The sequence below is a fragment of the Aminobacter sp. NyZ550 genome (genome assembly GCF_025628925.2).
Classification (GTDB): domain Bacteria; phylum Pseudomonadota; class Alphaproteobacteria; order Rhizobiales; family Rhizobiaceae; genus Aminobacter; species Aminobacter ciceronei.
Map to the genome: position 1 here is coordinate 113,890 of NZ_CP114191.1, position 461,373 is coordinate 575,262.

Below are 461,373 nucleotides of genomic sequence, written 5' to 3' on the forward strand. Positions count from 1 at the left end.
GGCACAGTACGTAAAGCCCTATCTGAAGCGACAGAAGAATGATGCAGCCGACGCAGAAGCGATCTGCGAGGCCGTGACCCGACCGACCATGCGCTTCGTGCCGGTGAAGTCGCCTGAGCAGCAAAGCGTGATGATGCTGCACCGGGTCCGGTTGATGCTCAACCGCCAGCGCACTCAGATATCGAACGCGCTGCGGTCATTCGGGACCGCCTGCGGCAGCCATTTCGCCACGCGATGGTTCTGCATTATGCCGTCGAAGCCGATCAGGGCATGGTCCGCCAATTCGGTGATGCTGCCGGGTCGGCCGTGCTGCTGGACGTAACTGTCGATTTACGTTTCAATTGAGATCCGCGTATTGTGCAATTTCAATTGTTTGCGCGAGACTGGAGTGTAACGCTTTGCAGTTCAAATGGGACCTGAGCAGAAATTTGTTACACCCAAAATGGGATTGATCGACCAGTCGATCGACCATGGTCAGCGTTTGAATTCTGCCCTTCAAGCCGCCTTTGCACAAGCCGTGAACCTAACACTTCAATCGAGACTCTGGGCGCAAAAGTCTCAATTGAACTATCCAACTTTCTCTAAATCCGCGCCAGTCCCTGTTTGAAGTGTAAATCGACACATGGCGCCACCTCCCCGGCAACAATCACCGGCACCAGACGATCACTCTCGGCGTAGGCGCCCTCTTCGGGGTCTTCGTCGACGAAATCCTCCTCGTCGTCATCACCATAGTCGGCATCGTAAAGTTAACTTCAGCGAAGCAAAAGCGTGACGCCCGCCACGTGCACTGCTCATGCGCGAGCGATCTTCGCCCATAGGTTCATCGCCGCTTTGCGCAGTTCGCGATGATGGCTGGAGGGAATGTCGTGGCGCGGGATGTGGAAGAGGTTGGCAATCGGATCATGGATGGAAACGAAGAGTTGCAGATGTCGCTTTGACTTGAAGCGCTTCATGATCCGCTCTCGCCGTCGGATCGGCTGGTGGGAATTCTCCGCCCGATTGTTCAGGCCTTTATGGGAGCGGTGCTCGACACCGGGCATGATTTCCTGCTTTGCGGCGCCATAGGAGCGAAGCTTGTCGGTGATCATCACGCGCGGCGATCGTCCCTGGCCTTTCAAAAGCTTGCGCATCAGGCGCTTGGCCGCCTTGGCGTCGCGGCGGCTTTGCACCAGAACCTCCAGGACAAAACCGTCCTGATCCACGGCGCGCCATAGCCAATGCTTCTTGCCCCGGATCGAAATAACGACCTCATCGAGATGCCATTTATCGCCGAGTCGGCCGCGCGAACGTTGACGGATTTGGTTGGCGAAAGTTCGTCCGAATTTCTCTGCCCACAGCCGGATCGTTTAATGCGAGACAATGATGCCACGAGCGGCCAGCATGTCTTCGACCATCCGCAGGCTCAGGGGAAAACGGAAATAGAGCCACACCGCGTGGGCAATGATTTCAGCGGGAAAGCGGTGGCGACGGTAGAGCGGATCACGGTCTGTCATGCCTCTTCATCGCCTATCAAGCCCCAAGTTCCGTTAACTTTACGATGCCCCGTTGGGATCTCTATGTGCGATACGCGGTGAAGCTAACGGGCGATCACCGAATAAGGACTGCGCGGAAATCATTCACATTTGTGCCGGTTGGTCCAGTCTTATGGAGATCACCGATGATGGAGAATGCCGTATAGCTATCGTTGCGATCCAACATTTCTTTCGGATCGATTCCGGCGGCGCGCAGACGTCGCACTGTCGTTCCGTCGGCGAAAGCGCCGGCATTGTCCTCGGAGCCGTCGATGCCGTCCGTATCGGCCGCCAGAATTTCGATGGCGTGGCCGTCGATGGCAAGCGCCATGGCAAGCGCGAATTCACCGTTTCGGCCGCCCCGCCCGCCCCTTCCTCGCGATGTCACCGTCGTCTCGCCGCCGGAGAGCAGCACCGCCGGTCGTGAAAATGGGCGGCCCCGCGCCAGCACCTCACGGGCGATCGCGGCATGGACGAGCGCCACGTCGCGCGCCTCGCCTTCCATCGCATCCGATAGGATGACCGGCATGACGCCGTGGCCCCATGCCTCGGCCGCAGCAGCCTCCAGCGAAACGCGCGCCGAGGCGACGATGTGATGCTCGTGTCGGGCGAAGACCGGATCGTCGGGCATCGGTGCGTCGGCCGCCGGCCCGTTCAGGTGCGCCATGACGGCGGCCGGCAGATCGAGGCGGTATTGCGCGACGATCGCCAGCGCATCCGCACGCGTCGAAGCGTCGGGGATCGTCGGGCCGGATGCGATGGCGGCCGGATTGTCGCCGGGAATGTCGGAGACCAGCAGGCTGACGACGCGGGCGTGGGTCGCCGCAGCGAGCCGCCCGCCCTTGATGCGCGAGACGTGCTTGCGCACCACGTTCATCGCCGAGATCGGCGCGCCGGAGGCGAGCAGCGCCTCGTTGACGGCGATCTCGTCGGCGAGCGACAGCCCTTCGGGCGGCGCCGGCAGCAACGCCGATCCGCCACCGCAGACCAGCGCGATGACGAGATCGTTTTCCGTCAGCCCGGAAACCAGATCGAGGAGCCGCGCGCCGGCTGCAAGCCCGGCCTCGTCGGGAACCGGATGCGCCGCCTCCAGCACCTCGATACCACGCGTCTCGCAGCCATAGCCGTAGCGCGTCACGACGATGCCGGTAAGTGGGCCGGGCCAGAGCGTTTCCAGCGCCGCCGCCATCTGTGCCGCGCCCTTACCCGCCCCTATAACGACCGTGCGGCCGCTCGGTGGTGGCTCCGGCAGGTGGGCGCGGATGCCGGTCAGGGGATCGGCCGCCTGGACGGCCACGTCGAAAAGGGCGGCGAGGAAAGTCTTGTCCATCGCTCAGTCCCGCGGTTTGCCGGTGAAGGGGCCATGAAGGCCGAGTGCGCCCATCAAGGCGGCCTGCCGATTGACGTCCAGCATCACGCCGTCGCCCATCGCCGCGCAGAGGGCCTGCCGCTCTTCTGCATCCGCCGCGGCGGCGAGGCGCGTCCAGAAATCATGGAGTCGACCGGTCGTATAGGCGAGTTGCTTCACGACGTCCGCGTCCTCGGCAACGCCCGCCAATGCGCCGGCGGAAACGCCGCCGATACCGTGGATCGCGCGGCCAGGCACGGCGGTGTAGCCATCGGGTAGATCACCCTTGAGATTGCCCACGCGACGGAAGCGGATCGCCTCGAGGATCTGGTCTACGGCCTGCTTCGCGCCCGCCACCCGCGACGGATGGTCGGTGTCGGCAACCGCATGCGGCAGAAGCAGCAGGCGGCCGGCATGGCGTTCCACCAGCGGCAGATAGGGCGCGAGCGGGCCGGAGACCGCGCCGGTCGCGGCGTCGCTGAAGATGTCGGCGTCGATCGCGGCGAAACGGATGCGGCCGTCGCCCATCGCGGTGTCGAGGGCTCCGGCGTCCACCAGTTCGCCGCGATCGAAATTGACGAGCGTCGCGCCGGGGCTGACCGCATCGAAGATCGCCTCGCCGACAAGGCCGGCATTGGCGAAGCGTCCGGTCGGGGGATCGGCCGCGCCGAGGCCGAGATGGACGGAAACGATATCGGCGCCGGCGGACGCCTCGACGGGCGTTGCCGCGTAACCGAAACCTTCGGCTTCGATCCAGCGGCGATGCCGCTCGCGGGCATAGATCACAGGCCGCATGCCGAAGGCGTCGGCAAGGCGCGCGACCTCGCGGCCGATATTGCCGTAGCCGAGCACGGCGATACGTCTGCCTTCCAGCTTCCCGGTCGGGAAATCCTTGAGATCGCGGCCCGTATCGAAACGGCCGGACACGGTGCGTTCGTGCAGCAGGTCGAACGGCAGATCCGGCAGGAAGCGCAGGATCGCCTTCATCACCATCTGCGCGGTGGCGCGGCTGTTGATGCCGGGCGTGTTCATCAGCGGCGCCGCGCCGCCGGCACCCGATCCGCCGCCCCAGGAGCGGGACTGCATGTTGCCCGTGCCCGCCCCGATCCGAACGCCGCCCTCGGGGAAAACGGTGTCGGCCGGCACGACGGTCGCCGCGGCGATCACCGCGTCGTACAGGCCATCACCCGCTTCGGCGACGAAGTCTTCGGCGGTGTTCAGGTCCGGCCGGTAAACGAAGTGGATACCGCCACCGCCGATGTCGGCAGCGACGATGGCGTCGCCGTCGTGGAACGTGCAGCCGGCCTGCTCGACGTGTCGGCGCACCTCGGAGCAGTCCGGCCGGCCGTCGGGCCCCGGCCGCAGGCCCACCAGGTCGCAGATTAGGATCCGATAGGTCCGGCGGGTGTCAGTGTCATGCATGGTTTCGTCGTCCTCTCGGCCGGTCGCTGCAGTGCGTCCGGCTCAGTTCACCAGATCCGGATCGGTCCGGATGATCCAGTCGTAGATGGGCTGGAAGTGTAGCCACCCCATGAAAGGCGTCGCAAGGTGCTTGGCAGAATGGGCGGCTTTTTCCGGAGCGACCAGTTTCAGCGGCGAGCCAGTCGCCTCGGCCTTCAGCTGGATTTCGCAGGCGCGTTCCAGTGCGATGAACCACCAGGCGGCCTCGTCGATGCTGTGACGCCCGACGCTGAACAGCCCGTGGTTCTGATGGATGGCGACCTTAGCGTTGCCGAAGGCGTTGGCGACGCTGTTGCCGGCCCCCTTCTCCACCACCACGGCGCCGGCCTCCTCGGTGATCACCGCCTGATGACCGTAGAAGCCGCAGGCGGTCTGGGTGATCGGATCGAGCGGACGCCCGAGCGCCGCCCACGCCATGCCGTTGACGGTGTGGGCATGGCAGGAGGCCACAATGTCGGGGTGCGCTTCGTGGATCGCCGAATGCAGAACGAAGCCGGCGCGATTGACGGCCCAGGTGCCCTCCACAACCTTGCCGGCGTGATCGACGAGGATGAGGTCCGAGGCGCGCACCCGCGAGAAACTCATGCCGAAGGGGTTGGTCCAGAACAGGTCGAGGTGCTCGGGATCGCGCACCGTGACGTGGCCCGCGAAGCCGTACTCGAACTTGTAGCGGCCGAAGATCCGGCAGACGGCGGCCAGCCGCTCGCGGCGGTGCTGGCGCTCCTCCGCCAGCGTCTGGAAGACTGGTTCGCGGGGAAAGTGCAGGCCTTCCTGATCGGGTTCGTAGATCGATTTCTTCTGCTGTGCGGTCGGCATGGAAATCCTCCTTCGCTGGTCGGCGTGACGACTACTTGAGCATTTGCGGAAGCCAGAGGCTGAGGCCCGGCAGATAGGTGATGATCGCCAAACAAATGAGCAGCGACAGGTAGAACGGCAGCATGCTGCGGATGATGTGCTCGATCCTCAGCCCCGCTATCTGACAGGCGACGAAGAGATTGACGCCGACCGGCGGCGTGGTCATGCCGACCGCGAGATTGACGATCATGACGATCCCGAAATGGATCGGGTCGATGCCCATCTTCAGCGCCACCGGCGTCAGGATGGGGGCCAGCACGGTGATCGCGGCGCCCGTCTCCAGGAACATGCCGACGAGAAGCAGCAGCAGGTTGATCAACAGCAGGAAGACCAGCGGATTGTCGGAGATCGACACGAAGACCTGCGAGATCAGCTCCGGGATGCGGTTTGCCGTCAGCACCCAGCCGAAGACGCTGGCCGCCGAAATGATCAGCAAGATGACGACGGTGTTGAGCAGAGACGAGCGCAGAGCCGTCACCAGCTTCTCAACGGTGATGGTGCGGAACACGACGACGCCGATGATTAGCGCAAAGCAGACGGCGGCCGCCGCGGCTTCGGTCGGCGTGAAGACGCCGCCGTAGATGCCGCCGAGGATGAGTACGGGCAGCATGAGCGGCAGGATGGCCGCCTTGAAGCTTTCCCACACGCCGGGCTGCGGACCGAGCCCGTCGCCGGACGCGCCGGGTTTCGCCCTGCCGTAGCCCTTGCGCTTACTGACGAGGTAGACGGTCAGCATCAAGCCGCCGGCCACCAGCAGGCCGGGAAGGATACCAGCGAGGAAGAGATCGCCGATCGAGACCGGCACGCCGGCGGTCAGCGCGAAGATGATCATCGGGATCGAGGGCGGGATGATGACGCCGAGCTCGCCGGAGGACGCCTGTACGGAAGTGGCGAAGGGCCGCGAATAGCCACGCGCCGCCATGGCCGGGATGAGGATGCCGCCGATCGCCGCCGTCGTCGCGGCGCTCGATCCGGAAATCGCGGCGAAGAACATCGCCGACAGCACGGCGACGAGGCCGAGGCCGCCGGTGGCGCGGCCGACGAGCGACTGGGCGAAATTGACCAGGCGGGTGGAGATGCCGCTCACTTCCATCAGCGCGCCGGCGAGGATGAAGAAGGGAATCGCTGTCAGCGGGAAGGAATCGAGCGCAGCGAACATGCGCTGGATCATGGCCTGGAGCGGAATGCCGGAGCCGTACATGGCCATGGCCGAGACCATGCCGAGCGTGACGGCGATCGGCACCGCGCAGGTGAAGAAGACGAGCATGGAAGCGGTGAGCGCGACGGGAAACATGGCGATCCTCTCAGCTTGCGGCCTGGACGATCACGCTCGGCGGCGGATCGACGGCGACAGCGATGGTGTTCACGAGGGCGAGGAACGCGCCGACCGGAATGGCGAGGTAGACGTAGCGCATCGGCAGTTCGAGCGAGCCGGACATCAGGGTTCCGACCATGCCGCTGACGGTCCAGCCGTAGTAGACGAGGATTGCCCAGAAGAGAATGCTGACGGCGACGCTGAAGACGCATATGATCCGCGCCACGGAGGCGGGCACGGCGATGAAGATCGCTTCGACGGCGACCAACATGCCGCGGCGCACCACGACGCCTGCGCCGAGGAAAACGCACCAGATCAGCGCGAAACGGATGAACTCCTCCGACCAGGCAATAGGCGATTTCAACACGTAGCGCGCCACGACCTGGGCGATCCCGAGACAGGCGAGAAGGCCCATGACGCCCGCCAGGAAATTGAGGATCAGGGCGTTGAGCATGTCGAGCCATCGGATCATCGCCCATTTCGGGCGATGATTTTGCTGGCTCGTCGAAAGGCCGACAACGGCCTCGTTGGACGAGGGTTTCATCGAAGCATCTTCCGGTTACGCGGGCTTACTGCCCGTTCGGGGCCTCGACAGCGGCGACGCTGTCGTAGAGATCGGCGACGGGGGCGAACGCCTTGTGGACGAACTCCGTGCCGACACGCTCCTGGAAGGGCTTCTTGTCCGGCTCGATCAGCGTCATGCCGGCGTCCTGAAGCTGCTTGACGAAGGTCTGCTCGCCCTTCAGCACCTCTTCCGAGGCATAGGCCTTGGCCGCGCCGTTGGCGGCATCGACGATTGCCTTGCGCTGGTCTTCCGGCATAGCGACCAGGCGGCCGGCATCCATGACGACCACCACCGGCTCGTAGGCGTGCTCGGTGCGCACGAGATTCTTCACGACTTCCGAGAACTTCGAAGACAGGATCAGCGACAGCGGGTTTTCCTGCCCGTCGATGACGCCCTGCTGGAGGGCGTTGAACACCTCGCCGAAGTTCATTGGTGTCGCGGAGGCGCCGAGCTGGTTCCAGGACTGCACGGTGACCGGGCTGTCGGGAACGCGGATCTTAAGGCCGGAAAGATCTTCCGGCTTTTCCACCGGGACCTTCGTGGTCAGCCAGCGCGGGCCGCGCAGCCAGTAGGCGACGACCTCGTAACCGGATTCGTCACGGATGCGCTTGGTGATTTCGCCGCCCACCGGGCCGCCATAGACGGCGTTGTAATGGTTCACGTCGCGGATCATGAAGGGCAGCGTGAAGATACGGGCGGTCTCGGACGCCGTCGACAGCACGCCGGCGCCGCCGACCCAGATGTCGTTGGACGAGAACTTGATACCTTCGAGCAGTTCGCGGTCGCTGCCGAGCGTGCTGTTGCCGTGGATCTCGATCTTGACCTCGCCGTTCGTGGCGGCCGCGACGTCGTCGGCGAACTTCTTCGCCGCCGCCGCGTGGATTTCCGAATCCGGCCAGACATGGCCGAGGCGAAGGACGGTTTCTGCGGATGCACCGGTGGCAAAGAGAGCCACGGCGGCCAGCAGGGCTGCCGTTTTCAGTTTCATGTTCATGTTGGTCTCCTCCTGATTGAACACTAGCTTTGGAAATAGACGGCCTTGACGGTCGTGAAGAACTCCTGGTTGGAATGGCCGATGGAATAGGCGCCGAAGCCGGACGCCTTGACGCCGCCGAAGGGCATGTGCGCCTCGCTGGCCGTTCCGTGATTGACGTGGACCATGCCGGACTGGCTCTCGCGGGCGAACCGCAGCGAGAGGTTGACGTCGTTGGTGTAGACGGAGGCCGCCAGCCCGTATTCGACGCTGTTGGCCACCTCGATCGCCTCATCGAGCGAGCCGACTGGAATGACGGCGAGCACCGGGCCGAAGACCTCCTCCAGCGCGAGCCGCGAGGTCTTGTCGACGCCGGTGAACAGCGTGGGCGCGACGAAATGACCCTTGGCGAAGTCGCCGTCCTCCATGGACGAGCCGCCGAGCGCGAGCGTCGCGCCATCCTCCCGCGCATGGGCGATATGCCCCATGACGGAGGCCTTGTGCTGGGCGGTGATCAGCGGGCCCATCGTCGCGCCGGCCTGCCAGGCAGGGCCGACCCTGATCGCCGCCATTTCTGCTTCCAGCGCCTCGGTGATCTCGCGAGCGTTCTTCTCCAGCACGACGATGCGGCTCAGCGCCGTGCAGCGCTGGCCCGAACAGGCGAAGGCGGCGCCGGCGATCTGCCTGGCGATGGTCGCAGCATTGTCGTAGTCGAGGACGACGGCGGGGTTCTTCCCGCCGAGCTCCAGCTGGGTGCGCACCAGTCGGCGGCCGGCCTCTGCGTTGATCGCGACGCCCGTGCCGGTCGAGCCGGTGAAGGATACGCCGCGCACCAGCGGGTGGCGGATCAGCGCCTCGCCGACCGCGCGGCCGGAACCCAGCACGAGGCTGACGACGCCTGCCGGGACGCCGGCGTCACGGAACACGCCCATCAGCTTGACGGCGGACCACGGGGTGAGGTTCGACGATTTCAGGACGACGCTGCAGCCGAAGGCAAGCGCCGGGCCGATCTTGCGCACCGGGGTGACGACCGGGAAGTTCCACGGGCCGATGGCGGCGACGACGCCGATCGGCTCTCGCAGCGTCATGGCGAGGCCGTTGCGCTTTTCGCTGGGCAGCACGTCACCGTCGATACGGCTCGCCTCGCCGGCGGAAAAGCGCAGCTCCTTGGCGGCGCGGCCGACTTCGCCGCGCGCCTCCGCCAGCACCTTGCCCTGCTCAGCGGCGAGGATGAAGGCGAGTTCATCGATCCGCTGCTCCAGAAGGTCGGCGGCGCGGAACAGGATCGCCCCGCGATCCGGCCCCGGCACCTGCCGCCATGAGAGCCATGCCTTGTGGGCCGCGACGACCGCCTCATCCACTTCCGCCGCGCCGCTGTCGGCGAAACGGCCGAGGGACTGGTCGCGATCTGCGGGGTTGAAGATCTGGGACGTCTTGTCGCCGGCAAGCTTCCATTCGCCGCCAATGAAGTTTCCGTAGGTTCCGCCAACGGCTCCGGCGAGCCAGCTCAACATGTCGGACATCGTCATTCTCCTCCCCGGTCGCTCAGACCAGCTCGGCCCTAAGCAGGGCCTTCATGTCGTCGTGGGAAGGCTGGCGCGGATTGACCGGCACGTTGCCGGACAGCATCGCCTCATCGACGATCTCGTCGAAGCGGCCTTCCGTGACGCCGAAATTGCTGAGCTTTGCAGTGATGCCGACATCGAGCTTCAGCTTCTCGATGGCCGAGACGGAGAGCGCGGCAGCCTCCTCGACCGGAAGACCGGCGGTCTTCTCGCCGAAGATCTCGGCGATGCGGGCGAACTTGCGGGGGTTGGCGAGATGGTTGAAGCGCATCACCTCCGGCAGCATGATCGCGTTGACCAGGCCGTGGGGAATGCCGAACTTCGCGCCGAGCGGCATGGCGAAGGCGTGTACCAATCCTAGCCGCGTGCTGTTGAAGGCCATGGCCGCGATGGTGCTGGCGAGCAGCATGTCGCCACGCGCCTCGACGTCGGAGCCGTCGGCGACCGCCTTGCGCAGGCTCCTTGCGATTAGCGTCATCGCCTGGTCGGACATCGCTTCCGAGATCGGCTGCGTCGCGGTGTTGACGTAAGACTCCAGCGCGTGGGTCAACGCGTCCATGCCGGTGGCGGCGGTGATCTGCGGCGGCAACGAAAGCGTCAGTTCCGGATCGAGAAGCGCGATCGCCGGGCAGTTCAGCACGCTGCCGACGCTGATCTTGGCCTTCGCGACCTTATCGGACAGCACGGACCAGATGGTGAGTTCGCTGCCCGTACCGGCCGTGGTGGGTACGGCGATCACCGGCGCGCCTGCCCTCGGCACCTTGCCGATGCCGACATAATCCTTGATGTTGCCGTCGTTGACCAGCATCAGGCCGATCGCCTTTGCGGTGTCCAGCGCGCTGCCGCCGCCGATGCCGACCACGAGGTCGCAGCCGTTCGCCTTGCCGTGGACGGTGCCCTCGTCAACGGAGCGGGTCGCAGGATCGCTTTCGACGTCGGCGTAAACCGCGTTGAAGATCGAGGCGCCGGTGAGTATTGCCTGGACGCGATCGATAAGGCCGACGCGCTGCACGCCGGGGTCGCCGACGACCAGCACGCGCGAGCCCCCGAGGGCCTTGACGAACTCCGGTAGCCGGGCGATCGCGCCATTGCCGAATTCGATCTGCGTCGGGATGTGGTAGGAGAATGCACGCATGGTTCGTTCTTTCAGGACAATTGAAGTTCGTTGAGCGAGAGGCCGTAGGCCGCGCCGAGGGCGTTGAGTTCGTCCTCGACCTTGGCCGGAAGCGTGATGCCGTCGCGGAGGCGGCTGGCCTCTAGCCGGCTTTCAATCTCGCCCGCGTAGAAGATTTCGTCGACACCGCCCGCCCGGGGCTCCAGCTTCAGAAGGCGGATGTAATCATCGAGGCGGTCCTTGAAGGTTTCGAGCGGCATCCAGCGCGCAATGTCGAGCACTATGAACATGTGACCGACGTTCTGGGGCTCTTCCCAGTTGTCGTACATGTTGTTCACCGAGGGGCCGAAACCCGCGCCGGTCAGTACGCCACACAGGATGTCGATCGCCATCGCGAGACCTGAACCCTTCGGCCCGCCGAGGGGCAGCACAGCGCCGTCGAGTGCGGCATGTGCGTCGGTAGTGGGATTGCCTTCCTTATCGACCGCCCAGCCGAGCGGGATCGCCTCGCCATTGCTGGCGGCGACGATGATCTTGCCGCGGGCGACGAGGCTCGTGGCCATGTCTAGGATGAAGGGAACGTCGGTGCCGGTCGGAAAACCGAAGGCGATCGGGTTCGTTCCCATGAAGGGGCGCACCCCCCCTGTGGGCGGCATCGTCTGGGACGCGTTGGACATGACGATCATACCGAGCCCTTGCGAGACCGCCTGTTGCAGGTAATGCGCACCAGTGCCGAAGTGATTGGAGTGACGGACGCCGAGAATGTAGGCACCCTGGGTCTTGGCGCGGGCCATGGCGATGTCCAGGGCGCGGGCGCCGACATAGGCGCCGAAATTGTTGCGGCCGTCGAGCAAGCCGGCCGGCCCGTCGTCGCGCTCCAATTGGGGTTCGGCTTTCGGATCGATCATGCCCTCGGCCATGCGCTTCAGGTAAACGCCGAGGCGCACCACGCCGTGGGAACTGACGCCACGTACATCGGCCGCGACAAGGCTTTCGGAGACCGCGCGAGCCACGGCGTCTGGTGCCCCGGCCGCCACCAGTAGCTTCGTGGAATAATCGACGAGTTTCGAGGCACTGTGGGTCATGGCGCTCATAGTCCCTTGGTGCGCAGCGTCTGGTCGACCCAGGTGCGGTCGACCGTGCCGTCGGCGATGCTGGCGAGGATGCCGGCCTCGCGGCCCTGCTGGCTGAGCGCGAGCGCCAGGATCTCCTCCGCGTGGCTCTGCGGTACGGCAAGTACGCCGTCCTCGTCGCCGAGCATGATGTCGCCGGAGGAGACCACCATGCCGCCGACCGTGACCGGAACGCCGACCTCGCCGGGGCCGTCCTTGTAGGGGCCGCGATGGGTGACACCTCGGGCATAGACCGGCAGGCCGCCCTTTGAGATCGCGCCGCTATCCCGTACCGCGCCGTCGATGACGAAGCCGGCGACACCGCGGGTGATAGCGTAGTTGAGCATGATCTCGCCAATGATGGCATTGGTGAGATCGCCGCTGGCATCGACCACGATCACGTCGCCCGGCATGGCGATGTCGAGCGCCTTATGGACCATGAGATTGTCGCCTGGGCGTGTGCGCACGGTCAGCGCCGACCCGCACATCATGGCATCACCGTGAAAGGGCCGCAGGCCTGTGCCGCCTGCGAAGACGCGGTGCATATTGTCGCTGACGATGGCGGTGGGGATCGTGCGAAATTTTTCGACGAGTTCCTTCGACGGACGACCGAAGTCCTCCGCTACGCGAAATCCTAGCAATGTAACCTCCCGAAACGCAGTCGCGTTTTTTGTTCGTGTCGGGGATCCTACGCAGCCCTTCTATTGACGTCCAATACATTGCGAGCCTTCTATTGATGCCCTGGAGGTATGACCGATGCTCGAAATCCGTCAGTTGCGCTATGTGCAGGCCGTGGGCGAGGAACTGCATTTCGGCCGGGCGGCGGCACGGCTGCACATCGCCCAGCCGGCGCTGTCGCGGCAAATCCAACGGATCGAGCAGCAGACGGGTGCCGCACTCTTCGTGCGCACCCAGCGGAAGGTGGAGCTGACGGCCGCCGGCGCGTTGATGTTGGAGCGCAGCCGCTCCATCCTGCGCGAACTCGAGCAGCTGGAGCAGGACGTGCGCCGCGCCGGCAAGGGCGAACTCGGACGGCTCACCATCGGCTTCATCCATTCCTCGACCTACGGGCTCCTGCCGCGAACGCTGCAGCGCTTCCGCGATCTCTACCCGGACGTGGAGCTGGAACTCAGGGAGATGAGCATCGCCGACCAGGCCACGGCGCTCGCCCGCGACCACATCGACGTCGGACTGACGCGGCCGGCCCGCTATGCGCCGGGCATCGAGACGCTGTCGATCATGGAGGAGGATTTCGTAGTCGCGGTGCCGGCCTATCACCCGCTGGCCTCGTCGGCGTCCACGCCGCTGGCGCGGCTTTCGAACGAGCCGTTCATTCTCTTTCCCCGCGCCAGCAGCCCGCTGTTCAACGCCTCGATCCTTAGGATGTGCGAGACGGCCGGCTTCACCCCGCAGGCGATCCAGACGGCGACGCAAGTGCACACCGTCGTGGGCCTTGTCAGCGCCGGCATGGGGGTCGCGATCGTGCCGGTGACCGCCAAGAACATGCAGGTCTCCGGCGTCGCTTTCCTGCGCATCCAGGAGAACCCGCCGCCGGTCAGCGTCGTGTTGGCCTGGCGGACGAGCCGCGAAACGCCGTCGCTCCGCGCCTTCCGCGCCATCGCGTTCAAAGTCGGCGAGGAGTTCATGGCCACGCAGGCGCGAACTCGGCGCGGAGGTGATGTCTGTTGATTTCCGCTAAAAGCTGACCCGGCACAGCCTGCTATTTCCAATTGTTTGGTGTCCGTCGTCAGGGTTTTTGGGACAACAGGCGGCGTGAGCTAACGGAGGCTCTGGTCCATCAGGTTTGTCACATTAGGCCGCTGCATCTCGATGAAGCAAGCGGCGCTGTTTGATGGTTTCGCGTTTGATCCTTTCCCTTTCCAGCGTGATGATATCGCCGCGCCCGAAGTAGACGTCGGCAGGGGTGAGATTGTCGAGGCTCTCGTGGTAGCGGCGGTGGTTGTAGTGATCGACGAACGCCGCGACCTGCTGCTCGAGATCACCCGGCAGGAAGTAGTTTTCGAGCAGGATGCGGTTCTTCAACGTCTGGTGCCATCGCTCGATCTTGCCTTGGGTCTGAGGATGGCAGGGCGCCCCGCGCGTATGTTCCATGCCCTTGTCGGATAGCCATGCGGCCAGGTCGGAAGAGACGTAAGAGGGGCCGTTGTCGGACAACAGCCGCGGCCGCTGCACCACCCTGGCGCTGTCGCAGGCAGAAGCCTGCAGCGCGATGGTCAGCGTGTCGGTGACGTCCTCGGCCTTCATCGTGGTGCACAGCTTCCAGGCGATGATGTAGCGAGAGAAGTCGTCGAGCACGGTCGACAGGTAGAACCACCCCCAGCTGTCGATTTACGTTTCAATTGAGATCCGCGTATTGTGCAATTTCAATTGTTTGCGCGAGACTGGAGTGTAACGCTTTGCAGTTCAAATGGGACCTGAGCAGAAATTTGTTACACCCAAAATGGGATTGATCGACCAGTCGATCTGGCCTGCCCCTACTGGGTGGTCCGGTTTTAGTCTTAATGCATGATCGGCTTTCCGGCTATCGCTTGGGCCGATGACGGAGCCGATCCGCGTGGTGTCGCAGGCATAACGATTGCCTGCGGTGCGGGCGGTTTGTATCCAAGCGATGAGTGCGGCCGCTCCGTGTTGTAGTAGCGCCGCCACGCCTCGATGATGACCTTCGCCTCGGCGAGGCTGTAGAAGATCTCGCCATTGAGCAGTTCGTCGCGCAGCTTCGAGTTGAAGCTCTCGCAGTAGCCATTTTCCCAAGGGCTGCCCGGTTCGATGAACGCGGTTTTCGCTCCCACTGCCGCGATCCACTCCCGCACGGCCTTGGCGATGAACTCCGGTCCGTAGCACCTGCGGAAGGAAGATTGGGCTGTCGCCGAGACGTCGGTGCGCGCAGCTCTTCGCTGCAGGCGCGCACCGGCTGAGGCGGTCATGGCCGGTCAGAGTGTCTCTAGGATGTGTCTGTTCACAACCCATTCTGGAGCGACTGACCATGACCAAACTGGAATCTACACCCGCCGCTGCAGTGCTGGTAGCGATCGATATCGCCAAGGTGCGCAACGAAGTGCTCATCGAAGCCTCTGGTCACAGACGCCGGCGGCGGCTGACAGTTCTCAATTCCCGTTCAGAACATGACCGGCTCATAGAAGCCTTGCAGGCATATGGCCGTCCGGTGATCTGCGGCTTCGAAGCGACCGGCAACTACCATCGCCCGCTTGCATGGCGCCTCGGCGAGGCTGGCTTCGAGTTGCGTCTGGTGTCATCGCTGGCCCTCGCGCGGACACGCGAAGCACTGCACAACAGCTGGGACAAGAACGATCCGAAGGATGCGCAGGTGATCCTGCACATGCTCAGGCTCCACACAACACAAGCGTTCCATGATCCGCTGCGCGCGGGCATCAATGACATGCAGGAACTGTCGAAGACGCACGAGGCGGTGGCAAAAGCCAAAACCGAGATCCAGCACCGCATCCTGACGCATTACCTGCCGCTGTATTTTCCGGAGATCGATCGTTTCCGTGGGAACAGTCGCAGCGATTGGTTCTTTGCCTTCCTCGATGCCTTTCCGACGCCGGCCAGCGTCACGGGGCTGACAAAGGAGGAGTTCGTCGAGGCGGCTTGGGATGTCGTCGGCCGTAAGGTGAGCAAGACACAGCTCCTCATGGACATCTACGAGACAGCGCGGACCTCAATCGGTTTACCTCTACCCCTTGATGCCCCCGCCATTCGCATGTTCCGTATGGTCGTGGCCGAAGCGCGCAGCCTGATCAGGCAACGCAATGAGATCGAGATGCAGGCTGATGAACTGCTGCGGCACAGTCAGGATTACCAGCTCCTGCGGCAGATCCCTGGCATTGGCCCCATCAATGCGCTGACGATTATTGCCGAGGCTGGCGATCTGCGCCGCTTTCGGCACCATCGTCAGTTTCTGAAGTTCTGCGGGCTGGACCTGTCGACGCAGCAGTCCGGTCAATACCGTGGGCACACCCGGCTCTCGAAGTTTGGCAATGCTAGGCTGCGACGAACGCTCTGGATCGCCGGGCAAGTGGCCATCCGTCAGCGCGAGAATGGCTTCAGGCACAAGTTCGAACGCTACATCGCACGCGATCGCGACAATCCCGATCTGCGCCGCAAGGCGATGACCGCAATTACCGCCAAGATGGCGCGCGTCGTGCACGCCGTCATCAAGAGCGGTTCCGACTACCGGCCCTTCGTCGAGGGGCGGGTGCCAGGTGGAAGAACCTCTGTCAGCTAGGGCCGTGAGGGCATCTTTGCGATGACCCTGTAGATAATGTTCGGGTCTTCCACCTGGATCAGTAGCTCGTGTTGAGGACGGTGAGGGCCGCCGCCAGGCGTACCCTGTGTTTGCTATGGACGAGACCTTTTCCTTTGCCAGTGGAAGCCGCCTGGTTCGAACACCCAGCTTGACGAGCGCCATGCAGCAAGAGCATGCTGGCGCACAGAGAGACTTTGACTGTCCCCTTCAATTCCTTCCGCTCTTAGGACGTTGTCCGATCGAACATGGCCCGGCACACCGCGCAGGATGAACAGATCGGACAGGACGTCGATGACGTCGGTCGAATTGAGCTTGCGATCGATGCGGATCGCCAAGCATTCTCGGGTGAACTCATCAATGATGTTGAGCATGCGGAACTTCCTGCCATTGTGCGTCCGGTCCTCGACGAAATCATAGGACCAGACGTGGTTGGGATGCTCCGGCCGAAGCCGGACGCACGATCCGTCATTCAGCCAGAGACGGCCTTTCTTCGGTTGCTTCTGGGGAACCTTCAGCCCCTCCCGCCGCCAGATGCGTTCGACACGCTTGGCATTCACCGTCCAGCCCTCGAACCGCAGTATCGCGGTGATCCTGCGATAGCCGTAGCGGCCATAGCGGGAGGCTAGGCGAATGATGTCGGCTGTCAGCGCCTCTTCATCCGACCTGCCTTCCGGCTTCTTGCGCTGGGTCGAGCGGTGCTGGCCGAGAACCTTGCAGGCAAAGCGTTCCGAGACGGAGAACTTCGCCATGACATGATCGACGCAGCGGCGACGGCGGGCGGGGCTCAGAAGTTTCCCGCGGCAGCCTCTTTCAGGATCAGCTTCTCCAGAGTCAGATCCGACACCGCCTTGCGCAGCCGGTCGTTCTCTTTCTCGAGCTCTTTCAGGCGCTTCACCTGGTCGCCCTTCAAGCCACCAAACTCCTTGCGCCACCGATAATATGAGAACTGCGTTACACCGATAGAGCGAACCGCTTCACCAACCGATCGACCTTGCGACAACAAGACATCGACCTGGCGCAGCTTCGCGACGATCTCTTCGGGCTTGTGCTTCTTCTGGGGCATTCCAACGTCCTCTCTAAAGGCTCAATAGCCTACTTCAGGGAGGACCACTTTTCAGGGGGCAGACCAGTTCTTGAGCGTCTGATGCCAGCGCTCGATCTTGCCCTGGGTCTGCGGATGAAGCGGAGCGCTGCGGACATGGCTCATGCCGTTGGCGTCGATCCATTCGGCGAGTTCGCTGGCTGTCAATTTACGTTTGAAGCTGGGACTCACGCATTGAGTGTTTTCAACGGTTTGCGTGAGACTGAAGTGTAACGCCTTATGCTTCAAATGAGACTCTGGCGGGCATTTGTTACACTCAAATTGAGATTGATCGACCGGTCTATCGACCGTAGTGTCGGGTATGATCTCATCCTCGGATAACCCCGATCAAGATGACAACCCGGAAGAGTTCCTTCGATATCTGCTTCGCCGTACAGGCGGGCAAGTAACCGCTGAGGTTGTTGCGGCTGCGCGCGAAAGGTTTAGCATCCCGCGATCGACGCTGTTCCGGCTGGCTGCGCGGTTCAGAAAGACGCAACGCACATCAAGTCTGCGACCAAGGAAACGTGGTACTCACGAAGGCGCTGTCAGGCTCGACCCGAGAACCGAGCGCATCATTGCCGAGCAGGTTGATGGCTTCTGGCTTAAAAAGGAGAAGCCAAGCCTTGCTGCGCTGTTGCGACGTATACGGGAAGTCTGCCTCACCGAAGGTTTGTCCCCTCCTCACCGCAGCACCGTCCAAGCGCGATCATCCACCGACGATCAACCCCAGCACCGGCGTGGAGAGCATGCCGGTGCTAGCGATTACGTTGACATCACGTCCGACAGAGCGCCGGATCTACGGGCAGTTGCTCATGGCCATGGGAGCCAGCATCAACGAACGTCTGACCCTCATGGAACTCGAGATCCGAACCGTCCTCTTGCTGAAAAGCAACAATGTGCGTGTTCTGGTGTTTGACGAGGTGCATAACCTCCTCGCCGGCACGCCGAGGGAACAGCGGGTGATCCTCCAGCTTCTGCGATATCTGAGCAACGAGATCAAAGCGTCGCTTGTCTGCCTTGGCGTATCGGAAGCGCGTGATGCGATTGCCGGCGACACACAACTGGCCCGACGTCTGGATCAGTTTGTGCTGCCCAGATGGAAGGCAGATGAGGAGTTCCAGGAACTTGTAACGGCGATCCTGCGCAGCCTGCCGCTCAGGCTGCCATCCTCTTTGTCAAGCCAAAGCCTACGGCACCTTTCTCGCCTCGGTGACGGCATCACAGCTCGCGTATTCGGGATACTCAACGAGCTCGCAATCGAGGCGATCCAGAATGGTATCGAGCGCATCACCGACGACAGCATTGAATCCTGGAGGCCAGCCTTGGAGAAGGAAGCAGCCTTCGCATAGCCGCCCAGACCCTTACACTTCAATTGAGACTCACTCGTCCTGAGTCTGAATTGGAGTGTAACATTATTGCCAAAAACGCCCGAGTCCAAGATTGAAGTGTAAATCGACAACAGCGACGACCCGGACCGACGCAAGGACCGGACGGAGTACCTCCTCGATGTCGCGGTCTATCGCAGGCAGCTTCGATTCCTTGGTGGCGCAGGGGAGCGTCTGCATGAGAGTTTCTCTGCCGACATTCTCGCTGCGGAACTCGTCGACGATGAACTTCGTCTGGTCGCCGACTGCTCCTTTTACGTCACAAAGGATCGCGACGTCGTTACAATCGCGCTCGCCGGCGGTACAGTTGAAATCAAAGAGTACCCCCCAGCCAAGTGGACTGAAGCTCAAAAAGTAGCCAGACGAAATGGATAAGGATTGTGACCGAACTGTTCGCGGGAAATGTCGAGGTCCAGTATGGACAAGCTTATATCGAATTGGATGGTAAATTTAACGGGTTTATGGACGATTGCTTCCTCGGTCAAAAGAATGGCCTTTGCGGAGCACAGATGCCAGCAATATTGTTTCTGATGACCGGTCTGCATACCGGCGTTGTAGGCATCACCATAAACCTGTTCGACGCAGACCCCGGCTTTGAAAAAAGTTGGGAGGAGATTGTGGAAGTCTCTTTTCAAGCTCCCAGAGGAGAGATCACCTTGATGGAATGGGCGGCCGATCGTGGCGTGGGTATGGCCGTGCCGGTCGGGTTCTATCGGGCGCGGTACCAAGGCCGGGCGATGCAGGCCGCCAACGAACTGGACACCAATATCAACGATACCCCCGTCGATAGTTATCGGCTGGACCTGTGGCCCGCTCCGCCGGCCCCAGATCGTATCATAAAGCAAACCTCGACCATCGCAGCCTATTGGCATGACTGGGCCAGCAGCCTCCCCATGTCGCAGAAATCCTGACTTTTGCACGTGCGAGGTGGGGATTTTTTGCCAGTTTCATCAATGCAATATTCCGTCGAGACTCGGCAAGCTGAGTATCGCCGCCCCGGCGATCGAGGGAAGACGGCGGGAACCGGCGTTCCCGGTTTTATACCGAAGTGGCGGAGGGGATGGGCCTGACGTCGAACCTTCTCCAGTCTAAGTCATTGTTTTTATTGATCGCAAGCACCCTCGACGGAATGGCGAGACCCGACCTCCTGTATGACCTGCGACGCGGGCCGACGGATCCTACCTGATCGCGGGCTGGATGCCGGTCGACGAGTTCGCCGATCTGCTCTCGCTCGACTTGGACGAAGATCGCGACTTCGAGACAGTTGCAGGACTTGTCCTCGACGAAGTGGGCCAGTTGCCGGAAGTGGGGCAGCGCATCGACCTGCAAGGCTGGGGGGTCGAGGTGGTCGATATGGACGGTCGGCGCATCGACAAGCTTCTGGTGCAGAAGGCGGCGGCCTGAGCCCGCCGCCGCTATCCTGGATTTAGGGCCAGATCGCCCAGACATAGACGAGGTAGCCGGCGAGCAGGACCGCGCCCTCCCATCGCGCGATCCTGCGCCCGGTCCAGGCGAAGGCGACCAGCGCCAGCGAGACGCCGATCATCACGAGGTTGTCGAAGCTCACGATCTCGGCCGGGACCACGCCTGGCGCGATCAGCGCGGTGAAGCCGCCGATGCCAAGGATGTTGTAGATGTTCGAACCGACGATGTTGCCGAAGGCCACGTCGCCCTGCTTTTTGAGCCCGGCGACGATGGAGGTGACGAGTTCCGGCATGGAGGTGCCGACCGCGACGATGGTCAGCCCGATCACTGTCTCTGAGATGCCGAAGCCACGCGCGAGCGATACGGCGCCGTCGACGAGGAACTTGCCGCCGAACACGACGAGCACCAGTCCGGCGACGGCGATCAGGGCTGAGACGAGGAGCGACGCCTGTGGTGGCGCCGGAGGGGCGAGCGCGGGATCTACCTCCTGCAAGGCGATGCTCTTGTCGTAGACCGCTCCGTGATCCGGGGTGGCGGCGCGCTCTTGCCGGAAGGCAAGAAAGATGTACCCAACGAGCGCAAGGATGAAGACCGCGCCTACGGCCCGCCCCATGGGCATCACCGCAGCGGCTGCCGCGAAGGCCACGGCCACGGCCAGCATCACCAGACCGTCGCGCTTGAGAGCCGACGACGCCACGATAATCGGGCTCAGGAGTGCCGCGATGCCCGCGATCAGCAGGATGTTGGCGATGTTGGAACCGACGATGTTGCCGTACGCGATCCCCGGCGCATCCGAAAGCGCGGCCTGCACGGACGTTACGAGCTCGGGCGTCGAGGTGCCGAAGCCCACCAGCGTTAACCCAATGACAAGTGGCGAAACGCCCAAGCCCGTGGCGACCTGCACGGCCCCGCGCACCAACAGTTCGCCGCCTGCAATCAGCAAGACAAGGCCGCCAATAAGCGGCAACCAGATTTCCAACACGTTCAAACTCCGTACGTTTTTTGATTGAGAACCTAGGGTCAGTCCCTATAAATCTTTCTTGCACGCCAGCATGTTGACTGATTCATGCTGGTCATGAACCAGAGCAATACAAGATACTTCTGGCTGAGCGCGGAGCAGATGCGACGCATTCAGCCCTTCTTTCCCAAAGCGCGAGGGCGTGCCCGATCTGACGATTGCAAGGTGCTGAGCGGCATCATCTATGTCAAGCGAAACGGTCTTCGCTGGCAAGATGCGCCAGCGGTCTATGGCCCTTATAAGACCCTGTATAACCGGTTCGCCCGCTGGTCCCGGATGGGCATCTTCGCCAGAATATTTCAGGAGCTGGCGCAACCAGGCGCTCAAGGCGACACGCTGATGATGGACAGCACATTCCTGAAGGCGCACCGCACCGCGGCCAGTCTTCGAAAAAAGGGGATCGTCCGCGCGCGATCGGACGCACGAAAGGCGCGGAGGGCATGGGCCTGATATCCAACCTTCTTTTGTGGATGCCGCTCGGTTTGCAAGGAATTTCTGATCGTCCGGACATGTGATCGAGTGCGGTCTTTTGTCAGGCCTGTTCGTGCGGCTGACTGGCGCCGCTGGCCGGGATGGTGATGCGCGGAGCGGGGCCACATCTCCAAGAGCGAGCTCGAGGCTCGGAGAAGGTTTCTGGTTTGCCCGACCCGGATCATGTCGATCAATTGCCCATTCGGATCTTGTCTTCCTCACAACTCGGTGACCTGGATGGCCGCTCGGCTCCCGATCAGGCGCCGATCAGCACAGGGCCGCGATAGCTTTCGCCGCGCGTCAGCATCGCCCAGATGCCGCGCGCCATCTTGTTCGCCAGTGCAGTTGCCACGACCGGGACCGGCTTGCGCTCCAGCCTCCGCGCCAGCCATGAACCCTTCGGCGCCCCTCGCCTGGAGGCCCAGCGGATCACGGCGGTGGCTCCGATCACCAGCAATCGCCGGATATCGCGTTGGCCCATTTTCGAGGTTTTCCCGAGCTTCTGCTTGCCACCGCTGGAATGCTGTCGCGGCACCAGGCCGAGCCAGGCGGCGAAATCGCGTCCGCGCCGGAACTGCTCCATCGGCGGGGCGAAGGTCTCGACCGCGAGCGCGGTGATCGGGCCGACGCCCGGCATCGTCTGCAACTGGCGCGGCATCTCCGCCTCCTGAGACATGGCTGCGATCCTGGCCTTCAGGGCATCGATCCGGCCGGTAAGCTGAGCGATCTGGTCGAGGAGCATCCGGCAGATCTCCCGCGCGAGGTCCGGCACGTCGCTCCCGGGATCTTCGATGATCTTTGCGAGGCGCGGCAGGTAGCCGATGCCCTCGGGCGCCGTATGGCCGAACTCATAGAGGTGCGACCTGAGCGAATTCACGGCCTCGGTCCGCTGCTTCACCAGCTGCTCGCGCGTCCGGAACGCCACAGCCCGGGCTTGCTGTTCCGCAGATTTCGGTTCGACGAAACGCATCGTCGGCCGCAGCGCCGCCTCGACGATCGCCTCGGCATCGGCGGCGTCATTCTTCTGCCGTTTCAGGAACGGCTTGACGTAGTGCGGCGCGATCAGCCGGACCTCGTGCCCGTGCCGCGCCATCTCCCGCGCCCAGTAATGCGCGCTGGCACAGGCCTCCATCGCCACCAGGCACGGCGGCTGGTCCGCCATGAACCGCGCGAACTGCGGCCGCGACAACTTCTTGCGGAACACGACCGACCCGTCCGCCGCCGCGCCGTGAACTTGGAACACGTTCTTTGCCAGATCGACGCCGATGATGCTAACTTCTCCCATGGATGCCCTCTCCTACAGCTTGTGCTTCGACACAACGAGTTTGGCACATCGCGATGCCGTCAGGGGAGAGCGGCATCCACCCCATCTCCACCTTCTGGCGGCATTCAGGCCTCGGGGCATGGTCGCTAGAATGGCAGCACGAGCGGCACCAGCGCCACGCTGGCAGCCATGCAGATCGCAGCGAAGGGCACGCCGATCCGCAGGAAATCCGCGAACCGGTAGTTGCCCGGCCCCACCACGAGCGTGTTCACCGGTGAGGAGACGGGCGTCATGAAGGCAGCCGAGGCCGCCAGCGCCACCGTCATCGCGAACGGATAGGGCGAGGCCTCGAGGGCGCTGGCGACGGCCAGCGCCACCGGGGCCATCAGGACGGCCGTTGCCGTGTTCGAGATGAAGAGCCCGAGCAGCCCGGTGACCGCGAAGATCGCCGCCAGCACCAGCCGGGGCGAGGCACCGTCGAGCGCACCGAGCAACGCCTGTGCCGCGATCTCGACCCCACCGGTACGCTGTAGCGCCAGCGAAAACGGCAGCATGCCCACGATAAGGATCAGGCTCTGCCAGTGGATCGAGCGATACGCGCCCGCCATGTCGATGCAGCGGAAGAGCCCCAGTAACAGGCAACCGAACAGCGCTGCCTGCACGTTCGGAACGATCCCCCAGACCATCAGCACCAGCACCAGCACCAGGACGCCGACGGCCAGCGGGGCGCGGTGGCGGGCGGGCACCGCTTCATCAGATTCCGCGGGCAGTTCCAGCAGCACCAGATCGCGGCGCTCGTCCGCCAGCTTGCGGATCGCACGCCAGGGGCCGACGGTCAGCAGCGTGTCGCCGGCGCGCAAGGGCTCGTCGATCACGTCCATGGGAACGGGTTTCGTGCCGTGCCTTATGCCGATGACCGACAGGTCATAGGTGCTGCGAAAGCGGGCCTGTGTAACTGTCTTGCCGATCAGGCGCGAGGTCGGCGGCACGATGATCTGCGCCATGCCGATTTCCTGTGCCGTGTCGGTGAACCACTGACCAGAGACCGGCAGCGCGATCAGATCGTGCGCCAACGTGAAGCCGTCCAGATCGAAGCCCGATGCGCCATTCAAGCGACGATCGATCATTAGGATGTCGCCTGCCTCAAGCACAGTCTCGGCGCGTGGATGGATCAGTTTACGGCGAAACCGGCTACCGCGTTCGATCGCAATAATGTTGATGCCTGCACTGGCACGAAGGTCCAGCGCATCCAGCCGCTTGCCTGCGAGATCGGAGCCGGGTCGCAACCGCAACCGATGCTCGCGCCCGGCCAAATCGTAATCCGCGACCCAACCTGTCAGGGCGGCACGCTCGGGCAATTCCGGCGCCGTGCCCGGGGCGAGGAAGCGGCGCGCGACCAGCATGTGAAGGATGGCCAGCACCAGGACCGGGACGCCAAAGGGGGTGAAGGCGAAGAAACCAAAGCCCTCGTGCCCCTGCCGCATCAGTTCGGAATGGACGACCAGATTGGGCGCGGTGGCGACCAGCGTCATCATCCCGCTGATCAGCGCGGCCATCGACAGCGGCATCATCAACCGGCCCGCAGGGATGCGGGCGTTGCGGGCGATGCGCAGCACGATCGGAATGAAGATCGCCACCACCCCGGTCGAGGACATGAACGACCCGACGCCTGCCACGATCACCATCAAGAGGAAGATCAGCTTCGCCTCGCTGGCTCCGGCACGCGCCGTCAGCCAATCGCCCAGGCGCTGCGCGACGCCGGTACGCACCAGCGCCTCGCCGATCACGAACAGAGCCGCGATCAGCACAATGTTCGGGTCCGACAGGCCCACCAGCGCCTCGGACATGGTGATGACGCCGGTCATCGGCAGCGCGACCATCATGATCACTGCCACCACATCCATGCGCGGACGGTTAAGCGCGAACATGACCACCGCCGCGCCCAGCAGGGCCAGCACCATCGCAAGAGGGGACATGGATCAGACCTCGCAGTCAGTCAGGGGCCGATGGGCTCGCGGGCGTCTCATCCCTGGGGCGGAACCGCCAGCACGTCGATCTCGACGCTACCCATCAGATCCTGCGCGACACTGCCAAGAAACACACGCTTGATCCCCGAGAGCCCGCGCGTGCCGATCACCAGAAGATCGGGCTTTGCTTGCTGCACAAAACCGGCGATGGCATCCGCGCCGACGCCTTCGATGATGCGGGCGCTATAATTCAGATCGCCTAGTTCGAGGCCCTGAATGAACCGGCCAAGTTCTCGACGCGTGGCCTGGAACTCGCGCTCGGCTTCCTCGTGAACCCGCTCGGCCGGGATGCCCGCATGAGTCATCATTTGTCGCGTGATCGGTGCGTAGCCATGCACGAACGTGACATTGGCGTTGTCCAGCAGGCCGAGCGCATGCGCCTTGCGGGCGGCTTGGCCTGACGCTTCGGACATGTCCGTTGCAATTAGAACCTGACGCCAGGGCCCGCCCCTACCGTCGTTTGCCATTACGACCGGGCGTCCCGACGTTCGGGTGACACGCTCGATAGTCGTGCCCACGAAAACGTCGCGCAGGAACTGCCGCCGATGCGCCCCCATGACGATCAGATCGGCTTCGCGGGTGCGCGCCTCTTGCCCGATGACGTGAAAGGCATGGCCCGCAAGCACAGCCACTTCGCAGGCGCCGGGTTTGCCGAAACTTGCAACCTGAGCAGTCAGGTAATCCTCGGCGCTCCAGATTTCGTGGCGCATCCGGTCTTCGAGCAGGTCGTCCTCGACCACATGCAAAACGCAGAGCGCCGCACCGGTCACTTCGGCGAGCCGCACAGCACGCTGAACGGCGGGCGTGGAGCGGGACGAAAGATCGGAGGCAACAAGGATCGATTTCAGCATGGGCATGGGGGGGCAAGCAATCAAACGGGACCCCTCGCAGTATTGCATCGAAACATCCGCGGGAAAACCCGAAAGCGCCCAGGACGCTAGCACAGGCGGCAGGCGCTTTCTCTCGTGCTGCTCGCCATGGCGCTGATGCTGGCGAAGTCGTGCGGTTTCAGGGACTGACGCAAGGGGGCTGACTCATCCTAAGGCTGATCGCTGATCGGCCTGGTTCTGGCTTCACCACCTCGGTGCTGGGCGGGCCTCTCGCATCGGAGCAAAGCTCCCGGGATGAGAGCCGCGATTCATGCCGACCTCGTCCTCTGGCTGGTGGGCGAGGGCACACCCGCAAGGGCGACAGGCTTTACCGCTACTACGTCAGCCAGACCGTCCTGAAGCACGGGGCCGGATCATGCCCGGTCGGTCGCGTGCCGGCGGGGGAGATCGAGGCCGCGGTCACCGACCAACTCCGTGTCGTGTTCCGACAGCCAGAGGTTGTTGCGGGGACTTGGAAGGCGGCGCGTGCCCACGCCGACGGCGTCTCCGAGGCCGACGCCCGCGCGGCATTGCAGCAGCTCGACCCGCTGTGGGACGAACTCTTCCCTGCCGAGCAGGCACGCATCGTGACATTGCTGGTCGAGCGTGTCGACATCGGCACAGGCGGGTTAAACGTCCGGCTCCGGATGGACGCGGAGGGGATGGGCCTGACGTCCAACCTTCTCTTGTGGCGAGCTGCCTCTCCACGCGGATGACGATGCACGGAGGTATGCTTGCACGCGCGCCACCGGCCTCTGGCGGAATACCTTTGCAGGCCGGGCTGACTTGACTGGGATTCCTTCTCAGAAACTCCCCAGCAACGTTCCCAGGGTGATCAGCACGATCAGCGCGATGATCGGCACAACCACGGCGACGACGGCAATGTCAAAATAGGCCTCGCGGTGCGTCAGGCCGCAGATTGCCAGCAGCGTGATGACGGCACCGTTATGGGGCAATGCGTCGAGCCCGCCGGTGGCCACCGCAGTCACCCGGTGCATCAGGTCGGGCGAGATGCCTGCGGCCTGGGCCGTCTCCAGATAGACGGCGCCGAGCGTGGTGAGCGCAATGCTCATGCCACCGGAGGCCGAGCCGGTCATACCGGCGAGAAGACTGACCGAGACCGCAACCGAGATCAGGGGATTGTCGCCGCCGATGTCGACCACCGAATCGCGGATCAGGGCGAAGGCCGACAGCGAGGCGATGACGGACCCGAATCCGACAAGGCTCGCGGTGTTGAAAATCGGCAGCAGCGAGGCGTGGGCGCCGGCGTCGAGGGTGGTGTTCAGCCTAGGCAGGCGCGACCGGTTCACGGCAATCATCACTAGGATCGAGATGACCAGAGCAACGATGATGGACCAGATGCCGCGCACCGAATCGATTGTCGTCGCGCCATATTCTGAAGCAGCAAGGTAGTCAGTGTTCATGGCCGGGATGACGAGGGTGGTGAAGGCGAGATTGACGGCAATTACTGTGGCAAGCGGCATTGCCGCCAGCATCAGGGACGGCAGCTCGGCCGGACGCGCTTCGGCGGAGATTTCGGCAATGTCGAAGCCTTCGGCCGCGGCGCGGTCGCGCAAGGCCGTGGCGGCGAGCGGTGCTGTGTCCGGGTGATCGCCATAGCCTTCGGAGGTGGCCCGCGCCCGTCGCTCCAGCCACAGTTGGCCAAGCGCAAACATGATCAGGGCGGTCAGGATGCCGAGCCCCGGCGCGGCAAACGGCGAAGTGCCAAAATAAGGCATCGGGATGGCGTTCTGGATCGCCGGCGTACCGGGCAGCGCGGTCATGGTGAAGGTGAAGGCGCCAAGAGCGATGGTGCCCGGTATCAAGCGCTTGGGGAGGTCGGCGCGACGGAACACTGCAGCAGCGATCGGAAACACCGCGAACGCGACGACGAACAGCGATACCCCGCCATAGGTCATCGCCGCGCAGGACAGCACCACGGCAAGGATCGCACGTTCGCTGCCAAGCTTGCGGATCGTGGCATTGGCCAGAACCTCAGCACTGCCGGAGTCCTCCATCAGCTTGCCAAAGATGGCGCCGAGCAGGAAGACCGGAAAGTACTGGACGATGAAGTCGCCCGCCGCCACCATGAAAATCTGGGTGTAGCTGGCAAGCAGGGGCCGTTCGAGCGAGGCGAGCACGGCGAGCATGGCAAGGCCCGGCGCCAGGATCAGCAGGGTTACGCCGCGATAGGCGAGATAAATGAGCCCACCGAGCGCGGCGACGACAACCAAGATGCCATACATTGGCGACTACTCCGCTGACCGGTTGGTGCTCGACCGCTCGGGCGCCCTAACCAGACGAAGCGAGTCGGCGAACAACGCGTCGAGATCGAAGGTGGAGCGTACACCGATCCCGTCATAATTCGCCTTTAGCCACTGGTGCGCCCAAGCCCGGCCGCGCTCGTGCAGGTGGGTGAGGAATGTCCATTCGGCGTTGAGCTTGCTCGAGGAGTCCAGATCCTGTAATTCTTCAGCGGCATGGATCAAATGAACCCGCATGTCGCGGTATCGCTCCGTCTCAATTCCCTCCGCATCGATAAGCTGGTGCAGCAGCTGGATCGCCCGCAGATCCTTGATGAGGCTGGAATTGAAGCTGATCTCATTCACTCGGTTGAGAATATCCCGCCCCGTTCGCGGCAGTTCGCGGCGGGTCATCGGATTGATCTGGACGATGACCATGTCGCGACAGTCGGTCTGGTCGACGAGGGGGTGAAGCGCCGGATTGCCGATGTAGCCGCCGTCCCAATAGGCCTCGCCGTCGATCTCGACCGCCTGGTACACCGATGGCAGACAGGCCGAGGCCATGATCGTTTCCACCGACAGATGCGGCTGGGTAAAGACGCGCGCCTGGCCGGTCCGAACGTTGGTGGCGGTGACGAAGATCTTCGGAATCGCGCAGGAATTGACCCGATCGAAGTCGACCGTGCTGGCAACAAGGTCGCGCAACGGGTTGATATTCAGCGGATTGAGCTCATAGGGCGAGAACAACCGCGTCATATTGTCCAAGTACAGATAGCCGGGCGACCTGTCGAGGTTGAAGTTGCTGGTGAGCCTGTTCCACCAGTTGCGCTGCACCGGCGAAAAGCGCGCCGCATCGCTCACCGCCCGCCAGAAGGCGGCGAGCGCATCGCGCGCTCCGTCCCGGCCGCCCTGGTGGAACCCTTGCGCCAGCACCACGGCATTCATCGCCCCAGCGCTGGTCCCGCTGATGCCTGCGATCTCCAGCCGTTCGTCTTCGAGGATGCGGTCGAGCACCCCCCAAGTCAGCGCCCCGTGGGATCCGCCGCCCTGAAGCGCCAGATCGATCGTCTTTGTGGGCTGTTGCTGGGCCATATCGCTCTCCACACATAGCACTTTCCCTGTCAACGCCGCGGCACGAAGCTCACTCCGTGATCATGCTGCTGATGGCGGCTGCAAACCACCACCCTGCCCAGACGGCGGCGGCGGTCAGCAGCAGGCCGCCGGCGACAGTCCAGCCGAACGGCGTCGCCCCTCCGCGAAGGGCCAGGACGATCCGCACACCGGCATTCACACTGATCGCTGCTGCCAGCGGCACGACCGCCTCGGATGCCGGCAACTGCCCGGCCAAAACCAGCGAGGCCAGCGCAACAGCGGCGGAACTGGTGCTGACGAGGCCCGCGAGTGCGGCTGACCACAGGACCGCCTCGCTCCCGAATTGATCATTCAGCAACGCGGAGACGACGATGACCGTGGCGACGGTCAGGGCAAAGCTGATGGCCGCCCGGATGCTGAAGATGCGGCTGGGAAGGTCGAGACCCTCACGCTCTCTTGGCCCGTCGCGCGATCCGAAACGCGCAAGCGCCGTCCCGTAGAGCAGCGCCACCGCGGTCGGGACGATCAGGATCGGCGCTGACAGAGCAAACATCGAAGGGCTGAGGAAGAGCAGCACGATCCCTGTCTGCACGAGCGAGGAGACCGACGAGAACGTGACACCCGCAGCGGCCGGATAGGTGTCGACCGGCCGATCCTGCACTTTCTTCGCCATTGCCACCACGGTCGCGGTGCTCGAGACGAACCCGGACAGGAAACCGCTCAGTGGCAACCCCAGCCTTGCGCCGAACACCCGGGTGGAGATGTGGCTGACAGCGCCGATCGCCATCACCAGGATGACGATCACGAACAGGTTCTGCGGGTTGATTGCCCCGCCCGGCCCCAGGCCTTCGTTCGGCAGGATCGGCAGGATCAAGAGCGTCGAGACACCGAGGATCAGACCGTCGCGGACCTCGAAATCGTTGAGCACCGAGCGGCTGAACTCGCGCAGAACCGTGCGGGCCGCCAACAGCGCCGCCACGAGGACTCCCGAAGCCGCCGCGAGGAAGGTGTGCTCGATCGACAATGCACCCAGCATGACCACGATCAGCAGCGCAAGGCTGGTGGTCAGACCCGCCTGCCGATCCGGCAGAGACAGATGCGTCACCATGCGCAGGCCGCCGATGACGGCGATGGCGACGGCCAGCATCGGCCACCCTCCGGCAATCTGACTCAGCGCGCCGGTCAGCGAGGCGAGCGCGAAGGTGCGCACGCCTGCCGGGGCGGGGCCTCCGGGCTCTCCTGCATTGCGCTCGCGCTCGATCCCGATCAGTAGGCCGATGCCCAGGGCTTCGAGCAGCAATAAGGCCTGAGAGGTTTCCAAGTTAATTTCACCATTTGTTGCCGCATCCAGCAAAACGACTGGTCGCGCGGTAGGCGGTTCATACTGCTGCCGCAGCAACGGCCCCACCTTGAACCTTGGGCAATGCCGTTTGGCAACGGACTTCTGTCCATGAGAGGAGAATTCTTACCGCGCGCGAACGGTCGTGGCCCATCTGAGTGCCGAGCAGTCGGCGTTCATGCAAGCCATCACCGCATGCGCTCGGCGAACGCCAGGGCCGGAGCAGGGCCGTCGACAATACAATGGGCAAAGTGAGCGTCGAGGGTGGCATCGTGGCCCGCGAGCTCAAGCCCGGTCTGCCGAACGACAAGCAGCACGAGCTCGCGGCCGAGCGGAAGCCAGGGGTGCGGCCCGAAACTGCCCTCGCTCGCGATCGCCACGCGCGCATTCGGGCCATGCTCGAAGGCCGCGGCGATCTTGCCGAGCGCGGCGTCAAGCTGCGTCCCGGTCCGCTCGATCTCACGGGTGAAGGTCCCGAACCGGTCGGTGTCAAAGCTCGTTAGCACAATGCAGTCGAGGCCCAGCGCCTCGGTGAGCAACGGGGAAATTGCGCGTTCCTCGCCGCGCATGGTGGCGATCACCGCCCGCCCGCCGGGCGGATCGGCGGGTCCGTGGGACGGAGTCCGCGCGAGTCGGAGGGACGAATAGGCATCGTCTGCATCAACCCGTGAATAAAACGAAACTGCGCACGGTGCCTGACTGATTTATTGACCTAAATCTGGAGTACCGTTTTAAAATGTACGCTTTCGGGTCGCGATCAGCAAGCGTTTCCGCTGGCGACTGGCAGTCGCCCGTTGCGCGATTTTTTCTTGGAAACGTGCTGCTAATGCTTCTTTCCAGTTGTGCTAAACCAAAAAACCTTCTAGTCAGTCTTGGTCCATCATTTCCATGCACTACGCGACTGGACCATCGGGTGTCGGTGGGTGTGAAGATTGGACTCAGATCATGCAAGTGCATTCGTCAGTGGCACGCCTCGTCACCTTCTCCCTCTTCTGGCTGGCGCTGACGGGCGGCGTGACGGATGCGCTTTACCACGGGGCGCCAGCGGTTCTGCTGGCAACATGGGTTAGCCTGGTGCTGTATCCGGCGACGCAACCGGGGATCCGGCTGGGGTGGGCAGTCCTGTACGTGCCCCACCTCCTGCTCCGCGGCTTCTGGGGGGGGCTGGATGTCGCGCGGAGGGTGCTCGACCCACGTCTGCCGGTCCGGCCCGGGTGGTTCCGGATTCCGCTCTCAACGAATATCGTCGAGGTGAATGCCGTGCTTGGCGGGGTCGTCAGCGTTCTGCCCGGCTCATTGGCTGCAGGGGTCCGCGGCGGCGCGCTGGAGGTCCACGTGCTTGACATTGACGATTTCGACACGCGCAGCCTGGAAGCAGAGGAACGCCGCGTGCTTCGCCTGTTCGGTGCCCCTGTCGCCGCCCCGCGCCACACCGGAGGGCATCGTGGACACAACTGACCATTTCATGCTCGCCGCCATCGCCCTGCTGCTCGCGCTGGCGCTGGCGCTTTTTCGCGCCTGGCACGGACCACGGGCGATCGATCACGTGATGGCCGCTCAACTCGTCGCGACCAGCGGGGTCGGCGTGGCGCTGACGCTGGGCGCGGCCAGGGACGACGCATCGATGCTGGACGCCGCGTTGGTGGCGACGGTGCTAGCGTCGGTGGCAATTCTCGCCTTCGTGCGCGAGCGCCGGAGCACTGGGCGCAAGCCGCGAGAGACACAGCCATGACCCTCACGGACTACCTCGTACCCGCGCTTCTTTACGTCGGTGTATTCTTCTATGCGGCCGGATCGCTGGGGCTGCTCAGGTTCCAAGATGCCGAATTGAGGCTGCACGCGCTCACCAAAGCCGACAACGTCGGTCTGGGTTTCGTGGCGCTTGCCGCCGCGTTGCACTGGGGCTCGGTTGCCGCCGCCGTCAAGATCGCCGCCGTCTGGCTGTTCGCGCTCATGGCCGCCGGAGCGACCGCGCAGCTGATGGCTCGCCGTGCGAAGACTTCGGCCGAGCGGGGCTCCGACGAATGACGCTGGCCTTCGACATGATCCTCTGTCTGATGATCGTCGGCACTGCCGCCGCGGCGCTGCTTATGCGCAACGCGCTGGCGGCGATCGTCTTCTTCATCGTGCTCGGAAACTTGCTCGGTCTGGCATGGCTCGCGATGGACGCTGTAAATGTCGCGATGGCGGAAATCGCCATCGGAGCGGGCGTCACCGGAGTTCTGCTGATCCTAACGCGGCAAAGGCTGATGGCGCTTGGCGACGACCTTGTCAGCGCCGAGATGCCCGGCTGGCTTCGAACCGGTGCACTGGTAGCCTGCGCTGGCTTCGCGGCACTGATCGGATCCGCAGTTCTGAGTGTCGCGCCCGCCGACGACTTGGGTGGGTCGATCGCCGCGCTGATGCCGGGCCTTGGCATCGAGAACCCGGTGACTGGCGTGCTTCTGGCCTTTCGCGCCTACGATACCTTATTGGAAGCTTTCGTCCTGCTGGGCGCCCTTGTGGCGGTCTGGTCGCTCGCCCCTCGCGGTGCTTGGCCGCAGCGGCCCGCGGCGCTGGCACTGGCGGAGAATGGGGGACATGGCGTGGCCGCAGCTTTCGGTCGGCTGCTCTTGCCCCTGGCGCTGGTCATGGCGGCCTACCTGGTCTGGGCGGGGTCGGACCTGCCGGGCGGAGCGTTCCAGGCCGGAACCGTGCTGGCGGGCGGTCTGATCATCGCCGCGATCGGCGGCGCGGTTTCATGGCCGCGCGCCGACGACCGCTACCTCCGCGTGGCTCTGGTGCTTGGCCCGGCGGTCTTTCTCATTATTGGCCTGGCGGGCATCGCCCAGGGCCGGTTCTTGTTCTATCCGCCAGGCTTCGAGAAGGCCTTGATCGTCGCTATCGAATACAGCCTTGCGCTGTCGATCGGCGTTACCCTCGCGCTGCAGGTGGCCGGACCGCCGGTGGCGCCCGATCACGAAGGCTGACCGAGGCATGACGGTGCTCCTGCATCTTTACCCATTGACGGGCGTGGCCTTGGTGGGGCTCGGCTTTTATGGATTCCTGATCCTGCGCCATCCGCTGCGTCAGATCCTGGCCGTCAACGTGGTTGGCGCAGGGATCTTTCTTGTCTTGGGTGGCCTTGGACGCGGGGCTGCCTCGACCGACCCTTTCCCGCAGGCGCTGGTGATCACCGGAATCGTCGTCGCCGTGGCGCTTACTGCCTTCGGCGCGGCGCTGATTCTGCGTGTGGCCGAGGATGAGCGTGCGCCGGACGACAAGGCGGCGGCCAAGACAACCGACGACCACACATGAGCCCGCTCGACCTGCTTGTCGCGGTTCCGCTCGCCCTAATGATCGCGGCCTTGCTCCTTGGCACCTGGGTGCGCTGGTTACTGCTTACGGCAATCCCGGTCATGGCGGGCCTCACGGTCTGGCTGTTGCTGCTGCCAGAGGGCTCGGCACATGTGGTCGGCGACTGGAACCTGCCGCTGGGAGTTCAATTGCGCGCGGATGGGGTTGCACAGCTGATGGTGGGCGCCACGGCTGCCTGCGCCTCGATTGTTGGACTGTATGCGCTTCATGAATTCGCACCTGGCCCGGACCGATCGGAAACCGCCCACGGCTATGCCTTCTGGCCGCTCTTCTACCTGTTGTGGGGCGGAGCGAATGCCGGGTTCCTGAGCACCGATCTCTTTAACCTTTACATCGCGTTGGAGATGGTCAGCCTGGCGGCGGTGGCGATGGCGGCGATGGGCTCGTTGCGCGCGGCCTTGCGCTATTTCGTGATCGCTCTGGTCGGTTCACTGGCCTACCTGCTGGGCGTGGCCCTCCTGTTCGCGAATTATGCGACGGTGGATGTGACGCTCCTGGCCGAGATGGCGCGGCCTGACCTCGCGACCAAGACGGCGCTCGCGGTGATGACGGCGGGGCTGCTGATCAAGGCGGCGGTCTTTCCACTGCACGGCTGGCTGCCGCCGGCGCATGCAGCAGCACCCGCCCCCGCCAGCGCCCTGCTTTCGGCGATCGTCGTGAAGGTGGGCTTCGTGATCCTGCTGCGCCTGTGGTTCGAGGCATTCCCGGCCATCGTCGCTCCTGCAGGGCTGGAGGTGCTCGGCTGGCTCGGTGCGCTGGCAGTCCTTTACGGCTCGGTTCAGGCGATCCGGCAGGACAGCCTGAAGGCCCTCGTGGCTTATTCGACCGTGGCGCAAATCGGCTATCTCCTGCTGGCCTTCCCTCTGGTCGCGACTGCGGCAGGGAGCGGCGGGGCTTGGGCCGGGATGACGATCCACGCGATTGCCCACATGCTTGCCAAGGCGGCGATGTTCCTTGCCGCGGGTTTGATGCTCAAGGCCGTCAACGGCCACCGTCTCAAAGACCTTCACGGGCTTGCGCGGGCGATGCCGTTGACCGTTGCGGCATTCGGGCTGGCTGCGGTGTCGCTGATGGGCCTGCCGCCTTCGGCCGGCTTTATCGCGAAATTTCTCCTGCTCGAGGCCGCAGTGGAGCAGGGCGCCGTGTTCGCCGCCGCCGTGCTGATCGTCGGCGGGTTGATGGCCGCAGTCTACCTATTCAACCCGCTGGCCTGGACCTTCGCCGGCAGCGACACGCCAGTGGTCGAGGCGACGGCCCCGCTGCGCACCGCCGCACCGCTGGCGTTGGCGCTTCTGGCAGTGTCTCTAGGGTTCGCCGGACAGGCGATGGTCGATGTCGCTGCCAGTGCGACCTCGGCAAGGCTGCCGGCGGCTGTGGCGGTGGATGTCCGATGATCCATTTCCTCCCCCTGCTGTTGGTCTTCCTGCCCTTCGTTCCGGCACTGATCAGCTTCGCCCTGCCCGACCGCATGGCGGTATGGCGCGACGTGACCAACATCAGCTTCGCCCTGATCAAGCTGGGGCTCGTGGGCTTTCTCCTGCTGGCAGCGCGGGAGGGCGTGATCACGGAATGGCGCTACGAGTTCCTGCCGGGCCACGACTTCATCCTCCGGGCTGATTCAATCGCGCTGCTGTTTGTCACCCTCTCGGCCTTCCTGTGGCTGATCACAACGGTCTTCGCGATCGGCTATTTTGGGCGCGGCCCTCACCTCGCGCGCTTTTTCGGGTTCTTCAACCTCTGCGTCCTGGCTGCGACCGGCGTGGCCATGTCGGGCACTACGATCACGTTCTTCCTGTTCTACGAGCTCCTGACGTTGGCGACGTGGCCGCTGGTCGTCCACCGGGGTGACGAGAAGTCTCTACGCGCGGGGCGCATCTACCTGATCTACACCCTGGCTGGCAGCGCCGCCTATCTGGCGGGCATCGTCTGGCTGAGTTCGCTCGTAGGCAGGGTCGAGTTCACTGCGCCGCCTGACCTATCCGGTATTCCGCGGCTCGAGCTCACGCTAATCTTCATCCTTTGTATCGGCGGGCTTGGGGTCAAGGCGGCGCTCATCCCGTTTCACGGATGGTTGCCCGAGGCCATGGCAGCACCCGCGCCGGTCAGCGCGCTTCTGCACGCCGTGGCCGTGGTCAAGGCCGGCGCCTTCGGGATATTGAGGATTATCTACGACGTCTTCGGCATCGAGACGGTCTCGGATCTCGGTCTCGCCACGCCGCTCGCCATGCTGGCCGGGGCGACGATCCTCTACGGGTCGTTCCGCGCCCTGATGCAGAATGACATCAAGAAGCGGCTCGCCTATTCGACGGTAAGCCAAGTCAGCTACATCATTCTCGGCGCCAGCCTGATCGGTCCCTTCGCCATCATCGGGGCGTTGGTGCATCTAGTGCATCAGGGGATCATGAAGATCACCCTGTTCATGTGCGCGGGCACACTGGCCAACCGGATGGGGATAAAGTCGGTGACGGATCTCGACGGCGCCGGGCGGGCGATGCCGGTGACGATGGCGGCATTCAGCATCGGTGCGCTTGGCATGATCGGCATTCCGCCGACCGCAGGCTTCATCTCGAAATGGTACCTGGGATTGGGCGGGCTGCAATCTGACGCGCGATGGGTCATCGCTGTGCTGGCGGGATCGTCGCTTCTGAACGCACTCTACTTCCTGCCGCTTCTCTATCGCGCCTACCTGCTTCCACCACCCGAAGGCCGGTTGCCGGTGCGGGAACTGGACGGCACCTGGAATCGGATGCTGGTCCTCCCTGCCGCGTTGACCGGCCTGACAGTGCTTGCAGCCGGACTCTTTGCGACTTTCCCGCTCAGCCCCCTGAGCTGGGCCGTGCTGATCGCAGAGAGGGGATACCTGAAATGACAACCGAAGCCACCCTTCTGCTGCCGTTCGTGATCCTCTGGCCGCTCCTTCTAGGTGTCCTGTGCCTAGTGCCGAAACTTGGGCCGAAAATGCTGCCGACGCTGCCGCTCGGGCCGCTACCGGCACTCGCCGCCGTGTTACTGGCGCCGCGAGACGACACCTTCAGCGTGAGATGGATCCTGCTCGACGGCGGGCTACGACTGACAGACACGGGCGCGATGTTCCTGGGCGGTGCCGGGCTGGTATGGCTCTGCGCCGGGGTCTATGCCCTGCGCTACATGCGCGGCGATCCGCGGGCTCCAACTTTCGTACTGTTTTGGATGCTTGTCCTTGCCGGAAATCTGGGGGTATTCTTGGCGGCGGATCTAGCAAGCTTCTACGTCTACTTCGCGCTGGTGTCGCTGGCTGCCTATCCGCTCGTGATCCATGATCGCAAGCCAGCCTCAATGTGGGCCGGGGCAGTCTACATCATCCTTGCGGTGATCGGTGAGACGGCGTTGCTGGCAGGGTTCCTGATGGCCGTCGAGGCGGCGGGGGGAACCACCCTTATCGACAAAGTCCGCGTGAGCCTTGCCGCTCCAACGGCCGATCCTTTGGTCCAGTGGCTGCTGATCGCGGGATTCGGCATCAAGGCGGGTCTGGTGCCGCTGCATGTCTGGCTTCCGGTGGCGCATCCGGCGGCGCCGGTTCCAGCCTCGGCGGTGCTGTCGGGCGCCATTGTCAAGGCAGGTGTTTTCGGACTGGTAACATTTTTGCCGTGGGGTCAGGCGTGGCCGGTCAGCGGGACTGTGCTTGCCCTTGCTGCGTTCACCGGGCTATTCGCAGCGGCACTTTACGGCGCGATGCAGCGCGATCCCAAGACCGTGCTGGCCTATTCAACCGTCAGCCAAATGGGGCTCCTGATGGGCGCGATGGGCGCGGCGCTGGCGGCGGGCCTGCCGGCTGTCTCGGTGCTCCCGGCGGTGTCGCTTTATGCACTGCACCATGGGCTCGCAAAGGGGGCGCTGTTTCTGGGCGTCGGCGTCGCCGGCAAGGCGCGTGGCGCGTCGCGGGTTTTGGTCATCGCGGTCCTTGCACTGGTCGCCTTGTCGATCGCCGGGCTGCCTTTCACCGCCGGGGCCTTGGCGAAATCGGCGATCAAGGGCCCTGCGGGCGACTTTGGCGCGACGTTAGTCGGCCTCTCCGCGCTAACGTCGGGGCTTCTGCTTGCGCGCTTTCTGTTTACTCTGCCCAAGGCTGAAACGGCAGATCGCCCCCCCGGTCTCATGGTCGTGCCGATGGTGACGCTGGCCGCCGCTGCGCTCGCCCTGCCGTGGTATCTCTATACTCCGGTGATGGGCATGGCGCCCTACGGGACGATCGACCTACTAGCGCTCAGCGCCAGCGCCTGGCCCCTCGGGCTCGCAGCGGTTCTCGTCATCGCCGCGGTGGGAACCGGATTGCGCGCCCCGTCGCTCCCCGAAGGCGACCTGCTCGGAGTGGTCGCGAGGTTCAGCGCCCGTGCGGCCGCTGCAACTCAAGCCGCCGTATCGGCGGGCGGGTCAGAGAAGCCGGTCGAGAAAGGAAAGACCTTACCGGTGATCGCTGAGGGGCTGGAACGGCTGGAGCGGTTGATCAACGACCACGCGGCGACCTCGGTCACCCTGATTCTCGTCGCGTTGGGCCTATTCGCCGCGCTTGCCTGACGGCCCGCCAGCCGCCCCGCCCCGGGCCAGATGCACCGGAATTGGAAGGTGTCGCCGCAGACAGCGGAGTACTCTTCTGGAGTGGCCGTTCGTCATGTCGTTGCGCTGTTCCATGCCCGCAGGCCGGGCGGTACGACAGATCGACGGCAGGAACAGGCAGACCGCGCGGTCGACAGCGCCGTAGCGCAAAGCCGTCCGCATCCACGGGCTGGCGGCCAAACCGGTTAGGAGCGCGGCGATCACCGCCGCCCCCGCTTCCAATCGTCGAGGCGGGCGTAGATCGTGACCGCGATGCCCCCAAGCGCGACTACGATGAAGACCCAGCGCAGGGCGTCGAGATACGGCACGAGCGGCAGGATGGCGGTCTGGGTCTCGGCCAAGATACTCTGCGCGACCTCCACCCCTGCTGCGCCCAGCGTCGCCACACCAGCCGCCCCTCCACCCTTCATGGTGCGGCTGGCGGCCAAAACCTCGCGCGCTGGTGGCGATTCTTCGGCGAAGGCAGTCGCCCGGACCGGGAAGCGCTCGCCCCACTGACGTGCGGGCCCGAGGTCGATGTGCATGAACCCCGATCGCGGATAGAAGCCGAAGCCGAGGAACCCGACCTCCCGCGCCGCCGCCTCGAAGGCCACGGGGTCGTGGTTCGCCATGGCGATGTCGAAGGCCGCGCCATCCATATGCTTCGAGCGCGTCGCGCCGCCCACGGCGCGGTTGTGCTCGGGGCTGCGATAGGCGGAACGCACGATCAGCGGCTTGCCCAGCCTGTCGCGCAGCGCCTGCAGCCTGTCGAGCGCCGGTTCGTTGATGAGCAGCTTGCCGGTGCCCCGGCAGGCGATCTCGGCGGGTGAGAAATTCGGCCAGCGCCAGGTGCCCTCGGGCACGTCGCGCCAGTGGCGGTGGAAGGTCGTCGTCATGGGGGTCCTCCGAAAACGAAAAACCCGCCTCGAGGGCGGGTCATTGCGGGCTGATGGATGGGGGTACGCGGCTACGGACCGCCGCCGAAGATCTTGAGCTTGATGGCTATGCCCGCGAGCAGCGCCAGCATGACGCCGGTGGTGATCATGCGGACGGCGGTCTGCATCGCGGTGCGGCGCACCAGCCGGATGCAGTCCACCAGGGAGCGCAGATCGCGGATGTCGAGCGCAGCCTCGTCGCCGTCGAGCCCGACATCAGAGAGCGCGCGTTTCGCGCCTTCCTCCGCCGCCCGGGTCAGGATCGCCTCGAACTCGGCGTCGGGCATGCGCACGAAGCCCTCGGATCGGGGTGGGTTCATCGGATCCTCCTTCCGCCGCTCAGCCGATCTTGCAGCCCCAGAAGGAAGTGTGGTCGGCGGCGAAGTAGCCGTCCGCGACCCGGAAATACCCCTGCAGCTCGACGGTATCGCCTGCCGTCAGCGGCAGCATGGTCTGAAGCCAGATCGCGGTAGCGAGCGAGACATGGGTGGCGGAGATTTCGCCGAGGGAGCCGCGGATTTCCGTCGTGCCGTTCAGGACGAGCCGCCCGCGCATGCGCGCTGTGGCGCTGGCGTTGATCTTGTAGAGCAGCGTCGCGCCGAAGAGGTAGGTGCCGTCGACCGGGGCCACGAAGTGATTGTTCGCGGCGTCGAACGCGCCCTGATCATTGTAGTCGGTGTTGTTGAGGCCGATCTTCGTCCAGGTGCCGACGCCCACGTAGTTGTCGTAGTTCGTATACGCCTTGAAGCGCGGCAGCCGGGGCTGGTCCACGATGCCGGTGGCGTTATCCACGCTCAGCCCGTCGAAGAACGTGCTGCCGTCGGCGGAGACCGCGAGGCGGAAGCGGTCGGAACCAAAGAGCCCCACCAGCGCCTTGGTGACGAAGCCGGTCTGCAGCGTCAGCCCGAGATCGTCGCCCGCGGCCTCCTTGTTCATGGTGTAGAACAGGTCGCCGGTCCCGCCCTCAGCCACGGTCTTCGCCGTCCAGAGTGCGGCGTTCAGCTTGGCAGAGAACGGGTTCGACGCATCCGCGGTGGTCCCGAGCCCCAGCAGTGCGAGGTTCTGCAGCGCGTCCGGCGTGGTCCCGACCCAGCCCGCGCCGTCGTAGACCAGCAGCAGGCTCTCGTCCTCGACCCACGCCCGCCAGCCGGTCCGCGGCGGCAGACGCAGCCAAGCCCCGTCCGTCCAGAGCGCGACGTTCAGGTCCCAGCCCGCCCAGTCGCCTGTCGCACCGGAGCCGACGATGAAGCGGTCGCCATCGGCGGGCGAACCGGGCGGCGCGGTCAGGTCCCGGTCGAGGACCGAGAGCTGCACGAGCCCGTCGAGAGTCCGCAGCGCCTCGTTGTGGGTGACGTGCTTCTGGGCCTGCGCCGCCAGGATGTAGGGCAGCAGGAGATGGGTCGTGGCGTCGGACATGGGCGGTCTCCAGAACGAAGAACGCCGCCTGCGTGGCAGGCGGCGAACAATGGCGCGGCAGTGGAACTGGCGAGCTACCTGCGCTTGGGCGGCTCCGCCGGAATGGCCGAGAGAACCGGATCGGGCTTCGGCGCATCCCACTTCGCGGTCATCGCGGCCCAGCGATCGATCTCGGCCCGGAAGGCGGGATCGTCGATCCGCAGATGGAAGGTGTAGAGCCGGTCCACGATCTCGCGCATCAGCGCGCGCATCTCGTCGTCATTGATCCGCGAGACATCGGACCACGGAATGCGTCTGCCCGCAGCGTCCTCGACGATGACATCGCTGCCATCGCCCGTGTGGGAGACGGGCGTCAGGCCGGCATGCAGGGTCTCGAGTTGCGTGTTGCGCACGCAGGCCACGGCCATCACTCTGGCAAGCTTTGCGGCAATCCTGTCTTCGTCGTTGGGGCGCATGAAGGGAGCCTACGCTGCAGAGTGCGCGCCGGACCAGAACTTATTGCGCTGCCTCACAAGGTCAGAGTGACAGGCTTGGGCGCGCCCCGCCCGACGAGGGCGGAAAGCTGGAAGATGCGGATGTCGAGCGTGTCGCCGGGGCCGAGCGGCGCGCCCCAGTCGGCGGTCTGCTGGGCGGCGGTGTAGACCGCGCTGGTCGTGGCGGTGCTCAGCCCCCGCATCACGGTGGCGCCATCAAGGATCTCGACCTCGTAGGCTTCAAGCTCCTCGGCCAGCGGCACCTCGAGCCCGCCCCAGCTGTTGGCGGCGAGCGCGCGGGACCGGCGTGTCCAGCGGATGGTCAGATCGCCGGACGTTCGCGGCCTGCGCCATGGCTGCTCGACATGCGCGACGGAGAACGGCCGCAGCCCGACGCCCTCGGGCGTGAAGGCCTGCTCCACATAGGTCTCGTCGCTGACCGGGCGGCTTGCGGGGCCGATGCGCCAGTGCCACGGGATGCCGAGGTCGGCCTCGGCGATCGGCAGAGACGCCAGCGCGGTGTCCAGCACGACGACCCGCGCGCCTGCCGGAGCCGGATTGCCCATGGCACCCTCGGTCCCTCGCTGCCCCCGCAGCAAGCGGGTCAGCCGATACCGGCCGGGCGCCAGCAGCTCGGCCGCGCCCGCCTGCACGATCTCCCAGGCGCCGGGCGCGCTCTCGATGGCCAGAGCGTTTGCACCGCCGTACAGGGTCAGGTCGGTGACGCTCTCCAGCGTGCCGGTCAGCAGATCGACCACCAGCGCATTGCCGAGATCGAAGCGCGACGTAGGGCCCGTGTAGAAGTCCGAGACCAGTGTCCCGATCCGGACGCGGCTGCCGAACGTCGTGAGTAGCTCGAAGCCATCGGTCGAGGGGCTGCGAAACACCGCCATCTCGCCCGGCCATGGAACCGCGTGCGCGGCGATCAGCGGTCGATACGCGGCCTGGTCCTCGGTCAGTTGCGGCAGATCCATCAGCACCGCATCCGGCGCGCCGAACACGACCGCCCGCGTCAGCGACGCCGCGCGGGGATCGCCAGGCGGCAGATCATAGGTTGTCCGATCTTGGCGGACCGCCTCGATGCCGCGGGCACCAGAATCGGCGATCGAGACGAGCCGCAGATTGACGAGCCGCCCGTCATGCCCGAGCCGGATCGCATCGGCCGGGTTCAGCGCGAGGCGCGAGGGCGGAAGACGGAACGCCGCGGTCTCGCGACCGACCCACGCCTCCATCAACGCGCGGCGGCAGCGCCGCTCGGCTTCCTCGGGCGGCACCGCCATGGGGAAGGACTCGGAGGCGATGCGGGTCGTATCGACGGTGATGCGCCGCGCCTCGACGAGGGCGGCGTCGTAGTCCTCGTCGGCGCGCGCGACCTGCCACTTCAGCGCCTGCGGCAGTTCGGTCTCCTGACCGCGGGTCAGTTCCAGCACGTCGCCCTCGCGGGCGGCTACCAGATCGTCGGGCCCGAGGGTGGCGACAGACGTCCGGCCGCGCATGATGAAACGAATGACCCCTTCGGTCTCCACGGCGTCGAAGCCGAAGTGGCGCGACAGCGTGGTGATCGAGGCGCGCGGGCTTTCCAGCGCCGTGATGGCGTAGCCTTCGACCGCGCCCCAAAGCCCTGAAACGTCGATCCGGGACGCGGGCAGTCCGGCGCGCAGGCAGAGATGGCGGACGAGGGCCGCCAGCGACACAGCGCCGAGCCGCCCGGTCAGCCAGTGGCCAAGCCGCCAGTTCGCGCCGTCCGTCCAGACGTCGGCCAGCGCCGGAAAGAATGGGTACGGCCGCGCGTCCCAGGTCCAGGCGGCGCATTCGGGGACGTGCACCATGCGGCCGCCATAGACCGAGGACACCGGGTTGTTCGCCGGGGTGCCCCACCAGAGATAGGTCGCTTCGAGATACGCCCGCTGGATCGCATCATCCCGCCAGCCCCGCGAGAAATGAGGCGTGAAGCTTTCGGACGACTTCGGGTCGAAGAAGACGTTGGGCTGGTTGGTGCCCCGGTCGATGGCAGGACAGCCGAGCTCCGTGAACCAGATCGGCTTGGACTGCGGCGCCCATGCCGTCGGCGTCCCGCTCTCCACCCCGCCCGGGCGGTCGTAGTGCGGGTTCGACCACCAGGCGCGCAGATCCTTGTAGCGGAAGACCCATGGCTTGCCCGCAGCACCGTCGGTGATCGGGGTGCGGACCTGCGCGGATCGGTCGGCCGCGCTGGCATAGAACCAGTCGAAGCCTTCGCCGCCCGCGATGTTCGCCTGAAGGTAGGCCCTGTCGTAGATCGCGGGCCAGCCTTCGGCGGCGTCGGCATGTTCGAATCCGTCCCGCCAGTCCGACAGGGGCATATAGTTGTCAATGCCGACGAAATCGATCTCCGGATCGGCCCAGAGCGGATCGAGGTGAAAGAACACGTCGCCCGAACCATCGCCCGGCTGGTGCCCGAAATACTCCGACCAGTCCGCGGCGTAGCCGATCTTCGTGCCGGACCCGAGGATAGAGCGGACATCCGCGAGCAGATCCCGATAGCCTTGCACGGCGGGATAGGTTGACGCGCCCGAGCGGATCGTGGTCAGCCCCGGCATCTCGGTGCCGATCAGGAAGGCGTCGACCCCGCCCGCCGCCGCGCAGAGATGGGCATAGTGCAGCACCATGCGCCGCAGGCCCCAATCGCCAGACGGGCCGGTCCAGACGACCGACTGGCCCGAGACGCTGAAGTTCGCGGGCGTCGCCGTGCCGAACAGTGCCGAAACCTGCGCTGTGGCGGCGGCCGTCTTGTCCACGGTTCCGGCATAGCCCGCCGCGGGGGAACAGGTGATCCGCCCCCGCCATGGAAATACGGGCTGACCCGTCGCGGCAGCATTGTCGGAATACGGGTTCGGCAGCGTGTTGCCGGGCGGCACATCCATCAGGATGAAGGGATAGAAGGTGACGCGCAGCCCGCGCGCCTTCATCTCCTGGATCGCCTGCACGACGGCGAAGTCGGACGGCGTGCCGCCATAGACCGGCCGATCCTGATCGTCGCGGCTGACGAGGAAGGCATTGGCGCGGCTGACGCCGTTGACCGACCAGGACAGAGGCGTGGTCGACTTGGCAGACACTTCGACACCTGTCGATTTACGTTTCAATTGAGATCCGCGTATTGTGCAATTTCAATTGTTTGCGCGAGACTGGAGTGTAACGCTTTGCAGTTCAAATGGGACCTGAGCAGAAATTTGTTACACCCAAAATGGGATTGATCGACCAGTCGATCGACCATGGTCAGCGTTTGAATTCTGCCCTTCAAGCCGCCTTTGCACAAGCCGTGAACCTAACACTTCAATCGAGACTCTGGGCGCAAAAGTCTCAATTGAACTATCCAACTTTCTCTAAATCCGCGCCAGTCCCTGTTTGAAGTGTAAATCGACAGCAAGCTCGGTCATTTTGACGACAGCGATGCCGTGCTCGAGTTTGTCAACTCGCGCCATCTGCGCGATCTCGCGGCCCTCGGCACCTCCTGCCCAGATCATTTCCTGCGCACCAAGATCAGGCCGCTGGTGATCGACTTCGATCCTGCGAAGGCTGATGTGGACACAGTGATTGCAGCGCTGCCCAAGGCACTGGACGATTACCGTGCCGGCTACCAGGCCTATTACGATCGCTGCAAGCACGCAGACTCGCCTGCCGTGCGCGACCCCAACGCCGTGGTTTACCTGATGCCAGGCGTCGGCATGTTCACCTTCGCCGCAGACAAGGCAACGGCCAGGATCTCCAGCGAATTCTACGTCAACGCCATCAATGTCATGCGCGGTGCCTCATCGGTGTCGACCTATGTCGGCCTGCCCGAGCAGGAAGCCTTCGACATCGAGTACTGGCTGCTCGAGGAGGCCAAGCTGCAGCGCATGCCCAAACCCAAGTCGCTGGCAGGCCAGATCGCCTTCGTCACCGGCGGTGCCGGCGGCATCGGCAAGGCGACGGCCGTCAGGCTTCTGCGCGAAGGCGCCTGCGTCGTCATCGCCGACATTGACGAGGCCGCACTTGCCACCGCGCATGACGAACTCGGCAAGGCATTCGGCAAGGACTTCGTGCGCCCGGTCCGCCTCGACGTCACCGACGAAACAGGCGTGGCCTCGGCCTATGCCGACAGTGCGGTCGAATTCGGCGGCACGGATATCCTGGTCTCGAATGCCGGCATCTCGTCCTCGGCGTCGATCGAGGACACGGAACTCGCCATGTGGAACCGCAACATGGACATCCTCGCCAAGGGCTACTTTCTGGTGTCGCGCGAAGCGTTCCGACTGTTCAAGCGGCAGCAGATCGGTGGCAACATCGTCTTCATCGCCTCGAAAAATGGACTGGCCGCCTCACCCAATGCAGCAGCCTACTGCACGGCCAAGGCGGCCGAGATCCATCTCGCGCGCTGCCTGGCGCTCGAAGGCGCGGAGCATCAGATCCGGGTCAACACCGTCAATCCTGACGCCGTGCTGCGCGGCTCAAAGATCTGGACCGGAGAATGGCGCGAGCAACGCGCGGCAGCCTACTCGATGCAGCCCGACGACCTCGAGGAGCACTATCGCAAGCGCTCGATGCTGAAGCGCTCGGTCTTTCCCGAGGATATCGCAGAGGCGGTCTACTTCCTTGCGTCCGACATGTCGGCGAAGTCGACCGGCAACATCATCAACGTCGATGCCGGCAACGCACAGAGCTTCACCAGGTAGTGCTCGTTAGAATTCCCTGAGCCGGCAAAAGGGCGGCAAAAAAGTCAGCACCTGCCGGCTCCCGGTTTCGTGGGGGGTTTGACTGCGGTCGGATGACCGGAGTTGTGACCTGCCGCCTGGCAGCAGGTCATCGTCGATTTCAGTCGGGCATTTTCCGTCTCCAATTTTCGTCGGCCGGCTCATGCGGTCGTGGCAGCCATGTCGTTCGTAGCGAAGTCGTGAACCTCGAGCAGCTCGACGCCTATCTTGCAAAAGGTGCACAGGCAGTCGTCTGCGGACGGTTTATCGATGCGAACGGTCAGGCCATCCCCGGAGAGATCGACCATCGCATGATCGGCATCGCGCTCGACGACATGCGCGGCAAGGAAATGGGCCTGCTCACCTCGTGCGGAACTGACAGAGTGCTTGCAATTCGCGCCACGCTGAATGGTGGATTTGCAACGCACCTGGCCACATGCGCGAAAACCGCTGAAGCGCTGATCGACCTGGCATAAGGCCGCAACTTGATCTGACGTTTCCGTGCTGTCGGGCCGCCAAATCCAAAACAAAGTGATTGGCTGGCGGGTAAGACGACGAGGGCGCCCGGGCAGATGCTTGCACGCCGCGTTCCAACGTCACGTTCGGCGCGCCGGCGGATGTCAGTCCGCGCTGAGGCCATGCAAGGTCGAAAGCAGGCCGATCAATCGTGAAAGCCGACGGATCAGCCCGCAAGGCGCGCACGAAACAACGTGCAGCCGTCCGCCAGGCGCGACCTGGATATATCCCCGAATCCAGCCTCGGTCATCCACGCGCGATACTGGCCTTCGGTGTACGATTCGCCGTGGCGATAAAGGTTCAAGAAGGTGAGGTTCAGAAAGACACCTTCAGGCGGGCCGAGGCGGTCGTCGTCGACGACACCCCAGCCCGCAATCGCGATCTCGCCTCGTGGCGTGAGGCAATGCGCCGCGTTCAGGATCGAACGGCGTGCCTGATCAGGCGGAAGGACCTGAACGACGGCTTTCAGGATCGCCAGATCGTGCCGACCGGTTGATGGCGCAACGGTGATGTCCCCCTCTTCGACAACCACGTCATCGACACCATACTCCGACAGGATTTCTGGCGCGGCCGCTGCAACCGTTGGAAGCTCCATCAGTGTCGCCGCGATCTGCGGCCATCGCTCGCGAAGCCCGACGAGGGTGGTCCCGGGGCCTCCGCCAATGTCGATCACCGATCCGATCGCGGAGAGGTCAATCTCCTGGGCCAGGTATCGGCCGAAAATTACGGCGCCTGGCGCCAGCTTTCGGCTGAATGCCGCAGCGGCCTCAGGCCCCGCTTGCGAAAAGTCGTGCAGTGCAGCCGGCCGGTTCAGTCGCAGCGACTCTGCGGTCAGCAGGTCGGCTCCCCAGAGCTCGCGCAAGAGCGCATGATCACCGCCACGATAGGTCTTCTTGGATGCGTCAAGAAAAGCCGACGCTTCGGCTCCATTGCGAAATCGACCATCCTCGACTTCGAGTAGACCGATGCTGGCGAGCGCGTAGAGGAGCCGCGACAGACGATCGGGGGCGATGTTGAACAGGGCTCCGAGATTGTCAGCCGTCAACGCGCTGTCCCCGAGCTGGGTGAAGATGCCAAGGTCCAAACCGGCGCGAAGCGCCAAGGCACGAGGCACCGCTGCGATCACGTCGTCGATCCGGTCAGAACCTACCATCTCACGTCCCCTGCGCACCCCAGGATCACGGTTGAAGCAGATCGGGTTCAACCGTGGCAACCCCAACAAGCAGCGGCCAGAAATTGTGTCCCAAAGCGAAGGGCATAGCGTATCTCAGCTGTGCGGTTACCTTCGCCTTTTGCACCTAAAGCGCACAGCCTGTCGAACACATCAAATGAACGATAATGTTGCATTATCATTCATTTGATGGCCTACTGCCGAAATGGCCTCTAACGTCGAGCAAAACCCGGAAAACCATATCAAACTGCGTTCGCCTCGACGAGAGAGCAGCCCTGAAAACGCTATTCTGGGTAAAAATCGCCGTCATGACGATGTTTCCGTCGATGAACTGCCCGACATTGTCGATGTCGTGATGGCAATGGGCCGGCAGGCGGAGGCGGCCATCGAGCCCGGCGCTGTCGTCGACGGCGGAGGCACCTCTCCTGCCCTCGCGTCCGACGAAGTCTCGCCCGTCGGCCGCCTTCCGGGCCAGCTCGATGAGCTTGCCGAGCGTGCGCGCGGTTATGTAAAGGCGGCCAGTTCCGCCAACACCCGCCGCGCCTACGCCGCCGACTGGAAGCACTTTTCCGACTGGGCCCGGCGCCAGGGTTTTGCCACCATGCCGCCGGATCCCGAGACCGTCGGGCTCTACATCACCGCGCTCGCTTCCGGCGCCGGCATCGGCGACAAAAAATCCGTGTCGACCATCGAACGACGGCTCGCGTCCCTGAGCTGGAACTATGCCCAGCGCGGGACAGAAAAGCTCGACCGGAAACACCGTGCCATCGCGACCGTCATGGCCGGCATCCGCAATGCCCACGCCCGCCCTCCCCGGCAGAAGGAAGCGCTCCTGCCCGAAGATCTGATCGCCATGCTGGAGACGCTCGAACGCGGCACGTTGCGGGGCTTGCGCGACCGCGCCATGCTGCTGCTCGGCTTTGCCGGTGCGCTGCGCCGCTCCGAGATCGTTGGCCTCGATTGCGGCCGCGATCAGACCCAGGATTCTTCGGGCTGGATCGAGATCTTCCCCGGCAAGGGCATATTGGTCACCTTGCGTGGCAAGACCGGCTGGCGCGAGGTTGAGATCGGCCGTGGATCGGCCGACTCCACCTGCCCTGTCGTGGCCCTGGAGACCTGGCTGAACCTTGCCCGCATTTCCCATGGCCCACTGTTTCGCCGCGTGACCGGTCAAGGCAAAAAGGTCGGCACCGAGCGGCTCAACGACCAGGAAATCGCCCGTCTGGTCAAACGTACCGCCCTTGCCGCCGGCGTCCGCGGCGATCTGACCGAGTCCGAACGGACCGGGCTTTTTGCCGGCCATTCGCTGCGTGCTGGCCTTGCCTCTTCGGCCGAGGTCGAGGAGCGCTACGTGCAGAAGCAACTCGGCCATGCCAGTGCAGAAATGACCCGCAAGTACCAGCGCCGCCGCGACCGCTTCCGCGTCAATCTCACCAAGGCGAGTGGACTCTAGCGCCGTCCCCTCCAATTCCGGAAGTGGACGCATTTGAGAATGCCGCCCCGGTCACATAAAGCACCTCGATGAGGTCCGCGTGCGATTGCCACGGCATATCAGTAGCCCGCCGCAGATCCCTCCCCAAGCAAATTGCTGTGCCTGGTAGAACGCGGCCCGCTTCGGAGTTGTAGCTTCCTCTACCCGCCGCAGCTTCCCCAAGGCAGTGATCGATGTCCCGACCGGAATTCAGCTGCCACCCAGCTTCTGCCCGCCCGGCGTCATCCCGCTTTGGCCTGGACCCCTCCCCTGCCGCGCAGCAGCGCCATGAGCACCGGGCCGATCGAGAATTCACCGGCCCGCGCTTTCGCCGTCAGGCTACGCAGATAGCCGCCCGGGCTGGAAATCGCCTCGCCCTTCTGCAGCATCGCCGCCACCATGATCGCGGCATCCACCGCCCCCATCGCCTCGCAGGCCTGGTTCCAGGCATCCGGACTGACGCCGAGGGCGCCGCGCACCAGATTTGCCGTTTCCACCAGATCCGCCCAGCCCGAAATGCCGTTTCGTGCGTAGTCCGCAATGTCAGGGCAGGCACGCAGCACCATGCCAAGCGGATAACCCGTTGGCGGCTGGCTCCTGGTTTCAGGTTTCACCGCAGCGGCCGTCCCTTGGCCTTTTTCGAGGCCGGGTTCAAATTCATAAGGGTGTGTATTTGAATTCTGTATGTGGCGCTCGGAATGAGACTCATTGGCGCTTGTTTCTTCAGTTTTTACGTGACTTTCCAGCGCCTTGCGTACCTCCTGGGCAAGCGCAGCCAGATCGGCGGCAATCGGTTCGAGCTCGAGCCGGCTCGCCGTGCGTGGAATAGCCGCCACTATGTCACGATAACTGAGATGCAGGCGTGGCCAATCAGCCGCAATGCCCTCCTCGAGGCCGAATGCGATCATCTTGGCGATGTCACGACGCAGGATGGTGATGCGCTCGCGGACGAGCAGAAGCGACCGCCGCTCAGCCCTCACTGCCTCGGCCATGCGCTCGAATTCTTCGGCACGGGCCAGAAGCGGCGTCAGGTCGAAGCCAAAGGCCTGCTCGATCGCACCGTCAAAGCCTTTGCGGGCATAGCGCTTGCCATTGGGGCTGTCGCGGCGCACCACCAGGCCGCAGTCGACGAGCACCGAGAGATGCCGCCTGAGCGTCGCCGGCGCCATGCCATGCGCCCTCAGCGCCAGCTGGGCATTGGACGGAAATACCACCAGCCCCTCCCCTTCCACGAGATCCGTGTCGGGATGGAAGCTCAGCAGCGCGTTGAGAACAGCAAGGGCGCGATCGCTGGCGCCAAGCAATTGCTTGGCCTCGCAGACGGCACGGAACACCTGCCATTTGTTGGAGCTGGCGCCAGGCGCGCAGCTGTCGGCCGCCATCTGACCTGCCACCATGGCAAGCGACAACGACCGCCGCCCAAAGGGCGTCGTCGAGATATGCTCAGTCATCCTTGTTTTACCTCAGTCGAGGCAAGCCGAAGGCATTCCGGAACGCGTCCAGTGGTTGACAAGTCGGCCCGGAAATGATTCTCTCACAATTGCTACATTGATGAGGGCTTCCGGAATGGCGACGTTTCGGGGGCCTTTTTCTTGCCGATTATCCTTCTGTTTCCGATCCTCTACGCGTTGGAACCTACGCTTTACGCTCCATCACCCGCGGGTGGCGCTGCGTTGAGGCAAACGCCCGTGCCGCTGGCTGTGGACAAACCTAGCCTTGCCCGGCCGAGCGGCCACGCTCCTGTTCGAACCTCTCCAACAGCTTGGGCAACTCCTCATCGAGGAAGTCTGCTAACCCATCCGCTGCCTTTTCCAGAAAATCGATCCTGGCTTTGCCCTTGGAAACAGTCAGACTTGCAACCGCCCTGCCCTTGCCATCGCGGATTTCGCGCACGGCGCCGGCGATTGGCTGCGTCTTGCGCTGCAGGTGCATGAACAACATGTTGAAGCGTTCGTCGCTCGTTGCAGCAAGGAAGCGCTGGCTGGTGACCTCGTCGTCGGCCTTGACGCGAGCCGCCTCGCTCTTCAGCAGCTCGGCCAGTGCCATCCAGCGCGGACGGCCGATCTTGGGGGCCGCGCCGATCGCGCGTACGACCTGTTCAGGCACCGCGTCGGCCACCTGCAGGAAGCGCGTCATCTCGGCCTTGTGCAGCGACAGCGCGTCCTGAACGACGGCGCGCTCGAAGCCTCTGGCGATCAGCTCGTGGGCGAACAGCGCCCGCTCGATGAAGGAGAGGTCACGCCGCTCGCTGTTTTCCTTACCCTGGGCGAGCACCAGCTCGACGTCGGAGAGCGGCCGGACGATGGCCAGGACGGGAACGCCGAGCTTTCCGGCAGCGCGCACGCGGCGATGGCCGTAGGCAGTCTGGTAGCGCCCCGGCTTGTCGGGATGCGGCCTGAGCAACACCGGAACCTGCTGCCCAGACGTCTCGATGCTGCTGACCAGCGCGTCGAAATCCGGATCCTGCGCGCCATGGTCGAGCCGGTCGGCGACGAACGACGCCTCGATCAGTGACGCGTCGACCTGGCTTACACGCTCGGCGGCATCGAGGCTTTCCTTGAGCCTGCGCGCCTCCTCGATCTCCTTGGACAGGCCACCGAGCGACAGGCCCATGGCCTTGACGGCTCCAGAGGCGCTGCGCTGGCGCGCGGCATCCGGCTCAGCCGTTTTCGTCTCAGGCGCCTTCTCGGTCGGAGTTGCGGCCACAGGCGCCGGTTCGACCGTACCGAACAGCGCCTTGAGCTGATCCTTGCGGTTCAATGCCATGCCAGCCTCCCTCACGCCGCCCGGTTCCATGCCTTGAGCATCAGGCTCTCGATCTCGCCGTTGACAGCTGTCAACGACTCCATGGCGCGGTCATAGGTGGCACGGCTGAAGCTCTCACGTGACACTTCGTAAAGCGTCTGCTTGGTCAGGCCCGCATCCGAAAAGGCGGTCGACTTGACCAGCGGCGCGGTCAGCACCCGATCGCCGAACAGCGAGCGCAGGAAACCGACGATCTGGGTCTGCGGTCCGTCATTGGGCTCGTAGCGCGTGATCAGGTAGCGCATGAAATCGAAATTCAGCTCGCCGCCGGCCTCCCGCACCACCGACAGAAGGTCGGCGGTCATGAACAGGAACTGGCTCATCGAGGCAACGTCGAGCATCTGCGGGTGAATGGTCACCAGCACCGAGGTCGCCGCGCACAGCGCCGACAGGGTCAGGAAGCCGAGCTGCGGCGGGCAGTCCATGACGACGACGTCGTAATTGTCGGCAACGGTCTGCAGCGCTTCCTGGACACGTGCAAAGAACATCGCCTTGTTGTCGCCGGCCTGCCGCGCCGCCAGCATCTGCGGCGTCGTATGCTCGAACTCCTGAAGCTCAAGATTGCCGGGCACGAAGTCGAGCCCGTCGAAATAGGTGCGGCGGATGATGTCAGTCAGCGGCCGGCGCTCCTCGTCATAGCGGATCGCGCCATAGAGCGTGTCGTTGCCGTCGAGATCGAGTTCCGGCTGGTAGCCCAGCAGTGCCGACATCGAAGCCTGCGGATCGAGATCGATCGCCAGCACCCGGTAACCGGCCAGCGCAAGATGCTGGGCAAGGTGCGTGCTGGTCGTGGTCTTGCCCGAGCCGCCCTTGAAATTGGTGACAGCGATGACCTGAAGGTGTTCGCCACGCCCGGTGTCGCGGCGCGGCAGATAATGGCGCGCCTTGGTGGGGTTCTGCTCGGCCAGATGCCGGCGCAGCCCGTTGATGTCGTCGAGTGCGTAGTAGCGTCGCCCCCCTGCCCCGGTTTCGGGCTGCGGCCCTTCGCCTGCGATGGAGAGCTGGCGCAGATAGCCGTCGGTGACACCGATCAGACGTGCGGCTTCGCCGCTCGAAAACTTGCGCAGGACCTTCTTCGAGGTCGGCGAAAACAGCCGGTCGCGCATTGCCTGCAATTGCGCCGACAACATCTCGGCGTCCCGCGCAATGGCACGATCAGTCGCCATGACCTCGGCCTCGTCGCTCGCGTTTTCCGCCCGTGCTTGAACTGCCCCAACCAAGTCTTTAGTCCCCTCTCGCCCACCAGCGCATGCGTAAGCGACGCACCGTCAGGCTTCGTTAAGATTTATGCGCCGATTCGCTGCAGAATCCGAATCCGGGTTACGCCTTCGCACATTTTAACGTGCCGGAGCGTGGATAACGGTTTTCTGAGGCGGTTACGCTGGACGCATCGAATTACGACCAATTAGCGTAACAAGGGTGCTGGAGAGGGCGAGTCGAGTCAACTTGTTTATAGTTAACGGAAATTAACCATTGTGACGGAGGCGTAACTGCGACCGTCGAGGACCGTTTCGGTCCCGGCATATCGTCGTTGACAGCTGTCAACCGACGGAGCTGTAGCCGCGCTTGACCTTGGACACCACCAAACGGCGCATCGCCTCCTGCGCCTGGGCAACGTTGGCAAAGAGATCGAGACGCCTCCGACCCAGCGTACCTATGCGGCCCCATTCGCGCACCAGCACCGCGTCGCCAAACAGCGAACGCTCAACCGACAGGCAATAGAACCGCGCCATGTTACGGCTCGGATCACGACGCTGGAGGTGCAGGATGGGGCTCGGTTTGTGCATGGACGGCAGAATCGCGCGCGGCGAACCCACCGTCCAATGAAACTCCTGAATCGATCAGCCGTGGTCGATTCAGGCCGTTGATGGGATCAGGCTCGTCAGGCCGCCTGCCCTACGGCCGTGGCCTGATCAAATAAGGCGAGCAGTTCGAGCTTACGCTTTTCGTAACGCTCGACGGCAGCCAGCTTGATGTGACCATAGCCGCGGACGGTCTCGGCCAGGCTGGCGATCTCTGTCGCCATTGCCAGGTTTGAAGCCGACAAGCGGGCGGCAAGCGCCTCGACCAGCGTAAAGTAGTCCGCCGCCAGTTTGCGTTCCATCTTGCGCTCGGCGGTGCGGCCGAATGGATCGAAGCGGGTGCCGCGCAGGCTCTTGAGGCGAGCCAGCACGGCAAAGGCCGGCTCGATCCAGCGGCTGCCGATGGCGATCTTGGCGGGATGGCCGGTGCGCGGATCGGTACGGGTCAGCATCGGCGGCGCGAGATTATACTGGAGCTTGAAGTCGCCTTCGAACTGCTCGGCGAGCTTTTGCCGGAAGGCCGGATCGCGATGCAGCCGCGCTACCTCGTATTCGTCCTTATAGGCCATCAGCTTGAATGCGGCCTTGGCAACGGCCGTCGCGAACATAGCCTGCCCCGGAGCCACTCTCGCCTCGGCTTGCCGCGCCTTGTCGACCAGCGTCCGATAGCGCTCGGCATATCCCGCGTCCTGATACCCGGTGAGGAACACGACGCGCTGTGCGACGATCTCATCAAGCGACTTGGCTTCGGGCGCCGAAGCGGGTGCCGTCCCAGCCTGCCGGCTGACGAAGTCCATGTCGTCGACGGAACGCCGGCCCCAGGCAAAGGCAGCGCGGTTCATGGGGACGCCGGCGCCGTTGAGGTCGATCGCCTTCTCGATCGCTTCGCGCCCGATCGGCACCAGGCCCTTCTGCCAGGCATGGCCGAGCAGGAACATGTTGGCGGCGATCGCATCGCCGAACAGCGCGGTTGCCAGCTTCATTGCGGGAAGCGTGGTGAGCGCGTCCTCGCCGCCGGCAGTGCGCAGCCGCCGCAGCGTCGCGCTTTCGCGGAAGTCGATCGTCGTGTCCTTGACGAAGGACGCCGTCGGGGCGAAGTGGTCGTCGACCACGGCCCTGGTACGGCCCTTGCCGAAAGTGGCGACGGCATTCTGCGATGCAGCGACCACGAGATCGAAGCCGAGCACTAGGTCGGCCTCGCCGGGGCCGATGCGGGCTGCGTTGAGCATCTCAGGCTGTCGCGCCAGGCGAATGTGCGAGACGACGGCACCATTCTTCTGTGCCAGGCCGGTCTGGTCGAGCGTCACCAGTGACAGGCCGTCGAGATGGGCTGCCTGTGACAGGATGGCACTGACGGTGATGACGCCTGTGCCGCCGATGCCAGTAAGCAGCAGGCTGTAGGGCGCATCGCCCAACCTGGGCAGGCTGGGCTCGGCCAGGTCGGCGTCGACGCCGCCGGCAGCCTTGGCGCGCGGCTTGCGCAGGCGCCCGCCTTCGACGGTGACAAAGCTCGGGCAAAAGCCCTTGGTGCAGCTGAGGTCGGTGTTGCAGCTCGACTGGTTGATGGCGCGCTTGCGGCCAAACTCGGTCTCGCGCGGCTCGATGGAGATGCAGTTCGAGACCGCCGAGCAATCACCGCAGCCTTCGCAGACCAGTTCGTTGATGAAGGCACGCTTGGGCGAGACGGCATAGGTGCCACGCTTGCGCCGGCGGCGCTTTTCGGCGGCGCAGACCTGGTCGTAGACCAGCACGGTGACACCTTCGACGTCGCGCAGCTCACGCTGTACCTCGTCGAGTTCGTCGCGATGCCGCACATCGACCGCACGCGGCAGCAGGCCGGCCAGCAATTGCGGCCTCTCGGAGACGACGACGACCCGCTTGGCACCCTCGGCGAGCACCTGGCCGACGATCGACGGCACCGACAATTCGCCGTCATGGCGCTGGCCACCGGTCATGGCGACCGCATCGTTGTAGAGGATCTTGTAGGTGGCGTTGACCTTGGCGGCGATGCCGGCGCGGATGGCCAGCAGACCGGAATGGAAATAGGTGCCGTCGCCCATGTTGACGAATATGTGCTTCTCGTCAGTGAAGGGGGAAAGGCCGATCCAAGAGCCGCCTTCGCCACCCATCTGGGTGAAGGTCGAGGTGTCGCGCTCCATGCCGATCACCATCATGTGGCAACCGATTCCGGTGGAGGCGCGGCTGCCCTTGGGCAGAACCGTCGATGTCGAATGCGGGCACCCTGAGCAGAAATAGGGTTCGCGGTTGAGCAGACCCGGTTCGGCAGGGGAGGGGGCTCCAACCGTTGACAGCTGTACGGCGCGGGCCGCGAGGCCAGCGTCATCAGTGCCCAGCCATTGCAGGATGGCACGTGCCACCGAGAGCGCGCCAATCTCGCCGATCGAGGGCAGGAGTGGAGAGCCGTCCGGCCCGGTCTTGCCGAAGACTTGCGGCCGGCGGTCGCCCGGCTGGTTGAACAGCTGCGACTTGATCTGCTCCTCGATGACCGGACGCTTTTCTTCGACGACGAGGATCTGCTCCAGCCCGTCGGCAAATTCGCGCAGGCCCTCCGGCTCCAGCGGCCAGACCATGCCAACCTTGTAAAGGCGGATGCCAAGCTCGGCGGCGCGGCTCTCGTCGATGCCGAGCAGTGCCAGTGCACCCTTGAGGTCGAGCCAGGATTTGCCGGTCGAGACAATGCCGAGCCGTGCAGCAGGGGAGGGCCAGACCTGACGGTCGAGGCGATTGGCACGGGCGAAGGCGAGCACCGCGGCAAGCTTGGTCTCGAGCCGCCGTTCCATCGCTTGCTGTCCGTCGGGCCAGCGCATCGACAGGCCGTCGGCGGGGAGAGGCATGTCTGGCGTGACGATCTCCAGCTGGGTCGGATCGAGGTCGACAGTTGCCGAGCACTCAACGATCTCGGTCTGGCATTTGAAGCCGACCCAAGCACCGGAATAGCGGCTCATGGCCCAGCCAAGCAGACCGTAGTCGATATATTCACTGATGCCGGCCGGCGACAGAAGCGGCACCATGGCCGAGATCAGGTTGTGCTCGCTCTGGTGGGGCAGGGTCGACGACACCGCGCCATGGTCGTCGCCGACGAGCAACAGCACGCCGCCATGCTTGCTGGTGCCGACGGCATTGGCGTGGCGGATGACATCCATGGTGCGGTCGACGCCCGGGCCCTTGCCGTACCACATGGAAAAGACGCCGTCGTAGCGCGCGCCGGGGAACATGCCGGTCTGCTGCGTGCCCCACACCGCGGTCGCCGCCATGTCCTCATTGAGACCGGGCTGGAAGACGATATGGCTTTCCTTGAGATGTTTCCGGGCGCTGGCCATCTCGCGATCGAATCCGGCTAATGGAGAGCCGCGATAGCCCGAGACGTAACCTGCGGTGTTGAGCCCGACGGCCAGATCCCGCTGGCGTTGGACCATCGGCAGGCGCACCAGCGCCTGCGTGCCCGAAACCAGGATGCGGCCGCGTTCGAGCGTGTAGCGCTCGTCGAGCGCCGAGGGCATGTCGACCGGGCGGGCGCCATTTCCAGGAGAAGTCACAGCTGTCATTGCGGCACTCAGACGTTGGGCAGGGCAGGGGGCATGTCGAAGATGCGGCCCGGATTGAGAATGTTGTTGGGGTCGAGCGCGGCCTTGAGGCGGCGCATCGCCGCGAGCTCGGCCGGCGCGCGCGTCAGATGCAGATAGGCCTTCTTGTCCAATCCGATGCCATGCTCTGCCGAGATCGAGCCGCCGCTTTTCGCGACGCAATCGAACACCGCGCTGGCGACCTGGTCGGGCCTGTCGGTTCGCACGACGTAATGCAGGTTACCGTCGCCGAGATGGCCGAAGACATAATCCCGCGCCGCCGGGTCGACCTGCCGCTGGGCCGCGCGCGCCATATCGAGGAAGGCGCCCATTTCAGGCAGTGGCAGGCTGACATCGAGGCTGAGCATCGCATCTTCGGCGAACAGGAAGCGATTGACGTCATCGCGCAGCGTCCACAGCGCATGAAACTCGCGATCCGACTGCGAGACCACGACGTCCTCGACCAGTCCGTCCTCGATTGCCTGCGACAAAGTCTCGATGAAGGCCTCCTCGTCGGTTCCCGGGCTCATGCCCTGGATATCGGCGAGCACGTAGACCGGTGTCGACAGGGCGACCGGCGCGGTGAAGCCGAGCGCTGCGACCATGTCACCCATCAGCGGCGCCAGGATGACTTCGAAGCCTGACAGCAGGTTGCCGAGGCGGGCACGCAGGAATGTGAGCAGGCCGAAGGCCGCGCCCAGCGACGGCAAGGAGCAGAAGGCCGCGGACTGCGTCACGGGCCTAGGATGCAGCCTGAGGCAGGCGCGGGTGACGACGCCGAGCGTGCCTTCGCTGCCAATGAAAAGCTGGCCGAGGTCGTAGCCCGAATTGTCCTTGGCGAGCCCCTTGAGCGAGGACAGAGCACTACCATCGGCGAGCACGGCCTCAAGCCCCAGCACCTGGGCGCGGAAGCTGCCATAGCGCAGAACGCGAATGCCGCCGGCATTGGTGGCGATGTTGCCGCCGATGGTGGCGGTGCCGCGTGCGCCGATGTCGACGCCGAAGACGAGGCCCGCAGTGTCGGCCTTTTCCTGCACGAGTTGCAGCGGCACGCCTGCATCGGCAACGATGGTTCCGGCCGTCGGCTCGACCTCCTGCAAGGTGGTCATGCGCTCGAGCGACAACACTGCCTCGCCTGCCAGCACCCTCGCCCCGCCCGACAGTCCGGTGCGGCCGCCCTGGACGACCAGCGGCAGGCGCGCGTCGTTGCAGACCTTCAGGATCTCGGCGACCTCGTCGGTGCCGCGTGGCCGCAGCACAAGCTCCGGCCGGGCGCCCCGCTCACCGGCAAGATCGTCGCTGTAGCGTGGATCGATGGCGTCGCCTACCAGGATGGCGGCCTTGTCGAGCCGTGCCTGGAGGAGAGAGAGAACCTGATCGCTCTTGGGTGTCATGGCGCCTGGATGGCCCGGAGGAAGCCATTTCCGGGCGCTGTCTCGGTCAAGCTTATTTCGCTTGCAATATTTGTCAAACCTATATTGTTTATCTTCATATCGAAACGGAGGCGGCCGCAAGGCAGCACCGACGGAGGGCGAATGCCGATCGAATATCAGGACGTGGTTCGCACTGGCGTGGCCCGGCAGGTCGCCGACAAGATCCGCGCGGCCATTCTCGACGGCCGCCTGCAGATCGACGAACGCCTGCCGACCGAAGAAGACCTCGCCAAGAGCTTCGGCATATCGCGCCCGACGGTGCGCGAGGCGCTGAAGCGGCTTGCGGCACAGAACCTGATACGCTCGCAGCGTGGGCCGACCGGTGGCACCTTCGTCAGCCGCCCCGATCCGGAGGGCCTGTCATCGGCGATCACGGGGGCCGCGACATTGCTTGTCGGCGTCGGCGCCTTCGACATCGACGAGATCATAAGCGCGCGGCTGGAAACGGAAGCAATCTGCTGCCGGCTTGCCTGCGAGCGACGCAGCGACGCCGACCTTGCCGCGATGCGCGCCGAGATCACGCTGCAGCGTTCCAAGCTGCTCAGCGACGAGGATTTTTGCGCCTCAGACGTGCGCTTCCACCGCGCCGTTGTACAGGCGGCGGGCAACGGCCCGCTCAGCCTGATGATGTACACGGTGGTCGAGGCGTTCATGCCGATCACCAACATGATCGTTTCGCATGTGCGCGAGCGCAGCACAGTCGCCGATTTCCATGAAAAGCTTGCTGGCGCCATCGAGGCGCGTGACGCAAGCGATGCCACCGCCGTGCTGTCGGAGTTGCTCGCCTATGTTCGCGACAGCTATGCGCTCAGCCTGACGCGGCGCGCCGAACGCGAGGCCAAGCGCGGCTAAGCCGGAGATTACCCCATGACTTCCTGGAGACTTTCATGAGCGAGACTTTTACGGCGTTGATGCTTGAAGACGTCGACGGCAAGCCGCGCGCCGGCTTCCGCGAGATCACCAAAGCCGACCTGCCAGACAACGACGTGCTGGTCGAGGTCGCCTATTCAAGCCTCAACTACAAGGATGGCCTCGCCATTTCGGGCAAGGGCCGTATCGCGCGCCGCCTGCCGATGGTCGTAGGCATCGATATTGCCGGCACTGTCGTCGAGTCGCGCTCACCGGCATGGAAGGCGGGCGACAAGGTCGTGGCCAATGGCTGGGGCATGTCGGAAACGGAGTGGGGTGCGTACACACGCTTTCAGCGGCTGAAGCCGGAATGGCTGATCCGCCTGCCTGATGCCTTCACCATGGAACAGGCGATGGCAATCGGCACCGCGGGTTACACTGCGGCCCTGTGCGTCGACGCGCTCGAAGACTGGGGCAAGATCCAGCCCGGCAAGGGCGAGGTGCTGGTGACGGGTGCTGCCGGCGGCGTCGGCTCGACAGCCGTCAGCCTGTTGTCCTCCAAGGGTTATGCCGTCGTTGCCTCGACCGGCCGGGCCGAGACGCATGACTATCTCCGCTCGCTGGGCGCAACTGCCTTCCTCGACCGGGCAGAACTCGCCGGTGAGGTCAGGCCGCTGCAGAAGGAGCGCTGGAGCGGTGCCGTCGACAGCGTCGGTTCGACCACGCTCGCCAACGCGCTGGCGCAGACCGTTTATGGCGGCGCTGTCGCGGCCTGTGGGCTGGCCGGCGGCCACGACCTGCCCGGCACCGTGATGCCGCACATCCTGCGCAGCGTGACGCTGATCGGTGTCGATTCCGTATTCGCGCCGCAGGCGAAGCGGGAGCGCGCCTGGCGCACGCTGGCCGACCATCTCGACCGCACCAAGCTTGCGGCAATGACCGAGACCCACAAGATGAGCGAACTGCCTGACCTCGCCAAACGCATCGTCGCCGGCCAGGTCCGCGGCCGCGTCGTCATCGAAATCGCCTGAGGGGAGGGGAGACCATGAGCACTGACGTCGTTATCTGGGAGAAGGACGCCGAGGATGCGTTCGTCACCCTGACGCTCAACCGCCCCGACAAGATGAACGCCATGAACCAGGAGCTCGGCGACGCGCTCGAGGCGGCGATCGCCCGGGCGGTCAAGGATCCCGAGATCCGCGCCGTCATCATCACCGGCGCCGGGCGCGCCTTCACGGCCGGCTTCGACCTCGGCGGCGAGGACTTCGAGATGGATGCGGAAGCCTGGCGCGAGGACATCGGCGCCAACATGCGCCGCATGAAGCTCATTCGCGAGGCGCCGATCCCGATCATTGCCGCCGTCAACGGCTATTGTCTAGCCGGCGGGCTGGAGCTGATGATGTGCTGCGACATGACGATCGCCGCCGAGGACGCGATGCTGGGCGAGCCGGAAGTGCGCCATGTCTCGGCGCCACCGACGCTGATGCTGCCGTGGACCGTGCCGATGATCCATGCCCGCCACCTGATGTACACAGGCGACCTGATCGACGGCCGCGAGGCCGCGCGCATCCATCTGGTCAACAAGGCCGTCCCGCGTGACCAATTGAGGGTGGAAGCCGAAAAGCTGGCGCGCAAATGTGCGCGCATGCCGGGTGCCGCGATCAAGTTCGCCAAGGCAGCGCTCAACCACCAGCAGCAGACAGCCGGTCTCGAGAGCTCCTGGACTTACAATCGCGAAACCACTGCGATCCTGCATGCCTCGGAAGAGGGTCGCTACTGGATGCGGCTGCTCAAGGAGCATTCACTGAAGGAATTCCTCGACATCCGCGAAAAGCCGTTCCGCGATCTGGACTAGGCTTTCAAGGCGTCAGGCGCCCACGGGTGCCTGACCGCCACCTGCCTGAAGCGCCTCGAACAGGTCGGCGTGGTTGCGCAGATAGCGCGACTGGACGATTTGGCCTTTGTCCGACTGCTCGCCCTTGCTGCGATCGGCCGGCGCAGTTGCGAGATCGAAACGGGCTATCGCGGTCGAACCTGAGGGATTGGCGGCGTTCCAGGCGGCAATGCGCGCGCTGAGTTCGTCAGGACGAGCCTTGCCCGCCGGCGAGGGAAACACCAGCGCCACGAGGCGGTCGCGGTTCTCGCCCGAAATGACGATGTCGTCGGCAAGCGGCGCGCATTGCGCCAGAAGGCCTGCGCGCAGCGGCCCGGTGCGCACCTTGACCCCGCTCGACAGCTTGAAATCCTCGGCGAGACGGCCATCGAAGCCGAACACGGCAACACCGTCCGAGCGCAGGCGCAGAACGGCGGCGTCGCCGCTGCGATAGAAGCCATGCTCGTCCATCGGCAGGTCAATTCGTCGGCCCTCGATCAGATAGCAGGGTGCGATGTTGGGACCAGAGACGCGCAGCTCACTGCGGCCGTCGATGTCGACAAGCGCCACGCTGTGACCGGGCAGGGGGTGGCCAAGCTCACCCGGACTCTCGAGCGGCGCCGGCGACAGCGTGATCGTCGAAGCCGCTTCGGTCGCGCCATAACCTGAGAGAATCTGGAAATCGCCATGGCTGTCGCGAAAGGCGGCGAGACGGCGCCACAAATCGGCATCGATACCTGCGCCGGCAAAGAAGATGGCGCGCAGACGCCGCGTCAGGGCAAGAGCGCCGGCATCGTCGTTTTCCAGCCGGTCGAGCAGGAGCCTCAGCCCGAGCGGAACGGCGATGTGCATGGTCGGGCAGACATCGGCCATCAGCTTTGCCGTTGCCTCGATCGTCGCGGGCCCGGGTGCGGCGTCGACATGCATCGCGCCGCCGTTCCAGATCACCTTGAAGATGTTGTCGAGGCCGCCGAAGACGTGGTGCCATGGCAGCCAGTCGACGAGCACGGGCGGCGTTTCCACGACGAACGGCCACATCGCTGCGATGGCGGCCTGGTTGGACGAAACCATGCCTCGCGTGATCGGCACGCCCTTGGGCGCACCCGTGCTGCCGGAGGTGAAGAAGATCGCGGCCCAGTCATCCGGCGACACGGGCTCGTCCACTCCGGGCGTGGCCATGTCGCTGCCATCGGCTGCAAGGTCGTTGAGCGAAACGGCGTCCATGCCCTGGATGGCGGGATGGCCTGACGGCGCCACGATCAGCCGGGGCCTGGCGTTTTCGAGAAACGAGCTTGTCGCTTCGGTTTCAACGCCATCGCGGAAAGGAAAGGGAGGCAGCGCCGTATGGACGAAGCCGCCGGACAGGCAAGCGAGCTTAAGCACCAGCGCATCGATGCCGGCCGGAGCCAATGTCGCCACGCAATCGCCCTTGCGCAGGCCATAGCGGCCCGTCAGCACCTGCCGCATGGCACGGGCGCGGGCAAGTGCCTCGCCATAGCTGATCGACCGCCTGGCGCCTTCCCGCGGCTCTGACAACAGCACCTTGTCAGGCTGCTCCTTCGCCCATCTGGCAAGCCGCACCAGAATATCAGGCAGCTCGTCTGGCAGGGGGATCGAACTGCGGTAGACACGGCGCCCGTCGGAAAGCTGCTCTTCGACCAGCTTCTGCCCCGGTGCCACGAGTTGGCCCATCAGGCTTCCTGCCGCTGGGCGCCGTCACCCTGGCGCGCCGACAGTGCCTTTTCGTAGACGCTGGACTGATAGGCGATGAGTTCCTCGAAAGCCGCTGTGGCAGCCGCGGCGTCGCGGGCGCGCAGCGCTTCCAGGATATCGGCGTGCAGCGAGACGACGCGGCCGCGCTCGCGGAAGCGGAAGGAGATCATGTTGGTTGCCGGGATCAGCGAGTCGTTGACGACCAGCATGATGAAACGCAGCTCGTTGTTGCCGGTCGCCTGGGCAATGGCGTGGTGGAAGGCGACGTCGAGCCGGCAAAACTCCTCGTCGGAAATGTCGTCGCGCTCGAACGCCTCCAGCGTCGCCTCGATCGTTTCTAGATCTTCCGTAGTGGCGCGTTCGGCGGCGAGCTGGACGCAGGTGCGGCCGAGCAACAACCGCGCCTCGACGATCTCGTTGAGCCCGAAGACGCCGAGCCCGACGAACCATGTGGTCATCTCCTGCAGCATCTGGCTGGCGGCGGTGAGCGAAGGCGCATTGACGAAGACGCCGCCATTGGGGCCGCGCTTCGAGCGCACCAGCTTCTTCGCCGCGAGAATCTTGAGCGCCTCGCGCACCGTCGGCTGCGAGACGCCGAAGCGCTGCGCGATCTCGGCTTCGGACGGCAGCCGCGCCTCGACGCTGAGCGTTCCCTGCACGATCTCCTGCTGCAGCGACGTCGCGATCTGATGTGCCAGGCTCTTGGTCGCCTGGACTGCCTGCTTGGCGTCCTCCATGCCCTTATGCTCTCCCTCGTTGGCCGCTTCTTATTATTTCAATATTACAATATCTAAATTGTTGACCGCCTGATCCAAAAATGCAAGCCTTCGATCCAACAGGGCTGCGCTTTCGACCCGCGACGCAAGCCACCATAAGAACTTCAGTGGGAACATGGGAGATAATTTCCGATGAAGCTGACCAGGCGTGAATTCGCCGTCGGTATGACGACGGCTATTGCCTCGATGACCCTGCCACGGCTTGCCGCGGCGCAATCGCCACTGGTCGTTCCGACCTATGGCGGGCTATGGGCCAAATTCTGGGAAGAGAAGCTCTTGCCCGGCCTCACGGCCGCAACAGGCATCCAGCCGCAGCTCGACGTCGGGCTCGGCAAGGATTTCGTCGCCAAGATCCGCGCCGGCGGCGGTCGGTCGCCCTACAGCATCTTCATGGGCAACGAAAACATCGCCGCCGTGCTGCGTGCCGAGGGCTTCTTCGAGCCTTTCGACCTCGCCAAGGTGCCGAATGCGGCAAAGACCTTCCCGCAATTCGTCAACAAGGACGCCAAAGGAATCCGCGCCATCGTCTCACCGATCGGACTCGCTTACCGCACCGACCTGGTGAAGACGGCGCCCACCTCCTGGCACGACCTCTGGGACAATCCCGAGTTCAAGGGCAAGACCGGGCTCTACCAGATCGGCAACACCGGTGCGGTCCTCTTCCTACGCCTGGTCGCCGAGCTGTTCGGCAGCGGCCCGGACGATTTCGACACTGCATTTGCCAAGATCAAGGAACTGCTGCCCTTCACGCAGGCTTCATGGAGCGGCGAGGTGGCAACGGCACTGATCCGCGGCGACGCCATCATCGCGCCGGTCGACTGGACCGAGATCATGACGCTGCAGGACAAGGGGGCACCGGTGGCCATCGTCGCCCCCAAGGAAGGGGTGCTCGCCTTCGAGCAGTCGTTCAACCTGGTCGCGACCGGGGCCGAGAAGGACGCCGCGCACGCCTATCTGAACTACATCCTCGACGCCAAGGTCCAGCAGGACATGGCCAAGGCCTTCTACACCTCTCCGAGCAACAGCGAGTCTTCCGTCGACGACGCGATGAAGGCGCGCACGCCGATCGTCGGCCCGCGCATGGCCGAGATCAAGAGCTACGACTGGGACAGCTACGTCGACAAGGCGGCAGACATTGCCGACCGCTGGAACCGGGAGATGGCGTAAAGCCACCCCGCCATCGCATCGACGTAAAGGCCGGGAGGGATGCCCCCACCTCCCGGCCGAGAACCCCGCGAGGACGCCGGATGACCGCACTGACCATCGACCGTATCAACAAGCGGTATGGAAACCTGCACATCCTGAAGGACATATCGATCCCGATCGCCCAGGGCGAGTTTGTCTCGCTGCTCGGCCCCAGCGGCTGCGGCAAGACAACGACGCTGCGCTGCATCGCCGGCTTCGAGCGGCCCGACGATGGCCGCATCCTGTTTGGCAACCGCGACGTGACACGCGCCTTGCCGGAGCAGCGCGACATCGGCATGGTGTTCCAGTCCTATGCGCTTTTTCCGCACATGACGGTGGCCGAGAATCTGAGCTTCGGGCTCGAGGTGCGCAAGGTCTCCTTGCCCGACCGCCAACGGCGCATTGCCGACGTGCTCGCGATGGTGCGCCTCGAAGGCTACGACAAGCGCTATCCGCGCGAGCTTTCCGGCGGCCAGCAGCAGCGCGTGGCGCTGGCCCGCGCGCTGGTCATCGAGCCGTCGGTGCTGTTGCTCGATGAGCCGCTGGCCAATCTCGACGCCACCTTGCGCGACGAGATGCGCTTCTTCATTCGTGACCTGCAGCAGCGCGTCGGCATCACCAGCATCTATGTCACCCACGACCAGGCCGAGGCGATGGTGATGTCGGACAAGATCGTCGTGATGAGCGCCGGCGCGATCTCGCAGTTCGGCTCGCCGCGCGACATCTATGAGCGGCCGGCGTCGCAATCGGTTGCCGGCTTCATCGGCCGGTCGAACACCATTGCGGGCAAGATCGCCGAAGCGCTTGGCCCGGACAGCTACAAGGTCGACACGCCATGCGGCAGCATCGGCACGACGGGCCCGGCGGGCCTCGCCAAGGGGGCTGAGGTCAAGATCATGATCCGGCCGGAAAACATCGACACCCGCAGGCAAGGGACAGGGGAGACGGGTGACAATGACAACGTGCTCGCCGGATCGGTGATCAACTCGGTCTATCAGGGCAGTGCCAACCAGCTGGCCGTCAGGCTCACCAGCGGCGACCGCATGATCGTCGACGTCAATGGCCGCAACCCGCTCGACATTGGCGAGCAGGTCGCCTTGCGTTTTGCCGCACGCGACAGCTGGGTCCTCGCATCATGAGCGCGGTCGAGGCGGCACCTCGCCTGGACAGCCGGGGCAACCGTGGCAGTGCTGCCTGGATGGTGGTGCCGGCGCTGGTGCTGCTGATCGGTTTCTTCGCGCTGCCATACCTGACGATCATCACCATGAGCCTGCGCGAGGCATCGACCCGCGCCGTCTATGGCGACGGCTTCACGCTGGCGCATTACACGACGGCGCTCGGTGATTTCTACATCTGGGGCATCCTCGGACGCACCTTGCTGATCGGCGCGACCGTCACCGTCATTTCGCTGCTGCTGGGCTATCCCGTCGCCTATCATCTCGCCAAGTCGCGCTCGCGCTGGACCAGCCTGCTCTACATCTTCGTGCTGTCGCCGCTGCTGGTCGGGCTGGTCGTCAGGACCTTTGCCTGGATGATCATCCTGTCCAACAACGGCGTCGCCAACCAGGCGCTCAAGGCGGCTGGCCTGCTCGACTTCCCGCTGCAGCTGATGAACAATTCGCTCGGCGTCACCATCGCGCTGACGCATGTGTTCCTGCCCTTCATCATCCTGCCTTTGCTCGGCAATTTGCAGGCGATCAGTCCCGACCTTGCCATGGCGTCGCGCTCGCTCGGCGCCTCGCGCATGCGCACCTTCTGGAAGGTGACGTTGCCGCTCAGCATGCCCGGCATCCAGGCCGGCACGATCCTGGTGTTCGTGCTGTCGATCAGCGCCTATGTCACGCCCGCCATGCTTGGCGGCACCGGCGGCCGCACCATGTCGGTGCTGGTGGTGCAATACCTTGTCGACAACTTCCGCTGGCCGGCGGGGGCGGCACTGGCCATCATCATGGCGGCGGTGGCGGTCATCTTCGTCGGGCTCTATCTAAGGCTCACGGCGCGCGCGATGCGGAGACTGCCATGACAGGTTCGTCGAACGGCGTCGAAAAGACCATCTGGGACCGCCTGTTCACCGCGCTGGTCACGGCGATCTACATCTTCCTGATGTTCCCGATCGTGCTGGTCGTGCTGTTGTCGTTCAACTCGGGCGAGTTCCTGGCGTTCCCGCTCGAGGGCTTTTCGCTGCGCTGGTTCGAGGCGCTGTTTTCCAACAAGCGCTTCCTCGATGCCACGCTCTACTCGATCCAGATCGCCGCGACATCGACGGTCGTCAATGGCGTGATCGGCACACTGGCGGCGATCTACGTTGCGCGCCACGCAACGATGGCCCGCGACTACATCCGCTTGATCATGACCGCACCGCTGCTGGTGCCGGAGATTCTGACGGCGATCGCGCTGCTGTTCTATTTCTACGAAATCCGGATCGGCACCGACTATTCGATCGGCATCCAGATCGGCCACATCGTCGTCACCTTCCCCTATGTCTTCCTCAACGTGTCGTCGGCGCTGTTCAACTTCGACCGTTCGCAGGAAGAGGCGGCGCGCAGCCTCGGTGCCGGCGGCTGGATGACCTTCCGGCGCGTGACGCTGCCGGCGATCAAGCCTGGCATCATCACCGGCTGCCTGTTTGCCTTCGTCATCTCCTTCGACATCTTCAACATTTCGCTTTTGCTGAAGTCGCTCGGCAAGAACACGCTGCCGCTCGAACTGTTCGACTACCTGCGCTTCAACTTCGATCCGACCGCAGCGGCCATCGCCTCGCTCAGCATCTTCATGACCTTTGCCGCGATCCTGATCATCGACCGCACGGTCGGGCTGCGTTCGCTTCGGTTCTGATCGTGGCGGGTGAAGCACGAAGCGATATCGAGGGCCCGTTCTGCCGCCGCGATTTCTGTGACAGGGCCGGTGCTGCTCGCTTGACAATTCAGCGGCCATAAAAATACATTTCAATATCAGAATTGGTTCTGACGTGAACGCCGACGGCAAGAAGCGCACTTCATCGAGGGGAGGGCGGTCACGGGGACGAAGCCAGGGGCAGCCGCCGCCGGCCATCTCAGCATCATGAGGAGGAACAAAGTGCATCATTTTTCGCTTCTGCGCGGCGCAACGTTGGCCGCAACGGCTGCAACCACCCTGGTGACTTTTGCCGGCGCGCTGACCGCCGCCGAACTGCCGAAATCGGCCGAGGTCAAGGACACCGGCAAGCTGATCATCGCCAACACCCTCGAATACGCGCCGTTCGAATTCATCGACGAAAACGGCAAGCAGGTCGGCATCAACATCGAGCTGGCCCAGGAAACCGCCAAGCTGCTCGGCGCCGAGCTTGAAGTCACCCGCATTCCCTTCCCCTCAATGGTGCCGGGCCTCGCCGCCGGCCGCTTCAAGGTCGCGTGGGAAACCTTCGCCGCCACCGACGAGCGCCTGAAGCAGGTCGACTTCGTGATGTTCATCAAGTCAGGCATCGTTGCGTCTACGACCGCCGACAAAGCCTCGCAGTTCCAGGGCGAGAACAATCTCTGCGGCAAGCGGGTCGGCGTCATCGGCGGCGCGGTGTCGGACTTCATCGCCGACCGCCTGAGCGCCGAGTGTAAGGAAAAAGGCCTGCCGGAGATTGCCAAGAGCATCTTCCCGGAGGGTAAGGACATCATCCAGGCCGCGCTCTCCGATCGTATCGATGCCCGCCTCGACGACGCTACCGCATCGGGCTATTTCGAGGTGACCAGCAAGGGGCAGATGGTGGTCGTTCCGGGTCTCTACGACGTCGCACCGCTCGGCATCGCCATCCCCAAGGGTGACAAGGAAACGGCCGACATGCTGGCCGCCGGCGTCAACGAGCTGATCAAGAACGGCACCTACAAGACGATCATGGCCAAGTACGGCATGACCAGCGCCATGATCGACGAAGCCTATATCGTCGACAGCGCCGACAAGATCCGCAAGTAATACGAAAGGCCGGCGAGGGACATGGAACCTTCGCCGGCCATCAGCACTGCTGGGAGGGCGGCTGAATGGACCGGGCCGAAACGCAAACGCCGCCGCCGGAGGCGCTGACAGTCGTGCCGCTGCGCCACTATGGCCTGTGGGTCGGCACAGCGATCACGCTGGCTATCCTCGGACTGATCCTCAAGGCGCTGGCCACCAATCCCGCCTTCGACTGGCCGACAGTCGGAAAGTACCTGTTCCACCCCTCGATCATTCGCGGCCTCGGCCAGACGCTGGTGCTGACCGTCACCATCATGGTGCTGGCGATCGTCATCGGCACGATCGTCGCCATCATGCGGCTGTCGCCGAGCCGCATCCTGAACGCCTTTGCCAGCGCCTACATCTGGTTCTTCCGCGGCGCACCGGCGCTGATCCAGCTGATCTTCTGGTTCAACCTGGCACTGGTGGTGCGCGAGTTCTCGCTGACGCTGCCCTTCATCGGCACGCTGTTCACGGTCAAAACCAACGATTTCATGACACCTTTCGTGGCGGCCGTCATCGCGCTGTCGCTGCATGAAGCCGGCTACATGGCCGAGATCGTGCGCGCCGGCATCAACTCGGTGGCTTCAGGCCAGACCGAGGCTGCCGGCAGTCTCGGCATGAACCACCGGCTGATCCTGCGCCGCATCACGCTGCCCCAGGCAATGCGCTTCATCGTGCCGCCGACCGGCAACGAAACGATCAACCTTCTGAAGACGACATCGCTGGTCACCATCATCGCCGTCAACGATTTGCTCTATGCCGCGCAGAGCATATATGCGCGCACCTTCGAGACCATCCCGCTGCTGATCGTCGTGGCTTTCTGGTATCTGTTCGTCGTCACCATCCTGTCGATCTGCCAGCACTACATCGAGCAATATTACGGTAGAAGCGACCTGCAGCAGGGCGCGTCCTTCGGCGACACGCTGAAACGCGCCTTCAGGTTCGGACGGGTGGCACAGCCAGCATGACATCGAAAGCAGAAAACCAGGCCCGCTTCGGCGTTCCCGACAATTCGATGGTGTTCGCACGCGGCGTGCGCAAGTCCTTCGGCGCAGTCGAAGTGCTGAAAGGCATCGACCTCAACGTGCCGACCGGCTCTGTCGCCTGTGTCATCGGACCGTCGGGTTCGGGCAAGAGCACCTTCCTGCGCTGCATCAACCATCTCGAAGAGGTCAGCGGCGGCGTGCTCCTGGTCGACGGCGAATTCGTCGGCTACGACCTGCGCCACGGCAAGCTCTACGAGGTCAACAACAAGCTTTTGTGCCAACGCCGTGCCGACATCGGCATGGTATTCCAGTCCTTCAACCTGTTCTCGCACATGACCGCACTGGAGAATTTGATCGAAGCGCCGATCATGGTGAAGGGCATGTCCAAGGCCGAAGCCAAGGACAAGGCCCATGCGCTGCTCGAGCGCGTCGGGCTATCGGCCAAGGCAGACGCCTATCCGCGCCAGCTTTCCGGCGGACAGCAGCAGCGCGTCGCGATCGCGCGAGCATTGGCGATGAACCCAAAGGTGTTGCTGTTCGACGAGCCGACCTCGGCGCTCGATCCGGAGCTCGTCGGCGAGGTGCTGGTGGTCATGCGCGACCTGGCCGAGAGCGGCATGACCATGGTCGTCGTCACCCACGAGATCGGCTTCGCCCGCGAGGTCGGCGACCAGCTGATCTTCATGGATCGCGGCGTCGTCGAGGAGCGCGGCGAACCGCGCGAAATGATCGCCAACCCGCAATCGCCGCGCACGCGCGAGTTCCTGTCCCACGTGCTGTAAGGCGACGGGCTGACCAGATATGTGGCGGTGCTGATACGCTTGGCGCATGGCGCCCGATGCTGACAAGAAGCGGCTCAAAGGCCGCTTTTTGTTGTCGTGGCACAGCCGGCTAAAAGACTGCCAAGTATTTAAGCAGCGAAACAATACCGATAATGATCACAATTATCTGCGCAATCTGCCGCATCTTGGCGTCGATGGGCAGGCGCTGAACCAGATAAAGCACAAGTATGATCACCAGGAACGTGATCAGGATACCGATGAGCACGGATGAAGCCATGTGGTTCTCCTATGGGAACTGAATGGAATGGGGCCGGCTGGTGGCGCTGTGATCGTTCAATACCAGCGGCCACCCTCACCGTTTGAGCCTTTCGCGATCGCAAAGCCGATCATGAACCCGACCAAACCTGCCAAACCAATCACGGCACCGGTCGTGGCCGGATTCTCGCGGGCGGCCTCGGAGACAGATTGGGCTTGCGAGCGAAGCTGCCGGGCCGCTCACGACGTCCGCATCGACGCCCCCTCAATGACGCCGTGCGCCGTGTCGCGTGCTTCCGCGACAAGGTCCAAGCTGCGGTCGGTAAGGGATTTGTTGATTTTGGCGATCTCCTTGCGCAGTTCGGAGATCTGCTTTTCGACCGACTTTTGGACGCCGTCGATACCAGGAACCTCGGTTTTGGGGGTGTCAGCCATGATTTTTCCTTCTGCAACCAGATGGCAACGGTGCAGACAGGAATTTGTTCCGTGGCCGGTCGACCGCAACGGGTCACCCCGACGCCCCTCCAAAAGAGAGCCGCGCAACGGCTCTCCCAGCTTCGTCGTGAAAAATCAGACGCCCGTGACGAGCCGCCGCTGCGAAGCCTGGTAGACGAGCGAGGTCCAGCTGTTGCTCGATGCGAGGTGGCAATAGACCAGCCCGAGCGCGCCCGATCTGCGCAAATCGAGAAAGGCTTCGTCGGAGAGCTTGTTGAATGCCGGCTCGTCGATGACCTGGAAATCGGTGACGTTGAGCACTTCACCGCCTTCGAGCGTGACCGTGCTCTGGCGCGGCGCAAACAGGCCGTGGGCGTCGATCTTTTCCACCATCGCGCGGGTGGCATTGAAATCGATCTGGAACTGGTTGCAGAAGGCGAGCGCCTGCTTGCTTGCCTCGCTGGCTTCCGCCGCATTGAAGAACGGTGCGACCTTGCCGGCGCTGGAGGATACCTCGGTGACGCGCTCGCTGGCGCGGTCGACGCACAAGGTCAGCCGGCCGGTGCCCGTTCCGGAGTCGTCGGCGAGGATAAAGGGGTAGCGGCGGACATAGGCCGGGATGTAATGCGGCTCGAGCCACTTGCCGCTGGCCTCGACGAAGAGGTTTTCGTTCTGGCGCAATCCGGTGATGACGACAGGCGCCTTGGCGGCCCCGATAAAGACGATCGGATAGGAGCGCATCGCTGCCGGCATTTCGGATGCCACCACCGGGATGGCATGCGCCTCGCGGGCGAAGGAAAAATCACTGCGCGCCGTCAGGCCGAGCGAGCCATGCCGTGCCGGGTTGAGCGCCTCGGGCCTGGAATAGAACAGCGGCAGGCCGGCGGCCGCGGCACCTTCCACGGCTTTGGTTTCGGTCGTCGGTTCAGTCATCGGTCAAGTCCTTCCGGCGGCTCGGATCGCGTGGCGACTGCGCGATCGTCTTGATATTTGCTTCATAGAGTTGGCAATGTCGTGAAACTGTACTGCGACTATGGACAGGACACTGGCAAGCAGCAAGATTGGGTGCTTCTCGGATTGTACACTAGTGGGCGGACCAGATGATTTCGGCTTCGGATTTTGAAAGCTCTGTCGGGCAGACCTTCACCGTCGACGCCGGCGGCACGCAGTTGCGGCTCGAATTGCATGCGGTGCGCGCACTGTCCTCGAGCGCGCGCCCGGGCGGCGGCTTTTCGCTGCAGTTCAAGGGGCCGCGCAATGCTGCCCTGCAGCAGGCAACGTACCGCTTTGTCGGCGCCGATTTCGCCGACGACATCTTCATCGTGCCAGTGTCGGCCGACGCGACTGCCGTGTTCTACGAGGCCGTGTTCAACTGAACGCGTCATGACGGCTGCGAGCCGGGCGGAAACGCCGCCATCAGGTCGTAGACGCCCTTGTCTTCGACGACGGTGAAACCCAGCCTGAGATAGAGCCGCTTCGCCGGATTGTTCTTTTCGACGTGGATCGAGGCGCGCTTGCCCGCTGCGAAAGCCTCGTCGAGCGCGTCGCCCAGCACGGCCGCGCCGTAGCCCTGGCCGCAGGCCTCGGCTACGAAAGCGACATCGACGATACGGTGCTCATCCTGCCAGCGCGCGACATAGAGCCTGCCGATGGGACGGCTCGCGTGATCGATGACGAGCCGCTCGGCACCGGGATAATGCTTGATGTAGTGGTAGTGTTGAGCGGCAAACTGCTGTGCCAGGAATGATTGTTTCTGGCCCTCCGACCATCCCGTCGGCTCGAGCTCCTGCCATCGCGACGAGGCATACAGCGCCGACAGGAACGGCAGGTCCTGATCACCAGCCGGCCGGAAACTCAGACCCGCCTGGCGAGAACGACGCCAGGACGACAGACTTCCTGCCGAGACGGTCTCGGCCTTACCCCTCAGAATTGCAGTCATCAGACCGGCGGCGTCAGGTCACGCACCACCGAGAAGCGGCGGATGCCGCCGTCGGCCAGTTGATCCCAGTCGAGGTCCCATTCCGTGCTGTCAAACGCTGTCTGGCGCTTGGCCCACAGGCCGCCTCCGGCCGGAGATCTCGTCGCATGGCTGAACAGCATCAGCCGGCCATCCGCGTTGTAGTCGAGCTTGAATTCGACATTGCTGTCGGAACTGGAAAAATCGCGCCAGCCGGTCCAGTTCTGCGTGCGCGCGCTGTTCTGCGCATTGAACTGATGAACGAAACTGCGGTCGCTGCCGACAAGGACTATGTCGTTGTCGCCCTGGATGCCGCTGGCGAGCGTGTAGATGGGCGTGCGCGAGAAGCCCGGTGTCGCCCATGGCGTCCACGTATCCGATCCCGCCGGCTGCTGCCTGGTGTGGACCACTTGGCCATTGCTGGTCAGGCCGAAGAAATTGAGCCCGCCGCCGGGCCCCAGCACCGGTGACATTCCCACAAACGTGCCTGTCGTCGGCGTGTTCATCATCACCCAGGGCGTCCACTGGCCGACAGCGGTCGTGCGCGCCACCGATTGCTGGCAGCGGTAGAGATTGAGGCCCGAATTGATGCCGAAAAGGACGATGCGGCCATCGCCCTGACGCTTGGCTGATATGGCAACGACGCTGCCCGGTATCTGCTGCCAGGCGCTCCACGGCTTGTCAGGCGGCGCCAGCTCCTGCACGGTTATGGTGATCGGCTTGTCGGTGCCGGGCGGCGTGACGGTGACCGTCTTCTCCACGACCTTGGGCGGGTTCTCCCGTATCCACCAGATCTGGCCATTGGCGGTGACGACAAAGATCTCAATCAGACCGTCGGCATCCCGTGCCATCGACATGCTCTGATAGCCCGTTGCGCCCGGTACCGCGCCGATGTTGACCGGCGGGTTCCATTTCTCGATCGGCCCAACCTGGTTGGCGTCTTCGGTGATGAAGACGAGTTGCGGGCCGCCGGACGGCTGTGCCACCACTGCGACCCGGCCATCGCGCGTCAAGCCTGTCGCCATGATGGCGTAGGTGCCCGGCGCGACAGGCGACCAAGCCTTGGCCCAGGGGCCATTGGGACCGTTCTGCGCCTTCTGCACGAGCTGACTGTTGCCATCGATGGCGATGACCATCAGCCGTGACAGCTCGAAAAACTTCACGCCAGGCGGCAGGTGGCGCAAGGCCGGTCCACTCGACCGTTTCGCGCGCACGGCCAAGGCTTTGACGGGCGTTGTTGCTTTCGCCGTCGAGGCAGACGCCTTGGCAAGGGCCGTTTTCTTCGTGGCCGAAGCAAGCGCGGCTTTCGCCTTCGATGCGGGCGCCGACTTGGCCGCCGCCTTCTTCGCTACCGGCGTCGACGTTGCCTTTGCGGTTGGTGCCTTGGCTGCAACAGGCTTCTTGGCGGTTGCGTTCTTGCCGGCGCTATCACGCGCCGTCGACTTTGGAGCTGCTTTCTTGGCCATGATGTTGGTCCTGCGTGGCTCGAAATTCATTAGCCTCTGGGCGGGAAGACGCCCTGCAGCGCGATACAGAAATAGCAGGTGAGATAGGGCTGCAGATTGTTGTGTGCTGCGTCGCCACCGGCGGGTGCGAGAGCATTGGCATTCATGCTTGTCAGATTGGCTGAGACATTGGTCTGGTAAAGCTTGCCGCCAACCGAGGTGGCCACGGTAATGTCTGCCGTCAGCGAACCTTGCGTGCCATCCTCGTTTGTCGCCATCAAAGTATGCGAATGCGTCGGGATCTCGGATTCGAGCAGGGTCACCGTCTCTTCCCCGCCTGTTTCGCCGAGATCGTGCAGCGACAGCCCCGGTCCCTGGCCGGGGTGCATCGGCGTTCGTCCCTGCAGATCGGGCAGGGCGAAATTGGACTTGCCATTGCCGCCATAGGTCGTGCCAAGCAGCGAGAACAGGGCGGTGTTCTGCGACAGCGGCAACAACTGGCCGTCGCACCACGCCCACCCCCTGGGCGCGAAGTTGAAGGGGAAAATACGGATTTCGGCGACGAAGGGGTCGGCCATTGCTTCCTCTCAGGTCGGCGACGGGAAAATTCCAAAAAGCGAGATGATGAAATTGATGCAGAGATAGGGCTGGAAGTTGGTGTGCGGCTGGCTGCCGCCGACCGACCCCACCGCGGCTTGCGCCATAGCTACAGTCACCGTCTCCGGAGCGTAGGGTGTGATCACAGTCGAGCTGGCCAGGACGTTACCCTCGGGTGCCGGCTGAGCGCCATTGACTGTCGAGCCGAGCAAGGGATGGGAGTGCGCGGGTATCTGGCCGATGGTCAGCGTGATCTCCTCGGCGCCGCCGGTCTCGGCCAGGATAAATCCATTGCCCTGGTGCAGCGGCACCCGGCCGCGCAGATCGGGCAGCGCGAACGTGCTCTCACCGTCGCCGCCATAGGTCGTACCGATGAGGTTGAACAGCGTCTCGTTCTCGGAGATCGGCAGCAGCTGACCTTCGCAGAACATCCATCCCGCCGGCGCGAAATTGCCGGCAAACATGCGAACCTCGCCAACATAGGGCTGTGCCATGGCTTTGCCTCCTCAGGTCGGCGAAGGGAAGATGCCCTGGAGGGCGATACAGAAGCTGAGCGTCAGGAACGGCTGCATGTTGAGATGCGCCTGGCTGCCGCCGACGTTGCTGATGCTGCCGGCTTTCAAAGCCACCAAACTCTGCGCGCTCGCCGAGTAGGTGTTGCCCGGGTCCTTGGCAAACACCGTGCCGTTGGTGTTCTGCGGTCGCGGATTGACGGCGTCACCTTGCGAACTGGACCCGCTGAGAACATGGGTGTGAGTGGGTATTTCGGAAATCGACAGCGTATGCGCCGGCTCACCACCACGTTCACCCAGCGTATGGTTGGAGCCGACATGGATCGGCAGCCGACCGCGATAGTCCGGCAGGGCAAAATTCACCCGGCCATCGCCGCCGAACGTCGTGCCCAGAAGAGAAAACAATCCCTGGTTCTGGTTTATCGGAAGAAGCTGTCCATTGCACAATGCCCAGCCTCTGGGCGCAAACGCAAAGGACATGATGCGAATTTCCGATAGAAATGGTTCCGCCATGATCGCCCCTCAACCCATTTCAACCTATAATCAAGAATTAGAACTTTCTACTAGAACAACTAGTATATCAACTACTGAAATTATATTTCAAGACATCTTAGACACTATTCACCCAATCCGGACCATCCGAGCAAGAGATGAAGCCGGTCAAGGCAGCGGTGGTGGCGCCGCCCCGAAGGTGATTGTCCCTCCAATGCTAAGATCCGCCAGGGTGAGCCCGTTCAGCGTTGCGAGATCAGCCGCGCTGAGCTGAACCAGATTGAACGTTCCACCAGCCAGCTGGCGAAGCCGGATCTCGGTCCCGTCGCCGGCTTGGCCAGCGACATTGGCAAACGTGTTGCCATGAATGGTCGCGTTCATGATGCCTGGGGCCGTGCTGTTGTTCTGCTGGATGGTGATGCCGCGACTGTTGTCTACATCGGAAATAATGTTGTTCCGGACCGTGACGTTCTGGGTGCGGGTAAACGCCTGGCCGACGATGCCCTGGTTGACATTGATCGCCGCGAAATTGGCAAGTTCGCGCACTGTGTTATTTTCGATCAATACCGTAACCGCATTTGCAGTTGTGGTACTGCCCTCGTTCTGGACACGAATACCGAAGCCGAGATCGGCACCCGATCCTGTGACACCTGCCGTGCCGATGATGTTGTTGCGGAAGGTTCCGGTGACCGCTCCTGTGCTCGACGCACCAACAAAAAGATTGAGACCATGTGCACGATTGCCGGTGGCGGTGACGCCATTGATGTCGAAATCGAGATTGCCGCCATTTGCCGACGACACGCTCACGGCGACGTTGTTGTTGGTGAACGTGCCGCCATTGACGTTGGCCGTCATCAACCCACCGGTGCCCGAATGGTCGATATGCAGACCCGTCGCCGTGTCCGGCGCGGCGCCGGTGTAGCTGCCGCCACTCGCATTCAGCGTCATGTTGGCCGTGCCCAGGCTCAGGAAGTTGACGAGATTGCCATGGGCTCCGCCGACCGGGCCGTTGCTGCTGATGGTGTTGTTGGTCAGACGGAAATCGCTGAGCGTGCCGGCCGTGTTGGTTATCTGGATTTCGAACTCGTGGTTGTTGCTGATCACCGAGTCGATGATTCCGGTGTCGTTCGTGCCACCAAATGGGGTGCCGGTCAGCTCGTAAACATTGATGCCGGATTCGTCGGTCCCAGCGTCATTGCCGTTGCCGCTGATGTTGAACCGCTCGATCAGCAGCCCGTTGATCGTGGAACCACCGATGCCGCTGCCAAGGTTGTTGGTGATGTTCATCCGGGCGAGCCGCACCTGCGCGGTGTTGTTCAGGCTGATGCCGTCTCCGCTCGAATTCTGGATGATACCGCCTGAGCCGTTGTTGCTGCCGCCGCCGTCGCCGGTCACCGTCAGGCCGCCAAGAGCACCCGTGGTGTTGAGCACGATGCCGTTGGCGGCACCGTTGGACGAAATGCTGCGGAAGGTCAGGTCATTTGCGCCGATGGTCGTGCTGGTGACGGTGAGCGCCGTGCCGGTCGTCGAAGCGATCGTGTTGTTCGAGCCCTGGACGCTGAACGTGCCGCCGCCCGTGGCACTGAAACCGGCGCCTGACGTCGTGGAGATGGCCAACCCGCCACCGGTGAAATTGATGGTCGTGCCGGTGTTGCTGGCGAGGCTGACTGCCGTGTTTGCGCCCGTCGTCAGGGTCTTGGTCGAACCCGAGAAGTTGATCATGCCACCGCTGTTGCCGCTGACCGAGATGCCATTGGCCACACCGCCCGTCGCGCTGAGGCTGCCGGACAGGGTCAGCGTGCCGCCGGTGCGGCCGGCGATGCTGACGACATTGCCGGCCGTCGTCTTGGCGATGGTGCCGGCATAGTCGACATTGGCAGATCCGCCGCCGACGAGGAACGCCACTCCCCCAGCTCCGGACAGCGTGCCCGTGCCCAGATTGACCGTGCCGGTGACGTTGGTCAGGCCGACATTGTTGGTGCCGCCGGTCGAGGTGACCGTGGTGAAGGTGGCGGTGGCGGCGACGCCGCTGAGCGACACGGCCTGCGCCGAGGTGGCGGTGATCGTGCCGGTGGTGACGTTGACCGTGCCGCCATTGCTGACCGAGAAGCCGGTCGTGCCGCTGGAGACGACGTCGAGGTTGGCGAAGGTCACCGTGGAGGCCTGGCCATTGTTGTTGATGGCAACGGCAGTGCCGGTCATGGCGGTCGTGGTGCCGAGGTCGACGGTTCCGGTGAAGCTCACCGCGCTTGCCGCCGTGGCGCCCGAGACGCTGATGCCGCTCGCCGCGCCATTTGCCACGACCGAGCCAGCGAAGCTGAAGCTGCCGCCGGTGCGGTTGGCGATCGTCACCGCCGTGCCCGAGCTGTTGGCGATGGAGCTTGCGGCATCGAAGCTGATCGCGGCATTGCCGCCGGTTATGGCAAGGGCGTTGGCGCCGCCGATGTCGACGTTGGTGGCGGTGATCGTGCCGGCCGGGCCGGAGACGCCGCCGAAGGAGATGCCGCCGGTACCAGCGCCGGTGATCGAGATGTTGCCGAGCGTCGTCGTGCCGCTGGCGTTGCGGATGTCGAGCGCGATGCCTGTCGCGCCGCTACTTGTCACATTGGTGATGGTGGTGTTCGAGGCGTTGAGGATCGCGTCGGACCCGTTGTCCGAGAACACGACGTTGTTGATCGTCGTGCTGGACGAAGGCGTGATCTCGATACCAGCGGTCAGGAAGTTCCTGATCGTCATGTTCGAGATCGTGGTGCCGGAAGCACCAGCGCCGTTGTCCTTGATGCCGCGGAAGGCTCCCGACGGGCTGCCGTCGAGGATGAAGCCGTCGATGATGTTGCCGCTGGCGCCGAGCGTGATGACATTGCTGCCGGCGCTCGTGGTCAGCGTCGCGGCACCACTGCCGACGGCGGCGATGCTGATCGTGTCGCTGGCGAGCTGGATCGTGCTCGGCACCGTCATCGCCAGGTTGATCGCACCATTGCTGAAGCCGCGCACCTGCGTGCCGGCAGCAAGATTGAGCGTGTTGTCGGCGTTGGTGCCGGCAGCCGTGATGACGCTACCGTTGTTGATCAGGACGATGATGTCGTTGACGCCCGCGACCGCCTCGACCTCTGCCAGCGTCATCGGGTTGGCGCCGTCGATGCCCGACCCGTTGCCGCCGCCGATGGCGCCGTCCGAATCCACGAAATAGACCTTGCCGATGCCGAAGCCGAGGCCAGGGCTCGCCTGGAAGTCGACGTCCTTGAAGTTGTAGCTGCCGGCGACCGGCGCGCTGCTGGCGTCGATCGCCACATTGGCGCCGATCGTCGACAGCTTGTCGGTGGCAGACTCGCCGTCGCCATAGGTGAAGGCAAGGTTGGTCGAGCTGTTGAGGTGGATACCGGTATTGACGCCTGCAATGCTCGAGCTGTTGCCGCCGACGACGGCATCGCCGAGCCGCACGGTCTGGCCGCCTATGGCACCGCGCAGGTCGACGCCGATCGAGGTGCCCGCCGCGCCCGAATTGGTCACGTCGAAGTCGTTGGCCGTGACAGCGGCGTTGATGGTGGCGCCATTGAGGTCGAAGGCAACCGCCGAGCCGTTCAGGCCGATGTCCAGGTCGTTGAAGGAGACCGCAGTCCCCAGCGTGCCGGAGATGTCGACACCACGGACGGTGATGCCCTGGAGGTTGACGGTGCCCAGCGCGATGGCGCCACCGCCGCTCGAACCCACATTGTTCAGCACAATGCCCGTGGCCGCGCCGTTCGCCGAAACCGTCGCAAAATTCAGGCCTGCCGCGCCGACGGTGGCGCCGTCGAGGCTCAGAGCCGTGCCAGTCGTCGTGGTGATCGTGTTTGCGTTGACGCCGGTGCCGACACTGATGGTGCCGCCGCCGCTGGCGCTGAAACCGCTGCCGCTGGTGGCACTGATCGCCAGCCCGCCATTGCTGAAATTGATCGTCGCGCCGGCATTGTTGGTCAGGTTGACGGCGTTCGCGATTCCAGAGGTCAGGGTCTTCGTCGCGCCCGAGAAGTCGATGGTACCGCCGCTGTTGCTGTTCGCGGCGATACCGGCCGCGTTCAGGGCGCCCGACAGCGTAACCGTGCCCGACGTGACGCCCTGAACATTGGCCGCCAGACCGCTCGTCGAGGCGATCGCCGAATTGATGTCGACAGCGACTGCACCGACGCCGCCGGTGACGGTGACACCCGTGCCGGATCCGCTGTTGATCGTGTTGCCCGCGCCGGAGACGGTGACGCTCGCGGTGCCGCCGGTGCCGTTGACACTGATGCCGCTGCCCGTCGTGGTGTCGATGTCGAGGCCGCCATTGATGAAGCTGACCGCCGTCGGCGAGAACACACGCACGGCGTTGAAGGTGCCAGTGTTGAGGGTCTTCTGCGTGCCGGAGAAGACGACGCTGCCGCCGCTGCCGCCATTGACCTCGACGCCGCGCAGCGCCTGGGTGATGTTGCCTGAGAGGGTGACGGTTCCACCCGAACGACCGGTGATCGACGCACCGAGACCGACGCTCGAGATCGATGCCGCGCTGCTGATCGTGCCGCTGCCGCCAACGGCCAGGAATGCCGTCCCAGCCGCGTTCGTGGAGGTCAGGCTGCTCGATGCGTGCTGGATCGAGACCGCCAGATTGCCTGTCGTGTCGTTGAGGTCGACGGCATTCATGCCGGTGGTGACGTTCAGCGGCCCGGTAAAGTCGACGGTCAGCCCGGCGCCGGTGTTCCTGATGTAGACGCCATTGTCGTCGGCCCCGCCTGTGATGGTGGTCGAACCGGCGAAGGTGTAGGTGCCCGTCGTGCCGCCACCGATGCTGATGCCGTAGGCGGTTCCGACCGTGGCGGCATCCGGTGACAGGGTCACCGTCCCACCGAAGCGGACGGCGCCGGAGCCGGCATTGATGTCAATGCCGCCACCGCTGAGATAGCCGCTGGCGCTGACATAGTTGAACTCGGCCGCGCCGGCAGCACCGTTGCTGAAATTGGCGCCGTTGATGACCAGCGCACGCCCATTCGTCGTGGCGATGTTTCTGGTCGCAGCACCCGACAGCACGACATTGCCGTAGGTGGCATTGAAGCCGACCCCAGCATTGTTCTGGATGTCGAGACCACCGGCGAAAGTCAGCGTATCGGTACTGCCGGCGGAGCGCTGCCACTTGACGCCGCCCTGGCCGGCATTGGTGATCCCGACGGTCCCGGCGAAGGTCACCGAAACGCCGTTGGTGACGTTGTCGAGCTGGATTGCGTTGACCGTGGTATTGGCGATGGTGACCGGGCCGTTGAACTGGACCGTCGGCGAGGCGATCAGGTTAAGCAGCTTGATGCCGTTCTGGCCGCCGGTCACATTGATAGAACCGAACTGTGCCGGGCCCGCAGCACCATTGGTGAGCGCAACATTCGAGACGTCCAGTGCCGGACCATTGACATTGAACGCGTTGCTGGCGCTGCCGAAGAACAGCTCGCCGCCAGTGGCTGCCGCGCTGTTGGCGGAGATGCCGCCGACACCGTTCGTGCCGGTGAAGCTGGTGGCGCCGGAGAAGCCAATCTTGTTGGTGCTGTTGACCAGCAGATACGCGCCGTTGAAGAAGCTGCCGGCCGTTCCGCCGCCCGCGATGTCGACCGTCGCCGTGCCGAAATCAAGCGTGCTTCCGGAACCGTCGAGAGCGTTGGCGTAGATGCCGAGTGCGACATTGCCGCCAAAGAGCACGTTCGATGCCTGCTGGACGGCAATGTTCGTCGTGTCGAACTTCAGATTGCCGGAGATCGTATCGTCCAGCAAAAGACCAAAGCCGCCAACACGGTTGGCCGCAGTGCCGGCGACGAAGGCACCGCCATCGACCTGGTCGATGCCGGCGGTCGCCGCGTTGGCGTCAAAGACCACGCCCCCAAGAATGAAGCCGCCGACTTCGCCATTGTTGCCCAGCAGCGTGACGTCGGAGAAGGCACTGACCTTCAGGACTCCCGCCCCCACCGCACCATCGACGACGCCGATGTTGCCGCCGGTCGCCGACAGGATCAGGTCCGACAGCGCGATCTCGCCATTGGCAACACCGTCGGTCAGCGACAGCGCGCCACCACCGCCACCAGCGATCATGGCGCGGCTGAGCATCAACTTGGTGATGTCGCTGCCCTGGATGCCGATGCCTGAGGCACCGGTGTTGGCGATAATGACGTTGTCGATGCTCGCCGTGCCGGTGAAGCTGATCGTGTTGCCGTTGGCGGTGGTCAACGTCGGAAGCACGGTGTCGATGCCGCTGGGTGCATCGATGATCGTCGACGAGCTGATGCCGCTGAAGCTGAAGGCATTGCCAAGGCCACCGCCGACGGCGCCGAGCGGCGCCGTGTCGATGGATTCGCCTGCCTTAAGTCCGATCACCACCTGGCCATCGGTCAGGTTGAAGGTGTTGTTGCCGGCACCGACCTGCTGCGCCAGCATCATGTCGATGAAGTCGCTGGTGCCGTTTACCGATGTGTCGATGAAGACGATGACGTCGGCGCCCGAGGCTTCCGCGCCCTCGATAGATCCCGGATTTGCTGCCGTGCCGTTGCCGGTGCCGTTCTGGTCGACGTAATAGACCGTCGGCCCTTGCGCCTCCGAGATATCGCCGACGAAACCGCCATTGGCGCCGTCGACGTCCTTGAAATTGTAAGTTCCGGCGACGGGGAAGGCGCCAGTCGAGGCCATGATGTCGACGGCCTTCACCGTCGACAGCTTGTCGACTGTCCCCTCGCCATCGCCATAAATGAAGTTGACGGCCGTCGTGCTGGTGAATTGAAAGCCGATCGCCGGTCCGTTCCCGCTGCCGCCGATGGTGGCAGCGGTCGTGTTGCCGGGCGCGCCCGCGTCGCCGAGCTGGATGGTACCCGTGCCGGTGGTGTTGGACAAATCCACTGCCGTCGTGCCGAGCGAACTGTCGCTGCTCAGGTCGAAGTCAGTGGCGGTGAAGTTCCCGTTCATCACCGCATTGGCGAAGCTGATGCCGGTAGCACCATTGCCGGACATGGCGATGCCAAGGCTGGCGAAGGACACCGTACCCGCATTGGTCCCGGACACGCTGACACCGGTCTGGCCCAGCCCTACGCTTGTCACACTGGTAGCGCCGAATGCAACGGTGCCGGTGTTGTTGCCGAGACCGATGCCGGTCGCGGCGTCACTGACCGTGACGGAACCGAAAGTGGCGCTGCCGGCGACATTGGTCACCAGCAAGCCGATCCCGGTTGTGTTGGAAATCGACAGCGGCGCGCTGGCGTTGAAGGTCGCGCCGGCGCCGAGCCCGGCAATCGTCACCGTTCCGCCGCCGCTCGCGGTCAGCGCCGAACCGGTGAAGCTGATCGTGCCGCCGGTCGGCGCAGTCGTCGCGCCGATGGTCAACAGGTTGCCGAAGCTGGTCGAGGTGACAGGACCGGTGAACGCAACCGAGCCGCCTGTGATGCCGTCGATCTTGACGGCATTGCCCCCCAGGACGGCCGAGCTCGAGATCGAGGCTCCGATGGTGATCGCAGCGCTGCCGCCCGAAACGACGACGCCGTCGCCGGAGCCGCCATTGGTGATGGTACCGCCGATCGAGATCGTACCGGTGTTGTTGGTCAGGCTGACGTCGGCGCCGGCGACATTGGACGTGACCAGATTGTTGACGTTGATGGTGGCGGCACTGTCCTGGACGGCGAAGCCCGGACCCGTTCCGCCAACCATTGCGATAGTGGTCGTACCACCAAAGGTATAGGTGCCGCTCTGAACATTTGTCAGCCGGATGGCGTCGCCCATGGCACGGCTGATGTTGACGGTACCGAAGGTGACGTTGCCGCCGCTGGTGTTCTCGATGAGGATGCCGGTCGGCACTGTGCCACCGGAGCCGTCGACGGTCACGCTGGCGAAACTGATTCCGCCAGTGCCAATCGTCAGGCCGGTGCCGCCGAGCTGGATGCCGCGTTCCGTCACGCCGGCGCCGGTGCTGATGGTGTTGCCGGCCGCCGTCACCGACACCGTGCCGCCATCGATGGCCCTGAAACCGAAGCCGCCATCCGTGGTCAGGCTGAGGGCACCAGTGAAATTGATAGTGCCGCCGGCATTGCTGGTGAGGTCGATGGCATTGGCCACGCCGGTACTGGCGGTGATTGCACCTCCGAATGTCGCGCTGCCTCCGGTCATGGAGCTGACGCGCACAGCGCTTGCCGCGCTGCTGTGGTTGATGGTGCCGTCATAGGTCAGGTCGGGCGTCGAGCTATCTATGTTGAACGCCATGCCCGCACTGTTGGCAATCGAGCTCGCCGCGTCGAAGCTCATCGTGCCGGTGGAGCCGCCGGCGATGCTGATACCGGTGAATGCGCCCGAAATGTCGAGATTGGCGAAAGTCGCCGTGCCGCTGTAATTGTTGAACGACAGCGCGGTGCCACTGACGCTGCCGATCGTATTGGCGCCGGTGAAGGTAACGGTGGCAGCCGTGTTGGCCAGCAGGATGCCGGTCTGGGCGGACTGGATGGCAAGGTTCTGCACGCCGATCGCGCCGGCAGCACCGGTCAGGTCGAGTCCGGTAACAGCGCTGGCGATCGTGACGCCGGCAACATTGAGGCCCGAGATGCTCGTCCCGTCGATGGCAGCACCCGAGCCGCCATTGCTGACGGTGAGGTTCTGGACGAGGTTGCCATTGGCGAGGTTGATGGCGCTGCCGGCAGCGTTGTTGAGAACCGCGCCACCATGGCCGAAGGGATCCACCTGGGTCGCGCCGGTGACGACATTGGCGCCGGTGACGTTGGCAGGCGGCGCTCCCAGGTCGACCGTCGCGCCATTGGCAAAGGACACCACCGACTGGCCGTTGGCAAGCGTGAAGCCATCGACGTCGGTGTTGATGAGATCGAGTGCCGAAGACTTGACGAAGACAAAGATCGCGTTGGCGTCAGTGGTCAGGTCGTCGGCGGCGGCGGCGTTGATGAGGTCGTTGACGCTCGAACCGGTGCCCGAACCGGTGTTGGACGATCCGACGAAAATCAGATTGGCCGTGTCGAACAGTTGCGGACCGACCAGTGCGGTCATGCCGAAGGCATAGGTGCCACTGCCGGCCAGAAGCCCGCGCATATCGAGCGAGGCGACAGAGCCGGTGATCGAGCCACCGCCAAACGAGAAAGTGGTGTTCGCAGTCGCGCCGATCGCCCCATTGGGGCCCATCTGGACACCGGTGCCGACGCCCGAAATAACGCCGCTGCCGATCGTGACGGTGCCGCCCGAGGTGCCGGAGAGGTCGATACCCGTCGAGGTGCCGCCGGTTCCGGCAATGTCGAGCGTCGTTGCCGTGAAGGTCGAGCTGCTGCCCGACAGGTCGAGCCCTGTTCCGGTAGCCGAGACGCCGGTAACGTCGATGTTCTGGAAACTGATCGTTCCGTTGACGCCCTGGACGTCGATGCCATTGGCGCTTGGCTGGCTGATCGCCACGTCGGCGAAGCTGACTGCGCCCGAGTTGCCGTCGAGCAGGATGCCGCTTCCGCCGGCATTGCTGATCGTGACTGCGCCCGCGAAGCCGACCGTCGCCGAGCTGCTGACGATCGAGATACCGTGGCTGGTGGTGTTGGAAATCGTCGTCGTGCCGGAAACGGCGAAGCTTCCGGAAACGCCGTTGAGGTTGATGCCGGTCGCGCCACCGGTCTGGCTCAGGCTGCTCAGCGTGACATCGAGGCCGAGGCCTGTGGCGTCGAAACCGGAAGATGCGTTGCCGGAGATGGTTCCGCCGTCGATCGTCAGCAGACCCGCCGACGAGCCGGTGGCAACGACGCCGCTGGAGCCGTTGCCCGTCGCGTTGAGCGTGTCGAAACTGTAGCTGCCGGAGCCACTGCCGGTCAGCAGTCCAGTACCCGTATTGCCGGTAAGCGTGGTCGTGCCGGTAAAGGCGTAGGTGCCACCACCCTGGAGCGAGAGACCGGCACCGCCATTGCCCGACGACGTCAGGTTGGAACCCGTGACACTGCTGGTACCCGCGAGCAGTACACCATTGAGGTCGGCACCCGAAATCGTCAGCCCCGTCAGTGCGACGTTGGTGACGTTGTTGCCATAGATGCCGTTGCCGCCGCCTGCATTGGACAAGTTGAAGTCGAGCAGCGACGTGTTGTTGGCCAATGTGACCGTGTCGCCGCCACCGGTGTTTGTCAGCGTCGCGGCGCCGCCGGCGTCCGATATGGTGGTGCTGTGCTGGACGTTGGCGCCGGTCACGTTGATCGGCACGCCGCCGAGCGAGAACTGTCGTCCGTTGCCGAAGGAAGCAAGCGTCTGGCCGGCACTGAGCGAGAAGCCGTCGGCGTCGTTGATGTCCGTGCCACGGTTGACCAGCACGAAGATCGCCGTGCCGTCGGTGTTGGCATCGGCGGTGGCGATCGAGGCCAGGTCCAGCAGCGACGAGCCTGTGCCCGAACCGGTGGCCGAGGCGCCGACGAAGATCAGATTCTGGGCGTCGAAGAGCTGCGGCCCGACGAAGGTCGTCGATCCAAAGGCATAGCTACCGAGCGTCTGGTTGAGGCCGCGCGCGTCGAGCGACGCAGTGACGCCCGAGATCGAGCCGCCGCCGAATGTGAACTGGGCATTTGCAGAATTGACCAGCGAGCCGGAGATGCCGAGGCGGACGCCGGTGCCGACATTGGCAATGACGCCGCCATTGGTGATGACGATCGTCGAGCCGCCGACGGTCTGGGCCAGATCGATGCCGATCGATCCGGCGCCGGTACCTGTGATGTCGACCGACTGGGCGGTGAAATTCGTCTTGCTGCCGGAGAAATCGAGACCGGTGCCGAGGCCCAGACCCGAAATGACGATGTTGCCGGCAACGACAGTGGCATTGACGCCGGCAAAGGAGATGCCGTCGCCGCCCGGATTGGTGATGCTGATGTCGCCGAAACGGATCGACGCCGGCGAATTGACGATGTCGATCGCCGGGCCAGACGTGTTCGAGATCGTCGTCTGGCCGGTAACGGTGAAGCTGCCGGCGAGGTTGTCGAGCACCACGCCCGACGTGCCGCCGGTATGGCTGATCGAATTCAGGGTCACATGGGCCGTGATCGGGTCGATGAAGACGGCGATGCCGCCATTGCCCGAAACGGTGCCGCCTGTGGTTGTGAAGCTGCCCGCAACGGAGGTGCCGGCGACGTAGATGCCGGCGTCCGCATTGTCCTGCGCATTCAGGATGGCGAAGCTGTAGGTGCCCTGGCCTGAAATATCCAGGCCATCGTCGCCATTGTCCTGCAGCAGCGTGGTGCCGGTGAAATTGTAGGTGCCGTTGCCTACGATGTGCAGGCCATCGAGGCCATTGCCGGTCGAGGTGAAGTTGGAACCCTTGATGCCGGTCGACGTGCCGGTGAAGTTGGCGCCATGGCCGCCGGCGCCGCTCACGGTCACGCTGGTCAGGGTGGCGCCGTTGACGTTGTTGCCGAAGATGCCGTCGGCACCGCCTGTGATGGTGATGCCCCGGAGCGTGTTGCCGTTGCCGAGCGTAATGACGTTGTTGCCGGCGTTTGTGCCGGCGATAGTGCCGTTGCTGCCGCCGAGATTGTAGGAACCGGTGCCGCCGCCGAACAGCTGGGCGGTGACGCTCTCACCACCGCCGATGACCGTCTGGCCGTTGGCCAGTGTCACGCCCGCCGTCAGCAGGTTGCCGCTGCCGCCAAGCACGACGACAAAACCGTTGGCGCCCGCATCAGTGACGGCATCATCCAGGGTCGTCGGATCGCCTAACGTACCGAGGCCGAGCGTGTTGGCGCCGTCGGCGAAGAAGAATTTGCCGAACGCCGTGCCCGTGGCGGCGTTTATCGCCACCCGCGTCGACGAGCCGACGAGCTGTTCGCCACCCACGATACGGACACCGATGTCACCGCGGACGCGCTCGTTGACCCGCTTGCGCAAGCCTTCGCCGACCGCATAGACCGGCTCCGGTCCCTCGGCGTCACCCTGGGCCTCGCCCCCCGGATTGAACGGGATCGTCAGCCTGACGCTGCCGGCGAACTGCGTATCGTCGCGATTGTCGTTGCGCACCTCGCCGGCGAAGGCGAGGGACGCGCCGCTGCCGAAGACGTCGCCGATCTGATATTCGAAGCCGGCCTTGCCGCCGGTGATGCTGTCGTCATCGCCGTTGGGGTCGCCGAAATGGTAGGCGCCGATGGAGAGCCGAAGCGCATGGTTCTCGGGCAGCTCGACCGGCACCTGCGCGCCGATCTCACCCTCGATGCCCCATGCGGCATAATTGCGCCGGTCGATGACCGATATCTGCTCGAGCAGTTGGTTGCCGACCATCGACAGACTGGATCTGGTCGATTGTTCGGCCCGGTCTCCGCTGATCGGCAGGAAGACGTTCACATGCGCGTCGAAATTGGTCGTGATCGCTTCGAGACCCAGCGTGGCGCCGGTGAACTGGTGTCCGTCCTGTCGCTGGGTGTTGATGTAGGCATAGCCGCCAAGCATCAGGTCCGGATTGACGATCCGGCGGATGCCGATGCCGAAGTCCTGGCCAAAGCCGTCCTCGAAGTCGTGCTTGGCCCTGACATCGAGGAACAGGACCGATTCGGCTGTCTGCTTGAGCGGAACGAAACCTTCGAGCGCCGCGGTGGCGCCGTCTTTGTTGGCGCCGATGATGGCGCGCACTTGCGGCTGCCACAGCCCGCCTTCCTCGGCAAAGGCCGCCATGCCCGACAAGGCCAACGCGATCGTTGAAAGGGCGGACGTCCGCAACAAGCCCCGAGCGCTGCGCGACAGCCTATACTCGACCGAAACTTGCATCGCGGTCGCGGGCGGTACATTAGACACTGCTTGTCTTGCGTTTCCGGGCAGGAACAAACGCGAATGCATAGATCATCCATCCAAGGGGGGCGTTCTTGGTTGCTGCGATTGATCTGCCAATGCCCGGCACTTGCAAGAGGAGTCTTTGCTACCAACGCGTGTACACACACAAAAAACAAAGATGTTGCCGTCAAGCAACACCTAATATGATTGTTTGCGCATAAGTTTTGCGCAGTTCACCAAGTCGATTTCTCAGAAAAGGCAAGCAATATGCGCTCCACGTTCACGCGAACAACAAAGCCAGGTCGCATCATCAACATGATGGCCGCCGCAATCGGACTGTTGTTTGCCGGCAGCGCGTTTGCGCAGGAAGCCAACCCAGTCGAAGCCAAGCCGGCCGACGCCAACCCCTGGGCGGTCAACTGCGCCAGCGGTGCGACGATCAACGAACTACAATGCCAGGTGTCGCAGAACCTGACCGAGTCGAAGACAGGTCAACGCGTGTTGACGGTCACTATTCGCAAGGAAAACGACAAAGGCGGCCTGGCCATGCTGCTTGCGCTGCCGCACGGCCTGTTCCTGCCCTCCGGCGCGTCCTACCAGATCGACCAGGGTGAGAAGGTGACCGTCGCGATTCAGACGAGCGACCAGAACGGCGCCTATGCCGCGGCACCGCTGACGCCGGAATTGATCACGGCAATGAAGGCAGGCACCAATCTGAACGTCGGCATGGAATCGGTCACGCGCAAGGCGGTGGCGATCCCGGTGTCGCTGGCGGGCTTCACCGCCGCGATCGACAAGCTGCAGGCCATCAAGTAGCGCGAGCAAGGACGGGGCGGTTCACCCCGCCCTGTCTTTCAACAAGGCCTGCGATCACTCCTGATCGTCATTTGTCTGCGAGTGGTCACGGCGACCGGCCATGATCTCGCGCTTGCCGACATGGTTCGGCGCGCCGACGAGGCCTTCCTTTTCCATGCGCTCGACCAAAGATGCAGCACGGTTGTAGCCGATGCCGAGGCGGCGCTGGATATAGGAAGTCGAGCACTTCTTGTCGCGCTGCACCACCTTCACCGCCTCGTCATACATTGCATCGCCGTCCTCGGCAGCGACCGAGCCCTTGTCGAAGACCGGGCTGTCATCGACGTCCGGCACCTCGTCCTCCTCGTCGGCGGTGACGGTCTCGAGATACTCGGGACGTCCCTGTGCCTTGAGGTGATTGACGACATGCTCGACCTCGGCGTCCGAGACGAACGGGCCGTGGACGCGGGCGATGCGGCCGCCTCCGGCCATGTGCAACATATCGCCCTGGCCGAGCAGTTGTTCGGCGCCTTGCTCACCAAGGATGGTGCGGCTGTCGATCTTGGACGTCACCTGGAACGAGATGCGGGTCGGGAAGTTGGCCTTGATGGTGCCGGTGATGACGTCGACCGAGGGTCGCTGGGTTGCCATGATCAGATGTATGCCGGCGGCACGTGCCATCTGCGCCAGGCGCTGGATCGCACCTTCGATCTCCTTGCCGGCGACCATCATCAGGTCGGCCATCTCGTCGACGATGACGACGATATAGGGCATCGGGGCAAGGTCGATTTCCTGCTCCTCGAACAGCGGCACGCCGGTGCCCTTCTCGAAGCCGGTCTGCACCTGCATCACCACCGTTTCGCCCTTGTCGCGGGCGATCGCGGCACGCTCGTTGTAGCCGTCGATGTTACGCACGCCGAGCCGCGCCATCTTGCGGTAGCGATCCTCCATCTCGCGCACTGCCCATTTGAGTGCCGTGACCGCCTTCTTCGGATCGGTGACGACAGGCGTCAGCAGATGCGGGATGCCGTCATAGATGGAGAGCTCCAGCATCTTCGGGTCGACCATGATCAGGCGGCACTCTTCCGGCTTCAGCCGATAGAGCAGCGACAGGATCATGGTGTTGATGGCGACAGACTTGCCCGAGCCGGTGGTGCCTGCGACGAGCAGATGGGGCATCTTGGCGAGTTCGGCGATGACCGGCTCGCCGCCGATCGTCTTGCCGAGGCAGAGCGCCAGCTTGCAGGCGGTGTTGCGGAAGCCGTCCGATTCGATCAGCTCGCGGAAATAGACCGTCTCGCGCGTCTCATTGGGCAGTTCGATGCCGATGACGTTGCGGCCGGGGATGACCGCGACACGCGCCGAGATCGCGCTCATCGAGCGGGCGATGTCGTCGGCAAGGCCGATCACGCGCGACGATTTCACGCCCGGCGCCGGCTCGAATTCATAGAGCGTCACAACAGGGCCCGGGCGAACATGGATGATCTCGCCACGCACGCCAAAGTCCTCGAGAACGCTTTCCAGCAGGTCGGCGTTCTGCTCCAGCCGCTCCTGCGACATGTAGAAGCCCTGGCCTGCCGGCGGCAGCTGCAACAACTCCTCTGAGGGCAATTCGTAGGTATCGCCGGTGGTCGCCGGCACGATCTTGCCCATCAGAGGCAATGGCGACACCGCGCGAAGGGGAGCCGTCGGCTCGGCGATGGTGACTGGTTCTGGCGTGGCAGCGACGACCGACGCGGGCTCAGCGCGTTCGGCAATCGTGGGAGCTTCGATCTTCACCTCATTGGAGTTGGCAGGTGCTGCAGGCGCTGTGTTGACCTGTTGGGTCGGAATGCACTCGATGACCCTGAACAGCGCCGTGATTTCGGCTGCGGCAATCTCGGCCTGCCTGGCGACAACAGGTACCGGCGCAACTCGCACCGGCACCGGCGCGGGGCGGGCGGTAGCAACCGCGGCTACCGGTGACGGACCGTCCGATGTGCTCGGCGCCATCAGCTCGAAAAATGCGTGATCGGAAAGATAGGACCACCGAGCCTTCTTGGGCTGGGCCGCCGCATATTCACCGGCGCCGGCCAGCTTGGCTGCGGCTTGCACTGGCGGGTTGGCGGAGTTCACTGCTGCAACGGGCTGTCGTACGGGCGAGGGCGCCTGTGGAACCGGCGCGGCAATCCTGCTGGCGATTTGCGCCTGCAAGGCCTCGATGACCTGGGCCCCCGTCGTCACGGTCGCCGGTCTTGCCGGAACTGCGACAGGTGCGACAGCTGTCGCGCGCTCGGCCGTCAGCGGCTGGAGGCCGGCGGCGTTCGCCTGGGCTTCATTGTGGGCGGCCTCCGCCGCTTCATATGCTTGGCGCTTGGCGGCATCGTAATCCGGCGTGCGGGTGAAGCGCACATTGGGCGCGAGGAAGAAATAATCCTGCCAGCCAGGGCCATCGGCCGGCGAAGCCACATGCGTTCCGTCTGCCTTGCTTTCCGGGCGATTCTGGCCGTCATTGTGCGAGACTTGGTTCGAAAAATTCACTCGAGGCAAACGCGTGCTTCCCATGCTCAAGACTCGCTGATGAAACGTCCCCCGAGCAATAGGAAGCCAGTGGTTAACAGTTCCTTCCAGCTTCCTGCTTTGTGATCCGGAAGCGGCAATTCACAATCGCAGCGTCAATTCGTTCTGCGCTTGTTAGCTGAGTGTATTGACATCGCTGACGTCGCCGGATGGTTGTGGAGTTCGTTCTCCGGGTGTTTGCAAGCCCTTGTTCCGCTGTGCTAACTTTACGTCATGCGGTAAGGAGATGCGGACTTGTACCGCTTTTGGAATTGGTTTGCGTATCCAAAGTCTGGGGGCAAAAGAGGCGGAGCGCCTGCGCTCTCGAACGCCTCCATCACCGGCGATGCACGTCTTGCAGGTTTCCTCGCCAACACCACCGATCTCGTATCGTTTTATGACCGCGAATTCCGGCTGACCGACTGCTCGGCCCGACTGAAGAGCATTCGCGGAAACGCAATGACCTCGGGCGCGGTGGCGTGGGAAATTTACCCGAACTTTGGCCAAAACGAGCTTCGTGCGGCGATGCAGCTCGCCGCGCGCGATGGCTCGTCGACGCGAATCAAGCTCAAGGCTTTGTCGGGCCAGCCGGCAGGAGTGATCTTCTGCTTCGGGATGGCCGATGGCGTCGGCATCATCGAGACCATCGAAGCGGGGCAGGACGGCCGTGCGGCCTCCGAAGAAGCGGATCGCGTCAAGCTTTTGCAGCATCAAGCGACGCATGATGCGCTGACCGGATTGCAGAACCGCCGCCGCTTCAGCGAGCGCCTGGACGAGGTTCTGACGGAAAGCGGCGATTCCCGGGACAAGTCGGCGCTGCTGCAGATTGACCTCGACGATTTCAAATCGGTCAACGACACGCTTGGCCACGGCACCGGCGACACCTTGCTGCAGCTTGCGGCAAACCGGATCCGCGGCGCGCTGCAGGACGGTGAAGCCGCCTACAGATATGCCGGCGACGAATTCGCCGTCATCCAGGCCGGCAAGCAGCAGCCCATGGCGGCCGAGCGGCTGGCACAGGCGATCGTCGATGCCTTCAAGGCGCCGTTCGTCATCAACGACATTCCGCTGTTTGTCGGCGCGAGTGTCGGCATCGCCTTCGGCCCGCAGCACGGCGCCGAGAGCGAGGAGCTCATGAGGGCGGCCGACATCGCCCTCTACGCCGCCAAGCGCGACGGCCGTGGCTGCGCCCGCACCTTCAATCGCTCGATGATGCTGCTTCTGGAGCAACGGGAGAACCTTAGGCGAAGCCTGCGTATGGCCCTGGAACGGCAGGAACTCTATCTCGAATACCAGCCGCTCATCCGCCCGCCATCGACGGTAGTCGGGTTCGAGGCGCTGCTGCGATGGCACCATCCCGAGGTTGGCCTCATCCCGCCCAACGTCTTCATTCCGATCGCCGAGGCCGATGGCCTGATGGACGACATCGGCCGTTGGGTGCTCGAGGAGGCCTGCCGCCAGGCAATGACCTGGCCATCGTCCATGAACGTCGCGGTCAACCTGTCGCCGGCGCAGTTCCTGAGTGGCTCGCTCACCGACACCGTGGCGCACATCATCGACAAGGTCGGCATCCGCGCCGACCGCATCGAGCTCGAAATCACCGAAACGGTGCTGCTGGAGCAGACAGTCGACAACCTCGACACGCTGAACACGTTGAACGTCCTGGGGATCCGGATTTCCCTCGACGACTTCGGCACGCACTACTCGTCGCTGAGCTATCTCAAGAATTTCCCGTTCGACACGCTGAAGATCGACCAGTATTTCATCAAGGACCTGGTAGCCGACCGCAAGAGCCAGGCCATCGTCCGGTCCGTAATGAGCCTGGCACACGGCCTGGGTATCAGCGTCACCGCGGAAGGGGTCGAAACGGCCGGCCAGGCAAACTGGCTGATCGAAGAGGGCTGCGATTGCTTGCAGGGCAACTTCCTGGGGCGGCCGATGGGGGCGGACGCGACGGGAGAGTTTGCGGACCGCCCGCCGGCGGAACAGAAGGCGCCGCAAGAACAAGACCGATCATGACGACAGGCAACACCCTGCAACCTTGCCTCGACGGGGCAAGCGAAGAAGGCCATACATACGCATAGCGTGACGGCGCACCGACTTCGGGCCGGACACCGCAGATAAGCCGAGCAACCCTGTTGCACGGCCAGAACGGTAAGAGGGTGACATGCCTACGAAAGATGCGAATGCGGAACCAAGTTTTCGCACGATGATCCAGGTCGACATGGAGATCGCATCTTTCCTTTCGAATTGGGCGCATTGCGACTACATTTCGAGTTACCTTGCGCGTACTATCAGCCATAACAGACCAGACTCCGTTCTTTTCTCCAATCTCTTTTCGTCCGCACTGAATGAATTGCTGGAGGTCACTTTCAGGACGCGTCATTCTGGCGGAGCACTCGAGTGCAGGTTGTCTCGCTTGGGCGAGACTGACCGAATCGAGTTGACGTTTGCCTGCAGCCGGGAAGAGCACACCTTCCTGGAGGCTGCCATTGCGCGGGTCCAGGGTGCCGACCGGCAGGCGCGTTACCTGAGTTCGCTTTCAGGCGATGTCGCGCCTAGCCGCGACATGATGCTTCTCGAACTGACCGTCAACTACAACGCCACGCTTCGGCTTGAAGAGGTTGATGCCGATACGGTCACGATCGTTGTCGACCTCCCGCTCGGGGGCCTGGCAAATTGACTGCGCACCCTGCCCCTTCCAGTATTTCAGGGCGCTTCAAGGCGCATTTCGACCTGAACAACCAGGAATTCTCGCTTGCCGGGTCGGTACGCCCGCAAACGATTGACGAGCTGGCGCCCAGCCTGGGCCTGCTGAAAGAATCCATCGAAAGCGTCCGCGGCGTGCTTTACATCAACGTCAGACGCCTCGCGCAGATGAACAACACTGCGTTCCATGCCTTTTCACGCGTCATCATCGACGCCTGCCGGGTCAGGCCGGACCTGAGATTTGTCGTCATTACCTCCAGCGTCGTTGGCTGGACGACGCGCAAATTCGGCCGTCTCAGCAAGATCGAGCCGGGTATCACCGTCGAGGAATATGACAGCGAGTTCTACCCCGGCCAGAGCTTCCTAGAAGAGGGTGGGTTCATTCCCATCCTGCGGACCCAGACCAAGATGACCTGGCGTCACGAACGCTCTATCTTGCCGCGTCACGGCATGCGGCCGGGCATCGTCATGGCCGACATCTGCTGCGGCATCGGTGATTTTGCGGTGCTGGTGCAGAAGGAGTTCGAGCCGTCGCGGATCGTCGCCCTCGATCACTCCAAGTCGAGCCTGGCCTACGCCCGCAACGTCGCCAGCGAGTTCGACATCACCGGCATCGAATACACCTATGGCGATGCCTCCGAGATGCTGCTCGATGACGACCAGTTCGATCTCGTCACCTGCCGGCACTCGCTGCAGATCTTCAATCGTCCGGCGCAGATCCTCAAGGAGCTGTTCCGAATCTGCAAGCCGGGTGGCCGGGTCTACATCACCAACGAGAAGAACTCGCACTGCCTGGGCGAACCACGCGGCGAAAGCATCCGCTGGACCTACAACGAGGTAGCCAAACTGTTCGAACATTTCGACATGGACGTCGAGCTCGGGCCCAAGAGCCGGCGCTATCTGGCCGATGCTGGCTTCGACGACATCCGCGTCGAACAGTTCATGGTCACCAATCTCGACGGCGACCCGAAGGACTTTGCCGATATGATCGCGGCATGGGAAGACGTCTATGCCGGCGACATGGCCGTCAAGCGCGGCGATTCCGGCGAGTTCATCAAGCAGTTCAGGCAAGGGTTCAAGGACCACATCTCGGCCGCCCTCCACCCGAAGGGGTATGCCGGTTGGCCAATCTGGGCTGCCTCAGGGCAGAAGCCACTATGAGCACGGACATGCAGGACACCCCTCGTTTCGGACTGCATTCCTTCCGCGCGAAGTTCGTGCTGGTGGTGGGCGGAGCAGTGCTGTTCGACCTGCTGATGAGCGGCGGCCTGGCGCTGTGGAACGTGCAGCGGCTGTCCCAGGACGCGACCTCCGAGGTCGGCGCCGGCCTGACGACGGCAAACCAGGAGTATATCCGCTCCTATGCCGAGTCGACGGCGTCGCGGGTCGACCTGTTGCTCGACCGGGTCCATGCCGACGTCAAGACGCTTGCCGGCGTCATACAAGGGCAGATCGACGACCCTGACCGGCAGAAGCAGGTCGGCGCCACGCTGGCAAACCAGGCCGCAGCCTCGGTGAATGTGGTCTATGACACCAAGGGACAGTGGGCGCAGAACCTGCCAGGCGCACCTTCCGTGGTCAGCGTCTGGGGTTACCTGCTTGGCCCCGACCACAAGCCGCTGCCGGCGGTCCAGGATGAGATTGAAAACAGCGCGGTGCTCGACCTCGTCGCGCCTAGCCTGCTGACCAGCGGTTCGTCAAAGCTGCAGATGTATTACATTGGCCCGAAGGAGCGCCCGATCTTCAGGACGGCGCCTTATACGGACCAGGCGCAGACTTTCGATCGCCTCTATCCCGGCCACAACAATTCGGAATTCTGGGAGTTCTTTTTCCCCGGCATCTATGGCTCGTGGCAGAAATGGGCGCTCGATCCGGCGTCGCGTTTCATCCCTGACAACGACATCACCCAGACCGCGCCCTATACCGACGCGATCACCGGCAAGCTGATCGTCAGCTTTTTCCATCCGCTGTGGACGCGCGACCGCACGGGCGTGGCAGGTGCCGCCGGCGCCGATATCACCCTCGACCAGCTCGCCGAGATCGTCGAGAACGTCAAGATCGCCGAAACGGGTTTCGGCTTCCTCACGATGCCGAACGGCAATGTGGTCGCCATCAACGCGAAGAGCGAAGCGACGATCGGGCTGGTTTCCTCAAATGAAAAGGGCACGGACGGGGTTACCGGCCTCGAGCGCTCTCTGCGTGCCAGCACCCAACCAGCGATCGCAACCCTCGACCTCGACAGCAGCAATGACGGTGCGATTCAGCATGTCCTCTTGGAGAAGGACGGGGAGGACGTCCCTTACATCGTTGTCCTGAAGGGGCTGAAGCCGACAAACCTATGGACCACCGGGCCTATCGAAAAACAGGCGATGTCGGTCGGCATCGTCGTGCCCGAGCGCGAGATCTATGCTGCGCTGTTTGCAGCGCAGGACAGCATTTCGAAGGCGACCAACCGGATTCTGCTTTATCAGCTCCTGGCCATCATCGTTTCACTGATGATCGTGTTTGCCGCAGTGTTTGGCTTGTCCAAGCGCATCACGGCAGGCCTCAGCGCGCTTGCAGCTGGCGCCAGGAGGCTGCAGGCAAAGGACTATTCCGTCCGCGTCAACATCCCGTCGAAGGATGAGGTGGGCGAGGTCGGTGTGGCCTTCAACCGCATGGCCGAGCAGATCAGCTTCCACACAGAGAACCTCGAGCAGCTGGTTGACGCGCGCACCAGGGATCTCGAAGACGCCAATGTCGAAATCTCGACGCTCAACGAAAAGCTGCGCAGCGAAAATGTGCGGCTCGGCGCCGAACTCGACGTCGCGCGCCAGATCCAGATGATGGTGCTGCCCAAGCCACGCGAACTGGCGCTGATCCCGGGTATCGAGATCGCGGCCTACATGCGGCCGGCAGACGAGGTCGGCGGCGACTATTACGACGTCCTACAGGATGGGCACCGCCTGAAGATCGGCATTGGCGACGTCACTGGACACGGTCTCGAGAGCGGCGTGCTGATGCTGATGGTGCAGTCGGTGGCACGCGCGCTGCAGGAGACCGGCGAGGACAATCCCCGCCAGTTCCTCGACCGCTTGAACCGCGCCATCTTCAAGAACCTGGAGCGCACCAACTCCGACAAGCACCTGTCACTGGCCTTCCTCGACTATGAAGACGAGCGCCTGGTTCTGTCGGGTCAGCATGAAGAGGTGCTTGTCGTCCGCGACGGGGGCAAGGTCGAGCGCATCGACACGCTCGACCTCGGCTTGCCGGTCGGCCTCGAACGGGACATCTCGCCGTTTGTCGCCACTCGCAACATCCCGTTCAGCAGCGGCGACGTCATCATTCTTCACACCGACGGCGTGACCGAGGCTGAAGGAACGGGCGGCAAACTGTTCGGCCTCGACCGGCTCAGCGAAAGTGCACGATCACGCTACGGTAGCAGCGCGGAAGAGATCAAGAGCGGAATTGTCGACGACCTGATGGCGTATATCGGCACACGGAAGATACACGACGACATTACACTCGTCGTCATGAGGCACAGGTGAGCACATGACAACTATGTATGGACCGGCCGACATTGCGATGGGCATGCGGGACAACATCAGCCGCGTCAGGTTGTTTGACGGGCCGCTGGACCTGAAATGGCACCACTGCGCAACGACTTCGGACTTCATCGCTGATCTTTTCGCGCTGCCCTTCCACGCGTCGCGAAACGACTACAAGGAAGTGCGCCACAGCATTGGATACCTCGTCAACGAGCTGATCGAGAATGCCGTGAAGTTTCGCGAGCCGGGCGAGATCATCGTCGAAGCATCGATGGACTCAAACAATTTCAAGGTGAAGGTTTCCAACGTCGTGGCAGACAAGACCGCGATAACGTTTCAGAAGCTTCTCTCCCAGATTACCATAGGAGATCCGGGAGACCTTTTGATCCAGCAAATCGAGGCGAATGCCGCCGACCCCGATGCTACCGGCTCGGGGCTTGGATTGCTGACGCTGATGAGCGACTATGGCGCCAGACTGGCATGGATCTTCAGCCCGGTTGAGTCCAGCAACCGGGTGCACGTCGAGACCTACGCCACGATCCCGATCTCGCAGGCTCACTAGGAAAGAATGAAGGCGCACATGGAAGTAAGAACCGATGACTATCGCGTCTGGACCGAAAACAGCGATATCTATTTCGATGGCTCCATGCGGCTTGCCGGCTCGGAAGCCTATGCGCCGGTGCTGGCTGTCATGACCGCCATTCTGGCTGAAAAGCCTGAGACGATGACGCTCAACCTGACCGACCTCGAGTTTCTCAACTCATCCGGCATCAACCTTCTGGCCAAGTTCACCATCGAGGTGCGCAAACACCCAGACGTGCAGCTCGTCGTGCGCGGCAGCTCCGAGATCCCATGGCAGTCGAAGTCGCTGCCGAACCTGAAAAAGTTGCATCCGGCGCTGGTCTTGCAGATCGACTGAACCTCCGAGCAGCATGTAACTTCCGCTGAGCCGGACCAGAAAAAGCCGCGGCATCAATCCGCGGCTTTTCCGTTTGGCTCATGCCATCTTGTCAGTTGATGGCAGCGATGTTGCCCAGGCGGATGAACAGCGTTTCGCCCGAAGAGTCGTCGACACCATCATTGTCGGTGACGACAAAGGCTTCGCCCGACGCATCGATGGCAAAGCCCTCGACCTTGTCGACGACGTAGCCGTTGCTTGCTTTGAGGTCGGGCAGGAGATCCCGCACCAGGGTCTTTGCCACCACCGGCAGTTCGCCACCGAGCTTGGCCGGCTTGAAGCCATCGAGCGCCACTGAATAGATGCGCTTGTTGACAGCTTCCTGGCCGATCAGATTGTCGCGTTCGACGATGAACAGCTTGCCGTCATGGGCGGTGATTTCCGACAGGCCGACCCAGCCCTTCTCGGTCTTGTCGAGGGGATAGCGGACCGCCGACCATTCGTTGTCCTTGGGCTTGTAGGCCAGGAGCTTGACCTGGCCCTTGGGGTCGTCTGCCCATTCGCGCTGGATCGCCATGACCAGGGTCAGGTCGTCGCCTTCGCCAAGCGTGGTGATGCCTTCGAGGCCGAAGCGTGTCTCGTGCGCCAGCAGCTCGGCCGGGAACGCGATCTCTTCCTTGATCTCACCCTTGGCGTTGACGTTGAAGATGGCGTGCGGGGTCAGCTTGTCGGTACGGCCTTCGGAGGCGAGCCAGAAGCCGCCCTTGCCATCCGGTGCCAGGCCTTCGAGATCAAGCTTCTGCGCCGGTTTGCCGTCACGCGTGACGACGGTCTTTGCGGTGATCAGGGCAGGGGTCTTGGTCGTATCGACGGTGAAGATCGCCGGCGCCGAGCGGTAGACCGAGTCCGACACCGCATAGAGCTTGCCGGCTTCCTTGGGATCGGCGGCGAAACCCGAAAGTGCGCCCCAGCCGAGCGGCGTGCCGTCTTCGTTGGGAGCTGCCACGATCTGCGGATAGTTGGCTGCACCTTCGCCGAGTTCATAGACCATGACATGCGAACGTGCGAGGCCGTCCTCGACGAGATCCGTCTCGTTGGCAGTGACCAGCAGGTTGCGCTGCGGGATGGCGACGAGGCCCTCGGGGCCGATGCCCGAGGGCAGCAGCTGGACGAATTCCGGCTCCTTGCCGGTGTCTCTGTAGACGCCGATCAGCGACGCCCGCTCGGCGGCAACGAAGATGTATTTCTGGCCGCCGAACTGGGCGAACTCCAGGCCTTCCGGCTCAATGCCCTTCTTGTTGCGGGCGTCGGGATAGTGACCGGCGGCGGCGGCCTGGTATTCGAAGGATGGCCCGGACTCGTAGAGCACTTCGCCTGACTTGGAGAAGATGGTGAAGCCGCGCGCACCGCCCTTGTAGTCGCCTTCATTGGCAACGACGAGACGATCATTGTCGAGCCACTTCACCGCGTCGGGTTCGCGCACAGCGTTCTCGACCTTGCCGGTGAAGCTGAGCGCCCCATCCTTCTTGGTATCGACGTTTTCGAGCGTCACTTCGCCTGCCGAAAAATGCGAGACGACCTTGCCCGATGCTGCATCCACGATGGCGATGTGGTTGTTTTCCTGCAGCGTGACGGCGATCTCTCCAGCTTCGTTGAAGGCGACGAATTCCGGCTCCGGATCTTCCGGCGCAACCGCTGCGATACCGGTCAGGTCGACCGTCCTGATCGACGCACAGTCGGCGGTACCGTCCTTCAACGAGACGATCTTCAGATTGCCGGCCGGCAGCTGCGGCAGCGCACCTTCGTTCAGCTCTTCGTCGCGCTCGTTTTCGATCGCAATGGCGAGGAACTTGCCATCCTTGCTCAGCGCCACCGAGTCCGGCTGGCCGCCAAGATCGCAGGAGGCGTCGATTGCCTTGGAGGCGAGGTCGATAATGGTCAGGTTGCCCGAAGGCTCCTGCTTGGTCTTCGATGTGTTGACGCCGGCGAAGACCTTGCCGCCCAGGACCGTGACGGAAGTCGGCTCGCCTTCGATCTTGACGATACCGGCAGCCTTCGGCGCCTTGGCGTCGGTGATGTCGATGAAGCCGACGGCGCCGAGCGGGCTGTCGGAGTAGACCAGCGTCATGCCGTCTTCGGTCGCGGCGATGATCTCCGACGAGGTCAGGGTCGCGGCGTCGACGCCAGCCGGCAGATTGGTTGCGACCGGGAAGGTGGCGATCCGGTTGAACGCCTGGTCGGCATAAGCGGGGATGGCTGCGGACGCCGCCAGCGCGGACGTCAAAAGCAGGAGCTTGCGTGACATGGGAAACCTCTTTGCCTGAACGGAATTGCGGTCCTCGTTTGGGGCAATGAGATTTCAGCGCGATGACAACAGCATGATGGTTTCATGACAGATGCGACGAGCGCCGAACGATGGTGAGGGGGTATTGCATTGCCGCGAAAGACCTCCCGGGCGACGAGCGCCGCCCGGGAGTCTTTGCAGGTCAGGATGGGGTCGACCACTGGCCGCCCTTGTAGAGGCGGGTGGCGGTGTTGGTCGAGGTGAGGTCGATCTCGGTGGACATGGAGCGAGCCGAACTGAACATCGTCGAGGTGGCGATGTCCTGCTGGAACCACACCATCACGGTGTCGATCGGGGTCAGCGTCACCGAGCCCTGAACCATGCCGCTGGGCGCCACGTAGAGCGGCGTCGTCTGCTGGACGCCGTTCAGCGTCGAGATCTGGCTCAGCGCCGGGTGGATCAGGCCGAACTGGTTCTGCATGGAGACACCGGTGACTGGACCGCCGGTCGCCGGCGGCTGCAGGATACCGTTCGTGTCGAGCAGGCATTGCTGGCCGAGGCCGAGCGCCCGCTGGTTGGTTGTCGCCGTGACCGTCACCGTGTCGGCGAAGACATTGGTACCGAACAGCGAGAATTGAGGCGTCCACGAGAAGGCAGTGCTGTAGACATATTTGGTCAGCGACTGCCAGACGACGTTGTAGCTGCCGCCGTCGCTGCCGGAGGCGACCTTCTTGGCAAAGCACATGGCGTAGTTGTTGGTCTTGAGCGTGGCCAGGTCATCGAGATCGACAAGGATTGTCACTGCCTTGGACACCGCGTCCAGGGCCGCGTAGAAGCTCGCCAGGCTCTGCCGTGCGACATCCCGTTCGTAGGTCTCCACCTCGTCGGCCGCCGCCGCGCTGAAGGTCGCGTTCTTGCCGTTGACCGCAGTGCAATTGCACAGGTCGCCGGTCACCGACTGGCCTTGCCTGATGTCGTAGGTGTTTCCGCTGGTGACGGACCCTGACGACAAGGTAACCGTGAACGGCTCGTCGGTGCTGACGGTGCCGTCACCATTGGCGATCTTCGTCCATGTATTCCCGACCTTCTTGTAGATGTGCAGCTTAGCCATTTTGGCCTCCTGGAACTATGGTTGACAAAAATCAGACACAACAGAAATCGCCGCGAAGCGCGCCTAAATTCCACGAAACACTTAGAATTTTTGTTTAGCTCCAAGAATATTTCGTAGTATTTTAAGTAACCTTTCGCCACGCCGCTAAATATAATCTGTCGCAATTTCGGAGGCCCGTCCTCCGGCTGGCGTCCCAAAAACATGTCTGTCTGTCCCAGCAAGCTCTGCTGGCTCTCCACCGCGAGGCGCCTGTGGGTAGGTCACCCAGCCATCAACTCTTTGAGCCAATGCTCCAACTGATTACCGCCCGGTGCGGGAGAGGCGACCGCGAGCCATTCAGCATCTCCGCGCTTGCTGGCAGCGCGTGCGGCACGGGGCGAACTGCCGAAGGCGTCGTGGAAAATCCGGCTGAAATGAGCCTCATTCCTGAAGCCGAGATCGTAGGCGATGTCGCCGATACGCCTATGGCGAAGGGCCGGGCTGCAGATGTCGAGCAGCGCGCGGCGAAGGCGGCGGCGGCTGATGTAGTGCCTGACGCCGCCAGATGTCTCGAACAACCGATAGAGTTGGCTTCGCGAAATGAGGAACGCTGAGGCCAGTTCTTCGGGCGCCAGTTCCGGCTGATGCAGCCGCTCTTCGATGTAACCTCGGATGGACCGCATGAGACCGCCGTGAGACGTCGTCGTGGGCGCCGGATACGAGACGGCGCCGATGCCCAGGCATGTGTCGGCCAGGTTCGCCGTCACCCGAGCGAGCGCCACCGCCTCGTGGAGCCATAGCCGTGGCGCCGTCTGGCACAAGGTCACGATGTGCTGCCCAAGCAGACCGCCAACCGGGGTGTCCCGCAACAGAATGCGGCCATGCTGCCTGTCCAGTTCGCCGGTGGTCGGCGACAGGAGCGATCGCGGCAACACAAGGCTTACGCTTTCGCTGGCATAGGCGACGAAATCGAGCGGGCTTGCCAGGTCGACGATCCCGACATCGAGATGGTTCAGTCGCCTGTTCTCGCCGGCGCGCCTGAGATGGCCGCCGCCCTGGCTGCAGACATGGATGAAAAGATGATCCAAGTCATCGCGCAGGGTCCAGGCATCGGATCGCGAGTAGCGCACGGCATCGCTCTTTCCGTGCAGAACCAGCGCCAAGCCTAGGTGGTAAACGGTCAGCGAGGCGAAAAAACCATGCTCTCGCCGATGAAACGGCCGCGTCACCCTGAACAGCGACGCCAGAAGCTGTTGCCAAGATTTAAAGCTATCAGAGTCCGTATCACCTGAGACTGAATAATTGAGAGTCTGTACTTTTGAGCCATTCGCACCTGTCTGTTGCATCTCGGGAAAGATACTTGACGCGACCACACCGCACCCCCATGCGACCTATGGAGGTGATCAATTATCAAACTATCCTCTATTCATGAAGTTGCTTTTAAGATGCACATAAATTTAAGTATATATATACAATATATCTCGGCAGGTTCGACCATGGCAGAAAGACCAGACGCAGGCCATGTCGCCTGGCGATATCGAGATCCAGCCGCGGTCCAGGCATCAGCTCCACCAGATCAGGGACCGCTGACGCGGCGCCGCTCCACAACCGAAGCGCAACGCCAAGCTTCACGGCCGTGTGGGCGTGGGCACGCCGTTCCATGCCATCAGGGCCGGTCTTAACCGGGCGAACCTCCGCGCCCCGAAGGAGCTCGGCGAAGAGGGATCGACGTGCATTGGCCCAAGCATCAATGCCACTGGATCGGCAGAAATGGTTTGACAACAACCGACAAAAGCCTAGCCTCTAAAATATGGAATATATTCCATTACACTGGAAGTCTGGGAGGACTGGCATTATGACGATGAGACTGGCTCTTGTTTCTGCGTTGGCCGCGCTTTCAACTGCATCTGCGGCTTATGCGGAGCCGACCAAAGGTGGCATCATCAATGTCGCGACGGTTGGAGAGCCACCAACGCTCGACGCGATGATTACGTCGACAGATCTCGTCGGCATGATCAGCCAGCACATCTTCGAGACGCTCTTTACCTTCGACAAGAACTGGAATGTCGCGCCGCTGCTGGCGGAGAGCTTGCCCGAGGTGAACGACGATGGGACCGTGTACACCATCAAGCTGCGCCAGGACGTCGTCTTCCACGACGACACCCAGTTCGACGCCGCAGACGTCGTCGCTTCCCTGGACCGCTGGATGAAGCTCGCAGGCCGGGGTAAGCAGATCGCTCCGACCGTCAAGCAGATCGAGGCTGTCGATCAGTCGACAATTCGTATCACCCTGACCAAGCCCTATTCAGCACTGCCGGCTCTGCTTGCATTCAACAATTCCGCCGCGATCATGCTGCCCAGCGAAAAGCAGGCAGACCCGATGGTCGAGGTCATCGGCACCGGCCCCTATCAACTCAAGGAGCGCAAGCCGGATCAATACATCCAGCTGACGCGCTTTGACAAATACAAGCCGCGCGCCGAGGAAGGCTCCGGTTATGCTGGTGCGAGGATCGCTTATCTCGACGAGATCAGGTTCGTTCCGGCACCGGACGCCTCCACCCGTCTCGAAGGGGCCATTGCGGGGCAATTTGCATATACGGACTCGCTGCCCGTCGAACAAATGGGCCGGCTCGCCGACAGCAAGTCAGAGGCGGTTCTGTTGCAGAACTCCGGTTGGCTGATGATGCGCATGAATGCCAAGCAAGGCGTTCTCGCTGACGTAAAGGTGAGAAAGGCCGTGCAGGCGGCCCTCAGCGAAAGCGATATGCTCGCTGCCGCCTTTGGCGACCCGAAATTCTTTGCTGTCGAGGGCGCAATGTATCCGGAGGGATACCAATGGCATAGCAACGTCGGTGTTGAGGGCAACTATGATGTCGGCGATGCCGATGCAGCAAAGAAGCTGCTCACCGACGCCGGGCTGACGACGCCGACGCCGCTGCGGATTCTGACCAGCCGCCAGTACGAGTTTCATTACAAGATGGCGCTGGTCGCTGCAGAATACCTGAAGCTCGCTGGTTTCGACGTGAAAATGGAGGTCGTCGATTGGGCGACACTGACCCAGCGCATCCTGAATCCTGAATTGTGGGACATCTTCATCACGCACAGCCCGTTCTTGGCTGAGCCGGCGCTGATCAATATCTTTTCTCCAACGGCGGTCGGCTGGTGGAGCACGCCAGAAATTGCGGATGCGATGACGGCGCTGACAGGCACCGCCGATCCGGCGAAGCGCGTTGCTGCTTTTGGCACCGTGCAGTCGCTGATCATGGAGCAAGCACCAATAATCAAGGTTGGAAATTTTAGCGCACTTTCGGCCAAGGCGCCCGGATTGAAGGGTTTCTGGCCGTCTCCTTGGGCCTCGTTCTGGAACGTGTCGCTGGAGAAGTAAGGGACCGCCTGTCCCCGTTCCTCACGGGGACAGGCTTCTTGTCGCGGAATATTAGCGGAACATCAAATGTCTGTTTCTCAGCGTTCGGGATCGCTCGGATCAATCGAAGTCGCATTGCTTGATGCATGTATCTCCGAGGCAGCATCGCCCGACGGCCCCGGCGTCGCCGTAGCTGTTCTGCACAAGGGCCGCCCTGTCTATCAACGGGCGAGGGGGCTTGCCAGCCTGGCCCATCGACTGCCGCTGACGGACCGCTCGGTGGTGCGAATAGCGTCCCAAAGCAAGCAGTTCACCGTGCTGATGATCCTCATGCTGGAGAGTGAGGGCAAGCTTTCGCTCGAAGACGACATACGAGATCACTTTCCATGGCTGCCCGATTGGGGCAGCCGGGTGACGCTTGGCCATCTGGCATCGAACACCAGCGGCATTCGCGACATCCTGGATTCGATGATCATGGCCGGTATTCCAATCACCGCGCCGTCCTCCAGGTCGGCTGCAAAGGCGATCGTCGCACGGCAACAGGGGCTCAATTTCGAGCCCCTGACGGACCTCCTCTACAGCAATTCCAACTTTCTCCTGCTGTCCGAACTGATCGAGAAGGTAACAGGCAAGAGTTTCAACGAGGCGCTTGAGCATTACATCACCGGTCCCCTCGGGATGACTGATACGCAACTGATGGTGAGAGATGACGAAGTCCGTCCCCGTCTGGCGGATCATCACCGGCGTGGGCCACAGGGCCAATGGCTCAAATCTGCCTGGGGCATTGCGATCGGCGGGGAAGGCGGCCTGGTGTCGACCCTGGCGGACATGATCATCTGGCAGCAAAACCTGCGGGAGCCAAAGGTCGGCACAGCCGAGATGATCGAGCGCATGGGAAAGCCCTATGTAACGATCAACGGCGTCGCGTCGCCCTATGGACTAGGCCTCGTCAACACATGCCACAAGGGCGCTCCGCTCGTCGGCCATGGCGGCTGGATCGCCGGCTCGCGTTCGGAATCGTTCCGCAACCTGTCGGAGGACATCTCCATCATCGTCTTGTCCAATCACGATGATTTTTCATCGTTTGGGCTCGCGCGCGACATGCTCGACATCGTGCTTGGCCGCAGCCCCGGCGGCCTGCTCTCGCCGGAAGGCATTGCATCCCTCGAGACCCGTTACGGGTTCTGGCGATCCGACGATGGCGGCCGCGTCTTTGGTCTAGAGGAGTCGGGCGGACTGCCGGCAATCGTCGGCAGCATGGGCGTCTCGGCACTGGAGGAACCGGAAGTGGGTAAGTTCCATGCCCGTGGTTCGCTGCCGGCATTTGTCTTTTCGCTGGAAGCGGACGGATCCATACGAACCGAAACGTTCGGCCGTTCAAGGCGCTATCGACGGGTGGAAGCACCAAGGCAAATCGGGAGCGACCCGTCTGGCACGTACAGCAGCACAGAGAGCGGCTTGACCGCAAGCATCGACAATGTTGACGGCCGCTGGAGCATGCGCGTGACATCGCCTTTTGGCACGGCACGGCTTTCGCTCGATGCATGCGATGCGGACATGTATCTCGCTCGCCCGAGCGAAACCGACATCCACGACCAATGGCGTATCGCGCCCTGGGTGCTGCCGTGGCTCTACAGTGTTCGCATCAGGAGCGACGCGATCGTGCTCAACAGCGATCGCGGTCGTGACGTGGTGCTCACCAGGCTGCGCTAGACACGCGCCGGACGCCTCGAAGTGGCAGGCGGCGTGGCCGAATGTCCGTCAGCGGCCACCACCCTGGCAACAGCAATTGCCGCGTAATCTGTCTTATGGAACTTTACAGACGACATTGCGACAGGTAACTACTTGCGCCTCACTCGGGAAGCCCCGCCTTGCAGAAACCGTCGACGAAATGCGCAAGCGTGGCGGCGTCGCGGAACGGCTCAGTCGCGGCCCAGTGGCGGGTGGTGTAGTCGGGGTTGCCGACAAGAAACAGTTCGGCTTCCGCACGTGCCTCGTCGAGCCTGCCCAGTTGGGCCAAGCTTGCCGCCAGGAAACGGCGCGAGCTCGTGCGATAGGTCTCGTCCTTGAGCAGCGTCTCGGCGGCAGCCTCGTAGTCCCGGGCCGCATACTGCGCCTGGCCAAGCACCAGATAATACCAGCCTGCCGGAAACGGGTTGAGCCGGAACGCCTTGTGGATGTGAGCGAGGCCATCTTCGATCCGTCCTGCAAGGATCGCGATGTCGGAGAGTGCAGCCCAGGTGTCGGCTTCGTTCGGGTCGAGCTCGATCGCTCTGGCGAACTCCGCATCGGCCTCGGCGAAGCTTTTGTCGTAGGCCAGCAGATATGACAGCACCCAGCAGCAGCCGGCGTCGCCGGGATCGAGCGCCACAGCCTTGCGCGCAAGGTTAAGCGCGATCTTGCGGGCGGCTTCCGCCGGTCCGCCGCTGTGCACCCATCCCATCCAATGGTTCATGGCGAGCCAGCGATGGGCCTCGGCGTAACCGGGATCGAGCGAGATCGCGCGCGACAACATCAGATGCGCTTCACGCGCCGCTTGCGGTGAATCGTCCATCAGCTTGCGTGCCCGGACGCACAGATCATAGGCCTCGAGGTTTTTGGGCCGGACGCGCGGTGGCGGGGTGCGCAACCGGCCAAGCAACGCCTCGACGATCTTGCCCGTGACCTCGTCCTGCACGGCGAAGATATCTTCCAGGCTGCGGTCGAAGCGCTCCGCCCAGAGATGATCGCCGCTCACCGCATCGACCAGTTGGACGTTGATGCGCACCCGCCCGGCAGCGCGCCGGGCACTGCCCTCGAGCAGGTAGCGCACACCGAGCTCGCTTGCGATCGTGCGAACATCCATCGCCCTCCCCTTGTAGGCAAAGGACGAGTTGCGCGCGATGACGAACAGGCCTGGAACCCTGGACAGGTCAGTGATCAGGTCTTCGGTCAGGCCGTCCGCGAAAGCCCCCTGCTCTGAACCGTCGCCGACATTGACGAAAGGCAACACGGCAATCGACGGCCTGTCGGGCAGCGGCAAGGGTTTTCGCCCGGCTTCGCCAAGCTGCTCGACCCTGCCCAGGAAGCGGTAGCCGACGCGCGGGACCGTGGAGATCCATTCGCCACCGTCGGCCTTAGGACCGAGCATTTTCCTGAGCTGCGCGATCTGGACGGTGAGATTGCCCTCCTCAACGGTTGTACCGGGCCAGGCCGCGTCCATCAACTCGGCCTTGCCGAGGATCGCGCGCGACCGCCCGACCAGCGCTGCAAGCAGCTTCATCCCGCGATGGCTGACGGCTACGGGATCGTCGTTCCGGAGCAGCGTTCCGGCATCCGGATCAAGCAAGAACGGACCAAAGGCGAAACGCACTCCCATGCAGCGCATCTATAGCCGGTTTGGAAGTTTTTGGAACTATTTGGCGGGACTTAAGGACGACGCCGTTCGTCTTCTGCAGAAGTCATCCTCATCCAGGTCGAAGCTCCAGCACCAGACGGAGGGTGGCATGAACGATATTTGCATGGACACATCTGCCTCCCCTCGAGCGAGATGGGCGGTCCTGCCAGGCACCATAGCCAACTGGCGCTGGCGGATACGCTTCCGCTGGGAACTCGAGCAGAAATTGAAATCCGATTCCCACTTGATCGAGGATATCGGCCTGACGGCACCACAAGTCGAGGCTGAGATCGCCAAGCACTTCTGGCAGGCGTGAAGAAGACCGATGACACCTGACCGCCAATACCCCGAACACCTGCAGAGGAGCCGAGAGTGGCTTGCCCCGTTTCGAGGCCTGCATGACGACCGATAGCGCGACATCGGGGCGAGAGGTCCCATGGGAAGCGATGGCCGGTGTCATCGCCACCGTCACGGTGTTTGCGGTGGCACAGGGGCTGACCTATCCACTGCTCAGTTTCATCCTCGAACGCCAAGGAACAGAGCCGAGCCTGATCGGCCTGTCGGCGGCGATGACGCCGCTGGGCTTCATCGTCTCTTCGCCTGTCATACCCGCGCTGACGCAGCGCATCGGCGCGGGACGGCTTGCGATCCTGTGCTCGATGCTGGCGGCAACGACGCTGATGGCGATCGCCTTGATGCAGGACGTCTGGGCCTGGATGCCGCTGCGCTTCCTGCTCGGCTTCTTCGCCAATCCGCTTTACGTGATCAGCGAAACCTGGCTGCTGGCGATCACGCCGGCATCGCGCCGTGGGCGCATCATGGGCCTCTACTCGTCGATCGTCTCAGGCGGCTTCGCCATCGGCCCGCTATCCCTGGGCTTCGTCGGCACCGATGGCTGGCCGCCCTTCATGGTCGGCATCGTGGCATTCCTTGTCTGCGGCACAATCGTGCTTGCTGTCATACAACGCATGCCAAAGATGGCGCATAACGGCGACGCAGCTTCGATCGGCGGCTTCGTCGCGCTTGCGCCGCTGTTGTTGTTTGCGGTTTTCACCGCCGCAGCCTTCGAGCAGACATTGATCTCCCTGTTTGCGGTTTATGGCGCAGCACTTGGCAGCGCCGAGGGCAGGATCGCTTCGCTGATCACCTGCTTCATCGCAGGAAACGCCCTGCTGCAGATATTGCTCGGACGGCTGGCCGAGCAGTTTGGCGCGGCGCGGACCATGCTGCTCTGTGCGCTGGGGTCCCTGGCCGGCTGCCTGCTTTTGCCGCTGGTCTTCGACGCGTGGCTGATCTGGCCGATGCTGTTTCTATGGGGCGGCGCATCGTTCGGGATCTACACCATGGCGCTGATCCAGCTCGGCGAACGCTTCGCCGGCCAGGCCCTGATCGCCGGCAATGCAGGCTTCGCACTGGCCTGGGGCGTTGGCGGCATCGCGGGCTCGCCCGCGACCGGCCTCACCATGCAACTGATCGGACATCAGGGTCTGCCATTGGCACTGAGCCTGATGAGCGGTGCGTTGGCGCTGTTTCTGCTGTTGGCGCGACGGAGACTGTGACCTCGGTACGAACCGCACGCGCCTCGATGTCGACCTATTGCGCCCTCAGAAACCCCTCGGCAAGGCGCGTCTCGCCGAACCAGTTGATACGGTTGATGGTGATGTAGCCGGCGTCGATGGTGCTGTTCTCATCACCCTCGACTGTTGTTTTTTCACGGCCGCGGGGCACCACGAGCACGGTGCGGTCGCCATCCTGTTCGACGACCTCGGAGCGCCGGGCGATCTTGTCGCGACCGATGCTTGGCTGGCGGATATCGGCCGGCAGCGACGACGGCAGGTTGATGCTGAGCCAATGGCCCTCCAGCACCCAATCAGCCCGCCTGCGCCAGAGGTCGGCGATCAGGCCGCCGAGCCAGGCGTCATTGCCGGCACGGATTTCCGGCGACTTGACCTGCGAGAAGCCGATCGCCGGCACGTCCCAGAAGCTCGCCTCGCGGGCAATGCCAAGCGTACCGGAGTAGGCGAGATCCTCGGCGACGTTGCGGCCGTCATTGATGCCGCCGAGCACGAGGTCGGGCCTGCCGTCGCCGGCAAGCAGCCAGGTCATGGCGGTCACGACGCAGTCTGCCGGGCGACCCGAGCACGAGTACCAGCGCTCGGCGGTACGACGCATGGTGAGCGGCTCGGCCATGGTCAGCGAGGCCCCCGCGGCGGTGTGTTTGCGTTCAGGCGCCACGACCCAGACATCGTCGCTGATGGTCTCTGCCGCTGCCGCCAGGCGGGCAAGGCCCGGCGAAGCGATGCCGTCGTCGTTGCAGATCAGGATTCTCATGGCGGACCTCAGGCAGCTAGAGTGTAGCTGTCGCCGGTGCGCAGGCCTGTGCGCAGCGACGGCATGTGGGGCGCAAGCTCGGCGAGCATGCCCGGCAGGCAAGAATGGCCGAAAGCTGTCGGGCGTCCAGCGCCTTCCCAGATGGCCAGGCTTCCCGACAATGTCGGGTGCGTCGGCATGCGTATCCAGTCGGCGCGACCCGCAGCATGCAGCACATCGCCCGGCGAACCGGCCGGCAGGTGGCCAGAGAGCAGGATGGGATAGCCGGCAGCGTCCGCCAGCGGCAGAAGCATCGCCGACGGCCCGGCCTTGCCCATGCCGTCATCGGCGAGCAACGGGCAGGCCGGCAAGGCATCGCCGTAATGCCAGTCAATGGCATTGGCCAGACGCTGCCGTAACTGGGGGACCATCGTCGGATGAAGAGCCGTCCTCGCCTCGATCTGGACGGCGAGCGATGCCCGCATGCTGGCATGGATGGCAAAGGGGCCATCGAGAATGGCCATCAGCTCGAGCGAGCGGCCGGAAAGCGGCGTCGGCAGCAGGCAGCCGCCGGGCCGGGCCGCGACCCATTCGGCGATGGCTTGCGCACGTGCCGTACCGCTGACCGGATCGGCGCCATAGGACGCATCGAACACAAGAAGGTCGCAACGCGGCATCGAATCCATGACGAACACGCTGCTGTCAGGCACGACGTCGGCGGAATAGACGACCTTGCGGCTGCCGTCATCGACGGCAAACCAGACACCGCCGACGACATGGCCGGAGCGGCCCGTCGCTATCGTCAACCCGCCGATGATCAGGCTGTCGCCGGGCTCAAAAAGTTCTATCTGTTCCTCGGGAAGCGGAAAGCGTTTGAAATCATCCGGCTCGGCATAGGCATCGAGCGTTGCCGAAGCTTCCTCCCGCGTCTCGGCCGTCATCAGGATACGGCCACGATAGCCTTGCGCCAGCAACCAGCTCAGCGCCCCGACATGGTCCTCGTGGGCGTGGGAAATCAGCACTGCATCAATGTCGCCGACATCAGCAGGAAGCACCGGATAGTATTCCGCGCCGGAAGCGCCGACTTTGATGCCGGCGTCGAGCAGGATGCGCCGGTCGCCGCCTGACACGCCAACACTGGTGCGTCCCTTCTCACCGAAACCACCGCAGAGGTCGATGCGCATGCTCATGCCGAGGCACCGCCCGGGATGAGCCAGCCGGAAGCGATGCGGACGCGGGCCCTGGCGCCGGCCTCGAAGGGATTGGGATCGGGTTGTTCGAAGTGCAGCACGACCGAAGGATCGGCATCGGGGGCGAATTCGATGCGTGCCACGCCGCCCTTGTAGACCGCGCGCCTGACCGTGCCGTCGATGCCCGGCTCGTCCGGGGCCGCCGCCGAGATTTCAGGCGCCCGGCAGCAAATTCTGGCTTCGGCGCGTCGCGTCTCGTCAGGACGGCAGCGGACCACGACCTCCTGGCCGAGCACATCGACCTTGACATAGCCGCCTTCGGCCGGGATCAGCACCTTGGCCGGGATAACGATGCCCTCTGATATGAATGACGCGACCATCTCGTTGGCCGGCTCACGATAGAGATCGCGAGGAGCCGCGAGCTGGGCCAGGCGGCCATTGTCCATGACGGCGATGCGGTCGGCCAGCGCCATGGCTTCGGCCTGGTCGTGGGTAATGTAGACGATCGTCGTGCCGGTACGCTTGTGGAAGGCGGCGAACTCGTCCTCCATGGCCGCGCGCAGGTGGACGTCGAGATTGGCCAGCGGCTCGTCGAACAGCACCAGCGACGGTGCCGCCACCAGGCAGCGGGCGAGCGCGACCCTCTGGCGCTGGCCACCCGATAGATTGGCGGGGCGGCGGTCGCCAAAACCCTTGAGGTCGACCAGCGCCATGGCATCCTCGACCCGGCGCTTGCGGGTCTCTGCATCGACCTTGGCGACCTTCAGCGAATAGCCGATGTTTTCGGCAACCGTCATGTGCGGCCACAAAGCGTAATTCTGGAAGACGATGCCGACCCGCCGCTTTTCCGGCGGAACACAGCCTTGCGCGGTCGAGACGATTTCGCGGCCGATGCGGATGTCGCCCGATGTGACGTTCTCGAAACCGGCGACGAGCCGCAGAAGCGTGGTCTTGCCGCAACCCGACGGCCCGAGAACAGCGAGGAACTCGCCGTCCCTGACGTCGATGGAGACATCCTTGACGGCGTCGAAATCACCGAAGGTCTTGGTAACGCCGTTGATGGTCAATCCCGCCATGGGAGCACTCCGCTGGGTAGGTGGGCGGCAAGCAGATTTGCCAGCAGCATAAGGACGAAGGTAATCGCCACGGTGATCGCCGAAATCGCCGACGCGTAGTTGGAATCGCCGCCTTGCTCGAAAGAGAACATCAGCACACCGATAGTCTCGGAACCTGATGACCACAGCAGCGCCGAGACGGTCAGCTCGCTGAGTGCGGTCATGAAGATGAGCAGACCGCCGGCAAGGGCCGCCGGTGCGACGAGCGGGAAGATGATGGTGCGCATGCGGGTGAACAGGCTGGCACCTGCGACCCGCGCCGCCTCCTCGAGCGCACGGTCGATCTGATGGTAGCCGGAGATCGTCGGCCTGAGCGCCAGGACCAGGAAGCGTGCGAGATAGGCGTAAAGGATGATCCAGACGGTGTTGTAGATCTGGATGCCGGTGAACGGAATCGGCTTGAGGAACATCAGCAAGGACGCAATCGCCAACACCACGCCCGGCAGGGCATAGGGCAACTCGACTGCGAGGTTCAGATACTTGACCCACTTCTTGCCGCTCCAGGCAACGAGATAGGCGACCGGGATGGCGACCAGCACGGCGAAGGCGGCTGCGGAGAGAGACAGTGCGAAACTGTTGAGGAAAGCGCGCCTGGCGGCGCCATATTCGAACAGCACGAAGCGATAATTGTCGAGCGTGGCGGTGGCGGCGGTGAGCGGGATGCCATAGCCGGGCACCAGCGACGAAAGCAGCAGGCCGAACAGCGGCAGCACCAGAATCAGCACGATCAGGCACCACATCGCGACCTGCACCGGCACCCGCCACTTGCCAAGCTCGTAGGGTTCGGCAGCAAGCGAAGTTGAGCTGATGCGGTAGTCGCGGCGCCGGCTCATCACTTCCTGGGCGAGGATGCCCGCCATGGCGATGAGGCCGATCAGCACCGACAGGAAGGCGGCGTCGCCGAGCACGGCCGGGCCGCCGCCGGCGAGGCGCTGGTAGATCAGCGTCGGCAGCACCAGATAGTTGGCCGGGATGCCGAGGAAGGCGGGGATGCCGAAATTGCCGACGCAGGAGACGAAGGCCAAAGCCGCAGCCGCAACGACCGACGGCGTCATCAGCGGCAGCACGATGGTGCGCAGCACGGTGAACCAGCCGGCGCCGCTGGCGCGGGCAGCCTCGACCAGCTCGCGCGGCAGCTTGCGCAGACCGGCGCGCACGAGCAGGAAGACCAGCGGGCCATACTGCACGCCGAGCAGCAGGATGATGCCCTCCGGCGAATAGAGCGGATTGCGGCTGCCGAGCGGGGGCGCGATGCCGAGCATCTTGAGCAGCGGGCTGGCCGGGCCGAACAATTGCAGCCAGGCGAGTGCCGTCACCTGCGGGGCGATCATCAGCGGCATGACGTAGCAGAGCACGAAGGCGCTGCGTCCCCGGACGTCGGTGAGGGTGACGAGCAGCGCGACGGAGGTGCCCAGGATCACGGCGAGAGCTGTGCCGAAGAAGCCAACCACGAGCGTGTTGCCGGTGGCGACCCAGGTCGTCGCATTGGTCAGTCCGGCGCTGATCGCTGCGGTGGACAGCGTCCCGCCGGGAGCAAAGATCTCCTGGATCAGGCGCAGCATCGGCAGGATGGACAGCAGCACGATGAGTGCGGCAACCACCACCGTCATGGCCCATTCCTGGCCGCGACCTTGTTTCAGCCTGACAGACATTTTCGGGTTCCGGAAAGCAGGGCGGCACTCGCTAACAGGGGATGCCGCGCGATACTGGCACATCGGCCAGCTCAAATCTGGAGAAAGGACCCGGAAGGCCGATCGGCCTTCCGGGTCGGACGATCAGCCGCCGAACAGGCCGGAGAACTTCGCCTTGTCGGCTTCGATCTTCTCGACGATCGCCTTGACGTCGAAGTTCATGACCTTGACCTCGACGCCTTCGGGCAGCCAGGCGGGCCGGCCGACGGAAGGCTTGGCCGGCAGGTAGCCCTGCTCGAGTGCCAGCTTCTGGCCATCGTCGGACAGGATGAAGTCGACGAACTGCTTGGCGCCCGCGACGTTCTTTGCCGTCGAAAGAATGGCCACCGGCTCAGTGACGGCAGGTACGCCCTCGGACGGGAAAACGAACTCGACCGGCGAGCCCTTGGCCTTGGCATTCATCGCCATGAAGTCGACCAGGATGCCATAGGGCTTCTCGCCGCTGGCCACGGACTTCAGCACGGCACCGTTGCCGCGAACCGAGATCGTGTTGTTGGCCTTCAGCTTGTCGAAATAGTCCCAGCCATAGTCGGCATTGCCGGTAAAACCGGAGAGCAGGTAGGCGGCGGCGCCGGAATAGAGCGGGCTCGGCATAACGAGGCCGTCGGCGTAAGCCGGCTTGGCAAGATCGGCCCAATGCTCGGGCTTCTCGGCAGCTGCGGTGTTGTAGGCAATGCCGGTCGTGATCAGCTTGGAGCCGAAGTAAGTCTTGTCGACGTCATAGGAGTCCGCTGCGAAGCCATCGAGCTTGGCCTCGGCATAGGCCATCAGGCGAGAGTCTTTCTTCAGCAGTTCCATCGAGACCGCATCGGCGATCAGCAGCACGTCCGGCTGCGGGCTGTTTGCGGCAAACTCGGCGGCGAGCTTGGCGAGGATATCGCTGGTGCCCGAACGGTAGACCTGCACGTCGACGTCCGGATGGACCTTCTTGAAGGCCTCGACGGTCTTGGTCGCATCAGCTTCCGGCTGCGACGTATAAAGGGTCAACGTTTCAGCGCTGGCAGCGCCGGCGAAGAGCGCCACGGCCAGGGCGAGCTGGCTTGCGGCCAGCCTGGCGAATGTCGTTTTCATGAAACCTCCTGTTGTGTCCACACATGGCAAGTCGGCTTCAGATCCGCGTGCCACGACCTCCCTACACAGCGCGTTTGACACTTGGGTGACGGAACGCTGACACATTTATGATATGATCATTTGTTGCGTGTCAAATACAAATGATCATGCTGCATTGCGAAATTTGGAGCATGAAAACAGGCTTCGGAACCGGCATCCGGCCCTTGCGCCAGACTGCAGAACAGCCATTCTCCAGAATCGTTGTGCCGCCGAGGGGGAGACCGGACAAGGAATGCGCACGAAGCAGGAAATGTCGGTCGAGCCGGGTGCCGCCATGGTCTCGTCCGACCTCGCGGTGAAGACGGCATGGCTCTATTATGTCGAGGGCCTGACCCAGGAACAGATCGCCGACAAGCTGAAGGTCAGCCGGGTCAAGGTGATGCGCACCCTCGCCGCCTGCACCGCCGACGGCGTGGTGGTAACGACGATCAACGCCCAGACCGCCAGGCAGGTCGAGCTCGAGCGGGCGTTGGAAAAGCGCTGGGGGCTCGACGCCGCGATCGTGGCGCCGACACCTTCGGCCGACGAACATCTGGAACGGGCGATCGGCCATTCGGTGGCGCTTTATCTCGACCAGCAGATGCAGGACGGCATGACGCTGGCGATCGGCGGCGGGGCGACGCTTCACTCCAGCATCGGCTTTCTCAACCGCCGGCAGCTCAAGAACGCGAGCGTTGTCGCCCTGGTCGGCAGCCTGCCGCACTCACAATGGGTCAACCCGTCGGCGGTGGCGGCAAAGGTTGCGGAGACGCTTGGCGTCGACAGCTACCAGATCACCGCGCCGGTCATCACCCACAGCCGCGAGTTGCGAGACCTGTTGTGGGCCCAGCCGGAACTGCTCGACGTGCGCAAACGCGCGGCAAAGGCCGATGTCGCTCTTCTGACCGTCGGAGAGATGTCGGCAAACGCCACCATCTTCCGCCACGGCATCGTGCCGCAATCCTTCGTCGCCCCGCTCAAGGCCAAGGGCGCGGTTGCCAATATGTTATGCTACTTCATCGATGCCGAAGGCAGGATGGTCGACCACGAGGTCAATGACAGGGTCATGGCGATCGATCTCGAGGCCGTCAGCGCCGTGCCGAACCTGGTCCTTGCCGCCGGCGGCAAGCGCAAGATCCCGGCCATTCGCGCCGCCCTTGGAGCCGTCAACGCCAATGTGCTGATTACCGACAGCGACAGCGCCGCAGCGCTGACCTAGCTGTCCTGAGACCTCCGGGCAGCGGTTTAGAGCAGCCCTCTTTCGCGCAGAAAATCCTCGATGCCGACATGGGTCATGGCCTCGAATTCGGCGATGGCCTCGGCCATCTTCCGGCGCTGCGCGGCAAGCAAGGTGAAGACCTGGCGCATTTCACCGGAGACGCCGAACCGGCCCCAGCGCTCGGCAATGTGGCCGGGAAGGCCGATATCGGCACAGAAGGCTTCCAGGCTGCCATAACCGAGTTCCGTGACAAAAGCCCTCGCCGCCTCGGGCGACATACGCTCTTCGACAGCGTGGTCATGCAGCCGCTGTGCGATAAGCCTGACGTCGGAAGGCGACGCCCTCATGACCTTGCTGACCAGGGAGCGGACATTCTCCGGGTTGAAATCAGGCATGGGACCTCCAATTGTGGCAAAGCTATCCGGTTCGTCCGGCGGCTCGTCGAGCAAGCCGCCATTCGCGATCATGCAGGCCACACCAAGGGATGACAAGCACGGCAGGCATTTGTAGCTCAGGGCGCTTCGATCATCCGTCTTGCGCTGTGTTCATCGGTGATCAGCACCGTCGGCTTGACCAGCTTCATGGCGCCGAGCAGCGCGTCGATCTTGTCTGAGCCACCCGAAGTCAGGATGCGCAGCGGCGCACGCAGTATGCGGTCGACATCGACCGACATGCCGAGCTGGTTGATGGGATGGTCGACAAGCTTGCCGGCGCGGTCGAAGAAATGGAACAGAAGATCGCCGACCGCGCCCTTGGCAGCCAGCTTTTCGCGCTCGGCCTCGGTCAGGAAGCCGCCGCGATAAAAGGTCGAGGCCGAAGCGATGTCGCCGACGCTGAACAGCACCGCATCAAGCGAATCGGCCAGCGCAAATACTTCGGACAGGCCGCAGCGCTCGATCAGCGCACGCTTGGTCTCGATGCTGTCGACGACGGCAGGCGCCGGAATGAGATAACCGTCGCCCTGGAAGGCCTGGGCGAAGCGCCAGGCGAATTCGGCCGGGTTGGTACGGCGTGCGACGCCGACGCCGCCGAGCAGCGAGATGACGCGGAAATCATTGAGTGGCTTGCCGCTGATGTAGGGCAAGGTGCCGGTCAGCGTGCGGCCCCAGCCGACGCCGACGGACATGCCCGACTTCATCGCTTCGGATAGATAAGCGCCGGTTGCCGCTCCAATCGTCGGGATCGGATCAGCGCCCTCCCCGGAGAGCGGTGCGACGATTGCCCGCTGGACGCCGAACTTCTGCTCCAGCGCCCGCTCCTGGCGGACGATGTCGGACAGGTCACCTTCGATGGCGATCTTGATCTCGTTGCGCAGGCGCGCCTCGGCCAGCATGCGCACCACGGTGACGCGGCCGACGCCGAGAACCTCGGCGATGTCGTTCTGGGTCATCTGTTCGATGAAGTACATCCAGGCCGCGCGAACCCGCAGCCGGTCAGCCCGGCTGTCGGTGGGGGAACCCTCGACATCCTGAGGTGTCTCGGCGGTACGCGATTTTCCACCCGACCCTTTGACACCTTTGCTCACGCCGCTCCCCCCGTTTCAGTTCACATCACTTTTCAAGGAACCGCGGCAAGGTCAAGCGGCGAGGTGTCGCGATCGATTTGCACCCCGCGCAAAACAGTGCTGCAATGCCCCGAGGCTGCGGCTTCGTGACGGAGCCGCCACGGCAGCAGGGAATGCGCAAGATGCTGAGGAGTCTTTCGGAAGATGTTGTCGTCAACATCAAGGATCGCCTCCGCGACATACGCCATCTCGTCCGCTCCAGCCGCCACGACAATCCCGGCGGACCGCGCCGGCCACAAATGGCCGAGCCGTTTGCCCCGCCACCTGAAATCGAGCGCCTGCTGGGTCGCGCTGCAAGCGTTGTCGATGACACGCTGACCGTCGCCGAGACGGTGTCGCGCACGCTTCTGCCGATGGTGCGCACCGGTGACAGCGCCCGGCTGCATGGCTTCGACACCTATTTCGCCACCGGGCGCTCGGCCACGGTCGAGGGCGAGCGCTTGTTCCGTCGCGACCTTTATGCAGCTTTCAAGGCCATGCCGCGAAAGGCAGTCGGCGATGGATTGCCGCTTCACGAAGCAGGTTTCAGTCAGGCGCATCTGGCCGTCCGCAAGAAGCATGGCGGTTTGCTTACCGCCATGCACATCGCGAGCCCGGAGAGCCGGCTTGAAGCTGTCGCTGCCGTTGCCGCCGCAACGTTTGTCGAACTGCTTGCCTGCCAGCCCCGGTCTGGCGACGAGGCTATGGTCCCTGCTCTCGTGCCGCTTGCGCCCATGGTGCTTGCCGCGGCCATCTTGACGTTGTCGCCATCGGGTATGAGCGACGCCGACCTGCTGGAAGCCACCGGCATGGCGGTCGACGCGCGCCGCGAGCGCATCTTGCGCGCACTCGACGGTGCCAACCCGGCCAACGAGCTTGGCGCCATCTTCCGGGTGCTGCTCGCGCATCTGCCCTGAGCCGGCTAGGCGCCGAGCTCGGCTATCCGTTTCTTGGCACGCTGGATCGAGGCCGGGCTCATCGAGAGCTCGGTCAAGCCCATGCGCAGGAACTCTGGGATCAGGTCCGGCCGCCCGGCGGCCTCGCCGCACATGCCGACCATGATGCCCGCCGCTACCCCTGCCCTTGCCGTCATCTCGATCGCCGACATGACAGCGACATTGGTCACGTCGTTGAGATTGGCGACCGTCGGGTTCAGTCGATCGGCGGCCATGATGTATTGGGTCAGGTCGTTGGTGCCGATAGAGAAGAAGGCGACTTCTTTCGCCAGCGCCGGCGCAATCAGAACCGCAGCCGGCGTCTCGATCATGACGCCAAGCTGAAATTCGCCGAAGGTTACCTTCTCCGCAGCAAGTTCGGCCTTGCAGGTTTCGATCAGCGCACGCGTCGCGCGCACTTCCGACACGTCGGCGACCATCGGCAGCATCACCTTGACGTTGCCATGGACGGCTGCGCGCAACAGCGCTCGCAGCTGCGGCTTGAAGATGTCGGGCCGGTCGAGGCACATGCGAATGCCGCGCCAGCCGAGGAACGGGTTCTCCTCCTGAGGGAACTCGATACCCGAAATCGGTTTGTCGCCGCCGATGTCGAGCGTGCGCACGATAACGGGATAAGGCGCGAAGGCCTTGGCAAGAGCCGCATAGGTCTCGGCCTGCATGTCTTCCGAAGGCAGGTGCATGTGACGCATGAACAGCAGTTCGGTACGGAACAGACCGACGCCCATCGCACCCGCTTCGCGGGCGGCGTCGATCTCTTCGAGTGAGCCTATATTGGCGGCCACTTCGATGATCGTGCCGTCGGCACGGCGCGGGGTGGTATCGCGGAATGCCTTCAGCGCTTCACGCTCGCGTGCGGCCTCGTCGATGCGGGTGCGGAAGCGGTCGAGCACCGGGCCCTCGGGATCGGCCACGACATGACCGCGATGGCCATCGAGCGCGATCTCGCGTGCCTTGGCGAGGTCATGCACCTGCGCGCCCATGCCGAGAACCGCCGGAATGCCATGGGCGCGGGCGATGATGGCGATGTGGGATGTAGCTCCGCCATGGCCGCAGACGATGCCGCCGATGCGCTTCAGCGGTGCGCGTGCCAGGTCCCAGGCGCCGATGTCCTCGGCGATCAGGATCGCCCTCTCGGGAATTTCGTCGAGGCTGATGTCGGCCTGGCCGAGGAGCGCCAGGCAGATCTGGCGACCGACCGCCTGAACGTCATCGGCGCGGGCGTTGAGGTAAGGATCGTCGACCTGGCCGAACTGGGCCGCAATCTTGGCGGCGGCGCCGATGACCGAGGTGACCGCGTCGCTGCCGGTGTTGATGGTGGCAACCACTTCGTCGCGCAGCTCGTCGTCAGCGGCTATGTCGCGCAGCGCGGCGATGATGCCACGATCATTTGCCGACAGCGTGTCCGATGCCAACGAGGCGTTCATGCGCGCCTGCACGGCCTCGACAGCCTCAGCGAAGCGAACGAGTTCGGCGTTGATGTCGCCAACCGAAAGCGTGCGGCGCTCCGGCTTGATCTCGGGCGGGAAGTGGGCGAAGGCGGTGCCGACGGCATAGCCCTCGCTGGCAGCCACGCCCTTCAGGGCGCCTGATATCTCTTCCTCGAATGCCGCGGGCTTGGTCGATTCGATCTTGAGCGTCACGTCCGCGGCGGCGGCGGCATCAGGCTCGCCCGGCGCCTGTTCCTCGGCCAGACCGGCGAGCGGGTTCTCGAGATAGCCGACCAGCGCTTCCACTGCCTCGATCTCGTCAGCACCTTTGGTGCGGATCGTGACTTCGTCGTTTTCCTTGACGGCGAGCAGCATCAGCTTGACCGCGCTCTTGGCGCTGGCCGACTTGCCGTCCTTGATAATCTCGACCTCGCTTTCGAAGCTCTTGGCGAGCTTGACGAAACGGGTGGCGGGCCGGGCATGCAACCCTTCATGCACTCTGACGATCGTCGAGCGTTCCATAGGCAGGTCTCTTGTTCCAGGTCAGTATAGCGGCGTAACGCGCGGCAATCAGCGGCCGATGGTAATGGCTGCGCCGGCCTTGAGAGCTCCGACGAGCACTTCGCCCTCGACCACCGAGGCGCAGATTTCGCCCGGCCGCTCGGCGGCATCGGCGCCGTTGAAATTGATGACCACGTGGCCGATCTCGCGCACCTTGTTCCAGGCACTGTCGCCCATGGCGGTGATGGTGCCCTCGAGTTCGCCGATGGCAATGGCGGCGCCGACGACTGGGGCCGCGTCGCTCGGCCCGACTTCAGCCTTGTGCAGCACCGACACCTCGGCCAGTTCAGGCGGAGCACCGTCGGCGAACAGGATCAGCACGCCGCCTTCGGCCAGCTCTGCCACTTCCGGTCCGATTGCCGTTATGAGCGTCTTGAGATGAACCGACATGATCGAAGCCTTTTTCTGGGCCCGGGCTGGAATGCTGTCCGGGCGTACCTGTTTTGCCGGCTTGGCCGGCCGATGAAATGCCCGGCGACGACAAGCGCCGCCGGGCAAGGATCTTAGAATACGACCAGGCTGACCGCCCAGGCGATGAGCACCGAGACCGGGCCCATGATCTGGCGGCTGATCAGAACGGCGGGAACGCCGATCTCGATGGTCTTGGGCTTGGCCTCGCCGAGCGCCAGGCCGACCGGCACGAAGTCGCAACCGACCTGGGTGTTGTAGGCAAACAGCGCCGGAAGCGCCATTGCCGGCGAGATCGTGCCGTTGGCGATCTGCGGGCCGATGATCGCCACGCCGATGACCTGGGCGATGACCGCGCCTGGCCCGAGGATGGGCGACAGGAACGGCAGGCCGCAGATGGCCGAGATGACCAGCAGGCCAACGATGTTGTTGGCCAGCGGCCCCATCGGCTGGGCGAGCACGTCGCCAATGCCGGTATAGAGGATCAGGCCGATCAGCATCGTCACGAACGCCATGAACGGCAGCACGTTGCGGACGACCTGGTCGATGGTGCGGCGGCCGGCATTGAAGAAGATACCGACGACACGCCCCATGACGCGGCCGATGCTGGCGACGAGGTTGATGAACCCGCCGTCGTTGGACGCTGCGGGGGCGGTGGTGTTTGTCGCCGTCGCGAACGAGGCGTTGTTCGCGTTGGAGGCAGAGCCTGCCGATGTCACGGCTTCCGAACCGTCGGCCATGGTGATGTCGCTTTCCTTGACGCCCGACACGTAGATGTCTTCGGTGATGAACTGGGCGAGCGGGCCCGCCTGTCCTACCGGGGTGAGGTTGACGGTGGGGATGCGTTTGCGCGGATACACCCCGCAACGCGCGGTGCCGCCACAATCGACGACCACCACCGCCATCTCGCCTTCGACCGGCGGCGACTTGAAGCCATCCACGGCTTCAGCACCGGTCATCTCGGCGATGCGGGCAGCGACAGGGTGGATGCCGCCGCCGGTGACGGAGACGACCTTGTTGCGCTGGTCCGTCGGCTGGACGACCAGGGGACCGCCCCAGCCGCTCTTGCCGCGGGAAATCTTGACTGCCTTGTAAGACTTGGCCATGTGCCCCTCCCCGCCCTTACAGCTCGACGCCCTGGCGGCGTGCCATGATGGCGGTGATGCGCTCGGTCAGCATGCCCTTGAGCAGGATGACGACGAGGCCGACGATGGCGTACCAGATGGCCACCTGGATGTGATAGCCGCCGGGAACAACGCCCTTCTTCTCAAGCTCGAGCAGAGCCACGAGGATGCCGCCCCAGACGAAGTATTCGCCCGGATTGATGTGCGGGAACAGGCCGAGGGGTGGATGCACGTAGGACACGGCCGCGTCATAGAAGGCGGGCTTGTGCTTTTCTTCCAGGAAAGAGCCGAAGGTGTAGGCCATCGGGTTGGTCAGGAAGAACACCGAGATCAGCGGCAAAACGGTGTAGCGGGTCAACGCGATGCGCCCGGCGCCACGGGCGATGCCGTGAACCCTCTCCTCGCCGACGAGCTCGGTCAGCGCGTAGAAGGCAGTCATCAGCACGACGAGCGTCGGGATGATGCCGGTGACGAAACCGGCGAAGACCTCACCGCCCTTCTGGAAGATGCCGATAAAGTATTTGCCGATGCTGGTGAGCCAGCCGAGCTGTTCCTCCTGAGCAACGGTGTTGAGCTTTTCCTTGAACTGCTCGACGGTCAGGTCGCCGCTCGCCTGGGCGAGCACGACGAGATCGTTCGTCGCTCCCTTGACGGCGAGCTTGCCGTGAATTGCAGCATCCGTGGCCATTGAACCCGCGACATGCAGGTTCTGGACGGCCATGTCGGCGTGCTGCGCCAACATAGATAGGACTGACATTTCTCCTCCTTGATATCCTCACCCTAGGGACCGCGCCCGGAAGGTGCCGCCCCTACATACCCACTGGCTTGAGGCCGGCGAGGCCGGGCCCCTTTGGCTCGAGCCGTGCGCGGTCGACTTGTTCGACAGCCTTCTTCACGGCTTCCGCCACACCGGCTTCCCCCTCTCCCAGTACAGCGGGATTGGACCGGAGTTGATCGAGGGAAATTCCCTCCAGATTTTCATGACGCTTGAATTTGGCGAAGACGGAGCGCCCGGTCATGGTCAGCAGCCGCTGGACCTTGAGGTCCGGCGTGACCACGATCAGCGCGATCGTTCCCTTGCCCAGGCGGCCGCGGCAATTGCCGGCGCCGACATAGCCATCCTGGTACTTCGCCGTGATGCCCTTGAAGACATCGGCGTAGTGCCGCATCTGGATCCACACGCCGAGCGACTGCAGCGCCCAGACGACGCCCAGAAGCAGCAGTCCCCACTGCCAGATTGCCATAAGGCTCTTCCTCCCGAAGTCCTCCGGAGCGGCGACATGCTGAGCCGCTCACATATCAATCAAAGAACATTTGTCTTTATGAATGTCAATATGTATAACTTTGGACACCCCGCACGATGGTTCCGATCCACAGCGGCATTTGGCATTTTGCCTGCCGATGGTATCTTCGGACAGGGCAGGAGCACTGCGACGATGGACCTGATCTTCAAGAACGAACTTGCGCTGGTGCCCGACCTCCGTCACAGGCTCAGGCAATTGCGCTGGTTCCGCACGACCTTCCGCAACAGCGCGCGTGCCATCACCGCCCGCTATGGCATCCGCTTCGACATCGACGAGAAGAAACTGACGCGCATCTTCCTCGACTGGGTCGAGATCGTAAACGCCCAAAAATCATATGCACAGCTCGACCGCGCCGACTTCATCGTCTACGCCGCCGGCCTCGCCCTCAAGGAGCTGATCAGGCAGGCGCCGGTGCGGATCGACGATGCGCGGCCTCCCGACGCGTCGACACCGGCGCAGGCCATTCCCGACATCGTAAGGTTCTGGCCGGAGGGCTTCGTCTACACCAACTTCTGCGTCTGCTCGATTGCCGTGCTGTTCGAGCAGGAGTTTGGCGAAGCCCCTGCCCTCGACGCATGCGCCGACGACCTCAGGACCTGGTGGTCCTACAAGGAGAATACGGCCGAAATGCCGAGCTATGCCGTTGCCTATCTCGACCGCTTCCTCGGCGCCGAGCCCAACTGGCTCGCGCCCGACCTGCCGGAAGAGCGCAGCGCCATGCAGCGTGCGCTGCAGGCGTCGCCACGACCCGAGGCGATCGGCCGGGATTAGATCTTCCACCATCGCGGCTGCAACGCGGCGCGACCGCAGCAGCCTGCTTTCGACAAACGACGGCCTGTGCGCCGCAAAGCTTCCTGGAGTTCGACTTGCCCAAAGACAGCCTGGTGATTTTCGATTGCGACGGCGTGCTGGTCGACAGCGAACCGCTGGCCGCCCTTGCCTATGTGCGCGCCTATGCCAGGAACGGCCTCGAGATCGAAGCGGAGGTGATCTCGCATTGCGTCGGCATGAAGCAGGCCGACATCATCGCCAAGATCCACCAGCTCACCGGCCAACTTTTGCCCGACGGCGCCACCGACGACATCTGGGGCGAGACCAAGGCACTGTTCACCGAGCAGCTGGCCTCGACGCTCGACATCGCCGCCTTCCTGTCGAAGCTCGAAACCGCCCATTGCGTCGCCTCGTCCTCGTCGGTCGAGCGCATCAACCACAGCCTCGAAGTCACCGGCCTCGCCCATTATTTCGGTCCATCGATCTTCAGTTCGTCGATGGTCAAGAACGGCAAACCGGCGCCCGACATCTTCCTCTTTGCCGCCGGGAAGATGGGTTTTGCGCCCGAGCGCTCGGTGGTCATCGAGGACTCGCGCTACGGCGTGCAGGGCGCTGTCGCTGCCGGCATGACGGCCATCGGCTACGTCGGCGGCGGCCACACCCATGACGGCCACGGCCCGGAGCTTATGGCGGCGGGCGCATCAGCCGTCTGCGCCAGCTGGGACGAGATCTCGGCCGAGCTGCTCAAGCGCGGCTTCGTCTGACGACAAACCACCTTTCACGTTGTTGCCGCTACTTGATGCGGGCATAGTCGCGCATCACCGCGACCAGCTGGTCATGCGGCATCGCCTGGATGCGGAAACGATCGAAGGCGGTGCCGCCGGCGTCCTCGGCCGCCAGCATCGCATTGACCACGGCTTCCTCCACGCTGTCGACGGTCGCGGCATAGACCGGATCCAGCTTCTCGTCATTGACGATTTCGAGGTTCAGCCTGGCCGGCGCATGGTGGGCCATGGGTTGCGGGTTGGCGGTCGAGAAGGCCAGGAAGATGTCGCCTGAATTGTTGCCCCCTGGTGTGCCGCCCCGACCGATGCCGATGGCGGCCCGCCGCGCCAGCCGCTGCAGCTGATGTGGCGCCATCGGCAGGTCGGTGGCGACGACGACGATGATCGAGCCCCGTTCGGGGAGCTGGCTCTGTGGCGTGCCGTCGCGCATATGTTCGCCGACGGGCACGCCCCTGATCGTCAACCAATCGCGCTGGCCATGATTGGCCTGGACCAGCGTGCCGATCCTGTGCTCCCGGCCGCCGAATTCGACGATACGCGACGACGTGCCGGTCCCGCCCTTGAAACCATAGGTGACCATTCCGGTGCCGCCGCCACAGTTGCCTTCCTGGACCGGCCCCGATGACAGGCTGTCGAGGGCGGCCCTGACGTCCGCTTCGGTCAATGGCAGGCCGTTGATGTCGTTCAGCACGCCGTCATAGGTCTCGGCAATGACAGGCATGATCCAGAGGAAGTTGTCGGTGTCATAGGTCGCGGCATAACGCTCCAGCATCCATTTCACGGTCACGTGGTGGGCCATGCCGACGGCATGGGTATTGGTGATGACGACGGGACCGAGGAAGTAGCCGCCATCCTCGATCCAGTGCGTGCCGGTCATCTCCCCGTTGCCATTGAAGCGGTGCACACCTGCATAAACCGGGACGGGCGTCGGCGAAGCCGCATGCGGCAGGATAGCGGTCACGCCGGTGCGCACCGGGCGCTTGCGGCCGGGCCTCGGTACATCTTCGAAAATTGTCCTGAACCCGACGCCAATACCCTCGACATCGGTGATGGCATTAAAAGGGCCGGGCCGGCCCGGAAACGGCAGGCCGAGGTCGCGGGCCCGGGCTTTGGTGGCGGGAGATTTCGGTTTGGTCATCAGGATCATTTCTGCCGGGAGCGCAGGTAGAGGCCAAGCGAGGCCACGACGAAGGAGAAGGTGAGCATCATCACCGCAATCGCATTGATCTCGGGTTTGATGCCGCGGCGAAGCATGGCGAAGATGAACATCGGCAGCGTCGTCACATCGACGCCGGCGATGAAGTAGGTGATCACCAGGTCGTCCATCGAAATGATGAAGGCAAGCAGCGCGCCGCCGATGATGCCTGGCAGCAACTGCGGGAACACAACCTTGCGGAATGTCACCCACTCGTTGGCGCCGAGATCGGCGGAGGCGTTTTCGAGCGTGCGGTCCATGCCGGCAAGACGCGCCGACACGACGATGAAGACATAGGAGATCAGGAAGGTGCACTGGCCGATGATGATCGTTTTCAGGCCGAGCGTGATCCCCGAATTGACGAAGAAGATCAGCAAGGCGATGCCGAGCACGATGTCGGGCATCAGCATCGGCATGAACATCACAGTGCGATAGAAGCGCTTGCCGAAGAAGGCGAAGCGGTAGAGCGCAATGGCGATGGCGGTCCCGAACACGGTCGCGATTATGGTGGTGGAGGTCGCGATGATCAGGCTGTTCCAGACCGCCTGGACGAGTTGGTCGGTCGATTCGATGTAAAGGGCATTCTCCGAGATCGTCGTCTTGAAGCCGAGGACCTGAGCGTACCACTCGGTGGTGAAGCCGCTCCACGTCATCATGTTCACGGGATTGGAGTTGAACGAGTAGACGGCGATCAGCACCAGGGGGATGTAGATGAAGGCGAAGAACAGCATGGTGTAGGCAATCAGCCCACCGCGGAAGAGAAAGCGGGTAATCTTCATCTGCAGCCCCTCAATTTGTGGCGTCAGCGCCGCGGCGACCGGACGCGACGACATGGATGAAGAGCAGCACCAGCATCACGCTCATCACCATCATCGCCAAGGCCGACCCGAAGGGCCAGTTGCGGGCAGACAGGAACTGCTGCTCGATGAGATTTCCCAGCATCATTACCTTGGCGCCACCAAGAACCGCAGGAACGACGAAGTTCCCAAGCGCCGGGATGAAGACGATGATGGCACCACCGGCAATGCCAGGCGCGGTCAGCGGCAGGATGATGCGGACAAAAGTCCGGACCGGGCCCGCGCCGAGGTCGAGCGACGCGCGTACCAGCGTCCAGTCGAGCTTTTCGACGCTGGCATAGATCGGCATGAACATGAACGGAATGAAGATGTAGACCATGCCGAGCACAATGGCGCCATCGGTGTAGATCAGCTCGAGCGGTCGCGTGATGACGCCTGTCGCGAGCAACGCCTCGTTGACGATGCCAGTCTGGCGCAGGATGAGCACCCAGATGAACAATCGCACGATCAGGCTGGTGAAGAAGGGCAGTGTGATCAGGAAGAGGCAGAAATTCCTCCAGCGCTCAGACAGCCGCGCAATGCAGAAGGCTGCGGGATAACAGACGACCATGGTGGCGATGACGGTGAAGCCCGCGATCTTGAGCGAGCGCAGGAAGATCGAGAGGTAGACCGGGTCGAAGACCTCGAATGCCGGGTCGGCGAAACCGAGGATGCGGCCATAATTATGCGGATAGTAGGTCCACTCCACGCCCCCATAGAGGCCGGGGGCGAGAAAGCTGGTGACGATCATGATCGCCAGCGGGCCCAGGAAAAAGACAGCTAGGAACAGCGTCACCGGGGCGAGCAGCAGCGCCAGCTGAACGCGGCGGCGACCGGCGAGAGACATCTCAGATGCCATCGGCGTCGCACCTGATGAGATGAACAGCGGAAGGATCGTAGGACAACCGTGCTTTCCGTGCCTGTTCGACCTCGCCGATAAAGCTGCGCCGGCCGGCCGGGATTTCGGCAACGACCTTGCGACCCTCGGCCGTGTGGCCGAACAGCTCGAATGACGAGCCGACGAAGACGATCTGCTCGACCTCGACGTCCAGGATAGGATAGTCCCGTCCCTCCTCCGTAATGAAGAACTGTTCGGGGCGGATCAACGCCTTGGCCTTGCCTGACACGTTCCCAAGCGATGGCAGGTGGCGGATCGCAAGGCCGTCGCCGGTCAGCAGCCACCCATTGTCCAGATGGCCTTCGAAGAGATTGCTGGCGCCGACGAAGGTCGCCACGAAACTGTTTGCCGGCCGGTCATAGATGTTGCGCGGGGTATCGAGCTGTTGGATGCGGCCGCCTGACAGAACGGCGACGCGGTCCGACATCGTCAGCGCTTCCTGCTGGTCATGGGTGACGAAGATGAACGAGATGCCGAGCTCGCTTTGCAGCGTCTTCAGCTCGATCTGCATCGACTGGCGCAGGTTCTTGTCCAGTGCCGACAGCGGCTCGTCGAGAAGCAGAAGCTTGGGCCGCGCAATGATGGCGCGTGCCAGCGCCACGCGCTGCTGCTGACCGCCGGACAGCTGGCGCGGCCGGCGGCCCTCCATGCCGGTGAGGCCGACCATGTCGAGGGCGGCCGCGACCTGCTTCATCCGATCGGATTTAGCGACGCCCCCAACCTCAAGCGCGTAGCCCGTATTCTCGCCGACGGTCATGTGCGGAAACAGCGCATAGTTCTGGAAGACGGTGTTCACGGGCCGGCGATAGGGCGGGCGTGTCGTCATGTCGACACCGTCGATCAGAATGCGGCCGGCATCGAGCTCGACAAAGCCACTGATCGCCTGAAGCAAGGTCGTCTTGCCGCAACCCGAAGGGCCGAGAAGCGTCAGGAACTCGTTGCGATCGACATCGAGGTCGATCTTGTCGAGCGCGACCACGCTTTGACCTTCCGGCGTGGGGAAGGTCTTTGCCGCTCCCTCCAGCCGGACAATGGAATCTCGCATCTGCCGTTCCCCGAATTGTTATTCAAATAACTCTTGTGCGATTTCGAGATTTGGATACCATTTGATCATCCAAGTCAACGGCCACCAGAAGCCGGAGCCGGAACACGCGAAGCCGGCCTGCAATGGGCACATAACCACACAGAGGAGAATTCGATGAGGATCACGAACCATGCCCTCGCGGGCGCCCGCCCGACCAGGCGAAGCCTGCTGGCGCAAGTCGCCGCGATCTCGATTGCGGCCGCCATGACGACGATCGCGCCGGCCAGCGCTGCCGAGCTCAACATCTACAACTGGGGCGAATACATCAATCCGGCGGTGCTGAAGAAGTTCGAGGACGAGACCCAGATCAAGGTCAACCTGTCGACCTACTCGTCAAACGAGGAAATGCTGGCAAAGATCCAGGGCGGCGCCACCGGCTACGACATCGTCTTTCCGTCGGTGCACATGCAAGACATCATGGCCAAGCTCGACTTGCTCGAGAAGACCGACATCAACACCTATGAAGGCTTCAAGAACATCGACCCGGCCTTCATGCGCGCCAAGAGTGACCCCAAGGGCGAGTACTGCCTGCCCTACGCATTCGGCTCGGTCGGCATCTTCTACAACCGCAAGATCCTCGGCAAGGACATCACCGGCTGGAAGGACCTGATCGCCACGGTCGAGGCCAAGGGCCTCAAATTCACCCTGCTCGACGACATGCGCGAGGTGCTCGCAGTCGGTCTCATCCTCAACGGCCACAAGGTCAACTCGACCGACCCCAACGAACTGCAGCAGGCAGCCGACACGATCATCGCGATGAAGCCCGATGTCGCCGCCTTCACCTATGACACGCGCCCGATGGTGCAGTCGGGCGACGTCGCAGCGGGGCATTTCTTCGTGGGCGCCATGGTCGACGTGTTCGGCAACACTGCCGACCTCGGCTATGTCATCCCGGAAGAAGGTGCCACCATGTACCAGGAGGACATCTGCGTCCTCAAGACCGCGCCCAACAAGGAAAACGCGCTCAAATTCATGCAGTTCTACACCCGTCCGGAGGTCGCCGCGCTCAATGTTTCCCAGCAGACCAACGGCACCGCGAACGTCCCGGCGCGGCAATTGACCCCCGACAACATCAAGAATAGCAAGGAGATCAATCCTTCGCCCGAAACGATGCAGCGGCTGCAGATTTTCGAGGATCTGGGACCTGGCCTGCGCCAGCTTGACCGGGTCTGGACCAAGGTGAAGACAGCCCAATAGCTGCCTGAAAGGCGGTTGGCCGGAGAGGACATGGCGCAGCGAATCCTGAAGCTCGTGCAAGGCGAGGAGCTGAGGCGGTCGAAATCCGACAAACTGATCGCCAACTACATCGAGCGCAACCTGGCGGAAATCCCGTTCGAGACGGCGCGATCCATTGCCACCCGTCTCGAACTGTCGCCGATGACCGTCGGCCGCTACCTCCGCCGCATGGGCTTCGACGGCCTCGACCAGTTGAAGCATGAGTTGCGGCGCGGCAGTTCCAACCCTGCCTGGCAGGTCAAGGGCCCGGTCGACCGTTTCCGGGAGGACATCCGCGAGGGCAAGCTTCTTGCCGGGCTCATCCAGCAGCAGATCGACAATCTTGGACGGATCTATGAGCTGACGGCGGCTCCCGAGTGGCAGCAGACGATCGACGCGCTGGTTTCGGCAAGCGAGGTCTATGTCGCCGCCTACCAGAATGTCCGCGGCATCGCCCAATATTTCGCCAGCCAGCTGTCCTACACGCGCCCGCGTGTGCAGTTCGTAGACGGCCTGAACGGCACCTATTCCGAACTGCTCGACGGCTCGGTCGAAGGCCGTGTGCTGTTCCTGCACGACGTCAGGCGCTTTGCCGCCAAGGCGCGCCCACTTGCCATGGAAGCGCGGCGCATGGGCGTGAAGGTCGTTCTGCTGACCGACGAGTTCTGCCCCTGGGGGCCGGAGGTGTCAGATATCTGCCTCGTCGTGCCCGGTTCGCACGGTCCGCTCTGGGACGGCTCGGCAACAATCGTCGCGGTGATGGACCTGATGCTCAGCAACATCATCGTGCTGCTTGGCGACGAGGTCGGCGAACGTGTAGACCTGCTGACCCGGCTGCAGAACACGTTCGGCGATTTCGAGAGCTGATCCAGCAAGCCGGAATGCAAAATCCCCGCGCAGGCAGCGCGGGGACCTCGAAACTGCGCTTACGCCCGCGCCATTTCCAACAGGATCTTGAGCACCTGCTCACGCCGCTCGACCTGCGGCATGTGGCCGGTGGCCTGGAAGACATGCAGCGCAATTTCGCCGGGCAACCCCTGCGACTGACTTGCCGGGATGATCCGGTCGTTGGCGCCGACAATGACACGAACCGGAATGCGCAAGGCTGCCAACAGCCCCCTGATGTCGAAGGTCTGGGTGCCATCAGCGAAGAAGCGGTCCGATATCCCGCCTTGTGCAGCACGCAGTTCGCTGTCGCCCGCCTGCGCCAGCGTGGCGTTGACGAAAGGCTTTGATAGAACCTGCTCGTCTGATACCAGTTGGCGAAGCCATGGCATCAGGCTTGCCTCGCTCTTTGCCCGCACGAAACCCTGCAGGAAGGCACCGTTGATCTCGGGGCCGAGGCCGGCCGGCGCGATCAGCGCCAGTGCGCGGACATCGGCATGGCCGCGCGCGGCAACGGTTGCCGCCACGGCTCCACCGAAGGAATGGCCGACAAGCAGGATCGGGCCAAGGCCAAGCGATGCCAGCGTCGCCTCGACATCCGCAGCGATGGCGTCGAGGTCGGCAGGTGCCTGGCGCGGCGAGCCGCCATGTCCGGGCAAGTCGAGCGCCAGCAGCGGTGCATCGACCGGACCGGCCGCCAGCATCGGCCGCCAGCTGTTGAGGTCGGCGCCGAAGCCGTGGATCAGAACGATCGGACGCCCTTCACCCTGTCGCAGCCAGGCAAAGTTCAGCGGTTCCGCGCCAGCGGACCGCTGTGGCGCCGGCCGCGGCTGGGAGGATGCCGGCGGCCTGGAAATGATCCGGTCGGGCCAAAGCGCGGCTTTCGCCTCAAGCTTAGGCGCCGTCATGGCGCTTTCAACGTCCTTGCGCATGATGCGGCCCTTGGGGCCGGATCCTACGATGGTGTCGAGCGCGAGCCCGGCTTCCGCCGCGAGACGGCGTGCGAGCGGCGTGGCGCGCGTGCCGTTCAATGACATGGACGGGGCGACGGTCTTCACCCGGGCGAGCTCTGCCGGAGACACCGGGGCGATCGCTGCCGCGGCAGCCGGCGCAGCAGGAACCAAATCCTGCACAGGCTTGGCTTCGGCTGCTGCGTCCTTGGCCGGCTTGCCGGCTTCGCCCTCGGCGTAGATCCAGGCAACGGCTTCGCCGACCGGGATGTCTATACCTTCCTTGCCTGTGATGTCGCGGATGGTGCCCGAGGCTGGGGCGTCGATTTCCATCGCCGCCTTGTCGGTCTCGATCTCGAACAGCAGGTCGCCCTTCTTGACCGCAGCACCTTCGTCGACATACCAGCGCGAGATGCGCCCGGTCGCCATGTCCATGTCGACCTTGGGCAGGATTACTTCGACCGGCATGGTCTAGCGGCTCCCCGTGGCGAGGCTGCGCGCGGCGGCCAGGATGTCGGGCACCTGCGGCACGGTCGCCTTTTCCAGTTCCGGATTGTAGGGGATCGGCGTCTCGGCGCCGCCGAGGCGGACGATCGGCGCATCGAGGAAGTCGAAGGCCTCGCTCTCGGCGATCATGGCGCTGACTTCAGCTCCAACGCCAAGGGTCTTCACGCCTTCATAGACGCAGAGCAGGCGCGACGTCTTCTTGACACTCTCGATGACGGTTTCCTTGTCCATCGGCCTGATGGTGCGCAGGTCGACGACCTCGACGTCGATGCCTTCGGCTTCGAGCGTCTTGGCGGCTTCGAGCGCCTTGTGCACCATGATCGAGGTGGCGACGATGGTGAGGTCGCGGCCTTCACGACGGATCTCGGCCTTGCCGATCGGCACGGTGTAATAGCCCTCGGGCACCGGGCCCTTGGTCTTGTAGAGCAGCTTGTGCTCGAAGATCATCACCGGATCCGGATCGGCAACGGCCGCGAGCAGCATGCCCTTGGCGTCGTATGGCGTCGCCGGCTGGATGACCTTCAAGCCGGGCACATGGCCGAGCCAGGCTTCGAGGCTCTGGCTGTGCTGGGCTGCAGCACCCGTGCCCGAACCTGCCGGAAAGCGCATGACCACGGGCACCGACACCGCGCCGCCGAGCATGTAGCGCATCTTGGCGGCCTGGTTGACGATCTGCTCCATGGCGAGCGTGGCGAAGTCGGAGAACTGGAACTCGAAGATAGGCCGGAGGCCTGTCACGGCGGCACCTACGGCAACGCCGGCGCCACCAAGTTCCGAGATCGGCGTATCGATGACACGGTCGGCGCCAAAACGCTCGACAAGGTCGCCCGTCACCTGGAAGGCGCCGCCATAGACGCCGATGTCCTCGCCCATCAGGAAGACGCGTTCATCGGTCTCCATGGCAATCGCCATGGCTTCCTGGATCGCCTGGGCATAGCTCAGCTCGCGCACGGCCTGATCCATCACACAGTCTCCGTGTAGACGTAGCGTTCGAGATTGCGGATCTCGGGCGACGGGCTCGCCTTGGCAAACTCGATGCCGTCGGCAATCTCCTTGGCGACCGCCTCGCGGATGGCCTCGATACCTGCCTGGTCGATGATACCGAATTCCATCAGTTCATTCTCATAGCGAACGATCGGATCGCGGTTCGTCATCCAGTCCTCGATCTCTTCCTTGGTCCGGTAGCGGTTACGGTCGCTCTTGGAGTGGCCGCGATGGCGATAGGTCTTGGACTCGATCAGCGTCGGCCCCTCCCCTGCCCTTGCACGGCGAACGGCCTCGTGGCTGGCTTCGGCGACGTCGGACAGCACGTTGCCGTCGACGATCACACCCGGCATCGAATAGGCGGCGGCGCGGTCGGCGACATTCGGCACCGCGGTCGAGCGCGCCATCGAGGTCGACATGCCGTAGCCGTTGTTTTCGCAGACGAAGATGACCGGCAGCTTCCACAGCGAGGCCATGTTGAGCGCCTCGTGGAAGGCGCCCTCATTGTTGGCGCCGTCGCCGAAGAAGGAGATGACGACGCGATCAGATTTCAGGCGCTTGGCGGTGAGTGCCGCCCCCACGGCGATCGGAATGCCGCCGCCAACGATGCCATTGGCACCGAGATTACCCGTCGTCACGTCGGCGATGTGCATCGAGCCGCCGCGACCGCGGCAATAGCCGGTCGTTTTGCCAAAGAACTCGGCGAACATCTTCGACACTTCAGCACCCTTGGCAATGCAGTGACCATGGCCGCGATGCGTCGAGGTGATCTGGTCGTCATTGGTGAGCGGCATGCAGATACCCATGGCGCTCGCCTCCTGGCCGATGGACAGGTGCATCGTGCCGTGGATCAGACCACGCATGTAGGATTCTTCCGCGCCCTCTTCGAACTGGCGGATGAGATACATCTTGTGCAGCGCCTGCTTCAGCCGCTCGGCGCTGTATTCGCGGTAGATGAAGGGCAGGTTCGCCCCCGCCGGCAGGTCCTTGGTCTTAGCCTGGGCCACTGTCACGCCTCCGCTCCATAGACCAGCCTGTCCTGCCTTGCGCGCAGCTCGGCGATCTTCGAACCTGGCGCAACGGCGGCGTTGGCCGTGGTGATCAGTTCGCCCTTTTTGATCGGGGCCGTCACCGTGCCGCCCTGCAGCAGGCCGCAAGGGATGGCTTTGGCCGCACGGGCCTCGCCCGCCGTCATGATCCAGGCGCGGTAGGTGTATTCGCCGATGGCATCGAGCGCGTCGCCGGGCGCAAGATCCTTCTTGGCCACCGCACAGACATCAGCCACCGGCTTGGCCAGCGGCACCATGTCGGCCTTGCCGTAAAGCACCACACGGGCACAGGTCAGCGGCACCTCGAGCGAGGTCAGGTGATAGGGCCGGTGGAAGGTGAAATACGGGCCATGGCCCATCTTCAAATCTTCCATGCGCTCGCGGATGCGCGGATGCGACATGTCGGCGATGACGAACACGCCGGGGGCAACCCCCTTGCCGATCGAATAGTCGACGACGCCGACCTTGGAGAGAACACCGCCGTCCTTCTCCGGGACCAGCACCTTGTTGAGCTCCGGCAAGGTCGCGGCCGGGCCGTGCATGCCGGCCTTGTCCGGCACCAGACCAGTGGCATTGGCGATCGCCGCCATCTCGACCATGGTCTTGGAGCCGTCGACGAACTCGACAAGCATACGCACGTTCATGTTGCGGCGGGCCGCTTCCTCGGCATAGTCGTGCGGCACCGCGTCGATGTTGAGCGGGTTGTTCTTGCCCTTGCCGGCAGCGACGATGGTGTGGCCCATCGCCGAGACGAACTCGATCAGCTCCATGCAGGACGACGGCTCGTCGCCGGCGCCGAGCGAATAGGTGACGCCAAGCCTGTCGGCCTCTGACTTGAGATAGGCACCGATGGTGACGTCGGCCTCGACATTCATCATCACCAGATGCTTGCCATGCTCCATGGCGCGCAGGCCGATCTCGGCGCCGACGGCAGGAACGCCCGTCGCATCGATGACGACGTCGATCAGGCCGCTGTTGAGGATGAGATCAGCATCGTTGGTGACCGCGACCTTGCCGGCCTCGATGGCTTCGTTCAGCGCCGAACCGGAGGCAACTTCGCGGGCGTGACCCTTCTCCTGATAGGCGATGTCGACGGCGCGATGCGCGTTGGGCAGGTTGAGCTCGGAGATCGCGCCGACCTCGATGCCGGGCATGTGCGCCACCCGCGCCACGATGTCGGTGCCCATCTCGCCCGAGCCGATCAGGCCGATGCGGATCGGCTTGCCGGACTTGCCACGCTCGGCAAGATCCCGCGCCAAGCCGACAGGGGCTACGTTGATAGTCATCCGATGGTTCCTCCCGAGCACGCTCTGCAATTGCGCTCAGAGGTAATGAACATCTGTATTTGTGTCAATACGAATGTCCATGTTTTGATGGCTCATGGACCCGGCTTGAAGTTTCCAGCTGTGACTACTCAAGCACTCTGAACGGCGGTAGCCGCCGCTGCGCACAGATGACGAACAAAGCGACGCGACAGGGTTTCAGCCAGTGACGAAGCTGTGCAGAAGGCCGACCTGCGCCAGCAAAGCTCGACCGGCCGGCATGACAAGCTGTGAACCAGGGGAGGCCCTATGCTACGTCCACCACAAGCTTGAACAGGCAATCTCCGGGCTCGGTCAGTGCCGGAGCACGTTGACAGGCGACAAGGCCCGACTGCGCGAACTGGACTGACCTGGCAGGCTCCGACGGCCCAGCAGTCGGATGGATTGTGCCGGCAAGATCTCCTGCCTCAACCTCGTCTCCCACTGCCACCGCCGGCTCGAATATCCCCCTGACGGGCGCATAGGTGAAGGCCTGCCTGCCATCGACCCGCATGGATCGTGTTGCTTCAGGCGGTCCGACGATGGCCTCGGGCAGGATGCCCATATGCTTCAGCACACGCAGCACCCCGTCACGCGCGAGCTTTTCACCCGCGCGTGACATCGTCGCCCCGCCGCCCAGTTCGGTGGTCAGGGCAGGAATGCCGAGCGCCTGGGCTGTCGCCGACAGGGTTGTGGCGCCACCGCCGCCCGAACCGTCGCTGATCGAGCCGATGGGGGCGCCGAAGACATGCATCAGTTCAACGAGCCGTGCCGTCTCGGCTGCGGTCTTGCCGACGCGGATCAGGCAGCAGGGCAGATAGAGCAGCGAGGTGCCACCGGAATGCAGGTCGATGACGATGTCGGCGAGCGGCAGCAGCACCTCTGAGACATAGTGGGCGATCATCTCGGTGGGCGAGCCATTGGCGTCGCCGGGAAACATGCGGTTGAGATTGCCCTGATCGAGCGGCGACACGCGCCTGCCTGCGTCGACCGCGGGATAGTTCAATGCCGGCAGGATAATGATGCGGCCGCGGAGCTCGTTTGCATCGAGCTGTCGGGCAAGCTTGCTGAGCGCAACCTGGCCCTCATACTCGTCGCCATGATTGCCTGAAATCAAGAGTGCGGTCGGCCCGGCACCATTCCTGATGCAGACGATCGGGATCGGAATGGTGCCATAGGCGGAACGATCGCTTGAAAACGGCAGCCGCAGACAAGTGATCTGCTTGCCGTCTTTGTCGAAATCAACGTCCGTCCAGATGCGTGTATCCTTCGTCACCGGTCCGTCCCCGTCAATGCAGCAGCGTGTTGAGGAAAGATTGGGCGCGCGGATGACTGGGAGTCGAAAAGAACGTCATCGGCGACGCCTGTTCGACAATGCTGCCCTGATCCATGAACACGACCTGGTCGGCAACCTCGCGGGCAAAGCCCATCTCGTGGGTGACGCAGATCATCGTCATGCCTTCCTGGGCCAGCCCGGTCATGACATCGAGCACCTCCTTGACCATTTCCGGATCCAGTGCCGAGGTCGGCTCATCAAACAACATCAGGCGCGGGTTCATGCAGAGCGCCCGCGCAATCGCCACCCGCTGCTGCTGTCCACCTGACAGCTGTGCAGGATATTTGTCGGCCTGTTCGGGAATGCGGACCTTTTCCAGGAAATGCCGCGCCAGGCTTTCGGCCTCCTTGCGCGGCATGGAAAGAACCCGGCGCAGCGCAAGCGTGCAGTTCGACAACACAGTCAGATGCGGAAACAGGTTGAAACTCTGAAACACCATTCCGGTCTGGCGACGGGCGAGGGCTGTCTCCCTCGCATTGTCGCCCAGCCTGACCGTGCCAAGTGTCACGGTTCCCTGCTGATAGGCTTCAAGCCCGTTGAGGCAGCGGATCAGGGTAGATTTGCCCGAACCCGACGGTCCGCAGATCACAACGCGGGATCCACTTGGGATGGTGAGGTTGACCTCCTGCAACACATGGAAGGCGCCATACCATTTGTTGAGCGAGGTGATCTGGACGGCAGGCTTGTCGTCTGTGAGGGTCATGGAGCATCTCTATATCAGCTTGAAGATAATGAGCTAAGTGTCTGGATTTGTGAGGGTGTGTTCAGCCGTTGGGGTGAGCGGCCGGCCGCCTACCTGGCTGTCGGCCGAAGCAGCCTGTTTTCGAGCCGTTTGATGGCTAACGAGATGAGGAGTGCGAGACCGAGGAAGATCAGGCCGGCAACCGTCAGCGGCTCGGCATAGCGGTACGTCTCGGATGCGATGTCGAAGGCACGGCCCAGCATCTCCGGCACCGCAAGCACCGCCAGATAGGGCGTCGCCTTGAGGATCGAGACGAAGTAGTTGCCCATGGGTGCCGCGATGTTGCGCAGCATCTGCGGCGCGATGACAAAGATGGTCATATCGATCCTGCCAAGGCCAAGTGCCCTTGCAGCTTCCGCCTGGCCCTTTGGGATGGCATCGATGCCGGCCTTGAACACCTCGGCGAGATAACCGCTGTAATAGAGGCTGAGCCCGATCATGCCTGTGGCAAGCGCACCAAGGCGAATGCCGTAGAAGGGCAGAATGAAATACAGGCAGTAAAGCCAGACCAGCACCGGCGTTGCCCGGATGAAGTCGATCAGGAAGCGGACGAACAGCCCTCCCAGCCCGCCGGAGCGGCGAATGAGTTCAAGGCCAAAGCCGATTGCCGAGGCGCCAACGCAGCTGACCGCTGCCACCAGCAGCGTCATGCCGATGGCGCCAAGGATGGTCGGCACCGTGGACAGCGCAAAGGCCACATCAAACTGCACAGCGCGCCTCCCTTGCCGGGTTGATGCGTCGTTCCACCCAACGGCCGAACAGTGCGACGGGATAACAGACGATGAAATAAGCGAGCAGCAGCGAGCTGTAGATCGGTACCGGATCATACTCGATCTGGGAGATCTCCTTGGCGCGGAAGGTCATGTCGGTCAGCGTGACCAGCGAGACAAGCGATGTCGCCTTCACCAACTGGATGAGCTGGTTGATGAAGGTCGGGCTCATCGCCACCAGCGCCTGGGGCAGTTCGATGCGCAACAGGATGGTGGAGCGCGACAGTCCAAGCGCGTGGCCAGCTTCCTTCTGGCCACGATCCAGTGCCTGCAGGCCGGCTCTCACCGCCTGGCTGGCATAGCCCCCAATGTTGAGCCCAAGCACCATGGCACTGACGGTCATCGCAGACAAAGCCAGTCCGGCAAGCGGCAGGGCGTAATAGAACACAAACAGCAGGATGATGACGGCGGAGCTGCGCCAGAACTCGATCACCGACGTCACCAAGAACCGTGCCGGGCCCGTGGTCATGTATTGGGCGACGCCAAAGATGAGGCCGAAGGGGATGGCAAAGACAAGGCCATAGAGCGTCACCAGAGCGGTGACGCGAAAGCCCTGCAGGATGCCGAGCCAGATCTCGAGGATGCTCATTTGCCGGCACCAGCCGTACCGCAGAGCTTCTCGACGGTGACGGTATCAGGCACGACCTCGGTCTCGCCAAAGCCATATCTGGCCATGACCTTGGTCACCGTGCCGTCCTTCGTCAGGGCCACAAGCCTTTCATCCCAGAGTGCCCGCAAATCCCCGTCTTCGCTGCGGAACGCGACGGCGGCATAAGTTGCCTGTTCGTCTGTCGTCACGAAGGGGTTCGCACTCTCCAGACCCTTGAGCTTGCCGCTGGCAAGCAGGCCGATCACGGTCGGCGATGACAGCACCGTCACATCGATGCGGCCGGCGCGCAGGGCCGAGATGTTGGCCTCGATGTCGGGAAACAGCAGCATGTTGCTTTCCGGCACGCCGGCGACAGTCGCATTCCTGACCGACACGCTGCCGCGGCCGGCACCCATGATGATCTCTTTGCTGACGATGTCAGCAAAGCCATGGATCTGTTTTGGATTACCAGCGAGCACGATGGCTGCGTCATGGACCTTGAGATCGGGGGCTCCGAAGGCGACCTGGAGGCAGCGCTCCGGCGTGATGGACAGACCGGAGGCCACCGCATCGAAGCGGCCGGCCAGCAAGCCCGGGATGAGCGCCCCGAACTCGGTGACCCTGATGTCGATCTCCTTGACGCCAAGTTCGGCAAAGGCAGCGCGCAACAGGTCCGGATGCCATCCCTTGGCCTCGCCGGTGGCTTCATCACGAAAGCCCCATGGCGTCCGGTTGTGAATGCCGATGACGATCTTGCCTTCGCGCAGCACACGCTCCTTGGTCGTCTCGGCAAAGGCCGGACCACCTGGCAAGGCAACGATCAGCGCGAGCAAAACGCACCACATGAATGCAAGCCGCAGGCGTACAGAACTTCTGAAAATCATTTCTCTCTCTCCCATTGTTGTAAAAGGTGCCTGCCCAATCGCCGATCCAGGGCACGCCTGATGCGTGGCCGCGTGGCATCGCTGCCTCGCCTCGCGCAATCCGGCTATGCGTTTCAGCTTCGCCGTGGATGGCTTTCGCGGGCTATGGTGCCGTCCGGCATGGATGCGCGAAGGCGGTTCGTCTCGTCGTCCAGGCCGCGGTCATCTGCGGGCTGGCGTCGGCTATCCGCCGGCAGGACGTCCGCGCCGCGGTCACCCAATGCCTGGAGATCCGCCAGGACCGACTGGATTTGCGGCCAGGGGAATGCCGATGTGTCGCCCATGTTGTCGCCACCGCCGACAATGATCTTCAGTTTGGCGATCACCCCGGCGAGTGATTGGGCGGGAGTGCTTGCAACAGCGTCGAGGATCTCCTCTTCGGCCTCAACGGCCTGGGCCTCGGCGGCACGGGCTCGTGAGTATCCGACCTCCCGGTCGAGCTTGTCCCAACGTGCCTGCTGATCTGCTGGCTGCGGTGCGCGGTGCCCGTCGTTCTCAGGTCCGCCGCTTGCTTCAGAAGCCCTCAGGGCATTCCTGATCCTTATCTCCAGGCGCTGCTGCAGCCGGCACAGAACCACGGCCATGTGGTGTGCCTGCTCCCATTCCTGAAGAAGGACCACGCATGGGTCGATGGTGCCAAGCAAACGCGCGGCGATCTTCTCGGCCAGTCTTACACCAACCGAGATGTCACCTTCCGCCTCGTCATCCACAGCACAGCTCTTCCTTCGTCCCCCTTGGGTGACGAAAGGCAAAGCTGTGCTATTGTCGGAATCAGCCATGATCCGAGCTCCAACCAGCTTGGGTTTGGTCAGGCCAGCCAAAGCGTTGCCGCGCTCTGGTTGGCCGATAACGTGCAAAGCAAGTGCAGTGCACGTGCGAAATATGCACAGCCGAGCGAAAAGTTCAAGCACTGAATGAGCAAGAAGCCTTTTACGACCCGACTTGATCCTGCAGTCTTGGAACTAGCTCAAAAGCTGGCGGAAGTGGACCGCCGATCGATTACTGCTGTCATTGAGGTTGCACTCATAGAGTACGCAGAACGTCGCGGCATTCGCGTACCTGGCGAGAAGAAGGCATAGTTGCAAACCTACTAACTTAGCTTTGCGACTATGATGCGGGCCCGCTTCATAACTTCCATGCCAATCCCTGGCGCTGCGCCAGTCGTAACTGCGCGACCTGCGTCAATGTCTGCGCTGTCCGCTCATGAGCAGCGATCTGCTGGGCCGCGCGCATCATCGGCCATGCGTCATGTAGCTTCTCGCGCTCGACAGGTCGAAGACCCTCCGCGGCCTTGTCGAAGAGAGAGCCCGAGGCCTCCCGGGCTGCGTGGGTAAGCAACGTTCGCTCGCCGAAGCGTTCAGCAATGGCACGGTTGAAGCCATCGATCTCCAGCCGCACCTCACGATTGTCGACGATATGGGCGAGTGCGGCTGGAAGATCGTTGCGGTCGATCGCCTCGCAGATCGTTTCCAGCACTGACCTGGCGGCCGGCGACAGCGCCGGGATTTCGATCGACAGCCGGTGACGATGTGCCTGCTCCTCCTTTTCGATCCTTTCGGTAGCAACCGTGCGCATCTGCAGATAGCGCTCGATGTCGCGCTTCAGTGCCGACACATTGACCTCGGCAACACGGCGCGCCTCCTTGTCGGCTTTTGACGCGAGAAGGCCCGTCCGCCCTTTCAATGCTCCGAGCGATGCCGGCTCGCTGACGAGCTGAGCAAGTGTGTGTTGCGCAGCCTTGTGGTTCGTCAGAAGCGCATTGAAGTCCATTGCCCGGAAAGCGGCCTCTGGATCTGCAAAGACGTAGCGGAAGCGTGTGGACATCTCCTCCCACTGCTTGGCAAGGGCCGGATCGGCGAGAAGCCTTTCCTCGACGACATCAGCCAGCGACCTGGCAAACACCGTGACACCGGCGACCATCGGTTCGGCCCTGTTGCGGATTTGCGTTGTCTGGCTTTGCAACAGGCCAAGGCGCTCGCCGTGGACACGGAACCGTTGCGCCAGGTCGGCAAGCCGCTCCTTCTGGCGCAGCATCCAGTCGAGCCGGTCGCGGACGAGGGTGCGCGCAACACGCGATATGTGCAGCCCTCGGTTCTCGGCAAAGCGCAGTGCCTGCCGGTAGAGGGTGCCACGCTCGTAATCGAGCGTGGTTTCCTTGGCGTTCGTTCGAGATAGGATCGTCTCAAGCCCGCCTGACTTTGCGAAGGAACGACGCCCGTAATAGAGTGCCATGTCCTCCCGGTGCCGGGTCATTGCGACATAGGTGAGATGCCGATCCAGCGAGAGCGAAGCCAGCACCTTGACCCGGTCGACGGTCGCACCCTGAGACTTGTGGATCGTGGTCGCATAACCATGATCGATGTTGGGATAGAAGCGCTGCTCGACTTTGACCAGCCGGCGATGCTCACCCTCGCCAATGGCCGCAACGATCCGGTTTGGTGCCGCCTCGACGACACGCCCGATCATGCCGTTCTTCACCCCGAGCGAAGTCTCGTTTTTGAGGAAGACAATCTGGTCGCCAGCGTCGAACTGACGAAGACCGTCATCAGTGCGGAAGGCATGTCCCACGCCGACGATCCCCCGCTCGACGAGCTTCTCACGCGCCAGGCTGTTGAGCTCGTGCACGTCGCGCCGAAGATGGGCCAGGATGAGTGTAGTCTTGGTCGGATCGTAGTCACTGTTCCAGTCGCCGATCAGACTGTCGATCGCCTGTGCCTTGAGCTCTGACCCACGCACTCTGCCATGCTCGCCATAAGCATGGATCGCCTGTGCGACCCGCCCGCGCGCCAGATCGAGAGAGGCGGCCCGCATCCATTCTTCACGCTGGCGGTAGATGGTCTCGAGTTCGGCGTAGCCGATGCGGTCAACGATGGCCCGAAACGCAGCTCCTGCTTCAATCGGCTGGAGTTGCTCGGGATCACCGACCAGCACCAGCTTTGCACCGGCCAGGGTTGCTGCTTCGACGACAAGTGCCATCTGCTTCGAGGCAACCATGCCCGCCTCGTCGACAACAAACACCGTGCTTTTGTCGAGCATGTCCCTGCCCTGCTTCCAGCGCAGCTCCCACGACGACAGCGTGCGGCTGACGATGCCTGCTTCCTTCTCGAGGCCCTCCGCCGCCTTGCCGGCAAGGGCAGCACCGACAACACGATAACCCGCCAGTTCCCACGCCTCGCGTGCTGCCTTCATCATCGTGGTCTTGCCCGCGCCTGCACGACCGACGACAGCAGCGATGCGTGCCTCGTCCACCACATGTTCGATGGCGACACGCTGCTCCTGCGACAGCTGCGCATGACGCGCCAGCACACTGTCCAGCACCTTCTGCCGGACGCCATGTGATGTGCGCTGGGACAGCCACAGCGATTGCTTCGCCATCTTCGCTTCGATGCGGATCAGTTCGCGCGTCGTGTAGCGGGAACGGATCCTTGCTCCCGTCGCAAGGTCGATGCCGTCGCGCTCGATACGCAACGCCTCCGGGCTCTGCAGAATGCGCACCATCAGTTGCTGGAACGTGACGGCATCATCGACATAACGATGCAGGATCTTTGCGATGTCGCGTTCATCGAAGACGCTTTTCTCCGAAGAGACGATATCGAGCACGAGCTCGGGTCGCTTCAGGATCCGGCTCGCATTCTCCTTGCGCCTCGCCTCGAGCAGCTCGATCCGCTCGAGCGACATCTCATGGCCTTCCCGCGCTGACTTGCGCTGGATCGCCTTGGCGCCAACACCGATATGGGTGGTTGGCACGAGGTCGATGCCACGCTCGGCATAAGAGCGACCATCGACACGCAGGTCGATCCCGCCAAGTGCCAGATGCTGGTTCTGGATCTCGAACCAGGCATCGCGCAGGGCCGTGAAGTCGTCGATCCCGCCGGCCCAAAGCTCATAGACGATCTTGCCGGTCTTGGTGCGCAGCACCTCGCCATTCTCACCCATGACAGCAACCTTCTTGGACCCGAACCCGTCCTCGGTCAGTGGCCGCAGGGTCGTCATCAGATGGACATGCGGATTGCCAAGCGCATCATGATAGACCCAGTCCGCAACCATGCCCCTGGCGAGAATGTGTCGTTCGACGAAATCACGCACCAGCGCGATGTTCCGCTCGGCAGAAAGCTCAAGCGGCAAGGCGATGGTGATGTCTTTGGCAAGCTGGGCATCCGAGCGTTTCTCGAAGGCCTCGACCTTGTTCCAGAAGGCTTCCGAAGCACCTGCCACCGAACGGTCGGCAATCAGGCTGCGCAGCCATTGCGGCGCATCGGGTGGCACCGAAAACGCCTCATGGAGCAGCCCCTGCTTGCGTGTGTAGTCGACCGAGCGCGCTTCGCGTTCATACTCCATCTTCGCGCAATGGCGATAGGCGGCCGACAGCACCACGCTGCGGCCGTCACCGCGGCTGACAATGCTGACGGAGAAGTGCGGTACAGCCACAGCTCGGATTGCTCCTGGACAGCAAACGGACACTCGAGCGTTCATCAGGAGCGGCTGGCAGGGCAGGCCGTTGAGCAAGGCGTCGCGTCAGCGACGTATAATTGCGCCCTTGGACCGCTCCTTCGGAACAGCGGGATCATCGTCGAGAGCGGCGGCGCAGCCGACTGCGCAATAAACGGGGATGTGCTCCGCCCCCTCCCCGTTGATCCTGACCTGGCGCTTCGCTCAATCCAGACAAGGGAGGGGCGAGTAGAAATCGCCCACCTGCTGGGTCGATCAGGACAGCACTTCGGCGACAGGGGGCAATCCCACAGAACTTAGACCAGGACAGCGGATGGCCCCGAGCACCCCCGCCTCGAGTAAGGCTCTCAGCTGCACTTCGATGGTCGAAAAGACCGGAGACTATCGGACCGCACACGTCAGGGCCGCAATGCAATGGAGGGCGGCAAGAAGCAGCTTTGTTGGACCGCGAGGAATGCGAACCGTTGCGGGATAATGATCGAGGCGAAGCCGTTCTTCGATTAGACATGCCCTATCGAGCCTGCGGAAGGACCGGCTGTCGCGACACGGAAGGAAGGGCACTGCGGCCAGTGTGCCGATGCCATCTGCACCACACGGGTGACTGACGTGAAATGGCCTCTCCCGCCGCGGCATGCCCCGCTCAATGCCCGATCAACCACACAACCAAGGGCAACATGTCACTGCCTCTGTGAGCACCGGACTCGAAGCCGCCAGAAGCCGAGCAACAGGGTCGCCATCAATCGACGGCGAGAGCAATAGTTGAAGGTCCGAAACGCCCTCTCACCACGCGTCCGTGACAGAAGGCGGTAGGTCCTGAAGGCCCAGAGACCAGCCTTCGAAATGCCCTTCGGACTGCCAGCTCTTCCAACATGCGGGCCGTACTGGCTTGGCTACCTGCATCGTGCAAAAAAAACAGAGCTCAGGGCGTTAGTCATAATCAGCCGTCCGGCTAAGCACACGATTCAGCACTAACGACAGCGACATGCGCGCTAGCACCTCCCGCGAGATTTCCAGCCGTCATATTTGGGCCGAAGCCGGCAGTTGGATTGTTGCTGCATTGCGGGCATTAAGGTAAGCAACAGCTAGCAGTTAGACACGGGATTTCGGCCATTGAGCGTGGCATTTGCCAAAGAGGAAAGTGCTGAGGCGGCATCGGAAACCATACTGCCGGCGCGCCCTATCTCCGATCGGATCAACCTTGTCACGGAGGTGGGACTCAAAATGCTGCAAGATGCATTGGCGGGCGCCCAGCAGGCTCTCGAGGCCGCCAACATGCTGGAAGACGTTAACGAGCGGCGACGGCAGTCGGCGGTTCCGGTTCGAGATATGCGCTACTATGCCGAACGCGTCCGTACAGCCCAGCTCATGCCGGCGCCGACCTCAAACGAGGTGGTCGCCTTCGGTCACACAGTTACGTTCGCACGTGACGATGGCCGCACGCAGACCTTCCGCATCGTCGGTGAGGATGAGGCCAACCCGTCTCGAGCTTCCATTTCGCATGGCTCACCCGTTGCCATCGCGCTGATTGGCAAGACTGTCGGCGACGTAGTCCTGCTGGGACAGCGCGAGATCGAGATCCTTTCCATTTCTTAGCCGGACATCGTTGGCTGGCTCCCTGTAGCGCTCACCGCTTGTCATCAATGCCCAAACCATTCGGGCGGTCTTGTTGGCCAGCGCAACCGCTGCAACCTTCGTCGTTCGCCGAGCCATCAGTTGTACGAGCCATGGCCGCCTGGTCCCGTTTCGCTCGGCATAGCGAATGACCGCCATCGCGCCGACCACGAGCATCTGGCGCAGGTAGCGGTTTCCCGCTTTGGAGATGCTGCCGAGCTTCTCCTTGCCCCCGCTTGAGTTTTGCTTCGGCACAAGCCCGATCCAGGCCGATAGACAGCGCCCAGACTTGAACGCATGCGCATCGTCGACCGTGGCCACGAATGCGCTCGCCAGCAGCGGGCCGACACCCGGGATCTCCATCAACCTGCGGCCAAGCTCGGTCTCTCGCGCACTCGCTCGTACCCGGCGATCGTTTTCGAGGATCTGTTCCTTTACGACCCGGAGTTGTGCCTCCAGCATCCGCAGGCAAGGCCGTGCGTCATGGCAGCCCAATCGATGACACAAGATGCCGGCCACCATCAACTGGCAGACCAGACCGCCATAGCAATCGCTATCGGCGAGGCTCTCCTGGTCGCCATGAACCCGTCGGGATCGCAATGATGAGCGCCGCTCACCTCTACTACGGTATCACGGATTCGGGCAAGAATGCACCCAGGTGGCTCCCGGCAAAGCTGGTCTTAAGCTTACAAGCCGATTGACAAGCTACTTGCAAGTCGGATTGCTGACGTCCGCAGGGGCGCCCGTCGCCTGATCAAGGCAGATCCCTGCTTCCAGCAGTACCTTTGTCAATGCTTCGGCCTCGCCGCAATGAAAGCATATTAGCGCGGACCATTCGCGCTGTTCCAAAACATAGTCGTGTGGCAGTTCAAAGGCTGCGGCCGGCAGGCGGCCAAGAGGCAAATTTTACCGAGAACCCTCACCAACGCCCCCTGGAAGATTCTTCGCACGCACAACGGTATATCACAACCTACACACGGTGGTGCTGTGAGCGCACATGGAGCGCGTTCCTGCCAACTCGAAATGAGATGCGATCGGAGCAGTCAGAGCTTTTTTGAAACGTCGGGCAGAAGCACTACGGCCAAGGAAGGTTGATTACTGTAATTGCATGACGGCCCACGGCGCATCCTAACCGCTGCCGATGCCGGCTGCGGTTAGGATTTTTGACTTACGTCTTTAGTTGACGGGCACCACGAGGGGCGCAGGTGCCGGCTCTATCGCAACCTCGGGTTCTGGTTCGAGCACCGGCGTCACTTCCGCTGTCTCTGTCGGCAGGGTGGCCTTGATCTCGTCGATCTTGCCGTAGGCATCGCCAACGCCAAGAACATCCTTGGCCCAATCCATAACCTCGTCATTCAAGTAGTCGTCGCCATATTCAGCGACGCGATTGGGATTGGCTGCTGCGAGCACCGCCTCCTTGAGGTCGTCTTCGCTGGTGCCTTCGGCCGCGGCATGGGCCGTCGCCTGGGCATCTGCGAGTTCCTGTTCTGCCTTGGCCAAATCAGCCGCGGCCGCAAGTGCATCGGACAACGCTTCCTTCTCGGCCTCAAATGCGGCCAGTTCGGTGGGGTCGACAGGTGGCTCCAAGGCATTCAGTGCGTCGAGGCGTGCCTGAAGTGCATCAGCGGTCGGATCCACGATCGGCGCACTGCCGTCAAAAGGCACGATGGCTGCTGCGGCCGCATCCAATGCAGTCTGCAACTGGGCTGCCTTTTCGGCTGCTGCTGCAGCAGCTTCGACCGCCAATTCGGCCTGGGCTGAATTCAGCACATATTCCCTGACAAGCGCCATGCGCGGAGACTGCGAGTTCAGATAGGCATGATAGTTGCGATTGAGCGAGTTGAGACCCGCCAGACGCGCATTGAGGTTCTTTTCCTTGACAGGCTTTGTCCTTGGCACCTCCACGGAGGCGGGCAGAACATTGGCCGTCAGTGCCTTGGGATTCTGCTTGGCCTTGGCGGTTTTCGGCGCCGTGTGCTTGTTGCCCGCAGCCGCCGACTTTTTCGTCTGTCCGCCGCTGAAGATCGACTTCATCAACCCGCCAACAGAGGCCGGCTGAACACCCCCGCTCGATTTGGTTTTGCCGGCAGCCGATGCAGACTTGCCGTTGGACGAGCCACTGCTCTTGCCACCACTATTGCCCCGATCGCCGCCACCACCATTGCCGCCGCCACCGCCGTTGCCACCGCCATTCTCGCTCTTGGCGAAAGCTGAAGTCTGGGCGAGACCGCCGACTGACCCGATGTCAAGCTTGATCGGCAATGCGCTGATGGCGAGCGCGGATGCCGCGCTGACAAGAAGCTTCCTGCTATTGGTCACCGTATTTTCTCCCTCTCTCGGTGCAGAATTCGAATCAAGCCCGACGCCACATTAGGATCCCGCGATACGCGTGCCAGCCAACTCGTGTTGCAGTCTGAAATGTCTTGATGGCATGCCATCAGCGCACCAGCCTGATGATGCGGCCGGCATACATTTTCTTGCCACCGAGCTCGGCTTCGCAGTTCGACGTGACCGATGAATTGCCGGTCATCTCGACGGTATTGGCGACAATACGAATACACTGACCTGAACCCGACATCTCAGAGTTGCCGGCATAAAAGACATGCGCGCTCGGCGCGTAGATGAATCCGGTCACATCCGAACCAGCCCCACCATTGATAACCACGGAATTGGTGTTGGTCCGCTGCTGGTAGATCGTAATGCCTGCGTAGATTCCTTCCGATGGCGGTGACAGATTGATGATCTCGTTGGCGTTCGAGGTGAATTCCGCGCCTTCCATCAGGAAAATCGTCACGCCACTCCCGGTAAGCGAACCGTTGCCGCCCAGTTTTATCTGCCCGCCTCTCAGAACGTATATTCCTGGTGCGAGTGTGACCTCGCCGGAGATTGTCTTATCGCAGAACGTACCCGGTGATAGCGTTTTGGTCTTGCCGCCAGGCACTGACTTGCAGGCCGTATAGGACGGCGGAGTGACATTTGCGAGCGGGTCGAGCGACGCATATTGGTTCTCACGCGGGATGCCGCAGGCGAGGTTTGTATTGTAGCCGGTGAGGCCAACCGTACGGCCGACTGTCGTCACGCACTCAGCCGCCACCTGCGCCGATCCACCTCTCGATACTGAGTCGCTGGCGCTGGAGTTCGAGGCAATAACACAACCATCAAGCACGACCTGGGTCGAGCCCTGAAGCTTGACCGCGGCCGATGCGGCCGGATCGAGCGCCAGCACACAAGCCGGCTGTCCAGGCGCCACCTCGACCACAGCGCGCCTGGCGGTCCGCCATTCGATGTTCCCGACCATGCCCGGCTGCTCGATCGTCGAGGTGACCTCAATGTGGCTGATATCGCCCGAGGTCGTCGCAGACGCCTCGAAATCAGTGACCTGATCTTTGTAGATCAGCTCGCTGGCATCGTCGCGGGTCCGCGCGAGATTCGAATCAAAGAAGTCTCGGCCGAGGCTTGTCAGTTCGTCCCCGGACATGCCTGAGTAATATTTGGTTGCAATCGCGAGCGCAGAGACATCCAGCGAGTTCTGCAGTTTGTCCGCCTTGTTGTTTATGCTGACGAAGTCGACCACGCCAGCTACGCCGGTCATGATCGGCACCATGGCAATGGCTGTAATGACCGCGAAATTGCCGTGCTCCGACCCGAAAAAATTCCGCATGGCCTGCCCCGCCAGAAGTTGCGGTCACATTAGGGCATGCTGACATTTATGGATTTGTTGCCGGAACCGTTAAAATGCCTACGACTTGCAGAGAAGTAGCGATGCCCTAGCGTGCAGTGCCTACTTCAGGCATTGAGGGTGGGCTTGTCGTCGCTGTCGTCTAACATATCGGTAAATTCGACGCGGTTGCGGCCGCGGGCCTTTGCTTCGGCAAGACGGCCGTTGGCCTTGCGGAACATCTCGTCAAACTCGAACTGATCGTCGAACAGGACCGCTCCAACGCTGACCGTCAGCGGGCACTTGCGGCCACCCGGTTCGAGCACGGTATCGGAGATCGAGCCACGGATACGCTCGGCGACGCGCTCGGCATTCTCTTTGCTGGCGCCGGGCAGGAAGACCCCGAACTCCTCGCCGCCGATGCGGCCGACTAGATCGCCGCCACGGACGGACGACTTGATCGCACCGGCGACGATCTTGAGCACCTCGTCGCCCCAGGCATGGCCGAACCTGGCATTGATCGCCCTGAAGTCATCAATGTCGACGACCAGCAAGGCGCCCTGCCGGCTGGTGGGCGAATTGCGAAAGGCGTCGATCAGGCTGGCGAACACACTGCCGTTCAGGCACGAGGTCAAGGCATCGACGGAGGACAGGCGGCTGACTTCGGATTTCAAAGCGCCGAACTTGCGCCGTTCATTGGCAATGATCGTCAGTAGCGGCGCAGCGACGAGACCCGCAACGACGCCGGCACCGATCACGCCACGCCAGAGAACGCCGTCAGCCTGGCCCTGGAACAGCAGTGCCGCAGCTCCCGCCGCAACGACGACGCAGGCAGCCGTACCAAGCCCTGCATAGCGCAGCACCGCCGCAGAGCTGCCTGCGGTATTTCCTGTACCAGAATTGTCCACGCCAGATCCCTCCGCTCCCATGGTCGAATCGATCTACCTGTGGAGAATGAAACATTCCTTGTGCGATTTCGAACAGTTTGACGAAACCGGTCGAATGTCGCGTCGTTTCAGCATAATAACAGCCTCGAACGCCGGTTTGAATGGCCCGGCAGGCTCAATCTGGTGGCCCGAACACGCCCATTTTTGCCTTGCGCGCCACGGCCTCGGCCTTCTCGTACCCGCCGCCTGGCCGCGCGTAGGCCCAGCCATTGGCAACCAGCCAGGCACCGATATCCTGTTTGCCAAGCCTGCAAGCGGCCGCAACCGGCTGCCTCTCGGCCGGCGAAAACACCTGACACAGCGGTGCGCGGCCTCGCAACCAGTAGCGGAAGGCGAGCCTGGCACGTTCGCCACAGCGCCATGCAACGCCTGCGAAGTCGCAGGACTGGTCCGGTCCGACCGGCTCGGTCCCGGCGACGAAGATGGTATGGCCCATCGCCTCGAACGAAGCCGATGAGGTCACGACCGGACGGAAGAGCACGGTGCCCTCCCAATCATCAGGCTTGACCGGTTTGGGAGGCGAGGCAAGCCCGAGCTCGCTGAGCGGCGGCCTTGCCTCGATCCGCTCCAGCCCAAGCCCGGAAACCTCTGGCGGCGCGACGAAATGCGGCGCGATTGCGCGCGAGGCAGCAGATTCAGTCGACCTCGCCGGCCGCCCTGTTCCAAGGACTCGAAGTGGCTGGCGTTCTGTGTCAACCGCACCAGCGTCGCTGAAAACAGGCGGTCTTGGCAGGTTAGGCACTGACGCGACCACGAACGCGACAAGGCAGATGGCTGTCGCGGCTCCGATCTTGCTCAGCAGGGAACGCACCAGCTTCATGTGTCTTACCACACTGCAGAGGAGCGGCGTCACGACCAAATTGCCTTGTTCCAGTTTCACAACAAGAAGGCCACGGATCGCCGCACAGCGCCAGCCACCTATGCAGCAAGTGAAAAGATTCGATAAAATTTGATCTAAAATATCGCCTCAATATTACAGAAGAATTTCCCTAGTTCCTTTCCGATAATTTGATACGCCGTTGCTATCGTTCATCAAAATAGGTGAACGCGATGATAGCAACGACAGCCAATCCTGCAAGATACCTGACCAAGAGCTTCGCAGCCGCGGCATTCCTTGCCGCCTTAATGCAAGGCGCCACGGCAAGTCAGGATCGCGCCACTGAAGCAACCGTCTCGATTGAGACGCGCATGCCCCAGCTTCTTGGTGGCTTGATGCTGGCGGAACCTCTGGCAGCCGTTGCAGCCCAGCCCTTCCAGTTCGGACCGGACTTCGACGGCTACGGGCTCGTTGCGCGAACCGCAGTTGATCAAGCGGAAACGCCGGCTGGCGTCGACCCGATGAAGACTGCGGCCATCATCCCGGGCGTTTTCGGTTCCGTCGCAATTCCGATGCGCAACTTCCCGGTGGCTGGCCGGTGGGCCAAGGTCTATCGCGACATCGGCGGCTGCACCGAAACCTCATGCGGCAAGAATGGCGCCGCACTTTTCGGACTTGCCGCGGACAGCCGCGACAGGAAATTTCTCGACAAGCTTTCCGTCGTGAACCGCGCCGTCAACACCATGATCGCCTATCGCAAGGACCAAGGCGTTTATGGCAATCTCGATTATTGGGCGAAGCCCTCTGAAATACTGTCGCGCGGCGCCGGCGACTGTGAAGACTTTGCCATTCTAAAGATGTCGGCACTGATCAAGGCGGGCGTTCCGGCACAAAGCATGTCGCTGGTGGTTCTCCAGGACGCGAGTCGGGGTGTCTTCCACGCGGTGTTGTCCGTTGCCACCCAAAGTGGAACCTTCATCCTCGACAATCTGAGCAACCAGGTCCTGCGCGACGAGGCACTCAAGAGCTACGTGCCCCTCTACTCCTTCAGCACCGATCGAGCCTGGATCCACGGCGCGCGCGCCGGATCAGGGCAAATCGCGTCTGCAGGCAACAATTTTGCTGCTATTGCGCCTGGTGAAGGCCCATTGGCTCAATAGATCGACGCGGACCGGCGACCCGATGCGGAAGATTTCTGCATGAATCAACTGAGCGGCTCCCGCCCAAGAAATTTCTAGCGGCACGAATGTCAGGAGATCATGTGTAGTGTCCAGCTTCGCAACCTCAGCGTTTAACCCGACCCGGTCACTTTAGTGCCACGAGATGTAGCATTTTTGCATCAGCGCTCAGGTCAAATGGCGCAAAACCAGTGAAAACTACGCCAGAGTGATCAAAACGCTGTCGATTTTAGTTCACTGCTGGATAATTACGTCTAGTTGGGTACGATCGGGTTCCCGAACGCTTCGGCGTCGGGATGGAGTGGGGAGATACTTAATGCCTAAGCGCCTTGGACAACTGGCGGTACGGCTGACCGTCATGCTTGCTGCGACCATGCTGTCGGGCACGGGTGCAAATGCGCTGACGCTCAAGGAAGCAATGGCCGTCGCCGTCGAATCCAACCCGGAAATCGGCCAGGCCATCGAGAACCGCGAAGCAATCGAATTCGAGCTCAGGCAGGCGAAGGGGCTCTACCTCCCAAGCGTCGACCTCGAAGCATCGACCGGCGTGCGCCGCCTCGACAACCCGTCACGGCGCCTGAGCGGCATCGAAGACGACGAGTTGTACCCGTCGGAGGCTGGCGTGGTGGTCACCCAGAAGCTGTTCGACAACGGCGCGCGCCGCGCCGAACTGACCCGCCAGGCCTCACGCGTCGACGGCGCATCCTTCCGCGTTCTCGAACGCTCCGAGTTCATCGGACTGTCGGTCGTCCAGGACTACCTCGAATACCTGCTGCAGGCCCAGATTGTGGGCGACGCCAAGCGGAACCTCGGTTTCCATCAGTCGATCCTCGGCGACATTCGCGAAGGCATCCAGGGCGGCGCACTGACCGACGCCGACCGTCAGCAAGCCGAAGAACGGCTGTACGCCGCCAAGGCCCGTGTGCAGGAAGCCTCTGAAGAGCTTGAAGCTGCAAAGATCCGGTTTTTCAAGACCGTCGGCAAGCCGCTGACCAACCCGTCCAAGCCGGGTTCCGTCGCCAAGGCCCTACCCCGCTCGCTCGATGATGCGCTCGGCCTTGCGCGCCGCAACAATCCGCGCGTCCACATGGCCAACAGCGATATCGACGCGGCGGCTTCGCTCGTCGATGCGGCCCGCGCCAAATACGGCCCCGAGGTCGTCGCCGAAGGCCGCGCCCGGATCGGCAATGACATTGACGGCGCCGAGGACGAAACCAACGATCTGCAGGCCCGGCTGGTGTTGCGCTGGAACCTTTATCGCGGCGGCATCGACAAGGCCAACGAGCAGGAGCAGATCCGGCGCGTCAGCGAACAGCGGCTCGCCCTGCACCAGGTGCAGCGCGAGATCGAGGAGGCAGTGCGTATTTCATGGGACCGCCGCTTCCGTCAGGCTGACTTAGCCAAGACGCTGCGCCAGCAGTCCATCGCCAACGACAGGCTGGTCACCTCCTATCGAGAGCAGTTCAAGGTCGGCCAGCGCTCGCTGCTCGACGTGCTGGACGCGCAGAACACGCGTTTCAACACAGCGACGCTTTCCAACACCGCCGCATTTGCGTCGCTCTTTGCCGAGTATCGCCTGCTGGCAGCAACCGGCCAGTTGCTCAAGACGATGAACCTTGCGCCGGCAAAGCAGGCTGACGCCTATGCCCGAACAGAGTTCAACGTGCCGGCGACAGCCGACACCGAGACTTATGCGCGGACACCTTCGCAGCAGGCAAACGACATGCCTTTTGATCTCTTGGCCCCAGTCAGAAAGAAGTAGGGCGTCTGACGGCAGACCCCGTCCGTCATGAATCAGCAGGCGCATATCCAGACCCCGGTCGAAGCATTCAAGTCCTGCTTTTCGGCTGTGGCCGCGTACCTGGGCCGGCCGAGCGCCGAAACCGTGCTGTTCGCCGGCGTGCCTATCTCGGAAGAGCGGATCGAGGTCCAGGAAATCAGGCACCTTGCCGAACGGATCGGCCTTGAAACGACCGAGTTCGCGCATCGCGACTTCATGCGTGGCCGCTTCGACCTGCCGGCCATCATCTTTCGTCCCAATCGCCTGCCGATCGCGGTACTGGCCGAACAAGGCGACGGCGCGGAGTTCCTGACCGGGCCGCAGGAAGACGGCCGCACATCAATATCGCGCACTGAGCTGACGGCCGTTCCCATCTCAGGCGGTGTCGGCTTCTCCATCACTTATGCCAACACCGCCGAGAACATGACCCTCGGCAATGCGGCCAGGATCGAGCGGCCGCATTGGCTCTATGGAACACTCGGGACGTTCTGGCGGTCCTATTCACGCGTTGCCTTGGCTGCGATTTTCATCAACCTTCTCGCCATCGCGTCGCCCATCTTCACGATGAACGTCTATGACCGCATCCTGCCCAACAAGGCGATCTCATCGCTTTGGGTCCTGGCGATCGGCGTGTCGACTGCAATCCTGTTCGACCTTTTGCTCAAGACGGCGCGCGCGGCACTCATCGACCATGCCGGCCGCAAGGCCGACCTGCGCATTTCCTACATGCTGTTCGAGAAGGTGCTCAACACTTCGCTCAGTGCTCGCCCGGCATCCACCGGCGAGTATGCCAACCGCGTTACGCAATACGAATTCGTTCGCGAGTTCTTCACCTCCAACACCGTCAGCACCTTCATCGACACCGCCTTCGTCTTCATCTTCCTGCTGGTAATCTACGCCATAGCAGGATGGCTGGTGATTATTCCGATTATCGCCTTCGTAGCCGCGGTCGTCATCGGGCTTGTTGCCCAGCAGCGCATCGGCAAGCGTGTTGCCGCGTCCATGAATGAGGCTTCGCAACGTCAGGCGCTGCTGGTCGAGTCGATATCCACGGTCGAGACTATCAAGTCCCTGCGTGCCGAAGCCTATCTGCTGCGGAAATGGCGAGAGCATTCCAAGAACGCGGCCAATACATCCGAAAAGATCAAGCAGCTTTCGGCTGCCGCAGCCAACATGACGCAGTTCGTCCAGCAATTAGTGACTGTAGCGCTGGTGGTGGCTGGTGCCTACGCATTCGACAACGGATCGATTTCCACTGGAGCCATTATCGCCGCGGTCATGCTTTCGGGCCGCGCTGTGGCGCCGCTCGGGCAACTGGCCATGACCATTGCCCGCTTTCGCCAGGCCATGCTGTCGCTGCGGGTGTTGAATTCCATCATGCAACAGCCTGAGGACCGGCCCGACACGGTAGGCTTCGTCAATCGCCCGATCCGGGTCGGCGCTCTGACGCTGCGCAATGTCGGCTTTGTCTATCCAGGGACCGAGACCGAGGTCCTGACAAGCGTCAACCTCTCGATCAATCCCGGCGAGCGCGTTGGCATCATTGGCCGTATCGGATCCGGCAAGACGACCTTCGGCCGGCTGGTCGGGCGGCTGTTCCTCCCCACCAGTGGCGAGCTACTGCTCGATGGCATCGATGTGCGCCAGTATCACCCCTCCGAGGTTCGCGCCGCCGTCGGCATCGTCGCCCAGGCCGGCGACCTGTTTTCAGGCACGATCAAGGAAAACCTCCTGATGGCGCGTCCCGAGGCGACAGACGAGGAGATCATCCTCGCAGCCAAGGCCGCCGGCGTCGACGAATTCGTTTCACGCCATCCGCGCGGCTACGACATGAATGTCGGCGAGCGCGGCACCAATCTTTCCGGCGGTCAGAGACAGGCCGTGGCGATCGCACGGCTTTTGCTGACCAGACCGAAGATCGTCTTTCTCGACGAGCCGTCAGGTTCGATGGACCTGGCCTCCGAGCGCCAGCTTATCAAGCAGCTCAAGGTCGCCTTCGACGACAAGACCACACTGATCATCTCGACCCACCGCTACAGTATGCTGGAAATCGTCGACCGCCTTATAGTGGTGGAACAAGGTCGTGTCGTCGCCGATGGGCCAAAAGAGAAAGTCATTCAGGCGCTGCAGAAGCCCAGCGGTTGAGATTTTGTCGGTTTGAGGGGTGATTATATTGGCTTTGCTCAATATAATGGAGTTCTAATGATAACCAGGGAAGACAGGCCGCCATTGTTTGCATCGGCTGTGGTGCTGATTATCGCAGCCCTGTTTGCGGCGTTTGTGGTATGGGCTTCGTTCGCCGAGATCGACGAGATCGCGCGTGGCGAAGGCAAGGTCATTCCGGCCTCCAAGACCCAGATCGTGCAGGCAAGCGAAGCCGGCGTAGTCCAGGAGATCGCCGTCAAGATTGGCCAGGTGGTCAAGAAGAACGACCTCATCATCCGGCTCGACAACACGGTCAGCACCTCGAGCCTGGGTGAACAGCAGGCAAAGGCGCGCACGCTCAGTGCCCGCATCGCCCGTCTCAAGCAAGAGCAGGAAGGCCGGATCGGCGAGCCGCTCGCTTGCCCCGAAAGCCTTGTGAAGGCAGCCCCCGAGATTTGCGAGAACGAGCAGAAGCTGCTGGTGGCACGCCGGCAAAACTTCGAAACCAAGCTCAATGTGCTGAAGTCGCGGCTGGACCAGCGCGAGAAGGAACTGAACGAGGCGAAGGTCAATGTCCAGCGTCTGACGGAGAGCCTTGGCGTAAGTAACAGGGAAGCAGAGCTTGTCACCTCCATGGTCAAGCGCAACTTGATGGCCAAGACCGAACAGATACGTGTCGACCGCGAACAGACGGAGATGCGAGGACAGCTTAATCTCGCCGACGAGACGATTAAGAGAACTGGTGCTGCGATCGTCGAGGCGAAGCTCCAGGTCGACGAGTTCGGCCTGCAATTGCAGCAGGAAGCGCTTGACGAACTGACCCAGGCCTTGGCCGAGCTCTCGGTGGTGGAAGAAACGATCCGCGGCGCCACCGACCGTGTCGCCCGCACCGACATCCGCTCGCCTGTCGACGGCATCGTCAACACGCTCGACGTCAACACGTTGGGCGCCTTCGTCCAGCCCGGCGCTGTCGTGGCCGGCATCGTGCCGACCTCCGAGACTTTGCTTGTCGAAGCACGCGTCTCGCCGCGCGACGTTGCCTTCATTCGCCCAGACCAGAAAGCACTGATCAAGGTCTCGGCTTATGATTTCTCGATTTTCGGCGGCCTCGACGGCAAGGTGCAGAACATCACCGCCGACAGCCTCGTCGACCAGAACACCGGGGAACCCTACTATCAGGTCAGGGTCTCGACCGACCGCTCTGCGCTGGAAAGGGATGGCAAGTCCTACTCCATCATTCCCGGCATGATCAGCACGGTGGAGATCATTACCGGGCGAAAGACAATCCTGAGCTACCTGCTCAAACCCATCAACAAGGCGCGCGACGAGGCGCTCCATGAACGATAGTGGAGCGGCGCCTGGTGAACCCGCACACCACATCTATTCGGCCGACGATCTGACATCGGATTTTCGCGTTGTCGTGCGCCAGGGCACGCGACGCGGCATCAAGCTCGAGCGCGTGTTTTGGGCAACGCTGAAACAGCTCGCTGAAGACAAGCGCCTGACGCTCGGCGAAATGGTGGACGAGATCGAAATTTCCAACACGCAAACCGGCAACCTCACCTCGGCCATCCGTGTTGCGTGCCTGCGCTGGATGACCGATCAGAGCACCGCCTTGGCCAAGCTGGCATCGCTGCGAACCATCAACGCTATCCTGGGTGCCTGCCCGGCGCCGGCTTTTGCATTATCATCGACAAAGAAGATCCTGACCTTCAATCCATCCTTCCAGAACCTGGTCAAACGCCATCTGCCGGTCGGATTCGGAGAAGAAGGGCGCCGCGACCTCCGGCTGTCCCTCGACCTGAACGTCGCCGACATCTTCGCCAGGCTCGACGCCAATTACGGCGTGCCGATCGCCAGCGGCTTCGTCATTGCCACTGCTGAGCGGCGTTACCGCGGCCAGCTCAATATCGTCCGTGCCCCGGTCAAATCGCCGGATCTTCTGCTTTCCTTCGTGGTCAACGGATAGTTGCAGACACGACCCTCCGTTTCGGCAAGACACCTTGATCGATACTCGCGACGCCGCGCGGAAGTCTGCTCGGAGAGTTGGCTGTGGCTTATCTCACCTCGCTAAATTAACCACCCATTAAGTTTTCATGTGCGGCTGCATAAGCGGATATGCAGCTTTGCGCACGCCCCCGTTGCAATCAACGAAATCTCACTGCTCTGCTATGGCCAGCAAGAAATTAGGGGATGGGCTATGGCAACCTCCGTTGACCAGGGAAATCTTTCGGCAGAAGCAGCAACCGGCAGCGACGCGCTGCTTGAACAGGCAGTGCCATTGTCGGAGGCGCAGATCCTCGCACAGGCGACCGATCCGGCTGCAAAAGCCGACCCTGTTCCGGTCGATGCCGGCTCCGGCCAGCCAATCCAGGCTGCTCAGCCCAATGGGACGCCACCCGCACCAGGCGCAGCCGCCGGTGAATATGCCGCTGACGCCTCCAATGTCGTTCATCTCCCTGCCAACGTCTCCGTTGACAACATCAAAGTCGACGGCAAGAACCTGATCCTCGAGCAGGCCGACGGTACCGAGATCGTCGTCAAAGACGCCGCATCCAACGTTCCCACTTTCATGCTCGGCGACGTCGAGCTTCCGCGCGTCGCCCTGATCGCCGCACTTGAAGCCGGCGGCGTGGACGTCGCCTTTGGTCCCGACGGATCGATCTCGGTCGGACCAGGCTCGGCGAACAGCTCCGGTGGCAATTTTGAGACACCGGTGGGCGGCATCGGCAATGGCTTCGACCTGTCGGCTCTGCTGCCACCAACCGCATTGCAGTTCCCGCAATATGAAAATCGCGAACTCTATCCGGGTCTTCGCCGCAACCGCGGGCCGGAACTCGAGATAGACACCGGCAATCCCGGCGGCGATGCCGATTTCGTTCAGGAGTCAGGCCTTACCAGCATCGGCTCCAATCCGAATGCGCCGACGGAATTTGCCAGTGGCACCTTCAAGCTGTCCGACCCGGATGGCCTGAGCGACCTCCAGTCGGTCACGATCAATGGCAAGACGATCGCCATTGCAGATTTGCAAGGCTCCGTGATCGATGGCGCGCACGGCGTGCTGACGATTACCAGTTACAACCCTTCGACCGGTGTCGCGACCTATACTTACGAGCTCACGGGCCCGACGACTGACATAGACGGCGTTGCCGAGACCGACGACTTTACGCTGACCGTCTCCGACGGCACCGACACATCCGTGCCGGCCAGGATTGTTATTGAGATCGTCGACGACGTTCCGACCGCCCAGGCGGATGTCGACAGCGTCACCGAAGACGGTGCGCTGGTTGCCAACGGCAACGTGCTGACGGGTGTCGGCGGTGCCGATGCCAACAACACCGACGGTGTCGCCGACGTCCGTGGCGCCGATGGCGCTGCGGTGACGGGTGTTGCGGCCGGTACGCCGGCCTCGACCGCCGGCCAGGTTGGCGCCTCGGTTGGCGGCAGCTACGGTTCGATCACCATCGATGCAGCCGGCAACTACGTCTACACGCTCGACAACGGCAATGCCGCCGTGCAGGCGCTGAGCACCGGCCAGACGCTGACCGATACCTTCTCCTACACCATCACCGATGGCGACGGCGACACCTCGACGACGACGGTGACCATCACCATCAACGGCACCAACGACATCCCGACGGTGACGGTGCCGACGGTGGGCGCGCCCGGGACCTCGGTCGATGAGGCTGGCCTGGCGATCGGTTCGGATGCTCCGGCGGAGACCGAGACGACGACGGGTACGTTCAGCTACACCGCCGGCGACGGCGCCTCGACGGTGACGATCAACGGCGTTGCGGTCGCGGTGGGCGCAACGGTGACCGGCGACTACGGCACGCTGACCATCACGCAGATCAGCGGCACCACGGTGACCTACAGCTATACGCTGGCCAACCCGGTCAACCACACCACCGACGTGACGCCGTTCGAGACCTTCACGGTGAACGTCGCCGACAGCGACGGCAATCCTGCCGACGATGCCAGCGCCTCGTTCCAGATCCAGATCGTCGACGACGTTCCGACCGCCCAGGCGGATGTCGACAGCGTCACCGAAGACGGTGCGCTGGTTGCCAACGGCAACGTGCTGACGGGTGTCGGCGGTGCCGATGCCAACAACACCGACGGTGTCGCCGACGTCCGTGGCGCCGATGGCGCTGCGGTGACGGGTGTTGCGGCCGGTACGCCGGCCTCGACCGCCGGCCAGGTTGGCGCCTCGGTTGGCGGCAGCTACGGTTCGATCACCATCGATGCAGCCGGCAACTACGTCTACACGCTCGACAACGGCAATGCCGCCGTGCAGGCGCTGAGCACCGGCCAGACGCTGACCGATACCTTCTCCTACACCATCACCGATGGCGACGGCGACACCTCGACGACGACGGTGACCATCACCATCAACGGCACCAACGACATCCCGACGGTGACGGTGCCGACGGTGGGCGCGCCCGGGACCTCGGTCGATGAGGCTGGCCTGGCGATCGGTTCGGATGCTCCGGCGGAGACCGAGACGACGACGGGTACGTTCAGCTACACCGCCGGCGACGGCGCCTCGACGGTGACGATCAACGGCGTTGCGGTCGCGGTGGGCGCAACGGTGACCGGCGACTACGGCACGCTGACCATCACGCAGATCAGCGGCACCACGGTGACCTACAGCTATACGCTGGCCAACCCGGTCAACCACACCACCGACGTGACGCCGTTCGAGACCTTCACGGTGAACGTCGCCGACAGCGACGGCAATCCTGCCGACGATGCCAGCGCCTCGTTCCAGATCCAGATCGTCGACGACGTTCCGACCGCCCAGGCGGATGTCGACAGCGTCACCGAAGACGGTGCGCTGGTTGCCAACGGCAACGTGCTGACGGGTGTCGGCGGTGCCGATGCCAACAACACCGACGGTGTCGCCGACGTCCGTGGCGCCGATGGCGCTGCGGTGACGGGTGTTGCGGCCGGTACGCCGGCCTCGACCGCCGGCCAGGTTGGCGCCTCGGTTGGCGGCAGCTACGGTTCGATCACCATCGATGCAGCCGGCAACTACGTCTACACGCTCGACAACGGCAATGCCGCCGTGCAGGCGCTGAGCACCGGCCAGACGCTGACCGATACCTTCTCCTACACCATCACCGATGGCGACGGCGACACCTCGACGACGACGGTGACCATCACCATCAACGGCACCAACGACATCCCGACGGTGACGGTGCCGACGGTGGGCGCGCCCGGGACCTCGGTCGATGAGGCTGGCCTGGCGATCGGTTCGGATGCTCCGGCGGAGACCGAGACGACGACGGGTACGTTCAGCTACACCGCCGGCGACGGCGCCTCGACGGTGACGATCAACGGCGTTGCGGTCGCGGTGGGCGCAACGGTGACCGGCGACTACGGCACGCTGACCATCACGCAGATCAGCGGCACCACGGTGACCTACAGCTATACGCTGGCCAACCCGGTCAACCACACCACCGACGTGACGCCGTTCGAGACCTTCACGGTGAACGTCGCCGACAGCGACGGCAATCCTGCCGACGATGCCAGCGCCTCGTTCCAGATCCAGATCGTCGACGACGTTCCGACCGCCCAGGCGGATGTCGACAGCGTCACCGAAGACGGTGCGCTGGTTGCCAACGGCAACGTGCTGACGGGTGTCGGCGGTGCCGATGCCAACAACACCGACGGTGTCGCCGACGTCCGTGGCGCCGATGGCGCTGCGGTGACGGGTGTTGCGGCCGGTACGCCGGCCTCGACCGCCGGCCAGGTTGGCGCCTCGGTTGGCGGCAGCTACGGTTCGATCACCATCGATGCAGCCGGCAACTACGTCTACACGCTCGACAACGGCAATGCCGCCGTGCAGGCGCTGAGCACCGGCCAGACGCTGACCGATACCTTCTCCTACACCATCACCGATGGCGACGGCGACACCTCGACGACGACGGTGACCATCACCATCAACGGCACCAACGACATCCCGACGGTGACGGTGCCGACGGTGGGCGCGCCCGGGACCTCGGTCGATGAGGCTGGCCTGGCGATCGGTTCGGATGCTCCGGCGGAGACCGAGACGACGACGGGTACGTTCAGCTACACCGCCGGCGACGGCGCCTCGACGGTGACGATCAACGGCGTTGCGGTCGCGGTGGGCGCAACGGTGACCGGCGACTACGGCACGCTGACCATCACGCAGATCAGCGGCACCACGGTGACCTACAGCTATACGCTGGCCAACCCGGTCAACCACACCACCGACGTGACGCCGTTCGAGACCTTCACGGTGAACGTCGCCGACAGCGACGGCAATCCTGCCGACGATGCCAGCGCCTCGTTCCAGATCCAGATCGTCGACGACGTTCCGACCGCCCAGGCGGATGTCGACAGCGTCACCGAAGACGGTGCGCTGGTTGCCAACGGCAACGTGCTGACGGGTGTCGGCGGTGCCGATGCCAACAACACCGACGGTGTCGCCGACGTCCGTGGCGCCGATGGCGCTGCGGTGACGGGTGTTGCGGCCGGTACGCCGGCCTCGACCGCCGGCCAGGTTGGCGCCTCGGTTGGCGGCAGCTACGGTTCGATCACCATCGATGCAGCCGGCAACTACGTCTACACGCTCGACAACGGCAATGCCGCCGTGCAGGCGCTGAGCACCGGCCAGACGCTGACCGATACCTTCTCCTACACCATCACCGATGGCGACGGCGACACCTCGACGACGACGGTGACCATCACCATCAACGGCACCAACGACATCCCGACGGTGACGGTGCCGACGGTGGGCGCGCCCGGGACCTCGGTCGATGAGGCTGGCCTGGCGATCGGTTCGGATGCTCCGGCGGAGACCGAGACGACGACGGGTACGTTCAGCTACACCGCCGGCGACGGCGCCTCGACGGTGACGATCAACGGCGTTGCGGTCGCGGTGGGCGCAACGGTGACCGGCGACTACGGCACGCTGACCATCACGCAGATCAGCGGCACCACGGTGACCTACAGCTATACGCTGGCCAACCCGGTCAACCACACCACCGACGTGACGCCGTTCGAGACCTTCACGGTGAACGTCGCCGACAGCGACGGCAATCCTGCCGACGATGCCAGCGCCTCGTTCCAGATCCAGATCGTCGACGACGTTCCGACCGCCCAGGCGGATGTCGACAGCGTCACCGAAGACGGTGCGCTGGTTGCCAACGGCAACGTGCTGACGGGTGTCGGCGGTGCCGATGCCAACAACACCGACGGTGTCGCCGACGTCCGTGGCGCCGATGGCGCTGCGGTGACGGGTGTTGCGGCCGGTACGCCGGCCTCGACCGCCGGCCAGGTTGGCGCCTCGGTTGGCGGCAGCTACGGTTCGATCACCATCGATGCAGCCGGCAACTACGTCTACACGCTCGACAACGGCAATGCCGCCGTGCAGGCGCTGAGCACCGGCCAGACGCTGACCGATACCTTCTCCTACACCATCACCGATGGCGACGGCGACACCTCGACGACGACGGTGACCATCACCATCAACGGCACCAACGACATCCCGACGGTGACGGTGCCGACGGTGGGCGCGCCCGGGACCTCGGTCGATGAGGCTGGCCTGGCGATCGGTTCGGATGCTCCGGCGGAGACCGAGACGACGACGGGTACGTTCAGCTACACCGCCGGCGACGGCGCCTCGACGGTGACGATCAACGGCGTTGCGGTCGCGGTGGGCGCAACGGTGACCGGCGACTACGGCACGCTGACCATCACGCAGATCAGCGGCACCACGGTGACCTACAGCTATACGCTGGCCAACCCGGTCAACCACACCACCGACGTGACGCCGTTCGAGACCTTCACGGTGAACGTCGCCGACAGCGACGGCAATCCTGCCGACGATGCCAGCGCCTCGTTCCAGATCCAGATCGTCGACGACGTTCCGACCGCCCAGGCGGATGTCGACAGCGTCACCGAAGACGGTGCGCTGGTTGCCAACGGCAACGTGCTGACGGGTGTCGGCGGTGCCGATGCCAACAACACCGACGGTGTCGCCGACGTCCGTGGCGCCGATGGCGCTGCGGTGACGGGTGTTGCGGCCGGTACGCCGGCCTCGACCGCCGGCCAGGTTGGCGCCTCGGTTGGCGGCAGCTACGGTTCGATCACCATCGATGCAGCCGGCAACTACGTCTACACGCTCGACAACGGCAATGCCGCCGTGCAGGCGCTGAGCACCGGCCAGACGCTGACCGATACCTTCTCCTACACCATCACCGATGGCGACGGCGACACCTCGACGACGACGGTGACCATCACCATCAACGGCACCAACGACATCCCGACGGTGACGGTGCCGACGGTGGGCGCGCCCGGGACCTCGGTCGATGAGGCTGGCCTGGCGATCGGTTCGGATGCTCCGGCGGAGACCGAGACGACGACGGGTACGTTCAGCTACACCGCCGGCGACGGCGCCTCGACGGTGACGATCAACGGCGTTGCGGTCGCGGTGGGCGCAACGGTGACCGGCGACTACGGCACGCTGACCATCACGCAGATCAGCGGCACCACGGTGACCTACAGCTATACGCTGGCCAACCCGGTCAACCACACCACCGACGTGACGCCGTTCGAGACCTTCACGGTGAACGTCGCCGACAGCGACGGCAATCCTGCCGACGATGCCAGCGCCTCGTTCCAGATCCAGATCGTCGACGACGTTCCGACCGCCCAGGCGGATGTCGACAGCGTCACCGAAGACGGTGCGCTGGTTGCCAACGGCAACGTGCTGACGGGTGTCGGCGGTGCCGATGCCAACAACACCGACGGTGTCGCCGACGTCCGTGGCGCCGATGGCGCTGCGGTGACGGGTGTTGCGGCCGGTACGCCGGCCTCGACCGCCGGCCAGGTTGGCGCCTCGGTTGGCGGCAGCTACGGTTCGATCACCATCGATGCAGCCGGCAACTACGTCTACACGCTCGACAACGGCAATGCCGCCGTGCAGGCGCTGAGCACCGGCCAGACGCTGACCGATACCTTCTCCTACACCATCACCGATGGCGACGGCGACACCTCGACGACGACGGTGACCATCACCATCAACGGCACCAACGACATCCCGACGGTGACGGTGCCGACGGTGGGCGCGCCCGGGACCTCGGTCGATGAGGCTGGCCTGGCGATCGGTTCGGATGCTCCGGCGGAGACCGAGACGACGACGGGTACGTTCAGCTACACCGCCGGCGACGGCGCCTCGACGGTGACGATCAACGGCGTTGCGGTCGCGGTGGGCGCAACGGTGACCGGCGACTACGGCACGCTGACCATCACGCAGATCAGCGGCACCACGGTGACCTACAGCTATACGCTGGCCAACCCGGTCAACCACACCACCGACGTGACGCCGTTCGAGACCTTCACGGTGAACGTCGCCGACAGCGACGGCAATCCTGCCGACGATGCCAGCGCCTCGTTCCAGATCCAGATCGTCGACGACGTTCCGACCGCCCAGGCGGATGTCGACAGCGTCACCGAAGACGGTGCGCTGGTTGCCAACGGCAACGTGCTGACGGGTGTCGGCGGTGCCGATGCCAACAACACCGACGGTGTCGCCGACGTCCGTGGCGCCGATGGCGCTGCGGTGACGGGTGTTGCGGCCGGTACGCCGGCCTCGACCGCCGGCCAGGTTGGCGCCTCGGTTGGCGGCAGCTACGGTTCGATCACCATCGATGCAGCCGGCAACTACGTCTACACGCTCGACAACGGCAATGCCGCCGTGCAGGCGCTGAGCACCGGCCAGACGCTGACCGATACCTTCTCCTACACCATCACCGATGGCGACGGCGACACCTCGACGACGACGGTGACCATCACCATCAACGGCACCAACGACATCCCGACGGTGACGGTGCCGACGGTGGGCGCGCCCGGGACCTCGGTCGATGAGGCTGGCCTGGCGATCGGTTCGGATGCTCCGGCGGAGACCGAGACGACGACGGGTACGTTCAGCTACACCGCCGGCGACGGCGCCTCGACGGTGACGATCAACGGCGTTGCGGTCGCGGTGGGCGCAACGGTGACCGGCGACTACGGCACGCTGACCATCACGCAGATCAGCGGCACCACGGTGACCTACAGCTATACGCTGGCCAACCCGGTCAACCACACCACCGACGTGACGCCGTTCGAGACCTTCACGGTGAACGTCGCCGACAGCGACGGCAATCCTGCCGACGATGCCAGCGCCTCGTTCCAGATCCAGATCGTCGACGACGTTCCGACCGCCCAGGCGGATGTCGACAGCGTCACCGAAGACGGTGCGCTGGTTGCCAACGGCAACGTGCTGACGGGTGTCGGCGGTGCCGATGCCAACAACACCGACGGTGTCGCCGACGTCCGTGGCGCCGATGGCGCTGCGGTGACGGGTGTTGCGGCCGGTACGCCGGCCTCGACCGCCGGCCAGGTTGGCGCCTCGGTTGGCGGCAGCTACGGTTCGATCACCATCGATGCAGCCGGCAACTACGTCTACACGCTCGACAACGGCAATGCCGCCGTGCAGGCGCTGAGCACCGGCCAGACGCTGACCGATACCTTCTCCTACACCATCACCGATGGCGACGGCGACACCTCGACGACGACGGTGACCATCACCATCAACGGCACCAACGACATCCCGACGGTGACGGTGCCGACGGTGGGCGCGCCCGGGACCTCGGTCGATGAGGCTGGCCTGGCGATCGGTTCGGATGCTCCGGCGGAGACCGAGACGACGACGGGTACGTTCAGCTACACCGCCGGCGACGGCGCCTCGACGGTGACGATCAACGGCGTTGCGGTCGCGGTGGGCGCAACGGTGACCGGCGACTACGGCACGCTGACCATCACGCAGATCAGCGGCACCACGGTGACCTACAGCTATACGCTGGCCAACCCGGTCAACCACACCACCGACGTGACGCCGTTCGAGACCTTCACGGTGAACGTCGCCGACAGCGACGGCAATCCTGCCGACGATGCCAGCGCCTCGTTCCAGATCCAGATCGTCGACGACGTTCCGACCGCCCAGGCGGATGTCGACAGCGTCACCGAAGACGGTGCGCTGGTTGCCAACGGCAACGTGCTGACGGGTGTCGGCGGTGCCGATGCCAACAACACCGACGGTGTCGCCGACGTCCGTGGCGCCGATGGCGCTGCGGTGACGGGTGTTGCGGCCGGTACGCCGGCCTCGACCGCCGGCCAGGTTGGCGCCTCGGTTGGCGGCAGCTACGGTTCGATCACCATCGATGCAGCCGGCAACTACGTCTACACGCTCGACAACGGCAATGCCGCCGTGCAGGCGCTGAGCACCGGCCAGACGCTGACCGATACCTTCTCCTACACCATCACCGATGGCGACGGCGACACCTCGACGACGACGGTGACCATCACCATCAACGGCACCAACGACATCCCGACGGTGACGGTGCCGACGGTGGGCGCGCCCGGGACCTCGGTCGATGAGGCTGGCCTGGCGATCGGTTCGGATGCTCCGGCGGAGACCGAGACGACGACGGGTACGTTCAGCTACACCGCCGGCGACGGCGCCTCGACGGTGACGATCAACGGCGTTGCGGTCGCGGTGGGCGCAACGGTGACCGGCGACTACGGCACGCTGACCATCACGCAGATCAGCGGCACCACGGTGACCTACAGCTATACGCTGGCCAACCCGGTCAACCACACCACCGACGTGACGCCGTTCGAGACCTTCACGGTGAACGTCGCCGACAGCGACGGCAATCCTGCCGACGATGCCAGCGCCTCGTTCCAGATCCAGATCGTCGACGACGTTCCGACCGCCCAGGCGGATGTCGACAGCGTCACCGAAGACGGTGCGCTGGTTGCCAACGGCAACGTGCTGACGGGTGTCGGCGGTGCCGATGCCAACAACACCGACGGTGTCGCCGACGTCCGTGGCGCCGATGGCGCTGCGGTGACGGGTGTTGCGGCCGGTACGCCGGCCTCGACCGCCGGCCAGGTTGGCGCCTCGGTTGGCGGCAGCTACGGTTCGATCACCATCGATGCAGCCGGCAACTACGTCTACACGCTCGACAACGGCAATGCCGCCGTGCAGGCGCTGAGCACCGGCCAGACGCTGACCGATACCTTCTCCTACACCATCACCGATGGCGACGGCGACACCTCGACGACGACGGTGACCATCACCATCAACGGCACCAACGACATCCCGACGGTGACGGTGCCGACGGTGGGCGCGCCCGGGACCTCGGTCGATGAGGCTGGCCTGGCGATCGGTTCGGATGCTCCGGCGGAGACCGAGACGACGACGGGTACGTTCAGCTACACCGCCGGCGACGGCGCCTCGACGGTGACGATCAACGGCGTTGCGGTCGCGGTGGGCGCAACGGTGACCGGCGACTACGGCACGCTGACCATCACGCAGATCAGCGGCACCACGGTGACCTACAGCTATACGCTGGCCAACCCGGTCAACCACACCACCGACGTGACGCCGTTCGAGACCTTCACGGTGAACGTCGCCGACAGCGACGGCAATCCTGCCGACGATGCCAGCGCCTCGTTCCAGATCCAGATCGTCGACGACGTTCCGACCGCCCAGGCGGATGTCGACAGCGTCACCGAAGACGGTGCGCTGGTTGCCAACGGCAACGTGCTGACGGGTGTCGGCGGTGCCGATGCCAACAACACCGACGGTGTCGCCGACGTCCGTGGCGCCGATGGCGCTGCGGTGACGGGTGTTGCGGCCGGTACGCCGGCCTCGACCGCCGGCCAGGTTGGCGCCTCGGTTGGCGGCAGCTACGGTTCGATCACCATCGATGCAGCCGGCAACTACGTCTACACGCTCGACAACGGCAATGCCGCCGTGCAGGCGCTGAGCACCGGCCAGACGCTGACCGATACCTTCTCCTACACCATCACCGATGGCGACGGCGACACCTCGACGACGACGGTGACCATCACCATCAACGGCACCAACGACATCCCGACGGTGACGGTGCCGACGGTGGGCGCGCCCGGGACCTCGGTCGATGAGGCTGGCCTGGCGATCGGTTCGGATGCTCCGGCGGAGACCGAGACGACGACGGGTACGTTCAGCTACACCGCCGGCGACGGCGCCTCGACGGTGACGATCAACGGCGTTGCGGTCGCGGTGGGCGCAACGGTGACCGGCGACTACGGCACGCTGACCATCACGCAGATCAGCGGCACCACGGTGACCTACAGCTATACGCTGGCCAACCCGGTCAACCACACCACCGACGTGACGCCGTTCGAGACCTTCACGGTGAACGTCGCCGACAGCGACGGCAATCCTGCCGACGATGCCAGCGCCTCGTTCCAGATCCAGATCGTCGACGACGTTCCGACCGCCCAGGCGGATGTCGACAGCGTCACCGAAGACGGTGCGCTGGTTGCCAACGGCAACGTGCTGACGGGTGTCGGCGGTGCCGATGCCAACAACACCGACGGTGTCGCCGACGTCCGTGGCGCCGATGGCGCTGCGGTGACGGGTGTTGCGGCCGGTACGCCGGCCTCGACCGCCGGCCAGGTTGGCGCCTCGGTTGGCGGCAGCTACGGTTCGATCACCATCGATGCAGCCGGCAACTACGTCTACACGCTCGACAACGGCAATGCCGCCGTGCAGGCGCTGAGCACCGGCCAGACGCTGACCGATACCTTCTCCTACACCATCACCGATGGCGACGGCGACACCTCGACGACGACGGTGACCATCACCATCAACGGCACCAACGACATCCCGACGGTGACGGTGCCGACGGTGGGCGCGCCCGGGACCTCGGTCGATGAGGCTGGCCTGGCGATCGGTTCGGATGCTCCGGCGGAGACCGAGACGACGACGGGTACGTTCAGCTACACCGCCGGCGACGGCGCCTCGACGGTGACGATCAACGGCGTTGCGGTCGCGGTGGGCGCAACGGTGACCGGCGACTACGGCACGCTGACCATCACGCAGATCAGCGGCACCACGGTGACCTACAGCTATACGCTGGCCAACCCGGTCAACCACACCACCGACGTGACGCCGTTCGAGACCTTCACGGTGAACGTCGCCGACAGCGACGGCAATCCTGCCGACGATGCCAGCGCCTCGTTCCAGATCCAGATCGTCGACGACGTTCCGACCGCCCAGGCGGATGTCGACAGCGTCACCGAAGACGGTGCGCTGGTTGCCAACGGCAACGTGCTGACGGGTGTCGGCGGTGCCGATGCCAACAACACCGACGGTGTCGCCGACGTCCGTGGCGCCGATGGCGCTGCGGTGACGGGTGTTGCGGCCGGTACGCCGGCCTCGACCGCCGGCCAGGTTGGCGCCTCGGTTGGCGGCAGCTACGGTTCGATCACCATCGATGCAGCCGGCAACTACGTCTACACGCTCGACAACGGCAATGCCGCCGTGCAGGCGCTGAGCACCGGCCAGACGCTGACCGATACCTTCTCCTACACCATCACCGATGGCGACGGCGACACCTCGACGACGACGGTGACCATCACCATCAACGGCACCAACGACATCCCGACGGTGACGGTGCCGACGGTGGGCGCGCCCGGGACCTCGGTCGATGAGGCTGGCCTGGCGATCGGTTCGGATGCTCCGGCGGAGACCGAGACGACGACGGGTACGTTCAGCTACACCGCCGGCGACGGCGCCTCGACGGTGACGATCAACGGCGTTGCGGTCGCGGTGGGCGCAACGGTGACCGGCGACTACGGCACGCTGACCATCACGCAGATCAGCGGCACCACGGTGACCTACAGCTATACGCTGGCCAACCCGGTCAACCACACCACCGACGTGACGCCGTTCGAGACCTTCACGGTGAACGTCGCCGACAGCGACGGCAATCCTGCCGACGATGCCAGCGCCTCGTTCCAGATCCAGATCGTCGACGACGTTCCGACCGCCCAGGCGGATGTCGACAGCGTCACCGAAGACGGTGCGCTGGTTGCCAACGGCAACGTGCTGACGGGTGTCGGCGGTGCCGATGCCAACAACACCGACGGTGTCGCCGACGTCCGTGGCGCCGATGGCGCTGCGGTGACGGGTGTTGCGGCCGGTACGCCGGCCTCGACCGCCGGCCAGGTTGGCGCCTCGGTTGGCGGCAGCTACGGTTCGATCACCATCGATGCAGCCGGCAACTACGTCTACACGCTCGACAACGGCAATGCCGCCGTGCAGGCGCTGAGCACCGGCCAGACGCTGACCGATACCTTCTCCTACACCATCACCGATGGCGACGGCGACACCTCGACGACGACGGTGACCATCACCATCAACGGCACCAACGACATCCCGACGGTGACGGTGCCGACGGTGGGCGCGCCCGGGACCTCGGTCGATGAGGCTGGCCTGGCGATCGGTTCGGATGCTCCGGCGGAGACCGAGACGACGACGGGTACGTTCAGCTACACCGCCGGCGACGGCGCCTCGACGGTGACGATCAACGGCGTTGCGGTCGCGGTGGGCGCAACGGTGACCGGCGACTACGGCACGCTGACCATCACGCAGATCAGCGGCACCACGGTGACCTACAGCTATACGCTGGCCAACCCGGTCAACCACACCACCGACGTGACGCCGTTCGAGACCTTCACGGTGAACGTCGCCGACAGCGACGGCAATCCTGCCGACGATGCCAGCGCCTCGTTCCAGATCCAGATCGTCGACGACGTTCCGACCGCCCAGGCGGATGTCGACAGCGTCACCGAAGACGGTGCGCTGGTTGCCAACGGCAACGTGCTGACGGGTGTCGGCGGTGCCGATGCCAACAACACCGACGGTGTCGCCGACGTCCGTGGCGCCGATGGCGCTGCGGTGACGGGTGTTGCGGCCGGTACGCCGGCCTCGACCGCCGGCCAGGTTGGCGCCTCGGTTGGCGGCAGCTACGGTTCGATCACCATCGATGCAGCCGGCAACTACGTCTACACGCTCGACAACGGCAATGCCGCCGTGCAGGCGCTGAGCACCGGCCAGACGCTGACCGATACCTTCTCCTACACCATCACCGATGGCGACGGCGACACCTCGACGACGACGGTGACCATCACCATCAACGGCACCAACGACATCCCGACGGTGAGCCCCTCGACTGCCAGGGTATCTGAAGAAGGGCTTCCTGGGGGCAATCAGGATACAGTCGGAAGCAGCGACACGACGAATTCGCCCACAGCAGTGGGAACGATTGCCGCGAACGACATCGACGGCAATCCGCTGACTTTCACTTTCGGCAGCGGGCCCTCTGGGCTCACGTCAAACGGCGTCCCGATCACATGGACCGGCGCCGGCACAGGCACATTGGTCGGCAGCGCAGGCAGCGTTGCCATCCTCACGGCAACGATCGGCGCGGCAGGAGCATACACTGTCACCCTGTCCGGGCCGCTCGACCATCCGACGGCGGATGGTGAGAATGAGCTGAGTCTGGATTTGACAGTCAATGTTTCAGATGGCACCGCTACGGCGTCTGCGCCCTTGACCGTGGTCGTTGAGGACGACAGCCCGGTCCTAGGAACGTTCGATCCGGCCATCATTCCCAACCAGGTTGGTTCGGTCAGCGGCACCTTCGACCTCGCGGCTGGCGCCGACAAGATCGACCACTTCAACATTACCGGCCCGGCCATTTCTGGCGTGACTTACAGCACGACAACGGCCACCGACGGCACGACAACGCTGTTGGCCGAATCGTCAAACGGTACGGACATCTATTCTCTCATCGTTCGACCAGATGGAACGTACACGTTCAATCTGATCACGCCACAAGCGGGATCAACGCAAACGTATGACCTTACGTCACTGCCGTCCGGTGGTCCAAATTGGCGCGAGACGACCGACGGACGAATCGAGTTCTCTAGTCCTGGTGGGATCAATTCGAGCGGGGCTGGCTTCGGCGTGGCCAATCAATTCACCGGAGGGAACGAATCCTTTACTATGGAATTTCACAACCCTGGCCAGCCTGGCGACCAAAATCCGAACACGAACCCGGAGTTCAATGACGCAGTCACGCTCGCGGTGGCCGATGTCAATGGAGCTGGCGGGACTTACCTTTGGACTGCTACCGACACGGTAAACAACATTACCCGAAGTGGTTCGATCGTTATCACGACGGGCGGAAACTACATAATCGACCCGAATATCAGCTTCAATCAACTGACGATCACTGCCGACAACGTGAGTGGGCAGGGTATCCGAATTCTGACTGCGTCCGTATCGAAGAACATTCTGCCAGCGGACCAGAATTACGACTTCCAGATCGCCGCAGTAGACAATGACGGCGACGTGAGCGGCATTCATACACTCCAGGTCGACCAGGTCGCAATGGGATCCGACGGGACCTACACACTGACTGGCACTGTCGCGGACGACTTCATTGCCGGCAGCACGGCCGCCGACACTATCTCAGGCAATGCGGGCTTTGATGTGGTGGACTACACAGGAAGCGTCGGTGCCATTTCAATCAATCTCGACGAGAGCGGTGACGCGAATGTCGCCACAGCGTTCACAGCCACTCCGGCTGATGGGCGTATCGGCGGTGGCGATGCTGCCGGCGATACGTTGTCAGGTGTGGAGGGACTAATCGGTGGTTCAGGAAATGATGTCTTGGTCGGCAACTCTTCCGCCAACTATCTCGCTGGTGGCCTCGGCGACGACATTTTGCGCGGTGAAGCCGGTGCCGATATCTTGTTCGGCGGCGACGGCAACGACGTACTTATCGGAGGAGCCGGGCAAGACACGATGACCGGCGGCGCCGGCAATGATACCTTCGTCATTGATCCCGAGGGGCTAACTCTTGCACTAGATGACCTGATCGCCGATTATTCGGCAGGAGATACGATCGATCTTACGGACATATTTGCCACGTTTGCTGCCGGCGACAGGCCTGATATCGCCGCGGAGGCCAACTCGCTGGTAAACCTCGTTAATGATGGGACGAATACGAGTGTGATGGTGGATGATAACGGCCTGGCGGCAGGTGGCACTATGGTTGCAGTCGCCACACTTGCTGGCGTTCACACAACCATCACGGTCTTGTATGACGACAATCAGCCGACGACTCCGGTAACCTGATCCAGCAAATGGCCAAGGCTCGAAAACCGCACCAGATGGGGGCGCCGGCAATCTCACGCCGGAGCTGGTGCCGGTATTCGTCGCCGGAGAAACCGAGCTGGCTCCTCCGCACCTGCCGGAGTCGGCAATTGTCCCGCTCGACGACATCATTGCAAACTCGCTATTCGAGGAGACAGTTGATATATCGGACCTATTTCCAAGCATTCTGGAGCCCGCGCCAAGAGAGATGCTCGCGCTGGATTTGCGAGAAGAGGACGGCTCGCTCGATATGGCTGGAGACTTGATCGATCTTCCTGATATGTTCTTCGCGCCGACAGCACCGCTGGCGCCGCCATTGTTCGACGACGACATGGGACACATTGCTTTGTGATAAGGGGAGGCTGTCCACAAATCGGACGGCCATTTTGACAGTGGGACGCTGGCGAGAACTACTCCCAGTAAAGAGAGGGACTATCGATGCTTGACGGACTGAAGCGGTCGGCCATTGGCGGCCTGTGCGTACTCGCCTTTGCCGGGCAGGTGGCGGCGGCGGACCTCATCGACGTGCCGACGGCAAGCTACTGCCGCCTGGCGACGACGTCGGACCTGGCGCTGAACGAAAACATCGGCGAGGTGAAGACCGAGGTGGTGCGCATGATGGACGAGGCTGTGGCTGCCGCAAACAGCTCGCAGTGGCTCGATTCCTCGCGCCCGGTGTTCGTCTGGGCGTCGGAAGCCAAGGTCGCCTGCGGCAAGGCCTATGGTTACCTCAAGACCAATTATCGCGACGAGGATTACCTCAACAAATGCGAGTGTTTCCACAGCCGCATGGTGGAGTACATGAACTAGTTGAGCGGCGACCGGGCCCGCCCTTCGTAGCGGTCGCTTGATGAGCCCCGGCTCCGCATGATGACAAAGCATGTCGCCCCGGCACTCCTGGCCGCCAGCCTGACGTTTTCGGCTGCGGCCTCGGCTGCGGTTCCGGAGCAGGTACGGCCACAAGCTGAAAGGGTAGTCCACGCGCGCGCCGCGGCCTGTGATGGGCCCGGCAACGAGGCAGACAGGGAAGCGTTCCGTGCCCTCGCCGCCTGCGAGGCCCGCGCCAAGGAATTGCCGGAAGAGTTCGCTCTTGCGGTGATGGAGATCGAGAGCTTTTACGATCCCGAGGCGCGCGGCGGCGATGGCGAGGTAGGGCTCATGCAGGTCATGCCGGCGACCGCCCGCCTGATGGGGTTTCGTGGCACGCTCGACGAGCTCGCCGAACCCCGGACCAACATAGCCCTTGGCGTGCGCTACCTCGCCGGCGCATTCCAGCTGGCAGAAGGCGATCTCTGCACGACTGTGATGAAGTACCGCGCCGGCCATGCCGAGACGCGGTTTTCGGCCCTTTCAGTGCGCTATTGCCTCAGGGCCCGGGCGATCCTTGAGCGCGACGGCTTCAAGGTCACCGGCACGGTGCCGGAGGCGACATTTGGTTTCGCGGCCGTGGCTGGGTTGGGCGAGGTCAATGCCAGAGGTTCGGCAGCACCCAAAGGTGTCTGCGTCAGGCGGTCCTTCGTGCCGGGCCCACGCTACATGCGCTGCGTCGAGTACCGACCGGCAGCGCAGGCGCGCCATATCCGTAGCCTCCGCGCCAAGTTGTTCGGTGGCCAACACCAATGGCACACCTCGGACGACTGCAGGAGTGTCAGTTTGTGCCCAACACGGCCACGGTGATCGGACGCTTGTCCACCCGGCCAACTGACCGGTCAATTTTGCAACAGGTGGCGGAACAATTGCTGGTCTGTTCAACGGTCCCTCGCAAAATGACGTGGACATTCCCCCACGCGATAAGCAGGTTGATGGTCGGAGTGCGAGTTTGCGCTCCTGGGGAGGAATGATGAGGGAACCTGAACGGCTGGGGCGTGCCGCATTGCTGGCGCTCGCCTTGGCGCTGCCGCTCGGCCTTGGCGCATGCCAATCCGACACCAGCACCGAAGACGTCCTCGGCTCCGCGTTGGACGGCCAGATCGGCCCGCAAAATACTTCAGTTGCAAAATCAGGACCTGCAAGATCGGGCGAAAGCCTGGGCAAGGGGCCGATCAAGGTGTCGATGCTGCTGCCCTTGTCGGCAGGCGGGACCGCCGGCGACCGCGGCCGCAAGATGCGCGACGCCGCTGCGCTGGCCATGGCCGACCTCGGCAATGACCTATTGACCTTGAACATCGAGGATACCGGTGGCGACGAAACGCGTGCTCGGACCTTGACGACGGGGGCGCTTGCTTCGGGTGCCAAGCTGGTCATCGGTCCTTCCGAGCAAGGCGCGGTGCGCCAGCTGGCAGCCGTATCAGGCGCCAACAGGCCACTCGTGCTGGCGCTCGCCGACAACTACGCCGGCGCACCGGGCGTCTATTCGGTACGGCTCAACGAGGCCGACAGCGCCGCGGCTGGTGCTGCGGCCATTGCCGCCAAGGGCGCGCGCAAGTTCGTGCTGTTCATGGCTGAAGGCGATGCCGGCAAGGTTACCGAAAAACGCGTTGCGAACAGTCTCAGCATCTATGGTGCGTCACTGGCGGTGGCGCTGCCTTTCGGTCCAGCCGGTGGCGGTTCGGACAAGGCAGTTGCAGACATGATGGCACTTGTCGACGATCCACAGGCCATCGTCATCGCCAGCGGCAGCGCCAATCCGGCGCCTCTTGTCTCGGCGCTGAAGGCCAAGGGCGTGCTCGGCAAGAACGTTTCGCTGGTCGGCTCCACTCGCTGGCTCGAGCACGGCATAAGCGACCCGGCACTGCAGGACGCCTACATCGCCACCCTCGACGCGGCCGAGATCGGGCCGATCGCCGACCGCTTCCGCAAGACCTACAATTACGAACCTGACATCAACGTCGCCTATGGCTACGACACGGTTGCCTTGGCCGCCGGCATTGCCAGCGCCATGGGTCCGAAGGGCTTCACCAAGAAGGTGATCGAAAACCCGACCGGCTTCCGTGGATCGACCGGCATCTTCCGCTTCCGCGACGACGGCGCCGGCGAACGGGCAATGCCCTTCTTTCGCATCGAAAACGGCAAGCTGAAGCTGATCGAGAAATCGACGTCAGGGTTCTGACAGCTCATTCGATGCAGGCACGAGCTCTTATTGCAGTGTCTGGCCGCCGTCGGCGAGCAGGGTCTGGCCGGTGATCCACCCGCTCAATGGCGAGGCGAGGAACAGGACTACGTTTGCGATGTCTCCGGGCGTGCCGAAGCGGCCAAAGGGAAAACTCGTCAGCGTCCTGTCGTAGAGGGCCGGGTTCTGAACCCGGCATTTGTCCCACCATCCGCCAGGAAATTCCAGGGAGCCCGGGGCAACGCAGTTGACGCGAATGCCCTTGCCGGCAAGGGCTGCGGCCTGCGACCGGGTGAAATGCATGATCGCCGCCTTTGCCGCCCCATAGGCCGGTGTCGTCGGGGCGGGTGCGAAAGCAGTGCGCGAGGAGATGTTGACGATCGCCGGGTTGGTCCCGTTTTCCAGGTAGGGTTGCGCGGCCGATGATGCACGAACAGTGGCGAGTACGTCGACACTGAGGCTTGCGGCCCAGTCCTGTTCGGTGTCGGAACTGGCCTTGCCGGTGGCGTTGTTGACCAGGATGTCGATGCCGCCAAGCCTGGCAGCGGCTTCCTCGACATACGCCTTGATCGAGGCGTGCTCGGCGAGGTCACAAAAGGCCGCGTGGGCGACGACACCGTGCATTGCGATCCTCTCTCGGGCATCGTCAAGGTCGCCTTTGCCGCGGGCGCAGATCGACACCGAGGCCCCAGCCTCGGCGAATGCAAGCGCGACATGGAGGCCAAGCCCCCTGCTGCCGCCGGCGATGACGACATGGCGCCCTCTGAGATCGAGCTCGAACATCTGATACCCTCCCCGCGTTCTCGCCCGCGAACTTATCTGCAATAATTTCATGCTCAAGGAGAAAATTTCCTTGCATGATCCCTTGGCATCGCCATGCTGGGGCGGGTGTGCATGCCCGACGAAGCCATATTCCATCGCCTGCCTTTGGCAATTGCCGAGGTTGCGCGATGGCCAGCCATGGATGGGAAAGCTGTGGTGTGATGGCACGGAGGCGCCTTGCGAATGTGTGGAAACAACAACAGTGGAACAGGCGAGCTGGCAAATTCGGACATGCGGAAAATGACCACCAAAGAACCGGAAGAGCTGGCGACACTTGAAGCCGATGGGGCTGTTCGCGAAATCAATCGGACTGCGCGCAGGGCTTCGGGCCGCAAACCGAGCCGCAAGACCGAAGGCGTGCAGGAAAAGATCCTCGACGCTGCCGCCAAGGTGTTTGCCCAGAAGGGTTATCAGCTCACCAAGCTCAGTGAAATTTCCGACGCGATCGATCTTCATGTGACGGCGCTGCGTTATCACTTCCCGACAAAGGACGTGCTGGTCGAGGAAATGATCAACAGCCTGACCCGGGAGCTGCATATGAGGCTCCTGGCCACGCTGCAGCAACTGCCGCCGGAAACGTGCTATCGCGCGCGCATCGAGGCAGCGGCGATCACCTATCTCAACACGACGCTGCAGAAGCTCGACTACATCGCTGCGCATGGCAATGTCATCAATCAGGTTCCAGAGGATGTGCGCGAGCGGCATTTCGGGCTGTTGAACGAGACCAACAGGATCTGGCGCGACCTGATGGCGGCCGCTTCCGAGGCAGGCGAACTCAGGCCAGGCATCAATGTGTCGCTCGCCAACCAGGTGCTGCAGGGAACACTGATCTGGACCCGCGAATGGTACCGGCCGGGGGGGCTCACGCCGACCGAGCTCGCCGTGCAGATCCTCGATATCCTGTTCGATGGCATCGCGCCGCGTTAGGCACTGCTGTCAACGTGCAGCGGCCTCTGGGGAGAAATGGGTTTCGAACTTGCCATCGAGCCCTTTGAAGGCATGCGCATCCTGAGGCGGCGGCAGTTGGGCCGAGATGACAGGCCAATGCGCTGAATATTGCCTGTTCACGGCCAGCCACTTCGCTGCCAGCGGGTCGGTATCGGCGAGGATCGCATCGGCCGGGCATTCCGGCTCGCACACGCCGCAGTCGATGCAAACCTCAGGGTCGATCACCAGCATGTTTTCGCCTTCGTGGAAGCAGTCCACCGGGCACACAGCCACGCAGTCGGTGAATTTGCACCGCACGCAGGCGTCGGTCACCACATAAGTCATTTTTCGTCTCTCCAAAGCCGTGGCGGGAAGCTAGCGAACATTTTTCGTACTTCAACATGAAATTTCATGTTCAAGGAGAAAAAAGTCTTGCACCCTGAACCGGAAGTGCGTAGCTCTAGGGTCACGAGCAACCGGGAGGGGTTACTTGGAACTCGATCTTTTCATTTCCGGCATTGGCGGGCAGGGCATCCAGCTCATCGGCAAGTCGCTGGCGCTCGCCGCCATCAAGGATAGCCGGCATGTGATGCTCGCCGGCGAGTATGGCGGCCACATGCGCGGCGGCAGCTCGATCGGCACCGTCGTCATCGGCGCGAAGCCCTTGAAGGCGCTGCCTATCCTTCCGCATGCCGGCTCAGCCATCGCGATGTCGCATCTGTTCTGGGAGCGTGTCGGTTCGCGTCTGCGGCCGGGTTCGTTCGTGCTGGCCGAAGAGACCATCGCGGCCGACCTGCCCGATATGGAAAAGCACAGGCTTGTGAAGCTGCCTGCCACGGCGATCGCCACCGAGCTGGGAAGCCGCATGGCCGCTGGCATGGTGATGCTCGGCGCCTTCGCGGCGCTCACCGGGGCCGTGAAAATCGACAGCGCTGTGGCTGCGATGGCCGAACAGATCCCATCCTATCGCCGCCAGCACATCGAAGCCAACGAGCGGGCGATACGTGCTGGTGCAGCTTCAGTCACGCCGATGGCCTTCGCCGTCGACCTCGACGCACGGGAGGTCGCATGAGACAGGTCACGCGCGGCACGCTCGTCATCGATGCCGACCGCTGCAAAGGTTGCGAACTCTGTATCGTTGCCTGTCCGCCGAGGGTCCTGACCATGTCCAGGACAGGTAACGCCACCGGCTATCTCTATCCCGAACTTGCTCCCGGCTGCACCGGCTGCACCGCCTGTCAGCAGGTGTGCCCCGATTTTGTCTTCGAAGTCTACAAGTACCACGAGCCGATCGTTTCGGGCTCCGACGCCGAAAGGATGCAGTGATGACGATGCGCCTGATGGATGGAAGCGAGGCGATCGTCGAGGCGGCGATCCAGGCTGGCCTGCGCTTTTATGCTGGCTATCCGATGTCGCCGGCGACCGAGCTGCTCGAATACATGGCCGAGAAACTGCCGCACCATGAAGGGGTCTGCATCAATGCGGCGACGGAGATAGAAGGCATCAACATGGCGCTGGGTGCTGCAGCCGGTGGTTTTCGCGCCGCCAGCGGCTCCTGCGGCCAGGGCCTGGCGCTGATGCAGGAGGCGATCGCGGAGGCCGCGCTCAACGAGACGCCGATCGTCATCTTCAACATGGCCCGCAACCAGCAGGATTATTTCCAGGCGACACGCGGCGGCGGTTGGGGTGACTACCGCACCATCACGCTGGCGCCAAAAGATCTGCATGAGGCGGTCGAGCACGCACAACTCGCCTTCCACCTCTCCGACAAGTACCGCGTGCCTGTCATCTTCATGGGCGACAATCTGCTCGCCCGCACCCAGATGGGAACGACGCTGCCGCAGCTTGACCTCGAGCCGCTGCCGCCCAAGGACTGGCAGCTCGACGGCACTTCGGGTGGCACCGGCAAGTCGCGCCAGATCTGGACCTTCGGTTGTGGCAAGACCAACGACCCCGGTCCCGGCCCGAGCAAGCACTGGGAGCGCATCGCCGCCAAGTTCGACGCCATCGCCGAAGTCGAGGCGCGCTATGAAGAGGGCTTCACGGACGACGCCGAAACGCTCGTCGTCGCCTTCGGCTCTGGCGGCAAGTTCGTCGAGCATGTGGTGCGCGAGATGCGCGCCGACGGCCACAAGGTGGGCTACTTCCGCCCTGTTACACTGTGGCCCTATCCGGGAGAAGCGCTCGAGCGGGCGTCGCAGGGCTGCAAGCGCGTGCTGGTGTTCGAGCTCAATGCCGGCCAGATGATCGATGACGTCAGGCTCAACGTGCACGACCGCAAGCTGGTCAAGGCTATCGGCGGCGTCAGCTTCGATGAGTCCGGCCTGAACCTCGGCCCCCTCATGGATGCGACCGTGATCCGCGAGCGCATCGAGCTAGCCATCCATGGAGCCAGCAAATGAGCATCGTCATGACCACGCGCCCGCCCGAGGCGCCCAGCAACAAAGTGGCTTCGTTCAAGCCGACGCTGCTGCAGACCGAGGAACATCATCTCTGTCCAGGCTGCGGCGAGCCGGTGGCCATCCGCCTAGTGCTCGAGGTCATCGAGGAACTCGGCCTAGCTCAAAAGAACGTATCGATCATCGGCCATGGTTGTTACGGCTCCTTCATCATGACGATGGATGTCGACTCCACGCTTTGCCTGCACGGACGCGCACCCGCGGTTGCGACCGGCCTCAAGCGCATGCGTCCGGAGGTCGCCGTATGGACGCTGCAAGGCGATGGCGACATGACCAGCGAGGGTCTAGCCGAAATACTGCATGCGACGGCACGCGGTGAAAACATCACCTGCATCCTGCTGAACAACGGCGTGTTCGGCGACACCGGCGGCCAGATGACGGCGTCCTCCGTCATCGGCCAGCGCACCAAGAACACGCTTGAAGGCCGCGATGCCGCCTATCACGGCTATCCCATCGTCATCGGCGACATGGTGGCGGCGATGCCGGGATCGGCCTTCGTGGCGCGCGGCTCGGTGCACAACGCCGCCTCGATCGCGGCGACGCGGCGACTGATCCGCAAGGGCTTCCAGCGACAGATGGAAAAGAAGGGGCTCAGCCTCGTCGAGATCCTGACCATGTGCCCGACCGGCTGGTTCGTGCCGGCATCTGGTGGCGCGGACTACATGATGGAGTCGCTCGGCAAGACCTACCCGCTGGGCGAGATCAAGGACATTGCGGCTACGGAACAGGCATGATGCAACGGCACGTCCATCGCATACTCGATCTTGCTGTCAGCTCGACGCCGAATGCGCTCGCAGCGTCGCTCGATGAACACACTGTCACGTTCGCCGAGGTCGATGGCGCTGCCAATGCGATGGCAAGGGTCCTCCAATCCCTCGGCATCAAGCGTGGCAGCCGCATTCTGTTTCAGGCCGAAATGACGCTCGACCATCTGGCTTTTTACTTCGCCAGCCAGCGACTGGGAGCCGCCTTCGTGCCGCTGAACCCGGCGCTGTCGCGAGACGAGCTGCTGCCGATCGCCGACTATATCCGGCCGGACCTTCTTGTGCTCGATCCGTCGCGGCAGGACGGCCATCGCTTCTCCTCGGCCTGCGCCGATATTCCGGTGGCGATCCTCGGTGCCGGCGCCGCGGCAACTGTGGGCGTAAACCTTGATGCTCTGACCAGCGGGGCCAGTTGCGACGGACTTCCCGACCTCGGCGTCGAGGAAGAGGACACCCATGCGATCTTCCTGACCAGCGGCAGCACGGGCCGGCCGAAGGGCGTAGTGCTGTCACATAAGGCAAGTTGGCTGCGCTCCTATCTCGGCGCTTCGCGTTTCGTCACGTCCGGTGGCCGTGGCGAACTGATGACGTTCCCGATGTTCCATTGGGCCGGCTGGAACTACCTGATGGAGAACTGGGCGCATCGGCGGGCTGTGCACTTCGTCAGCCGCCCCGAAGGCGACATGCTTGCCCGCGCCATAGACCGCTGGAAACCGGCTTTTCTCTACTGCATCCCTGCTGTCTGGGAGCGGCTGCTCGCCTCCAACGTCGCTTTCGACGCTACGGTGGTGCGCTCGGCGGCGTCAGGCACCTCGCGCTTCGATCCGGTGCTGATGGACCGCATCCGTGCCCGCTTTCCGCGCGCCTATCGCGCTGCCATGTACGGCTCCACCGAGTTCGGCGCGGCACTTGGCCTCAACGATTCCGAGATCGACCGCAAGCCCGGCAGTGTAGGCCTGCCCCTGCCTGGCAACGAGACGCGCATTGTCGATGGCGAGTTGCAATTGCGCTCACTCAGCATGATGGACGGCTATTTCGAATTGCCCGATCAGACTGCCGAGGTGTTCGTCGACGGCTGGTATCGCAGCGGCGATGTCGCCGAGACGGATGACGAAGGCTTCCTGACCATCACGGGTCGCCGCCGCGAGGTCATCCGCTCGGGTGGCGAGACGGTTGCACCTGCCGAGGTGGAGCTCGCGCTCGCCGGCTGCCCGGGCATCCGTTCGGTTGCCGTTGTTGGTTTGCCGGACCCCGTATGGGGCGAACTGGTCTGTGCTGCCGTCGTACTCGACCGCCCGGGCGAATGCCCGAGCCTGGAAGCCGTGCGCAGCCATCTCGGCCAGTCGCTGGCGACCTTCAAGCATCCGCGCCGCATCGTGGCTGTCGACGAACTGCCAAAGACGCCGGCCACCGGACAGATCATGCGCTCGCGCGTGAGGGAGTTGGTTCTGCAGATCCACTGACCGCATTCATCCGGGGAGGAGGAAGCCCCGGTCTTTTGGGAGGAAGACATGCGATTGAACAGAAGACATTTTCTGACGACCTCGGCAGCGGGCGTCTGCGCGCTGGCTATGCCTGGCATCTTGCGCGCGCAGCAGGGAGAAGCTGTACGCCTAGGCCTGATCACCACGTTGAGCGGCCCGGGCCAGCTCTACGGCAACTATATCAAGGATGGTTGCGAGATTGCGGTCGAGCGCCTCAATGCTGCCGGCGGCGTCAATGGCGCGAAGATCGAGCTGGTGGTGCGCGACGACAAGAACTCGCCCGAAGGTGCCGTCACTGCTTTCCGCGAACTGACCGGCAACGGCATCAAGCTGTTCGCCCAGGGCACCTTCACCGCCAACCTGCTCGGCACCTTGCCGCTGCTCGAGGAAGCTGATGTCACCATGGTGATGGTGGGGGCATCGGCGCTTGCACTGACCCATGAAGCCTTCAATCCGCGCGCCTTCCGCCTCGGGTTTTCGTCGCCGATGTGCTTCGGCGGCTATGGCACCCTGATGGCCCAGAAGCACCCGGAGATCGAGAAGTGGGCGACGCTGCGCTCCGACGTCACCGCGCTTGCCGACATCACCAACGCCTTCACCAAGGGGCTGAAGGCAGAAACCGAAAAAGCCGGTCGCAAGGTCGAGGTGCTCGACCCGGTGCTGGTGCCCTATGGCGGCGCCGACTTCCGCAACCAGATTTCCAACATCATCGGGTCGGGCGCGCCGGGGCTGTTCAACGTCCTGCAGGGCGCCGACGCCATCAGCTACTACAAGCAGGCCCGCACCTTCGGTCTCGACGAGAAGTTCAAGGTGCTGTGCGACAGTGCCAACGAGTTCGCCATCGCCAAAGCCATGGGCGCCAACACGCCTGCGTCGCTGTGGAGCTGGACCGGCTGGTACCCGGCTGCCAACAAGGGCAACCCGGTCAGCGACGAGGTCCACAAGGCCTACATCAAATTGCGCGGCGATGAATATCCGAACTGGTACATCGGCGTTTCGCACGACAGCATCCTGACGATCGCCAATGCCGTCGCCAAGGCGGGTTCGCTCGACGCGGCCAAGCTGATCCCGACCATCGAGACGGAGACGCCGCAAGGGGCGCTGGGCAAGATCCAGTTCCGCAAGGAAGACCACGGCTTTGCCGGCGACCTGACCTACATCCGCTTCGGCCGAGACGACAAGAACGCCAATGGCTGGAGCGTGTTCGAGACGGCGCAGCTTCCGGGCGCGGAGTTCCTGGAGAAGGCAACCCCTGGCTCCAAGCTCAACTAGAGGCGGAAAGTACGATGTTCACGCTGGTCAACGGTCTCACGACCGGGATGGCCGTGTTCCTCGTCGCCGCGGGTCTGACCCTCGTCTTCGGGATCATGCGCATCCTCAACTTCGCCCATGGCGCCTTCTTCATGATCGGCGCCTATGTCGCGAGCTCGCTCGTCGGATCGGCGCCGCGTTCGGTCCTGGCGCTGGTTGCCGCGGCCGTGGTTGCGGCGCTGGTGGTGGGCGTCCTCGGGATCGTTGTCCAGCGTTTCGTCCTCCGGCGCATTCAGCATGTCGACGAACACTACATGCTGATCGCCACCTTCGCGGTGATGCTTGTCTGTGTGGGCTTCGTGAAGCTTGTCTGGGGGCTCGAGTTCCTGTCGGTCGACCCGCCTCCAGGCATCGATACCGGAGTCGATATCTTCGGCCTGTTCGTGCCGTCCTTCTCGTTGTTCATCATCGGCTCCGGCATCGTCGTTTTCCTGGTACTCGACTTCGTCATCCATCGGGCCTGGGCCGGCAAGATGATCACTGCGATCGCCCGTGACGGCTGGATGGCAGAATTGCTGGGCATCAACGTTCCGGCGGGCATCATGGCGGCGGTTGGCGGCAGCTTTGCGCTTGCCGGGCTTGCCGGCGGACTGTTGCTGCCCAACCAGACGCTGTCGCCGGCACTCGGCGACACCTTCCTGCTGCTCGCCTTCATCACCGTTGTCATCGGCGGGCTGGGCAATGTCCGCGGCGCCTTTATCGCCGCCATCCTGCTTGGCCTGATCGACGGCCTCAACACAATGTTCCTGCCGGCCTATCCGGGCGTTGCCGTCTATGTCGGCATGGTCGCCTTCCTGCTGATGTGGCCGAACGGCATACTCGGGGAGAGCCGGCTATGAACCGCACCATTTCGGGCGCTCTGCTCGCGGTCCTTGCGGCAGCGCTTGTCCTGCTGCCCATCTGGGCCAATTCCGGGCTTGTGTTCCTCGCCGGCACGACGATGGTTGTCGCCGTCTTCGCACTCTCCTGGAACCTGCTGTTCGGTTATGCCGGCCTGGCCAGCTTCGGCAGCGGTGGGCTGTTTTCCATCGGCGCCTATACGATGGCAGTGACACTGCGCGGCGGGAATGAAGGGCAGTTCCTGCTGCTGATCGCCCTGTCGACGGTCGTTGGCGGAGCGGTGGCCTTTGTCATCGGTGTCGTGGCGCTCAGGCGGTCGACCGGCATCTTCCTGGCCATCCTCACGCTGGCGCTGGCCGAATTGCTGCGCATCACGCTCGCCAAGATCCATTGGCTGGGTGCGGAGGACGGCATCCCAAGCATTGTCCGGCCGAAGGCATCCATCGGCGTCGCCACCGTCGATCTCGCTCAAGGCAACCACTATTACTGGTTCCTGTGCATTGCCTGCGCTCTTCTGGTGGCCCTGTGCTGGTGGATCGCCCACGGCCGCTTCGGTCGCACGTTGCGCACGATCCGGCTGGACACCGAACGCGCCGCGTTCATGGGCGTCGACACCCATCGCTACCGCCTGGTCGCATTCACCATTTCGGGTGCGATTGCCGCCTGTGCGGGCTCGCTCTTCGCGCCCTGGGCCCAGATCGTCACGCCTGACATCGGCAACATGATGCGCTCGACGCAACCGATACTGTTCACCCTTCTTGGCGGTGCTTCGTCCTTCTGGGGGCCGATGATCGGTGCCTTCCTGTTCTCCGCAATCGAGTTCTCGACGCGCACCCTGGTCGGTATCCAGGAGATCATCACCGGCGGCATCCTGCTTGGTGTCGTACTGCTGTTTCCCACTGGCGTGGCCGGTGCCTGGAACGCGCTGGTCGCCCGTCTTGCTGATCCATATCGGGCCGAGGCGAAGGCCACAGCGGCGACCCTCCGGCCGGTGAAGGAGTAGGCGTTATGATCCGGCTGCATTCCGTCGACAAGAGTTACGGCGCGCTCAAGGTACTGCACGGCATCGAGGCGGAGATTCTGGAAGGCGAGACCTTCGCCATCATCGGCCCCAATGGCGCCGGCAAGACGACGCTGTTCAAGGTCATGACCGGCGAAGTCGGCTGCGAGGCGGGCACCGTCGAGTTCCTCGGCAAGGATGTAACGAAGGAACCGGCATACCGCCGCACACGCGCGGGCATGGGCCGCACCTTCCAGATGGCGCGCATCTTCAAGGAAATGACTGCTGAGGAGAACATCGTCGTTGCCATCGAGGCGCGCGCCAAGAACATGGGACAGCGGGACACCCCCTGGTATCAGGTCAAGCCGTCGCGCGCGACCGTGGACGAGGCCGGTGAAATCCTGGCCAGGCTGTCACTGGAGCGCAAGGCAAGGATTGCCGCCGCCCAACTGTCGCATGGCGACAAGAAGCGACTGGAACTTGGCATCACGCTCGCCGGGCGGCCCAAGGTTCTGATGCTCGACGAACCTACCGCAGGCATGTCGCCCAGCGAACGCGTTGGCGTGACCGAGCTGATCCGCAGCATCAGTGGCAAGGGCAGCGGCCTGACCGTCATCATGACCGAGCACGACATGGGCGTCATCTTCGGGCTGGCCGACCGCATCATGGTGATGAACCAGGGTCGCAAGATCGCGGAAGGCAGCATCGACGATATCCGCGCCGACCCTGTGGTGCGCGACGTCTATCTCGGCAAGGAGGCGCATCATGCTTGAGGCAAGCCGCATCAACGCCTTCTATGGCAGCAGCCACATCCTGCACGGCGTCGACCTCGATGTTCCCGTCCTCGGCCGGGTGGCCGTGATCGGCCGGAACGGCGCGGGCAAGTCGACGCTCTTGAAGTCGATCATGAATGCCGGCCCTACCGTCGATGGCGAGATCCGCTGGGAGGGCAGCTCGCTCAAGGGCCTGCCGGCGTTCAAGCGGGCACGGCTCGGCCTGCAGCTGGTACCGGAGGACCGACGTATCTACCAGCATCTGACGGTGCGCGAGAACATCAGGATGGCTGCCTATGCGACCGCCCCCGGCCGTACGCCCATTCCGGCTCAGGAGATCGTCGACCGCTTCCCGATGCTGCAGCCGATCAGCGAACGCGGCGGCGGCCAGATCAGCGGCGGCCAGCAGCAGATGGTGGCGATTGCCAGGGCAATCGCCTGCCGCCCGCGGCTGCTTCTGCTGGACGAGCCGACCGAGGGGCTGGCACCGGCGATCGTCGAGCAGCTTGCCATCAGCGTGCGTGAACTGTGCGAGGCCGAGCAGGCAGCGCTGCTGTTGTGCGAACAGAACATCTGGTTTGCCAGGCAGACAACCGACACGGTGCTGGTGATGGACACCGGCCGCATCGCCTTCCGCGGCAGTTGGCAGGAGTTTGACGCCGACCCTGACATCAAGCAACGGCACCTGGCCGTCTAGCGGCGTCACCCACTCACACTTCCACCGTCCGAACGGACCTGAACCCTTAGCGAGGAGCACGGGGAATGAGTAACCTTACCCAGCAGCAGGTGTTGAGCGTGCATCACTGGACCGACACACTTTTCTCCTTCACCACGACACGCGATCCGGCGTTCCGCTTCGAGAACGGCCAGTTCGCCATGATCGGGCTGGAGCTGGATGGCAAGCCGCTGCTGCGGGCCTACAGCGTGGTCAGCCCAAATTATGACGAGACGCTCGAGTTCCTGTCGATCAAGGTGCCGAATGGCCCGCTGACTTCGCGGCTCCAGCACCTCACTGTTGGCGACAGCATCGTGGTCGGCCGCAAGGCGACAGGTACGCTGTTGCTTGCCAATCTCACGCCAGGCCGCAATCTCTACCTGTTCGGTACAGGCACAGGGCTGGCTCCTTTCATGAGCCTCATCCGCGACCCCGAAACCTTTGTGCGCTATGAGCATGTCGTGCTGGTGCATGGTTGCCGGCAAACAGACGAACTGGCCTACAAACAGCAGATCACCGAGGAATTGCCGGCCAACGAATATTTCGGCGAATTGCTGTCGGAAAAGCTGATCTACTACCCCACCGTCACGCGGGAACCTTTCCGCAACCGCGGCCGGATCACTGACCTCGTCCGTGCAAACACACTTGTTTCAGACATCGGCCTGCCGGAGATTTCAGCAGAAGATGACCGAGCAATGCTTTGCGGCAGCCCGGCTTTTATCGCTGACATGCGCGAGATCCTCGAAGGGCTCGGTATGAGCGAGGGTAACGGCTCGACACCTGGCGATTACGTCGTCGAGAAGGCTTTTGCAGAGAAAGTTTAGTTGGGCTGCGGTGCGGCGGCAGTGAGACAGTCGCTGCCTCAACGGTCGAGAAATGGAGTTCTCGACGATCATAAGGGATGCACGACCCCGCAGGAATGAGGGCAGGTGTAGCAGTACCTCGTCGATTTCGCCCGGTTTTCCACCCCGGCATCTCTACTGCGCCTCGATCTGGCGTCTGCGCCAGGTTGAAGGCGCTTCGCCGCAGCGACGACGGAAGAAGCGCGAAAAATAAGCCGGATCGCCGAAGCCGGTATCGTAGGCGATGTCCTCGACCGGCCGAATGGTGAACATCAAAAGCCGCTTGGCTTCGAGCAAACGCCGCTCCAGCACCACGTCCTTGACCGACATGCCCAGCACCTGGCGCGCGGCCTTGTCGAGCAGGTGCGCGGTCGTCGCCAGTGCCGCGCTTACAGCCTCGACATGGAGGAAGCCAACTTCGAGAAGGCGGCTCAGCTCGCCACAGACGAAAAAGCTCGGAATAGTTGAGATCGGCCTTCATGCCGGAAAGAAAGTACAAGCGAATTTAGCAACTTGTCCCGCGCGCTTGAAACGTTGCATGAGGCAACGTTGATCAGGCTGCCACCGGCGAAAGGACACGCTGGGAGCTGACGTTCCGGGCCTGCCACCTCGCCCGCAAGGCAGGCAACCATTTCGGCCTGCGCGAGGCAGCCTTGCCGGTGATGGAAAAGCTTCGCCGCGAGACTGGCGAAACCATCCATCTGGCGGTGCTGGACGAATGTGAAATCGTGCTGATCGAACGTCTGAAAAGCCCGCATGCGACGCGCCATGTCGAGCCGCTCGGCGGCCGCGCGCCCGTGCTGGTCACCGCCACCGGCAAGGCGATGCTGGCGCAGATGCCGGAAGCCGACATCGAACGTGTCTATGGCGAAGCCGTCAGGGCCGACAGCCAAGCCAGTGCCGTGTCAGCGGCATTACCCCTCAGTGATCTACTCGTCGAGCTGCGCGACATCGCATCGCGCGGCTACGCTACCACGGCGTCGTGGTGCGCCGGCGTGGTTGCAACGGGTGCAGCAATCAGCGGGCCGGACCGGCGCCCGATCGCCGCGATCATCATCTCGACCCCCGCCGCACGTGCGACCGCCGATGCACGCTCCTTGCATGCCCAGCTGATCGTTGCAGCCGTCAGCCAGATCGCCGAGCATTTGAGCTAGGGCCTGCCATCGCAGCCAGCACAGTTGAGCGGCTAGGCTGCCGCCGCCCGCAGTTTGCTCGGCAGGACCTTGAAGTGATCGCGGAAACTTTTCGAGAAATGCGATGACGAAACGAAGCCGCAGGCAACCGCGACGTCCATGATCGGCATCGCCGTCAGCTCGATCAGCTGGCGCGCCTTGGCAAGCCGCAGGCCGAGATAATGCTGCCACGGCGTTGTCGCGAGATGGCGTTCGAACAGCCGTTCGATCTGGCGGCGCGACAGCGAAACCCGCTCCGAGATCTCCTCGAGCGGCAGCGGCTCTTCGATGTGCTTTTCCATAAGCTGGATGATGCGCAACAGCTTCTTGCCGGTGTTGCCGTAGCGCAGGCCGGGTGGCACCGACTGGCAGGCCGCGCCATCACGCCAGCGGTCGGCGGTGACGTGTTGGCAGATGCTGCGCGCCAGCTCGGTGCCGCAGCGCTCCTGCACGATGTCGATGGCGAGGTCGAAGGCCGCCAACTCACCGGCGCAGGTGATGATCTGGCCATCACGCACGAACAGCGCATCGTCGATGGTGAGGTCATAAAAGGTCTCGGATAGCGCCGCCATCTTGCCCCAGTGGATGGTGCAACGGGCGTCGCCGAGCAATCCAGCGTCGGCCAGCAGCCAGGTTGCGGTGCCCAAGGCATAGATCGGGAGTTGGGCGCGGCCGACACGGCGCAGGCAGGCGCGCAGTTGCTGCGAGCCGTGCCGTTCCACACCTTCCCCGGCGCAGATCGCCAATACCGCCTGCGGCTCGAACGGCAGCGCCCTGGCCGCCTCGGCGAAGCTGCCGGAAACCTCAATCGAAATGCCGCTGGCGCTCGCCACCGATCGGCCGTCGAGGCTGACGAGCTTCCAACGGAACAGCTCGGCACCGGCGAGGGAATTCGCGAGCCGCAGCGGTTCGACCAGTGACGACAGGCAGAGCTGGGAAAAGCCCTGCAAGATCAGGATGGAGAACGCGGCAGATGCCTGCGCCACCTGGAACCGCGGCACCGGACGCTGGAAACCCACGCCCGGCCAGCGGGCTGCAACATCGAAGTCCGTGTGCTTGCTTGGCGCGTTCATGTGGCCCTCCCGGCGCATGCGGTAAGGCAGGAGCTCGACTTTTCCCAGGCCAAAACCGACGAGGCACAAATTGACGCAAAATAGCACAATATGCAACATTGCGATTTTGGCAGCGTCACTCCAGGCAGTCCTGGTTCACTGCCCGACAGCTGCCACGGGCGCAGTCATGCTCAACAGCCAGTCACGGAAAGCCGGCAACTTCGGTGACCTGGCTTTCTGTGGCGTGGCAAGGAACCAGTAGGATTCTCAAGGGTGAGGAGATGGGCCTCAAGGAGATCGAGGTCGAGGCCTTCGGCCGGCGCAGCCGGGCAACGGTCGTCGAGCGCTGCGCCTACGATCCGGCGGGCGAGCGCGTCCGAAACTAGCGCCTCGCCGGCACGCCGGTCCGAAAAACGGCCCGCTGTCTCTGTCTCCCTAGCCAGAGCACCGCGCGTCCGAACAGACATGTGCGGCGTTCTGATGTGGCGCCACACTCCACATGCCACACATTGCAACATCTGCTTGCCATAACAGGAGCAATGCCGCCACATAGAGTGCATGTCCGACTCGCAGAACCACAGGGCGCTCGCGCCGCGCCGCCACGATGAGATCCTGAGGCGGCTGGCCACCGACGGATCGGTCGGCATCACCGAGCTCGCCGCCTTCTTCGACGTGTCGCGCGAGACCATCAGGCGCGACATGAAGTTCCTGGCCGAGCGCGGCCAGCTCGACCTCGTCCATGGCGGCGCAACCCTGTTCGAGGCGACCGAGCCGGCCCTGACCCTGCGCAGTCAGGAGAATGCCGGCGGCAAGGCGGCAATCGGCAGGGCTGCCGCAGCGCTGGTCGAGGACGGCATGGTGGTGTTCCTCGATTCCGGCACGACCACGCTCGCCGTGGCCCATGCGCTGACAGGCAAACAGAACCTGACCATCTGCACCACCAGCCTGACGATCGCTTTGCACATGTGCCGCCAGCCGCATGTGCGCGTGCACATGCTGGGCGGCGAGATCGACCCGTCGGAGGAGGCTGCCGTCGGCGTCGACGCGCTCGAAGCCATCGGCCGCTTCCGCATCGACGTCGCCTTTCTCGGTGGCGGCGCGTTGTCGCCCGACGGCGAGATCACCGACTTCACCCGCAACGGCGCCGAACAGCGCTCGCGCATGGCAGCCACCGCGGCCCGCGCCTATTTCGTGCTCGACAGCTCCAAGTTTGGCCGGCTGACGCCGCTGCGCATCCAGCGCTTCGAACTCGCCGCCGGCGTCATCGTCGACGCTCCTCCGCCCGCAGCGATGATCGAGGCGCTGGAGCGCAAGGGGCCGAAGGTGATCGTCGGGGAATAGATGGCGAAGCGCGGCGCCACGTCGCTCCGCCTTTTGCGTGAACGTCAAGTCAGCTTCCGCCGCCGCTCCAGTTCCGCCTCTGTCGGCGTCTCGAACTCGAACGAGCCGGTGACGATATCGCCGTCGCGGACATATTTGTTGACGGTCACGCCCGTGCCGGAAACCTTGGACGACACCAGTTTCAGCTTCGACGGCAGCGCCGCGTCGCCGAACAGGCGCTTGCCCTTGCCGAGCACCAGCGGAAAGATCGAGACGTTGAGCTCGTCGACGAGGTCGCTGGCGAGCAGGGTCTTGAGGAAATCGGTCGAACCCTGGGTGAGGAGGTCCGGCCCGTCTTCGGCCTTCAGCTTGCGCACGGCAGCTACCGCATCCGGGCCGAGCGAATGACTGTTCTGCCAGCCGAGCTTCAGCTCGGGGTTGCGTGTCGCCACATATTTGTTGATGCGGTCGAACAGCGGGCCGATCGGGTCGTCGGCGTCGACATAAGGCCAGTGCGCGGCGAAGATGTCCCAGGTCTTGCGCCCGAGCAGAAGGTCGAAGGGCCTGGCGAACATCCCACCCACCGCCTCGGTCATGGTCTCGTCGAAATAGGGCGCGGCCCAGCCGCCAAATGTGAAGCCGCCGATCGGATCCTCGTCCGGTCCGCCCGGCGCCTGCATGATGCCGTCGAGGCTCATGAATGCACCCACCACGATCTTTCTCATGTCATTCTCCTTCATCACCCCTGCCGGCTTTACGTCTTCAAGACGTTCGGCGGCGGCGCGTTCCGACAGCGCCGCGAAAATTTCTGCCAGCCGCGCCACGCAGCCGCAAGGTCGCCATCAGGCGCGTGATCCAATGTGGCTATTTGTTGCATTTAGTGTTGCATTTTGTTGCGATCAAGATATGGTGACAAGCATCACCTTTGGGAGGTTCTTTCATCATGGCGCAGCAATTCCCGACGCAGGCACGCGTCGTCATCATCGGCGGTGGCATCATCGGCTGCTCGGTCGCCTATCACCTGACAAAACTCGGCTGGACCGATGTCGTGCTGCTCGAGCAGGGCCAGCTGAGTGGCGGTACCACCTGGCACGCCGCCGGCCTCGTCGGGCAACTGCGCAGCCACGCCAACATGACCAGCCTGATCAAATACTCGACCCAGCTCTACAGCGAACTCGAGGCCGAGACCGGGCTTGCCACGGGCTGGAAAAACTGCGGTTCGCTGTCGGTGGCACGCAGCGCCGACCGCATGACCGTGCTGAAGCGCACCGCCGCCTCGGCCCGCGCGCAGGGCGTTGACATCGAGGTGATTTCGGCCAGGGAAGCGCAAGAGAAATGGCCGGTGATGGCCATCGACGATCTGGTCGGCGCGGTCTGGCTGCCGGGCGACGGCAAGGCCAACCCGACCGACCTGACCCAGTCGCTGGCCAAGGGCGCGCGCAACCGCGGCGCGCGGGTCATCGAGCGTGTCCGTGTCACCGGCATCCAGACCAAAGACGGCCGGGCGACAGGTGTTTCCACCGACAAGGGAGACATCGCAGCCGAAATCGTGGTCAACTGCGCCGGACAGTGGGCGCGCAAGGTTGGCGCGATGTGCGGGGTGACGGTGCCACTGCATTCGGCAGAGCACATGTACATCGTCACTGGCAAGATCGAGGGTGTGCATCCGGACCTGCCGGTGCTGCGTGACCCCGACGGCTACATCTATTTCAAGGAAGAGGTCGGCGGCCTGGTCATGGGCGGCTTCGAACCCGAGGCCAAGCCGTGGGGCATGAAGGGCATTCCTGACGATTTCGAGTTCGCCCTTCTGCCCGACGACTGGGACCAGTTCGAGATCCTGATGCAGAACGCGCTTATCCGCGTGCCGCAGCTGGAAACCTCAGAGGTCAAGAAATTCTACAACGGGCCCGAAAGCTTCACCGCCGACAACAACTTCATCCTCGGCGAGGCACCGGAACTGAAGAATTTCTACGTTGGCGCCGGTTTCAATTCGATGGGCATCGCCAGTGCCGGCGGCGCCGGCCGAGCGCTGGCCGAGTGGATCGTCAATGGTGCAGCGACCATGGACCTGTGGCCGGTCGATATCAGGCGCTTTGCCGGCTTCAACAACAATCCGCGCTGGCTGCACGACCGCGTCAAGGAAACGCTCGGCCTGCACTACGCCATGTCCTGGCCGAACCGAGAGCTCGACACCGCCCGTCCCTTCCGTCGCTCCGCGCTGTACGACCGGCTCGCCGCGAAGGGCGCCTGCTTCGGCTCCAAGATGGGCTGGGAGCGCGCCAACTGGTTCGCCGCCCAAGGTGAGAAGCCCGAGACGCAATACGCCTTCGGCAAGCAGAACTGGCATGAGGCGGTGAAGCGCGAGATGAAGGCCACCCGCGAGGCATCAGGCATTTTCGACCAGACCTCGTTTGCCAAGATTTTGGTGCAGGGCCGCGACGCAGCGCGAGTGCTCAACCGCATCTGCGCAGCCGATATCGACGTCGAGATCGGTCGCTCGATCTATACCGGCCTGCTCAACGAGCGCGGCGGCTATGAGAGCGATCTTACCGTGATGCGTCTCGGCCGCGACAAGTTCTTGCTCGTCACCGGCTCGGCCCAGGCGGTGCACGATGCCGACTGGATCTCGAAAAACATTCCCGAGGACGCGCATGTCACGCTGACCGACGTCACCTCGTCTTATGCCGTGCTGGCGCTGATGGGACCACGCTCGCGCGACATCCTGGCCAAGCTGACCTCGGCCGATCTCTCCAATACCGGCTTCCCCTTTGCCACGATCCGCGAGATCGACATCGGCTATGCCACCGCCTATGCCAACCGCATGACCTATGTCGGCGAGCTTGGCTGGGAGCTGATCGTGCCGACCGAATTCGCCATCGGCGTCTATGAGGCGCTGCACGAAGCGGGCCGCGTGCATGGCCTTGCCGACTGCGGCTACTATGCGCTGGAAGCGCTGCGTATCGAGAAGGGCTTCCGCGCCTGGAGCCGCGAGCTGACGCCCGATATCACCCCGTACGAGGCCGGCCTCGCCTTCGCCGTGTCGATGGACAAGCCTGACGGCTTCATCGGCAAGGAGGCGTTGGTCCCCGCCAAGGCCAAGGGCAAGCTCACCCGCCGCATCGTACAATTCACGGTGGACGATGCGGCACCCATGCTCTGGGGCGGTGAACTGATCCTGCGCGACGGCAAACCAGTCGGCGAAGTGCGCTCGGCTGCTTACGGCCACACGCTCGGCCGCTCGGTGGCGCTCGGCCTGCTGCACAACGAGGCCGGCATCGACAAGGACTTCATCGAAAGCGGCCGCTTCGAGATCGACCTTGCCGGTGAACGCTACACGGCAACGGCTCATCTCAAGGCGCCCTACGATCCCAAATCCGAGCGCGTGAAGGCCGACAGCACGGAACTGCACGAAGCTGCCTGATCATTCCCAGACCCCTCCCCCGACTGCCCCTCCCGCCGCGGGAGGGGCTTTTCTTTTGCGTCAGGCTTCCGCCAGCTTCAGCATGGCGATGCCGGCAAGCACGACAATAACGCCACCCAGCTTCAACGGCCCAAGCGTCTCGCCGAACAACACGACGCCCATAATGACCGTGCCGGCTGCGCCAAGACCGGTCCACACCGCATAGGCGGTGCCGACGGGCAGGACCTGAAGTACCTTGCCAAGCAGATAGACGAAGGCTGCCAGCAGAAGCACCGAGACCACCGTCCAACCGGGCCGAGTGTAGCCTTCGGCATGTTTCATCGACACCGCCCAGGCAACGTCGAGCACGCCCGCCACCACCAGAAGCGCCCAGGCAAGTCCCTGGCCCATGGTCAGGCCGCGAGCTTCATGCCTTCGGCCCGCATCGCGTCGCGCACCTTGGGCCGCGCGCCGACACGATCCATGTAGGCGCGCAGTTGCGGGAACGCGGAGAGGTCGACCTTGGCATAGGCGGACCAGCCGACAATGGTGAAGAGATAAGCGTCAGCGGCGGTGAAGGTCTCGCCCATCAGATAGAGGCCGCTGCGCTCCAGATGGCGTTCGACATAAGCCAGACGTTCGGTGATCTTGCCGCGCGCCACCTCCTGCGCCTGGACGCCATATTCGGGGTGGAACAGCCACGGGCTGTACATCTTGTGCAGTTCGGTGGCGACGAAGTTGAGCCAGGACTGCAACTGGTAACGCTCGCGCGTGCCGGCCGCCGGTGCCAGCCCGATTTCCGGCTTAAGATCGGCAAGATACTGCACGATCGCTGCCCCCTCGGTGAGGAGCGAGCCGTCGTCGAGTTCGAGCGCCGGCACATAGGCGTTCGGGTTCACCTTGGTGAAGTCCTGGCCTGCGCCGGTGACATGCGGCTTCCTCATGATGTCGACGCGCTCGATGTCGAGCGGGATACCTGCTTCCAGCGCCACGATGTGGGGCGAAAGCGAGCAGGTGCCGGTGGCATAGTAGAGTTTCATGGTCTGTCCTCTTGGGTTCTGACCTGACGGTCGTTGCTTCAGGGGACAATCTAGAGCTTGCGATCTGGCAACGCTCATTGGCATTTCGCCAACCACGCTTGCATGACTGCAAAGATACGCCGTGCTAGAACGTATGCATGGAAGACTGGAATGAACTCAGGCTGGTGCTCGCCGTGGCGCGTGCTGGCAGCCTCACCTCAGCCGCAGCATTGCTCGGCATCGACCACTCGACGGTGTTTCGCAGGCTCAACGGGCTCGAACAGAAGCTGGCGGTGCGGGTGTTCGAGCGCCTGCCCGGCGGCATCTACCAACTGACACCGGCAGGCGAGCGCATGGCGGCGGCTGCCGAGCGCATGGAGGACGAGGCGCTGGCGCTGGCACGCGACATCGCTGGCGCCGATGGCCGCCTGTCCGGGCGGCTGCGCGTCACCTCGTCGGAAACGCTCGCCTACTCCAGGCTGACCAAGCATCTGGCCGGGTTCCGCGCCGTGCATCCCGGCATCGTTGTCGAACTGGCCATCGAGAACCGTGTTCTCAGCCTGTCGCGTCGCGAGGCCGACGTGGCGCTCAGGCCGATCCGGCCCAGGGAAGGCGACCTCTGGGGCCGCAAGCTTGCCGGCGTCGCCTGGACCTTCTTTGCCTCGCCGGCTTATCTCGACGCCCATGATGGCGCGATCCGCGACACAGCGGCGCTCGGACCGCATGCCCTTGTCGGCTGGGAGGAGACGGCGGGTGGCATCACGGCCGCAGACTGGCTGGACCGCAACGTTCCGGCCGAACGTTTCGTCTACCGCACCAACAGCCTGGTCAACCAGTCGGTGGCGGCCCGGGCCGGCATCGGCCTGGCACTCCTGCCTTGTTATCTCGGCGACGGCGAGCCGGGGTTGGTGCGCGCGCTGGCCCGGCCGATCGAAGAACTCGCCGGCGAACTCTGGATCGTCACCCATCAGGACCTGAAGGGCACGGCGCGTGTCCGTGCCTTCTTCGACGTCGTCGGCGAGGGATTGGCTCGCGAGCGCGAGCTTTTCGAAGGCATACGCATGTGATCGGCTGCCGTCCTGCCAAGACGGCGACCGGACAGCTTTTGACACTTGCAGTCAGCATCAAACAATGGCTCGCTTGTCCGCAATCGGAAGGTGCGGAAGAAGAGAGGAACAACCATGCTGTATGCCATCCTGGCCTATCACGCCGAGGGCGTTGTCGAATCCTGGACCGAGGAAGAAGACGCCGCACTTATGGAGGAACTGCTTGAGGTCAATGATCGTCTCGTCGGCGAAAAGCATCTGGGACCGGCAGCGCGCCTCGGGCCAACCGAAAGCGCGGTCACGCTGCGGGGAAAGGGACTTGGACTGGTCACCGACGGTCCGTTCGCCGAGACGAAGGAGCAGCTTCTCGGTTTCTACGTGGTGGACTATCCCAGCATGGACGGCGCGGTGGCCGCGGCACGCGAGCTGCGTTCCGCCAACCCGACCGCGGTTTACGAAATACGGCCGATCTTGCTCTATGTTCCCGGCGCTGCGATCGCCGTCGACGGCTAGCAGGCATTCTCCTCCGGTTCCGCCTCAGGCCTGCGCTGTCAGGCATTCGGTGATCGTCTGACGTCCGGCTCCCGCCATGGTCTGCAGGGCACGGCGCACACCCGGCGTCTGCATGTCTCCCGCGCCAAGGACCCGGGCAACGAGGCATGCGCTCAGGGCCAAAAGCTGGAGGAAGGTTGATGCCGTTTTCATAGCCATCGCCAGTCAATAGCGACCTGCCCGAAGCCCGGAGGCTTCGGCACATGGTTCGGTTGCTTGGGTCTGCGAATGTTCGGATGGCGGCCGATTGCCGATCTGATCCGAAGTCAGATAATTCCTAGCATGAAATCTTGTTTCACACTAGAGAAAATTTTTGCAAAGTGTTGAACCTGGAACCGCCAGATCGCTAAGACCATGCCTGGGCCGGTGAGCCAATCGTCCGAACAAGAACTGCAACCGATATGGCAAACAGCAGATAGGCAAGCGCCGCCTCCTGGGCGCCTATGGGTAGCCCCACCAGCAGCAGCGTGTCGTTGCCGCCAGGGATAAGCACTGCCCCGCTTCCCATCAGCGTCCCTCCGACGAGGCGGCGAAGCGCGCCGCGGAGGCTTGGCCATTTGATCCTGGTGCGGCCTCTCTCCAACCAGCGACTGCCAACGCTGCCGGCAAACATTGCCACGGTAATGGCTATGGATGCCAATGGAAGCGATTGAGCATGCGACATGCGCGATGGACCAGCCAGGTTTGAGCAAGACGATCGTGGCGTAGGCCACGCCAATGGCCAGCATGGCGCATGTCATCTTGAGATATGCCGTGACGTTGTTTCGCTGGATCACAAAACGGAGGAGGGCAAAACCGACCAGCATCGACAGGGTGACTGGCGCGGCAACCTGAAGAGACATTGACGACGTCATCACTGCGGGCAACAGATTTGCAAGGCTTGCTACAGTCGAGACCGCATACATGCCAAGGAATGTGAAGCCGAACTGGGTATCGCCATTGCCAAGATGGCCGACGCTGCCGAAAGCGCAGGCGCCGTTCACGAAAGCCCCGACGCCGAAGATCACGCCGCCGGTTGCGGTGTAGGCCAACGCCGACCAATGCGCCTGCGGTCCGGACGTCATTTGCCAGGCCGCGTAGATGAGCGCGCCCCAGAGCGTGCACTCGAAGAATGCCACGAAGCGCGCCGGCTTGCGCTCCTGCAGGAGCTCAGTCATCGCGATCACTGCGCAGGTCGAGCTTCTGTTGAGGACAAAGCCGAGCGAAAAGGCCAGCGAGAGCAGCAGGAGCGAGAGGACGATGATCTCCAAGACGGGCAGGCCTCCCAGGCTGGTGGGCAAGACAGCCTAGCACAGGTCGCTAGCGATGCTCATCCCGCAGCCATCGACCTAGCGATATCGAGGAAGACCCGCACCAGCTTGCCGCCGCTGCGCTCCTTGAGGCAGATCAGTGCTTCGTCCATCAGCATTTCGGGCGCAGCGATCGGGATCTGGACCAGTCGGACGTCCTGTCCGAACTCTGCCGCCGATACGAAGCCGACACCGGCGCCCGAGGCGACGATCTCGCGCACCGCCTCGCGGCCTTCCGCCTCGATCGCCGGCTTGAATTCGTAACCCTCCTTCGAAGCGAGGTCCTCCAGCTTGGCGCGGGTTTTCGAGCCGCGTTCGCGCATCACCAGCGGCAGCAAGGACAGTTCGTGCAGCGACAGCGACTTGGCTGTCGCCAGCGGATGATCGGTCGAGACGAATGCTATGATCGGCGTCGAATTGAGCTTGACGATCTCGAAATCGCGGCCGGTCGGAATTTCGCCGAGCACGCCGATATCGGCTTCGTAGCTGTAGAGGCTGGAAATGACCGTCTCGGTATTGCCAGCGCGGACCGAGACCTGGATACCGGGATATTTCTGGCGGAATTGGCCGAGAATGTGCAGCAGATGGTGGGCGGCGTCCGCGACGATGCGCAGCGTGCCTGAGCGCAGCGCGCGGGATTCCGACAAGAGCTCGAGTGCCTGCTGTTCCGTGTCGAACATGCGCCGCGTGATTTCGAGCAGTTGCAGGCCCGACGCCGTCGGCGTCACCTGCTTCTTGTGACGGTTGAACAGGAGCACGTCATACTCTTCCTCCAGCTTGCGCACCTGGTCGGAGATGGCCGGCTGGGTGAGAAACAGCATCTCGGCGGCGCGCGAAAAGCCGCCGCACACCGCGACATAGTGGAAAGCCCTGAGCTGCACGTAGCGCATGTCTGATCCCTGATATCAGAGCAGACTAGCAATAAACTGGAGCGATAGAAACATCGAAACTAACGATTTGATTTATGGCCTGACATGCCGAGGATAGGGCAGGCGCCACCCTTGCGCGCCGCGCGTTGGGAGGCACGGCACCATGCATCTTCTGTATATCCTGCTGCAGCTGGCAGGCGCCATCATGCTTCTGCTGTGGGCCGTGCGCATGGTGCGCACCGGCGTCGAGCGCGCCCATGGCGTATTGTTGCGCGAGGCGCTGCGTGGCGCCACCAAAGGCCGGGTGCGTGCGGCGGCTGCCGGCACCGTGCTTGCCGTCATGTTGCAGAGTGCGACGGCCGTTGCAGTGCTCGCCGCGGGTTTCGCTGCAACCGGCGTGATGACCGTCTCCGGCGGGCTTGCAGTCATGCTGGGCGCCGATGTCGGCTCTGCGCTGGTGGTGCAGGCGCTGTCTTTCGACCTCAGCTGGTTGGTGCCGCTGCTGCTTTTCGCCGGCGCCACGATGTTCCTCAAGGTTGAGGCCCGTATCGTCAAGCAGACCGGGCGCACGCTGCTCGGCATCGCCTTCATCCTGATCTCGCTGCGCATGGTCGGCGAAGCGACCGCACCGATGCGTCACAGCGCCTTGCTGCCGATGGCGATCGACTATCTGCTCGGCGATCCGGTGACGGCCTTCGGCGCAGCTGCACTGTTCACATGGCTGATCCATTCCAGCGTCGCCTCGGTGCTTTTGTTCATGTCGATGGCAGCCCAAGGCGTGCTGCCGGCAGAGGTGGCGCTGCCGATGATCCTCGGCGTCAATCTCGGCGCCGGACTGGTCGCTGTCGGCTTGACCCGCGGCCAGGCAATCGATTCCAGACGCATCCCGCTGGGCAACCTGATCTTCCGGGCAACGGCAGCGGTCGCCATTCTGGTTGGCCTGCAGGCGGCTACCCTGCCGATATCCTGGTTCGGCGAGTCGGCCGCCCGGCAGGTGGTCAATTTGCATCTCGCTTTCAACCTTGCTTTGCTGGTCGTCTGCCTGCCCTTCACCGCGACAATGGAACGACTCGCGCGGTTGATCCTGCCTGATGCGCCGACAGGCGAAGAAACATTCGACCTGATGTCGCGGCGCAAGAGCGCGCTCGACCGCACCGTCATCAAGATGCCTGGCGTGGCGCTGGCGAGCGCCACCCGCGAGGTGCTGCGCATGGCCGAAACGGTGGAGATCATGCTGCGGCCTGTCATGGAGCTGTTCGAAAGCGGCGACAAGGCACGCGTGGCACAGTTGCGTCGGCTCGACGAGGAGGTCAACCGCGCCCACACCGACATCAAGCTCTACATCGCCGAGGTCAATCGCGGCACGATGAGCCAGGACGAGGCGCGGCGCGGCATCGAACTGACCGACCTCGCCATCAATCTCGAACATGCCGGCGACATCATCGCCAAGAACCTTTTGGTACTGGCCGAGGAGAAGAGCGACAAGAGGCTGAGCTTCTCGAGGGAAGGCTGGTCGGAGTTGACGGCCCTGCATGACCGGGTTCTGGCCAACATGCAGATTGCCATGAACGTTCTGGTGTCGGGCGACCTCGAAGCGGCGCGCCAGCTGGTGGTCGAGAAGGAACGCATGCGCAAGCTTGAGCGCGACAGCCATGAACGCCACCTGAAGCGCCTGCAATCGGGTACGGTGCAGAGCATCGAGACCAGCGACATCCATCTCGAAGCGGTGCGGGCGCTGAAGGAATTCAACTCGCTGCTGGTATCCGTCGCCTACCCGATCCTGACCCAGAGCGGCGACCTCTTGGAAAGCCGGCTGGCCAAGACGGCCTGAGCGAATTTGCCCGTGTCATCCAAACATCATTACCCAGACTTATCATTGGATACGAAATAACGATTGTACATATGGATCAGGGGATTCCAAGGTGAGCCATAGGCAATCTCAGGATGACGGCGAGGAGACGAAAAAATGCTGTCCGAACATAAGCTTGCGGCTCAGGCCCCCTTCCCTGCTCCGGCCCCCCTCCCTGCTCCGGCATTGGGTGAACCCTATTTGCTCACCCCCGGGCCGTTGACCACCTCCTATGCCGTCAAGCAAGCGATGCTGCGCGACTGGGGCTCATGGGACGGCGACTTCCGGGCGATGACATCAGAGATGCGCCAGCGGCTGCTCGCCATGCTCGGCGATACCAACAACGAATTCGACTGCGTACCGATGCAAGGCTCGGGCAGCTTCGCCGTCGAGGCGATGCTCGGCTCGTTCGTGCCGCGTGACGGCAAGGCGCTGGTGCTGGTCAATGGCGCCTACGGCCAGCGCATCGTCCAGACGCTCGGCTATCTCGGCCGCGACCACGTCGCCATCGACAAGGGCGACTACATGCCGCCGCGCGGTGATGAGGTGGCTGCAGCCCTCGACGCCGACCCTGCCATCACCCACGTCATCCTGGTCCACTGCGAGACCAGCTCCGGCATCCTCAACCCGGTCGCCGAGATCTCCGAAACCGTCTACGCCAAGGGCCGCAAGTTCCTGGTCGACTCGATGAGCGCCTTTGGTGCCATCCCGCTCGAAGTCGGCGACGTGCGCTACGAGGCCATGGTGTCTTCCGCCAACAAATGCATCGAGGGCGTACCCGGCTTCGGCTTCATCATCGCCCGCAAGAGTGAGCTCGAAGCCGCAAAGGGCCGCAGCCACTCGCTCAGCCTCGACGTGCATGCCCAGTGGGCGCACATGAACAAGACCGGCCAGTGGCGCTACACTCCGCCGACGCATGTGGTTGCTGCCTTCCTCGAGGCGCTGCGCCAACACGAGGCCGAAGGCGGTGTCGCCGGCCGCGGCGCCCGCTACACCAGGAATCGCGACGTCATGGTGGCTGGCATGCGCGAGCTCGGCTTCGAGACGCTGCTCAAGGACCGCTGGCTCTCGCCGATCATCGTCACCTTCTTCTGCCCCGCCCATCCGGACTTTGCCTTCGACCGCTTCTACGAGCTGATGAAGGAAAAGGGCTTCATCATCTATCCGGGCAAGCTGACCGTGGTGGACAGCTTCCGCGTCGGCTGCATCGGGCGGATGGACGAGCATGTCATGCGCAAGGTCGTCGAGGCCGCCGGCCAGTCCCTGCGTCAGATGGGCGTCGACACCGCTGCTCCCCCCGCAGCCGCCATCGCCGAGCGCGCCAAGCTCGCCGCCTGATAACAAGAAGATCACAAAGGACCCCTCCCAATGAACAAGATGACCACGATCAACGTCAGCGCCAACGGCCGCACCTATGAGTGGCCGCGCGTGCCGGCGATTGCCATCTGCCTCGACGGCTGCGAGCCGGCCTATCTCGACGAAGCGATCAAGGCGGGCCTGATGCCGAACCTGGTGAAGATCCGCGCCAACGGCACCGAGCGTACCGCCCACAGCGTCATTCCGAGCTTCACCAACCCCAACAACCTGTCGATCGCCACCGGCCGTCCGCCGGCAGTCCACGGCATCTGCGGCAACTATCTCTACGAGCGCGAGACCGGCAAGGAAGTGATGATGAACGACCCGCGCTTCCTGCGCGCGCCGACCGTCTTCCAGGCCTTCTACGATGCCGGCGCCCGCGTCGCCGTGGTCACCGCCAAGGACAAGCTGCGGGCGCTTCTCGGCAGCGGCCTGAAGTTCGACGACGGCCGCGCCATCTGCTTCTCGTCTGAGAAGTCCGATGTCTCGACAAAGGCCGAGCACGGCATCGACAATGCGTCGGCCTGGCTCGGCAAGCCGGTGCCGGAAGTCTATTCGGCGGAACTGTCGGAGTTCGTCTTTGCCGCCGGCGTCAAGCTGCTGAAGGAATTCAAGCCTGACGTGATGTACCTGACAACGACCGACTATGTGCAGCACAAATATGCACCCGGCGTGCCACAGGCCAACGCCTTCTACGAGATGTTCGACAAGTATCTCGGCGAACTCGACGCCCTTGGTGCGGCCATCGTGATCACCGCCGATCACGGCATGAAGCCCAAGCACAAGGCCGACGGCACCCCTGACGTGGTCTATGTCCAGGACCTGCTCGACGAGTGGCTCGGCAAGGACGCAGCGCGCGTCATCCTGCCGATCACCGATCCTTATGTCGTCCATCACGGCGCGCTCGGCTCGTTTGCCACCGCCTACCTGCCCGAGGGTGCTGACCAGGCCGGCATAATGAAGCGCCTCGCCGCCATCGAAGGCATCGACGTGGTCATCGACAACGCCGCCGCCTGCGAACGCTTCGAACTGCCATCCGACCGCATCGGCGACATCGTTCTGGTGTCCACCGAAAACAAGACCATCGGCACCAGCGAACACCGCCACGACCTCGCAGCCCTCAACGAGCCGCTGCGATCGCATGGCGGCCTGACCGAGCAGGCAGTGCCGTTCATCGTCAACCGCAAGCTTGAGACGCTGCCCAACGAGCCGGTTCTGCGCAACTTCGATGCGTTCTATTATGCCGCGCTTGCCGCAGCACAGGCCTGAGGGAGGACCAACCATGGTCAAGGCTGAAACGACGTTCAAGGTGCGCCACGAGCCGATGCGCATCGCCGGACGCAAGGTCGATGCCGACGGCGTCGTCAACGTCCACTACCCCTACACCGATGCCGTCATCGGCACGGTACCCGCGGGCCGTGCCGAGCACGCCCGCCAGGCCTTTGAAATCGCGGCCAACTACAAGCCGAAGCTGACGCGCTACGAGCGTCAGCAGATCCTGTTCCGCACGGCCGAAGCGCTTGCCACACGCAAGGAAGAGATCTCCGACATCATCACGCTGGAACTCGGCATCTCCAAGGCCGACTCCCTCTACGAGGTCGGCCGCGCCTACGACGTGTTCACGCTGTCGGCGCAGATGTGCATCCAGGATGACGGCCAGATCTTTTCCTGCGATCTCACCCCCCATGGAAAAGCGCGGAAAATCTTCACCACCCGCGAGCCGCTGCGGGCGATCTCGGCGATCACTCCCTTCAACCACCCGCTCAACATGGTGGCACACAAGGTGGCACCAGCTATCGCCACCAACAACTGCGTCGTCGTCAAGCCGACGGAACTCACGCCGATGACGGCGCTGATCCTCGCCGACATCCTCTACGAGGCCGGCCTGCCGCCTGAGATGCTGTCTGTCGTGACCGGCATGCCCGCCGACATCGGCGCGGAAATGATCACCAACGACCACATCGAGCTGATCACCTTCACCGGCGGCGTGCCCGTCGGCAAGCTGATCGCCCGCACTGCCGGCTACAAGCGCCAGGTGCTGGAACTCGGCGGCAACGACCCACTGATCATCCTCAACGACCTGTCGGACGACGATCTCGCCAAGGCAGCCGATCTCGCCGTGGCAGGTGCCACCAAGAACTCGGGCCAGCGCTGCACGGCGGTGAAGCGCATCCTGTGCCAGGAAAGCGTCGCCGACCGCTTCGTGCCGATGGTGCTCGAGCGGGCGAAGAAGATCAGGTTCGGCGATCCGATGGACCGCTCGACCGATCTCGGCACCGTTGTGCACGAGAAGGCCGCCGCACTCTTCGAAAGCCGGGTCTACATGGCCGCCGAACAGGGCGCTGAAGTGCTCTACGACCCCGGCCGCAAGGGCGCGCTGCTGCCGCCGATCGTCGTCGACCGCGTGCCGCATAGGTCCGAGCTGGTCATGGAAGAGACCTTCGGGCCGATCATCCCGATCGTGCGCGCGCCTGACAATGACGACGAGCTGATCGCACTGTCCAACTCCACCGCCTTCGGCCTGTCGTCGGGTGTCTGCACCAACGACTTCCGCCGCATGCAGAAATACATCGCCGGCCTGCAGGTCGGCACGGTGAATATCTGGGAGGTCCCGGGATATCGCATCGAGATGTCGCCCTTTGGCGGGATCAAGGACTCGGGCAATGGCTACAAGGAAGGCGTCATCGAAGCGATGAAGAGCTTCACCAACGTCAAGACCTTCTCTTTGCCGTGGTAGCCTGAAATGCGGCCGCCGGTGCAGCCACCGGCGGCCGCATGCAAGGATGGATGTTCGCCGTTTTGCCGGTCTACGAAGGCCCGATCAGGTGCCCGGACTGATTGCCAGCCCCCGCCGCCGACATCTGTCGCGAACGCTGGCGCTGACGCAGCCTTCTTGCGGACTTGTCAGCGCCAACGAGCTTTGCCCTCTAGAGGCTTTGTCAACGCCGCCATCGCCAATCAGCACCTCACGGCTTTGACGCCATAAGGTGTACATTCTTGCCGCTACGCATCATAACGGCAACGTTGGTTGATGCTGGGTGCTGGCAGGAATGGTGGCGTTGTCGCCCGAACACTTCTCTGAAGGCGGCGCCGATGCGCGCATGGCGCAGGTCAGGCGCGTTCGCGCGCTGCGGCTGCTAGACGATGCCGGTGACCGGCGCCTTACACTGGTCGTTGCGCCGGCCGGTTTCGGCAAGTCCTCCCTGATGAACCAGCGCTACAAGGATCTACGCAAACAAGGCCATCAGGCGGCCTGGGCAGCGCTCGATGGCGACGATCGCGACGGCACCCATTTCCTGCTCGGACTGCTCGGAGTTCTCACTTCGGCCCACATTTTCCCAGCGGCTGCTCAGGATTATTCCAGCCTGTCGCAGCAGCATGTTCTGGGGGTCATCCTGACCCAGCTGCAACGACTGCGCCGTCCGCTCTACCTGTTCCTCGACGACTATCATTTCGCCCAGAGCGAGGAAAACGATGCGACGCTGGCGCGGCTGCTGTTTTCGCCACAGGCGCGAAACCTCAGACTGCTGATCATCTCGAGATCGGAGCCGAGACTGGCGATTTCGGCCATGCAGCTGAATGGTCAACTCACCTATCTGAAGGCCGCCGACCTGCGTTTCTCGGCCGGAGAGGCCCAAAACCTGCTGGCCATGGCCGGGGTCAAGCTCGACAAAGCGCAGGTCGAGGCACTGGTCCACAAGACAGAGGGCTGGGCCGTGGCACTGCAGCTGGCTCGCGTGCTTTTGCGCGACGGAGCCGTGACCGATAGCGACCTGCTGGAATTCAGCGGCACTCAGCTCGACATGGCGCGCTATCTGTCCGAACAGGTTTTTTCTTCGCTCTCGGTCGCCATGCAATCGGCGCTAGTCCGCGTCGCTGCCCTGCCCTATTTCAGTGCCGAGTTGGCGAGCGCAGTTGTCAGTCCATCGGCCGCCGCCGAACTGACCTCCGACATCGCCGTCGGCGGCCTGCCGATCGAGGCGTTGGACGATGGACACAAGCAGTTCAAGCTGCATCAGGTATTCCAGGAATACCTGATGCATGAAGCCCTCTTGCGCGGGCTCGATATCAACCAGATCAGGCGCACTGCCGCACACTGGTATGCGGCTCGCCGTGACTGGGCCAATGCCATTCGCCACGCCTTGCATGCCGAAGACTTCGGCCTTGCCGGGAAACTTTCCGAAAATGCCGGGGGGTGGCGGCAGGTCTATGCCGGTGCCCGCGGGTTACTGCAGCAGTTTCACGCACTGGCAGCGGTGTTGCCGGAGCCGGAAGCCGCCAAGTTCCCACGCAGCTTTCTCGGGCTGGCCGTCGCGGCCGCCAAAGGCGGCAACCTGACGCTGGCAACTCATTATTTTGAGCTTGTCAGTCGGAAAATCGACCGCACCGACAATGTCCTTGTCAACGAAATTCGCCTGATCGGCGCACTCATGGCGCTGTACCGGGACGACCGCATCGAAGCCCTCGACCTGTCACTACTCGAGCGCGACCTGACGCTGCTCGAGCTGACGGAACCGGTACAGCGGGCGCTGACCTATAACCTGCTGTGCTTCCAATACCTGGAACGCAGCGAATTCGAGCGTGCCGAGCGCCACGGCAACCTGGCGATCCAGTACTTTACCCAGGCGGGAGCGCATTTTGGAGCGATGCACCTCTACGCCCATGTGGGGCAGGCACAGTTCTTTCGCGGCGACATGGAAGGCGCGAGTGCGGCCTACGAGCGCCTGGCCAGCGACGCGCAAAACGCCATCGGCAAGGGTTGCGACCTCGACGCGATCGCCCAGGTCCTGCTGGCCGAGACCCTGTCGGAGCGTGGCCTGCATGATGGCGCCGAGCGCATCCTGGAATGGTCGTTGCCACATCTGGAAAAGAACGACTGCTGGTTCGACCTCCTGGCAGCAGCCTATCTGTCCCGCATTCGCGCACGGACGGTCCGCAACGATTTCGACGGCGTCGACGCCGTGCTGGAACAGGCAAGGCGCACCGCACAGCGCCGTGGTTTTCCTCGCCTGCAAAGGCTGGTCGCACGCGAGCAAATGCGTGCGATCATCCATTTCGGCGACATTCAGGGCGCCAAGCGTTTTGCCGACCGTTTCGATCTCAGCCCGGAATCGGCGTTCGACGTCGAGCGCAACCGGCTTTCATTCCGGCTGCGCGGCGAAGTGCCGGCAACGCTGTGGGTTCGCGTCTGGATACAGGAAGGACAGACAGAACGCGCGCTTGACATGCTGCAACGCCTGGAGGTGGCGCAGGAGCGTCCCTTCAGCGTGCCTCGAATGCTCCGGATGCGCCTGCTGGCGGTGCTGGCCGGCATGAAGGCCGGCAAGGCAGAGCGAGCAGCTTCGGTGCTTGACGAAATCCTGCTGACGCTGCCCAGCGCAACCTACCGCGCGGCCTTTTTCGAAGAGGGTCCCGAAATGCTCGCCTTGCTGCGGCGCCGCGCGCAGGAGGCCGGCCCTGACAGCCTGATCGCCCGGCGCGTCGGCCAGATATTTGCACCGGCAGATGCGTCCGCTCCCGGACAAGGCACATCCGAAACGGCGCCCGGTTCCGCAAGCGCACCGCATACGCTGACCCAGCAAGAACTGAAGGTAGTGTCATTGATATGCGGCGGCTTCTCCAACAAGGAGATAGCCCGGCACATGGACGTCAGCGAAAACACGGTGAAGTTTCACGTCCGAAATGTCTTCTCCAAGCTCAATGTCCATTCGCGCACCTCAGCCATTTCTGTCGCGCGCGAGCTAGGACTATTAGCCTAACCGTCATTTTGGGTGGGGCCTTTACCAGGCAGCCCACCCGATTGGTCGGGTAGGCAAGCTTCTTCCACGATGCAACCTTTCCGCATGGGCAGCAGATAGGCGCTGCAGTCATAAAGGTGCGGAATGGAGCAGCAAGTGCGAGCCGTCGATCCCGTGACCCAGGAGATCATCCAGGGCAAGCTACTGTCGATGGTCGACGAGATGGGCATCGTGATGGCGCGGACCAGCATGAGTCCCGTCATCTATGAGGTTCTGGACTTCGCCTGCGGCATCTGCACCCGCGACTGCGACCTGATTGCCCAGACCAACGGCATCACACTGTTCACGGGCACATTCGCCACCCAAGTCCGCAGCCTGGTCGAGAGGTTCGCCGACGACATGGCGCCGGGCGACGTCCTGGTCACAAACGATCCCTATGCCGGAGGCACACATTCCTGCGATCTGGCCATCATGCGCCCGATCTTTACCGAAGGCCGCATCATCGCATTTGCCATCAATGTCGCTCACTGGCTGGACGTCGGCGGCGCGGTGCCCGGCAGCCTGCCTCCGGACGCCAGTTCGGTGTTCCAGGAAGGCCTTCGCCTGCCTTGCGTGCGTATTGCGCGCGACGACAAGCTGTTGCCCGACATGGTCCGCATCATCAGCGAGAATGTCCGTCTGCCGGAAGTCGCGCTGGGGGACCTCAATGCGCAGCTTGCCACGGTGCGCATCGCCGAGCGCCGCATCCTGGAGATGGTCGAGAAATACGGTGCGGTTACCGTTCAGGACGCATTTGATCACCTCCTCGACGTCAGCGAGCGGCGCAGCCAAGACGTCATTGCGGCACTGCCGGATGGCACCTACGAGGCGACCGACATCATCGACGGCGATGGTATTTCCACCGATCCCATCGAGGTGAAGGTCGCCATCCGGATCGCGGGTGGCCGCATGGAAGTGGATTTCACCGGCTGCCCGCCTGCCGCGGCAGGGCCGATCAACTGCGCGCGTGGAGCGCTCAGTTCGGCCGTGAAGACCATCTTCAAGGCGCTGGTGGCACCGCAGGAGCCGTCCAACGAAGGATGGTTCCGGCCACTCTCGGTGATCGCTCCCGACGGAACGGTGTTCACGGCGCAGAAGCCCTCGCCGACAGGTTGGTACTACGAAGGCTCGGTCCATGCCTCCGAACTCGTGTGGAAGGCGCTCGCACCGCTGATGCCTGAACGTTTCTCGGCCGGCTCTTACTCCAGCCTCTGCGTCACCTACATCAATGGCCGGACCGCCGACGGCGAAGAATTTATCCACATCGAGCCACAGCATGGCGGTTGGGGCGGCGCGCCCGGTCGCGACGGCGCCAGCGCGGTCATCGCCCTGACCGACGGCGATACCTACAACTACTCGGTGGAGTTGATCGAAGCCAAGTTTCCGCTCCACGTCCGCCGCTACGCGCTCAATGTCGAAGGCGGGGCCGGCGCAGGCCAGTGGCGCGGTGGCTTCGGGGTCGTGCGTGAATACGAGATTCTGTCCGGAGAGGCCGATATCCACAGCGGCTTCGGCCGCTCGCGGACGCCGCCCTGGGGCATGGACGGCGGCGGTTCCGGCAGTCTCAACCGGCTCGATGTCGTCGACCAGGAGACAGCGAACACCGTCACCTATGGCCGCCTGTCCCACCGCCGCGTCGTCAAGGGCGACCTGTTGCGCATCGCTACCGGCGGTGGCGGCGGCTGGGGCGATCCAGCCATGAGAAGCAGGGACGCGATCGCCGAGGACATCCGCTCGGGCTACATCAGCGCAGAGCGAGCGGCATCGGAATACAATCACCGGGGCACGGCGACGAAATGATCAGACTTGCAACCGATGTCGGCGGCACCTTCACCGATCTCGTCGGATATGACGAGAAGACGGGCAAGGTCTTCACCTCAAAGAGCCTGACCACTCCGCAGGACCAGTCGATCGGCGTGCTCGACGTGATCGACCGCGCAGAGAGTGCCAGCGGCCTGGACACAGACAAGGTCCGGTTCTTCGCCCATGGCGGAACGACGGTGATCAACGCGATCACCGAACGCAAGGGCGTCAGGACCGCCCTCGTCACCACAGCCGGGTTCCGCGACGTGCTCGAGATCGGCCGAGGCAACCGCCCGGACCTCTACAATCTGCAGTTCCACAGCCCCGAACCGTTCATCCCCAGGAAGCTGAGGACCGAGGTCCGCGAACGGGTTGGCGCGGACGGACGGGTCATCGAACCGCTCAATGAAGACGACGTGCGCGAGGCTGCGCGCCTGTTCCTTGAAGAGGGAGTTGAGGCCGTAGCGGTCATCTTCCTGCACAGCTACGCCCATCCGGATCATGAGAAGCGCTGTGCCGAGCTGTTGCGCGACCTGCTGCCTGATGTCACCGTCTGCGCCAGCTACGAGATCTCGCGGCAATGGCGCGAGTATGAGCGCACCAACACGGTTGCCCTCAACGCTTATGTGCAGCCGATCATCCAGCGCTACTTCGCCAACCTCGAAAAGGCGCTTGCCGCCAAGGGCGTGTATTCGGCCTATTATGCCATGCTGTCGAATGGCGGGGTCGCAACGTTCTCGCAAGCCGTCGCCAGTCCGCTGACCCTCGTCGAATCAGGTCCTTCGGGCGGCGCGGCCGGCGCAGCAAGGATTGGTGCGATCCTCGGCGAAAGGGATGTGCTTTATCTCGACGTTGGCGGCACCACGGCAAAATGCACGCTCATCCGTGACGGCAAGCCCAATCTCGATGCTGAATACAAGCTCGAATGGGCCCGTACCTTCCCCGGCTACCCGGTCCAGGTGCCGGTGGTCGACATCGTCGAGATAGGCTCGGGCGGAGGCTCGATCGCCTGGATCGACGCTGCCGGCGGCCTGCGGGTTGGCCCGAAAAGTGCCGGCTCCGCGCCCGGACCTGCCTGCTACGGACTAGGCGGAACCGAGCCGACTGTCACTGATGCCAAGGTGGCCATCGGGCTGCTCGACCCTGCCGCATTCGCCGAAGGCGCCATGACCCTCGACGTCGAACTCGCACAGCAGGCAATCGCCGGGCTGGCCGGACCGCTCGGCCTGTCGGTGGACGACGTCGCCCAGGCCATCATCGACGTTGCCGAGTCCAACATGATCAATGCGCTGAAGCTGGTTACCGTCCAGCGCGGTCACGACCCACGCGATCTTGCTCTGGTCGTCAGCGGCGGCGCCGGGCCGATGTTGGGCGCTCGCCTTGGTCGCGAACTCAATGCCAAGTCGATCATCATCCCACCGCATTCGGGCATCTTCTCGGCCTGGGGCATGCTGGCCGCGCATCCACGCGCCGACATTCGCAAGACGTGGTTTTCGCCGCTCGTCGCCTCGTCGCTCGGCGAACTGGCCAAGCTCTTCACCGACATGGAAGGCGAGGCGCTTGCCTATTTCGACCGCGACAGCACGGACGGCGTCACCTTCAGCTACACGGTCGAAATGCGCTATCACGGACAGGAGCACAGCGTATCGACCCGGTTCACACCGTCGATGCAACTGGTCGATTTCGCCGAGGCTTTCCACAGTGCTCACGAGACCGCCTATTCGTTCCGCCTGCCCGATGCACGCATCGAGGTGACGAACCTGCATCTTCAGGCCGAGATCGCCGGTAACGTCATCGACTGCCCGCCGATCGACAATGACGGCCGCACTGTCGCCAAGGCACGAAAGGGCGAACGCAAAGTCTATTTCGGCAACGATGGCGGCTGGAAATCATGCGCTGTCTATGATCGTAACGGCCTGCCCTGCGGTGAGCGTCTGAGTGGCCCGCTGCTTGTCGAGGAGCCCACCACGACAACGCTCGTGCATGCAGGGCAAGTCCTGGAGGTCACCGACCGGGGCATCATGGTAATCACCGAAGAGGTCCGCTAGTCCATGGCCATCTCGATTGGAATTGACGACGTAACCAGGACCTTTGGCACGGTCAAAGCCCTGGAGCGCGTGGGTCTCAAGATCGAGGCCGGCGAATTCTTTACATTGCTCGGCTCGTCGGGTTCGGGAAAAAGCACGCTGCTTAAACTGATCGGGGGGTTTGATCGCCCCACCACCGGCCGTGTCCTGTTTGATGGGCAGGACGTTACCGACCTGCCGGCCAACCGCCGCCCGTCAAATACCGTCTTCCAAGACCTCGCTTTGTTTCCCCACATGACCGTGGGCGACAACGTCGCCTACGGTCTGAAGGTGAAGGGTGTGGCTGCCGCTGAACGCAAGAAGCGCGTGGACGGCACGCTTGGCCTGGTCGATCTGGCAGGATTTGCCGAACGCAACGTCAACCTGCTCTCTGGCGGGCAACGGCAGCGGGTCGCTCTGGCACGCGCGCTCGTCATGGAGCCGGGCATCCTGCTTCTCGACGAGCCCTTGACCGGACTCGACGAAAGACTGCGCCAGCAGATGCGCGACGAATTCGGCAGGCTGCACAAGCGGACCGGTTCGACCTTCGTGCTGGTCACCCACAATCAGGACGAAGCGCTGAGCCTCAGCGACCGTATGGCCATCATGCATAAGGGCAGGCTCGAGCAGGTCGGACGGCCGGCCGACTTCTTTGCCGCTCCCGCCAATGATTTCGTCGCACGCTTCGTCGGCATGGAACGCGTCCTCAAGCCTGAAAGGCTCGAACGCAGCGGCGGCGACACAGTCGCTGTCATAGCCGGTGAGCGACTGGTTCTTCCAGGCGCTCGCGACGTCGGGGAAATGGGACTCCTGGCGGTTCGTCCCGACCGCATTTCGCTCGCGAACGTGCATGCAGCGCCCGGAAGCTCACTTGCAGCGACCGTGGCCGGACGCCAGTTCCGCGGCCGGTTCTTCGACTTCTATCTTGAGCTCGGCGATGGCCAGAAGCTCGACGCCGAAATCCCGGTCGAGTTCGCCGACGCCTGGCCCGAACCGGGCAATCCGGTGCGGCTCGAATTCGCCGGAGGTGCCTTGGTGCCCGTGCCCGCATCCTGAACTGCGGCGAACCGTGACACCTGATCATCCTGAGAAGATCTTCATAAAAAGAAGGGGTAACGCGATGACAAACAGCATGAATTCCTTGAACGGCGCGATGGCGAGCAACATCAGCCGACGTCAATTGCTCAAGACGCTCGGGGCGGGAGGTGCGGCATTGGCGGCCGGATCCATGTTTCAGCCGATGTCGGCACTGGCCGCGGGCGATCTGGCATTCTGGGCGACCGGCACGCTTGATGTCGGCGACGACTGGTCGCGGGCAGCTGACGATGCGGGCCTGAACGTTGCCTTCACAGACAACGGCAACGACCCCGGCCCTGCCGTCGCGCGACTTGTCGCCGGCAACGCAAACGACCTCTTCGATATGGGTGGCCTGCAGGGCGGCGCCGAGAAGGAACTCGCTGTCCAGGGCGCAATCGTTCCCTGGGACCTGTCGAAGATCCCCAACTACGAAAGCGTCTGGCAGTGGGCAAAAGACATCCCCTACCTGCACCATGACGGAAAGCAGTACGGCCTGCCTGCCGTCATCAACGCCGACTCGATCATCTATCGCCCCGACAAGCTGGGTAAGGTCGACAGCTACGGCGTCATCTTCGATCCGAAGCTGAAGGGCCAAGTGGCAATGGAAGACGCCTGGATCAACAGCGCCGTCTTTGCAGCCATGTACCTGAAAGAGACGGAAAACCAGAAGATCGGCAATCCGGGCAACCTGACCGCGGACGAGCTTGGCCTGGTGATGGAGTTCCTTATCAAGCACAAGAAGGATGGCCAGTTCCGCACCTTCTGGAGCGGCTGGGAGCAAGGCGTGCAGCTTGTCGGCGATGGCGAGGTGCTGGCCATGACCGGGTGGGAGCCCATCGTCTACGAAGGTCGCAAGCGCGGTCTGCAGGTCGAGTACGCCGCACCCGTCGAAGGCTACGAAGGCTGGGGCAACAACCTCGTTCTGCTGAAAGGCGCGGTCGACCGCGGCCTTGGCGACGACGCCCACAAGCTCGCCAATTGGCTGCTCGACGGCTTCTATGGCTGCACGCTTGGCGAACAGCGCGGCTACGTCGTGCCGAGCGATCGCAATGTTGCCTACGCCGAGGCAAATGCGAGCCAGTTCGACCCGTCAAAGGTCAAGGCACTGGCCGAGCACGTCAAAGCCAAGTTTAGCGGCAAGGTAGCCTGGCAGAACACGCGCCCGGACAATTTCCAGCTCTACGAAGAATGGTGGCAGAAGCTGCGTAACGCCTGATTGCGACCAACAGCGGCGGGAGCGGTTCGCGCTCCCCCGCCTTTTTCTGGAAACCAGATGAAATCGCCCGGCCTTCTACTCGCACTCCCCACCGCACTCATCGTGCTGCTGCTGGGCTTCGTGCCTCTGATCGTCATCCTCGTCTGGAGTTTCTGGACCTGGGATCCCGCGACCTACTGGATCAGGCCGGAGTTCAGCCTGGCCGGCTATGCAGCGATCCTCGAGGCCGGGCGCTGGAGCGTCATCGTCGGATCGCTGGGCAAGGCGTTTCTGACCGCCGCGATATGTGTCGTCATAGGCTATCCCGCCGCGATGGCAGTGCATTTTCTGGCAAGCAGGCGGACTGCACTGCTGCTGATGGCGCTGTTCACCATTCCGTTCTTCACCTCATACATGATCCGCGCCTTTTCCTGGCGGCTCGTGCTCGGCCGCAACGGCCTTATCAATGGCTGGCTGATGGATCTCGGGATCGTCGACCAGCCGCTGGACTGGCTGCTGTTCTCCAATTTTGCCGTCAATGTCGGCCTCGTCGCCTCATATCTGCCCTTCGTCATCTTTCCGCTGATCCTGTCGATGCAACGCGTCGAGCCATCGCTGCTCGCAGCCAGCCAGGATCTCGGCGCCGGCTTCTGGCGGACCTTCCGCTCCGTCCTGCTGCCACTGACCCAAGCCGGCATATTTGCCGGGTTCCTCTTCGTCTTCGTCATGGCGGCGGGCTCGGCCACAGAAGTGCAGATGCTCGGCGGTGCGGCCGCATCGATGATCTCGGTGATGATCAACGACGTCATGCGGGTTGTGAACTTCCCGCTGGCCTTCGCAATCTCGACCCTGGTGCTGATCATCCTGTTCGGACTGATTTTCATCGGCAACCGACTGTTCAAGCTGACCAGCCTGTTCGAGGGATTCACATGGTAGCCGGTTTCGAAAGCCGCCCGCTTAAGGCCGCCATCTGGCTGATGACTGCCATAGGGCTGGCGATCATCTATCTGCCGCCGCTCTACCTGGTGGCGGTGTCGTTCAATCCGGCGCTGCAGCCCGCTCTGCCGCCGCTGTCCGACATCAGCCTGACCTGGTATTTCGCGCTCGCCAAGGAACGCACCCTGATCAGCGCATTGCAGGAATCCCTTCTGGTCGCGACCATCACCGCGCTGGTGGCAACCGGTCTCGCGCTGTTGTCGGCTCTGGCCTATATGGATCTCGGCAAATGGCGCTCGCGCTGGTTCATGTTCGTGCTGTTGCCGATGTTCATTCCAGGGATCATCCAGGGCCTGTCGCTTTCGGTGATCTTCGGGCGCATCGGACTGAAGCCGTTCTGGGGCACGGTGGCTGCGAGCCATCTGTTGTGGGCGCTGCCATTCGCCTTCACCGTCATCCTCACCAGCATGGCAGCCGTCAGGCGTTCTTACCTGCTTGCCGCGTCCGATCTCGGCGCTTCCTGGTGGCGGCAGCTGGTCGACGTGACATTGCCACTGATCAAGCCAGGCCTGGTGGCTGCCTTCATCTTCTCGTTCCTGCTGTCGCTGAACGAATTCGGCCGGGCCTTCTATCTGGTCGGACGGCAGAACACGCTGCCATTGGCGATGTTCGGCAAGATGAACTCAGGCGCCTCGCCGACGATCTATGCCCTGTCGGGCTCGATCTTCCTGGCTTCGATATTGGCGGTGTCGTTCGTGCTGCTGGCAGCGCAAGCCAAGGATCGCAAACTGCGGTAGAGCACGGTCGGCCCGCCGCTTTGCGGAGACTGGCTGTGTTGATGAACCGATCGATGCCGCCAGCCGACCCGCACTGCCGGCTACAGGTTCAAGGTGCAGGAACTCGGCGGTAACTACCACCGATCAGCCTCAACGAACTGTCCGATGACGATGTCGCCATGGCGGCCGATTCGGCTGTCGCCGGCGCGACCAAGAACTCGGGCGACGAGCCGATCGCTGCACCATCTTCGGCCTCTGCTCAGGCGTCTGCACCAACGATTTCCGCCGCATGCAGAAATACATCGCCGGCCTGCAGGTTGGCACGGTGAATATCTGGGAAGTCTCGGGATATCGCATCGAGATGTCGCCATTTGGCGGGATCAAGGACTCGGGCAACGGCTACAAGGAAGGCGTCATCGAAGCGATGAAAAGCTTCACCAACGTCAAGACCTTCTCTTTGCCCTGGGTCTGAGCCTTGTCTTGAGCCGGCAAATCAGATGAGTGTCGATGAGGGAGCCTGGTGCTCCCTCATGTGCTTGGAGGGGAAATGCTGTTGCCTAACGCCGGCTCGTACTCGACCGGGACACTACCCTTGCCTGCGACCTTCCTGAAAGCCTGAACGCATGTCCGGCTTTGCCCTTACCATCGTGCTGGTGGCAGCCTTGCTGCATGCGAGCTGGAACGCCGTCGTCAAGGCCGCAACCGACCGTGCCGTCGTCCTGGCAGCAGTGTCCGCCACCCATGCCACGCTCGGGCTCTTGTTGGTGTTCTTCGCCACGCCACCGTCGCAAGCGAGCTGGATCTACATCTTCCTGTCGACGGTCATCCACTACGGCTACTACGTCTTCCTGTTCCAGTCGTACCGGCTGGGTGATCTCAGCCAGGTCTATCCCATCGCCCGCGGACTGGCCCCGGCGCTTGTCGCTTTCGGTGCCTATGTGATGATCGGCGAGACTCTGCCGCCCTTAGGCTGGGTCGGGCTTGGCGCGATTACCTTCGGCATTGCCTTCCTCGCCTTCCAGCGCGGCGCAGCCCATGCCGATCCGCGCGCCGTCGGCGCTGCCGCCATCAACGGCGTGCTGATCGCCTCCTATTCGGTCATCGACGGCATCGGCGTGCGCCTGTCCGACAGCCCGTTCGGCTATATGGGCTGGCTGTTCCTGCTCGAATTTCCCGTCACGCTGTTCGTGCTGTTCCGACGCCGCGGCGCAACCCACACGATCGATCGCAAGACGGTCACGCTCGGCCTCGTCGGCGGCCTGGGCGCCGTCTCCGCCTACGGCCTCGTCATCTACGCCAAGACGATCGCGCCTCTGGGCGCGGTCTCGGCCGTACGTGAATCGAGCGTCATCATCGCAGCCCTCATCGGCCTGTTCATATTCGGCGAGCGACCGTGGCAGGCCCGCATCTTTTCAGCCGTCATCGTTGCCGGCGGGGTGATCGCACTCGCCTTCTCAGGCTGACAGGCCGGCAAGCTTTTGCGTTTCGGTGCAAAAACCAACGCCCGTGCACAAGCATGCGGCAGCCTTGTCACATGCCTGTCGCAACCCTGTGCATCACATAAGCTCAGCCTACCAGATCATAAAAAGAATAGATTTTACTTATTGACCGCCCGTTCCCACTATCGACCATGGACGAGGCGCAAACGGGCACAGCCAAAACGCGGCCCGACAAAACCTCTCCCAATCAGAACGTGCCTAAGCGATTCAAATGGGAGCCACTTCAATGAACCAGAAGAAAACCTTCGCGCTTGCCGCCTTTGCGACGATGCTGATGTCATCGGCGGCCTGGGCGGAGACGGAGCTCACAGTCTACACGGCCATCGAGGCCGAAGACCTCAAGCGTTATGCCGAGACGTTCAACCAGGACCATCCCGACATCAAGCTGAACTTCATCCGCGACTCCACCGGCGTCATCACCGCCAAGCTGCTCGCTGAGAAGGACAATCCGCAGGCCGACGTGGTCTGGGGCCTCGCCGCCACCTCGCTTCTGGTTCTCAAGTCCGAGGGCATGCTGGAAGCCTACGCGCCCAAGGGAGCCGACCAGCTGAAGCCCAATTTCGTCGACAGCGACAATCCGCCGAGCTGGGTCGGCATGGACGCCTGGGCAGCCTCGATCTGCTTCAACACCATCGAAGGCCAGAAGCTTGGCCTGACCGCGCCGAAGAGCTGGAAGGACCTCACCAAGGCCGAATACAAGGGCCATGTCGTGATGCCAAACCCGGCGTCATCAGGCACCGGCTATCTCGACGTATCGAGCTGGCTGCAGCTGTTCGGCGACAAGGACGGCTGGACCTATATGGATGGCCTGCACCAGAACGTTGCCGCCTACACGCATTCGGGCTCCAAGCCGTGCAAGATGGCAGCCGCAGGCGAGACGGTGATCGGCATCTCCTTCGAGTTCCGCGCCGCCAAGTCGAAGGCAGAGGGTGCGCCCATCGACATCATCATCCCCGAAGAAGGCATCGGCTGGGACATGGAAGCGTCGGCAATCGTGGCCGGCACGTCCAAGGAAGAGGCTGCCAAGACCTTGCTCGACTGGTCGGTCTCGAAGAAGGCAAACGAGATGTACAATGTCGGCTATGCGGTCGTCGCCATGCCCGGCGTCGCCAAGCCGGTTGAGCACCTGCCGGCCGACATCGAGGCCAGGATGATCAAGAACGACTTCGAGTGGGCGGCCAACAACCGCAACGCCATCCTCGAGGAATGGACCAAGCGCTACGACTCGAAGTCCGAGCCGAAGAGCTGACCTCCATCAGCCACCCTCGACAAGCGGGCGTCGCCTCGGGCTGCGCCCGCCCCTTGCCCCCAAGCCGGATGGTTACGATGAGACACGAAACCCTCGCCGGGCAGCCGCGAATTCCGACTGAAGTGAGCGCCATGACCGCCGCCAGCCCGAACGTGAAGCCTGCCTATCTCAGAATCGCAAACGTCTGGAAAGCCTTCGGCGAATTCCATGCGCTGAAGGACATATCGCTCGACATCAGCGAGGGAGAGTTCGTCTGCTTCCTCGGCCCGTCGGGTTGCGGCAAGACCACGCTTTTGCGTGCCATCGCCGGCCTCGACCTGCAGACCCGCGGCTCGATCCAACAGGGCGGGCGCGACGTCTCGACCCTGCCGCCGTCGCAGCGCGATTACGGCATCGTCTTCCAGTCCTACGCGCTGTTCCCCAACCTGACGATCGCCAAGAATATCGCCTTCGGCCTCGAAAACACCAAGCGCCCGCGTGCCGAGATCGAGGCTCGCGTCACCGAGTTGCTCAAGCTTGTCGGCCTGCCCGACCAGGGCAACAAGTACCCGGCCCAGCTTTCCGGCGGCCAGCAGCAGCGCATTGCTCTTGCCCGCGCCATTGCCATTTCGCCCGGCCTGCTGCTGCTCGACGAACCGCTGTCGGCACTCGACGCCAAGGTGCGCACCCATCTGCGCCATGAGATCAAGGAATTGCAGCGCAAGCTCGGCGTCACCACCATCATGGTCACCCATGACCAGGAGGAGGCGCTGTCGATGGCCGACCGCATCGTGGTGATGAACCACGGCGTCATCGAACAGATCGGCACGCCGACCGAGATCTACCGCCACCCGGCGACCCTCTTCGTCGCCGACTTCATCGGCGAGGCCAACAAGTTCGAGGCCAGGGCGTCGAAGGGCACAGTCGGCTTCGGTGCGGCGACTTTCAATTGCGCACAGAACGGCTTCGACGAGGGCGCGCCGGTCATCGCGGCGATCCGCCCCGAGGACGTCATTCCGCATGCCGCAGGCTCTCTCGCCAACGGTGCGACCGCCAACACCATCGACGTCACCATCAGCGAGATGGAATTCCTGGGATCGTTCTGGCGCACCCGGCTGCACGGCCACGCGCTCGGCAACGAAACCCTGATCGCCGATTTTTCGATCAATGCCGCGCGCCGCCTGTCGCTGACAGAAGGCGTGGCGCTGACGGTCGAACTGCCGGCCGAACGGCTGCTGATCTACCCCAGGGGTGCCTGACATGGCGATGGCTCTCGACTCTGCCCTTCCCGTCGGCCGCAGCCTCCGCCTCAGGCTCGACCGCGACGAGCTGATCAAGCGCGGCCTGATGGTCGTGATCGCGCTTTATCTGGTGGTGGGGCTGGCAGCGCCCCTGGCGATCATGCTGTCCAAATCGTTCTCGACCTACAGCTTCAACCTCGCCAATTTCGAGTTCCAGGTCAGCGACAAGGACGGCAACTGGGGCCAACCTGTCACCGCGGCAGCACTGAACGAGAAACTCGATGCGGTACCGCCGGCCAAGCTCGCCACCAACTCCGACGGGCGGCTGCAGGCGACGAGCTTCTTCCCCGACTTCAGCTTCCGCAGCCCGGTGAAGTACAAGATTCGTGGCACGACGTCTGATGCAACCTATCTCGTCGGCCTCAAGCCGCAGACCGGAACGGAATGGCAGGAACTCACCTCCAACGACTTCCGCCGCGTGATGCTCAGGCCGTCACGGGCGCTCGGACTTGAGAACTACGCCGCCTACTTCTCGACGCCGACGCTGTTCCGCTCGATCGAGAACTCGGTGTTCATCGCACTCGTCAGCACCATCATCACCGTCGGACTGGCCTTCGGTTTCGCTCATGCGCTGAACCGCAGCTGCATGCGCTTCAAGGGTGTTTTCAAGCTTGTTGCCATGGTGCCGATCCTGGTGCCGTCGCTGCTTCCCGGCATTGCCCTGATCTACCTGTTCGGCAACCAGGGCATGCTCAAGGATCTGCTGATGGGGGCCTCGATCTACGGCCCGCTCGGCATCGTCGTCGGCTCGATCTTCTTCGCCTTCCCGCATGCGATGATCATCATCTCGACGGCGCTGGCGATCTCCGACCAGCGCCACTACGAAGCGGCCGCCTCGCTGCGCGCCAGTCGTTGGCGCACCTTCTGGACGGTGACCATTCCCGGCGCCCGCTACGGCCTGATCTCGGCAGCCTTCGTCGTCTTCACCCTTGTCATCACCGATTTCGGCCTGCCCAAGGTCATTGGCGGTCAGTACAATGTGCTTGCCGTCGACATCTACAAGCAGGTCATCGGCCAGCAAAACTTCGAGATGGGCGCGGTCGTCTCGGTCATCCTGCTCGTCCCTGCCATCGCCGCCTTTATCGTCGACCGCATGGTGACCAAGAAGCAGGTGGCGCTGCTGTCAGCGCGCTCGGTGCCCTACCAGCCCAAGCCGAACCGCGGATTCGACACGCTTTGCCTCGCCTGGTGTTCGCTGATCGCCGTCTTCATCCTCGGCATCATGGCGACCAGCCAGTTCGCGGCACTGGTCAAGCTCTGGCCCTACGACCTCAGCCTCGGTCTCAAGCATTTCGCCTTCGACCGCATGGATGGCGGCGGCTGGGGTTCGTACTACAACTCGATCCGGCTGGCGGCGCTGACGGCGGTCATCGGAACGGTCATCATCTTCGTCGGCGCCTATATGGTCGAGAAGACCGACGGCTTCCGCGCCGGCCGCACGGCGTTCCAGTTCCTCGCCATGCTGCCGATGGCAGTGCCGGGCATGGTGCTCGGCCTCGCCTACATCTTCTTCTTCAACGATCCGGCCAACCCGCTGCATGCCATCTACGGCACCATGACCATTCTGGTGGTCTGTACAATCACCCACTTCTACACGGTGGGACACCTGACGGCGCTGACCGCGCTCAAGCAGATCGACCAGGAGTTCGAGCCGGTGGCGGCTTCGCTCAAGCAGCCCTTCTACAAGCTGTTTGCGCGCGTCACCGTGCCTGTCTGCCTGCCGGCCATCCTCGACATCTCGATCTACATATTCGTCAACGCCATGACGACCGTGTCGGCGGTGGTGTTCCTCTATTCCAAGGACACGACGCTGGCCTCGGTGGCGGTGCTCAACATGGACGACGCCGGCGACGTGGCACCGGCGGCCGCAATGGCGATGATGATCTTCTACACCAATGCCGCCGCACGCCTGATCCACCTGTTCCTGTCGCGGGTTCTGATCAAGCGGACGCAGGCGTGGCGGATGCGCTGACACTCAGCCTTTGGCGCGATCCGGATGGGCTTTGGCGAAGGCCTCGAGGCCTTCGCAGCGGGCGGAAATCTCCGGCAGCCGCTTCAGGCCCGAAATGTCGACGTTCCAGCGCCGGGCATTGTAGACCTGCGGCACCAAGCAGATGTCAGCCATGGTTGGATTATCGCCATGGCAGAAGGCGCCGGTAGCCGGGTGGTCGAGCAGCTTTTCGAAGGCTGCCATACCATCGCCGATGAACTTCTGCATCCAGGCGTCGCGCGCCGCCTCGCCATTCGGGACCAGCCGCATCAGCTCGGCGATCACACCGGTGTTGCAGACAACGTGGATTTCCATGGCGATGGCATAGGACAGCTGGCGCACGCGCTGGCGGCCGAGCGGATCGGAGGGCAGGAAACCGGCATGGCGGGTCTCATCGAGATATTCGATGATCGCCAGTGACTGGGTAAAGGCATGGCCGTCGATGTCGAGCACCGGCACCAGCCCCTGCGGATTGCGTGCCAGATGCTCGGGCGACTTCTGCGCCTTGGCCAGCAGGTCGACCGATACCGGGCGATACGCCTGACCCAGCATGTTGAGCGCGATGCGTACCCGGTAGCTCGCCGACGAACGCCAATAGTCGAACAGGACGGTCTCGCTCATCAGACCTTCTCGTATTTCGTCACGGTCTGCTCGATGGCACCGAAGATCGACTGACCTGTCTTGTCGTTCATCTCGATGCGGACCTTGTCGCCGAACCTAAGGAACGGCGTCTTAGCGGCCCCCGTGTGGATGGTTTCTATGGTGCGTATCTCGGCGATGCAGGAATAACCCGCGCCGCCTTCGGCGACGGGTTTGCCCGGTCCACTGTCGAGCTTGTTGGACACGGTGCCCGAACCGATGATGGTTCCCGCAACCAGAGGCCTGGTCTTGGCAGCATGCGCCACCAGCTGGCCGAAGTCGAAGGTCATGTCTGTGCCGGCATTGGCGCGGCCGAACGGCTGCCCGTTAATGCTGGTCAGCAGCGGCAGGTGCAGCTTGCCGTCGCGCCAGGCGTCGCCGAGTTCATCGGGCGAAACGGCGACCGGCGAGAACGCCGTTGACGGCTTGGACTGGAAGAAGCCGAAGCCCTTGGCGAGCTCGGCCGGGATCAGGCCGCGCAGCGACACGTCATTGACCAGCATGACCAGGCGGATGGCATCGCGCGCCTCATCTGATGTTGCCCCCATTGCCACGTCGTCGACGATGACTGCGATTTCGCCCTCGAGGTCGATGCCCCAGGCTTCGTCGGCCATGACGATCGGGTCGCGTGGGCCGAGGAACGAGTCCGAGCCGCCCTGATACATCAGGGGATCGGTCCAGAAGCTCGCGGGCATCTCGGCGCCCCGCGCCTTCCTGACCAGCTCGACATGGTTCACATAGGCTGAGCCGTCGGCCCACTGATAGGCGCGCGGCAGCGGCGAGGTGGCATCGTGCTCATGAAAGCGCATGGTCGGCTGCGAGCCGGTCTCGATGCCCTCGGCGACATTGGCGAGGCGCGGACCGACATGGGCCCAGTCGTCAAGTGCCGCCTGCAAGGTGCGGGCGATGTGGCCGACTTCCGAACAGCGTGTCAGGTCGCGGGAGACCACGACAAGGCGGCCGTCGCGGGTGGAATCCTTCAGCGTGGCGAGCTTCATCTACGTCCTCACTTGATGCTTCACTTGATACCGGGCGTGCCGTCGAACTTGCGCTCGAGACCGTCCCAGCAGTCGATGTAATTGTCCTGCAGCGTCTCCAGTTCGGCGGCGAACTTTGTCAACTGCTGCGGGAAACGCGTCTCGAACATGAAGGCCATGGTATGGTCGAGCTTGACCGGCTTGAGCTCGCCGTTCGAGGCTTTCTCGAAACCCATCGCATCAGGGCCATGCGGCAGCATCATGTTGTGCAGGCTCATGCCGCCGGGCACGAAACCTTCCTCCTTGGCGTCGTACTGGCCATGGATCAGACCCATGAACTCGCTCATGATGTTGCGATGATACCAGGGCGGGCGGAAGCTGTGCTCGGCCACCAGCCAGCGCGGCGGGAAGATGACGAAGTCGACATTGGCGGTCCCTGCTTCTTCGGTCGGCGCCGTCAGCACTGTAAAGATTGACGGGTCCGGATGGTCGAACAGGATCGCGCCGACAGGCGAGAATGTCCTGAGGTCGTATTTGAACGGCGCATAGTTGCCGTGCCAGGCGACGACGTCGAGCGGCGAGTGGCCGATCTCGGTGACATAGAACTTGCCGCACCATTTGACGTGTACGCGGCAGGGCGTTTCCTTGTCCTCATAGGCGGCGACGGGCGTCTTGAAATCGCGCGGGTTGGCAAGGCAGTTGGCGCCGATCGGGCCCCGGTCCGGCAGCGTGAACTTGGCGCCATAGTTTTCGCAGACATAGCCGCGGTGGAAAGCGGCATCGCCCAGGCGCGAAACCTTGAACATCATGCCGCGCGGCACGAGGCAGATCTCCGACGGCTCGACGTCGATGACGCCCATTTCGGTGAAGACGCGGATGGTGCCCACCTGCGGCACGATCATCAGCTCACCATCGGCGTTGAAGAAGTAGTCGTCGACCATGTCGCCGTTGAAGATGTAGGCATGCGCCGCCATGCCGACCTGGGTCATCGCATCACCCGCCGTCGTCATGGTGCGGATGCCTTCGATGAAGTTCAGCTTGTCCTTCGGCTCCGGCAATGGGTTCCAGCGCAGCTGGCCGAGCGGCAAGGAATGGTCGTCTAGGCAAGGTGCAGTCTTCCAGTGCGGATAGCTGGCATTGGAAAAGCGCTTGGTGTGCCGAACGCTCGGTCGGATGCGGTAGAGCCAGGAACGCTCGTTGGTGCCACGCGGGGCGGTGAAAGGCGAACCCGACAGCTGCTCGGCATAGAGGCCATAATTGCACTTCTGCGGACTGTTCTGGCCTTGCGGCAGCGCGCCCGGCAATGCCTCGGTCTCGAAATCATTGCCAAAGCCCGGCATATAGCCGGTGGCAGTCGCGAGTGACGCTTGTTTGGTGGCCTTGTCCAGCATGTCTTGCACCTCCCTGGCGGACGTGAGAACGTCGATATGGTTGCAAGTGTAACCGTCGATTTTGTAACTATCAAAGGATTGAGATGCCGGACGCATTCGATCTGGAGAGCTTTTTGCCCTATCGGCTGAACCGGGCGGCGGAGCTGATCAGCCTGAGCTTTTCCAGGGAATACAAGCAGCGTTTCCAGATGACGCGGCCCGAATGGCGAGCGCTCGCCGCCTTGGGCAGCGTCGGCAGCATGACCGCGACCGAGATCGGCACGCATTCCAACATGCACAAGACCAAGGTCAGCCGCGCCGTCGCAGCACTCGAGGAGCGCCGCTGGCTGAAGCGCCGGGAGAACGAGACCGACCGGCGGGTCGAACATCTGGAACTGACGGCAGCCGGCCAGAAAGCCTATCGCGAAATCGCTGACCTCGCCCACACCTATCAGGCTACCCTTGAAAAGGCGCTCGGCACGGGTGCCATCGAGCGCATCGAAGCAGGACTGGCCGATGTCGAGCGGGCGCTGTTGGCCAAGCGGCGTTAGTCCGCTCCCCACAAGGGGGCGGGAGGGCGCCCGCGTCGCGCTTTGCGCGCCCTACCCGATCGGCAGCGGCCCGAACTGCTTCAGCGTGTTCAGCACGATCGCTGTCTTCACATGCTGTACGGAATCATGTGGCAACAGAACCTCGTTGACGAAGCGCGACAGGTCCGACAATCCCCGCACCACGACCTTTATGTGGTAGTCCATCTCGCCGGTCAGCGAATAGGCCTCAAGCACCTCTGGCAGGTCGTTGACCAGGCGGGCGAAACGCTGGGCGTTGTCGCGGTTGTGGGTGGCAAGCGTCACCGAGATCACCACCAGCAGATCGAGCCCCAGTCGCTCGCGGTCGAGCATGGCCTGATAGCCGCGGATGAAGCCTTCCGCCTCCAGCCGGGCACGCCGACGCGAGCACTGCGAAGCTGACAGCGCGATCTTCTCCGACAGTTCGTTGTTGGTCAGCCGCCCGTCGAGCTGCAGCGCGCGCAGGATCTTGAGGTCGAATTGGTCAAGCACGTCATTCATTGCATATACCTCCACATCCATGCACGTTCCGCGCATAGATCGACCCATAGGAGGCCAGAATGCAAGCACATTGCATGGAATCGAGGGCACAATATGCACTACCGAGTTTTGAGGAGGAATTTCTATGGGTCCGTTCCCGCACGATGCGCCCCCGGCCAGGATCAGCGACGACAACCCGGCCGGCACCGACGGCTTCGAATTCGTCGAATTCGCCCATCCCGAACCCGAGAAGCTGGAAGAGCTTTTCGCCCGCATGGGCTACCAGCCTGTGGCTCGCCACAAGACGAAGAAGATCACCGTCTGGCGCCAGGGCGACATCAACTACATCATCAACGCCGAGCCTGGCAGCCACGCCATGCGCTTCGTTGATGAGCACGGCCCCTGCGCTGCCTCGATGGCTTGGCGCGTGGTCGATGCCAAGCACGCCTTCGACCACGCGGTGTCGAAGGGCGCTACCCCCTACACCGGCACGGACAAGGCGCTCGACGTGCCGGCCATCGTCGGCATCGGCGGCTCGCTGCTCTATTTCGTCGACAAATACGGCACCAAGGGCTCGGCCTATGCCGCTGAATTCGACTGGCTCGGCGAAGCCGATCCGAAGCCTGCGGGCGTCGGTTTCTATTTCCTCGACCACCTGACCCACAATGTCTATCGCGGCAACATGGACAAGTGGTGGGACTTCTACCGCGAGCTGTTCGGCTTCAAGCAGATCCATTTCTTCAACATCGACGGCCGCATCACCGGTCTCGTCAGCCGTGCCATCACCTCGCCCTGCGGCAAGATCCGCATTCCGCTGAACGAGTCCAAGGACGACACCAGCCAGATCGAGGAATATCTGAGGAAGTACAAGGGCGAAGGCATCCAGCACATCGCGGTCGGCACCGACGACATCTATGCCGCCACCGACCGGATCGCCGACAAGGGCCTGAAATTCATGCCCGGCCCTCCCGACACCTATTACGAGATGTCGCGCAACCGCGTGCATGGCCATGACGAGCCGCTCGACAAGATGAAGAAGCACGGCATCCTCATCGACGGCGAAGGCGTGGTCGACGGCGGCATGACCAAGATTCTGCTGCAGATCTTCTCCAAGACCGTGATCGGGCCGATCTTCTTCGAGTTCATCCAGCGCAAGGGCGACGAGGGCTTCGGCGAAGGCAACTTCCGCGCACTCTTCGAATCCATCGAGGAAGATCAGATCCGCCGCGGCGTGATCTCCCAATCTGCCGCCTGACCGGCAGATTCAAACAGGCCTCTGTTGGGGCGGGTTGCACGCAGGGCAACCCGCCTTCTTTTTTTGCCGCCAGCTTGATCCAGCGCAAGGAACGCTGCCGCCCCGCCTGCAACAGTTGCAAAGGATGAGGGTGTCTCGTGAATGTGGGAGATAGCAGCAATGAATACGATACCGCAGTCGTACGAGCTCTGGCGAACAGTCGTGCTCCGCTTCAAGGACTGGCGCCAGCGGCGTGCCGCGGTGTTGGAGATCAGCGAACTCGGCAATGACGGCGAACGCATGCTGGCAGAGTGCGGGCTATCGCGGTCGGACTTCAGGCAGGCCATGCGTCTTGCCTTCGCCTCAAAGATCCTGCTGCCCGAGGCCATCAAGTCCAAGGGCATCGACGCAGAGACTTTCGAGAACCGCTACCCGGAATGGAACCGCGACATGCGCCGGACCTGCATGATGTGCCCGGCACGACGCGTCTGCAGCGACCGGCTGGAAACCAGAGATTTCGAGGCATCCTATCGGAATTTCTGCCCCAACGCCGGCAATCTCGACGCCTTGGCCGGCCGCGGCGATTGCAGGCTGGCGAGCTGAAGAGTCAGACCTTCGGAGCCATGAACCAGCGTATCCGCGCCCGTCGATAGGCATCCGGTATCGACAGCGCCCAGACGAACAGGCCGCCGGCATGGCGGCCAAGGAACGATGTTTCCGGCGTCGTAGTGACGTAGGACAGCACGGAAAACAGAACGACAAAAAAGGCGAAGGCGAGCCCGCGCGTCGCGTCGCGTACCGCGACGTGGCCGGCACCGGGCAGCACGACAGCCAAGGCCAGAACGACATAAGGATTGATCGTTTTTGTCATGGAACCCTCAAGCCGCTTGATAGACGGGAGCGACGATGTCGTCTTCGACCAGCAAGGCGCTCAGCGTTTCAGCTTCGTCAATGGCCAGTGCCACCAAGTCAGCGGGAATCGCCGTCAGCGGAAAACGCACCTGCCTCAGCACCTTGTGCGCACCAGGCTCGCCCTGCGCGGCCTGGCGGATGATACGGGTGCCACGCGGCGTGATGACGGCTTCCTTGACCTTCGGGTCGGCAAACAGGCTGCGGAACAGCGCCGAAACGCGCTCCACCTGCCATGCCGTTGCACGGCCATCGCCGCGCATCAGCAGCGAGGCGTCAGTCTGCGCCGGTGATAGCCATTCCGGCATGTCATGGACCAGAGAGTAGTATTCCGCGCCTGTCGGCCGGGCGAGCGCGCCGATTGTCGGCCTGTTGCGCTCCCCGCTTTCGCTGAGCGTCACCCTGAGCCACAGCTGCGGCAGTCGCCGCGTGACCATCGTGTCGGCAATGAGCTCGATCTTGGCTCGGCGGCCATCGCCGATCCGACCGACGAGAACCGGAAACTGGTCTGGCCCGAACGAAATCTGCGAATTCTCAAGCAGCCGGGCCGCGTCATCGAGCAGCCTCCTGCGTTCGGCGAGGGCGCCGCGATGCTCACGGACCGCGCGCGTACCGATCCAGCCGCAGGAAACTGCGACGAAGGCAGAGAAGGCAAGCGTGGTGAGCATCGGCAACGCCTTGTTTTTTGGAAGATGGCGGCGCGGAGATCCGCGCCGCCATGCCTGGTCAGTAACCCTGCGGCTTCGGCCAGGGCATGGTGAACTGGTCGCCGCGGCGCACGAACTGGTAGCGCCGGAAATGGAACCAGAGCGACGCCACGATGTAGAAACACATCATCGCGCTGAGCTGCGTGCCATAGCCGAGGAACACCGCGAAATAGGCCGTCGAGCACAGGATCAAGAGCACGATGGTCGGCAGCGGGTGGAACGGATGGACATAACCGCGCTTGATCGTGTCGAGCGGCCACTTGTTGCGGAACATCACCATGTTGAAGGTCATGAAGGTGTAGCCGAGCAGGCCCGACAGGATCGAGAAGGTCACGACCTGGTCGAGCGGTGCGCCGAGCGCGAAGATCAACGCGATCGGAACAAGGAAGACGATGGAACGGTAAGGCGTGCGGTAGACTGGGTGCACGGCACCGAACCAGCTCGGCAGGTAGCGGTCGCGGCCCATCGAGAACCAGGCGCGCGAGGCATCGTTGATGCAGCCGTTTGCCGATGCAAGCGTTGCAAAGGTGGTGCCGACAAACAGCAGGATCATCAGTGTAGTGCTGCCGGTGACGCGCGCTGCATCGAACAACGGCGTGCCGGCCTGTCCGAGATATTCCCACGGAATGAGGCCCGAGCAGACATACCAGGTCATGGTCGCGGCGATCAGCAGCGTCATGATGCCGGCCATGGTGCCGTAAGGCAGCGACCGCGCCGGCGAGCGCACTTCCTCTGCGGCCTGGCAGGTGCCTTCGATGCCGAGGTAGTACCAGAGGCCGAAATGCAGTGACGCGACGATGCCGACCCAACCGTAAGGCAGCGGATCGGAGGTCACGGCCGAGAAGTCGAGCGGCACACTGGAGGCGCCGAACTGTACCGAGATGAACAGCGTGATGATCGCAAGGAAGGCAATCGCCGTGATGATCAGGTTGAAGGTCAACGTCGCCAGCACGCCGCGATAGTTGAGCCATGCCAGAAACATGATAGCGAGGATGATGAAGGGTTGCTGGTTGAGGCCACTATGCCCCTGCATGCCGGCCACCGTGTCGAGCAGGAAGCCGACAGTGATCGCGTTGGCCGCTTCCAGCATGGTGTAGGCCATGACCAGGAATAGGCCTACATTGAAGGCCATCAGCGGGCCCACGATATGCTTGGCCTGCGCGTACTGGCCGCCGGCCGCGGCGACCGTCGAGGTCACCTCGGAGTCGATCATGGCGACGCAGGTATAGAGCAGGCCGGCCACCCAGCAGGCGATCAGGCCGGCGATCATGCCACCTTTGCCGACCGAGAAGTTCCAGCCCATATATTCGCCGACGAGAACGATGCCGACGCCCAGCGCCCAGATATGGGCGGGGCCGAGCACGCGCAGCAGCTGGAGCCGTTCGGGCTCGGCTGCGGTTGAAGTCACATTTGCCATCGTCGTCCCCTCAAATCTCGTGGCGTTCTGCGGTCGCCTCGATCTCGCCTTCGCGAGAGGAGATCAGCAGCTCGTTGTCATAGGTGCTGTCGATGCGGACGAGGTCGATGAGCATCAGGACGCCAAACAACGCGGAGAGCGCCCAGGCCGCGTATTCCAGAATGTTCCAGATATCCATTGTGGCCTCCCCTAGCGCTTCTTGTCGCCGAAGCGCTCGTCGATGACTTCGCGGTATTCCTTGTCGGACAACCGCACGACCATGACGAAGTAACCGATGACCAGCACGACCATGACGATCAGCGCGCTCCAGCTGAAGCTGTAGTCGAAGCGGGCGGTGATGATGTCATTGGCGGCCGCCGGATCGGTGATGCCGAGGGCAGCCCATTGCTGCTGCTCGGCGGCGTTCTGGCCGAGCGCTTCCCAGGTCGGATTGGCGATCGGATTGGGCACTTTGACGGCGCCCGCCAGACCCAGATAGAGGGGAACGTAGAGCGCGCCGATGGTCAGGACGAGCAAGGTCACGACGTCGAAAATCTGGCCGGCGAGACTCTGTTTCGGAGGTTTGTAAGCCATTGAGCGCTCCTCAGCCGCGCCGACGACGCATCTCGTCGAGATGCTTGAGGTCGAGGCCATAGATGAAGTGTTTGTCTTCGACATAGTGGCGCAGCATGGCGACGATGGCCGCCGTGTTGAAGATCAGGACCAGCCCGCAGGCGATGGACAGGATGATGCGGATTTCCGGCAGCGCGATGTAGGACCACACACTGAACAGGGCAAACAACATGGTGCACCACAGCACCACGACAAATGCCACGAGGCCCGCTCGATCACGCCCGTGCATCTTGTCGATGCGCTGTTCGAGAGTCGCGTCCCCGCGTTGCTGACTTAAAGTCGCTTCCATTTTTCCTCCTGCACCACGGCCGTTTTCGGCTTCATTCTGGTTTGCTTCTGCGGGAAATTAATTTCCCCTGAGGAATGTCTGGCAAAGTTAATTTCCTGTCAAGTGACGACCGCGCGCACTTGTCGCACCACGACTTTCGACGAAACCCAATGTCATTGAATCGATTGGATTTTGTTGGCCCGACGCGGTGTCGGAAATTTTACGCCAGAGGTCGCTAACGGGCGGTCCGCATTGCCCAAACGGGCGGGAGCGTCCCTGCACGTTATGTTTTCGCAGAGTGAGCGGCAAAGAGAGTCGGCTGACGTTCGCGGCAACCTCAAACGCCAGCGGCGGCAGCCAGTAGGTGAAGCCGGTTGCCGCCAATCACTATGGGAAGGTGGGGATCAGGCGCCTGATTTGACCGAGACCAGAACGAAGCTTGCAGGCCCTTCCTTCTTCGTCTTGTCTGTGACCAGCAGATAGAGATCGCCACCAAGGCCGGTCAGTCCTTCGAAGTTGTCAGTGAGCAACTGGCTGACCCCCGGGTCGAGATTTTCGACAGCGCAAACATTGGCCTCGCCGCATGTATTCGGATCGAAAACCCTGAGGCGGCCGATGCTTGGCGCGCCCTTCTGTTGGCGCGTCCGTTCAATCAGCAGCAGGCGACCTTCCGGCATCGGCTCGATTGCCTTGAGGTTGCTGCGCTTGGGCTGGAAGGTAGCGAAGCTCCAGCGCCTGCCGTCGAGGCCATGGATGGTGTGGGTGTCGCCCGGCTCGCTCAGCAACGCCTCCTCCGGTGCAGTGACCACACCAAGCGAACCCGCGATTGCCACCGCTTCGAGGCGGCTGTTGGCCTCGCTGTACTTTGCCGCATCGGCCAGTGCTTCCGGCAGTTGCAGCGCACCGAGCACGGTGCCGTCGGGCTTGACCCGATGGATAGCCGGCCCATCCTCGAAGGCGACGAGAAGTTGGGTGTCGCCCTGCTTGCCGTTGTTGCCATTGCTGACGGCCAGCCCCTCTGCGTTGACGACCTGTGGGGCCACGCCTGCCCTCAACGGCACCGACTGGACGGGCTCCAGATTGGCGATCCTGCCGTCCGCGATCTCGAGCCGGAAGTGATGCAGCACGCCGTCGTCGGAGACGGCGTAAAGCAGCTTCTCGTCGGCATCCCAGGCAAGGCCGGACAGTTCGTTGATCGATTGGCCGTCCGGCGCGGTTGCCGGAGCAGGCCTGCTGTCCAGCACTGCAAGTTCGGACGAACCTGCCATGACGGGGGCCGCGAGCACGAGGGCTGAAGCGCCGAGCAGCGCGGCGGTAAAGTGCTTGATCATGTCTCTCACTCCTATTGGATGTTTGGCTGGTGCAGGGCTGGACGATCGGTCACGCTGCCAAGCTTGCGCAGCGCCGGCAGGAAGCGGTTGTGCTTGGTGCCGGGGTTCAGCAGCGCGGTGGCGACGCAATATTTCGAGCAGCGCTTGGTCGGGTGCTGGTGCAGCGCCCTGAGGATGCCGTCGGCAACGCCATTGCCATTTGCCGACTTGGTTTCGAGGATGAACAGGTTGGGGTCGACGGCACGACGCGCGCCGCCGGCAAAGAACTCGAGACCGGTGTCGATGGTCATGCGTTCGCCGCCCTGCCGGGCCACCAGCGTCATGCGGCGATAGCGCATGTCGAGGACACGGGACAGTTGATGTGGGAAGGCCTGGCCGTATTGCGCGTCGTAGACCTTGTCGATGAAGGTCACTGCCTCGTCGTCGAGTTTGCCGAAGCTCTCGACGTCGAGGTCGAGGCGCTTCTTGACGGTCATGCCGCGCTTGTCCTTCAGCTTCACTTCCAGAAAGCATAGCCCCGCCTCGACATAGCGCCGGATGCGCACCTTGGCCCGCTGCCGCCGGCCCTGGTGGTGGTCGAAATAGCTGCGGCGCCCGGCGTCGTCGAAGTAGCAGGTCTCGTAAGTGAAGGCGCGCCGGCCTTCGATCTCCAACATGTCGAAGACCTCGGTGAAAGCGCCGGCGGCCTGCATCAGCACGGTGCCGTCGACAACATATTTGTTGTCCAGCCGCTCCAACATGGCGGCCTTGCCGTTCAGAGCCTTCAGGCTGATCGGCGCGAATCCGCCTGCGATCAGCACGTCAGTGCTTGCGATAATGGACATTGAGCTTCGCCATTTCCGTGATGTAGTCGAGCTGCAGCACCTGGTAGGACAGCACGTCGACGCCCAGCCGCTGGGACAGCTCGCAGCGCATGGCAGCGGGGTCCGACAGCAGCGCGACATTGATCTTGTCGAGCGACACCTTGGTGCCGCTGACCGACTGCAGCATGCGGGGATGATCGATGACGAAGGCACCGACGAGCACCAAGGCAACCGTCACCGCCACGAAGGGCAAGGTCGTGCCCTGGACCGAGCAGATGACGGCAACCGCCACACTGCCGAAGAAGTAGGTCATCTCGGTCTTCGACAGCGGTTCCGAGCGGAGCGTGAACAGCGCCAGGATGGCGAACAGGCCAAAGCCGGCGGCGACGCCGAACTGGACGGTCGACAACACGGTCAGCACGGCAAAGACGAAGATGTTGAATAGCGCCGCGGCGGTGACCAGTTCCTTGTCGCGATAGCGACGGTAATACATGCCGAACAGCAGTGCCGACATGCCGGTCAGGTTGATGCAGAAGCGAGCGAGTTCGGCCGCGAAGGGCGTCTGTAGCAACTGTGCGATCATTGCCCTCTCCCCGTCGTGGAAGAAGGCCTTCGTAGTGCCTGACGAGGCGAGCAAGGGATTGGCATTTGCGGTTCTCCTGAATTGCGCCGCCGAGCGGCTACGTCAGGAAAAACGGGCGTTGCGAGAACCTATTCCATCGCCGGCAAACTATTTTCAATCTCGGCGTGAAACCTGCAAATCGGCATGAAAACAGTATGATACGAGACGCCTCTCGCGCGTCGCCTGCGGCTCAGCTCCGACAGATCGTTCGCGCGTTGAGCAGGCCCCAGCCAAACACCGGATCCTTGCCGGGCTTGCCGAGATCCTCGGCACCCTGGCGCAAAAGCGTCTCGACCTCGCCGGCCTTGAGCTCAGGATTGGCGGCCTTGACCATCGCCACTGCCGCCGTGACAAAAGGTGCGGCAAAGGACGTGCCGGTCTTTGATGAGGCACCCTTGACCGAGGCCGCCGTCCAGACCTGGACGCCGGGTGCTGCAATGTCGATATGATCGCCGGCTCCGGCCCGCCGGTAGGGATTCTTGCGCCGGTCGATCGCCGTTACGGCGATCACAGGCTCGTAGGCGCCGGGGTAGAGCGGGGCGGCGCGCGGGCCGCCATTGCCGGCGGCCGCGACCAGCACGATGTCGCGCATTGCCGCCGCTTCGACCGTTCGTTCCAGCAGAAGGTTAGCCGGACCCGTCAGGCTCATGTTGATGACGAGCACCCCCTTGCCCGCCAGCAGGTTGATCGCCCGCACAAGATCGTAGACGGCGGACCGGTCGTCATTGCCATTGCGCTGGAAAGCATCCACCGCAACGAGTTCGCCGCCGGGCACGAGGCCCGGCGTTCGGCTTTCCGCCGAGCCTACGAGAAGGGCTGCCACCGCGGTGCCGTGCTGGCGCCCGGACTCAGGCAGGTCACCAGCCGCCAGTCGGATCGTCTCGATCCGCCCGCCGGCAAAGGCGAGATGTTCCTCATTGATCGCCGTGTCGATGAGTCCGATCCGCGTCGATGCCGTGCAGCGATCCGGCATGTCAGATGCCTCCGGCCAGCCGACGACATGGCGCGCCAGGCATTGTTCCGCGCCACAAGCTTCGGCACGGTCCTGGTCGGGGCGGTAGAAATGGTTGAAGTCGACGACCGCATCGGGTGCCGTGGCCGCTACCTCGGCACGCGCCGCTTCGAGCGTCGTGCCGTTGGGAACAGTGAGCTTGACGATTTCGGCTCCAACGAGCGGAACATCGGCCCGGTCGCTGATGCCGTAGCTCGCGGCGGTCAGGCGCGTGATCGAGGCCTGATCGAGGCCGATTGCCACGATCTCCCGTGGCGCCTCGCGCACAAGCGCGGGCGCTGTACGGACCACCTTGCGTCGTGGCTCAGGCTTGCCGAAGAGATCGAAGAGATTACGCCCCTTCCCCGTTCCCGGCGCGCTGGAATCCCTGCTCTCCGAGCGGCTTCCGCCGCCATCATCATCGTCGTCATCGGCCAGCGCAATCCCGCCGCCGAAAACCTCTCCCCGCATGGGAGTGACCACGGACGCGCCAAAGGTCGCGCCGCCCAGCGCCACCGCGAACACAAGCGCAAGGGAACCTGACGGGCGCTTCAGCTTCATGGTTTGTCCTTTCCCTGGCGATATGGCGCGCTGATGGCAATTGTTAGCGATCCACATCAGCCTTTCGTCATCCCATATCATTTTGACTACATTTGTGCATTTTGAGCCCAACGGACGGGAGACCGGTTTATTCCATCACCTCGCCGATTTCCGCGGGAGAGACAGGATAGGACTGCATGAAGGGTGACGATGTTTCGGTCAGCGATCGGCTGATCGCTTTCCTACCCAATCTGCGTCGGTTCGCCATCTCGCTGTGCCGGTCGCGTGATCTAGCCGACGATCTCGTGCAGGCGGCATGCGAACGAGCGCTCGCCAACCAGGACCGGTTCGAAGCGGGCACCCGCTTCGATGCCTGGATGTTCCGCATCCTGCGCAACCTGTGGATCGACCAGGTGCGCCGGACCAAGACGGCCGGCCCGCGCGAGGATATCGACAACCGCAACGACATCGTCGGCGTAAGCGGCGAGCATGACGCCGAAGCCCGGCTGACGCTGAAAAGCGTGGCCGCGGCAATCGACGAGCTTGTTGACGATCAGCGCGAGGTCTTGCTGCTCGTCTGCGTCGAAGACCTGTCCTACAAGGAGGCGGCCGAGGTGATGGGCATCCCCATTGGTACAGTGATGAGCAGGCTTGCCCGGGCCCGCAAGAATCTTGCAGAGGCGGCTGGAATAAACGCCGCAACCGACCGTTCACCGGGTAAAGGTGGGAAGGCATGAACAGGCGCGATTTCGACGACGAAACACTGATGGCCTTCGCCGACGGCGAACTCGACGCCGAAACCACGGCGGCGATCGAGGAGGCTATGGGCAGCGACGATGCGCTCGTTGTCCGCATCGCCACCTTCCTGGAAAGCCGCGCCAAAGCGTCAGCGGCGCTGAAGCCGCTGATCGACGAGCCGGTTCCCGAGGCGCTGACGCAGTCGGTGCAGAAGATGATCGAAGAGGCACGCATGCGCGAAAACGCAACTGCTGAACCAAGCCAGCAGCCTGCTTCAGACAACGTCGTGACCTTCCAGCCGAAGGCAGCACCAAGCAAGGTCGGCTCGAGCTGGACGCTGCCGCTCGCGGCATCGCTTGCCGCCGTCATCGTCGGCGCCGGCGGCTATCTCGCCGGCAAGGCAGGCATGCCAGTTGCGGCCGGCCTTGCCATTGCTGGGATTACCGACCCGGCGATGATCAGAACGCTCAATGCAACGCCGTCAGGTAGCGATGTGACTGTCGGCGACACGACTGTACGGCTCGTTTCCAGTTTCCGTGATGGCGCCGGCGCGCTCTGCCGCGAGTTCGAGCTTCACCGCGCGTCAGGCTCGTCCCTCGTTTCGATCGTTTGCCGCGCCGGCCAGCAGTGGGACGTAAGGCTTGCCGTGGCGGCACCGGCTGCCGGACAGGACTATGCTCCGGCCGGGGCTTCGGAAACTGTCGATGCCTATCTGTCCACGACCCAGGCCGGGGCGCCGCTCTCGGAGGCTGAAGAAAAACAGGCCCTCGGCTTGCCCTGAACGGCTCTATCGGGTGCCCGTCTGCGGGCCGCGCTTGCGTTCGCTGGCATAAAGCGCGACTGCCATGGCGCGGTTGCGCACGCCCAGCTTGTCGTAGAGATTCTTCAGGTGATACTTGACCGTGTTCTCGGAGATTCCGGTCCGCGTCGCGATCTGCAGGTTGGTCCAGCCGTCGGCCAGCACGCCGAGCAGCTCGAGTTCGCGCGTCGTCAATCGCGACAGCGGCGTCTCGTTGATCTTGGCGACATCGATGTAGGGGATACAGATGCGGCCATTGGCGACCGCAAGCAGCGTGTCGAACAGGATGCAGGGATCGTCGAACTGATAGCAGAAACCCTGCACGCCCAGGCGCACACATTGCTTCAGGATGCCGACGTCGTGGTCGTTGGAAAAGATCACCATGCGCGCGGTGAGCTGTCGGCGCTGCAACTCGGTGAGAACCTCGCTGGCATCCATGTCGGACAGCTTCCAGGCAACGATCGCGACATCGAATGCCGGCTCAGCCGAGGCCACCGCCTTGATGAAGGCATCACCGCTCTGCACACCCTCGACGAATACAAAACGTTCGTCGCGGCTGATCATGTCGCGCAAAGCCGAAATCACAAGCGGGTTGCGCTCGGCGATCAGGACATTGAGCTTCTTGTGTTGCGCCATCAGCCAGCCATCGACATCGTACCTTGGCGCATTCCAATCGAATTCGCCAAGGTGCGCCCGCTCTGCAGCGACAGATTTCAGTCGTAGATTCGGAATCGGCTGACCAAATCGTGCGTTTCCTCACGAACGGCAGCTTCGATCTTGGCGTTGCCTTCCTCGCCATTGGCCGCAAGCCCGTCGATGACGGCCATCGTCATGCGGCCGACCTGGCGGAACTCCTCATTGAGGAAGCCGCGCGTCGTGCATGCCGGTGTGCCCAGGCGAACGCCTGACGTGACCATCGGCCCCTGCGGATCGAACGGGATGCCGTTCTTGTTGCAGGTGATGTGGGCGCGACCCAGAGCAGCTTCCACAGCTTTGCCGGTGAGGTTCTTGCGCCTGAGATCGACGAGCATCAGATGCGTGTCGGTACCACCGGAGACGATGTCGACACCCCCTTCCTGCAACGTCTCGGCCAACACCTTGGCATTGGAGACGACGTTGGCGGCATAGACCTTGAAATCTGGCGTCAGCGCTTCGCCGAAGGCAACCGCCTTGGCAGCGATGACATGCATCAGCGGGCCGCCCTGGAGGCCGGGGAACACCGCCGAGTTGATCTTCTTGCCGATCTCTTCGTCGTTGGAAAGCACCATGCCGCCCCGCGGGCCGCGCAGGGTCTTGTGCGTGGTCGTCGTCACGACGTGGGCGTGTTCGAGCGGATTGGGATGAACGCCACCGGCAACCAGGCCGGCGAAATGCGCCATGTCGACGAACAGCTTGGCGCCGACCTCGTCGGCGATCTCACGGAACGCCTTGAAATCGATGATGCGCGGATAGGCCGAGCCACCGGCGAGAACCACCTTGGGCTGGTGCTTCTTGGCGAGATCACGGACCTCATCCATATCGATGCGATGGGTGTCGGTCTTGACGCCATAGGAGACGACATTGAACCACTTGCCCGACTGGTTGACCGGCGCGCCATGTGTCAGGTGACCGCCCGCGGCGAGATTCAAACCGAGGAACGTATCGCCCGGCTGCATCAGCGCCATGAACACCGACTGGTTGGCCTGGCTGCCGGAGTTGGGCTGCACATTGGCGAAGCTGCAGTTGAACATCGCCTTGGCGCGTTCGCGTGCCAGGTCCTCGACCTCGTCGACATATTGGCAACCGCCATAGTAGCGGCGGCCCGGATAGCCCTCGGCATATTTGTTGGTCAGTACCGAACCTTGTGCCTCGAGCACCGCCCTGGAGACGATGTTCTCCGACGCGATCAGTTCGATCTCGTCGCGCTGGCGCTGCAGCTCACGCCCCATCGCGTCGCTGACGGCGGGGTCAGCCTGGGCGACGCCGGTGCGGAAGAAGTTGCGGGCGCTGCCGATGCCGGGTCTTGTCGGGATATTCATGGGCTCCTCCTAGCGGTACCTCAAGGCACCTGAAATCTGGGTCATCCGGTCCAGCCGAGACCGGCGGAAATGCAGTTGATGGAAAGCAGGAGCGCGTTAACGGCCCGCTTCGGGTTGACGGTGGCGTCGTCCTGGGCGCGCACCTCGCGCAGCAGTTGGACCTGCAGGCGGTGGATCGAGTCCATCTGCGGGCGGATGCGGTCGAAATGACGTTTGAAGGCCGGAAAGCGCTCGGACAGTTTCAGGCCGCCATTGACCTCGGAGATCATCCGCCTGGTCAGCGCATATTCGGCCGAGATCTTGGCGTAGATGCGCTCGCCGACCTCGCGGTCCTGGACCAGCCCGGCATAGAGCTTTCCGATGTCCATGTCGGACTGGTAGAGCCCCTTGTCGACCTCGTCGATGACCAGCCGGAAGAAACGCGAGCGCTCGAACATCTGCCTGAGCAGATCGAGGCCGGCGTCGCCGCGGACATTGACGAACGAGTTCAGCGCGCTGCCGATGCCATACCAGTTGGTCAACAGATGGCGGTTCTGGCTCCAGGCGAACACCCACGGGATGGCACGCAGATCGGAGATGTCGCGGGCGCCGAAACGGCGGGCCGGACGCGAGCCGATCTTGAGCAGCGCCAGTTCCTCGACGGGGCTCGCCTGATTGAAGTAGTCGATGAACCCCGGCTCGTTGATCAGTCCGGAATAGGATGCCTGGGACATGCCGGTCAGGGCTTCCAGAGCCTCGCTGAACTCCGGTATGTCCTTGAGCTCGGCCTCGTTCTGCGACTTGACGCTGTGGGCGAAGACGCTCGCGGCGAGGATCTCGAGCTGATAGAGCCCGGTGCCGCGATTGGCGAACTTGGACGACACCACCTCGCCCTGCTCGGTGACGCGCATCGCGCCGCCAATGGTCCCCGCCGGCTGGGCGGCGATCGCCCTGCCCGTCGGCGCACCGCCGCGGCTGACCGAACCGCCGCGGCCATGGAAGAAGCTGATCTTGACCTTGCGCTTGATGCCAAGTGCCGTGATGCGCCGCTGTGCCTTGTTGAGCTCCCAGTTGGAAGCGAGGAACCCGCCGTCCTTGTTTGAGTCGGAATAGCCGAGCATCACCTCCTGGCGGTTGCCGAAGTCACGAACCGACCGGCGAACGATCGAGACGCCGAACAGCTGATCGAGAATGTCTGGCGCGGCACGCAGATCGGCGATGGTTTCGAACAGCGGAACGACACGCAGCGCGATGGTTCCGCTGCCATCCATGGCCGTTGCAAGGCCGGAATATTGTGCCAGCAGATAGACGGCGAGCAGATCGTCGCTCGACCGGGTCATCGACAGGATGAAGGCACCGACAGCGCCACCATTCAAGCCGGCCGAAGCCTTGCGGATGACGTCGAACAGATCGAGCAGCTCCTGCGCTTCCTCCGACAGCGCCAGCCTGTCAACCTCCAGCTGCTCGCCGGAGTTGAGCGCCGCCCTGATACGCTGCGTCCATTGCGGCGTGTCGGGTGCGGGTGCTGCGGCCGGGTCGGCGAGCTTGAACAGCTCTGCCAGCACACGATTCACCACCGTCGAATTCTGGCGGATGTCGAGCGAAACGGTACGGAAGCCGAAAGTCTCCACCTGCTGGCGCAGCGGCCGGACGAAGCGTCTGGCAATCAGCTTGCCGCCAAGCTGGGTCAGCACGTTTTCAAGCTCATGCAGGTCGGTCTTGAAGCCCTCCGAGCGTGTGTAAGGCTTGGCAGAGGCTGCGCCGCGCATTGCCTCCAGCCGGTCGAGCATGGCACCGGCGAACTGGCGCAGCGGCTCGTCGGGATTGCGCGCCACGATCTCCGAGGCATTGCCGGAGCGATGCAGCGCATGCCCAAGCGCCTTGATGAAGGTATCGGGAATGTCGACGACATTGGCGCTGATGCTGAGCACGGTGACCAGCTTGCGCACCTGGCCGATGTACCAGCCGACGATCGCCTGGCGGCACTCGTTGAGCGCATAGGCCGTGATCTTTGCCGTGACGTTCGGATTGCCGTCGCGGTCGCCACCGATCCACGAGGCGTACCGCATGAAGGACGGCACCTTGATATCGTATTCGGGATAGTGACGGGCCAGCGCCTCTTCGACGCTGTCATAGAGCTTGGGCGTCGCTTCGAAGATCACTTCGCGGAAGAAGTGCAGGCCCCAGGCGATCTCGCGCTCGACCGACGGGCGCTCGAGCCGCAGCTCGCCCGACATCCACAACAGCTCGATCTCACTCTTGAGATCGTCGATCAGCTGTTCGCGTTCACGCGGCGCCCAACGTTGCTGCTCGAGCTCGGTCAGCTTGCGGTAGATGCGGCGGTGGATTTCGAGAACCGTGACGCGCTTGGCCTCGGTCGGATGCGCCGTCATCGTCGGGCCGACGCAGAGCTCTTCGAGGGTAGTCTGGATCTGCTCGGCCGGGTAGCCGCCGGCTGCTATTTCGCCCATCACATTGGCAAAAGAGCCGATGACCTCGTCGGCCCCGCCCATCTGTTCGAGTTCGCGACGCGAGCGCATCGCCAGAAGTTCATTGGCGATGGCAACAAGCTGGAACCAGATGCCGGTGGCCTGCAGCGCGGCAATGCGTTGCCCGCTTTCGAGCGCATCAAGGCTCACGCGGCCGGTAAGAACCTCCGCCATATCGGGCTCGCGTTCGCTGACGACAGAAAGCAGCACCCTGAACAGCAGGCTGCGCACGTCTTCGCGAAAGCTGAGTGGTCTGCTCTCCTCCAAGCGACACCCATTCATCTCGAGTTGTTTCCCCGTGCCGTTTCGTTGAGCCGGCTGTCGGGAAAGATGCAGTTTTCCTAACTGACAGCAGACAGTTTTTGTGCCGGCTTGAAAACGCCCCGGACGGGTAGATTTCCCATTCGTTCGGGTGGTGCCGAAACTGGCCGAACGATGATCTCCAAGCCCAGATTGGACTATCGCCGCAAGCACACGATCAGGATGTTGGCGTGGATTGGTCCAGCGCGTTTTGCAGTGGACGCGATTTAACTCATGTGCAAATATGTTGCATATAAGGCAAGTACGGGAGGCGCGTGAAAGTGAGGTCCACTACCCTGATCCGCATCGCCGCAGCACGATCCAAACGAGATTGAAGAGGAACATGCACATGCAGAAAGTGCTGCCGGAACTGTATGAAGGCCACGCGCCCATCACCCTCCACAACGCGTTCCATGACGCGCTCGAAGCGCTTGAGGAATGGAAGGAAGGCAATGAAGAGCCTCTCGTAGCCGTCGACGGCTACAACGTCCCCATCAGCCACATCTTCGCGCGCATGAGCGCGTGCACCGACCTGTTGCCGCTGCGCACCCGCGACGTGCTCGAAACCATCGTCGACAAGGGTTCGTTCCGCGCTTCGGGAGGCTCGCTTTATGCCGATGGCGCCAAGCTGGTGATGCCGATCTGCGTCGAGCGGCTGACACTGTCGCTGCTGCGTCCGACAGCCTCGTTGATCGAGCTGCGCAAGGCCTGCGAGGCCTGATCCAATCCTCTCCGAACGACCTTTTGCCGCGAACGCTCCAGCGTTTGCGGCAACATCATTTTTCGCGACTGAGTTACAGCCTGCCCTCGCGAACCAGCGAGCCAAGCGAAAAAAGCCCCGCTCGCTGGAACAGGGCTTTGTATCTCCTGGAACGTTTGGCGCGTCAGGCCGCCCGGGCGCTCGCCGCCTCGACGCCATATTCCAGCGACGAGTCCACGATGGTGTGCCACAGGCTGTCGGCAAAGCTGGTGAACACCAGCATGTTGTAGACAGGATGCCCGTCAGCGCCATTTGCGTCGCGCCACAAGTTGACTGCCGTGTGGTCGACCGACGTGTTCGCCGCTGCGCCGACCGGAAAGGCCAGGTCATGCAGATCGAGCGACGAGAATTTGGCGATGGCGTCGCGGCCACGTGGGCCTGAAACCCGGATCAAGCAGCGGCCATCCGACTGGTCGGACAAAGATGCTGATCCGGCAAAGACCTGCACCATGGCCGCAAGCTGCGACGCCTCGTCGGTCCGGGGCGCAATGACCGTGAACTGATCGGGGCCCGACCAGATCAGCGTCGCCGTCTTGCCGGTGACAGCCTTGGGCGTAGCCGGCGCCTCGATGCCGAACAGCTTCTTGGCGGCTTTGGCCGTCTCTGCTGCCTTGCCGCGCCGGGCCATGACCTGCACCAGCACGATATCGCGCACTTCATTGAGCGTCACGCCGGCATGTGCGCCGGCGGCGCCATGGCGGCCGGGAACAAGCGCCTTCTGCAACGGCGATTGGGTGTTCCAGAGATAATCAACCACGCTGGCGCGCTCCTTCTGGATCGTAGAAGACTGGGTTGCAGATTTCGGCTTCGTAGTCTTCGCTGCGCAACGGGTCGTGGATGCGCACGACTTCGCCGAAACGCTCGCGGCCGCGTTCGACCAGGCCAAGGCCGATCCACTGTTCCAGCATCGGCGAATAGCAGACCGAGGTGACGTAGCCCTGGTCGGTTTCCGGACCGGGGATCGCGCCCTTGGGAACGACATGGGCGCCGGAGCGCAGGCGACGCTTCTGGTCGAGCGGCTTGATGCCGACGACGACCTGGCGGTCAGGTGCCGTCAGTGCTTCGCGACCGGCCATGACGCGGCCGATGAAGTCCTTCTTCTTCGACATCATCTTGCCGAGGCCGAGATCGTCGGCGGTCGTGGTGCCGTTGAGCTCGGGGCCGGCGACGTGGCCCTTTTCGATGCGCATCACACCCAGGGCTTCGGTGCCATAGGGCGTGACGCCCAGGTCGCGGCCGGCGATCATCAGGTTCTGCGCCATGGCAGCGCCATAACGAGCCGGGACCGAAATTTCGAAGGCGATTTCACCTGAGAACGAGATGCGGAACAAGCGGGCAGTGACGCCGCCGCGCAGCTTGACCTCGCGGGCGCCCATGAAGGGGAAACCTTCGTTGGACATGTCCTCGGACGGATCGACAAGTTCCTGGAGCAGCTTGCGGGTGTTGGGCCCAGCAATCGAGAACTGCGCCCACTGGTCCGAAGCCGACGACAGTTGCACGTCGAGTTCAGGCCAGAGCACCTGGCGGCAAAATTCGAGATGCGCCATCACAGGGCCGGCCTTGGCCGTGGTCGTGGTCAGGAAGTAGTGGTCTTCGGCGATACGCGAGGTCGTGCCGTCGTCCATGACAATGCCGTCCTCGCGCAGCATCAGGCCGTAACGCGCCTTGCCCACGGCAAGCGACGAAAAGGCATTGATATAGACGCGGTCGAGGAAGGTGCCGGCGTCCGCACCGCGGACATCGACCTTGCCGAGGGTGGAGACGTCGCAGAAGCCGACGCCGTTGCGCACGGCCAGCACTTCGCGGGTCACCGACTCCAGCCAGTCCTTTTCGCCCGGCTGCGGATACCACTGCGCGCGCTTCCACAGGCCGGTGTCGACGAAAACCGCGCCCCGGGCAGCAGCCCAGTGATGCGACGGCGTCAGGCGCCAGGCATGGAAGTTTTCGTCACGGTGATGGCCGGCGAGCGCGCCGATCGCCACCGGCGCATAGGGCGGACGGTAGATCGTCGTGCCGGTCTGCGGGATGGTGCGGCCGGTGGCTTCGGCCATGATGGCGAGGCCGGTGATGTTCGACGTCTTGCCCTGGTCGGTCGCCATGCCGAGCGTGGTATAGCGCTTGAGATGCTCGACGCTTTCGAAACCTTCGCGCTGCGCCAGCGTCACGTCCGACGCGGTGACGTCGTGCTGGAAGTCGACGAAGGCCTTGCCCTTGGCCTTGACCTGCCAGAGCGGCGAGATCGCATAGACTTCGTCGCCGGCTTCCGACGCCTCGCCGGCATTGCCGGATGCGCCGCATTCGGCGGCGGCGGCTGCACCTGCCGCATGACCATCACGCAGGCAGGCACCGAGCGAGAACTCGCCATTGGCGGCACCGGCAGTGGTCATGCCCTTCGGCGAATCGCCGGGAACGAAGGCGGCGATGTCGTCGCGCCAGACCGGCCGGCCACGATGGAAGCAGGACAGTCCGACATTCGGGTTCCAGCCGCCGGAGACGGCGAGGCAGTCGGCGTCGATCTGCTGCGTACGGCCGCTGCCGTCGGTGACGACAACGCCGCGCACGCCGTCGACGCCACCCTTGACGTCGGAGACGCCGCCCGAAAGCACGCGCAGGTCGGAAAGCTCTGCCAGCGCCTGGTATTCCGCCGGCACCTTGCCGCGCGGATCGATCACGGCAGCGATGTCGCCGCCGGCCTGCTGGATCGCCTCAACAGTGCGCCAGCCGTCGTCATTGTTGGTGAACAGCGCCACCTTGCGGCCCGGCATCGCCGCGAAGCGGTGGACATAGGTGCGCACGGCGGATGCCATCATCACGCCCGGACGGTCGTTGCCCGGGAAAACGATCGGCCGCTCGATGGCGCCTGCCGTCACCACAGAACGCTTGGCGACGATGCGCCAGACACGCTGGCGGACCTGATGCGGACCCGGCACCGGAACATGGTCGTTGACACGCTCGAGCGCGGCATAGACGCCGCCATCATAGACACCGAACAGCGCCGTGCGGACCATGATGCGGACATTCGGAAGGGCTGTGAGTTCGTCGGTCGTACGCCGCACCCACTCCTCGGCATGCATGCCGTCGATCTCGCCACCGTCGCTGAGCAGACGACCGCCGAGACGGCTGTCCTCCTCGACGAGGATGACGCGCGAACCGGCGCGGCCAGCCGCCAGGGCAGCCGAAAGACCAGCGGCACCACCACCGATGACGAGCACGTCACAATGCGCCCAGGCCTTGTCGTAATGGTCTGGATCGGGCAGCACGGCGCTCTTGCCGAGACCAGCCGCACGGCGGATCAGCGGCTCGTAGACCTTCTCCCAGAACTTCGCCGGCCACATGAAGGTCTTGTAGTAGAAGCCGGCAACGAAGATCGGCGCGGCCAGCTGGTTGATCGACATGAAGTCGCGGCGCAGCGACGGCCAGCGGTTCTGGCTCTGGGCAACCAGCCCGTCATAGAGCTCCTGCGTAGTGGCGCGGGTGTTCGGCTCCTTGCGGGCGCCGCTGCGCATCTCGACCAGCGCGCTCGGCTCTTCGGAGCCTGCGGTGATGATGCCGCGCGGGCGATGATACTTGAACGAGCGTGCGACCAGCTTGACGCCGTTGGCAACGAGCGCCGAGGCCAGCGTGTCGCCGGCAAAGCCCGACATGACCTTGCCATCGAACGAAAACTGCAGCGGCTGCTGGCGGTCGATCAGGCCGCCGCTGCGCAGGCGATGCGACTGGCTGGCTGAAGCTGCCTGACTGCGGGCGCTGGTCGGCGCGCCCTCGAGTGCGGCCGTCCTGCCGAGCGGTTCGGATCCGGAATAGCCCGACATCTTTATTCTCCTGCCTGCACCGGCTTGGCCGCGCCAACGCCTGGGGCTGCGGTCACCGATCTGAATTCATGCGTCACCGTGTTGCGCTCGGCGATCAGCCACGAGCGACAGCCACCACCGTGGTACCAGTACTCGCGCATGTAGCCGGCGACGTTGTCGCGCAGATAGACGTAGTCGTAGAAGGCATCCTCGACGCCCTCGGGGCTTTCGCCGCTATCGACTGCGAAGTTGGGCCGCTTGGGCGAAGCGTCGCCGAGATAGGTGAACTCGCCGTTCTCGCGTTCGCCGCAGAAAGGACATGCAATACGCATTCCGCCAGTCTCGCTTTCAGTGCAGGTTGGGTTGGGCGCCCTGGCCCTTTTCATCGATCATCGCGCCGCGGCGGAACCGGTCGAGCCGGAAGCGTGCCGCTTCCGGATGCGGTTCGTCGCGCGCCAAGAGGTGGGCGAAGACGAGGCCCGAAGCCGGCGTCGCCTTGAACCCGCCATAGCACCAGCCGGCGTTGAGGTAGAGGCCATCGATCGGCGTCTTGTCGATGATCGGCGTGCCGTCCATCGACATGTCCATGATGCCGCCCCACTGGCGCAGCATGCGGACGCGGCCGATCATCGGCATGACCGCCATGCCACCTTCGCAAACGTCTTCGATGACGGGCATGTTGCCGCGCTGGGCGTAGGAGTTGTAGCCGTCGAGGTCGCCGCCGAAGACAAGGCCGCCCTTGTCGGACTGGCTGATATAGAAGTGGCCGGCGCCGAACGTGATGACACCTGGGATCAGCGGCTTGATCGCTTCGGAGACGAAGGCCTGCAGCACATGGCTTTCGATCGGCAGCTTCATGCCGGCCATCGCCGCCACGCGGGAGGTGTTGCCGGCGACCGCCATGCCGACCTTGCCGGCGCTGATCTTGCCGCGCGACGTCTCGACGCCGGTGATCTTGCCGTTGTGGTCGCGCACGAAGCCGGTGACTTCGCAGTTCTGGATGATGTCGACGCCGCGCTGGTCGGCGGCGCGGGCGTAGCCCCAGACGACCGCGTCATGGCGGGCGGTGCCGCCGCGGCGCTGCATCAGGCCGCCCATGATCGGGAAGCGCGGGCTGTCATAATTGAGGAACGGCAGTTCCTTGCGGATCTGCACCGCGTCGAGCAGTTCGGCGTCGATGCCGTTGATCCGCATGGTGTTGCCGCGACGGGCAAAGGCGTCGCGCTGGGCATCGGAGTGGTAGAGGTTGATGATGCCGCGCTGGGAAACCATCGCGTTGTAATTGAGATCCTGCTCCATGCGCTCCCACAGCTTCATCGACATCTCGTAGAAGCCGGTATTGCCGGGAAGACCGTAGTTGGAGCGGATGATGGTGGTGTTTCGGCCGGCATTGCCGGAGCCGATCCAGCCCTTTTCCAGCACCGCAACGTTGCGGATGCCGTATTCGTTGGCGAGGAAATACGCCGTCGCCAAACCATGGCCGCCACCGCCGATGATGATCACGTCGTAGTGGCTCTTGGGCGCCGGATCGCGCCAGGCCCGGGTCCAGCCCTTGTGGCCCGACAATGCAGCCTTGGCGAGTGAGAAGATCGAATATTTCATCGCATGTGTTCCGGCGAAATGTGAGGTGTATCCGAGGCCCGCGCCCGGCCTTCAAGACCGGGCGCGGTACCTGTTTGGGTGCCTCAGACGTCCAGCGTGTGGTCGCGTTCCCACTGGGTGAAGTGCGACGCGTAGGAGTTCCACTCCTGGTGCTTGAGCTTGATGTAGGCGGCGGAGAACTCCTCGCCCATCGCGGCCTTCAGCTCGCTGTCTTCGTCATAGGCGCGCAGTGCGTCGAGCAGGTTGAGCGGCAGCTTGGCACCGTGGGTGACGGTGTGGCCCTCGCGGTACATGTCGACGTCGCTGCGCGGACCGGGATCGGCCTTGGAGCGAATGCCGCTGAGGCCGGCGGCGATGATGATCGCCTGCATCAGGTACGGATTGGCCGCGCCGTCGGGCAGACGCAGTTCGAAGCGGCCAGGGCCGGGCACACGCACCATGTGGGTGCGGTTGTTGCCGGTCCAGGTCACCGTGTTCGGCGCCCAGGTGGCACCGGAGACGGTGCGCGGTGCGTTGATGCGCTTGTAGGAGTTGACGGTCGGGTTGCAGATCGCGGCGAGCGCCGAAGCATGCTTCATGATGCCGCCGAGGAAGTAGCGGCCCTTCTCCGACAGACCCAGTTCCATGTTCTTGTCGGCGAAGGCATTGGACTTGCCGGCAAGATCCCACACCGAGATGTGGGCGTGACAGCCCGAGCCGGTCAGCCCCTGGAACGGCTTCGGCATGAAGGTTGCGCGCAGGCCGTGCTTTTCGGCGATCGAGCGAACCATGAACTTGAAGAAGGAGTGCTTGTCGGCGGTCTGCAGGACGTCGTCATACTCCCAGTTCATCTCGAACTGGCCGTTCGCGTCCTCATGGTCGTTCTGGTAGGGCTTCCAGCCGAGGTCGAGCATGGCGTCGCAGATTTCGGCGATGACGTCGAAGCGGCGCATCACGGCCTGCTGATCGTAGCAGGATTTTGCAGCGGTATCGTACTCGTCGGCGATCTGGTTGCCATCCGGCGTCGTCAGGAAGAATTCCGGCTCGACGCCGGTCTTGACGCGCATGCCTTCCTTGGCGGCTTCGGCGACAAGGCGCTTCAGCGTGTTGCGCGGTGCCTGGGCAACGCCCTTGCCTTCCATCAGGCAGTCCGATGCGAGCCAGGCCACTTCCGGCCGCCAGGGCAGCTGGATGACCGAGAGCGGATCCGGCACGGCAAGCATGTCGGGGTGCGCCGGCGTGAGGTCCAGCCAAGTCGCGAAGCCGGCAAAGCCGGCTCCGTCCTTCTGCATGTCCGAAATGGCCTGGGCCGGTACCAGCTTGGCGCGCTGGCCGCCGAACAGGTCCGTATACGAGACCATGAAGTATCTGATGTTGCGAGCCCTTGCGAACTCTTTGAGATCGGTCACCTCTGACTGATCGATTTTGGCTTCGAAGGCCGTACCCATGAATTGCTCCTCCCAATCCTCGTGGTTTTAAAAGGGACCCTTACCAGGTACCCAGCTTGTCCCCGCAAGCGGCACGCCAGCCATGGCGGCAGCTTCGATCGAAAGAGCGCAGAGATCTTCAGGCTCGAGATTGTGCAGGTGATTTTTGCCGCAGGCACGGGCGATCGTCTGTGCCTCAAGCGTCATGACCTTCAGATAATTCGCCAGACGGCGACCAGCCGCGATCGGATCGACGCGCTTCATCAGCTCGACGTCCTGCGTGGTGATGCCGGCCGGGTCCTTGCCCTCGTGCCAATCGTCGTAGGCACCGGCGGTGGTGCCAAGCTTCTGGTATTCATCCTCCCAACGCGGGTCGTTGTCGCCGAGTGCGATAAGTGCCGCGGTACCGACCGATACTGCATCGGCACCGAGCGCCAGCGCTTTGGCCACATCCGCACCATTGCGTATGCCACCGGAGACGATGAGCTGAACCTTGCGGTGCATGCCGAGATCCTGCAGCGCCTTCACTGCCGGACGGATACAGGCAAGCGTCGGCTGGCCGACATGCTCGATGAACACTTCCTGGGTTGCTGCCGTGCCGCCCTGCATGCCGTCGAGCACGACGACGTCGGCACCGGCCTTCACGGCAAGGGCCGTGTCATAATAGGGGCGTGCGCCACCGACCTTGACGTAGATCGGCTTTTCCCAGTCGGTGATCTCGCGGATTTCGAGGATCTTGATCTCGAGATCGTCCGGACCGGTCCAGTCGGGGTGGCGGCAGGCCGAGCGCTGGTCGATGCCCTTGGGCAGCGTGCGCATCTCGGCGACACGGTCGGAAATCTTCTGACCCAGGAGCATGCCGCCGCCGCCTGGCTTTGCGCCCTGGCCGACAACGATTTCGATGGCGTCGGCGCGACGCAGGTCACGCGGGTTCATGCCGTAGCGCGACGGCAGGTATTGGTAGACGAGCTGCTTGGAGTGGCCGCGCTCTTCCTCGGTCATGCCGCCGTCGCCGGTCGTGGTCGAGGTGCCGGAGAGCGTTGCGCCACGGCCCAGCGCTTCCTTGGCCGGGCCCGACAGCGAGCCGAAGCTCATGCCGGCAACCGTGATCGGGATCTTCAGCTCGATCGGCTTCTTGGCGAAACGCGTGCCCAGGACGACTGACGTGTCGCACTTTTCACGGTAGCCTTCGAGCGGATAGCGCGAGATCGAGGCGCCGAGGAACAGAAGGTCGTCGAAATGCGGGACCTTGCGCTTGGCGCCGGAGCCGCGGATATCGTAGATACCAGTCGCTGCGGCGCGACGGATTTCGGACATCGCGTATTCATCGAACGTGGCCGACTTGCGTGGCGTCGTCGGAGGATTGTGATAGCTCATAGTGTTCCTCAGTAAGCGTCGGCGTTGTCGATGTTGAAGTTGTAGAGCGTCCGCGCAGAACCGTAGCGCGAGAACTCTTCCGGCTTGACGTCGGTGATGCCGGCGCGATCAAGCAGGTCCTTCAGGATGGCAATGTGCTCGGGGCGCATTTCCTTCTTGATGCAGTCGGCGCCGAGGCTCTTCACCGAGCCGCGCACGAACAGGCGGGCTTCGTAGATCGAGTCGCCCAGCGCATCGCCGGCATCGCCGAGGACGACGAGGTTGCCCGACTGGGCCATGAAGGCCGACATGTGGCCGATATTGCCACGGACGACGATGTTGATGCCCTTCATCGAGATGCCGCAGCGCGACGAGGCGTTGCCTTCGATGACGAGCAGGCCGCCGCGGCCGGTGGCGCCGGCGTACTGGCTGGCGTCGCCCTTCACGATGATCGTGCCCGACATCATGTTTTCACCGACGCCGGGGCCGGCCGAACCATGCACGGTGATCGTGCTGTTCTGGTTCATGCCGCCGCAATAGTAGCCAACGGAACCCTGCACATCGATCGAGATCGCGTGTTCGGCGCCGACGGCAACGGCGTGGCTGCCCTTGGGGTTGAGAACCTCCCAGTTCGATTCACCGGCGGCATCCTTCACATTGTGAAGAGCCTGGTTGAACTCGCGCAAAGTGATCTTGGACAGATCGAAGGTCTTCGGCGCGTAGTTGGCCTGGTGCAGAGGCGCGGTCGCAAGATTTGTTGAATGCATAATCTCAGTGCTCCCAGAAATAGACGGTGGACGGCTCGGGCTCCCAGACCTTGGCGTCTTCGATGCCTGGCAGATTGGCGAGGGCGCGATACTCGGAGCCGAAGGCGACGTACTGGTCGGTTTCGGCCATGACGGCGGGCTTGCAGGAGATCGGGTCGCGGACGACGCCGAAGCCGTTCTTGGTGCCGACGACGAAGGTGAAGAAGCCGTCGAGGTCGTTCAGGCTGCTTTCCAGCGCCTCACCGAGGTTCTGGCCGTGCGCGATCTTCGAGGACAGATAGGCTGCGGCAACTTCGGTGTCGTTTTCCGTTTCGAAGCGCATGCCGTCGCGGATCAGCTCGCGGCGCAGGTTGTTGTGGTTCGACAGCGAGCCGTTATGCACCAGGCACTGGTCGGGGCCGGTCGAGAACGGGTGCGCGCCGAGCGTGGTGACGGCGGATTCGGTGGCCATGCGGGTATGGCCGATACCGTGGCTGCCGCTCATCTTGGTGACGTCGAAGCGCTTCACGACTTCGACCGGCAGGCCGACTTCCTTGTAGATTTCGATCGCTTCGCCGGCGCCCATGACACGGACGTTGGGGCGCAGTTCGGCAAGTGCCGCACGAGCTTCCGCGACCTTTTCGGTCGGCACGTCGAGCACGGCGTGGGTCGACTTCACCGTCGACGAAACCTTGGCGCCGATCTTCTTGCCGAGCTCGGCGTCGAGACCCTTGAAGTCCACATCCGGATTGGCCGACTGGATGGTGACCTTGGCATGACCTTTTGTGCCGCCGCCGTAGATGGCAATGCCGGCGCTATCGGGGCCACGATCGGTCATGGTTACAAGCATTTCGGACAGCAATGCGCCCAATTGGGGCTCCAGCGACTTGTCCTTCAAAAAGAGTCCTACAATTCCGCACATCCCGGTTTCCTCACCTGATTGGCTGCCTGTGACAAAAGCTAGCAGGTTCCGGATGCCAATTCAACTGTGATGAATTTTTTATTCCTGTAGAAAAACAACGGGACGGATGAAGAACCGCATTGCGGCCACGCTAGCCCCCCCCGGCGCGGCCCTGACGCCCGGGCGTCAACTTGCTGCGAGCAGCCATGTGGATAGCAGGAATTTCAGGAAATGAAGCTGCGTGCAGCATCAGTTAGATGGCCACGTTCGGACAAGGCACCCCGCTACGAAGGTGAAGTCGAACAGGCCAAGTCCTGTCAGTGGTGGTCGACAACCCCTTTTCCCTAGCTATGGAGCCTCGACAGGCTGTCCTCGGTTAGACCAAGACGGCTGATTGGTGTTTTGGATTTAGGCTGCTGTGATGCCCGACAAGCCCAGTTTGACGCGGCCGCCAGTGAGATCGGCTATTTCACAGCGCTCAAGGCCGAGCAAGAGGCATTTGCGCAAGTGAGCTTTTTGCTCGACGCACTATCGACAACATAGGCGGTCTCGCTCACCGGCGTGGCAGGCAAGCTTGATGCTGTCATGCGAAGCCCGCGGACGATTGCTTGTCATTTCCGTGGCCGCAAATCCGCGCCTCCCGGTACGATCTGCTTCGGATTGGCCGCAAGATGCCCAACGGAGAGTGTTTTTTGCGCGAGTTCGGCCCTCGTTGTTAGGCCGACGGAGCCGGTCAAGTCTTACGCTTGGTTGGGAGCTGCGGCCCTGACCGGCTTTCACGATTGCAGATCTTCGCGACGAAGCGCACGTAGTGGCAGCGGCCTGTCAATCCCGGACGAGCTGTAGAGCCAATCTCGCGATTTGATGCTATTCCGCCGACACACCGCTGTATTATCCAGTCCTACGCGAAGCTGCTCCGTAGAATTGGGCTATTTGGCTCAGACGGTCGTCGGGCCATTATGCCTGTCATGACTCGACAACCCTTTCACACTTCCAACGAACGCCAAGGCATAGGTAAATATACCCGGGTAAATATACCCGATCTGTACGACTATCAGCAGGCCGAAATCCGCAGCCAAAGAGGCCGCCGTGCCAGACGACTGGCCGGACACCGTTCCCCTCAGCGAGGCGGAGCTGTGCGTTCTGGAGGCTCATCTGGGAAAGGAGCTGGACAGACTGTTCGGTCCCCTTCCCTGATCAAGGGAGGTCCGCGCAGTGAAGAAGACGGCTAACCCCGAATTGGAGAAGAGATCCTTTCACCCGGTAGTATTCGTGCTGCGCCCTATCTGCGTGTCTCGACTGGACGGCAAGCAGACAGCGATCTTTCGATCCCGGTCAGCGCCGCCAGATCGAAATGTCGCGGGAGGGAGCGCAGTGGGCAACCTGACCCAATGACGGCTACGATCCTAGCCGGTAATAAGCGATCGAAATGCTTGGCTGCACTCTATCGTGCATGGCAGTTATGGATTCACTGCGATATACGGAGTGCGTTGCGAGGACGGGGGAGTAATGGCTAATCGTGGCACCTATGCTGGGCTCCAAGCCCTACGAGCCATTGCTGCGTTTTTCGTATTAATTCAACACAGTTTTTATTTCGCCTCCGTATCGAACCGAGTAAGTGTTGATTGGTTCTATAAACTGCAACTCGGAACCATCGGCGTGTTCATGTTCTTCGTCATCTCCGGTGCGGTGATGGCCTTTTCGACCACTACCGATACGGCAAAGAAGTTTGCACTCTCCCGGGTGCTAAGGATCTATCCGACCTACCTTCTCGCGCTATTGGTCGCAGGCATAATCCTTTCGCTTGCTGGCTCGGCGCCAGTACTGTCAAAGGACTTTTCGCTTTTGCTTATAGCCACAGGTCAGCTCAACAACACCTTCCAAGTGCCATACTGGACATTGATCTACGAAGTGCAGTTCTATGCCGTGCTTTGGGTTGCGATGTTGGCCGGAACAACGCATTACACTCGCGTCTGGCTCATGATCGGGTGGGCAGCTGTCATTCTTGTTTCTGGGGCTGCTGGTATTGAGGTACCAGTCGCCAACCCAACTCTGGCCCAGATTGTCCTAGCACCAGTCAACATATTCTTCACATTCGGCTACATACTAGCATCATCGATGATGACGAAGGACTACCTGCCCTTGGCGGTTCTAACTCTCATTGTCTCCGTAACATCGCTGATCTTCGGTGGGTGGCCAGCGCCATATTTAGGTTTGGCAATGCTCTGCGTATCGGCCGTCGCGCTTGGGATTTCCGCCAGTCCCAAACTTGTTCCTAGCTGGCTCGAAAATGCGGGGAACTCATCATATGGGTTGTACCTGCTGCATATGCCAATAATCAGCGTTTTCTCACCGGCGATCACCGGTTGGTCAGTCGGGGCCGCAGTCTGCTTGTTGCTTGTAATTGGAGGATGCGCGGGCCTAGCCTTCGGCGCCGCTGATCAAGCGCTATATCAACGTTTTCTGAAACCGCTCGCCAGAGACATTCTGGCACCTATCTCCCCTAAAAATGACGATCTGCCAAACCGCGCCGGATTGCTATGACTGAAGTTTCCATTTTGCTCCCCACTTTCTCCCGAAACAAAAATGGCATGCTGTCGAAGTCGATCGAAAGCGTGCTTGCACAAGACTTCCGGGATTTTGAGCTACTGGTCGTTGATGATGGTTCGAGCGACGGCTCCGACGACACCATTCGCCGCTTCTGCGCACTTGATCCTCGGGTCAAGCATATTCGCTTTGACCAAAACGTTGGTCTGCCGGCGCTAACGACTGCAGAGGCATTAGTTCAGAGCGCCGGACGGTACATAGCTTGGCAGTTCGATGACTGCGAATGGAAGCCCGATCTACTTTCAGTGCTCCATGAGCATTCTCTCGAGTCTGGAGCTGGTGTCGTATACGGCAGCGCGTTGGTCTCTAGTACAGCCGGCATGCGGTCTCTTGGCGAAGCTTTTTCACGGGAACGATTGCTCGAAGAAAACTACATCGCCAACTGCGCGACGCTGATCAAAAGAGAGGTCTTTGACAGATGTGGCTGGCTTGACCCCCATGTCCTGCTCAAGCGGATCTGCGATTACGACATGTGGATTCGAGCATCCGCCCATTTCCGTTTTAGTTTCACCGATGTGGTGGTTGCTGAAGAGCATGGCGGCACGCTTGCCGATTCTCTCGGTAATAGCGTCTTCCTGAGCAAATCGCTGTCGGACGAATATCGATCGTTGGATCGCGACCAGTTCCTGAAAATTGGTAACCGCTCCAATTGGAATGCGTTCTCAAAGCCGCCTTGCGTCAATGACGAGAATATTGAAGACTTCTGCTATGTCGTGGTGCAGCACGCCATGGCCACCGGTCAGATGCACGTCGCAGTCGAAGTACTATCGGGTGCGGGATTCTTGGCGGCATCCCCCGAAAGCATCTGCAAGTGGTTTGGCATGCAGATCAACAAGCGAGTCTTGGCTCAACAGGCCGAGATGACCCGATATGTCGACCGCCTGGAATACGGGAATGCCGAGAAGAAGAAGTACATCAAGAAGCTCGAAGACCAAGTAGCCGAACTCAGGTTCGCACTTCAGAAAAGCCAACCCCAAGCCAACTCTGTCTAATCTGATCAAGCAGGTGGTATGAGGTCCCCGAATGCCTCGCGATCCCAGTTGTGCGAAAACCCGGGGTCTGGCTCGCGCCAATTTTCGCCGTACACTACGGAAATATATCGTTCGAGATCACGAGGCACTGCGCAATCCTGGCCGAACAATTGCTTCGTGCCCGTCGGGAACACATCATCCATCTTCAAAACGCGCCTGGGCCCTGGATACGACGTGAAAAGCCCGTCCTCCTCCACCCCAACGAAGACATCTATGCAGTAGCCGCCAGGAAGAGCCACATGTCGGTGGCTGACATAGCTGCCTTCACATACATATCCGGCAGTGCTCAAGGTATCCTCCACAGCCTTCACGGCAGCGGTGATAGAGCCGTATTCAGCTAGGGGCATTGCGACGATAAGGTCCAGATCATCATCGTGTGGAATGAGATCATTACTTCGCGCGATCGCCAATGCGGCCCCATAGCCTAGGCAGACGTTCGGAGATAGCTTGTCCGCGATAGTGGCGGTGACTTGGTTCGCAAACTCAAGGTATGCCGCCTTTTCGGCGCGAGACCAAAAACGAAACGACCTCATGAAACCATGGGCGGTCCATTCGAGTTCCCGTTCTTTCAAGAAGGACTCGTTGATCAGCGGTCTTAGAGCCGTGATCCCAGCCTGAGTAGCCCCCATTTGCCAACCCTTGATGGCAAGGTTGTAGGCCTTGGCCGGATCGAGCCCACATCGCAAAGCACCCGCGATTGCGAACGCAACGACTTGGGTCGCTGGATCTAGCAGCTGAACTTGTTCAAGAAAGCGCTTCGGTGACGTGTGCCTAGCCATAATTCTAACTGCGTGACATGCAACCAGCTGTCAACATAACATCGAACATTTCAGCTATCGAATCTAAGCCATTGTTGATATTCGTGGCTGGCTAACTACCTGCTAGACGCGAGAACGAGAAATTGACACAATCATTGATTGAAGATCAGGGCGAATACTGGGATCGTTTCTACTCGGTCGACTCAGCACCGCTCCTACCTTCTCAGTTCGCTGTATTCGCGGCTGGGGAGGCGTCAGATGCCCATTACGTAGTCGACTTTGGGTGCGGAAATGGCCGTGACAGTTTATTCTTTGCCGGTACAGGTCGCAAGGTTATCGGGTTCGATGCTAGTTCTGAAGCGATTGCGGGGTGCCGCGAGAAGGCCGCCAGACTAGGTGCCCCTGCTGACTTCAATGTAGCAAACATCGCCCACGACGAGTGCGAAAAGTTGGTACTATCGAAGTTGGGCAATTCGGATAATGTACTCGTCTATGCTCGCTTCTTGTTGCACGCGATCCCCGACGCTACCGAAGCTGCGCTTCTATCCCATGCACGCAGCATACTGTCTCAACGAGAAGGCATGTTCGCAGTAGAATTTCGTACACACCGGGACCGCCAACAAACCAAAGTGACCCCGCAACACTATCGACGTTTCGTCGACCCGTTCGACTTCTTAAGTCGGGCCACAGCAAGCGGCTTCGCGGTGAAGTATTTTGTCGAAGGTTTCGGCTTCGCCAAGTATCGCGATGACGATGCACACGTTGCGCGCTGCATCCTGACACTTGCAAAATAGCAGCCCCTTTCCGGGGTAGCACCTATCGGGTCTGCAGCGTCATCCGAACCAGGCCTTCTGCATTTGCCTGCCTGGGTTCAAACCCTAGGGCGAGATAAAGGCGGATCGCACCTTGATTCGCCTCCTTTACATCAAGAAAGATGTTCGAGAGACCGCTTGCCAAAGCATGTGCAAGCAACACAGTGCAAGCCTCCTTTGCAAACCCCCTGCCTCGATGGCTCGCCTCCCCAACCATGAGGCGTCCAAATTCGGCGCTGCCCGCGACAGCATCGACGTTGTAGATTGAGAGCGCGCCGATTTTCGGCCCGCCCTTTTCTGCGAGGACCCAGTTGAAGTCCTCAGGAGACGTCAGTTTCGACCCGAGCCAACGCTCATGTCCCTCTGCAGTGAACTTGTGCTGGCTCACGAACCAAGCCGCGATGTCCGGGTCATTTCGCCAGCGCACGATGGAATGCGTATCGGCGAAAGACATGGGAATGAGTTGAACTCGCTTGCCCTCGATAGACCGGCGAAAATCGTCAGGTACGAACACCGCCACTGTCTCAATGTACCGCGAGCACTTGCTTAAGCGTCTCGCATACAAACATTACGTCTGCCCGCGTCAGTCTCAGATGCATTGGCAAAGAAATGACCGAGTCGGAGAAACTCCGTGCACGCTCACATGGCTTCCCCTGGTTTGCGTACATCGTGAACTCCGAATTGTCCCGATAGTGGACACCTGGGAAAACGCCAGCACCATTCAATGCCATTAGGACTTCGTCTCTCCGTGGTACTCGAACTTGGAAAAGATGCCGTGAGGACTCGCACCCCTCAGCAACAGGGACGAAATCAACTTCGCCACTTAGCGCTCCTTCATACCAAGTAGCGAGTTGCCGTCTGTAAGCGTTGTCTTGGTCCAAGTACCTTAGTTGGACTAACCCCATCGACGCCATGATCGAGTTGCCGTGGTCCTTGAAGCCCAAACTCGGAACATCATAGTACCACTTATACACGCCGCCGCTTTGCGACCTTGTAAACGTGTCCTTGTCAATACCGAGCCACGAAAGTTGCCGAACGAGCTTGTCGAGATCCCCATCCTGAAAGCAAACCATCCCGGAATCTGCCGTAGGCAAATTCTTGACCGCCTGGAACGAATAGACGACTGCATCCGCTTCCTGGCCCGGCGTTACGCCCCGAAGCCGGGTGCCGGCCATGTGCGCGGCATCAAGAATCAACTGAAGCCCACGTTCACGGCATATCTGGACGATGCGGTCGTATTGACCTGTGTTGCCGCCGAGGCCCACGAACATCACCGCTCGTGTGTTTGGCGTGATAGCGGCTTCGACGCTGTCCGGGTCTAGGCAGCCGAAATGATCGACATCCGCGAACACCACCCGCATATCCTCGTAGAGAATAGCGTGATTGGTAGAAACAAATGTGATCGGCGTGCTGATGATCTCATCACCGTCGCTCCAACCGTGCTTTTGCTTCAGGAGCTTGACCGCGTAGCGGAGCCCGGCCGTTGCAGAGTTGAGATAATGCGCATGAGGGAGACCGGTGTACTCTTTCCACCGCTCTTCAAGATCCAAGGTCTTAAACCCCAGTCCGGTCCACCCCTTTTCGAGGCATTCGCGAATCTCCTCGAGACATTCGTCGACGCGAAATGTCGGCACAAAGAGCTGGATATTTTTCTTAGTTGCGGTCACGATTTTCCCTCGCACGCGTCGGATTTACCAACCAACTACAAGTCGGTTAGAAGTTAAGCCACGGATGGCGCATTTGGACCTGCAGCAACACATCTGCAGCATTCCTGTTAGTATCAGTCCGCAACATCGAGTTGCCGTGAACTCGGTACCTGCAAAGCAACTCGGGAACGAAAACCGCGTCAATACCGCGTTCAATCAACTTGCACCAAAAGTCATAATCTTCCCAGCCACCTTCGATGTGAGTGTATCCGCCTACCTGCTGGATCACGTCCTTGCGGACAAGCGCCATTGCATCTACGTAATTGCCGTTGATGAAGGTTTCTTTGCGCCAGATGTCGCCGTCGCCAATTCGCTTGAGATCGCCAAAGAACTCCAGCTGAGAATAGGCGGCGCCGCCCCCAGTATCGTCGAGTGCTTCCTTTAGGCGAGCAAGTGCACGAGGATATATTTCATTGTCGGCATCGAGAATGAAGACGTACGGCGCTTTGGCATAGTTGCATGCGGTATTTCTCGTACTGGCTAGGCCCCTGTTTCTGGAATGGCGTATTAATGAAATGCTGACAAAGCGCCCCGCATTTGCTTCCATCCAGGTAGCAACCACCATTGCACCATCATCTGTAGAGCAGTCATCGACAACTATAAGCTCGACGTTTTTGTAGATCTGCGCAGCAACAGAATCCAGACACTCCACAATGAACGTCTCGTAATTAAATAAGCTTATCGCAACGGCGATTGCGTCATCGGGAACGTTAGCCGAACCACTGCTAAAAAGAACGTCGAATTTGTTGACGGGCAGCGCTGTCATCGGTTCGCCTCAAGAAATGCGAGTACGCCCCGGGCCTGTCGATTGACTGCGTGGTCGCTCGCAATGGTGGCCGATGCTTGCCGACGAACCTTCTGGGCCTCCAACTTGCCATCCGGTTCATGAAGTAACCAGTCGATAGCTTCCGCCATGTGCCGCGCATCGCACTCCATGTAGTGGACACCTGCCTTGAAACCTGGTGCAGGTAAGCCACGCTCCGTCAGGACGAGGCTCCCGGAGCACATCCCAAGTTGGACAATTCGAAACCACTCGAACGCGCCAAAAAAGTCTCGGTGCAAATTCAGGGTAATCTTCGAATGCGCCGAAGCATGGGCTGCTAGTGAAACGAGTGAACGGTCTGACCCCGCGATCGGCCCGCGGTTCAATCGCCGATAGTAGAAATAGCAGCGATGTTTTGCCAGCGTTGATGCGCAACGCGCCAGCGTCTTATCCCTATGAGGACTTTCTGCACCCACAAAACAAAGGTCCAACGCCCTCTCTTGGAGTTCGTCCTCAACGTTCGGCACCGCCTTTGCCGATGAAGGCAGTGCTTTGAATAAGGGATGCTCGACAAACGAACCGTCAAAATTGGCAACTTCCAGCCCAGGATTCGGCACATAGTGCGTGCATGGCACGCCACTTTGTTCCAACAAGCGCATGGAATGAAAATACATATCGACTACCCCCTTGCTGGCAAGCAAGTAGGGGAACGATTCTGCATACCAAGAAGTCTGGATTTGCTCCGTTGAGAGCATAAATGACGAGGTCAATATCTGATCAGTTCGCCACTTGGCTCCGCGAGTCTGGTAGAAGAATTCGTGAGGCGCGACTATGATCCGGTGATCGCAGGCTTCTCCAACTTCACTGTTTTCGTCGCGGAGAACTGCATCTGCCCCTGCTCGGCGCAGACCGGAAACAAGCTGCATTGCAACGTTGTGCATGAAAAAATTGCCAAGGGCGCTATAGAGCACCACAATCTTGGGTCGCCGACTAGGCGTGTCGGTGAGTGGCTGGAGCGCCTGATGGTCGCTTGCTTCTCCGACGATTTGTCCTACATGCTTGGCTATACGCAGGGGGTCAAAGATCTGCCGCCCTTCGAAGCATCCGTATTTGAGCATATGCTCGTACGGCTCCATCCCAACAGAAGCCACATCAGCGTTAATCCTCAAATACACTCCGGGATCGAACAGCGAATAATTCGTAACGCGGCGAGCGGCAGTCTTGATCGTCGCGCTAAGAGGATCTTTTGCATGTTCAGCGGCCCCTTTCGCAATTTTGGGGGCTCTATCTGATTTCAACCACCGCATCCAGCCGCATCTCTTACTTGATCTTGGATTTAAAGGGGGGTGATATTCGACCATAGTGCGCGTTGCAACCGCTAACGCTACGCTGGCGTCCTCAATGCACCGGCTTTCAGTGTGCCAACAGCCCTATGGAGGTCATCCACTTGGCCGGGAACTGCTGAGGAGGGCAGAGCCAGACATACGCTGCCCGCCCCATGAATGACAGCTGAGATGAGAAACTGGCCGAAGTGTTGGGGCGGAGCAATGCCCAAATAGGAACCCTCTCCGGGCTTCACGTGCTCTTTGGTTCTGAGTTTCGAGCCAGGCGTACGCCTGGGCCGCCACCATTTGCCGGAATGAACTCGATGCCGGCGGTCTCGAACGCTAGCCGAATTGCGTCGATCGTCGAACTCTTTAGCTGTTCGCCCCGTTCAAGACGGGCGATCGTATCAGGCGATACCTCTGCGTTTCGAGCAAGGTCTCGCGTTCCCCACCCCAGCGCGACGCGCGCCATTTTGCATTGAACTGCATTCATTTCGTAACGCAGATACGATTTGTGTTGATCTTCGGGCCAATTACCATTATCGTAACCCTGCTACGATTCTAAATGTTAGCGGCCGCCAAGGGTGTTCAACCGCCGTTGGTGACCCAACCATAATCTAAGCTGTTTGGAGCTCGGATCATGACTGATTCCGACCATAGCATGAGTTTTCGGCGCGTCACGCGGCGGCTGGCGCTTGGCGGCTTGTTTGTTGCTGCGGGCGGTTGGGCCCTTGAACCGGATGCTCTGGCTCGCGCGACAGCGGCGACGGACGTCATGCCGCCTCCAGCACCAGACCCAGCGGTGGAGGTGTGGCGCGATTGGAATGCCACATATGAGCAAGCAATGTGCCGCTGTGACCGGCTGCAGGAACTCGAGGCAGCACTTGCCGAGCGAGTGGATGCGCTGTGGACGGTTGTGAGCGTCCCTGGCGGTGAGGAGACCATCGTTTGCTCGAAGGCAGCGCTGGATCGGATTATCGGCGAGCGAACGGACATGGCGGAGATCCGCGCCAGGGCCGAAGCTGAACTCGACGCGCGACAAGCACATTTCGAGGTGGTTGCGACGGAGATTGGCTATTTCGCGGGACTCAAGGCTGAGCAAGAAGGCTTTGCAAATGTCGAGGCACTGTTGGCCGCTCTCGCTCAGACACCAGCCGTCTCGCTTTCAGGCGTTGTCGGAAAGCTCGATGCGGTGTTGCGCAACGGCGCGAACTGGGAAGATCGTTCGGCCTTTCCCTGGCCACAGATCCACTCGGCGCGTGAGGACCTGATTCGGATCGGGCGCCAGCTGACACCGCATGCGTTTTTCCCGGGCGGGTAGACGGTGAGGCTTGTCTCTCCCCTGCCCTACCGGACAATTCGCCGGGTGGCTTCATTGCATTTGGCTTCACGGCGGAGCCGGTCAAGGTCAAGGCGGGTTGGCGCCAAGGCCTTGACCGGCGTTTTCAGCGTCGCGACAGTCGGCATCCTCCCTCCACAAAGGAGAGGGCGCCGAATGCAGGTCATTGCGCTCCACGTTGCTACCACCGCATTTTCCCCCTTCCCGGCCAGCATATCTGGCAGCTTCATCCCCGCTTCGACACAACGAAGCGAGGAAGCCTATGGCGGAAGACAACATCACGGCAGCCGACGCGCTGCACTCTCCGGGCGAGGGCACCAACAGGCCCCAAACCCATCCGGCGATCCTGGCTCTCGCCTGGCTGATCGGCCGCGGCATGGCACGCGAGCGCTTTGCAAACGCAATGGACGCCAAAGCCGCCCCCAACTCTCACGCGGCCAAGGCAGAACCACCGGGCGAAAGAGCCTGCGACGGCAACTCCGACACCAGCTAGACCGAGAGCATTGTTCATGACCATGCGCGTAGCACTTTATGCCCGCTACTCTTCCGACCAGCAGCGGGCAGCCTCGATCGAGGACCAGTTCCGGCTCTGCCGCGAACATGCGGCGCGCGAAGACTGGGAGATCGCCGGCACCTACCAGGATGCCGGCATTTCCGGAGCAAGCCAGATCCTGCGGCCCGGCATCCAGAAGCTGGTCCGCGACGCCCAATGCGGGGTGTTCCAGCTGGTGCTGGCCGAGGCCCTTGACCGCATTTCCCGCGACCAGGCCGACATCGCAACACTCTACAAACATTTGAAGTTCGCCGGCGTGCCGATCGTCACTCTCGCCGAGGGCGCGATCTCCGAACTGCATGTCGGGCTCAAAGGCACGATGAATGCCCTGTTTCTCGGGGATCTCGCAATGAGGACCCGGCGCGGATTGCGCGGCCGCGTGGAACTCGGCAAGTCCGGCGGCGGGCTGTGTTACGGCTATCGGGTCGTCAGGCGCCTCGGCGAGCGCGGCGAACAGGTTAAGGGTGACCGCGAGATCGACACTGCTCAGGCAGAGGTTGTGCGCCGCATCTTCCGGGAGTTTGCCGCAGGCATCAGTCCGCGCGCGATCGCCAAGAAGCTCAACGACCAGGGTATATCAGGACCCGCGGGCAAGCTGTGGAACGACACCACGATCCGCGGTCATGTCAGGCGCGGCACCGGCATCATCAACAATGAACTCTATGTCGGTCGGCTGATGTGGAACCGCCAGCGCTATGTGAAGGATCCCGCAACCGGCAAGCGTGTCTCCCGCCTCAATCCGGAGAGCGAATGGATCGTCACCGACGTGCCGGAGTTGCGCATCGTCGGCGACGAACTCTGGCAAGCCGTCAAGGCGCGCCAGAGCGAGATCGCCGATAGCCTCGTCAACCTGACCGAGGCGGCCCGCGCTCACCACCAGCGCAACCGGCTGAACAGCGCCCGCCGGCCAAAGTCATTGCTCTGGGGCTTGTCTATTGCGGATGCTGCGAGGGACCCTACTCCCTGCGCAGTGTCGACCGCTTCGCCTGCTCCAGCCACACCAGCAATGGCTCATGCCCGGACAAGCGCACCATAGCGCGGAGCGAACTGGAACAGCGGGTGCTCGCCGGCCTGAAGAACCGGATGATGGCACCGGAGGCAGCCGCGGTTGCGATGAGGGCCTACGCCGAGGAGATGAACCGTCTCAACCGCGAAAGCCGCGCCAATGCCGACGGCTGGAACGCAGAACTGGCGAAGTTGGAGAAGCAAATCCGCAGCATCATCGAGGCGATCAAGGCCGGGATGTTTCATGTGAGCATGAAGGCCGAGATGGACGCGCTCGAGATGCGCAAGGCCGATCTCACGAACCAGCTTGCAGCAGTACCGCTGGACAAGCCGGACCTGCTGCCGAGCATATCTATGCGCGGAAGGTCGCGCAGCTGACCGAGGCGCTCAACCATCCTGACGACCGGCCGCAAGCCGCGACAGCGCTGCGTTCGTTGATCGAGAAGATCGTTCTGACACCTGGTGCAAAGCGCGGCGAGATCGAAGCTACGCTGTATGGAGAACTGGGCACGATCCTGAGCTGGACCGAGCGGCAGGCTGTTGGGCCTGCAAACAAAAACACTCCCGGAGCAGGGCTCACGGGAGTGTCGTTATTAATGGTTGCGGGGACACGCAACCAACACTAATGGCGACTGGTTGAGCGCCCTATCCCGAAGCTAGCCGTGCCTAGGCTATATCAATCTGAGTGCTCTCGTAGCCAATTTCGGATTGAGCAATTCCACTTTGAACCAAGTCCAAATCTGCAGGTACAGATTCGATTCCTGCCGGGAACCAGAACTCGGACCTGTGACCTCTGCCTTCGAGGCGAAGGTCGACAAAACCATAGATGCAAAGTGATCAGGCTGGGCGAGGGAGAAAAAGCTAAAATCTTGCCTCGCCGCCTTCAGTCGCCGCCGCGGCCGCGCGGATAAGAAATAATCGACAGATATTTGATCGGAAGATGGGTCAGTTCCTCCGGGCCGTGTGGCGCATCGGCATCGAAGAACAGGCTGTCGCCCGGTGTCATGCGGTAGAGATTGTTGCTGTGGCGGTAAACGACCTCGCCCTCCAGCATGTAGAGGAACTCCATGCCGTCATGCTGGAAGGTAGGGAAGACGTCGGAATCTTCCGACAAGGTGATGAGATAAGGCTCGACCGTCACGCCCGATGTGTCGGAACCGATATGGCCGAGCAGCGTATACTGGTGCCCGGCACGCGTGCCGCGGCGTTCGACATCGACGCCCTCGCCCGACTTGACGAAAACGGCGTTGCGCTCCTCCTCGAAGCGACGGAAGAAGGCGGTGACCGGCACGCCGAGCGCCCGCGATAGCGCCTGCAATGTCGTCAGCGATGGCGAGGTGATGCCGTTTTCGATCTTGGACAGCATGCCGAGCGAGATGTCGGTGGCCGAAGCGAGATCGGCGACGGTGATGCCGAGCTTCTTGCGGAAGGCCCGCACCTCGTGGCCGATCGCCACTTCAAGCACTTTTTCGCGCGTGTCGCGGACGGCGTGCGGATCCTGGTGCAGCGGCGGCGAGACGTGAGACAGCGCGGACTTTGCGGCACCGGCTGAAACCGCAGCCGACATGGCCTTGCCATTCTTCTTCGAATGCCCGTTCTTTTCCGCTGCCTTGTCCTTGCTCATATGCCGCCGCCTGCCTCTGCTCGCTGAATCTATTTCACCGAGAGTAAACATTTTCGGCGGCGCGTTCAACAGATTCTGACAAACGCAGCAATGCGGTCAACAGGCCAACGACTGGCCGAGCGCAGACTGGACAGGTTTCGAAGAGCGCAGTCGCGGCTACTGCATCAGCAGTATTTGCAGGTCGGCGACATTGGTGCCGGTGGCACCGGTCATCAGCAGATCGCCCGACGATGCCAGCGCATGATAGGAATCGTTGTTCTGCAGATGCGCCACCGGGTTGCAGCCGAGCTTGCGCATCCAGGTGGTCGAGCCGGCGTCGACGATGGCGCCAGCGGCATCCGTGGGGCCATCGCGGCCATCGGTGCCACCGCTCAGGAAAACCCAGGGGCGCTTGATCGAGGTCCACTCATTGAGCAATGCGAAACGCAGCGCCAGTTCCTGGTTGCGTCCGCCCTTGCCGTTGCCGGCGACGCGAACCGTCGGCTCGCCTCCGGCAACGATCGCGACGGGACCGCGCTGGCTGGCGGCGAACACCGCCATGCGGTGCAAGGTCTTGGCGACATCTGATACGTCGCCGCTCAGCCAGTCATCCGCCTTGACGACGACCGGATAATTGGCCTCGGCGCAGTACATCACCCTTTGCAGGCTGATGCCATTGCTGCCGATGACGATGTTCTCGACATGGTCGAAGCTGGTCACGAGCTCGTCGCGTTCAACGAGCAGGTCGAGATGCGCCTTGAGCGCCGGCGACAGCGTCCTGACCAGACCATAACGGTCGAGAATGGCGATGGCCTCGGCCTGTGTCGCCGAAGGCCGCGCGGTCGGACCGCTGGCAACAGTGCCGACATCATCACCGGGCACGTCGGACAGGATGAGCGACAACACCTTGGCCCGCGAGGCGAGTTGGGCGAGGCGTCCGCCCTTGAGCCGCGAAAACAGTTGCCTGACGGCGTTGATTTCGCTGATGTCGGCGCCGCAGCGGATCAGCGTGTCGTTGAGCGCGATCTTGTCGGCGAGCGCAATACCGGCGGCTGGAGCGCAGGTGAGCGCTGAACCGCCGCCGCTGACCAGCACCAGCACCAGGTCGCCCGGTTCGGCCGACAGGGCAGCGCGTTCTATGTGCTCGGCGCCCCTGATGCTGCCTTCGTCGGGCAAGGGGTGACCGCCTGATATCACTTCGACGCCTTCGATGTCGGCCAGGTTCTCGAAATTGGTCACCGCAACGGCGGTAACAAGCTTGTCGCCAATGAAAGGCAAGGCCGCGCGCGCCATCGGGCACGCCGCCTTGCCAAAGGCGATCAGGATGACGCGCCTTGCAGCGGCGATCTCATCCGTTTTGGTTTCAAGTGTGGAAATGACCGCCTGCTCGGGATCGGAAGCCGCGATGCCTTCGCGAAACAGGGCGGTTGCCTGCGCGCGAAGCTTGACCAGTGCCGAAACCGAGCAGTCGAGATACATCACACCACCTTGTCGGGTAAGGCGCGGCCCTCGAAGAAGGCGGTCAGATTGTCCACCGCCTTCATGCCCATGGCCACGCGGGTTTCCTCGGTGGCGCTGCCCAGATGCGGCAACAACACCACATTTTCCATGCGCATCAGGGCGCCGGGCACGTCGGGCTCGCCATCATAGACGTCGAGACCGGCGCCCCTGATCGTGCCGCTGTCGAGCGCGGTTACCAGCGCCTTCTGATCAACGACGTCGCCGCGCGCCGTGTTGATCAGGAACGCACTGCGCTTCATCGCGGCAAGCCGGTCGGCGTTGATCAGGTGACGGTTCTCGGCACCGCCGGGGCAATGCAACGACACGAAGTCGGACGCGGCCAACACCTCTTCGATGCTTGCCAGCTGGCGCGCGCGCATGGCGCGGGTTTCCTCATCGTCGACCTTGGAGCGATTGTAGAATACGACATCCATGTCGAAGCCGAAATGCGCGCGCTTGGCCATGGCCTTGCCGATACGGCCCATACCGATGATGCCGATCGTCTTGCCGGTGACCTTGGCGCCGATCATGTGGGTCGGGCACCAGCCTGCCCACTGGCCGGCGCGAACCTGGCGCTCGCCCTCGCCCGCCCGCCGGGCGACCGAAAGCAGCAGGCTCATACCGATGTCGGCGGTGCAGTCGGTGAGCACGCCAGGCGTGTTGGTCACCACGATGCCACGGGCGCGAGCGGCGTCCGTGTCGATATGGCTGAATCCGACACCAAAATTGGCAAGGATCCTGGTGCGGATGTCGGCATCGGGGAAGACCGACGCCGGCAGCTTGTCGCTGACGGTCGGCAGGATCGCGTCAAAGTTCAGGAACGCTGCCTTGAGCTCGGTCGGGCCAAGCGGCGCATCGCCCTGATTGAAGGTCGTGTCGAAGCGTTCCGCCAGGATCTGCTCGACTGCCGCGGGCCAGCGGCGGGTGACGATAACGCGAGGTTTCATTTCAATTCCTTGGTCATGCTTGGAGCGCCACGCGTCGCTGTTGAACGCGCAAGGCGCACTTTAGCAGTTCGAAACGACACATCATGCGATGGATCATCGATAATCGGCCGGTGCACCAGCCGGACAGAGGGGAGCCGGTCGGCGCCGGCTCCCCGAAGGCCAGGTCAGGCGGCCTTCTTCTGCTGCTCGAGCACGCTGGCGACAGTCGGGCCGAAGGCTGCCGGGGTCGGCACGATGGTCACGCCGGCCTCGCGCAGGATTTCGACCTTCTCCTGGGCGGATTCGCCGAAGGCCGAAATGATGGCGCCGGCATGGCCCATGCGCTTGCCCTTCGGCGCCGAAAGGCCGGCGATGTAGGCGATGAGCGGCTTGCGCATATTGTGCCTGGCCCATTCGGCGGCCTCGGCTTCCTGCGGACCGCCGATCTCGCCGATCATGACCACGGCATCCGTGTCCGGATCGTCTTCGAACAGCTTGAGGATGTCCTTGAAGGACGAGCCGTTGATCGGGTCGCCGCCAATGCCGACCGAGGTCGAAACACCGATGCCCAGCGCCTTCATCTGCGAGGCAGCTTCATAACCGAGCGTACCCGAGCGGCCGACGATGCCGACACGTCCCGGCAGGTAGATGTTGCCGGGCATGATGCCCATCAGCGCCTGGCCGGGGGTGATGACGCCGGCGCAGTTCGGGCCGACAAGGCGCATCCGGTCTTCATAGCGGAAGCGACGCATATAGCGTTTGACCCGCATCATGTCCTGGGAGGGGATGCCGTCGGTGATGCAGACGCAGAGTTTCAGGCCGGCTTCCGCCGCTTCCATGATCGAGTCTGCCGCGAAGGGCGGCGGCACGAAGACGATCGAGGCTTCGGCACCGGTCTCGCGCACGGCACCACGGACGGTGTTGAACACCGGAATGCCCTGGTGGACCTGCCCACCCTTGCCCGGAGTGACGCCGCCGACCACGTTGGTGCCGTAGCGCTTCATGTCATCGGCATGGAACGAGCCGATCTTGCCGGTCAGACCCTGGACGATGACGCGCGTCCGGCGATTCAAGAGAACTGCCATTTCGACCTCCCTTAGTTCTTTTTTGATTTCGAGTAGGCGCGCATCGCTTCGACCGACTTTTCGGCCGCCTCGGCGAGCGTCTCGGCGACGATCACTTTTTCGCCCGACTCGGCGAGAATGCGCCGGCCCTCTTCGACATTGGTTCCGGCGAGCCGCACGACCAGAGGCACGGTGACGCCAACTTCGCGGATAGCCTTGATCACGCCCTCGGCCACCCAGTCGCAGCGGTTGATGCCGGCGAAGATGTTGACGAGGATGGTCTCGACGTTCTTGTCGGCGAGCACGGCGCGGAATGCCTTGGCAACACGCTCCGGCGACGCACCGCCGCCGATGTCGAGGAAGTTCGCAGGCTCACCGCCGGCGATCTTGATCATGTCCATCGTCGCCATGGCGAGGCCGGCACCGTTGATGATGCAGCCGATGTTGCCTTCGAGGCCGACATAGGACAGACCACGGTCGCTGGCGAAGGTTTCGCGCGGATCTTCCTGCGACTTGTCGCGCAGCTCCGAAATCTCGGCGCGGCGGAACAGGGCGTTTTCGTCGAAGGACATCTTGGCGTCGAGCGCGATCAGATTGCCGTCCTTGGTGATGACGAGCGGGTTGATCTCCAGCATCGAGGCGTCGAAGTCGCGGAAGACTCTGTAGCAGCCGAGCAGCGTATCGACGGCCTTGCCGATCAGGCTGTTGTCGAGGCCGAGACCGAAGGCGATCTCGCGGGCCTGGAACTGCTGCATGCCGGCGCCCGGATCGACGATGGCGCGGATGATCGAGTCGGGCTGCTTTTCGGCGATCTCCTCGATCTCCATGCCGCCCGAGGCGGAGGCCACGATCATGACGCGCTCCGACTTGCGGTCGAGCACGATGCCAAGATAGAGCTCCTGGCGGATGTCGACGGTCTCCTCGACATAGAGGCGCGACACCAGCTTGCCTTTGGGGCCGGTCTGATGCGTCACCAGCTTGCGGCCGAGCATGGATTCGGCAGCCTCGGAGACCTCGTTGTCAGTGGTGCAGATACGGATGCCGCCAGCCTTGCCGCGGGCACCGGAATGGATCTGTGCCTTAACCACCCATTTGCCGCCGCCGATCTCGCTGGCGCGATAGGTCGCCTGCTCCGGGCTGTAGGCCAGGCCGCCGCGCGGGATCTGCACCGAGTAGCGGGCGAGCAGTTCCTTGGCCTGATATTCATGAATATCCATGTCGAACTCCTCCTCAGTTTGGCAGGCTGTTGCGCGACCGCGCCGACTGCTCGATTGCGTCGTGCATGACCAGGACGTTGCGGGCCATACGTTCGGATGCGGCGTCAATCATCTTGCCGTCGAGAGCTGCGGCACCCTTGCCCTGCTCCTCGGCTTCCTTGAGCACTTCGATGATGCGGCGGGCGCGGGTGACTTCCTTCTCCGGCGGCGAGAACACGGCGTTGGCCAGCTCGATCTGGGAAGGGTGGATTGCCCACTTGCCCTCGATGCCGAGGGCTGCCGCACGCTTGGCGGCGGCGATGTAGGCCTCCGGATCGGAGAAGTCGCCGAACGGGCCGTCGATCGGGCGCAGGCCGTAGGCGCGGCAGGCAACCGTCATCCGCGACAGGGCGGCGTGCCACTGATCGCCGGGGTAATCGGGGTTGAGGCCACCGATGCTGACCGTGCGCGCCTTGCAGCTGGCGGCATAGTCGGCAACGCCGAAATGCATCGCCTCGAGCCGACCGCCATAGGCAGCAATGGCCTCGACATTGGCCATGCCAAGTGCTGTCTCGATCAGCGCTTCCAGGCCGACGCGGGTCTTGAAGCCTTTGGCCATCTCGATCTGGGTGACCATGGCGTCGACCGTATAGAGGTCGGCGGGCACGCCGACCTTGGGCACCAGGATGGTGTCGAGCTTGTCACCTGCCTGTTCCATCACGTCGACCACGTCGCGGTACATGTAATGGGTATCGAGGCCGTTGATGCGGACCGAAATGGTCTTGCCTTTGGCGCGCCAGTCGATTTCGTTCAGCGCCTGGATGATGTTCTTGCGCGCCCGCTCCTTGTCAGGCGGCGCCACCGCATCCTCGATGTCGAGGAAGATGTAGTCGGCTTCGCCGTCGGCGGCCTTGCGGATCATCTCCGGATTGGAGCCCGGAACGGCGAGCTCCGAGCGTTGCAGGCGCAGCTTGCGGAGGTGGTGGAGTGTATGGCTCATGCGATCCTCCCTCAGGCTGCCTTGGCGACAGCCGGCTGAGCCGACAGGCGATAGTGTTCGAGTGCGGCACCGACGCCAGAGCCCGGCTGAACCTTGACGCCGCAGTCGCGCAGCGACATCTCGGCGGCCGAGATCGCACCGCACATCATCACTTCGTTGACCCAGCCGAGATGGCCGATGCGGAACACCTTGCCGGCGACCTTGTTGAGGCCGACGCCGAGCGAGGTCTGGTAGCCGTTATAGGCGCGGCGGACGATGTCGGCGCTGTCGATGCCTTCCGGAACCACGATCGCGCTGACCGTGTCGGAATTCCACTTCGCTTCCTTGGCGCAGACGCGCAGGCCCCAGGCGTCGACCGCCTTGCGCACGCCGGTCGCCAGCCGGTGATGACGTTCGAAGATGTTGTCGAGCCCTTCTTCCTGGATCAGGTCGAGGGCAGCGCGCAGGCCGCGCAGCAGTTGGACGGCCGGCGTGTAGGGGAAGTAGCCGGTGTCGTTGGCGCGAATCTGGTCCTCGAACGAGAAGTAGCAGCGGCTGAATTTTGCAGTCTTGGCAGCGTTGAGGGCCTTCTGGCTGACCGACAGGAAGCCGAGCCCGGGCGGCAGCATGAAGCCCTTTTGCGAGCCGGACACTGCGCAGTCGACACCCCACTCTTCCTGGCGGAAGTCGATCGAGCCGACCGACGACACTCCGTCGACGAACAGCAGCGCCGGGTGCTTGGCGGCGTTGAGGGCGGCACGCACGGCGCCGACATCGCTGGTCACGCCGGTTGCGGTTTCATTGTGGGTGACAAAGACCGCCTTGATGCGGTGCTCCTTGTCGGCTGCCAGGCGTTCGGCATAGATCTCGACGGGAACGCCCGTGCCCCATTCGACATCGACGACGTCGACATCGAGGCCGAAGCGCTCGGCCATGTCGACCCACAGATGCGAGAACTGGCCGAAGCGCGACATCAGCACGCGATCACCGGGGCTCAGCGTGTTGGTGATGGCGGACTCCCAGGCGCCGGTGCCCGAGGACGGGAAGATGAAGGCGCGGCCGGTCTCGTTGCGGAAGACCTTCATCAGATCGGTGAACAGACCGCGCGTGAAGGTCGGATAATCCGGCGCCCGCATGTCCTCCATCGGCATGTTCATCGCCTGCCGGACACTCTCCGGAACGTTGGTCGGTCCTGGAACGAAAAGCTGATTGAAGCCGGCCATGAAAAGTCCTCCCGAATATTGTTGCGGCGTGGCGCCTGTCTGTGGCTTTCGGGAGGATCATCGGTTTTGCACCGCCGGCTCACAACACCTGCCGGGATAGATTCGCGGACCTTTGGGCGTTGGACCGGGCCTACTCTTTCAGATGTGCCGACCCCCTGTCGGATAGGGTGAAACCTACCCGGCCACCGCATGCATGGCGCCAGTTCCGCTCACGCAAACTTGTCAGCAAGGGGGCTCGTCCTGCCGCCGCTTAGGCCGATAATGGACCGGAGAAGGAACCGCCCATGGACATCAAGACCCTCGGCTTCCTCATGGCGACAGCCCTCCATCTGTTGCAGCCTTTGGCAGCTATGGCGGATGAGGCACCGCCGAAATCGGGCAATGCCGTCTTTGACCGCGCCGTCGAGCTCGTCATCGACAATTTCCACGACGCCTCGGCGCTGCCACGGTTCAGCGCAGCAGTCAGGCAGGAAATCGGCACCGGGCCACTCAACGCGAACAGTTCGGAGACGCGGGTCGACAAGGCGATCGATACCGTGCTTGCCAGTCTTCAGGCCTCCCATACCGGCCGTTTCGAACCCGACACGATCGCCTATTTCGAGCTCGCCGACATCTTCCGCTTTGCCATCCGCAACGACATGCGGCGGCTGTTTCCGCCCGACGGCCAGGTCAGCTATCCCGGCATCGGCATGATCGCCGAACCGCTGGCAGGGTCGCTGTTCGTCAGCGACGTCTATGACGGCTCCCCGGCGGCCCGGGCAGGGATCCTGACTGGCGACGAGATCCTTTCGGTCGACGGCGCGCCCTATCATGAGATTGCATCATTCAGCGACAAGGTCGGCCGCACCGTCGAGATCAGGCTGCGCCGGAACGCCGGTGCCGAACCCACGACCGTCAAGGTAGCGGTGGAGCGGCTGCGTCCGCTCAGGACATTCGAGCAGGCGATCGAGGCAAGCGTCGGCGTCTCCGAGCAAAACGGAAAGCGCATAGGCTATGTCAGGCTCTGGACCCTTTCGGCACCTGATGGTCTCGACATCGTTGCCCGTGAAATGGCCGACGGTCGCCTCAAGGACGTCGACGGCATGGTCGTCGACCTGCGCGGCCGCTGGGGCGGCGGCCCTTCCGATGCGGCCGAGCTGTTTGTCGGCGACACACCGACATTCCGGCTCATCCCGCGCAAGGGCGAGGCGACACTTGCCAATATGCGCTGGCAAAAACCTGTTGTCGCGATCATCGACGAAGGCGCGCGAAGCGGTCTGGAACTGTTCGCCTATGCGTTGAAGAGCAACGGCATTCCGCTCGTCGGCGCCCGCACCGCCGGCGCGTTGCTGGCCGGGCGTGCCTATCTGCTGCCCGACGACAGCCTGCTCGAAGTGGCGGTCTCCGACGCCGTCATCGGCGACGATGTGCGGCTGGAGGGGATCGGCGTCGCACCCGACATTCCGGTGGCTTTCAGCCTGCCCTACGCCGCGGGCCGGGACCCGCAGCGCGATGCCGCCCTGCGGGAGATGCAGCGCATCCTTGCCGGCGGCTGAGCACCATCATACCCCCGTCGTCGGACGATGCCTGGTGCCGTCGATGAAGCGCTCGTAACGGAAGGCCTGCGGATCGACGAGCGGCGCATTGCCCATCACTAGATCGGCGGCCAGCCTGCCTGCGGCCGGGCCGATGCCGAAGCCATGGCCGGAAAAGCCTGTGGCGATGACCAGCCCAGGCAGCGATTTGACAGGCGAAATCACCGGCACCGCGTCAGGCGTTGCGTCGATGAAGCCGGCCCAGCGCTGCAGCGTGGGCACCCCCCTCAACACCGGAAAGACCTTCTCCATGTTGGCGCGGGCAGCCTCGAGAGGGGCAACCGCCGGTTCCGGATCAAGCGTGCGGTGCCGCTCATAGGCACTGCCCTCGCCTTCCAGCCTGGGGGAGAGCCCGAAAGGGCCGCCGAGGAAATCACCGAAGCGCAGGCCGATGGAGCGCCACTCCCGCGACAGGATCGGCAGGAAGTCGGTGAAGTAGCGAAAGCTGTCGGGGTTCACGTGGTGATAGCTGATGGTGCCGTTGGCGATGGTGTAGCCACCGTCGAGGCGCTTGCGGTAGGCAAAACCTTCCGTCCATGCGGCACCATCGGGGCCGCCTTCAACAGGACCGGTACGCATCACCGACGAGCGCACGGCAAGTTGCGGCAGGCGGATGCCGACCGATCGACAGAGGTGGCTCGACCACGCGCCGCCGGCGACGACGACGGTGCTCGCCCGGATCGGTCCGTTCTCGGTCACCACGCCCGAGACGCGGCCCGCTTCGGTCTCGATCTCGCGCACCGCGCAGCGCAAAAGGATGCGGGCGCCGGCACGCTGAGCGGCACGGGCGATCGCGGGTGCTGCTTTCTGCGGCTCGGCCCTGCCGTCGCTCGGCGTGTGCAGTGCTGCCCTAAACGTCTTTTGCGCGCCGGGCATGAGATCGGCCAGCGCTCTTCCCTCGATCATCTTCGAGTCGAGCGCATAGTCGCCGGCGCGTCCCACCCATTCGGCATGGTGCTCGACGTCGCTTTCGTCCTGGCAGAGATACAGGATGCCCGTGCGGCGAAAGCCCACATCTTCGCCGACCAGCTCTTCGATGCCGCCCCACATCTTCAGCGCTTCGACGATCAGCGGCAGCTCACGCGGGTCGCGGCCCATGCGCCGGCACCAGCCCCAGTTGCGGCTCGACTGCTCGCCGGCGACGTGACCCTTCTCGCAGACGACGACCGAAATGCCCTTCCTTGCCAGGAACAGTGCCGCGCTGACTCCGATGATACCGCCGCCGACGATGACGACGTCGGCGCTCTTCGGCTGGCTGTCGCCAGCGGGAACCGGATCGACTGGAGGCCCCATTCATTTCTCCCCGATGTGCCGACGGGGGTGTGCCAACCCGTCTTGAAAATAACATACAGTACTGTATGCATTGGCGGTCAAATCTTGCAATGCCGCCGAAGCTATCCGGCGATCGAACCGGGGGGAAGAGCCATGTCGCCGCGAAAGATTATCATCGACACCGACCCCGGCCAGGACGACGCCTTTGCCATCCTGTTCGCGCTTGGCTCGCCCGAACTCGAGGTGGTCGCGCTGACCACCGTCGGCGGCAACGTGCCGCTGGCACTGACCTCGCGCAATGCCCTGCAGATCGCCGAGCTCGCCGGCCGCTCCGACGTGCCGGTCTATGCCGGCTGCTCGCGCCCGATGGTCAAGCCGCTCAAGACCGCCGAATATGTCCACGGCCCGACCGGCATCGACGGCTGCGTCCTGCCGGAGCCGAAAAAGCCTCTGCAGGACAAGCATGCCGTCAACTTCCTTGTCGACACGCTGATGGCCGCTCCCGAAGGCGAGATCACCGTCTGCACGCTGGGGCCCATGACCAATCTCGGCATGGCGATGGTGATGGAGCCGCGCATCATCCCGCGCATCCGCGAAGTCGTGCTGATGGGCGGCGGCTTCTTCGAGGGCGGCAATGCCACGCCTGCCGCCGAATTCAACATCTGGGTCGACCCGCATGCGGCTGCGGTCGTGTTCGATTCCGGCGTGCCGGTGACCATGGCCGGCATCGACTGCACCTACACCGCCCAGATGACGCCGGAATGGCTGCAGCAATTGCGTGCGCTCGGCACCCGTTCGGCAATCGAAGCCGCCAATATGGCCGATTTCTACCGCCAGTACGGCTCGCACAAATTCCCGACCGAGGCCCGGCCCATCCACGACGCCTGCGTCACCGGCTACCTGCTCGCACCGCATCTCTACGAGCAGAAGCAATGCAACGTCACCATCGAGTTGATGTCGCCCGAGACCATCGGCATGACCGTCGTCGACTGGTGGCACGTCACCGGTCGCCGCAAGAACTGCAACGTGCTGCGCCGCATCGACGCCGATGGTTTCTTCGCGCTGATGCTGGAGCGCTTCGGCAACCTCCCCTGAGGAACGACGAGATGAAGCGCAGCCCAACGTCTCCCGAACGATCGGCCAGGTCCGAAGCACGGAAAACGCTGTCGCGCGAAGCGTGGATTGCCGCTGCCATCGCTGCGCTGGAAAAGAAGGGCATCGCCAACGTCAAGATCGATCACCTGTCGAAACAGCTGAAGGTCACGCGCGGCAGCTTCTACTTCCACTTCAGGAACCTGAAGGATTTGCTCGACAGCCTTCTCGAGGAATGGCGTCAGCGCAACTGCAAGCCGTTCGAGGCGCTCATCGACCAGGAGGTCATCGACGGCCCGGCCTTCTTCGACGCGGTAACCGGCGTGTGGATCAGGGAGGACCCGTTCAGCCCGCGGCTTGATCTCGCCATCCGCGACTGGGCGCGCGGTTCGGCAGTGATCGCCCGCAAGGTGCAGGCACAGGACGATTTTCGTATGGCGCTGCTTGTCCGGGCTTTTACCGCGATGGGCTATGACCAGGACGAGAGCCTGATCCGCGCCCGCATCACCTATTTCCAGCAGATCGGCTACTACGCCACTCACTTCAAGGAGCCGCCGGCGGACCGCAAGCGCTTCCGCTCGCTCTACACCAAGATCCTGATCGGCTCCGACTAGACTTCAAGGAAGCGAAATGTCCCTGCCAGTACCTTACCTGTCCGCCCGAACGCTGACCGTCGTCAAGAAAATCGACACCACGGGTGCGGCACGCGTCGTCAATCTCGGCCTCAACGAAAGCTGGCTCGGATCGGCGCCCGGCGTGGTCGAGGCTATTCGGGAGGCAGCTCCCAACGTCTATCGTTATGCCGACCCGAACTGCGGAACGATGCGCGCGGCGATCGGCAAGCAGTTCAATCTCGACCCCGCCCGCATCGTCTGCGGCAACGGCTCGGAGGAATTGCTCGATGCCGTCGGCCGCGTCTATGCACGCGCCGGCGACGAGATCCTGTTTCCGGCCTATTCTTTCCTGCAGTTCGCCATCGTTGCCTATCGCCTCGGCGCCAAGGCGGTCGAAGCACCGCTTGGCCCCGACTTCTCTGTCGATGTCGATGCGCTGCTGGCCGCCGTTACGCCCAAGACGCGCGTCGTCTTCCTCGCCAATCCCAACAATCCCACCGGCTCGGTGGTGCCGATGGACGAGGTGGCGCGGCTGGCGCGCGAACTGCCGTCACACGTCGTCCTGGTGCTCGACGCCGCATATGCCGAATATGTCGACCCGGCCGAGGCGGTCGCGACCTTCGAGATCGCCGATCACCACCCCAACGTCATCGTCACCCGCACCTTCTCCAAGGCCTACGGCCTGGCCTCCGCACGCGCCGGCTGGGCCTATGCCTATCCGGAGGTGGTTTCGGCGCTGAACAATGTCCGCGGCATCGGCAACGTCAACGGACTGGCGCAGGTGGCGGCTACTGTCGCGGTCGGCGAACAGGACTTCGTCCAGCACGTGCGGACCCGCACCGCCGAAGAACGCGACTATCTCGAAGGCGAACTGCGCAAGCTTGGCTTCGAGATTTCGTCGAGTGCCGCAAACTTCGCCTTCGTTCGCCTGCCCGGCGCCTATGCCGGTTGGGCCCAGGAGACCGTGGCGCGGCTGGCCAGGAAAGGTTTCATCATCCGCTCGAACGAAGACTACGGCTTGCCGGAATGGCTGCGCATCTCGATCGCCGACCGGGCCGATCTCGATGAAATGCTCGCCCTGTTGCGCATCGAGGTACGTGCCGCCAACGGCTAGGTCGCAACAAACCCAGCTGCTTTGCGCCGGGAGGGCGAAGCGTGAACGGTGTCCGCACCTAGGTGGTCCTTCTGCTGTGTGGCTCCAGTTCTGGTGAAACCCAACCTGGCAAGACCAAGCCGGACTTCATGTGCCCCCATGAACAGCTTCCACAAGAGCCCGGTTCTGTGGTTTTCGATCATTGCGACGATGGGGCCCTGGTTTATGGCCAGATAGGTCCGGGCATACCAGTTGCGGTTTTCGCAGAACGCATCGACAAAGCCGAAACGACCCCAGATACGATCCCTCGGCTTGGTCAGGAAACCGCGTAGGGCGGCCATCGCCTGGTCGGGCACATAAGGAAAACTGGACAGGGCCGCACTCGGCGTGATGACCCCGACATCCCTGTCAGGAGCATGCGCGATGTAGGCAGTCGGCCCGTGAGACGCGGTAAGCCCCCAGCAATCCGCGCCATAGCCTTTGTGACCATGCGGGTTGAGCACGCAATGCTGGTGGTTGATCAATGCGTGGCAAGTATTTTGCTGCCAATAGTCGGCATAGCGATCACTGAGACCGTTGGGATCGAGCCCGCAAAAGGAGTAGTGCGCGAAAAAGAGCGGTCCGCCAAAGTTAGGTCCAAGCTGCAGGACGATTCCGTTGTAGTTACGCCCGTTTTCAAAGGTTGGGGCGCGAGCAAAACCGTCGTGGTAGCAATCCGGATCAATGGCATGATGCTGCGATCCCGCCGCAAGAACGAATGCAAGTAGGCACTCGTTCCAACCCTCGATCGGATTGTTCATGGCCCAGCCATGTCTGGGGCTCCAGTGCCAGTAGAGCTTGCCTTTCCGCGCAAACCAGTCCCACTCGGCCTGAGCCAGCAGCGTGTTCACCCGAGCGCGAAAACGCTGCTCCTCGCTCGCAGTCTGATCAAGATATTCGCGGGCACAAATCAGGCCCTGAAATAGAAACGCCGTCTCGACGATGTCAGCGCCATCGTCCTTTCGTCGGAACGGAATGGTGTCGCCCGTACTGCCGTTGATGAAATGCGGCAACATGCCGTGGTAGCGCGGCGAGCCCTCAAGCAGATCGAGCATCCGATGCAATCGATGAAGGGCTTCAGCGCGATCGACCCAGCCGCGCTCCACCGCAACGATGATGGCCATGATCCCGAAGCCGGAACCACCGATCGCCACGAGATCGTTCGGCGCATCGCCAGCGGTCTTCTGGCGGTCGCGGGCAAGACCGCTGACCGGATGGGCACCCTCCCAGAAATAGCGGATCGTCTGCCGCTGCACGATATCGAGCAGCGCGTCATCAGCAAATTCGAGCGCATCGTTTGGAAGGTCGGGCGTCCGACAGGAGGCAAGAATCATGAAGCCAGTATGCAGCCAAATGCGTCGTTGAGACGCTCATTCGCGCAAGCTAACCAGACGCACCCCAATCCATACGCCCTCGGCGCTTGACTTTGCCCAGCGCAAGCAATTCCAAATGCAACGCGCCACGTATTACGTGGCTCTGCTCTTTGCCATTTCAGAATCGTTTGCCGCGCGAAATATTTCACAACCGCATAGACGGGAACTTAATAAAGGCGCAGGGTCGATTGTCGGCCGCTCGTCTTAGGGCGCGGCTGATTGAGGGCGGCCATCGTGCCCTAGCCCCAACTGAAAGGAGGACACCCTTGTCTTCCAACTGTCTGAATTCCGAAAACATGAGCGCGATCGGCGCCCCTGATTAGAGCGAACCGATTTCCAGGCGATGGACGTTTGGGTTCCAATCCGCAGGAAGCCAAAGCTACGCCTGGGACCTAGCGCCTTGGTGGCTCACCATTCGTTGGGCGCCCTTCGGCAATCTGATCTTCCCGACGACATTGTATTGGAGCAACCGATGTCACTTGCCTTTCCCAACAGAAGCCGCAGTTATGACGCCGCGAGAAAAGCCATACGTTTCCTTGGATACGACGGCACGTTCGAAGTTCCGTTTTTCGTCGAGGTTCAGGCGCTCAAAGCCAGCCAGCCGGCGGTTGACAATGAAACGCGATATCTTGCCGCCTTCGATGCAGCTCGCATCTCAATCCAGGACGTCGCTCGTGAAGTCTATTCTCACGGGCGCAAGCGCCTGTATGTGCTGACCGCATACGACTTTAAATGACGCGCTTCCGACCGGCCTGAGGTCGGCTTTTGTCGGAGCCGCCACAAGGACGGCTCCGACAGGGACAGCTAGGCCTTGGTTGCGGCAACCGCAGTCGATGGCTCGCGGCCTGCACTGCGGTGCTGCCACCAATCACCGAGCAGGAGCAGGATCGGTGCTGCGATGAAGATCGACGACGTCGTTGCGATGAACACGCCGAAGACCATCGGGACGGCGAAGTTCTCGACCGCGCTGCCGCCCCAGATCGCCATCGGCAGCATCGACAGCAGGATGGCGACGGAGGTGTAAATACAACGCGCGAACACCTGATTGATGCTCATGTCGATGATCTCGCGCAGCGGCATCTTCTTGTACAGGCGCAGGTTCTCACGCATGCGGTCATAGACAACCACCTTGTCGTTCACCGAATAGCCGATGATGGTCAAAAGCGCGGCAATGGCCGTCAGGTTGAAGTCCAGCCCGAACAGCGCGAAGAAGCCGACCATTTTGGTGGTATCCAGCACCAGCGTGGCGATGGCGCCGATGGCAAAGTTCCATTCGAAGCGCCACCAGATGTAGACCAGCATGGCAAGGGCTGCCAGCACCACCGCCATGATGCCGGACTGCGCCAGCTCGCCGCTGACCTTCGGTCCGACCACTTCGGTGCGTTCGAACTTCACGCTCGGGTCGAGCTTCTGCACCGCTGACTTGATGGTGTCGACGGCAGCGGTCTGCGCCGCCTCGCCGCCCTCCTGGCGCTGGACACGGATCAGCACGTTGCCGTCGCTGCCGATCTGCTGCAACGCCACTTCGCCGATGTTCAAGCCGCCCAGCGTGCTGCGCAGTTGCGCCAGGTCGGCCGGCGTCGACGTCGCGATCTCGACCTGGATGCCGCCCTTGAAGTCGATGCCGTAATTGAGACCCGGCTTGAAGAACAGGCCGATCGAGGCCAGCGACAGGAAGATCGACATGCCGATACCGAGATAACGCGCCTTCATGAACGAGATCGAGGTCTTTTCCGGGAAGAAGCGGACCAGCGGTTCGATGGTGATGGTCTTCAGGCGCCTGCGGCGAACGACTGCCGCCATCAGGATACGGGTCACCGAAACGGCGGTGAACATCGACAGGCAGGTGCCGAGGAACATGGTGATGGCGAAGCCACGCACCGGACCGGAGCCGAACGTGAACAGCAGGCCGGTGGCGATCAGCGACGTCACATTGGCGTCGACAATCGTCGAGTACGCGCGCTTGAAGCCGTTGTCCAAGGCGGCGAAGGCGCTGAGCCCCTTCTTCGATTCCTCCCTGATGCGTTCATTGATCAGGATGTTGGCGTCGACGCCGAAGCCGATGCCGAGAATGATGCCTGCAATGCCAGGCAGAGTCAGCGTGCCGCCGATCAGCGTCAACACACCGAAGGTCAGGATCAGGTGCAGCAAGAGCGCGAAATTTGCGATCATGCCCCAGGTGCCATAGAGCGCCACCATGAACAGCACGACGGCCACGAAGCCGGCGATGCCGGTGTAGATGCCCATCTTGATGACGTCGCCGCCCAGATCGGGACCGACGGTGCGCTCTTCGATGACGGTCAGCGGTGCCGGCAGCGCGCCGGCGCGCAGCAGCGCCGACAGCGTCACGGTCTCTTCAACGCTGAAGCTGCCGCTGATCTGGCCGGAACCGCCGGTGATCGGTTCGCGGATGTTTGGCGCCGACAGCACCTTGCCGTCGAGCACGATGGCGAATGGCTTGCCGACATTGGCGGCGGTGATCTCGGCGAACTGGCGCGCGCCGACGCTGTCGAAGCGGAACGAAACGAGCGGTTCCTGAGTGCGCTGGTCAAAGCCGGCGCGCGCATCGGTGAGGCGTGCGCCATCGAGCGCGACACGGTCCTCGACGGGATATTGTGCGCCGGACTTGGCGTCGGGCAGCATGGTGACGCCACGCGGCAACGGTTCGCCATTGGCGACATTGGCCACCATGTGGAACGTCATCTTGGCGGTGCTGCCAAGCAGCTCACGCAAGCGGGTCGGATCCTGCAGGCCGGGTAGCTGGACGAGCATGCGGTCGCTGCCGACCCGCTGGATCGTCGGCTCGGCAACGCCGACCTGGTCGACACGCTGGCGCACGATCTCGAGGCTCTGCTGAAGGGCTGCGTCGAGCTTGTCGCGCTGGCCAGCCTCGGTCAGCACGACCTTGATCTGCTTGTCGGCAGTGGTGACCTCGATGTCCGGCGTGCCGCCGCCAAGGCCGAGGCCGCCACTGACGGGAACAGCCAGTGCCTGCAGCGTTGCCAGCGCCTTTGCGCGCTGCGCATCGTCGACGATGTTGACGACAATGGCATCACCGGCAAGCCGCGCCGCGGATGCGTTGATGCGCTCCTTGCGCAGGGCGCCGCGCACATCGTCGAGCAGCGAGCGCAGGCGGTCTGTCTTCAGTGCCGCCGCATCGACTTCAAGCACCAGGTGCGAGCCGCCCTGGAGATCGAGGCCGAGCGTGACCTGCTGTTTCGGGAACCAGCTTGGCAATGCCGCCAGTTGCTTGGCGGTCAGAACGTTGGGAAGCGCGGCAATGATGCCGGCCAGAATGATGATGGTGTATGTCCACACCACCCATCGGGAGGTCCGCATTTGATCTATCCTGCAAAGGCCGTCGCCGCGGCGTCGGGACGCGCGGACGACGGCTGTTCGTTCAGCGGCGCGGCGTCGGGCCGCACCATTCACAAATGGTCAGGAGATTGCTGGCGGCGCGCGAGCGCCATAGGTCGGCCCAGACGGCAAGACTTCCGTCTGCAAGACGAGATCGGCCTGCGGACGGGCAATGGCCATCGCAAGCATGTCCATCCTGGGAGGGATGATTGCCGACTTACCGTCATCATGCTGCGGCGTCGCCTTGACGCTACGCCAATCGACGACGACGAACGATCGTTCGGGAATGGCGGGGCCGCCATGCCGTCCGCGGGCGTCCATCTGACCCGAAGCGGGCTCTGTGGCACCCGATGCCTGAGGCAGGCTGTCGACCAGCGACCCGCCAAGCATCACCGCCAAGCACAGCAGCATGGCCGGCAATAAGCCGGTCGCAAGCGATCTATATGCCTTGGTCTGGTGCATCAGGCGGTGGCGCGGTCCGCGATCTCTGGGGCTGAATTGCCCAAGAAGTCTCCCAGTAAGGCATTTTGATGGATACGCCAAGCAAGTCTCGCTGCCTGAGGCGAGCACACCGGTGCAAACGCAAGGCCTGTTGCCTGATCAGGCGTAGAGATAGCCGACCCCGCGAATGGTCTTGATCACCTCGGGCTTTGTTGGGTCAGTCTCGATCTTCTTGCGCAGCCGCGAAATTCGGATGTCGATGCTGCGGTCGAACGGATCCCAGCCCCGATCATGCGCAAGTTCGAGCAACTGGTCACGGTTGAGTATCCGCCCCCTGTTCTCGGCGAACACTTTGAGCAGCCGGAACTCCATCGGGGTGATCGCAATATCAAGGCCATCGGCGTCGAACAGCTTGCGCTGCTCAAGGTCCAATCGACAGCTGCCGAACTGGGCGCTCTGGGGCCCGAGGGCATTTTCTGCAACACGATCCCTGCCCGTTGTCCTGCGCAGCACGGCCTTCACCCGCGCCAGCAGTTCGCGCAGGTCGACCGGCTTGCCGATATAATCGTCGGCACCGATCTCGAGACCGACGACCCGGTCGATGATCTCGGCCGAGCCCGTGAGCATGATGATCGCCACCTCGGAATGCTCGCGCAGGTAGCGCGCCAGCGAGAGGCCGTCTTCGCCGGGCATGCGGATATCGAGGATCACCACATCGACGGGCTGGCTCTCGACGATCTGGCGCAAGGCCGGCCCGGCATCGGCTGTCGTCACGGCATAGCCGTGGCGTTCCAGATATTCCGCGACCATGTCGCGGACATCGGGCTCGTCATCGCAAACGACGATCTGCGAAATGGCAGTCACCGGGTCCTCACCTCGACTGGAAAACTACCTCGCTTCGGCGAGGGCGGCAAATCAAACGGCATCATTCACGCCTGCCTGACGACCAGGCCCGAAACAAATCGGCGCAGTTCGATCGGCTTCACCGGCTTTTCCAGATAGGGCCGCTTGGTGGCGCGCAGGAACACCTGCGCGTCGGGGCTGATCGTGTCGCCGGTCAGGAAGGCGAGCCTGTCGACTTCGGCCGGGTGGTAGTCGGCGATGTAGTTGTAGAGCCGCCGGCCATCCATGCTCGGCATCTTCAGGTCGCTCAGGATGACGGCAAACGTCCGCTTCCTGAGCTGTGTCAGAGCCTCTTCGCCCGAGCGCGCGACGACGACAGTGAAGCCGTCGCGCATCAGGACCTCGGCGATCAGGTCGGCAACCTCCCGCTCGTCGTCCACCACCAGGCATGAAAGCCCTGCCGAGTTCTCCGGCTCGTCGTCTGAAGGTCCTGATGTTTCGACGAACCGGTCGGAAGCCGGCAGCGAGACGACAAAGGTCGAGCCGCCGCCAGGCATGGTCTCGACCTCGATCGTTCCCTGATGGGCCTGGATGATACGATGGCAGAAGGACAGGCCGATGCCCGTGCCGGCGCCCACCTCCTTGGTGGTGAAGAACGGCTCGAAGATGCGCGGCAGGATTTCTTCCGCAATCCCGGGGCCAGTATCGGTGACACTAATGGTGATGTTGCCGCATTCCGGATGCCGCCCCGTCGAGACCAGTATCTTCCTTGGCCCCTCCCAGTGGTGAAGCGCGTGCTCGGCATTGACCAGCAGGTTGATCAGCACCTGGCTGAGCTGATCGGGGTCACCCCAGATCGCCGGCAGATCCGGCTCGAGATCGAACATGAGCTGGATGTCGGAAGACCGGATCGAATAGTTGACCACTTCGAGAGCTGCCGAAACAACCTCGTCTATCGACACATTCGTGGCGCGCGTCGGCTGCTGCCTGGCCATTGCCAGGAAGGTCTTGACGATACGGGCGCAGCGTTCCGCTGCCTTGCTGATCTTGTCGGCTCGCTCGACCGTCTTAGCGTCGACCGATGTTTCCTTCAGCGTCAGCGACATGCCGAGCACCACCGACAGCGGATTGTTCAGCTCATGGGCAACACCAGCCAGTAAGCCGCCGAGAGCCGACAGCTTCTCGTTCTGGTGCAGCTTCTCGCGCTGGTGCTCGACCTGCTTCTGCAACTCGATGCGGTCGCTCAGGTCGTGCGTATGGGAGACGATGACCTGCTCGCCATGGAAATCGATCAGTCGCGACGAGATCGAGCACCAGAATGTCTGGCCGTCGCTGCGCTTGAGCTGTGTTTCGAATTCATCGACAGCGCCATCACGCAGCAGGCGTTCGACATATTCGTCGCGATGCGCCTGACTGGCGAAGTGATCGAGCGCGCCAACGACATCGCCCAGCAACCTCGTCGTCGCCGGGCTGCTGTAGAGCTGCTTGCCGTCGTGGGCGCGCGTCATCTGGATGCTGACGGGGCTGGCCTCGAGGACCCTGCGCACGAGGTCGTCTGCTTCCTTGGCCGCCAGTTCAGCTCGCTTGCGCTCGGTTATGTCGAGGCGGGTGACGACGAAGCCGCCCTCTCGTGTCGGGCTGTTCGAAACGAAAAACCAGCCGCCGTCTGCATGCTGGAATTCCTGCTGGCGATACTCGCGCCGATCCCTCGCCCGCTCGGCCAACCACTCGTCGATCTTGTCGCCGGGAACACGGAACTGGCTGCGTTCGGCAGTGACGCGCAGGAAGTCGAACCAGTTCACCCCGGGGACCAGCACGTCGGCGCAGATGGCATGCATCTTCCGATACTGGCTGTTGGCCAAAACAAGGCAATCGTCCTTGTCGTAAAGCGCGAACCCTTCGGCCAGCGACTCGATCGCGTCGGTCAGGCGGTTGTTTGCCTGGCGCGTCTGTTGCTGCGCCATGATCATGGCGTTGATGTTCGTGGCGTTGGAAACGATCACCTTCTTGCCCTGGAAGTCGATCAGCCGCGCCGAAAGCGAGCCCCAGAAAATGGTGTCGTCGGAACAGTATTGCCGCACACGGAAGTCGTCGATGCTGCCCTTGTCCAGCAGGGTGCTGACCAGAATTTCCCGGTCGGCCGGGTTGACATAATAGTCAGCGATGTGAGGGCGATCGCCGTAGAGTTCCCGGCTGGCGGGATTGGCATAGAGCGTCTCGCCTTCGATCGTCGACATGCGTGTCGGCGACGGGCAAGCGTCCAGCACCCGTTGCATCAGCGATGTCGCCTCGCGTACCGCTGCTTCGGCTTTCTTGCGCTCGGTGATGTCGAGCACGCCGATGACCAGCGACGGGCGCGAACGAAAGACGCTCCGCCGCCAGTTCGTCGAGCACCAGACATTTGAGCCATCTTCACGCTGCATCTCAATCTCGCAATCGCGCAAGATGTCGTTGCCGTGGACATGGCGACAGGCCTGATCGAATTCGTCCGGGTTCACAAAATGGTCGGTGAGGCGCTGTTGCTGTTGCGGCTGCCATTTGCGGCCAAGCAGGTGCGACCCGTCGAGGCTCTCATAAAGGATCTGTTTGCTTTCTTCGTCGACGACCCAGACCGGCAGCGGATGGCTGTCGGTGATACAACGGAAGATCTCGGCGCTGTTGAGATGTGCGATCTGGGCCAGCTTCATTTCGGTGATGTCGGTGCTGATCAGCGCGATGCCGGTGCCAAGGCGGGGGTGGCTCGTCAGCAGTTTCCAGGCGCCGTCGAAGGTTTGCGCCTCGATCGGCGGCACGTTCGGCTGCCGCCAGCGCAACGCGGCGCGCCGAACGAAGTCATCGGTCTGTTCCACAACAAGACCATCGAAGCTGGCAAACTGACGAAGAACCCGGGCGACCGCTGCGAGGACATCCATCGGCGGCTGCTCACCGCGCGGCTGGGCAATGCCGCCGAAAATCTCGGCATTGGCGTCGACAAGCATGTCGTCGCTGTCGAAAAGCGCGTAGCCCGTCCGAACATTCACCGCCGGATCGCCAGCTCGCATGATCGTCTCCTCAATCCTGAGCGCGGCCACATCACGGCGGCGTGAGCGCGGCGGATGATTACAAGCCCTCTGTTTCGGTATGAGGTCGAAACTCACTCACTTTGTTTCAATTATTTCGGCATGAGAGCCATTTTCGCGCAATCGCGCGAACAAACGAAACCTTTTTCCTAGACTCAGAAAAAGCGTCGAAACAGGCCTGAGCTAACTTCCGCCATGTCGACTTCGTTGGGTCGGCTCCGGCATGCGGAAGCATCCAGTCTATCAAAAACCCGCGGGATGTTGATAGGCGGCCCATCCGCAGGCGAGGCGCCCGGCAAGGTCGAGAACGCGAACGTCCCCCAAGGAGACATGAGATGCGATCGACCATTCTAGCCTTTTGCGCTGTTCTGCCGACCTTCGGCATGGCGCATGCTTTCGACATCGCTTCCAGCTTTCAATTCCCACCCGCCGGGATGATGTCGTCACTGCACGACCCTGCTAACGCAACGTCCCCGCAGATCGTGAAGAAGCAGCGAACCGACGTCTATTCACGCGTATCGCTGGGCGCGACACCAGGGCGGCTCACGTCGCGCCGCCTGTTCAGCGGCCTGCCACTGTCAGCAACGGGCGACAACGGACGCGGCTCGATCGGGCTTTCGTCAGCAGCTTCGATGGCGGCTGACGTCCCTGCTCGCCCGGGCAGCCGTCATGCGCCCTGCGGCAACCCGCAGATCGACTAAACATCGCCACTGAAACAAACGAAACACTTCTCCCGATGCCGGGAACATGCCCGAAACAGGAGAGGTCTAGATCCGTATCGCCGACTTGGCACAGCTCAAAGGAGTTCCAGAACATGACTACCCTGACCATCCGATCACCCGCCGCCGGCCTCGTTTCGTCGCTGGCTTCGCGGATCGCGGCCGCCCATCGGGCATTCTGGCGGCATCGCGCCCATCGCCGCGCGGTGTGGAGCCTTGGGGAACTTGACGACTACCTGCTCAAGGATATCGGCGTGGCTCGCTCTGAAATCCAGTCGCTTGTCAGCGATCCATCCGGTGACCGGAAGCGCGGCCATGAACACGATGTGGAATAGCGCCAGTTGGAAGTCCGATCCCGGCGACGTCTGCCGGCCCGTGCTCAGCGAGGCTGTGTTCTCCCCACCCGTACTCGCGTTGCATGGCTCCACGAATACGGGTGGGCTGTGGCAAGGCACCGCGGACTACCTGCGCGGCCGCCACCGGCTAATCGCGCCTGATCTGTCCTGTCACTGCAGCAGATGGACAGCCCTTGGTATCCCCGCTGTTGCGGGCGCTCTTCTTGGCGCGATGTCGGAGCCGATGCACCTTGTCGGACATGGGCATGGTGCGGCAGTGGCGCTGGAGATCGCGCTGATGCGACCGGAACTGGTCAAAAGCCTGACGCTGATCGAGCCCGCACTGTTCCATCTGCTGCGCGCCGGGGCTCCGTCAGATCTGGCCTTGTTCGCCGAGCTTGCCGGCATGGCCGAGAAACTGGCGACAACAGCACGTGCCTCCGGCCCGTCAGCCTGCATGCGCGCCTATATCGACTTCTGGCATGGCGCAGGGGCCTGGCGCCGGACCAGCGAAAGCCTCCGGCAAGAGCTCGTGCGCCATGCGGATCAAGTGGTTCGGGATCTTGCCGCAGCACTTGCAGCAGCCTGGCCGGCAAGCCGCTGCCGCCGGCTCGATTGCCCGACACTTGCTATAATGGCACTGGACAGCCCTGTCGCCAGCTTGCGTGTCACCGAAATGGTGGCCGAAACCGTTCCCGACGCACGGCTCGCCATGGTTGCCGATGCCGGGCATATGGCGCTGCTGACCGACCCCCACATCGTCAATCCGATGATTTCAGCACATTTGCGAGCCGCCGACCGCGTACCCTCCGTCCTAAAGCCGCGGCGTTCTAGGGTCAAAACCCATAAAAATGTTGGCATCGCTGCGGGTACGACGGTGCCGAATGGGCCAAGTCACGACGCTCGCAGGACCCGTTTTTGGTCTGATTAAACTGATCCAGAAGCATGTCATTAATACTCGCCGGGTCCGACATCGTCTCCAGCGGCAGCAGCAATCCCGTGCCCAAGGCGCGCAGGCGCTCGGCAGGGGCTCCCATGTCGAACGTGCAGACCGGATAACCTGCCTCCAGCGCTATGGACAGCGTATAGGAATAGGTCTCCGGCCAAACGGAGGGCAGCAGGGCGACATGCGCCTTCACATCGTCTAGCGCGTTGAATACCTCATCCTCTTTGTAGCCGCCCGTAATCTGGATCTCCGAGGAGCCATTAAGCTTGGGGCTACTCGTGAAACCGACGATCGAAAACGCGATAGGAAGCTCGCGGCTTCGAGCATCGTCGATGCAGGCTTCCAGAATGCGGGCTCCCTTGTGATCACCGATGGCACCGATGGTCACGACTTTCAGCACCCCGCCCTCGTAGGGAAGCGCGACCCTGCGTGCAAAAGGCCTGTCCGGTTCGGCGTGCGGGCGCAGGACGATTTGGCGACCGGGATGGTAGCGGCCCATTCTCAGAATGACGTCGCGGCTTGGCGCGACCACTTCATCTGCGCCCGCGACAAAATCACTGTATCGCCGCCGCCAGCCATCAATGTCCGTCATATCAGTAGATTGCCAGTCGGGGTGAATGGTGTTGGCAGATTTGGGATTTTCGCCGATGCACCGGTTGCACTGCTCGGATCCTGTTTCACCGCAATAGTGCCCCGAGCTGTCGATCAGGTTTATCTGGGGGCAGACGGGCACATAGTCATGCAGCATGACGCCATAGGTTACGCCCAGCTCGCGCGCCAGATCCGGAACCAGATCGAGGATCTTGCTTGACCAGCGAACCGTGCTGTGGACCTCGATATGCGAAACGATGCCCCGGAGTTGCTCGGCAAGCGTCGAAAGGCTGCCTTCCACCGCAAAGGGTTCGAGATTTGCGAAATCGCCCTGCGATGCGACATTGGTGATTCTGAACGCCGTGCCATCCCGCACGGGCACGGCACAAAGCAGCGCTTCTCCGCTCGACATGCCGGCAGCCGCACGGTCAGCAAGGTAGCGATCGATGCCGCCACCCCAGCCGTGGGTAAAGCAAAGCACGACACGAGCAAGTCGACCCTCGACCAGACGGGCGATGTCCAGCCGTGCACGCGCAGCTTTGGCGGGATCGGCAGAGAGGTAACGCGCGACAGCGCCGGGGTATTGAGGGTGCTTCTTGACCAGCGCGCGGTAGCCGTCCTTCTTGGCCTGTGCAGCCCCCGAGCTGAATGACGTCTCGCCTGAATGGAAGACAAAGACATCCAGCGCGTGCAAGTTGCGCATGTTCTGCCCCTCGGCCCGAACGCAGAAATCATTCTCCTCGCCATAGCCGCGGCCAAAGGTCTTGACGTCGAAATCGCCGATCTTCGTGAATGTTGCGCGCGTAACATACATGCAGAAGCCGACACCCGTCGGCACCTCGACTGCGGTGCCCCGGTTTGCCGCAGCCGCATACTCGTCGATCTTGGCAAACGGAACATCCAGTTCGCCCGGATTGTCCTTGCAGAAATTCGGATAGCTACAGATCGTGCCGTTGTTGGTGAACGGCGTCACAGTCGCCACCTCGCCACCCGTGACGTGATCTTTAAGCCGGTCGAGCCAGTCGTTGAAGACCAGGGTATCGCTGTTCAACAACAGCACGTCACGATCGGGGTGCAGGGCGATGCCGCGGTTCACTGTCGCGACAAAACCCAAATTCTTCTGGTTTCGCAGCAGCGTGATGAGGCCCATCCCGGCAAGCCGATCGAGCGCGCGCGACAGCTCGGGCTCCGGCGAGGCATCATCGACAACGATCAGCTCGAGATCGGTCCTGTTCGTGCTCATCAGCACCGACATGATGCAAGCCAGCGTGTCGTCGTAGCCGCGATAGACGGGAACAATCACGTCAACCGTGGCAGACGACGCGACGGGAGCAGCGATATGAGCGGCCAACGCCTCGAAATCACCCCAGTCTGGAGCTGCCGGGCGAAATGACGGCTTGAAATGGTCGTCGCGACCGGCGCCCTGAAGATGCTGGCTTAGCAGCATCTTCGTCCTGTCCGCATTCGGATTGGCATTGAGATAGGATGCGGGATCGAAGTTTTCGTTCGGCCACCTGCCCTCCTTCTCGCCACGCTCGATGTAATGCAGCAGCGGGTTTCCGCCCCAGTTGCGGATGTCCGCATTGTTTTCAAGGTAGTAGGAGGTATCAAAGCCCTTGCATGGATCGCGCCCTTCATAGGCGCCGAAAAGCACATAGTGGACCACCGGCTCATGCCGGGAGGCGCCGACATCCGGGTAGCTGTCCTTGTACCACTTGCGGTCAAACAGTCCCGAATTGACCAGAGTTCGACAGATCTGCGCCAGTTCCGAACGTCCGAACTTGCGCGCCAGGGTTCCCAGTGCACTTCGCCGACGTGCGGCCAGCTGTCCGTCCGAAATATATTCAGACAGGCGGTCAAGGCGAATGCGATACAGGCTGGCTGCCTCATTGAGCCGCACGATTTCGCTTCGGTGTTTAGCAGCTTCGGCCTGAAACCTGGATGCAGCGGCCTCGGCCTCGGCCAGCGCGCGCTGTACAACCGCCAGCTGTTCAATGAGGGGCCGGTCGGGGTCCGCATCATCCGAATAACGGAATGCGGCCGCAGCTTTGGCTTCGGTCAGCGCCCGCTTTGCAACCGCCTGCTCTTCATTCAGAGCGTCCTTGCGGTCACGGTCAGCATCATCGGCATGCCGAGAATTTGCGTCGGCCCGAGCTTCCGCAAGCGCACGCTTTACAACGGCCAGTTCTTCATTGAGGGCAACCCAGTTCCGATCATGGTCCGTATCGTCGCCATAGCGCGGAGCAGCAACAAAGTACGGCACCAGCTCATCTATGCCATCCACCCTCTTGCACACGCTGGCGCGACCTTGCGACGGGGCTTGATGATCTGCCGGCAGAAACAACAGCGCAGTCTCGTGTGCAACGCCGAATATGTTCTCCGGATCCCCATTGCGGTTTTGCGTGTTGTAGGCAGACGTTGATACAAAGTACGAGACGTAGTCGTGCGCGGACATCACATCAAATAAGCTGGAAGCATGTCCTATGGAGTTCACTTCGCAAAAGATCGCCGGCTTGTCGCGATCGATCGTCTTGGAGGCGCCTTTCAGGGCAAAGGACTCATAGCCTTCAATATCCATCTTAATGAAAGCAACCCGGTCGAACTCATAGTCATCGATCGCCCTGACTTCGACGGCGATGTCATTTGAGCCAGCTACGCTCCTTACCGACTGTGCGCCGGCATTCACGTTTCGATCGTCAGGCAGCCTCCCGATATATGCACGTCCGGCCCTCTCGCCGATGGCCCTTGGATGAACACTGATCCGTCCTCCAAACTTCTCCGCATTGCACGACAGCAAGCCCGCCAATTGTGGCTGCGCTTCAAAGGAATGGACCTTCACATCATTGCTAAGGCTGGCAAATGCACGAGCGTGAAGTCCGACATGGCCGCCAACATCAAGGACCAAGCTGCCCGGCGAAATGAACTGGGCAAGGAAGTCGATCTCGATCTGCGCCCATTCGCCATACTTGGATAACGAATCTGCAATTGGACGGTCGTGTGTCTTGATGAGCACAGGCCCATATCGCGTGGAGAACTCTGTTGTCCCCGTGGTCGCATTCATTCAGCAGCTACTCTTTTGAAATCCCTTGCATGCGCACCTCCGACCAATCAGCTATCCGAAGGCGAGTCGAAAACCTATCCGCTAACATCGACTAACGAGTATATATCCAGCGCATCCGCTCCGGCCAAGTAGACATTGTAAAAAGGCGCTGCTCCCGACATGGCATCGGCGGCGATCGCCCAACACGACAAGCGTCGCTATCGGCTCGACAGAGCCAGGACGGCGCACTTACGCTTGGCTGCAGTGATCGCGACGATCATCTCCCTGATTGACCTACGCCCAATCGTCCCGCGCCTGTGCCTGGCCAGCCTGCACGGCTGCGATGGCACGATCGCTGTTCAAGCAGAACACGCCTGCCCTTTCCAGCCGGCAAGCAGCGTTTTGTTTCGCTTTACCGGCGGCGACTGAAACAAACGAAACACTTATCGCTGTGTTCTGAAAACCGCTCGAAACGGGGCGCCGCTAGAAGTGGGACGTCGCCGATGTTGGCGTCACCTCCCAAGAAAGGAACTACCAAATGAAGAAGATCATCCTGGCTGCCGCATCCCTCGCCTTGATGTCGGGCGCAGCGCTCGCGTCGTCGAACAACGGCGTGGTCATGAAGTTCAGCCCGGCATCTCGCGTCATTACCCTCGACAACGGCCACAGCTTCACCGTGCCGCGCGACGTCGGCCTTCCTAATATCCAGATCGGCGAGAAGGTTTCGATCGGGCTCAACGATGAAGGAGACAAGGTCACCAGCGTCCTGCGCTGAACGCCACCTCCCCACCGCCAAAGGCAGCTTGATGTTGCCGCAAAGCCATGGGCCGCCCCTGCCCATGGCTTTTTTGCTGTTGGCCGCCACAGCGGCAGGGCTGCGCCGAATACTCCGCCTGATTAGGCGGCCGGCGTCTGGCCATTCTGCTGCTGGCCCTTGGCCTTGGCGTGCCAATCGAAATCGATAGAGCCTTCCTCGGCTTTGTGGAAGAACTGCGAACACACCAGCCAGCCCTTGAGCGGTCGCAACAGTGCCATGCAGCTCAGCACGGTCAGCGGCAAGGTGATGAACAGATGCACCCATAGCGGCAAGCCGAAGGCCGTCTGGAACCATGCGCCGAAGGCGAGCGCCGGCACAGCGGCAATGGTCATGGCGAAGAAGGCGGGGCCATCGGCGGGATCGGCGAAAGAATAGTCGAGCCCACAGACCTCGCAACGCGGCGCAAGCTTCAGGAAGCCCTGGAACAGGTGCCCCATCTGGCAGCGCGGGCAGAGCCCCTTGATACCCGTCTTCATCGGGTTGTCGGTGGGGGTAAACCCCTCTGCCGTATATCTGGACCGAGACATGCGCGTCTCCTTCTTGCGGGTCGCAAACATGCGGGCAACGCCACAGCGCGCCCCTACGCCCCGACACATAAGGCGCTTCAGCCTTGCCGGCAAGGTGCAATATGCATATAATTCACATACATTCCTGACAATTGATGAATGTATGGACCAATTGTATGGAGAACGAGCGCGCCGTAAGACGCCTGCGCGGGTCCGCCACATGGGGCAAAATGTCCCCCGGGGTGCGTCGACTTTCCGCGCTGCGCAGATCAAGATGGGCGTCTATTGCAAGGTGTGAGCAATACCTGACGACAATCGACGAGTATTACGCTTCGACCAGCAATCGCGCTCAAGCCGATTGTACATGCAAGAGAGGTCCTTGATGTTCGGCCTAACCGCACTCGAACTGGCCCGCATACAGTTCGGCTTTACCATCTCCTTCCACATCATCTTCCCCGCCATCACCATCGGGCTCGCAAGTTACCTCGCGGTGCTGGAAGGCTTGTGGTTATGGAAGCGCGATACCGTCTACCGCGATCTCTACCATTTCTGGTCGAAGATCTTCGCCGTCAACTTCGCCATGGGCGTCGTCTCCGGCCTCGTCATGGCCTACCAGTTCGGCACCAACTGGAGTTACTTCTCCGCCTTCGCCGGCTCGGTGACCGGGCCGCTGCTCGCCTACGAAGTGCTCACCGCCTTCTTCCTCGAGGCCGGCTTCCTGGGCGTCATGCTATTCGGCTGGAACCGGGTCGGCCCTGGTTTGCACTTCTTCTCCACCATCATGGTTGCGGTCGGGACGCTGATTTCGGCAACCTGGATTCTCGCCTCCAACAGCTGGATGCAGACCCCGCAAGGCTTCGAAATCGTCAACGGCGTCGTCATCCCGGTGAACTGGTTCGAGATCATCTTCAACCCGTCATTCCCCTACCGCCTGGCGCACATGACCGTCGCCGCCTACCTGGCGACCGCCCTTTTTGTTGGTGCGTCGGGCGCCTGGCATCTGCTGCGCGGCAACGACAACCGCCACACCCGCACCATGATGTCGATGGCGATGTGGATGGTGCTGGTTTCGGCGCCGGTGCAGATTCTGATCGGCGACCTGCACGGCCTCAACACGCTGAAACACCAGCCCGCCAAGATCGCAGCACTCGAAGGCCATTGGGAGAACAAACCCGGCGAAGCCGTGCCGCTGACCCTGTTCGGCTGGCCCGACATGGAGAAAGAAGAGACGCTCTACGCGATCAAGGTTCCGAATCTCGGCAGCCTGATCCTGACCCACAGCTGGAACGGCCAGTTCCCTGGCCTCAAGGAATACGCCAAGGAGGACCGTCCGAACTCGACCGTCGTATTCTGGAGCTTCCGGATCATGGTCGGTCTCGGCATGCTGATGTTGCTGCTCGGTGCCTGGGGGCTATGGCTGCGCTGGCGCCAGCAACTCTATGAAAAGAGGCTGTTCCTGCGCTTCGCCACCTTGATGGGCCCGGCCGGTGTGATCGCCATCCTTGCCGGCTGGTACACCACCGAGATCGGCCGCCAGCCATGGATCGTCTATGGCGTGATGCGCACCAAGGACGCAGTGTCGAACCATTCGGTGCTGGCGATGAGCACCACCCTCATTGTCTTCGTCGTGGTCTACTTCATCGTCTTCGGCATCGGCACGAGCTACATGCTCAAGCTGGTCGGCAAGGGCCCCGAAGTCGACGAGCATGATCCGGGCGACGACGATATGAGCGGCCGGCCGGCGCGGCCGCTATCTGCCGCCCACGAACAGATCGACATGTTCGCGCAGACTCACGCCGACAGGAAAGGCTGAACCGATGGGCATCGATCTTCCAGTTGTCTGGGCCGTCATCATCGCCTTTGGCCTGATGATGTATGTCATCATGGACGGGTTCGATCTCGGCATCGGCATCCTGTTCCCCTTCGTTCGCGACCGCGAGCAGCGCGACACAATGGTCAACACGGTCGCCCCGGTTTGGGACGGCAACGAGACCTGGCTGGTGCTCGGGGGGGCCGCCCTGATGGCTGCCTTCCCGCTTGCCTATGCCGTCATCCTCAGCGCGCTCTATCTGCCGCTGGTGCTGATGCTGCTCGGGCTGATCTGGCGCGGGGTCGCCTTCGAGTTCCGCTTCAAGGCCGACCAGCATCACAGGGCATTCTGGGACAAGGCCTTTGCCGGCGGCTCCTATGTCGCCACCTTCTTCCAGGGCGTGTCGCTCGGTGCCTTCCTCGACGGCTTCAAGGTCGAAAACAACACCTATGTCGGCGGCGCGCTCGACTGGGTCACGCCTTTCAGCCTGTTCACCGGCTTCGGGCTGATTGTCGCTTATGCACTGTTGGGCAGCACATGGCTGATCATCAAGACCGAAGGCGTTCTGTATGACCGCATGGTCGCTTTGGCGCGCCCCATAACGCTTGCCTTGCTGGCCGTCATCGGCATCGTCAGCCTGTGGACGCCGTTCGCCCATCCCGACATTGCCGAACGCTGGTTCAGCTTCCCGAACATCGTCTTCTTCTCGCCGGTGCCGATCCTGGTCCTTGTCGCCACCTGGCTAATTCTGCGCAGCCTGCAGGGCGCACCACATGCCGGACCGTTCATCCTGGCGCTGTTCGTGCTGTTCCTTGGCTATAGCGGCCTCGGCATCAGCCTGTGGCCGAACATCATCCCACCTGACATCACCATCCGCGAGGCCGCCTCGCCGCCGCAGAGCATGGGCTTTGCACTGGTCGGCGCCCTGTTCATCATCCCCTTCATCCTCGGCTACACCGCATGGTCTTATTACGTGTTCCGCGGCAAGGTGAAAGCCGGCGAGGGCTATCACTGATGGCCGCCCCCTCGCAGGCACCGGTATCGTGGCCGAAGCGGATCGGCTGGCTGATCCTCATCTGGACAGTCAGCGTTCTGGGGCTCGGTGCCGTAGCCTACCTCTTCCGCCTGCTGATGAATATCGCCGGCCTTACCGTGTGAATTGCGGAACGATCTGATGTACAGCGACGTCTCCGAGGCGCCCGGCCCGCGCCTGCTTCATGACCGGATCTATGCCGGCGACATTCTTCGCTTCGGCGCACTTGTGCCGATGGCCGACCTCGTCAGCTTCACCCAAACCTTCCTGGAGGATGCGTTCGCGCCCTTCGCACCGGAGGAAATACATCGCCACCTGTCGCATCACGAGCAGACGGAGAGCTTCGCCCAGCGCCAGCGCGATTTCGCCCGGTCGCCGGAGGTCAGGCGGCTGTGGCGCGATGTCTTCGAGGCCTGCGGTCTGGAGGCGGAAGGGCTCGCACGAGATACCCTCTATCTCAGGTTCCAGCCGCACCAGGATCCGGGGAGCGTCGTGCCGCGTGCCCGCACCACCGCCACCATTGCCTTCCACCGCGACACCTGGGGTTCCAACCTCTATGCCCAGACCAATTGGTGGGCGCCGGTCTACGACATCGATGAAGGGCGCACCTTCGCGATCTACCCCTCGCTCTGGGATCGTCCGGTCGCGAACACCAGCGCCGACTTCGACCTTGCCGCGCTGCTGGAGCGGTCGAAGGCTGGTGGTCGCAACGCTGTCGACGCCGACGCGGCGATACCTCATCTGATCGAGGAGCTTGAGGTCGCAGACGCTACGCCGGTGGTCATCGCACCGGGTCAGATCATCGCGTTTTCCAGCGCTCATGCCCATGCCGGCGTGCCGAATTCGACCGGCCTGACCCGTATCTCGCTCGAAACACGCACCTTATGGATCGACGATGTTCGTTCAGGTCGCGGCGCGCCCAATGTCGACGGCTTTGCGCGCTGGATGTCGCCCGGCATGTTTCGCCGGGTGAGTGACGAGGCCCCGCTGCATCAAATCCTTGGCATGAACCGGATCGAGCGTTTCGCCGGCCCACTGCCGAGCGCCATCCCCTAGGGCTACACGACCATCGACGACACCGCCGACTGCTGCACGAGCAGGTCAGCGACTGTCCCAAGGCTTGCGGCAAGCGACGCCTGATTGGGCGCCGCACCCAAACCAAGGCGCACTGCCTCGGGTGCAGGCCCCGAAACCGAGAACGCATCGCTGGTGACGACGCCGATGCCGGCCGAGCGCAGGCGCGCGGCAAAGTCGCTCCGGCTCCAGCCAGATGGAAGCTTCAGCCAGACGTGGAAGCCTTCGGCATTTGCCTGCACAAGGCTGGACGGCAGCAGTTGCGACGCGATCGCTTGCCGCTGCCTGGCTTCGCTTCGAATTGCCGCCAGCACGGATTGTGCAACCCCAGTCTCGATCCAGCGCGTGGCAAGCGAGGCCGTCAGCGGCGAGGCCATGCCGGCGGTGGCGCGGATGGCGCCGGCTAGATGGGCTGCCGTGCGCTCCAGCGGCACCACCACATAAGCCACGCGCAGCGCCGGCGCCAGGCACTTGGCCAGGCCGGCAATGTGATAAGTGATTTCGGGTGCGAGGGCCGCGAAAGTGGCCACCGGATTGACCGGCAAGGCGCCATAAGCGTCGTCCTCAACGATCAGCACATTGTGCTGGCGCGCGATCGCCACGATCTGCTCGCGCCGTACCTGCGACAGCGTCGTTGTTGTCGGATTGTGCAGCGTCGGCGTGCAGTAAAGCAGCTTCGGCGCGCGCTTGCGGCACACATCTTCGAACGCTTCGGGAATCAGCCCTTCCTCATCCATCGCCACGCCGATGACGCCGATGCGCAGATGCTCGGCAACGGCAAGCAGGCCGGGATAGGTCAGAGCCTCGGCGCAGATGGTTTCGCCCGGTGCTGCCAACGCCCCCAGCAGCGCCAGCAACGCCCCTTGCGCGCCCGGACAGACCATCAACCGACCAGGGCCGATATCGCCCAGACGCGGCGCCAGCCACATGGCGCCCGCGGCGCGGTCGCGCAGCGTGCCGCCGGCTTCCTGGTAGCGCATCAACAGGCCGAGCCCGTCGCCGGCCTGCAGTTCGGCGATGCCGTCCCACATCTTTGCTGCGAGCTCCGGATCGTCGAACCGCGGCGGCAGGTTCATGCTCATGTCGACGATACCGGTCACCGTCGACGGCGAGTTGGACGGACGACGCATCCTGACATAGGTGCCCTGCCCGACCCGACCTTCGACCAGCCCGCGCTTGCGCGCCTCGGCATAGGCACGGCTCACCGTGGTGAAATCGATGCCAAGCTGGTCGGCAAGTGTCCGCTGCGGCGGCAGCCGAAAGCCGCCGGGCAAGCGGCCAGACGCGATGTCGACCGACAAGGCGTCGGCAATCGCCAGATACAGCGGCCCGTCGGCCTTCGAGATCGCGGGCGACCAGACGTTGACTGTCATGGTGCAACAGGTTCCATCATCGTTGTCCATATATAGGCATAATGTATGCCCAAGGCCACCATCAATGCGTGGGTCTGGTTGGCTGAACCCCCAACTGTCCGATCCGCAGATACCTGTGGCTCAATCGCGCCCCGGTGGACGACGCCGAATTCGCATGGGATCATTCTGAAACCAATTGTTTAGGCTGGCTCCGGCCTGCCCACTCATGTGGGCGGCCATGAGAAGACAGGCCGTCTGCGCGACTTGTCGAGACGCTAACCAGGCAAGTTGTTGGCCGGCCTTGCGATCACTCCAAGGGTTGGCTCGTCGATCGGATTAGGAGTCGACCGCGAACCAAGCGTGGTCGTCCCGCAGTCGTGGGTTCGCTAAGGTATATCCGTCTCTCGTATGAAAGCTCGAACCGTTTCAATGTCCCACGACAGTGGGCGATCGTCGGCATAATGCGCGACACGTTCACGAACCGATCGATAGATCGCATCCGTCCCAGGCGCGCGCGTTTCGTCGCCAGCCAGGAAGTCATGCGCTTGGGCTGCCGCCATCAATTCAATTGCCAGGATATATTCGGCGTTGTCGATGACCGCCAGCAGCTTGTTGGCGGCAACGGTCGGATGGGCGAGGAAATCTTCCTGCAGTCCTGAGGTAACGCCGCCGTCGGTCGCAGCCGGAGCCGCGAGGCGGCGGTTCACGTTGCTCAACGAGGCCGCAGTGTACTGCGCGATCATGAAGCCGGAATTGCAGCCGCCTTCGCTGGCGAGAAATGCTGGCAGATTGTTGACGAGAGGGTTGACCAGACGATCAATCCGCCGTTCGCTCATCCCCGCCACCTGAGCCAGCGCGATCGTCAGGCTGTCGGCCGCCTGACCCAGTGCCGGCGCAACGGCATGAGCCTCCGAAAAGACCAGCGGGTTTTCCAGCGTACCCGACACCGCGGGATTATCAGTAACTGAAGCCAGTTCGCGATCGACAAGTTGCGCCGAACGCTCCGTCACTTCAAGCGCTGCACCGTGCACATGAGGCACGGCACGAAGGCTGAGTGCGTCCTGCGTCCGGCGCCCGCGTGCCGCGCTTATCAGGCCGCTGCCTTCGAGCAAAGCACGCAGCGTTACGCCTACTGCCTCAATGCCGGGTGACGGCCGCATAGCAAGCACTCGCTCGTCAAAGGCCTCCATCTGACCACCCGCGGCTTCAAGCGTCAGGGCCGCCGCAGCATCAGCCCAGCGTAACAGCCGTTCGACGCGCGCCAGCGCTACACACAGGAGCCCAGTTGCGCAGGCGGTGCCATTTACCAGGCTCAGACCTTCCTTGGCGCCAAGCACCAATGGCTCAACTCCAATGGCGGCCAGCGCATCACGGCCATTCATTCGGCGCCCGGCCACTTGCGCCCTGCCCTCACCGATCAGAACCAGCGCAATGTGGGCGTTGTGCGTGAGATATCCCGCTGACCCTCGTGACGGAACTTCCGGAATGCAGTCACGTTCCAGGAAGCGCAACAAGTGCAGAACGATCTCAGGGCGCACGCCAGAGTGACCATGTGCAAAGTTGGCCACCTGCGATGCGATAATGGCCCGGACGCTGTGCTCTGGAACTGGTTCGCCTACCCCGCAAGCATGACTGAGGATAATGTTGCGCGACAGTCTTTCCTGCAAAGCTGGTTCGACCACCGTGTTCGAAAGCGCGCCGACCCCAGTGTTCACACCGTAAGCACGCACGCCGTTCTCAACGATACGCTTCACGATACGATTGGCATGTGCAACGCGTTCCCAGGCGGCTGGGGCAAGAGCCAGCATCTCACCTGAGGCAACCCGCGCGATATCGCGCCAATTTGGAGGGGTATCGATTGATATTACCATGGCATGCTCGCGAGATGGCTCATTGGTGACAGATGGCAGATGGCTGGCATTGGATTTGAGACGAGCCGCGACAACGCATCGGCTCGCACCAGTATTCCTCTGTCGGTGCCAACAGGCTGCAGACGCGCCTCCGCCAACTTGAGGTTCGCGCGCTGGAGCGAAGGTCATTCCTGCAGTCGCATGAGCAGCCATTGTGACGCCTGCCCACGCTAGCGTTTTTGATAAATGAGCGGTTCCGACAACCAGGCTACGAAAGCGACCTGGACCGGTCGAAAATGCTGCACCAAGGGCTGCCAGACAGGCTGGGCGGAAGATAGGTGTCCTCCACTCCAACCCGGAAGCGGGTGGGCATACCAACTCCGGCGCTACAACTCGGCTCAAGGCATTCTGACCACGACGCCCAAGCTGTCCGGCCGCGCCAGCAGCGGTCGGACGCCAGATCGAGCGCCCGCCTCCCTCACTTACACGTGCAAAAGCCCTGATCTGCCGGTTAAAAACCGCAATCGACAGGCTATTCCTTGCAGCCTCCCGATCAATCTGATTCCCTGAGCCGGTCCGATTCGGGCAGGGGCGCTGCGCAGGAAACGGAACCATGAACACTTCCAAGAAACCTGAGATCTCGGAAATGAGGCCGAAGCTGACCGTTATCGGTGTCGGCGGCGGTGGCGGCAACGCCGTCAACAACATGATTGCCGAAGGTCTTGAGGGCACAGAGTTCATCGTCGCAAACACCGATGCTCAGGCGCTGACCATGTCGAAGGCCTCGAAGCTGGTTCAGCTCGGCGCGATGGTGACCGAGGGTCTCGGTGCCGGCTCCATGCCGGAGGTCGGTCAGGCGGCAGCCGAGGAATCGATCCATGAAATCATGGATCAGCTCTCCGGCACGCATATGTGCTTCGTGACCGCCGGCATGGGCGGCGGCACCGGAACGGGCGCCGCACCTGTGATCGCACGGGCAGCACGCGCGGCAGGCATCCTCACCGTTGCCATCGTGACCAAGCCGTTCACCTTCGAAGGCAAGCGGCGCATGCAGATGGCCGAACAAGGCATCGAGCTTTTGCGCCAGGCCGCCGACACGGTCATCGTCATTCCGAACCAGAACCTGTTCCGCATCGCCAACGCCAAGACGACCTTCGAGGATGCGTTCGGCATCGCCGACAAAGTGCTCTACTCCGGCGTCAGCTGCATCACCAACCTGATCGTCAAGGAAGGCCTGATCAATCTCGACTTCGCCGACGTGAAGACGGTGATGCGCGACATGGGCCGCGCCATGATGGGCACGGGCGTCGGCAGCGGCGAAAACCGCGCCAGCAAGGCGGCCGAAGCGTCGATCGCCAACCCGCTCATCGACGAAAACTCGATCAAGGGCGCCAGGGGCGTGCTGATCTCGATCTCGGGCGGCATGGACATGACGCTGTTCGAGGTCGACGAAGCCGCCACCCGCATCCGCGAGGAGGTAGGTGATGAAGCCGACATCATCGTCGGCGCGATCTTCGACAATTCGCTCCAGGGTCAGTTCAAGGTGTCGGTGGTCGCCACTGGCCTGGCAGCCCCGACCTCGCAAGGCGAGCCGGTCGTCAACATGCGCGGCGAGCCTGCACCGGGTTCGATGCAGCCCTACCACTGAGGCCGAAGTGCCGGACCCCGGCCGCCGACGCGGCCGGGGGGCCAGATAGGCTGGCTCAGTCCCTGTTTCTTGTCATCTCGGCGGCAAAGGTGAAGTGGCGCATCACCAATGCCTGCAGGTGCTCGGACAAGCCGGCTTTCTCCACCGCCTGGCGCATGCATGTCAGCCAGAGATCGCGCAGTTCCGGACCGATCGCCACATGCGCGTGGATTTCCTTCAGCCGCGAATGCCCGTGCTTCTGAACGTAATAGCTCGGACCGCCGAAAAAGCCTGAGAGATAGTTGAACTGTTCCTCACGCGAATGCGCGACGCCATGCCCCCTGCGATGCAACAGATGCAGCTCGGCTGCAGCCTCGTCCTGCTCGACGATGTCGTAGAAGATTTCGACCAGCCGGCGTACGGCCTCTTCGCCTCCCAGCTCGAGATAGAGCGAACGCCCCTTTGGCTGTACAGTTTCATTCACGACAGGCGACCTCCTCCCAGTTGCGATCCGTGTCGCACTGACTGTCCGGACATCCGGCATCGCATTGTCAAAGCCTAGCAGCAGAGCCCCTGACGACAAGGGTGGCATACTGCGACTTATTAGCCATCACTCATTCGTCCCATCACTCATTCGTCGGTGACGATGATGTCCATCGGAATGTCGTGCGGCTGCGGATAGATCGTGGCGATCCGGCTGCCTGCGTAGCCGACGCCGACAACGAGCGGTCGCTTGGGCATCGCGGCAAGGGTGCGATCGAAAAAGCCGCCGCCATAGCCCAGCCGGTAGTTTGCCCCGTCGAACCCCACGACCGGCGCGATGACGACATCGGGCAGGATCGCCGGACCATTGGCGGGAACCAGGATGTTCCAGACACCGCGTTCGAGCGGATCGCCCGGCGACCAGGCACGGAACTCCAGCGGCCAAGCCTTCTTGATGACGACAGGCAAGGCGATCCGGCCGCCGCGCCCGATCACCCGGACAGCCCAGTTGCGAAGATCCGGCTCGCCGCGGAAAGGCCAATAGACACTGACGATCCGGCCGCTGACCTTGCCGATTGCCAGGTCGAGTTCGGCAGCGATGCGCTCGGAGCGAGCCTTGCGTTCCTCGGGATCGGCAAGCAGTCGCTCGTCAATCAGGCGCGCCCGCTCCGCCTTGCGCCATCGCGCGACATCAGGCCACGCATCCATGGGAGCCGTATCAGTCCGGTAGCCCGGTTCCAGTTCATGCATGAAGCAAGGAGGCGAAGCGTATTCGCGCGTTTCGGGAGGAGCGCCTTTTTGGTCAGACATCATCTTCGTGTCCCGTCTTGGCGGCGAGATCGATCTCGACACGGAAAAGCTGCGCTCCGTCACTCCGAAAGGCAAACGGATTTAAATGCTGCATTGATGCAATTTTTTTGCACTAATGGCGTATGGATATCGACCGCGCCCGCACGTTTCTCGAGATCGTTCATTGCGGCAGCTTCCTCAGGGCCGCCGACCGGCTCCATGTCACCCAGACGACCGTCAGCGCCCGCATCCGTACGCTCGAGGACGAGCTCGGCCGCCAACTGTTCGTTCGCAATCGCAACGGCGCGCAACTGACCCCGGCCGGCCGCGAGTTCGAGCGCTTCGCCCAATCCTTCGTCCAGATCTGGGAGCGCGCCCGCTACCAGCTGGCCATCCCCTCCGGGCGGACAAGTGTCGTCGCGCTCGGAGGCGAGCTCAGCCTGTGGAACCCGCTGCTGCTCGACTGGCTGGTGTGGATGAAGAATGCCAGGCCCGAGATTGCCGTTCACGCCCATGTCGGCGTGCCGGACCAGTTGCTCGACCAGCTCAGGAACGGGGTGCTCGACATCGCCGTGCTCTATGCGCCGAAGCTTTTGCCCGGCTTCAAGGTCGAGATCCTCCAGGAAGAGCAGCTCGTGCTGGTCAGGACCTTGCCCGGCAATGGCAGGCCGGAGGCCGACACCTATGTCTATGTCGATTGGGGGCCGCTGTTCGCCGCCCAGCACGATGCCAGCTCGACGGCGTTTGGCGAGCCCGGACTTGTCGTCGGTCTCGGCCCGCTCGGCCTGAGCTACATCCTGCGCGCCGGCGGAACGGGCTACTTCCGCAAGGGCGTGGTTGCCCCGCTGATCGCCGCGGGCGAGCTGGAAACCGTCGAAGGCGCGCCCGAATTTACCTATCCGGTCTACGCCGTCTGGCCCGAAGCCAACGAAGCACGAGCCGACGTGCAGGAGGCGCTGGCTGGGCTGAGGCAGACTGTCCGGTAAAGGAGCGCCCCAAGGCAGGGGCGCCCGCAACGCGGGTCATGCGCTGCCGATGACCCGCATCAACCGCAGATCGTGACTGCGCCGATGTTGCCGGCACGCGGCCGCAAGGGCAGCACCAAGAACCTCGATGTCGGACACTTCATGAGGCCGCCAGCCGCAAGGGCAGCCATCGGGGCAGGCATGAACGTCGGCCACTTCGCGATAGATCGACCCGACCGCCTGCGCGGCCAGCCGCATCACCGCAATCGGAGACAGGCCTGTCTTGTGCATGACGTCGCAAAACTCATTCATGATCGTCGCGCGGATATGCGCCGACGCCTCTTCACTGCGGCGTTCGATCTCGGCCATCTTTGACACTCGATAGTCTCCATCTGATATGTTGTCCCGCGACAGTCCGGCCCTTCCTCAGGCAGGACGGCGCAGACCCATCGGGACGGTTTTGTCCTGATCCAAGACGAAATCGGAGGCGATTGTCCGCAGCGCCCGGCGCGCTGCGTCTAGCTTACGCATCGCCTCGAACATCGTCTCGCGGTCGGCGCGGTGGCGCTCCAGCTCAACCGCGAAAACGGCATTGCCCACACTGTGGGGTTCCGGCACGGCATTGACGCGCTTCAGGCTCAGATCAGCCTGACGCCTTGCCCGGCGAACCTGGGCGCCCAGCGCTTCGACCTCGGCGAACGTCTCGCGATATCGGCGCATCCCATCGCCCTGCGCCTCGCCGGCATCCTTGAAGGGGTTGACATGCATCATGACCTGCTGACCCCTGGCGCAAGCTCGTTGTCGCGGATGCGCGGAAAAGTCTCGCGACCAGCGATGACGACCGGCTCTTCCGCGGCATAGGATTCGGTCGACAGCGGCCGGATCTCGACGCCCTTGCCGTATTGCAGTTTCTGCCAATGCCCAGGTTGTGGGCGAGCTATGTCATGACGATCGCAGGCCTGCGCCACCTGCTGGTCGCGCACGCCAAGCTGCACGGCGATCTCGGTCATCGGCCGTGACCAGACCAATTGATGAAGCTCGGCCCGCGTCAGTTCGACAGCTTGGCTGGTCGCACGCTGACCCAGCCCGCTGATCCGATGCGTCCCAACATTCATCGCCGAAAGAGCTATTGCCACGACCTGGTCCCATCGTGCCGACGGTGGCCGTTGCGGCCGTCCTGTCCCGAGCACAACCGGACCATATAAAACATGACTATTAATATCAAGTTTAGTTTGGCCCCGAATTTTGCTCTGTCGGCGACGGCCGGAGCCTTCGCCGACGGGCATGAGTTTGCGCACCGAAGCCTTAGGCCGCGTGGCCCGGCGCGTCGTCGTCCTCCGCCTCCGGCTCCGATTGCTCGAAGCTGGCTTGCCAGGTCGTGATCCTTTGGCGGCGTGCTTCATCTCCCAGGCACTCGGCCAGACGGACCTTCTGTCGCAGCGCGACACGCAACGCAGCCCGGACATGGCGCCCGGCAGGCGCCTGGCCGGCGTCGAGGTCCCTGCCCGTCTCCAGCGCGTCGTCGACATAGGCCTTGCCGGCGCGAGCCTCGGCGGTGCCGAAACGGCTCATCAATTCCTGAAACTCGCTATGCAGGGTCGGGTCGAACGGCCGGTCCTTGCCCAGCGGATCGATGACCGGATTGCCCGGATGCAGCGAGCCGACTGGCAACAGGCCAGATGGGATCGGCGTGTTGGCCGAATGCGTGCGGCCTCCCTTCAGAAGCTTCGGCAGCAGATGGGTATGCGGTCCCTCGGGAGAAACCCCGCCCGTGTCGGGTCCACCGATCTTCTGGTAGACCTCGACACGGCCGATATTGGTCAAGGCGATCCGATGCGGATGGACGGCAAGGATCGCCGGCATCGCCTCATTGCCATGCTCGAACAGCGAGCGGCCGAGATTGGCGCGCAAGACGGCCAGCAGCCTTGGCTCGCTGGTGCGGATGCAGAAGTCGCATTGTGGCAAGGACAGGCCCATGTCGAACAGGATGCCGGTGCGGTCGATACCCCGGATCGCGTGATCGTCCGGCCCGATCTCACTCAGCACGCTCCTGCTGCCGCGCCGCGCCTTGGCTTCAGGAAGGCACAACGCCACCGCCTGGCTCCAGCGATGCCGCTTCGGACTGAGCGTCTCGTAGGCGACAGGCACCAGTTCGCTCAACGTGCCGCGATCGACACGAATACCGCCCCGCCGGGTAGCCCGGGTCAGCAGGTAGGTGTCGTCTATCACCGCAACCTCGCCGTCATCCTGATGGAACTCGGCAATGGCGCCAAACGTGCCCATGCTCCATCCGCTGCGCCAGTCGGTCAGGTGGTGACGCAGCAACTGCTCGAGGTAACTCATGGTCGTGCTCCGGTATCGACGGCAACGAGATCGAGCGGCTGGACAACCAGCCCGCCCGCTGTCTCGCCGAAGAAGGCTTCGACGCCATAGACGTCGCGCAGGGTTTGGGCGGTCAGCACTTCATCAGGCGGGCCGTCGGCGACGATCCTGCCGGCGTCGATGAGCAGCAGTCGGGTGCACCAGCGGGCGGCGAGCCCGAGGTCGTGCAGCGAAGCCACGACGCTTCGTCCGCTGCTCGCGAGATCGGCAAACAGGCGCATCAGCGTGATCTGGTGCGATGGGTCGAGGCCCGATGTCGGTTCATCGGCGAGCAGCAGCGGCGTCTCTTGTGCCAGCGCCCGGGCGATCAGCACACGCGCCTTTTCGCCACCCGAAAGCTCGGTCGCAGCGCGGTCCCGAAAGCTGTCGACTTCCATCTTGCGCATTGCGGCGTCGATGGCGTTGCGGTCGGCAAGGGCGAGCGAGGCGAAACTTGGCCGATGGGGCGAGCGACCGAGGCCGACCAGCATCTCGACCGGCACGGCCCAGGCGATCTCGCGCTCCTGCGCAACGTAGGCCATATGCCGAGCGCGCTCCCTCGCGGAGACATGAGCGGCGGCGAGCGCACCCAACGCGATTGCGCCGTCTGCCGGTGTCAGTCCGAGCAATGCGCGCAGCAAGGTCGACTTGCCGGCTCCGTTCGGGCCGATAAGGCCGACAAACTCACCCGCCATGACGGAAAAGGACACGCCTTTGAGCACCGGCCGGCCGCCGAGCGACGCCCTGAGATCTTGAACATCGAGCAGCATCAGGCAAGCTTCCTTCTCGTGCGATAGACAAGCCACAGGAAGAACGGCGCGCCGACGATTGCGGTCAGAACGCCGAGCTTGAGGTCGCGGCCGGGCGCGACGAGCCGGACAAGGATGTCGGCGGCAAGCAGCATGCAGGCACCGCCCAGGGCGCTCGCCGGCAGCAGCCGCGACGGGCGCGCGCCGACAAGCGGCCTCAGCATGTGCGGGATGACGAGGCCGACGAACCCTATGGCACCCGACACCGCCGTTGCGGCACCGACGGAGGCCGCCGTGCCGAACACGGCCAGCAACTGCACGCGGCGCATGTCGATGCCCATGCTCGCCGCCGTCTCGTTGCCAAGCGTCAACGCGTCGAGCGCCCGGCCGAGCGCCGCCAGCATCGCCCAGCCGACCAGCATGAACGGCAAGGCGAGCCAGACATGGGTCATCGACCTGTCGGTCAGCGAGCCGAGCGTCCAGAACATGATCTCGAGCGCGGCGAACGGATTGGGCGACAGGTTGAGCGCCAGCGAAGTCATCGCGCCGGCAAAGCTCGACACGGCGACACCTGCTAAGATGATGGTCAAGGTGCTGCCGCGCAGGCCGGCAAGTGCCTGGACCACGACGACGGCGAGCACGGCGGCAGCCAATGCCGACAGCGGCAAGGCAAGCGGGAAGACAATCGTCAGGCCGGAATAGATGGCGATCACCGCGCCCAGCGAAGCTGAAGCGCTGACGCCGATCAGGCCGGGCTCGGCCAGCGGATTGCGCAGATAGCCTTGAAGTGCCGCGCCGGAAAGCCCGAGTGTAGCACCGACCATCAGGCCGAGCAGCGCGCGCGGCAGGCGGATCTCACGCATGATCAGCTCGATGGCGCCGGCCTTGTCGGAAAACAATGCAGCGATGCTGTCGCCGAAGCCGAGGCCCGCCGGACCGACGGTGAGCGAAAGCAGGAACAGAATGGTGGCCAGGATGGCAAGAACGGCAAGCACGAGCCTGTAACGGGAGATGTCGCTCACTTGGCGTCCCCCTCGGCGGCATCGCGCAGCAGGCGGGCGGCTTCAAGTGTAAACGGCGCGCCGCAAATGGTGTATCGCGACGGCACCGCCACCGCCCTGCCCTGCCCGGAGACCGCCCGATAGGCCGGGTGGACGAAGTTTTCCTGGGCGAGTGCCGGGGCGCCATAGTCTTCGCCGCCACCGACGACCAAATCTGGTTTGGCCAGCACTAGCATCTCCAGCGGCAACCGCGCCGTGCCGCTGAGCCCGAGCTTGTCTGCAATATTGACCAGTCCGGAAAGCTTGACGATCTCGTCGACGAGCGTTCCGGTGCCCGAGGTGTAGCTGTTGGCGTAGTAGGTCGCGACGGTCTTGCCCGAGGCGCTTTCCCTGCCCAATTCGGCGACGCCACGATCAAGCGCGGCGACAAGTTTTGCCGCTTCTTCGCGCCGCTCCAGGACCTCTCCCATGCGCAGGATGTTGGCCCTGATGTCGGCAATGGAGCTGTCCGGCGCGAATTCCTCGACCCGGATGCCGAGGCGCCTCAGCAACTCAACCGTCGTCCGTGTCGTGTAGGCTCCGGCGAGTACCAGGTCAGGCTGCATCAGAAACACTTCCTCGGCAAGGCCATGATTGACGGCAAAGCCGTTGGTCCGATCGGCCAGCACCGACGTGTTGGGATCGCTTGCCAGATAAGACACTGAATGCAGCTGCCCCTCGGCCGCCAGAAGCATCGCCAGCTGGTCGGTGCAGACATTCATCGACACGACGCGCTTCGGCGGCACGGCGGCTGCCGGCGCTGATGACAACGCGGCCAGCCCCGCGAGAGCGGACAGCCACGCTCGAAACCGAGCACAGCTGAGACGATTGGTGGGCATGTTACCTCGCATCAGAACACACGCGTGAAGCTCAGATTGAAGCTTCGGCCCGGCGCGCGATAGTTGGTGACGGTCGAATAGTGTTCGTCGAACAGGTTCTCGACCGAAAACTTCAGGCTCGCCCGCTCGTCGACCGTGTAGTTGGCGGCGAAATCCACCGTCACATAGTCCGGCAGCTTGACGGTGTTGGCGGCATTGGCGTAGCGCGCCGCGCCGTAGAGCAGCTTGGCGGTGAGGTCGAGGCTGTCGGTCGCGGCAAAGCTCACCTCGGCGGCCGCCTTGAAGCGATCGCGATAGGGAATGTAGCGGCCGTTGTCCTCATTCTTCGGCGAGCGGTAGTCGATCGAAACCTTGCCACTCCAGCGCTCGTCGAACGCATGCGACAGGCTGGCCTCGATACCGGTCACCTTGGCGCGCGCGACATTGAACGGCAGGTAGGTCGGCGGGTTGGAGGCGATCGCGTCGGTCAGCCAGGTCTGGTAGAAGGCGACGTCAAGCTCGGTCCCCTCGCTTGGACGCCAGTTGATGCCGATCTCATAGGACCGCGACTTCTCCGGCTTCAGGTTGGGATTGGAGTAGTTGGGGTAATAGAGGTCGCTGAAGGTCGGCGCCCGGAAGCCGGTGCCGTACGAGGCGCGCGCCACAAGCTCGGGAACGAGCTCGTAGCTGGCATCGATGTTGTAGGTGGTGGCGCCTCCGAACTGTTCATTGTGATCGTAGCGCAGACCGCTGTCGATCGTCAGCGCGCCATAGTCGAGCGAGTACTGGCCGAACACCGCCGCGAGGTCGCGCGAGCCGACACCGAAATCGACAGTCGAAGCCACCTCCTCGCGATAGGCCTCGGCACCGCCGACCAGGACATGCCTGACTTCACCTGTTTCAAAGGACTTTTCCGTCGACGCGAAGATGCCGTAGCGCCTGGTGTCGAATTCGCTGCTGCCCACGACGCCGTCACGGACATTGTTCGAATAGTCGAGGTTGCCGGAAAGTTCGACGGTCGAGCTCCAGCTGTCGGAATGCTTCACCCGTGCGCCGATCCTGCCGGCGAAGGTGTCGGTGTCAACTTCATTGGCGGAAGGCGGGGAGGCATCGTACTGGCTGCGGCCCCGGGCAAACAGGCCATCGGCATATAGCCGGCCCCAGCCATATTCCTTGGCGACTGCGACGTTGAGCGAGCCTTGCAGTAAGCCATCGTCGTCAGGCTCATGTCCCCAGGCCAGCGGCGTGGTGAAGTCGTAGCCGCGCGTGCCTAGGATGGAGCCACCGACGGAGTAATCGATGCCGTCCTCGGTGCGTCCGCGCAGATCGCCTGAGAGATAGCCACCCCAGGGATGCGTGACGCCCGAGGTGATGCTGCCGCAGGTGTTACGGCCGTCGGCACACTGGCCGCCCTGTTTGGTGATGATGTTGACGACACCGCCGATGGCATCGGCGCCATACTGCGCTGAGTGCGGTCCCTTGGCGATCTCGATACGCTCGATCGACGACAGCGGAATGTTGAAGATCGAGCTCGTACCGCTGGTCGCCGACGAACTGCGGACGCCATTGACCAGCACCAGCGTCTGGCCGGCCGACATGCCGCGCAGATAGACATTGGACGAGGCCCCCTGGCCGCCATAGCCGATGATCGAAACGCCGGCATAGTGCTTCAGCAACGACGGCAGGTCAGCTGCCGCGGACTTTCGCAATTCTTCCTCGTCGATCACTGTGACCGACGACGTCGGGCGAACAAGCGCGGTTTCGCGGCGCAGCGGCGTAACGACCAGGCGCGGCAGCACGGTCACGCCGCCTGCAGCGGGCGCCTGCTGCGCGCTGGATGGTGTCGGGATGGCCAGCATGATCGCGCCGATGCCCAGGATAAGTCTCTGCATTTCTGCCCTCAAATGGTTTGGGGGGCGCGACAAGGATCGCACCCGGTTTCCAAACCGCAGGCAAGACAGGTCGGCAGGCAGACTTTGGGACAAGATTGACCCGACGGCCTTCCGCATGCGGCAACACTTTCGATGTCACCGCCACGAGCGACCGCGCCTGACCACACCCCGTGGACAAGCATGGGTGACTGGAACGGGCAGGTCTCCTGACTTCCGTGTCACAGCCTTTTTCCGCCTTCCCGAACGCGCGAATGCGTTCAGTGGCATGATGGAAGAGGCTCAACGGTTACAGTTGCGGGGGCAGTCGCGGATTTGGCCTTCGGCCTCACCGTGTTCCCTTTTCATCCGCCTCTCGGCGGAACCGATTCCGAGGCGGACGCTACTCAGGGATGCCGAGGCTTGTCAATCGCAATCATGCGACCGTCCATAAAATATATTGATTTTCAACTAGATAGGATCATTGGACACGGACAAACAGGGCAACTTGTGCAATCGCCCCGGACGCGGCAAGCCCTGCATGGGACCGCCAATTGGACGGCACTGCCCCTGGTGGACAGAGGCCACCTGCACATTGCCAACGGGGTCGCGGAAACTGAACCGACGATGTGCGCGCTACGGCCATCGACATCATCTTCGGCCGCGTCGGTATCATCCGCGCATGTTCAGCCGAGCAAGGTCCTTGTCAGCGCATGATCCTTGTCGGCAAGCCCGTCGATGACGCTGAAGTGATGCCGGTCGGGCTCGACCACTGTAGCGGTGGTGGCGCCAAGCCCGGTCCAGATATTGGAAAGCAATGCGTTCTGGCGCAGGAACTCGGCGCGCTCGCCACCGCCGACCCAGCAGGTGATGCGGACGTTGTCCACCGGCCGCAGCAGCGCCGGGCTTTCAGCCAGCGCCTCGGTCTCGTCGATGTGGAGCGTCTTGTTCATGCCGGTGTTGATCAGCGGCCTGAGATCATGAACTCCCGAGAGCGAAACGACATGACGGATACGAGACTGCACATCGGGCGCAAGCGGCGAAGCAGCCGCGACCATGCGCGACACGAGGTGTCCGCCGGCGGAATGACCGGTCAGCATGATCGAGCCTTCGACCAACGCGGCTGCCTTGCCGATCGCCGCACCGACCTCGCGCACGATATCGCCGATCCTGACTTCCGGGCACAAGCTGTAGGACGGCATCGCCACCGCGTAGCCGCTGTCGATGGAACCCTTGGCGAGATGCGACCAGTAGCTCTTGTCGAGCGCCATCCAGTAACCGCCATGGACGAAGACGACGAGCCCCTTCGGCGTGCCTTCAGGCAGGAACAGGTCAAGCAGGTTGCGCGGCCTGTCACCATAGGCGATGTCGAACTGCGCTCTCTCATCTGCCGACAGGGCGTCGCGAAACGTCTGTGCCGGTTCCACCCATGCAGCAGGCCAACGATCGCCACCGGCGATGTTGGCGCCATTGGTGTAGGCGTTGTCCCAATCGGCGATATGGCGTTCGAGCATACGGGCATCCCTCCAAGGCGGCAGCAATCCAGGCGCATAGCAATGGCCAGCGTGCCGGATTGCGTCAATGGGCCAGCGGCAGAAACTTTATGCTTGAAATAATTTTGGTCCGGTGCAATTCTCAGCCATCAGTCGAGAACGTGGGAGGTCTCGCTGTGCCAGACGCCGATCGCATGTCGATCGTGCATAGCCGCGGCCTGTGCCGAACGGCTACCCGTTGCGGCGCAGCACCTTCCCCCGAAGTAACGCATTCCAACGCACGCATGGCGCTTCCGTCATGCCGATGAGCAGGTAGGGGACAGCCGCAGAATGCTTGGACCGTCAGCGCATATCGACACCTTCACGCGCGATAACCTGCCACCCCAGGACCAGTGGCCGACCTTTCTGCTCGACGGCTTCGACTATCCCGAGCACCTCAATGCGGCCGTCGAGCTGACCGATCGCCTGGTCGAAAAAGGCCTGGGCGACCACACCGCGCTGATCGGCAACGGCCGACGCCGCACCTACAAGGAGCTGTCCGACTGGACCAACCGACTGGCGCATGCGCTGGTCGAAAACTACGGCGTCAAGCCCGGCAATCGGGTGCTGATCCGCTCGGCCAACAACCCGGCAATGGTCGCCTGCTGGCTGGCCGCGACCAAGGCAGGTGCTGTCGTCGTCAACACCATGCCTATGCTGCGCGCCGGTGAGCTCGCCAAGATCGTCGACAAGGCAGAGATCACGATTGCGTTGTGCGACACGCGCCTGATGGACGAGATGATCGCCTGCGCCAAGGACAGCGCCTTCCTGACCAAGGTGATCGGCTTCGACGGCACCGCCAACCACGACGCCGAACTCGACCGGGTCGCGCTCGACAAATCCGTCATCTTCGAAGCGGTCAAGACCGGCCGCGACGACGTCGCCCTGCTCGGCTTCACCTCGGGCACCACGGGCGTGCCGAAAGCGACGATGCATTTTCATCGCGACCTGCTGATCATCGCCGACGCCTATGCCAAGGAGGTGCTTTCGGTCACCTCCGACGACGTCTTCGTCGGCTCGCCGCCGCTGGCCTTCACCTTCGGTCTTGGCGGCCTGGCCATTTTCCCATTGCGCTTCGGCGCGGCCGCGACCCTGCTCGAGCAGGCAACGCCGCCGAACATGATCCACATCATCGAGACCTACAAGGCGACGATCTCGTTCACCGCGCCGACCGCCTATCGCGCCATGCTGAAGGCCATGGACGAAGGCGCCGACCTGTCGTCGCTGCGCGTCGCGGTCTCTGCCGGCGAGACCTTGCCCGGACCGGTGTTCGAGGAATGGCTGGCCAAGACGGGCAAGCCGATCCTCGACGGCATCGGCGCCACCGAGATGCTGCATATCTTCATCTCCAACCGCTTCGAGGACATGAAACCCGCCTCCACCGGCAAGCCGGTCGGCGGCTATGAAGCGCGGGTCGTCGACGGCGACATGAACGAGGTGCCACGCGGCACTGTCGGCAAGCTTGCCGTGCGTGGCCCGACAGGCTGCCGCTACATGTCCGATGACAGGCAGCTCGAATATGTCCGCGACGGCTGGAACCTGACCGGCGATGCCTTCATCCAGGACACCGACGGTTTCTTCCACTTCGCCGCGCGTTCCGACGACATGATCGTCAGCGCCGGCTACAACATCGCCGGTCCCGAGGTTGAAGCCGCCCTGTTTTCGCACCCCGAAGTCGCCGAATGCGCCGTCATCGGCGCGGCTGACAGCGAACGCGGCCAGATCGTCGAGGCCTATGTCGTGCTGGTTGCCGGCGTCGCCGCCGACGCCGCGACCGTCAAGCGCCTTCAGGATCACGTCAAGGCGACGATCGCGCCTTACAAATACCCGCGCTCGGTGAAGTTCATCGACGCCCTGCCCAAGACCCAGACCGGCAAGATCCAGCGTTTCCGGTTGCGTGCGGAGAAGATGAATTGAGCAAGCCTTACGATCCCTCCGTCGAGGGCGCGCAGATGTCGTTCAAGGACCGCATGTCCTACAGCGATTATCTGCATCTCGAAAAGATCCTCGACGCTCAGGCGCCGCTGTCGACCGCCCATGACGAGATGCTGTTCATCATCCAGCATCAGACGTCCGAGCTGTGGATGAAGCTCGCTTTGCACGAGATCGGCTCGGCGATCCGCTCGATTCGTGCCGACAAGCTTGAGCCCTCGTTCAAGATGCTGACCCGCGTGTCGCGCATCTTCGAGCAGCTCAACAGCGCCTGGGATGTGCTCAGGACGATGACGCCGAGCGAATACACCGAATTTCGCGACTCGCTCGGGCAGTCCTCGGGTTTCCAGTCCTGGCAGTATCGCGCCATCGAGTTCATGGCCGGCAACCGCAACACAGCCATGTTGCGCCCGCACGCCCACCAGCCCGAACTCAGCGAAAAGCTCGAGGCGGTTCTCGCCCAGCCTTCGCTCTATGACGAGGCGATCCTGCTGCTTGGTCGCAACGGCTTCGATATCGGCGCCGACGGCAAGCGCACCGACTGGCGCGAAACGCGCAGCGAAAACGAAGAAGTGCTCGTCGCCTGGCAGGCGATCTATCGCGATCCGCAACGCTACTGGATGTTCTACGAGCTGGCCGAGAAGCTTGTCGATTTCGAGGATTACTTCCGGCGCTGGCGCTTCAACCATGTCACCACGGTCGAGCGCATCATCGGTATGAAACGCGGCACCGGCGGCACGTCTGGCGCCTCGTATCTGAAGAAGATGCTGGAGGTTGAACTGTTTCCCGAACTCTGGAAAGTTCGCACCCGGCTCTAGGACTTCAAATCAAATAATCGGGAACACTTGGGAGGAGTAACCTAATGAAGAAAATCATTGCGGCAGGAATTTTCGGCCTATCGTTGGCGGCATCCGGCCTTGCCTATGCCGAACCGGTGAAGATCGGCGTCATCACCACGCTTTCGGGCGGCGGTGCGGGCCTCGGCGTCGACATGCGCGACGCGTTTGCGCTGGCCATGAAGCAGTCCGGCAACAAGGATGTCGAGCTGGTCGTCGAGGACGATGCCCAGAAGCCGGAGATCGCCGTCCAGCTCGCCGAAAAAATGATCCAGAGCGACAAGGTCGACCTGTTGACCGGCATCATCTGGTCGAACCTCGCAATGGCCGTGGTGCCTAACGCTGTGGCGCAGGACGTCATCTACCTGTCGCCCAACGCCGGCCCGTCGGCGCTCGCCGGCGCCAAGTGCAACAAGAATTATTTCAACGTCGCCTACCAGAACGACAATTTCCACGAGGCGATGGGCCAGTACGCCAACAATGACTACAAGAAGACCTTCATCCTCGCGCCCAACTATCCGGCCGGCAAGGATTCGCTGACCGGCTTCAAGCGCTATTACAAGGGCGAGTTGGCCGGCGAAGTCTACACCCAGGTCGGCCAGACCGACTACGCCGCCGAGATCGCCCAGATCCGCGATTCCGGCGCCGACTCGGTGTTCTTCTTCCTGCCCGGCGGCATGGGCATCTCGTTCATGAAGCAGTACGCCCAGTCGGGCGTGAACATTCCGGTCATGGGCCCGGGCTTCTCCTTCGACCAGGACATACTGCCGGCGGTCGGCGACGCAGCCCTCGGCGTCAAGAACTCGGCGAGCTGGTCCAAGGATCTCGACAACGAGGCCAACAAGCAGTTCGTCGAGGCCTTCCAGGCCGAATACAAGCGCTTGCCCTCGGTCTATGCCGCCCAGAGCTGGGATACGGCAAACCTGATCCTCTCGGCGCTCGGCAAGGCCAGCGTCAAGGACAAGGATGCCTTCCGCGCAGCACTCAAGGCCGCCGATTTCAAGTCGGTGCGCGGCGAGTTCACCTTCAACACCAACAACCACCCGGTGCAGAACATCTACGTGCGTGAAGTGATCAAGGAAGGCGACGTGCTGACCAACAAGATCGTCGCCACTGCCTTCGAGCACCACAAGGACGCCTACGCCGACCAGTGCAAGATGTAGGATGGGTTCAGGCCCGCTCGTTGCAGGCCAGCCTTGTAACGAAGCGTCCGACCCCCACTCCGCCTCGCGGCGCTCGGCACCTCTCCTCCTCATAAGGGGAGAGGAAAGGAGCCAAGCCGCAGCGGCTTTTCCTCTCCACCGTCGAACGGGGGAGAGGTGGTTTGCGAAGCAACCCGGAGTGGGGGTCGAATTCCCTCAGCGGCGCATTTGAAGAGTTGTAGGCGTCCCGCCACACTGAAACGACAATCCAGCCAGCGAAAGCGTCCCCTTGTCCATAGCACTGCTCCTCGAGCAACTTCTCAACGGGCTGCAGCTCGGGGTGATGCTGTTCCTCATGGCCGCCGGCCTGACGCTGATCTTCGGCGTCATGGGCCTGATCAACCTCGCCCATGGATCGCTCTACATGATCGGCGCCTTCGCATGTGCTGCGGTCGCGGCTGCCACCGGCTCGTTCTGGATCGGCCTGGCGGCGAGCCTCGTTGCTGCGGCAGCGGCCGGCGCAATCATCGAAGTGACGGTCATACGCCGCCTCTATGACCGCGACCATCTCGACCAGGTGCTGGCGACATTCGCGCTGATCCTGATCTTTTCCGAAGGCACGCGCTGGCTGTTCGGCTCGTTCCCGCTGTATCTCGACATTCCGCCGCTGCTGCAAGGCGCAGTCCCCCTGCCCGGCGGCGGCCAGTACCAGCTCTACCGTCTCGCCATCATCGGCGTCGGTGTCGTGGTAGCACTGGGCCTGTATGTGCTGATCTCGCGGACGCGGCTCGGCATGCGTATCCGCGCCGGCGAGTCCGACCGCGAGATGATCGCCGCACTCGGCGTCGATATCCGCACCCTTTACACCGTCGTCTTCGCACTTGGCGCTGCACTGGCCGGTCTTGCCGGCGCGCTCGTCGGCGCATTGCAGTCGGTGCAGGTCGGCATGGGCGAGCCGGCGCTGATCCTCGCCTTCGTGGTCATCGTCATCGGTGGCATCGGCTCGATCAAGGGCGCCTTGTTCGGCGCCATCCTGGTCGGCGTCGTCGATACCATGGGGCGTTTCCTGCTGCCCAAGGCTCTGGCGCTGATGATCCCCGCCGCCCAGGCCGGCCCGATAGGTGCAGCACTTGCCTCGATGCTGATCTACATCGTCATGGCGCTCATCCTTGCCTTCAGGCCTAGCGGCCTGTTTGCGACGCAGTCGTGAGGACGTCATGACCAACGCACCCATCATGACCCCCGAAACCATCGTCAACGTCAGCCTCGCATTGCTTTTGCTCGGCTTGCCGCTGGTGGCGCAGACGATGGGCGAGCCGTTCTACATCACGCTCGCAACGCGCATCGCCATCCTGGCGCTCGCCGCCGTCGGCCTCAACATCGCACTTGGCCTTGGCGGGCTGGTGTCGTTTGGCCACGCCGCCTTCTTCGGCCTCGGCGGCTATGCTGCCGGTATCCTCGCCACCCATGCCTTTGACGGCGTGCCGCTGTTCGCCGGTATCCCCGGCACCGCATCGATGCCCATCATCTGGCTCGTCGCGGTTCTCGTCTGCGGCATGATCGCCTTGCCGATCGGCGCCATCAGCCTGCGCACCGCGGGCGTCTACTTCATCATGATCACGCTCGCCTTCGCGCAGATGATCTACTACTTCGCCGTGTCCTGGCCGGCCTATGGTGGCGAGGACGGGCTTTCGATCTATGTGCGCAACGAATTCCCCGGTGTGAACACCGCCCAGCCGCTGTCCTATTTCCTGATCTGCTATGCAGTTCTGATGCTGGCGCTCGGTCTGTTCTGGCTGCTGCGCGGCTCGCGCTTCGGCGCGTCCTTGCAGGCGGCCCGGCAGAACGCAACGCGGCTGTCCGCTGTCGGCATCGCTCCATTCAACATCAGGTTCGTTGCCTTCGCGATCTCGGCAATGGTCACCGGCCTCGCCGGCGCGCTGTTTGCCGACCTCAACAAATTCGTCAGCCCCTCCATGCTGTCCTGGCATATGTCGGGCGAACTGATCGTGCTGATCATCCTGGGTGGCAAGGGCCGGTTGTTCGGACCCGTCGCCGGGGCCATGCTCTATGTCCTGTTCGAATTCGCCCTTGGCGGCATCACCGAACGCTGGCAGTTCTTCCTTGGGTTGATCCTGCTCGGTGTCGTTCTGTTTGCCCGCGGCGGGCTGCTCGGCCTGCTGGCCGGAAAGGCGCGTCATGGCTGAGCCGATCCTCGAAATCCGCGACCTCCGCAAGACCTTCGGCGCCCTGAAGGCGACAGATGGCGTCAGCCTTGAACTCAGGCCCGGCGAGATCCACGCGCTGATCGGGCCCAACGGCGCCGGCAAGAGCACGCTGATCCACCAGATCTCCGGCTCGTTGCGGCCGGACAGCGGCAGCATCCGCTTCCTCGGCCAGGACATGGCCGGGCTCGACATGGCCGCGCGCGCCCGTCTCGGCCTCGGCCGCAGCTTTCAGATCTCGTCGCTGGCGCAGGAGTTTTCCGCCCTGCGCAACGTCATGCTGGCGGTGCAGGCACGCCAGGGCACGAGCTTCCGATTCTTGCGCCCTGTCATGAGCGACAAGAGCCTGACCGAACCGGCAATGGCGATGCTGGAGCGCGTCGGTCTCGCCGGACGCGCCCACCTGCCCGCTGCCGAGCTGTCGCATGGCGAACGCCGTCAGCTCGAGATCGCAATTGCGCTGGCGCTCGGCTCAAAGGCCTTCCTGTTCGACGAACCGATGGCCGGCATGGGTCCGGAGGGCTCGAAAGCGCTGACCAGGTTCCTCGACGGTCTGCGCCATGAAGCGCCGATCCTGCTGGTCGAGCACGACATGGATGCCGTCTTCGCCCTCGCCGACCGAATCTCCGTGCTTGTCTACGGCCGCGTCATTGCCACCGGCACTGTCGACCAGATCCGCAACGACCCCGAAGTCCGCCGGGCCTATCTCGGAGAAGCCGCGTGAGCCTGCTCGAACTCAAAGGCGTCGAAACCTTCTACGGCGCATCGCAGGCGCTCTTCGGCGTCTCGCTCGACGTCAAGGAGGGCGAGGTCGTGGCGCTCATGGGCCGCAACGGCATGGGCAAGACGACGACGATCAACTCCATTCTCGGCCTGGCGAAGCCGCGCTCCGGTTCAATCAGCTTCGCCGGCCGCCAGGTCGCCGGCATGCGTCCACATCGCATCGCCCGCTTCGGCCTGGGTCTGGTTCCGGAGGGACGGCGCTGCTTTCCCAACCTGACCGTTCTGGAAAACCTGCTTGCCGCAGCGCGCGGCAGCGAGTGGACACTGGAAAAAGTCGTCGAGCTGTTTCCACGCCTCGGCGAACGCCGCGATCAGTATGCCAACACGCTCTCGGGCGGCGAACAGCAGATGCTGGCGATTGGCCGCGCGCTGATGACCAATCCCAGCCTGCTCATTCTGGACGAGGCGACCGAGGGTCTTGCACCCGTCATCCGTCAGGACATCTGGGCGGCGATCCGCAAGCTCAAGGCTGCGGGTCAGTCGATCCTGGTTGTCGACAAGACGCTGTCGGAGCTGCTGCCGGTGGCCGACCGCTGCTTCGTGCTGGAGAAGGGCGTGACCGTATTCGAAGGCACGCCGGACCGGCTGACGCCTGACATCCAGGACCGCTATCTCGGTGTATGAAAAAGGGCGGCATCTGCCGCCCTTTTCGTTTCCATTCGACCTGAGATCAGGTCACTGCCGACTTGACGGCAAAACGGGCTTCCTTCCAGGCGCCGGTCCGCATGATGTCTTCGAGGATCTCGACCGCCTGCCAGACGTCCTTGAAGCCGACATAGAGCGGCGTAAAGCCGAAGCGCACCGTAGCCGGTGCGCGGAAGTCGCCGATGACGCCGCGCGCGATCAGCGCCTGCATGATGGCATAGGCGTTGTCGTGCTCGAACGAGACTTGGCTGCCGCGCTTCGTGCCGTCGCGCGGGCTTTCCAGCTTGAGGCCGTAGGCGCCGCACTTGGCCTCTACCAGTTGGATGAACAGGTCGGTCAGGGCAATGCTTTTCTTGCGCAGCGCTGCCATGTCGACGTTGTCCCAGTCATCGAGCGCGCCCTTGAGCGCCCGCATGGTCAGGATCGGCTGGGTACCGCACAGGAACCGGCGAATGCCGGCGTCCGCCGCATAACCCTGCTCGAAGGCGAAGGGTCTGGCATGTCCCCACCAGCCGCTCAGCGGTTGCTGAACGTCGGCGAGGTGACGCGTGGCGGCGTAAATGAAGGCCGGGGCGCCGGGACCGCCATTGATATACTTATAGGTGCAGCCAACGGCGAAATCGACATTGGCACCGTCGAGATCAACCGGCAGGGCACCTGCCGAGTGGCAGAGATCCCAGACGATCAGGGCACCTGCCGCCTGGGCCTTTCTGGTCAGCGCCGCCATGTCGCGCAGCTCGCCCGACTTGTAGTTGACGTGGTTGACGAGAACCACCGCAACCTTGTCGTCGATCAGCTCTTCGATGCTTGGCGCATCGACGCCCTCGAGCCGGAGCACGGCACCGGCCCGCGTCGAGGCAACGCCTTCCGCCATGTAGAGATCGGTCGGGAAGCTGTTGCCTTCGGCGACGATGACCGAACGGTCGGGTCGCATCGCAAGGGCTGCATGCAGCACCTTGTAGATGTTGGTCGACGTGGTGTCGCAGACAACCGTCTGGCCAGGTGCAGCACCGATCAGGCGGCCGATGCGGTCGCCCAGCTCGGTCGGCATGTCGAACCAGCCGGCGGTGTTCCAGGCGCGGATCAGATCCTGTCCCCACTCCTTGGAGGCAGCTGCCTGGAGCTCGCAGAAGGCAGCATGCGACGCGGCGCCCAGAGAGTTGCCGTCAAGATAGATCACTCCTTCCGGCAGGATGAAGCGATCACGCATCGAACGCAGCGGGTCGACAGCGTCCATCGCCTCGACAGCGGCGAGATCGGGAAATGCAGTCATGATGCGGGCTATCCTTGATTATTCGCGAACGGTTTCGCGTGCTTGTGCCGGGCCCCGGCTGCGACGCAGGCTTGGAAGTGCAAGCATGGCGAGCACGAACAGGCCGGTGGCGAGCTTCAGATCGGGGGGCGGCATGCCGGCGGCGAGACAGAACGAGACCAGTTGGTAGTAGACGACAGCGCCGACGAACGGAGCAGCGAGCTGGCGCAGCACAGTCTGCTTGCCGACGATGGCTTCGCCGATCATCAGCGCGGCAAGGCCGTTGATCAGGATGCCGAGGCCCATATTGACGTCGGCAAAGCCCTGGCTCTGCACCATCAGCGCGCCGCTGGTCGCCGAGAACGCACTGGCGAGGCCGACGCCGCCGATGGTGGCGACCCAGACATTGATGCCTTGCGCTTCGGCCATGTCGGGATTGGCGCCGACGGCGCGGATCGCGGTGCCCTTCTCGGTCTTGAAGAACATGTTGAGCAGGATGAAGACGATCGCGCCAATGAGGCCGGCAACGATGATCTTGGCGGCCGGAAAGCCGGGCTGGACGAACGGCGCCCAGTCGAAAACCGTCGGCGCGCCGAACACGGACAGGTTCGACTTGCCCATGATGCGCAGGTTGATGCTGTACAGCATCGTCATCATCAGGATGCCGGCGAGCAGCGTGTGGATGCGGAAGCGCAGATGGATGAAGGCGGTGCAGCAGCCGGCGAGGAAACCGGCGATCAGCGCCACGGCAAGCGCCGTCAGCGGAGAAGCACCAGCCGCCAGAAGCACGCCGCAGACGCAGCCGCCGAGCGGGAATGCGCCTTCGCTGGTGAGGTCGGGGAAATTGAGGGTACGGAACGGAATCATGATGCCAAGCACGACAAATGCCAGGATCAGGCTCTGCGCCAGGGTGACGGGAATGAGCGAGACGAAGCTCGTGAAAACGGTCTGGATAAAGTCCATGATGATCAGCTCGCCAGCAACATGCGGTCGGTTTTCACGGAGAAATGGCCGATCAGGTCGACAACCGTGACCTTGGCCTTTTCCTCGCCGGAGATTTCGAGCCGAAGTTTGCCGGCATCAAGCATGATGACGCTGTGACCGAAATCGACGGCATGCTGCATGTTGTGCGTCACCATCAAAGTGGTGAGCTTCAAGGCATCGACGGCACGCACTGTCGCCTGCATGACGATGTCGGCGGTGCGCGGATCGAGTGCCGCAGTATGCTCGTCGAGCAGCAGCAGATCCGGAGAGCCGCCGACCGCCATGATCAGCGACAGCGACTGGCGCTGCCCCCCCGAAAGCAGTTCGACGCGGGTGTCCAGGCGATTTTCGAGACCGAGGCCGAGAAGTGCCAGACGCTCCTTGTAGGCCGCGAGGCGTGAAGCATTGAGCCCCTGGCGCAAGGTACGTTTCTTGCTGCGCAGATCTGCGAGCAGCATGTTTTCGGCGACCGTCATCGAGGCGGCGGTGCCTTTCATCGGATCCTGGAAAACGCGAGCCAGGCGAATGGCGCGCTTGTGAACGGGCATGCCGGTGACGTCGTCACCATTGATCAGGATCTGGCCGGAATCGAGCACCAGCGCCCCCGAAATGGCATTGAGCATGCTGCTCTTGCCGGCACCGTTGGAGCCGATGACGACGCCGAATTCACCGGTGGCGAGCTTGAGGCTGAGGCCGTCCAGCGCGACTTTTTCGTCGGCCTGGCCCTTGTAGAAAACTTTACGTGCAGATCGGATTTCGAGCATCCGTCCCTCCCGGAAAAGGTAACGGCGCCTTGGAGCGCCAGGGCGCTCCAAGTTTCTGAACCTGCGCATCGTGCCTCTTGGGCCGATGCGCCAGACGCCGCTACCAGTATTGACGAAGTCGAGTGTTAGTCGACGATGCAGCCGCAATCAGCGAGCGCCGCGGGGATCTCGATGCCGAAGGCGGCCATGGCCTTCTTCGAGATCGTCGCGGCATGGTCCTCATAGGCCGGGCGCGACGGCGCGATGGTCTTGGGGTCCTTGCCCTTCAGGATTTCGGCGGCGATCTTGCCGGCGTTGATGCCAACCTGCTCGTAGTTCACCGCGAAGCTGGCAGGCACGACACCGTCGCGGACTGCATTGTCGTCGGCATTGACGACCGGAATGCCAGCCTGGCGGGCCGCGGCGGCAACGGCCGGGATAGCCGGCTGGATCAGGTTCGAGGTCGGGCCGTAGATCACGTCGACCTTGCCGGCGAGCGAAGCGATGCGCTGCTGGATGTCGTTGACGTTGTCGATACCCACTTCGACCACTTCGAAGCCAGCGGCAGGCGCTGCTTCCTTGATCTTTTCGACCAGAGCGACGTCGTTGGCTTCACCCGGATTGTAGGGCACGCCGAAACGCTTGGCGTTCGGCAGCAGCTTCTTGGTGAATTCCATCACCGCCTTGACGTCCTGCAGGTCGGTAGCACCCGTCATGCCTTCGTCGCCGGCTTCCCACGACGGGACCAGCTTGGCGGCGACCGGGTCGGTCACAGCCGAAAAGACGATGTTGATGCCCGAGCCGGCGAGCGCCTTCTTGGCGATCTGCGACACCGGGGTGGTGACGGTGTACATCAGCTTGGGCTGTTCGGCCTGCAGCTTGGCGATCATCTGGGGAACCAGCGACGCGTCGAAATTGGTGTGGCTTTCGGTGAAGACGACGTCCTTGCCGTCGACATAGCCATTGTCAGCCAGTGCCTTCTTGAAGCCGGCGACAGCGGCGTTGAGCTGCGGGTGTTCGCCAAAATTGGCGACACCGATCTTGATTGGGTCGGCAACGGCTGCACCAAGGCTGACGGCAAGCGCGCCGGCCAGAACCAGGCCCGACATCAGACCGGATTTCAAGTTTCTCATCGATTCCTCCCAGATTGACTGCGCCGCACCCCTTAGCGGCGGCATGGAGACAATCATGAGCAGTCCGGAGAGCTCTGTCAAACATTATATATAATTCTTGCCATGAGCCACCATGATATATAATTTTTGCAGAGACAGGGACGAATGACGATGCAGGATGATGAGAATTCGACCAAGACGGAAGCAGCCTACCGGCTGCTGCGCCGAGACATCCTGACCACCCGGCTGATGCCGGGCGCCCCCCTCAAGCTGAGCGCGCTGCGCACGGCCTATGGCGTTGGTTGGACGCCGCTGCGCGAGGCATTGTCGCGGCTCGAGGCTGAACGGTTGGTGACGGCGATTTCCAATCGCGGCTTCACCGTCGCCTCGGTTTCACGCCAGGAGCTGGAAGATCTGGCGCGAGCCAGGATGGTGGTCGAACTGCCGCTTCTGCTGGAATCGATCGAGAAAGGCGGCAGCGATTGGGAAGAGGCTGTCGTTACAGCGCATTACCGGCTGTCGCGCTGCAAGACCGCAGTCGAGGATCCTTCCGATGCCTCCGTCGATGACTGGGACGAGAAGCACGAGGCGTTTCACTCGGCGCTGCTAAGTGCCGCCACGTCGAACTGGCTGCTGCGCTTCCGCTCGACAATCTCCGACCAGCTCCGGCGCCATCACAGGTTCCTAGGACTAGCACCAACCTTGCGCGCGGCCGCGGGCCAGAAGCAGGGCTACGAAGAGGCAATGGCGGCCCTTAACGAGGCACAGTCGATCGGACCGCACACCGCCCTGATGGAAGCCGCACTCGACCGCGATCTCGAAAAGGCCAAGGCGTTGATGATCGATCACATCGGCTACACGCTGCATGTCTATGTCCACACCGAGGACTACAGCGGCAGCAGACACGCCGCCCGCGCCGGCAGCCTCAGAACACCCTCGGCCGCCGAATGACCGCCCCCTATCGCCCGTCTCTGGACGAGATCAGCGCCGCCCGCGCCCGAATCGCCTCTCATGTTCCGCGAACGCCGCTGGTCCGCCTCGATCTCGGCCTGCCCGACCGGCAGATCTTCCTCAAGCTCGAGACGCTGTCACCGATCGGCGCGTTCAAGCTGCGGCCGGCGCTGAACGCCCTTCTGTCACGCGACCGCGAGACGCTCGCCCGGGGTGTCGCCACCACGAGCTCCGGCAACATGGCTTATGGCATGGCCTGGGCTGCCAACAGGCTCGGCGTGCCGATGGCAGCCTACATGTATGCGGGCGCGCCGCAGACAAAGATCGATGGCGTGCGTCGGCTCGGCGGCGAAGTCCGCTTCATCTCCATGGAAACATGGTGGCAATACATCATCGGCGCTGACCGGCCCGAATTTCCGGAGCTTCTGATCAACCCGGTGTCGGACCAGGCGGTGCTGTCGGGCAACGGCTCCATCGGCATGGAAATTGTCGAGGACCTGCCCGAGGTCGACGTCGTGCTGACGCCTTATGGCGGCGGCTCGATGACCACGGGCGTGGCGAGCGCCGTCAAGGCCTTGCGACCCGAGGCAAAAGTCTTCGCCGTCGAGGACGAGAACGCCGCCCCTGTGACGGCGGCTCTTGCGGCTGGCCGCATCGTCGACATCGAGACGCGCCCTTCCTTCATCAAGAGCATCGGCGGCCCGTCGCTTGTGCCGCAGCTTTGGCCCATCGCGCGCGAGCTGATCGACGGCGCGGTGTCAGTCAGTCTGGAGCAGGTCACCGAAGCGATGCGGCTGCTGTTCGCCAAGTCCAAGGTCGTCGCCGAGGGCGCGGGCGCGGCCTCGCTGGCTGCGGCGCTGACCAGCGAGCATGCCAGGGGCAACATCGTATGCGTAATCTCTGGCGGCAACATCGATGCCGCCGCTTACTCGGCGGTTCTTGCCGGCAACATTCCTGCCCCTTGAACCTTTCAAGCTTGTACTATCGCGCGAAACGGCACTACAACTGCCCGAGAGGATAGCCGGCGCACCGGCCGCGGCGAGGAAAGACCCTGACACAGATGGAAGAGCGCAAGGATACAGCCGGCGCCGAAGGCTGGGTGGACGGCGAGACCAAGGTACTCGAAGCGCCTGCGGATCACGGCACCGAGCTTCGCCTTTGGCTGCGCCTGTTGACCTGCTCGACGCTGGTTGAAACAGAAGTGCGCCGCCGCCTTCGCGAAGAGTTCGATTCCACCCTGCCCCGCTTCGACCTGATGGCACAGCTCGAACGCGCCCAGGACGGCATGGTGCTGGGCGAAGTGTCCAAGCGCATGATGGTATCGCCCGGCAACATCACCGTCCTGGTCGAGCGTCTGGCCGAGAGCGGCCACATCAGCCGCACCACCTCGCCCACCGACCGCCGCGTCCAGATCATCGCGCTGACGCCCTTCGGCCGCGCCGAATTCGAGAAGATGGCCGCAGCACATGCCGACTGGATCGGCGACCTGTTCGGCACTCTGTCGGCCAAGGACGGCGGCATCCTGCTCGACGAACTCGGCAAGCTGAAGCGCTCCATCGTCGCGTCGCTGGCCAAGGGCAGCTAGGTTCTTCGACGCAATTCCTGATGGAAAACCGCGTTTCTGAATTGCTCTATGCCCGAAACCGCGCGCGATAATCGCTCGGCGTCAGCCCGACGATGCGAGCAAAGACCTTGCGGAACGCGCCAGGGTCGCCATAGCCGACCTCCCACGCCACCTTGTCGACCGTCTGCGTGGTGAATTGCAGCAGTTCGCGCGCCTTGCCGACGCGCAGGCGCTGGCCATATTCGGTCGTCGTCAGCCCGGTCGCCTTCTGGAAGCGGCGCAGGAACGTGCGCTCTTCCAATCCAGCCAACGATGCCAGCACGGCCAGGTTCAGCTCCTTGCCCTCGCCCGCCTGCAACCAATGCTGGACCTTGAGGATGGCCGCGTCGCCATGGCTGAGCCGCGGCGCAAACGCGCTGTAGTAGCGCTGCTCGCGTCCGGGAGGATCGAGCGCCAGTATCCGGGCGGTCTCGATCATCACGGTTGGCCCAAGGAAGCGGTCGACAAGCCGGAGGCCGAGGTCGGTCCAGGCCATCAGGCTGCCGGCAGTGATGATGTCACCGTCATCGATGAGCAGCCTGTCGGTGTCGAGCCTGGCCTCGGGGAAACGCGACCGGAATGCCTCGTCATAGACCCAGTTCGTCGTCACCGCCCGCCCGGCCAGCAACCCGGTCTCGCCGAGCACGAAGGCGCCGGCACAGACGGACGCCAGCACGCTGCCAGCACTATGGCGCTGGCGCAGCCAGCCGGCGAGCGACGCGATAGTCTCTCGCGAAATCGGATCGCCGAGCGCCGGCGGCACGACATAGACCTCAGCTACGCCTGAAGCGTCGGGATGGGTGTCGAACACCCGCTGAGGCGCATGCTCCGCCTGGTCCGCGCGCCAGTGGCTGACGCGCAGCTGGTTCGGCGGCATACCATGGCTCTTGCGGTTGGCGGTGCGGTTGGCGAGCTCGAACAGGTCGGTCATGCCAAGCACCGCCGACATCTGCGCGCCGGGGTACAACACCAGCCCGATCTCGATGACGCCAGCTTTTGCCATTTGTCGAAATCACCCCTTGTTATGTCGATATCGCCAATGGGTCGGCACCATAATCCATTGCATCCTGCAGGCAACATTCTTCCCAACAGCAAAGGCATCAGGGACATGAGCAAACGCGCAGTGATCGCCATCGACATCCAGAACGAATATTTCCCCGGCGGCCGCATGCCGCTCGTCGGCATCGAGCAGGCAACTGAAAACGCCGCCCGCATCATCGCAGCGGCGCGTGCCAAGGGCGACACCGTCATCCACGTCCGCCATCTCTCGAAGGCCGCCGACGCTCCGATCTTTGCGCCCGGCACGCCGGGCATCGAGATCAACGCCACCGTCGCCCCGGCCGACGGCGAGAAGGTCATCACCAAGAACTTCGTCAATTCATTCCGCGAGACCGACCTCAAGGCGACACTCGACGCCAAGGGCATTGAGGAAGTCGTCATCGTCGGCGCGATGAGCCACATGTGCGTCGAAGGCGCCACCCGTGCTGCGGCCGACTTCGGCTACAAGACATCGGTCGTCCACGATGCCTGCGCCACGCGCGATCTCGAGTTCAACGGCAAGACGGTGCCGGCCGCCCAGGTCCACGACGCCGTCATGGCAGCGATCGCCTTCGGCTATGGCGAACTCGTGGATACCACGACGTACCTGTCGCGCTAGTACATTCAGGCCTTCGGCCCCGGTCGCGCGCTCGCCGACCGGGGCCTTTTTGCGTTCACTTCCAAAATAACTTTAAGCTTGAAGTTTTTTTTGAAAGCGTCCATGGTGCCTCCATGGTCAGGGTCGGGCACGCATGTCCACTTGACCGAACGGCTTCAGGAGGAGGACGGCATGCGCATTGTCTGTATCGGTGGCGGACCGGCCGGTCTCTATTTTGCCCTGCTGATGAAGAAGCAGCACCCCGAGCATCAGGTTACCGTCGTCGAGCGCAACCGTCCCTTCGACACCTTCGGCTGGGGCGTGGTCTTCTCCGACGCCACCATGCAGTCGATGCGCCGGTGGGACCCGGCTACCGCCGAGACCATCGAGGACGCCTTCAACCACTGGGATGACATCGAGCTGGTATTCAAGGGTCGCAAGATCCGCACCACCGGCCACGGCTTCGTCGGCATCGGCCGCAAAAGGATGCTGAACATCCTGCAGGAGCGCTGCATCGAGCTCGGCGTAGAGCTGGTGTTCGAGACCGACGTGCAGGGCGACCATGACTTCCCCGAAGCTGACCTCATCATCTCGTCGGATGGCGTGAACTCGCGCATCCGGCACAAATATGCCGACATCTTCAAGCCCGACATGGTGATGCGGCCGAACCGCTACATCTGGCTCGGCACCGACAAGCGCTTCGACGCCTTCACCTTCGACTTCCAGCGCACCGAGCACGGCTGGTTCCAGGCGCACATCTATCGTTTCGACGACAACACCTCGACCTTCATCGTCGAAACCACCGACGAAGTGTTCAAGGCGCATGGCATCGACGAGATGGACCAGGATCAGTCGATCGCGTTTTGCGAGAAGCTGTTTGCCGAGACGCTCGAAGGCCACAAGCTGATGACCAATGCGCGCCATCTGCGCGGCTCGGCCTGGCTGAATTTCGGCCGCCTGATCTGCGACAAGTGGAGCCACTTCAATGGTCAAAGCCACGTCGTCCTGATGGGCGACAGTGCCCATACCGCGCATTTCGCCATCGGCTCCGGCACGAAGCTTGCCATCGACGACGCCATCGAGCTGACCCGCCAGTTCGACCTCATCGGCCACGACAAGGCCAGCATCCCGGCCGTGCTCGAAGCCTATGAAGAAGTACGCCGCGTCGACGTCGCCCGCATCCAGAATGCGGCGCGCAACGCCATGGAGTGGTTCGAAGTGGTGGGCACCCGTTATGCCGACACGCTCGAACCCGAGCAATTCATGTATTCGATGCTGACCCGCTCGCAGCGCATCAGCCATGAGAATTTGCGCCTGCGCGACAAGCACTGGTTGGAAGGTTTCGAGCGCTGGTTCGCCGAGCGCGCCGGCGTGTCGCCTGCCCCCAACGGCTCGGTACCACCGCCGATGTTCACGCCGTTTTCGATCCGCGGGCTGACGCTGAAGAACCGCATCGTGATGTCGCCGATGGCGATGTATTCGGCCACCGACGGCCTGCCCGACGACTTCCACCTCGTCCATATCGGCGCCCGCGCCATGGGTGGTGCAGCACTCGTCTTCCCGGAGATGACCTGCGTGTCGCCAGACGCGCGCATCACGCCCGGCTGCCTCGGCTTGTGGAATGACGAGCAGGCGAAAGCCTTCAAGCGCATGGTCGACTTCGTCCACCAGCAGACGCCGGCGAAAATCGGCATCCAGATCGGCCATGCCGGCCGCAAGGGCGCGACCAAGGTTGCCTGGGAAGGCATCGACCAGCCGGTGACCTCAGGCGGCTGGCCGCTGATCTCGGCCTCCGCCCTGCCTTATCTCAAGCACTCCGACATGCCGCGCGCCATGACCCGCGAGGATATGGATCGCGTTCTGGCCGATTTCGTCAGCGCCACGGAACGGGCCCGCGACCTCGGCTTCGACATCCTCGAACTGCATGCCGCCCACGGCTACCTGCTGTCCTCCTTCCTGTCGCCACTGACCAACCTGCGCGACGACGTATATGGCGGTAACCACGAGAACCGCGCCCGCTATCCGCTCGAAGTGTTCCGCGCCATTCGTGCCGTCTGGCCTGAGGACAAGCCGATCTCGGTGCGTCTCTCCACCCATGACTGGTACGAAGGCGGCAACACGCCTGAAGACGCGGCGATCTTCGCCAGGATGTTCAAGGACGCCGGCGCCGACATGATCGACTGCTCGTCGGGCCAGGTGGTCAAGGAAGAGCAGCCAGTCTATGGCCGCCTGTTCCAGACGCCCTTCTCCGACAAGATTCGCAACGAGATTCAGGTGCCGACAATTGCCGTGGGTGCGATCTCGGAAGCCGATCACGCCAACTCGATCATCGCCGCCGGCCGCGCCGATCTCTGCGCCGTCGCCCGCCCGCACCTCGCCGACCCGTCTTTCGTCATGCATGAGGCGGCAAAGATCGGCTATGCCGAACAGGCCTGGCCAAAGCAGTATCATTCGGCCCGTGCCCAATATGTGAACAACCTCGCCCGCGCCGCGGCGGCTGCTCCCACGGGCAAGGCATGAGCATGGCCAAGCGTCACGCCCTGGTCACCGGCGCCGGCAGCGGCATCGGCCGCGCCATCGCACTGGCGCTCGCCGCCGACGGCCACGGCGTCAGCCTGTGCGGACGGCGTGCCGCGCCGCTCGAGGCGGTGCGCGACGAGATCGCCAAGATCGGCGGCGAGGCCTTCGTGCTTGATGGCTTCGACGTCACTGAAGCGCATTCGGTCGAGGCAGGCATCGCCAAGGCGATTGCGCATGCAGGCGACATCGCCGTGCTGGTCAACTGCGCCGGCGAAGCGCCGTCGGCACCGTTCGACAAAACCGACCTGGCATTGTGGAACCGGGTGATGGGCATCAACCTCACCGGCACGTTCCTGGTCACACAGGCAGCGCTTGCTTCGGTCAAGCGCGCCGGCAAGGGCCGCATCGTCAATGTCGCCAGCACCGCCGGCCTGACCGGCTATGCCTATGTCTCAGCCTATTGCGCCTCAAAGCATGGCGTGGTCGGCATGACGCGCGCGCTGGCTCTTGAGCTTGCCCGCACCGACGTCACCGTCAACGCGGTTTGCCCCGGCTTCACCGACACGCCGCTGCTCGACGGCGCCGTGGAAACCATCACCGGCAAGACCGGGCGTTCGGCCGAAGAGGCACGCGCCACGCTCGCCCGCGTCAATCCGCAAGGGCGGCTGGTGACGCCAGAGGAAGTGGCCGACACCGTGCTCTGGCTCGCCTCGGAAAAGGCAACCGCAATCACAGGCCAGGCGATCCCGGTCGCCGGCGGCGAAGTTCTGGGAGGATGACCATGACCAACCCGATGCAGGACAAGAAGCATCCCTTCCAGGGCCACAAGGCTCAGCACTTCAAGTTCGAGACCGATGCCGACGGCAAGGTCGCGACGATCACGCTGAACCGCCCAGAGAAGAAGAACCCGCTGACCTTCGAGAGCTACGAGGAACTCGGTAACCTGTTCCGCGCCCTGCACCGGGCCAGCGACGTGCGCGCCATCGTCATCACGGGTGCCGAGAACAACTTCTGCTCGGGCGGCGACGTCTTCGAGATCATCGAGCCGCTGACCCGCATGCCGATGCATGACCTGCTCGACTTCACCCGCCTCACCGGCGATCTGGTGCGCCAGATGCGCGCCTGCCCGCAACCGATCATCTCCGCCGTCGACGGCATCTGCGCTGGCGCCGGTGCGATCATCGCCATGTCGTCCGACTACCGCGTCGCAACCCCGGAGGCGAAGACCGCCTTCCTGTTCACCCGCGTCGGCCTGGCCGGCGCCGACATGGGCGCCTGCGGCATCCTTCCGCGCATCATCGGCCAGGGCCGCGCCGCCGAACTTCTGTTCACCGGTCGCGTCATGACCTCGACCGAGGGCCATGCCTGGGGCTTCTACAATGCGCTGCATGAGCGTGGCGCACTGCTCGCCGAGGCGCAGAAATTCGCCCGCAACCTGGCCGACGGCCCCTGGTTTGCGCATGCCATGACCAAGAAGATGCTCGACCAGGAATGGGCGATGGGCATCGACCAGCTGATCGAATCCGAAGCGCAGGCCCAGGCGATCTGCATGGCGACCGGCGACTTTCGCCGCGCCTTCGAGGCTTTCGCCGCCAAAGCCAAGCCCGAATTCAAGGGGAACTGAGCCATGGCCGCGCATTTGATGCCGACCAGTGCGCCAACCCGCGACCACCTCGACTGGCCGTTCTTCGCCGACCCCCACCGCGCGTTGGCGGCTGAACTCGACGCCTTCATCGCCAGCGGCGGGCTGGGCGAGATCGACCATGGCAATGCCGACGGCGCCTGCAAGAAGCTGGTGGCGGCGCTTGGTCAGGCGGGTATCCTGCGCCACTGCGTGCCGGCGGCCTTCGGCGGCGCGTCGGACGTGATCGACAGCCGCTCGCTCTGCCTGATCCGCGAGACACTGGCCTATGCCGACGGTCTCGCCGACTTCGCCTTTGCCATGCAGGGACTGGGCACCGGCGCGATCAGCCTGTCCGGTACGGACGAACTCAAGCAGGCCATCTTGCCTAAGATTGCCCGAGGCGAACTGATCTCGGCCTTCGCCCTGACCGAGCCAGAGGCCGGCTCCGACGTTGCCGCCATGAGTACCAGCGCCCGCCGTGATGGCGACACCTATGTGCTCGACGGCGAGAAGGTCTTCATCTCCAATGGCGGCATCGCCGACGTCTACACCGTCTTTGCCCGCACCGGCGAGGCGCCCGGCACGCGCGGTATCTCGGCCTTCGTCGTCTATGCCGACACGCCGGGCTTTTCGATCGCCGAGCGCATCGAGACGATCGCCCCGCATCCCCTGGCACGCGTCAGGTTCGACGATTGCCGCATCCCGGCATCCCAGCTGTTGGGCGAACCGGGCGAAGGCTTCAAGATTGCCATGCGCACGCTCGACATTTTCCGGCCGTCAGTGGCTGCCGCAGCCCTCGGCTTTGCCCGCCGCGCCCTCGACGAAGCCGTAGCGCACGCCAGGTCCCGCAAGATGTTCGGGGCGACGCTGGCCGACCTGCCGACCGCTCAGAGCACGCTGGGCGAGATGGCGACTGCCATCGACGCAGCCTCGCTCTTGACCGTGCGTACTGCCTGGCGGCGCGACGTGCAAAAGCTGCCGATCACCCGCGAGGCCGCCATGGCCAAGATGACGGCGACCGAGAACGCCCAGTGGGTCATCGACCAGGCACTGCAGCTGTTCGGCGGCCGCGGCGTGCGTGTCGGCGAGATCACCGAGCGCCTCTATCGCGAGATCCGTGCGCTGCGCATCTACGAAGGCGCCACCGAAGTGCAGAAGCTGATCATCGGCCGCGAGCTGATGAAGGCCTCGAGGTAGGAGAGCTGACGTGCCCTTCCGTACCTCAAGGCCGCTGCGTTTCGGAGACTGCGATCCCTCCGGAATCGCCTACTTCCCGTCTTACCTGAACATCCTCGTCGGTGTTTTGGAGGAGTTCTTCGGCGATGCCGGTGCGCCGTGGAAAGACCTGATCGCCGAACGGCGCATCGGCACGCCGACGGTGCGACTGGACCTCACCTTTGCCCATCCGGGCTTCCATGGCGACACGCTCGACTTCGAGCTGTTCGTCCGCCGCATCGGCCGCTCCTCGCTCGATCTCGAGCACAAGGTTTCGGCCGCCGGCACGCTGCTCTGGAGCGCCCGCCACAGCGTGGTCGCCACTTCGCTCGATACCCACAAATCGCTTGCCTGGCCGGATGACCTCCGCGCCGCGCTCGAAAGCCGCCTGGAGACTTGAGATGCATGAGATCCTGCAACCCGAAGGGTGGGCCAAGCCCATCGGTTATGCCAACGGCATCGCCGCGAGCGGCCGCACCATCTTCGTCGGCGGCCAGATCGGCTGGAACGCGCAGTGCCAGTTCGAGACCGACGACTTCGTCGGCCAGGTGCGCCAGACGCTGGAAAACGTCGTCGCCGTGCTGAAGGCCGGCGGCGCCGAGCCGCACCACATCACCACGATGACCTGGTACTTCACCGACAAGAAGGAATACACCGAGAACCTGCGCGGCCTCGGCCAGGCCTATCGCGACGTGATCGGCCGCCACTTCCCCGCCATGGCCGCCATGCAGGTGGTCGCGTTGGTCGAGGACCGCGCCAAGATCGAGATCCAGGCCACCGCGGTCATCCCGGCATAGCCATGAGCGCGACGCGGTTTTCGGAGAGCGTTTCGGGCAGCATCCGTGACGGCGTGCTCGTCGTCATCATCGACAATGCGCCCGTCAACGCCACCTCGGCGCATGTCCGGCAGGGGCTGGTCAAGGCACTCGACCATGCGTCAGCCGTTGGCACCGTCATCGGCGTCGTCATCACCGGCGCCGGCCGCACCTTTGTCGGCGGCGCCGACATCAGGGAGTTCGGCAAGCCACCGGTCGAGCCGACGCTTCCCGAGGTCATGCAGCGCATCGAGAATTGCAGCAAGCCGGTGGTTGCTTCCGTCAATGGTGCTGCCCTCGGCGGCGGCTGCGAGATCGCGCTTGCCTGCCATGGGCGCGTTGCCGGCGAGGCGGCGAGTTTCGGTTTGCCCGAGGTCAAGCTCGGCATCGTGCCGGGCGCCGGCGGCACCCAGCGCCTGCCGCGCCTCATCGGCACCGTCGCGGCAATCGACCTGATCGGCAGCGGCCGCACAGTCAGGCCTGATGAAGCCATCAAGCTCGGCCTTGTCAACGGCGTCGCAGCCGATCATCTCGCGGCAGCCGTCGGCCTTGTCCATCAACTCGCCGGTCAGTCGCAAAGGCGCACGGGCTTGCTCGATGTCCCGATCGCCGAATTGGCCGCCGTCGAGGCGGCGTCAAAAAAGGTCTTGTCCAGATCACGCGGCCAATCGGCACCTGCCGAGGCCGTTCGCCTTGTCCGGCTGGCTTCGGAAAGGACTTTCCGGGACGGTCTCGCCGAGGAGCGCGCCACCTTCCTGCGCCTGCGGGATTCCAATGAGGCGGCAGCCCTGCGCCATGTCTTCTTCGCCGAGCGGCAAGCCGGCAAGGTCGACAAGCTTGAGGGCATTGCCCCACGCAGGATCGAGACGGTCGGCATCGTCGGTACCGGTCTGATGGGCGCCGGCATCGCGGTCGCAGCGTTGACAGCTGGCTACCGCGTCGTCGGCATCGAGCAGACCGAAGACGCCGCCACCAAAGGGCGCGAGCGCATCGCCGGCATTCTCGACAAGGCGGTCCAGTCAGGGCGCCTTGCGGCGACAGTTCGCGACGGATGCCTTGCGCGGCTGGCCGTGGCTGCGAACATCGGCGAACTCGCCGCAGCAGACCTCGTCATCGAGGCGGTGTTCGACGATCTCGCGGTCAAGACCGAGCTGTTCCAGCGCCTCGACGGCATCGTCAGGCCGGATGCGATCCTCGCAACCAACACCAGCTACCTGAACCCCGACGAGATCGCGGCGGCGACTGCTCACCCCGGGCGCGTGGTCGGCCTGCACTTCTTTTCGCCGGCCAACATCATGCGCCTGGTCGAGGTCGTCGACTGCAAGGCAACCGCGCCCGACGTGCTCGCTTCCGCACTGGCCTTCGCCAGGAAACTCGGCAAGCTGCCGGTGGTCTCAGGCGTAACCGAAGGCTTCATCGGCAACCGCATCTTCTCGGCCTATCGCCGCGAGGCGGAGTTCATGGTCGAGGACGGTGCAGCCCCCGAAGAGGTCGACGCCGCACTTGAAGCCTTTGGCTTTCCGATGGGCATCTTCACCGTCTACGACATGGCCGGGCTGGAGATCGCCTGGGCGCGGCGCAAGCGGCAGGCGGCAACGCGCGACCCAAACGCGCGTTATGTCGAGATCGCCGACAAGCTTTGCGAAGCCGGCCGCTTCGGCCGCAAGACAGGCAAGGGCTGGTACGACTATGCGTCTGGCGAAAAGGCCGTCGACCCAGAGGTCACTGCGCTGATCGCCGCCGCACGCGCGGCCAAGGACATCTCGCCCCGCCGCTTTACGGTCGACGAGATCGTCGACCGGTTGCTGCGCGCCATGGCCGACGAAGGCGCTGCCTTGCTCACCGAGGGCATCGCCGCGCGATCGAGCGACATCGATCTGGTGATGATCAATGGCTACGGTTTTCCGGCGCACAAGGGCGGGCCGATGTTTGCAGCCGAAACGCACAAGGACATCATACCATGACCGAAGCATACATCGTAGGCGGCGTCCGCACCCCGATCGGCCGTTATGGCGGCGCGCTTGCCTCTGTGCGCCCTGATGATCTCGCCGCTCACGCCATTCGCGAAGCGCTGGCGCGGCACCCCGGCATCCCCGCCGACCAGATCGATGAGGTCGTGCTCGGCTGCGCAAACCAGGCCGGCGAAGACAACCGCAATGTCGCCCGCATGGCTGGCCTGCTTGCGGGCCTGCCGGTATCGGTGTCCGGAACGACGATCAATCGCCTTTGCGGTTCCGGCCTCGACGCGGTTGGTTATGCAGCACGCGCCATCAAGCTCGAAGAAGCTGACATCATCATTGCCGGCGGCGTCGAAAGCATGTCGCGCGCGCCCTTTGTCATGCCCAAGGCTTCAAGCGCATTCCAGCGCAGCACCGAGATCTTCGACACCACCATCGGCTGGCGTTTCGTCAATCCGTTGATGGAAAGACAATACGGCATCGATTCCATGCCTGAAACGGCCGAGAACGTCGCCGCCGAGTTTTCCATTTCACGCGAGGATCAGGATCACTTCGCCCTGCGCAGCCAGGCTCGTGCCGCCGCAGCGCAGAAGAGCGGCCGTTTTGCCCGCGAAATCGCTCCTGTCACCATCAAGGGCCGCAAGGGCGAAGCGACCGTCGTCGAGCACGACGAGCATCCGCGCGAAACGACGATCGAAAAGCTTGCGGGCCTTTCGGCACCCTTCAGAGATGGCGGCACGGTGACCGCCGGCAACGCGTCGGGCGTCAATGACGGGGCCGCAGCCGTCATCATCGCATCGGCACGCGCCGTCGAACGCCACGGTCTCAAGCCGCTTGCCAAAATCGATGGCATGGCGACCGCAGGCGTTGCCCCGCGCATCATGGGCATCGGCCCCGTCGCCTCGACGCAAAAGCTTCTGGACCGCGCCGGCCTTGTCATATCAGACATCGATATAATCGAACTCAACGAAGCCTTTGCCGCACAGTCGCTGGCATGCATGCGCCAGCTCGGCCTTGCCGACGACGCGGGCCACGTCAATCCGAACGGCGGCGCCATCGCGCTTGGCCACCCGCTCGGCATGTCGGGCGCACGTCTGGCACTGACCGCAGCACTGGAACTCGACCTGCGTGGCGCAAGACGCGCGCTGGCCACCATGTGCATCGGTGTCGGCCAGGGCATCTCGCTTTTGATTAGCCGGCCGTAGCAGGCGGCGCGCCTCGTTCGTAACCGTCAGCCAGCAGCCCTGCGCAGCGGCTGGCGCAGGATCGCCGAACCTCCCGCCGCCTGGACGGCAAGGCTGCCATAAGTGATGCCGGCGGCAAGGCAGGCTTGCTCGGACTGACCCGAAAGCCATGCGTCGATGAAGCCTGCATTGAAGGCATCGCCCGCGCCCGTCGTATCGACGACAGGGACCTCTTCGGCCCGGCGGTGCAGCAACTGGGCAGCGGCCTTCAACCACGCGCCTTCGCCGCCCGCTTTCAGGGCCACGATCGGGAAGTCCCTGGACAGGATCTCGATTGCCGCGATCGGATCGTTCTCCTGCGTAATGGCGGTGGCCTCTTCCATGTTGGGCAGGAAGATATCAACGCCGGCGCAGCGATCGAGCAGTTCGGCTTCGTAGATCAGCGTCTCGTCCCAGCTCGGATCGAGCGAGACGGTCAGCCCCCTGGCCTTGGCGCGGCTGACCAGATCGGGGATCTCGTGCAGCGTGGCATATTCGGCGATGTGCAGATGGCCGGCGTCGCTCCAGTCGAGTGCGGCGTCAAGCGTCGCCGGCAGCGCGGTCCCAGCACGCCGCGACAGGAAGGCGCGGTCGTTGCCGATCACCGAGGCGACGGTAACCTGCGGCCCGGCACCGGGCGAATGCTCGACGAAGCGCAGGTCGACATTGCTGGCACCGAGCTCAGCCTCGATCCCTGTCGACAGCGCGTCCGTGCCAAGGCGCGCCACCAGAGCGACTTGACGCCCGGCATGGGCCATGTGGGCGGCCGCAATGAACGCGCCGCCGCCGGCAGCCATCTTCATGTCCTGCGCAAACACCTCGCGCCCCGGCTCGGGCAGCGCAGCCAGGCCGGTGAAAATCAGGTCACAGTAAATCCGCCCGATGCTAAGCACCGCCGGACGCTTTGCATTTTCCGATGTCATTGCCGGCCCAGGCTCTTCTCGGTCTTGGCGTCGAAGAGATAGAGGCTGCCCGGCGCCGCGCGGCAGGTCAGCGTGCTGCCCGTCGCGGGGATGAACTTGCTCGGCGCAGTGGCAATCACGGCACTGCCGTCGACATCGAGATGCACCAGCGTCTCCGGTCCGAGCGGCTCGACCGCCGTCACCGTTCCAGTGAGCTCCAGACCACCATCCGCCTTCTCGACGGCTGCGGTCAGCTCGTGCGGGCGAACGCCAATCAGGATGTCGCCGCCGGCAGCGGGCTCGATACCCTTGCCGTTCTTGCGGCCCGGCACCAGGTTCATCGACGGACTGCCGATGAAGCGCGCGGTGAAGACATCGACCGGGTTTTCGTAGAGATCGGTCGGCGTGCCCACCTGCAGGATGTGGCCGTCCTTCATGACGACGATGCGGTCGGCCATGGTCATCGCCTCGACCTGGTCGTGGGTGACATAGACCGTGGTCGTCTTGAGCTTCTGGTGCAGGCGCTTGATCTCGATGCGCATCTGGGCGCGCAGCTGGGCGTCGAGGTTGGACAAGGGCTCGTCGAACAGGAAGGCCGAAGGATTGCGCACCATGGCGCGGCCGATGGCGACGCGCTGGCGCTGACCGCCCGAAAGAGCCGCCGGACGGCGGTCGAGATATTTCTCAAGGCCGAGGATCTTGCCCGCCTCTTCGATGCGCTGGTCCTTCTCGGCCTTGGACAGCTTCGAGGTGTAGAGACCGAAGCCGATATTCTGGCGCACGGTCAGGTGCGGGTAGATGGCGTAGTTCTGGAACACCATGGCGATGTTGCGCTGCTTGGGGTCACGCTCGTTGACCACCTCGCCGCCGATCTTCAGCGTGCCGCCGGAGATGTCCTCGAGCCCGGCGATCATGCGCAAGGTCGTCGACTTGCCGCAGCCCGAAGGCCCAACGAAGACCACGAATTCGCCGTCGGCGATTTCAAGGTCGATACCCTGGACGACGTCCACCTTGCCGTAGCGCTTGACCAGCTTTTCAAGTTCGATCGTCGCCATCAGAGCGCCCCCGCCAGTGCCTTGAATTTCTCACCGAGTTCTTTTGCGGCTTTCGCCTCGTGCCCGGCATGTTCCTGTGCGACGGCTTCCAATGCCGCTGCCTTCTTCCTGTAGACGCCGATCGCCTCGGCCATCGCCGCCGGTGCCGGGCCGCCGAAACGGTCGCGCACGGCAACGAAATGTTCGGGCGAGACGATCTCTTCGAACTTGTTACGGCCGAAGCTCGGTTCGCGTCCGGTCGAATGCCTGAAGGCTTCGAGGAACGGCGCGTAGCCATCCTTGGCAAGCCCGCCGCCAGCCGCGACCACTGCCTTGGCGACCGTCGCCGCGATCTCGTGCGCCTCGCGGAAGGACAGGCCCTCGATGCGGACGAGCGAGTCGGCAAGTTCGGTGATGGTGATGCACGAGCGGCGGATGTTTTCAGCCACACGCTCCGGATCGATGCGGATCGCGCCGACGAAGGCGGCGAGCAGGTCGAGCACGCGGGAGGCAGCGGTAAACGCCTCGTAGCCCATCGACTGCGTTTCACCTTCGCTGTCGTTCATGTCGGTGAACGGCGTGTTGTGGATGACACCGAGTACGGTGCGGGCGCGGCCCATCGTCTGGCTGGCGAGCAGCCGCATATGCTCGATCGGCACCGGGTTGCGCTTCTGCGGCATGATCGAGGAGATCTGCACGAATGCGTTCGGCACGTAGACTTGTCCGACCTCGAAGCTGGTCCAGAACTGGAAGTCCTGGATCAGGCGGCCGAGATGCAGGAACATCAGCTCGATCGCCGAATAGGTCGAGGTGATGTAGTCGGATGCCGCGATACAGCTGTAGGAATTGCGCAAGGGTGCGGCAAAGCCGAGCAGATCGGCGACGCGCTGCCGGTCGATCGGGAAACCCGACGTGGTGATGGCGGCGGCCCCCATCGGCGACAGGTCGACGATCTTGCGCGCCTCTTCGAAGCGCTCGATGTCGCGGAGCAGCACCTCGATGGCAGCCGACAGGTAATGCCCGAATGTCGAAGGCTGCGCCGGCTGGCCGTGCGTGTAGGCAACGATCAGTGTCGCCTTTTCACGCTCGGCCGCGTTGATCATCGCGGCCAGCAGATGTCGCGCCTTGACCATCAGCGCATCGATGCGCTGCTTGAGCCCTAGCTTGAACAGCGTGTGATCGATGTCGTTGCGCGAGCGCGAGGTGTGCAGGCGTCCGGCGACATCAGCGCCGAGGCGGGCCTTCAGTTCCTTTTCGATAAGGAAGAAGAAGTCCTCGACCTCGCCGGTATAGACCAGCTTCTCAGGATCGACTTCACGGTCGATGGCTTCGAGAGCGCCGGCGATCGCCGACGCCTGCTTGGCATCAAGAATGCCGGTCTCGGTCAGCATTACCAGATGCGCCCGGTCGATGGCGCGGAAGCCGTCGACATGGTGTGTCTTGGCGCCGTCGAAGAGCGGCCGAAGCACCGTCTCCTTGTAGACGGGATCGGGGAAGACGCTCTTGTCGGAGAGCCTCGGGTTCAGTTCAGACATTTCTTATCCCTTGAGCCCGGCGAGCATGACGCCGCGGACGATGTAGCGCTGGAGCACGAGGAAGACGATCAGCGTCGGCAGCGTGGCGATCGCAGCACCCGTCATGATCATTTCCCACTGGATGGACTGTTCGACCGCGAAGCTCGATAGGCCGACCGGCAAGGTGTAGAGTTCCTTGCTGGTGGTCACGATCAGCGGCCAGAAGAACGCGGTCCAGTTGCCGAGGAAGGTGAAGATGGCAAGCGCGGACAGAGCCGGTGTCACCAGCGGCATCGCCACTTTCCAGAAGATCTGGAACTCGTTCAGGCCATCGACGCGGGCTGCCTCGAGGAAATCGTTGGGCACGCCTTCGAAGAACTGCTTCATCAGGAAGGTGCCGAAGGCCGTCATCATGCCGGGAAACATGATGCCCCAATAGCTGTCCAGCCAGCCGAGATTGGCCGACATCAGGTACCACGGGATGACGAGCATCTCGGTCGGGATCATCAGCGTCGACAGGATGGCCAGGAAGATGAAGTAGCGGCCGCGGAATTCGAACTTGGCCAGCGTGTAGCCGACAAGGCTGTCGAAGAAGACGTTCGACAGCGTCACCATGACGGCGACGAACATCGAGTTGAAGAACCAGCGCATGAAGCGCCCGTCGGCCAGGATCGCGATGTAGTTGGCGAAGGTCGGCGCTGCCGGAATGAGCCTGAGGTCATAGACCTGGCCGGCCGTCTTGAATGACGTCGAGAACATGAAGGCCAGCGGCGTCACCATGATCAGGCCGCCGATAAACAACAGCGTCCAGGCGAGGATGCGGCCGGGCTTGACGTTGGCGTGGGACAGCGCCGGCGTTTGGGTGACGGCACTCATTTCTTTTCCCTCAGGATCCAGAGCTGCAACAGCGATACGAACAGCAGGATGGTGAACAGCACCACCGTCTGGGCCGCCGCATATCCCATCGCGTAGGACGAAAATGCCGTCTGGTAGATCATCAGCACCAGCGGCTTGGTCGAGCCGAGCGGGCCGCCCGGGTCGTTGGTGGTCATGTTGTAGACCTGGTCGAAAATGCGCAGGAAGCCGATCGACGAGAACACGACGAGAAACACGGTTGTCGGCTTGAGCAGCGGCAGCGTGATCTTGCGCAGGATTGCCCATTCGCCGAGGCCGTCGATGCGCGCCGCCTCGTAGAAGGTGTTGGGGATCGACCGTAGGCCGGCCATGAAGATGATGATCTGGAAGCCGAGGCCGGCCCAGATCGCCGTCAGCATGATCGACGGCAAGGCCTGGTCGACCGAGCGGATGAACGGCTGCTGGGGGATGCCGAGCGTGCCGAGCGCATTGTTGATCACGCCGATCGGTGCCGGCTGGTAGAACCAGCGCCACACCCAGGCCATCGCGGCAGCCGTGGTCAAATAGGGCAGGAAATAGAGACCGCGGATCAACCCGTGCATGAAACGCACGCGATCGAGATGGTAGGCAATGACGAATGACAGCAACAGGCTGATCGGCGTGCCGACGAGCAGATAGGCAAAGGTGTTCTTGAACACCTTCCAGAACTGCGGGTCTGCGAACAGCTTCTCGTAGTTGGCCAGGCCGATGAACTGCGGCGGCTTCAAAAGGTCCCAGTTGGTCAGCGAAAGCCAGAAGGCTTCGATGGTCGGGTAGAAGCGGATCACCGAATAGAACAGGATCGGCAGAGCGAGGAAACTCCACACCCACACCAGCCGCTTCGTCCGCATGGAACGGCGTTCCCAGAAGGTCGCGCCGGGGCGGCTCAGCGCCGCCCCCTGTTGATCCGCTGTCACAGACATCAAGCCTTCGCCTTACTTCGGGGCTGCTGCGTCGATGATCGCCTGCTCGGCCGCTGCGGCCTGTGCGAGCGAATCCTTCACCGACTGGCCTTCGAGCAGCACGCGGTTGGCCATGTCGATGGTGGTCTGGCGCTGGGCTGCCTCATCAACGAACATGGTGGTGCGGGCGTATTCGAGACCCTTGAGGAACGGGCCGTAGACCGGATCGGCTAGATTGGCTTCGGTCATGGCCGCCGAACGGCGTGCCGGCAGCTCGCCGACCGTCTTCAGCCAGACGTCCATCGCCTCGGGCGAGGAGATGTAGGCCAGAAACTTCTTCGAGGCTTCGAGCTTCTCGCCGCTGGTCGTCGCCGAGATGCCGTTGGCGAAGTAGCTGGCATAGTTGGAACGGGTGCCGTCGGCATTTGCCGGCAGTTCGGTCACGCCCCACTCGAAGCCTTCGATCGACTTGAAGGCGCCGAGACGGAAGGTGCCGTCGATGGTCATCGCCGCCATGCCGGCACGGAAGGCCGCCTGGCCTTCGTCCATGAAGCCGGCCTGGCCGATCTTCTTCTCGGTCTGCAGGTCGGTGTAGAATTTCAGCGCCTTTTCACCCGCTTCGGTGTTGTAGGCCACCTTGCGGTCTCCGTCGGTGTAGGGCTGGCCGCCGAACTGGCGCACCAGCACTTCTCGCCACCACTGGTGATCCTGGCCGGCCATGTCGAGGGTCGAGCCGGCGACGATCAGATTGCCGGCGGCGTCACGCTTGGTCGCCTTCTCGGCGGCGGCAACGAACTCGTCGAGCGTCTTGGGCGGGTTCGCCGGGTCGAGGCCGGCTTCGGTGAACAGCTTCTTGTTGTAGAACAGCGCCAGCGAACGCACGGCGGTCGGCAGGCCGTAATAGTCCTCGCCGCGCTTCATGGCGCTGACGATCGGGAAGAATTCGCTTTCGATCTTGTCGTGCGGGAACGCATCGGTCGGCAACGGCTGCAGCAGACCGCCGGCGACGAACTTGTCGAGCCAGCCGTAGAACAGCTGCATCACATCGGGGCCCTGGCCGCCCATCTTCGCAGCGATGACGCGCGTCTGGTAGTCGGCATAGGGGAAGGTCGTCTGCTTGACGGTGATGTCAGGATTGGCCTTCTCGAAATTCTCGATCAGCTGGTCCATCGCCTTGACGCGCGAGTCGAAGACATACTGCCAATATTCGATCTCGACGGCCTGCGCCGCGTTCATAGCCAGTGTGCTGAAACCAGCAATCAGACCGGCAAACAGGGTTGCTCTACGCATATTAGCCTCCAAATGCGCCCATCGGATATCCCGAACCACGGGCGACCATTATCCCCTTGGCCCGATTTTTCTCGCAGTCGAGAAACGGGCCACTCGCTTAAATTCATGGGCCATCGAACGCGGGCGGAACACGCCCGACAAAACTGACACCAAGGAGCTGCGGATCCTCCCCGCACACTCCCTCTACGGTTCCCTTTCATCAGCCGTTTGTCAATAAGATAATCTACTTGAATTAATCTATTGCAGCTAACGTCGCTTCCGCGTTATCAATTTTGCAACCGAGGTCAGGATGGGCGAAATGGCATTTCAGCCGGGCAGCACGCATCAGGTCACATTGGGCAACAACCCCGAGCGCAGCCGCGACCATAACCGTCGCGTGGTGCTCGACGTCGTGCGCCGGAACGGCGCGCTGGGGCGCATGCATATCGCCCGGCTGACGCATCTGACCGCACAGGCCATCGCCAACATCGTCGACGAGCTGGTCAGCGAAAACCTGTTGATGGAGACCGGGCGCCTGCGTTCTGGCCGTGGCCAGCCGCCGATCCAGTTCGCCGTCAATCCCGACGGCGCCATGACCATGGGCATCGAGATGGCCTCCGACCATATGGTGTCGACAGTGCTCGACCTGTCGGGCCAGCCGCGTTCCAGGCGAATCATGCCGGTCAGCGACACCAGCCCGAGCCAGGTCATCGCGCATCTGCGCGCCGAGCTCGATGCGGTCAGGTCGACGTTCAAGTCGCGGCTGCTCGGCATCGGCGTGGTGATGCCCGGCCCGTTCGAGATCGAAGGCATGACCTCGGTCGGCCCGACGACGCTGCCGGGCTGGGCAAACATCGATGCGGCAAGCCTGCTCAGCGAAGCCTGCGGGGAGCCGGTGACGGTGGAAAACGACGCCAACGCCGCGGCTGTCGGCGAACGCTTCTTCGGTGCTGGCCACACCATCTCCAGCTTCTGCATGGTCTATTTCGGCGCCGGCCTTGGCCTTGGCATGATCCAGGACGGCACTCCGTTCCGTGGCGCCTTCGGCAATGCCGGCGAAATCGGCCACGTCGTTGTCGTTCCCAGAGGCAGGGCTTGCCCATGCGGCCAGCACGGCTGCCTTGAGCGCTACGCCTCGGTCCATGCGCTGCGCGAAAAGCTGTGCGAGGCAGGCATCCCCGACTGCGACTTCGCCGACTTCTCCGAACTCCATGCCAAGCGCCATCCGGTGCTGCTGGCGTGGATGGAGGAGACCGCGACCTATCTCGCGCCGATGATCGCGATGATCGAAAACATCCTCGACCCCGAAACGGTGATCCTTGGCGGCGTGTTGCCGGACGCGATCATCGACGAGCTGATCGAGCGGATGGGACCGTTGCCCATTTCCGTCGCCAGCCGACGGACCCGCGCCCTGCCCCGCGTCATGCGCGGCCAGACCGGGCAATACACGGCGGCACTCGGTGCCGCCGCGCTGCCGCTGTTCGAGGTGGTCACGCCCAAGCTCGAAACCGCCGCCACAACGACCACCGAATAGCAGACTGGAATACCGGAGGACCTGAATGCCGAGCGCCCGCGAACGTATCGAGAGACAAAAGGCCAGCCCGTCGCTGCTCAGGCTTCACCGTGCCCTCAGCCGTCTCAGCTCTACCGTCACCATGATGAACACCGGCGCTCATCCCGATGACGAGCAGAGCGGCCTGCTTGCGTATTTCCGCCTCGGCCTCGGCATGCGCGTCATCGTCGCCTGCTCGACGCGTGGCGAAGGCGGTCAGAACTCGCTCGGGCCGGAGCGCCTTGGCGTGCTCGGCATGATGCGCACCCGCGAGATGGAAGAAGCGGCGCGCGCGCTCGATGCCGACGTCGTCTGGCTCGGCCATGGCCCAGATGACGAAGTGCATGATTTCGGCTTCTCCAAGGATGGCGACCAGACCTTCACCCGCTGGGGCGAGATGCGCACTGTCGAACGGCTGGTGCGTGCCTATCGCAGCGAACGGCCCGACATCGTCATTCCGACCTTTCTCGATGTCCCCGGCCAGCATGGCCACCACCGCGCCATGACCCGCGCAGCCGAAAAGGCAATCGGGCTTGCCGCCGACCCGCAGGCGTTCCCCGAACATTTCAAGGAAGGCATGAGCCCCTGGCAGGTGGCGAAGTATTATCTGCCGGCATGGTCGGGCGGTGGCGACACCTATGACGACGAAGTGCCACCTCCCGATGCGACGGTTGTCGTCAACGCGCCCGGGCGCGAACCGGCGACGGGCGCGGAATATGACCGCATCGGAGAATGGTCGCGCTACTACCACGCCTCGCAGGGCATGGGTCATTGGCCTGATGTCGCCGAGACGCGCTGGCCGCTGCATTTACTGCTTGCCGCCAACGGCACAAAGGCCGAGACGTCGGTGCTCGACGCGCTGCCGGCAACGCTCGCCGATCTCGCCGCATCGCGAGACCTCTCCTATGAAGCCGCGCAGGCACTGAAGGCCGCCGGTTTGGCCGTCGACAAGGCAATCGCGGCATTCCCACACGCCGATGCGATCATTGCAGCCCTCACCGAAGCGGCTACCCAGCTTGCCGCTGCCCGCAATAACGCCTCGCCCGATTTCCTCGAACGCCATCGCCACCGTCTCGACCGCAAGGCACGCGAGATCGACGCCGCCTTGATCGAGGCCGCCGGCCTCTTCGACCGCGCGACGCTGTCGCCATCGACAGTGGCGCCTGATGAAACGGCTGAACTCACTGTCGATCTGGCCTCCGCCGGCGACAGTCGTTCTGTCGAGGTCGAAGCTGTGCTGCCCAATGGCGTCACGGCCAAGGCGGAGACCATCACCGGACGCCGACGCAGCCTGAAGATCGTTGCCACCGTCGACGCCGCTTACACAAAGCTCTATCCGCCGTCATGGTCGGCTCTCGGCGGCAATGGTGACGCCCATGTCGTCATCTCGGCAAAGTTCGGCGATCATACCGCCCGCGCCACCTATGACCTCGAGGAGCCATTTGCCGTGCTGCCGGCAAGCTCGGTCGTGATGGAGCCCGAAGCGCTGATCGTACCGCTCGACGGCACCAGACGCGAATGGCCGGTCAAGTCAGTGGTCGCAGGCAAGGATGCGCCCGTCTCGCTCAACATGGAAGACGGCTGGTCACTCGCCCAGGCGGAAGGTGGCCAGGTCATCCGCGCTCCCGAGACACGTGTTGCCGGGCTAACCACCATCACGCCGCTGGTCGGCGGCAGGCCGGCATTGCGGCTGACCACGATTGCCTATTCGCATATCGGCCGCGTCACCCATCGCCAGCCGGAAGCGCTGAGCGTGCTCACGCTCGACCTCAAGCTCCCGCAAGGGGCTGTCGTCGGTTATGTCGGCGCGGGCGCCGATCGCGTCGGTCTTTGGCTGTCGCGCATTGGGCTCGACGTCACCGAACTCGACGCCAAGGCATTGGCCGGAGACCTCAGCCGCTACACATCAATCGTCGTCGGCATCTTTGCCTTCGGCATTCGCAAGGATCTGGCAGCAAGCACCGAGAAGCTGCACCGCTTCGTCGAAAATGGCGGCCACCTTGTCACCCTTTACCACCGCCCGACCGACGGTTGGGATCCACTAGCGACGCCGCCGAGGAAACTCGAGATTGGCTCGCCGTCTTTACGCTGGCGCGTAACGGATCCGACCGCCGAGGTTACGGTGCTGGTGCCGGACCACGTCCTGCTCAAGGGGCCGAACATCATCGGCCCGCAGGACTGGTCCGGCTGGAACAAGGAGCGCGGGCTCTATTTCGCCGCGCGCTGGGACGAGGCCTACCAACCGCTGCTGGCGATGCACGACGCCAACGAACAGCCGCTGATGGGCGCTCTGGTCTCTGCCGAGATCGGCAAGGGCCGCCATACCCACACCAGCCTCGTGCTGCATCACCAGATGGACAAGCTGGTGCCGGGAGCATTCCGCCTGATGGCAAATCTTGTCCAGCCAGCCTGACGGCACGGTGACGCCCGAGGCGGGGGACGAGCGTCACAAGGCCAACCGCGAAGGCATCGTCTGGGTGCTCGCAGACATGCTGCTGGTCTCCGGCGGCATGACGGCGCTCGTCAAGGCGCAAGGGCTCGTCTATCCGGCGTTCCAGCTCGTCTTCATCCGGGCGATGATCGGCTTGCTGTTCATCCTGCCGCTGATCTGGCGCCATCGTCACCACATCCGTCACACCAGGCATCCCTGGCAGAACGTCTCGCGCATCAGCTGCAACGCCATCGCGCTGACCAGCCAGTTCATGGCCTACACGCTGCTGCCGCTGGCGGTGGTCAACGCGCTGAGCTTTTCCAGGCCGCTCGTCACCATGGCCATGGCGGTCGCCTTCCTCGGCGAGACCGTTTCGCGGTTGCGCTGGGTGGGTGCTGCCTTCGCCTTCGCCGGCGTGCTCGTCATGCTGGCGCCGGGCGGCGTCGAGTGGAATCTCGGCCTGCTTGCGGTGTTTGCTACGGTCGTCTTCGGCTCGCTCGCCATCATCCAGACACGCATGCTGCGCGATGAAAACACGACCGTGATGATGGTATTCTACACTGTCGGCCTTGCGGTCATCACCGCTGTTCCGGCCATCTTCGTCTGGCAGCCTGTCAAGACCTTCGACTGGGTGCCCCTGCTCGGCATCGGGCTTCTGGCGCAGGCCGGTCAATACTGCTTCCTGCGCGCCTATCGCCTTGCCGATGCCAGCGTGCTCGCGCCGATCGGCTATCTCTCGATCGTCGTCACGACTGCCGCCGGCTATGTCTTCTTCGCCGAAGTGCCCGACCAGCGCATCGTCATCGGCGCAATCGTCATCCTCGCCGCGTTGCAGACGACCGCCTATCTCGAACGCCGCGCCAACAGGAAGAAGTGACCTTCGCCAAATCCGCGAGCGTCCTGTTCCCGGAAGCGGGGGAAATCAATCCCAGGCAGCTCCGTCAAGCGCGTTGAGCGGGAACTTGAGATAGCGCTGGCCATTAGCTTCGGGTTCGGGGAGCCGGCCACCATTGATGTTGATCTGCAGTGCATGCAGGATCAGCTTCGGCATCGGCAACGTGGCGTCGCGCCCATTGCGGAACGCCACGAAATCCTCTTCCCGCTCATAACGCGTCAGGTGAATGTTCTGACTTTTCTGGGCGGCAACGGTGCTTTCCCACAACGGGGTGCGCCCGCCAGGCTGGTAGTCGTGCCCGACGAAAATGCGGGTGTCATCAGGCAGCGCCATGATGTCCTGGATCGTCGACCATAACGCATTGGCGCTGCCGCCGGGGAAATCCGTACGTGCGGTGCCGCTGTCCGGCATGAAGACCGTGTCGTGGACGAAAGCTGAATCGCCGACGACATAGGTGACGGATGCCAGCGTGTGACCGGGCGAGAACATCACACCCGTCCTGATGTCGCCGATCTCGAAGGTGTCGCCCTTGTCGAACAGGTGGTCCCATTGCGAACCGTCGGTGCGGAGCTCAGGCCAGTTGTAGATACCGGCCCAGAGTTTCTGCACGTCCACGATGCGCGCCCCGATCGCCGTCGGCGCACCGGTCTTTGCCTTCAGATAGGACGCCGCCGAGAAGTGGTCGGCATGCGGATGGGTGTCGAGGATCCACTGGATCTCCAGATCCTGTTCGCGAACATGGTCCAGCAGCTTGTCGGCGTTGACGGTTGCGGTTGCGCCCGATTTCTCGTCGAAATCGAGGACCGGATCGATGATGGCGCATTTTCGGGTTCGCGGGTCGGAGACGACATACTGCACCGACCAGGTGCGTGGGTCGAAAAAGGCGGCGACGTCTGGTCTTGCCATCGCTCAAGCCTCGGCCATTTCGGCAGCGCGCGGATAGAAGATCGCACGGCTGGCATCGAAATCGTAGCGCTCCTGATACTGCACCGCGTCCGAAGCCAGCTTCAGCACCGCATCGAGGATGAACTGCACTTTCTCTTCCGGCAACAGCACGCTGAAATTGAGCCTGACAAAACCCGGCTTGCTGATCTCGTCGCCGGCCAGGATCGCTTGGCGCATGCGCTCAGATTCCGTCTCGCCGATCGACAGCAGGCGATGGACATAAGGCCCGGCACAGGCGCAGCCGCCACGCGCCTGGATGCCGAAACGATCGCTGAGCATGCGGGTCACCAGTTGCTGGTGAACATAGCCGCCCTTGCCGTCCCTGACCCGGAACGAAAAGATCGGCAGCCTTTGCGGCTCCAGCGCACCGAGCAGCTCGATGTTGCCGGCGCCGTTCCAGGCCGACATGGCGCGGCTGGTCAGTTCGGCATTGCGAGCCCGCATCGCGTCCGCGCCGAGCGCTTCCTTGACCAGGAAGGCTAGGGCCGCGCGGATGTCGCCGACCACATTGGGCGTGCCCGCCTCTTCCCGCGCTTCCAGGCTGGTGCTGTAGTCGTGGCCCGAGGGCGAGACGAACTTGACGGTGCCGCCGCCGGGCCATGACGGCTTGTCAGTCGTAACCGCATCGCGGCGGACGATCAGCACGCCCGAAGCGCCCGGACCGCCAAGGAACTTATGCGGCGAGACGACCACGGCATCGATTTCAGCGCCTGATACGGGCGACATGGCGATCGGCATGTAGGGTCCCGCACCGGCGTAGTCCCAGACGATCTTGGCGCCAGCCGCCTTCGCCTGCCTGGTGATGGCAGCGACATCGGTAATGATGCCGGTGACGTTGGAGGCAGCCGAAAACGCGCAGACGGTGAGGTCAGCCTCCCATTGCAGCACTTCGTCCAGTGCGACGAGATCAGGTCCACCGGCAGCGCATTCGGCGATCTCGATCACCTCCGCCCCGCTTTCGCGCCAGGGCAGGATGTTGGAATGGTGCTCGTAGGGGCCGATGATGACACGGACCTGCTTGCCGGCAGCAACGGCATCGGTAACACCCAGAAGCTTGACCAGCCGATTGATGCCGGCCGTCGCGCCCGATCCGGCGAAGATGACCGCATGCCTGTCGCTCGCGCCGCAGCACGCGGCGATCGCCGCGCGCGCCTCGCGGCGCAGGCGGGTCATCATGCCGCCGCAGTAGGAAGCCTCGGTGTGGCTGTTGGCATAATAGGGCAAGACTTCCTCGAGCACGAAGCGCTCGATCTGCATCAGCGCCCGACCTGATGCGACATAGTCGGCATAGACCATGGGCTTGAGACCGAACGGCCCGTCGATCTTCGCGTCCTTGCCGACAAGGCCGCTGCGCAGCTCCGCGACGACGTCACGTACGGCAAGGCACTCCTTGAACTTGTCCAGCAAGCCGGTGCCGCCAGGCTTTTCGCAGCGCTCGGTCTTCATCGAATCTCTCCCGCAACCAACTAAAGGCGATTCTAATCGGATGTGGGAGATGAAACCTCATCGTTTTCGCGCGACTTTGCAGCCATCTTGGGTCATATGATCTGAACCATGGAAAAAATCGACGAAATCGACAACAAGATTCTGGCGTGCCTGCAAAAGGACGGTGCGATCTCGCAGCGCGACCTGGCCGAGCGTGTCGGGCTGTCGCAAAATGCCTGCTGGCGCCGCCTCCAACGGCTCAACGCATCAGGCTTGATCCGCGGCACCCATGCCGACATCGACCTTGCGGCACTAGGCTACGACCTGACCGTGTTCGTCATGATCCGCACCCGCCACCACTCCAAGGAATGGGCGGACAATTTCCGCAAGCATGTCGAACGCATGCCCGAGGTGACCGACTTCTACCGCATCGGCGGCGACTGGGACTATCTGATCAAGGTGGTGACCAGGGGCATGGCGGGCTACGACGCCTTCTACCAGAAGCTGATCACCAACTTCGACCTGGCGACGGTGACCGGTTTCTTTTCCATGGAAGCGATCATCGAGAACCGCGCCGCGGACCTCGCCCGGCTACGCTAAAGCCGATCAAGCCAGCGCGTCGATCATCGTCTCCTGGCCGCCCGAGAGCCAGAAGGCCGCGGTTTGTGGCTCGCAATAGGCGAGAATGTCCTCAGGTGCCGCGCCTGTGTAGACCCCGCGCAGCGCCCGCAGGCTGACACTGTGGGCGACCACGACATGCGGCGTCGAGCGGTCGAGACCGACGAGCCAGGACCGCATGCGCGCCATCAGTTCGACATGGCTCTCGCCACCAGGCATCGCATAACTCCAGGGATCGGCGCGGTCGGCCTCGAACTGCTCGGGAAACGCCTGTTCGATTTCTTCGGCTGAGCGTCCCTCCCAGACACCGAAAGCACGCTCGACAAGCGACGTCTGGTCGACGAAGCAGTCGAAGGAGACACCCCAGACATCGGCGAGTATCGACGCCGTCTGGCGGGCGCGGCCGAGCGGGCTGACCCAGAATCTGGCGTCCTTGCAAGGGGCGACCCGCACCGCGAGATGTGTGCCCACCTCAAGTGTCCGCCGCACGCCATTGGCTGTCAGCGGCGTGTCCTTGTGACCCTGCAGGCGGCCGGCGACATTCCACTGGGTTTCACCGTGGCGGATGACGAGCATATCGGGAAAATGAAAAGGCATGAATTTCTGCGTGCTGAAAATGGGAGGGATGGGCCGCCGAGCGATGCCGGCGGCCATGATGTCATTCGGCGAGCCATTGCGCCGACGAGGGCTGCAGCCCGACCGACGTCCGGGCGCCCGTTTCGAGCAATGCGTCACCGGAATGGAAGGGCACGTCCACCAACACCGATGCGGTGCCAACCTGCACGCCGTAGCGCACGGTTGCGCCGAGAAACTCTCGATGTGTGATGGTTCCTGCCAGCGCCACGGCGTCTGATGCAACGGTGCCGATGGTTGCGTATTGCGGCCGGAAGACGAGCTTGGCGCCGCGTGGCACGGTGGTCCCTGCCGGGATAGGAATACTGCCCGCACCCGGCACTTCGAACAGGCGATCCGCACCGCTTCCGACGACATGGCCGTCAAGGATGTTCGCCGTGCCGAGGAAGTTGGCGACGAACAGGTTCGCCGGCTTCTCATACAGCCCCATCGGCGTGCCGACCTGCTGGATTCGGCCTTCGTTGAACACGGCGATGCGGTCGCAGACGGTGTTGGCCTCCTCCTGGTCGTGGGTAACGAAGATGGTCGTCAGCTGCAGCCGCTGCTGCAATTCACGCAGTTCGCGCCGCACCTCGACACGCATCTTGGCGTCGAGGTTCGACAACGGCTCGTCGAGCAGCAGCACCTTGGGCTCGATGGCGATGGTGCGGGCGAGCGCGACGCGCTGCTGCTGTCCGCCCGACAGCTGGGCGGGACGCCGCCCGGCCAGATGCTTGAGCCCAACCAGGTTGAGCGCGGCATCGACACGGCGCTCGACCTCGGCCCGCGGCAACCGGCGCTCTTCCAGTCCGAAGGCGACGTTGCGGGCAACCGTCATGTGCGGCCACAACGCATAGGACTGGAACACCAGGCCGATGTCACGTTTCCAGGGCGGCATGTCGAGCACGTCGACGCCGCCGACGACCACGCTGCCCTGGCGGGCGGTGTTGAAGCCGGCGATCAGCCTGAGCAAGGTGGTCTTGCCGCAGCCCGAAGGTCCGAGAAAGGCAAAGAATTCGCCCGGCTGGATCTCAAGATTGATGTCCTTCAGCACCTGCAGGTCGCCGTAGAACAGGTTGACGTCGCGAATGCTGATCGCCTTGGCGGGGCTTGGCGCAAGGCCGGTGGTGCTAGCGTTCATGTTCATTGTTCTCTCCCCAAGTTCCTATTTGGCCGACCCGATGGCCTTTTGCCGGCGTTCGATGACGTAGTGCGAAAGCAAGGTGCAGAGCGCCACCATGATGACGGCGATGACCCCGAGCGCGGCACCGGGCCCACGCCCTGCCGGCGACTGCATGAAGACGTAGATGCCGTAGGCGATCGGTGCGTCCGAGTTGCTCTGGATCAGCATCAGCGTCGCCGAGAGCTCAACCGCCGCTGTCGAGAAGCTGGTGACGAAGCCGGCGAGCAAACCGCCGGTCATCAGCGGCAGCACGATCCGGCGGATCGTACGCTGCTTTGTGGCACCGAGATTTTCGGCAGCCTCCTCGAGCGATTCCGACACCTGCTGCAAGGCGGCGTAGCAGGCGCGCAAGGCATATGGCAGGCGGCGGATCGCCAGCGCCAGAACGACCATCACCCACAACGTCGCCAGTGGCGTGCCATCAGGCAACGTCACGCCATAAAAGGTGCGGAGATAACCAATGCCGAGGACGACGCCGGGAATCGCCAGGGCTGAGGTTGCCGCCCAGTCGAGCCAGCGGCGGCCGACGACCTTGGTGCGCAGCACGAGATAGGCGATGGCGCCACCGATGACGACGTCGATCAGCCCGGCAAGCGAGGCATAGATCAGCGTGTTCTTGATGTAGACAGAGCTTTCGTCGAACACCCTGGCGTAGTGAACCATGGTGAAATCGTCAGGCAGCGGGCTGTAGGACCAGACGGTCGCAAAGGACAGCAGCAGCAGGCCGATATGCGGCGACAGGACGAGCAGCAGGATGAAGCCGACGACGCCATAGGCGACGATGCTCTCGCCACGGCTCAGGCTCCGGCGCATCAGGCCGCCGCCGCCGCGCTGCACGGTCGAATAATCCTTGCCGCGCATCGCAACGGCCGACAGCCACATGGCGAAGATCGAAACGATGATCAGGATTACCGAGATGACGTAGCCCATGGGATCGGTCAGACCGACCGAGGTGACGCGCAGATAGGCCTGCGGCGCCAGCATGTCCTTGACGTTGAGCAGCAGCGGCGTGGCGAGGTCGTCGAAAACCTTGACGAACACCAGAGAAGCGCCGGCGAGATAGCCCGGCATCGACAGTGGAAACACGATGCGGCGGAACAGGCGGAAGCCGGACGAGCCGAGGTTCTGGGCTGCCTCTTCCATCGACCGGTCGATGTTGCGCAGGCTGGTCGAGAGATTGATCAGGATGAACGGAAAATAGTGCAGCGACTGAACGAAGATGACGCCGTTCAACCCTTCCATGAAGGGGATGCGGACGCCGAACCAGTCATTGAGCAGCAGGTTGACGGTGCCGTTGCGGCCGAACAGCAGTTGCATCGCCACCGCGCCGACGAAGGGCGGCATGATCAGCGGCACGAAGCCCAATGTCTGGATGACCATCGAACCGCGAAAATCGAAGCGCGTCGTCAACACGGCGAGCGGCAGCGCAATCAGCGTCGCCCACACGACCGACATGCCGGCGACATAGACCGAGTTGAAGAACGAACGGCGGAACAGGTCGGTGGCGAAGAAATCCAGAAAGTTGACGAAGGTCAGGGCGCCGGTGCCCTTCTCGGTGAAGGCCGTGTAGATCACGGTTCCCGCGGGAACGATCAGGAAGATCGCCAGGAACAGGCCGATCAACGCCACCGCGGCGATCTGGCCGGGCTTGGCGGTAACCCGCCGCAGCGGGAACGAAGTAACAAAAGCCATGAGGCAGACTCCGAAATGATATCGGCTGGCCCGGCCGCATCGATGCGCCAGGATCGCCCGCTATCAAGGATGTGAAGAGGTTGGCCGCCCGCGCCAGGCAGGCGGCCGCTGTTGCCCTGACGTCTCAGTCGACGAGGGACAGTGCCTTTTCCGCCTTGGCCTGGGCCTCGGCGTAGTTCTTGGTCGCAAATGCCGCCCACTGCTGCTCGAGCTCGGCCTGGCGCGCGGTCTTCTGCTCGCCACCGGTGAAGGCGTCGCGGATCTGCGGGCTGGCGGCCTCGTCGGCCGTGACGGGCATTGCCGAGATCAGGGCACGCGCTTCGTCGACCAGCGTGCGCGCTTCCGCCACGTCCTTGGCGGCAAGCGCCTTTTCGGCGGCGTAGATCGCCTTGGTCGCGCCCTTCAGCGGATCGAGCTGGAACGAGATCAACTGGTCGAACAGCGTGTCGACGACATCCGTGCGCTTTTTCGACACATCGGCATCGAAGGTGATCATCGACTGGAAGCGCGGATCCTTGAACGGATTCGGGAAGCCTTCAGGCGCGTTCGCATAGAGCGCGGGGTTGATCGGCAAGCGGCGGATCGACGGCTCGAGCAGGACTGCCTGACCCTTCTCCGAGAGCAGGTAATTGACGAAGGTTTCGGCGCCTTTCTGGTTCGGGGCGTTGGCGACGATGCCGATGTTCGCCGGCACCACCGTAGTCACCGACGGGTAGACGAAGCTGACCGGGAAGCCACCGGCCTGCGCCGAGAAGGCAAAGAAGTCGATGACGATGCCGATGCCGGCCTGGCCAGAGTTGACTGCATCCGGAACGCCGAAGGAGCGCTCGGTCACCTGCTGCAGGTTGCCGCCGATGCCCTTCAGCGTGCCCCAGCCCTTGTCCCAGCCTTCGCCCTGCAGCACGGTCTCGATGGTCAGGTGCGTCGTGCCCGAACGCGAGGGTGCTGCGATGGCGACGTGGTCGTGGAATTCAGGCTTGGTCAGGTCGCTCCACTCAGCCGGCTTGGGCAGGTTGTTGGCCTCGAGATAGCGGTCGTTCCACATGATGCCGTAACCGGACGCGGCGAAGCCGAAGTAGAAGCCGTCCGGATCGTTCACAGGATAGGAGCCGACTTTTTCCGGCAACCCGGTCACCGATGGCGCGAACTTGGCCAGCAGGCTTTTGCCCTTGAGGCTGTCGAAGGCGTCGGGCGCCGATGCCCAGAACAGGTCGACCTGGTTGTTGGCCTTGATTTCATCGAGATACTTCACGCCCGAGCTTGTGCTCTTGTTCTGGACGTCGAGCGTGAAGCCCGGATTGGCCGCCTCGAAGCTGGCCTTGAACGGGTCGGTCACATCCTTGGAAAAGGAGGTGACGACGGTCACCTTGCCGCCATCCTGGGCGTAGGCGGTCGAAATGGCGGCGGCCGAAACCAGCATCGCCGCGGCAATGGTCTTCAACATAGGTACTCCTCCCAATGACACCGCCAAATGCCGGCGGCCACTTCATGGACAGCAAGGCGCGTGCCAATTGGCGAAAGCCCTGATTTCCGGACTTTCGAAATGCGACATGGGAAATAGCGGTAACATCTGATCTGCCCGGCATGGGTCAGACGGGTAACATCGCAAGCGTCGGCTAGTGGACGCTGCAGTCGTGTTGCCAAGGTGGTCTAGAATGAATTCGCCGCTGAAGTCGCGCGTCTTTTCATTTATCGAGGGGATTCCGCTCAGGCATGTGATGCCCGCCCGACGTTGCAATGATAAACGCCCAAGCGGCTCTGCAACTAAACCAGTAGCTATGCTACATGGCGCATTGGCGTTTCCGCGCGCCTGCGACGTAGGGCGTCTGCCACGAATATCCGTGACATGGCATGATAGAGGGGCTCGCGAGATACCAGTCGGGCTGTCCCGTAACCGAGCATCGAGGTCAACATCAGCGGAATAACATTGTCGTGGTTGCCTGTCATTTCAAGAATGATAACAAATGCGGTCATAGGCGCCTGCACCACGCCGGCGAAATAACCAGCCATTCCAAGCAATGCTGCAAGTCCCACATTGGCACCCAAGAGCAACCCGAGACTGCTGCCCAGTCCAGCGCCAACCGACAGAGACGGGGCAAATATGCCACCGGGAATTCCTGACAACATCGAAAACAAACCAGCGAGTAGCTTTTCCGCGAAATAAAATGTCGGAAGCGGCACACCTTCGACTGCGCTACGGGCCTGATCATATCCGGTACCGAAGGTCAGTCCGTCTGATGAAATTCCAATCAATGCGACACATAGACCACAAGCTCCTGAAAGGATGAGCGAGCGGCCTAGTTGGTGGGTAGCTAGCCATCGGCGCAATCGCCGGGAAATCCTTAGTGCGGCAAGGCTAAAGCATGCGCCCAGCCCTCCACCGACAATCCCGCAAGCAACAATCAGCGGCCAATCTCCTGGAAAGGCGACTGTGGCGTGGGTTATGCCAAAGTAGGTGTAGTTGCCGAGGACACCAAGCGAAGCCAAGCCGGCAAGGATAACAGCGGCCAATACGACGCCGTTGGTCCGTGCCTGATAGCTGCGCCCCATTTCCTCGATGGCAAAAACGATCCCTGCCAACGGTGTGTTGAAGGCTGCAGCGATACCGGCAGCTGAGCCTGCGAGAATAAGGCCGCGTGCCTGTGCCATCCCACCCCAGCGTGCAACTTGCAGCATTATTGATGCGCCGACCTGAACCGTTGGGCCTTCACGGCCGATTGAGGCTCCGACGAAGAGTCCGGCAATAGTCAGAGCGACCTTGCCAACAACCAGGCGCAAAGACAAAAGCCGAGCTCGTTCTTGCCCGTCGCGCAGATGTCGAGCCGCGATGGCTTGTGGAATGCCGCTCCCCTGCGACCCAGGGAAAAACTTGCCAGCGACATAGGCACAAAAAACAAAACCCGCTGGAGTGACGAACAAAGGCAGCCAAGATCTTCCATTGTCAGAGAAGAATTGCCGGAACAGGAATTGCGCCTGATCGGCCATCTTGGCAAAAAGAACACTAATCAGACCAATTGCGATTGCTCCCACCCAGAAGACAACACGGGGGCGCCAAAGGCGCGGCGAAACCCACATTGCGCGCGAGCGCCGAAGCATCGGCACCCTACGAGGCTGCTTGGCAAATCTGGTCATGGATGACTTGTAGGCAAATTGTTTCAATCACGAAAGCTAAGCATGCTCATTGGGTGAAAAACCCGCGCCGCATATACCCTTGCTGCCGCAATTCCGAAGGCAGTGCATGGAATGAAGGTGGAAAATGCAAGGTCCGCGAGGTGCTCCCTGGCCACCGGCTTGCGACCTCATGTCAGTCAAGCTCAATCAGAGGCTTTCCATCCAGCACAGCCGCCACATCCTGATCATGATTTCCCATCATTGCGGCTACGCGCTCCAGAGAGGCTGTCAACATCGCCTGCTCCCAATCGACCAACTTGTTGAACTCGTTCTGAAACCGCGCCTGAACGCCATCGGGTGAGGCAGCCAGCAAGCTGCGGCCGGCCTCAGTCAATGAAAGCCAAGATTGACGCCGGTCCTGATCGCCCTTGCGGCGTTTTATCATCCCATGGGATTCGAGCTTCTGGATGAGCGCGGTCGTGGTCGCCTGGGTGATACCCATTCGTCCCGCGACATAACCTGCCGTTTGCTCGTTGGCCTCCTCGAGTAACTGCATGAAGACCAACTGGGAAGGGGTCAGCCCGGTCGCGCGCATCACTGCCCTACCGTTGAGTTCCGTGGTGCGCAGAATCTTGCGCATGGCAGTCAATGCCCGCTTGGTCCGGTCTTCCAACTGTCGCAGCCCGTTTTATTTCTCGGTCGCATTGTAACTTCTGATTACTGCAAACCCAACAGCTGTCCACTGCGTTTGCCGGTATCGTAAATAATTTCGCAAAAGCTAACTAATTTCACATCCCTCTATCAGAACCAAATTCTGATCATCGAAGTGCCTACGAATTTGCGTCATATAATATGTTGTTTTTGTTAGCTAATTTGCGCGGCCCTGCGCCTGAGCAGGAGCTTTCCATCAATTTAAGCGGTTGACATTTATTTCGATCAACCTAAGCTTATGACGTTGTCGAGCAGGGATAATTCCGGCATCAGAAAATTTTGGTGGTAGGTTTGTTGAATGAAATAGGGGCCAGTAAGGGCGGCGCTCCTCTCCCGATCAAGGCGACTCGCGGTCCGGCTTCCATTCGCAAGCCACACAAAGGCGACGGCGTGCGCGTGTGGCAGATGATCCGCCAAACACCAGGACTGGACGACAACTCGCTCTACTGCAATTTGTTGCAATGCAGCCATTTCGCATCCACCTGCGCCATCGCTGAAAGCGACGACCAGATCCTTGGCTGGATGTCCGGCTACATCCCCCCTCACCAGCAATCCACCTTGTTTGTCTGGCAGATATGCGTGAGCGTTGCGGGGCAGCGACAGGGGTTGGCTAGGAAGCTCATTGCCGATGTTTTGACCAGGCAAGCCAGCAGCCAGATCAAGCATATCGAATGCACCATCACCGAGAGCAATGCCGCGTCGTGGGCCCTCTTCAGATCCATCGCCCGCAAGCTCGACGCGCCGATAGCCCAGCGCATTCATTTCGCGCGGGATAGCCATTTCGAACACCTGCATGACAGCGAATTTGCCGTCACCATCGGCCCGTTTCACCGGGAAAGTGCGGCACGTCTCACCGCCTGACGCTTCTGGCAAGAACGGCATTCAAGCTCGAACTCCCAGGGAGACTACCAATGCCCACCACTGGAACCATCGCCGCAACGACCACTTTCGAGCGGGTCGAAAGTCGCGTTCGATCCTATTCGCGCAACTTTCCCAGACTGTTCGACAAGGCGGTAGGCGCGACTTTGTACGACACCGCAGGCAATACCTATCTCGACTTTCTCAGCGGCTGCTCATCGCTCAATTATGGCCACAACGACCCAGACCTCAAACGGGCGCTCGTCGAATACCTGTCGGCGAACGGCATCACCCACGGGCTGGACATGTTTACCGACGCGAAGCAGAGATTTTTGGCGAGCTTCGAGCGCATCGTGCTGACGCCACGGGCAATGGATCATCGCCTGCAGTTTACCGGACCAACAGGCGCCAATGCTGTCGAAGCGGCGATCAAGCTGGCGCGTAAGGTAACCGGCCGCCATAACGTCGTGGCCTTCACCAATGGCTTTCACGGCGTCACGATGGGCGCGTTGGCTGCGACCGGCAATTCCAAGCATCGGGCCGGTGCCGGCACACCCTTGTCGGGCGTCACGCGCGCCGCATTCGAAGGCTACTTTGGGCCTGACATCGATACCGCCAAAATGCTGGAGCGCCAGCTTACCGATCCATCGAGCGGTATTGATGCGCCCGCCGCGATCATTGTGGAAACAGTGCAGGGAGAAGGCGGTCTCAATGTCGCCTCGCCCGAGTGGCTACGCAAGATCGAGGCGATAGCACGCCAGCATGGCGCGCTCTTCATCATCGATGACATCCAGGCCGGTTGCGGTCGAACAGGCGGGTTCTTTTCGTTCGACGGCATGGGGTTGTCACCCGACATCGTCACGATGGCCAAGTCGCTCTCGGGCCTGGGACTGCCACTGGCGTTGACGCTCATCAAGCCTGAGCACGACATCTGGAAGCCAGCCGAGCACAACGGCACCTTCCGCGGCAACAATCATGCTTTCGTCACCGCAACGGCAGCGTTGGAGAAATTCTGGAACGACGATAGGTTCAAAAATGAGGTCGCCGACAAGGCCGCCTATCTCGCCAAACGCCTCGACGCTGTAGCCGAAACCCATGGCCTGTCCATCAAGGGCCGCGGCATGATGATGGGGATCGACGCTGGCTCCGGCAAAACCGCCGCCACCGTCTGCAAGGCATGTTTTGAGCGTGGGCTGATTATCGAAACCTCGGGAAGCCACGACGAAATTGTCAAAGTCCTGGCACCGTTGACCATTTCCAACCAGCAATTTGCAGCGGGCCTGGACACGCTGGAAACGGCGTTCGCCGTAACCATGGGCACCATGCGCGCCGCTGCCGAATAGGAGTCACACCATGATAGTCAGACAGTTGGAACAAGCGCGTCAGACAGATCGCCTGGTCAACGCCGACGGCTGGGACAGCACACGCCTGCTGCTGGCCGGCGACGGCATGGGCTTCAGCTTCCACATCACCCGCATCCACGCCAACACGAGCCATGTGTTCCACTACAAGCACCATTTCGAGAGCGTCTACTGTCTCTCTGGTGAGGGAACAATCGAGGATCTGGCCACTGGCCAAGTCCATCAGATTCGGCCCGGCACCGTCTACGCACTCAACCTGCATGACCGGCACCGGCTCACCGCCAACAGCGAGCTGGTCATGGCGTGCTGCTTCAATCCGCCGGTCATCGGACAAGAGGTGCACCGCGAAGACGGCTCGTATGAGCCCATTGCCCAGCTTGCGATTGCTGACTGACCTCACTCAGAAATGAAAGGCTAAGCCATGGCATTACATGCAACCTCCGTCGCCAGCCCCGACGACTACCCCACTCGTCGACCCGGAGAGCGCTGGCTCGAACGCAAGGATCCTACCGTATGGGGCCAATGGTCACCGGACGCGCCGCTGACCCATGATCAGGCCCGCGCGTTCGAGCAGGACGGATATCTCGTGCTCGACGACGTATTTTCGGAGTCAGAGATTGCTGCCTTGCAAGGCGAATCTTCGCGGATGCGGTCTGGCGACGCCGAACTTGATCCCGATAACATCATCACCGAACCGGGTTCGAAAGAGGTGCGGACGGTGTTTCGTCTGGACCAGCAGAACGCGCTGTTTGACCGCCTGGCGCGCGACGAACGTATCGCTGGGCGTGCCGGGTTTCTGCTGAACGACGAGGTGTACCTGCATCAGTCGCGGCTGAACTACAAGCCGGGCTTCACCGGAAAGGAATTCTACTGGCATTCCGATTTTGAGACATGGCACGCGGAGGACGGTATGCCGCGGATGCGGGCCATCTCGGCTTCGGTCCTACTGACTGACAACGATGCGCTCAACGGCGCACTGATGCTCATACCCGGCTCGCACAAGACGTTCGTCTCCTGCGCAGGAGTAACGCCTGACAACAACCATGCGACCTCGCTGCAGAAGCAAGAGGTGGGCGTGCCTTCGCAGCAGACCCTGTCGAGAATGGCCGAAGCGTTCGGCATCGAATGTGTTCCCGGCAAGGCCGGCACCGTCATCCTGTTCGACTGCAATACTCTGCATGGATCGAATGGAAATATCACACCATTCCCGCGCTCCAACGCGTTTTTTGTCTACAACGCCTGGAGCAATCGCGTCGGAGCGCCTTTCGCGGCCAAGGCGCCGCGACCCGACTTTCTGAGCTCGCGCAACCCTTCGGGCCCGATAAAGGTCGAGCGCGGCCGGCTGGGATGATCCGCGCCCTCAGACGTGTCCAGACAGACGACGCTCCGCCAGATCATGGGGCGTCCGGAGAAATCATGACCACGACCAAATCCCACACGGCAGAAAAGATCGGCGGCACATCGATGTCACGCTCGAAGGAACTGCTCGATACAGTCCTGATAGGCGACCGCAGCGAAGACGCCCTCTACAACCGCATTCTAGTGGTCTCGGCCTATGCAGGGGTGACCGACAGCCTGCTCGAGCACAAGAAGACCGGCGAGCCGGGTGTCTATACGCTGTTTGCCGGCGCTGAAGGCGGCTGGATCTGGGGCGATGCGCTCAATTCGGCAGCCGAGAGGATGCAGACGCACAACGCCACTGTCTTCGCCGCCGACGACAGTGCACGCCAGACCGCCGATCGATTTGTGCGTGAACGCATAGAGGGCGTCCGATCGTGCATGATCGATCTGGCGCGCCTTTGTTCCTTCGGCCACTTCCAGCTCGAACACCACCTGCTGACGGTGCGTGAAATGCTGTGTTCGCTGGGCGAGGCTCAGTCGGCCTTTAATACAGTGCTGCTGCTCAACCTGCACGGCGTCAATGCCCGGCTTATCGATCTGACCGGCTGGCGCGAAGGGGTCCAGCACGATCTTGACGAATGTATCCGCCGTGCGTTCGCCGATGTCGACCTGAGCCGAGAACTACCGATCGTGACCGGGTATGCCCAGTGCACCGAAGCGCTTATGCGCAGCTACGACCGCGGCTACAGCGAGGTCACACTGTCGCGCGTGGCCGTGGTAACCCAGGCCAGCGAAGCCATTATTCACAAGGAATTCCACCTGTCGTCCGCCGATCCGCGCATCGTTGGGACCGGCGCTGTCCGTGTGATCGGGGCAACCAACTACGACGTTGCCGATCAGTTGTCGAACATGGGCATGGAAGCGATCCATCCGCGCGCCGCCAAGAGCCTGCGCCAGGCCGGCATTCCGTTGCGGGTGCGCAACGCCTTCGAGCCGGACCATGAGGGTACGCTGATACGAGCCGACCTTGCAGCTCAGTCTGCTCAGGTCGAGATCGTCACCGGGTTGAAGAATGTGTTTGCCTTCGAGTTCTACGACCAGAACATGGTTGGGGTTAAGGGCTATGACGCCGAGATACTGGAAGCGCTGACGCGCCATAAGGTCTGGATCCTGTCGAAGACCTCCAACGCCAACACGATCACCCACTTCCTCAAGGGTTCGATGAAGGCAATCAAGAGGGTCGAGTCGGACCTGTCCAAGGCCTACCCTAACGCGGAGATCACACTGCGAAAGGTCGCGCTGATCTCGGCCATCGGGCGCAACATCGCAGACCCCACCATACTCGCGCGCGCCATCGACGCTTTGGCGAAGGCTGAGATCGCGCCGCTAGGCGTCCATGCCCTGGTCCGCAAGGTGGACCTTCAGGTGATCATTGAGGAATCCGACTTCGAGCTGGCCGTCACAAGCCTGCATCGGGAGCTTATCGAAACACGGCAACTGGCGGCTACCGACTACGTGTCCCCGCTGAATGCCGCGGCCTGACTTCGGGAGCGATCGATCGGCGAAGCTGATCCAGGTTCCACAATACCGACGCATATCAAAACAACAGGAGTATGAGAGATGACCGGATTCGGAAGAACTGTACTGATGGCGCTTTCGGGCGTTGCCATGTCCGCACTCGCCCTCACCTTGGCCAATGCCGCGACGCTCGAGCAGATCAAGAAGTCGGGCACGATCCGCATCGCTGTCGCCAATGAGATCCCCTATGGCTATGTCGACCCCAAGGGCGAGGCCCTCGGCGCCGGCCCCACGGTTGCCAAGAAGCTGATGGAAAAACTCGGCATCGAAAAGATCGAATGGGTGACGACCAGCTTCTCTTCGCTTATCCCCGGCCTTCAGGCGGATCGCTTCGACATGGTGGCGGCCGAGATGGCTATCCTGCCCGACCGTTGCAAGACGGTCCTCTTCTCGGAACCCAATACCTCCTACGGCGAAGGACTTCTGGTTGCTGCGGGCAACCCGAAGGATATCAAGACATATGAAGATTTCGCCAAGAATTCCGCGCTCAAGGTTGCGATCATGGCGGGTGCCGACCAGTTGGAGATGATGCAGGCGCTGGGCGTTGCCGAAGGTAATCTGGTGACCATCGCCTCCAACGCCGATGCAATCTCAACGGTTTCAACCGGACGGGCTGATGCCTATGCCGCGACCAGCCTGACGGTGAGCGGACTGGCCAGCCAGAACGACGGCGTGGAAGTGGCGTCCGACTTTGCCGATCCGGTGGTGAACGGCAAAGAGGTTCGCAGTTGGGGCGGGTTCACATTCGCCAGTGGCAACGAAAGCCTGCGTGATGCCGTGAATGACGCGCTGTCCGAGTTCAAGAAAATGCCGGAGTGGAAGGAGATCGTAACCGGTTACGGGTTCACCGAAGCTGACGTTTCGGGATCGACTGCTCACACCACAGCCGATCTTTGCAGCGCCGACTAAGCTGACGGAATAGACGCGATCGAGGCGGGTGCCACGGTACCCGCCTTTCGGTTCTGATCACCTTTCCCGCAGGATCAACTCATGCACTGGTCTGAATATCTCCTTCCCCTGGCGGAGGGCGCGTGGGTCACGGTCCAACTCACCGTCTATTCCACGATCTTGGGCGGGGTTCTCGCCTTTGTCTTCGGCATCGGCAAGCTGTCGTCCAACATGGCAATCAAGAGCGTCTCGGTCGGCTATATCGAACTCTTCCGCGGTACATCGTTGCTCGTGCAGCTATTCTGGCTGTATTTCGCTCTGCCCTTGGCAGGCATGGCGATCGGTATAGACCTGCGGCTGCCGCCAGTGGTTGCCGGCGTGCTGGCACTTGGCCTCAATATCGGCGCCTACGGTGCCGAAGTCGTGCGCGGCGCCATCCAGTCTGTCCACCAGAACCAGCGCGAAGCGGCGCGTGCCCTTAACTTCACCCCAAGGCAGACACTGTTCAACATCGTCATCCCGCAGGCAATTCCCGAGATGATGCCTTCATTTGGCAATCTGGCTGTACAGAACCTCAAGGATACTGCGCTTGTTTCACTGATAAGCCTCGGCGATCTGACCTTCCGCGCCGAACAGATTCGCAACTTCACCCAAGACAGCACGACAATCTACACGTTGCTGCTGTTGATGTTTTTCGGCATGGCTCTGGTGGTCACAGTTGTCATGCACCTTATCGAACGCTTCGCCGGTCGATGGCGCATGGTGGGGAGCTAGTTCCATGCTTTTCGGCTTCGAATGGGACCTGACGAACCCGTTGAACTTTGCCATCTCCATCCTGCCTATCCTGCTGGTCGGCATGTGGGTGACAATTCAGGCAACCGTACTCGGCTTCTTCGTCGCATTGGTGCTCGGGCTCTTTCTTGCCGTTCTCAAGAGCGCGCGGTCGCGGTTCATTGCCTGGCCGGCACGACTCGTCACCGAATTCATTCGCGACACACCACTGCTGGTACAGTTGTTCTTCCTCTACTACGTGCTGCCCGAATACGGCATCGTGCTGCCGGCTTTCATGACCGGGGCGCTCGCCTTGGGCATCCAGTACAGTGCCTATACTTCGGAAGTCTACCGCGCCGGCATCGAGGCAGTAGGCAGAGACCAGCGCGAGGCGGCCCGTGCGCTCAACCTATCGGCCGCCAACACCTTTACCCACATTGTCGTGCCGCAGGCAGTGCCGCGCATCGTGCCGGCAATGGGCAATTATCTGGTCTCAATCATGAAGGACGTTCCGGTGCTGTCGGTTGTGACTGTTCTCGAAATGCTCAATGTCGCCAAGATCATCGGCGACCGCACCTTCGACTATCTCGTACCGCTGTCGCTGGTTGGCTGCCTTTATCTCGTCATGACTCTTGTGGCCTCGGCCGGCGTCCGCGTTCTCGACACCTACCTTCCCAAGCAAGGACTTCCGCTGAAATGACCGATGCCATCATAAGATTCGACAAGGTGGTCAAACGTTTTGGCGACCTCACCGTGCTCGACGAGCTCGATTTCGAGGTCAAGAAGGGCGAAAAGGTCTCGATCATCGGCCCTTCAGGGTCAGGCAAGTCGACGGTGCTGCGTATCCTGATGACGCTCGAGGGGATTGATGGCGGCGTTGTCCATGTCGACGGCGAACCACTATGGCATGAACTGCGCGAGGGCTCCCTCCTGCCGGCCAGCGAAGCGCATCTGCGCCGAATGCGCTCCAAACTGGGCATGGTGTTTCAACAGTTCAACCTGTTTCCTCACATGACGGTGATGCGCAACATTACCGAAGCTCCTGTAAAAGTACTTGGCCTTGGCAAGAAGGAGGCACAGCTACGCGCCGAGGAACTGCTGGATCTGGTAGGTCTTGCCGATCAGGCGAAGAAATTCCCGCATCAGCTGTCTGGGGGACAGCAGCAACGTGTCGGTATAGCGCGTGCACTTGCGATGAGGCCCAGTATCCTGTTGTTTGATGAACCAACGTCGGCGCTCGACCCTGAATTGGTGGGTGAGGTGCTTACGGTTATCGGCCGGCTTGCTGAAGAACACGACCTGACCATGCTGCTCGTAACCCACGAGATGCGGTTTGCACGCGAGATATCCGACCGTGTCTGCTTCTTCGACCGCGGGCAAATCCGCGAGGAAGGGACGCCGGACGAGCTTTTCACCGATCCAAGTGAAGAGAGAACACGTGAGTTCCTGAAAGCGATCCTAGACTAGGTGTTCAGTCCCGAGGTCAAGTGGACCAGGTCGAACCGGAAGCGATCTGGCTGATAGGCCCAGTCCGTACAGATGGCTTCGAAGGATGCAAGACCGCGAAGGGTCTTGAGGGGTCGGACGAAAATTGCAGCCTTCGAGGAAGGCGGCAAGGTGATCTTCAGAGTTGGCGGTGTGTCTCGTAGTGATACCGCCGAACCGGTTGCCTCCCGCAGCGCATAGAGGAAGTCATCCAGAGGCTGCAGCGTATGCTTACGAAAGGCAACGAGACCGTCGCCTCTCAATTGGCGGTTTGCACGGTCATCGGCCCCATCGGCGCATCGTGGACAAAAGCCCGCTTGTGCCACGTGGCAACAGATTTCTGATTTAGTCGTGCTGCACGGCTAGCTCGTTGAGCGGAGCGTTCGATCGCTGTATCGCTGCTCGGATGGCGTGCGTGGTCGTGGCACTGCCGCGGAGTATCTGTCCCATAGCTTCTCCCGGAATGAAGGATCAGCTTGACTGCCTCCCGCCACACTCCGGGACCAAACAGCTAGTCTAGTCGCCTTCGCCCTCGCCGGCCACCGAGATGCCGAACTTGCGCATCTTGAGATAAAGCGTCTTGCGCGAAATGCCGAGCGTGTCGGCCGTGGCGCCGATCCGGCCGTCGTGATGAGCCAGGCTGTCGAGTATGACGGCCCGTTCGTGCCGGTCCATCCGCGCCTCGAGGCTGTCGCTGTTGCCGGCTGGCCTGTCGAACATCGCATGATCTTCCAGACCAAGCATGAAACGCTCGGCGACGTTGCGAAGCTCGCGAACGTTTCCCGGCCACGGCCTGCTTTCGAGCTCGGCCAGCCAGGCAGCTTCCACCTTGGGGGCCGTTCGCCCCTGGCGCTTGGCAGCGAGTCCGAGAAAATGGCGAAACAGCAGGCCGACATCGCTCTTGCGGGCGGCAAGCGGCGGAATCTCGACGCGGGCGATATCGAGACGGAAGACAAGATCCTCGCGGAACTTGCCTTGCCGTGCCAGCTGATGCAGGTCCGCCTTGGTCGCCGCGACGACCTTGATATCGACAGGCAGCTCGACATTCGAGCCGAGCCGCTCGATGACCCTCTCCTGGAGCACGCGCAGCAGCCGTACCTGGGCGACGAGCGGCATCGATTCGATCTCGTCGAGAAACAGCGTGCCGCCGCTGGCGTGTTCGATCTTGCCGATCCGGCGCTCGCGGGCGCCGGTGAAGGCGCCGGCCTCGTGGCCGAGAAGCTCGGTTTCCAGCATGGTCTCGGGGATTGCCCCGCAATTGACCGCAACGAAGCGCCCCTTGCGAGCGCTGAAATCGTGGATGGCGCGCGCCGTCACTTCCTTGCCGGTGCCGGTTTCGCCGATGACCAGGACGTCGGTCGCAGCACCTGCGATCCGCTTCAGCTTCTCACGCAAGGCGACCATCGGCGCGGAATGACCGATCAGCCGCGTCTCCCAGGCGTCCGTCTCCGACGACAGCCGAAGCTGCCGGTTTTCGATGACAAGATGCCGGTGGTCACGGGCCCGGCGCACCGTCTCGATCAGGTGCAGCGGATCGGCGGGCTTTTCGAGAAAGTCCCAGGCACCGTCGCGCATCGCCCGCAGCGCCATCGGAATGTCGCCATGGCCAGACATCAGGATGATGGGAATTTCGCGGTCGATCTTGCGTACCGCCGCCACCAGATCGAAGCCGTCATGATCGGGCATGCGCACGTCCGAAACGATGACGGCCGAGGTGTCTGCCCTCAATCCGGCGAGCGCCGATTTGACCGACCCATGCGCGGCCACACGCAGCTCTTCGAGCTCCAGCACTTCACGGCAGGCGTCAAGCACATTGGCGTCGTCATCGATCAGGATGATGTCGGGCGTCATTCAGGTCCTTTCAGGCTAACAAGAAAGCGGGTGCCTTGCGGACCGGTCTCGAGGATCGAAATGTCGCCGCCGAAATCCTTGACGATGTTGTAGGAAATCGACAAGCCGAGCCCGAGGCCGGACCCGACCGGCTTGGTGGTAAAGAACGGATCGAACACCGCACCGACATCGGTTGGCGCGATGCCCATGCCGGTATCGCCGACGATCAGGCGGGCACCCGCCCCGTCTGGTTCCACCAGGACACTGACATGCCTCACGGGCTGGCCCTTGACGGCGTCGAGCGCATTGGCAACCAGATTGACCGCGACCTGTTCGAGCCGCACCGGCTCGGCCATCACATTGGCCCGACCAGCGTCAGGCAGGCTGACGTCGAGAACGACGCCTTCCTCTTCGAAGCGGTGCTCGAGCAGCGCAAGCGCATCGCGCACGCAGGCGGAGATGTCAGTCGGCCTGAGCTTCGCGTCCGGGCGGCGGGCAAAGCGCCTGATGTGGCTGATATGGTCAGCCATCCGGCCGGTCAGCGCCTTGATCTTGTCCAGGTTGACCAGCGCCTGCTCGCCCTTGCCGCGCGATATCAGCGTCGAGCCGCTGTGGATGTGGGCGCGGATGGCAGCCAGAGGCTGGTTGAGCTCGTGGCCGATACCGGCGGCCATCTGGCCGAGGGCAGCGAGCTTTGCCGACTGGACAAGCTCGTCGCGGGTTTGCCGGAACATCGTCAGCGCATGGGCGAGATCGCCGAGTTCGTCGGCGCCTTCGGGCAATGCTGCGGCCGTCGGCCTGCCGCTGCTGATGGCGCCAGCTTCGTCAGCAAGCAAGCGAATGCGGCTGAGCAGGTTGCGCTGGACGTAGAAGATGCCGATCCCCAACGCCAGCACCACGGACAGGACGGCGATCGCCGCCAGCAGCTTGCGCCCGGTGTCGATGGCCGCAGCGGCACGTTTGGCGGCGGCATTGGCACTTGCCTCGATCGCCACGACTTCGGCTGCGATCTTGCGGCCGAGCTCGTCGACCAGCCGACCGTTCTGGCCGGCAAGCTCGGTCAGCCTGGCCGCCTCGATCATCTCCGAGCGCTTGCGGTTCGGGATCCCGGTTTGGGCGTTGGATTGCTCAAGGATGCGGCCGCTCAACTGGCGCACGGTGATGCTGTCCGGCCAGTTGCCAAGCGTTCCCAGCCGGTTGGCCAGTTCGTCGGCGCTGTCGCCGAGGAAGGCGTTGGTTTCCTGCACCTCCTCGGCCGTGGTGGCATTCACCAGCCGACCGATGAGGCCTGTCGCAAGATTGGCCTGCGACACGGCAGTCAGCAGCGCTTCACTCTTGCGCTGTTCGGCCAGCGCTGCCGCTCCCTGGCTGTTACGTGTTTCGGCCTCGATGTTGAAACGGATATCCTCGACCAGCGGCTCGGCTTCGTCGAGCAGGTCGGCCTGCACCCATCTGAGTTCGTCGATATCCGAGCGCATGGCCTCCAGCAGTGTGAAACGCTTGCCGGCGGCGACATCGATCTGACGCAGATTGTCGTTGATCCCGTTGGCAAGCGGCAGCAAGGCGCCGACCGGCGAGTTGGAATCGCTTTCGGCCAGCAATGACTGCAGCAGCTTCAACCGCTCGGCATAGATGGCGCGGATCTCGTTGAACTCGCTGCGCGTCTCGGCCCCCGCCAACACCGCCGTGACCGAGCCGATGTCGGCGCCCGCCGTTGAGAGGCGGGAGGCGTAAGCCAGTTGCGGCATCTGTTCGTTGGCGATCCGTGACAGCTCTCCGGACAGGCGTTCGTAAGACAGCCAGCCGACGACGCAGGCGCCCACGGCAAGGCCGACAATGGCAATGAAGGCCAGAGCGAGGCGGGCGCCGATGCCAAAGCGCCAGTCGCGGGTTGCGGCAGCGCCGGGATGATCGACCGCCATCATTGCCGCCATGGCTGATAACGCAGACTGTCGGGATCACGCGACGCAGTCATGATCAGGCTTTCTGCAGCAGCCAGGTTTTGCTCGATGGTGCTGCGCAAGGCGCGGGCGAATGCCTGCTGCTCGGGCGAGCGCACCGCCCCGCGCGGCCATTCCGTCTTCAGTGGGTCGGCAAGGCTCGTCATTTCCTCTGCCGAGAGCGGCGGCATGCTCAGCAAGGCACGGGCCCTCCCCAGCATCTCTTGCCGTTGCGGATCGTCAATGTTTGCCGTCTCCAGATCGGTAAGCCGCTTCCACAACCGCGCGAGCATTGCCCGGCGGCGCACGATGTAATCGTCGAACATGAGGTTGACGAGTCCATATCGCGCTGCCGAGGCGGATGGGTCGAAGCTGTGGTACTTCAGCAGGCCGTCGCCAGCCTGCTGCGGCAGCAGCCCTCCGTTCAACGACGCCAGCACGGGAATGCGACCGACTGCCGGCGTGAGCAGGATTTTCTGGCCCTCCTCCGAAAGAACGAAATCGACGAAGCGCTCCGCGCCCTCGATGTTGCGCGAACGCGACAGGATGGCGATGCTTGCGGGCACGAAGACCGCATTGCGTGGCGTGATGAAGACATTGTCGGCATTGGCCAGATCCGGTGCCCGCGCCAGGAAGTCGATGGTGATACCGATGCCGAAGCGCCGCTGCGCGACGCCGGAAGCAACACCGAAGCTGCGCGCCGTGACCGTCGACAGGTTGCCGCCCAACTGCGACAGCAGCGCCCAGCCGTGATCCCAGCCGTAGGTCTGCAGCAGCGCTTCGACGATCAGGTGCGTCGTGCCCGAGCGCGACGGCGAGGTGATGCCGATGTGTCCCGAATAGACCGGCTTGATCAGGTCCTGCCAGTCGCGCGGGACCGGCAGGGCGTGCTGCGCGAGATAGGATGGATTGTAGACGAAGCCATAGCCCGACAAGGCGAAGCCGAGATAGTAGCCGCCGGGATCGTCGACCGGATAACCGAGTACCCTGGCAGGTGCGCCGGTTGGCCGCGGCGCGATCGGTCGCAGTTCACCTGTCCGCTTCAGCAACTCGAAGGCATCGGCGGCGGAAGCCCAGAAGATGTCGGCGGCAACTTCCGTCTTCTCGATGATGAAGCGGCTGGCGCTTGCCGTGTTGCGCTGGATGACGACGAGGCGGATGTCGGCGTTGCGGCGCTCAAAGGCCCTCTGGAACGGCTCGATGAAGGATGGCGGATAGGAAGTGACCACGACGAGGTCACGACGCTCCGCCGCCCAGACAGCGCCGGCAAGCGATGCGAGCGTGCACATGGCCGACAGCACGAGCGCCGACAAGATACCTATCCTGGCCAATCTGCCCTCATCGTCGTGGCCGCCTTCGTGGAAACGCTCAATCTAACGTATGGCCATCCAGAGGCGCCACCCCGGACGGGCACTGCGACGGCAGGCCCCTCTCAGTCGTTCCTGCCGCGCGTTTCCTCGAGGAACGTCACCAGGGCGCGGCCGGCGCCGAGAATGTGGTCGCGGGTGAGCTCGGCAGCCTTGTCGGCATCGCCCGCGATACAGGCATCGAGAATACCCTTGTGCTCGCGCCGTGCCCGGCTCATGCCGTTGGTCAGCGTCAACTGGGCGCGCAAATAGCGGTCGATGCGGTCGAGCGAAGCCCGCACGATCTGCAGGTAGTAGGGCCGTCGCGCCGCCTCGTAGAGGCTGTAGTGGAAGTTGCGGTTGATCTCGCCCCACATCGCCGAATTGGCCTCGCTGTCGAACGCTTGGCAGTGGCGTCGGGCCGCGTCGAGGGTCTTACCGGTCAACCTCGGCACGGCCAGTCGGATGACCTCGGCCTCGATCAGCGCACGGAACTCGAATATCTCCTCGATCTCCTCGATCGACAAGCCTGCAACGACTGCGCCCTTGTAGCGCTGCGTGGTGATCAGGCCGTTCTGCTCGAGCCGCGACAGCGCCTCGCGCACCGGGATGCGGCTGGTGTTGAACATCGAGGCGATCTGGTCCTGCCTCAGGTTTTGGCCTTCGGCGAGGTCACCCTCGATGATCGCCTTGCGCAGCGCCTCGTAGACGATATCGGCCGCCGATGCGGCCTGCCTGATATCGACGGTCTCCAGTTTCATTGCGGTCCAACCTTGCGGGATTGCGGCAAACGGCCAAGCCTCGGTGATAGGTGCTGCAACGGCGCGGGGCAACATGCCCAGCATTTTCTTCCCGCACAATTGCATATTCCAGATTGTATATTGGATCCGATGTTTCTATGGGTGCCAAGGTGCGAGCGGCTAAGGCACGATACGGCAACGCGACCGGTATCGTACCGGAAGCCGACAAGGCGAATTCACGGGGAGGCGAAGGATGCGCACAAGCAAGGTGATCCATATCGTGTCGTGCCACGCCGAGGGCGAGGTCGGCGACGTCATCGTCGGCGGCGTCGCGTCGCCGCCTGGCGAGACGCTATGGGAACAGCGGCGCTTCATCGCCGAGGACAAGACGCTGCGCAATTTCGTGCTCAACGAGCCGCGCGGCGGCGTGTTCCGCCACATCAATCTTCTGGTGCCGCCCAAGGATCCGCGTGCCGCGATGGGCTTCATCATCATGGAGCCGGAAGACACGCCGCCGATGTCTGGGTCCAACTCGATCTGCGTTTCGACTGTGCTGCTCGACAGCGGCATCGTGCCGATGCAGGAGCCGGAGACGCGATTTGTCCTTGAAGCGCCGGGCGGCCTTGTCGACGTCGTGGCCAGCTGCCGCAATGGCAAGGCCGAGCGGATCACGGTCACCAACGTGCCGTCCTTCGCCGACAGGCTGGACGCAAAGCTCGAGGTCGAGGGCCTGGGCACGCTGACCGTCGACACCGCTTACGGCGGCGACAGCTTCGTCATCGCCGATGCGAAGGCGCTGGGATTTTCCGTCACGCCCGACGAGGCGCGCGAGCTGGCCGAAACCGGCATAAGGATCACCCGCGCCGCCAATGAACAGCTCGGCTTCTCGCATCCCGAGAACCACGAATGGGACCACATCTCGTTTTGCCAGTTGGCGCTTCCGGTCGAAGAAAGGGACGGCGTCCTGCATGGCCGCAACACCGTCGTCATCCAGCCCGCCAAGCTCGACCGCTCGCCGACCGGCACCGGCTGCTCGGCACGCATGGCCGTGCTGCACGCACGCGGACTGATGAAGGTCGGCCAGCGTTTCAGCGGCCATTCGATCATCGATTCGACCTTCGATTGCCGCATCGTCGGCGAGACGTCAGTCGCCGGCCGGCCGGCGATCGTTCCGGAAATCTCCGGACGCGCCTGGATCACCGGAACCCACCAGGTGATGCTCGATCCCGACGATCCCTGGCCGGCAGGCTACCGGCTCGCCGACACCTGGCCGCGAAAGCAGTAGGGTCAGGTCTCGGAGATGATGCGCGTGGTGCCGACCCAGAGCTCGCGCGCCGGACCCGGGCCGACGTTGCGGGCACGGTGCGGCAGCGAGGCAGGGAAATGCAGCGTGTCGCCGGCCTTGAGCAGGTATTCCTTGCCATCGATCTCGTAGAGCATCTCGCCTTCGATCAGATAGAGAAAGTCCTCGCCCTGATGGGTCGTGATCTCCGAGGCATAGCCTTGTGGCATGTGGGTGATGCAGCCATTGAGCTGGGCACCGGGAAAGCCGCGTTCGAGCAGTTCATAGACCCGCTCCTTGGTCTCGACATTGTAGCCGCGGCGCGCACCGGCATGGGAGACCATCGAGTGGGCATGCTCCGGCGGTTGCGACAGGAAGGTGTCGACGCTGGTCTCGAGCGCGTTGGCGACATTGTAGAGCGAAATCAGCGACGGCGTCGAAATCCCGCGCTCGATCTGGCTGATGAAGCCTTCGGTCAGGCCCGCCTCGGCCGCGACCTGCTTCATCGTCTTGCCGATCAGCTTGCGGCGCGCCCGCAACATCTGTCCGATCGAAGCGGCGGCAGGCATGTCCGGATGCGGCGCGTCCCCGGTGCCTGCGGCCGCGTCATCGATATCGAGGGGCATCACTGTCTTTCCGCTTGACTTCACAATTTCGATGAACTTTAGTCCAGCTAAAGTTGGTTGCGCAAGCCAAATGGCCACCGCGCCGCCGCTTTGATGGGGAACTACACAATGCCTTCGCGGCAATCCGGACGCAAAGAATATTGTCCGGCAAGATTGGATAAAATATCCAAACTGGTCGTCGAGGCGTAGCGCCGGCATTGCCGGCAGGCCAAGAGGAGGAGAAGACATGAAACGCTTTTTGCCGCTTTTGCTCGGCGCAGCTCTGGGATTTGGCGCCGCGACGTCGGCTTTGGCGATCGAGCGCGGCGGCTCGATGACCTTTGCCCGTTACGACGACTCCACCGTCATCGACCCGGTCTGGGCCGACCGCAATCCCGACCTGTGGATGATCACCAGCCTGTATGAGACGCTGCTGCGCAACGGCGCCGACGGCGCGATCGAGCCCGGCCTGGCCGAAAGCTACGCGGTCGCCGGCGACGGCAAATCGATCTCGCTCAAGCTGCGCGACGGCCTGAAATTCTCCGATGGCTCGGCCATCACGGGCGACGACGTTGTCTTTTCGCTCGATCGCGCCCGCAATCCCGACGGGCCATGGGGCGGCCTGCTCGGCTCGGTCGAAAAGGTGACGGCAGAGGGCGGCAAGGTCACGCTGTCGTTGAAGCAACCCGATCCGACGATCCCCTCGATCCTCGCCACCTTCAACACCGGAATTGTCTCCAAGGCGGCGTTCGAAAAGGCATCAGGCAGCAACGACCAGGAAAAGGCCAAGGCCTATTTCGACAACAACCCGGTGACGTCAGGGCCTTTCACGATGAAGAGCCGGGTTGCCGGTTCGAGCATGAGCTTCGCCAGGAACCCGAACTACTGGCGCGCCGGCGAGGACGGCAAGTCGCTGCCCTATCTCGATGGCGTCGATTTCGTCGTCATTCCAGATGACGACACCCGCATCCTCAAGCTTCAGGCCGGCGAGGTCGATGTCGCCGAATTCATTCCGTTCGCCCGTGTCGGCGAACTCAGCGGCGACGCCAGTCTGAAGATGGAGCTATTTCCCTCGACCCGCATCATCTATGCGCCGATCAATACCCGCGACACCCGCAAGGACGGCTCGAAGAACCCGCTCGCCGACCTCAAGGTGCGCCAGGCGCTGAACTACGCTACCGACAAGAACATGCTGATCAAGCTGGTGACCTTCGACACCGGCAAGCCAATGACCTCGCTGATGTCGGCAGCAACCCAGCTGCACTATGGACCGGAGCCGCTCTATCCCTACAACCCGGAAAAGGCCAAGCAGTTGCTGGCTGAAGCGGGCGCCGATGGCGGCCTCGACATCACCTTCACCACGCTCGCAGGCAGCGCCGACGACGCCACGCTGTTCACCGCGCTGCAGCAGATGTGGGCGCCGCTCGGCGTCAATCTGAAGGTCGAGCAGGTCGACAACCCGACGCGCGGCGCCAAGAACCGCAATGGCGAGTTCGACATCCACACCTATGGTTGGGCCAACGACGTCAACGACCCTGCCCAGGTCACTGGATGGCTCGGCTATTACAAACAGCGCCAGGCCGTCGGCACAGGCTGGAACAACCAGGAATTCAACACGCTGTTCGAGGCGTCGAACTCCGAAGTCGATCCAGCCAAGCGCAAGGACGAATACAAGCGCATGCAGGAAATCTACGCCGCAGAAGCGCCGCTGCTCTTCCTCTATGAGACGCCCTTCGCAGTCGCCGTGTCGAAGTCGGTCGAGAACTACGTCCAGACCCCGCTCGGTGCCAACGACTTCTCGGAAGCCTGGCGCGCCAAGTAACCCAAGCGTGACCGCTGCGCGCCGGACGGGCCATCCGTCCGGCGCGCCTCTTTGCAAGGCGAGTGTTTCGAGGCGAAGCCAATGCCCTCTCTCTCATATCTCGTGGCGCGGGTGCTGCAGATCATCCCGACCTTCCTTTTGGTCATGGTCTTCATCTTTCTGCTCGTGCGCATGCTTCCCGGTGACCCAGCCATCGCCATGGCCGAGGCCAAGGCGACCGATGCGCAGGTCGAGCAGATCCGCCGCAATCTCGGCCTCGACCAGCCGCTACCGGTGCAGTTCATGGTCTTCGTCAAGAACACGCTGTCAGGTGATCTCGGCCGCTCGATCATGATGAAGGCGCCGGTGAGCGAGGTGATCCTCAGCCGATTGCCGACCACCATCTTCCTGTCGCTCTACGCCGTTGCACTTGCTGTGCTCCTGGCCGGGCCACTCGCCTTTCTTGCCGCCATGCGTGCCAACACCACGACTGACGTCGTCATCCGCGGCGTCTTCCAGGTCGGGTTGTCGATGCCGGTGTTCTACATCGGGCTGGTGCTTTTGACCGTGCTTGCCGCGCAGTTGCGCTGGTTCCCCGTCGGCGGCTATGGCACGACCTTCTTCGGCAATTTGCACCATCTGATGCTGCCGGCGTTGAGCGTGGCACTCTACACCTCCGCCATCATCGTCAGAAACCTGCGCGCCTCGCTGATCGAGGTGCTCGACGCCGACTATGTCCAGTTCGCCCGCGCCAAGGGGCTTACGCCGCGCATCGTCATGACCCGCCACGTGCTGCGCAATGCGCTGGTCTCGACGGTGACCCTGCTCGGCCTGTCGATCGGCAACCTGATGAGCGGCACGCTGGTGACCGAGACAGTGTTTGCCATTCCCGGCGTCGGCCGCCTGATGCTGGAAGCGATCTTTGCCCGCGACTATCCGCTGATCCAGGGCTTGACCTTGACCTTCGCGGTGATGGTCTCGGTCGTCTTCCTGCTCACCGACGTCGTCCAGTCGCTGCTCGATCCGAGGCTTCGCAAGTCATGAGTGCGCTCGGTCACGCTTCACAGCGCAGGCCAAACCGCTTGCTGGCCTTCCTCGGCCGTGCCTTCGCCCGGCCGTCCTTTGTCATCGGCTTCGCCATCATCGCCTGTTCGATCCTGCTGGCGCTCTGTCCGCAGGTCTTTGCACCCTACGATCCGCTCGCCTTCGACATGACGGCGATCCAGCAACCACCGAGCCTCGCCCATCCATTCGGCACCGACAATTTCGGCCGCGACGTTCTTTCACGCGTCATCTGGGCCTACCGTGTCGACATGCAGATGGCGCTGCTTGCCACCATCTTCGCGCTGACCATCGGCGTCACGGCGGGCGCCTTCGTCGGCTATTACGGGGGCATCGCCGACACCATCTTCGGGCGCTGCGTCGATGCCATCATCACCTTCCCGTTCCTGGTGCTGGTCATCGCCATCGTCGCCGTGCTCGGGCCGGGCCTGGTCAACATGTACATTGCCATCACCATGGTGAACTGGGTCTATTACGCCCGCCTCACCCGCGCCGAGATCATGACGCAGAAGGCCAACGACTACGCCGCCGCCGGCCGTGTGCTCGGCTTTTCCGACCGCCGCATCATCTTCCGGCACCTTTTGCCCAACGCGATTTCGCCTGTAATCGTCTACTGGATGACCGACATGGCGCTGGCCATCCTGCTCGGCTCGTCGCTCGGCTATCTCGGCCTCGGCGCGCAGCCGCCGGCGGCCGAATGGGGCGTGCTGATCTCGGAGGGGCGCAACTTCCTGCTCACGGCCTGGTGGATGAGCCTGATGCCGGGTGTCGCCATCGTGCTCACCGGCCTCGGCTTCAGCCTGCTCGGTGACGCGCTGGCCGACCTGCTGCGAGCGAAGGGGCGCTGAGATGACCGTATCAAGGCAACATACGGTGCTCGAACTGCGCCACCTCAGAACCGAATTTGGTTCGCGAGAACGGCCGCTGATCGCCGTCGACGACGTCTCCTTCAGCGTCAAGGCCGGCGAGATCCTCGGCCTCGTCGGCGAATCCGGCTCGGGCAAAAGCATCACCTTGCGTTCGATCCTCGGCATCGTCCGTCCGCGTGGCCGCGTCGGCGGCGAAATCCTCTGGAAGGGCCGCGATCTCGCAGCGCTCGACGAAGCGGCGTTGCGCAAGGTGCGCGGCCGCGAGATCGCAATGATCTTCCAGGAGCCGATGTCTTCGCTCAATCCGCTGCTCACGGTGGGGCTGCAGATCTCCGAAAACCTCGCCGCCCATACCGACCTCGACGCCCGCGCCCGCAAGACCAAGGCCGTCGAACTGCTTGAGATGGTCGGCATCCCCGCTGCACGCAACCGGCTCGGCGACTATCCGCACGAGTTCTCTGGCGGCATGCGCCAGCGCGTCATGATCGCCATCGCGTTGGCGTCGAACCCGCAGCTGCTGCTCGCCGACGAGCCGACGACGGCGCTGGACGTTACGATCCAGGACCAGATCCTGCGCCTGATTCAGTCTTTGAGCCGCGATCTCGGCATGGCGGTGATCCTCGTCACCCATGACATGGGCGTGGTGGCACAGACCTGCGACCGGGTGGCGGTGATGTATGGCGGCAGGCTGTGCGAACTGGGGACGACGACCCAGGTGATCGGCGACGCCGGCCATCCCTACGCGCTGGGGCTCTTGCGCTCGATCCCGCGCGACGTCGCCCCACGCACGCCGCTCTACTCGATCCCCGGCGCACCGCCGTCACTCAGCGCGCTGCCTCCGGGCTGCGCCTTCACCGCGCGGTGTCCGGTCGCCGGGTTGGAATGCGGCGATGTTCGTCCCCCGCTTGCCGCCGTCGGCCAGCATCACCAGGTGGCCTGTCATCGTCGCGCCGAGGCGCTCGCTCACTTCCGTCAACACGAGGCGGCGTCATGAACATGCTGACCATGGAGCCGGCCAAGCCGCTGCTGTCCATCCGCGACCTCACCATGCGCTTCGAAAAGCCACGCTCGCTATCCGATGCCATCGCCCGCCGCCCGCGCCAGGTCGTGTCGGCGCTCAATGGCGTCGATCTCGACGTCATGGCTGCCGAGACGCTTGGTATCGTCGGCGAGTCCGGCTGCGGCAAGTCGACCCTGGCGCGCTGTATCGCCGGACTGCACCAGCCAAGCGGCGGCGACATTCTGTTCGAGGGTGAGAGCGTCGTCGGACTCAAGGGACCGAAACGCCGCGCCTACAACAAGCGCGTCCAGATGATGTTCCAGGACCCCTATACCTCGCTCAACCCGCGCATGACGGTGCGCGATACGCTGCGCGAGGCGATCTCGGTGCACAGGATGCGCGAAGGCGCTGCCATCGAGCGGCGCATAGACGAGTTGCTCGATCTCGTGCGCCTGCCTGAGGGTGCCGCCGACAAGTACCCGCACGAATTCTCCGGCGGGCAGCGCCAGCGCATCGGCATCGCGCGTGCGCTGTCGCTCGAGCCGATCTGTCTCGTCGCCGACGAGCTTGTGTCAGCGCTCGACGTCTCGGTTCAGGCGCAGGTGGTCAACCTTCTGCTCGAGCTGCAGGACAATCTCGGACTGACGGTGCTGTTCGTTGCGCATGATCTCAGGCTGGTGCGCCACGTCTCGCACCGGGTCGCGGTGATCTATCTCGGCGCCATCGTCGAGGTCGGCCCGTCCGAGGCGCTGTTCTCGCGGCCGCGCCATCCGTATTCGCAGGCCTTGCTGGCTGCGGCACCGTCCCTCGATCCGGCCGACCGCAAGCGCGCGCCGGCGCTGTCAGGCGAGTTGCCGAGCCCGCTCGACATCCCTCCGGGCTGCCCGTTCCATGTGCGCTGCCCGCATGCCGCCGAGCGCTGCCGTATCGAAAAGCCGGCGCTGCGACCTGTCGGCGCCGGCATGGCCGCCTGCCACTTCGCCGAAACCATATCAGCGGTGTGACCGCGACCATCTGCAGATCAAGGACAGACGACATGACACCGACCGACAGGCTGGACATGACCGGCCGCGTTGAAGCGCTGCGCCACAAGCTCGCCGAAGAAGGGCTCGACGGCTACGTCGTGCCGCGCTTTGACGAGCACCAGAGCGAGTATTGCGCGCCACATGACTGCCGGCTCGCCTACCTCACCGGCTTCACCGGCTCGGCGGGCGTCGCGATCGTCATGCGCGACAAGGCGGCAATCTTTGTCGACGGCCGCTACCAGGTGCAGGTGCGCGACGAGGTCGATCTCGGCACCTTCACTGTCGAGCATTTCTACGATGCGCCGCTGAAGGATTGGCTGGCGAAGAACATAGATGAAGGCCAGCGCATAGGCTTCAATGCGATGCTTTTGCCCTCGACCTGGGACCAGGATTGCGGTCGCGCCGTGGAATCAGCTGGCGGGAGCTGGGTCACGACCCCGGGCGATCTCGTCGATGCGATCTGGCCGGACCAGCCGGAAAAGCCGCTGGGGTCGATCATGGCTTTCGGTCGCCAGTATTCCGGCGAGAGCGTTGCAGACAAGAAGCGTCGTATCGTGGAGTTGGTCGCGGCGCAGGGCGCCGACTTCCTCGTCGAGGCCCAACCCGACAACATCTCCTGGCTGCTCAACGTGCGTGGCCGCGACGTGGCGTTCAACCCGATGCCGCATTCCTTCCTGATCCTCGACAAGGACGGCCGCACCGAGTGGCTGGTCGACCACCGCAAGCTGCCCAACGATCTCTCCGATTTGGAGCTCGACGGGGTCGCAATCGCCGAGCCGGCGCGCCTTCTGGAACGCGTCGCGGCCTTCGCCGAGGGGCGAACAGCGCTCGTCGATCCCGGTTTCGCGCCGTCGGCGGTTGTCCATGCGGCGCGTGACAGTGGCGGCGAGATCAAGCTGACCCGCAGCCCGATCACACTCGCCAAGATGGAAAAGAACGACATCGAGCTGCAAGGTTTCCGCGACTGCCATCAGCAGGATGGCGCGGCCTGGGTGCGTTTCCTGGCCTGGCTCGACCGCTACGGCCGCACGCGCGAAAGCCAAGGCATGCCGGTGAGCGAATTGGAGGCCGAAGAGCGCATCCTGACCTATCGCCGCGACAGCAGGCTGTTCGTCGAGCCGAGCTTCCGCACGATCTCGGCCTCCGCCGGCAATGCCGCGATGTGCCACTACAACGCCACCATCGAGACCAACACGCCGATCACCTCGGCCGATGTCTATCTGCTGGACAGCGGCGGGCAGTACCTGACCGGCACCACCGATGCCACGCGTACGACGGCATTGGGCAGCATCAGCCCGGAAATCCGCCGCGCCTATACGGCCGTGCTCAAGGGGCTGATCTCGATGCTGACGTTGAAGTTCCCGACCGGAACCTGTGGGCACCAGATCGACGCCTTCGCCCGGCGCCCGCTCTGGGACCTCGGCCTCGATTACGACCACGGCACCGGGCACGGCGTCGGCCACTTCCTGTCGGTGCACGAGCAGCCGCAGCGTTTCGACAAGCGGGTCAACGAGATTGCCTTGCGGCCCGGCATGGTGACCACAATCGAACCCGGTTACTACAAGGCGCAAGAATACGGCATCCGGCTCGAAAACCAGGTCGAGGTTGTCGCGGCGGGCGACGGCTTCATGGCCTTCAAGAGCCTGACGCTGGTGCCGCTCGACCTGCGCCTCGCCGACATCGAGCTGCTGTCGTCGTTGGAAAGACGATGGCTCGACGCCTATCATGACGAAGTAAGGTCGGCGCTGAGCCCCCTGCTTGGCCGAGATGACATGGAGTGGCTGCAGCGCATGTGCACACCGTGTCAGGACGCCATCTGAGCGGATATCACGTCAGTTCATGCGCCGCCTCGACCGACCGCACTCCATCTCAGGCCTCCGATCAGAGAGCTGTTGGCGTTTCGGACAGACGCACTCCTGCCACGCGTCGCGGCGGTGTCGTTGCGAATGCCGGCTTCACCGCTCGTCGCCACGGCATCAACGTTAACAATTTTGGCCTGATCCCGGCAGCAAGGCTGGACTGGATCGGCAAGGCGATCGGACGCGGCAGCGCCCGAGCCTCAGCCAATCGCCGCCCCAATAAGCAGATCGCGCAAAAGCCGGACGGCGTTCGGCTTTTGCGGCACGCTCGGCGCCAGAAAAGACAACGAACGTTCATGCGCGTGCGCGTGCGGCACGGGAACGATGTTGAACCCGTTGGCAACGAGCCCCGGCCAGTGTGGCACAAGTGAACTGCCGATGCCCTTGCCAACCAGGATCGCGATCGTCTCCAGCGCGTCCATGTCGCAACGCACGTCGGCATAGAGCCCTGCCTTCTCCATGTAGGCGGCGACGATCCGGCCACCCCATGACGACGGGTCGTAGCGGATGAACGGCGTTTCCCGCGCATGTGCGATGATATCAGCAGGCGCAACGGCATCGCGCGTCAAATAGACCAGCGGCTCACGCGAAATGCGCGTGGCGTCCAGCAGCTTGGGCAGCGCGAAAGGCGGCTCGACCAGAACGGCAACGTCAAGCTGGCCGGCGAGCATCTGGTCGTAGAGATGCTCGGACGTTCCGGGTGTCAACCGCAGTTTCAGGGACGGCGCGCACTCCGTCAGCTTGCCCAGCACCACAGGAACAAGCCCGGTCAGGACAGTCGAGATCGCCCCTACTCTGAGGTCACCGGACAGGCCGCTGGCGTCGAGGTCATCGACGAGCAGCGAGGCATCGCGAACCAGCGCGCGGGCACGCGGCAGCAGCGACAGGCAGGCTTCCGTCGGCCGTGCAGTGTGCGCACCTCGCACCAGAAGCGGGCAGCCGAGCGTCCGTTCCAGGGCCTGGATGCGTTGGCTGACAGCCGCCGGGGTCAGCCGTTCCCGCCGCGCGGCGGCAACGATGGAGCCGGTCTCGACCACCGCAACAAGGCTCTGCAGAAACCGGATATCCAATGGAATTCCTTATGCTGAGGAAAACAATTCCGTAGTTTTCCTTTCCTAGCGGACCCATTAGATGTCGGTCAAACACTGGGAGCCACTGGCCATGAAATCACTGTTCCATCTCGCCATCCACGTCACCGACCTCGACGCGGCGCGCGGCTTCTATGGCGGCGTGCTCGGCTGTGTCGAAGGGCGCTCGACCGACAGCTGGGTCGATTTCGACTTTTTCGGCCACCAGCTGTCGCTGCATCTCGGCAAACCGTTCGAGGTTACCCGCACCGGCAAGGTCGGCACGCACCTCGTCATGATGCCGCATTTCGGCATCGTGCTTCCGCTCGACGACTGGTTTGCGCTCGCCGATCGTTTGAAAAAAGGCGGCATCGCATTCGACATTCCGCCTGTCATCCGCTTCGAAGGTGAACCCGGCGAACAGCGCACCATGTTCTTCTTCGACCCCTCCGGCAATCCGATCGAGGTCAAGGGTTTCAAGGATTTCGACAGCGTCTTCGCCGCTTAGACGAGACAGGTCACGCTCGACAGGTTCCAGGATGAGATCGCGTGCCTGGCTTGATCAGATCGCGATCGTCGCCGAATAGAGCGCAGCTTCAACGTCCGGATCGTCGGCGTCGGTGACTGCCAGAAGGTCGAGGCGATTGCCGTCGAGCTCAGCGTGAATGCCCTCGATCTTGTACGGCCGATCGAGCCGGCGAATGAAACGCAGCCGCCCGTCGTTCCCGACGATGCCGATGGCAGCCCCGACACATGCGCCGTCGTTGAAGGCGTCGTCCGTGTCTTCGGCCACCGCGCTGAACACCATGTCGCCACCGGGCAGCGCCGTGGCGTCCGTAAAGCACAGCGGCACGCCATCGACATGGCCGAGATCGAAGCTGTCGATTGTCATCGGCCTGAGCGCATCGGAACGTCTGCCGGTCAAGACGTCGAAGGCCGCCGCAAGCGGATATCGGATGATGGCATTTTCGGTATGCTGCTTGTTGCCGCGCTGGAACAGGCGCAGTTCATCATTGACGACGACGGCGCCTTCGACATTGACCTCGGCGAAGGCGTCGGTAAGCGGAACCAGCACCGCCGACAGGTCGAGGCTTCGCGGCACGCCTGAAATGCGCCCCACCGGATCGAGCCCGAGCACGGCACCCCGGCGCCGGTTGGGCCGCGAGCCCGACCCGACAGCCAACAGCGCGCCATGGGCTAAACCAGGGAAAGCCGGCAGCAGCGTCAGTGCTTCGAGGTCGGGCTTTTGCCGCTTGCGCACAGCTTTCGCATCCGGCAGCACGCCGTCGAACAGCCGTACCAACTGGCCAGGACGATCGTCCTTCGTGGACAAGACGCCGAGATGGAGTTCGTCGTCGGCGACGACGTACATCGCCGAACTGAGGCAAACGAGACCGCTTGCGGCGCTCAGATGCAATGGCCGCTCAGTGCTTGCCGCAGCCGTCAGGGTCAGTTCGCGCAGCTTCTTGAGGGCGATCATGCGGAAGTCATAGCCGCTTGTGCGCGAATGGCTCCTACCTGCCGGGACATTGCCGCAGCCGCCTGACCGTCACTTCTTCTCAAGATCGATAAGCCCCTCCAGCAGGTCGAGCAGCTGTTCGTAGCGCTCCTGCCCTATACGCCTTTGGACGTCATCATAGATGGCGCTGCTTTCCGGCGACACTTCCGATATCAGGACCTGCCCTTTCGGCGCGATGGACAGCATCACCCGCCGGCCATCGGCTTCGACCTTGCCGCGCGTGATGAGGCTGCGTTCTTCGAGCGCTTTGATGATCCGCGTCAGGCTCGGCGCCAGGATCGAGGCGCGTTCGGCAAGTTCCGTCGCGTCGAGGGGGCTCTGCTCGCCCAGAACGCGAATGACGCGCCATTGCTGCTCCGAAACGCCATGCTGAGCGAGAATGGGCCGGAACTGGGCCATCACCACTTCACGCGCACGCAACAGTGACATTGGCAACGAACGTCGGGTGCTTTGCAGCAAGGGCGAACTCCTGATGGCAGGCGACGGCTTGGCCGGCATTCCACTCTACTCCGATAATACCGGCGCCCCGACGGATCAACGCCACGCGACGGCAATCAGCCGAATTCCGTCGCAGCCGCCTTGACATCGACGCGCATAACTACTTAACATGTTAAATATCAAAACGCCACATGTGTGGGAAGACACGCCTTGCCTCACCTCACGCTCGAATATTCCGCCAATCTCGACGGTCGCGTCGACATGCCGTTGCTGTGCGAGGAGCTGTCACAGGCAATCCTCGACACCGGCCTGTTCGAACATGGCGCCGTCAGGGTGCGGGCGCTGCGCGCCGAGGCCTATGCGGTTGCCGACCGCCTGCCGGAAAACGCCTTCATCGACATGAGCTTCAGGATCGGTGCCGGTCGTACCGCCGCCGACAAGAAGCGTGCCGGCACAGCAATCTTCGCTGCAGCGAACGCGTTTCTCGCACCCCTGTTCGCCACACCTCATTTTGCGCTTTCGCTCGAGATCCGCGAGATCGACGCCGAACTGAGCTGGAAAAACAACGCCATCCACCCGCGTCTGCGGAACAAATGACGGAAACCTCAATGTCAGATTTCGAAAACAACCTGCGCAAGGCCGAAGCCTATCTCGAACGCTTCAAGACAGGCGGGGTCAGCAACCACATCAATGGCGAGGCGATGCCTGCGCTCGACGGCACGACCTTCGAGACCATCTCGCCGGTCGACCTCAAGCCGCTCGCCCGGGTGGCGCATGGCAAGGCGGCTGACATCGACATGGCGGCAAAGGCAGCCAAGGCAGCCTTTCCGGCATGGGCCGCCCAATCGGGCGATGCGCGCAAAAGGGTGCTTCACGCCATCGCCGATGCCATCGTCAAACGCGCCGAGGAAATCGCCTTCATCGAATGCATGGACACCGGCCAGTCGCTGAAATTCATGGCCAAGGCCGCCCTGCGCGGTGCCGAGAACTTCCGCTACTACGCCGACAAGGCACCCGAGGCGCGCGACGGCCGCACGCTGCAGGCGCCCGGCCAGTTGAACATCACGACCCGCGTGCCGATCGGCCCGGTCGGCGTCATCACGCCGTGGAACACGCCGTTCATGCTGTCGACGTGGAAGATCGCCCCGGCGCTCGCCGCAGGTTGCACGATCGTGCACAAGCCAGCCGAGTTCTCGCCGCTGACAGCACGGCTGCTCGTCGAGATCGCCGAAGAGGCGGGCTTGCCGAAGGGTGTCTGGAACCTGGTCAACGGCCTGGGCGAGGATGCCGGCAAGGCGCTGACCGAACACCCCGACATCAAGGCGATCGGCTTCGTCGGCGAAAGCCGCACCGGTTCGATGATCATGCGCCAGGGCGCCGATACGCTGAAGCGCGTGCATTTCGAGCTCGGCGGCAAGAACCCGGTGATCGTGTTTGCCGATGCCGACCTCGAGCGCGCAGCGGACGCCGCCGTGTTCATGATCTACTCGCTCAATGGCGAACGCTGCACTTCGTCGTCACGCCTGCTGGTCGAAGCCTCGATCCACGACACGTTTGTGGCCATGGTGGCGGAAAAGGCCAAGCGTATCCAGGTCGGCCACCCGCTCGATCCGAAGACTGTCGTCGGCCCGCTGATCCACCCGATGCACGAGACCAAGGTGCTGTCCTACATCGATCTCGCCCGCTCGGAAGGTGCTACCATCGCCGCCGGCGGCACCAAGGTCGAAGGGCCCGGCGGCGGCTGCTATGTCGCGCCGACATTGTTTACCGGCGCGCGCAACGACATGCGCATCGCCCAGGAAGAGATCTTCGGGCCGGTGCTGACGGCGATCCCGTTCGAGACTGAAGCCGAAGCGCTTTCGATTGCCAACGACACCCAATACGGTCTTGCCGGATATCTGTGGACATCGGATGTGACGCGCGCCCTGCGCTTCACCGAAGGGCTGGCTGCGGGAATGATCTGGGTCAATTCGGAGAACGTCCGCCATCTGCCGGCGCCGTTCGGCGGCGTCAAGAATTCCGGTATCGGCCGCGACGGCGGCGACTGGTCGTTCGACTTCTACATGGAAACAAAGAACATCGCCTTCGCCACGGCGGCCCACAACATCCAGAAGCTCGGCGGCTGAGCGGGAACACTAGACATGCCATTGCCCACACCAAACCTCTATCCCGCCTTCAACATCGTACGGCTGAGCCATGTCGAACTGGCGGTGACGGACCTTGCCAAGTCCCGCGCCTTCTATGTCGACACGCTCGGGCTGCAGGTCACCGACGAGACCGCCGACACCATCTATCTGCGCGCCATGGAAGAGCGCGGCCACCATTGCATCGTGCTGAAAAAGAGCGACCGGGCCGAAGCCCGCGACCTCGGCTTCAAGGTGTTTTCGGACGAAGATCTCGACAAGGCCGAGCATTTCTTCAGGGCGAAGGAGTTGCCGGTCGAATGGGTCGAGCGGCCGTACCAGTCGCGCACGTTGCGCACCCGCGACCCGCACGGCATTCCACTGGAGTTCTATTCCAGGATGGACCGGCTGGCGCCGATCCACCAGAAATACGCGCTCTACAAGGGCGTGAAGCCGCTGCGCATCGATCACTTCAACTGCTTCTCGCCCGACGTCGACCAGTCGGTCGCCTTCTACAACGAGCTCGGCTTCCGAGTCACTGAATTCACCGAGGACAACGAGACCGGTCGCCTGTGGGCGGCGTGGACCCACCGCAAGGGCGGCGTGCACGACATCGCCTTCACCAACGGGCTCGGACCGCGCCTGCACCATGTCGCCTTCTGGGTGCCGACGCCGCTCAACATCATCGACCTGCTCGACCTGATGGCGACCACCGGTTACGTCGGCAACATCGAGCGCGGACCCGGCCGCCACGGCATCTCCAACGCCTTCTTCCTCTACATCCGCGATCCCGACGGTCACCGCATCGAGATCTATTGCTCGGACTACCAGACGGTTGACCCCGACCTGGAGCCGATCAAGTGGGACCTGAAGGATCCGCAGCGCCAGACACTGTGGGGCGCCCCTGCCCCGCGCTCGTGGTTCGAGGAAGGCAGCACATTCGCCGGCACCGAGCCGCGCCCGTCGGCGCTTGCCGCCTCGCCGATCATCGCACCGTGAGATCAGACATGACCGAACGGCCGCGTTTCGCCACTTACACCCACGCCGGCAAGACGAGCTACGGCGCGGTGACCGCCAAAGGTGTTGTCGACCTGGCACCACAGTTCCCGCAATGGCCGACGCTGCGCGAGGTTATCGCGGCGAACGGTCTCACTCGGCTCACGGAAGCCGCCGAACAGCGCGCGGCCGACATTTCGGAAGCCGACATCACCTACCAGATCCCGGTCCCGGCGCCGGAGAAGCTGATCTGCGTCGGAGTCAACTTCCCCGACCGCAACGAAGAGTACAAGGACGGTCAGGCGGCGCCCGGCAATCCGTCGCTGTTCATCCGTTTCCCGCGTTCCTTTGTCGGCCATGGCGCGGCCATCGTCCGGCCACCGGAGTCACCGCAGCTCGACTATGAAGGCGAGATCGTCATCGTCATCGGCAAGGGCGGACGCCGCATTGCCGAGCGCGACGCACTCGACCATATCGCAGCACTTTCACTCTGCAACGAAGGCACGATCCGCGACTGGGTCCGGCACGCCAAGTTCAACGTGACCCAGGGCAAGAACTTCGACGCCACCGGCGCCATCGGCCCCTGGCTGGTGCCCTATACGGACGAAGCCCAGCTTGCCGACATTCGCCTGACGACGAAGGTCAATGGCGAGCTGCGGCAGGATGACCGCACAAGCCGCATGATCTTCGGCTTCCGCAAGCTGATCAGCTACATCTCGACCTTCACCACGCTTGTTCCGGGCGACGTCATCGTCACCGGCACACCGACCGGCGCCGGCGCGCGCTTCGATCCGCCGCGCTGGCTGGTCCCGGGCGACACCGTGGAAGTCGAAGCGGAAGGCATCGGCACATTGCGCAACACCGTCATGGACGAACAGCCATGAAGCTCGAGCCAGAGCAGCATCAGACAGCAGCGCAACGCCTCGACCAGGCCGAAAAGCAGCGCAAGCAGATCGGGCTGTTGTCGCTCGATCACCCCGAGATGGACATGGAGGACGCCTATGCAGTGCAGGCCGCATGGGTCCAGCTCAAGCTCGCCCAGGGTCGGCGCAGGATCGGCTGGAAGATCGGCCTGACATCGAAGGCGATGCAATATGCGCTCAACATCGACATTCCCGATTCAGGCGTCCTGCTTGACGACATGATGTTCCCGGATGCAGCAACCATCCCGGCTGACCGCTTCATCCAGCCGCGCATCGAGGCCGAGATCGCATTCGTCATGAAGGCGCCGTTGGAAGGTCCAAACACGACCGTCTTCGACGTGCTCAACGCCACCGATTTCATTGCGCCGGCCATCGAGATCCTCGACACGCGTATCCTGCGCAGCGACCCGGAAACGGGCCGCACCCGCACCATCGTCGACACCATCTCCGACAACGCCGCCAATGCCGGCATCATCACCGGCGGGCGGCCAATGCGGCCGACCGAGGCCGACATGCGCTGGATCGGCGCCATCGTATCGCGCAATGGCGAAGTCGAGGAAACCGGCCTGGGTGCCGGCGTGCTCAACCATCCTGCAGCCGGCATAGCCTGGCTGGCCAACCGGCTCGCCATGTTCGGCGGTTCGATTGCGGCCGGCGACATCGTGCTCTCGGGCTCGTTCATCCGCCCCGTCGAAGCGCGCCACGGCGACACCATCATGGCCGACTTCGGCCCCTTCGGCACCGTAAGCGCCTACTTCGCCTGAGGACATCGTCATGCCCGCACCACGCAACATTTTCAAAGCCGCCCTGATGAACGGCGACGCCCAGATCGGCCTCTGGCTCGGTCTTGCCAATGCCTACACCGCCGAGATCTGCGCCGGCGCCGGCTTCGACTGGCTGGTCATCGACGGCGAGCACGCGCCGAACGACCTGCCCGTCATGGCCGCGCAACTACAGGCCATCGCGGCCTCCGGCTCTCATGCCGTCGTGCGCCCGCCGATCGGCGAAACCTGGATCATCAAGCAACTGCTCGACATCGGCGCCCAGACCATCCTGGTACCGATGGTCGAAACCGCCGACCAGGCGAAAGAGCTGGTCAAGGCAATGCGCTACCCGCCGCATGGCGTGCGCGGCGTGGGCGCAGCGCTTGCCCGCGCTTCCGCCTTCAACCGCATCCCCGACTATCTGGCCACCGCAAACGACCAGACCTGTCTGCTGGTCCAGCTGGAAAGCCAGGCCGGACTGGCGCAGCTTGAAGCCATCGCCGCTGTCGACGGCGTCGACGGCGTCTTCATCGGCCCGGCCGACCTCGCCGCCGACATGGGCCATCTCGGCAAGCCCGGCGCACCGGAGGTGCAGGCAGCCGTGGAGGATGCGATCCACCGCATTGGCATGTCAGGCAAGGCTGCCGGTATCCTCACTTCCGACGCCAGCCTGGCGCAGCGTTACCTGAACCTCGGTGCAACCTTCGTCGCAGTTGGCAACGACGTCGGCTTGCTGGCACAAGCAACCAGCGCACTTGCGGCGAAGTTCAGGTCCAGCGGCAAAGGCGAGCCGCAGGCAAGTGGCTCCGGCTACTGAGAATGCTCTATCTGAAATGAAGAAAGGGCGGTCCTTGTGCCGCCCTTTCCTTTTGCTGTCCTGCGTCTGCCGGCGCCAGCGGGCGGACTGCTTCGGCAGCACAAACTTGCAGCCACATCACGCTCAGCGCGTGATGTGGACCGTCTGCATCTGCATGTACTCTTCAAGCCCCCAGTGGCCGAACTCGACGCCGATGCCTGACTGCTTGGCGCCGCCAAAGGGTGCCGCCGGCGAGATCGAGCTGTGGTCGTTGACCCAGGCGGTTCCGCATTCGAGACGCCGCGCCAGCGCTTCCGCTTTCTTGATGTCGGTCGACCAGATCGAACCGCCCAGCCCGTTTTCGCTGGCATTGGCACGCGCGACCGCGTCGTCGACGTCGCTGTAGCGCACAATCGGCAGGATCGGGCCGAACTGCTCCTCGTCGACGATACGCATGCCGTCGGTCACCTCGGTAACGACGGTCAGCGGGAAGAAATAGCCCGCCTCGGCTGACGCTTCGCCGCCTGCCAGGAAACGTCCGCCATTGGCCCGGGCGTCGTCGGCAAGTGCACGCACCAGATCGAACTGCGCCTTGTTTTGCAGGGGCCCGAATTGGCTGGCCGGATCGCTGGCCGGACCGACCTTGGCGGCACGCGCCAGGACAGCGATCTTTTCGGCGAGCGCGTCATGCAGGCTCTCATGCACGTAAAGGCGCTTGAGCGCGGCACATGTCTGGCCGCTATTGCCGAAGGACTTGGCGAAGATCACCGGCGCGATGGCGTCGATGTCGGCGTCGGGCAAGACGATTGCCGCATCGTTTCCGCCGAGTTCGAGCGTCAGGCGCTTCAGCGTGTCGGCGGCATTCGACATGATGTTGCGGCCGGTCGGCGTCGAGCCGGTGAAGACGATCTTGTCGATGCCGGGGTGGCCGGTGATGGCGCGACCAATGCCGCCTTCGCCGGTGACCGAATTGAGCACGCCGCGCGGCAGATGCACATTGGCAAGCTCGACGAGCCGAAGCGTGCTCAGCGGCGTGTAGGACGACGGCTTGATGACCACGCAATTGCCCGCCATCAGCGCCGGCATGACGTGCCAGGTGGCGACCAGCACCGGATGGTTCCACGGCGTGATCGAGCCGACAACGCCGAGCGGCTTGCGGTGTACCTCGATCCTGTTCTTCTCGTCGTCACGGATCACTTCAACCGGTGGCCTGAGCTTTGCCGTCTCGCGTATCCAGTGAATGGCGGCACCAATCTCGCCATGGGCGCTGGCGCGTGGTTTGCCCTGTTCGGTCGAGAGCAGCACCGCCAAGGCATCTTTATCGGCTTCAACCGCGTTGGCGATCTCGTTGAGCAGGCGTTCCCTCTCTTCGATCACCGTGTCACGCCATGTCGGGAACGCTTTACGCGCGGCTGCGACGGCCGCGTCGAGATGCTCAGGACTGGCGGCAGGACAGTCGGCGAAGACCTCCGCCCGTGCGGGATCGATGACGCCAAACGTGCCTGCCGCCTCCACCCTTTCGCCATTGATGATCATCGCATGGGACTGCGTCATGGTTGTCTCCCTCGAATTTGAACCACCGCAAATCGCGGCACTGGCCGCACAAGCGGCCACGCTTCCTTCAGGCGGCATCGGCGGAAAAGCCGTCCAGCCAGCCTTCCCGTAGCTGCGGCACCGCGCGGATCAGGCTGCGCGTATAGTCGGACTGCGGCTGTTCGAACACGGTACGCGTATCGCCATGCTCGACGATACGTCCTGCCTGCATCACCGTGGTCTTGTGCGAGAAGCGCAGCGCGAGGCCAAGATTGTGGGTGATGAACAGGATGCTGAGGCCCTCGTCCTTGATCAGGCGGGTGAGCAGCTTGACGATGCTTTCCTCGACCAGCGGATCGAGTGCCGAGGTGATCTCGTCGCAGATCAGGATGTCCGGTTTTGCGGCAAGCGAACGGGCGATGCAGACGCGCTGCTTCTGCCCGCCCGAAAGCGATGCCGGATAGCGGTCGAGATAGGCCGCCGGAAGTTCGATCGCCTCCATCAGTTCGAGCAGCCGCTGCTCGGCGGCGGCGCCACGCAATCCGTAGAAAAAGCTGAGCGGACGCCCGATGACATCGCGGACGGTCTGGCGCGGATTGAGCGCGAGGTCGGGCAGTTGGTGGATGTACTGGATCAGCCGCCGCTGATCGAAGCTGCGGCGCTCGACCACAGGCGCCAACACGCTGTCGCGCATGCGGATCTGCCCAGTGCGCGCTGGCTGCAGGCCAGCGATGCTGCGCGCCAAAGTGGTCTTGCCGCTGCCGGACTCGCCGACGAGCGCCAGCACCGAGCCGGCGCCAAGCCTGATCGACGCGTCCTTGACCGCCGTGACGCCGCCATAACCGACATCGACGTTGCGGACGTCGAGCAGGGTTTCGTCGCTGCCATTGGCAGTGGCATAGGTGCCATCGCCCTGGTGCGCGACAAGACGCTGGGCGTATTCCGTCTGCGGGTTGTCGACGAGCTGGCGCGTCGGCCCCTGCTCGACCATCTTGCCGTTGCGCATGACGACGATGCGGTCGGCCATCTGCGACACCACGGCCAGGTCATGCGAGATGTAGAGGGCGCCGCAATTGTGGGTGCTCGCCACCTTCTTGATCAGCCTGAGCACCTCGATCTGCGTCGTCACGTCGAGTGCTGTGGTCGGCTCATCGAAAATGATCAGGTCGGGCTGGTTGATCAGCGCCATGGCGATCATCGCCCGCTGCAACTGGCCGCCCGAGACCTGATGCGGATAGCGCCGGCCGAAATTCCTGGGGTCAGGAAGCTGGAGCTCCTCGAACAGCTCGACTGCCATGCGACGCCGCTGGGCTGAGGTCAGCTTCTGCGCCATCGCAGGGATTTCGGTGACCTGGTCCTCGAGCCGGTAGAACGGGTTGAACGCAGCCGCGGCACTTTGGGCGACGTAGGACACCCTGGTGCGCCGGATGGTTTCGAGCTCGGTGGTTCCGAGTTCCATCAGCGACTGTCCACACAGCTCGATCGAGCCTGATGTCGGCCTGCACCCAGACTTGAACAGCATGATCGAGCTCAGCGCCAGCGTGCTCTTGCCGGCCCCTGACTCACCGATGATGCCAAGAACTTCGCCGCGATCGACATGGATCGAGACGTCGTCGAGCAGCACGCCCGACTTTGTCTCGACGCGTAGATTGTCGATGCTCAGTACCCGATTTCCGCTCATTTCACGTCCGGTTTGTCTGAAAAGCGGCCAACGAGCCAATCAACGATCCCGTTCACGCTCAGGCAGAACAGCGCGATGCAGAATGCCGGGATCAGCGGCGTCAGACGGCCGGTTGAAAGGGCGAGCGCATTCTCGCGGACAAGTCCGCCGAGATCGGCCGCAGGCGGCTGGATGCCGATGCCCAGGAAGCTGAGCGAACTGATGAAGAGTGCCGCGGAGGAAAGCCCCAGTCCGAACTGCGCCAAAAGCGACGGCACCATGTTAGGCAGTATTTCCTTGAACAAATACCAGTGCAGCCGTTCGCCGCGCAGGCGACCGACCTCGACATATTCCATCGCCGCGAGGTCGCCGGCGATCGGCCGGGTCACGCGGTAATAGGTGCTCGACTGCAGCACTGCCATGGTCAGGATCAGCGTCGTCAGCGACACGCCGGCGATGGCCAGGATGATCAGCGCAAAGATGATCTGCGGGATCGACATCAGTATGTCGACGGCACGGCCGATGACGATATCGACCCAACCCTTGCTCAGGCCGGCGATGATGGCCAGCGACACGCCGATCATGCAGGCAAGGGTGGTGGCGATCAGAGTCGCAACGAAGGTGTAGCGCGTGGCGTAGAGAATGCGGGACAGCATGTCCCGGCCGAGGCCGTCGGCACCCAGCAGACCGCCCACGCCGGGCGCATCGAAAGCGGCATGGACCATCTCATTCGGCGGGAACGGCGCCAGCACCGGCGCAAGGATGGCGGCTGCCGCCATCGTTGCGAGGACGGCAAGGGAAACGGTCAGCGTCAACTTGCTCGACACGGTTCAGTTCCCCTTCCTGGGCAGGCGCTGACGCGGATTGACGAGCATGGCCAAAAAGTCGGCGGCAAAATTGAGCGAGATGAAGATCGTCGAGAACAGCACGCCGCAGGCCAGCACCATCGGGATGTCGCGATAGGCGACCGCGTCGACCATCAGCTTGCCCATGCCGGGATAGTTGAACACCGCCTCGATCACCACGACGTCGACGATCAGATACGCCATGGTGATCATGCAGATCGAGACGATCGGCGACAGGGCGTTGGGCAGCGCGTGCTTGAGGATGATCCTGTTGCGCGGAATGCCTTTGGTCTCGGCCATCAGGATATAGTCGGAACTCATCACTCCGAGCACGGCAGCGCGGGTGAGTTTCATCACATGGGCCTGGGCTACCAGCACCAGGGTCAGCACCGGCAATGTCAGCGCCGAAATCCATGTCGGCAGGCTGGCGCTGGAGCGAACCATCGACAGCGGTGGAAACAGCCCCAGCTTGACCGCGAAGATGAAGACCAAGAGGTAGCCGATCAGGAACGACGGCATCGACAGGAAGATCGCGGAGATCGAACCGGTGGCGGCGTCAATCGCCTTGCCGCGGTTGATCGCCGCGAGCAGCCCGACGCCGACGGCCAGCGGCAGGACGATCACCGCCGCCGAAAAGGCAAGGATCAGCGAGTTGATCAGCCGCGGCACCAACAGGTTGATGACCGGCTGCGAATTGGACAGCGATGTCCCGAAATCGCCGTGCAGCGCATTGCCGAGCCAGTGGAAATAGCGCACCGGCAAAGGTTGGTCGAGGCCCAGCTCGGTACGCAGGGCCAGGACCGTTTCAGGGGTGGCATTCTGGCCGAGCAACGCATTGGCTGCGTCGCCCGGCAACATCGACGTTCCCAGGAAAACCAGGAACGAAATGAAAAAGATCGACACGAGCCCGGACGCAACCCTGGCGACTACGAACGATTTCACCGGGGAATTGGCGAACAGAGTCATGCCGTCTTGTCCTGTCAGGCGAACCAGACCTGCTCGATGGCGCGGTAGCCGGCCATCTGCAGGGCCGACGGCACGAAACCGTCGAGGTCGCTGGTCGTGCCTTCAACCGTGCTGGAGAAGAACGGAATGATGGTGCCGCCATCTTCCCGGCAGATCTTCTGTGCGGTCGCATAGAAGGCCTTGCGCTTCTCGAGGTCAGGCTCGGCGCGCGCGGCGATGACGGCGGCGTCGAAGTCCTTGTTCACCCACTTGCACTCGTTGTTTCCGGATGTGCTGAGGAAGGCGACCGAGAAGATCGCATCGGCAGTCGGCCGGTCGGAACGGGCCGAAACATGGAACGGCGTCTGGCCGACGATGGTTTCCCAATAACCGTCCGACGGCTCGCGCTTGACCTCGATCGGAATACCCGCCTTGGCGGCGTGCTCCTGGAAGATCACCGCCATGTCGACGGCACGCGACGAGATCGCTTCCGAGGTCTGCAGCACCAGCGGACCCTTGAAGCCGGTCTTGTCGAACAGTTCCTTGGCGCGCTTCGGATCGTATTCAGTCTGCGGCAGGTCGGCGGCAAAGACCGGATCGCTCGGTGCAACCGGTGTATCGTTGGCGATGCGGCCGACGCCGACCGAGACACGCTCGAGCATGTCGGGACGGTTGACGGCGAGCTTGAGCGCCATGCGCATGTCGGGATTGTCGAACGGCGCCATGTCGGTGCGCATGTTGAAGCAGATGAAGCCGCGGCCTTCGGTGTTGTAGATCTTCAGGTTCTGCATCTGGCGCATCAGCGGCGCGGTACGGGCGTCGAGCAGCGTGGTCAGATGGATCTGGCCGCTCTGGAACGCGCTGCCAAGCGCCGAGGCATCGTTGATGGCGAGGAATTCGAGGCTGTCGACGAAAGCTGCGTCCGACTTGAAGTAGTTTTCGTTGCGCTCGGCTTCGAGAACCTCGCCCGGCGAAAACCGCTTCAGCTTGTAAGGGCCGGTGCCGACACCGTCGAAGGTCGTCGTCCCGGCCGGAACGATGCCCAGCGAGAACGCCGTCAGCATCGCCGGGAACATGTAGTTGGCTTCGGGCAGGTCGATGATGACGCGGTTCGGCCCATCGGCGCGGATATCGCTCACGCCCTTGATGATACTGCGCATGTTGGAGCGCGACGCTTCTTCGGCATGGCGCTTCAGCGAGAACACCACGTCCTCGCTGGTAAAGGCCTTGCCATTGTGGAAGGTCGCACCTTCGACCAGATCGAAGATCCAGCTCTTGCCGCCATTGGCCGGCTCCCAGCTCTTGGCGAGGCCGGGCCGCAGTTCCATGTCGAGGCCATGGACCTCGATCAGCGAATTGTAGGTGATGCCGGACATGACCGCGGTATAGGGCGAACCGAACGTGCGCGGATCCAGCGAATCCGCCGTCGAGGCGCCACCGCTTGCCACGACAAGGTGCCCGCCGCGCTTGGGCTCGGCCGCCCATGCGCCACCGCCGGGCAAAGCCGCCATCAGGCCGGAAGCCGCTGAGATCTTGAGCAGGCTTCGGCGCGAAATCGTAAACATCTTCCTCACTCCCTTTTTCGCAAATTGACCCGCAACGCCGCTTCTCTTGCGGCGTTCAGCAGGCATTCCCCTCTGCATTTCGGCTTGGAACCAAAGCGGCAGGACGCAGACCCTGCCGTTCCTCCGTGGTCAGTCGCCGGCTTCTCCTTTCGCCAGGTCGCCCAACTGACGCGACTTGACGAACTGCAGACGTCCGTAAACGAGGTTTCTGGCCGCATCGGGCTCACGCGCCTCGATGCAGGCGATCAGCGCGCGCTGGAACGCCACCGCGCGACGGGCCACGTCAGGCGAAGATCCCCTGACATAGAGCGGCATCAGGACATGGCTCAGCGCCCTGAATTGCGCTGCCAGCACCCGATTGTGTGAGGCGGCGACGACGCAGCCGTGAAAGTTGATCGCCGCCCAGGTGAACTCCTCGGCGTCGTCGACCAGACGCTCGGCCTCGGCCAGCGCATCATGCAGCGCCTTGATGTCGGCACCGGTCGCATTGCTGGCGGCAAGCCCCGCCGCCATCACTTCGATGGCAATCTGCGTGTCGAGCAGTTCCTCGGTGCTTATCCCGATCAGCTTCAGCTGAATGGCGATGGTCTCGGCCAGCCGCTCCGAATTGCCCTCGGCAACGAAGATGCCGCCCTTGATGCCGACCTTGACCTCGATCACGCCCGACGCCTGCAGCGAACGCAAGGCATCGCGCATGGTCATGCGGCTGACGCCGAACTGCAGCGCAAGCGAAGCTTCCGAACCCAGCCGATCACCGGGCGCCAGCCTGCCGGCAAACAGCACGGTCCGGATCTGGTCGATCACACTCGCCGACAGCGTCGTCTGCTTGCCCGAAGACCACAGCCGCTCGGCCGGGCCAACCATCTGGGTAAGACCGCTACCTTCGGCGTCAGGTGCCTTTTGCATGTCGATCCCTTTGATAAGATATTTAGGACAAAAAAGATCATTCCAAGCCAAATATCAAGCGAAAAATGACGATTGCGCGACCAAATTTTTTAAACTATCATATATTTCAAGATTGGCGGTGACGAGCTCCCGCATTCAACAATTTCAATCAGTTGAGTTGGATATGGTCACAGAAGATCAGATAGATCGCTCGTTGCGCATCGGCTCCGAGAGGGTTCGGACGGCCGATCGCGAGATCCTGCCCGTCATCAACCCCGCCAGCGGTGAAACCGTCGGCGAAATCCCGGTTGCGACCACCGTCGACCTGGACAATGCACTGGCTGCGGCCGACACGGCCTTCCGCTCCTGGCGCAAGGTTTCGGCCTTCGAGCGCTACAAGATCCTGCGCCAGGCAGCGGCCCTGCTGCGTGAACGCGCACCTGCCATCGCCCGCTTCATGACGCTCGAACAAGGAAAGCCGGTCGGCGATTCCATGGCCGAGGTGCAAGGTGCTGCCGACATCTTCGACTGGTATGCCGAGGAAGGCCGACGCGCCTATGGACGCATCATCCCTTCGCGCACAGCGGGTGTCCGCAGCCTGGTGTTCCGCGAGCCGATCGGCCCGGTCGCAGCCTTCACGCCGTGGAATTTCCCGGTCACCATCCCGGCGCGCAAGATCGCCGCTGCCCTTGCCGCCGGCTGTTCCTGCATCGCCAAGCCGGCTGAGGAGACACCTTCACCGACGCTGGCGATTGCCCAGGCGCTCGCAGATGCCGGCCTTCCCGACGGCGTGCTCAACATCGTCTTCGGCGTGCCGGACCATATTTCGACGCATCTGATCGCATCGCCGATCATCAAGAAGATTTCGTTCACCGGCTCGACCCGCGTCGGCAAACACCTCGCCAGACTGGCGGCAGACGGCGTCAAGCCGGCGACGCTCGAACTCGGCGGCCACGCTCCCACGATCGTTTTCGCCGACGCCGATATCGAGAAGGCGGCGGAGATGACGGCACGGTCCAAGTATCGCAATGCCGGCCAGATTTGCATCACGCCGACACGCTTTTACCTGCACGAAGCCATTCACGACCGGTTCGTCGCAAAATTCCGCGCCGTCGCTGCGTCACTCAAGCTGGGTGATGGCCTCGATCCTGCAACGCAGATGGGTCCCCTCGCCAATAGCCGCCGCATCGACGCCATGGAAAGCCTGGTTTCGGACGCGCAGCGCGCCGGCGCCCGCATCGAGTTGGGCGGCGAACGCAAGGGCGAGCGCGGCTACTTCTGGCAGCCGACCGTGCTGACCGACGTACCGAACGAGGCGCGGATCATGAATGAGGAGCCGTTCGGCCCGGTCGCTGTGACACGTCGATTCAAGGACTTCGAAGAGGTCGTTGCCGAGGCCAACAGGCTTCCTTTCGGCTTATCCGCCTATGCCTTCACCCGCGACACGACGACGGCCACCCGCATCGGCGACGAACTCGAATCCGGCATGGTCGGCATCAACAACATGATGCTGACGACGCCCGAGACCCCGTTCGGCGGGGTCAAGGAGAGCGGCTATGGCTCCGAAGGCGGGGCGGAAGGCCTTGATAGCTATCTCGTGACCAAATTCGTGACACAGGGTTGAAGCGTAGCGCAATGACCGAGCATTCCATTCCCAACTTCCGTGAGATCGGCGAAATCACCGGGTCGACGGATTCCCGCGACGTGCTGGCGCACGCCACCAAGCAGGCCGCCAGGAATTTCGACGACTATCTCATCGTCGACGTCGACGCCCATGTTTCGGAAGATCATTTCTGGTCGGAGATCATCGACCTGATCGACAATGACGTGCTGCGTCAGATCGGCCAGCACCAGGTCAAGGGCTTTGGCGGCCAGAACGCGCTGCTCAACATCTCACCGGGCCTGTCGCTGCAGAGCGTCGGCGGCCGCATCGGCCACCAGGGCCGGCGCGAGCCGGTCAGCGACGACAGTGTCCACCGCTTCATCTCGACCGCCCGCCGCAGCATGGATGCGATGGGTCTCGACTACCAGGTGGTGTTCCCGAGCGCCATGCTGCTGCTCGGCATGCACCCGCAGGACGAGATCGAGGTGGCGCTGGCCAAGGCGTTCAACCGCTGGATGATCGAACGCATCCTGCCGATCGACAGCCGCATGAAGGGCCTGCTCTATTTGCCCTTCAACACGCCCGAGGCGTGCGAAGAGCTGGTCGAGCGCTACGGCGACACCGAAGGCATCATCGGCTTCACTGTCTGCTCGACCCGCAACAAGCCGGTCCACCACGACTGCTACATGCGGCTCTATTCGATGATCCAGGATCTGGACAAGCCGCTGGCTTTCCACTCCGGCTATCATTGGGGCGATCCGTCCTTCGCGCAGCTCAACCGCTTCCTGTCGATGCATGCGCTGTCGTTCACCCACTACAACCAGATCCATCTCACCAATTGGATCGTCAACGCGATGCCCGAGCGCTTCCCCAAGCTCAACATGCTGTGGGTGGAGAGTGGCCTCGCCTGGATCCCGTTCCTGATGCAGCGGCTCGACCATGAAGTGCTGATGCGCCCCAGCGAGGCCCCTGGCCTGAAGCGGCTGCCGAGCGAATATATGCGCGAGATGTACTACACGAGCCAGCCGCTCGAGCGCACCAACATGAAGCTTCTCGAAGCGACCATGGAGGCGATGAACGCCGAGACCCAGTTGCTCTACTCCTCGGACTGGCCGCACTGGGACTGGGATTCGCCGGCGACCATCGACTCGCTGCCGTTCCTCTCCGAGCAGGCCAAGCGCAACATCCTCGGCCTCAACGCCGCGCGGCTGTTCAAGCTCGACACGACCCGTCGCAAGCCGCTGGCTGAGGACGTCCTCGCCAATCGCCCCAAAACCGCATCGTAATGGCACAGAACATGACGACATCAGAACATGGCGCTGGTTTCAGCGCGGCCGCCGCAGCGATAGCCGCATCTGCTGAGGAGGCCCTGGCATCCGGAACGCTCGACAGGGTGAGCGAGGCCGATATCGCCGTAGCACTCACCGCGCTCGGCAAGCTCTACGCAACCAAAGTCGAGAAGTCGGACAAGATTTTTCCGCCTGTCGGCCAGGACGCGCTGACCGCCACCGAGACAGCAGTCTTGGTCAGCGAACTGCTGCGCGCCGCCGATCTCAACGTCTTCGACCTCGCAATGTGGTTCCGGAGGGCATCGTGAGCGCCCCTGACATGGCGACGGCAGCGTCGCAACAGATCGTGTTGGGCCGTCACGACGAGCTCAAGAAGCGCCAACGCATGGTCATCGATGTCGACGGCACAGGCATCGGCATCTACTTCGTCGGCGAAGAAGTGCGCGCCTACCTCAACATCTGCCCGCATATGGGCGGACCGGTGTGCCAGGGCAAGATCATGCCGCGCACGCTGGAACTGGTGGCCGACAACGGCAAGAGCCTCGGCCTTGGCTTTTCCAAGGAACAACTCCACATCGTCTGTCCCTGGCATGGCTTCGAGTTCGACATGTTGACCGGCCGTCACCCGATCGACCCAAAGGTCGGCCTGACTCCTGTTCCCGTGCAGGTAACCGACGGCAACGTCGTGGTGACAGTCGGGAGCCCACGGGCATGACGGCGATGGTGGAAACCGACGTCCTCATCGTCGGCGCCGGGCCGGTCGGGCTGACGCTGGGCATGATCCTGGCGCAGCGCGGCGTCGCCGTGACGATCCTTGAGACACGTCACCATGGCGAACCGCCGAACGTGAAATGCAATCACGTCTCGGCACGTTCGATGGAGATACTGAGGCGGCTGGGCGTCGCCGGCGCGGCACGCAATGCCGGCTTGCCCGAGGATTATGCCAACGACATCGCCTACCGCACCTCGATGACCGGCAAGGCGATCACGCGCATCCCCATCCCCTGCCGGCGCGACCGCTTCACGGCAACAGGCGGGCCCGATACCGACTGGCCGACGGCCGAGCCGCCACACCGTATCAACCAGCTGTTCCTGGAACCGATCCTGTTCGAACACGCAGTGGCAATGCCGGGGCTGACGGTGCTCAACCGCACCGAATATCTGGCGCATGCCGAAACCAAAGATGGCGTGCAGATCAGCGCCCGCAACATAGACAGCGGCGAACAGACGACGATCACGGCGCGTTATCTCGCCGGCTGCGATGGCGGCCGCTCGCAGGTTCGCCGCGACATCGGCGCCAAGCTCGTCGGCGACGCCGTCGTGCAGCGCGTGCAGTCGACCTACATCCGTGCGCCGCAGTTGCTCGGCATGATGAACGACGCGCCGGCCTGGGCGAGCTTTTCGCTCAATCCACGGCGCAGTGGCAATGTTTATGCCATCGACGGCCGCGAGACCTGGCTGGTGCACAACTATCTGCGTGACGACGAGCCGGATTTCGACAGCGTCGACCGCGACTGGTCGATCCGCGAAATCCTCGGCGTCGGACCGGACTTTTCCTACGAGGTCCTGTCCAACGAAGACTGGTTCGGCCGTCGCCTCGTCGCCGACAGCTTCCACAAAGGCCGGGTCTTCATCTGCGGCGACGCAGCACATCTGTGGGTGCCTTACGCAGGCTACGGCATGAACGCCGGCATCGCCGACGCCGAGTGCCTGGGCTGGCTGCTTGCCGCCAACATCGCCGGATGGGGCAATGCAGGCATGCTCGATGCCTATGCCGCCGAGCGCCAGCCGATCACCGAGCAGGTCTCGGTCTTCGCCATGAACCATGCCCATGCCATGGCCAAGGAACGCAAGGTCGTGCCTGTCGACATCGAAGACGACACGGCAGAAGGTGCCGCCGCGCGCGAGGCGCTGGGACGCAAGATCTACGACCTGAACGTCCAGCAATATTGCTGCGGCGGCCTCAACTTCGGCTACTATTACGACCACTCGCCGATCATATCCTATGACGGGCAGGCGCAGCCGGCCTACTCGATGGCCGAGTTCACGCCGTCGACGGTGCCCGGCTGTCGCACGCCGCACATCTGGTTGGCGGACAAGCGCTCGCTCTATGACGCGATGGGCCCCGACTACACGTTGCTGCGCTTCGACCCGACCCGCGACGTCACACCCTTGATGGCGGCGGCAGCCGCGCGTGGGATTCCGGTCCAGCTGCTTGACGTGGTGCCCGGCAGCGATGGCGTGGGGCCTTACGCCGAAGCCCTGGTGCTGTCGCGTCCTGACCGGCACGTCGCCTGGCGCGGCGATGCCTGCCCGACCGACCCCAACGCCCTGCTCGACACCATCACCGGCACCACCGCCTCAATGAACTGAGGCGGGCCAATGCGAAATTTTCTGGAATTCTGGAGTGCCCGATGAAGATCATCGACTGTCACGCACATATGGCGGTGCCGCATCAGCTTCCCGCCTACAAGGCCAGCATCCTGTCGCATCGCGGCGCGCATGGCCGCAAGGCGCCGCCTGTCTCCAACGAAGCGCTGGAGCAGGCCTTCAACCGCGTCGAGATGGCACCGATGGGTCACCTCGCCTGTCTCGACCAGGCCGGCGTCGACATCCAGCTTTTGTCGCCGCGCCCGTTCCAGCTCATGCATTCCGAAGAACCCAAGAAGCTGGTGCACTGGTATGTCGAATACGCCAACGACATCATCGCCCAGGAATGCGCACTCTATCCGGAGCGCTTCTATGGCGTCGCCGGCCTGCCGCAGACCGGTGACAGCCCTATCACCGAGGCGCTGCCGGAGCTCGAACGCTGCGTCAAGGAATTCGGCTTCCGCGGCTGCCTGATCAACCCCGATCCGTTCGAAAACAATGGCCGCATGGCGCCGCCGATGGGCGATCGCTACTGGTACCCGCTCTACGAAAAGCTCTGCGAACTCGACGTCGTCGGCCATATCCATTCGGCAAGCTCACGGGCGCCTGAGCGCGAACCCTATTCGCTGCACTTCATCAACGAAGAGACCACCGCGGTCTACGGCCTGTGCAAGTCGACCGTGCTGGAAGACTTTCCCGAGCTCAAGATCCTGGTCAGCCACGGCGGCGGCGCGATCCCCTACCAGCTCGGCCGCTTCGACGCGACCACGGTGCCGCGCAACGGCATGTCGACATCAGGTGTGCGTTTCCGCGACAGGCTGCAGAAGCTCTATTTCGACACCGTGCTCTATTCGCGCGACGCGATCGAACTGCTGGTCAAGGTGGTCGGCGCCTCGCAGTGCCTCTACGGCGCGGAAATGCCCGGCGTCGGATCATCGATCGATCCCGAGACCGGCGAGACCTTCGACACCATCATCCCGCACATCAACGGTCTGTCGTTCATCTCTGATGATGAACGCAAGGCAATCCTGGGCGGCAATGCCGCGCGGCTTTTCAACATCGAAGCCTGAAGCCAGGTCACCTGAAGCGCAGCCTTGGAACAGCATGGAGGCTACCTATGGCGAAAATAGTCGGTTTCATCTGCACGGCCCATGGGCCGCAACTGCACACCACGCCTGACAAATGGCTGCTGCGCGTCCAGTCGGACCGAACCCGCATGCACCCGTTCCGGGGCGGCGTCTATTCGTTCGACCAGCTCTGCGAATTGCGCAAGGACGAGAACCTTGCCGAACGCAGCACCATGGCGGCGATGACTGCAAATTATGAGAAGTGCCACATCGCCAGCGAACGACTGGCCGATGCCTTCGATGCCATGAAGGCCGACGTCGCCATCATCTTCGGCAACGACCAGCACGAAATCTACGGCGAGGATTTGAGCCCGCCCTACATGATCTACTACGGCGACAAGATCCGCCATCATCCGGCGACCGAAGAGGGCCGCCGCCTGATGCCGCCTGGTGTCGCCGAGGGCGAGGCCGGGCATGCACCGGAAGAGTATCGCGAATACGATACGGTGCCGGAGCTCGCCAAGCACATCATCGGCAATCTGGTCGAGAACGAGTTCGACATCACCGTCTCGCCAAAACTGCCGACACACAATCCGCGCACGACCGGCATCAGCCACGCCTTCGGCCATATCTACCGCCAGGTGATGCGCGACAAGGTCATCCCCAACGTTCCGATCTACCAGAACACCTTCTTCCCGCCGAACCAGCCGACCGCCCGCCGTTCCTACAAGTTCGGCCAGGTCGTCGGCGAGGCCATCCGCTCCTGGAACAGCGACGCCCGTGTCGTCGTGTTCGGGTCGGGCGGCATGAGCCATTTCACCATCGATGAGGACTGGGACGCCCGCTTCATGCAGGCGATGCGCGAAAAGGATGCCGAGTTCCTCAAGAACATCCCGCTTTCGGAGCTCCAGTCGGGCACTTCGGAGATGAAGAGCTGGATCACCACCGCAGGTGTCATGGAAGCCTACGACACAGAGTTCCATGAAGTGGCCTATGTGCCTTGCTACCGCTCACCGGCCGGTACCGGCACCGCCCAGGGCATGTACTGGTGGGGCGTCAAGTCATGAGCGCAGAGTTGCTTGAACGGCTGCGCCAGCTCGATGCCTGCACGGTCTCGGACGCGCTCGACGCACTCGGCCTGCCTGGTGCCGTCACCGGCATCGCCCGCCGCTCCGGCAGCGGCGTGGTGGCCGGGCGCGTTGTCACTGTCGCCCTCGCCGAAGGCCCGGCGCCGGCAGGCGCACCCAAGGTCCATCTTGGTGCCCGCGCCATCGAAGCCGGCGACGCCAACTCGCTGATCGTCGTTTCCCATCCCGGCATCGATGCCGGCGGCTGGGGCGGAGTGCTGACCCAGGCCGCGCGCCTTGTCGGCATCCAGGGCGTGATCGTCGATGGGCCGTTGCGTGACATGGACGAAGCCAACGGGCTCGACTTTCCGATCTTTGCCCGCGCGACCACCGTGCGCACGGCTCGCGGCCGCGTCCATGAGGTCGCAACCAACGTGCCCGTCACCATCGACGCGGTGATCGTGACGCCCGGCGACTACGTCATTTCAGACGGTTCGGGTGCGGTGTTCATCACCGCCGACAATGCAGAAAAGGTGATCCGGACCGGCGAGCGTATCGCTGCCAAGGAACGCCTGATGATCGAAGCCCTGAAGACCGGCAAGCCGGTCTCCCAGGTGCTCGGCGCCGATTACGAAGACATGCTCGAGGCAATTCAATGACCGACCAGGCCGTAGAACGCGCCGGAAAACACGACTGCGCCACCCTGTCCGACGCCATGGACCGGCTCGGCATCGAAGGCGTCTGCCGGGGCATCAAGCCACGCGACCACAAATTCAGGCTTGTCGGCCGCGCCTTCACCGTCCGCTACGTGCCGGTCGACGTGCTGGCACCGGGCAATGTCGGCGACTTCATCGATGACCTGCCGGCCGGCACCGTCGTTGTGCTCGACAATCGCGGCCGCGAGGACTGCACGGTCTGGGGCGATATCATGACCCAGTTGGCCAACCACAAGGGCCTTGCCGGGACTGTCATCGACGGCGCCTGCCGCGACGTCGATCTTTGCCTCAGGCTCGGCTACCCGATCTATTCGCGCAGCTATTCGATGAAGACCGGCAAGGACCGTGTCCAGGTCGACGCCACCGGCATCACGGTCGAGATCGGCGGCGCGCTGGTTCGCCAGGGCGACATCCTGGTCGGCGATGCCGACGGCGTCGTCATCATTCCGAGCGAGCGGGCCGAGCAGGTTCTCGACCTCGCCGACGAGATCGCCATCGCCGAAAACGCCATCCGGAAAGCCATCACCGAGGGCATGTCGCTGCGCGATGCCCGCGTGAAGTACCGCTACCACTCACTGCAGACCCGCCAGTCATGAACAAGGTCGTCCGCAACATCGAACGCGCCGACAGCGCGGCAATCGCCCGGCTGGCCAAGGCCGGCGTCGCCACCACCCACGAAGCTCTAGGCCGCACCGGCCTGATGAGCTCGCGCATGCGGCCGATCTATCCGGGTGCCGCCATAGCGGGAAGCGCCGTCACCGTCCTGGTGCCGCCCGGCGACAACTGGATGATCCATGTGGCTATCGAGCTAATCAAGCCAGGCGACATCCTTGTCGTGGCACCTTTCTCGCCGTCCGACGCCGGCTATTTCGGCGACCTGCTGGCGACCTCGGTCATGGCGCGCGGCGGCATCGGCCTGGTCATCGACGCAGGCGTCCGCGACATCCGCGACCTCACCCAGATGAAGTTTCCGGTCTGGTCGACAGCGATCTGTGCCCAGGGAACGGTCAAGGAAACAATCGGATCGGTGAACGTTCCGGTCTCGTGTGCCGGTGCGGTGGTCAATCCCGGGGACGTCGTCGTCGCCGATGACGACGGCGTCGTGATCATCCCGCGCCAACTGGCCGATACCGTCGCACAACTTTCCGAGCGACGCATCGCCGATGAGGAAGCCAAGCGCACAGAACTCGCCAAGGGCGTCCTCAGCCTCGATCTATTCAATCTGCGCGGGCGCCTGAAGGACAAGGGCCTCGAATACTGACGCCAGACACGGCGCCGCAAACCAGTCAGCAGCAATGGGTGAACTCATGAAAACTCAGGTCGGGATCATCGGCGCGGGGCCAGCCGGCCTGCTTGTGGCGCGCATTCTCCAGCTCAACGGTATCGACTCGGTGATCCTCGAACGACGCACGCGGGCCTATGTGCTCGAGCGCGTGCGGGCGGGCGTTCTCGAATCGGGTACTGTCAACACGCTGCGCACCTACGGTATGGGTGAGCGCCTCAACCGTGAGGGCATTCCGATGCGCTCGATGCAGTTGTGCTGGGACAGGCAGAAGGCCGATATCTCGCTCGACGACGGTACCGGTCGGCACCTGACCACCTACGGCCAGCAGAAGATCGTCGAGGACCTGATCCTTCAACGCGAGGCCGACGGCCTGCCGATCGTCTTCGAAGCCGACGTATCGCGGCTCGACGGTATCGAGGACGCTCCGCGCATCCACTATCGCCATAATGGCGAAGATAAGGTGCTGGAGTGCCAGTTCATCGCCGGCTGCGACGGCTACCACGGCGTCAGCCGCAGGCACATTCCGGGCTCGGATGAGCACGTCTTCCTGACCGAATACCCGTTTGCGTGGCTCGGCATCCTGGCCGAGGCGGCGCCGCTTGCCGCCCGCCGCGGCTTTGCCCATTCAACACGCGGCCTGGCTGTTGCCTCCGCCCGATCCGCGTCGGTCGGCCGGCTCTATCTGCAGGTCGAACCCGACGCCGACCCCAATGCGATGAGCGACCAGCAGATCTGGGATGAACTCGACATCCGCATGGACGACGGCACGGCAGCGCAGCTCAATCGCGGCCCGATCATCGAGCGCTCAGTGGCGCGCCTGCGCGGCTATGTCTGCGAGAAGATGCGCCACGGCCGCCTGGCCATTGCCGGCGACGCAGCACATATCGTTCCGCCGAGCGGCGGCAAGGGGCTTAACCTCGCGGTTGGTGATGCGCGCATCATGGCCGAAGCGATCCGCCGTTTGCTGACGACCAACGACACCACCCTGCTCGACAGCTATTCGGAGATGTGCCTGCGGCGGATCTGGCCGACGGTCCATTGGGCCTGCTCGATGTGCGAGGCGCTGCACATCTTCCCCGGCCAGACGAGCTTCCAGACCCGGATGCAGTACCAGACGCTGAACCACTGGGGAAATACCGAGATCGGCCAGCAGCGGCTGCGCAAGGCCCAGCTCGGCCTGCCTTACGAAATCTGATCCGGACCAATTCCGGAACACGGCGACAAGCCGATCCCGGCGATAGGCCTTCAAAGGGAAAGGGCGGCGTTCCGATGGAACGCCGCCCTTCTTTCATTCACGCGGACCAAAGCCCGCCGCCACCGAAGTCAGCCACAGACCGCGACGATGGCGTTGGCGACATGGCCGACATTGCTGTCGTTCAAGCCGGCGACGTTGACGCGACCCGAGCTGGTGATGTGGACATGGTGCTCGACCTTCATCCGCTCGGCGTCGGCAGGGGTGATGCCGAGCATGGCAAACATGCCGCGCTGTACGCCGAGGAATCCGAAGTCGCGCGTCGTGCGACCTGCAAGCGCTGCCACCAGCTTTTCGCGCATGCCGTTGATGCGTCCGCGCATTTCGGCGACCTCGCCTTCCCAGGTCGTGCGCAGAGCCACATTGCCAAGAATGTGAGCGACGACCGAAGCACCGTGGTCCGGCGGCATCGAATAGTTGGTGCGGACGACCGGCAACAGGTGGCCGTGCGCGCGGCTGGCCGTGGCCTCATCCTTGGCCACCAAGGTCAGCGCGCCAACGCGTTCGCGGTAGAGCGCAAAGTTCTTCGAATATGAGCTGGCAATCAGCATTTCCGGCAAGCGCTCGGCCAGGAGCCGGACGCCGGCGGCATCCTCGGCCAGCCCGTCGCCGAAACCGAGATAGGCCAGGTCGATCAGCGGGGTGGCGCCGGTCGAGGCGAGCAATTCGGCGATTTCGGCCCACTGCGCCAGGCTCGGGTCGGCGCCGCCGGGGTTGTGGCAGCAGCCGTGGAACAGCACCAGGTCGCCGGGACCCGCGGCGCGCAGCGCCTCGATCATCCGGTCGAACTGCAGCTTGCCCGACGCGACATCGTAATAGGGGTAACGGACCACCTGGAGGCCAGCAGCGGCCAGCAGAGAAGGATGGTTCGGCCAGGTCGGATCCGGCAGGAAGACCTTGGCGCCCGGCTTCACGCTGTGGGCGAAATCGCCTGCGACACGCAACGCACCAGTGCCGCCCGGCGTCTGGATCGCCTGCGACCGCGCAAGCAGGCCGCTATTGGCGCCGAAGATGAGTTCCCGCGTCAGGCGGTTATAGTCCTCGTTGCCGGCCGAAGAGACATAAGCCTTCGACTTCTGGTTCTCCACCAGGAAGGATTCCGCCTGTTTGACCGTTGCCAGCACCGGCGCGTTGCCCTGCCCGTCCTTGTAGATGCCGATGCCGAGGTCGACCTTGTCGGCGCTCGGGTCGTCGCGGAACTGCTGCATCATTCCGAGCAGCGGGTCGGCTGTCGGCGTGGAGAGATTTGAAAACATATCACCCTCTATTGTCTCGTATTATGAGACTTTATCGCGCGTTTTGAACATGGTCAACTCGAACTCATCAAGCTGACCTCTTGTGGCGCGCGTCCTCTAGCATTTTTCCTGATGTTACACGACAGCCAGCCCAAGCGGATTCCAACTCGGACCAGCTATCGCGTTTTGTCGTTGACTAGCGAGACGATGTAACGCATTATGAGACGACTTTGCATTTCATGTGACTCTTCGCAGGGTTCTGGGACGCGCCTGGGCCGGCAAAACGGCCTCGGGTCAGAGCCCGCCCTGCAAGCGAAACCAATCGGAGAAAAGCGGCGTGAACGGGAACTACGAACCTATGGAGCTGACCGGAGGACAGGCGTTGGTCGCCCAACTCCTGGAAGAAGGCGTGACCGATATCTTCGGCATTCCCGGTATTCAGCTCGACTGGGCGGTTGACGCCATCCGCAGCCAGCCGGACCGCATTCGCTACATCATGCCCCGCCACGAGCAGGCGACGTCCTACATGGCCGACGGCTATGCCCGCACCACCGGCCGCGAAGGCGTGTTCATGGTCGTGCCAGGCCCCGGCGTGCTCAACGCTCTGTCCGGCCTCGCCACCGCCTATGCCTGCAGCTCGCGCGTGCTCTGCATCTCGGGCCAGATTCCCTCGACCCTGATCGGTCAGAAGCACGGCATGCTGCACGAAATCCCCGACCAGAGCGGCATCCTCAAGTCGCTGACCAAGTGGCACGGCATCGCTCATCGCCCCGAGGACGTTCCCGCGCTTGTCCATGAAGCCTTCGTGCAGCTGCGCTCGGGCCATCCACGCCCGGTCGCCATCGAATTGCCGCCTGACGTGCTGCAGGCCAAGGGCGTGACGAAAGTCTTGCCGCGCGCCGAATTCAGCCGCCTCGAACCGCAGCCCGACACCATCGAGGAAGCGGCCGCCATCCTGGCGCAGGCGAAGTTCCCCGTCATCCAGGTCGGCGGCGGTGCCGCCGCATCAGGTGCCGGCAAGGCCATCCAGGCGCTCGCCGAGCGGTTGCAGGCGCCTGTCGTCATGACTGACGGCGCACGCGGTCTGCTTGATGACAACCACCCGCTTGCCCTGACATCACTTGGCGGACGCGCGGTGTTCCCGCATGCCGACGTCATCGTTGCGGTCGGAACCCGGTTCATCGACGGCATCGCCAAGCCGACCCATGCCAGCGGCGACACCAGATACGTCTATGTCAATGTTGATGCGGGTGCCGCCGGAGCACCCCGCACGCCGGGCTGCCTGGTGCTGTCGGACGCAACCGCCGCCGCCGAAGCCCTGCTCGCAGCTCTGCCGTCCGAAATACGAGCTTCGTCATCGGACAAGATCGGCAAGGTCAAGGCCTGGTCCGCATCGCAGACCGATGCCATCCAGCCGCAAACCGACTATGTCAGGGCCATTCGCTCCAGCATGGCCAAGGACGACATCCTCGTCAGCGAACTGACCCAGGTCGGCTACTTCTCCAACATCGCCTTCCCCGTCCATGCCGCCAATTCTTACGTCACCCCGGGCTACCAGGGCACACTGGGCTACGGCTTCAACACCGCACTCGGTGCCGCCCACGGCAATCCGGACCGGCGCGTCGTTTCGCTCAATGGCGACGGCGGCTTCGGCTGGGGCATGCAGGAACTGGCGACGCTGGCGCGCGACGGCTGCAACATGTCGGTCGTGGTCTTCGTCGACGGCCACTACGGCAATGTCCGCCGCATCCAGCAGCGCACCTTCGGCGACACCTTCGCGGTCGAACTCGCCAACCCGGACTTCGCCCATCTGGCAAGCGCCTTCGGCCTGCCCTTCGAAAAGGTGGACTCACCATCGGGACTTCACGACGCACTTGTGCGGGCAAAAGACAGCAACGGCCCGGTCCTGATCGCCGTCTCGGTCAGCGAAATGCCGAGCCCCTGGGCGCTGATCCACCCCTTCGTGCCCTCGCCCGTCACGCCACCAGCCAACCCGCTGGGCTGAACCTCACCGGGCCCGGCATCCCGCGGACGCGCGGCCGGGCCTCCTCGAACGGCTTGGGATGGCCGCAAAAATGAACGACGGTCACCAGCAGACTGCCGACGCGACGATCGAGGTGATCGTCCGTCGGATTTCCTACGAAACGCCGACGGTCCTCTCATACGATCTCAGGCCTACCAACGGCGCGCCCCTGCCTTCCTTCGACGCGGGCGCCCATATCGACGTCCATCTTCCCGATGGTCTGGTGCGGCAATACTCTCTGATCGGTGCGCCCCATGCTTCAGACTACCGCATCGCCGTCGCACTCGACCGGGCAACACGCGGCGGTTCGCGCTGGCTGCATACAAATGCGCGGCCCGGCGATCGGATCAGGATTTCGCAGCCCCGTTCGACCTTCGCGCTTGCGGACTCCAGAGCCACGTCGATCCTGATTGCAGGTGGCATCGGCATCACGCCCCTGCTGGCCATGGCGCGACAGCTGCACGAGGAAGGGGCTGACTGGACGCTACATTATGCTGTGCGTTCGCGAGCCGAATGCGCACTTCTCGACGAGCTCTCGGCGCTCAGCGACAACATCCAGCTTCACGTCGACAGCGAAAAAGATGGTCTGCTCGATATCGCGCGCATCGTCGCTCAGGCAACGCCGGATGCACAGCTCTACTGCTGTGGTCCCGCGCCGATGCTCGATGCGTTCCTGGACGCCGCCTCGTCGCGCGATCCCTCGACCGTGCATTCCGAATCCTTCACGCCAACCGTACCGGCCGCCGATGATGGCGGCTTCATTGTCGTCCTGAACAAGTCGGGGCTCTCGATCCAGATCGGTGCCGACCAGACAATCCTCGATGCGCTCGAACAGGCCGGGGTGCATGCGCCCTCGTCCTGTCGCAACGGCGTCTGCGGCACATGCGAAACCCGCGTGCTGGAGGGTGTGCCCGACCACCGCGACAAGGTTCTCAGCGACGCGGAACGTGCGGCCGGCAACACGATGATGATCTGCTGCTCACGCGCCACGACAGCACTGTTGCGGCTCGACCGCTAGGGGAGGAATGACAATGACAAAAGACGGATCGGCCTACGCCTTGCCCAAGCCGACATATTTCGCCGAGCTGACCGAAGTCGGGCGTGGAACGCCGATGGGCGAACTGCTGCGGCGCTATTGGCACCCGGTCGGACTGTCGGGAGACGCCACCGCCACGCCGCGAAAAATCATGGCGCTGGGCGAGGAGCTTATCCTGTTTCGCGACGGCACCGGCCGGCCCGGCCTCGTGCATCCACGCTGCGCCCATCGCGGCGCATCGCTCTATTATGGCCGGGTCGAGGAGCAGGGCATTCGCTGCTGCTATCACGGCTGGCTGTTCGATACCGAAGGCAACTGCCTGGAACAGCCTTGCGAGCCCGAAATGGGTGCGAAGACCCGCGGACATATCCGCCAGCCGCATTATCCGCTGGAGGAAAAATACGGCCTGATCTTTGCCTATATGGGCCCGCTCGACCGCAAACCCGTGCTGCCGAGCTATGATGTGCTGGAGACGCTCGAGGTCGGCGAATTTCTCGAAACCGACAACAGCAGCATCGGCAGCGGCGGGCCGGTCATCGTCGACTGCAATTGGCTGCAGCACTATGAAAACGTGCTCGACCCATTCCATGTGCCGATCCTGCACGGCTCCTTCAGCGGCGACCAGTTCAATTCCAAGATGAGTCTGATGCCGCGCGTGAGCTTTCACTACACGCCGCGCGGCGTCTCCAGCCTGCAGCTGCGCGATCTCGAAGCCGGCGAGCATCAGCGCATCACCGAGGCCGTGATCCCGACAGTGCGCGCGGTGGCAAGTCCGGTCGCAACCGTCGACGGCCCGTGCAGCCTGCTCGGCTGGGTGCTGCCGATGGACGATACGTCGTTCCGCATCTATTCGGTAGGCCGCGTCAGCGAAGCCGGCACGCTGGCCAAGATCCGCTCGAAATATGCCGGCAAGCTCTGGCACGAGCTGACGGAGCAGGAGCACCAGAGGCTGCCGGGAGACTACGAGGCGCAAGTCGGCCAGGGGCCGATCACCTTCCACTCCGAGGAAAACCTGACCTCGACCGACCAGGGCATCGGCATGCTGCGCCGGGTCCTGCGTCAGCAGGTCGACGCCGTTGCCAACGGCAAGGATCCGATCGGGGTCGTCTTCGATCCGACCAGAGCGCTGGTCGAGCTCGAGGCCGGATCGCGAACGATCGCCAAGGGCATCTAACCGGTCGCCGGGGCGCAACCGCCCTGCGGGCCGGCAAAGCTGATCTGGTTTAGCTGGATTGCTTCGGCATCAGGGCCGGGTTGACTCCGTCGGCATAACGCTTCTGGATTTCGCTTGCGACCGATCTCACGGTTGCCAGCAGTTGGACATCGGGCTCAGGCACCAGCAGCGACGACGACAGGATGACGCCGAGCGCGGCACAGACCTGGCCGTCGGCCTCGAAGATCGGGGCGGCGATGCCACCAAGCCCGTTGCCGCGCGTGTCGGTCTCGAAGTCGACGCCATAGGCCGTCAGGTTCTCGACGACCCGCGGCGGCACCGGCTTCTTGTTTTCGAAATAATAGAACAGCCGGGCTGCCGGCGATCCCGGCAAGCTCAGCACCATACCCGGCTGCACCATGATGCCAGGCTCGAAAGGATTGGGCACCGCGTGCACAACCATCGCGCCACCCTTGATCGGCGTTGTCAGCAAGGCCGTATGGCCTGTTTGCGCGCACAGCTCGTTGAGATAGGGCCGCGCGATCTCGACGACATTGCTGCGGTAGACGGCGGCTCTGCCGAATTTGAACAGCTTGCGACCGAAGACATAGCCCTCGCCCTCGCGGGCGTGGTCGACGAGACCGAGCCGCGTCAGCGTCTGCAGGTGCCTGGAAACCCTGGCCTTGGTCATGTCAAGCGAGCGGGCCAGCTCTGTCACGCGCACCGGACCAGGAGCATCAGCCAGCGCATCCAGAATCTGGACCGCGACCTCGACGCTTTTTACTGTTGACGAGGATCCCTGCTCGTCGTCATTGTCCTGGCTCGACCGTCTCATGCTGTTCTTCCGCTGCGCATGGCCTGTTATATGTCACGCATAGCAAGAAGTATTCACGAAATTCGAGACAACCGCCTTGAAAATTCCCTGGGTTCGTCGGCGGAAAAAGACAAACCCGGCGACTGGAAGCCGGGTTTGCCAAGATCAGTTCAGATAGACGCTTAGAACGACGCGTCGAGGCGCAGGAAGCCTGAGAACGAGCCGTCGACCGGATAGCTGTCGCCATCGTTGTAGTTGACGGCCAGCTTGGCGTTCAGGTTCTCGACAATCTTGTAGTCGACGACAGCACCGATTGCCCAGTCGTTGGCGTTCAGGTCGACGGTCTGGCCGGTGACGAAGTCGCCGTAGTGACGGTCGCCGAAGTACTGGCCGCCGGCACCGACCGACAGGCTTTCGTTGACCTGGTACTTCACATAGCCGCCGATCGACCAGTCGTAACCCGAATAGGGGGCCAGCAGACCGAGCCAGGTCGCACCCGACTCGTAGGTGGCGACCGCCTGCAGCGTCAGGGCATCGGTTGCCTTGACGTTGACGATGCCCTTCAGCGCGAACTCGGAGAAGCGATCGTCATAAGCTGCGTACAGGTTGACCGAACCCCAGCCCTGGGCGATCGAGACCTTGCCGGTCACGAGCGGCATGTAGTCGAAGTTGTTGGCTTCTTCTTCCAGGCCGACTGACACGGCGATGCCGTTGCCGGCGTCGAAGGTGTAGCGGATCTGGTTGATGAAGGCACCACCGCCCTTGTCGAACTCACCGTCGATGCCGCCGTCGAACAGCGTGTCGTTGCGACCGATCATCAGACCGCCGACTTCGAAGTAGGCATAGCGGATCCACATGTCGGTGGTATCGCTGTAACCGGACGGCCCCTGCGTGCCGCCGTCGTTCTGCCAGTGCAGTTCGATGTAGCGACGGAAGGTGCCGTATTCGGTCTCCGAACGGGCATCAAGCTTGAGGCGGGCAGCCGAATACTTCTTCCAGCCGTCATCGGTGTCCTTCCAGTCGATCTGGTAGCGAACCAGGCCGCCGACCTTGAGGCAGGTCTCGGTGCCGGGGATGTAGTAGAAGCCCGCGCCGTAGACGTCGCAGATGCGGACATATTCCATCGGCTCCGGTTCGGCGACGACGACAGCGTCGGCCGCACGGGCACCAGAAACTGCGAGCAGAGCCGCAGCAGAGCCGAGAAGAATGCTCTTGATATTCATTATCCAACCTCCAGTAGAATTAATTCAAATGGCACAGAGTACCTTCTTATATTGAAAGCAACTTCGGCACCGATCAGACAGAAACGGTTTTTTGATTTTCGTTTCCGGCCAGCTTGAATATCTCTATCCGACAGGATTGATAAACATCAAAATTTGACATCGCGTCACAAAATCGACGAATCATCTAGTTACGTGATATAAAAACAACAACAATACTGTACAAATGAAACGATGAATACATTTGGCACAAATGAAACGTTATTTTTGACACAGTCCTTGCAAGAAAATCTCTCCAGGAGGACGTTCGACAGAGCCTATGACATCAAGGAGTGTTCTTTTGCAGCCGAAACGACGTCGCCGACCAGGTCTTGCTTGAGCAAATCGATCGGGGTCCGGCCATTGAGCACCGGCGAAGGATGGATCATCCAGTGCCAGGCCTGCCGCGGATGGGTGATATGGGCGAGCACGTCGCGAATACCCGACGCTGGCCTTCCGTCGACAAACTGCGCCAGGGGGAATACGTGGCGCTGCCGCCCCTTTCGCAATGCGATGACCTCGTTGCAGCGGAACCATCGATGCAAAGTGGACCGCGGTATGCGGAGATTTTCTTCCAGATAGGTGGCGCCAGCGACGCGACCCGCCCACTCCTCGATGGTCATGGAGTCGAGGTCACCACCGCGGAGCGTGACTTGCTGCATCGATGGGGCCGACGGCTGCGCCAGCATGCCAGGATCGCCACCCTCATTTGCCAGGCACTGGCGGGACGCCTCGACAGCAAGGGCACGGATGAATTGCGAGGCAAGGTCAGGCAGTTCGGGCGATATGCTGCTCGGCGGCTGCGCCGCCGGACGGGCCGTGACATCGAGCAATCTCCGCTGCCGCGCCGGCCAACCAATGGTTTCACTGTCGGCGGCGAATATATTCTTCAGCTCACTGATGAAGAATTCAGTGTACTTGTTGACAAGGCTAATGCCGTGCGCATGAATGTCTTCGACCATTTCCATTAATCCTTGCCAATGCAAAATAAAGCATCAAGCTGGAGATCCGATCGTGGGGCACCGCCGATCCTTGCGAAGCTCGCCCCGTCGATCGACGGGCGGCTAACGAGGCCGGCTCAACGCCGGACAAGGCCTGCAGCAGTACGCCCCAGGCCCGGTCGTCGGCCGCGCATATGCAAGACAGCGTTCATCGATACCCTCCCCTCGATGCGATCCGCGCCACGATCCGCACCCATGAGGCTCCTCCGCGGTCGGGGCTGCTCGGCCAGGCTCCGTCGTCCAATCGATGCTGCTGGCAGATCATGCCTACAATGACTTCTGCACAGTTGGCATAGTCGATCCGGACGATGCCCCTGCCATTCTTTGAGCGCCCGCTAACATTCCCCACGGGCATGGGCGACGCGCCTTGGTGGGGAAGCGACCGGCACACCACGCGGCCACACACGCGGCATGGCGAGCGTGACAAAGACATGGTACGCACGACTCGTCATGAGGAATGGGAGCGCGCGTGATAAGCCCGGAGCAATTTCTGGCCTCGGTGTTCTGGGCGCGCGAACTGCCGGAGGACGAGCGCGAGCGTGCACGACGCGGCATCATGCTGCGCGTCCTTGAGCCGGGCACCTATTTCATCCATCGCGGCGATCGCATAGACAACTGGATAGGTGTGGTCAGCGGCCTGCTGCGGCTGGGTTCGATCACTACCTCGGGCAAGGCGGTGACCTATGCCGGCCTGCCGCCAAGCTGCTGGTTCGGCGAAGGGTCTCTGCTCAAGGACGAGCCTCGCCAGTATGACGTCCTTGCACTGCGCCGCACGCAGGTGGCGCTTCTCAATCGCGCGACATTCTTCTGGCTGTTCGAAAACAGCGTCGCCTTCGACCGGTTGCTGGTGCGGCTCATCAATGAGCGGCTTGGGCAGTTCATTGCGCAGGTGGAGCATGACCGCACGCTCGATTCGACCGGCAAGGTAGCGCGCAGTCTGGCCTCGCTGTTCAACCCGGTGATCAGCCCATTCGTCGGCAAACACATCGATATCAGTCAGGAAGAGATCGGCTTGCTGGCCGGCGTGTCGCGGCCTGTTGCCAACCGAATCCTGCAGGAGCTGGAAAAGGAAGGATTGCTCCGCAGTGAAGGTGGCGGCGTGACGATCCTGGACCTCGACAAGCTGCGCCACTACGGCGAGTAGCACCGCGGCGCTTGGTGTCCGCCAGCGCCGGCAGCACAGCAAAATCAACAATTTAGGGGAATTTTAGCGGCTCGACGACACAAGGCCGGTAGCCAAGACTGAACATTGGCGACGTGTCTGTCAAGCCAGCCCTTGAAAAAGCCTGCCAAGGTTGCGAGCCTCGATGCAACGACCGGGAATACCCGGCGGCATACGAGGGAACGAAACGGGAGGCGTGCCTTTGGCACAAGGGAGCGAGACGCGCGGACACGACACGTTTGCCAAGCTGTTGTGCGAGCACGCACAAGTGCGGCCAGACCGTCCGGCGATGCGCCACAAGGATCTTGGCATCTGGCGGACGTGGAGCTGGAGCGAACTGGCCGAGACAATCCGCGCCTATGCGACCGGCTTGCAGCAGCTGGGTCTCGAGCGTGGCGCGACGATCGCGGTCATCGGCGAAAACCGGCCGGCCATGTACTGGACCATTCTCGCCGCGCAGTGGCTGGGCGCCATCCCTGTCCCTGTCTACGCCGACGCAGTTGCCGACGAGATGGCCTATGTGCTCGACCATGCCGACGTCGCATTTGCGGTGGTGCAGGACCAGGAACAGGTCGACAAGCTGATCTCGGTCCAAGATCGTGTGCCCAAGCTCCGCACCGTGCTTTATGACGAACCGCGCGGCCTGAGCGATTATGATCACAGCCGGCTTCACGCCATCGACACCATCATAGCAAACGGCCGTGCCCTGTTGGCTTCCGACGCCACTGCGCGCGCCGCGATCGACGCCGAGCGCGATCATGGCCAGGCCAGCGACATCTCGATCATCCTCTACACCTCGGGCACGACAGGTCGCTCCAAGGGCGTGCTGCTGACTGCCGGCGGCTCGATTGCGGCGGCGCGCGATACCGTCACCTTCGACAAGCTGACCGACCGCGACGAGGTGCTTGCCTACCTGCCGCTGGCATGGGTCGGCGACCACTATCTCAACTATGCACAGTCGCTGGTCGCCGGCTTCTGCATCGCCTGTCCCGAAAGTCGCGAGACCGCCGAGGCGGATACCCAGGAGATCGGCCCGAGCTTCTATTTCGCGCCGCCACGGGTGTTTGAAACCCTGCTGACCCGCATCACCATCCGCATGGAAGATGCCGGCGCGCTGAAGCGCTCGATGTTCAACTACTTCATCGGCATAGCCAAACGCTGGGGCGAACAGATCCTCGACGGCAAGGACGTCCCGCTTCGTGCTCGCCTCGGCTATGCCATTGGCAACCTGCTGGTCTACGCGCCGCTGAAGAACGTACTCGGCTTTTCTCGCATCCGGGTCGCCTACACTGCCGGCGAGGCGATCGGCCCGGATCTGTTTTCGTTCTATCGCTCGCTCGGCCTCAACCTGAAGCAGCTCTATGGGCAGACCGAAGCATTCCTTTATGTCACCGCGCAGCCGGACGGGCAGATCCGTGCGGGCACTGTCGGGCCGGCAACACCCAATGTCGACATTCGTATCACCGACGACGGGGAGGTGCTCTACCGCTCGCCGGGCCAATTCGTCGGCTATTACAAGGACGCGGAAAAGACGGCCGAGACGGTGACGTCAGATGGCTATGTGAAGACGGGCGACGCCGGCTTCTTCGACCCCGACGGCCACCTCAACATCATCGACCGGGCCAAGGATGTCGGCAAGCTGAGGTCGGGCGCGCTGTTTGCGCCGAAATACATCGAAAACAAGCTGAAATTCTTCCCCAACATCAAGGAAGCCGTGGCCTTCGGCCAGGACCGCGACTTCGTCACCGTGATGCTCAACATAGACCTCACGGCGGTCGGCAACTGGGCCGAGCGCAAGAACATCGCCTACGGCTCGTACCAGGAACTGGCACAGCGGCCCGAGGTCTATGCGATGTTCATCGAGCATGTCGCCGAGGTGAACCGGGCACTCGCGGCCGAGCCGCGCATGGCTGCCGCCCAGATCCATCGCTTCCTGATCCTGCACAAGGAACTCGACGCCGACGACGGCGAGATGACCCGCACCCAGAAGGTGCGACGCGGCTTCATCGCCGAACGCTACAAGCCGCTGGTCGACGCGCTCTACAACGGTGCCGACGCTGCCGACATCTCGAGCGAAGTGACCTTCGAAGACGGTCGCAAGGGCGTGATCTCGGCCCGGGTCCGAATCGCCGACACCAAGGCGATGCCAACCGCAAAGCTCGAGGCCGCCGCATGACCGCGACATCGGAAACCCTGCTGGCGGTCGATGGCGTATCCTTGTCGTTCGGCGGGGTGAAAGCCATCACCGATGTCTCCTTCGACATCCGCAAGGGCGAGATCCGCGCCATCATCGGCCCCAACGGCGCCGGCAAGACCTCGATGCTGAACGTCGTCAACGGCTTCTATCACCCCCAGCACGGCCGCATCACCTATAAGGGAAAGACGCGTCCGCACATGCGGCCCTACCAGGCAGCGAGCCAGGGCATCGCCCGCACGTTCCAGAACGTGGCGCTGTTCAAGGGCATGACCACGCTCGACAACATCATGGTCGGCCGCACGCTGAAAATGCACCGCGGCCTGTTCTGGCAGATGCTGCGTTACGGGCCGGCGATGCGCGAGGAGATCGAACACCGCCGCGTGGTCGAAGACATCATCGACTTCCTGCAGATCGAGTCGATCCGCAAGACGCCTGTCGGCAAGCTGCCCTACGGCCTGCAGAAGCGCGTCGAGCTCGGCCGGGCGCTTGCGATGGAGCCGGAGCTCCTGCTGCTCGACGAGCCGATGGCCGGCATGAACATCGAGGAGAAGGAGGACATGTGCCGCTACATCCTCGACCTCAACAAGCACTTTGGCACCACCATCGCTCTCATCGAACACGACATGGGCGTGGTGATGGACCTGTCCGATCGCGTGGTGGTGCTCGAATACGGGCACAAGATCGCCGACGGCACGCCCGAGGTGGTCAAGGCCGACCCGAAGGTCATCGAAGCCTATCTCGGCGTGGGGCACTGAGCATGCAGCAGTCTGTTGGAAGAGAGACGTTCCGCATGAACACGAGACGCACGACATGCCGGCCGGCTCGCGCCATCTGCCGGCTCGGCTGAGGGGGGTAGCAGATGCTCTACGACATCTTCATCGACCCCTTCGTCCAGATGGTGCAGATGCCCGACCTGCTGGTGCAGACCCTTTGGGAAGGGCTGGTCTCCGGAGTGCTCTATGCGCTGATCGCGCTTGGCTTCGTGCTCATCTTCAAGGCCTCGGGCGTGTTCAATTTTGCCCAGGGCATCATGGTGGTGTTTTCGGCGCTCACTCTCGTCGGCTTCTACGAGAAGTTCTCGGCAGCAGGTTTCTCGGGTCACGCGGCCGCCTTCGTCGCCCTGATCCTGACCGCAGGGGTGATGTTCGTGCTGGCGATGCTGGTCGAACGTGTCGTGCTCAGGCCGTTGGTCAACCAGCCCGACATCATCCTGTTCATGGCGACCTTCGGCATCACCTATGTGCTGATCGGCCTCGGCGAGATGGTGTTCGGCGGCGACCCCAAGCAGATGATAACAAGCGAACTGTTCCTGCCCAGCGGTTCGGTCGACGTCGAGATGCTCGGCGGCCTCGTCAGTTTCCAGAAGATCGACATCGCCGCCGCGATCATCGCGTCAGCAATGATCGTCGGGCTCGCCCTGTTCTTCCAGAAGACCCGCATCGGCCGGGCGTTGCGTGCCGTAGCCGACAGTCACAAGGCAGCACTTTCGGTCGGCATTTCGCTCAACCAGATCTGGGTCATCGTCTGGTTCGCCGCAGGCCTGGTCGCGCTGGTGACAGGCATCATGTGGGGTGCCCGCTCCGACGTCTCCTTCGCGCTCGAGATCGTGGCCCTCAAGGCGCTGCCCGTTCTGGTGCTGGGCGGACTGACCTCGGTGCCCGGCGCGATCGTCGGCGGCCTGATCATCGGCATCGGCGAGAAACTCGGCGAGTTCTACTGGGGGCCTTTGCTCGGCGGCGGCATCGAAAGCTGGTTCGCCTATGCCATCGCTCTGCTGTTCCTGCTGTACCGGCCGCAAGGCCTGTTCGGCGACAAGATAATCGAGCGGATCTGACACCATGTTCTATCGCGAGACGGGCCAGTTCAAACAAAGCTACGCGGCCGACCAGGCGGTGTTCCCGATCCTGCAGGACAGGCTCGGCCTGGCCGCCATCCTGCTCGTTGCCTTCGTCGTCGTGCCTTTGTTCGGCAACGAGTTCCTGCTCGCCTCGGTCATGGTGCCGTTTCTGATCTTGTCGCTCGGCGCGATCGGGCTCAACATCCTCGTCGGCTACACCGGCCTGTTGTCCCTGGGCTCGGCAGCCTTCATGGGCGTCGGCGCCTATGCCGCCTACAAGCTTTCGACGATCTTTCCGGGCGTCAACATCCTGGTCTGGATTCTCTGCTCGGGCTTCTTCGCAGCCAGCATCGGCGTGCTGTTCGGCCTGCCGTCGCTGCGTATCAAGGGCTTCTATCTCGCGGTCGCGACGCTCGCCGCACAGTTCTTCCTGCAATGGTGCTTCGTCCGCATCAGCTGGCTCTACAACGACAATCCGTCAGGCGCCATCGAGGTGCCGGCGCGCACCTTGTTCGGCCTCGCCATCACCGGCCCGTCGGCCACGCCGGTGACACGCTATCTGGTCGTGCTCGTCATCGTCGTGGTCATGACCCTGCTTGCCTCCAACATCGTTCACGGTCGGATCGGCCGCACCTGGATGGCAGTGCGGGACATGGACATCGCCGCCCAACTGATGGGCATCCGCCTGCTGCCGGCAAAGCTGTTGGCCTTCGCCGTGTCATCCTTCTATTGCGGCGTCTCGGGCGCGCTGATGGTGTTCCTGTGGCTCGGCGCCGCCGAGCCGTCGGCCTTCGACATCAAGCTGTCGTTCCTGCTGTTGTTCATGGTCATCATCGGCGGCCTTGGCTCGATGATCGGCAGCTTCTTCGGCGCCGCGCTCATCCACATCCTGCCGATCGTCATCCGCGGGCTTCCCGAGGCGCTCGGCCTGCCGATCGCAGCCGCGACCGTCGAGCACCTGACCTATCTGATCGTCGGTGCCCTCATCATCTTTTTCCTGATCGTCGAACCGCACGGCCTCGCGCGGCTCTGGCAGATCGCCAAGCAGAAGCTTCGTGTGTGGCCCTTCCCTTACTAGGGGCTGCCCACAAGACGGAAATGCAAACAAGTAGGGAGGAGAACGTCATGTCACTCAAGAACTGGTTATACGCACTTTCCGCAACAGCAGTGCTGACCTTGCCCGCCGTCCACGACGCGCAGGCCGAGGACTCGATCTACGTGCCGCTGTTCACCTACCGCACCGGCCCGTTCGCCGGCTCCGGCACGCCGATCGCCAACGGCATGCACGACTACCTGACGCTACTCAACGAGCGCGACGGCGGCATCGGCGGCGTCAAGCTGATCGTCGAGGAATGCGAGACCGGCTACGACACCAAGAAGGGCCTCGAATGTTATGAATCGGTGAAGCCCAAGAAGCCGGTCATCGTCAATCCGTGGTCGACCGGCATCACCTTGCCGCTGATCCCCAAGGCAGCCGTGGACAAGATTCCCGTGCTGTCGATGGCCTACGGCTTGTCGGCCTCGGCCAAGGGCGACACCTTCCCCTGGATCTTCAATCCGCCAGCGACTTACTGGGACGGCTTCACCCAGATCCTGCAATACATCGCGACGCAGGAAGGCGGCGGCATAGAGAAGCTCAAGGGCAAGAAGATCGGCTACATCTATCTCGACGCCAGCTTCGGCCGCGAGCCGCTGCCGCTGATCGAGCAGTTGTCGAAGGAACTCGGCTTCGAAGCCAAGCTGTATCCGGTTGCAGCCGCCGACATGCAGAACCAGTCGTCGCAATGGCTGAGCGTCCGCCGCGACAAGCCTGACTACATGATCCTCTATGGCTGGGGCGCGCTCAACGCCACCGCCGTCAAGGAAGCTGTCAAGACCAACTACCCGATGGAGAAGTTCATCTCGATCTGGTGGCCGAGCGAGGATGACGCCAAGGGCGCCGGCGATGGCGCCAAGGGCTTCAAGACGCTGAACTGGCATGCCGTGGGCGCAGACTTCCCGCTGCTTGCCGATATCCAGAAGCACGTCGTCGACGCCGGCAAGAGCCAGGTCTCGGGCAAGGACAAGGTCGGCCAGGTTCTCTACAACCGCGGCATCTACAATTCGATGCTGATTGCCGAGGCGATCCGCAGAGCCCAGGAAATCACCGGCAACAAGGTCGTCACCGGCGAGGACGTACGCCGCGGTCTCGAGGGCCTCAACGTCGACGACGCCCGGCTCAAGGAAATCGGCCTCGAAGGCTTCACCGGTGCGGTCAAGCTCTCCTGCGCCGATCACAACGGTCACTTCTCGACCTTCGTCCAGAGCTGGAACGGCACGACCTATGAAAAGGTGTCCGACTACATCGCGCCGCTGAGCGACAAGGTCGGTCCGCTGCTCGATGCCGACGCCAAGGCCTATGCCGAGAAGAACGCGCCATGGCCGGCCCGCTCCGAGGCCTGCGACGCCTCCTGAGGCTCACCCTGAACCCGGTCCCTTCCCCACATGGGGAAGGGACGATGACCCGGAGCTTGCTGATGTCTGAACATGCTTCCAAAGCGGTCGAGCCGGCCCGGCCGATGCTGTCGGTCAACAACATCGAGGTGATCTACGATCACGTCATCCTCGTCCTCAAGGGCGTGTCGCTTGATGTGCCGCAAGGCGGCATCGTCGCCATCCTGGGTGCCAACGGCGCCGGCAAGACGACCACGCTCAAGGCGATCTCCAACCTGCTCAGGGCCGAGCGCGGCGAAGTCACCAAGGGCTCGATCGAGTTCGACGGCGACCGCGTCGACCGACTGAGCCCAAACGAACTGGTGCGGCGCGGCTGCATTCAGGTGATGGAGGGACGCCACTGCTTCGGCCATCTGTCGATCGAGGAAAACCTGCTCACCGGCGCCTTCACGCGCCGCGACGGCAACCGTGCCATCCGCGACGATCTCGACATGATCTACGACTATTTCCCCAGGCTGAAGCAGCGCCGCTCATCGATGGCCGGCTATACCTCGGGCGGTGAGCAGCAGATGTGCGCCATCGGCCGCGCGATGATGAGCCGACCCAAGATGATCCTGCTCGACGAGCCGTCGATGGGGCTGGCGCCTCAGGTGGTCGACGAGATCTTCGAGATCGTCAAGGATCTGAACAGCAAGCAGGGCGTGTCGTTCCTGGTGGCCGAGCAGAACACCAACATGGCGCTGAAATACGCCACCTATGGCTACATCATGGAGACCGGGCGCATCGTCATGGATGGCGACGCCGCCTCCCTGCGCGACAATGAGGACGTCAAGGAATTCTATCTCGGCATTGGCGGCGAGGGCCGCAAGTCGTTCCGCGAGGTCAAGAGCTACAAGCGGCGCAAGCGCTGGCTGGCGTGATCTGTTCCGGGCAGCGCGGGACTAGCCACGGCAGCGCCCTGCCCCTTGTCCAAACTCCAGGTGAACCATGGTGACGAACGCATATTACGATGCCGGGGAAACCCAGGATCCAGCGGCCCGCGAGGCGGCACTTTTTGCCCAGCTGCGTTCGCTTATCGACGCCGCGCTTGCCGCGACGCCGGCCCTGCGCCGGCAGCTCGAGGGGATTGCGCCTGATAGCCTCATCGACCGCACTGCCCTGCAGCAAGTGCCGGTCATCCGCAAAAGCGAGCTGCTTGCCTTGCAGACCGAGAACCCGCCTTTCGCCGGCCTCACGCCCACCAGGCCCGGCGCACTCAAGCGCCTGCTCGTTTCCCCCGGACCGATCTTCGATCCGGAGGGACGCAGCGACGACTGGTGGGGCTCAGCCCGCGCCCTGTACGCCTCGGGCATGCGTGGAGAAGACGTCGTCCACAACGCCTTCAGCTACCACCTGACCCCAGGCGGACACATGATGGAAGCCGGCGCACACGCGCTCGGCTGCGCAGTGATCCCCGCTGGTGTCGGCAACACCGAACAACAGGTCGAGGCGATCACAGTGCTGAAGCCCACCGGCTACATCGGCACGCCGGATTTTCTCAAGATCCTGCTCGACCGCATGGCGGCATCAGGAGCTGCCAGCCCGTTCCGGCACGCGCTGGTTTCGGGCGCAGCGTTTCCGTCCACGCTGCAGCAGGAGATCGTCAACGCCGGCATCGACGCCTACCAGGCCTACGCCACCGCCGAACTCGGCGTCGCCGCCTATGAAACGGCGGCGCGCTCGGGCCTTGTCGTCAACGAAGGCCTGATCGTCGAGATCGTGCGCCCGGGCACCAACGAGACTGTCCCAGATGGCGACGTCGGCGAAGTCGTCGTGACACGGCTCAGCCCGGAATACCCGCTGCTGCGTTTCGGCACAGGCGACCTGTCGCGTGTCCTGCCCGGCCCGAGCGCCTGCGGCCGCACCAACATGCGGCTCGCCGGCTGGATGGGTCGCGCCGACCAGCGCACCAAGATCAAGGGCATGTTCGTCGACCCGGCCCAGATCGCCGCCATAGGAAGAAAATTCCCCGCCCTTGGCCGGCTTCGCCTCGTCGTCAGTCGCCAGGCCGAACAGGACGTCATGCTGCTGAAGACCGAAGCCGGTTCAGCCAACGGCGGGCTGCAAGCAGAACTCGAGGCGGCTTTGCAGGCAGCGACCAAGATGCGCGGCGGCGTCGAAATCGTCGCCCCCGGCACCTTGCCCAATGACGGCAAGGTCATCGCCGACGAGCGGCCGATCGAATAATCCAAGGCAGAAGCTCTCCAGCAAGCACCGTCTGTAGAAAGAAGCCCGGGTGTTGCCGGGCTTTTGTTTGTCGGGGTGTGGAGGGGCTGATGTGTTGTCTCAGTGATCCATGGCCTTGACGATTTCTTCGGTCATCTTCTTGGCGTCGCCGAGCAGCATCATGGTGCCGTCCTTGTAGAACAGCGTGTTGTCGATGCCGGCATAGCCGGAGCCGAGCGAGCGCTTGACGAACAGGCAGGTGCGGGCCTTGTCGACGTCGAGGATCGGCATGCCATAGATCGGCGAGCTCTTGTCGTCACGTGCCGACGGGTTGGTGACGTCGTTGGCGCCGATGACATAAGCGACGTCGGCCTGCGAGAACTCCGAGTTGATGTCTTCGAGCTCGAAGACCTCGTCATAAGGCACGTTGGCCTCGGCGAGCAGCACGTTCATGTGACCGGGCATGCGGCCGGCGACCGGGTGGATGGCGTATTTGACTTCCACGCCATTGGCCTTGAGCTTGTCGGCCATCTCGCGCAGCGCATGCTGGGCCTGGGCCACAGCCATGCCGTAGCCCGGCACGATGATGACCTTCTGGGCGTTCATCATCAGATAGGCGGCGTCGTCAGCGGCACCTGTCTTGACCGTGCGCTGGATGCCGTCGTCGACAGCTGCCGCCGTCTCGCCGCCGAAGCCGCCAAGAATGACCGAGATGAACGAGCGGTTCATGCCCTTGCACATGATGTAGGACAGGATCGCACCCGACGAGCCGACCAGCGCACCGGTGATGATCAGCGCGAGATTGCCCAGCGTGAAGCCGAGTGCCGCTGCTGCCCAGCCCGAATAGGAGTTCAGCATCGACACCACGACCGGCATATCGGCGCCGCCGATCGGGATGATCAGGAGCACGCCGAGCACAAGCGACAATGCCACGATCAGCCAGAAGATGGTCGTCGACTGGGTGGTGACCAACAGCACGATCAGCACGACCAGGCCGATGCCGAGGGCGGCGTTGATCAGGTGGCGGGCCGGCAGCATGATCGGCTTGCCCGACATGCGGCCATCGAGCTTGAGGAAGGCGATGACCGAGCCGGTAAACGTGATGGCGCCGATGGCAACGCCAAGGCTCATCTCGACAAGCGCCTGGCCGTGGATGGCGCCGACGGCACCGATGCCGAAGCTTTCGGGTGCATAGATCGCGGCAGCGGCGACCATGACGGCGGCCAGACCGACGAGGCTGTGGAAGGCAGCGACCAGCTGCGGCATCGAGGTCATGGCGATGCGCCGGGCGGTGACCGCACCGACGCCGCCGCCGATGACGAGGCCGAGCACGATCAGGCCGAGGCCGCCGGCAGAGGGCTTGGCCAGCGCCAGCGTGGTCACGATGGCGATGCCCATGCCGACCATGCCGTAGGTGTTGCCCTTGCGGCTGGTGGTCGGATGCGACAGGCCGCGCAGCGCCAGGATGAACAGGATGCCGGAGACGAGATAGAGGAAGGAAGCAAGGTTCAGGGTCACGTCACTTGTCCTTCTTCTTGTACATCGCCAGCATGCGCTGGGTGACGAGGAAGCCGCCGAAGATGTTGACCGAGGCCAGCACCAGGGCGACGAAGCCGAAGCCGGTGGCAAGGCCGGAAGCGGCGATGCCGACGGCGAGCAGCGCACCGACGACGATGACCGAGGAGATGGCGTTGGTGACGGCCATCAGCGGCGTGTGCAGGGCCGGCGTCACCGACCAGACGACGTAATAGCCGACGAAGATCGCCAAAACGAAGATGGCGAAGCGGAACACGAACGGGTCGACCGCCCCGCCGGTGACGGCATGTGCCGCATTGCCGGCAGCTTCGGCCGCACCTTCAGATGTGGCGAGATCCTGGACGCCGAGCCGGACGGCGGCAACCGCCTGGTCGAGCTGGTCGAGGGCTTTCTGAAGACCTTCCATCACGCGTCTCCCTCAGATGATGTCTTCGCGCCGGCGCTTGGCGCCGACTTCTTGGCAGTGGCTTTCTGGGCAGCGGGCTTTTTCGCAGCCGCCGGTTTGTCTGCTTTGGCGGCGGCCGGCTTCTTCGCCGTTGCCTTGGCAGGTGTTGCACCGTCGCTCGCCGGGTCGTCACCGCGGTTCTGGCCGGCCACGATCGGCTTCGGCTTGTCCGCAGCCGCAGCGGCATTGGCGAAGTTCGGATGCACCACCTTGCCGCCATCGGTCAGCATGGTCGCCTTGACCAGCTCGTCGTCGCGGTTGATGGCGATCTGCTTGGTGGTCTTGTCGACCATGGTCTCGAGGAAGGCGAACAGGTTCTTGGCGTAAAGCAGCGAGGCGGAGGCAGCGACCCGGCCCGGCACGTTGAGATGGCCGACGATCTTTGCCCCATTGGCTGACGTGACGACCTTGCCCGGCACCGCACCCTCGACATTGCCGCCGCGCTCGACGGCGAGGTCGACAAGCACCGAACCCGGCTTCATCGAGGCGACCATTGCCGCAGACACCAGCTTCGGCGCCGGACGGCCCGGGATGAGTGCCGTGGTGATCACGATGTCCTGCTTGGCGATGTGCTCGGCGGTCAAGGCCGCCTGCTTGGCCTGGTACTCCTTCGACATCTCCTTGGCGTAGCCGCCGGCGGTCTCCGCTGCCTTGAACTCCTCGTCTTCGACGGCGAGGAATTTGGCGCCGAGCGAGGCGACCTGCTCCTTGACAGCCGGACGCACGTCGGTGGCCGTCACGATCCCGCCCATGCGGCGGGCCGTGGCGATCGCCTGCAGGCCGGCAACGCCGACGCCCATGATGAACACCTTGGCAGCAGGAACCGTGCCGGCTGCCGTCATCATCATCGGCAGCGCCCGATCATATTCGGCAGCACCGTCGATGACCGCCTGATAGCCGGCGAGATTTGCCTGCGACGACAACACGTCCATCACCTGAGCTCGGGTGATGCGCGGCATGAACTCCATGGCAAACGCCGTCACCCCCGCCTTGGCCATCGCCGCCACACCGGCCTCGTTGCCATAAGGATCCATGGTGGCAAGCACGGCAGCACCCGGCTTGTAGCCCTTGACCTCGGCCTCCGAGGGACGGCGCACCTTGAGCACCACATCGGCCTTGGCGGCATCGCCGGCCTTGCCGATGACAGCCCCCACCGCCGCATAATCGGCATCGGGAATGCGCGACAAGGTGCCTGCACCCGTCTCGACAACAACCTCGAAGCCAAGACCCACAAGGCGTTTCACCGTATCAGGTGAAGCACCCACACGGCTCTCAATCGCATCCAACTCTCTGGGTATGAATATCGTCCCGGACATCCGAGGTCTCCGCGCAAATGTTCGCCCGCCGGGAAGCCTCCCGGCGGCGTTGATGCCGTTACTGCCGTATATGCCGATTTTGCGGATCGGCCGAACCGACTAGAGAGCCGCGCGTCCATAAGGAGGCGCCAAGGATGCGGCAGAGCTTAGGCGCCGTGCTGATCCTATCCGAAAATCACTTCCGATTTTCGAACTGCTGGTCTAGTGGGCGACGAGAATGCCCTTGGCCTCGAAGATCGCTCGGATCTGCCGGACATAGGCGTGGTAGTCCTTGTCCTCGTGAGTCTTGCTCCACTGGCGCGGCCTGGGCAGGTCGATCTTGAGGTCGAGGTCGACGCGGCCCGGGCGGGGCGACATCACCAGGACGCGGTCGGCGAGGAACACGGCCTCGTCGATGCCGTGAGTGATGAACAGCACCGTATTGCGCAGGCGCAGCCACATCGACTGCAGGTCCATGATCATCTGTTCACGGGTCAGTGCGTCGAGCGCGCCGAAGGGCTCGTCCATCAGAAGCAGACCCGGCTCCTGGATCAGCGCCCGGCAGATCGCCACGCGCTGGCGCATGCCGCCGGAAAGTTCCGAAGGGTACTTGTTGCCGAAGCCGGCCAGGCCGACCTGGGCCAGCAGTTCCTCGGCGCGCGCGCGGTATTTGGCGACGTCGAGCTTCTTGATCTCGATCGGCAACAAGATGTTGTCGAGCACCGTGCGCCAGTAGAGCAGCAGATCCGACTGGAAGACCACGCCGGTCTTCGGATGCGGCCGGCTGACGCCGTCGCCGTCAATGGCGATGCTGCCCGTCGAGGCAGGCGTCAGGCCGGCGAGAAGCGACAGCAGCGTGCTCTTGCCACAACCGCTGGGACCGACGACGGCAACGAAGCTGCCGGGTTCGATCTTGAGATCGATCTTGTCGAGCGCAAGGACGTCATCGTCCTCACGTGTCTTGTAGATTTTGGAAAGCCGCGAAATGTCGACCGCCGCGCCCATCTGGGTAGTGGCACTCATGGGATTGCCTCACTGAAGCTGTTGTCGTTGTTCGGCCGCACAGGCGGCCGAACTGATTACTTGCGGCCTGGCTATTTGGCGGCGTCGCGCTTGTAGGTGACGCGGGCTTCGATCGTGTCGATGATGAAGTAGAGCATCACGCCGAGGCCGGAGATCGTCACCACTGTGGCGAAGTTGAGCGTCGTGTCGAACAGCGAGTTGGCTTGCAGCTGCAGATAGCCGAGGCCACGTTCGGCAGCGACATATTCGCCGATGACTGCACCGATGACCGCCAGCGACACCGCAACCTTGAAGCCGCCGAAGATGTTGGGCAGAGCTGCCGGCAGACGGACCTTGAAGAAGGTCTGCCATTCGCTGGCGCCCATCGAGCGGACCAGGTTGACCAGGTTCTTGTCGAGCGACTGCAGGCCGACGACCGTCGAGATGACGATCGGGAAGAACGAGATCAGGAAGGCCAGCGTGATCTTGGGTGCCCAGCCATAGCCGAGATAAAGCACAAGCAGCGGCGCCAGCGCCACCTTGGGCACCGTCTGCAATGCGACCAAGATCGGGTAGATCGCACGCTCGAAGGCCCTGGAATAAAAGATCGCCAGCGCCAGCGGGATGCCGATCATGACGCCCATGGCAAAGCCTGCGACGACTTCGAACAGCGTGACATAGGCGTGGGTGGCGAGCAGAGGGATCTCGTTGCCGATCCGTGTGGCGATTGCCAGCGGCGTCGGCAGAACGAACTCCGAAAGCCCGGAAAGCGGGACCAGCACCTGCCAGGCGCCAAGCAGCACAACCGCCAGGATCAACGCCGAATAGCGCTCCAGCCATGGCCCACGTGATTTTTTCCTGCTCATGCCCTTGCCTTGCTTCTTCTGCGCCTGCGCGGCGCCGATTACATCCGTGCTCGCCACCGTAGCCTCACTGCGTCAGAAGTTCATTGGTATAAAAGGACGACATCGGCTTGGCGTCGCCGATTTCCTCGACGCTGCCGATCAGCTTGATGGCGTCGGCAATCGCCTTCTCGTCGATGTGGCCGATCGGCGTGCCGGCAGGCGAATGGATCGATGCCGAGGTCGCTTCGATCTGCTGCTGCACCACCTTGTCGGACGGACCCGCCTGCCAGACGGCCTTGAGCGCGGCGGTGGCGGCGGCCGGATCGGCCTTCGTCATCTCGATCGCCTTGGCGTTGGCGGCGAGGAAGCTCCTGAGCGCCGGTCCCTTCTTGGCGATGCCGTCGTCGCTGGCGACAACCGCCATGCCCGGCACTGCCAGGCCGAACTCGGTCAGGTCAAGGGTCGGGAACTTGGTTCCGGTCTTGTCTTCGAGCACCGGCAGGTCGTTGGTCTTGTAGACGCTGACGACGTCGACCTGCTTCTGCAGGAACTGCGGCACGCGCGACTGCGAGTCCATCTGGACCTTCGAGACCTTGCCGCAGTCGATCTTGTTGATCTCGCAGAAGGCGCCGAGATAGGAAGTGCCGGTCTCGCCGACGGCGTGGGCAATGGTCTTGCCTTCGAGATCCTTCGGGGTCGTCACCGCCTTGTCGGGATGCGAGATCAGCGCGATCGGCGATTCAGGCTGGTAGAGCGCGATGATCTTGACCGGCATGCCCTTCTGGATCGCCGAGATGGCGAAGATGCCGGGCAGGATAACGGCGTCTTCCTGGCCCTGGATCAGCGAACCGAGTGCGGCCTGCGAGCCGGCGCCTTCGCCGAGCTTCAGCATCACCCCGGCATCCTTGTAGAGGCCCTTCTGCTCGCCGAGATAGAAGAAGCCATATTCGCCCTTCAGCTTCCAGCTGAAGCGGACGTTGACGTCTTCTGCCATGGCGCTGTGGCTGGCAAGAACGGTGGCGACAGCAGTCGTGGCGATGAGCGCCGTGCCGCGAATGAGACCTGTGGCGTACAACATTTCTCTCCTCCCTAACGAGCACCTTGCGGGCGCCCCTATGGCCCGAAGGCCTGCCTCTCTCCCCGGAACGAGGCGCGACAGCTTTCGCTCTCAATCCTCATTCTTGATCTCATAGTGTGATCACATTTCATGATTGTCAAGCGATGAATCGGATGAAGCGGCGCGCGAATTCGCGTGTTCGATCAATGTCTCGGCGTGAACCTACTGCCTTAGCGGCAAGCATCGGAAATTGCTGGCGGATTCACCACGCGTCGAGACGACGCAACCCCGCCCGTTGCCGGGCGAGCGCGATCACAGATCAATGAACGTCCTGGAACTGCCTGAAAAATGCGAAACGAGCGCAGTCAATTGGCAACGGGGAAGGTGCTCGGCAACGAGCGTACGATGGCGCTTCGGCTCAGGTTGCGGGCAATGAACACCAGCCAGCCGCGCGCCGCATCCTGCGGCCAGCGCGGCAAATATTCGGGCGGGTAGACGACGTGCTGGACACCGTGGATGACAACCGGCCGGGGATCACCCTTGACCGCCAGCAACCCTTTGACCCGCAGGATCGATTGACCGCGGCCGGCCAGCAGCAATTCGAGCCAGTCGACAAAGGCCGGCCAGTCGACCTCCCTGTCGATCTCGACGGCAAAGGTCTCGATGCCATCGCTGTGCTGCCCCGCCATCGGCGTTTCGGCCATCTCGAAGTGGCGCGGTTCCCAGTCCTCGTCGTAACGGAAGATATCGCCGGCGCCGGGCATGGAACTGCGACTGGAAACAAGCTGGCGAACCTGAGGGTTCAACTTGCCGACCTCCTGGCCAAGCGCATCCAGCCGCCATGGTTCGACAAGGTCTGACTTGGTGATCACCACGCAGTCGGCGAGCGCAACCTGCTGGACGGCCTCGGCAAAACTGCCGATGCTGTTGGCGCCGCTGACGCCGTCGACGGTGGCAACGATACTGCCCGCCCGGTAGCCGCGGCGGAGCTTGATATCGCTCATGACCGCCTGCATGATCGGCGCGGGATCGGCGAGGCCCGTGGTCTCCACCACGACCCGGCGGAACGGCGCCACCTCGCCACGACGGACCATCGCCAGAAGGTCCGCCAGAGTGGATACGAGATCATCGCGCACGGCGCAGCACAGGCAGCCCGAAGACAACAGCACGGCGTCTTCGGAAACCTCGCGCACCAGCAGATGGTCGAGCCCGACTTCGCCGAACTCGTTGATGATCACGGCCGTATCGGCAAGCTCAGGCTCACCCAGAAGATGCCTGAGGAAGGTCGTCTTGCCGCTGCCCAGGAACCCGGTCAGCACATGAACCGGGATTCTGTCGTCAGTCGTCGCAGCGGCAGGCAACATGGTCAGTTGACCTCGAATATGGCATCCACTTCGACCGGCACATTGCGCGGCAGCGAGTAGCAGCCGACGGCGGCACGGGCATGACGGCCAGCCTCGCCAAACACCTCGACCATCAGGTCGGAGGCACCGTTGATGACCTTGGGATGATCCTTGAAGTCGGGCTCGGCATTGACGAAGCCGCCGAGACGGATGACCCCCACGACGCGGTCGAGATCGCCGTCAAGCGCCTGCTTGAGCTGTGCCAGGATGTTGACTGCGCAGAGCCGCGCGGCTGCCTGGCCCTCCTCGACGGTGAAATCGGAGCCGAGCTTGCCGGTGAACTTGTCCTTGCCGCCTTCGGCGGGAACCTGGCCCGAGACATAGACCTGGTTGCCCAGGCGGCGGGCCGGCACGTAGTTGGCGGCTGGTGCAACGGTCGCCGGCAGGCTGATGCCCAGGCGAGCAAGGTTCTGTTCAACTTTTCCCACCATGGCGGGATCCTCCCAGATCGTGATGTCAGTAATCGAATTGCAGATCCGCCCCTTGCGCGAAGGGCAGCTCGATGCCTTGCGAACCGGCAACGCTGAGCAGCGCCTTGCAGGTGGTACGGATGTCGTGAACGATGCCCTTCTTGGCAGCGGCGGCATTGCCGTCCTTCAGCGCCGCAAGGATGTCCTCATGGTCCGACGCATTCCATGGCATCGAGGGGATCAGCAAGGACATGTACATTGTCGGGCCGAACTGCAGCCACAGCGACTCGATCAGCGGCATCAGCACATCGGACGCGGCCGCCTCATAGAGCGTGAAATGGAATTTCTGGTTGAAGGAAAGGCAGTTGAGAATGTCACGCTTTTCGATCGCCACCAGGAGCTGCTTGTTGATCGCAGCGAGTTCGCTGATCAGCGCCGGCGACGCCCTCTTGGCGGCAAGCTCGGCCGCCATTCCCTCCAGCATCTCGCGCACGGCAAACAGGTCGCTCAGCTTTTCCGGGCTCAGCCTGGGCACGCGCACCGAACCGCCCTTGGTTTCCTCGAGCGCATTGGCTGCAACCAGGCGGCTCAGCACTTCGCGCACCGGCATGGGACTGGTGCCGAAGCCGGCGGCGAGCTTGCGCAGGCTCATCACCTGGCCGGGCAGGAAGGCGCCGACCATCAGGCCGCGGCGCATGTAGCGCAACACATGCCCATGGACGTGGCCGCGCTCCTTCTTGGCCGTTTCGGTGCCGCCGTTGCTGGCGTCCTCAGTCTTGTCTATCCGCATTCTGTTTCTCCGCCGCTCGCAAGGTTCCTCAAGAATTGCGCTGTACGAGGAACGGCGTCAGGCGGCGAGCTTGCCGCAGACAGTCGCCGGCCGGGGGCAGAAGTTGACAGGCCGCAATCTGTGATCTCATATTGTGATCAATAAATGATCTTTGCCGAAACGGCAACCTTTAACTGCCCGACTGGTTCGCCAACAAACATCGCGAGCGCCTGAAACACCCAGGCATCGCATCAGCCCCAGGAAGGGCCGTCCATGACTGCACAGCTTATATTGCGCGAACAGCTCGCCGACGGCGCGAGGATGAGCCGGTACGTGCTGCGCAACGTGCGTCTCAACAGTGCGGTGACAAACTGGAGTGCCATGGATGCCGCAGGGTTCTTTCTTGCTGACCTGACTGTAGAGCACGGCAGGATATTGGCAACAACTCCCGCGCGCAGCGAACCCACTGAAACAAGTGACAACGGCCTGTTTTCCATAGACGCAGGCGGTCGCGTCGCCCTGCCCACCTTCGTCGACTGCCACACCCATCTCGACAAGGGCCATATCCTGCCGCGCACGCCGGCGGCGAACGGGACATTCGACGGCGCACTGGCGGCAACACGCGCCGACCGGACCGCCAACTGGTCCGCGGGGGATGTTTTCAAGCGCATGGACTTTGCCTTGCGCTCGGCTTTCCACCACGGCACTTCGGCGATACGCACCCACATCGACTCGCAGCCGCCGCAAGACGCCATTTCCTGGCCGGTGTTCACGGAACTCCGGCAACATTGGCACGGTCGCATCGACCTGCAGGCCTCCTGCCTGTTTCCCATCGACATGGCCCGCGACGACACCTTCCTCGACGGCATGGCCAGGCGGGTGGCTGCCGGCGGCGGCACGCTCGGGGCGGTTGCCTATCCTGCTCCCGACATCGACCACCTGCTCGACCGCATGTTTGCTGCCGCGGCCAGGACTGGCCTGGATCTCGACTTCCACGCCGACGAGACCTCCGACCCAACAGCCAACGCGCTTCGGCGCATCGCCGAGGCCAAGCTCCGCGCATCCTTTGCCGGCAAGGTGCTGGTCGGACATTGCTGTTCGCTGGCGGTGCAGGACCAGGCAATCGTCGATGCTACGCTGGACACGGTCGCGACCACAAGCCTTGCCGTCGTGGCGCTGCCGACCTGCAACCTCTATCTGCAGGACCGCCGCAACGGCGCGACCCCGAGATGGCGCGGCGTGACCTTGCTGCATGAGATGAAAAAGCGTGGCATCCCTGTGGCGCTCGCCTCCGACAACACGCGCGACCCGTTCCATTCCTACGGCGATCTCGACATGCTCGACACGTTCCGCCTGGGCACGCGCGTGCTGCATCTCGACCACCCGAGCGGCGACTGGATCAGGGCCGTGACCACGACCCCGGCCGAGGTCATGGGTCTCGGAGCCAAGGGCGGCATCGCCGAGGGGCAACCCGCTGATTTCATTCTCTATGAAGGCCGCAGCTGGTCGGAGGTGCTTTCGCGCGCGGAGAACAACCGCATCGTCATCCGCAATGGAACACCGATTTCGACCTTACTGCCTTCATACGCCGAACTCGACGGGCTTGAAGGCCTGGCGCTCGGCTGAGTAGGGACGACGTCAGCGACCAAAAAAAAGGCCGCCGAAATCCGGCGGCCTTCAGACTGCTGACAAACCCCTGGCGAGAGTTGGGGGTTTGTGATTCAGTGGGTGATGTTGAAGCGAGCCGGCCCTGAACAAACCGCACTTGAGATCGTCACGCTCGATCAACTGGTTCCAGTTGATCACCTTCTGCGCAAGATCGATGGTGTTATCGATTTCTCGTTCATCCACGATCTGACAGCGCCGCTTTACTGCGCCGACAATGGTCGCCCGCCACTTGATCCGACTTTGATGTTCAAGGCGCTGTTCATCGGCTACCTGTTCGGGGTGCGCTCGGAGCGGCAATTGGTGCGAGAGATCGAGGTCAATGTCGCCTACCGGTGGTTCCTGCGGCTGAAGCTGACGGACAAGGTGTTCGACGCCTCGACATTGTCGCAGAACCGACGCCGGCGCTACCAGGACGAGACGATCGCGCAGGCGATCTTCGACCGCATTGTCGAGCAGGCGATCGGGGCAGGCTTGGTCGACGGCACGGTGCTCTACACCGACAGCACGCACCTGAAGGCCAATGCCAACAAGGGCAAGTACGACCTTGCCATGGTCGCCAAGTCGCGTGCCGACTACTGGGGCGAGCTCGACCGGGCGATCGATGCCGAACGGGCGTTGCACGGCCAGAAGGCGCTGAAGGAGCAGGAGCGGCAGCCTGCGGTGAAAGAGACGAAGGTCTCGCGCACCGATCCTGAGGCTGGCTATATGGTGCGCGAGGGCAAGCCGAAGGGCTTCTTTTATCTCGATCACCGCACGGTGGATGGCGGCTTCGGCATCATCACCGACACGTTTGCCACGCCGGCCAACGTGCATGACTCGATCGTCTATCTCGACCGGCTCGACCGCCAGGTGGAGCGTTTCGGCTTCGACGTCACGGCGGCGGGGCTGGATGCCGGCTATGCCACGCCAGGCATCGCCAAGGGCCTGGAGGACAGGAACATCCAGGGTGTCGTCGGCTATCGCAACCCGCCCCGGCCAAAGCCTGGCAAGATGAGGAAGGGCGCTTTCGTCCATGAGCCGGACCTTGACGGCTATCGTTGCCCGCAGGGCCAGTTGCTCACTTACGCCACCACCGATCGCGGCGGTTATCGCCACTACAGGAGCGACCCGACGATCTGCCGCAACTGTCCGCTGCTGGCGTCTTGCACATCAAACGCCAAGGCCGAGCGCACCATCACGCGCCATGTCTGGCAGGATGTCCGCGAGCGGGTCGATGCCAACCGCTTAACCGCATGGGGCAAGGCGATCTATCGACGCCGCAAGGAGACGGTCGAGCGATCCTTCGCCGATGCCCAGCAGCTCTTCGGCCATCGTTATGCCCGCTTCCGAGGGCGAACACGCGTCGCCTGCCAGTGCCTGATCGCAGCCGCCGCCCAGAACATGAAAAAGATCGCAATCAGCCTCTGGCCAAAGCCAAAACCAAGCCTCGCATGAGGCCAAAGCCGGCTCGCAACGGCACTGGCATCTGCTCCCCGAAATCAATCCAAAAGCTCAATCAACCCACAAAACAAAAACCCGCCGAAATTCGACGGGGTTTGTCAGCAGTCTGAAGGCCGCCGAAATCCGGCGGCCTTTTTACATCACTATACACGAGCGGATCAGGCAGTGGCGCCGACCTGGTAGAGCTCGACCTTGGTGCCGTCGGGGTCGGCGATGTAGATGGTCAGGCCATAGGGTCCATCATGCAGGTCGGTGTAGTACTTCACCCCGGCCTTCTTCAGCCTGGCATCCATGGCGCGCACATCGTTGACCTCAAAGGCGATGTGATCGAGCTGGCGGTGGTCCGAAGCCTTGCCGTGGATCAGCGCAATGCCCTGATGGAAGGCGGTGAACGGACGGCCGTCGGCCAGCGGCTTGGCCGGACGGATCGTGAAGCCGAGCTGGTTGGTGTAGAAGGCCACCGAGGTGTCAATGTCGTTGACCATGATCAGCTGGTGGCCATAGTTGGTGACCCGCGGCTTGATCTGCTCGCCGATCCAGTCGAGGACCTCGGACGAGTGGGCGATCTCGCAGAAATACTGCTTCCACACCTGCTTGGCGGTCGCTTCCCATTCGGCATTGACGCCCGACACGCAGTCATCGACGGCAATCACGTCGAGGTCACGCAGATAGGCCTCGCGGATTGAGGTCTCGACACAGGCGTTGGTGGTCGCACCGGTGACAAACAGGTGCTGGGTGCCGAGCATCTTCAGCATCATTTCGAGGCGCGTCTCGTAGAAGGCGCCGAAGCGGTGCTTGCGGATGACGAAGGCCGGATCGAAATCGGCCAGCGGCTTCAGCTCGTCGATGATCTGCTCGTCCCAGCTGCCGGCCAGCGCGGACACCTGCTTGCGGCGCGCTGTATGGCCAAGCAGCTTCTTCTTGGCGCGGTTCTGGTCGACCGCGAAGTGCTCCTGCATCGTCCAGATGACCGGGATGCCGGTGTCCTGGCAGCGCTTGATCAACTTCGCTAGCGGCGGCACGATCGCCGACAGGCGCTTGGTGTCGACGCCGGAAACACCAAGCGTGCCCTTCTCGTGGATGAAGGCGTTTTGCAGGTCGATGACCAGCAGCGCCGACTTGCGATAATCGAGAACGTCGAGACCCATCACTTGTGCTCCACCATGTCGATGCCGAGCACGCCGCCGCGACCCCAGCTGTCCTTGGGCGTCTCATGGATCACCACATGCAGGTGATCCGGCTTGCAGGCGGCTTCCTCGACCATGGCCTTGGTAATGGCTTTCACGAGGTTGCGCTTCTGCTCGACAGTGCGCCCCTCCCACATCTCTACGACGACGAACGGCATTGTTATTTCTCCTCTCTTTCGCTGGGCATGGCGCCGGAGGCCCAGACAGGCACGGCGGGCGCAAAGCCCGAAACCAGATCGTTGTTGGCCCGGTCGGTGCCCGAGAGCAGCCACAGCGGGCGGTTGGAATAGTTGACCAGCACCTGCTCTTCCATGCAGGCGCGGTTGGCCGCATGGTTTGGATCGCGCTCGAAGCGGCTCGTCGCAGGCATCAGCCTGACGACATAGAGCGGCTCCGAAGCATCAAAGCTCGCGAGCACGTCGGAACCTATTTCCTCCAGCCCGACTGCCCTGACCTCCGGGGTTTTCCTGCCGACGGCCACCAGCACCACGGCGCCAGCCAGCGGCATCACCGGCCAGTAGCGACCTTCGCGACCCTCGCCGACAAACTCGCCGTAACGGCCTGCCTCGGGAAAAAACTCGCTGTCCCAGAGGATGACATCAGGCCCGATGACCGTCTTCGCGGCATCGATCACGAGAGCGCTCTCGCACAGGTCGAGAAAGCTCCACGGATCAGTCAGGCCGATGCAATGGCCCCATGGATTGTGGATCCCCGACAGCCTCTCCTGGCGGATCGTCGACTTGCGGGCGACGATCCTGTCGACCGCCTCACGCACCGGCAGACGCGCCGGTGTCAGCGAAATGCGACCGGCCAGGTCGAGATGATCGGAGACCCCTTGGGTCATGACGGCACCGTCACGCAGCGGCCGCGACCATAGTGGCTGTCGGCAACCACGCCATTTTCGTAGACCACGTCGCCGCGGGCGATCGTCATCACCGGCCAGCCCCTGAGCTTCCAGCCCTCATAGATGCAGGTGCCCTTGCCGGTGTGCTCGACAGTACGCTCCTCGTCGAGATCAACCAGCACGAGGTCGGCATCGAAGCCGACGTCGATATGGCCCTTGCGCGGCCACAGGCCGAAACGCCGCGCCGGATTGAACGAGTTGAGCTCGACCAGGCGGCTGAGCGGCAGCCCACGCTGGTGCACGCCGAAATGCAGCATCAGCGACAGCTCCCACGGGAAGCTGACGACGCCGGGGAATTCCGTCCACAAGTCCTCGAGCTTCTTGGGCAGGAACGGCACGTGGTCGGTGCCGAGGCTGTAGACCGAGCCGTTGAGCATGCCGGCCCACAGGCCTTCGAGCTCGTTGCGGTCGCGCAGCGGCGGTGAGATCTTGGCGCGCATGTCCAGATCCTCGTCATAGCAGGTGCGCGTCAGATAGTGCGGGCAGGTCTCGACGGTGACATGCACGCCGCGCGCCTGCGCTTCGGCAGCCAGAACCGGGCCCATGCCGACCGAGGTATGCACCAGATGCAGCGAGCAGCCGGTCTTTTCGGCGAGGAAGATCATGCGTCTGATCGTCTCGACCTCGCAGAAGGCCGGGCGCGATTCCGTGTAGGCGCCGAGGTCCTGACGGCCGGTCGCGGCGATCTCCTTTTTAATCCACGAGGCGATCTGGGTGTTCTCGCAATGGACGTTGATGACGCCGCCGGGGATCTTCGACAGGATGCGCATTGCGGCATAGACCCAGCCGTCCGTCGCCGGCACGATGCCGATCGGATTGTCGGGCTCATAGCCGAAATAGCACTTGAACGACTTCACGCCGGTCTTGGCGACGATCTCAGGGATCTCGGCAATGTGCTCCTCGCGCTGGATGCCGAAGTGAAAGCCGAAATCGATGACCGAGTTCTCCTCGCCCAGCGCCTTCCGCTCCTCGTAGAACGGCAGGTAGGATTCCTTGAGGTTGCGGATGTAGAGCAGCGCCGTGGTGACGCCGCCTGAAGCCGCGGCCGCCGTCTCGGTGCGCATATCCTCTAGATAGGGGAACTTCACGCCCAGATGGCAGTGCGGATCGATCAGGCCGGGCATCAGCACCTTGCCCTCGGCGTCGATGGTGCGGGTCGCGTCCGGCAGCACCTCGTCGGCGCCGGTCAGCACGATCTTGCCGTCCTTGACCGCGACGCCGCCGTGAAATTCGCCGTCGTGGCGAACCACCCGCGCGTTCTTGATGACCAGATCCGCGTTCATCACTTCTGCTCCAGTATGCCTTCGATGCGTCTCGAGATGCCACTCCACTGACTGCGGCCGACGGTGATCGGCGCGCGCGCGCCCATGCCACGGGCCCAGATCGCCTTCAGCCCGAGTTCGGCTGCAGCCTCCCTGTCGATGGTGCCGGGCGGGGCCGCGACGTCGACCAGCAGCGCATGCTTGGGCAGCAGCTTGAGCTGGTCGCGATCAAGCAGCCGCTTCGGCACGCTGCCGATGACGATGTCCATCCTGGGCAGGAACTCGGGCAACTGTTCGAGCGTCAGCGATTCCGCGCCCGCCGCATAGGCCGCCGCACGCTGAACCGGGTTGCGCGCCGCGACATGGACGTGGGCGCCGAGCGCTACCAGCGTGTTGGTCAAAAGCGAGCCGATGGTGCCCTGCCCAACCAGGCAGATATTTGACTTGTGGATGGTAATCTCAGTGTTCTCGATGATCACCTTAAGCACGCCCTCGACGATCGCCGGGCCGCGCAGCAGCATCAGGTCGACGTCCCATTCATACTCGTGCAGGGTAATGCCAAGCGCTTCGCAATGCCCCTTCAGATTGCCATCGGCCCAGCCGAGGATGATGTGGCCAGGCTTGTGCATACCGGCCAGCATGTCGCGAGTCGGGATGATCTTGTCAGGACACTTCGGCGCAAACAGGGCACCCTCCGCGGTGATGCCGGGAATCGGGAACAGGGCGATGTCGGCCCCCTTCAGCGCATCCGCTGCATCCCTGGCATGGTAGACGCCCTCGATACCTTCCCCCGGCCAGGGAAAGCCAAAGGCCCGGACGGTGGCGCCGGCGCGCACGGCGCAGCGGGCGATTTCCTGTTCCCGGGCGTCACCAGCGACGACGGCGATGACAGTGTTGTTCCAGCTCATTTCGCCCTGACCTTCTGAATGACCTGATCCCTGGACATGCCGGCAATGCCCATCGCCTCGGCGGTGCGGCCGCCCTTGCGATAGTCGGTGCCGACAGCGATCTGCGCCAGGCTGTAGAGAGAATGCGCCACGGGCGTGTCGACGCCGGCAATGCGGGCAAATTCGAGGAACGGCAGCAGTCCGTGGCCGAAATCCTCCTTGTAGTAGCGGTATTCCAGCGAGTCCGGGCCCTTGATGCGTTTGTTGGCCTCGCCGCCCGCAATCGCGGCGCGGAAATCGCTGGTGTCGGTTACGTCGGCCTCGACCGTGCCGAGCAGCTTCATCTCTTCGACCAGATTGGGCAGATCATGCCCGAAGGCTTTGGCGACCGCCAGACGCTCGTCGTCGAGCTGCTTCATGACGCGGGCAACGCCAGGTGTCATGGCGTCGACATAGAAGGTGAAGTTGCCATCGGTCGCCTCGACCCAGGCCGCCGCAAGCACGGCACCCGGCGGGTGCAGGATCATGTTGACGTTGGACAGGTCCGAGGCGATCACGTCGGCGACCGGCGTCAGGCCGGGATAAAGCTTGCCGGCGATCTCCAGCACTTCGGAACCACCCTTCAGTGCCGCCGCCTTGAGCTGCTTGGCGCGGCCCGACACGGTGACGCCGTCGGGGCGGTACTTGCGCGCGACATAGGTCAGCGTCGAGAACTCGACGACGGGGGGAGCTGCACGGCCGGTGCGCGAAAACGTCTCGGCGAATTCCAGCGCACCGCCGGTGTGGCCAGGGTTGAGCACGACCGGCCTGGTCGACGACCAGCCGGCAGCGGCCAGCGCCGATGCGATCGCCGAGTGCGAGAAGGTCGGCAGGACGACGACGGCGACATCGACGCCATCGATCGCTGCCTTGAGATCGGTGGTAATCAGCGCCGGCTTCGCCACGCCCTCGCCGAGCTTGCCTTCATAAGCGACGCCGCCCAGCTTGATATGCGGCTCCAGCGTCTCCGCCGACCGCGCCCAGAAATGCACATCGTGCTCCGCCTGGACCAACTCTGCGACCGAGGCTGCACCGCCCGCACCCGCTCCTAATACTGCAACTTTCATTCTCTCCTCCGGGGGCCGAGCTACGGCTTGCCGGCCGCACGACCTCATGCTCGGAACGGGTACTCCTCCCCGCCCCTCGCGCCAATTGATAACCACCAACTAGTTTGATCACACTTTATGATCACACTGAGAATTGTCAAGCGGAAGAATGTGCTTCCCGCTGTTCAAGCTGCCTGATGCCTGAGCCCCGCCGCCTCGATACCTGCGATTGCCGCGAGTTCGTCATTGTCTGACGTATCGCCCGTGATGCCGACCGCGCCGATGAGTTTGCCCGCCTGGTCGCGGATCAGCACACCGCCGGGCACCGGCACGATGCGGCCGCCGGAGACGGCGTTGAGGCCTTCCATGAAGTGCGGCCGCTCCTTCGCCGTCTGCTCGAGCCAGCGCGAACCCATGCCGACAGCGAGCGCGCCATAGGCCTTGCCGGAAGCTATCTCGTAGCGCAGCATCGAGGCGCCGTCCTGCTTCTGGAATGCCTTGAGATGGCCGCCGGCATCAATCACGGCGACCGTCAAAGGTCTCATCCTGGCGTCCGCGCCCTTGGCGAGGGCGGCCATGATGATGGTGTTGGCGGCAGCGAGTGTCAGGTCGGTCATGTCTTTCTCCTTTGGGATTCGTGGGGGTGTGCAGGGCCGCTGGCTGATAGCTCAAGCGATCACCTGAGTCGGGGCGCTTGCGCGCGCCCGCTGGCCTCGCGGCCATCTCCCCTCAGGGGGGGCAAGCCGCTATGGGCGCCGCAGCCAATTGCCGAGGTAGGGGTGTTGCGCCTTCGACCGGGCAGAATGGGCTCTGCCGACGACGAGGCTGATCTCCCTGTCGAACGCAGCAGCCGGCCCTGAGCTCCGCTGAACTTAGTGGGACCTTGCCCTCATCTTCGCCTTGAGCTCGAGCCTGCGCTTGTGGAGGACCGGTTCGGTATAGCCGTTGGGCTGGGCGCGGCCTTCGAAGACGAGGTCGCAGGCGGCGCGGAAGGCGGTCGACTGGTCGAACTCCGGCGCCATCGGCTTGTAGAGCGGATCGCCGACATTCTGCCGGTCGACGATCGCCGCCATGCGCTGCAGCGAATCCATCACCTGGATGTGCGAGCAGACGTCGTGGCGCAGCCAGTTGGCGATGTGCTGGGACGAGATGCGCAAGGTGGCGCGGTCTTCCATCAGCCCGACATCGTTGATGTCGGGAACCTTGGAACAGCCGACGCCCTGGTCGATCCAGCGCACGACATAACCCAGGATGCCCTGCGCGTTGTTGTCGAGCTCACGCTGGATCTCGTCGGGCGTCCAGTTGGGACGGACGACCACAGGCACCGACAGGATGTCGTCGAGCCGCGCCTTGGGCCGGCTCTTCAGCTCGGCCTGGACGGCATGCACGTCGACCTTGTGGTAGTGGGTGGCATGCAGCGTCGCCGCCGTCGGCGACGGCACCCAGGCGGTGTTGGCGCCAGCCTTGGGGTGAGCGATCTTCTGCTCCAGCATCGCTGCCATCAGGTCGGGCATCGCCCACATGCCCTTGCCGATCTGGGCATGGCCCGACAGGCCACATTCGAGACCGGTGTCGACGTTCCACGCCTCATAGGCATTGATCCATGGCGCCTGCTTCATGTCGCCCTTGCGCACCATGGGGCCGGCTTCCATCGAGCTGTGGATTTCGTCGCCGGTGCGGTCGAGGAAGCCGGTGTTGATGAACACCACGCGTTCCTTGGCGGCACGGATGCATTCCCTGAGGTTGATCGTGGTGCGCCGCTCCTCGTCCATGATGCCCATCTTGATGGTCTTTCTGGGCATGCCGACGAGGCGCTCGACGCGGTCGAAGATCTCGACGGCAAAGGCCACTTCCTCGGGGCCATGCATCTTCGGCTTGACCACATACATCGAGCCGGCGCGGGAGTTCATGCGACGGCCCTTGGCACCAACGTCGTGCAGGGCGATCAAAGCGGTGATTGCCGCATCCATGATGCCTTCGGGCACCTCGTGGCCGTCACGGTCATGGATCGCGGGATTGGTCATCAGGTGGCCGACATTGCGCACCAGCATCAGCGAGCGGCCGGGCAGCGAGACGGTCTTGCCATCGGCACCGGTATAGGCACGGTCGGCATTGAGCTTGCGGGTGACAAGCTTGCCGCCCTTGTCGAAACTCTCGGACAAGTCGCCCTTCATCAGGCCGAGCCAGTTGCGGTAGACGGCGACCTTGTCTTCGGCGTCGACTGCTGCGACCGAATCCTCGCAGTCCTGGATGGTGGTGAGTGCGGACTCCAGGATCATGTCCGAAATACCGGCCGGATCGGTCTTGCCGATCGCACTGTCCCTGTCGACCACCACCTCGACATGCAGGCCGTTCTTGACCAGCAGCACCGCGTCGGGATTGCCGGCAGCACCACGATAGCCGGCGAATTGTTTGCCGTCGCCCAGTGCAACCGGGCCGGACGCATTGGCCAGCACGAGCTTGCCGTCGACAATCGACAGCCCGGTCACGTCGCTCCAGCTGCCCTGAGCCAGCGGTGCTGACTGATCCAGGAACGCCTTGGCCCAGGCGATGACCTTTTGGCCACGCTTGGGATTGTAGCCCTTGGTCTTCTCGGCGCCGTCGGCATCCGGGATCGCATCGGTGCCGTAGAGCGCATCATAGAGCGAACCCCAGCGCGCATTGGCGGCGTTCAGCGCATAACGCGCATTCATCACCGGCACGACCAGCTGCGGCCCGGCGACGGTGGCGATCTCGGGATCGACATTCTCGGTGGTGACAGCAAAGGCTGGACCCTCGGGGACCAAATAGCTGATCTCGCTCAGGAACGCCTTGTAGGCGGCCATGTCGTGCGGGGCGCCATGCTTGCGGTACCAGGCGTCGAGCTTGAGCTGGAAGTCGTCGCGCTTTTCCAACAGCGCCCGGTTCTTCGGCGCCAGATCATGCACGATCGCGGCGAAACCTTCCCAGAAGGCCTCCGCATCGACACCCGTCCCTGGCAGAGCCTCCGCGACCACGAAGTCGTGGAGCTCGCGCGCAACAGAAAGGCCATGAAGGGAGACGCTGTCGTTTATCCGGTTCATCATGTTCATCGTCATAACTCCGGGTCAGGCTGCAAGTGCAGCGTCGGTGCGGAACTCGCCCGAAACGGTCTCCGCGACCATCTGGGCTGTAGCGGCCGACAGCGTCCAGCCGAGATGACCATGGCCGGTATTGTAGAACACGCCGGGCTGGCGGCCCTTGCCGACCCTTGGCATCATGTTGGGCATCATCGGCCTGAGACCTGCCCAGGGCACGACCCTGTTGGTGTCGACATCCGGGAACAGCATGCGTGTCCAGTCGACCAGCGGTCTGACGCGGTCATCGCGAATGTCTCTGTTCATGCCGTTGAACTCGGCGGTGCCGGCAACCCGGAAGCGCCCGGCGCCAAGGCGGCTGGTGACGATCTTGGCGCGGTCGTCGAGCAGGCTGACCCAGGGCGCGGCAGCCTGGCTGCGCTCGTCGTCGAGATGCACGGTTATGGAATAGCCCTTGACCGGGTAGACATTGACCCGGTCGCCGAGCATCGCTGCGAAATGGCGACTGGCGGAACCGGCGCAGATGACGATGCCGTCGGCCTCGACGACCCTGTAGTCGGGCTGGCCGTCGGCACCTGACGTCGTATAGCCGATGCAGAACACGCCATCCCGGGCGATACGCTCGACATTGGCGTCGAAGACGAAGCGCGCACCGCGCCGTTCGCAGGCCTTGGCGAGGCCGAAGGTGAACTTGTGGATGTCGCCGGTCGAGTCCGACGGCGTGTAGAAGCCGCCATGAAAATCGCCATTTAACGTCGGCTCGATCGACTTCACCTCCTCCGCCGTCACCGGCCGGCGGTCGAGACCGCCCTCGACCAGCATCGCATTGACCTTCAGCGCGTGCTGGAAGCTCGGTCTGTCCCAGTAGAAATGCAGGATGCCGCGACGGACATGGTCGAAGTCGATGTTCTCGCGCTCGGCAATCGCAAACAGGTGCTTGCGCGCGGCAATCGCCAGCCGCGTCGTCTCCACCGTGTTGTCGCGGTAATTTGCGATATTTGAGACGAACTCAGCCAGCCAGGCATATTTGTGCCAGGTAGGCCGAGGATTCATCAGCAGCGGCGCATCACTGCGCAGCATCCACTTGATGCCCTTGAGCAAGGTCGACCAGTGGTTCCAGACTTCGGCGTTGCTGGCCGACAGCTGGCCGCCATTGGCGAACGACGTCTCCATCGCGGCATAACGCTGGCGGTCGACGACAGTGACGGTGTAGCCGCGCTCCAGAAGGGCATAGGCAGTGGTGACGCCGGTGATACCGGCGCCGATAACGGCAATATGGGGCATTTCACTCTCCGCGAACAAAGTTGGGTGCGGGCCGAAGCCCGCTGTTTTCCCCAATCTGTCGCTGTACCTGAGAGCTTAACCGCGTCAGCCTTGCCGGTGCGGCTTTCCCCTTCGGTGGACGCTCGAGGCGCCTCTCTCCAGATCGTTCAACTGCATGGTCACTTTTGCCTGAGAGTTTCCTGGGGGGTTGCTCCGTCGGCGTCGGCCGGTGTCATCTCGCAGCGGCCGATCTCTCCCATGCAGCCTCTTGAACGTATGTCTTCATAGCTGGTGCCGCACCCTTCCGCAACGCGAGACGCGGCAAGCTCCAGCCCTCAGTTGCCTTCGTCGTACAGTGTCGTGGTCGTCTCGACGTCTTCCTCGTGCAGGCCAGCGCGCACCACGGCGGCAGCCGCCAGCTCGCGCGCCTTGCGGCGGATGCCCGCTTCGTCGACACCCTGCACCTTGCCGTCGACATAGACCGCCTTGCCATCGACCCAGGTCTGAGTGATCGAGGCCGTCGAGGCCGAGAACACCAGCGCCTGCAGCGGATCGTAGAACGGCGTCCACTCGACATGGTCGAGATCGAACAGAATGAAATCGGCCTTCTTGCCGATCTCCAGCGAGCCGATCTCGTCGTCCCACATCAGGGCGCGCGCGCCCTCGATGGTGGCGGCGCGCAGCGCATCGCGGGCAGTGAAGATGTCGGGCTTCAGCCGCGCATCCTTGAACATGCCGGCAACGACGAGCATCTGCCGCATCAGGTTCATGTTACCGGCGGCCGAGACACCGTCGGTGCCGAGGCCGACCTTGACGCCGGCCCTGACCATCTCGGGGTACTTGCCGATCGACGTGGCGCCCTTGCCGAGCTTGAACGACGAGCACGGGCAGAAGGCAACGCTGGCGCCGCGCTCGGCCAGAAGCTTGACCTCCTCATCCGACACGGCTGCGCCGTGAGCGATGACCAGGTTGTTGCGGATGCCGCCGGCATTGTCGACGCGGGTGATCGGCCAGCAGCCATACTTGCTCTCGCAGACCTTGGCCTCCTCGATCGAAGTCGCCAGGTGGTAGGTGGTGCCGACGCCCAGCTTCTCGGCCAGCGCCACGGCACCGACATGCAGTTCGAGGCTGCAGGGCTCCTTGCCCTCGATGTTGACCCAGCAGCGGGCACGACCGTCGAGCGTGTTGTTGTAGCGCAGCACGTTTTCCTCGAGCACCTTCAGCGCCGTCTGCGCGTCGGGGAAGAAGTGATGCTCGGCCATTTCCTCGGTCCAGCCGCGCGGCAGCTCCGACGGGCGATTATCGGCGGCGTGGCGGCCGGTGATGCCGCGGATGCCGGTCTTGTCCATGGCGCGGATGACGATGCCGGGATCGTATTGCGAGCCCATGTCGAGGAAGCAGGTGGTGCCGCAGCGCAGCATCTCGGTGATGCCGAGCAGCGCGCCCCAATATTCGTCTTCCTCCGTTATGTGCGCGTAGAACGGCTTGGCCCAGTGGAACACCCAAGCGCGGGTGTTGAGATTATCGGGGAAGACCGCGCGGGAAAGGGTCTCGGACAGATGCACGTGGCTGTCGACGAAGCCCGGGCAGATCCCCAGCATGGTGCCGTCTATGACCTTGTCGAAGCTCTTGCCCTTGTGGCGCGATGCCACATCGTCGGCCGCTCCGATGTCGGCGATGCGGTCGTTCTCGACCACCACGCTCGCATTGCGCAGCACCGTGTCGTTCTTGTCGACGGTGAAAGCGAAGTTCAGATTTTCGATCAGCGTACGCATGCGGCTCCACCCAATGCTTTACCCACGGACCCTCCAGATCGCGTCGCCGGTCCGTGACAGCGGGCGATATCCGAGCATTCGCACACTCTTCCGAGCGGAACGCGACGACCGGGCCAACAACCACCCCGGCCGCCATTTCGCAAGCGGTAGCCCTTAGGCCACCGCCTTGACCTTGCCGCCCTGCTTGGCGGTGCCGCAAAGGATTAGCTTGTCGGTGTCGGCGTAATCGGACAACAGCTCCGATCCCTTCGACGTCACCAGAAGCATGTCCTTGTTCTGCATGCCGTAGCCATAGCCGGTGTCGTAGCAGAGCGGCTCGAAACCAAGCACCATGTTCTCTTCCAGCGGCGCATCGCTGCCCGGCTTGCCGAGCACCGGCGTCAGGCCGAGATAGGGGTCTTCGTGCAGGTGCAGGCCAATGCCGTGGCCAACGAACGAGATCGGCGGCAGGTTGAGCTTGGCGAGCTTGGCGATGAAGGCGTCGTAGATCTCGCGACAGCTCGCACCGGGCTTCACCTTCTCCATGATCTCATACTTGCACTCGACCAGGTGAGCCCAGATCTTGTCGGCCATGGGCGGCGCCTCGCCGACGATGGCCGTGCGGCAGACGCCGGCCTGGTAGCCGTTGATGACCGAGAATATCTCGACGCGGCAGACATCGCCACGCTTGAGGATGCGGTCGGACGGGCCGACATTGGGCAGCACCGACCGCTCGCCGGTAGCGACGATCAGCAGCTTAAAGTGTTCGGCGCCAAGCGAATAGACGTTGCGGGTCAAATGACCGGCAATGTCCATCTCGGAGTCGCCGGCATCGACCACCGCCAGCGTGTCGGTGATCGCCTGGTCGGCGATCCGAGAGAGCTTGCTAAGCAATGCGACCTCTTCAGCCGTCTTGATCTGGCGCAGCCGCGCCAGGATCGGCTCGGCATGCTCGAACCGCGCGCCGGGCATCGCCGCGATCAGTCGGGCGAAATCGCCGGCCGGCAGATAGTCCATCTCAAGGCCGATACGCGCCTTGCCAAGGCCGAGGCCGGCGAGCTGGTCTGCCAGCACCAGCATCGGATCGTCGGAGAATTCGGCCCAGATACGGGCCGGCATGTCAGGCAAGCGGCGCTTGATCGTTGATGCTTCCATGTCGACGCCGAAGATCGCGGTGCGGCCGTCCGCTGTGACGATGGTCATCGCATGGCGGTGACGGATCAGCGGCTGCGACGGCACGACGAAGCCTGCGGTATAGGCGAAGTTCTCGGGCGACGAGCAGATGATGGCGTCGAGCCCATGCTCGGCCATTGCCCTCACCTGCTTGGCTACGATTTCTGCCCGCATGATTTGGTTCCTCTCCTTGAGTTTCTTGACCGGCGCTCAGTCGCGCACGCGGTATTTTTCGACCTTGGCGAGGTCGACATCGATGCCCATGCCCGGCCCCGACGGCACGACGACCGCACCGTCGAGGACCTGCATCGGCTCGACCAAAAGGTCGTCCTTGTAATAGATGCCGCCGACCTGACCATGCTGCGCCTCGGCCGGTGTCGAGATCGGGATGACGCAGGACAACGTCGCTGCCGGCGATGCAGCCGCGACCTGGACGTTGGCGAGGTTGCCGATGCCTGTTTCGATCGAGCCGTTGACGTTGCAGATGATGCCGGCGGCGCGGCAGACCGCGCCGACTTCCATCGCCTTGTACAAGCCACCGGCCTTGGTGGTGTAGATCGAGACGATCTGGATACCGCCATTCTGGATGATCTGGATGGCGTCATGGGCGTTCCATGCCGACTCGTCGGCCATGACGGGCGCGTCGATACGGCGGCCGACTTCGGCGATGCGCTCGATGCCCATCACCGGCTGCTCGACATATTTGAGCCGGTACTTTTCCATCTGGCGCACGGTCTGCACCGCCTCGCCAGGCGTCTTGTAGCCCTCATTGGCGTCGACGCAGATTTCCATCGCCTCGCCTGCAGCCTCGCGGACTGCCGCGACCATCTTGACGTCGCGCGCCGGGTCGACGCCGATCTTGACCTTGATCGTCTTGATGCCTTCGGCAGCAAGCTTGGCTGCCTCGACCTTGGCCTCTTCGATCGAGATCAGGCCGATCGAATGGGTGATGGCGACCTTGTCGCGCGCCTTGCCGCCGAGCAACGTATGAACGGGAACGTTCAGCCAGCGGCCGGCGAGGTCATAGGCCGCGAACTCGACGGCCGCCTTGGAATAGGGATAGCCGCGGATGATGGCATCCATGCGGGCATGAAGCTCGGCAAAATTGCCGAGTTCGAGACCGATGACGGCAGGCGCCAGGTAGGTCTCGATGACGCTGCGGGTGATCATGGCGGACTCGCCGAAGTAGCGGCCGAACTCACCGCCCCAGTCCTTCAGCGCCGGCGCCTCGCCCCAGCCGACCCGGCCGTCGCTGTCGGTCATCTTGACCATGACATAGCGACCGATGACCTCGGTCAGGCCGGCCCATTTGTGCTCGCGCCGCGTCGGCAGTTGAACAATGAGCGTTTCGATGGACTTGATCGTGGGCACCGGTCTCTACCTTTTCCTTGTCACCGCGGAGGCATCTCTGTACGATGCGATCATCTAGTGTGATCACACTTTATGATCATATTTTTGGATGTCAAGCGATCCCGGGATCGATTTTTCATGGCCGACCGAAACGGCCGTGATGCATGGTAGGAAGGCAGCGGAGGAAAAGATGATTGTCGAAGCGACCAATTATTTCGCCAAAGAGGATCAGGCGGATGAGGTTCTGAAGCAGCGCCGCAAGGCGACAGAGATCAGGTGCCAACTCGGCCTGGATCCCGGGCGCATCCTTGTGCGGACGGAAGGAAACGGACCTGACATACGCTGGGAATGCAGCTTCGCCTCAAGGGAAGCTTATGACGCCGACCGGGCTGCACGCGCAGCATCGCCCGACTTCGAAGCCGCACGCAAGCGGATGCACACGCTGCTCGAGCGCTTTGAGCGCCACGTCTACGAAGTGGTCGAATAGAGCGGCAGGTCCCGATCTAAGCCTGTGCCAGCAGCCGATTCATCCTTGCCCGCACACGGACAACACCCTCGGCGATATTGTCGCGCGGGATCGACGAATACCCCATGCGGAAGAAGCGGCACGGCCCGTCCGCATCGGGAAAGAACGGCGAGCCGGATTCAATCAGCACGCCGTCCTGCTTGAGTTCGTTCATCAAAAGGTCCGCATCCAGCCCATCGGGCCCCTCGACCCAGAACGAGGTGCCGCCAAAGGCTGACGATCCGGCGATGGTGAAGCCTTCGCGCTTCAGCGCTTCGGCCATGACGATGTGGCGCTTGTGGTATTCGCCACGCATGCGGTGCAGCACCGCATCGTGGTGGCCGAGCGCGAGGAAGTAGGCCGCAGTGCGCTGGAGATGGCCGGGTGGATGACGCAGCATCAGGGCACGCAACGCTCGCGCCTCACGGATGACCGGCGCCGGCGCCACGAGATAGCCCAGCCGCAGGCCCGGAAAAAGCGATTTGGAAAAGCTGCCGATGTAGAACACCCGACCGCTGCGATCGAAGGACTTCAGCGCCGGAGACGGCGGCGCGAGAAAGCTCATCTCGAACTCATAGTCGTCCTCGACGATGATGAAGTCCCTGCTGGCGGCAGCTGCCAGGAGTGCTGCGCGGCGCTCGACGGGCATGGTGGCGCCGGTCGGCGAATGGTGGCTCGGCGTGACGAAGACCGCGTCGACCTTGGCAGGCAGGACCTCGGGCGGCAGGCCTTCCTTGTCCACGTCGAGGGCCGTCACGTCTGCACCGCTCAGCTTGAGCGATGCGCTCATGTCAGGGTGGCAGGGGTTCTCGCACACGGCGTGCGCGCCCTGCCGCAGCAGCAGCTGGGTGACGATCCACAGTGCATTCTGCGCTCCCACCGTGACGAGGATTTCATCAGGCGTGGCGCGAATGCCGCGACTGGGCAACGTCCTGGAGCAGATGTAGTTGACAAGCTGCACGTCGTCGGCAGCGGCAAAGTCGCCGGCCATC

Annotated in this window: 389 protein-coding genes, 17 pseudogenes and 2 riboswitches (2 of these 408 cut by a window edge); of the genes and pseudogenes, 192 read left to right on the forward strand and 214 right to left on the reverse strand. The window is 63.1% G+C overall.

What is annotated here, in order from left to right:
- Positions 1–196: pseudogene (locus tag N7E70_RS27900) on the forward strand (IS110 family transposase) (its annotated part extends 227 nt beyond the left edge of the window); the annotation flags it as partial.
- 595 nt (positions 197–791) lie between these two features.
- On the opposite strand, the pseudogene N7E70_RS27905 reads toward N7E70_RS27900, so the two are convergent.
- The 11 genes and pseudogenes from N7E70_RS27905 to N7E70_RS27955 form a co-directional block, all read right to left on the reverse strand.
- Positions 792–1,493 (reverse strand): annotated as a pseudogene (locus N7E70_RS27905) (IS6 family transposase).
- Positions 1,494–1,587: 94 nt separating this feature from the next.
- A complete protein-coding gene (locus tag N7E70_RS27910; protein WP_148912761.1) occupies positions 1,588–2,841 on the reverse strand; it encodes a glycerate kinase type-2 family protein in 1,254 nt (417 codons plus the stop codon).
- Positions 2,842–2,844: 3 nt separating this feature from the next.
- Positions 2,845–4,281, reverse strand: coding sequence for an NAD(P)-dependent oxidoreductase (locus tag N7E70_RS27915; protein ID WP_148912762.1), 1,437 nt, complete (start codon positions 4,279–4,281; stop codon positions 2,845–2,847).
- 42 nt (positions 4,282–4,323) lie between these two features.
- On the reverse strand, positions 4,324–5,136 hold the full coding sequence (locus N7E70_RS27920) for a class II aldolase/adducin family protein (protein ID WP_148912763.1): 813 nt from the start codon (positions 5,134–5,136) through the stop codon (positions 4,324–4,326).
- 31 nt (positions 5,137–5,167) lie between these two features.
- The gene (locus tag N7E70_RS27925) at positions 5,168–6,469 is read right to left on the reverse strand and encodes a TRAP transporter large permease (protein WP_148912764.1); all 1,302 of its coding nucleotides are present in this window, start codon (positions 6,467–6,469) and stop codon (positions 5,168–5,170) included.
- A 10-nt stretch (positions 6,470–6,479) separates the two neighbouring features.
- Positions 6,480–7,034, reverse strand: coding sequence for a TRAP transporter small permease (locus tag N7E70_RS27930; RefSeq protein ID WP_148912765.1), 555 nt, complete (start codon positions 7,032–7,034; stop codon positions 6,480–6,482).
- Between the two features lie 25 nt (positions 7,035–7,059).
- Positions 7,060–8,049, reverse strand: a complete 990-nt coding sequence (locus tag N7E70_RS27935; RefSeq protein ID WP_148912766.1) for a TRAP transporter substrate-binding protein — start codon at positions 8,047–8,049, stop codon at positions 7,060–7,062.
- Positions 8,050–8,072: 23 nt separating this feature from the next.
- Positions 8,073–9,551, reverse strand: a complete 1,479-nt coding sequence (locus N7E70_RS27940) for an aldehyde dehydrogenase family protein (RefSeq protein ID WP_148912767.1) — start codon at positions 9,549–9,551, stop codon at positions 8,073–8,075.
- Between the two features lie 22 nt (positions 9,552–9,573).
- Positions 9,574–10,728, reverse strand: a complete 1,155-nt coding sequence (locus N7E70_RS27945; RefSeq protein ID WP_148912768.1) for an iron-containing alcohol dehydrogenase — start codon at positions 10,726–10,728, stop codon at positions 9,574–9,576.
- Positions 10,729–10,739: 11 nt separating this feature from the next.
- Entirely contained in the window at positions 10,740–11,792 is a 1,053-nt protein-coding gene (locus N7E70_RS27950; protein WP_148912771.1) for an Ldh family oxidoreductase, read from the reverse strand.
- Positions 11,793–11,797: 5 nt separating this feature from the next.
- Positions 11,798–12,460 carry an RraA family protein gene (locus N7E70_RS27955; RefSeq protein WP_148912769.1) on the reverse strand — a complete coding sequence of 221 codons (663 nt, stop codon included), beginning with the start codon at positions 12,458–12,460 and terminating at the stop codon, positions 11,798–11,800.
- Positions 12,461–12,575: 115 nt separating this feature from the next.
- Here N7E70_RS27955 and N7E70_RS27960 point away from each other — a divergent pair, with 115 nt between their 5' ends.
- Positions 12,576–13,508 carry a LysR substrate-binding domain-containing protein gene (locus N7E70_RS27960; RefSeq protein ID WP_148912770.1) on the forward strand — a complete coding sequence of 311 codons (933 nt, stop codon included), beginning with the start codon at positions 12,576–12,578 and terminating at the stop codon, positions 13,506–13,508.
- A 123-nt stretch (positions 13,509–13,631) separates the two neighbouring features.
- Here the strand turns inward: N7E70_RS27960 and N7E70_RS27965 are convergent.
- Together N7E70_RS27965 and N7E70_RS27970 are read right to left on the reverse strand one after the other, a co-directional pair.
- Positions 13,632–14,168: pseudogene (locus tag N7E70_RS27965) on the reverse strand (transposase); the annotation flags it as partial.
- 170 nt (positions 14,169–14,338) lie between these two features.
- Positions 14,339–14,674 (reverse strand): annotated as a pseudogene (locus tag N7E70_RS27970) (integrase core domain-containing protein); the annotation flags it as partial.
- 149 nt (positions 14,675–14,823) lie between these two features.
- On the opposite strand from N7E70_RS27970, the pseudogene N7E70_RS27975 reads away from it, so the two are divergent.
- Positions 14,824–16,111, forward strand: a pseudogene (locus N7E70_RS27975) (IS110 family transposase).
- Positions 16,112–16,337: 226 nt separating this feature from the next.
- Here N7E70_RS27975 and N7E70_RS27980 read toward each other — a convergent pair.
- A pseudogene (locus tag N7E70_RS27980) lies at positions 16,338–17,170 on the reverse strand (IS3 family transposase); the annotation flags it as partial.
- A 51-nt stretch (positions 17,171–17,221) separates the two neighbouring features.
- Entirely contained in the window at positions 17,222–17,356 is a 135-nt protein-coding gene (locus tag N7E70_RS27985; protein ID WP_263008289.1) for a hypothetical protein, read from the reverse strand.
- Between the two features lie 359 nt (positions 17,357–17,715).
- Between N7E70_RS27985 and N7E70_RS27990 the strand changes: the two genes are divergently transcribed.
- Positions 17,716–18,540, forward strand: a complete 825-nt coding sequence (locus tag N7E70_RS27990; RefSeq protein ID WP_263008227.1) for a TniB family NTP-binding protein — start codon at positions 17,716–17,718, stop codon at positions 18,538–18,540.
- 63 nt (positions 18,541–18,603) lie between these two features.
- Here N7E70_RS27990 and N7E70_RS27995 read toward each other — a convergent pair whose 3' ends face one another.
- Complete coding sequence (locus N7E70_RS27995) at positions 18,604–18,927, reverse strand: hypothetical protein (protein WP_148912987.1); 324 nt, start codon at positions 18,925–18,927, stop codon at positions 18,604–18,606.
- A gap of 29 nt (positions 18,928–18,956) precedes the next feature.
- On the opposite strand from N7E70_RS27995, the gene N7E70_RS28000 reads away from it, so the two are divergent.
- Together N7E70_RS28000 and N7E70_RS28005 are read left to right on the forward strand one after the other, a co-directional pair.
- On the forward strand, positions 18,957–19,487 hold the full coding sequence (locus tag N7E70_RS28000; protein ID WP_148912986.1) for a hypothetical protein: 531 nt from the start codon (positions 18,957–18,959) through the stop codon (positions 19,485–19,487).
- Positions 19,488–19,740: 253 nt separating this feature from the next.
- A pseudogene (locus N7E70_RS28005) lies at positions 19,741–19,980 on the forward strand (transporter associated domain-containing protein); the annotation flags it as partial.
- 22 nt (positions 19,981–20,002) lie between these two features.
- Here the strand turns inward: N7E70_RS28005 and N7E70_RS28010 are convergent.
- Positions 20,003–20,983, reverse strand: coding sequence for a calcium/sodium antiporter (locus N7E70_RS28010; RefSeq protein ID WP_089389417.1), 981 nt, complete (start codon positions 20,981–20,983; stop codon positions 20,003–20,005).
- 93 nt (positions 20,984–21,076) lie between these two features.
- Between N7E70_RS28010 and N7E70_RS28015 the strand changes: the two are divergent.
- Positions 21,077–21,450: pseudogene (locus N7E70_RS28015) on the forward strand (IS5 family transposase); the annotation flags it as partial.
- Between the two features lie 296 nt (positions 21,451–21,746).
- On the opposite strand, the gene N7E70_RS28020 reads toward N7E70_RS28015, so the two are convergent.
- The 3 genes from N7E70_RS28020 to N7E70_RS28030 form a co-directional block, all read right to left on the reverse strand.
- Entirely contained in the window at positions 21,747–22,775 is a 1,029-nt protein-coding gene (locus N7E70_RS28020) for an IS110 family transposase (protein ID WP_148912985.1), read from the reverse strand.
- A 125-nt stretch (positions 22,776–22,900) separates the two neighbouring features.
- Complete coding sequence (locus tag N7E70_RS28025) at positions 22,901–24,730, reverse strand: SLC13 family permease (protein ID WP_148912984.1); 1,830 nt, start codon at positions 24,728–24,730, stop codon at positions 22,901–22,903.
- Between the two features lie 47 nt (positions 24,731–24,777).
- Positions 24,778–25,638 (reverse strand): universal stress protein, encoded by an 861-nt coding sequence (locus tag N7E70_RS28030; protein WP_161601074.1) that lies wholly within the window; start codon positions 25,636–25,638, stop codon positions 24,778–24,780.
- 317 nt (positions 25,639–25,955) lie between these two features.
- Here N7E70_RS28030 and N7E70_RS28035 point away from each other — a divergent pair.
- Positions 25,956–26,366, forward strand: a pseudogene (locus N7E70_RS28035) (zinc ribbon domain-containing protein); the annotation flags it as partial.
- An 87-nt stretch (positions 26,367–26,453) separates the two neighbouring features.
- Here the strand turns inward: N7E70_RS28035 and N7E70_RS28040 are convergent.
- The 4 genes from N7E70_RS28040 to N7E70_RS28055 form a co-directional block, all read right to left on the reverse strand.
- Positions 26,454–27,896 (reverse strand): GntP family permease, encoded by a 1,443-nt coding sequence (locus tag N7E70_RS28040; protein ID WP_148912982.1) that lies wholly within the window; start codon positions 27,894–27,896, stop codon positions 26,454–26,456.
- A 6-nt stretch (positions 27,897–27,902) separates the two neighbouring features.
- Positions 27,903–28,985 (reverse strand): patatin-like phospholipase family protein, encoded by a 1,083-nt coding sequence (locus N7E70_RS28045; protein WP_148912981.1) that lies wholly within the window; start codon positions 28,983–28,985, stop codon positions 27,903–27,905.
- Positions 28,986–29,034: 49 nt separating this feature from the next.
- On the reverse strand, positions 29,035–30,384 hold the full coding sequence (locus N7E70_RS28050; protein ID WP_161601073.1) for an MgtC/SapB family protein: 1,350 nt from the start codon (positions 30,382–30,384) through the stop codon (positions 29,035–29,037).
- Positions 30,385–30,512: 128 nt separating this feature from the next.
- The gene (locus N7E70_RS28055) at positions 30,513–30,905 is read right to left on the reverse strand and encodes a hypothetical protein (RefSeq protein WP_148912979.1); all 393 of its coding nucleotides are present in this window, start codon (positions 30,903–30,905) and stop codon (positions 30,513–30,515) included.
- 364 nt (positions 30,906–31,269) lie between these two features.
- Here N7E70_RS28055 and N7E70_RS28060 point away from each other — a divergent pair, with 364 nt between their 5' ends.
- From N7E70_RS28060 to N7E70_RS28095, 8 genes are read left to right on the forward strand one after another with little or no spacing between them, the layout of a single operon-like run.
- Positions 31,270–31,782 (forward strand): Na+/H+ antiporter subunit E, encoded by a 513-nt coding sequence (locus tag N7E70_RS28060; RefSeq protein WP_161601072.1) that lies wholly within the window; start codon positions 31,270–31,272, stop codon positions 31,780–31,782.
- Positions 31,769–32,056 carry a monovalent cation/H+ antiporter complex subunit F gene (locus tag N7E70_RS28065; protein ID WP_199257650.1) on the forward strand — a complete coding sequence of 96 codons (288 nt, stop codon included), beginning with the start codon at positions 31,769–31,771 and terminating at the stop codon, positions 32,054–32,056. Before N7E70_RS28060 ends, N7E70_RS28065 begins: the two co-directional genes overlap by 14 nt.
- Entirely contained in the window at positions 32,053–32,352 is a 300-nt protein-coding gene (locus N7E70_RS28070) for a cation:proton antiporter (RefSeq protein ID WP_148912977.1), read from the forward strand. The genes N7E70_RS28065 and N7E70_RS28070 overlap by 4 nt, the downstream gene beginning before the upstream one ends.
- On the forward strand, positions 32,349–33,293 hold the full coding sequence (locus N7E70_RS28075; RefSeq protein WP_148912976.1) for an MnhB domain-containing protein: 945 nt from the start codon (positions 32,349–32,351) through the stop codon (positions 33,291–33,293). The genes N7E70_RS28070 and N7E70_RS28075 overlap by 4 nt, the downstream gene beginning before the upstream one ends.
- Before the next feature lie 7 nt (positions 33,294–33,300).
- The gene (locus N7E70_RS28080; protein ID WP_148912975.1) at positions 33,301–33,621 is read left to right on the forward strand and encodes an NADH-quinone oxidoreductase subunit K; all 321 of its coding nucleotides are present in this window, start codon (positions 33,301–33,303) and stop codon (positions 33,619–33,621) included.
- On the forward strand, positions 33,618–35,075 hold the full coding sequence (locus N7E70_RS28085; protein ID WP_148912974.1) for a complex I subunit 5 family protein: 1,458 nt from the start codon (positions 33,618–33,620) through the stop codon (positions 35,073–35,075). The genes N7E70_RS28080 and N7E70_RS28085 overlap by 4 nt, the downstream gene beginning before the upstream one ends.
- A complete protein-coding gene (locus N7E70_RS28090) occupies positions 35,072–36,550 on the forward strand; it encodes a complex I subunit 5 family protein (RefSeq protein WP_148912973.1) in 1,479 nt (492 codons plus the stop codon). Before N7E70_RS28085 ends, N7E70_RS28090 begins: the two co-directional genes overlap by 4 nt.
- Positions 36,547–38,235: a complex I subunit 5 family protein gene (locus N7E70_RS28095; RefSeq protein ID WP_148912972.1), complete on the forward strand. Its 1,689-nt coding sequence runs from the start codon at positions 36,547–36,549 to the stop codon at positions 38,233–38,235. The genes N7E70_RS28090 and N7E70_RS28095 overlap by 4 nt, the downstream gene beginning before the upstream one ends.
- Before the next feature lie 239 nt (positions 38,236–38,474).
- Here N7E70_RS28095 and N7E70_RS28100 read toward each other — a convergent pair whose 3' ends face one another.
- The 5 genes and pseudogenes from N7E70_RS28100 to N7E70_RS28120 form a co-directional block, all read right to left on the reverse strand.
- The gene (locus tag N7E70_RS28100; protein WP_148912971.1) at positions 38,475–39,149 is read right to left on the reverse strand and encodes a YcbK family protein; all 675 of its coding nucleotides are present in this window, start codon (positions 39,147–39,149) and stop codon (positions 38,475–38,477) included.
- Positions 39,150–39,220: 71 nt separating this feature from the next.
- Positions 39,221–39,508, reverse strand: a complete 288-nt coding sequence (locus tag N7E70_RS28105; protein WP_148912970.1) for a DUF6127 family protein — start codon at positions 39,506–39,508, stop codon at positions 39,221–39,223.
- 19 nt (positions 39,509–39,527) lie between these two features.
- The gene (locus N7E70_RS28110; protein ID WP_148912969.1) at positions 39,528–40,604 is read right to left on the reverse strand and encodes a DUF2793 domain-containing protein; all 1,077 of its coding nucleotides are present in this window, start codon (positions 40,602–40,604) and stop codon (positions 39,528–39,530) included.
- Between the two features lie 74 nt (positions 40,605–40,678).
- Positions 40,679–41,059, reverse strand: a complete 381-nt coding sequence (locus tag N7E70_RS28115) for a hypothetical protein (protein ID WP_201744675.1) — start codon at positions 41,057–41,059, stop codon at positions 40,679–40,681.
- Between the two features lie 53 nt (positions 41,060–41,112).
- Positions 41,113–44,181: pseudogene (locus tag N7E70_RS28120) on the reverse strand (baseplate multidomain protein megatron); the annotation flags it as partial.
- Between the two features lie 294 nt (positions 44,182–44,475).
- Here N7E70_RS28120 and N7E70_RS28125 point away from each other — a divergent pair.
- Positions 44,476–45,768: pseudogene (locus N7E70_RS28125) on the forward strand (bifunctional rhamnulose-1-phosphate aldolase/short-chain dehydrogenase); the annotation flags it as partial.
- Positions 45,769–45,860: 92 nt separating this feature from the next.
- Entirely contained in the window at positions 45,861–46,262 is a 402-nt protein-coding gene (locus N7E70_RS28130; protein WP_263008229.1) for a sugar-binding domain-containing protein, read from the forward strand.
- Between the two features lie 206 nt (positions 46,263–46,468).
- On the opposite strand, the gene N7E70_RS28135 is transcribed toward N7E70_RS28130, so the two are convergent.
- Complete coding sequence (locus tag N7E70_RS28135; protein WP_263008230.1) at positions 46,469–47,455, reverse strand: methyltransferase; 987 nt, start codon at positions 47,453–47,455, stop codon at positions 46,469–46,471.
- Positions 47,456–47,678: 223 nt separating this feature from the next.
- Between N7E70_RS28135 and N7E70_RS28140 the strand changes: the two genes are divergently transcribed.
- Positions 47,679–48,926 (forward strand): site-specific integrase, encoded by a 1,248-nt coding sequence (locus N7E70_RS28140; protein ID WP_263008231.1) that lies wholly within the window; start codon positions 47,679–47,681, stop codon positions 48,924–48,926.
- A gap of 260 nt (positions 48,927–49,186) precedes the next feature.
- On the opposite strand, the gene repC is transcribed toward N7E70_RS28140, so the two are convergent.
- The 6 genes from repC to N7E70_RS28170 form a co-directional block, all read right to left on the reverse strand.
- Positions 49,187–50,395 carry a plasmid replication protein RepC gene (gene repC / locus N7E70_RS28145; protein ID WP_263008232.1) on the reverse strand — a complete coding sequence of 403 codons (1,209 nt, stop codon included), beginning with the start codon at positions 50,393–50,395 and terminating at the stop codon, positions 49,187–49,189.
- A gap of 259 nt (positions 50,396–50,654) precedes the next feature.
- Complete coding sequence (gene repB / locus N7E70_RS28150; protein ID WP_263008233.1) at positions 50,655–51,710, reverse strand: plasmid partitioning protein RepB; 1,056 nt, start codon at positions 51,708–51,710, stop codon at positions 50,655–50,657.
- 11 nt (positions 51,711–51,721) lie between these two features.
- Entirely contained in the window at positions 51,722–52,915 is a 1,194-nt protein-coding gene (gene repA, locus N7E70_RS28155; protein WP_182574706.1) for a plasmid partitioning protein RepA, read from the reverse strand.
- Positions 52,916–53,290: 375 nt separating this feature from the next.
- On the reverse strand, positions 53,291–53,482 hold the full coding sequence (locus N7E70_RS28160) for a WGR domain-containing protein (protein ID WP_246670715.1): 192 nt from the start codon (positions 53,480–53,482) through the stop codon (positions 53,291–53,293).
- 149 nt (positions 53,483–53,631) lie between these two features.
- Complete coding sequence (locus N7E70_RS28165) at positions 53,632–57,117, reverse strand: indolepyruvate ferredoxin oxidoreductase family protein (RefSeq protein ID WP_263008234.1); 3,486 nt, start codon at positions 57,115–57,117, stop codon at positions 53,632–53,634.
- Between the two features lie 8 nt (positions 57,118–57,125).
- Positions 57,126–58,529 carry an FAD-binding oxidoreductase gene (locus tag N7E70_RS28170; protein ID WP_263008235.1) on the reverse strand — a complete coding sequence of 468 codons (1,404 nt, stop codon included), beginning with the start codon at positions 58,527–58,529 and terminating at the stop codon, positions 57,126–57,128.
- A gap of 141 nt (positions 58,530–58,670) precedes the next feature.
- Here N7E70_RS28170 and N7E70_RS28175 point away from each other — a divergent pair, with 141 nt between their 5' ends.
- From N7E70_RS28175 to N7E70_RS28185, 3 genes are read left to right on the forward strand one after another with little or no spacing between them, the layout of a single operon-like run.
- Positions 58,671–59,420, forward strand: coding sequence for a FadR/GntR family transcriptional regulator (locus tag N7E70_RS28175; protein ID WP_067968373.1), 750 nt, complete (start codon positions 58,671–58,673; stop codon positions 59,418–59,420).
- 35 nt (positions 59,421–59,455) lie between these two features.
- Complete coding sequence (locus N7E70_RS28180; protein WP_269441480.1) at positions 59,456–60,448, forward strand: MDR family oxidoreductase; 993 nt, start codon at positions 59,456–59,458, stop codon at positions 60,446–60,448.
- 14 nt (positions 60,449–60,462) lie between these two features.
- Positions 60,463–61,272, forward strand: coding sequence for an enoyl-CoA hydratase/isomerase family protein (locus tag N7E70_RS28185; RefSeq protein ID WP_263008236.1), 810 nt, complete (start codon positions 60,463–60,465; stop codon positions 61,270–61,272).
- Between the two features lie 12 nt (positions 61,273–61,284).
- Here N7E70_RS28185 and N7E70_RS28190 read toward each other — a convergent pair whose 3' ends face one another.
- Both N7E70_RS28190 and N7E70_RS28195 read right to left on the reverse strand, forming a co-directional pair.
- Complete coding sequence (locus tag N7E70_RS28190) at positions 61,285–62,982, reverse strand: AMP-binding protein (protein WP_263008237.1); 1,698 nt, start codon at positions 62,980–62,982, stop codon at positions 61,285–61,287.
- On the reverse strand, positions 62,982–63,740 hold the full coding sequence (locus N7E70_RS28195) for a FadR/GntR family transcriptional regulator (protein ID WP_263008238.1): 759 nt from the start codon (positions 63,738–63,740) through the stop codon (positions 62,982–62,984). Before N7E70_RS28195 ends, N7E70_RS28190 begins: the two co-directional genes overlap by 1 nt.
- 171 nt (positions 63,741–63,911) lie before the next feature.
- On the opposite strand from N7E70_RS28195, the gene N7E70_RS28200 reads away from it, so the two are divergent.
- The 7 genes from N7E70_RS28200 (at position 63,912) to N7E70_RS28230 (ending at position 70,695) form a co-directional block, all read left to right on the forward strand.
- On the forward strand, positions 63,912–64,946 hold the full coding sequence (locus N7E70_RS28200; RefSeq protein WP_083948853.1) for an ABC transporter substrate-binding protein: 1,035 nt from the start codon (positions 63,912–63,914) through the stop codon (positions 64,944–64,946).
- Positions 64,947–65,026: 80 nt separating this feature from the next.
- Positions 65,027–66,103, forward strand: a complete 1,077-nt coding sequence (locus N7E70_RS28205) for an ABC transporter ATP-binding protein (RefSeq protein ID WP_067968361.1) — start codon at positions 65,027–65,029, stop codon at positions 66,101–66,103.
- On the forward strand, positions 66,100–66,987 hold the full coding sequence (locus N7E70_RS28210) for an ABC transporter permease (RefSeq protein ID WP_263008239.1): 888 nt from the start codon (positions 66,100–66,102) through the stop codon (positions 66,985–66,987). Before N7E70_RS28205 ends, N7E70_RS28210 begins: the two co-directional genes overlap by 4 nt.
- A complete protein-coding gene (locus N7E70_RS28215; RefSeq protein ID WP_192320064.1) occupies positions 66,984–67,799 on the forward strand; it encodes an ABC transporter permease in 816 nt (271 codons plus the stop codon). Before N7E70_RS28210 ends, N7E70_RS28215 begins: the two co-directional genes overlap by 4 nt.
- A 225-nt stretch (positions 67,800–68,024) precedes the next feature.
- On the forward strand, positions 68,025–68,906 hold the full coding sequence (locus N7E70_RS28220; protein ID WP_442866536.1) for an ABC transporter substrate-binding protein: 882 nt from the start codon (positions 68,025–68,027) through the stop codon (positions 68,904–68,906).
- A 65-nt stretch (positions 68,907–68,971) separates the two neighbouring features.
- Positions 68,972–69,895: an amino acid ABC transporter permease gene (locus N7E70_RS28225; RefSeq protein WP_263008241.1), complete on the forward strand. Its 924-nt coding sequence runs from the start codon at positions 68,972–68,974 to the stop codon at positions 69,893–69,895.
- Positions 69,892–70,695, forward strand: a complete 804-nt coding sequence (locus N7E70_RS28230) for an amino acid ABC transporter ATP-binding protein (protein WP_067968354.1) — start codon at positions 69,892–69,894, stop codon at positions 70,693–70,695. The genes N7E70_RS28225 and N7E70_RS28230 overlap by 4 nt, the downstream gene beginning before the upstream one ends.
- A 109-nt stretch (positions 70,696–70,804) precedes the next feature.
- On the opposite strand, the gene N7E70_RS28235 is transcribed toward N7E70_RS28230, so the two are convergent.
- The 3 genes from N7E70_RS28235 to N7E70_RS28245 all read right to left on the reverse strand — a co-directional run bounded on the left by N7E70_RS28235 (position 70,805) and on the right by N7E70_RS28245 (position 72,318).
- On the reverse strand, positions 70,805–70,972 hold the full coding sequence (locus N7E70_RS28235) for a Thivi_2564 family membrane protein (protein WP_154384416.1): 168 nt from the start codon (positions 70,970–70,972) through the stop codon (positions 70,805–70,807).
- A gap of 218 nt (positions 70,973–71,190) precedes the next feature.
- Complete coding sequence (locus tag N7E70_RS28240; protein ID WP_263008242.1) at positions 71,191–71,385, reverse strand: hypothetical protein; 195 nt, start codon at positions 71,383–71,385, stop codon at positions 71,191–71,193.
- A gap of 135 nt (positions 71,386–71,520) precedes the next feature.
- Positions 71,521–72,318, reverse strand: coding sequence for a SapC family protein (locus tag N7E70_RS28245; protein WP_263008243.1), 798 nt, complete (start codon positions 72,316–72,318; stop codon positions 71,521–71,523).
- A 167-nt stretch (positions 72,319–72,485) separates the two neighbouring features.
- Here N7E70_RS28245 and N7E70_RS28250 point away from each other — a divergent pair, with 167 nt between their 5' ends.
- Positions 72,486–72,761 carry a DUF6916 family protein gene (locus N7E70_RS28250; RefSeq protein ID WP_263008244.1) on the forward strand — a complete coding sequence of 92 codons (276 nt, stop codon included), beginning with the start codon at positions 72,486–72,488 and terminating at the stop codon, positions 72,759–72,761.
- A gap of 5 nt (positions 72,762–72,766) precedes the next feature.
- Here N7E70_RS28250 and N7E70_RS28255 read toward each other — a convergent pair whose 3' ends face one another.
- The 6 genes from N7E70_RS28255 to N7E70_RS28280 form a co-directional block, all read right to left on the reverse strand.
- Positions 72,767–73,324 carry a GNAT family N-acetyltransferase gene (locus tag N7E70_RS28255; RefSeq protein ID WP_263008245.1) on the reverse strand — a complete coding sequence of 186 codons (558 nt, stop codon included), beginning with the start codon at positions 73,322–73,324 and terminating at the stop codon, positions 72,767–72,769.
- The gene (locus tag N7E70_RS28260) at positions 73,324–74,808 is read right to left on the reverse strand and encodes a hypothetical protein (protein WP_263008246.1); all 1,485 of its coding nucleotides are present in this window, start codon (positions 74,806–74,808) and stop codon (positions 73,324–73,326) included. Before N7E70_RS28260 ends, N7E70_RS28255 begins: the two co-directional genes overlap by 1 nt.
- A gap of 29 nt (positions 74,809–74,837) precedes the next feature.
- Positions 74,838–75,365: a phage tail protein gene (locus N7E70_RS28265; RefSeq protein WP_192320076.1), complete on the reverse strand. Its 528-nt coding sequence runs from the start codon at positions 75,363–75,365 to the stop codon at positions 74,838–74,840.
- A gap of 9 nt (positions 75,366–75,374) precedes the next feature.
- Positions 75,375–75,878 carry a phage tail protein gene (locus tag N7E70_RS28270; protein WP_192320078.1) on the reverse strand — a complete coding sequence of 168 codons (504 nt, stop codon included), beginning with the start codon at positions 75,876–75,878 and terminating at the stop codon, positions 75,375–75,377.
- A gap of 12 nt (positions 75,879–75,890) precedes the next feature.
- Positions 75,891–76,409, reverse strand: a complete 519-nt coding sequence (locus N7E70_RS28275) for a phage tail protein (protein WP_067968327.1) — start codon at positions 76,407–76,409, stop codon at positions 75,891–75,893.
- Between the two features lie 147 nt (positions 76,410–76,556).
- Entirely contained in the window at positions 76,557–89,033 is a 12,477-nt protein-coding gene (locus N7E70_RS28280; protein ID WP_263008247.1) for a hypothetical protein, read from the reverse strand.
- A 363-nt stretch (positions 89,034–89,396) separates the two neighbouring features.
- On the opposite strand from N7E70_RS28280, the gene N7E70_RS28285 reads away from it, so the two are divergent.
- Complete coding sequence (locus N7E70_RS28285; protein WP_192320671.1) at positions 89,397–89,945, forward strand: invasion associated locus B family protein; 549 nt, start codon at positions 89,397–89,399, stop codon at positions 89,943–89,945.
- A 54-nt stretch (positions 89,946–89,999) separates the two neighbouring features.
- On the opposite strand, the gene N7E70_RS28290 is transcribed toward N7E70_RS28285, so the two are convergent.
- Positions 90,000–92,468, reverse strand: a complete 2,469-nt coding sequence (locus tag N7E70_RS28290) for a DNA translocase FtsK (RefSeq protein ID WP_442866537.1) — start codon at positions 92,466–92,468, stop codon at positions 90,000–90,002.
- Between the two features lie 453 nt (positions 92,469–92,921).
- Between N7E70_RS28290 and N7E70_RS28295 the strand changes: the two genes are divergently transcribed.
- The 6 genes from N7E70_RS28295 (at position 92,922) to N7E70_RS28320 (ending at position 99,617) form a co-directional block, all read left to right on the forward strand.
- Entirely contained in the window at positions 92,922–94,481 is a 1,560-nt protein-coding gene (locus N7E70_RS28295; protein WP_263008249.1) for a putative bifunctional diguanylate cyclase/phosphodiesterase, read from the forward strand.
- A gap of 148 nt (positions 94,482–94,629) precedes the next feature.
- Positions 94,630–95,145, forward strand: a complete 516-nt coding sequence (locus N7E70_RS28300) for a ubiquinone biosynthesis methyltransferase UbiE (RefSeq protein WP_263008250.1) — start codon at positions 94,630–94,632, stop codon at positions 95,143–95,145.
- Positions 95,142–96,332: a class I SAM-dependent methyltransferase gene (locus N7E70_RS28305; protein WP_263008251.1), complete on the forward strand. Its 1,191-nt coding sequence runs from the start codon at positions 95,142–95,144 to the stop codon at positions 96,330–96,332. Before N7E70_RS28300 ends, N7E70_RS28305 begins: the two co-directional genes overlap by 4 nt.
- A gap of 8 nt (positions 96,333–96,340) precedes the next feature.
- Complete coding sequence (locus N7E70_RS28310) at positions 96,341–98,698, forward strand: SpoIIE family protein phosphatase (protein WP_442866538.1); 2,358 nt, start codon at positions 96,341–96,343, stop codon at positions 98,696–98,698.
- A gap of 4 nt (positions 98,699–98,702) precedes the next feature.
- A complete protein-coding gene (locus tag N7E70_RS28315; RefSeq protein WP_067968307.1) occupies positions 98,703–99,260 on the forward strand; it encodes a slr1658 superfamily regulator in 558 nt (185 codons plus the stop codon).
- An 18-nt stretch (positions 99,261–99,278) separates the two neighbouring features.
- A complete protein-coding gene (locus tag N7E70_RS28320; RefSeq protein WP_263008253.1) occupies positions 99,279–99,617 on the forward strand; it encodes a slr1659 superfamily regulator in 339 nt (112 codons plus the stop codon).
- A 91-nt stretch (positions 99,618–99,708) separates the two neighbouring features.
- Here the strand turns inward: N7E70_RS28320 and N7E70_RS28325 are convergent, their stop codons facing one another.
- From N7E70_RS28325 to N7E70_RS28335, 3 genes are all read right to left on the reverse strand, one after another.
- Positions 99,709–101,901: an esterase-like activity of phytase family protein gene (locus N7E70_RS28325; protein WP_263008254.1), complete on the reverse strand. Its 2,193-nt coding sequence runs from the start codon at positions 101,899–101,901 to the stop codon at positions 99,709–99,711.
- Positions 101,902–102,082: 181 nt separating this feature from the next.
- On the reverse strand, positions 102,083–102,991 hold the full coding sequence (locus N7E70_RS28330; protein ID WP_157097251.1) for a hypothetical protein: 909 nt from the start codon (positions 102,989–102,991) through the stop codon (positions 102,083–102,085).
- A 260-nt stretch (positions 102,992–103,251) separates the two neighbouring features.
- Positions 103,252–104,316 carry a helix-turn-helix domain-containing protein gene (locus N7E70_RS28335; protein WP_263008255.1) on the reverse strand — a complete coding sequence of 355 codons (1,065 nt, stop codon included), beginning with the start codon at positions 104,314–104,316 and terminating at the stop codon, positions 103,252–103,254.
- Positions 104,317–104,825: 509 nt separating this feature from the next.
- On the opposite strand from N7E70_RS28335, the gene N7E70_RS28340 reads away from it, so the two are divergent.
- A complete protein-coding gene (locus N7E70_RS28340) occupies positions 104,826–106,355 on the forward strand; it encodes an ABC transporter substrate-binding protein (protein WP_263008256.1) in 1,530 nt (509 codons plus the stop codon).
- 66 nt (positions 106,356–106,421) lie between these two features.
- Positions 106,422–108,047 (forward strand): serine hydrolase domain-containing protein, encoded by a 1,626-nt coding sequence (locus N7E70_RS28345; RefSeq protein ID WP_263008257.1) that lies wholly within the window; start codon positions 106,422–106,424, stop codon positions 108,045–108,047.
- A gap of 139 nt (positions 108,048–108,186) precedes the next feature.
- On the opposite strand, the gene N7E70_RS28350 is transcribed toward N7E70_RS28345, so the two are convergent.
- Positions 108,187–109,701, reverse strand: a complete 1,515-nt coding sequence (locus N7E70_RS28350; protein ID WP_263008258.1) for a winged helix-turn-helix domain-containing tetratricopeptide repeat protein — start codon at positions 109,699–109,701, stop codon at positions 108,187–108,189.
- Between N7E70_RS28350 and N7E70_RS30970 the strand changes: the two genes are divergently transcribed.
- Together N7E70_RS30970 and N7E70_RS28360 are read left to right on the forward strand one after the other, a co-directional pair.
- On the forward strand, positions 109,691–110,026 hold the full coding sequence (locus N7E70_RS30970; RefSeq protein WP_376769265.1) for a DUF1127 domain-containing protein: 336 nt from the start codon (positions 109,691–109,693) through the stop codon (positions 110,024–110,026). The genes N7E70_RS28350 and N7E70_RS30970 overlap by 11 nt on opposite strands.
- An 82-nt stretch (positions 110,027–110,108) precedes the next feature.
- Positions 110,109–111,269, forward strand: coding sequence for an MFS transporter (locus N7E70_RS28360; RefSeq protein ID WP_067968282.1), 1,161 nt, complete (start codon positions 110,109–110,111; stop codon positions 111,267–111,269).
- A gap of 34 nt (positions 111,270–111,303) precedes the next feature.
- On the opposite strand, the gene N7E70_RS28365 is transcribed toward N7E70_RS28360, so the two are convergent.
- From N7E70_RS28365 to N7E70_RS28385, 5 genes are all read right to left on the reverse strand, one after another.
- Positions 111,304–112,041 (reverse strand): 5'/3'-nucleotidase SurE, encoded by a 738-nt coding sequence (locus N7E70_RS28365; protein ID WP_263008259.1) that lies wholly within the window; start codon positions 112,039–112,041, stop codon positions 111,304–111,306.
- An 8-nt stretch (positions 112,042–112,049) separates the two neighbouring features.
- A complete protein-coding gene (locus N7E70_RS28370; RefSeq protein WP_442866539.1) occupies positions 112,050–113,210 on the reverse strand; it encodes an MBL fold metallo-hydrolase in 1,161 nt (386 codons plus the stop codon).
- Positions 113,207–114,286, reverse strand: coding sequence for an ABC transporter ATP-binding protein (locus N7E70_RS28375; protein WP_263008260.1), 1,080 nt, complete (start codon positions 114,284–114,286; stop codon positions 113,207–113,209). Before N7E70_RS28375 ends, N7E70_RS28370 begins: the two co-directional genes overlap by 4 nt.
- Positions 114,274–115,977, reverse strand: a complete 1,704-nt coding sequence (locus tag N7E70_RS28380) for an ABC transporter permease (protein WP_263008261.1) — start codon at positions 115,975–115,977, stop codon at positions 114,274–114,276. Before N7E70_RS28380 ends, N7E70_RS28375 begins: the two co-directional genes overlap by 13 nt.
- A 123-nt stretch (positions 115,978–116,100) precedes the next feature.
- Positions 116,101–117,087 carry an ABC transporter substrate-binding protein gene (locus N7E70_RS28385; RefSeq protein ID WP_067968265.1) on the reverse strand — a complete coding sequence of 329 codons (987 nt, stop codon included), beginning with the start codon at positions 117,085–117,087 and terminating at the stop codon, positions 116,101–116,103.
- Between the two features lie 271 nt (positions 117,088–117,358).
- On the opposite strand from N7E70_RS28385, the gene N7E70_RS28390 reads away from it, so the two are divergent.
- On the forward strand, positions 117,359–118,324 hold the full coding sequence (locus N7E70_RS28390; protein WP_263008262.1) for a sugar-binding transcriptional regulator: 966 nt from the start codon (positions 117,359–117,361) through the stop codon (positions 118,322–118,324).
- A gap of 26 nt (positions 118,325–118,350) precedes the next feature.
- Here N7E70_RS28390 and N7E70_RS28395 read toward each other — a convergent pair whose 3' ends face one another.
- Together N7E70_RS28395 and N7E70_RS28400 are read right to left on the reverse strand one after the other, a co-directional pair.
- Entirely contained in the window at positions 118,351–118,719 is a 369-nt protein-coding gene (locus N7E70_RS28395) for a hypothetical protein (protein ID WP_067968536.1), read from the reverse strand.
- 116 nt (positions 118,720–118,835) lie between these two features.
- Entirely contained in the window at positions 118,836–119,849 is a 1,014-nt protein-coding gene (locus N7E70_RS28400) for a sugar-binding transcriptional regulator (protein ID WP_263008263.1), read from the reverse strand.
- 161 nt (positions 119,850–120,010) lie between these two features.
- Here N7E70_RS28400 and N7E70_RS28405 point away from each other — a divergent pair, with 161 nt between their 5' ends.
- Positions 120,011–120,784: a hypothetical protein gene (locus N7E70_RS28405; RefSeq protein WP_263008264.1), complete on the forward strand. Its 774-nt coding sequence runs from the start codon at positions 120,011–120,013 to the stop codon at positions 120,782–120,784.
- Positions 120,785–120,789: 5 nt separating this feature from the next.
- Here the strand turns inward: N7E70_RS28405 and ptsP are convergent, their stop codons facing one another.
- The 5 genes from ptsP to N7E70_RS28430 form a co-directional block, all read right to left on the reverse strand.
- Positions 120,790–122,772: a phosphoenolpyruvate--protein phosphotransferase gene (gene ptsP, locus N7E70_RS28410; protein WP_263008265.1), complete on the reverse strand. Its 1,983-nt coding sequence runs from the start codon at positions 122,770–122,772 to the stop codon at positions 120,790–120,792.
- A 48-nt stretch (positions 122,773–122,820) separates the two neighbouring features.
- Positions 122,821–123,201, reverse strand: a complete 381-nt coding sequence (locus N7E70_RS28415; RefSeq protein WP_067968250.1) for a PTS glucitol/sorbitol transporter subunit IIA — start codon at positions 123,199–123,201, stop codon at positions 122,821–122,823.
- Positions 123,202–123,314: 113 nt separating this feature from the next.
- Complete coding sequence (srlE, locus tag N7E70_RS28420; protein ID WP_067968247.1) at positions 123,315–124,325, reverse strand: PTS glucitol/sorbitol transporter subunit IIB; 1,011 nt, start codon at positions 124,323–124,325, stop codon at positions 123,315–123,317.
- Between the two features lie 16 nt (positions 124,326–124,341).
- Entirely contained in the window at positions 124,342–125,100 is a 759-nt protein-coding gene (srlA, locus tag N7E70_RS28425) for a PTS glucitol/sorbitol transporter subunit IIC (protein ID WP_154384397.1), read from the reverse strand.
- A 52-nt stretch (positions 125,101–125,152) separates the two neighbouring features.
- Complete coding sequence (locus N7E70_RS28430) at positions 125,153–125,587, reverse strand: transcriptional regulator GutM (RefSeq protein WP_067968240.1); 435 nt, start codon at positions 125,585–125,587, stop codon at positions 125,153–125,155.
- 192 nt (positions 125,588–125,779) lie between these two features.
- On the opposite strand from N7E70_RS28430, the gene N7E70_RS28435 reads away from it, so the two are divergent.
- Both N7E70_RS28435 and N7E70_RS28440 read left to right on the forward strand, forming a co-directional pair.
- Positions 125,780–126,418 (forward strand): hypothetical protein, encoded by a 639-nt coding sequence (locus tag N7E70_RS28435; RefSeq protein ID WP_182575039.1) that lies wholly within the window; start codon positions 125,780–125,782, stop codon positions 126,416–126,418.
- A gap of 95 nt (positions 126,419–126,513) precedes the next feature.
- Entirely contained in the window at positions 126,514–127,182 is a 669-nt protein-coding gene (locus tag N7E70_RS28440; RefSeq protein ID WP_263008266.1) for an HAD family hydrolase, read from the forward strand.
- A 28-nt stretch (positions 127,183–127,210) separates the two neighbouring features.
- On the opposite strand, the gene N7E70_RS28445 is transcribed toward N7E70_RS28440, so the two are convergent.
- The 4 genes from N7E70_RS28445 to N7E70_RS28460 are packed head-to-tail and all read right to left on the reverse strand — an operon-like array spanning position 127,211 to position 131,177.
- On the reverse strand, positions 127,211–128,341 hold the full coding sequence (locus tag N7E70_RS28445; RefSeq protein WP_263008267.1) for a DmpA family aminopeptidase: 1,131 nt from the start codon (positions 128,339–128,341) through the stop codon (positions 127,211–127,213).
- Positions 128,342–128,346: 5 nt separating this feature from the next.
- The gene (locus N7E70_RS28450; RefSeq protein ID WP_067968227.1) at positions 128,347–129,177 is read right to left on the reverse strand and encodes an ABC transporter permease; all 831 of its coding nucleotides are present in this window, start codon (positions 129,175–129,177) and stop codon (positions 128,347–128,349) included.
- Positions 129,178–129,187: 10 nt separating this feature from the next.
- Positions 129,188–130,081, reverse strand: a complete 894-nt coding sequence (locus N7E70_RS28455) for an ABC transporter permease (RefSeq protein ID WP_067968224.1) — start codon at positions 130,079–130,081, stop codon at positions 129,188–129,190.
- Position 130,082: 1 nt separating this feature from the next.
- Entirely contained in the window at positions 130,083–131,177 is a 1,095-nt protein-coding gene (locus N7E70_RS28460) for an ABC transporter ATP-binding protein (protein ID WP_263008268.1), read from the reverse strand.
- 243 nt (positions 131,178–131,420) lie between these two features.
- Here N7E70_RS28460 and N7E70_RS28465 point away from each other — a divergent pair, with 243 nt between their 5' ends.
- Positions 131,421–132,413, forward strand: coding sequence for a polyamine ABC transporter substrate-binding protein (locus N7E70_RS28465; protein WP_269441487.1), 993 nt, complete (start codon positions 131,421–131,423; stop codon positions 132,411–132,413).
- Positions 132,414–132,443: 30 nt separating this feature from the next.
- Positions 132,444–133,298 carry a MurR/RpiR family transcriptional regulator gene (locus tag N7E70_RS28470; protein WP_067968219.1) on the forward strand — a complete coding sequence of 285 codons (855 nt, stop codon included), beginning with the start codon at positions 132,444–132,446 and terminating at the stop codon, positions 133,296–133,298.
- 59 nt (positions 133,299–133,357) lie between these two features.
- Here N7E70_RS28470 and N7E70_RS28475 read toward each other — a convergent pair whose 3' ends face one another.
- The 11 genes from N7E70_RS28475 to traA form a co-directional block, all read right to left on the reverse strand.
- Positions 133,358–134,734 (reverse strand): acetoin dehydrogenase dihydrolipoyllysine-residue acetyltransferase subunit, encoded by a 1,377-nt coding sequence (locus N7E70_RS28475; protein ID WP_263008270.1) that lies wholly within the window; start codon positions 134,732–134,734, stop codon positions 133,358–133,360.
- 3 nt (positions 134,735–134,737) lie between these two features.
- A complete protein-coding gene (locus N7E70_RS28480) occupies positions 134,738–135,736 on the reverse strand; it encodes an alpha-ketoacid dehydrogenase subunit beta (protein WP_263008271.1) in 999 nt (332 codons plus the stop codon).
- The gene (locus N7E70_RS28485) at positions 135,736–136,764 is read right to left on the reverse strand and encodes a thiamine pyrophosphate-dependent dehydrogenase E1 component subunit alpha (protein WP_263008272.1); all 1,029 of its coding nucleotides are present in this window, start codon (positions 136,762–136,764) and stop codon (positions 135,736–135,738) included. The genes N7E70_RS28480 and N7E70_RS28485 overlap by 1 nt, the downstream gene beginning before the upstream one ends.
- Positions 136,765–136,766: 2 nt before the next feature.
- Complete coding sequence (locus N7E70_RS28490; protein WP_263008273.1) at positions 136,767–138,092, reverse strand: NAD(P)H-dependent oxidoreductase; 1,326 nt, start codon at positions 138,090–138,092, stop codon at positions 136,767–136,769.
- 283 nt (positions 138,093–138,375) lie between these two features.
- Positions 138,376–139,383: a succinylglutamate desuccinylase/aspartoacylase family protein gene (locus N7E70_RS28495; RefSeq protein ID WP_263008274.1), complete on the reverse strand. Its 1,008-nt coding sequence runs from the start codon at positions 139,381–139,383 to the stop codon at positions 138,376–138,378.
- 13 nt (positions 139,384–139,396) lie between these two features.
- Positions 139,397–140,146 carry an amino acid ABC transporter ATP-binding protein gene (locus tag N7E70_RS28500; protein ID WP_263008275.1) on the reverse strand — a complete coding sequence of 250 codons (750 nt, stop codon included), beginning with the start codon at positions 140,144–140,146 and terminating at the stop codon, positions 139,397–139,399.
- An 89-nt stretch (positions 140,147–140,235) separates the two neighbouring features.
- The gene (locus N7E70_RS28505; protein ID WP_263008276.1) at positions 140,236–140,895 is read right to left on the reverse strand and encodes an amino acid ABC transporter permease; all 660 of its coding nucleotides are present in this window, start codon (positions 140,893–140,895) and stop codon (positions 140,236–140,238) included.
- Positions 140,885–141,544 (reverse strand): amino acid ABC transporter permease, encoded by a 660-nt coding sequence (locus N7E70_RS28510; protein WP_263008277.1) that lies wholly within the window; start codon positions 141,542–141,544, stop codon positions 140,885–140,887. Before N7E70_RS28510 ends, N7E70_RS28505 begins: the two co-directional genes overlap by 11 nt.
- Entirely contained in the window at positions 141,541–142,428 is an 888-nt protein-coding gene (ehuB, locus tag N7E70_RS28515; protein WP_263008278.1) for an ectoine/hydroxyectoine ABC transporter substrate-binding protein EhuB, read from the reverse strand. Before ehuB (N7E70_RS28515) ends, N7E70_RS28510 begins: the two co-directional genes overlap by 4 nt.
- 113 nt (positions 142,429–142,541) lie before the next feature.
- Positions 142,542–143,246: a hypothetical protein gene (locus tag N7E70_RS28520; protein ID WP_263008279.1), complete on the reverse strand. Its 705-nt coding sequence runs from the start codon at positions 143,244–143,246 to the stop codon at positions 142,542–142,544.
- 346 nt (positions 143,247–143,592) lie between these two features.
- Positions 143,593–146,895, reverse strand: a complete 3,303-nt coding sequence (gene traA / locus N7E70_RS28525) for a Ti-type conjugative transfer relaxase TraA (protein WP_263008280.1) — start codon at positions 146,893–146,895, stop codon at positions 143,593–143,595.
- Positions 146,896–148,026: 1,131 nt separating this feature from the next.
- On the opposite strand from traA, the gene greA reads away from it, so the two are divergent.
- Positions 148,027–148,509: a transcription elongation factor GreA gene (gene greA, locus N7E70_RS28530; protein ID WP_263008281.1), complete on the forward strand. Its 483-nt coding sequence runs from the start codon at positions 148,027–148,029 to the stop codon at positions 148,507–148,509.
- Here greA and N7E70_RS30975 read toward each other — a convergent pair.
- The 5 genes from N7E70_RS30975 to N7E70_RS28555 all read right to left on the reverse strand — a co-directional run bounded on the left by N7E70_RS30975 (position 148,420) and on the right by N7E70_RS28555 (position 153,985).
- On the reverse strand, positions 148,420–149,127 hold the full coding sequence (locus tag N7E70_RS30975) for an IS110 family transposase (protein WP_442866540.1): 708 nt from the start codon (positions 149,125–149,127) through the stop codon (positions 148,420–148,422). The genes greA and N7E70_RS30975 overlap by 90 nt on opposite strands.
- Before the next feature lie 576 nt (positions 149,128–149,703).
- Positions 149,704–150,846, reverse strand: coding sequence for a hypothetical protein (locus N7E70_RS28540; RefSeq protein ID WP_263008282.1), 1,143 nt, complete (start codon positions 150,844–150,846; stop codon positions 149,704–149,706).
- A 118-nt stretch (positions 150,847–150,964) separates the two neighbouring features.
- Positions 150,965–152,188: a TadE/TadG family type IV pilus assembly protein gene (locus N7E70_RS28545; protein ID WP_263008283.1), complete on the reverse strand. Its 1,224-nt coding sequence runs from the start codon at positions 152,186–152,188 to the stop codon at positions 150,965–150,967.
- A gap of 125 nt (positions 152,189–152,313) precedes the next feature.
- Complete coding sequence (locus tag N7E70_RS28550) at positions 152,314–153,093, reverse strand: GGDEF domain-containing protein (RefSeq protein WP_263008284.1); 780 nt, start codon at positions 153,091–153,093, stop codon at positions 152,314–152,316.
- Between the two features lie 154 nt (positions 153,094–153,247).
- Entirely contained in the window at positions 153,248–153,985 is a 738-nt protein-coding gene (locus tag N7E70_RS28555) for a thermonuclease family protein (protein ID WP_263008288.1), read from the reverse strand.
- Positions 153,986–154,257: 272 nt separating this feature from the next.
- Between N7E70_RS28555 and N7E70_RS28560 the strand changes: the two genes are divergently transcribed.
- The 10 genes from N7E70_RS28560 (at position 154,258) to N7E70_RS28605 (ending at position 180,177) form a co-directional block, all read left to right on the forward strand.
- Positions 154,258–155,109, forward strand: a complete 852-nt coding sequence (locus N7E70_RS28560) for a transglutaminase-like cysteine peptidase (RefSeq protein ID WP_269441481.1) — start codon at positions 154,258–154,260, stop codon at positions 155,107–155,109.
- Positions 155,110–155,443: 334 nt separating this feature from the next.
- Positions 155,444–156,889 carry a TolC family outer membrane protein gene (locus tag N7E70_RS28565; RefSeq protein ID WP_246765447.1) on the forward strand — a complete coding sequence of 482 codons (1,446 nt, stop codon included), beginning with the start codon at positions 155,444–155,446 and terminating at the stop codon, positions 156,887–156,889.
- Positions 156,890–156,916: 27 nt separating this feature from the next.
- Positions 156,917–159,052, forward strand: a complete 2,136-nt coding sequence (locus N7E70_RS28570; RefSeq protein ID WP_263008291.1) for a type I secretion system permease/ATPase — start codon at positions 156,917–156,919, stop codon at positions 159,050–159,052.
- Between the two features lie 57 nt (positions 159,053–159,109).
- Positions 159,110–160,399 (forward strand): HlyD family type I secretion periplasmic adaptor subunit, encoded by a 1,290-nt coding sequence (locus N7E70_RS28575; protein WP_263008292.1) that lies wholly within the window; start codon positions 159,110–159,112, stop codon positions 160,397–160,399.
- Between the two features lie 73 nt (positions 160,400–160,472).
- Positions 160,473–161,021: a ribbon-helix-helix domain-containing protein gene (locus N7E70_RS28580; protein WP_263008293.1), complete on the forward strand. Its 549-nt coding sequence runs from the start codon at positions 160,473–160,475 to the stop codon at positions 161,019–161,021.
- A 231-nt stretch (positions 161,022–161,252) separates the two neighbouring features.
- Positions 161,253–177,110 (forward strand): VCBS domain-containing protein, encoded by a 15,858-nt coding sequence (locus N7E70_RS28585; protein WP_263008294.1) that lies wholly within the window; start codon positions 161,253–161,255, stop codon positions 177,108–177,110.
- A gap of 67 nt (positions 177,111–177,177) precedes the next feature.
- The gene (locus N7E70_RS28590) at positions 177,178–177,480 is read left to right on the forward strand and encodes a hypothetical protein (RefSeq protein ID WP_263008295.1); all 303 of its coding nucleotides are present in this window, start codon (positions 177,178–177,180) and stop codon (positions 177,478–177,480) included.
- Between the two features lie 86 nt (positions 177,481–177,566).
- Positions 177,567–177,938, forward strand: coding sequence for a hypothetical protein (locus N7E70_RS28595; protein ID WP_067968175.1), 372 nt, complete (start codon positions 177,567–177,569; stop codon positions 177,936–177,938).
- A gap of 57 nt (positions 177,939–177,995) precedes the next feature.
- Entirely contained in the window at positions 177,996–178,805 is an 810-nt protein-coding gene (locus N7E70_RS28600) for a lytic transglycosylase domain-containing protein (protein ID WP_263008296.1), read from the forward strand.
- 160 nt (positions 178,806–178,965) lie between these two features.
- Positions 178,966–180,177, forward strand: a complete 1,212-nt coding sequence (locus N7E70_RS28605) for a penicillin-binding protein activator (protein WP_331461952.1) — start codon at positions 178,966–178,968, stop codon at positions 180,175–180,177.
- Positions 180,178–180,204: 27 nt separating this feature from the next.
- Here the strand turns inward: N7E70_RS28605 and N7E70_RS28610 are convergent, their stop codons facing one another.
- Positions 180,205–180,960, reverse strand: a complete 756-nt coding sequence (locus N7E70_RS28610) for an SDR family NAD(P)-dependent oxidoreductase (RefSeq protein WP_263008297.1) — start codon at positions 180,958–180,960, stop codon at positions 180,205–180,207.
- 279 nt (positions 180,961–181,239) lie between these two features.
- On the opposite strand from N7E70_RS28610, the gene N7E70_RS28615 reads away from it, so the two are divergent.
- Positions 181,240–181,926: a TetR/AcrR family transcriptional regulator gene (locus tag N7E70_RS28615; RefSeq protein WP_263008298.1), complete on the forward strand. Its 687-nt coding sequence runs from the start codon at positions 181,240–181,242 to the stop codon at positions 181,924–181,926.
- A gap of 9 nt (positions 181,927–181,935) precedes the next feature.
- On the opposite strand, the gene fdxA is transcribed toward N7E70_RS28615, so the two are convergent.
- On the reverse strand, positions 181,936–182,271 hold the full coding sequence (gene fdxA / locus N7E70_RS28620; protein WP_263008299.1) for a ferredoxin FdxA: 336 nt from the start codon (positions 182,269–182,271) through the stop codon (positions 181,936–181,938).
- A 145-nt stretch (positions 182,272–182,416) separates the two neighbouring features.
- Between fdxA and N7E70_RS28625 the strand changes: the two genes are divergently transcribed.
- The 12 genes and pseudogenes from N7E70_RS28625 (at position 182,417) to N7E70_RS28675 (ending at position 192,096) form a co-directional block, all read left to right on the forward strand.
- On the forward strand, positions 182,417–182,998 hold the full coding sequence (locus N7E70_RS28625; protein WP_115734031.1) for a 2-oxoacid:acceptor oxidoreductase family protein: 582 nt from the start codon (positions 182,417–182,419) through the stop codon (positions 182,996–182,998).
- A pseudogene (locus N7E70_RS30980) lies at positions 182,995–183,057 on the forward strand (ferredoxin); the annotation flags it as partial. The gene N7E70_RS28625 and the pseudogene N7E70_RS30980, both read left to right, overlap by 4 nt.
- Positions 183,058–183,060: 3 nt before the next feature.
- Positions 183,061–183,252 carry a ferredoxin gene (locus N7E70_RS28630; protein ID WP_442866541.1) on the forward strand — a complete coding sequence of 64 codons (192 nt, stop codon included), beginning with the start codon at positions 183,061–183,063 and terminating at the stop codon, positions 183,250–183,252.
- On the forward strand, positions 183,252–184,328 hold the full coding sequence (locus N7E70_RS28635; RefSeq protein ID WP_263008300.1) for a thiamine pyrophosphate-binding protein: 1,077 nt from the start codon (positions 183,252–183,254) through the stop codon (positions 184,326–184,328). Before N7E70_RS28630 ends, N7E70_RS28635 begins: the two co-directional genes overlap by 1 nt.
- Positions 184,325–185,119, forward strand: a complete 795-nt coding sequence (locus N7E70_RS28640; protein ID WP_067968149.1) for a thiamine pyrophosphate-dependent enzyme — start codon at positions 184,325–184,327, stop codon at positions 185,117–185,119. The genes N7E70_RS28635 and N7E70_RS28640 overlap by 4 nt, the downstream gene beginning before the upstream one ends.
- Entirely contained in the window at positions 185,116–186,612 is a 1,497-nt protein-coding gene (locus N7E70_RS28645; RefSeq protein WP_263008301.1) for a class I adenylate-forming enzyme family protein, read from the forward strand. Before N7E70_RS28640 ends, N7E70_RS28645 begins: the two co-directional genes overlap by 4 nt.
- 54 nt (positions 186,613–186,666) lie before the next feature.
- Positions 186,667–187,905, forward strand: a complete 1,239-nt coding sequence (locus N7E70_RS28650; protein ID WP_263008302.1) for an ABC transporter substrate-binding protein — start codon at positions 186,667–186,669, stop codon at positions 187,903–187,905.
- Positions 187,906–187,919: 14 nt separating this feature from the next.
- Positions 187,920–188,783, forward strand: a complete 864-nt coding sequence (locus N7E70_RS28655) for a branched-chain amino acid ABC transporter permease (protein ID WP_067968139.1) — start codon at positions 187,920–187,922, stop codon at positions 188,781–188,783.
- The gene (locus N7E70_RS28660; protein WP_263008303.1) at positions 188,780–189,787 is read left to right on the forward strand and encodes a branched-chain amino acid ABC transporter permease; all 1,008 of its coding nucleotides are present in this window, start codon (positions 188,780–188,782) and stop codon (positions 189,785–189,787) included. Before N7E70_RS28655 ends, N7E70_RS28660 begins: the two co-directional genes overlap by 4 nt.
- A gap of 5 nt (positions 189,788–189,792) precedes the next feature.
- Positions 189,793–190,557 carry an ABC transporter ATP-binding protein gene (locus N7E70_RS28665; protein ID WP_263008304.1) on the forward strand — a complete coding sequence of 255 codons (765 nt, stop codon included), beginning with the start codon at positions 189,793–189,795 and terminating at the stop codon, positions 190,555–190,557.
- Positions 190,550–191,254 (forward strand): ABC transporter ATP-binding protein, encoded by a 705-nt coding sequence (locus tag N7E70_RS28670; protein WP_263008305.1) that lies wholly within the window; start codon positions 190,550–190,552, stop codon positions 191,252–191,254. Before N7E70_RS28665 ends, N7E70_RS28670 begins: the two co-directional genes overlap by 8 nt.
- Before the next feature lie 65 nt (positions 191,255–191,319).
- A complete protein-coding gene (locus N7E70_RS28675; protein ID WP_263008306.1) occupies positions 191,320–192,096 on the forward strand; it encodes a ferredoxin--NADP reductase in 777 nt (258 codons plus the stop codon).
- Between the two features lie 153 nt (positions 192,097–192,249).
- On the opposite strand, the pseudogene N7E70_RS28680 reads toward N7E70_RS28675, so the two are convergent.
- Positions 192,250–192,495 (reverse strand): annotated as a pseudogene (locus N7E70_RS28680) (helix-turn-helix domain-containing protein); the annotation flags it as partial.
- 281 nt (positions 192,496–192,776) lie between these two features.
- On the opposite strand from N7E70_RS28680, the gene N7E70_RS28685 reads away from it, so the two are divergent.
- Positions 192,777–193,268: an IclR family transcriptional regulator gene (locus tag N7E70_RS28685; protein WP_263008307.1), complete on the forward strand. Its 492-nt coding sequence runs from the start codon at positions 192,777–192,779 to the stop codon at positions 193,266–193,268.
- Between the two features lie 32 nt (positions 193,269–193,300).
- Here the strand turns inward: N7E70_RS28685 and N7E70_RS28690 are convergent, their stop codons facing one another.
- Entirely contained in the window at positions 193,301–194,359 is a 1,059-nt protein-coding gene (locus tag N7E70_RS28690; protein ID WP_263008308.1) for a GlxA family transcriptional regulator, read from the reverse strand.
- A gap of 203 nt (positions 194,360–194,562) precedes the next feature.
- Between N7E70_RS28690 and N7E70_RS28695 the strand changes: the two genes are divergently transcribed.
- Positions 194,563–194,724, forward strand: coding sequence for a hypothetical protein (locus N7E70_RS28695; protein ID WP_263008309.1), 162 nt, complete (start codon positions 194,563–194,565; stop codon positions 194,722–194,724).
- Between the two features lie 172 nt (positions 194,725–194,896).
- Positions 194,897–195,679: a DeoR/GlpR family DNA-binding transcription regulator gene (locus N7E70_RS28700; RefSeq protein ID WP_067968058.1), complete on the forward strand. Its 783-nt coding sequence runs from the start codon at positions 194,897–194,899 to the stop codon at positions 195,677–195,679.
- 44 nt (positions 195,680–195,723) lie between these two features.
- On the opposite strand, the gene N7E70_RS28705 is transcribed toward N7E70_RS28700, so the two are convergent.
- A complete protein-coding gene (locus N7E70_RS28705) occupies positions 195,724–196,383 on the reverse strand; it encodes a dihydrofolate reductase family protein (RefSeq protein WP_067968508.1) in 660 nt (219 codons plus the stop codon).
- 218 nt (positions 196,384–196,601) lie between these two features.
- Between N7E70_RS28705 and N7E70_RS28710 the strand changes: the two genes are divergently transcribed.
- Complete coding sequence (locus N7E70_RS28710) at positions 196,602–199,079, forward strand: GcvT family protein (RefSeq protein ID WP_263008310.1); 2,478 nt, start codon at positions 196,602–196,604, stop codon at positions 199,077–199,079.
- A gap of 60 nt (positions 199,080–199,139) precedes the next feature.
- Here the strand turns inward: N7E70_RS28710 and N7E70_RS28715 are convergent, their stop codons facing one another.
- Both N7E70_RS28715 and gstA read right to left on the reverse strand, forming a co-directional pair.
- Positions 199,140–199,469, reverse strand: coding sequence for a DMT family transporter (locus tag N7E70_RS28715; RefSeq protein ID WP_182575071.1), 330 nt, complete (start codon positions 199,467–199,469; stop codon positions 199,140–199,142).
- 2 nt (positions 199,470–199,471) lie between these two features.
- A complete protein-coding gene (gstA, locus tag N7E70_RS28720) occupies positions 199,472–200,098 on the reverse strand; it encodes a glutathione transferase GstA (protein ID WP_263008311.1) in 627 nt (208 codons plus the stop codon).
- Positions 200,099–200,235: 137 nt separating this feature from the next.
- On the opposite strand from gstA, the gene N7E70_RS28725 reads away from it, so the two are divergent.
- Both N7E70_RS28725 and N7E70_RS28730 read left to right on the forward strand, forming a co-directional pair.
- Positions 200,236–201,144, forward strand: a complete 909-nt coding sequence (locus tag N7E70_RS28725; protein WP_067968047.1) for a LysR family transcriptional regulator — start codon at positions 200,236–200,238, stop codon at positions 201,142–201,144.
- Positions 201,145–201,258: 114 nt separating this feature from the next.
- A complete protein-coding gene (locus tag N7E70_RS28730; protein ID WP_154384356.1) occupies positions 201,259–201,636 on the forward strand; it encodes a YciI family protein in 378 nt (125 codons plus the stop codon).
- 24 nt (positions 201,637–201,660) lie between these two features.
- On the opposite strand, the gene N7E70_RS28735 is transcribed toward N7E70_RS28730, so the two are convergent.
- From N7E70_RS28735 to N7E70_RS28745, 3 genes are all read right to left on the reverse strand, one after another.
- Positions 201,661–201,828: a hypothetical protein gene (locus N7E70_RS28735; protein WP_169808396.1), complete on the reverse strand. Its 168-nt coding sequence runs from the start codon at positions 201,826–201,828 to the stop codon at positions 201,661–201,663.
- Between the two features lie 113 nt (positions 201,829–201,941).
- A complete protein-coding gene (locus N7E70_RS30985) occupies positions 201,942–202,925 on the reverse strand; it encodes a YeeE/YedE family protein (RefSeq protein WP_263008312.1) in 984 nt (327 codons plus the stop codon).
- A gap of 59 nt (positions 202,926–202,984) precedes the next feature.
- The gene (locus tag N7E70_RS28745) at positions 202,985–203,854 is read right to left on the reverse strand and encodes a LysR substrate-binding domain-containing protein (protein ID WP_067968039.1); all 870 of its coding nucleotides are present in this window, start codon (positions 203,852–203,854) and stop codon (positions 202,985–202,987) included.
- Between the two features lie 142 nt (positions 203,855–203,996).
- Between N7E70_RS28745 and N7E70_RS28750 the strand changes: the two genes are divergently transcribed.
- The 4 genes from N7E70_RS28750 (at position 203,997) to phnY (ending at position 209,775) form a co-directional block, all read left to right on the forward strand.
- Positions 203,997–205,664 (forward strand): Na/Pi cotransporter family protein, encoded by a 1,668-nt coding sequence (locus N7E70_RS28750; protein ID WP_263008313.1) that lies wholly within the window; start codon positions 203,997–203,999, stop codon positions 205,662–205,664.
- Between the two features lie 135 nt (positions 205,665–205,799).
- On the forward strand, positions 205,800–207,020 hold the full coding sequence (locus tag N7E70_RS28755; protein WP_067968033.1) for a 2-aminoethylphosphonate--pyruvate transaminase: 1,221 nt from the start codon (positions 205,800–205,802) through the stop codon (positions 207,018–207,020).
- Positions 207,021–207,050: 30 nt separating this feature from the next.
- A complete protein-coding gene (gene phnA / locus N7E70_RS28760; protein WP_263008314.1) occupies positions 207,051–208,307 on the forward strand; it encodes a phosphonoacetate hydrolase in 1,257 nt (418 codons plus the stop codon).
- A 13-nt stretch (positions 208,308–208,320) separates the two neighbouring features.
- Positions 208,321–209,775 (forward strand): phosphonoacetaldehyde dehydrogenase, encoded by a 1,455-nt coding sequence (phnY, locus tag N7E70_RS28765; RefSeq protein WP_263008315.1) that lies wholly within the window; start codon positions 208,321–208,323, stop codon positions 209,773–209,775.
- A 490-nt stretch (positions 209,776–210,265) separates the two neighbouring features.
- Here the strand turns inward: phnY and N7E70_RS28770 are convergent, their stop codons facing one another.
- On the reverse strand, positions 210,266–210,625 hold the full coding sequence (locus tag N7E70_RS28770; RefSeq protein ID WP_192320233.1) for a hypothetical protein: 360 nt from the start codon (positions 210,623–210,625) through the stop codon (positions 210,266–210,268).
- On the opposite strand from N7E70_RS28770, the gene N7E70_RS28775 reads away from it, so the two are divergent.
- The 12 genes and pseudogenes from N7E70_RS28775 (at position 210,608) to N7E70_RS28830 (ending at position 226,668) form a co-directional block, all read left to right on the forward strand.
- A complete protein-coding gene (locus N7E70_RS28775) occupies positions 210,608–212,797 on the forward strand; it encodes a LuxR C-terminal-related transcriptional regulator (protein WP_263008316.1) in 2,190 nt (729 codons plus the stop codon). The genes N7E70_RS28770 and N7E70_RS28775 overlap by 18 nt on opposite strands.
- A 123-nt stretch (positions 212,798–212,920) precedes the next feature.
- Positions 212,921–214,615, forward strand: a complete 1,695-nt coding sequence (locus N7E70_RS28780; RefSeq protein ID WP_263008317.1) for a hydantoinase B/oxoprolinase family protein — start codon at positions 212,921–212,923, stop codon at positions 214,613–214,615.
- Positions 214,612–216,666 (forward strand): hydantoinase/oxoprolinase family protein, encoded by a 2,055-nt coding sequence (locus N7E70_RS28785; RefSeq protein ID WP_263008318.1) that lies wholly within the window; start codon positions 214,612–214,614, stop codon positions 216,664–216,666. Before N7E70_RS28780 ends, N7E70_RS28785 begins: the two co-directional genes overlap by 4 nt.
- Positions 216,667–216,669: 3 nt before the next feature.
- The gene (locus N7E70_RS28790; RefSeq protein WP_263008319.1) at positions 216,670–217,740 is read left to right on the forward strand and encodes an ABC transporter ATP-binding protein; all 1,071 of its coding nucleotides are present in this window, start codon (positions 216,670–216,672) and stop codon (positions 217,738–217,740) included.
- Positions 217,741–217,816: 76 nt separating this feature from the next.
- The gene (locus N7E70_RS28795) at positions 217,817–218,977 is read left to right on the forward strand and encodes an ABC transporter substrate-binding protein (RefSeq protein WP_263008320.1); all 1,161 of its coding nucleotides are present in this window, start codon (positions 217,817–217,819) and stop codon (positions 218,975–218,977) included.
- Between the two features lie 57 nt (positions 218,978–219,034).
- On the forward strand, positions 219,035–219,892 hold the full coding sequence (locus tag N7E70_RS28800; protein WP_067968007.1) for an ABC transporter permease: 858 nt from the start codon (positions 219,035–219,037) through the stop codon (positions 219,890–219,892).
- Complete coding sequence (locus N7E70_RS28805) at positions 219,886–220,689, forward strand: ABC transporter permease (RefSeq protein ID WP_263008321.1); 804 nt, start codon at positions 219,886–219,888, stop codon at positions 220,687–220,689. Before N7E70_RS28800 ends, N7E70_RS28805 begins: the two co-directional genes overlap by 7 nt.
- A 220-nt stretch (positions 220,690–220,909) precedes the next feature.
- Positions 220,910–221,140: pseudogene (locus N7E70_RS28810) on the forward strand (aldehyde dehydrogenase family protein); the annotation flags it as partial.
- A gap of 151 nt (positions 221,141–221,291) precedes the next feature.
- On the forward strand, positions 221,292–222,131 hold the full coding sequence (locus N7E70_RS28815; RefSeq protein ID WP_192320238.1) for a DMT family transporter: 840 nt from the start codon (positions 221,292–221,294) through the stop codon (positions 222,129–222,131).
- A 262-nt stretch (positions 222,132–222,393) separates the two neighbouring features.
- Positions 222,394–223,416, forward strand: coding sequence for a putative 2-aminoethylphosphonate ABC transporter substrate-binding protein (locus tag N7E70_RS28820; protein WP_263008322.1), 1,023 nt, complete (start codon positions 222,394–222,396; stop codon positions 223,414–223,416).
- A gap of 77 nt (positions 223,417–223,493) precedes the next feature.
- Positions 223,494–224,654 carry a putative 2-aminoethylphosphonate ABC transporter ATP-binding protein gene (locus N7E70_RS28825; RefSeq protein ID WP_263008323.1) on the forward strand — a complete coding sequence of 387 codons (1,161 nt, stop codon included), beginning with the start codon at positions 223,494–223,496 and terminating at the stop codon, positions 224,652–224,654.
- A gap of 1 nt (position 224,655) precedes the next feature.
- Positions 224,656–226,668 carry a putative 2-aminoethylphosphonate ABC transporter permease subunit gene (locus N7E70_RS28830; protein WP_263008324.1) on the forward strand — a complete coding sequence of 671 codons (2,013 nt, stop codon included), beginning with the start codon at positions 224,656–224,658 and terminating at the stop codon, positions 226,666–226,668.
- Positions 226,669–226,671: 3 nt separating this feature from the next.
- On the opposite strand, the gene maiA is transcribed toward N7E70_RS28830, so the two are convergent.
- From maiA to hmgA, 3 genes are read right to left on the reverse strand one after another with little or no spacing between them, the layout of a single operon-like run.
- The gene (gene maiA, locus N7E70_RS28835) at positions 226,672–227,307 is read right to left on the reverse strand and encodes a maleylacetoacetate isomerase (protein WP_263008325.1); all 636 of its coding nucleotides are present in this window, start codon (positions 227,305–227,307) and stop codon (positions 226,672–226,674) included.
- Entirely contained in the window at positions 227,307–228,323 is a 1,017-nt protein-coding gene (locus N7E70_RS28840; RefSeq protein ID WP_263008326.1) for a fumarylacetoacetate hydrolase family protein, read from the reverse strand. Before N7E70_RS28840 ends, maiA begins: the two co-directional genes overlap by 1 nt.
- A gap of 20 nt (positions 228,324–228,343) precedes the next feature.
- Positions 228,344–229,693 carry a homogentisate 1,2-dioxygenase gene (hmgA, locus tag N7E70_RS28845; protein WP_263008327.1) on the reverse strand — a complete coding sequence of 450 codons (1,350 nt, stop codon included), beginning with the start codon at positions 229,691–229,693 and terminating at the stop codon, positions 228,344–228,346.
- Between the two features lie 83 nt (positions 229,694–229,776).
- On the opposite strand from hmgA, the gene N7E70_RS28850 reads away from it, so the two are divergent.
- Complete coding sequence (locus tag N7E70_RS28850; RefSeq protein WP_067967980.1) at positions 229,777–230,223, forward strand: MarR family winged helix-turn-helix transcriptional regulator; 447 nt, start codon at positions 229,777–229,779, stop codon at positions 230,221–230,223.
- Positions 230,224–230,274: 51 nt separating this feature from the next.
- On the opposite strand, the gene N7E70_RS28855 is transcribed toward N7E70_RS28850, so the two are convergent.
- The gene (locus N7E70_RS28855; protein ID WP_192320249.1) at positions 230,275–230,742 is read right to left on the reverse strand and encodes an Lrp/AsnC family transcriptional regulator; all 468 of its coding nucleotides are present in this window, start codon (positions 230,740–230,742) and stop codon (positions 230,275–230,277) included.
- 124 nt (positions 230,743–230,866) lie between these two features.
- On the opposite strand from N7E70_RS28855, the gene hppD reads away from it, so the two are divergent.
- Positions 230,867–231,976, forward strand: a complete 1,110-nt coding sequence (gene hppD, locus N7E70_RS28860) for a 4-hydroxyphenylpyruvate dioxygenase (protein ID WP_263008328.1) — start codon at positions 230,867–230,869, stop codon at positions 231,974–231,976.
- A 159-nt stretch (positions 231,977–232,135) separates the two neighbouring features.
- Entirely contained in the window at positions 232,136–232,558 is a 423-nt protein-coding gene (locus tag N7E70_RS28865) for a hypothetical protein (protein WP_263008329.1), read from the forward strand.
- 4 nt (positions 232,559–232,562) lie between these two features.
- On the opposite strand, the gene N7E70_RS28870 is transcribed toward N7E70_RS28865, so the two are convergent.
- The 10 genes from N7E70_RS28870 to N7E70_RS28915 form a co-directional block, all read right to left on the reverse strand.
- Entirely contained in the window at positions 232,563–232,826 is a 264-nt protein-coding gene (locus tag N7E70_RS28870) for a hypothetical protein (protein WP_067967972.1), read from the reverse strand.
- 7 nt (positions 232,827–232,833) lie between these two features.
- A complete protein-coding gene (locus N7E70_RS28875; protein WP_263008330.1) occupies positions 232,834–233,532 on the reverse strand; it encodes a hypothetical protein in 699 nt (232 codons plus the stop codon).
- Positions 233,533–233,590: 58 nt separating this feature from the next.
- On the reverse strand, positions 233,591–234,988 hold the full coding sequence (locus N7E70_RS28880; RefSeq protein ID WP_067967966.1) for an APC family permease: 1,398 nt from the start codon (positions 234,986–234,988) through the stop codon (positions 233,591–233,593).
- Between the two features lie 10 nt (positions 234,989–234,998).
- Positions 234,999–235,166 (reverse strand): hypothetical protein, encoded by a 168-nt coding sequence (locus N7E70_RS28885; protein ID WP_154384350.1) that lies wholly within the window; start codon positions 235,164–235,166, stop codon positions 234,999–235,001.
- 11 nt (positions 235,167–235,177) lie between these two features.
- Complete coding sequence (locus tag N7E70_RS28890; protein WP_067967963.1) at positions 235,178–235,561, reverse strand: hypothetical protein; 384 nt, start codon at positions 235,559–235,561, stop codon at positions 235,178–235,180.
- 10 nt (positions 235,562–235,571) lie between these two features.
- Positions 235,572–235,889, reverse strand: a complete 318-nt coding sequence (locus N7E70_RS28895) for a hypothetical protein (protein ID WP_067967959.1) — start codon at positions 235,887–235,889, stop codon at positions 235,572–235,574.
- A gap of 383 nt (positions 235,890–236,272) precedes the next feature.
- Entirely contained in the window at positions 236,273–237,199 is a 927-nt protein-coding gene (locus N7E70_RS28900) for an esterase-like activity of phytase family protein (protein ID WP_182575088.1), read from the reverse strand.
- Between the two features lie 11 nt (positions 237,200–237,210).
- Complete coding sequence (locus tag N7E70_RS28905; RefSeq protein WP_263008331.1) at positions 237,211–238,023, reverse strand: polyphosphate polymerase domain-containing protein; 813 nt, start codon at positions 238,021–238,023, stop codon at positions 237,211–237,213.
- Entirely contained in the window at positions 238,001–238,585 is a 585-nt protein-coding gene (locus N7E70_RS28910; protein WP_263008332.1) for a DUF4956 domain-containing protein, read from the reverse strand. The genes N7E70_RS28905 and N7E70_RS28910 overlap by 23 nt, the downstream gene beginning before the upstream one ends.
- Before the next feature lie 229 nt (positions 238,586–238,814).
- The gene (locus tag N7E70_RS28915; protein WP_263008333.1) at positions 238,815–240,176 is read right to left on the reverse strand and encodes a S8 family serine peptidase; all 1,362 of its coding nucleotides are present in this window, start codon (positions 240,174–240,176) and stop codon (positions 238,815–238,817) included.
- A gap of 176 nt (positions 240,177–240,352) precedes the next feature.
- Between N7E70_RS28915 and N7E70_RS28920 the strand changes: the two genes are divergently transcribed.
- Positions 240,353–240,892 carry an RNA polymerase sigma factor gene (locus tag N7E70_RS28920; RefSeq protein WP_263008334.1) on the forward strand — a complete coding sequence of 180 codons (540 nt, stop codon included), beginning with the start codon at positions 240,353–240,355 and terminating at the stop codon, positions 240,890–240,892.
- A complete protein-coding gene (locus N7E70_RS28925) occupies positions 240,889–241,674 on the forward strand; it encodes an anti-sigma factor family protein (RefSeq protein WP_263008335.1) in 786 nt (261 codons plus the stop codon). Before N7E70_RS28920 ends, N7E70_RS28925 begins: the two co-directional genes overlap by 4 nt.
- A 6-nt stretch (positions 241,675–241,680) precedes the next feature.
- On the opposite strand, the gene N7E70_RS28930 is transcribed toward N7E70_RS28925, so the two are convergent.
- The 3 genes from N7E70_RS28930 to N7E70_RS28940 form a co-directional block, all read right to left on the reverse strand.
- Entirely contained in the window at positions 241,681–242,328 is a 648-nt protein-coding gene (locus N7E70_RS28930; RefSeq protein ID WP_263008336.1) for a LuxR C-terminal-related transcriptional regulator, read from the reverse strand.
- Positions 242,329–242,405: 77 nt separating this feature from the next.
- Positions 242,406–243,710, reverse strand: a complete 1,305-nt coding sequence (gene glyA / locus N7E70_RS28935; RefSeq protein ID WP_263008337.1) for a serine hydroxymethyltransferase — start codon at positions 243,708–243,710, stop codon at positions 242,406–242,408.
- A gap of 41 nt (positions 243,711–243,751) precedes the next feature.
- Positions 243,752–246,445 carry a phosphoenolpyruvate carboxylase gene (locus N7E70_RS28940; protein WP_269441471.1) on the reverse strand — a complete coding sequence of 898 codons (2,694 nt, stop codon included), beginning with the start codon at positions 246,443–246,445 and terminating at the stop codon, positions 243,752–243,754.
- Between the two features lie 382 nt (positions 246,446–246,827).
- On the opposite strand from N7E70_RS28940, the gene N7E70_RS28945 reads away from it, so the two are divergent.
- Positions 246,828–247,199: a hypothetical protein gene (locus N7E70_RS28945; protein WP_067967937.1), complete on the forward strand. Its 372-nt coding sequence runs from the start codon at positions 246,828–246,830 to the stop codon at positions 247,197–247,199.
- 163 nt (positions 247,200–247,362) lie between these two features.
- Here N7E70_RS28945 and N7E70_RS28950 read toward each other — a convergent pair whose 3' ends face one another.
- The 8 genes from N7E70_RS28950 to N7E70_RS28985 all read right to left on the reverse strand — a co-directional run bounded on the left by N7E70_RS28950 (position 247,363) and on the right by N7E70_RS28985 (position 257,061).
- On the reverse strand, positions 247,363–247,995 hold the full coding sequence (locus tag N7E70_RS28950; RefSeq protein ID WP_067967934.1) for a sarcosine oxidase subunit gamma: 633 nt from the start codon (positions 247,993–247,995) through the stop codon (positions 247,363–247,365).
- Positions 247,988–251,050 carry a sarcosine oxidase subunit alpha family protein gene (locus N7E70_RS28955; protein ID WP_263008340.1) on the reverse strand — a complete coding sequence of 1,021 codons (3,063 nt, stop codon included), beginning with the start codon at positions 251,048–251,050 and terminating at the stop codon, positions 247,988–247,990. The genes N7E70_RS28950 and N7E70_RS28955 overlap by 8 nt, the downstream gene beginning before the upstream one ends.
- Positions 251,051–251,052: 2 nt before the next feature.
- Positions 251,053–251,361, reverse strand: a complete 309-nt coding sequence (locus tag N7E70_RS28960) for a sarcosine oxidase subunit delta (RefSeq protein WP_067967931.1) — start codon at positions 251,359–251,361, stop codon at positions 251,053–251,055.
- Between the two features lie 16 nt (positions 251,362–251,377).
- Positions 251,378–252,631 (reverse strand): sarcosine oxidase subunit beta family protein, encoded by a 1,254-nt coding sequence (locus N7E70_RS28965; RefSeq protein WP_192320275.1) that lies wholly within the window; start codon positions 252,629–252,631, stop codon positions 251,378–251,380.
- An 83-nt stretch (positions 252,632–252,714) separates the two neighbouring features.
- Complete coding sequence (gene glnT / locus N7E70_RS28970; protein ID WP_115734727.1) at positions 252,715–254,058, reverse strand: type III glutamate--ammonia ligase; 1,344 nt, start codon at positions 254,056–254,058, stop codon at positions 252,715–252,717.
- Positions 254,059–254,085: 27 nt separating this feature from the next.
- Complete coding sequence (locus tag N7E70_RS28975) at positions 254,086–255,414, reverse strand: FMN-binding glutamate synthase family protein (protein WP_182576238.1); 1,329 nt, start codon at positions 255,412–255,414, stop codon at positions 254,086–254,088.
- Positions 255,415–255,422: 8 nt separating this feature from the next.
- Complete coding sequence (locus tag N7E70_RS28980; RefSeq protein ID WP_067967917.1) at positions 255,423–256,160, reverse strand: GXGXG domain-containing protein; 738 nt, start codon at positions 256,158–256,160, stop codon at positions 255,423–255,425.
- A 4-nt stretch (positions 256,161–256,164) separates the two neighbouring features.
- Complete coding sequence (locus N7E70_RS28985; protein ID WP_263008341.1) at positions 256,165–257,061, reverse strand: class II glutamine amidotransferase; 897 nt, start codon at positions 257,059–257,061, stop codon at positions 256,165–256,167.
- A gap of 1,488 nt (positions 257,062–258,549) precedes the next feature.
- Here N7E70_RS28985 and N7E70_RS28990 point away from each other — a divergent pair.
- Both N7E70_RS28990 and N7E70_RS28995 read left to right on the forward strand, forming a co-directional pair.
- Positions 258,550–259,584 (forward strand): acyltransferase family protein, encoded by a 1,035-nt coding sequence (locus tag N7E70_RS28990; protein ID WP_263008342.1) that lies wholly within the window; start codon positions 258,550–258,552, stop codon positions 259,582–259,584.
- On the forward strand, positions 259,581–260,639 hold the full coding sequence (locus N7E70_RS28995) for a glycosyltransferase family 2 protein (RefSeq protein ID WP_263008343.1): 1,059 nt from the start codon (positions 259,581–259,583) through the stop codon (positions 260,637–260,639). The genes N7E70_RS28990 and N7E70_RS28995 overlap by 4 nt, the downstream gene beginning before the upstream one ends.
- 5 nt (positions 260,640–260,644) lie before the next feature.
- Here N7E70_RS28995 and N7E70_RS29000 read toward each other — a convergent pair whose 3' ends face one another.
- A complete protein-coding gene (locus N7E70_RS29000) occupies positions 260,645–261,457 on the reverse strand; it encodes a hypothetical protein (protein WP_263008344.1) in 813 nt (270 codons plus the stop codon).
- A gap of 122 nt (positions 261,458–261,579) precedes the next feature.
- Here N7E70_RS29000 and N7E70_RS29005 point away from each other — a divergent pair, with 122 nt between their 5' ends.
- Positions 261,580–262,230 (forward strand): class I SAM-dependent methyltransferase, encoded by a 651-nt coding sequence (locus N7E70_RS29005; protein ID WP_263008345.1) that lies wholly within the window; start codon positions 261,580–261,582, stop codon positions 262,228–262,230.
- A 22-nt stretch (positions 262,231–262,252) separates the two neighbouring features.
- On the opposite strand, the gene N7E70_RS29010 is transcribed toward N7E70_RS29005, so the two are convergent.
- From N7E70_RS29010 to N7E70_RS29030, 5 genes are all read right to left on the reverse strand, one after another.
- Positions 262,253–262,768 carry a GNAT family N-acetyltransferase gene (locus tag N7E70_RS29010; RefSeq protein WP_263008346.1) on the reverse strand — a complete coding sequence of 172 codons (516 nt, stop codon included), beginning with the start codon at positions 262,766–262,768 and terminating at the stop codon, positions 262,253–262,255.
- 4 nt (positions 262,769–262,772) lie between these two features.
- Positions 262,773–263,915 carry a DegT/DnrJ/EryC1/StrS family aminotransferase gene (locus tag N7E70_RS29015; protein WP_263008347.1) on the reverse strand — a complete coding sequence of 381 codons (1,143 nt, stop codon included), beginning with the start codon at positions 263,913–263,915 and terminating at the stop codon, positions 262,773–262,775.
- 46 nt (positions 263,916–263,961) lie between these two features.
- Positions 263,962–264,720 (reverse strand): glycosyltransferase family 2 protein, encoded by a 759-nt coding sequence (locus tag N7E70_RS29020; RefSeq protein WP_263008348.1) that lies wholly within the window; start codon positions 264,718–264,720, stop codon positions 263,962–263,964.
- Complete coding sequence (locus N7E70_RS29025; protein ID WP_263008349.1) at positions 264,717–266,015, reverse strand: hypothetical protein; 1,299 nt, start codon at positions 266,013–266,015, stop codon at positions 264,717–264,719. Before N7E70_RS29025 ends, N7E70_RS29020 begins: the two co-directional genes overlap by 4 nt.
- Positions 266,016–266,292: 277 nt before the next feature.
- Entirely contained in the window at positions 266,293–266,514 is a 222-nt protein-coding gene (locus tag N7E70_RS29030) for a helix-turn-helix domain-containing protein (RefSeq protein WP_269441488.1), read from the reverse strand.
- A 168-nt stretch (positions 266,515–266,682) separates the two neighbouring features.
- Here N7E70_RS29030 and N7E70_RS29035 point away from each other — a divergent pair, with 168 nt between their 5' ends.
- From N7E70_RS29035 to N7E70_RS29045, 3 genes and pseudogenes are all read left to right on the forward strand, one after another.
- On the forward strand, positions 266,683–267,363 hold the full coding sequence (locus N7E70_RS29035) for a hypothetical protein (protein ID WP_263008351.1): 681 nt from the start codon (positions 266,683–266,685) through the stop codon (positions 267,361–267,363).
- A 280-nt stretch (positions 267,364–267,643) separates the two neighbouring features.
- Positions 267,644–267,874: a hypothetical protein gene (locus N7E70_RS29040; protein WP_263008352.1), complete on the forward strand. Its 231-nt coding sequence runs from the start codon at positions 267,644–267,646 to the stop codon at positions 267,872–267,874.
- A 22-nt stretch (positions 267,875–267,896) separates the two neighbouring features.
- Positions 267,897–269,565: pseudogene (locus tag N7E70_RS29045) on the forward strand (recombinase family protein).
- 257 nt (positions 269,566–269,822) lie between these two features.
- Here the strand turns inward: N7E70_RS29045 and N7E70_RS29050 are convergent.
- The 7 genes from N7E70_RS29050 to N7E70_RS29080 form a co-directional block, all read right to left on the reverse strand.
- Positions 269,823–270,563: a helix-turn-helix domain-containing protein gene (locus tag N7E70_RS29050; protein WP_154384337.1), complete on the reverse strand. Its 741-nt coding sequence runs from the start codon at positions 270,561–270,563 to the stop codon at positions 269,823–269,825.
- A 156-nt stretch (positions 270,564–270,719) separates the two neighbouring features.
- Positions 270,720–272,021 carry a glycerate kinase type-2 family protein gene (locus tag N7E70_RS29055; RefSeq protein ID WP_269441472.1) on the reverse strand — a complete coding sequence of 434 codons (1,302 nt, stop codon included), beginning with the start codon at positions 272,019–272,021 and terminating at the stop codon, positions 270,720–270,722.
- Positions 272,021–272,989 carry a 2-hydroxyacid dehydrogenase gene (locus N7E70_RS29060; protein WP_263005230.1) on the reverse strand — a complete coding sequence of 323 codons (969 nt, stop codon included), beginning with the start codon at positions 272,987–272,989 and terminating at the stop codon, positions 272,021–272,023. The genes N7E70_RS29055 and N7E70_RS29060 overlap by 1 nt, the downstream gene beginning before the upstream one ends.
- A 164-nt stretch (positions 272,990–273,153) precedes the next feature.
- Positions 273,154–274,053, reverse strand: a complete 900-nt coding sequence (sucD, locus tag N7E70_RS29065) for a succinate--CoA ligase subunit alpha (RefSeq protein WP_067967870.1) — start codon at positions 274,051–274,053, stop codon at positions 273,154–273,156.
- 11 nt (positions 274,054–274,064) lie between these two features.
- Positions 274,065–275,249: a malate--CoA ligase subunit beta gene (locus N7E70_RS29070; RefSeq protein WP_263005231.1), complete on the reverse strand. Its 1,185-nt coding sequence runs from the start codon at positions 275,247–275,249 to the stop codon at positions 274,065–274,067.
- Positions 275,250–275,262: 13 nt separating this feature from the next.
- Positions 275,263–276,228 carry an HpcH/HpaI aldolase/citrate lyase family protein gene (locus N7E70_RS29075; protein ID WP_067967863.1) on the reverse strand — a complete coding sequence of 322 codons (966 nt, stop codon included), beginning with the start codon at positions 276,226–276,228 and terminating at the stop codon, positions 275,263–275,265.
- An 11-nt stretch (positions 276,229–276,239) separates the two neighbouring features.
- Complete coding sequence (locus N7E70_RS29080; protein ID WP_067967860.1) at positions 276,240–277,430, reverse strand: aminotransferase class V-fold PLP-dependent enzyme; 1,191 nt, start codon at positions 277,428–277,430, stop codon at positions 276,240–276,242.
- 284 nt (positions 277,431–277,714) lie between these two features.
- Between N7E70_RS29080 and N7E70_RS29085 the strand changes: the two genes are divergently transcribed.
- Complete coding sequence (locus N7E70_RS29085; protein ID WP_439501956.1) at positions 277,715–278,965, forward strand: S41 family peptidase; 1,251 nt, start codon at positions 277,715–277,717, stop codon at positions 278,963–278,965.
- 6 nt (positions 278,966–278,971) lie between these two features.
- Here the strand turns inward: N7E70_RS29085 and N7E70_RS29090 are convergent, their stop codons facing one another.
- Positions 278,972–280,297: an NAD(P)/FAD-dependent oxidoreductase gene (locus tag N7E70_RS29090; RefSeq protein WP_263005232.1), complete on the reverse strand. Its 1,326-nt coding sequence runs from the start codon at positions 280,295–280,297 to the stop codon at positions 278,972–278,974.
- A 132-nt stretch (positions 280,298–280,429) separates the two neighbouring features.
- On the opposite strand from N7E70_RS29090, the gene N7E70_RS29095 reads away from it, so the two are divergent.
- From N7E70_RS29095 to N7E70_RS29105, 3 genes are read left to right on the forward strand one after another with little or no spacing between them, the layout of a single operon-like run.
- Positions 280,430–281,371 carry a nucleoside hydrolase gene (locus tag N7E70_RS29095; RefSeq protein ID WP_263005233.1) on the forward strand — a complete coding sequence of 314 codons (942 nt, stop codon included), beginning with the start codon at positions 280,430–280,432 and terminating at the stop codon, positions 281,369–281,371.
- Between the two features lie 11 nt (positions 281,372–281,382).
- Positions 281,383–281,982 (forward strand): TetR/AcrR family transcriptional regulator, encoded by a 600-nt coding sequence (locus N7E70_RS29100; protein WP_067967850.1) that lies wholly within the window; start codon positions 281,383–281,385, stop codon positions 281,980–281,982.
- Between the two features lie 16 nt (positions 281,983–281,998).
- On the forward strand, positions 281,999–283,096 hold the full coding sequence (locus N7E70_RS29105) for a pyridoxal phosphate-dependent aminotransferase (RefSeq protein WP_067967847.1): 1,098 nt from the start codon (positions 281,999–282,001) through the stop codon (positions 283,094–283,096).
- Here N7E70_RS29105 and N7E70_RS29110 read toward each other — a convergent pair.
- Positions 283,093–284,448: a glucoamylase family protein gene (locus N7E70_RS29110; protein ID WP_083948831.1), complete on the reverse strand. Its 1,356-nt coding sequence runs from the start codon at positions 284,446–284,448 to the stop codon at positions 283,093–283,095. The genes N7E70_RS29105 and N7E70_RS29110 overlap by 4 nt on opposite strands.
- A 511-nt stretch (positions 284,449–284,959) precedes the next feature.
- On the opposite strand from N7E70_RS29110, the gene N7E70_RS29115 reads away from it, so the two are divergent.
- Positions 284,960–285,223 (forward strand): DUF1488 domain-containing protein, encoded by a 264-nt coding sequence (locus tag N7E70_RS29115; RefSeq protein WP_263005234.1) that lies wholly within the window; start codon positions 284,960–284,962, stop codon positions 285,221–285,223.
- A gap of 68 nt (positions 285,224–285,291) precedes the next feature.
- Here N7E70_RS29115 and secD read toward each other — a convergent pair whose 3' ends face one another.
- The 4 genes from secD to N7E70_RS29135 all read right to left on the reverse strand — a co-directional run bounded on the left by secD (position 285,292) and on the right by N7E70_RS29135 (position 292,265).
- Positions 285,292–287,826, reverse strand: a complete 2,535-nt coding sequence (secD, locus tag N7E70_RS29120) for a protein translocase subunit SecD (RefSeq protein WP_263005235.1) — start codon at positions 287,824–287,826, stop codon at positions 285,292–285,294.
- Between the two features lie 99 nt (positions 287,827–287,925).
- A complete protein-coding gene (locus N7E70_RS29125; protein WP_269441473.1) occupies positions 287,926–288,306 on the reverse strand; it encodes a hypothetical protein in 381 nt (126 codons plus the stop codon).
- Between the two features lie 138 nt (positions 288,307–288,444).
- Positions 288,445–289,149, reverse strand: a complete 705-nt coding sequence (locus N7E70_RS29130) for a response regulator (protein ID WP_185910437.1) — start codon at positions 289,147–289,149, stop codon at positions 288,445–288,447.
- A gap of 65 nt (positions 289,150–289,214) precedes the next feature.
- The gene (locus tag N7E70_RS29135; RefSeq protein ID WP_269441474.1) at positions 289,215–292,265 is read right to left on the reverse strand and encodes an ATP-binding protein; all 3,051 of its coding nucleotides are present in this window, start codon (positions 292,263–292,265) and stop codon (positions 289,215–289,217) included.
- Positions 292,266–292,522: 257 nt separating this feature from the next.
- On the opposite strand from N7E70_RS29135, the gene N7E70_RS29140 reads away from it, so the two are divergent.
- The 3 genes and pseudogenes from N7E70_RS29140 (at position 292,523) to N7E70_RS29150 (ending at position 294,172) form a co-directional block, all read left to right on the forward strand.
- Complete coding sequence (locus tag N7E70_RS29140; RefSeq protein ID WP_263005239.1) at positions 292,523–292,888, forward strand: hypothetical protein; 366 nt, start codon at positions 292,523–292,525, stop codon at positions 292,886–292,888.
- Between the two features lie 173 nt (positions 292,889–293,061).
- A pseudogene (locus tag N7E70_RS30990) lies at positions 293,062–293,190 on the forward strand (DUF1127 domain-containing protein); the annotation flags it as partial.
- A gap of 31 nt (positions 293,191–293,221) precedes the next feature.
- Complete coding sequence (locus tag N7E70_RS29150; protein WP_263005240.1) at positions 293,222–294,172, forward strand: alpha/beta fold hydrolase; 951 nt, start codon at positions 293,222–293,224, stop codon at positions 294,170–294,172.
- Here the strand turns inward: N7E70_RS29150 and N7E70_RS29155 are convergent.
- Positions 294,078–297,839 (reverse strand): FkbM family methyltransferase, encoded by a 3,762-nt coding sequence (locus tag N7E70_RS29155; protein WP_263005241.1) that lies wholly within the window; start codon positions 297,837–297,839, stop codon positions 294,078–294,080. The genes N7E70_RS29150 and N7E70_RS29155 overlap by 95 nt on opposite strands.
- 159 nt (positions 297,840–297,998) lie before the next feature.
- On the opposite strand from N7E70_RS29155, the gene N7E70_RS29160 reads away from it, so the two are divergent.
- A complete protein-coding gene (locus N7E70_RS29160) occupies positions 297,999–298,247 on the forward strand; it encodes a hypothetical protein (protein ID WP_263005242.1) in 249 nt (82 codons plus the stop codon).
- Between the two features lie 109 nt (positions 298,248–298,356).
- A complete protein-coding gene (locus tag N7E70_RS29165; protein ID WP_067967820.1) occupies positions 298,357–298,593 on the forward strand; it encodes a DUF1344 domain-containing protein in 237 nt (78 codons plus the stop codon).
- A 122-nt stretch (positions 298,594–298,715) separates the two neighbouring features.
- Here the strand turns inward: N7E70_RS29165 and N7E70_RS29170 are convergent, their stop codons facing one another.
- Positions 298,716–299,162 (reverse strand): DUF983 domain-containing protein, encoded by a 447-nt coding sequence (locus N7E70_RS29170; protein ID WP_067968489.1) that lies wholly within the window; start codon positions 299,160–299,162, stop codon positions 298,716–298,718.
- 361 nt (positions 299,163–299,523) lie between these two features.
- On the opposite strand from N7E70_RS29170, the gene N7E70_RS29175 reads away from it, so the two are divergent.
- The 4 genes from N7E70_RS29175 to N7E70_RS29190 are packed head-to-tail and all read left to right on the forward strand — an operon-like array spanning position 299,524 to position 303,040.
- Positions 299,524–300,954, forward strand: a complete 1,431-nt coding sequence (locus N7E70_RS29175) for a cytochrome ubiquinol oxidase subunit I (RefSeq protein ID WP_263005243.1) — start codon at positions 299,524–299,526, stop codon at positions 300,952–300,954.
- A gap of 4 nt (positions 300,955–300,958) precedes the next feature.
- Positions 300,959–301,966, forward strand: coding sequence for a cytochrome d ubiquinol oxidase subunit II (gene cydB / locus N7E70_RS29180; RefSeq protein WP_263005244.1), 1,008 nt, complete (start codon positions 300,959–300,961; stop codon positions 301,964–301,966).
- Complete coding sequence (locus tag N7E70_RS29185; RefSeq protein ID WP_083948827.1) at positions 301,966–302,109, forward strand: DUF2474 domain-containing protein; 144 nt, start codon at positions 301,966–301,968, stop codon at positions 302,107–302,109. Before cydB ends, N7E70_RS29185 begins: the two co-directional genes overlap by 1 nt.
- 16 nt (positions 302,110–302,125) lie before the next feature.
- The gene (locus N7E70_RS29190; protein WP_263005245.1) at positions 302,126–303,040 is read left to right on the forward strand and encodes a hypothetical protein; all 915 of its coding nucleotides are present in this window, start codon (positions 302,126–302,128) and stop codon (positions 303,038–303,040) included.
- Positions 303,041–303,042: 2 nt separating this feature from the next.
- On the opposite strand, the gene N7E70_RS29195 is transcribed toward N7E70_RS29190, so the two are convergent.
- On the reverse strand, positions 303,043–304,431 hold the full coding sequence (locus N7E70_RS29195) for an aminotransferase-like domain-containing protein (protein ID WP_263005246.1): 1,389 nt from the start codon (positions 304,429–304,431) through the stop codon (positions 303,043–303,045).
- 365 nt (positions 304,432–304,796) lie between these two features.
- Complete coding sequence (locus N7E70_RS29200) at positions 304,797–306,281, reverse strand: HAL/PAL/TAL family ammonia-lyase (protein WP_263005247.1); 1,485 nt, start codon at positions 306,279–306,281, stop codon at positions 304,797–304,799.
- A 592-nt stretch (positions 306,282–306,873) separates the two neighbouring features.
- Between N7E70_RS29200 and ftsZ the strand changes: the two genes are divergently transcribed.
- Positions 306,874–307,908 carry a cell division protein FtsZ gene (ftsZ, locus tag N7E70_RS29205; RefSeq protein ID WP_182574349.1) on the forward strand — a complete coding sequence of 345 codons (1,035 nt, stop codon included), beginning with the start codon at positions 306,874–306,876 and terminating at the stop codon, positions 307,906–307,908.
- A 55-nt stretch (positions 307,909–307,963) separates the two neighbouring features.
- On the opposite strand, the gene N7E70_RS29210 is transcribed toward ftsZ, so the two are convergent.
- Both N7E70_RS29210 and N7E70_RS29215 read right to left on the reverse strand, forming a co-directional pair.
- Entirely contained in the window at positions 307,964–308,371 is a 408-nt protein-coding gene (locus tag N7E70_RS29210) for a group II truncated hemoglobin (RefSeq protein WP_263005248.1), read from the reverse strand.
- A gap of 146 nt (positions 308,372–308,517) precedes the next feature.
- Complete coding sequence (locus tag N7E70_RS29215; protein WP_246340756.1) at positions 308,518–309,180, reverse strand: 5-formyltetrahydrofolate cyclo-ligase; 663 nt, start codon at positions 309,178–309,180, stop codon at positions 308,518–308,520.
- A gap of 122 nt (positions 309,181–309,302) precedes the next feature.
- On the opposite strand from N7E70_RS29215, the gene N7E70_RS29220 reads away from it, so the two are divergent.
- The gene (locus tag N7E70_RS29220) at positions 309,303–310,145 is read left to right on the forward strand and encodes a LysR family transcriptional regulator (RefSeq protein WP_263005249.1); all 843 of its coding nucleotides are present in this window, start codon (positions 309,303–309,305) and stop codon (positions 310,143–310,145) included.
- Between the two features lie 36 nt (positions 310,146–310,181).
- On the opposite strand, the gene N7E70_RS29225 is transcribed toward N7E70_RS29220, so the two are convergent.
- The 9 genes from N7E70_RS29225 to N7E70_RS29265 all read right to left on the reverse strand — a co-directional run bounded on the left by N7E70_RS29225 (position 310,182) and on the right by N7E70_RS29265 (position 318,474).
- Positions 310,182–310,493: a hypothetical protein gene (locus tag N7E70_RS29225; RefSeq protein ID WP_182574347.1), complete on the reverse strand. Its 312-nt coding sequence runs from the start codon at positions 310,491–310,493 to the stop codon at positions 310,182–310,184.
- A 57-nt stretch (positions 310,494–310,550) separates the two neighbouring features.
- On the reverse strand, positions 310,551–310,895 hold the full coding sequence (locus tag N7E70_RS29230) for a hypothetical protein (RefSeq protein ID WP_263005250.1): 345 nt from the start codon (positions 310,893–310,895) through the stop codon (positions 310,551–310,553).
- Complete coding sequence (locus N7E70_RS29235) at positions 310,892–311,134, reverse strand: hypothetical protein (RefSeq protein ID WP_263005251.1); 243 nt, start codon at positions 311,132–311,134, stop codon at positions 310,892–310,894. Before N7E70_RS29235 ends, N7E70_RS29230 begins: the two co-directional genes overlap by 4 nt.
- Positions 311,135–311,429: 295 nt before the next feature.
- Positions 311,430–312,467 carry a DUF6925 family protein gene (locus tag N7E70_RS29240; RefSeq protein WP_263005252.1) on the reverse strand — a complete coding sequence of 346 codons (1,038 nt, stop codon included), beginning with the start codon at positions 312,465–312,467 and terminating at the stop codon, positions 311,430–311,432.
- Positions 312,464–313,258 carry an ABC transporter ATP-binding protein gene (locus N7E70_RS29245; protein WP_183195027.1) on the reverse strand — a complete coding sequence of 265 codons (795 nt, stop codon included), beginning with the start codon at positions 313,256–313,258 and terminating at the stop codon, positions 312,464–312,466. Before N7E70_RS29245 ends, N7E70_RS29240 begins: the two co-directional genes overlap by 4 nt.
- Positions 313,255–314,256: a FecCD family ABC transporter permease gene (locus tag N7E70_RS29250; RefSeq protein ID WP_263005253.1), complete on the reverse strand. Its 1,002-nt coding sequence runs from the start codon at positions 314,254–314,256 to the stop codon at positions 313,255–313,257. The genes N7E70_RS29245 and N7E70_RS29250 overlap by 4 nt, the downstream gene beginning before the upstream one ends.
- Complete coding sequence (locus N7E70_RS29255; protein WP_067967783.1) at positions 314,253–315,113, reverse strand: ABC transporter substrate-binding protein; 861 nt, start codon at positions 315,111–315,113, stop codon at positions 314,253–314,255. The genes N7E70_RS29250 and N7E70_RS29255 overlap by 4 nt, the downstream gene beginning before the upstream one ends.
- Before the next feature lie 11 nt (positions 315,114–315,124).
- Positions 315,125–316,984, reverse strand: coding sequence for a TonB-dependent receptor domain-containing protein (locus tag N7E70_RS29260; RefSeq protein ID WP_263005254.1), 1,860 nt, complete (start codon positions 316,982–316,984; stop codon positions 315,125–315,127).
- Positions 316,985–317,163: 179 nt separating this feature from the next.
- Positions 317,164–317,365: riboswitch (cobalamin riboswitch) on the reverse strand.
- A 281-nt stretch (positions 317,366–317,646) separates the two neighbouring features.
- Entirely contained in the window at positions 317,647–318,474 is an 828-nt protein-coding gene (locus N7E70_RS29265; protein WP_263005255.1) for an alpha/beta hydrolase, read from the reverse strand.
- Positions 318,475–318,783: 309 nt separating this feature from the next.
- Here N7E70_RS29265 and N7E70_RS29270 point away from each other — a divergent pair, with 309 nt between their 5' ends.
- The 7 genes from N7E70_RS29270 (at position 318,784) to N7E70_RS29300 (ending at position 326,034) form a co-directional block, all read left to right on the forward strand.
- Positions 318,784–320,409, forward strand: a complete 1,626-nt coding sequence (locus N7E70_RS29270) for an AMP-binding protein (RefSeq protein WP_067967773.1) — start codon at positions 318,784–318,786, stop codon at positions 320,407–320,409.
- The gene (gene kynA, locus N7E70_RS29275) at positions 320,406–321,242 is read left to right on the forward strand and encodes a tryptophan 2,3-dioxygenase (protein ID WP_263005256.1); all 837 of its coding nucleotides are present in this window, start codon (positions 320,406–320,408) and stop codon (positions 321,240–321,242) included. The genes N7E70_RS29270 and kynA overlap by 4 nt, the downstream gene beginning before the upstream one ends.
- A 44-nt stretch (positions 321,243–321,286) precedes the next feature.
- Positions 321,287–322,423, forward strand: coding sequence for an ABC transporter substrate-binding protein (locus N7E70_RS29280; protein WP_263005257.1), 1,137 nt, complete (start codon positions 321,287–321,289; stop codon positions 322,421–322,423).
- 268 nt (positions 322,424–322,691) lie between these two features.
- Positions 322,692–323,612 (forward strand): branched-chain amino acid ABC transporter permease, encoded by a 921-nt coding sequence (locus N7E70_RS29285; RefSeq protein ID WP_067967767.1) that lies wholly within the window; start codon positions 322,692–322,694, stop codon positions 323,610–323,612.
- 25 nt (positions 323,613–323,637) lie between these two features.
- Positions 323,638–324,609 (forward strand): branched-chain amino acid ABC transporter permease, encoded by a 972-nt coding sequence (locus N7E70_RS29290; protein ID WP_067968477.1) that lies wholly within the window; start codon positions 323,638–323,640, stop codon positions 324,607–324,609.
- Positions 324,602–325,351, forward strand: a complete 750-nt coding sequence (locus N7E70_RS29295; RefSeq protein WP_067967763.1) for an ABC transporter ATP-binding protein — start codon at positions 324,602–324,604, stop codon at positions 325,349–325,351. Before N7E70_RS29290 ends, N7E70_RS29295 begins: the two co-directional genes overlap by 8 nt.
- Positions 325,348–326,034, forward strand: a complete 687-nt coding sequence (locus N7E70_RS29300; RefSeq protein ID WP_182574337.1) for an ABC transporter ATP-binding protein — start codon at positions 325,348–325,350, stop codon at positions 326,032–326,034. Before N7E70_RS29295 ends, N7E70_RS29300 begins: the two co-directional genes overlap by 4 nt.
- A 46-nt stretch (positions 326,035–326,080) precedes the next feature.
- On the opposite strand, the gene kynU is transcribed toward N7E70_RS29300, so the two are convergent.
- The 4 genes from kynU to N7E70_RS29320 form a co-directional block, all read right to left on the reverse strand.
- Positions 326,081–327,328, reverse strand: coding sequence for a kynureninase (gene kynU, locus N7E70_RS29305; protein WP_263005258.1), 1,248 nt, complete (start codon positions 327,326–327,328; stop codon positions 326,081–326,083).
- Between the two features lie 18 nt (positions 327,329–327,346).
- Positions 327,347–328,270, reverse strand: coding sequence for an ABC transporter permease (locus N7E70_RS29310; protein ID WP_182574335.1), 924 nt, complete (start codon positions 328,268–328,270; stop codon positions 327,347–327,349).
- 5 nt (positions 328,271–328,275) lie between these two features.
- Complete coding sequence (locus N7E70_RS29315; protein WP_182574334.1) at positions 328,276–329,055, reverse strand: ABC transporter ATP-binding protein; 780 nt, start codon at positions 329,053–329,055, stop codon at positions 328,276–328,278.
- A gap of 125 nt (positions 329,056–329,180) precedes the next feature.
- Positions 329,181–330,167: an ABC transporter substrate-binding protein gene (locus N7E70_RS29320; RefSeq protein ID WP_263005259.1), complete on the reverse strand. Its 987-nt coding sequence runs from the start codon at positions 330,165–330,167 to the stop codon at positions 329,181–329,183.
- Between the two features lie 150 nt (positions 330,168–330,317).
- Here N7E70_RS29320 and N7E70_RS29325 point away from each other — a divergent pair, with 150 nt between their 5' ends.
- From N7E70_RS29325 to N7E70_RS29335, 3 genes are all read left to right on the forward strand, one after another.
- Positions 330,318–331,097, forward strand: a complete 780-nt coding sequence (locus N7E70_RS29325) for a GntR family transcriptional regulator (RefSeq protein WP_263005326.1) — start codon at positions 330,318–330,320, stop codon at positions 331,095–331,097.
- On the forward strand, positions 331,094–332,062 hold the full coding sequence (locus N7E70_RS29330; protein ID WP_263005260.1) for a threonine ammonia-lyase: 969 nt from the start codon (positions 331,094–331,096) through the stop codon (positions 332,060–332,062). The genes N7E70_RS29325 and N7E70_RS29330 overlap by 4 nt, the downstream gene beginning before the upstream one ends.
- A gap of 95 nt (positions 332,063–332,157) precedes the next feature.
- On the forward strand, positions 332,158–332,682 hold the full coding sequence (locus N7E70_RS29335; protein ID WP_182574331.1) for a MarR family winged helix-turn-helix transcriptional regulator: 525 nt from the start codon (positions 332,158–332,160) through the stop codon (positions 332,680–332,682).
- A 46-nt stretch (positions 332,683–332,728) separates the two neighbouring features.
- On the opposite strand, the gene N7E70_RS29340 is transcribed toward N7E70_RS29335, so the two are convergent.
- Entirely contained in the window at positions 332,729–333,703 is a 975-nt protein-coding gene (locus tag N7E70_RS29340) for a GlxA family transcriptional regulator (protein WP_263005261.1), read from the reverse strand.
- A 105-nt stretch (positions 333,704–333,808) separates the two neighbouring features.
- Here N7E70_RS29340 and N7E70_RS29345 point away from each other — a divergent pair, with 105 nt between their 5' ends.
- The 9 genes from N7E70_RS29345 (at position 333,809) to pcaF (ending at position 343,673) form a co-directional block, all read left to right on the forward strand.
- Positions 333,809–334,357 carry a cysteine hydrolase family protein gene (locus tag N7E70_RS29345; RefSeq protein ID WP_067968471.1) on the forward strand — a complete coding sequence of 183 codons (549 nt, stop codon included), beginning with the start codon at positions 333,809–333,811 and terminating at the stop codon, positions 334,355–334,357.
- Positions 334,358–334,528: 171 nt separating this feature from the next.
- On the forward strand, positions 334,529–336,856 hold the full coding sequence (locus N7E70_RS29350) for a bifunctional salicylyl-CoA 5-hydroxylase/oxidoreductase (RefSeq protein ID WP_263005262.1): 2,328 nt from the start codon (positions 334,529–334,531) through the stop codon (positions 336,854–336,856).
- 2 nt (positions 336,857–336,858) lie between these two features.
- Positions 336,859–337,635 carry an SDR family NAD(P)-dependent oxidoreductase gene (locus N7E70_RS29355; RefSeq protein ID WP_083948825.1) on the forward strand — a complete coding sequence of 259 codons (777 nt, stop codon included), beginning with the start codon at positions 336,859–336,861 and terminating at the stop codon, positions 337,633–337,635.
- Positions 337,632–338,480 carry an enoyl-CoA hydratase family protein gene (locus N7E70_RS29360; protein WP_067967731.1) on the forward strand — a complete coding sequence of 283 codons (849 nt, stop codon included), beginning with the start codon at positions 337,632–337,634 and terminating at the stop codon, positions 338,478–338,480. Before N7E70_RS29355 ends, N7E70_RS29360 begins: the two co-directional genes overlap by 4 nt.
- A 3-nt stretch (positions 338,481–338,483) precedes the next feature.
- Positions 338,484–339,677 carry an acyl-CoA dehydrogenase family protein gene (locus N7E70_RS29365; RefSeq protein WP_154384303.1) on the forward strand — a complete coding sequence of 398 codons (1,194 nt, stop codon included), beginning with the start codon at positions 338,484–338,486 and terminating at the stop codon, positions 339,675–339,677.
- Between the two features lie 10 nt (positions 339,678–339,687).
- Positions 339,688–340,095 carry an acyl-CoA thioesterase gene (locus tag N7E70_RS29370; protein ID WP_067967728.1) on the forward strand — a complete coding sequence of 136 codons (408 nt, stop codon included), beginning with the start codon at positions 339,688–339,690 and terminating at the stop codon, positions 340,093–340,095.
- 1 nt (position 340,096) lies between these two features.
- Positions 340,097–340,492, forward strand: a complete 396-nt coding sequence (locus tag N7E70_RS29375) for a RidA family protein (protein WP_067967726.1) — start codon at positions 340,097–340,099, stop codon at positions 340,490–340,492.
- Between the two features lie 2 nt (positions 340,493–340,494).
- The gene (locus N7E70_RS29380) at positions 340,495–342,474 is read left to right on the forward strand and encodes a 3-hydroxyacyl-CoA dehydrogenase NAD-binding domain-containing protein (protein WP_263005263.1); all 1,980 of its coding nucleotides are present in this window, start codon (positions 340,495–340,497) and stop codon (positions 342,472–342,474) included.
- Complete coding sequence (gene pcaF / locus N7E70_RS29385; protein WP_263005264.1) at positions 342,471–343,673, forward strand: 3-oxoadipyl-CoA thiolase; 1,203 nt, start codon at positions 342,471–342,473, stop codon at positions 343,671–343,673. Before N7E70_RS29380 ends, pcaF begins: the two co-directional genes overlap by 4 nt.
- Positions 343,674–343,699: 26 nt before the next feature.
- On the opposite strand, the gene N7E70_RS29390 is transcribed toward pcaF, so the two are convergent.
- From N7E70_RS29390 to N7E70_RS29415, 6 genes are read right to left on the reverse strand one after another with little or no spacing between them, the layout of a single operon-like run.
- Entirely contained in the window at positions 343,700–344,614 is a 915-nt protein-coding gene (locus N7E70_RS29390) for a carbohydrate kinase family protein (protein WP_067967718.1), read from the reverse strand.
- A complete protein-coding gene (locus N7E70_RS29395; RefSeq protein ID WP_263005265.1) occupies positions 344,611–345,648 on the reverse strand; it encodes an ABC transporter ATP-binding protein in 1,038 nt (345 codons plus the stop codon). The genes N7E70_RS29390 and N7E70_RS29395 overlap by 4 nt, the downstream gene beginning before the upstream one ends.
- Positions 345,648–347,162, reverse strand: a complete 1,515-nt coding sequence (gene argH / locus N7E70_RS29400) for an argininosuccinate lyase (protein WP_263005266.1) — start codon at positions 347,160–347,162, stop codon at positions 345,648–345,650. The genes N7E70_RS29395 and argH overlap by 1 nt, the downstream gene beginning before the upstream one ends.
- Positions 347,163–347,165: 3 nt before the next feature.
- Positions 347,166–348,017 (reverse strand): carbohydrate ABC transporter permease, encoded by an 852-nt coding sequence (locus N7E70_RS29405; RefSeq protein ID WP_192320355.1) that lies wholly within the window; start codon positions 348,015–348,017, stop codon positions 347,166–347,168.
- On the reverse strand, positions 348,014–348,952 hold the full coding sequence (locus N7E70_RS29410) for a carbohydrate ABC transporter permease (RefSeq protein ID WP_067968462.1): 939 nt from the start codon (positions 348,950–348,952) through the stop codon (positions 348,014–348,016). The genes N7E70_RS29405 and N7E70_RS29410 overlap by 4 nt, the downstream gene beginning before the upstream one ends.
- A gap of 18 nt (positions 348,953–348,970) precedes the next feature.
- Positions 348,971–350,227, reverse strand: a complete 1,257-nt coding sequence (locus N7E70_RS29415) for an extracellular solute-binding protein (protein WP_067967706.1) — start codon at positions 350,225–350,227, stop codon at positions 348,971–348,973.
- A 298-nt stretch (positions 350,228–350,525) separates the two neighbouring features.
- On the opposite strand from N7E70_RS29415, the gene N7E70_RS29420 reads away from it, so the two are divergent.
- From N7E70_RS29420 to N7E70_RS29430, 3 genes are all read left to right on the forward strand, one after another.
- A complete protein-coding gene (locus tag N7E70_RS29420; protein ID WP_371818663.1) occupies positions 350,526–351,740 on the forward strand; it encodes an ROK family protein in 1,215 nt (404 codons plus the stop codon).
- A 25-nt stretch (positions 351,741–351,765) separates the two neighbouring features.
- On the forward strand, positions 351,766–354,171 hold the full coding sequence (locus N7E70_RS29425) for a PIG-L family deacetylase (protein ID WP_263005267.1): 2,406 nt from the start codon (positions 351,766–351,768) through the stop codon (positions 354,169–354,171).
- A 76-nt stretch (positions 354,172–354,247) separates the two neighbouring features.
- Positions 354,248–355,066 carry a DMT family transporter gene (locus N7E70_RS29430; RefSeq protein ID WP_269441483.1) on the forward strand — a complete coding sequence of 273 codons (819 nt, stop codon included), beginning with the start codon at positions 354,248–354,250 and terminating at the stop codon, positions 355,064–355,066.
- A 45-nt stretch (positions 355,067–355,111) separates the two neighbouring features.
- On the opposite strand, the gene N7E70_RS29435 is transcribed toward N7E70_RS29430, so the two are convergent.
- Both N7E70_RS29435 and N7E70_RS29440 read right to left on the reverse strand, forming a co-directional pair.
- Positions 355,112–355,990 (reverse strand): MBL fold metallo-hydrolase, encoded by an 879-nt coding sequence (locus tag N7E70_RS29435; protein ID WP_263005268.1) that lies wholly within the window; start codon positions 355,988–355,990, stop codon positions 355,112–355,114.
- Positions 355,991–355,993: 3 nt separating this feature from the next.
- Complete coding sequence (locus N7E70_RS29440) at positions 355,994–357,475, reverse strand: aminotransferase class V-fold PLP-dependent enzyme (RefSeq protein WP_263005269.1); 1,482 nt, start codon at positions 357,473–357,475, stop codon at positions 355,994–355,996.
- 108 nt (positions 357,476–357,583) lie between these two features.
- Here N7E70_RS29440 and N7E70_RS29445 point away from each other — a divergent pair, with 108 nt between their 5' ends.
- Positions 357,584–358,054: an Lrp/AsnC family transcriptional regulator gene (locus tag N7E70_RS29445; RefSeq protein WP_263005270.1), complete on the forward strand. Its 471-nt coding sequence runs from the start codon at positions 357,584–357,586 to the stop codon at positions 358,052–358,054.
- 6 nt (positions 358,055–358,060) lie between these two features.
- Here the strand turns inward: N7E70_RS29445 and N7E70_RS29450 are convergent, their stop codons facing one another.
- The 6 genes from N7E70_RS29450 to N7E70_RS29475 form a co-directional block, all read right to left on the reverse strand.
- Positions 358,061–358,669 carry a histidine phosphatase family protein gene (locus N7E70_RS29450; RefSeq protein ID WP_263005271.1) on the reverse strand — a complete coding sequence of 203 codons (609 nt, stop codon included), beginning with the start codon at positions 358,667–358,669 and terminating at the stop codon, positions 358,061–358,063.
- A 61-nt stretch (positions 358,670–358,730) separates the two neighbouring features.
- Entirely contained in the window at positions 358,731–359,831 is a 1,101-nt protein-coding gene (locus N7E70_RS29455; RefSeq protein WP_442866531.1) for an ABC transporter ATP-binding protein, read from the reverse strand.
- Between the two features lie 18 nt (positions 359,832–359,849).
- A complete protein-coding gene (locus tag N7E70_RS29460) occupies positions 359,850–361,559 on the reverse strand; it encodes an ABC transporter permease (RefSeq protein ID WP_192320390.1) in 1,710 nt (569 codons plus the stop codon).
- Between the two features lie 124 nt (positions 361,560–361,683).
- The gene (locus tag N7E70_RS29465; RefSeq protein ID WP_263005272.1) at positions 361,684–363,003 is read right to left on the reverse strand and encodes an ABC transporter substrate-binding protein; all 1,320 of its coding nucleotides are present in this window, start codon (positions 363,001–363,003) and stop codon (positions 361,684–361,686) included.
- Between the two features lie 332 nt (positions 363,004–363,335).
- Positions 363,336–364,691 carry a chloride channel protein gene (locus N7E70_RS29470; RefSeq protein WP_263005329.1) on the reverse strand — a complete coding sequence of 452 codons (1,356 nt, stop codon included), beginning with the start codon at positions 364,689–364,691 and terminating at the stop codon, positions 363,336–363,338.
- Between the two features lie 172 nt (positions 364,692–364,863).
- Positions 364,864–365,310, reverse strand: a complete 447-nt coding sequence (locus tag N7E70_RS29475; RefSeq protein ID WP_083948821.1) for a MarR family winged helix-turn-helix transcriptional regulator — start codon at positions 365,308–365,310, stop codon at positions 364,864–364,866.
- A 353-nt stretch (positions 365,311–365,663) separates the two neighbouring features.
- On the opposite strand from N7E70_RS29475, the gene ectA reads away from it, so the two are divergent.
- From ectA to ehuA, 9 genes are all read left to right on the forward strand, one after another.
- Complete coding sequence (gene ectA / locus N7E70_RS29480) at positions 365,664–366,242, forward strand: diaminobutyrate acetyltransferase (protein ID WP_263005273.1); 579 nt, start codon at positions 365,664–365,666, stop codon at positions 366,240–366,242.
- Positions 366,243–366,292: 50 nt separating this feature from the next.
- A complete protein-coding gene (ectB, locus tag N7E70_RS29485; RefSeq protein ID WP_263005274.1) occupies positions 366,293–367,582 on the forward strand; it encodes a diaminobutyrate--2-oxoglutarate transaminase in 1,290 nt (429 codons plus the stop codon).
- 10 nt (positions 367,583–367,592) lie between these two features.
- Positions 367,593–367,994: an ectoine synthase gene (locus N7E70_RS29490; protein WP_067967674.1), complete on the forward strand. Its 402-nt coding sequence runs from the start codon at positions 367,593–367,595 to the stop codon at positions 367,992–367,994.
- Positions 367,995–368,021: 27 nt separating this feature from the next.
- On the forward strand, positions 368,022–368,951 hold the full coding sequence (gene thpD / locus N7E70_RS29495) for an ectoine hydroxylase (RefSeq protein ID WP_263005275.1): 930 nt from the start codon (positions 368,022–368,024) through the stop codon (positions 368,949–368,951).
- Positions 368,952–369,016: 65 nt separating this feature from the next.
- A complete protein-coding gene (locus tag N7E70_RS29500) occupies positions 369,017–370,483 on the forward strand; it encodes an aspartate kinase (protein ID WP_263005276.1) in 1,467 nt (488 codons plus the stop codon).
- Positions 370,484–370,561: 78 nt separating this feature from the next.
- Positions 370,562–371,428: an ectoine/hydroxyectoine ABC transporter substrate-binding protein EhuB gene (gene ehuB / locus N7E70_RS29505; protein WP_067967667.1), complete on the forward strand. Its 867-nt coding sequence runs from the start codon at positions 370,562–370,564 to the stop codon at positions 371,426–371,428.
- 81 nt (positions 371,429–371,509) lie between these two features.
- Positions 371,510–372,181, forward strand: coding sequence for an ectoine/hydroxyectoine ABC transporter permease subunit EhuC (gene ehuC, locus N7E70_RS29510; RefSeq protein ID WP_263005277.1), 672 nt, complete (start codon positions 371,510–371,512; stop codon positions 372,179–372,181).
- Between the two features lie 4 nt (positions 372,182–372,185).
- Positions 372,186–372,878 (forward strand): ectoine/hydroxyectoine ABC transporter permease subunit EhuD, encoded by a 693-nt coding sequence (gene ehuD, locus N7E70_RS29515; RefSeq protein WP_067967662.1) that lies wholly within the window; start codon positions 372,186–372,188, stop codon positions 372,876–372,878.
- The gene (ehuA, locus tag N7E70_RS29520) at positions 372,875–373,645 is read left to right on the forward strand and encodes an ectoine/hydroxyectoine ABC transporter ATP-binding protein EhuA (RefSeq protein WP_067967659.1); all 771 of its coding nucleotides are present in this window, start codon (positions 372,875–372,877) and stop codon (positions 373,643–373,645) included. Before ehuD ends, ehuA begins: the two co-directional genes overlap by 4 nt.
- 206 nt (positions 373,646–373,851) lie before the next feature.
- Here the strand turns inward: ehuA and N7E70_RS30995 are convergent.
- The 5 genes and pseudogenes from N7E70_RS30995 to N7E70_RS29540 form a co-directional block, all read right to left on the reverse strand.
- Positions 373,852–374,113, reverse strand: a pseudogene (locus N7E70_RS30995) (IS481 family transposase); the annotation flags it as partial.
- 66 nt (positions 374,114–374,179) lie between these two features.
- Positions 374,180–375,514 (reverse strand): sigma-54-dependent transcriptional regulator, encoded by a 1,335-nt coding sequence (locus tag N7E70_RS29525; RefSeq protein WP_263005278.1) that lies wholly within the window; start codon positions 375,512–375,514, stop codon positions 374,180–374,182.
- Positions 375,511–377,427 carry an ATP-binding protein gene (locus N7E70_RS29530; protein ID WP_246670706.1) on the reverse strand — a complete coding sequence of 639 codons (1,917 nt, stop codon included), beginning with the start codon at positions 377,425–377,427 and terminating at the stop codon, positions 375,511–375,513. The genes N7E70_RS29525 and N7E70_RS29530 overlap by 4 nt, the downstream gene beginning before the upstream one ends.
- Positions 377,415–378,746, reverse strand: coding sequence for an ABC transporter substrate-binding protein (locus N7E70_RS29535; protein ID WP_263005279.1), 1,332 nt, complete (start codon positions 378,744–378,746; stop codon positions 377,415–377,417). Before N7E70_RS29535 ends, N7E70_RS29530 begins: the two co-directional genes overlap by 13 nt.
- Positions 378,747–378,865: 119 nt before the next feature.
- Positions 378,866–379,540: a GntR family transcriptional regulator gene (locus N7E70_RS29540; protein WP_263005280.1), complete on the reverse strand. Its 675-nt coding sequence runs from the start codon at positions 379,538–379,540 to the stop codon at positions 378,866–378,868.
- Positions 379,541–379,772: 232 nt separating this feature from the next.
- On the opposite strand from N7E70_RS29540, the gene N7E70_RS29545 reads away from it, so the two are divergent.
- The gene (locus tag N7E70_RS29545) at positions 379,773–380,804 is read left to right on the forward strand and encodes a trans-3-hydroxy-L-proline dehydratase (protein WP_067967643.1); all 1,032 of its coding nucleotides are present in this window, start codon (positions 379,773–379,775) and stop codon (positions 380,802–380,804) included.
- A 2-nt stretch (positions 380,805–380,806) separates the two neighbouring features.
- Here the strand turns inward: N7E70_RS29545 and N7E70_RS29550 are convergent, their stop codons facing one another.
- Positions 380,807–381,427, reverse strand: a complete 621-nt coding sequence (locus N7E70_RS29550; RefSeq protein WP_263005281.1) for a helix-turn-helix domain-containing protein — start codon at positions 381,425–381,427, stop codon at positions 380,807–380,809.
- A 226-nt stretch (positions 381,428–381,653) separates the two neighbouring features.
- On the opposite strand from N7E70_RS29550, the gene N7E70_RS29555 reads away from it, so the two are divergent.
- The 6 genes from N7E70_RS29555 to N7E70_RS29580 all read left to right on the forward strand — a co-directional run bounded on the left by N7E70_RS29555 (position 381,654) and on the right by N7E70_RS29580 (position 388,983).
- Positions 381,654–383,228 (forward strand): ABC transporter substrate-binding protein, encoded by a 1,575-nt coding sequence (locus tag N7E70_RS29555; protein ID WP_263005282.1) that lies wholly within the window; start codon positions 381,654–381,656, stop codon positions 383,226–383,228.
- Between the two features lie 81 nt (positions 383,229–383,309).
- Complete coding sequence (locus tag N7E70_RS29560) at positions 383,310–384,251, forward strand: ABC transporter permease (RefSeq protein ID WP_263005283.1); 942 nt, start codon at positions 383,310–383,312, stop codon at positions 384,249–384,251.
- A complete protein-coding gene (locus N7E70_RS29565) occupies positions 384,248–385,117 on the forward strand; it encodes an ABC transporter permease (RefSeq protein ID WP_263005284.1) in 870 nt (289 codons plus the stop codon). The genes N7E70_RS29560 and N7E70_RS29565 overlap by 4 nt, the downstream gene beginning before the upstream one ends.
- A 1-nt stretch (position 385,118) precedes the next feature.
- Complete coding sequence (locus N7E70_RS29570; RefSeq protein ID WP_263005285.1) at positions 385,119–386,132, forward strand: ABC transporter ATP-binding protein; 1,014 nt, start codon at positions 385,119–385,121, stop codon at positions 386,130–386,132.
- Complete coding sequence (locus N7E70_RS29575; protein ID WP_312870932.1) at positions 386,129–387,142, forward strand: ABC transporter ATP-binding protein; 1,014 nt, start codon at positions 386,129–386,131, stop codon at positions 387,140–387,142. Before N7E70_RS29570 ends, N7E70_RS29575 begins: the two co-directional genes overlap by 4 nt.
- Before the next feature lie 32 nt (positions 387,143–387,174).
- Entirely contained in the window at positions 387,175–388,983 is a 1,809-nt protein-coding gene (locus tag N7E70_RS29580; RefSeq protein ID WP_263005286.1) for an aminopeptidase P family protein, read from the forward strand.
- Positions 388,984–389,222: 239 nt separating this feature from the next.
- On the opposite strand, the gene N7E70_RS29585 is transcribed toward N7E70_RS29580, so the two are convergent.
- Positions 389,223–390,059 (reverse strand): LysR family transcriptional regulator, encoded by an 837-nt coding sequence (locus tag N7E70_RS29585; RefSeq protein ID WP_269441476.1) that lies wholly within the window; start codon positions 390,057–390,059, stop codon positions 389,223–389,225.
- Positions 390,060–390,183: 124 nt separating this feature from the next.
- Between N7E70_RS29585 and N7E70_RS29590 the strand changes: the two genes are divergently transcribed.
- On the forward strand, positions 390,184–390,597 hold the full coding sequence (locus N7E70_RS29590; RefSeq protein ID WP_067968446.1) for a VOC family protein: 414 nt from the start codon (positions 390,184–390,186) through the stop codon (positions 390,595–390,597).
- Between the two features lie 54 nt (positions 390,598–390,651).
- Here N7E70_RS29590 and N7E70_RS29595 read toward each other — a convergent pair whose 3' ends face one another.
- Positions 390,652–391,569: a DUF6929 family protein gene (locus tag N7E70_RS29595; RefSeq protein ID WP_263005288.1), complete on the reverse strand. Its 918-nt coding sequence runs from the start codon at positions 391,567–391,569 to the stop codon at positions 390,652–390,654.
- 69 nt (positions 391,570–391,638) lie between these two features.
- On the reverse strand, positions 391,639–392,106 hold the full coding sequence (hpaR, locus tag N7E70_RS29600; RefSeq protein WP_067967620.1) for a homoprotocatechuate degradation operon regulator HpaR: 468 nt from the start codon (positions 392,104–392,106) through the stop codon (positions 391,639–391,641).
- Between the two features lie 150 nt (positions 392,107–392,256).
- Between hpaR and N7E70_RS29605 the strand changes: the two genes are divergently transcribed.
- From N7E70_RS29605 to hpaI, 6 genes are read left to right on the forward strand one after another with little or no spacing between them, the layout of a single operon-like run.
- Positions 392,257–392,643, forward strand: a complete 387-nt coding sequence (locus N7E70_RS29605) for a 5-carboxymethyl-2-hydroxymuconate Delta-isomerase (RefSeq protein ID WP_263005289.1) — start codon at positions 392,257–392,259, stop codon at positions 392,641–392,643.
- A gap of 11 nt (positions 392,644–392,654) precedes the next feature.
- A complete protein-coding gene (gene hpaE, locus N7E70_RS29610) occupies positions 392,655–394,172 on the forward strand; it encodes a 5-carboxymethyl-2-hydroxymuconate semialdehyde dehydrogenase (protein ID WP_263005290.1) in 1,518 nt (505 codons plus the stop codon).
- A gap of 15 nt (positions 394,173–394,187) precedes the next feature.
- A complete protein-coding gene (gene hpaD, locus N7E70_RS29615) occupies positions 394,188–395,168 on the forward strand; it encodes a 3,4-dihydroxyphenylacetate 2,3-dioxygenase (RefSeq protein ID WP_263005291.1) in 981 nt (326 codons plus the stop codon).
- A gap of 8 nt (positions 395,169–395,176) precedes the next feature.
- Positions 395,177–396,049 (forward strand): fumarylacetoacetate hydrolase family protein, encoded by an 873-nt coding sequence (locus tag N7E70_RS29620; RefSeq protein ID WP_263005292.1) that lies wholly within the window; start codon positions 395,177–395,179, stop codon positions 396,047–396,049.
- Entirely contained in the window at positions 396,046–396,852 is an 807-nt protein-coding gene (gene hpaH / locus N7E70_RS29625) for a 2-oxo-hept-4-ene-1,7-dioate hydratase (protein WP_263005293.1), read from the forward strand. Before N7E70_RS29620 ends, hpaH begins: the two co-directional genes overlap by 4 nt.
- 10 nt (positions 396,853–396,862) lie before the next feature.
- Positions 396,863–397,669, forward strand: a complete 807-nt coding sequence (hpaI, locus tag N7E70_RS29630) for a 4-hydroxy-2-oxoheptanedioate aldolase (protein ID WP_154384277.1) — start codon at positions 396,863–396,865, stop codon at positions 397,667–397,669.
- Between the two features lie 123 nt (positions 397,670–397,792).
- Here hpaI and N7E70_RS29635 read toward each other — a convergent pair whose 3' ends face one another.
- The 6 genes from N7E70_RS29635 to N7E70_RS29660 all read right to left on the reverse strand — a co-directional run bounded on the left by N7E70_RS29635 (position 397,793) and on the right by N7E70_RS29660 (position 405,102).
- Positions 397,793–399,202: an aldehyde dehydrogenase family protein gene (locus N7E70_RS29635; protein ID WP_263005294.1), complete on the reverse strand. Its 1,410-nt coding sequence runs from the start codon at positions 399,200–399,202 to the stop codon at positions 397,793–397,795.
- Between the two features lie 67 nt (positions 399,203–399,269).
- The gene (locus tag N7E70_RS29640; RefSeq protein WP_263005295.1) at positions 399,270–400,862 is read right to left on the reverse strand and encodes an ABC transporter ATP-binding protein; all 1,593 of its coding nucleotides are present in this window, start codon (positions 400,860–400,862) and stop codon (positions 399,270–399,272) included.
- Entirely contained in the window at positions 400,859–401,668 is an 810-nt protein-coding gene (locus N7E70_RS29645; protein WP_245432197.1) for an ABC transporter permease, read from the reverse strand. The genes N7E70_RS29640 and N7E70_RS29645 overlap by 4 nt, the downstream gene beginning before the upstream one ends.
- Before the next feature lie 3 nt (positions 401,669–401,671).
- Positions 401,672–402,652, reverse strand: coding sequence for an ABC transporter permease (locus tag N7E70_RS29650; RefSeq protein ID WP_263005296.1), 981 nt, complete (start codon positions 402,650–402,652; stop codon positions 401,672–401,674).
- Between the two features lie 14 nt (positions 402,653–402,666).
- Positions 402,667–404,196, reverse strand: coding sequence for an ABC transporter substrate-binding protein (locus N7E70_RS29655; protein ID WP_067967591.1), 1,530 nt, complete (start codon positions 404,194–404,196; stop codon positions 402,667–402,669).
- 129 nt (positions 404,197–404,325) lie between these two features.
- The gene (locus N7E70_RS29660) at positions 404,326–405,102 is read right to left on the reverse strand and encodes a FadR/GntR family transcriptional regulator (protein ID WP_067967588.1); all 777 of its coding nucleotides are present in this window, start codon (positions 405,100–405,102) and stop codon (positions 404,326–404,328) included.
- Positions 405,103–405,265: 163 nt separating this feature from the next.
- Here N7E70_RS29660 and N7E70_RS29665 point away from each other — a divergent pair, with 163 nt between their 5' ends.
- Genes N7E70_RS29665 through N7E70_RS29715 form a run of 11 tightly spaced genes read left to right on the forward strand, consistent with a single transcriptional unit; the run spans position 405,266 to position 415,673 of the window.
- The gene (locus tag N7E70_RS29665; RefSeq protein ID WP_263005297.1) at positions 405,266–406,705 is read left to right on the forward strand and encodes an NAD-dependent succinate-semialdehyde dehydrogenase; all 1,440 of its coding nucleotides are present in this window, start codon (positions 405,266–405,268) and stop codon (positions 406,703–406,705) included.
- Between the two features lie 11 nt (positions 406,706–406,716).
- On the forward strand, positions 406,717–407,970 hold the full coding sequence (locus N7E70_RS29670; protein ID WP_154384273.1) for an amidohydrolase family protein: 1,254 nt from the start codon (positions 406,717–406,719) through the stop codon (positions 407,968–407,970).
- An 11-nt stretch (positions 407,971–407,981) separates the two neighbouring features.
- The gene (locus tag N7E70_RS29675) at positions 407,982–408,281 is read left to right on the forward strand and encodes a hypothetical protein (protein ID WP_157097240.1); all 300 of its coding nucleotides are present in this window, start codon (positions 407,982–407,984) and stop codon (positions 408,279–408,281) included.
- Positions 408,278–408,688, forward strand: coding sequence for a Rieske (2Fe-2S) protein (locus N7E70_RS29680; protein ID WP_210252501.1), 411 nt, complete (start codon positions 408,278–408,280; stop codon positions 408,686–408,688). The genes N7E70_RS29675 and N7E70_RS29680 overlap by 4 nt, the downstream gene beginning before the upstream one ends.
- Positions 408,685–410,346 carry an FAD-dependent oxidoreductase gene (locus N7E70_RS29685; RefSeq protein WP_263005298.1) on the forward strand — a complete coding sequence of 554 codons (1,662 nt, stop codon included), beginning with the start codon at positions 408,685–408,687 and terminating at the stop codon, positions 410,344–410,346. Before N7E70_RS29680 ends, N7E70_RS29685 begins: the two co-directional genes overlap by 4 nt.
- Positions 410,347–410,387: 41 nt before the next feature.
- The gene (locus N7E70_RS29690; protein ID WP_182574310.1) at positions 410,388–411,413 is read left to right on the forward strand and encodes an amidohydrolase family protein; all 1,026 of its coding nucleotides are present in this window, start codon (positions 410,388–410,390) and stop codon (positions 411,411–411,413) included.
- Positions 411,414–411,460: 47 nt separating this feature from the next.
- Entirely contained in the window at positions 411,461–412,477 is a 1,017-nt protein-coding gene (locus N7E70_RS29695; RefSeq protein ID WP_067967568.1) for a hypothetical protein, read from the forward strand.
- Positions 412,474–413,136 carry an RraA family protein gene (locus tag N7E70_RS29700; protein ID WP_182574309.1) on the forward strand — a complete coding sequence of 221 codons (663 nt, stop codon included), beginning with the start codon at positions 412,474–412,476 and terminating at the stop codon, positions 413,134–413,136. The genes N7E70_RS29695 and N7E70_RS29700 overlap by 4 nt, the downstream gene beginning before the upstream one ends.
- Positions 413,133–413,789 (forward strand): RraA family protein, encoded by a 657-nt coding sequence (locus N7E70_RS29705; protein WP_067967562.1) that lies wholly within the window; start codon positions 413,133–413,135, stop codon positions 413,787–413,789. Before N7E70_RS29700 ends, N7E70_RS29705 begins: the two co-directional genes overlap by 4 nt.
- Positions 413,786–414,454: a 4-carboxy-4-hydroxy-2-oxoadipate aldolase/oxaloacetate decarboxylase gene (locus N7E70_RS29710; RefSeq protein ID WP_067967559.1), complete on the forward strand. Its 669-nt coding sequence runs from the start codon at positions 413,786–413,788 to the stop codon at positions 414,452–414,454. The genes N7E70_RS29705 and N7E70_RS29710 overlap by 4 nt, the downstream gene beginning before the upstream one ends.
- A 46-nt stretch (positions 414,455–414,500) precedes the next feature.
- Positions 414,501–415,673 carry a 4-hydroxybenzoate 3-monooxygenase gene (locus N7E70_RS29715; RefSeq protein WP_263005299.1) on the forward strand — a complete coding sequence of 391 codons (1,173 nt, stop codon included), beginning with the start codon at positions 414,501–414,503 and terminating at the stop codon, positions 415,671–415,673.
- A 128-nt stretch (positions 415,674–415,801) separates the two neighbouring features.
- Here the strand turns inward: N7E70_RS29715 and N7E70_RS29720 are convergent, their stop codons facing one another.
- Positions 415,802–416,986, reverse strand: a complete 1,185-nt coding sequence (locus N7E70_RS29720; RefSeq protein ID WP_067967554.1) for an amino acid aminotransferase — start codon at positions 416,984–416,986, stop codon at positions 415,802–415,804.
- A gap of 316 nt (positions 416,987–417,302) precedes the next feature.
- Here N7E70_RS29720 and N7E70_RS29725 point away from each other — a divergent pair, with 316 nt between their 5' ends.
- The 3 genes from N7E70_RS29725 (at position 417,303) to N7E70_RS29735 (ending at position 421,198) form a co-directional block, all read left to right on the forward strand.
- A complete protein-coding gene (locus N7E70_RS29725; RefSeq protein ID WP_263005300.1) occupies positions 417,303–418,970 on the forward strand; it encodes a thiamine pyrophosphate-binding protein in 1,668 nt (555 codons plus the stop codon).
- Between the two features lie 70 nt (positions 418,971–419,040).
- Positions 419,041–420,006, forward strand: a complete 966-nt coding sequence (locus tag N7E70_RS29730) for a PDR/VanB family oxidoreductase (RefSeq protein ID WP_263005301.1) — start codon at positions 419,041–419,043, stop codon at positions 420,004–420,006.
- A 7-nt stretch (positions 420,007–420,013) separates the two neighbouring features.
- Positions 420,014–421,198, forward strand: a complete 1,185-nt coding sequence (locus tag N7E70_RS29735) for a Rieske 2Fe-2S domain-containing protein (RefSeq protein ID WP_263005302.1) — start codon at positions 420,014–420,016, stop codon at positions 421,196–421,198.
- Positions 421,199–421,247: 49 nt separating this feature from the next.
- Here the strand turns inward: N7E70_RS29735 and N7E70_RS29740 are convergent, their stop codons facing one another.
- The 3 genes from N7E70_RS29740 to N7E70_RS29750 form a co-directional block, all read right to left on the reverse strand.
- Entirely contained in the window at positions 421,248–422,012 is a 765-nt protein-coding gene (locus tag N7E70_RS29740) for an IclR family transcriptional regulator (protein ID WP_067967550.1), read from the reverse strand.
- A gap of 161 nt (positions 422,013–422,173) precedes the next feature.
- Entirely contained in the window at positions 422,174–423,214 is a 1,041-nt protein-coding gene (locus N7E70_RS29745) for a porin (protein WP_182574302.1), read from the reverse strand.
- A gap of 314 nt (positions 423,215–423,528) precedes the next feature.
- Entirely contained in the window at positions 423,529–424,212 is a 684-nt protein-coding gene (locus N7E70_RS29750) for an antitoxin Xre/MbcA/ParS-like domain-containing protein (RefSeq protein ID WP_246670704.1), read from the reverse strand.
- Between the two features lie 508 nt (positions 424,213–424,720).
- Here N7E70_RS29750 and N7E70_RS29755 point away from each other — a divergent pair.
- The 8 genes from N7E70_RS29755 to N7E70_RS29790 all read left to right on the forward strand — a co-directional run bounded on the left by N7E70_RS29755 (position 424,721) and on the right by N7E70_RS29790 (position 434,106).
- On the forward strand, positions 424,721–425,395 hold the full coding sequence (locus N7E70_RS29755; RefSeq protein ID WP_246765458.1) for a Crp/Fnr family transcriptional regulator: 675 nt from the start codon (positions 424,721–424,723) through the stop codon (positions 425,393–425,395).
- Positions 425,396–425,702: 307 nt separating this feature from the next.
- Positions 425,703–427,589, forward strand: a complete 1,887-nt coding sequence (locus tag N7E70_RS29760) for an AMP-binding protein (RefSeq protein WP_269441484.1) — start codon at positions 425,703–425,705, stop codon at positions 427,587–427,589.
- Positions 427,586–428,365, forward strand: coding sequence for an ABC transporter ATP-binding protein (locus N7E70_RS29765; protein ID WP_192320476.1), 780 nt, complete (start codon positions 427,586–427,588; stop codon positions 428,363–428,365). Before N7E70_RS29760 ends, N7E70_RS29765 begins: the two co-directional genes overlap by 4 nt.
- A gap of 104 nt (positions 428,366–428,469) precedes the next feature.
- On the forward strand, positions 428,470–429,444 hold the full coding sequence (locus tag N7E70_RS29770; RefSeq protein WP_263005304.1) for a branched-chain amino acid ABC transporter permease: 975 nt from the start codon (positions 428,470–428,472) through the stop codon (positions 429,442–429,444).
- A gap of 4 nt (positions 429,445–429,448) precedes the next feature.
- On the forward strand, positions 429,449–430,525 hold the full coding sequence (locus N7E70_RS29775; RefSeq protein ID WP_263005305.1) for a branched-chain amino acid ABC transporter permease: 1,077 nt from the start codon (positions 429,449–429,451) through the stop codon (positions 430,523–430,525).
- Between the two features lie 47 nt (positions 430,526–430,572).
- Positions 430,573–431,901: an ABC transporter substrate-binding protein gene (locus tag N7E70_RS29780; RefSeq protein ID WP_263005306.1), complete on the forward strand. Its 1,329-nt coding sequence runs from the start codon at positions 430,573–430,575 to the stop codon at positions 431,899–431,901.
- 62 nt (positions 431,902–431,963) lie between these two features.
- On the forward strand, positions 431,964–432,800 hold the full coding sequence (locus N7E70_RS29785; protein WP_182574300.1) for an ABC transporter ATP-binding protein: 837 nt from the start codon (positions 431,964–431,966) through the stop codon (positions 432,798–432,800).
- 67 nt (positions 432,801–432,867) lie between these two features.
- Positions 432,868–434,106, forward strand: coding sequence for a phenylacetate--CoA ligase family protein (locus N7E70_RS29790; RefSeq protein ID WP_263005307.1), 1,239 nt, complete (start codon positions 432,868–432,870; stop codon positions 434,104–434,106).
- 99 nt (positions 434,107–434,205) lie between these two features.
- Here N7E70_RS29790 and N7E70_RS29795 read toward each other — a convergent pair whose 3' ends face one another.
- From N7E70_RS29795 to N7E70_RS29835, 9 genes are all read right to left on the reverse strand, one after another.
- Positions 434,206–435,603 carry an NAD(P)(+) transhydrogenase (Re/Si-specific) subunit beta gene (locus N7E70_RS29795; RefSeq protein WP_185910326.1) on the reverse strand — a complete coding sequence of 466 codons (1,398 nt, stop codon included), beginning with the start codon at positions 435,601–435,603 and terminating at the stop codon, positions 434,206–434,208.
- 1 nt (position 435,604) lies between these two features.
- Positions 435,605–436,027, reverse strand: a complete 423-nt coding sequence (locus N7E70_RS29800; RefSeq protein WP_067958142.1) for a proton-translocating transhydrogenase family protein — start codon at positions 436,025–436,027, stop codon at positions 435,605–435,607.
- Complete coding sequence (locus tag N7E70_RS29805) at positions 436,027–437,382, reverse strand: Re/Si-specific NAD(P)(+) transhydrogenase subunit alpha (protein WP_263005308.1); 1,356 nt, start codon at positions 437,380–437,382, stop codon at positions 436,027–436,029. Before N7E70_RS29805 ends, N7E70_RS29800 begins: the two co-directional genes overlap by 1 nt.
- A gap of 201 nt (positions 437,383–437,583) precedes the next feature.
- Positions 437,584–438,384 carry an ABC transporter ATP-binding protein gene (locus N7E70_RS29810; RefSeq protein ID WP_067967511.1) on the reverse strand — a complete coding sequence of 267 codons (801 nt, stop codon included), beginning with the start codon at positions 438,382–438,384 and terminating at the stop codon, positions 437,584–437,586.
- 71 nt (positions 438,385–438,455) lie between these two features.
- Positions 438,456–439,286 carry an ABC transporter permease gene (locus N7E70_RS29815; protein WP_246765459.1) on the reverse strand — a complete coding sequence of 277 codons (831 nt, stop codon included), beginning with the start codon at positions 439,284–439,286 and terminating at the stop codon, positions 438,456–438,458.
- Positions 439,287–439,293: 7 nt separating this feature from the next.
- On the reverse strand, positions 439,294–440,286 hold the full coding sequence (locus N7E70_RS29820; protein ID WP_263005309.1) for an ABC transporter substrate-binding protein: 993 nt from the start codon (positions 440,284–440,286) through the stop codon (positions 439,294–439,296).
- Positions 440,287–440,630: 344 nt separating this feature from the next.
- On the reverse strand, positions 440,631–441,629 hold the full coding sequence (locus N7E70_RS29825; RefSeq protein WP_263005310.1) for a CobW family GTP-binding protein: 999 nt from the start codon (positions 441,627–441,629) through the stop codon (positions 440,631–440,633).
- A gap of 2 nt (positions 441,630–441,631) precedes the next feature.
- Positions 441,632–442,099, reverse strand: a complete 468-nt coding sequence (locus tag N7E70_RS29830) for a RidA family protein (protein WP_067967501.1) — start codon at positions 442,097–442,099, stop codon at positions 441,632–441,634.
- Between the two features lie 25 nt (positions 442,100–442,124).
- The gene (locus N7E70_RS29835; RefSeq protein WP_067967496.1) at positions 442,125–442,868 is read right to left on the reverse strand and encodes a GntR family transcriptional regulator; all 744 of its coding nucleotides are present in this window, start codon (positions 442,866–442,868) and stop codon (positions 442,125–442,127) included.
- A 252-nt stretch (positions 442,869–443,120) separates the two neighbouring features.
- Between N7E70_RS29835 and N7E70_RS29840 the strand changes: the two genes are divergently transcribed.
- Entirely contained in the window at positions 443,121–444,473 is a 1,353-nt protein-coding gene (locus N7E70_RS29840; protein ID WP_263005311.1) for a cytosine deaminase, read from the forward strand.
- 105 nt (positions 444,474–444,578) lie between these two features.
- Complete coding sequence (locus tag N7E70_RS29845; protein WP_263005312.1) at positions 444,579–445,949, forward strand: IS1182 family transposase; 1,371 nt, start codon at positions 444,579–444,581, stop codon at positions 445,947–445,949.
- Positions 445,950–446,113: 164 nt separating this feature from the next.
- Here the strand turns inward: N7E70_RS29845 and N7E70_RS29850 are convergent, their stop codons facing one another.
- The 12 genes from N7E70_RS29850 to N7E70_RS29905 all read right to left on the reverse strand — a co-directional run bounded on the left by N7E70_RS29850 (position 446,114) and on the right by N7E70_RS29905 (position 459,897).
- Positions 446,114–447,103, reverse strand: coding sequence for an isochorismatase family protein (locus tag N7E70_RS29850; protein ID WP_067967494.1), 990 nt, complete (start codon positions 447,101–447,103; stop codon positions 446,114–446,116).
- Positions 447,103–447,300: a 2-hydroxymuconate tautomerase gene (locus N7E70_RS29855; RefSeq protein WP_018431063.1), complete on the reverse strand. Its 198-nt coding sequence runs from the start codon at positions 447,298–447,300 to the stop codon at positions 447,103–447,105. Before N7E70_RS29855 ends, N7E70_RS29850 begins: the two co-directional genes overlap by 1 nt.
- 2 nt (positions 447,301–447,302) lie before the next feature.
- Positions 447,303–447,986, reverse strand: a complete 684-nt coding sequence (locus tag N7E70_RS29860; RefSeq protein WP_263005313.1) for a resolvase — start codon at positions 447,984–447,986, stop codon at positions 447,303–447,305.
- Positions 447,983–449,329, reverse strand: coding sequence for a dihydroorotase (locus N7E70_RS29865; protein ID WP_263005314.1), 1,347 nt, complete (start codon positions 449,327–449,329; stop codon positions 447,983–447,985). The genes N7E70_RS29860 and N7E70_RS29865 overlap by 4 nt, the downstream gene beginning before the upstream one ends.
- Complete coding sequence (locus N7E70_RS29870) at positions 449,329–450,216, reverse strand: dipicolinate synthase subunit DpsA (RefSeq protein ID WP_263005315.1); 888 nt, start codon at positions 450,214–450,216, stop codon at positions 449,329–449,331. The genes N7E70_RS29865 and N7E70_RS29870 overlap by 1 nt, the downstream gene beginning before the upstream one ends.
- Positions 450,213–451,301: an NAD/NADP octopine/nopaline dehydrogenase family protein gene (locus N7E70_RS29875; RefSeq protein ID WP_263005316.1), complete on the reverse strand. Its 1,089-nt coding sequence runs from the start codon at positions 451,299–451,301 to the stop codon at positions 450,213–450,215. Before N7E70_RS29875 ends, N7E70_RS29870 begins: the two co-directional genes overlap by 4 nt.
- A 164-nt stretch (positions 451,302–451,465) precedes the next feature.
- Complete coding sequence (locus N7E70_RS29880; RefSeq protein ID WP_263005317.1) at positions 451,466–451,897, reverse strand: GlcG/HbpS family heme-binding protein; 432 nt, start codon at positions 451,895–451,897, stop codon at positions 451,466–451,468.
- 255 nt (positions 451,898–452,152) lie between these two features.
- The gene (locus N7E70_RS29885; RefSeq protein WP_442866532.1) at positions 452,153–454,357 is read right to left on the reverse strand and encodes a malate synthase G; all 2,205 of its coding nucleotides are present in this window, start codon (positions 454,355–454,357) and stop codon (positions 452,153–452,155) included.
- 9 nt (positions 454,358–454,366) lie between these two features.
- Complete coding sequence (locus tag N7E70_RS29890; protein WP_263005318.1) at positions 454,367–455,620, reverse strand: D-amino acid dehydrogenase; 1,254 nt, start codon at positions 455,618–455,620, stop codon at positions 454,367–454,369.
- Positions 455,621–455,765: 145 nt separating this feature from the next.
- Positions 455,766–455,868: riboswitch (glycine riboswitch) on the reverse strand.
- A gap of 66 nt (positions 455,869–455,934) precedes the next feature.
- Positions 455,935–457,374 carry an amidohydrolase family protein gene (locus tag N7E70_RS29895; RefSeq protein ID WP_263005319.1) on the reverse strand — a complete coding sequence of 480 codons (1,440 nt, stop codon included), beginning with the start codon at positions 457,372–457,374 and terminating at the stop codon, positions 455,935–455,937.
- Positions 457,375–457,527: 153 nt separating this feature from the next.
- Complete coding sequence (locus N7E70_RS29900; RefSeq protein ID WP_263005320.1) at positions 457,528–458,700, reverse strand: M24 family metallopeptidase; 1,173 nt, start codon at positions 458,698–458,700, stop codon at positions 457,528–457,530.
- A 36-nt stretch (positions 458,701–458,736) separates the two neighbouring features.
- Positions 458,737–459,897, reverse strand: coding sequence for a mandelate racemase/muconate lactonizing enzyme family protein (locus tag N7E70_RS29905; protein ID WP_263005321.1), 1,161 nt, complete (start codon positions 459,895–459,897; stop codon positions 458,737–458,739).
- 169 nt (positions 459,898–460,066) lie between these two features.
- Between N7E70_RS29905 and N7E70_RS29910 the strand changes: the two genes are divergently transcribed.
- Positions 460,067–460,363 (forward strand): hypothetical protein, encoded by a 297-nt coding sequence (locus N7E70_RS29910; protein WP_263005322.1) that lies wholly within the window; start codon positions 460,067–460,069, stop codon positions 460,361–460,363.
- 16 nt (positions 460,364–460,379) lie between these two features.
- Here N7E70_RS29910 and pdxR read toward each other — a convergent pair whose 3' ends face one another.
- A protein-coding gene (gene pdxR, locus N7E70_RS29915; protein ID WP_263005323.1) for a MocR-like pyridoxine biosynthesis transcription factor PdxR crosses the window boundary here: on the reverse strand, positions 460,380–461,373 show its 3' portion. 491 nt of this gene lie beyond the right edge of the window; the window shows 994 of its 1,485 coding nt (coding positions 492–1,485); its start codon lies off the right edge, out of view; its stop codon occupies positions 460,380–460,382.

What these genes read in the sequence shown, in the direction of transcription:
- N7E70_RS27910 (WP_148912761.1), bottom strand. Translation starts at nt 2,841, where the DNA reads ATGGACAAGACTTTCCTCGCCGCCCTTTTCGACGTGGCCGTCCAGGCG.
- N7E70_RS27915 (WP_148912762.1), bottom strand. Translation starts at nt 4,281, where the DNA reads ATGCATGACACTGACACCCGCCGGACCTATCGGATCCTAATCTGCGAC.
- N7E70_RS27920 (WP_148912763.1), bottom strand. Translation starts at nt 5,136, where the DNA reads ATGCCGACCGCACAGCAGAAGAAATCGATCTACGAACCCGATCAGGAA.
- N7E70_RS27925 (WP_148912764.1), bottom strand. Translation starts at nt 6,469, where the DNA reads ATGTTTCCCGTCGCGCTCACCGCTTCCATGCTCGTCTTCTTCACCTGC.
- N7E70_RS27930 (WP_148912765.1), bottom strand. Translation starts at nt 7,034, where the DNA reads ATGAAACCCTCGTCCAACGAGGCCGTTGTCGGCCTTTCGACGAGCCAG.
- N7E70_RS27935 (WP_148912766.1), bottom strand. Translation starts at nt 8,049, where the DNA reads ATGAACATGAAACTGAAAACGGCAGCCCTGCTGGCCGCCGTGGCTCTC.
- N7E70_RS27940 (WP_148912767.1), bottom strand. Translation starts at nt 9,551, where the DNA reads ATGTCCGACATGTTGAGCTGGCTCGCCGGAGCCGTTGGCGGAACCTAC.
- N7E70_RS27945 (WP_148912768.1), bottom strand. Translation starts at nt 10,728, where the DNA reads ATGCGTGCATTCTCCTACCACATCCCGACGCAGATCGAATTCGGCAAT.
- N7E70_RS27950 (WP_148912771.1), bottom strand. Translation starts at nt 11,792, where the DNA reads ATGACCCACAGTGCCTCGAAACTCGTCGATTATTCCACGAAGCTACTG.
- N7E70_RS27960 (WP_148912770.1), top strand. Translation starts at nt 12,576, where the DNA reads ATGCTCGAAATCCGTCAGTTGCGCTATGTGCAGGCCGTGGGCGAGGAA.
- N7E70_RS28020 (WP_148912985.1), bottom strand. Translation starts at nt 22,775, where the DNA reads ATGGGAGAAGTTAGCATCATCGGCGTCGATCTGGCAAAGAACGTGTTC.
- N7E70_RS28025 (WP_148912984.1), bottom strand. Translation starts at nt 24,730, where the DNA reads ATGTCCCCTCTTGCGATGGTGCTGGCCCTGCTGGGCGCGGCGGTGGTC.
- N7E70_RS28030 (WP_161601074.1), bottom strand. Translation starts at nt 25,638, where the DNA reads ATGCCCATGCTGAAATCGATCCTTGTTGCCTCCGATCTTTCGTCCCGC.
- N7E70_RS28040 (WP_148912982.1), bottom strand. Translation starts at nt 27,896, where the DNA reads ATGTATGGCATCTTGGTTGTCGTCGCCGCGCTCGGTGGGCTCATTTAT.
- N7E70_RS28045 (WP_148912981.1), bottom strand. Translation starts at nt 28,985, where the DNA reads ATGGCCCAGCAACAGCCCACAAAGACGATCGATCTGGCGCTTCAGGGC.
- N7E70_RS28060 (WP_161601072.1), top strand. Translation starts at nt 31,270, where the DNA reads ATGCAAGTGCATTCGTCAGTGGCACGCCTCGTCACCTTCTCCCTCTTC.
- N7E70_RS28070 (WP_148912977.1), top strand. Translation starts at nt 32,053, where the DNA reads ATGACCCTCACGGACTACCTCGTACCCGCGCTTCTTTACGTCGGTGTA.
- N7E70_RS28075 (WP_148912976.1), top strand. Translation starts at nt 32,349, where the DNA reads ATGACGCTGGCCTTCGACATGATCCTCTGTCTGATGATCGTCGGCACT.
- N7E70_RS28080 (WP_148912975.1), top strand. Translation starts at nt 33,301, where the DNA reads ATGACGGTGCTCCTGCATCTTTACCCATTGACGGGCGTGGCCTTGGTG.
- N7E70_RS28085 (WP_148912974.1), top strand. Translation starts at nt 33,618, where the DNA reads ATGAGCCCGCTCGACCTGCTTGTCGCGGTTCCGCTCGCCCTAATGATC.
- N7E70_RS28090 (WP_148912973.1), top strand. Translation starts at nt 35,072, where the DNA reads ATGATCCATTTCCTCCCCCTGCTGTTGGTCTTCCTGCCCTTCGTTCCG.
- N7E70_RS28095 (WP_148912972.1), top strand. Translation starts at nt 36,547, where the DNA reads ATGACAACCGAAGCCACCCTTCTGCTGCCGTTCGTGATCCTCTGGCCG.
- N7E70_RS28100 (WP_148912971.1), bottom strand. Translation starts at nt 39,149, where the DNA reads ATGACGACGACCTTCCACCGCCACTGGCGCGACGTGCCCGAGGGCACC.
- N7E70_RS28105 (WP_148912970.1), bottom strand. Translation starts at nt 39,508, where the DNA reads ATGAACCCACCCCGATCCGAGGGCTTCGTGCGCATGCCCGACGCCGAG.
- N7E70_RS28110 (WP_148912969.1), bottom strand. Translation starts at nt 40,604, where the DNA reads ATGTCCGACGCCACGACCCATCTCCTGCTGCCCTACATCCTGGCGGCG.
- N7E70_RS28115 (WP_201744675.1), bottom strand. Translation starts at nt 41,059, where the DNA reads ATGCGCCCCAACGACGAAGACAGGATTGCCGCAAAGCTTGCCAGAGTG.
- N7E70_RS28130 (WP_263008229.1), top strand. Translation starts at nt 45,861, where the DNA reads ATGACCGGAGTTGTGACCTGCCGCCTGGCAGCAGGTCATCGTCGATTT.
- N7E70_RS28135 (WP_263008230.1), bottom strand. Translation starts at nt 47,455, where the DNA reads ATGGTAGGTTCTGACCGGATCGACGACGTGATCGCAGCGGTGCCTCGT.
- N7E70_RS28140 (WP_263008231.1), top strand. Translation starts at nt 47,679, where the DNA reads ATGGCCTCTAACGTCGAGCAAAACCCGGAAAACCATATCAAACTGCGT.
- repC (WP_263008232.1), bottom strand. Translation starts at nt 50,395, where the DNA reads ATGACTGAGCATATCTCGACGACGCCCTTTGGGCGGCGGTCGTTGTCG.
- repB (WP_263008233.1), bottom strand. Translation starts at nt 51,710, where the DNA reads ATGGCATTGAACCGCAAGGATCAGCTCAAGGCGCTGTTCGGTACGGTC.
- repA (WP_182574706.1), bottom strand. Translation starts at nt 52,915, where the DNA reads ATGGCGACTGATCGTGCCATTGCGCGGGACGCCGAGATGTTGTCGGCG.
- N7E70_RS28160 (WP_246670715.1), bottom strand. Translation starts at nt 53,482, where the DNA reads ATGGCGCGGTTCTATTGCCTGTCGGTTGAGCGTTCGCTGTTTGGCGAC.
- N7E70_RS28165 (WP_263008234.1), bottom strand. Translation starts at nt 57,117, where the DNA reads ATGACAGCTGTGACTTCTCCTGGAAATGGCGCCCGCCCGGTCGACATG.
- N7E70_RS28170 (WP_263008235.1), bottom strand. Translation starts at nt 58,529, where the DNA reads ATGACACCCAAGAGCGATCAGGTTCTCTCTCTCCTCCAGGCACGGCTC.
- N7E70_RS28175 (WP_067968373.1), top strand. Translation starts at nt 58,671, where the DNA reads ATGCCGATCGAATATCAGGACGTGGTTCGCACTGGCGTGGCCCGGCAG.
- N7E70_RS28180 (WP_269441480.1), top strand. Translation starts at nt 59,456, where the DNA reads ATGAGCGAGACTTTTACGGCGTTGATGCTTGAAGACGTCGACGGCAAG.
- N7E70_RS28185 (WP_263008236.1), top strand. Translation starts at nt 60,463, where the DNA reads ATGAGCACTGACGTCGTTATCTGGGAGAAGGACGCCGAGGATGCGTTC.
- N7E70_RS28190 (WP_263008237.1), bottom strand. Translation starts at nt 62,982, where the DNA reads ATGGGCCAACTCGTGGCACCGGGGCAGAAGCTGGTCGAAGAGCAGCTT.
- N7E70_RS28195 (WP_263008238.1), bottom strand. Translation starts at nt 63,740, where the DNA reads ATGGAGGACGCCAAGCAGGCAGTCCAGGCGACCAAGAGCCTGGCACAT.
- N7E70_RS28200 (WP_083948853.1), top strand. Translation starts at nt 63,912, where the DNA reads ATGAAGCTGACCAGGCGTGAATTCGCCGTCGGTATGACGACGGCTATT.
- N7E70_RS28205 (WP_067968361.1), top strand. Translation starts at nt 65,027, where the DNA reads ATGACCGCACTGACCATCGACCGTATCAACAAGCGGTATGGAAACCTG.
- N7E70_RS28210 (WP_263008239.1), top strand. Translation starts at nt 66,100, where the DNA reads ATGAGCGCGGTCGAGGCGGCACCTCGCCTGGACAGCCGGGGCAACCGT.
- N7E70_RS28215 (WP_192320064.1), top strand. Translation starts at nt 66,984, where the DNA reads ATGACAGGTTCGTCGAACGGCGTCGAAAAGACCATCTGGGACCGCCTG.
- N7E70_RS28220 (WP_442866536.1), top strand. Translation starts at nt 68,025, where the DNA reads ATGAGGAGGAACAAAGTGCATCATTTTTCGCTTCTGCGCGGCGCAACG.
- N7E70_RS28225 (WP_263008241.1), top strand. Translation starts at nt 68,972, where the DNA reads ATGGACCGGGCCGAAACGCAAACGCCGCCGCCGGAGGCGCTGACAGTC.
- N7E70_RS28230 (WP_067968354.1), top strand. Translation starts at nt 69,892, where the DNA reads ATGACATCGAAAGCAGAAAACCAGGCCCGCTTCGGCGTTCCCGACAAT.
- N7E70_RS28235 (WP_154384416.1), bottom strand. Translation starts at nt 70,972, where the DNA reads ATGGCTTCATCCGTGCTCATCGGTATCCTGATCACGTTCCTGGTGATC.
- N7E70_RS28240 (WP_263008242.1), bottom strand. Translation starts at nt 71,385, where the DNA reads ATGGCTGACACCCCCAAAACCGAGGTTCCTGGTATCGACGGCGTCCAA.
- N7E70_RS28245 (WP_263008243.1), bottom strand. Translation starts at nt 72,318, where the DNA reads ATGACTGAACCGACGACCGAAACCAAAGCCGTGGAAGGTGCCGCGGCC.
- N7E70_RS28250 (WP_263008244.1), top strand. Translation starts at nt 72,486, where the DNA reads ATGATTTCGGCTTCGGATTTTGAAAGCTCTGTCGGGCAGACCTTCACC.
- N7E70_RS28255 (WP_263008245.1), bottom strand. Translation starts at nt 73,324, where the DNA reads ATGACTGCAATTCTGAGGGGTAAGGCCGAGACCGTCTCGGCAGGAAGT.
- N7E70_RS28260 (WP_263008246.1), bottom strand. Translation starts at nt 74,808, where the DNA reads ATGGCCAAGAAAGCAGCTCCAAAGTCGACGGCGCGTGATAGCGCCGGC.
- N7E70_RS28265 (WP_192320076.1), bottom strand. Translation starts at nt 75,365, where the DNA reads ATGGCCGACCCCTTCGTCGCCGAAATCCGTATTTTCCCCTTCAACTTC.
- N7E70_RS28270 (WP_192320078.1), bottom strand. Translation starts at nt 75,878, where the DNA reads ATGGCACAGCCCTATGTTGGCGAGGTTCGCATGTTTGCCGGCAATTTC.
- N7E70_RS28275 (WP_067968327.1), bottom strand. Translation starts at nt 76,409, where the DNA reads ATGGCGGAACCATTTCTATCGGAAATTCGCATCATGTCCTTTGCGTTT.
- N7E70_RS28280 (WP_263008247.1), bottom strand. Translation starts at nt 89,033, where the DNA reads ATGGCGGCCTTTGCCGAGGAAGGCGGGCTGTGGCAGCCGCAAGTGCGC.
- N7E70_RS28285 (WP_192320671.1), top strand. Translation starts at nt 89,397, where the DNA reads ATGCGCTCCACGTTCACGCGAACAACAAAGCCAGGTCGCATCATCAAC.
- N7E70_RS28290 (WP_442866537.1), bottom strand. Translation starts at nt 92,468, where the DNA reads ATGGGAAGCACGCGTTTGCCTCGAGTGAATTTTTCGAACCAAGTCTCG.
- N7E70_RS28295 (WP_263008249.1), top strand. Translation starts at nt 92,922, where the DNA reads ATGACCTCGGGCGCGGTGGCGTGGGAAATTTACCCGAACTTTGGCCAA.
- N7E70_RS28300 (WP_263008250.1), top strand. Translation starts at nt 94,630, where the DNA reads ATGCCTACGAAAGATGCGAATGCGGAACCAAGTTTTCGCACGATGATC.
- N7E70_RS28310 (WP_442866538.1), top strand. Translation starts at nt 96,341, where the DNA reads ATGCAGGACACCCCTCGTTTCGGACTGCATTCCTTCCGCGCGAAGTTC.
- N7E70_RS28315 (WP_067968307.1), top strand. Translation starts at nt 98,703, where the DNA reads ATGACAACTATGTATGGACCGGCCGACATTGCGATGGGCATGCGGGAC.
- N7E70_RS28320 (WP_263008253.1), top strand. Translation starts at nt 99,279, where the DNA reads ATGGAAGTAAGAACCGATGACTATCGCGTCTGGACCGAAAACAGCGAT.
- N7E70_RS28325 (WP_263008254.1), bottom strand. Translation starts at nt 101,901, where the DNA reads ATGTCACGCAAGCTCCTGCTTTTGACGTCCGCGCTGGCGGCGTCCGCA.
- N7E70_RS28330 (WP_157097251.1), bottom strand. Translation starts at nt 102,991, where the DNA reads ATGGCTAAGCTGCACATCTACAAGAAGGTCGGGAATACATGGACGAAG.
- N7E70_RS28335 (WP_263008255.1), bottom strand. Translation starts at nt 104,316, where the DNA reads ATGCAACAGACAGGTGCGAATGGCTCAAAAGTACAGACTCTCAATTAT.
- N7E70_RS28340 (WP_263008256.1), top strand. Translation starts at nt 104,826, where the DNA reads ATGACGATGAGACTGGCTCTTGTTTCTGCGTTGGCCGCGCTTTCAACT.
- N7E70_RS28345 (WP_263008257.1), top strand. Translation starts at nt 106,422, where the DNA reads ATGTCTGTTTCTCAGCGTTCGGGATCGCTCGGATCAATCGAAGTCGCA.
- N7E70_RS30970 (WP_376769265.1), top strand. Translation starts at nt 109,691, where the DNA reads ATGCAGCGCATCTATAGCCGGTTTGGAAGTTTTTGGAACTATTTGGCG.
- N7E70_RS28350 (WP_263008258.1), bottom strand. Translation starts at nt 109,701, where the DNA reads ATGCGCTGCATGGGAGTGCGTTTCGCCTTTGGTCCGTTCTTGCTTGAT.
- N7E70_RS28360 (WP_067968282.1), top strand. Translation starts at nt 110,109, where the DNA reads ATGACGACCGATAGCGCGACATCGGGGCGAGAGGTCCCATGGGAAGCG.
- N7E70_RS28365 (WP_263008259.1), bottom strand. Translation starts at nt 112,041, where the DNA reads ATGAGAATCCTGATCTGCAACGACGACGGCATCGCTTCGCCGGGCCTT.
- N7E70_RS28370 (WP_442866539.1), bottom strand. Translation starts at nt 113,210, where the DNA reads ATGAGCATGCGCATCGACCTCTGCGGTGGTTTCGGTGAGAAGGGACGC.
- N7E70_RS28375 (WP_263008260.1), bottom strand. Translation starts at nt 114,286, where the DNA reads ATGGCGGGATTGACCATCAACGGCGTTACCAAGACCTTCGGTGATTTC.
- N7E70_RS28380 (WP_263008261.1), bottom strand. Translation starts at nt 115,977, where the DNA reads ATGTCTGTCAGGCTGAAACAAGGTCGCGGCCAGGAATGGGCCATGACG.
- N7E70_RS28385 (WP_067968265.1), bottom strand. Translation starts at nt 117,087, where the DNA reads ATGAAAACGACATTCGCCAGGCTGGCCGCAAGCCAGCTCGCCCTGGCC.
- N7E70_RS28390 (WP_263008262.1), top strand. Translation starts at nt 117,359, where the DNA reads ATGCGCACGAAGCAGGAAATGTCGGTCGAGCCGGGTGCCGCCATGGTC.
- N7E70_RS28395 (WP_067968536.1), bottom strand. Translation starts at nt 118,719, where the DNA reads ATGCCTGATTTCAACCCGGAGAATGTCCGCTCCCTGGTCAGCAAGGTC.
- N7E70_RS28405 (WP_263008264.1), top strand. Translation starts at nt 120,011, where the DNA reads ATGCTGAGGAGTCTTTCGGAAGATGTTGTCGTCAACATCAAGGATCGC.
- ptsP (WP_263008265.1), bottom strand. Translation starts at nt 122,772, where the DNA reads ATGGAACGCTCGACGATCGTCAGAGTGCATGAAGGGTTGCATGCCCGG.
- N7E70_RS28415 (WP_067968250.1), bottom strand. Translation starts at nt 123,201, where the DNA reads ATGTCGGTTCATCTCAAGACGCTCATAACGGCAATCGGACCGGAAGTG.
- srlE (WP_067968247.1), bottom strand. Translation starts at nt 124,325, where the DNA reads ATGGCCAAGTCTTACAAGGCAGTCAAGATTTCCCGCGGCAAGAGCGGC.
- srlA (WP_154384397.1), bottom strand. Translation starts at nt 125,100, where the DNA reads ATGTCAGTCCTATCTATGTTGGCGCAGCACGCCGACATGGCCGTCCAG.
- N7E70_RS28430 (WP_067968240.1), bottom strand. Translation starts at nt 125,587, where the DNA reads ATGGCAATCTGGCAGTGGGGACTGCTGCTTCTGGGCGTCGTCTGGGCG.
- N7E70_RS28435 (WP_182575039.1), top strand. Translation starts at nt 125,780, where the DNA reads ATGGACCTGATCTTCAAGAACGAACTTGCGCTGGTGCCCGACCTCCGT.
- N7E70_RS28445 (WP_263008267.1), bottom strand. Translation starts at nt 128,341, where the DNA reads ATGACCAAACCGAAATCTCCCGCCACCAAAGCCCGGGCCCGCGACCTC.
- N7E70_RS28450 (WP_067968227.1), bottom strand. Translation starts at nt 129,177, where the DNA reads ATGAAGATTACCCGCTTTCTCTTCCGCGGTGGGCTGATTGCCTACACC.
- N7E70_RS28455 (WP_067968224.1), bottom strand. Translation starts at nt 130,081, where the DNA reads ATGTCTCTCGCCGGTCGCCGCCGCGTTCAGCTGGCGCTGCTGCTCGCC.
- N7E70_RS28460 (WP_263008268.1), bottom strand. Translation starts at nt 131,177, where the DNA reads ATGCGAGATTCCATTGTCCGGCTGGAGGGAGCGGCAAAGACCTTCCCC.
- N7E70_RS28465 (WP_269441487.1), top strand. Translation starts at nt 131,421, where the DNA reads ATGACGACGATCGCGCCGGCCAGCGCTGCCGAGCTCAACATCTACAAC.
- N7E70_RS28470 (WP_067968219.1), top strand. Translation starts at nt 132,444, where the DNA reads ATGGCGCAGCGAATCCTGAAGCTCGTGCAAGGCGAGGAGCTGAGGCGG.
- N7E70_RS28475 (WP_263008270.1), bottom strand. Translation starts at nt 134,734, where the DNA reads ATGCCGGTCGAAGTAATCCTGCCCAAGGTCGACATGGACATGGCGACC.
- N7E70_RS28480 (WP_263008271.1), bottom strand. Translation starts at nt 135,736, where the DNA reads ATGGATCAGGCCGTGCGCGAGCTGAGCTATGCCCAGGCGATCCAGGAA.
- N7E70_RS28490 (WP_263008273.1), bottom strand. Translation starts at nt 138,092, where the DNA reads ATGACTATCAACGTAGCCCCTGTCGGCTTGGCGCGGGATCTTGCCGAG.
- N7E70_RS28500 (WP_263008275.1), bottom strand. Translation starts at nt 140,146, where the DNA reads ATGACCCTCACAGACGACAAGCCTGCCGTCCAGATCACCTCGCTCAAC.
- N7E70_RS28510 (WP_263008277.1), bottom strand. Translation starts at nt 141,544, where the DNA reads ATGAGCATCCTCGAGATCTGGCTCGGCATCCTGCAGGGCTTTCGCGTC.
- ehuB (WP_263008278.1), bottom strand. Translation starts at nt 142,428, where the DNA reads ATGATTTTCAGAAGTTCTGTACGCCTGCGGCTTGCATTCATGTGGTGC.
- N7E70_RS28520 (WP_263008279.1), bottom strand. Translation starts at nt 143,246, where the DNA reads ATGGCTGATTCCGACAATAGCACAGCTTTGCCTTTCGTCACCCAAGGG.
- N7E70_RS28545 (WP_263008283.1), bottom strand. Translation starts at nt 152,188, where the DNA reads ATGCGGAATTTTTTCGGGTCGGAGCACGGCAATTTCGCGGTCATTACA.
- N7E70_RS28560 (WP_269441481.1), top strand. Translation starts at nt 154,258, where the DNA reads ATGCAAGGCGCCACGGCAAGTCAGGATCGCGCCACTGAAGCAACCGTC.
- N7E70_RS28565 (WP_246765447.1), top strand. Translation starts at nt 155,444, where the DNA reads ATGCCTAAGCGCCTTGGACAACTGGCGGTACGGCTGACCGTCATGCTT.
- N7E70_RS28570 (WP_263008291.1), top strand. Translation starts at nt 156,917, where the DNA reads ATGAATCAGCAGGCGCATATCCAGACCCCGGTCGAAGCATTCAAGTCC.
- N7E70_RS28575 (WP_263008292.1), top strand. Translation starts at nt 159,110, where the DNA reads ATGATAACCAGGGAAGACAGGCCGCCATTGTTTGCATCGGCTGTGGTG.
- N7E70_RS28585 (WP_263008294.1), top strand. Translation starts at nt 161,253, where the DNA reads ATGGCAACCTCCGTTGACCAGGGAAATCTTTCGGCAGAAGCAGCAACC.
- N7E70_RS28595 (WP_067968175.1), top strand. Translation starts at nt 177,567, where the DNA reads ATGCTTGACGGACTGAAGCGGTCGGCCATTGGCGGCCTGTGCGTACTC.
- N7E70_RS28600 (WP_263008296.1), top strand. Translation starts at nt 177,996, where the DNA reads ATGATGACAAAGCATGTCGCCCCGGCACTCCTGGCCGCCAGCCTGACG.
- N7E70_RS28605 (WP_331461952.1), top strand. Translation starts at nt 178,966, where the DNA reads ATGATGAGGGAACCTGAACGGCTGGGGCGTGCCGCATTGCTGGCGCTC.
- N7E70_RS28610 (WP_263008297.1), bottom strand. Translation starts at nt 180,960, where the DNA reads ATGTTCGAGCTCGATCTCAGAGGGCGCCATGTCGTCATCGCCGGCGGC.
- N7E70_RS28615 (WP_263008298.1), top strand. Translation starts at nt 181,240, where the DNA reads ATGACCACCAAAGAACCGGAAGAGCTGGCGACACTTGAAGCCGATGGG.
- fdxA (WP_263008299.1), bottom strand. Translation starts at nt 182,271, where the DNA reads ATGACTTATGTGGTGACCGACGCCTGCGTGCGGTGCAAATTCACCGAC.
- N7E70_RS28635 (WP_263008300.1), top strand. Translation starts at nt 183,252, where the DNA reads ATGACGATGCGCCTGATGGATGGAAGCGAGGCGATCGTCGAGGCGGCG.
- N7E70_RS28640 (WP_067968149.1), top strand. Translation starts at nt 184,325, where the DNA reads ATGAGCATCGTCATGACCACGCGCCCGCCCGAGGCGCCCAGCAACAAA.
- N7E70_RS28645 (WP_263008301.1), top strand. Translation starts at nt 185,116, where the DNA reads ATGATGCAACGGCACGTCCATCGCATACTCGATCTTGCTGTCAGCTCG.
- N7E70_RS28655 (WP_067968139.1), top strand. Translation starts at nt 187,920, where the DNA reads ATGTTCACGCTGGTCAACGGTCTCACGACCGGGATGGCCGTGTTCCTC.
- N7E70_RS28660 (WP_263008303.1), top strand. Translation starts at nt 188,780, where the DNA reads ATGAACCGCACCATTTCGGGCGCTCTGCTCGCGGTCCTTGCGGCAGCG.
- N7E70_RS28665 (WP_263008304.1), top strand. Translation starts at nt 189,793, where the DNA reads ATGATCCGGCTGCATTCCGTCGACAAGAGTTACGGCGCGCTCAAGGTA.
- N7E70_RS28670 (WP_263008305.1), top strand. Translation starts at nt 190,550, where the DNA reads ATGCTTGAGGCAAGCCGCATCAACGCCTTCTATGGCAGCAGCCACATC.
- N7E70_RS28675 (WP_263008306.1), top strand. Translation starts at nt 191,320, where the DNA reads ATGAGTAACCTTACCCAGCAGCAGGTGTTGAGCGTGCATCACTGGACC.
- N7E70_RS28685 (WP_263008307.1), top strand. Translation starts at nt 192,777, where the DNA reads ATGGAAAAGCTTCGCCGCGAGACTGGCGAAACCATCCATCTGGCGGTG.
- N7E70_RS28690 (WP_263008308.1), bottom strand. Translation starts at nt 194,359, where the DNA reads ATGAACGCGCCAAGCAAGCACACGGACTTCGATGTTGCAGCCCGCTGG.
- N7E70_RS28700 (WP_067968058.1), top strand. Translation starts at nt 194,897, where the DNA reads ATGTCCGACTCGCAGAACCACAGGGCGCTCGCGCCGCGCCGCCACGAT.
- N7E70_RS28705 (WP_067968508.1), bottom strand. Translation starts at nt 196,383, where the DNA reads ATGAGAAAGATCGTGGTGGGTGCATTCATGAGCCTCGACGGCATCATG.
- N7E70_RS28710 (WP_263008310.1), top strand. Translation starts at nt 196,602, where the DNA reads ATGGCGCAGCAATTCCCGACGCAGGCACGCGTCGTCATCATCGGCGGT.
- N7E70_RS28715 (WP_182575071.1), bottom strand. Translation starts at nt 199,469, where the DNA reads ATGGGCCAGGGACTTGCCTGGGCGCTTCTGGTGGTGGCGGGCGTGCTC.
- gstA (WP_263008311.1), bottom strand. Translation starts at nt 200,098, where the DNA reads ATGAAACTCTACTATGCCACCGGCACCTGCTCGCTTTCGCCCCACATC.
- N7E70_RS28725 (WP_067968047.1), top strand. Translation starts at nt 200,236, where the DNA reads ATGGAAGACTGGAATGAACTCAGGCTGGTGCTCGCCGTGGCGCGTGCT.
- N7E70_RS28730 (WP_154384356.1), top strand. Translation starts at nt 201,259, where the DNA reads ATGCTGTATGCCATCCTGGCCTATCACGCCGAGGGCGTTGTCGAATCC.
- N7E70_RS28735 (WP_169808396.1), bottom strand. Translation starts at nt 201,828, where the DNA reads ATGAAAACGGCATCAACCTTCCTCCAGCTTTTGGCCCTGAGCGCATGC.
- N7E70_RS28745 (WP_067968039.1), bottom strand. Translation starts at nt 203,854, where the DNA reads ATGCGCTACGTGCAGCTCAGGGCTTTCCACTATGTCGCGGTGTGCGGC.
- N7E70_RS28750 (WP_263008313.1), top strand. Translation starts at nt 203,997, where the DNA reads ATGCATCTTCTGTATATCCTGCTGCAGCTGGCAGGCGCCATCATGCTT.
- N7E70_RS28755 (WP_067968033.1), top strand. Translation starts at nt 205,800, where the DNA reads ATGCTGTCCGAACATAAGCTTGCGGCTCAGGCCCCCTTCCCTGCTCCG.
- phnA (WP_263008314.1), top strand. Translation starts at nt 207,051, where the DNA reads ATGAACAAGATGACCACGATCAACGTCAGCGCCAACGGCCGCACCTAT.
- phnY (WP_263008315.1), top strand. Translation starts at nt 208,321, where the DNA reads ATGGTCAAGGCTGAAACGACGTTCAAGGTGCGCCACGAGCCGATGCGC.
- N7E70_RS28775 (WP_263008316.1), top strand. Translation starts at nt 210,608, where the DNA reads ATGCAGCTGAATGGTCAACTCACCTATCTGAAGGCCGCCGACCTGCGT.
- N7E70_RS28780 (WP_263008317.1), top strand. Translation starts at nt 212,921, where the DNA reads ATGGAGCAGCAAGTGCGAGCCGTCGATCCCGTGACCCAGGAGATCATC.
- N7E70_RS28785 (WP_263008318.1), top strand. Translation starts at nt 214,612, where the DNA reads ATGATCAGACTTGCAACCGATGTCGGCGGCACCTTCACCGATCTCGTC.
- N7E70_RS28790 (WP_263008319.1), top strand. Translation starts at nt 216,670, where the DNA reads ATGGCCATCTCGATTGGAATTGACGACGTAACCAGGACCTTTGGCACG.
- N7E70_RS28795 (WP_263008320.1), top strand. Translation starts at nt 217,817, where the DNA reads ATGAATTCCTTGAACGGCGCGATGGCGAGCAACATCAGCCGACGTCAA.
- N7E70_RS28800 (WP_067968007.1), top strand. Translation starts at nt 219,035, where the DNA reads ATGAAATCGCCCGGCCTTCTACTCGCACTCCCCACCGCACTCATCGTG.
- N7E70_RS28805 (WP_263008321.1), top strand. Translation starts at nt 219,886, where the DNA reads ATGGTAGCCGGTTTCGAAAGCCGCCCGCTTAAGGCCGCCATCTGGCTG.
- N7E70_RS28815 (WP_192320238.1), top strand. Translation starts at nt 221,292, where the DNA reads ATGTCCGGCTTTGCCCTTACCATCGTGCTGGTGGCAGCCTTGCTGCAT.
- N7E70_RS28820 (WP_263008322.1), top strand. Translation starts at nt 222,394, where the DNA reads ATGAACCAGAAGAAAACCTTCGCGCTTGCCGCCTTTGCGACGATGCTG.
- N7E70_RS28825 (WP_263008323.1), top strand. Translation starts at nt 223,494, where the DNA reads ATGAGACACGAAACCCTCGCCGGGCAGCCGCGAATTCCGACTGAAGTG.
- N7E70_RS28830 (WP_263008324.1), top strand. Translation starts at nt 224,656, where the DNA reads ATGGCGATGGCTCTCGACTCTGCCCTTCCCGTCGGCCGCAGCCTCCGC.
- maiA (WP_263008325.1), bottom strand. Translation starts at nt 227,307, where the DNA reads ATGAGCGAGACCGTCCTGTTCGACTATTGGCGTTCGTCGGCGAGCTAC.
- N7E70_RS28840 (WP_263008326.1), bottom strand. Translation starts at nt 228,323, where the DNA reads ATGAAGCTCGCCACGCTGAAGGATTCCACCCGCGACGGCCGCCTTGTC.
- hmgA (WP_263008327.1), bottom strand. Translation starts at nt 229,693, where the DNA reads ATGCTGGACAAGGCCACCAAACAAGCGTCACTCGCGACTGCCACCGGC.
- N7E70_RS28850 (WP_067967980.1), top strand. Translation starts at nt 229,777, where the DNA reads ATGCCGGACGCATTCGATCTGGAGAGCTTTTTGCCCTATCGGCTGAAC.
- N7E70_RS28855 (WP_192320249.1), bottom strand. Translation starts at nt 230,742, where the DNA reads ATGAATGACGTGCTTGACCAATTCGACCTCAAGATCCTGCGCGCGCTG.
- hppD (WP_263008328.1), top strand. Translation starts at nt 230,867, where the DNA reads ATGGGTCCGTTCCCGCACGATGCGCCCCCGGCCAGGATCAGCGACGAC.
- N7E70_RS28865 (WP_263008329.1), top strand. Translation starts at nt 232,136, where the DNA reads ATGAATACGATACCGCAGTCGTACGAGCTCTGGCGAACAGTCGTGCTC.
- N7E70_RS28870 (WP_067967972.1), bottom strand. Translation starts at nt 232,826, where the DNA reads ATGACAAAAACGATCAATCCTTATGTCGTTCTGGCCTTGGCTGTCGTG.
- N7E70_RS28875 (WP_263008330.1), bottom strand. Translation starts at nt 233,532, where the DNA reads ATGCTCACCACGCTTGCCTTCTCTGCCTTCGTCGCAGTTTCCTGCGGC.
- N7E70_RS28880 (WP_067967966.1), bottom strand. Translation starts at nt 234,988, where the DNA reads ATGGCAAATGTGACTTCAACCGCAGCCGAGCCCGAACGGCTCCAGCTG.
- N7E70_RS28885 (WP_154384350.1), bottom strand. Translation starts at nt 235,166, where the DNA reads ATGGATATCTGGAACATTCTGGAATACGCGGCCTGGGCGCTCTCCGCG.
- N7E70_RS28890 (WP_067967963.1), bottom strand. Translation starts at nt 235,561, where the DNA reads ATGGCTTACAAACCTCCGAAACAGAGTCTCGCCGGCCAGATTTTCGAC.
- N7E70_RS28895 (WP_067967959.1), bottom strand. Translation starts at nt 235,889, where the DNA reads ATGGAAGCGACTTTAAGTCAGCAACGCGGGGACGCGACTCTCGAACAG.
- N7E70_RS28900 (WP_182575088.1), bottom strand. Translation starts at nt 237,199, where the DNA reads ATGATCAAGCACTTTACCGCCGCGCTGCTCGGCGCTTCAGCCCTCGTG.
- N7E70_RS28905 (WP_263008331.1), bottom strand. Translation starts at nt 238,023, where the DNA reads ATGTCCATTATCGCAAGCACTGACGTGCTGATCGCAGGCGGATTCGCG.
- N7E70_RS28910 (WP_263008332.1), bottom strand. Translation starts at nt 238,585, where the DNA reads ATGATCGCACAGTTGCTACAGACGCCCTTCGCGGCCGAACTCGCTCGC.
- N7E70_RS28915 (WP_263008333.1), bottom strand. Translation starts at nt 240,176, where the DNA reads ATGAAGCTGAAGCGCCCGTCAGGTTCCCTTGCGCTTGTGTTCGCGGTG.
- N7E70_RS28920 (WP_263008334.1), top strand. Translation starts at nt 240,353, where the DNA reads ATGAAGGGTGACGATGTTTCGGTCAGCGATCGGCTGATCGCTTTCCTA.
- N7E70_RS28925 (WP_263008335.1), top strand. Translation starts at nt 240,889, where the DNA reads ATGAACAGGCGCGATTTCGACGACGAAACACTGATGGCCTTCGCCGAC.
- N7E70_RS28930 (WP_263008336.1), bottom strand. Translation starts at nt 242,328, where the DNA reads ATGGCGCAACACAAGAAGCTCAATGTCCTGATCGCCGAGCGCAACCCG.
- glyA (WP_263008337.1), bottom strand. Translation starts at nt 243,710, where the DNA reads ATGAATATCCCGACAAGACCCGGCATCGGCAGCGCCCGCAACTTCTTC.
- N7E70_RS28945 (WP_067967937.1), top strand. Translation starts at nt 246,828, where the DNA reads ATGCAGAAAGTGCTGCCGGAACTGTATGAAGGCCACGCGCCCATCACC.
- N7E70_RS28955 (WP_263008340.1), bottom strand. Translation starts at nt 251,050, where the DNA reads ATGTCGGGCTATTCCGGATCCGAACCGCTCGGCAGGACGGCCGCACTC.
- N7E70_RS28960 (WP_067967931.1), bottom strand. Translation starts at nt 251,361, where the DNA reads ATGCGTATTGCATGTCCTTTCTGCGGCGAACGCGAGAACGGCGAGTTC.
- N7E70_RS28965 (WP_192320275.1), bottom strand. Translation starts at nt 252,631, where the DNA reads ATGAAATATTCGATCTTCTCACTCGCCAAGGCTGCATTGTCGGGCCAC.
- glnT (WP_115734727.1), bottom strand. Translation starts at nt 254,058, where the DNA reads ATGGGTACGGCCTTCGAAGCCAAAATCGATCAGTCAGAGGTGACCGAT.
- N7E70_RS28975 (WP_182576238.1), bottom strand. Translation starts at nt 255,414, where the DNA reads ATGAGCTATCACAATCCTCCGACGACGCCACGCAAGTCGGCCACGTTC.
- N7E70_RS28980 (WP_067967917.1), bottom strand. Translation starts at nt 256,160, where the DNA reads ATGCATTCAACAAATCTTGCGACCGCGCCTCTGCACCAGGCCAACTAC.
- N7E70_RS28985 (WP_263008341.1), bottom strand. Translation starts at nt 257,061, where the DNA reads ATGTGCGGAATTGTAGGACTCTTTTTGAAGGACAAGTCGCTGGAGCCC.
- N7E70_RS28990 (WP_263008342.1), top strand. Translation starts at nt 258,550, where the DNA reads ATGGCTAATCGTGGCACCTATGCTGGGCTCCAAGCCCTACGAGCCATT.
- N7E70_RS28995 (WP_263008343.1), top strand. Translation starts at nt 259,581, where the DNA reads ATGACTGAAGTTTCCATTTTGCTCCCCACTTTCTCCCGAAACAAAAAT.
- N7E70_RS29000 (WP_263008344.1), bottom strand. Translation starts at nt 261,457, where the DNA reads ATGGCTAGGCACACGTCACCGAAGCGCTTTCTTGAACAAGTTCAGCTG.
- N7E70_RS29020 (WP_263008348.1), bottom strand. Translation starts at nt 264,720, where the DNA reads ATGACAGCGCTGCCCGTCAACAAATTCGACGTTCTTTTTAGCAGTGGT.
- N7E70_RS29030 (WP_269441488.1), bottom strand. Translation starts at nt 266,514, where the DNA reads ATGGCGCGCGTCGCGCTGGGGTGGGGAACGCGAGACCTTGCTCGAAAC.
- N7E70_RS29035 (WP_263008351.1), top strand. Translation starts at nt 266,683, where the DNA reads ATGACTGATTCCGACCATAGCATGAGTTTTCGGCGCGTCACGCGGCGG.
- N7E70_RS29040 (WP_263008352.1), top strand. Translation starts at nt 267,644, where the DNA reads ATGGCGGAAGACAACATCACGGCAGCCGACGCGCTGCACTCTCCGGGC.
- N7E70_RS29050 (WP_154384337.1), bottom strand. Translation starts at nt 270,563, where the DNA reads ATGAGCAAGGACAAGGCAGCGGAAAAGAACGGGCATTCGAAGAAGAAT.
- N7E70_RS29055 (WP_269441472.1), bottom strand. Translation starts at nt 272,021, where the DNA reads ATGTATCTCGACTGCTCGGTTTCGGCACTGGTCAAGCTTCGCGCGCAG.
- N7E70_RS29060 (WP_263005230.1), bottom strand. Translation starts at nt 272,989, where the DNA reads ATGAAACCTCGCGTTATCGTCACCCGCCGCTGGCCCGCGGCAGTCGAG.
- sucD (WP_067967870.1), bottom strand. Translation starts at nt 274,053, where the DNA reads ATGGCAGTTCTCTTGAATCGCCGGACGCGCGTCATCGTCCAGGGTCTG.
- N7E70_RS29070 (WP_263005231.1), bottom strand. Translation starts at nt 275,249, where the DNA reads ATGGATATTCATGAATATCAGGCCAAGGAACTGCTCGCCCGCTACTCG.
- N7E70_RS29075 (WP_067967863.1), bottom strand. Translation starts at nt 276,228, where the DNA reads ATGAGCCATACACTCCACCACCTCCGCAAGCTGCGCCTGCAACGCTCG.
- N7E70_RS29080 (WP_067967860.1), bottom strand. Translation starts at nt 277,430, where the DNA reads ATGGCCGGCTTCAATCAGCTTTTCGTTCCAGGACCGACCAACGTTCCG.
- N7E70_RS29085 (WP_439501956.1), top strand. Translation starts at nt 277,715, where the DNA reads ATGGACATCAAGACCCTCGGCTTCCTCATGGCGACAGCCCTCCATCTG.
- N7E70_RS29090 (WP_263005232.1), bottom strand. Translation starts at nt 280,297, where the DNA reads ATGGGGCCTCCAGTCGATCCGGTTCCCGCTGGCGACAGCCAGCCGAAG.
- N7E70_RS29095 (WP_263005233.1), top strand. Translation starts at nt 280,430, where the DNA reads ATGTCGCCGCGAAAGATTATCATCGACACCGACCCCGGCCAGGACGAC.
- N7E70_RS29100 (WP_067967850.1), top strand. Translation starts at nt 281,383, where the DNA reads ATGAAGCGCAGCCCAACGTCTCCCGAACGATCGGCCAGGTCCGAAGCA.
- N7E70_RS29105 (WP_067967847.1), top strand. Translation starts at nt 281,999, where the DNA reads ATGTCCCTGCCAGTACCTTACCTGTCCGCCCGAACGCTGACCGTCGTC.
- N7E70_RS29110 (WP_083948831.1), bottom strand. Translation starts at nt 284,448, where the DNA reads ATGATTCTTGCCTCCTGTCGGACGCCCGACCTTCCAAACGATGCGCTC.
- N7E70_RS29115 (WP_263005234.1), top strand. Translation starts at nt 284,960, where the DNA reads ATGTCACTTGCCTTTCCCAACAGAAGCCGCAGTTATGACGCCGCGAGA.
- secD (WP_263005235.1), bottom strand. Translation starts at nt 287,826, where the DNA reads ATGCGGACCTCCCGATGGGTGGTGTGGACATACACCATCATCATTCTG.
- N7E70_RS29125 (WP_269441473.1), bottom strand. Translation starts at nt 288,306, where the DNA reads ATGCACCAGACCAAGGCATATAGATCGCTTGCGACCGGCTTATTGCCG.
- N7E70_RS29140 (WP_263005239.1), top strand. Translation starts at nt 292,523, where the DNA reads ATGCGATCGACCATTCTAGCCTTTTGCGCTGTTCTGCCGACCTTCGGC.
- N7E70_RS29150 (WP_263005240.1), top strand. Translation starts at nt 293,222, where the DNA reads ATGAACACGATGTGGAATAGCGCCAGTTGGAAGTCCGATCCCGGCGAC.
- N7E70_RS29155 (WP_263005241.1), bottom strand. Translation starts at nt 297,839, where the DNA reads ATGAATGCGACCACGGGGACAACAGAGTTCTCCACGCGATATGGGCCT.
- N7E70_RS29160 (WP_263005242.1), top strand. Translation starts at nt 297,999, where the DNA reads ATGGCATCGGCGGCGATCGCCCAACACGACAAGCGTCGCTATCGGCTC.
- N7E70_RS29165 (WP_067967820.1), top strand. Translation starts at nt 298,357, where the DNA reads ATGAAGAAGATCATCCTGGCTGCCGCATCCCTCGCCTTGATGTCGGGC.
- N7E70_RS29170 (WP_067968489.1), bottom strand. Translation starts at nt 299,162, where the DNA reads ATGTCTCGGTCCAGATATACGGCAGAGGGGTTTACCCCCACCGACAAC.
- N7E70_RS29175 (WP_263005243.1), top strand. Translation starts at nt 299,524, where the DNA reads ATGTTCGGCCTAACCGCACTCGAACTGGCCCGCATACAGTTCGGCTTT.
- cydB (WP_263005244.1), top strand. Translation starts at nt 300,959, where the DNA reads ATGGGCATCGATCTTCCAGTTGTCTGGGCCGTCATCATCGCCTTTGGC.
- N7E70_RS29185 (WP_083948827.1), top strand. Translation starts at nt 301,966, where the DNA reads ATGGCCGCCCCCTCGCAGGCACCGGTATCGTGGCCGAAGCGGATCGGC.
- N7E70_RS29190 (WP_263005245.1), top strand. Translation starts at nt 302,126, where the DNA reads ATGTACAGCGACGTCTCCGAGGCGCCCGGCCCGCGCCTGCTTCATGAC.
- N7E70_RS29195 (WP_263005246.1), bottom strand. Translation starts at nt 304,431, where the DNA reads ATGACAGTCAACGTCTGGTCGCCCGCGATCTCGAAGGCCGACGGGCCG.
- N7E70_RS29200 (WP_263005247.1), bottom strand. Translation starts at nt 306,281, where the DNA reads ATGGTAATATCAATCGATACCCCTCCAAATTGGCGCGATATCGCGCGG.
- ftsZ (WP_182574349.1), top strand. Translation starts at nt 306,874, where the DNA reads ATGAACACTTCCAAGAAACCTGAGATCTCGGAAATGAGGCCGAAGCTG.
- N7E70_RS29215 (WP_246340756.1), bottom strand. Translation starts at nt 309,180, where the DNA reads ATGTCTGACCAAAAAGGCGCTCCTCCCGAAACGCGCGAATACGCTTCG.
- N7E70_RS29220 (WP_263005249.1), top strand. Translation starts at nt 309,303, where the DNA reads ATGGATATCGACCGCGCCCGCACGTTTCTCGAGATCGTTCATTGCGGC.
- N7E70_RS29225 (WP_182574347.1), bottom strand. Translation starts at nt 310,493, where the DNA reads ATGGCCGAGATCGAACGCCGCAGTGAAGAGGCGTCGGCGCATATCCGC.
- N7E70_RS29230 (WP_263005250.1), bottom strand. Translation starts at nt 310,895, where the DNA reads ATGATGCATGTCAACCCCTTCAAGGATGCCGGCGAGGCGCAGGGCGAT.
- N7E70_RS29235 (WP_263005251.1), bottom strand. Translation starts at nt 311,134, where the DNA reads ATGACCGAGATCGCCGTGCAGCTTGGCGTGCGCGACCAGCAGGTGGCG.
- N7E70_RS29240 (WP_263005252.1), bottom strand. Translation starts at nt 312,467, where the DNA reads ATGAGTTACCTCGAGCAGTTGCTGCGTCACCACCTGACCGACTGGCGC.
- N7E70_RS29255 (WP_067967783.1), bottom strand. Translation starts at nt 315,113, where the DNA reads ATGCCCACCAATCGTCTCAGCTGTGCTCGGTTTCGAGCGTGGCTGTCC.
- N7E70_RS29260 (WP_263005254.1), bottom strand. Translation starts at nt 316,984, where the DNA reads ATGCAGAGACTTATCCTGGGCATCGGCGCGATCATGCTGGCCATCCCG.
- N7E70_RS29265 (WP_263005255.1), bottom strand. Translation starts at nt 318,474, where the DNA reads ATGCTCGAACGCCATATCGCCGATTGGGACAACGCCTACACCAATGGC.
- N7E70_RS29270 (WP_067967773.1), top strand. Translation starts at nt 318,784, where the DNA reads ATGCTTGGACCGTCAGCGCATATCGACACCTTCACGCGCGATAACCTG.
- N7E70_RS29280 (WP_263005257.1), top strand. Translation starts at nt 321,287, where the DNA reads ATGAAGAAAATCATTGCGGCAGGAATTTTCGGCCTATCGTTGGCGGCA.
- N7E70_RS29290 (WP_067968477.1), top strand. Translation starts at nt 323,638, where the DNA reads ATGACCCCCGAAACCATCGTCAACGTCAGCCTCGCATTGCTTTTGCTC.
- N7E70_RS29295 (WP_067967763.1), top strand. Translation starts at nt 324,602, where the DNA reads ATGGCTGAGCCGATCCTCGAAATCCGCGACCTCCGCAAGACCTTCGGC.
- kynU (WP_263005258.1), bottom strand. Translation starts at nt 327,328, where the DNA reads ATGACTGCATTTCCCGATCTCGCCGCTGTCGAGGCGATGGACGCTGTC.
- N7E70_RS29310 (WP_182574335.1), bottom strand. Translation starts at nt 328,270, where the DNA reads ATGGACTTTATCCAGACCGTTTTCACGAGCTTCGTCTCGCTCATTCCC.
- N7E70_RS29315 (WP_182574334.1), bottom strand. Translation starts at nt 329,055, where the DNA reads ATGCTCGAAATCCGATCTGCACGTAAAGTTTTCTACAAGGGCCAGGCC.
- N7E70_RS29320 (WP_263005259.1), bottom strand. Translation starts at nt 330,167, where the DNA reads ATGAGAAACTTGAAATCCGGTCTGATGTCGGGCCTGGTTCTGGCCGGC.
- N7E70_RS29325 (WP_263005326.1), top strand. Translation starts at nt 330,318, where the DNA reads ATGCAGGATGATGAGAATTCGACCAAGACGGAAGCAGCCTACCGGCTG.
- N7E70_RS29330 (WP_263005260.1), top strand. Translation starts at nt 331,094, where the DNA reads ATGACCGCCCCCTATCGCCCGTCTCTGGACGAGATCAGCGCCGCCCGC.
- N7E70_RS29335 (WP_182574331.1), top strand. Translation starts at nt 332,158, where the DNA reads ATGGAAGAGCGCAAGGATACAGCCGGCGCCGAAGGCTGGGTGGACGGC.
- N7E70_RS29340 (WP_263005261.1), bottom strand. Translation starts at nt 333,703, where the DNA reads ATGGCAAAAGCTGGCGTCATCGAGATCGGGCTGGTGTTGTACCCCGGC.
- N7E70_RS29345 (WP_067968471.1), top strand. Translation starts at nt 333,809, where the DNA reads ATGAGCAAACGCGCAGTGATCGCCATCGACATCCAGAACGAATATTTC.
- N7E70_RS29350 (WP_263005262.1), top strand. Translation starts at nt 334,529, where the DNA reads ATGCGCATTGTCTGTATCGGTGGCGGACCGGCCGGTCTCTATTTTGCC.
- N7E70_RS29355 (WP_083948825.1), top strand. Translation starts at nt 336,859, where the DNA reads ATGGCCAAGCGTCACGCCCTGGTCACCGGCGCCGGCAGCGGCATCGGC.
- N7E70_RS29360 (WP_067967731.1), top strand. Translation starts at nt 337,632, where the DNA reads ATGACCATGACCAACCCGATGCAGGACAAGAAGCATCCCTTCCAGGGC.
- N7E70_RS29365 (WP_154384303.1), top strand. Translation starts at nt 338,484, where the DNA reads ATGGCCGCGCATTTGATGCCGACCAGTGCGCCAACCCGCGACCACCTC.
- N7E70_RS29375 (WP_067967726.1), top strand. Translation starts at nt 340,097, where the DNA reads ATGCATGAGATCCTGCAACCCGAAGGGTGGGCCAAGCCCATCGGTTAT.
- N7E70_RS29380 (WP_263005263.1), top strand. Translation starts at nt 340,495, where the DNA reads ATGAGCGCGACGCGGTTTTCGGAGAGCGTTTCGGGCAGCATCCGTGAC.
- pcaF (WP_263005264.1), top strand. Translation starts at nt 342,471, where the DNA reads ATGACCGAAGCATACATCGTAGGCGGCGTCCGCACCCCGATCGGCCGT.
- N7E70_RS29390 (WP_067967718.1), bottom strand. Translation starts at nt 344,614, where the DNA reads ATGACATCGGAAAATGCAAAGCGTCCGGCGGTGCTTAGCATCGGGCGG.
- N7E70_RS29395 (WP_263005265.1), bottom strand. Translation starts at nt 345,648, where the DNA reads ATGGCGACGATCGAACTTGAAAAGCTGGTCAAGCGCTACGGCAAGGTG.
- argH (WP_263005266.1), bottom strand. Translation starts at nt 347,162, where the DNA reads ATGTCTGAACTGAACCCGAGGCTCTCCGACAAGAGCGTCTTCCCCGAT.
- N7E70_RS29405 (WP_192320355.1), bottom strand. Translation starts at nt 348,017, where the DNA reads ATGAGTGCCGTCACCCAAACGCCGGCGCTGTCCCACGCCAACGTCAAG.
- N7E70_RS29415 (WP_067967706.1), bottom strand. Translation starts at nt 350,227, where the DNA reads ATGCGTAGAGCAACCCTGTTTGCCGGTCTGATTGCTGGTTTCAGCACA.
- N7E70_RS29420 (WP_371818663.1), top strand. Translation starts at nt 350,526, where the DNA reads ATGGCATTTCAGCCGGGCAGCACGCATCAGGTCACATTGGGCAACAAC.
- N7E70_RS29425 (WP_263005267.1), top strand. Translation starts at nt 351,766, where the DNA reads ATGCCGAGCGCCCGCGAACGTATCGAGAGACAAAAGGCCAGCCCGTCG.
- N7E70_RS29430 (WP_269441483.1), top strand. Translation starts at nt 354,248, where the DNA reads ATGCTGCTGGTCTCCGGCGGCATGACGGCGCTCGTCAAGGCGCAAGGG.
- N7E70_RS29435 (WP_263005268.1), bottom strand. Translation starts at nt 355,990, where the DNA reads ATGGCAAGACCAGACGTCGCCGCCTTTTTCGACCCACGCACCTGGTCG.
- N7E70_RS29440 (WP_263005269.1), bottom strand. Translation starts at nt 357,475, where the DNA reads ATGAAGACCGAGCGCTGCGAAAAGCCTGGCGGCACCGGCTTGCTGGAC.
- N7E70_RS29445 (WP_263005270.1), top strand. Translation starts at nt 357,584, where the DNA reads ATGGAAAAAATCGACGAAATCGACAACAAGATTCTGGCGTGCCTGCAA.
- N7E70_RS29450 (WP_263005271.1), bottom strand. Translation starts at nt 358,669, where the DNA reads ATGCCTTTTCATTTTCCCGATATGCTCGTCATCCGCCACGGTGAAACC.
- N7E70_RS29455 (WP_442866531.1), bottom strand. Translation starts at nt 359,831, where the DNA reads ATGAACATGAACGCTAGCACCACCGGCCTTGCGCCAAGCCCCGCCAAG.
- N7E70_RS29460 (WP_192320390.1), bottom strand. Translation starts at nt 361,559, where the DNA reads ATGGCTTTTGTTACTTCGTTCCCGCTGCGGCGGGTTACCGCCAAGCCC.
- N7E70_RS29465 (WP_263005272.1), bottom strand. Translation starts at nt 363,003, where the DNA reads ATGTTGAAGACCATTGCCGCGGCGATGCTGGTTTCGGCCGCCGCCATT.
- N7E70_RS29470 (WP_263005329.1), bottom strand. Translation starts at nt 364,691, where the DNA reads ATGACCAGATTTGCCAAGCAGCCTCGTAGGGTGCCGATGCTTCGGCGC.
- N7E70_RS29475 (WP_083948821.1), bottom strand. Translation starts at nt 365,310, where the DNA reads ATGCGCAAGATTCTGCGCACCACGGAACTCAACGGTAGGGCAGTGATG.
- ectB (WP_263005274.1), top strand. Translation starts at nt 366,293, where the DNA reads ATGCCCACCACTGGAACCATCGCCGCAACGACCACTTTCGAGCGGGTC.
- N7E70_RS29490 (WP_067967674.1), top strand. Translation starts at nt 367,593, where the DNA reads ATGATAGTCAGACAGTTGGAACAAGCGCGTCAGACAGATCGCCTGGTC.
- thpD (WP_263005275.1), top strand. Translation starts at nt 368,022, where the DNA reads ATGGCATTACATGCAACCTCCGTCGCCAGCCCCGACGACTACCCCACT.
- N7E70_RS29500 (WP_263005276.1), top strand. Translation starts at nt 369,017, where the DNA reads ATGACCACGACCAAATCCCACACGGCAGAAAAGATCGGCGGCACATCG.
- ehuB (WP_067967667.1), top strand. Translation starts at nt 370,562, where the DNA reads ATGACCGGATTCGGAAGAACTGTACTGATGGCGCTTTCGGGCGTTGCC.
- ehuC (WP_263005277.1), top strand. Translation starts at nt 371,510, where the DNA reads ATGCACTGGTCTGAATATCTCCTTCCCCTGGCGGAGGGCGCGTGGGTC.
- ehuD (WP_067967662.1), top strand. Translation starts at nt 372,186, where the DNA reads ATGCTTTTCGGCTTCGAATGGGACCTGACGAACCCGTTGAACTTTGCC.
- ehuA (WP_067967659.1), top strand. Translation starts at nt 372,875, where the DNA reads ATGACCGATGCCATCATAAGATTCGACAAGGTGGTCAAACGTTTTGGC.
- N7E70_RS29525 (WP_263005278.1), bottom strand. Translation starts at nt 375,514, where the DNA reads ATGACGCCCGACATCATCCTGATCGATGACGACGCCAATGTGCTTGAC.
- N7E70_RS29530 (WP_246670706.1), bottom strand. Translation starts at nt 377,427, where the DNA reads ATGGCGGCAATGATGGCGGTCGATCATCCCGGCGCTGCCGCAACCCGC.
- N7E70_RS29540 (WP_263005280.1), bottom strand. Translation starts at nt 379,540, where the DNA reads ATGAAACTGGAGACCGTCGATATCAGGCAGGCCGCATCGGCGGCCGAT.
- N7E70_RS29545 (WP_067967643.1), top strand. Translation starts at nt 379,773, where the DNA reads ATGCGCACAAGCAAGGTGATCCATATCGTGTCGTGCCACGCCGAGGGC.
- N7E70_RS29550 (WP_263005281.1), bottom strand. Translation starts at nt 381,427, where the DNA reads ATGCCCCTCGATATCGATGACGCGGCCGCAGGCACCGGGGACGCGCCG.
- N7E70_RS29555 (WP_263005282.1), top strand. Translation starts at nt 381,654, where the DNA reads ATGAAACGCTTTTTGCCGCTTTTGCTCGGCGCAGCTCTGGGATTTGGC.
- N7E70_RS29560 (WP_263005283.1), top strand. Translation starts at nt 383,310, where the DNA reads ATGCCCTCTCTCTCATATCTCGTGGCGCGGGTGCTGCAGATCATCCCG.
- N7E70_RS29565 (WP_263005284.1), top strand. Translation starts at nt 384,248, where the DNA reads ATGAGTGCGCTCGGTCACGCTTCACAGCGCAGGCCAAACCGCTTGCTG.
- N7E70_RS29570 (WP_263005285.1), top strand. Translation starts at nt 385,119, where the DNA reads ATGACCGTATCAAGGCAACATACGGTGCTCGAACTGCGCCACCTCAGA.
- N7E70_RS29575 (WP_312870932.1), top strand. Translation starts at nt 386,129, where the DNA reads ATGAACATGCTGACCATGGAGCCGGCCAAGCCGCTGCTGTCCATCCGC.
- N7E70_RS29580 (WP_263005286.1), top strand. Translation starts at nt 387,175, where the DNA reads ATGACACCGACCGACAGGCTGGACATGACCGGCCGCGTTGAAGCGCTG.
- N7E70_RS29590 (WP_067968446.1), top strand. Translation starts at nt 390,184, where the DNA reads ATGAAATCACTGTTCCATCTCGCCATCCACGTCACCGACCTCGACGCG.
- N7E70_RS29595 (WP_263005288.1), bottom strand. Translation starts at nt 391,569, where the DNA reads ATGATCGCCCTCAAGAAGCTGCGCGAACTGACCCTGACGGCTGCGGCA.
- hpaR (WP_067967620.1), bottom strand. Translation starts at nt 392,106, where the DNA reads ATGCCGGCCAAGCCGTCGCCTGCCATCAGGAGTTCGCCCTTGCTGCAA.
- hpaE (WP_263005290.1), top strand. Translation starts at nt 392,655, where the DNA reads ATGTCAGATTTCGAAAACAACCTGCGCAAGGCCGAAGCCTATCTCGAA.
- hpaD (WP_263005291.1), top strand. Translation starts at nt 394,188, where the DNA reads ATGCCATTGCCCACACCAAACCTCTATCCCGCCTTCAACATCGTACGG.
- N7E70_RS29620 (WP_263005292.1), top strand. Translation starts at nt 395,177, where the DNA reads ATGACCGAACGGCCGCGTTTCGCCACTTACACCCACGCCGGCAAGACG.
- hpaH (WP_263005293.1), top strand. Translation starts at nt 396,046, where the DNA reads ATGAAGCTCGAGCCAGAGCAGCATCAGACAGCAGCGCAACGCCTCGAC.
- hpaI (WP_154384277.1), top strand. Translation starts at nt 396,863, where the DNA reads ATGCCCGCACCACGCAACATTTTCAAAGCCGCCCTGATGAACGGCGAC.
- N7E70_RS29635 (WP_263005294.1), bottom strand. Translation starts at nt 399,202, where the DNA reads ATGACGCAGTCCCATGCGATGATCATCAATGGCGAAAGGGTGGAGGCG.
- N7E70_RS29640 (WP_263005295.1), bottom strand. Translation starts at nt 400,862, where the DNA reads ATGAGCGGAAATCGGGTACTGAGCATCGACAATCTACGCGTCGAGACA.
- N7E70_RS29650 (WP_263005296.1), bottom strand. Translation starts at nt 402,652, where the DNA reads ATGACTCTGTTCGCCAATTCCCCGGTGAAATCGTTCGTAGTCGCCAGG.
- N7E70_RS29655 (WP_067967591.1), bottom strand. Translation starts at nt 404,196, where the DNA reads ATGTTTACGATTTCGCGCCGAAGCCTGCTCAAGATCTCAGCGGCTTCC.
- N7E70_RS29660 (WP_067967588.1), bottom strand. Translation starts at nt 405,102, where the DNA reads ATGCAAAAGGCACCTGACGCCGAAGGTAGCGGTCTTACCCAGATGGTT.
- N7E70_RS29665 (WP_263005297.1), top strand. Translation starts at nt 405,266, where the DNA reads ATGGTCACAGAAGATCAGATAGATCGCTCGTTGCGCATCGGCTCCGAG.
- N7E70_RS29670 (WP_154384273.1), top strand. Translation starts at nt 406,717, where the DNA reads ATGACCGAGCATTCCATTCCCAACTTCCGTGAGATCGGCGAAATCACC.
- N7E70_RS29675 (WP_157097240.1), top strand. Translation starts at nt 407,982, where the DNA reads ATGACGACATCAGAACATGGCGCTGGTTTCAGCGCGGCCGCCGCAGCG.
- N7E70_RS29685 (WP_263005298.1), top strand. Translation starts at nt 408,685, where the DNA reads ATGACGGCGATGGTGGAAACCGACGTCCTCATCGTCGGCGCCGGGCCG.
- N7E70_RS29690 (WP_182574310.1), top strand. Translation starts at nt 410,388, where the DNA reads ATGAAGATCATCGACTGTCACGCACATATGGCGGTGCCGCATCAGCTT.
- N7E70_RS29695 (WP_067967568.1), top strand. Translation starts at nt 411,461, where the DNA reads ATGGCGAAAATAGTCGGTTTCATCTGCACGGCCCATGGGCCGCAACTG.
- N7E70_RS29700 (WP_182574309.1), top strand. Translation starts at nt 412,474, where the DNA reads ATGAGCGCAGAGTTGCTTGAACGGCTGCGCCAGCTCGATGCCTGCACG.
- N7E70_RS29705 (WP_067967562.1), top strand. Translation starts at nt 413,133, where the DNA reads ATGACCGACCAGGCCGTAGAACGCGCCGGAAAACACGACTGCGCCACC.
- N7E70_RS29710 (WP_067967559.1), top strand. Translation starts at nt 413,786, where the DNA reads ATGAACAAGGTCGTCCGCAACATCGAACGCGCCGACAGCGCGGCAATC.
- N7E70_RS29715 (WP_263005299.1), top strand. Translation starts at nt 414,501, where the DNA reads ATGAAAACTCAGGTCGGGATCATCGGCGCGGGGCCAGCCGGCCTGCTT.
- N7E70_RS29720 (WP_067967554.1), bottom strand. Translation starts at nt 416,986, where the DNA reads ATGTTTTCAAATCTCTCCACGCCGACAGCCGACCCGCTGCTCGGAATG.
- N7E70_RS29730 (WP_263005301.1), top strand. Translation starts at nt 419,041, where the DNA reads ATGAACGACGGTCACCAGCAGACTGCCGACGCGACGATCGAGGTGATC.
- N7E70_RS29735 (WP_263005302.1), top strand. Translation starts at nt 420,014, where the DNA reads ATGACAATGACAAAAGACGGATCGGCCTACGCCTTGCCCAAGCCGACA.
- N7E70_RS29740 (WP_067967550.1), bottom strand. Translation starts at nt 422,012, where the DNA reads ATGAGACGGTCGAGCCAGGACAATGACGACGAGCAGGGATCCTCGTCA.
- N7E70_RS29745 (WP_182574302.1), bottom strand. Translation starts at nt 423,214, where the DNA reads ATGAATATCAAGAGCATTCTTCTCGGCTCTGCTGCGGCTCTGCTCGCA.
- N7E70_RS29750 (WP_246670704.1), bottom strand. Translation starts at nt 424,212, where the DNA reads ATGGTCGAAGACATTCATGCGCACGGCATTAGCCTTGTCAACAAGTAC.
- N7E70_RS29760 (WP_269441484.1), top strand. Translation starts at nt 425,703, where the DNA reads ATGCGCCACAAGGATCTTGGCATCTGGCGGACGTGGAGCTGGAGCGAA.
- N7E70_RS29765 (WP_192320476.1), top strand. Translation starts at nt 427,586, where the DNA reads ATGACCGCGACATCGGAAACCCTGCTGGCGGTCGATGGCGTATCCTTG.
- N7E70_RS29770 (WP_263005304.1), top strand. Translation starts at nt 428,470, where the DNA reads ATGCTCTACGACATCTTCATCGACCCCTTCGTCCAGATGGTGCAGATG.
- N7E70_RS29775 (WP_263005305.1), top strand. Translation starts at nt 429,449, where the DNA reads ATGTTCTATCGCGAGACGGGCCAGTTCAAACAAAGCTACGCGGCCGAC.
- N7E70_RS29780 (WP_263005306.1), top strand. Translation starts at nt 430,573, where the DNA reads ATGTCACTCAAGAACTGGTTATACGCACTTTCCGCAACAGCAGTGCTG.
- N7E70_RS29785 (WP_182574300.1), top strand. Translation starts at nt 431,964, where the DNA reads ATGTCTGAACATGCTTCCAAAGCGGTCGAGCCGGCCCGGCCGATGCTG.
- N7E70_RS29790 (WP_263005307.1), top strand. Translation starts at nt 432,868, where the DNA reads ATGGTGACGAACGCATATTACGATGCCGGGGAAACCCAGGATCCAGCG.
- N7E70_RS29800 (WP_067958142.1), bottom strand. Translation starts at nt 436,027, where the DNA reads ATGGAAGGTCTTCAGAAAGCCCTCGACCAGCTCGACCAGGCGGTTGCC.
- N7E70_RS29805 (WP_263005308.1), bottom strand. Translation starts at nt 437,382, where the DNA reads ATGTCCGGGACGATATTCATACCCAGAGAGTTGGATGCGATTGAGAGC.
- N7E70_RS29810 (WP_067967511.1), bottom strand. Translation starts at nt 438,384, where the DNA reads ATGAGTGCCACTACCCAGATGGGCGCGGCGGTCGACATTTCGCGGCTT.
- N7E70_RS29820 (WP_263005309.1), bottom strand. Translation starts at nt 440,286, where the DNA reads ATGTTGTACGCCACAGGTCTCATTCGCGGCACGGCGCTCATCGCCACG.
- N7E70_RS29825 (WP_263005310.1), bottom strand. Translation starts at nt 441,629, where the DNA reads ATGTTGCCTGCCGCTGCGACGACTGACGACAGAATCCCGGTTCATGTG.
- N7E70_RS29830 (WP_067967501.1), bottom strand. Translation starts at nt 442,099, where the DNA reads ATGGTGGGAAAAGTTGAACAGAACCTTGCTCGCCTGGGCATCAGCCTG.
- N7E70_RS29835 (WP_067967496.1), bottom strand. Translation starts at nt 442,868, where the DNA reads ATGCGGATAGACAAGACTGAGGACGCCAGCAACGGCGGCACCGAAACG.
- N7E70_RS29840 (WP_263005311.1), top strand. Translation starts at nt 443,121, where the DNA reads ATGACTGCACAGCTTATATTGCGCGAACAGCTCGCCGACGGCGCGAGG.
- N7E70_RS29845 (WP_263005312.1), top strand. Translation starts at nt 444,579, where the DNA reads ATGTTGAAGCGAGCCGGCCCTGAACAAACCGCACTTGAGATCGTCACG.
- N7E70_RS29850 (WP_067967494.1), bottom strand. Translation starts at nt 447,103, where the DNA reads ATGGGTCTCGACGTTCTCGATTATCGCAAGTCGGCGCTGCTGGTCATC.
- N7E70_RS29855 (WP_018431063.1), bottom strand. Translation starts at nt 447,300, where the DNA reads ATGCCGTTCGTCGTCGTAGAGATGTGGGAGGGGCGCACTGTCGAGCAG.
- N7E70_RS29860 (WP_263005313.1), bottom strand. Translation starts at nt 447,986, where the DNA reads ATGACCCAAGGGGTCTCCGATCATCTCGACCTGGCCGGTCGCATTTCG.
- N7E70_RS29865 (WP_263005314.1), bottom strand. Translation starts at nt 449,329, where the DNA reads ATGAACGCGGATCTGGTCATCAAGAACGCGCGGGTGGTTCGCCACGAC.
- N7E70_RS29870 (WP_263005315.1), bottom strand. Translation starts at nt 450,216, where the DNA reads ATGAGCTGGAACAACACTGTCATCGCCGTCGTCGCTGGTGACGCCCGG.
- N7E70_RS29875 (WP_263005316.1), bottom strand. Translation starts at nt 451,301, where the DNA reads ATGAAAGTTGCAGTATTAGGAGCGGGTGCGGGCGGTGCAGCCTCGGTC.
- N7E70_RS29880 (WP_263005317.1), bottom strand. Translation starts at nt 451,897, where the DNA reads ATGACCGACCTGACACTCGCTGCCGCCAACACCATCATCATGGCCGCC.
- N7E70_RS29885 (WP_442866532.1), bottom strand. Translation starts at nt 454,357, where the DNA reads ATGACGATGAACATGATGAACCGGATAAACGACAGCGTCTCCCTTCAT.
- N7E70_RS29890 (WP_263005318.1), bottom strand. Translation starts at nt 455,620, where the DNA reads ATGCCCCATATTGCCGTTATCGGCGCCGGTATCACCGGCGTCACCACT.
- N7E70_RS29895 (WP_263005319.1), bottom strand. Translation starts at nt 457,374, where the DNA reads ATGCGTACGCTGATCGAAAATCTGAACTTCGCTTTCACCGTCGACAAG.
- N7E70_RS29900 (WP_263005320.1), bottom strand. Translation starts at nt 458,700, where the DNA reads ATGCGGGCAGAAATCGTAGCCAAGCAGGTGAGGGCAATGGCCGAGCAT.
- N7E70_RS29910 (WP_263005322.1), top strand. Translation starts at nt 460,067, where the DNA reads ATGATTGTCGAAGCGACCAATTATTTCGCCAAAGAGGATCAGGCGGAT.